396 protein-coding genes, 3 pseudogenes and 1 other annotated feature (2 of these 400 cut by a window edge) are annotated in these 455,525 nt (G+C 64.9%); of the genes and pseudogenes, 167 read left to right on the top strand and 232 right to left on the bottom strand.

The genetic code is table 11. The features are described 5' to 3' along the window. A protein-coding gene (gene argC / locus API01S_RS06300) for an N-acetyl-gamma-glutamyl-phosphate reductase (RefSeq protein WP_061303681.1) crosses the window boundary here: on the top strand, positions 1-533 show its 3' portion. 400 nt of this gene lie to the left of the window's left edge; the window shows 533 of its 933 coding nt (coding positions 401-933); its start codon lies off the left edge, out of view; its stop codon occupies positions 531-533. A 47-nt stretch (positions 534-580) separates the two neighbouring features. On the opposite strand, the gene API01S_RS06295 is transcribed toward argC, so the two are convergent. Both API01S_RS06295 and API01S_RS06290 read right to left on the bottom strand, forming a co-directional pair. Then, positions 581-1,474, bottom strand: a complete 894-nt coding sequence (locus API01S_RS06295; RefSeq protein WP_061303679.1) for an MBL fold metallo-hydrolase — start codon at positions 1,472-1,474, stop codon at positions 581-583. Between the two features lie 109 nt (positions 1,475-1,583). After that, a complete protein-coding gene (locus API01S_RS06290) occupies positions 1,584-2,489 on the bottom strand; it encodes a LysR family transcriptional regulator (protein ID WP_006219366.1) in 906 nt (301 codons plus the stop codon). 121 nt (positions 2,490-2,610) lie between these two features. Here API01S_RS06290 and API01S_RS06285 point away from each other — a divergent pair, with 121 nt between their 5' ends. Genes API01S_RS06285 through API01S_RS06270 form a run of 4 tightly spaced genes read left to right on the top strand, consistent with a single transcriptional unit; the run spans position 2,611 to position 7,040 of the window. Continuing rightward, entirely contained in the window at positions 2,611-4,230 is a 1,620-nt protein-coding gene (locus API01S_RS06285) for an ATP-dependent acyl-CoA ligase (protein WP_255221294.1), read from the top strand. Between the two features lie 37 nt (positions 4,231-4,267). Then, positions 4,268-5,581: an MFS transporter gene (locus API01S_RS06280; protein ID WP_006219368.1), complete on the top strand. Its 1,314-nt coding sequence runs from the start codon at positions 4,268-4,270 to the stop codon at positions 5,579-5,581. Beyond that, on the top strand, positions 5,578-6,732 hold the full coding sequence (locus API01S_RS06275; RefSeq protein WP_061303673.1) for a thiolase family protein: 1,155 nt from the start codon (positions 5,578-5,580) through the stop codon (positions 6,730-6,732). The genes API01S_RS06280 and API01S_RS06275 overlap by 4 nt, the downstream gene beginning before the upstream one ends. Beyond that, positions 6,729-7,040: a zinc ribbon domain-containing protein gene (locus tag API01S_RS06270; protein WP_006219370.1), complete on the top strand. Its 312-nt coding sequence runs from the start codon at positions 6,729-6,731 to the stop codon at positions 7,038-7,040. Before API01S_RS06275 ends, API01S_RS06270 begins: the two co-directional genes overlap by 4 nt. 19 nt (positions 7,041-7,059) lie before the next feature. Here API01S_RS06270 and API01S_RS06265 read toward each other — a convergent pair whose 3' ends face one another. Continuing rightward, complete coding sequence (locus tag API01S_RS06265) at positions 7,060-7,914, bottom strand: TlpA disulfide reductase family protein (protein WP_061303671.1); 855 nt, start codon at positions 7,912-7,914, stop codon at positions 7,060-7,062. Continuing rightward, positions 7,911-8,237 (bottom strand): hypothetical protein, encoded by a 327-nt coding sequence (locus tag API01S_RS06260; protein ID WP_061303669.1) that lies wholly within the window; start codon positions 8,235-8,237, stop codon positions 7,911-7,913. Before API01S_RS06260 ends, API01S_RS06265 begins: the two co-directional genes overlap by 4 nt. A 205-nt stretch (positions 8,238-8,442) precedes the next feature. Between API01S_RS06260 and API01S_RS06255 the strand changes: the two genes are divergently transcribed. The 6 genes from API01S_RS06255 to API01S_RS06230 all read left to right on the top strand — a co-directional run bounded on the left by API01S_RS06255 (position 8,443) and on the right by API01S_RS06230 (position 13,955). Next, positions 8,443-9,237, top strand: a complete 795-nt coding sequence (locus API01S_RS06255; protein ID WP_061303667.1) for an amino acid ABC transporter substrate-binding protein — start codon at positions 8,443-8,445, stop codon at positions 9,235-9,237. Between the two features lie 21 nt (positions 9,238-9,258). Next, the gene (locus API01S_RS06250; RefSeq protein ID WP_006219374.1) at positions 9,259-9,912 is read left to right on the top strand and encodes an amino acid ABC transporter permease; all 654 of its coding nucleotides are present in this window, start codon (positions 9,259-9,261) and stop codon (positions 9,910-9,912) included. A 40-nt stretch (positions 9,913-9,952) separates the two neighbouring features. Further along, positions 9,953-10,705 (top strand): amino acid ABC transporter ATP-binding protein, encoded by a 753-nt coding sequence (locus API01S_RS06245; protein ID WP_039884133.1) that lies wholly within the window; start codon positions 9,953-9,955, stop codon positions 10,703-10,705. 10 nt (positions 10,706-10,715) lie between these two features. After that, on the top strand, positions 10,716-11,348 hold the full coding sequence (locus tag API01S_RS06240) for an ABC transporter ATP-binding protein (protein ID WP_217481357.1): 633 nt from the start codon (positions 10,716-10,718) through the stop codon (positions 11,346-11,348). Further along, positions 11,339-12,139, top strand: coding sequence for an ABC transporter permease (locus API01S_RS06235; RefSeq protein ID WP_050728848.1), 801 nt, complete (start codon positions 11,339-11,341; stop codon positions 12,137-12,139). The genes API01S_RS06240 and API01S_RS06235 overlap by 10 nt, the downstream gene beginning before the upstream one ends. A gap of 184 nt (positions 12,140-12,323) precedes the next feature. Then, a complete protein-coding gene (locus API01S_RS06230) occupies positions 12,324-13,955 on the top strand; it encodes an ArnT family glycosyltransferase (RefSeq protein ID WP_156487065.1) in 1,632 nt (543 codons plus the stop codon). 69 nt (positions 13,956-14,024) lie between these two features. Here API01S_RS06230 and API01S_RS06225 read toward each other — a convergent pair whose 3' ends face one another. Further along, positions 14,025-16,253, bottom strand: a complete 2,229-nt coding sequence (locus API01S_RS06225) for an NADP-dependent isocitrate dehydrogenase (RefSeq protein WP_061303665.1) — start codon at positions 16,251-16,253, stop codon at positions 14,025-14,027. Positions 16,254-16,481: 228 nt separating this feature from the next. Here API01S_RS06225 and API01S_RS29160 point away from each other — a divergent pair, with 228 nt between their 5' ends. Both API01S_RS29160 and ilvA read left to right on the top strand, forming a co-directional pair. Then, positions 16,482-16,682 carry a hypothetical protein gene (locus tag API01S_RS29160; protein ID WP_156487064.1) on the top strand — a complete coding sequence of 67 codons (201 nt, stop codon included), beginning with the start codon at positions 16,482-16,484 and terminating at the stop codon, positions 16,680-16,682. A gap of 95 nt (positions 16,683-16,777) precedes the next feature. Further along, positions 16,778-18,343, top strand: coding sequence for a threonine ammonia-lyase, biosynthetic (gene ilvA / locus API01S_RS06220; protein WP_084802365.1), 1,566 nt, complete (start codon positions 16,778-16,780; stop codon positions 18,341-18,343). Between the two features lie 265 nt (positions 18,344-18,608). Here the strand turns inward: ilvA and API01S_RS06215 are convergent, their stop codons facing one another. The 9 genes from API01S_RS06215 to API01S_RS06175 all read right to left on the bottom strand — a co-directional run bounded on the left by API01S_RS06215 (position 18,609) and on the right by API01S_RS06175 (position 27,969). Then, a complete protein-coding gene (locus API01S_RS06215) occupies positions 18,609-19,541 on the bottom strand; it encodes a hypothetical protein (protein WP_061303662.1) in 933 nt (310 codons plus the stop codon). A gap of 119 nt (positions 19,542-19,660) precedes the next feature. Continuing rightward, positions 19,661-20,401, bottom strand: coding sequence for an amino acid ABC transporter ATP-binding protein (locus tag API01S_RS06210; RefSeq protein ID WP_006219383.1), 741 nt, complete (start codon positions 20,399-20,401; stop codon positions 19,661-19,663). A gap of 39 nt (positions 20,402-20,440) precedes the next feature. Further along, positions 20,441-21,544 carry an amino acid ABC transporter permease gene (locus API01S_RS06205; protein ID WP_061303660.1) on the bottom strand — a complete coding sequence of 368 codons (1,104 nt, stop codon included), beginning with the start codon at positions 21,542-21,544 and terminating at the stop codon, positions 20,441-20,443. A 1-nt stretch (position 21,545) separates the two neighbouring features. Then, entirely contained in the window at positions 21,546-22,727 is a 1,182-nt protein-coding gene (locus API01S_RS06200) for an amino acid ABC transporter permease (protein WP_061303907.1), read from the bottom strand. Between the two features lie 12 nt (positions 22,728-22,739). Continuing rightward, positions 22,740-23,948, bottom strand: a complete 1,209-nt coding sequence (locus tag API01S_RS06195; RefSeq protein WP_050728843.1) for an aminotransferase class I/II-fold pyridoxal phosphate-dependent enzyme — start codon at positions 23,946-23,948, stop codon at positions 22,740-22,742. A gap of 111 nt (positions 23,949-24,059) precedes the next feature. Then, positions 24,060-25,076, bottom strand: coding sequence for an amino acid ABC transporter substrate-binding protein (locus API01S_RS06190; RefSeq protein ID WP_006219388.1), 1,017 nt, complete (start codon positions 25,074-25,076; stop codon positions 24,060-24,062). 442 nt (positions 25,077-25,518) lie between these two features. Then, on the bottom strand, positions 25,519-26,247 hold the full coding sequence (locus tag API01S_RS06185) for a FadR/GntR family transcriptional regulator (RefSeq protein WP_006219389.1): 729 nt from the start codon (positions 26,245-26,247) through the stop codon (positions 25,519-25,521). A gap of 247 nt (positions 26,248-26,494) precedes the next feature. Next, a complete protein-coding gene (locus tag API01S_RS06180; protein ID WP_061303659.1) occupies positions 26,495-27,334 on the bottom strand; it encodes an MBL fold metallo-hydrolase in 840 nt (279 codons plus the stop codon). 95 nt (positions 27,335-27,429) lie between these two features. Further along, positions 27,430-27,969, bottom strand: a complete 540-nt coding sequence (locus API01S_RS06175) for a hypothetical protein (RefSeq protein WP_061303657.1) — start codon at positions 27,967-27,969, stop codon at positions 27,430-27,432. A gap of 158 nt (positions 27,970-28,127) precedes the next feature. On the opposite strand from API01S_RS06175, the gene API01S_RS06170 reads away from it, so the two are divergent. Continuing rightward, the gene (locus API01S_RS06170) at positions 28,128-29,018 is read left to right on the top strand and encodes a LysR substrate-binding domain-containing protein (protein WP_061303655.1); all 891 of its coding nucleotides are present in this window, start codon (positions 28,128-28,130) and stop codon (positions 29,016-29,018) included. A gap of 83 nt (positions 29,019-29,101) precedes the next feature. Here API01S_RS06170 and kdgD (API01S_RS06165) read toward each other — a convergent pair whose 3' ends face one another. Continuing rightward, complete coding sequence (gene kdgD / locus API01S_RS06165) at positions 29,102-30,016, bottom strand: 5-dehydro-4-deoxyglucarate dehydratase (protein ID WP_061303653.1); 915 nt, start codon at positions 30,014-30,016, stop codon at positions 29,102-29,104. Positions 30,017-30,301: 285 nt separating this feature from the next. Here kdgD (API01S_RS06165) and API01S_RS06160 point away from each other — a divergent pair, with 285 nt between their 5' ends. The 5 genes from API01S_RS06160 to API01S_RS06140 all read left to right on the top strand — a co-directional run bounded on the left by API01S_RS06160 (position 30,302) and on the right by API01S_RS06140 (position 37,594). Continuing rightward, on the top strand, positions 30,302-31,285 hold the full coding sequence (locus API01S_RS06160; RefSeq protein WP_061303651.1) for a Bug family tripartite tricarboxylate transporter substrate binding protein: 984 nt from the start codon (positions 30,302-30,304) through the stop codon (positions 31,283-31,285). A 223-nt stretch (positions 31,286-31,508) separates the two neighbouring features. Further along, positions 31,509-34,937 carry a response regulator gene (locus API01S_RS06155; RefSeq protein WP_061303649.1) on the top strand — a complete coding sequence of 1,143 codons (3,429 nt, stop codon included), beginning with the start codon at positions 31,509-31,511 and terminating at the stop codon, positions 34,935-34,937. Positions 34,938-34,970: 33 nt separating this feature from the next. Then, positions 34,971-35,810, top strand: a complete 840-nt coding sequence (locus API01S_RS06150; RefSeq protein ID WP_061303647.1) for a CheR family methyltransferase — start codon at positions 34,971-34,973, stop codon at positions 35,808-35,810. After that, positions 35,807-36,424 carry a chemotaxis protein CheB gene (locus API01S_RS06145; protein ID WP_174544662.1) on the top strand — a complete coding sequence of 206 codons (618 nt, stop codon included), beginning with the start codon at positions 35,807-35,809 and terminating at the stop codon, positions 36,422-36,424. The genes API01S_RS06150 and API01S_RS06145 overlap by 4 nt, the downstream gene beginning before the upstream one ends. A 21-nt stretch (positions 36,425-36,445) precedes the next feature. Then, complete coding sequence (locus API01S_RS06140; RefSeq protein ID WP_050728836.1) at positions 36,446-37,594, top strand: hybrid sensor histidine kinase/response regulator; 1,149 nt, start codon at positions 36,446-36,448, stop codon at positions 37,592-37,594. Positions 37,595-37,614: 20 nt separating this feature from the next. Here API01S_RS06140 and API01S_RS06135 read toward each other — a convergent pair whose 3' ends face one another. From API01S_RS06135 to kdgD (API01S_RS06115), 5 genes are all read right to left on the bottom strand, one after another. After that, entirely contained in the window at positions 37,615-40,002 is a 2,388-nt protein-coding gene (locus API01S_RS06135; protein WP_061303646.1) for a TonB-dependent receptor, read from the bottom strand. Between the two features lie 122 nt (positions 40,003-40,124). Further along, a complete protein-coding gene (locus tag API01S_RS06130) occupies positions 40,125-41,117 on the bottom strand; it encodes a FecR family protein (RefSeq protein ID WP_061303644.1) in 993 nt (330 codons plus the stop codon). Beyond that, entirely contained in the window at positions 41,114-41,698 is a 585-nt protein-coding gene (locus API01S_RS06125; RefSeq protein WP_006219402.1) for a sigma-70 family RNA polymerase sigma factor, read from the bottom strand. The genes API01S_RS06130 and API01S_RS06125 overlap by 4 nt, the downstream gene beginning before the upstream one ends. Before the next feature lie 153 nt (positions 41,699-41,851). Then, positions 41,852-43,435, bottom strand: a complete 1,584-nt coding sequence (locus tag API01S_RS06120) for an aldehyde dehydrogenase (NADP(+)) (RefSeq protein ID WP_061303640.1) — start codon at positions 43,433-43,435, stop codon at positions 41,852-41,854. A 62-nt stretch (positions 43,436-43,497) separates the two neighbouring features. Beyond that, positions 43,498-44,412, bottom strand: coding sequence for a 5-dehydro-4-deoxyglucarate dehydratase (gene kdgD, locus API01S_RS06115; protein WP_061303905.1), 915 nt, complete (start codon positions 44,410-44,412; stop codon positions 43,498-43,500). A gap of 250 nt (positions 44,413-44,662) precedes the next feature. On the opposite strand from kdgD (API01S_RS06115), the gene garD reads away from it, so the two are divergent. The 6 genes from garD (at position 44,663) to API01S_RS06085 (ending at position 51,184) form a co-directional block, all read left to right on the top strand. After that, the gene (garD, locus tag API01S_RS06110) at positions 44,663-46,237 is read left to right on the top strand and encodes a galactarate dehydratase (RefSeq protein ID WP_061303638.1); all 1,575 of its coding nucleotides are present in this window, start codon (positions 44,663-44,665) and stop codon (positions 46,235-46,237) included. Positions 46,238-46,308: 71 nt separating this feature from the next. After that, complete coding sequence (locus API01S_RS06105) at positions 46,309-47,358, top strand: SMP-30/gluconolactonase/LRE family protein (RefSeq protein ID WP_061303636.1); 1,050 nt, start codon at positions 46,309-46,311, stop codon at positions 47,356-47,358. Positions 47,359-47,429: 71 nt separating this feature from the next. Continuing rightward, entirely contained in the window at positions 47,430-48,419 is a 990-nt protein-coding gene (locus API01S_RS06100) for a Bug family tripartite tricarboxylate transporter substrate binding protein (RefSeq protein ID WP_050728829.1), read from the top strand. Positions 48,420-48,512: 93 nt separating this feature from the next. Further along, positions 48,513-48,851, top strand: a complete 339-nt coding sequence (locus API01S_RS06095; protein WP_061303634.1) for a hypothetical protein — start codon at positions 48,513-48,515, stop codon at positions 48,849-48,851. A gap of 199 nt (positions 48,852-49,050) precedes the next feature. Next, on the top strand, positions 49,051-49,953 hold the full coding sequence (locus API01S_RS06090; protein ID WP_244976667.1) for a helix-turn-helix domain-containing protein: 903 nt from the start codon (positions 49,051-49,053) through the stop codon (positions 49,951-49,953). A gap of 136 nt (positions 49,954-50,089) precedes the next feature. Next, complete coding sequence (locus tag API01S_RS06085) at positions 50,090-51,184, top strand: cyclic nucleotide-binding domain-containing protein (RefSeq protein ID WP_061303630.1); 1,095 nt, start codon at positions 50,090-50,092, stop codon at positions 51,182-51,184. 10 nt (positions 51,185-51,194) lie between these two features. Here the strand turns inward: API01S_RS06085 and API01S_RS06080 are convergent, their stop codons facing one another. The 5 genes from API01S_RS06080 to API01S_RS06060 are packed head-to-tail and all read right to left on the bottom strand — an operon-like array spanning position 51,195 to position 56,061. Next, complete coding sequence (locus API01S_RS06080) at positions 51,195-52,823, bottom strand: MFS transporter (protein WP_006219414.1); 1,629 nt, start codon at positions 52,821-52,823, stop codon at positions 51,195-51,197. Then, positions 52,810-53,220: a DoxX family protein gene (locus API01S_RS06075; RefSeq protein WP_174544661.1), complete on the bottom strand. Its 411-nt coding sequence runs from the start codon at positions 53,218-53,220 to the stop codon at positions 52,810-52,812. Before API01S_RS06075 ends, API01S_RS06080 begins: the two co-directional genes overlap by 14 nt. After that, positions 53,217-55,106, bottom strand: coding sequence for an amidohydrolase (locus tag API01S_RS06070; protein WP_061303626.1), 1,890 nt, complete (start codon positions 55,104-55,106; stop codon positions 53,217-53,219). Before API01S_RS06070 ends, API01S_RS06075 begins: the two co-directional genes overlap by 4 nt. Further along, positions 55,099-55,395: a XapX domain-containing protein gene (locus tag API01S_RS06065; RefSeq protein WP_006219417.1), complete on the bottom strand. Its 297-nt coding sequence runs from the start codon at positions 55,393-55,395 to the stop codon at positions 55,099-55,101. The genes API01S_RS06070 and API01S_RS06065 overlap by 8 nt, the downstream gene beginning before the upstream one ends. A 12-nt stretch (positions 55,396-55,407) precedes the next feature. Next, the gene (locus tag API01S_RS06060; RefSeq protein WP_050728823.1) at positions 55,408-56,061 is read right to left on the bottom strand and encodes a hydrolase; all 654 of its coding nucleotides are present in this window, start codon (positions 56,059-56,061) and stop codon (positions 55,408-55,410) included. 497 nt (positions 56,062-56,558) lie between these two features. Between API01S_RS06060 and API01S_RS06055 the strand changes: the two genes are divergently transcribed. The 6 genes from API01S_RS06055 to API01S_RS06030 all read left to right on the top strand — a co-directional run bounded on the left by API01S_RS06055 (position 56,559) and on the right by API01S_RS06030 (position 66,250). Next, positions 56,559-57,356 carry a transglutaminase family protein gene (locus tag API01S_RS06055; protein ID WP_061303624.1) on the top strand — a complete coding sequence of 266 codons (798 nt, stop codon included), beginning with the start codon at positions 56,559-56,561 and terminating at the stop codon, positions 57,354-57,356. Positions 57,357-57,432: 76 nt separating this feature from the next. Next, positions 57,433-60,774: a transglutaminase family protein gene (locus tag API01S_RS06050; RefSeq protein ID WP_061303622.1), complete on the top strand. Its 3,342-nt coding sequence runs from the start codon at positions 57,433-57,435 to the stop codon at positions 60,772-60,774. A gap of 48 nt (positions 60,775-60,822) precedes the next feature. After that, positions 60,823-63,402: a circularly permuted type 2 ATP-grasp protein gene (locus API01S_RS06045; protein ID WP_061303620.1), complete on the top strand. Its 2,580-nt coding sequence runs from the start codon at positions 60,823-60,825 to the stop codon at positions 63,400-63,402. 17 nt (positions 63,403-63,419) lie between these two features. Further along, a complete protein-coding gene (locus tag API01S_RS06040) occupies positions 63,420-64,382 on the top strand; it encodes a transglutaminase family protein (protein WP_061303618.1) in 963 nt (320 codons plus the stop codon). Then, positions 64,379-65,509, top strand: coding sequence for a zinc-binding metallopeptidase family protein (locus API01S_RS06035; RefSeq protein WP_006219423.1), 1,131 nt, complete (start codon positions 64,379-64,381; stop codon positions 65,507-65,509). The genes API01S_RS06040 and API01S_RS06035 overlap by 4 nt, the downstream gene beginning before the upstream one ends. A gap of 18 nt (positions 65,510-65,527) precedes the next feature. After that, the gene (locus API01S_RS06030; RefSeq protein ID WP_061303617.1) at positions 65,528-66,250 is read left to right on the top strand and encodes a 4'-phosphopantetheinyl transferase family protein; all 723 of its coding nucleotides are present in this window, start codon (positions 65,528-65,530) and stop codon (positions 66,248-66,250) included. A gap of 27 nt (positions 66,251-66,277) precedes the next feature. Here API01S_RS06030 and API01S_RS06025 read toward each other — a convergent pair whose 3' ends face one another. From API01S_RS06025 to API01S_RS05960, 14 genes are all read right to left on the bottom strand, one after another. Further along, complete coding sequence (locus tag API01S_RS06025) at positions 66,278-67,777, bottom strand: aldehyde dehydrogenase (protein WP_061303614.1); 1,500 nt, start codon at positions 67,775-67,777, stop codon at positions 66,278-66,280. After that, complete coding sequence (locus tag API01S_RS06020) at positions 67,774-69,024, bottom strand: Zn-dependent hydrolase (RefSeq protein WP_061303612.1); 1,251 nt, start codon at positions 69,022-69,024, stop codon at positions 67,774-67,776. The genes API01S_RS06025 and API01S_RS06020 overlap by 4 nt, the downstream gene beginning before the upstream one ends. Before the next feature lie 14 nt (positions 69,025-69,038). After that, entirely contained in the window at positions 69,039-70,760 is a 1,722-nt protein-coding gene (locus API01S_RS06015) for a thiamine pyrophosphate-binding protein (RefSeq protein WP_061303610.1), read from the bottom strand. After that, positions 70,757-71,686, bottom strand: coding sequence for an HpcH/HpaI aldolase/citrate lyase family protein (locus API01S_RS06010; protein ID WP_061303609.1), 930 nt, complete (start codon positions 71,684-71,686; stop codon positions 70,757-70,759). Before API01S_RS06010 ends, API01S_RS06015 begins: the two co-directional genes overlap by 4 nt. Then, positions 71,683-72,966 (bottom strand): TRAP transporter large permease, encoded by a 1,284-nt coding sequence (locus API01S_RS06005; RefSeq protein ID WP_006219429.1) that lies wholly within the window; start codon positions 72,964-72,966, stop codon positions 71,683-71,685. The genes API01S_RS06010 and API01S_RS06005 overlap by 4 nt, the downstream gene beginning before the upstream one ends. Positions 72,967-72,970: 4 nt before the next feature. Continuing rightward, the gene (locus API01S_RS06000; RefSeq protein WP_061303607.1) at positions 72,971-73,450 is read right to left on the bottom strand and encodes a TRAP transporter small permease; all 480 of its coding nucleotides are present in this window, start codon (positions 73,448-73,450) and stop codon (positions 72,971-72,973) included. Then, positions 73,450-74,391, bottom strand: a complete 942-nt coding sequence (locus API01S_RS05995; RefSeq protein WP_409360602.1) for a TRAP transporter substrate-binding protein — start codon at positions 74,389-74,391, stop codon at positions 73,450-73,452. Before API01S_RS05995 ends, API01S_RS06000 begins: the two co-directional genes overlap by 1 nt. A gap of 122 nt (positions 74,392-74,513) precedes the next feature. Next, positions 74,514-75,653 (bottom strand): lactonase family protein, encoded by a 1,140-nt coding sequence (locus API01S_RS05990; RefSeq protein WP_061303605.1) that lies wholly within the window; start codon positions 75,651-75,653, stop codon positions 74,514-74,516. Beyond that, the gene (locus API01S_RS05985) at positions 75,650-76,495 is read right to left on the bottom strand and encodes an ATP-binding cassette domain-containing protein (RefSeq protein ID WP_061303604.1); all 846 of its coding nucleotides are present in this window, start codon (positions 76,493-76,495) and stop codon (positions 75,650-75,652) included. The genes API01S_RS05990 and API01S_RS05985 overlap by 4 nt, the downstream gene beginning before the upstream one ends. After that, the gene (locus API01S_RS05980; RefSeq protein WP_061303602.1) at positions 76,492-77,490 is read right to left on the bottom strand and encodes an ABC transporter ATP-binding protein; all 999 of its coding nucleotides are present in this window, start codon (positions 77,488-77,490) and stop codon (positions 76,492-76,494) included. The genes API01S_RS05985 and API01S_RS05980 overlap by 4 nt, the downstream gene beginning before the upstream one ends. Positions 77,491-77,494: 4 nt before the next feature. Next, positions 77,495-78,364, bottom strand: coding sequence for an ABC transporter permease (locus API01S_RS05975; RefSeq protein WP_006219435.1), 870 nt, complete (start codon positions 78,362-78,364; stop codon positions 77,495-77,497). Beyond that, on the bottom strand, positions 78,361-79,278 hold the full coding sequence (locus API01S_RS05970; RefSeq protein ID WP_006219436.1) for an ABC transporter permease: 918 nt from the start codon (positions 79,276-79,278) through the stop codon (positions 78,361-78,363). Before API01S_RS05970 ends, API01S_RS05975 begins: the two co-directional genes overlap by 4 nt. A gap of 102 nt (positions 79,279-79,380) precedes the next feature. Beyond that, positions 79,381-80,886, bottom strand: a complete 1,506-nt coding sequence (locus API01S_RS05965; protein ID WP_039883214.1) for an ABC transporter substrate-binding protein — start codon at positions 80,884-80,886, stop codon at positions 79,381-79,383. Positions 80,887-81,075: 189 nt separating this feature from the next. Beyond that, a complete protein-coding gene (locus tag API01S_RS05960) occupies positions 81,076-81,825 on the bottom strand; it encodes a FadR/GntR family transcriptional regulator (RefSeq protein WP_061303600.1) in 750 nt (249 codons plus the stop codon). A 356-nt stretch (positions 81,826-82,181) separates the two neighbouring features. Between API01S_RS05960 and API01S_RS05955 the strand changes: the two genes are divergently transcribed. Next, the gene (locus API01S_RS05955; RefSeq protein ID WP_061303598.1) at positions 82,182-82,649 is read left to right on the top strand and encodes a YybH family protein; all 468 of its coding nucleotides are present in this window, start codon (positions 82,182-82,184) and stop codon (positions 82,647-82,649) included. A gap of 231 nt (positions 82,650-82,880) precedes the next feature. On the opposite strand, the gene API01S_RS05950 is transcribed toward API01S_RS05955, so the two are convergent. The 7 genes from API01S_RS05950 to API01S_RS05920 form a co-directional block, all read right to left on the bottom strand. Beyond that, complete coding sequence (locus tag API01S_RS05950) at positions 82,881-83,849, bottom strand: alpha/beta hydrolase (RefSeq protein WP_061303596.1); 969 nt, start codon at positions 83,847-83,849, stop codon at positions 82,881-82,883. A gap of 149 nt (positions 83,850-83,998) precedes the next feature. Then, entirely contained in the window at positions 83,999-85,744 is a 1,746-nt protein-coding gene (locus API01S_RS05945) for an ABC transporter ATP-binding protein (RefSeq protein ID WP_061303593.1), read from the bottom strand. Further along, positions 85,741-86,634, bottom strand: a complete 894-nt coding sequence (locus tag API01S_RS05940; RefSeq protein ID WP_061303590.1) for an ABC transporter permease — start codon at positions 86,632-86,634, stop codon at positions 85,741-85,743. Before API01S_RS05940 ends, API01S_RS05945 begins: the two co-directional genes overlap by 4 nt. 64 nt (positions 86,635-86,698) lie before the next feature. Beyond that, a complete protein-coding gene (locus tag API01S_RS05935) occupies positions 86,699-87,682 on the bottom strand; it encodes an ABC transporter permease (RefSeq protein WP_061303588.1) in 984 nt (327 codons plus the stop codon). Further along, positions 87,679-89,280, bottom strand: a complete 1,602-nt coding sequence (locus API01S_RS05930; RefSeq protein ID WP_061303586.1) for an ABC transporter substrate-binding protein — start codon at positions 89,278-89,280, stop codon at positions 87,679-87,681. The genes API01S_RS05935 and API01S_RS05930 overlap by 4 nt, the downstream gene beginning before the upstream one ends. Further along, positions 89,277-91,001, bottom strand: a complete 1,725-nt coding sequence (locus API01S_RS05925) for a hydantoinase B/oxoprolinase family protein (protein ID WP_061303585.1) — start codon at positions 90,999-91,001, stop codon at positions 89,277-89,279. The genes API01S_RS05930 and API01S_RS05925 overlap by 4 nt, the downstream gene beginning before the upstream one ends. Then, the gene (locus API01S_RS05920; RefSeq protein WP_061303583.1) at positions 90,998-93,154 is read right to left on the bottom strand and encodes a hydantoinase/oxoprolinase family protein; all 2,157 of its coding nucleotides are present in this window, start codon (positions 93,152-93,154) and stop codon (positions 90,998-91,000) included. The genes API01S_RS05925 and API01S_RS05920 overlap by 4 nt, the downstream gene beginning before the upstream one ends. Positions 93,155-93,355: 201 nt before the next feature. Here API01S_RS05920 and API01S_RS05915 point away from each other — a divergent pair, with 201 nt between their 5' ends. After that, complete coding sequence (locus API01S_RS05915; protein ID WP_061303581.1) at positions 93,356-93,937, top strand: DUF4202 domain-containing protein; 582 nt, start codon at positions 93,356-93,358, stop codon at positions 93,935-93,937. A 131-nt stretch (positions 93,938-94,068) separates the two neighbouring features. Here API01S_RS05915 and API01S_RS05910 read toward each other — a convergent pair whose 3' ends face one another. The 3 genes from API01S_RS05910 to API01S_RS05900 are packed head-to-tail and all read right to left on the bottom strand — an operon-like array spanning position 94,069 to position 97,573. Continuing rightward, the gene (locus API01S_RS05910) at positions 94,069-94,875 is read right to left on the bottom strand and encodes a ProQ/FinO family protein (protein ID WP_244976668.1); all 807 of its coding nucleotides are present in this window, start codon (positions 94,873-94,875) and stop codon (positions 94,069-94,071) included. Between the two features lie 49 nt (positions 94,876-94,924). Then, positions 94,925-96,385 (bottom strand): hypothetical protein, encoded by a 1,461-nt coding sequence (locus API01S_RS05905; RefSeq protein WP_061303576.1) that lies wholly within the window; start codon positions 96,383-96,385, stop codon positions 94,925-94,927. A gap of 45 nt (positions 96,386-96,430) precedes the next feature. After that, complete coding sequence (locus API01S_RS05900) at positions 96,431-97,573, bottom strand: metallophosphoesterase (protein WP_061303574.1); 1,143 nt, start codon at positions 97,571-97,573, stop codon at positions 96,431-96,433. Positions 97,574-97,870: 297 nt separating this feature from the next. Here API01S_RS05900 and fhuE point away from each other — a divergent pair, with 297 nt between their 5' ends. Beyond that, the gene (gene fhuE, locus API01S_RS05895; RefSeq protein ID WP_061303572.1) at positions 97,871-100,090 is read left to right on the top strand and encodes a ferric-rhodotorulic acid/ferric-coprogen receptor FhuE; all 2,220 of its coding nucleotides are present in this window, start codon (positions 97,871-97,873) and stop codon (positions 100,088-100,090) included. A gap of 27 nt (positions 100,091-100,117) precedes the next feature. On the opposite strand, the gene treY is transcribed toward fhuE, so the two are convergent. From treY to glgA, 8 genes are read right to left on the bottom strand one after another with little or no spacing between them, the layout of a single operon-like run. Next, a complete protein-coding gene (treY, locus tag API01S_RS05890; RefSeq protein WP_084802364.1) occupies positions 100,118-102,829 on the bottom strand; it encodes a malto-oligosyltrehalose synthase in 2,712 nt (903 codons plus the stop codon). Then, complete coding sequence (gene malQ, locus API01S_RS05885; protein WP_061303569.1) at positions 102,829-105,006, bottom strand: 4-alpha-glucanotransferase; 2,178 nt, start codon at positions 105,004-105,006, stop codon at positions 102,829-102,831. The genes treY and malQ overlap by 1 nt, the downstream gene beginning before the upstream one ends. Further along, positions 105,003-106,802 (bottom strand): malto-oligosyltrehalose trehalohydrolase, encoded by a 1,800-nt coding sequence (treZ, locus tag API01S_RS05880; protein ID WP_061303566.1) that lies wholly within the window; start codon positions 106,800-106,802, stop codon positions 105,003-105,005. Before treZ ends, malQ begins: the two co-directional genes overlap by 4 nt. Continuing rightward, a complete protein-coding gene (gene glgX, locus API01S_RS05875; protein ID WP_061303565.1) occupies positions 106,799-108,910 on the bottom strand; it encodes a glycogen debranching protein GlgX in 2,112 nt (703 codons plus the stop codon). Before glgX ends, treZ begins: the two co-directional genes overlap by 4 nt. 4 nt (positions 108,911-108,914) lie before the next feature. Further along, on the bottom strand, positions 108,915-111,122 hold the full coding sequence (gene glgB / locus API01S_RS05870; protein ID WP_084802363.1) for a 1,4-alpha-glucan branching protein GlgB: 2,208 nt from the start codon (positions 111,120-111,122) through the stop codon (positions 108,915-108,917). Further along, positions 111,119-114,496 carry a maltose alpha-D-glucosyltransferase gene (gene treS / locus API01S_RS05865; protein WP_061303562.1) on the bottom strand — a complete coding sequence of 1,126 codons (3,378 nt, stop codon included), beginning with the start codon at positions 114,494-114,496 and terminating at the stop codon, positions 111,119-111,121. Before treS ends, glgB begins: the two co-directional genes overlap by 4 nt. 15 nt (positions 114,497-114,511) lie before the next feature. Next, entirely contained in the window at positions 114,512-117,730 is a 3,219-nt protein-coding gene (locus API01S_RS05860; protein ID WP_061303560.1) for an alpha-1,4-glucan--maltose-1-phosphate maltosyltransferase, read from the bottom strand. Between the two features lie 18 nt (positions 117,731-117,748). Then, entirely contained in the window at positions 117,749-119,314 is a 1,566-nt protein-coding gene (gene glgA / locus API01S_RS05855) for a glycogen synthase GlgA (protein WP_061303558.1), read from the bottom strand. 291 nt (positions 119,315-119,605) lie between these two features. Here glgA and API01S_RS05850 point away from each other — a divergent pair, with 291 nt between their 5' ends. Together API01S_RS05850 and API01S_RS05845 are read left to right on the top strand one after the other, a co-directional pair. After that, positions 119,606-121,375, top strand: a complete 1,770-nt coding sequence (locus API01S_RS05850) for a thiamine pyrophosphate-requiring protein (protein ID WP_061303557.1) — start codon at positions 119,606-119,608, stop codon at positions 121,373-121,375. A 110-nt stretch (positions 121,376-121,485) separates the two neighbouring features. After that, the gene (locus API01S_RS05845; RefSeq protein ID WP_050728789.1) at positions 121,486-121,884 is read left to right on the top strand and encodes a PRC-barrel domain-containing protein; all 399 of its coding nucleotides are present in this window, start codon (positions 121,486-121,488) and stop codon (positions 121,882-121,884) included. Positions 121,885-121,932: 48 nt separating this feature from the next. On the opposite strand, the gene API01S_RS05840 is transcribed toward API01S_RS05845, so the two are convergent. The 5 genes from API01S_RS05840 to API01S_RS05820 are packed head-to-tail and all read right to left on the bottom strand — an operon-like array spanning position 121,933 to position 126,778. Beyond that, positions 121,933-122,691 carry an alpha/beta hydrolase family protein gene (locus API01S_RS05840; RefSeq protein WP_061303555.1) on the bottom strand — a complete coding sequence of 253 codons (759 nt, stop codon included), beginning with the start codon at positions 122,689-122,691 and terminating at the stop codon, positions 121,933-121,935. Next, the gene (locus tag API01S_RS05835; RefSeq protein ID WP_061303553.1) at positions 122,678-123,814 is read right to left on the bottom strand and encodes a DUF3182 family protein; all 1,137 of its coding nucleotides are present in this window, start codon (positions 123,812-123,814) and stop codon (positions 122,678-122,680) included. The genes API01S_RS05840 and API01S_RS05835 overlap by 14 nt, the downstream gene beginning before the upstream one ends. Beyond that, the gene (locus tag API01S_RS05830; protein WP_006219464.1) at positions 123,811-124,815 is read right to left on the bottom strand and encodes a lysylphosphatidylglycerol synthase domain-containing protein; all 1,005 of its coding nucleotides are present in this window, start codon (positions 124,813-124,815) and stop codon (positions 123,811-123,813) included. Before API01S_RS05830 ends, API01S_RS05835 begins: the two co-directional genes overlap by 4 nt. Further along, positions 124,812-126,014, bottom strand: a complete 1,203-nt coding sequence (gene clsB, locus API01S_RS05825) for a cardiolipin synthase ClsB (protein WP_006219465.1) — start codon at positions 126,012-126,014, stop codon at positions 124,812-124,814. The genes API01S_RS05830 and clsB overlap by 4 nt, the downstream gene beginning before the upstream one ends. Further along, entirely contained in the window at positions 126,011-126,778 is a 768-nt protein-coding gene (locus tag API01S_RS05820) for an endonuclease/exonuclease/phosphatase family protein (RefSeq protein ID WP_061303551.1), read from the bottom strand. Before API01S_RS05820 ends, clsB begins: the two co-directional genes overlap by 4 nt. A 312-nt stretch (positions 126,779-127,090) precedes the next feature. On the opposite strand from API01S_RS05820, the gene API01S_RS05815 reads away from it, so the two are divergent. Further along, positions 127,091-127,819 (top strand): ribonuclease activity regulator RraA, encoded by a 729-nt coding sequence (locus tag API01S_RS05815; RefSeq protein WP_061303549.1) that lies wholly within the window; start codon positions 127,091-127,093, stop codon positions 127,817-127,819. A gap of 92 nt (positions 127,820-127,911) precedes the next feature. Here the strand turns inward: API01S_RS05815 and API01S_RS05810 are convergent, their stop codons facing one another. Together API01S_RS05810 and API01S_RS05805 are read right to left on the bottom strand one after the other, a co-directional pair. After that, complete coding sequence (locus API01S_RS05810) at positions 127,912-128,130, bottom strand: hypothetical protein (RefSeq protein ID WP_006219469.1); 219 nt, start codon at positions 128,128-128,130, stop codon at positions 127,912-127,914. Positions 128,131-128,140: 10 nt separating this feature from the next. Beyond that, positions 128,141-128,524, bottom strand: coding sequence for a hypothetical protein (locus API01S_RS05805; protein ID WP_006219470.1), 384 nt, complete (start codon positions 128,522-128,524; stop codon positions 128,141-128,143). Between the two features lie 222 nt (positions 128,525-128,746). Here API01S_RS05805 and API01S_RS05800 point away from each other — a divergent pair, with 222 nt between their 5' ends. Then, positions 128,747-129,229, top strand: coding sequence for a DUF2946 family protein (locus API01S_RS05800; RefSeq protein WP_254598484.1), 483 nt, complete (start codon positions 128,747-128,749; stop codon positions 129,227-129,229). Positions 129,230-129,386: 157 nt separating this feature from the next. Then, positions 129,387-130,811, top strand: a complete 1,425-nt coding sequence (locus API01S_RS05795; protein WP_061303545.1) for a PepSY-associated TM helix domain-containing protein — start codon at positions 129,387-129,389, stop codon at positions 130,809-130,811. Here API01S_RS05795 and API01S_RS05790 read toward each other — a convergent pair. Continuing rightward, a complete protein-coding gene (locus API01S_RS05790) occupies positions 130,787-131,446 on the bottom strand; it encodes a GntR family transcriptional regulator (protein ID WP_006219473.1) in 660 nt (219 codons plus the stop codon). The genes API01S_RS05795 and API01S_RS05790 overlap by 25 nt on opposite strands. A gap of 152 nt (positions 131,447-131,598) precedes the next feature. On the opposite strand from API01S_RS05790, the gene API01S_RS05785 reads away from it, so the two are divergent. From API01S_RS05785 to API01S_RS05775, 3 genes are read left to right on the top strand one after another with little or no spacing between them, the layout of a single operon-like run. Further along, entirely contained in the window at positions 131,599-132,381 is a 783-nt protein-coding gene (locus tag API01S_RS05785) for a LamB/YcsF family protein (RefSeq protein ID WP_061303544.1), read from the top strand. Between the two features lie 8 nt (positions 132,382-132,389). After that, a complete protein-coding gene (locus tag API01S_RS05780) occupies positions 132,390-134,000 on the top strand; it encodes a 5-oxoprolinase subunit B/C family protein (protein WP_061303541.1) in 1,611 nt (536 codons plus the stop codon). A gap of 16 nt (positions 134,001-134,016) precedes the next feature. Continuing rightward, positions 134,017-135,753 (top strand): acetyl/propionyl/methylcrotonyl-CoA carboxylase subunit alpha, encoded by a 1,737-nt coding sequence (locus tag API01S_RS05775; protein ID WP_050729265.1) that lies wholly within the window; start codon positions 134,017-134,019, stop codon positions 135,751-135,753. Positions 135,754-135,919: 166 nt separating this feature from the next. On the opposite strand, the gene API01S_RS05770 is transcribed toward API01S_RS05775, so the two are convergent. Then, positions 135,920-136,849 carry an AraC family transcriptional regulator gene (locus tag API01S_RS05770; protein WP_061303540.1) on the bottom strand — a complete coding sequence of 310 codons (930 nt, stop codon included), beginning with the start codon at positions 136,847-136,849 and terminating at the stop codon, positions 135,920-135,922. A 143-nt stretch (positions 136,850-136,992) separates the two neighbouring features. Here API01S_RS05770 and API01S_RS05765 point away from each other — a divergent pair, with 143 nt between their 5' ends. From API01S_RS05765 to API01S_RS05755, 3 genes are all read left to right on the top strand, one after another. Then, on the top strand, positions 136,993-138,180 hold the full coding sequence (locus API01S_RS05765; protein ID WP_061303899.1) for a hypothetical protein: 1,188 nt from the start codon (positions 136,993-136,995) through the stop codon (positions 138,178-138,180). Positions 138,181-138,252: 72 nt separating this feature from the next. Further along, positions 138,253-139,047 carry a hypothetical protein gene (locus API01S_RS05760; protein ID WP_254598485.1) on the top strand — a complete coding sequence of 265 codons (795 nt, stop codon included), beginning with the start codon at positions 138,253-138,255 and terminating at the stop codon, positions 139,045-139,047. Between the two features lie 72 nt (positions 139,048-139,119). After that, on the top strand, positions 139,120-140,589 hold the full coding sequence (locus API01S_RS05755) for a DUF1254 domain-containing protein (RefSeq protein WP_061303536.1): 1,470 nt from the start codon (positions 139,120-139,122) through the stop codon (positions 140,587-140,589). Between the two features lie 149 nt (positions 140,590-140,738). Here API01S_RS05755 and API01S_RS05750 read toward each other — a convergent pair whose 3' ends face one another. Then, positions 140,739-141,641 carry a LysR family transcriptional regulator gene (locus tag API01S_RS05750; protein WP_061303530.1) on the bottom strand — a complete coding sequence of 301 codons (903 nt, stop codon included), beginning with the start codon at positions 141,639-141,641 and terminating at the stop codon, positions 140,739-140,741. Between the two features lie 110 nt (positions 141,642-141,751). Between API01S_RS05750 and API01S_RS05745 the strand changes: the two genes are divergently transcribed. Genes API01S_RS05745 through API01S_RS05725 form a run of 5 tightly spaced genes read left to right on the top strand, consistent with a single transcriptional unit; the run spans position 141,752 to position 146,361 of the window. Further along, complete coding sequence (locus API01S_RS05745) at positions 141,752-142,756, top strand: Bug family tripartite tricarboxylate transporter substrate binding protein (RefSeq protein ID WP_061303528.1); 1,005 nt, start codon at positions 141,752-141,754, stop codon at positions 142,754-142,756. A 26-nt stretch (positions 142,757-142,782) separates the two neighbouring features. Then, the gene (locus API01S_RS05740; RefSeq protein ID WP_061303526.1) at positions 142,783-143,820 is read left to right on the top strand and encodes an Ldh family oxidoreductase; all 1,038 of its coding nucleotides are present in this window, start codon (positions 142,783-142,785) and stop codon (positions 143,818-143,820) included. Positions 143,821-143,843: 23 nt separating this feature from the next. After that, positions 143,844-144,833 (top strand): Bug family tripartite tricarboxylate transporter substrate binding protein, encoded by a 990-nt coding sequence (locus tag API01S_RS05735; protein WP_167351693.1) that lies wholly within the window; start codon positions 143,844-143,846, stop codon positions 144,831-144,833. A 2-nt stretch (positions 144,834-144,835) separates the two neighbouring features. Further along, positions 144,836-145,606 (top strand): MBL fold metallo-hydrolase, encoded by a 771-nt coding sequence (locus API01S_RS05730; RefSeq protein ID WP_061303522.1) that lies wholly within the window; start codon positions 144,836-144,838, stop codon positions 145,604-145,606. A 17-nt stretch (positions 145,607-145,623) separates the two neighbouring features. Further along, positions 145,624-146,361, top strand: coding sequence for an ABC transporter substrate-binding protein (locus API01S_RS05725; RefSeq protein WP_061303520.1), 738 nt, complete (start codon positions 145,624-145,626; stop codon positions 146,359-146,361). Here API01S_RS05725 and API01S_RS05720 read toward each other — a convergent pair. Continuing rightward, a complete protein-coding gene (locus API01S_RS05720) occupies positions 146,358-147,572 on the bottom strand; it encodes a GGDEF domain-containing protein (protein ID WP_156329858.1) in 1,215 nt (404 codons plus the stop codon). The genes API01S_RS05725 and API01S_RS05720 overlap by 4 nt on opposite strands. Positions 147,573-147,859: 287 nt before the next feature. On the opposite strand from API01S_RS05720, the gene API01S_RS28730 reads away from it, so the two are divergent. The 4 genes from API01S_RS28730 (at position 147,860) to arsH (ending at position 150,889) form a co-directional block, all read left to right on the top strand. Beyond that, complete coding sequence (locus tag API01S_RS28730; RefSeq protein ID WP_082306007.1) at positions 147,860-148,186, top strand: ArsR/SmtB family transcription factor; 327 nt, start codon at positions 147,860-147,862, stop codon at positions 148,184-148,186. Between the two features lie 153 nt (positions 148,187-148,339). Then, on the top strand, positions 148,340-149,530 hold the full coding sequence (locus API01S_RS05710) for a nickel/cobalt efflux transporter (RefSeq protein ID WP_050728772.1): 1,191 nt from the start codon (positions 148,340-148,342) through the stop codon (positions 149,528-149,530). Between the two features lie 111 nt (positions 149,531-149,641). Then, a complete protein-coding gene (arsC, locus tag API01S_RS05705) occupies positions 149,642-150,067 on the top strand; it encodes an arsenate reductase (glutaredoxin) (protein WP_061303518.1) in 426 nt (141 codons plus the stop codon). 69 nt (positions 150,068-150,136) lie between these two features. Continuing rightward, complete coding sequence (arsH, locus tag API01S_RS05700; protein ID WP_050728770.1) at positions 150,137-150,889, top strand: arsenical resistance protein ArsH; 753 nt, start codon at positions 150,137-150,139, stop codon at positions 150,887-150,889. A 42-nt stretch (positions 150,890-150,931) separates the two neighbouring features. Here arsH and API01S_RS05695 read toward each other — a convergent pair whose 3' ends face one another. The 10 genes from API01S_RS05695 to API01S_RS05650 form a co-directional block, all read right to left on the bottom strand. Then, a complete protein-coding gene (locus API01S_RS05695) occupies positions 150,932-151,888 on the bottom strand; it encodes a Bug family tripartite tricarboxylate transporter substrate binding protein (protein WP_050729261.1) in 957 nt (318 codons plus the stop codon). Positions 151,889-152,020: 132 nt separating this feature from the next. Next, the gene (hpaH, locus tag API01S_RS05690; RefSeq protein ID WP_050728769.1) at positions 152,021-152,821 is read right to left on the bottom strand and encodes a 2-oxo-hept-4-ene-1,7-dioate hydratase; all 801 of its coding nucleotides are present in this window, start codon (positions 152,819-152,821) and stop codon (positions 152,021-152,023) included. A gap of 102 nt (positions 152,822-152,923) precedes the next feature. Then, positions 152,924-153,343, bottom strand: coding sequence for a nuclear transport factor 2 family protein (locus API01S_RS05685; RefSeq protein WP_050728768.1), 420 nt, complete (start codon positions 153,341-153,343; stop codon positions 152,924-152,926). 15 nt (positions 153,344-153,358) lie between these two features. After that, positions 153,359-154,654 (bottom strand): NAD(P)/FAD-dependent oxidoreductase, encoded by a 1,296-nt coding sequence (locus tag API01S_RS05680; protein ID WP_050728767.1) that lies wholly within the window; start codon positions 154,652-154,654, stop codon positions 153,359-153,361. Next, on the bottom strand, positions 154,651-154,971 hold the full coding sequence (locus tag API01S_RS05675) for a non-heme iron oxygenase ferredoxin subunit (protein WP_006219506.1): 321 nt from the start codon (positions 154,969-154,971) through the stop codon (positions 154,651-154,653). Before API01S_RS05675 ends, API01S_RS05680 begins: the two co-directional genes overlap by 4 nt. 1 nt (position 154,972) lies before the next feature. Continuing rightward, positions 154,973-156,241 (bottom strand): aromatic ring-hydroxylating dioxygenase subunit alpha, encoded by a 1,269-nt coding sequence (locus tag API01S_RS05670; protein ID WP_006219507.1) that lies wholly within the window; start codon positions 156,239-156,241, stop codon positions 154,973-154,975. Positions 156,242-156,262: 21 nt separating this feature from the next. Next, positions 156,263-156,754 carry an aromatic-ring-hydroxylating dioxygenase subunit beta gene (locus API01S_RS05665; protein ID WP_050728766.1) on the bottom strand — a complete coding sequence of 164 codons (492 nt, stop codon included), beginning with the start codon at positions 156,752-156,754 and terminating at the stop codon, positions 156,263-156,265. A gap of 35 nt (positions 156,755-156,789) precedes the next feature. After that, on the bottom strand, positions 156,790-157,890 hold the full coding sequence (locus tag API01S_RS05660) for a cupin domain-containing protein (protein WP_050728765.1): 1,101 nt from the start codon (positions 157,888-157,890) through the stop codon (positions 156,790-156,792). Positions 157,891-157,948: 58 nt separating this feature from the next. Next, positions 157,949-158,947: an ornithine cyclodeaminase family protein gene (locus tag API01S_RS05655; RefSeq protein WP_050728764.1), complete on the bottom strand. Its 999-nt coding sequence runs from the start codon at positions 158,945-158,947 to the stop codon at positions 157,949-157,951. Further along, on the bottom strand, positions 158,940-159,806 hold the full coding sequence (locus tag API01S_RS05650; RefSeq protein WP_050728763.1) for a fumarylacetoacetate hydrolase family protein: 867 nt from the start codon (positions 159,804-159,806) through the stop codon (positions 158,940-158,942). The genes API01S_RS05655 and API01S_RS05650 overlap by 8 nt, the downstream gene beginning before the upstream one ends. 215 nt (positions 159,807-160,021) lie before the next feature. Between API01S_RS05650 and API01S_RS05645 the strand changes: the two genes are divergently transcribed. The 3 genes from API01S_RS05645 to API01S_RS05635 all read left to right on the top strand — a co-directional run bounded on the left by API01S_RS05645 (position 160,022) and on the right by API01S_RS05635 (position 162,141). Continuing rightward, on the top strand, positions 160,022-160,753 hold the full coding sequence (locus API01S_RS05645) for a GntR family transcriptional regulator (protein ID WP_006219512.1): 732 nt from the start codon (positions 160,022-160,024) through the stop codon (positions 160,751-160,753). Between the two features lie 188 nt (positions 160,754-160,941). After that, positions 160,942-161,475 (top strand): DUF421 domain-containing protein, encoded by a 534-nt coding sequence (locus API01S_RS05640; protein WP_061303516.1) that lies wholly within the window; start codon positions 160,942-160,944, stop codon positions 161,473-161,475. A 99-nt stretch (positions 161,476-161,574) separates the two neighbouring features. Further along, the gene (locus API01S_RS05635; RefSeq protein ID WP_061303895.1) at positions 161,575-162,141 is read left to right on the top strand and encodes a DUF4142 domain-containing protein; all 567 of its coding nucleotides are present in this window, start codon (positions 161,575-161,577) and stop codon (positions 162,139-162,141) included. Positions 162,142-162,148: 7 nt separating this feature from the next. On the opposite strand, the gene API01S_RS05630 is transcribed toward API01S_RS05635, so the two are convergent. The 3 genes from API01S_RS05630 to API01S_RS05620 all read right to left on the bottom strand — a co-directional run bounded on the left by API01S_RS05630 (position 162,149) and on the right by API01S_RS05620 (position 166,105). Continuing rightward, a complete protein-coding gene (locus API01S_RS05630; protein ID WP_156487062.1) occupies positions 162,149-162,523 on the bottom strand; it encodes a hypothetical protein in 375 nt (124 codons plus the stop codon). A gap of 4 nt (positions 162,524-162,527) precedes the next feature. Further along, complete coding sequence (locus API01S_RS05625; protein ID WP_061303893.1) at positions 162,528-165,044, bottom strand: cbb3-type cytochrome c oxidase subunit I; 2,517 nt, start codon at positions 165,042-165,044, stop codon at positions 162,528-162,530. Between the two features lie 62 nt (positions 165,045-165,106). After that, positions 165,107-166,105 (bottom strand): cytochrome c oxidase subunit II, encoded by a 999-nt coding sequence (locus API01S_RS05620; protein ID WP_084802380.1) that lies wholly within the window; start codon positions 166,103-166,105, stop codon positions 165,107-165,109. A 55-nt stretch (positions 166,106-166,160) separates the two neighbouring features. Here API01S_RS05620 and API01S_RS05615 point away from each other — a divergent pair, with 55 nt between their 5' ends. Both API01S_RS05615 and API01S_RS05610 read left to right on the top strand, forming a co-directional pair. Beyond that, positions 166,161-166,631, top strand: a complete 471-nt coding sequence (locus API01S_RS05615; protein ID WP_255221293.1) for a c-type cytochrome — start codon at positions 166,161-166,163, stop codon at positions 166,629-166,631. Continuing rightward, positions 166,628-167,479 carry a c-type cytochrome gene (locus tag API01S_RS05610; protein WP_061303512.1) on the top strand — a complete coding sequence of 284 codons (852 nt, stop codon included), beginning with the start codon at positions 166,628-166,630 and terminating at the stop codon, positions 167,477-167,479. Before API01S_RS05615 ends, API01S_RS05610 begins: the two co-directional genes overlap by 4 nt. Before the next feature lie 76 nt (positions 167,480-167,555). Here the strand turns inward: API01S_RS05610 and API01S_RS05605 are convergent, their stop codons facing one another. From API01S_RS05605 to ku, 12 genes are all read right to left on the bottom strand, one after another. Beyond that, complete coding sequence (locus tag API01S_RS05605) at positions 167,556-168,398, bottom strand: symmetrical bis(5'-nucleosyl)-tetraphosphatase (RefSeq protein WP_061303510.1); 843 nt, start codon at positions 168,396-168,398, stop codon at positions 167,556-167,558. Between the two features lie 18 nt (positions 168,399-168,416). Continuing rightward, positions 168,417-168,674 (bottom strand): DUF1488 family protein, encoded by a 258-nt coding sequence (locus API01S_RS05600; protein WP_006219515.1) that lies wholly within the window; start codon positions 168,672-168,674, stop codon positions 168,417-168,419. Between the two features lie 106 nt (positions 168,675-168,780). Further along, a complete protein-coding gene (locus API01S_RS05595) occupies positions 168,781-169,578 on the bottom strand; it encodes a BON domain-containing protein (protein ID WP_006219516.1) in 798 nt (265 codons plus the stop codon). A gap of 273 nt (positions 169,579-169,851) precedes the next feature. Then, positions 169,852-170,520: a ligase-associated DNA damage response endonuclease PdeM gene (gene pdeM, locus API01S_RS05590; RefSeq protein ID WP_061303508.1), complete on the bottom strand. Its 669-nt coding sequence runs from the start codon at positions 170,518-170,520 to the stop codon at positions 169,852-169,854. Beyond that, entirely contained in the window at positions 170,504-172,966 is a 2,463-nt protein-coding gene (locus API01S_RS05585; protein WP_061303505.1) for a ligase-associated DNA damage response DEXH box helicase, read from the bottom strand. Before API01S_RS05585 ends, pdeM begins: the two co-directional genes overlap by 17 nt. Then, a complete protein-coding gene (locus tag API01S_RS05580; protein ID WP_061303504.1) occupies positions 172,963-174,573 on the bottom strand; it encodes an ATP-dependent DNA ligase in 1,611 nt (536 codons plus the stop codon). Before API01S_RS05580 ends, API01S_RS05585 begins: the two co-directional genes overlap by 4 nt. Before the next feature lie 20 nt (positions 174,574-174,593). Further along, positions 174,594-175,598, bottom strand: a complete 1,005-nt coding sequence (locus API01S_RS05575) for a ligase-associated DNA damage response exonuclease (RefSeq protein WP_006219520.1) — start codon at positions 175,596-175,598, stop codon at positions 174,594-174,596. A gap of 170 nt (positions 175,599-175,768) precedes the next feature. Continuing rightward, positions 175,769-176,434 (bottom strand): glycosyltransferase family 2 protein, encoded by a 666-nt coding sequence (locus API01S_RS05570; protein ID WP_061303502.1) that lies wholly within the window; start codon positions 176,432-176,434, stop codon positions 175,769-175,771. After that, positions 176,431-177,030 (bottom strand): class I SAM-dependent methyltransferase, encoded by a 600-nt coding sequence (locus API01S_RS05565; protein ID WP_061303500.1) that lies wholly within the window; start codon positions 177,028-177,030, stop codon positions 176,431-176,433. The genes API01S_RS05570 and API01S_RS05565 overlap by 4 nt, the downstream gene beginning before the upstream one ends. Continuing rightward, positions 177,018-178,049 carry an acyl-CoA dehydrogenase family protein gene (locus API01S_RS05560; protein ID WP_061303499.1) on the bottom strand — a complete coding sequence of 344 codons (1,032 nt, stop codon included), beginning with the start codon at positions 178,047-178,049 and terminating at the stop codon, positions 177,018-177,020. The genes API01S_RS05565 and API01S_RS05560 overlap by 13 nt, the downstream gene beginning before the upstream one ends. Next, complete coding sequence (gene ligD, locus API01S_RS05555) at positions 178,046-180,634, bottom strand: DNA ligase D (RefSeq protein ID WP_061303497.1); 2,589 nt, start codon at positions 180,632-180,634, stop codon at positions 178,046-178,048. Before ligD ends, API01S_RS05560 begins: the two co-directional genes overlap by 4 nt. A gap of 1 nt (position 180,635) precedes the next feature. Then, the gene (gene ku, locus API01S_RS05550; RefSeq protein ID WP_061303494.1) at positions 180,636-181,586 is read right to left on the bottom strand and encodes a non-homologous end joining protein Ku; all 951 of its coding nucleotides are present in this window, start codon (positions 181,584-181,586) and stop codon (positions 180,636-180,638) included. 419 nt (positions 181,587-182,005) lie between these two features. Here ku and API01S_RS05545 point away from each other — a divergent pair, with 419 nt between their 5' ends. Genes API01S_RS05545 through API01S_RS05535 form a run of 3 tightly spaced genes read left to right on the top strand, consistent with a single transcriptional unit; the run spans position 182,006 to position 184,805 of the window. Next, positions 182,006-183,358, top strand: a complete 1,353-nt coding sequence (locus API01S_RS05545) for an APC family permease (RefSeq protein WP_061303492.1) — start codon at positions 182,006-182,008, stop codon at positions 183,356-183,358. Positions 183,359-183,404: 46 nt separating this feature from the next. Further along, on the top strand, positions 183,405-184,283 hold the full coding sequence (locus API01S_RS05540; RefSeq protein ID WP_082306005.1) for an SAM-dependent methyltransferase: 879 nt from the start codon (positions 183,405-183,407) through the stop codon (positions 184,281-184,283). Positions 184,284-184,340: 57 nt separating this feature from the next. Then, positions 184,341-184,805: an Rrf2 family transcriptional regulator gene (locus API01S_RS05535; protein ID WP_050729258.1), complete on the top strand. Its 465-nt coding sequence runs from the start codon at positions 184,341-184,343 to the stop codon at positions 184,803-184,805. 132 nt (positions 184,806-184,937) lie between these two features. Here the strand turns inward: API01S_RS05535 and API01S_RS05530 are convergent, their stop codons facing one another. The 5 genes from API01S_RS05530 to ydiK all read right to left on the bottom strand — a co-directional run bounded on the left by API01S_RS05530 (position 184,938) and on the right by ydiK (position 189,886). Further along, the gene (locus API01S_RS05530) at positions 184,938-186,251 is read right to left on the bottom strand and encodes a type II toxin-antitoxin system HipA family toxin (RefSeq protein WP_061303490.1); all 1,314 of its coding nucleotides are present in this window, start codon (positions 186,249-186,251) and stop codon (positions 184,938-184,940) included. An 11-nt stretch (positions 186,252-186,262) separates the two neighbouring features. Further along, on the bottom strand, positions 186,263-186,607 hold the full coding sequence (locus API01S_RS05525) for a helix-turn-helix transcriptional regulator (protein ID WP_006219531.1): 345 nt from the start codon (positions 186,605-186,607) through the stop codon (positions 186,263-186,265). Positions 186,608-186,722: 115 nt separating this feature from the next. Beyond that, positions 186,723-187,661, bottom strand: a complete 939-nt coding sequence (locus API01S_RS05520) for a S66 peptidase family protein (RefSeq protein WP_061303887.1) — start codon at positions 187,659-187,661, stop codon at positions 186,723-186,725. Between the two features lie 216 nt (positions 187,662-187,877). Next, positions 187,878-188,603 (bottom strand): RNA pseudouridine synthase, encoded by a 726-nt coding sequence (locus API01S_RS05515; RefSeq protein WP_061303488.1) that lies wholly within the window; start codon positions 188,601-188,603, stop codon positions 187,878-187,880. Positions 188,604-188,755: 152 nt separating this feature from the next. Continuing rightward, a complete protein-coding gene (ydiK, locus tag API01S_RS05510; protein WP_081451539.1) occupies positions 188,756-189,886 on the bottom strand; it encodes an AI-2E family transporter YdiK in 1,131 nt (376 codons plus the stop codon). Positions 189,887-190,132: 246 nt separating this feature from the next. On the opposite strand from ydiK, the gene API01S_RS05505 reads away from it, so the two are divergent. Next, positions 190,133-190,330, top strand: coding sequence for a hypothetical protein (locus API01S_RS05505; RefSeq protein ID WP_006219535.1), 198 nt, complete (start codon positions 190,133-190,135; stop codon positions 190,328-190,330). A 262-nt stretch (positions 190,331-190,592) separates the two neighbouring features. Here the strand turns inward: API01S_RS05505 and API01S_RS05500 are convergent, their stop codons facing one another. Further along, positions 190,593-191,645, bottom strand: coding sequence for a DNA-binding protein (locus API01S_RS05500; RefSeq protein ID WP_061303486.1), 1,053 nt, complete (start codon positions 191,643-191,645; stop codon positions 190,593-190,595). A gap of 280 nt (positions 191,646-191,925) precedes the next feature. Between API01S_RS05500 and API01S_RS05495 the strand changes: the two genes are divergently transcribed. The 4 genes from API01S_RS05495 (at position 191,926) to API01S_RS05480 (ending at position 198,272) form a co-directional block, all read left to right on the top strand. Beyond that, entirely contained in the window at positions 191,926-193,005 is a 1,080-nt protein-coding gene (locus tag API01S_RS05495; RefSeq protein ID WP_061303484.1) for a site-specific integrase, read from the top strand. Between the two features lie 111 nt (positions 193,006-193,116). Continuing rightward, entirely contained in the window at positions 193,117-194,667 is a 1,551-nt protein-coding gene (locus API01S_RS05490; protein ID WP_050728747.1) for a sensor domain-containing diguanylate cyclase, read from the top strand. 264 nt (positions 194,668-194,931) lie between these two features. Further along, on the top strand, positions 194,932-196,692 hold the full coding sequence (locus API01S_RS05485; protein WP_050728746.1) for a GGDEF domain-containing protein: 1,761 nt from the start codon (positions 194,932-194,934) through the stop codon (positions 196,690-196,692). A gap of 548 nt (positions 196,693-197,240) precedes the next feature. Further along, positions 197,241-198,272, top strand: a complete 1,032-nt coding sequence (locus API01S_RS05480) for a porin (RefSeq protein WP_050728745.1) — start codon at positions 197,241-197,243, stop codon at positions 198,270-198,272. A 99-nt stretch (positions 198,273-198,371) separates the two neighbouring features. On the opposite strand, the gene API01S_RS05475 is transcribed toward API01S_RS05480, so the two are convergent. Continuing rightward, positions 198,372-199,361, bottom strand: coding sequence for a spermine/spermidine synthase domain-containing protein (locus tag API01S_RS05475; protein WP_231689370.1), 990 nt, complete (start codon positions 199,359-199,361; stop codon positions 198,372-198,374). Between the two features lie 255 nt (positions 199,362-199,616). Continuing rightward, complete coding sequence (locus API01S_RS29305) at positions 199,617-199,769, bottom strand: hypothetical protein (RefSeq protein ID WP_006219543.1); 153 nt, start codon at positions 199,767-199,769, stop codon at positions 199,617-199,619. 365 nt (positions 199,770-200,134) lie between these two features. On the opposite strand from API01S_RS29305, the gene API01S_RS05470 reads away from it, so the two are divergent. Continuing rightward, positions 200,135-200,728: a TetR/AcrR family transcriptional regulator gene (locus API01S_RS05470; protein ID WP_050728743.1), complete on the top strand. Its 594-nt coding sequence runs from the start codon at positions 200,135-200,137 to the stop codon at positions 200,726-200,728. A 20-nt stretch (positions 200,729-200,748) separates the two neighbouring features. Next, positions 200,749-201,059: pseudogene (locus API01S_RS29155) on the top strand (DUF1348 family protein); the annotation flags it as partial. A gap of 19 nt (positions 201,060-201,078) precedes the next feature. Here the strand turns inward: API01S_RS29155 and API01S_RS05460 are convergent. Next, positions 201,079-201,564, bottom strand: a complete 486-nt coding sequence (locus API01S_RS05460; protein ID WP_061303482.1) for a MarR family winged helix-turn-helix transcriptional regulator — start codon at positions 201,562-201,564, stop codon at positions 201,079-201,081. Positions 201,565-201,642: 78 nt separating this feature from the next. On the opposite strand from API01S_RS05460, the gene API01S_RS05455 reads away from it, so the two are divergent. Continuing rightward, a complete protein-coding gene (locus API01S_RS05455) occupies positions 201,643-202,845 on the top strand; it encodes an MFS transporter (protein WP_050728742.1) in 1,203 nt (400 codons plus the stop codon). Between the two features lie 54 nt (positions 202,846-202,899). Here the strand turns inward: API01S_RS05455 and API01S_RS05450 are convergent, their stop codons facing one another. Then, a complete protein-coding gene (locus tag API01S_RS05450) occupies positions 202,900-203,232 on the bottom strand; it encodes an Rdx family protein (RefSeq protein WP_006219548.1) in 333 nt (110 codons plus the stop codon). 116 nt (positions 203,233-203,348) lie between these two features. On the opposite strand from API01S_RS05450, the gene API01S_RS05445 reads away from it, so the two are divergent. Together API01S_RS05445 and API01S_RS05440 are read left to right on the top strand one after the other, a co-directional pair. After that, the gene (locus API01S_RS05445; RefSeq protein WP_050728741.1) at positions 203,349-204,545 is read left to right on the top strand and encodes a multidrug effflux MFS transporter; all 1,197 of its coding nucleotides are present in this window, start codon (positions 203,349-203,351) and stop codon (positions 204,543-204,545) included. 66 nt (positions 204,546-204,611) lie between these two features. After that, a complete protein-coding gene (locus API01S_RS05440; protein ID WP_050728740.1) occupies positions 204,612-205,406 on the top strand; it encodes an enoyl-CoA hydratase in 795 nt (264 codons plus the stop codon). A 2-nt stretch (positions 205,407-205,408) separates the two neighbouring features. Here the strand turns inward: API01S_RS05440 and chrA are convergent, their stop codons facing one another. Continuing rightward, the gene (gene chrA, locus API01S_RS05435; RefSeq protein ID WP_050728739.1) at positions 205,409-206,665 is read right to left on the bottom strand and encodes a chromate efflux transporter; all 1,257 of its coding nucleotides are present in this window, start codon (positions 206,663-206,665) and stop codon (positions 205,409-205,411) included. 206 nt (positions 206,666-206,871) lie between these two features. Between chrA and API01S_RS05430 the strand changes: the two genes are divergently transcribed. After that, the gene (locus API01S_RS05430; RefSeq protein ID WP_050728738.1) at positions 206,872-207,351 is read left to right on the top strand and encodes a carboxymuconolactone decarboxylase family protein; all 480 of its coding nucleotides are present in this window, start codon (positions 206,872-206,874) and stop codon (positions 207,349-207,351) included. Between the two features lie 13 nt (positions 207,352-207,364). Here API01S_RS05430 and pdxR read toward each other — a convergent pair whose 3' ends face one another. Beyond that, positions 207,365-208,786, bottom strand: coding sequence for a MocR-like pyridoxine biosynthesis transcription factor PdxR (gene pdxR, locus API01S_RS05425; protein ID WP_061303479.1), 1,422 nt, complete (start codon positions 208,784-208,786; stop codon positions 207,365-207,367). Between the two features lie 100 nt (positions 208,787-208,886). On the opposite strand from pdxR, the gene API01S_RS05420 reads away from it, so the two are divergent. The 3 genes from API01S_RS05420 to API01S_RS05410 all read left to right on the top strand — a co-directional run bounded on the left by API01S_RS05420 (position 208,887) and on the right by API01S_RS05410 (position 210,651). After that, positions 208,887-209,333: a GNAT family N-acetyltransferase gene (locus API01S_RS05420; RefSeq protein WP_061303477.1), complete on the top strand. Its 447-nt coding sequence runs from the start codon at positions 208,887-208,889 to the stop codon at positions 209,331-209,333. Then, positions 209,330-209,947: an FMN-dependent NADH-azoreductase gene (locus API01S_RS05415; protein ID WP_061303475.1), complete on the top strand. Its 618-nt coding sequence runs from the start codon at positions 209,330-209,332 to the stop codon at positions 209,945-209,947. The genes API01S_RS05420 and API01S_RS05415 overlap by 4 nt, the downstream gene beginning before the upstream one ends. A 287-nt stretch (positions 209,948-210,234) precedes the next feature. Further along, complete coding sequence (locus API01S_RS05410; protein ID WP_006219556.1) at positions 210,235-210,651, top strand: hypothetical protein; 417 nt, start codon at positions 210,235-210,237, stop codon at positions 210,649-210,651. 19 nt (positions 210,652-210,670) lie between these two features. Here API01S_RS05410 and API01S_RS05405 read toward each other — a convergent pair whose 3' ends face one another. Together API01S_RS05405 and API01S_RS05400 are read right to left on the bottom strand one after the other, a co-directional pair. Beyond that, positions 210,671-212,266: a TerC family protein gene (locus API01S_RS05405; protein WP_061303473.1), complete on the bottom strand. Its 1,596-nt coding sequence runs from the start codon at positions 212,264-212,266 to the stop codon at positions 210,671-210,673. A gap of 367 nt (positions 212,267-212,633) precedes the next feature. Then, positions 212,634-213,056, bottom strand: a complete 423-nt coding sequence (locus tag API01S_RS05400; RefSeq protein WP_061303471.1) for a hypothetical protein — start codon at positions 213,054-213,056, stop codon at positions 212,634-212,636. Positions 213,057-213,171: 115 nt separating this feature from the next. On the opposite strand from API01S_RS05400, the gene API01S_RS05395 reads away from it, so the two are divergent. From API01S_RS05395 to API01S_RS05380, 4 genes are all read left to right on the top strand, one after another. Continuing rightward, a complete protein-coding gene (locus API01S_RS05395) occupies positions 213,172-213,966 on the top strand; it encodes a gluconate 2-dehydrogenase subunit 3 family protein (protein ID WP_061303470.1) in 795 nt (264 codons plus the stop codon). After that, positions 213,959-215,725, top strand: coding sequence for a GMC family oxidoreductase (locus tag API01S_RS05390; RefSeq protein WP_006219561.1), 1,767 nt, complete (start codon positions 213,959-213,961; stop codon positions 215,723-215,725). Before API01S_RS05395 ends, API01S_RS05390 begins: the two co-directional genes overlap by 8 nt. 2 nt (positions 215,726-215,727) lie before the next feature. Further along, the gene (locus API01S_RS05385; protein WP_061303467.1) at positions 215,728-216,678 is read left to right on the top strand and encodes a c-type cytochrome; all 951 of its coding nucleotides are present in this window, start codon (positions 215,728-215,730) and stop codon (positions 216,676-216,678) included. Positions 216,679-216,798: 120 nt separating this feature from the next. After that, positions 216,799-216,851: a sequence feature (sul1 is cis-regulatory element that is thought to sense ions involved in sulfur or methionine metabolism; They are found in Alphaproteobacteria), on the top strand. A 92-nt stretch (positions 216,852-216,943) separates the two neighbouring features. Next, a complete protein-coding gene (locus API01S_RS05380) occupies positions 216,944-218,410 on the top strand; it encodes a SulP family inorganic anion transporter (protein WP_061303465.1) in 1,467 nt (488 codons plus the stop codon). Positions 218,411-218,463: 53 nt separating this feature from the next. Here the strand turns inward: API01S_RS05380 and API01S_RS05375 are convergent, their stop codons facing one another. The 3 genes from API01S_RS05375 to API01S_RS05365 all read right to left on the bottom strand — a co-directional run bounded on the left by API01S_RS05375 (position 218,464) and on the right by API01S_RS05365 (position 221,050). Then, positions 218,464-219,558 carry a DUF748 domain-containing protein gene (locus API01S_RS05375; RefSeq protein WP_006219564.1) on the bottom strand — a complete coding sequence of 365 codons (1,095 nt, stop codon included), beginning with the start codon at positions 219,556-219,558 and terminating at the stop codon, positions 218,464-218,466. A 236-nt stretch (positions 219,559-219,794) separates the two neighbouring features. Next, on the bottom strand, positions 219,795-219,983 hold the full coding sequence (locus API01S_RS05370) for a hypothetical protein (RefSeq protein ID WP_006219565.1): 189 nt from the start codon (positions 219,981-219,983) through the stop codon (positions 219,795-219,797). Positions 219,984-220,144: 161 nt separating this feature from the next. Next, positions 220,145-221,050: an EAL domain-containing protein gene (locus API01S_RS05365; RefSeq protein WP_061303463.1), complete on the bottom strand. Its 906-nt coding sequence runs from the start codon at positions 221,048-221,050 to the stop codon at positions 220,145-220,147. 289 nt (positions 221,051-221,339) lie between these two features. On the opposite strand from API01S_RS05365, the gene API01S_RS05360 reads away from it, so the two are divergent. Together API01S_RS05360 and API01S_RS05355 are read left to right on the top strand one after the other, a co-directional pair. Continuing rightward, positions 221,340-223,472 carry an FUSC family protein gene (locus API01S_RS05360; RefSeq protein WP_050728726.1) on the top strand — a complete coding sequence of 711 codons (2,133 nt, stop codon included), beginning with the start codon at positions 221,340-221,342 and terminating at the stop codon, positions 223,470-223,472. A 112-nt stretch (positions 223,473-223,584) separates the two neighbouring features. Then, entirely contained in the window at positions 223,585-224,421 is an 837-nt protein-coding gene (locus tag API01S_RS05355) for a universal stress protein (RefSeq protein ID WP_050728725.1), read from the top strand. A gap of 11 nt (positions 224,422-224,432) precedes the next feature. Here the strand turns inward: API01S_RS05355 and API01S_RS05350 are convergent, their stop codons facing one another. From API01S_RS05350 to API01S_RS29300, 3 genes are all read right to left on the bottom strand, one after another. Next, positions 224,433-225,389, bottom strand: coding sequence for a 2-hydroxyacid dehydrogenase (locus API01S_RS05350; RefSeq protein WP_061303461.1), 957 nt, complete (start codon positions 225,387-225,389; stop codon positions 224,433-224,435). Between the two features lie 194 nt (positions 225,390-225,583). Then, positions 225,584-225,736, bottom strand: coding sequence for a DUF3309 domain-containing protein (locus tag API01S_RS28725; RefSeq protein ID WP_006219570.1), 153 nt, complete (start codon positions 225,734-225,736; stop codon positions 225,584-225,586). A gap of 50 nt (positions 225,737-225,786) precedes the next feature. Then, positions 225,787-225,948 (bottom strand): hypothetical protein, encoded by a 162-nt coding sequence (locus tag API01S_RS29300; protein ID WP_006219571.1) that lies wholly within the window; start codon positions 225,946-225,948, stop codon positions 225,787-225,789. Between the two features lie 179 nt (positions 225,949-226,127). Here API01S_RS29300 and API01S_RS05345 point away from each other — a divergent pair, with 179 nt between their 5' ends. Next, positions 226,128-227,210: a DNA topoisomerase IB gene (locus API01S_RS05345; protein ID WP_061303459.1), complete on the top strand. Its 1,083-nt coding sequence runs from the start codon at positions 226,128-226,130 to the stop codon at positions 227,208-227,210. On the opposite strand, the gene API01S_RS05340 is transcribed toward API01S_RS05345, so the two are convergent. Further along, a complete protein-coding gene (locus API01S_RS05340; RefSeq protein WP_061303458.1) occupies positions 227,196-227,447 on the bottom strand; it encodes a hypothetical protein in 252 nt (83 codons plus the stop codon). The genes API01S_RS05345 and API01S_RS05340 overlap by 15 nt on opposite strands. A 565-nt stretch (positions 227,448-228,012) precedes the next feature. Between API01S_RS05340 and API01S_RS05330 the strand changes: the two genes are divergently transcribed. After that, positions 228,013-228,354, top strand: a complete 342-nt coding sequence (locus API01S_RS05330) for a DUF883 family protein (protein ID WP_006219575.1) — start codon at positions 228,013-228,015, stop codon at positions 228,352-228,354. 30 nt (positions 228,355-228,384) lie between these two features. On the opposite strand, the gene API01S_RS05325 is transcribed toward API01S_RS05330, so the two are convergent. Next, the gene (locus tag API01S_RS05325) at positions 228,385-228,561 is read right to left on the bottom strand and encodes a CsbD family protein (RefSeq protein WP_039884178.1); all 177 of its coding nucleotides are present in this window, start codon (positions 228,559-228,561) and stop codon (positions 228,385-228,387) included. Between the two features lie 159 nt (positions 228,562-228,720). Between API01S_RS05325 and API01S_RS05320 the strand changes: the two genes are divergently transcribed. Next, positions 228,721-229,614, top strand: coding sequence for an SDR family oxidoreductase (locus tag API01S_RS05320; protein ID WP_061303885.1), 894 nt, complete (start codon positions 228,721-228,723; stop codon positions 229,612-229,614). Between the two features lie 57 nt (positions 229,615-229,671). On the opposite strand, the gene API01S_RS05315 is transcribed toward API01S_RS05320, so the two are convergent. Then, complete coding sequence (locus API01S_RS05315; protein ID WP_061303456.1) at positions 229,672-230,262, bottom strand: hypothetical protein; 591 nt, start codon at positions 230,260-230,262, stop codon at positions 229,672-229,674. 130 nt (positions 230,263-230,392) lie between these two features. On the opposite strand from API01S_RS05315, the gene API01S_RS05310 reads away from it, so the two are divergent. Both API01S_RS05310 and API01S_RS05305 read left to right on the top strand, forming a co-directional pair. After that, positions 230,393-230,662, top strand: coding sequence for a hypothetical protein (locus API01S_RS05310; RefSeq protein WP_006219580.1), 270 nt, complete (start codon positions 230,393-230,395; stop codon positions 230,660-230,662). A gap of 70 nt (positions 230,663-230,732) precedes the next feature. Then, positions 230,733-231,014: a DUF378 domain-containing protein gene (locus tag API01S_RS05305; protein WP_061303455.1), complete on the top strand. Its 282-nt coding sequence runs from the start codon at positions 230,733-230,735 to the stop codon at positions 231,012-231,014. Between the two features lie 15 nt (positions 231,015-231,029). Here API01S_RS05305 and API01S_RS05300 read toward each other — a convergent pair whose 3' ends face one another. Continuing rightward, positions 231,030-231,287 (bottom strand): hypothetical protein, encoded by a 258-nt coding sequence (locus API01S_RS05300; RefSeq protein ID WP_231689369.1) that lies wholly within the window; start codon positions 231,285-231,287, stop codon positions 231,030-231,032. 138 nt (positions 231,288-231,425) lie between these two features. Between API01S_RS05300 and API01S_RS05295 the strand changes: the two genes are divergently transcribed. Beyond that, complete coding sequence (locus API01S_RS05295) at positions 231,426-231,809, top strand: hypothetical protein (RefSeq protein ID WP_006219583.1); 384 nt, start codon at positions 231,426-231,428, stop codon at positions 231,807-231,809. 9 nt (positions 231,810-231,818) lie between these two features. Here the strand turns inward: API01S_RS05295 and API01S_RS05290 are convergent, their stop codons facing one another. Further along, positions 231,819-233,201 (bottom strand): sigma-54-dependent transcriptional regulator, encoded by a 1,383-nt coding sequence (locus API01S_RS05290; RefSeq protein ID WP_006219584.1) that lies wholly within the window; start codon positions 233,199-233,201, stop codon positions 231,819-231,821. Positions 233,202-233,464: 263 nt separating this feature from the next. Between API01S_RS05290 and API01S_RS05285 the strand changes: the two genes are divergently transcribed. Next, a complete protein-coding gene (locus API01S_RS05285) occupies positions 233,465-234,409 on the top strand; it encodes a sigma-54 interaction domain-containing protein (protein WP_156329877.1) in 945 nt (314 codons plus the stop codon). A gap of 103 nt (positions 234,410-234,512) precedes the next feature. Next, positions 234,513-236,009, top strand: a complete 1,497-nt coding sequence (locus tag API01S_RS05280) for an RNA polymerase factor sigma-54 (RefSeq protein WP_061303454.1) — start codon at positions 234,513-234,515, stop codon at positions 236,007-236,009. A gap of 92 nt (positions 236,010-236,101) precedes the next feature. Here API01S_RS05280 and API01S_RS05275 read toward each other — a convergent pair whose 3' ends face one another. From API01S_RS05275 to API01S_RS05265, 3 genes are all read right to left on the bottom strand, one after another. Beyond that, complete coding sequence (locus API01S_RS05275; protein ID WP_039883230.1) at positions 236,102-236,458, bottom strand: superantigen-like protein SSL4; 357 nt, start codon at positions 236,456-236,458, stop codon at positions 236,102-236,104. Between the two features lie 178 nt (positions 236,459-236,636). Then, positions 236,637-239,642 (bottom strand): PAS domain S-box protein, encoded by a 3,006-nt coding sequence (locus API01S_RS05270; RefSeq protein ID WP_061303453.1) that lies wholly within the window; start codon positions 239,640-239,642, stop codon positions 236,637-236,639. 72 nt (positions 239,643-239,714) lie between these two features. Further along, positions 239,715-240,410 carry a DUF2325 domain-containing protein gene (locus API01S_RS05265; RefSeq protein WP_082306003.1) on the bottom strand — a complete coding sequence of 232 codons (696 nt, stop codon included), beginning with the start codon at positions 240,408-240,410 and terminating at the stop codon, positions 239,715-239,717. 304 nt (positions 240,411-240,714) lie between these two features. Between API01S_RS05265 and API01S_RS05260 the strand changes: the two genes are divergently transcribed. Beyond that, positions 240,715-241,029 (top strand): flagellar transcriptional regulator FlhD, encoded by a 315-nt coding sequence (locus API01S_RS05260; RefSeq protein ID WP_006219591.1) that lies wholly within the window; start codon positions 240,715-240,717, stop codon positions 241,027-241,029. Positions 241,030-241,057: 28 nt separating this feature from the next. On the opposite strand, the gene API01S_RS05255 is transcribed toward API01S_RS05260, so the two are convergent. Next, positions 241,058-241,453: a VOC family protein gene (locus API01S_RS05255; protein WP_061303452.1), complete on the bottom strand. Its 396-nt coding sequence runs from the start codon at positions 241,451-241,453 to the stop codon at positions 241,058-241,060. Between the two features lie 132 nt (positions 241,454-241,585). Beyond that, positions 241,586-242,866 carry an MFS transporter gene (locus API01S_RS05250; protein WP_061303451.1) on the bottom strand — a complete coding sequence of 427 codons (1,281 nt, stop codon included), beginning with the start codon at positions 242,864-242,866 and terminating at the stop codon, positions 241,586-241,588. Positions 242,867-242,972: 106 nt separating this feature from the next. Between API01S_RS05250 and API01S_RS05245 the strand changes: the two genes are divergently transcribed. Then, positions 242,973-243,884, top strand: coding sequence for a LysR family transcriptional regulator (locus API01S_RS05245; protein ID WP_061303450.1), 912 nt, complete (start codon positions 242,973-242,975; stop codon positions 243,882-243,884). 135 nt (positions 243,885-244,019) lie between these two features. Then, positions 244,020-245,666 (top strand): mucoidy inhibitor MuiA family protein, encoded by a 1,647-nt coding sequence (locus API01S_RS05240; protein ID WP_254598489.1) that lies wholly within the window; start codon positions 244,020-244,022, stop codon positions 245,664-245,666. A 38-nt stretch (positions 245,667-245,704) separates the two neighbouring features. Here API01S_RS05240 and API01S_RS05235 read toward each other — a convergent pair whose 3' ends face one another. Then, a complete protein-coding gene (locus tag API01S_RS05235) occupies positions 245,705-246,922 on the bottom strand; it encodes an EAL domain-containing response regulator (protein ID WP_039883232.1) in 1,218 nt (405 codons plus the stop codon). Positions 246,923-247,222: 300 nt separating this feature from the next. On the opposite strand from API01S_RS05235, the gene API01S_RS05230 reads away from it, so the two are divergent. Then, positions 247,223-248,356, top strand: coding sequence for a 3-deoxy-7-phosphoheptulonate synthase (locus tag API01S_RS05230; protein ID WP_039883233.1), 1,134 nt, complete (start codon positions 247,223-247,225; stop codon positions 248,354-248,356). A gap of 87 nt (positions 248,357-248,443) precedes the next feature. Here API01S_RS05230 and API01S_RS05225 read toward each other — a convergent pair whose 3' ends face one another. Continuing rightward, the gene (locus API01S_RS05225; RefSeq protein ID WP_061303448.1) at positions 248,444-249,682 is read right to left on the bottom strand and encodes an NAD(P)/FAD-dependent oxidoreductase; all 1,239 of its coding nucleotides are present in this window, start codon (positions 249,680-249,682) and stop codon (positions 248,444-248,446) included. An 89-nt stretch (positions 249,683-249,771) separates the two neighbouring features. Between API01S_RS05225 and API01S_RS05220 the strand changes: the two genes are divergently transcribed. The 8 genes from API01S_RS05220 (at position 249,772) to API01S_RS05185 (ending at position 258,426) form a co-directional block, all read left to right on the top strand. Then, complete coding sequence (locus tag API01S_RS05220; RefSeq protein ID WP_006219601.1) at positions 249,772-250,371, top strand: GNAT family N-acetyltransferase; 600 nt, start codon at positions 249,772-249,774, stop codon at positions 250,369-250,371. A 61-nt stretch (positions 250,372-250,432) separates the two neighbouring features. Beyond that, positions 250,433-250,918, top strand: a complete 486-nt coding sequence (locus API01S_RS05215; protein WP_050728713.1) for a hypothetical protein — start codon at positions 250,433-250,435, stop codon at positions 250,916-250,918. A 344-nt stretch (positions 250,919-251,262) separates the two neighbouring features. Then, positions 251,263-251,982 carry a response regulator transcription factor gene (locus tag API01S_RS05210; RefSeq protein ID WP_050729255.1) on the top strand — a complete coding sequence of 240 codons (720 nt, stop codon included), beginning with the start codon at positions 251,263-251,265 and terminating at the stop codon, positions 251,980-251,982. Between the two features lie 10 nt (positions 251,983-251,992). Beyond that, positions 251,993-252,874, top strand: a complete 882-nt coding sequence (locus tag API01S_RS05205; RefSeq protein ID WP_061303447.1) for an HpcH/HpaI aldolase/citrate lyase family protein — start codon at positions 251,993-251,995, stop codon at positions 252,872-252,874. Between the two features lie 351 nt (positions 252,875-253,225). Further along, positions 253,226-254,857 (top strand): ATP-binding cassette domain-containing protein, encoded by a 1,632-nt coding sequence (locus API01S_RS05200; protein ID WP_084802359.1) that lies wholly within the window; start codon positions 253,226-253,228, stop codon positions 254,855-254,857. 111 nt (positions 254,858-254,968) lie between these two features. Beyond that, positions 254,969-255,838, top strand: a complete 870-nt coding sequence (gene asd / locus API01S_RS05195) for an archaetidylserine decarboxylase (protein ID WP_006219606.1) — start codon at positions 254,969-254,971, stop codon at positions 255,836-255,838. Positions 255,839-255,961: 123 nt separating this feature from the next. Then, positions 255,962-257,194: an alpha-hydroxy acid oxidase gene (locus API01S_RS05190; RefSeq protein WP_084802358.1), complete on the top strand. Its 1,233-nt coding sequence runs from the start codon at positions 255,962-255,964 to the stop codon at positions 257,192-257,194. Positions 257,195-257,265: 71 nt separating this feature from the next. Next, entirely contained in the window at positions 257,266-258,426 is a 1,161-nt protein-coding gene (locus API01S_RS05185; RefSeq protein WP_006219609.1) for a metallophosphoesterase, read from the top strand. On the opposite strand, the gene API01S_RS05180 is transcribed toward API01S_RS05185, so the two are convergent. Beyond that, positions 258,423-258,884, bottom strand: a complete 462-nt coding sequence (locus API01S_RS05180; protein WP_006219610.1) for an Lrp/AsnC family transcriptional regulator — start codon at positions 258,882-258,884, stop codon at positions 258,423-258,425. The two genes, API01S_RS05185 and API01S_RS05180, sit on opposite strands and share 4 nt — an antisense overlap. 92 nt (positions 258,885-258,976) lie before the next feature. Between API01S_RS05180 and API01S_RS05175 the strand changes: the two genes are divergently transcribed. After that, the gene (locus API01S_RS05175; RefSeq protein WP_061303445.1) at positions 258,977-260,173 is read left to right on the top strand and encodes an MFS transporter; all 1,197 of its coding nucleotides are present in this window, start codon (positions 258,977-258,979) and stop codon (positions 260,171-260,173) included. A 71-nt stretch (positions 260,174-260,244) separates the two neighbouring features. Here the strand turns inward: API01S_RS05175 and API01S_RS05170 are convergent, their stop codons facing one another. Then, complete coding sequence (locus API01S_RS05170; protein WP_061303444.1) at positions 260,245-261,066, bottom strand: MetQ/NlpA family ABC transporter substrate-binding protein; 822 nt, start codon at positions 261,064-261,066, stop codon at positions 260,245-260,247. Between the two features lie 153 nt (positions 261,067-261,219). Here API01S_RS05170 and rocF point away from each other — a divergent pair, with 153 nt between their 5' ends. After that, positions 261,220-262,185, top strand: a complete 966-nt coding sequence (gene rocF, locus API01S_RS05165; RefSeq protein ID WP_174544660.1) for an arginase — start codon at positions 261,220-261,222, stop codon at positions 262,183-262,185. Between the two features lie 7 nt (positions 262,186-262,192). Here the strand turns inward: rocF and API01S_RS05160 are convergent, their stop codons facing one another. Continuing rightward, positions 262,193-262,933 (bottom strand): IclR family transcriptional regulator, encoded by a 741-nt coding sequence (locus API01S_RS05160; protein ID WP_061303442.1) that lies wholly within the window; start codon positions 262,931-262,933, stop codon positions 262,193-262,195. A 227-nt stretch (positions 262,934-263,160) separates the two neighbouring features. Here API01S_RS05160 and API01S_RS05155 point away from each other — a divergent pair, with 227 nt between their 5' ends. Further along, positions 263,161-264,369 carry an ABC transporter substrate-binding protein gene (locus tag API01S_RS05155; protein WP_061303441.1) on the top strand — a complete coding sequence of 403 codons (1,209 nt, stop codon included), beginning with the start codon at positions 263,161-263,163 and terminating at the stop codon, positions 264,367-264,369. 64 nt (positions 264,370-264,433) lie between these two features. Continuing rightward, on the top strand, positions 264,434-265,495 hold the full coding sequence (locus API01S_RS05150; RefSeq protein WP_006219616.1) for an alcohol dehydrogenase: 1,062 nt from the start codon (positions 264,434-264,436) through the stop codon (positions 265,493-265,495). 57 nt (positions 265,496-265,552) lie between these two features. Here API01S_RS05150 and API01S_RS05145 read toward each other — a convergent pair whose 3' ends face one another. Together API01S_RS05145 and parS are read right to left on the bottom strand one after the other, a co-directional pair. After that, positions 265,553-266,065, bottom strand: a complete 513-nt coding sequence (locus tag API01S_RS05145; RefSeq protein ID WP_006219617.1) for an RES family NAD+ phosphorylase — start codon at positions 266,063-266,065, stop codon at positions 265,553-265,555. After that, positions 266,062-266,547, bottom strand: a complete 486-nt coding sequence (parS, locus tag API01S_RS05140) for a type II RES/Xre toxin-antitoxin system antitoxin (protein WP_006219618.1) — start codon at positions 266,545-266,547, stop codon at positions 266,062-266,064. Before parS ends, API01S_RS05145 begins: the two co-directional genes overlap by 4 nt. 183 nt (positions 266,548-266,730) lie before the next feature. On the opposite strand from parS, the gene API01S_RS05135 reads away from it, so the two are divergent. Together API01S_RS05135 and API01S_RS05130 are read left to right on the top strand one after the other, a co-directional pair. Further along, entirely contained in the window at positions 266,731-267,108 is a 378-nt protein-coding gene (locus API01S_RS05135; RefSeq protein WP_006219619.1) for a DUF423 domain-containing protein, read from the top strand. A 91-nt stretch (positions 267,109-267,199) separates the two neighbouring features. Then, the gene (locus API01S_RS05130; RefSeq protein ID WP_050728704.1) at positions 267,200-268,108 is read left to right on the top strand and encodes a DMT family transporter; all 909 of its coding nucleotides are present in this window, start codon (positions 267,200-267,202) and stop codon (positions 268,106-268,108) included. A gap of 72 nt (positions 268,109-268,180) precedes the next feature. Here the strand turns inward: API01S_RS05130 and API01S_RS05125 are convergent, their stop codons facing one another. Together API01S_RS05125 and API01S_RS05120 are read right to left on the bottom strand one after the other, a co-directional pair. After that, positions 268,181-268,819, bottom strand: coding sequence for a glutathione S-transferase family protein (locus tag API01S_RS05125; RefSeq protein ID WP_050728703.1), 639 nt, complete (start codon positions 268,817-268,819; stop codon positions 268,181-268,183). Positions 268,820-268,822: 3 nt separating this feature from the next. Further along, complete coding sequence (locus API01S_RS05120) at positions 268,823-269,998, bottom strand: PQQ-dependent sugar dehydrogenase (protein ID WP_061303439.1); 1,176 nt, start codon at positions 269,996-269,998, stop codon at positions 268,823-268,825. A 138-nt stretch (positions 269,999-270,136) separates the two neighbouring features. Here API01S_RS05120 and API01S_RS05115 point away from each other — a divergent pair, with 138 nt between their 5' ends. After that, the gene (locus API01S_RS05115) at positions 270,137-270,751 is read left to right on the top strand and encodes a glutathione S-transferase family protein (protein ID WP_061303437.1); all 615 of its coding nucleotides are present in this window, start codon (positions 270,137-270,139) and stop codon (positions 270,749-270,751) included. A gap of 47 nt (positions 270,752-270,798) precedes the next feature. On the opposite strand, the gene API01S_RS05110 is transcribed toward API01S_RS05115, so the two are convergent. Beyond that, complete coding sequence (locus tag API01S_RS05110; RefSeq protein WP_050728701.1) at positions 270,799-271,743, bottom strand: LysR family transcriptional regulator; 945 nt, start codon at positions 271,741-271,743, stop codon at positions 270,799-270,801. Positions 271,744-271,863: 120 nt separating this feature from the next. Between API01S_RS05110 and API01S_RS05105 the strand changes: the two genes are divergently transcribed. The 3 genes from API01S_RS05105 to cuyB are packed head-to-tail and all read left to right on the top strand — an operon-like array spanning position 271,864 to position 275,077. Beyond that, on the top strand, positions 271,864-272,844 hold the full coding sequence (locus API01S_RS05105) for a Bug family tripartite tricarboxylate transporter substrate binding protein (protein ID WP_006219625.1): 981 nt from the start codon (positions 271,864-271,866) through the stop codon (positions 272,842-272,844). 6 nt (positions 272,845-272,850) lie between these two features. Continuing rightward, on the top strand, positions 272,851-274,332 hold the full coding sequence (locus tag API01S_RS05100) for an N-acyl-D-amino-acid deacylase family protein (RefSeq protein WP_061303435.1): 1,482 nt from the start codon (positions 272,851-272,853) through the stop codon (positions 274,330-274,332). Position 274,333: 1 nt separating this feature from the next. Then, positions 274,334-275,077, top strand: a complete 744-nt coding sequence (cuyB, locus tag API01S_RS05095; protein ID WP_061303433.1) for a cysteate racemase — start codon at positions 274,334-274,336, stop codon at positions 275,075-275,077. Positions 275,078-275,201: 124 nt separating this feature from the next. Here cuyB and API01S_RS05090 read toward each other — a convergent pair whose 3' ends face one another. From API01S_RS05090 to proC, 7 genes are all read right to left on the bottom strand, one after another. Then, complete coding sequence (locus API01S_RS05090; RefSeq protein WP_039883237.1) at positions 275,202-275,903, bottom strand: ABC transporter ATP-binding protein; 702 nt, start codon at positions 275,901-275,903, stop codon at positions 275,202-275,204. Continuing rightward, positions 275,903-276,670, bottom strand: a complete 768-nt coding sequence (livG, locus tag API01S_RS05085) for a high-affinity branched-chain amino acid ABC transporter ATP-binding protein LivG (protein ID WP_006219629.1) — start codon at positions 276,668-276,670, stop codon at positions 275,903-275,905. The genes API01S_RS05090 and livG overlap by 1 nt, the downstream gene beginning before the upstream one ends. Beyond that, positions 276,667-277,902: a high-affinity branched-chain amino acid ABC transporter permease LivM gene (locus tag API01S_RS05080; protein ID WP_006219630.1), complete on the bottom strand. Its 1,236-nt coding sequence runs from the start codon at positions 277,900-277,902 to the stop codon at positions 276,667-276,669. The genes livG and API01S_RS05080 overlap by 4 nt, the downstream gene beginning before the upstream one ends. Continuing rightward, positions 277,902-278,828, bottom strand: coding sequence for a high-affinity branched-chain amino acid ABC transporter permease LivH (livH, locus tag API01S_RS05075; RefSeq protein ID WP_006219631.1), 927 nt, complete (start codon positions 278,826-278,828; stop codon positions 277,902-277,904). The genes API01S_RS05080 and livH overlap by 1 nt, the downstream gene beginning before the upstream one ends. A 190-nt stretch (positions 278,829-279,018) precedes the next feature. After that, the gene (locus API01S_RS05070) at positions 279,019-280,134 is read right to left on the bottom strand and encodes a high-affinity branched-chain amino acid ABC transporter substrate-binding protein (protein WP_039883238.1); all 1,116 of its coding nucleotides are present in this window, start codon (positions 280,132-280,134) and stop codon (positions 279,019-279,021) included. A 464-nt stretch (positions 280,135-280,598) separates the two neighbouring features. Then, positions 280,599-281,153, bottom strand: coding sequence for a queuosine precursor transporter (locus API01S_RS05065; protein ID WP_050728698.1), 555 nt, complete (start codon positions 281,151-281,153; stop codon positions 280,599-280,601). Next, complete coding sequence (gene proC, locus API01S_RS05060; RefSeq protein ID WP_061303431.1) at positions 281,150-281,983, bottom strand: pyrroline-5-carboxylate reductase; 834 nt, start codon at positions 281,981-281,983, stop codon at positions 281,150-281,152. The genes API01S_RS05065 and proC overlap by 4 nt, the downstream gene beginning before the upstream one ends. Before the next feature lie 193 nt (positions 281,984-282,176). On the opposite strand from proC, the gene ugpB reads away from it, so the two are divergent. The 4 genes from ugpB to API01S_RS05040 all read left to right on the top strand — a co-directional run bounded on the left by ugpB (position 282,177) and on the right by API01S_RS05040 (position 286,582). Beyond that, complete coding sequence (gene ugpB / locus API01S_RS05055; RefSeq protein ID WP_006219635.1) at positions 282,177-283,490, top strand: sn-glycerol-3-phosphate ABC transporter substrate-binding protein UgpB; 1,314 nt, start codon at positions 282,177-282,179, stop codon at positions 283,488-283,490. A gap of 199 nt (positions 283,491-283,689) precedes the next feature. Next, a complete protein-coding gene (ugpA, locus tag API01S_RS05050; protein WP_006219636.1) occupies positions 283,690-284,571 on the top strand; it encodes a sn-glycerol-3-phosphate ABC transporter permease UgpA in 882 nt (293 codons plus the stop codon). A 21-nt stretch (positions 284,572-284,592) separates the two neighbouring features. Then, entirely contained in the window at positions 284,593-285,444 is an 852-nt protein-coding gene (ugpE, locus tag API01S_RS05045) for a sn-glycerol-3-phosphate ABC transporter permease UgpE (protein WP_050728696.1), read from the top strand. A gap of 49 nt (positions 285,445-285,493) precedes the next feature. Continuing rightward, entirely contained in the window at positions 285,494-286,582 is a 1,089-nt protein-coding gene (locus API01S_RS05040; RefSeq protein WP_006219638.1) for a sn-glycerol-3-phosphate import ATP-binding protein UgpC, read from the top strand. Between the two features lie 134 nt (positions 286,583-286,716). Here API01S_RS05040 and API01S_RS05035 read toward each other — a convergent pair whose 3' ends face one another. After that, a complete protein-coding gene (locus API01S_RS05035; protein ID WP_061303428.1) occupies positions 286,717-287,844 on the bottom strand; it encodes a branched-chain amino acid ABC transporter substrate-binding protein in 1,128 nt (375 codons plus the stop codon). Positions 287,845-288,102: 258 nt separating this feature from the next. On the opposite strand from API01S_RS05035, the gene API01S_RS05030 reads away from it, so the two are divergent. From API01S_RS05030 to API01S_RS05020, 3 genes are all read left to right on the top strand, one after another. Further along, entirely contained in the window at positions 288,103-288,696 is a 594-nt protein-coding gene (locus tag API01S_RS05030) for an RBBP9/YdeN family alpha/beta hydrolase (RefSeq protein ID WP_061303879.1), read from the top strand. 699 nt (positions 288,697-289,395) lie between these two features. After that, positions 289,396-297,021: a type I polyketide synthase gene (locus tag API01S_RS05025; RefSeq protein WP_061303427.1), complete on the top strand. Its 7,626-nt coding sequence runs from the start codon at positions 289,396-289,398 to the stop codon at positions 297,019-297,021. Positions 297,022-297,041: 20 nt separating this feature from the next. Next, positions 297,042-298,373 carry an aminotransferase class I/II-fold pyridoxal phosphate-dependent enzyme gene (locus API01S_RS05020; protein ID WP_061303425.1) on the top strand — a complete coding sequence of 444 codons (1,332 nt, stop codon included), beginning with the start codon at positions 297,042-297,044 and terminating at the stop codon, positions 298,371-298,373. A gap of 39 nt (positions 298,374-298,412) precedes the next feature. On the opposite strand, the gene API01S_RS05015 is transcribed toward API01S_RS05020, so the two are convergent. From API01S_RS05015 to API01S_RS04915, 22 genes are all read right to left on the bottom strand, one after another. Then, a complete protein-coding gene (locus tag API01S_RS05015) occupies positions 298,413-299,846 on the bottom strand; it encodes a glycosyltransferase (RefSeq protein ID WP_244976682.1) in 1,434 nt (477 codons plus the stop codon). A gap of 63 nt (positions 299,847-299,909) precedes the next feature. Beyond that, positions 299,910-300,995 (bottom strand): CgeB family protein, encoded by a 1,086-nt coding sequence (locus API01S_RS05010; protein ID WP_061303423.1) that lies wholly within the window; start codon positions 300,993-300,995, stop codon positions 299,910-299,912. After that, positions 300,976-302,283, bottom strand: coding sequence for a glycosyltransferase (locus API01S_RS05005; protein ID WP_254598492.1), 1,308 nt, complete (start codon positions 302,281-302,283; stop codon positions 300,976-300,978). Before API01S_RS05005 ends, API01S_RS05010 begins: the two co-directional genes overlap by 20 nt. A 20-nt stretch (positions 302,284-302,303) precedes the next feature. Beyond that, positions 302,304-303,278, bottom strand: coding sequence for a polysaccharide deacetylase family protein (locus tag API01S_RS05000; RefSeq protein ID WP_061303418.1), 975 nt, complete (start codon positions 303,276-303,278; stop codon positions 302,304-302,306). Beyond that, positions 303,275-304,231, bottom strand: a complete 957-nt coding sequence (locus API01S_RS28720; protein WP_254598493.1) for a polysaccharide deacetylase family protein — start codon at positions 304,229-304,231, stop codon at positions 303,275-303,277. The genes API01S_RS05000 and API01S_RS28720 overlap by 4 nt, the downstream gene beginning before the upstream one ends. A 106-nt stretch (positions 304,232-304,337) precedes the next feature. Further along, a complete protein-coding gene (locus API01S_RS28715; RefSeq protein ID WP_156487061.1) occupies positions 304,338-306,098 on the bottom strand; it encodes a methyltransferase domain-containing protein in 1,761 nt (586 codons plus the stop codon). A gap of 51 nt (positions 306,099-306,149) precedes the next feature. Beyond that, positions 306,150-309,512, bottom strand: coding sequence for a glycosyltransferase family protein (locus API01S_RS04995; protein WP_167351692.1), 3,363 nt, complete (start codon positions 309,510-309,512; stop codon positions 306,150-306,152). 5 nt (positions 309,513-309,517) lie between these two features. Further along, positions 309,518-310,804 (bottom strand): UDP-N-acetyl-D-mannosamine dehydrogenase, encoded by a 1,287-nt coding sequence (wecC, locus tag API01S_RS04990; protein WP_061303414.1) that lies wholly within the window; start codon positions 310,802-310,804, stop codon positions 309,518-309,520. A gap of 10 nt (positions 310,805-310,814) precedes the next feature. Then, a complete protein-coding gene (gene wecB / locus API01S_RS04985) occupies positions 310,815-311,963 on the bottom strand; it encodes a non-hydrolyzing UDP-N-acetylglucosamine 2-epimerase (RefSeq protein ID WP_174544659.1) in 1,149 nt (382 codons plus the stop codon). Further along, complete coding sequence (locus tag API01S_RS04980; RefSeq protein ID WP_061303412.1) at positions 311,960-313,447, bottom strand: FkbM family methyltransferase; 1,488 nt, start codon at positions 313,445-313,447, stop codon at positions 311,960-311,962. The genes wecB and API01S_RS04980 overlap by 4 nt, the downstream gene beginning before the upstream one ends. Then, positions 313,444-315,327 carry a coiled-coil domain-containing protein gene (locus API01S_RS04975; RefSeq protein WP_156329855.1) on the bottom strand — a complete coding sequence of 628 codons (1,884 nt, stop codon included), beginning with the start codon at positions 315,325-315,327 and terminating at the stop codon, positions 313,444-313,446. Before API01S_RS04975 ends, API01S_RS04980 begins: the two co-directional genes overlap by 4 nt. A gap of 18 nt (positions 315,328-315,345) precedes the next feature. Beyond that, positions 315,346-316,518, bottom strand: coding sequence for a chain-length determining protein (locus tag API01S_RS04965; RefSeq protein ID WP_082305999.1), 1,173 nt, complete (start codon positions 316,516-316,518; stop codon positions 315,346-315,348). Continuing rightward, complete coding sequence (locus tag API01S_RS04960) at positions 316,515-317,177, bottom strand: ABC transporter ATP-binding protein (protein ID WP_050728683.1); 663 nt, start codon at positions 317,175-317,177, stop codon at positions 316,515-316,517. Before API01S_RS04960 ends, API01S_RS04965 begins: the two co-directional genes overlap by 4 nt. Next, positions 317,174-317,959: an ABC transporter permease gene (locus API01S_RS04955; RefSeq protein ID WP_050728682.1), complete on the bottom strand. Its 786-nt coding sequence runs from the start codon at positions 317,957-317,959 to the stop codon at positions 317,174-317,176. Before API01S_RS04955 ends, API01S_RS04960 begins: the two co-directional genes overlap by 4 nt. Before the next feature lie 41 nt (positions 317,960-318,000). Then, positions 318,001-319,200, bottom strand: a complete 1,200-nt coding sequence (locus tag API01S_RS04950; RefSeq protein ID WP_050728681.1) for a polysaccharide biosynthesis/export family protein — start codon at positions 319,198-319,200, stop codon at positions 318,001-318,003. A 167-nt stretch (positions 319,201-319,367) separates the two neighbouring features. Continuing rightward, positions 319,368-320,900, bottom strand: a complete 1,533-nt coding sequence (locus API01S_RS04945; RefSeq protein WP_231689366.1) for an LTA synthase family protein — start codon at positions 320,898-320,900, stop codon at positions 319,368-319,370. A gap of 7 nt (positions 320,901-320,907) precedes the next feature. Further along, complete coding sequence (locus API01S_RS04940; RefSeq protein WP_050728680.1) at positions 320,908-321,702, bottom strand: SDR family NAD(P)-dependent oxidoreductase; 795 nt, start codon at positions 321,700-321,702, stop codon at positions 320,908-320,910. A 478-nt stretch (positions 321,703-322,180) separates the two neighbouring features. Continuing rightward, on the bottom strand, positions 322,181-322,681 hold the full coding sequence (locus API01S_RS04935) for a Dps family protein (RefSeq protein ID WP_006219643.1): 501 nt from the start codon (positions 322,679-322,681) through the stop codon (positions 322,181-322,183). 162 nt (positions 322,682-322,843) lie between these two features. After that, positions 322,844-323,794 (bottom strand): LysR substrate-binding domain-containing protein, encoded by a 951-nt coding sequence (locus API01S_RS04930; protein WP_006219644.1) that lies wholly within the window; start codon positions 323,792-323,794, stop codon positions 322,844-322,846. Between the two features lie 82 nt (positions 323,795-323,876). After that, complete coding sequence (gene recG / locus API01S_RS04925; RefSeq protein WP_006219645.1) at positions 323,877-325,967, bottom strand: ATP-dependent DNA helicase RecG; 2,091 nt, start codon at positions 325,965-325,967, stop codon at positions 323,877-323,879. A 39-nt stretch (positions 325,968-326,006) separates the two neighbouring features. Next, positions 326,007-326,393: a Rid family detoxifying hydrolase gene (locus API01S_RS04920; protein ID WP_006219646.1), complete on the bottom strand. Its 387-nt coding sequence runs from the start codon at positions 326,391-326,393 to the stop codon at positions 326,007-326,009. A 109-nt stretch (positions 326,394-326,502) separates the two neighbouring features. Further along, a complete protein-coding gene (locus API01S_RS04915) occupies positions 326,503-327,417 on the bottom strand; it encodes a LysR family transcriptional regulator (protein ID WP_061303409.1) in 915 nt (304 codons plus the stop codon). Positions 327,418-327,512: 95 nt separating this feature from the next. Between API01S_RS04915 and API01S_RS04910 the strand changes: the two genes are divergently transcribed. From API01S_RS04910 to API01S_RS04900, 3 genes are read left to right on the top strand one after another with little or no spacing between them, the layout of a single operon-like run. Continuing rightward, positions 327,513-328,871, top strand: a complete 1,359-nt coding sequence (locus API01S_RS04910; RefSeq protein ID WP_061303408.1) for an acyclic terpene utilization AtuA family protein — start codon at positions 327,513-327,515, stop codon at positions 328,869-328,871. Then, positions 328,868-329,257, top strand: a complete 390-nt coding sequence (locus tag API01S_RS04905) for an AtuA-related protein (protein ID WP_050728676.1) — start codon at positions 328,868-328,870, stop codon at positions 329,255-329,257. Before API01S_RS04910 ends, API01S_RS04905 begins: the two co-directional genes overlap by 4 nt. A gap of 39 nt (positions 329,258-329,296) precedes the next feature. Next, positions 329,297-330,262, top strand: a complete 966-nt coding sequence (locus API01S_RS04900; protein ID WP_050728675.1) for a Bug family tripartite tricarboxylate transporter substrate binding protein — start codon at positions 329,297-329,299, stop codon at positions 330,260-330,262. Positions 330,263-330,358: 96 nt separating this feature from the next. On the opposite strand, the gene API01S_RS04895 is transcribed toward API01S_RS04900, so the two are convergent. Further along, positions 330,359-331,135: a ferredoxin--NADP reductase gene (locus API01S_RS04895; RefSeq protein WP_006219651.1), complete on the bottom strand. Its 777-nt coding sequence runs from the start codon at positions 331,133-331,135 to the stop codon at positions 330,359-330,361. Between the two features lie 261 nt (positions 331,136-331,396). On the opposite strand from API01S_RS04895, the gene API01S_RS04890 reads away from it, so the two are divergent. The 3 genes from API01S_RS04890 (at position 331,397) to API01S_RS04880 (ending at position 334,995) form a co-directional block, all read left to right on the top strand. Continuing rightward, the gene (locus API01S_RS04890; RefSeq protein ID WP_006219652.1) at positions 331,397-332,440 is read left to right on the top strand and encodes a Fe(3+) ABC transporter substrate-binding protein; all 1,044 of its coding nucleotides are present in this window, start codon (positions 331,397-331,399) and stop codon (positions 332,438-332,440) included. A 102-nt stretch (positions 332,441-332,542) separates the two neighbouring features. Continuing rightward, positions 332,543-334,213 carry an ABC transporter permease gene (locus API01S_RS04885; RefSeq protein ID WP_061303406.1) on the top strand — a complete coding sequence of 557 codons (1,671 nt, stop codon included), beginning with the start codon at positions 332,543-332,545 and terminating at the stop codon, positions 334,211-334,213. A gap of 5 nt (positions 334,214-334,218) precedes the next feature. After that, entirely contained in the window at positions 334,219-334,995 is a 777-nt protein-coding gene (locus API01S_RS04880; protein ID WP_061303877.1) for an ABC transporter ATP-binding protein, read from the top strand. 24 nt (positions 334,996-335,019) lie between these two features. Here the strand turns inward: API01S_RS04880 and API01S_RS04875 are convergent, their stop codons facing one another. From API01S_RS04875 to API01S_RS04865, 3 genes are all read right to left on the bottom strand, one after another. Next, on the bottom strand, positions 335,020-335,997 hold the full coding sequence (locus tag API01S_RS04875) for a Bug family tripartite tricarboxylate transporter substrate binding protein (RefSeq protein ID WP_061303404.1): 978 nt from the start codon (positions 335,995-335,997) through the stop codon (positions 335,020-335,022). A 90-nt stretch (positions 335,998-336,087) separates the two neighbouring features. Continuing rightward, on the bottom strand, positions 336,088-336,993 hold the full coding sequence (locus API01S_RS04870) for a pirin family protein (RefSeq protein ID WP_061303402.1): 906 nt from the start codon (positions 336,991-336,993) through the stop codon (positions 336,088-336,090). A 100-nt stretch (positions 336,994-337,093) separates the two neighbouring features. Further along, positions 337,094-337,792, bottom strand: coding sequence for a pirin family protein (locus API01S_RS04865; RefSeq protein ID WP_039883242.1), 699 nt, complete (start codon positions 337,790-337,792; stop codon positions 337,094-337,096). 178 nt (positions 337,793-337,970) lie between these two features. On the opposite strand from API01S_RS04865, the gene API01S_RS04860 reads away from it, so the two are divergent. Next, complete coding sequence (locus API01S_RS04860) at positions 337,971-338,885, top strand: LysR family transcriptional regulator (RefSeq protein ID WP_006219658.1); 915 nt, start codon at positions 337,971-337,973, stop codon at positions 338,883-338,885. Between the two features lie 52 nt (positions 338,886-338,937). Here the strand turns inward: API01S_RS04860 and ntrC are convergent, their stop codons facing one another. From ntrC to rdgB, 5 genes are all read right to left on the bottom strand, one after another. After that, the gene (gene ntrC / locus API01S_RS04855) at positions 338,938-340,434 is read right to left on the bottom strand and encodes a nitrogen regulation protein NR(I) (protein ID WP_006219659.1); all 1,497 of its coding nucleotides are present in this window, start codon (positions 340,432-340,434) and stop codon (positions 338,938-338,940) included. Further along, complete coding sequence (gene glnL / locus API01S_RS04850) at positions 340,434-341,498, bottom strand: nitrogen regulation protein NR(II) (RefSeq protein WP_006219660.1); 1,065 nt, start codon at positions 341,496-341,498, stop codon at positions 340,434-340,436. The genes ntrC and glnL overlap by 1 nt, the downstream gene beginning before the upstream one ends. A gap of 189 nt (positions 341,499-341,687) precedes the next feature. Then, positions 341,688-343,100: a type I glutamate--ammonia ligase gene (glnA, locus tag API01S_RS04845; RefSeq protein WP_006219661.1), complete on the bottom strand. Its 1,413-nt coding sequence runs from the start codon at positions 343,098-343,100 to the stop codon at positions 341,688-341,690. Positions 343,101-343,283: 183 nt separating this feature from the next. After that, positions 343,284-344,504 (bottom strand): radical SAM family heme chaperone HemW, encoded by a 1,221-nt coding sequence (gene hemW / locus API01S_RS04840; RefSeq protein ID WP_061303400.1) that lies wholly within the window; start codon positions 344,502-344,504, stop codon positions 343,284-343,286. Between the two features lie 36 nt (positions 344,505-344,540). Next, positions 344,541-345,164 (bottom strand): RdgB/HAM1 family non-canonical purine NTP pyrophosphatase, encoded by a 624-nt coding sequence (rdgB, locus tag API01S_RS04835; protein ID WP_006219663.1) that lies wholly within the window; start codon positions 345,162-345,164, stop codon positions 344,541-344,543. 201 nt (positions 345,165-345,365) lie between these two features. Here rdgB and API01S_RS04830 point away from each other — a divergent pair, with 201 nt between their 5' ends. Further along, positions 345,366-347,219: an EAL domain-containing protein gene (locus API01S_RS04830; RefSeq protein WP_231689475.1), complete on the top strand. Its 1,854-nt coding sequence runs from the start codon at positions 345,366-345,368 to the stop codon at positions 347,217-347,219. 162 nt (positions 347,220-347,381) lie between these two features. Here API01S_RS04830 and API01S_RS28710 read toward each other — a convergent pair. Next, positions 347,382-348,818: pseudogene (locus tag API01S_RS28710) on the bottom strand (methyl-accepting chemotaxis protein); the annotation flags it as partial. A 239-nt stretch (positions 348,819-349,057) separates the two neighbouring features. Here API01S_RS28710 and API01S_RS04825 point away from each other — a divergent pair. Together API01S_RS04825 and API01S_RS04820 are read left to right on the top strand one after the other, a co-directional pair. Next, positions 349,058-350,218 carry an acyl-CoA dehydrogenase family protein gene (locus API01S_RS04825; RefSeq protein WP_006219666.1) on the top strand — a complete coding sequence of 387 codons (1,161 nt, stop codon included), beginning with the start codon at positions 349,058-349,060 and terminating at the stop codon, positions 350,216-350,218. Positions 350,219-350,234: 16 nt separating this feature from the next. Continuing rightward, positions 350,235-351,608, top strand: a complete 1,374-nt coding sequence (locus API01S_RS04820) for an MmgE/PrpD family protein (protein WP_061303399.1) — start codon at positions 350,235-350,237, stop codon at positions 351,606-351,608. Positions 351,609-351,648: 40 nt separating this feature from the next. On the opposite strand, the gene rph is transcribed toward API01S_RS04820, so the two are convergent. Next, positions 351,649-352,416, bottom strand: coding sequence for a ribonuclease PH (gene rph / locus API01S_RS04815; protein ID WP_085947659.1), 768 nt, complete (start codon positions 352,414-352,416; stop codon positions 351,649-351,651). Positions 352,417-352,559: 143 nt separating this feature from the next. On the opposite strand from rph, the gene API01S_RS04810 reads away from it, so the two are divergent. The 3 genes from API01S_RS04810 (at position 352,560) to API01S_RS04800 (ending at position 355,834) form a co-directional block, all read left to right on the top strand. Beyond that, a complete protein-coding gene (locus API01S_RS04810) occupies positions 352,560-353,492 on the top strand; it encodes a YicC/YloC family endoribonuclease (RefSeq protein ID WP_061303397.1) in 933 nt (310 codons plus the stop codon). Positions 353,493-353,630: 138 nt separating this feature from the next. Then, positions 353,631-354,527, top strand: coding sequence for a LysR family transcriptional regulator (locus API01S_RS04805; protein ID WP_061303395.1), 897 nt, complete (start codon positions 353,631-353,633; stop codon positions 354,525-354,527). A 140-nt stretch (positions 354,528-354,667) separates the two neighbouring features. Further along, a complete protein-coding gene (locus API01S_RS04800) occupies positions 354,668-355,834 on the top strand; it encodes an NAD(P)/FAD-dependent oxidoreductase (protein WP_061303393.1) in 1,167 nt (388 codons plus the stop codon). A 14-nt stretch (positions 355,835-355,848) separates the two neighbouring features. On the opposite strand, the gene API01S_RS04795 is transcribed toward API01S_RS04800, so the two are convergent. After that, positions 355,849-357,408, bottom strand: a complete 1,560-nt coding sequence (locus API01S_RS04795; protein WP_409360601.1) for an amino acid permease — start codon at positions 357,406-357,408, stop codon at positions 355,849-355,851. A 132-nt stretch (positions 357,409-357,540) separates the two neighbouring features. Continuing rightward, the gene (locus API01S_RS04790; protein ID WP_006219673.1) at positions 357,541-359,079 is read right to left on the bottom strand and encodes an AMP nucleosidase; all 1,539 of its coding nucleotides are present in this window, start codon (positions 359,077-359,079) and stop codon (positions 357,541-357,543) included. Between the two features lie 372 nt (positions 359,080-359,451). Here API01S_RS04790 and API01S_RS04785 point away from each other — a divergent pair, with 372 nt between their 5' ends. Next, positions 359,452-360,048 carry a C40 family peptidase gene (locus API01S_RS04785; RefSeq protein WP_061303391.1) on the top strand — a complete coding sequence of 199 codons (597 nt, stop codon included), beginning with the start codon at positions 359,452-359,454 and terminating at the stop codon, positions 360,046-360,048. 111 nt (positions 360,049-360,159) lie between these two features. On the opposite strand, the gene API01S_RS04780 is transcribed toward API01S_RS04785, so the two are convergent. Continuing rightward, positions 360,160-360,930: an SDR family oxidoreductase gene (locus API01S_RS04780; RefSeq protein WP_006219675.1), complete on the bottom strand. Its 771-nt coding sequence runs from the start codon at positions 360,928-360,930 to the stop codon at positions 360,160-360,162. A gap of 227 nt (positions 360,931-361,157) precedes the next feature. Here API01S_RS04780 and API01S_RS04775 point away from each other — a divergent pair, with 227 nt between their 5' ends. From API01S_RS04775 to API01S_RS04755, 5 genes are all read left to right on the top strand, one after another. Then, positions 361,158-361,853: a c-type cytochrome gene (locus API01S_RS04775; RefSeq protein ID WP_061303389.1), complete on the top strand. Its 696-nt coding sequence runs from the start codon at positions 361,158-361,160 to the stop codon at positions 361,851-361,853. After that, a complete protein-coding gene (locus tag API01S_RS04770) occupies positions 361,850-362,782 on the top strand; it encodes a c-type cytochrome (protein WP_061303387.1) in 933 nt (310 codons plus the stop codon). The genes API01S_RS04775 and API01S_RS04770 overlap by 4 nt, the downstream gene beginning before the upstream one ends. Positions 362,783-362,896: 114 nt before the next feature. Next, entirely contained in the window at positions 362,897-363,529 is a 633-nt protein-coding gene (gene gmk, locus API01S_RS04765) for a guanylate kinase (protein WP_006219678.1), read from the top strand. A 44-nt stretch (positions 363,530-363,573) separates the two neighbouring features. Beyond that, positions 363,574-363,777 carry a DNA-directed RNA polymerase subunit omega gene (rpoZ, locus tag API01S_RS04760; protein WP_006219679.1) on the top strand — a complete coding sequence of 68 codons (204 nt, stop codon included), beginning with the start codon at positions 363,574-363,576 and terminating at the stop codon, positions 363,775-363,777. 21 nt (positions 363,778-363,798) lie between these two features. Then, positions 363,799-366,093 carry a RelA/SpoT family protein gene (locus API01S_RS04755; protein ID WP_050730280.1) on the top strand — a complete coding sequence of 765 codons (2,295 nt, stop codon included), beginning with the start codon at positions 363,799-363,801 and terminating at the stop codon, positions 366,091-366,093. Positions 366,094-366,177: 84 nt separating this feature from the next. Here the strand turns inward: API01S_RS04755 and glnQ are convergent, their stop codons facing one another. From glnQ to glnH, 3 genes are all read right to left on the bottom strand, one after another. Continuing rightward, positions 366,178-366,906: a glutamine ABC transporter ATP-binding protein GlnQ gene (gene glnQ, locus API01S_RS04750; RefSeq protein ID WP_006219682.1), complete on the bottom strand. Its 729-nt coding sequence runs from the start codon at positions 366,904-366,906 to the stop codon at positions 366,178-366,180. Continuing rightward, entirely contained in the window at positions 366,903-367,559 is a 657-nt protein-coding gene (gene glnP / locus API01S_RS04745; RefSeq protein ID WP_006219683.1) for a glutamine ABC transporter permease GlnP, read from the bottom strand. Before glnP ends, glnQ begins: the two co-directional genes overlap by 4 nt. Before the next feature lie 91 nt (positions 367,560-367,650). After that, positions 367,651-368,403 (bottom strand): glutamine ABC transporter substrate-binding protein GlnH, encoded by a 753-nt coding sequence (glnH, locus tag API01S_RS04740; protein WP_039883246.1) that lies wholly within the window; start codon positions 368,401-368,403, stop codon positions 367,651-367,653. Between the two features lie 167 nt (positions 368,404-368,570). Between glnH and API01S_RS04735 the strand changes: the two genes are divergently transcribed. Next, on the top strand, positions 368,571-369,605 hold the full coding sequence (locus API01S_RS04735) for a C45 family autoproteolytic acyltransferase/hydolase (protein ID WP_061303385.1): 1,035 nt from the start codon (positions 368,571-368,573) through the stop codon (positions 369,603-369,605). Positions 369,606-369,627: 22 nt separating this feature from the next. Here the strand turns inward: API01S_RS04735 and API01S_RS04730 are convergent, their stop codons facing one another. The 3 genes from API01S_RS04730 to nudC all read right to left on the bottom strand — a co-directional run bounded on the left by API01S_RS04730 (position 369,628) and on the right by nudC (position 374,753). Continuing rightward, on the bottom strand, positions 369,628-373,254 hold the full coding sequence (locus tag API01S_RS04730) for a hydantoinase B/oxoprolinase family protein (RefSeq protein ID WP_061303383.1): 3,627 nt from the start codon (positions 373,252-373,254) through the stop codon (positions 369,628-369,630). Positions 373,255-373,334: 80 nt separating this feature from the next. Then, complete coding sequence (locus API01S_RS04725) at positions 373,335-373,844, bottom strand: winged helix DNA-binding protein (protein WP_006219687.1); 510 nt, start codon at positions 373,842-373,844, stop codon at positions 373,335-373,337. Between the two features lie 147 nt (positions 373,845-373,991). Continuing rightward, positions 373,992-374,753: an NAD(+) diphosphatase gene (gene nudC, locus API01S_RS04720; RefSeq protein WP_006219688.1), complete on the bottom strand. Its 762-nt coding sequence runs from the start codon at positions 374,751-374,753 to the stop codon at positions 373,992-373,994. Between the two features lie 279 nt (positions 374,754-375,032). Between nudC and API01S_RS04715 the strand changes: the two genes are divergently transcribed. The 4 genes from API01S_RS04715 (at position 375,033) to API01S_RS04700 (ending at position 379,233) form a co-directional block, all read left to right on the top strand. Further along, positions 375,033-376,007: a TRAP transporter substrate-binding protein gene (locus tag API01S_RS04715; protein WP_039883247.1), complete on the top strand. Its 975-nt coding sequence runs from the start codon at positions 375,033-375,035 to the stop codon at positions 376,005-376,007. A 7-nt stretch (positions 376,008-376,014) separates the two neighbouring features. Continuing rightward, positions 376,015-376,515, top strand: coding sequence for a TRAP transporter small permease (locus API01S_RS04710; protein ID WP_006219690.1), 501 nt, complete (start codon positions 376,015-376,017; stop codon positions 376,513-376,515). Continuing rightward, complete coding sequence (locus tag API01S_RS04705) at positions 376,508-377,809, top strand: TRAP transporter large permease (protein WP_006219691.1); 1,302 nt, start codon at positions 376,508-376,510, stop codon at positions 377,807-377,809. The genes API01S_RS04710 and API01S_RS04705 overlap by 8 nt, the downstream gene beginning before the upstream one ends. Positions 377,810-378,159: 350 nt before the next feature. Further along, on the top strand, positions 378,160-379,233 hold the full coding sequence (locus tag API01S_RS04700) for a porin (protein ID WP_006219693.1): 1,074 nt from the start codon (positions 378,160-378,162) through the stop codon (positions 379,231-379,233). Between the two features lie 71 nt (positions 379,234-379,304). On the opposite strand, the gene API01S_RS04695 is transcribed toward API01S_RS04700, so the two are convergent. From API01S_RS04695 to API01S_RS04665, 7 genes are all read right to left on the bottom strand, one after another. Further along, complete coding sequence (locus tag API01S_RS04695; protein ID WP_006219694.1) at positions 379,305-380,111, bottom strand: putative hydro-lyase; 807 nt, start codon at positions 380,109-380,111, stop codon at positions 379,305-379,307. Between the two features lie 39 nt (positions 380,112-380,150). After that, a complete protein-coding gene (locus API01S_RS04690; protein WP_061303381.1) occupies positions 380,151-381,500 on the bottom strand; it encodes an amidase in 1,350 nt (449 codons plus the stop codon). Positions 381,501-381,591: 91 nt separating this feature from the next. Beyond that, positions 381,592-382,275, bottom strand: coding sequence for a DUF2848 domain-containing protein (locus API01S_RS04685; protein ID WP_039883249.1), 684 nt, complete (start codon positions 382,273-382,275; stop codon positions 381,592-381,594). Positions 382,276-382,347: 72 nt separating this feature from the next. Beyond that, on the bottom strand, positions 382,348-383,631 hold the full coding sequence (locus tag API01S_RS04680; protein WP_006219697.1) for a TRAP transporter large permease: 1,284 nt from the start codon (positions 383,629-383,631) through the stop codon (positions 382,348-382,350). Further along, the gene (locus API01S_RS04675) at positions 383,628-384,248 is read right to left on the bottom strand and encodes a TRAP transporter small permease subunit (protein ID WP_006219698.1); all 621 of its coding nucleotides are present in this window, start codon (positions 384,246-384,248) and stop codon (positions 383,628-383,630) included. The genes API01S_RS04680 and API01S_RS04675 overlap by 4 nt, the downstream gene beginning before the upstream one ends. A gap of 82 nt (positions 384,249-384,330) precedes the next feature. Continuing rightward, positions 384,331-385,377, bottom strand: a complete 1,047-nt coding sequence (locus API01S_RS04670) for a TRAP transporter substrate-binding protein (protein ID WP_050730285.1) — start codon at positions 385,375-385,377, stop codon at positions 384,331-384,333. A gap of 413 nt (positions 385,378-385,790) precedes the next feature. Then, the gene (locus tag API01S_RS04665; protein ID WP_061303379.1) at positions 385,791-386,696 is read right to left on the bottom strand and encodes a LysR family transcriptional regulator; all 906 of its coding nucleotides are present in this window, start codon (positions 386,694-386,696) and stop codon (positions 385,791-385,793) included. A 67-nt stretch (positions 386,697-386,763) separates the two neighbouring features. On the opposite strand from API01S_RS04665, the gene API01S_RS04660 reads away from it, so the two are divergent. Together API01S_RS04660 and fabV are read left to right on the top strand one after the other, a co-directional pair. Beyond that, positions 386,764-387,723 (top strand): DMT family transporter, encoded by a 960-nt coding sequence (locus API01S_RS04660; RefSeq protein WP_006219703.1) that lies wholly within the window; start codon positions 386,764-386,766, stop codon positions 387,721-387,723. A gap of 133 nt (positions 387,724-387,856) precedes the next feature. Next, on the top strand, positions 387,857-389,047 hold the full coding sequence (gene fabV / locus API01S_RS04655) for an enoyl-ACP reductase FabV (RefSeq protein WP_061303873.1): 1,191 nt from the start codon (positions 387,857-387,859) through the stop codon (positions 389,045-389,047). 37 nt (positions 389,048-389,084) lie between these two features. Here fabV and API01S_RS04650 read toward each other — a convergent pair whose 3' ends face one another. The 3 genes from API01S_RS04650 to API01S_RS04640 all read right to left on the bottom strand — a co-directional run bounded on the left by API01S_RS04650 (position 389,085) and on the right by API01S_RS04640 (position 391,222). Continuing rightward, a complete protein-coding gene (locus API01S_RS04650) occupies positions 389,085-389,390 on the bottom strand; it encodes a hypothetical protein (protein WP_061303377.1) in 306 nt (101 codons plus the stop codon). A gap of 185 nt (positions 389,391-389,575) precedes the next feature. Beyond that, positions 389,576-390,301, bottom strand: coding sequence for a phosphoserine phosphatase SerB (gene serB / locus API01S_RS04645; RefSeq protein ID WP_061303375.1), 726 nt, complete (start codon positions 390,299-390,301; stop codon positions 389,576-389,578). A 12-nt stretch (positions 390,302-390,313) separates the two neighbouring features. After that, positions 390,314-391,222 (bottom strand): LysR substrate-binding domain-containing protein, encoded by a 909-nt coding sequence (locus API01S_RS04640; protein WP_050730290.1) that lies wholly within the window; start codon positions 391,220-391,222, stop codon positions 390,314-390,316. 242 nt (positions 391,223-391,464) lie between these two features. Between API01S_RS04640 and API01S_RS04635 the strand changes: the two genes are divergently transcribed. The 3 genes from API01S_RS04635 to API01S_RS04625 are packed head-to-tail and all read left to right on the top strand — an operon-like array spanning position 391,465 to position 395,209. After that, on the top strand, positions 391,465-392,541 hold the full coding sequence (locus tag API01S_RS04635; protein ID WP_061303373.1) for an ABC transporter ATP-binding protein: 1,077 nt from the start codon (positions 391,465-391,467) through the stop codon (positions 392,539-392,541). A 13-nt stretch (positions 392,542-392,554) separates the two neighbouring features. Continuing rightward, positions 392,555-394,201, top strand: a complete 1,647-nt coding sequence (locus API01S_RS04630; RefSeq protein WP_061303371.1) for an ABC transporter permease — start codon at positions 392,555-392,557, stop codon at positions 394,199-394,201. 24 nt (positions 394,202-394,225) lie between these two features. Beyond that, on the top strand, positions 394,226-395,209 hold the full coding sequence (locus API01S_RS04625; RefSeq protein WP_006219710.1) for an ABC transporter substrate-binding protein: 984 nt from the start codon (positions 394,226-394,228) through the stop codon (positions 395,207-395,209). Positions 395,210-395,236: 27 nt separating this feature from the next. Here the strand turns inward: API01S_RS04625 and API01S_RS04620 are convergent, their stop codons facing one another. Beyond that, positions 395,237-395,911, bottom strand: a complete 675-nt coding sequence (locus API01S_RS04620; protein WP_061303368.1) for an ABC transporter ATP-binding protein — start codon at positions 395,909-395,911, stop codon at positions 395,237-395,239. Between API01S_RS04620 and API01S_RS04615 the strand changes: the two genes are divergently transcribed. Further along, positions 395,910-396,560 carry an arylesterase gene (locus tag API01S_RS04615; RefSeq protein WP_061303367.1) on the top strand — a complete coding sequence of 217 codons (651 nt, stop codon included), beginning with the start codon at positions 395,910-395,912 and terminating at the stop codon, positions 396,558-396,560. The genes API01S_RS04620 and API01S_RS04615 overlap by 2 nt on opposite strands. A 10-nt stretch (positions 396,561-396,570) precedes the next feature. Here API01S_RS04615 and API01S_RS04610 read toward each other — a convergent pair whose 3' ends face one another. Next, complete coding sequence (locus API01S_RS04610) at positions 396,571-398,535, bottom strand: SurA N-terminal domain-containing protein (RefSeq protein ID WP_039883252.1); 1,965 nt, start codon at positions 398,533-398,535, stop codon at positions 396,571-396,573. Positions 398,536-398,886: 351 nt separating this feature from the next. On the opposite strand from API01S_RS04610, the gene API01S_RS04605 reads away from it, so the two are divergent. The 3 genes from API01S_RS04605 (at position 398,887) to API01S_RS04595 (ending at position 401,977) form a co-directional block, all read left to right on the top strand. Continuing rightward, positions 398,887-400,203, top strand: a complete 1,317-nt coding sequence (locus API01S_RS04605) for a M20/M25/M40 family metallo-hydrolase (RefSeq protein ID WP_061303365.1) — start codon at positions 398,887-398,889, stop codon at positions 400,201-400,203. 120 nt (positions 400,204-400,323) lie between these two features. Continuing rightward, on the top strand, positions 400,324-401,073 hold the full coding sequence (gene ugpQ / locus API01S_RS04600; protein ID WP_006219715.1) for a glycerophosphodiester phosphodiesterase: 750 nt from the start codon (positions 400,324-400,326) through the stop codon (positions 401,071-401,073). 13 nt (positions 401,074-401,086) lie between these two features. Beyond that, on the top strand, positions 401,087-401,977 hold the full coding sequence (locus API01S_RS04595) for a 23S rRNA (adenine(2030)-N(6))-methyltransferase RlmJ (protein ID WP_006219716.1): 891 nt from the start codon (positions 401,087-401,089) through the stop codon (positions 401,975-401,977). 89 nt (positions 401,978-402,066) lie between these two features. On the opposite strand, the gene API01S_RS04590 is transcribed toward API01S_RS04595, so the two are convergent. The 3 genes from API01S_RS04590 to API01S_RS04580 all read right to left on the bottom strand — a co-directional run bounded on the left by API01S_RS04590 (position 402,067) and on the right by API01S_RS04580 (position 404,807). After that, complete coding sequence (locus API01S_RS04590) at positions 402,067-403,503, bottom strand: dihydrolipoyl dehydrogenase (protein WP_006219717.1); 1,437 nt, start codon at positions 403,501-403,503, stop codon at positions 402,067-402,069. Between the two features lie 201 nt (positions 403,504-403,704). Further along, a complete protein-coding gene (locus API01S_RS04585) occupies positions 403,705-404,433 on the bottom strand; it encodes a glutathione peroxidase (protein WP_050730296.1) in 729 nt (242 codons plus the stop codon). 173 nt (positions 404,434-404,606) lie between these two features. Continuing rightward, on the bottom strand, positions 404,607-404,807 hold the full coding sequence (locus API01S_RS04580) for a heavy-metal-associated domain-containing protein (RefSeq protein ID WP_061303363.1): 201 nt from the start codon (positions 404,805-404,807) through the stop codon (positions 404,607-404,609). Between the two features lie 161 nt (positions 404,808-404,968). On the opposite strand from API01S_RS04580, the gene API01S_RS04575 reads away from it, so the two are divergent. Both API01S_RS04575 and cueR read left to right on the top strand, forming a co-directional pair. Further along, entirely contained in the window at positions 404,969-407,248 is a 2,280-nt protein-coding gene (locus tag API01S_RS04575; protein WP_061303361.1) for a heavy metal translocating P-type ATPase, read from the top strand. Between the two features lie 16 nt (positions 407,249-407,264). Continuing rightward, positions 407,265-407,657, top strand: a complete 393-nt coding sequence (gene cueR / locus API01S_RS04570; protein ID WP_006219721.1) for a Cu(I)-responsive transcriptional regulator — start codon at positions 407,265-407,267, stop codon at positions 407,655-407,657. Positions 407,658-407,695: 38 nt separating this feature from the next. On the opposite strand, the gene rlmD is transcribed toward cueR, so the two are convergent. The 8 genes from rlmD to surE all read right to left on the bottom strand — a co-directional run bounded on the left by rlmD (position 407,696) and on the right by surE (position 415,260). After that, positions 407,696-409,249 carry a 23S rRNA (uracil(1939)-C(5))-methyltransferase RlmD gene (gene rlmD, locus API01S_RS04565; protein WP_061303359.1) on the bottom strand — a complete coding sequence of 518 codons (1,554 nt, stop codon included), beginning with the start codon at positions 409,247-409,249 and terminating at the stop codon, positions 407,696-407,698. A gap of 210 nt (positions 409,250-409,459) precedes the next feature. After that, a complete protein-coding gene (locus tag API01S_RS04560) occupies positions 409,460-409,807 on the bottom strand; it encodes an Imm51 family immunity protein (RefSeq protein ID WP_231689477.1) in 348 nt (115 codons plus the stop codon). A gap of 290 nt (positions 409,808-410,097) precedes the next feature. Further along, positions 410,098-410,850, bottom strand: coding sequence for a TorF family putative porin (locus API01S_RS04555; protein WP_061303358.1), 753 nt, complete (start codon positions 410,848-410,850; stop codon positions 410,098-410,100). A 426-nt stretch (positions 410,851-411,276) separates the two neighbouring features. Next, on the bottom strand, positions 411,277-411,876 hold the full coding sequence (locus tag API01S_RS04550; protein ID WP_006219725.1) for a hypothetical protein: 600 nt from the start codon (positions 411,874-411,876) through the stop codon (positions 411,277-411,279). Positions 411,877-412,041: 165 nt separating this feature from the next. Then, positions 412,042-412,821, bottom strand: a complete 780-nt coding sequence (locus tag API01S_RS04545) for a 3'-5' exonuclease (protein WP_006219726.1) — start codon at positions 412,819-412,821, stop codon at positions 412,042-412,044. After that, positions 412,818-413,675: a peptidoglycan DD-metalloendopeptidase family protein gene (locus API01S_RS04540; RefSeq protein ID WP_006219727.1), complete on the bottom strand. Its 858-nt coding sequence runs from the start codon at positions 413,673-413,675 to the stop codon at positions 412,818-412,820. The genes API01S_RS04545 and API01S_RS04540 overlap by 4 nt, the downstream gene beginning before the upstream one ends. A gap of 17 nt (positions 413,676-413,692) precedes the next feature. Next, entirely contained in the window at positions 413,693-414,517 is an 825-nt protein-coding gene (locus API01S_RS04535) for a protein-L-isoaspartate(D-aspartate) O-methyltransferase (protein WP_006219728.1), read from the bottom strand. Beyond that, positions 414,502-415,260: a 5'/3'-nucleotidase SurE gene (gene surE, locus API01S_RS04530; RefSeq protein ID WP_006219729.1), complete on the bottom strand. Its 759-nt coding sequence runs from the start codon at positions 415,258-415,260 to the stop codon at positions 414,502-414,504. Before surE ends, API01S_RS04535 begins: the two co-directional genes overlap by 16 nt. 180 nt (positions 415,261-415,440) lie before the next feature. Between surE and plsY the strand changes: the two genes are divergently transcribed. Next, positions 415,441-416,088 carry a glycerol-3-phosphate 1-O-acyltransferase PlsY gene (plsY, locus tag API01S_RS04525; protein ID WP_061303356.1) on the top strand — a complete coding sequence of 216 codons (648 nt, stop codon included), beginning with the start codon at positions 415,441-415,443 and terminating at the stop codon, positions 416,086-416,088. Here plsY and tsaD read toward each other — a convergent pair whose 3' ends face one another. Beyond that, positions 416,089-417,120: a tRNA (adenosine(37)-N6)-threonylcarbamoyltransferase complex transferase subunit TsaD gene (gene tsaD, locus API01S_RS04520; protein WP_061303354.1), complete on the bottom strand. Its 1,032-nt coding sequence runs from the start codon at positions 417,118-417,120 to the stop codon at positions 416,089-416,091. A gap of 108 nt (positions 417,121-417,228) precedes the next feature. Between tsaD and API01S_RS04515 the strand changes: the two genes are divergently transcribed. Then, positions 417,229-418,521, top strand: coding sequence for an NCS2 family permease (locus tag API01S_RS04515; RefSeq protein WP_006219732.1), 1,293 nt, complete (start codon positions 417,229-417,231; stop codon positions 418,519-418,521). Between the two features lie 60 nt (positions 418,522-418,581). Here the strand turns inward: API01S_RS04515 and API01S_RS04510 are convergent, their stop codons facing one another. Beyond that, positions 418,582-419,841 (bottom strand): hypothetical protein, encoded by a 1,260-nt coding sequence (locus tag API01S_RS04510; protein WP_061303352.1) that lies wholly within the window; start codon positions 419,839-419,841, stop codon positions 418,582-418,584. A 321-nt stretch (positions 419,842-420,162) separates the two neighbouring features. Here API01S_RS04510 and API01S_RS04505 point away from each other — a divergent pair, with 321 nt between their 5' ends. Further along, positions 420,163-421,185, top strand: a complete 1,023-nt coding sequence (locus tag API01S_RS04505; protein ID WP_006219734.1) for an LLM class flavin-dependent oxidoreductase — start codon at positions 420,163-420,165, stop codon at positions 421,183-421,185. A 172-nt stretch (positions 421,186-421,357) separates the two neighbouring features. Further along, positions 421,358-421,732, top strand: coding sequence for a thioredoxin family protein (locus API01S_RS04500; RefSeq protein ID WP_006219735.1), 375 nt, complete (start codon positions 421,358-421,360; stop codon positions 421,730-421,732). A gap of 64 nt (positions 421,733-421,796) precedes the next feature. On the opposite strand, the gene API01S_RS04495 is transcribed toward API01S_RS04500, so the two are convergent. The 17 genes from API01S_RS04495 to API01S_RS04415 all read right to left on the bottom strand — a co-directional run bounded on the left by API01S_RS04495 (position 421,797) and on the right by API01S_RS04415 (position 438,309). Continuing rightward, complete coding sequence (locus API01S_RS04495) at positions 421,797-422,384, bottom strand: IMPACT family protein (protein WP_039884203.1); 588 nt, start codon at positions 422,382-422,384, stop codon at positions 421,797-421,799. A gap of 34 nt (positions 422,385-422,418) precedes the next feature. Beyond that, on the bottom strand, positions 422,419-423,240 hold the full coding sequence (locus tag API01S_RS04490; RefSeq protein ID WP_061303350.1) for a transporter substrate-binding domain-containing protein: 822 nt from the start codon (positions 423,238-423,240) through the stop codon (positions 422,419-422,421). A 3-nt stretch (positions 423,241-423,243) separates the two neighbouring features. Then, on the bottom strand, positions 423,244-424,017 hold the full coding sequence (locus API01S_RS04485) for an ABC transporter permease (protein WP_039883258.1): 774 nt from the start codon (positions 424,015-424,017) through the stop codon (positions 423,244-423,246). Further along, the gene (locus tag API01S_RS04480; RefSeq protein ID WP_006219739.1) at positions 424,014-425,012 is read right to left on the bottom strand and encodes an ABC transporter substrate-binding protein; all 999 of its coding nucleotides are present in this window, start codon (positions 425,010-425,012) and stop codon (positions 424,014-424,016) included. The genes API01S_RS04485 and API01S_RS04480 overlap by 4 nt, the downstream gene beginning before the upstream one ends. A gap of 66 nt (positions 425,013-425,078) precedes the next feature. Further along, positions 425,079-425,849 carry an ABC transporter ATP-binding protein gene (locus API01S_RS04475; RefSeq protein ID WP_061303348.1) on the bottom strand — a complete coding sequence of 257 codons (771 nt, stop codon included), beginning with the start codon at positions 425,847-425,849 and terminating at the stop codon, positions 425,079-425,081. Between the two features lie 120 nt (positions 425,850-425,969). Further along, positions 425,970-427,187 (bottom strand): MFS transporter, encoded by a 1,218-nt coding sequence (locus API01S_RS04470; protein WP_006219741.1) that lies wholly within the window; start codon positions 427,185-427,187, stop codon positions 425,970-425,972. A gap of 151 nt (positions 427,188-427,338) precedes the next feature. After that, positions 427,339-428,943: an ABC-F family ATPase gene (locus tag API01S_RS04465; protein WP_006219742.1), complete on the bottom strand. Its 1,605-nt coding sequence runs from the start codon at positions 428,941-428,943 to the stop codon at positions 427,339-427,341. An 80-nt stretch (positions 428,944-429,023) separates the two neighbouring features. Next, positions 429,024-430,016: an LD-carboxypeptidase gene (locus tag API01S_RS04460; protein ID WP_006219743.1), complete on the bottom strand. Its 993-nt coding sequence runs from the start codon at positions 430,014-430,016 to the stop codon at positions 429,024-429,026. After that, positions 430,013-430,504 carry a tRNA adenosine(34) deaminase TadA gene (gene tadA / locus API01S_RS04455; protein ID WP_050730462.1) on the bottom strand — a complete coding sequence of 164 codons (492 nt, stop codon included), beginning with the start codon at positions 430,502-430,504 and terminating at the stop codon, positions 430,013-430,015. Before tadA ends, API01S_RS04460 begins: the two co-directional genes overlap by 4 nt. Positions 430,505-430,514: 10 nt before the next feature. Then, complete coding sequence (locus API01S_RS04450) at positions 430,515-431,363, bottom strand: HAD family hydrolase (RefSeq protein ID WP_039883260.1); 849 nt, start codon at positions 431,361-431,363, stop codon at positions 430,515-430,517. Positions 431,364-431,521: 158 nt separating this feature from the next. After that, positions 431,522-432,037, bottom strand: a complete 516-nt coding sequence (locus API01S_RS04445) for a hypothetical protein (RefSeq protein WP_231689478.1) — start codon at positions 432,035-432,037, stop codon at positions 431,522-431,524. A gap of 280 nt (positions 432,038-432,317) precedes the next feature. Beyond that, a complete protein-coding gene (gene mnhG, locus API01S_RS04440; protein WP_006219747.1) occupies positions 432,318-432,659 on the bottom strand; it encodes a monovalent cation/H(+) antiporter subunit G in 342 nt (113 codons plus the stop codon). Next, positions 432,656-432,937 (bottom strand): K+/H+ antiporter subunit F, encoded by a 282-nt coding sequence (locus API01S_RS04435; RefSeq protein WP_039883261.1) that lies wholly within the window; start codon positions 432,935-432,937, stop codon positions 432,656-432,658. The genes mnhG and API01S_RS04435 overlap by 4 nt, the downstream gene beginning before the upstream one ends. Before the next feature lie 2 nt (positions 432,938-432,939). Further along, positions 432,940-433,422 (bottom strand): Na+/H+ antiporter subunit E, encoded by a 483-nt coding sequence (locus tag API01S_RS04430; protein WP_006219749.1) that lies wholly within the window; start codon positions 433,420-433,422, stop codon positions 432,940-432,942. Further along, a complete protein-coding gene (locus API01S_RS04425; RefSeq protein ID WP_006219750.1) occupies positions 433,422-435,053 on the bottom strand; it encodes a monovalent cation/H+ antiporter subunit D in 1,632 nt (543 codons plus the stop codon). Before API01S_RS04425 ends, API01S_RS04430 begins: the two co-directional genes overlap by 1 nt. Further along, positions 435,050-435,394: a Na+/H+ antiporter subunit C gene (locus API01S_RS04420; RefSeq protein WP_006219751.1), complete on the bottom strand. Its 345-nt coding sequence runs from the start codon at positions 435,392-435,394 to the stop codon at positions 435,050-435,052. The genes API01S_RS04425 and API01S_RS04420 overlap by 4 nt, the downstream gene beginning before the upstream one ends. Beyond that, positions 435,394-438,309 (bottom strand): monovalent cation/H+ antiporter subunit A, encoded by a 2,916-nt coding sequence (locus tag API01S_RS04415; RefSeq protein WP_061303346.1) that lies wholly within the window; start codon positions 438,307-438,309, stop codon positions 435,394-435,396. Before API01S_RS04415 ends, API01S_RS04420 begins: the two co-directional genes overlap by 1 nt. A gap of 558 nt (positions 438,310-438,867) precedes the next feature. On the opposite strand from API01S_RS04415, the gene API01S_RS04410 reads away from it, so the two are divergent. Together API01S_RS04410 and API01S_RS04405 are read left to right on the top strand one after the other, a co-directional pair. Then, complete coding sequence (locus API01S_RS04410; protein ID WP_061303344.1) at positions 438,868-439,854, top strand: Bug family tripartite tricarboxylate transporter substrate binding protein; 987 nt, start codon at positions 438,868-438,870, stop codon at positions 439,852-439,854. 400 nt (positions 439,855-440,254) lie between these two features. Beyond that, the gene (locus API01S_RS04405; protein ID WP_061303343.1) at positions 440,255-441,259 is read left to right on the top strand and encodes a hypothetical protein; all 1,005 of its coding nucleotides are present in this window, start codon (positions 440,255-440,257) and stop codon (positions 441,257-441,259) included. Here the strand turns inward: API01S_RS04405 and API01S_RS04400 are convergent. The 5 genes from API01S_RS04400 to API01S_RS04385 form a co-directional block, all read right to left on the bottom strand. Next, positions 441,240-442,121, bottom strand: a complete 882-nt coding sequence (locus API01S_RS04400) for a DMT family transporter (RefSeq protein ID WP_061303341.1) — start codon at positions 442,119-442,121, stop codon at positions 441,240-441,242. The genes API01S_RS04405 and API01S_RS04400 overlap by 20 nt on opposite strands. A 300-nt stretch (positions 442,122-442,421) precedes the next feature. Continuing rightward, positions 442,422-442,688: a hypothetical protein gene (locus tag API01S_RS29150; RefSeq protein WP_156487059.1), complete on the bottom strand. Its 267-nt coding sequence runs from the start codon at positions 442,686-442,688 to the stop codon at positions 442,422-442,424. A 181-nt stretch (positions 442,689-442,869) separates the two neighbouring features. Continuing rightward, complete coding sequence (locus API01S_RS04395) at positions 442,870-445,500, bottom strand: AAA family ATPase (RefSeq protein ID WP_061303339.1); 2,631 nt, start codon at positions 445,498-445,500, stop codon at positions 442,870-442,872. After that, positions 445,497-446,621: a metallophosphoesterase family protein gene (locus API01S_RS04390; RefSeq protein ID WP_061303337.1), complete on the bottom strand. Its 1,125-nt coding sequence runs from the start codon at positions 446,619-446,621 to the stop codon at positions 445,497-445,499. The genes API01S_RS04395 and API01S_RS04390 overlap by 4 nt, the downstream gene beginning before the upstream one ends. A gap of 73 nt (positions 446,622-446,694) precedes the next feature. Continuing rightward, positions 446,695-447,996 (bottom strand): D-amino acid dehydrogenase, encoded by a 1,302-nt coding sequence (locus API01S_RS04385; protein ID WP_006219761.1) that lies wholly within the window; start codon positions 447,994-447,996, stop codon positions 446,695-446,697. Between the two features lie 134 nt (positions 447,997-448,130). Here API01S_RS04385 and API01S_RS04380 point away from each other — a divergent pair, with 134 nt between their 5' ends. The 6 genes and pseudogenes from API01S_RS04380 to API01S_RS04355 all read left to right on the top strand — a co-directional run bounded on the left by API01S_RS04380 (position 448,131) and on the right by API01S_RS04355 (position 451,838). Continuing rightward, positions 448,131-448,598: a winged helix-turn-helix transcriptional regulator gene (locus API01S_RS04380; RefSeq protein ID WP_006219762.1), complete on the top strand. Its 468-nt coding sequence runs from the start codon at positions 448,131-448,133 to the stop codon at positions 448,596-448,598. 127 nt (positions 448,599-448,725) lie between these two features. Continuing rightward, positions 448,726-449,373 (top strand): annotated as a pseudogene (locus API01S_RS04375) (DUF502 domain-containing protein); the annotation flags it as partial. A 207-nt stretch (positions 449,374-449,580) separates the two neighbouring features. Then, entirely contained in the window at positions 449,581-449,820 is a 240-nt protein-coding gene (locus API01S_RS04370) for an RNA-binding S4 domain-containing protein (protein ID WP_061303336.1), read from the top strand. Between the two features lie 39 nt (positions 449,821-449,859). Further along, positions 449,860-450,435, top strand: coding sequence for a restriction endonuclease (locus tag API01S_RS04365; RefSeq protein WP_061303334.1), 576 nt, complete (start codon positions 449,860-449,862; stop codon positions 450,433-450,435). A gap of 51 nt (positions 450,436-450,486) precedes the next feature. Further along, positions 450,487-450,867 carry a DUF2784 domain-containing protein gene (locus API01S_RS04360; protein ID WP_061303332.1) on the top strand — a complete coding sequence of 127 codons (381 nt, stop codon included), beginning with the start codon at positions 450,487-450,489 and terminating at the stop codon, positions 450,865-450,867. Continuing rightward, entirely contained in the window at positions 450,864-451,838 is a 975-nt protein-coding gene (locus tag API01S_RS04355; RefSeq protein WP_061303330.1) for a tetratricopeptide repeat protein, read from the top strand. Before API01S_RS04360 ends, API01S_RS04355 begins: the two co-directional genes overlap by 4 nt. Before the next feature lie 160 nt (positions 451,839-451,998). On the opposite strand, the gene API01S_RS04350 is transcribed toward API01S_RS04355, so the two are convergent. After that, complete coding sequence (locus tag API01S_RS04350; RefSeq protein ID WP_061303328.1) at positions 451,999-453,126, bottom strand: acyl-CoA dehydrogenase family protein; 1,128 nt, start codon at positions 453,124-453,126, stop codon at positions 451,999-452,001. Positions 453,127-453,375: 249 nt separating this feature from the next. On the opposite strand from API01S_RS04350, the gene API01S_RS04345 reads away from it, so the two are divergent. Further along, the gene (locus API01S_RS04345; RefSeq protein ID WP_061303326.1) at positions 453,376-454,272 is read left to right on the top strand and encodes an NAD(P)/FAD-dependent oxidoreductase; all 897 of its coding nucleotides are present in this window, start codon (positions 453,376-453,378) and stop codon (positions 454,270-454,272) included. A gap of 56 nt (positions 454,273-454,328) precedes the next feature. Here API01S_RS04345 and API01S_RS04340 read toward each other — a convergent pair whose 3' ends face one another. Continuing rightward, positions 454,329-455,525: the 3' portion of an ABC transporter substrate-binding protein gene (locus tag API01S_RS04340; protein ID WP_006219771.1), read on the bottom strand. It continues 534 nt past the right edge of the window; only the last 1,197 of its 1,731 coding nucleotides appear in the window; its start codon lies beyond the right edge, outside the window — the gene reads right to left on this strand; its stop codon occupies positions 454,329-454,331.

Genomic DNA, 455,525 nt, shown 5'->3' with positions numbered 1-455,525 from the left:
TGGTGCCCGCCGACTATCCGGCCGTGGTGCACGCCGTGTCCGGCTATTCCGGCGGCGGCCGCGCCAGCGTGGACGCGTATGAAAGCGCGGACGGCCCGCAAGGCCCGGCGTTTCAGCTATACGGCCTGGGTCTGGCGCATAAGCACACGCCCGAAATCGAAATGCATGCCGGGCTGACGCAGCGGCCCGTGTTCGTGCCGGCCTACGGCGCGTTCCGCCAGGGCATCGTCTTGACGGTTGCGTTGGAACTGCGCCTGCTGCCGGCCGGGGTGACCAGCCAGCAATTGCACGACGCCCTGCAACAGCAGTACGCGGGAACGACGCACGTGCAGGTGGTGGCGACGCAGGACGCCGCCACGCATACGCATCTGGATCCGCAGGCGCTTAACGGCACCAACGACCTGCGGCTGGCCGTCTATGGCAATGCGCAGCACGGGCAGGTGCTGCTGACGGCCGTGTTCGACAACCTGGGCAAGGGCGCATCCGGCGCGGCCGTGCAGAACCTGGATCTGATGCTGGCTGCGATGGGCTGACGGGGGGCGTAGGCAACGTCAGTAGCCCACGTCCGCAGCCTACGTCCTCACCACTTCATTTCGCCCTTGGCCACCTTGGCGCTCAGTTCCAGCGAGGCCACGCCGCCCGCCTGCGGGTAGCGCGCCTTCATCGCCGAGATCAGCGCGGCGCTGTCGGCGGCCAGGGCGGTTTGTTCGTCAAAGGCCCGGATGTAGTCGCGAGTGTGCGCAACCGAGGCAAGCGTCAGCGGCGCGCCGGGCGCGTAATGGCCGGGAATGACGGTCACGGGGTGTAGCGCGTCGATGCGCGCCAGGGTCGCCAGCCAGTCGGCGTGCGATTGCGGCGTCTGCGAGTCGGCCATCCACACATGCAGGTTGCCGGACACCACGACGCCTCCCACCACCGCCTTCAACGACGGAATCCACACAAAGCTGCGGTCCGGCCGCGGACCGTCCAGGCCCGTGATCTGCAAGGGCTGGCCTTCCAGCGTCAGCGTGCTGCCGTCCAGTACCTGCGGAATGACGGCGCGGGCAGGGGCGTCCGCGCCCAGCTTCGGACCCCAGAATGCCAGCTTGCCGTCCACGGTTTCCTTGATGTGGCGCACGGTCGGTTCCGTTGCCACGACGCGCGCGTCCGGGAAGGCGGCCACCACGGTGTCCAGGCCGAAATAAAAGTCGGGATCGCCTTGGCTGATATAGATCGTGGTCAGCGTCTTGCCGCTGTCGCGCACCATTTGCACGACCTTTTCCGCCTGCGATTTTCCAAACTGCGCATCGATCAGGATGGCCTCGCGCTGGCCGCTGACCAGCACCGACGAGACCGGGAAAAGGCCGTCCTTGCCGGGGTTGAAATGGTTGAGAGTCAGCGCGGCGCCAGCGGCGTGGGCGGGGGCGCTGGGCAGCATCGCCAGCGTCAGTGCGGCGGTGGACAGCAGGCGGAGGACGGCAGAGTAGGGGCGCATGGCGGCTCGGCAGAATAGTCAGGGTAAAGAGACGGAGGCCAGTCTAGAGGCGCGCCTTGCACCAAGCTATCCCTCGGTTTGCCCAAGTCTGTTGCGCATATCGATCAAATTACGCTGGCGCCGAATCGGCCAGCGTGGCCTCTACCTGGCGCCGCAGCCACATCGTGCCCGGGTCGCTTTCGAAGCGGGCGTGCCAATGCACCGTCACCGACAACGGCGGCAGCGCGATGGGCAGCGGGCGAATCTCAAAGGCGTTGTCGCGGTTGAACCAGATCGCCGCGCGATACGGCAGCGTCACCGTCAGATCGGTGCGTCGCACGATCTCGGCGGCGGCCGAGAAATGCGGCAAGGTCAGGTAAGGCTGGCGCAGCAGGCCCGCTTCGCCCAGCACGTCGTCCAGCAGCCGGTGCGCGCTGGCGCGCGAGGCCACCAGGATGTGGTCCAGCCGCTTGAATTGGCCGCGCGTCAAGCCGGCCGACAACACGGGATGGCCGCGCCGCCCCATGCAGGCATAGCGTTCGCTGAACAGATCGGCATGGCAGGTATGGCGCGCCAGTCCGGCAAGGTTGCCGATCGCCAGGTCGATGTGGCCGTCTTTCAAGGCCTCGGGCAACTGCTCCAGCGCAACCTCCAGCACCTCGACCCGCAGGCGCGGGGCCAAGGCGTGCACGCGTTCCATCAGTGGCGGCAGGAACACCATTTCACCGATATCCGACATGGACAGCCGAAACCGGCGAGTGCTGGTGGACGGCGTGAATTGCTGCCGCAGGCTGAGGGCTTCGGCAAAGCTGTTCATGCCCCGTTCGATCGGATCCGCCAGCGTAAAAGCCACCGGCGTGGGCTGCATGCCGGTGGCGGTGCGCACGAACAGCGGGTCGTCGAATTGCTCGCGCAGGCGGGCCAGCGCGTAGCTGACGGCCGGCTGGGTCAGGTTCAGGCGTTGCGCCGCGCGGGTCACGCTGCGTTCGTGCAGCACGGTCAGGAAAACCCGCATGAGATTCAAGTCCAGGTCCACGCATGCCCCTGATATCAGTCGTATTTATAAGATAAATAATAGCCATAAATTTGACACATAAATAGTTGATTCCTAGACTAATTTCACGTCGGCCGCGCCTTGCTTCGGCACTGCCGCGCGAATACACAAATACAACCGGGGAAACGTGGTCATGCATGCGTTGACATTACCGTCGTTGTTGAGCGAACAGGCGGACTGCCTGGGCGATCGTCCATGGGTGCAGGCGCCGGGCGGTGAACTGCGCTTTGGCGATGCGCCGGCGCACGCGGCCGACTGGGCCGCGCGGCTGGCCGAGGCAGGCATCCGGCAAGGCGATCGCGTGGGCCTGATGGCGGGCAACCGTCTTGAGTTCCTGTCCGTCGTATTGGGCTGCGGCTGGTTGGGCGCGGTGGTGGTGCCGATCAACACCGCGTCGCGCGGCATGCAGTTGCGGCACATGCTGGGCAACAGCGGCTGCGTGCTGCTGGTGGCGGATGCGGCGAGCTGTCCGGCCATCGCCGCCCTGGCGTCCTTGCCGCAGGACGCTCCCTTGGCCCTGCGCGCGATCTGGCTGCTGGATGCGGCCGACCCCGAGTGCCAACTGCCCGTGCCCGCCAGCGCGCCGCCGCTGCCCCCGCAAGCCGATACACCGCCGTTGCCCGCCGCCGCCATCCAGCCGGGCGACATGCTGGCCATTCTGTACACCTCGGGCACCTCGGGGCCTTCCAAGGGTGTGTGCTGCCCGCACGCGCAGTTCTATTGGTGGGGCAAGATCGCCGCGCGCAATCTGGAGATTTCAGACGCCGACGTGCTCTACACCAGCCTGCCGCTATTCCACACGAATGCGCTGAACGCGTGCTTCCAGGCGCTGGTCACCGGCGCATCCATCATCTGCGACGAACGATTCACGGCAAGCCGCTATTTCGATCGCCTGCAAGCCACGGGCGCCACGGTGACCTATCTGTTGGGCGCGATGGTGCCGATGCTGCTGGCGCACGATGTCCGGCCGTCCGAACGCGGCCACCGGACCCGCATTGCGCTGGCGCCCGGCGTGCCGGAACGCTTTCATGGCGTCTTTGCCGAGCGCACGGGCATTGCGCTGCTGGAAGGCTACGGGTCCACCGAAACCAATTTCGCGCTGGGCGGCGTGCTGGCCGATCAGCGCCCCGGCACGATGGGCCGCGTCGCGCCCGAGTTCGAGGCCATCGTCGCCGATGAGCACGATGCGCCCGTGCCGGACGGCGTGGCGGGTGAATTGCTGCTGCGCGCCCGGCCGCCCTTTGCGATTGCCACGGGGTATTTCGGCATGCCCGAGCAGACGGTGCAAGCCTGGCGCAACCTCTGGTTCCACACCGGTGACCGCGTGCTGCGCGACGCCGACGGCTATTTCCGATTTCTGGACCGCATGAAAGACGCGATCCGCCGTCGCGGCGAAAACATTTCTTCGTACGAAGTGGAGCAGGTGTTGCAGTCGCATCCCGCCGTGGCCACGGTGGCGGTGTACGCGGTGCGCTCCGAATTGGCCGAGGACGAAGTGATGGCCGCGCTGGTCTACAAGGCCGGCCCTGCGCTTACGCCCGAGGCCCTGCTTGATTTCTGCCAGCCCCGCATGCCGTATTTCGCCGTGCCGCGCTATCTGCGCGTGCTGGACGATCTGCCGCGCACCGAGAACGGCAAGGTCCGCAAATTCCAGTTGCGGCAGGAAGGTATCACCGGCGACACCTGGGACAGGGACGCCGCCGGCTATCGCGTGGCGCGCTGATGCGCCATTGATCCATTCAAAAATCCAAGGGGCGGCAATGACGATGGCATACAAGGGGGCGGCGTTGTCCGCCGAAGACGAGGCAAAGCGCAAGCGGACCCGGCGTGTCGTAGCGGCCTCCGTCGCCGGCAACGCGATGGAGTGGTACGACTTTTTCATCTACGGCACGGCCGCCGCGCTGGTGTTCGGCGAGCTGTTCTTTCCCAAGGGCACGGACCCGCTGCTGGGCACCATGGGCGCGTTCGCGGGCTTTGCCGTGGGCTTTCTGGCGCGGCCGCTGGGCGGCGTGATCTTCGGCCACATCGGCGACCGCTATGGCCGCAAGCTGGCGCTGGAATGGACGCTTGGCCTGATGGGCGCGGCCACGTTCCTGATCGGCCTGCTTCCCACTTACGAGCAGATCGGCGTCTGGGCGCCGGTGGCAATGGTGGTGTTGCGCGTCTTGCAGGGCGCGGCGGCGGGCGGCGAGTGGGGTGGCGGCGTGCTGCTCATCAGCGAAGCGGTGGACGGCAAGCGGCGGGGCTACTTTTCGTCCTTCAGCCAACTGGGCGTGGCGGGCGGCTTCGTGCTGTCGTCGGGCATCTTCATGCTGGCGCAGCAACTGCCGCAGGAACAGTTCATGAGCTGGGGCTGGCGTTTGCCATTCCTGTTGAGCGTGTTGATCTTCGGCGTGGGGCTCTATATACGCAAGCATATTCCCGAGAGCGAGGAATTCGTACAGGCCAAGAAGACGGCCAAGCGCGGCATGCCGGCCGTCGAAGTGTTTCGCCGCTATCCGCGCCAGGTGCTTACCGCGATGGGCCTGCGCGTGGCGGAAAACGGCGGCTCGTACATCTTCCTGGCGTTTGCGCTGGCGTACGGAAAATTCCTGGGTATTTCCAACGACGTGATGCTGGGCGGGGTGCTGGCGTCCATGTTCATCGAGCTGGGCACGCTGGTGTGGTTCGGCCATCTGTCCGACCGGATCGGGCGGCGCGCGGTGTACCTGATCGGCTCGGTGGGGCTGGTGCTGGTGGCGTTTCCGTTCTTCTGGATGGTGCAGACCAAGGAGCCGCTGTGGATCTTCCTGGCGTTTTTCCTGGGCAATACGGTGTGCCACGCCGCCATGATCGGCACGCAGCCGGCCTATTTCGCCGAGCTGTTTCCGGCCGAGGTCCGCTATACCGGCTTGGCGCTGGGTCACGAACTGGCCTCGGTGTTCGCGGGCGGCCTGTCGCCCTTGATCGCCATGGCGCTGCTGCGCAAGTATGAATCGGCCACGCCGGTCGCGTGGTTTCTGGTGGGCATGGCGGCCATCACGGTGGTGACGCTGCTCTTGACCCGTGAACCGCCTCGGCAGAACGACGAATGACGGCCGCCCCGGGTTTGCGTCCCGGCATCGTTTCCGTCGGCGAAACCCTCGCGCTGCGCCATCCCGACGCGTCTTGCAGCACGGCGGGCCTGATGGCGCAGGCGGTGGGCGAAGCGCTGCGCCGCGCCGGCCTTAACGCCGCGCAGGTCGACGGGCTGGGCGTGGCCTCGTTCACGCTGCGGCCCGACCGCGCCATAGACCTTGCCTGGCAGTTGGGGCTGCGGCTCAATTGGTGCATGCAGGATGAACTGGGCGGCGCCAGCGCCATCAACCTGCTGCGTCAGGCATGGCTGGCGCTGCAAGCCGGGCAAGCGCAAACCATCGTGCTGGTGTCAGGCGACCACTTCACGGGGGCGGACTTCGCGCAGTTGGTGCGCGGCTACAACCGCAGCGCGCAGGAAACGCTCAGCCCGCTGGGCTGCGTCGGGCCCAATCCGTTGTTCGCCATGCTGACCCAGCGCCAGATGGCGCACACGGGCCTGCGGCGCGAAGACTATGGCGCCTTGTGCGTCGCGCAGCGCGCGTGGGCGGCCAACAATCCCAACGCCGCGTACCGTCAGCCGCTGACGCTGGACCAATACCTGGACGCGCCCATCGTCGCGCCGCCCTTGGGCCGGCTCGATTGCGTGCCCGTGGTCAGCGGGGCCTCTGCGCTGGTCTTGCAGGCGCGGCCGCAGGGCGTGCACGTGCGGCTCGTGGCCAGCGGCGCGCGCTACAACCACGACCAGCAGGAAGGCGACGGGCTGAGTACCGGCGTGGCCGAGGTGGCGGACGAGCTGTGGCGGCAGGCGGCGCTGGGCCCCGAAGACATGGATGTCATCAGCGTGTACGACGATTATCCGGCGATGGCGCTGGCGCAGCTGTGCGACCTGGGGTTCGCCAGCGACCGCGATCTGCCGGACTTCATCGCCCGCCGGATCGCCACGCACGAGCTGCCCGTGAATACGGCAGGCGGTCAGCTGTCGGCCGGCCAGGCGGGCACGGCGGGCGGCATGCATGGGCTGGTCGAGGTGGCGCGGCAACTGCTGGGTCAGGCGGGCGCGCGTCAAGTGCAGGACGCGCGGCATGGCGTGGTCACGGGTTACGGCATGGTGCAACTGCGCTATGGCATGTGCGCCAACGCGGCCGTGCTGACACGGGAGGCGGCATGAGCCTGCATGTATTTCAATGCCGCGCTTGCGGCCATCGCGTCTATCCCGCCCGGCTGTGGTGTCCGGCTTGCGGTCACGATCAGGCGGACACGGTAGCGGTGGATGAAGCGGAACTGCTGGCCTGGACGCAGATGCCCGACAAGGACGCCGACGTGGCGATCATCGGAACCGCGCGGGCCTTGCCCGACGGGCCGGTGCTGGTGCTGCGGCTGCAAGACACCCCCAGGCAAGCCGGCGAACGCCTGCGTTTGTTCGAACGCACGATGCATGATCGCGTGTTGCCTTGGGCGACGCGGCTGCCCGACTGAGGGCGGCCGCGCAGGCGGACTACTCGGCCCCGTGGGCGGCCTTGCCCTCGGCCGCGCTGGGTGAGCGTATCGCCTCCAGCCGCTGCTCCAATGTGGCCGAAGACAGCTCGCCCACGCGCAGGTCGATCAGCCGGCCCTCTGCATCCAGGAACAAGGTGGCCGGCAGGCCGCGATTGCTGAATTGGCGCGACGCCTCGCTGGCGGGATCAATCAGCACGTTGTGCAAGTCGGGCGCATGCTCTTTCAGGAATTGGGACACCGTGGCCTTGGCTTCGCCCTGGTTCAGAAACACGAAGTGGATGTCCGGATTGGCGGCCTGCGCGCCGGCGAACGCGGGCATCTCGCGGCGGCAGGGCGGACACCAACTGGCCCACAGGTTGATGACCACGGGCTTGCCGCGAAAGTCCGACAGCTGGGTCGCCGCGCCATTCATGTCGTGCACGGACAAGGACGCCAACTCGGGCACGGGCCTCTCGGACGGCGTCACCCAGCGGCCAAAGCCCAGCCATGTTGCGCTGGCCAGCAGCAACGCGCCCAGCAAGGCCGCGCGCGGCGCGTGCCGCCGCAGCAGCGCGACCATTGCATAGAGCCAGACGGCCGCCAGACCGAACAAGCCGTTCCAGCCACCGTCGCGCAGGTCCAGGATCTTGATCGGATCTGGCAGGTAGCTGTCGCGGTAACGCCAGACGAAACTCAGCCGGGCGGCGACGAGCCCGATGATCAAGGCGCGCCACAAGACGGTGCCCAGGCGGGCGGCGTCGCCTTCCTGGCGGCCCAGCAGGCGCGCGGCGATCAGACCCACGACGCCGGCGGCGATCAACACCAGCAGTTCGCTGGGAAATACCAGGGGACCGATTCGGAAAGCGCCCGTCATGCGCCTGCCTTCGTGCTGGCCGGCGCTTGCAGCACAAAGCGGATTCGGTCGCCCGCGATGCGCAGTTGCTCCACGGGCGTCGTGCCCGGCAAGGGCAGGGGGCCTTGCGCGATGAAGCCATGGCCGTCGATGTCGCGCTGCAAGCGCTCGGCCTGGTCAGCCGACGAGGCGTTCGCCGCCGCTTCGCGCGCGGCGAACAGCGCGGCGTAGGTGTCGAAGTGGGGGGCCGGCGTAAACCCGCCTTCCATCACCGCGCCGCTGCCTGTTTTTACCTTGGCCACGCCGATCAGGCGGCCGCCGTTGTCCTTGATGTTCAATTCCATGCCAGTTTCCGCTTGTCGATGCCGGGATAGCGGCCAAGCCTAGCATGGCGGCCCCCGCGCCTTGCGAGCGGCGGGGCTTAGAACCCCGGGCCGCCGCCCTTGGCCCTTTCCGGCACGCTTGTGCAGTAACGCTAAAATGGCGGCTCGCGGCTGACCGGCCAGCCATTTTGGCATTCTTATTCTCGCGCTTGGCGCAACCATAACCATGAAAAAACTGACTGCTGTTTTCCTCGTGTCCGCAACCACGATGCTGACCGCCTGCGGCCCCAGCGACGACGCCAAGCCGACGGCTGGCGCCCAGGCGCCCGCGATGGCCAAGAAAGTGGTGGTGGGCCTGGATGACAACTTTCCGCCCATGGGCTTTCGCGACGCCAGCAACCAGATCGTCGGTTTTGACGTCGACATGGCCAAGGAAGCCAGCAAGCGCCTGGGCGTCGAAGTGGAATTCAAGCCCATCGACTGGAGCGCCAAGGAAGCCGAGCTGAATGGCAAGCGCGTCGACGTGCTCTGGAACGGCCTGACCATCACCGAAGAGCGCAAGAAGAACATCAGCTTCACCGCGCCGTACATGGCCAACCACCAGATCATCATCGTGGGCACCGCCTCGCCCGTGAAGGTCAAGAACGACCTGGCCGGCAAGACGGTCGGCGCGCAGGACGGCAGCAGCGCCACCGACGCCATCGCCAAGGACCCCGTGGCCGCGCAGATCAAGGAAGTGAAGAAGTTCGGCGACAACGTCACCGCGCTGATGGACCTGGCCGCTGGCCGCCTGGACGCAATCGTCGTGGACGAAGTGGTGGGCCGCTACCTGATCAGCAAGCGCGCCGGCGAATACCGCGTGCTGGACGAGAACTTCGGCACCGAAGACTACGGCGTGGGCGTGCGCAAGGACGACACCGAATTGCTGGGCAAGCTGGACAAGACCCTGGATTCGATGAAGCAGGACGGCACCGCCGGCCGCATCGCCACCCAGTGGTTCGGCGCCAACATCATCAAGTAAGCGGCGCGCGAACTTTCTTAAATGGACTACGTACTCTCCCTGCTGGGGCCGATGGCGGAAGGCGCGAAAGTGACCTTGACGCTGTTTTTCATCACCTTGGCCCTGGCAGTTCCGCTGGGCCTGGTGCTGGCGCTTGCGCGCATTTCGAAGTGGCCGCTGCTCAGTAATCTGGTCAATGGCTACATCTGGCTGATGCGCGGCACGCCGCTCATGCTCCAGATGCTGTTCATCTATTTCGCGCTGCCCTTCGTGCCCGTGGTGGGCGTGCGGCTGCCGGACTTTCCGGCAGCCGTCGTGGCGTTCGCGCTGAATTACGCGGCGTACTTCGCCGAGATCTTCCGCGCGGGCATCCAGTCGGTGGATCGCGGCCAGTACGAAGGCAGCAAGGTGCTGGGCATGACCTATCTGCAAACGTTGCGCCGCATCGTGTTGCCGCAGATGGTGCAGCGCGTGCTGCCGCCCATGAGCAACGAAACCATCACGCTGGTCAAAGACACGTCGCTGATCTACGTGCTGGCGCTCAACGACATCCTGCGCACCGCGCGCGGGATCGTGCAGCGCGATTTCACCACCACCCCGTTCCTGGTGGCCGCGGCCTTCTATCTGCTCATGACGCTTGTCCTGACGTGGTTCTTCCAGCACATGGAAAAGCGCTATGCCAAATATGACCAGTAATCCGCTGCAAGACGCGGGCGCGGCTGGCGGCCGCCCCGTCATGATCCAGGCCACCGGCATCATCAAGTCGTTCGGCGCCAACCGCGTGCTGGACAAGGTGTCGCTGACCCTTGGACAGGGCGAGGTGGTGGCGGTGATCGGGCCGTCCGGCTCGGGTAAAAGCACCTTCCTGCGTTGCCTGAACCACCTTGAAACCATCGACGAAGGCAGTATCGAAGTCGAAGGCGAAATGATGGCGCAAGCCGTGGACGGCGGGCGCAGCCAATACGCCAGCGACGCCGACGTGCGCCGCATCTGTCGCAAGATGGGCATGGTGTTCCAGTCGTTCAACCTGTTCCCGCACATGACGGTGCTGCAAAACATCATCGAGGCGCCGATCACCGTCAAGGGCATGTCCAAGGCGCAGATCATTCCCAAGGCGGAAGAACTGCTGCGCAAGGTGGGCTTGCTGAACAAGCGCGACAACTATCCCACGCGCCTGTCGGGCGGTCAGAAGCAGCGCGTGGCAATCGCCCGCGCGCTGGCGATGGAACCGGACATCATGCTGTTCGATGAACCGACCTCGGCGCTGGACCCCGAACTGACGGGCGAAGTGCTGCGCACCATGAAGCAACTGGCCGACGAGCGCATGACGATGCTGGTCGTCACCCACGAAATGGGCTTTGCGCGCGAAGTGGCGCATCGCGTCATCTTCATGGACGAAGGCCGCATCATCGAAGAAGCGCCCTCGGCTGAATTCTTCCGCGCGCCGCAACAGGCGCGCAGCCGCGAATTCCTGGCCCATATGTTGTAGAGGCCGCGCCGTGACTCCCGTATCCACTTCCCAGGCGGCGGTCGCCGTGTTGCGGCTGCGGGACGTGTCCTGCGACAGGCTGGCGCCCGTCAGCCTGGAGCTGGCCGCAGGCGAGTGCGGGGCGGTGGTCGGGCCATCGGGATCCGGCAAGTCGGTGCTGCTGCGCCAGATTGCCGATCTGGACCCGGGCCAGGGCGAGGTCGAACTGAACGGCCGGCCGCGTTCGGGGATGCGGGGTTTTGAATGGCGCCGGCAGGTGATCTATTGCCAGGCCGAGGCAGGCTGGTGGCACGATCATGTGGCGCCGCATTTCGCCGATCGCGCGCGCGCTCAAGAATCGATGCAGCAACTGGGCCTGGCTCCTGAAAAACTGGATGCGCTGGTGCAGGAACTGTCCTCGGGCGAACGCCAGCGGCTGGCGCTCGTGCGCGCGATGGCGCAGGCGCCGCGCGTGCTGTTGCTGGATGAGCCGACCGCCGCGCTGGATCAGGCGGCCACCGCGCTGGTGGAACAGGTCTTGCAGCAGTACCTTGAGGGCGGCGCGGCCATCCTGATGGTGACGCACAATCCTGAACAGGCCCGCCGCATGGCGCGCCGCACCTGGCGCATGCAGGCTGGCCAGCTGGAGCTGCTATGGACGTGATCACGCTGCACGCTTCCGATCTGGCCATTGCGTCGCTGCTGGTGTTGTTGTGCGCGGCGATTTCCTTCGTGGCGCGGCTGGATCTGCACCGGCAGGTGCTGTGGGCCGCGGTGCGCACGGTGGCGCAACTGCTGCTGGTGGGCCATATCCTGCGGGTGGTGTTCGCACATGCCAACCCCTGGCTGACGGCGGGCGTCGTGGCCGTGATGATGGCCCTGGCGGCGCGCGAGGTGGCCGCGCGGCCCAAGGCGCGGCTGACGTCGCACGGCAACGGCTGGGTCGGCACCCTGGCGGTGGTGGCGACGACGCTGGTCACGGCGCTGTTCGTGCTGAATACCGCACTGCGTCCCGAACCCTGGTATGACCCTCGCTACGCCATCGCGCTGGTCGGCATCGTGCTGGGCAGCGTGTTGAACGCCGCCAGCCTGGCGCTGGACGGCATGCTGTCGGGCGTGCGGCGCGAAAAACTGGCGATCGAGGCCCGGCTGGCGTTGGGCGCAACGGCGCGCCAGGCGTTTTCATCCTTGCTGCGCGAATCGGTGCGGCGCGGCATCGTGCCCAGCATCAACCAGATGTCGGCGGCCGGCATCATCACCTTGCCCGGCATCATGACCGGGCAGATCATCGCCGGCATGGACCCCATCGACGCCGCCAAGTACCAGATCCTGCTGATGTTCCTGCTGTGCGGGGCCAGCGGCATGGCGGCGATGGGCGCGGCCTATGGCGCGATGCGCCGGTTGACCGATGAGCGCGGCCGGCTGCGGCTGGACCGGCTGGCCGCCTCGAAGTAGGGCGGGGCCATCTCGCCGGCTACGCAAACCGGGGAAAAACGTAAACCAGGGCCGCATCAGACCTCAAATTTCATGAGAAATTGACGGATGGGTTTCGATAATTGCGGCAACCGTGGATTACCGTTCGATTTTTGAACCGTTTTTTCGTCTTTTCCCCGTCCTTTCCTTGCTACACCGACCTTCCATGCCTCTTGAGCTTCCGCTTGCCGATCCGCGTCGTCCTGGCGCGGTCCCATCGCCTGGCCAGACTACCGCCGCCGTTCCCCAGTCCGCCCCGGTCGTCGACCGCTGGGCGCTGCCGGGCTGGCAGGTCTTGCTGGGCCTGGCCGTGTGGTTGGCCGCACTGGCCTGGACGCGCTGGCTGACCTTGCCCGACGAGGGCCGCTACGCGGGCGTCGCCTGGGAAATGCTGCGCAGCAATTCCCCCATGGTGCCCTTGCTGGACGGCATGCCGTATTTTCACAAGCCGCCGCTGTACTACTGGCTGGCGCAGATCAGCTACAGCCTGTTCGGCGTGCATGAATTCAGCGCGCGCCTGCCGTCGCTGCTGGGCGCATGGGGCGCTGGCGCGGGGCTGTATGCCTTCGTGTCGCGCTATCGCAGCGTGGCGCAGGCGCGTGGGGCTGTCGTGATCCTGGGCCTGACGCCGCTGTTCTTCGGCGCGGCCCAATTCGCCAACATGGACATGCTGGTCGCCAGCATGATTACGCTGTGCGTCCTGGCCGCCGCCGACACCGCGCTGCGGCGTGAAGCGGGCAGGCCGTTTCGCGGCATGGCCATCGCCACCGGCGTGCTGGCCGCCCTGGCGGTGTTGGCCAAGGGCTTGATCGGCGTGGCGCTGCCGGGCGCAATCGTGCTGGCGTGGTTGCTGTTGCGCCGCGATTGGCGCGGGATGGGCGCGTTGTTGTCGCCCCTGGCGCTGTTGGCCTTCGCCGTGGTCGGGGTGCCGTGGTTCTGGCTGATGCAGTCCAAATTTCCCGGCTTCTTCCATTACTTCTTCGTGTATCAGCACTTTGAGCGCTTCGCCCAAAGCGGCTTCAACAATGCGCAACCGTTCTGGTTCTACGTGCCGATCGTGGCCGGGCTGGCGCTGCCCTGGTCGATTTGGGCCGTGGGCTGCTTCAAGCCGGCCTTCTGGCGCGAGGACGATCCACACGGCTTGCGCCGCCTGGCGGCCCTGTGGTTCGGCATCGTGCTCGTGTTCTTTTCGATTCCGCAGTCCAAGTTGATCGGTTATGTGCTGCCGGTGTTTCCGGCGCTGGCTTTCCTGATCAGCGAACGGATCGCGTCCGGTTGGAACGCGGGCAAGCGCCGGGGCGTGCAGATCGCGGCCGGCGTGGCGGCGGTGGTGTGCCTGGCGGCGATCATGGTGGCGGCGGCGAACCCGCGCGGCAGCGCGGGGCCGACCATTCAGTCCCTGCGCAACGAAATGGCGCCCACCGATCAGTTGGTGGCGTTGCACTCCTTGCCGTTCGATCTGGGTTTCTACACCCAGGCCAATGAACCGGCCTGGATCGTCGACGACTGGAAGAATCCCGAGATTGCCGTGCGCGACAACTGGCGCAAGGAACTGTACGACGCCGCGCAATTCGACCCCGTCGTGGGGGAACGCGTGCTGATCCCCAATGCCGATCTGCAAGCGCGCCTTTGCGCCGCGCCCGACGGCAAGCGCTTCTGGATATGGGGCCGCGACGATGACGCCGGCCGCTATCCGGTGCTGACGGGCATCGCCCCGCGTCTTGCCGGCAAGTCGCGGGCAGTGTGGCAGATCAATATCGACGCCGCATTCCGACAGCGGGCCTGCGGTCCGAAATAAAAAAACGGCAGCCCCTTGAGGCTGCCGTTTTTTCGTCCGCGCGGCACGAAGCCGCGTGGCGCTGTGGGTTTAGCCGATCGAGGCCAGCACCTTGTTCAGCGTGGCGCTGGGGCGCATGGCCTGGCTGGCCAGCGCTTCGTTCGGCTGGTAGTAGCCGCCGATGTCCACCGGCTTGCCTTGAGCGGCCTTCAGTTCGTCAACGATCTTCGTTTCGGCTTCGGCAAAGGCGCCCGCTGCCCCGGCGAACTGCTCGGCCAGCTTGCGGTCGTCGGTTTGCGCGGCCACGGCCTGGGCCCAGTACATGGCCAGGTAGAAGTGGCTGCCACGGTTGTCCAGGCCACCGACCTTGCGGTCCGGCGACTTGTTTTCGTCCAGGAACTTGGCGGTTGCCTGATCCAGCGTCTTGGCCAGGATCTGCGCGGTCGGGTTCTTGTACGCACGGCCCAGGTGATCCAGGGATTCGGCCAGCGCCATGAATTCGCCCAGCGAATCCCAACGCAGGAAGCCTTCTTCCAGGAACTGCTGCACGTGCTTCGGAGCCGAACCGCCCGCGCCCGTTTCGAACAGGCCGCCACCGGCGACCAGCGGAACGATCGACAGCATCTTGGCGCTGGTGCCCAGCTCCATGATGGGGAACAGGTCGGTCAGGTAGTCACGCAGCACGTTGCCGGTGACCGAGATCGTGTCCAGGCCTTCGCGGATGCGCTTGACCGAGAACTTGGTCGCTTCAACCGGATCCAGGATGCGCAGGTCCAGGCCGCTGGTGTCGTGGTCGTTCAGGTACTGCTTGACCTTGGCGATGACCTGGGCGTCGTGGGCGCGCTTTTCGTCCAGCCAGAACACGGCCGGCGTCTTGCTGGCGCGGGCACGGGTGACGGCCAGCTTGACCCAGTCTTGAATCGCGGCGTCCTTGGTCTGGCACATGCGCCAGAGGTCGCCCGCTTCCACGGCTTGTTCCAGCAGCACCTTGCCCGAGGCGTCGGTGACGCGCACGGTGCCGGCGGCCGGCACCACGAAGGTCTTGTTGTGCGAACCGTATTCTTCGGCGGCTTGAGCCATCAGGCCGACGTTGGGCACGCTGCCCATCGTGACCGGATTGAACGCGCCGTTCTTTTTGCAGTCGTCGATGACGGCCTGGTAGACGCCCGCGTAGCTGCGGTCCGGAATGACGGCCTTGGTGTCTTGCAGCTTGCCTTCGGCGTTCCACATCTTGCCCGAGTCGCGGATCATCGCCGGCATGGACGCATCGACGATGACGTCGCTGGGCACGTGCAGGTTGGTGATGCCCTTGTCGGAATTGACCATCGCCAGTTGCGGCAGGGTCTTGTAGGCGGCGTCGATGTCGGCGGTGATGGCGGCTTGCTGGTCAGCCGGCAACGATTGAATCTTGGCGTACAGGTCGCCAATACCGTTGTTGGGGTCGAAACCGGCTTGCTTGAGCACGGCGGCGTGCTTGGTCAGCACGTCTTTGTAGAACACGGACACGACGTGGCCGAAGATGACCGGGTCAGAGACCTTCATCATCGTGGCCTTCAGGTGCACCGAGAACAGCACGCCGGTGGTCTTGGCGTCTTCGATCTGGGCTTGCAGGAAGGACTTGAGCTTGGCGGTCGACAGCACGGCGGCGTCGATGATCTCGCCGGCCTTGACCGGGGTTTTTTCCTTCAGGACCGTCTTGGTGCCGTCAGCGGCGGTCAGTTCGATCTTGACGTCGCCGGCTTCGGCGATCAGGGCCGACTTTTCGGTGCCGTAGAAATCGCCGTCGGACATGTGCGCCACGTGCGACTTCGAATCAGCCGACCATGCGCCCATCTTGTGCGGGTGCTTGCGGGCGTAGTTCTTGACCGACAGCGGTGCGCGGCGGTCGGAGTTGCCTTCGCGCAGGACCGGGTTCACGGCGCTGCCCTTGACCTTGTCGTAGCGGGCCTTGACGTCGCGCTCGGTGTCGTTGGCGGGGGCGTCCGGGTAGTCGGGCAGCTTGTAGCCCTGTTCCTGCAATTCCTTGATGGCCGCCTTCAGTTGGGGCATCGAGGCGCTGATGTTGGGCAGCTTGATGATGTTGGCTTCGGGCTTGACGGCCAGGGCGCCAAGTTCGGCCAGGGCGTCGGACAGCTTCTGGCTGTCTTCCAGATAATCCGGGAAGAGGGCGATGATGCGGCCGGCCAGGGAGATGTCGCGCGTCTCGACCGTGATGCCGGCGGGCTTGGCGAATGCCTGGACGATGGGCAGCAGCGAACGGGTTGCAAGCGCCGGCGCTTCATCGGTGAGGGTATAGATAATCTTCGGAGTAAGAGACATGATCCTTGAATCTGTTCGGCGCATAGCGCTTTCGGCGCAAACCCGAACATGCTAAGCGGCGTACGCCGGTAGATGTTGTCGAGAGTGGGTTCGTATGGGCAGTCGCGGGGCAGGCCTGCGGATCTACTCAAGCTGGCGGTCGCCCGTCCTTTATTGATGGCCCGGTTGACCCGGTCATTCTGGAAGGTGCGACTGCCACGAAGCCGGTATTGTAATACCGCGACACGCTTGACGCGCAGGGAAATCGACGATAAAGCCTGCGTTATGGGCTCGATATCGCATCAATACGGCCAGGATATGGCGCAAGCGCATTTAAGGCCCACGCCGGATTTGACAAATTTCCTTGCGCGGCGCAAGCTTTGCGCCATGAATTTCCAAGCCGTCCGCATTGCGCTGATTATTACCATCATTCCTGAAATGGTGGGTTAGCGCGCGACCGCAACAGTCACAGCCACCCGCCCCACGAGGCGGGTTTTTTGTGGCCGCCTCTGCCGGGCAAGTCTTCCCAACGCAGAGAAACCAGCATGCAAACCGCTACGACCGACACCGCTTTCCAGCACGGCAACGCCTCGCCCATGGAATACCTGCGGCAGATCCTGACCGCCCGGGTCTACGACATTGCCCGTGAAACCGAACTGGATCTGGCGCGTGGCCTGTCGGCGCGGCTGGGCAACACGGTGTTTCTGAAGCGCGAAGACAACCAGCCCGTCTTCTCCTTCAAGGTGCGCGGCGCCTACAACAAGATGCGCAACACGCCGCAGTCCGCGTTGGACCGGGGCGTGATCACCGCGTCCGCCGGCAACCATGCGCAGGGCGTGGCGATTTCGGCCGCCCGCCTGGGCGTGCGCGCCATCATCGTCGTGCCGCAGACCGCGCCACAGGTCAAAGTCGACGCGGTGCGGGCGCATGGCGGGCCCACCGTTACGGTGGTGCAGGCGGGCGATTCCTACAGCGACGCCTACGCGCACGCGCAGACGCTGGCGGCGCAGCACGACATGACCTTCGTGCCCGCGTTCGACGACCCTTACGTCATCGCGGGGCAGGGCACCGTCGGCATGGAGATCCTGCGCCAGCACGCCGGTCCCTTGCACGCGGTGTTCGTCCCCATCGGCGGCGGCAGCCTGGCGGCCGGCGTGTCGGCCTATGTGAAAGCGGTGGACCCGTCGGTCAAGGTGATCGGCGTGCAAACCGAGGATTCATGCGCGATGGCGCAGTCCATCAAGGCGGGCGAACGCGTCAACCTGGCCGAAGTCGGGCTGTTCTCGGATGGCACCGCCGTCAAGCTGGTGGGCGAAGAGACCTTCCGCCTGTGCCGCCAGTACCTGGACGAAATCATCCTGGTCGATACCGACGCGGTCTGCGCGGCGATCAAGGACGTGTTCCTGGATACGCGCAGCGTGCTGGAACCGGCCGGCGCGCTGGCGCTGGCCGGCCTTAAGCAATATGTGGAACGCGAAAACGCGCGCGGGCTGTCGATGGTGGCGATCACCTCGGGCGCCAACATGAACTTCGACCGCATGCGTTTCGTGGCGGATCGCGCCGAAGTGGGCGAAGCGCGCGAAGCCGTTTTCGCTGTCACCGTACCCGAGGAACGCGGCAGCTTCCGCCGCTTTTGCCGGGTAGTGGGAGAACGCAGCGTCACGGAATTCAACTATCGCATCGCCGACGCGCACACCGCGCACATCTTCGTCAGCATGCAGATCGCGCGCCGAGGCGATGCCGCCGACATCATGGCGGCGCTACAAGAGCAGGGCTTTTCAGCCAGCGACCTGACCAACAACGAAACCTCCAAGCAGCACATCCGCTACATGGTGGGCGGACGTTCGCCGTTGGCGGGCGGCGAACGGCTGTTCCGCTTCGAGTTTCCCGAACGTCCGGGCGCGCTGATGAAGTTCCTGTCCGCGATGGCGCCCAACTGGAACATCAGCCTGTTCCACTACCGCAACCAGGGCGCGGATTTCAGCTCCGCGCTGGTGGGCATCCAGGCGCCGCTGGCCGACAGCGCGGCGCTGGACGCGTTTCTGCTGCAACTGGGCTACGCGCACTTCGAAGAAACCGGGAACGAGGCGTATCGCCAGTTCTTGATCTGAGTGGGTGTGTTGTGCGGCGTTGCCAGGGGTTCACGGACGCGACGCCGCTCAGGTTGCATTGGGTCAAGCCATGGAGCAGGGAGCAGGGTTCGGTTGGCGCTCAACGCGGGCCAGCTCGTGCAAGCCGGCTCGTAGTTGGCCTTGAGCGGGGTCGCAAGGTTCTTCGCGCCCGATCTTGTTCAATTCGATTTGAAGTTGGCCTTGAACGGCCGGACCGTGGCGCGCGATGCCTTGGCGGGGCAGGTCTTGCGCCTGCTGCTCCCATTCAACCCGGTTTGCAGTTGGGCTTGAGCGGCAACGTCACCCCGGGTTTGAGCTGCAAGCTCGCACGCCCCTGGGCTTGCGTCAGTTGCAGCGTCGCGGCGCGCCAGGCGGGCAGGTCGTCGAAGGCGACCTCGGGCACGGGGGAGGCTGTGCTCTGCCGATCGGGGCGATTCCATTGCAGGGCCGGCAGCGTCACGCAGGTGTTCTTGATGGGCAGGCGCGCCAGTTCGCGCCCGTCGCTCAGTCGCACCGCCCGGAACGCCGCGGGCGCATCCACGAACTTGACGACTTCGGGCAGGATTTGCAGATCGCCCCGAGCGTCCTTGACGCGCGTGGCGGGTTGCACCACGACCACGTCGCGGCCGGGCGGGATGGCCAGGTAGGCCACGTCGCCCTCGACATCCAGCAGTTTGCCCGGGCCCAGGTTCAAGGATTTGAGCGGCGCGTGGCGGATCATCACCGTTTCGGCCCAGCTGGTTTCAACGCGCGTCCAACCCGGCAAGCGCGCATCCTCGAAGCGGGTGGCGCCGGAGCGGTCGCGTTCAGGCGTGGTCGACAGCGCGAGACGTTCAACGCGCAGCGCGCCATTGACCACCTGCAAATGCGCGAGCACGGCGTCGGCGCTGGAGCTGGTGAAATACGCCAGCACGGCGTCGGTTTCCAGCACCTTGGCATTGCCCGCGCAGAAGAAGGCGTTGGCCGCGCCGTGCTTGCCATCGGGATACAGAAGCTTGCCCACGTCGCGGCCGCATAGCTTCTGGCCCTGGAAGGCGATGGTGGTGGTGCGCGTGTTCTGGCGCTGACCAGTGTTCCAATCGCTCTGGCTGCGGGTGGCGACGTCCACCACCAGGCCGTGCCGGTCGTAGATCACCTCCGCGCTGGCGGGCGCGGTAAGCGAAGTCAGCAAAAGCGCCAGAAGGCGGCGACCAGTCATCAGCGGGTTCCGGATAGGGCGTAGCGGTGAATATATACCGGTTTGCACATACCGCTGCCTGCACTTGCATCCGCGCCTGGACCGTCACCTGCGCTCACGCCGCCGCCCGGCACCCTGGCTCAATGCAGGATCTGGCTCAGGAACAGCTGCGTGCGTTCGTTCTGCGGATTATCGAAGAACGCATCGGGGTTGTTCTGTTCGATGATCTCCCCGCGATCCATGAAGATCACGCGATTCGCCACCTTGCGTGCGAAGCCCATTTCATGGGTCACGCAGATCATGGTCATGCCGCTTTCCTGCGCCAGCGTCACCATCACGTCCAGCACTTCCTTGACCATTTCCGGGTCCAGCGCCGACGTCGGCTCATCGAACAGCATGACCTTGGGATTCATGCACAGCGACCGCGCGATCGCCACGCGCTGCTGCTGGCCGCCCGATAGCTGGCCGGGAAACTTCTTCGCCTGATCCGGAATACGCACGCGCTCCAGGTATTTCATCGCCGTCGCCTCGGCCTGCGCGCGCGGCTGTTTCAGCACCCACATGGGGCCCAGCGTCAGGTTTTCCAGCACGGTCAGGTGCGGGAACAGGTTGAAGTGCTGGAACACCATGCCGACTTCGCGGCGGATGGTTTCGATGTGCTTGAGGTCGTTGGTCAGCTCCGTGCCGTCGACGATGATCTGCCCTTGCTGGTGTTCTTCCAGGCGGTTGATGCAGCGGATCATGGTGGACTTGCCCGAGCCGGACGGGCCGCACACCACGATGCGTTCGCCGGGCGCCACGTCCAGGTTGATGTTGCGCAACACGTGGAACTGGCCGTACCACTTGTTCACGCCCTGCAATCGAATAATGGAATCCGACATGCTTGGTCTCCGTAAGGTTTACCGGGAAACGCCGCGCAATCAGCGCGCGTGCCCGGTGGCCAGCCGCTGTTCAAGCGCCTGGCTGTATTTGGACATGGAATAGCAAAAGACGAAGTAGATCAGCGAGATGAAGAGATAGGCCTCCACCCCGAAACCCCGCCATGCCGCATCGGACAGCGCCGCCTTGGCGGCCAGCGTCAGATCGAAAATGCCGATGATGACCACCAGCGAGGTGTCCTTGAACAGGCTGATGAAGATGCCGACCAGCGGCGGGATCACGATCTTGAGCGCCTGCGGCAGAATGATCTTGCGCATCTGCTGCCAGTAGTTCAGCCCCAGCGAATCCGCGCCTTCGTACTGCCCCTTCGGGATCGCCTGCAAGCCGCCGCGCACCGTTTCCGCGATGTAGGCGGCGGCGAACATGATGATGGCGATCTGCGCGCGCAACAGCTTGTCGATGGTGAAACCTTCCGGCAGGAACAGCGGCAGCATCACCGAGGACATGAACAGCAGGCTGATCAGCGGCACGCCACGGATCAGCTCGATGTACACGACGCACAGCGCCTTGATGGCGGGCATCTTCGAACGCCTGCCCAGCGCCAGCAGTACGCCGATCGGAAAGGCGAAGGCGATGCCGAACGTGGCCAGGATCAGCGTCAGCGGCAGGCCGCCCCAGCGCGAGTTCTCGACATACGTCAGGCCGAACACACCGCCCCACATCAGCAGCGCCACGGCCGTCAGACCGCCCGTCCAGATGAGCGCCAGCTTGCCGTTCCAGAAGCGGCGCATGCCGCTGCACACGATGACGGCGATGAGGATCAGCGTGGCGATGAGCGGCCGCCATTGTTCGTCGAACGGATAGGTGCCGAACAGGATCAGCCGGTGCTTCTCGATGATGAAGGCCCAGCAGGCCCCGCCTGCCGAGGCGCGGCATTCCATGGCGTTGGTGGCGGTGAAATTGGCTTTCAGGAGCGCCCATTCCACCAGCGCCGGCAACGACATCATCAGGAACCACGCCAGCAATACCGTGATCAGGATGTTCAGCGGCGATGACAAGAGGCGCGATCGTACCCATGCCCACGCGCCCACCTGCGTGCTTGGCGGGGGCAGGGCTTCGACGAAGGAGTGCGTAGTGCTGCTCATATCAACGCTCCACCAGCGCGATGCGCTTGTTGTACCAATTCATGAATATCGAGATCGACAGGCTGACCGTCAGGTATGCGCCCATGATGATGAGAATGCCTTCGATGGCCTGTCCGGTCTGGTTCAGCGTGGTGTTCACGACCGAGACGATGTCGGGATAACCAATCGCGACCGCCAGCGAACTGTTCTTGAGCAGGTTCAGATACTGGCTGGTCATCGGCGGGATGATCACGCGCAGCGCCTGCGGCAGCACGACCAGCCGCAACACCTTCGCGCGCGGCAGGCCCAGCGAACCGGCCGCTTCCCATTGGCCGTTGTTGACGGCCTGGATGCCCGACCGCACCACTTCGGCGATGAAGGCCGAGGTGTAGACGGTCAGGCCCAGGAACAGGGCGACGAACTCAGGCGTCAGGGTCAGTCCGCCGACGAAGTTGAAGCCGCGCAGTTGCGGCATGTCCAGCGTCAGCGACGCGCCGCTGGCCAGCCACCCCAGCGCGGGCAGCGCCAGCAACAGCCCAATCGCCCAGCGGCCCAGCGGAAACACGCGCCCCGTGGCTTCCTGGCGCTTGGCGCCCCAGTGGCCCAGCAGCAGGATCGCAACAATGGCCAACGCCAGTCCGCCCAGCATCCAGTCCAGCGATGCGCCTTCCAGCCCGGGCACTTTCAGGCCCCGGTTGGAAATGAATACGCCGGGCAGCGGGTTGTGCGCCTGGCGGGGGCCGGGCATGTTTTCTGTGATCAGCGCATACCAGAAGAACAGTTGCAGCAAGAGCGGCACGTTGCGCATCACCTCGACGTAGACCGAGGTGATTTTCTTGACCAGCCAGTTCTTGGACAAGCGCCCGACGCCGATCAGGACGCCCAAAAGCGTCGCGGCGACCAGCGCCAGCAGGCCCACCCGCAGCGTGTTCAGCACGCCCACGAAGATGGCGCGCCCATAGGTGTCGGCGGGGCCGTAGGCGATGACGGATTCGCCAATGGCAAAGCCCGCCTCGCGGTTCAGAAAGCCGAAACCCGTGGCGATGTTGCGCATCGACAGGTTGTGCAGCGTGTTGTGCACCAGGAACCAGACGCCTGCCCCGACCAGCGTCAGGGCAAGCACCTGGTAGACCAGCGCACGCGTGGCCGGATCGTTCCAGGACACCCGGTGCGCGGGCCGCGGCGCCGGGGTTTGCGTGGTGATTTGAGCCACGACTCAGTCCGCCATCAAGACTTTGACGGCTGCTTCCAGGCGGTCCATGCCCTGTTCGATGACTTCGGTGGACGTGGCGAACGAGAAGCGCACATAGGGCGACAAGCCATACGAACCGCCATCGATCACCGCGACGCCGGCTTCGCGCAGGAAGAACAGGCTGACGTCCAGATCGGTCTTCAGTTCGCCCGCCGGACCGGTGCGGCCGATCAGGCCCTGCACATTGGCGTACACGTAGAACGCGCCGTCGGGCATCGCGCACGAGATGCCGGGAATGGCGTTCAGGCGGCGCACGATCAGGTCGCGGCGCGCCTTGAAGATGTCGACCATCTGCGTGACGCTGGACTGGTCGCCTTCCAGGGCGGCTTGCGCGGCCACTTGCGAAATCGCGCTGGGGCAGGAGGTGCTTTGCGACATCACCGTGCTCATCGCCTTGATCAGCTCGGCCGGGCCCGCGCCGTAGCCCACGCGCCAGCCGGTCATGGCATAGGACTTGGACATGCCGTTGACGATCAGCGTGCGCTCGATGAGCGACGGTTCCACCTGCACGGGCGAAGCATGCGCCTGGCCGCTGTAGCAGAAGGGCGCGTAGATCTCGTCGCTCAGGATCCAGACCTGCGGATGGCGCACCAGCACGTCGGTCAGCGCGCGCAATTCAGCGGCGCTGTAGACCGCGCCGCTGGGGTTGCTGGGCGAATTCAGGATCAGCCAGCGCGTGCGCGGCGTGATCGCGGCTTCCAGCGTGGCGGCGTCCAGCTTGAACCCCTGCGACTCCGGACCGGTCACGACGACGGGCTTGCCTTCGTTCAGCAACACCATGTCCGGGTACGACACCCAGTACGGCGCGCACACGATGACCTCGTCGCCCGGTTCCAGGCTGGCCGTCAGCGCGGCGCCGATGATCTGCTTGGCGCCGGCGCCCACGGTGATCTGGTCCATGCCGTAGGACACGCCCAGGCCCAGCTCCAGGCTGTTGGCGATGGCGCGGCGCAGGCCCACCGTGCCGTTCGGGCTGGTGTAGCGGATGTCGCCGCTGGCAATCGCGTCCTGCCCGGCGCGCGCGATGTGGGCGGGCGTGGGCATGTCGGGTTCGCCTAGCGTGAAGTCGGCGATTTCGCGGCCCTGGCGGCGCAGTTCGTCGACGACGATCTTGGCGGCCATGCTGGGCGAAGGTTTGATCTGTTTCAGGCGGGCGTTGACGATGCTGTTCATGATGACTACGTAAAGAAGCAAACGGGGCCGTGCGCGGCCGGGCTTGCGGGTAAAGAGAAAAGCGGCTTCGCAGGCGCTGCGAAGCCGCGCAAGGGCGCGCGGCGCGCAGGTTTAACGCACGGGCCAGCCGTACATCAGGCCGCCCTGGGTCCATTGCTTGTTCAGGCCGCGCTCCAGCTTCAGGGGGCTGTCCTTGCCCATCGCGCGGTCATAGCTTTCGCCGTAATTGCCCACTTGCTTGATGATGTTGTAGGCCCACTTGTCGTCCAGGCCCAGGTTCTTGCCCATGCCCGGCGTCACGCCCAGGATGCGCTGCACGTTCGGATTGGTGCTCTTCAACATCTCGTCCACGTTCTTGGACGTGATGCCGTATTCCTCGGCTTCCAGCATCGCGTTCAGCGACCAGCGCACCACGTTGAACCATTGCTCGTCGCCTTGGCGGACCATCGGGCCCAGCGGTTCTTTCGACAGGTTCTCGCTCAGGATTTCCCAGTCTTCCGGCTTGGCCAGGCGCGTGCGCATGTTGGCGGCGGTGTTGGACTTGTCGTTCGTGTAGGCGTCGCAGCGGCCCGATTCCAGCAGGCGGAAGTTCTCGTCGTAGTTCTCGACCAGCACCGGCTTGAAGGTCAGGCCGCGGCTGCGGAAGTAGTCCGCCAGATTCAGTTCGGTGGTGGTGCCGGGCTGCACGCAGATCGTCGCGCCGTCCAGCTCCTTCACGCTTTTCACGTTCATCGACTTCTTGACGATCAGGCCCTGCGCGTCATAGAAGTTCACGCCCACGCCGATCAGGCCCAGCGTGGTGTCGCGGGTCAGCGTCTGCGTGGTGTTGCGCGAGAGCATGTCGATCTCGCCCGATTGCAGCGCGGTGAACTTGGCTTGCGCGGTCAGCACGTTGCCCTTGACCTTGGATGCGTCGCCGAACATGGCGGCGGCCACGGCGCGGCACATGTCCACATCCAGGCCCGTCCATTCGCCCTTGCTATCCAACACCGAGAAGCCGGGAATGCCGGCGAAGCCGCACTGCAAGAAACCCTTTTTCTTGACGGCATCGAACGTCACGCCGGCTTGCGCGCCAGAGGCGACGCACAGCAAAGTCGCCGCAACGGCGGTGGTCAGAAACTTACGCATGGAGATTGCTCCTGGGGAGGGGGGTCGAAAACGCTTGGGATAAGCGGGGGTAGCCGAAACCTCCCGCGCACGCGCAGCCGAGCGCCAGCCAGGGGCGGCAACGGAATGTGTACGCGAAAGGGGAAGGAAAGCGGGCCCGATAAGGGCGGGACGCGCCGGGTCAGGCGGTCAGGGGGTGTGCCGATGGATACGCGTCGTGTAGCGCTGGAACGTCGTGCGTAGAGAGAGGATCGGACTCATCGGCGGTACTTGTACAACGAGGGTCATAACGAGGGTCAGGCTTTGCGGCTTGCCGCGCCAGCAGGCTGGGCGTCAATGCGGATCGCTAAGTCATGAGACGTATGATGGCAGCTGTCATACAAGTGAGCAAGTAAGGGGATTCCCGTAATTGCCGTGCCGCCCGTGACGGGGCGGACACGGTTCGTGCAAGAGAATCGCCGCCTTACGGCGCGGGGGCGTGCGACAGCAGCTTGCGGTAGCGCGCAATGCTGTCGCCCAGATGGCGGGCCATGGCGGCGCGCGCGGCGCCGGGATCGCGGCGCATGATGGCCGTCAGGATGGCTTCGTGTTCGCGCACGTTGCGCGTTTCGTAGGTTTCCAGTTCTTCGGGTGTCTTGCCGCCGTGCTTGATGTTCAGGTCCAGCATGACGTCGCGCACCGCCGCCTTGAGCAGCGCCGGAAAATGCGGGTTGTTGGAGGCCTTGGCGATGGACAGGTGGAACTCGTAGTCCGCCTTGACGGCCGCTTCCATGTCGCGCGTAGCGCGGTTGAAGGCATCGAAGGCTTCGACGATGCCGCTCAGGTCGGAGGCGCTGCGGCGCTCGGCCGCCAGCCCACAGGCTTCGACTTCCAGCCCGGCGCGCAGCTCCATGATGTGCAGCGCCCAGCGCGGATCGGTTGCGGGTTCGACGACGAAGTCGATGGGCTTTTCGCGGTCTTCGGTGACGAACACGCCGATGCCGGGCTTGCTGACCAGCCGGCCGCTCAGGCGCATCGACGCTACCGCTTCGCGGATGACGGTGCGGCTAACGTTGAATTCATCGCACAGCGCATGTTCCGACGGCAGCTTGTCGCCGGCGCGATAGGTGCGGGCATCCAGGCGCTTGTTCAGTTCCTCGATGACCACGTCTGTCAGGCGCGAACGCTGGCGGGGCCGGGCGGGAGTTTCCATCGTCTCTCTTATAGGGGGTAGGGCAGTATTGGCGGGCGGGGCCCGCGTCCGGAGCCGCAAGTGTACGCCCTCCGGGGTGGGCGACAGACGGCGTGCGGGGCGGTTTGAGCACACGGCGCGCCTGAAAAGCGCATGCTGTATGACAACATACAGGCTTCAAGGCGTGGTTTCAATGGCGGTGTTTGCATACCGGTATTGTTGGCTCACGGTGCATCACCTATCCACGAAGTCTTGTCTCCACCGACCGCTAGGCTTCATAGGAAATCTCGTAGAGCGCACCGTTACGCTTGATGTGCCCGAATCCAAGCTCGCCAAGGTGCATGCCAGCAATAAGGATTTTGTCCGAGCTGACAACATCCAACAGTTTTGATCGTGTTTCGGCTGAAAGAATCGGATCTTGATCGAATGCAATGGATACGTCGGGACGAGCAATCTGGATCTGGGGGAAATGAACGATATCCCCCCAAATCAACAGACTACGATCATCGGATTCGATGCGGTAACCGGAATGCCCTGCGGTATGTCCGGGAAGGGGCACGGCGCCAATGCCAGGCAGAACTTCGCGATCAGTAAACGTGCGCATCTTCTCCCGATATTGATCGAACACCTTCCGGGCAAACAGAAAGTTGCCACGAGCCCGCTCGCTCGCCCGGCTGAGGTTGCCATCATCCTTCCAAAAAGAAACCTCACGCTGGTGGATGACTAACTCTGCATCGGGAAAGGCAGCTTCCCCTGACGAGTCAAGCAGCCCCCCAACATGGTCGGGATGGGCATGCGTCAGAAGAATGGTGTCAATGTCAGAGGGCTGCACCCCAGCAAGTGCGAGATTCGCGATCAACTTTCCACCCCATTGCTTGAATCCACCAGCGCCTGCGTCGATGAGGATCGTGCGACCCCATCCCCGCACCAGATAGCAGTTGATGTGGATTGAGGAAGGGTCGCTCACGCCTGCGTCCTGCTGCAACTTGGACGCCTCCATGGAATCGATATTGGAGAGAAGATCCAGACTTGCGAATAGGTATCCGTCACTGATGGCCGTGACCGAAAACTCTCCGATCTGCTGGCCTGGAAATTTCATTTTGTTCATTGTGGCGCTCCTTGTGCGTCATCAGTTCCGCGCGTAGATGGCAGGGGTCGGATAGCCGAAGCAACGGATGCGCGCCGTCAGCCCTGTATGGCGCTTTATGGCCTCATCCCGTCGCGCCATGAAGGCGTCAATTGCGCGGTCATCGGGGCATAGAGATGCACGTCCTTCGGAAGGGTTTCCACACTGAGACCGATGGAGCGATCCAGCTTCGCCAGCCACCTGTTTTCCGGAAATTTCTCCAATGCGACGGCCCGCATCAGATCAGGCTTGAGCCCCATCTCGATCAGCGGCTCGGGACCGGCCGCGCTCACGATCAGATGGTCTTCTTCACCGATGGCAGGCGCGCGTTCAAGGCCGCCATAAAGATTGCGGCGCCAATCGGTGATGTGCTGCTGCCAGCGAGCGAAATTGCCGCCACCCTTCTGGCGGTACTCATCGCCCTCAAGCACGGCCAGCCCGTCGATCGAGTGCAAGGCAAGGTAGACGGGGCAAGCAGTGCTCAACGCTTTGAAGCGCTGCGAAGTATGGAATCCGCTCACGGAAATGAGCGCGGGCAGCTTTTCCAGGCTGTAGAAATCATTCCACTCGGCTTCGCTGGCTGGGTCGGCAAAGCTGCACTCAACGGTATAGATCATGGAATCACTCGCTACCGAACCGTTTGTGCGTTCGGTCCTCGTTGTTGACGTTTCATCATGGTATGACCGGCATATCGGCGTTCAAAACGATTTGTCGGTATGCTTCAGTGACAAAAAATCAAGCTAAACCGATCACCAGCTTCAAGCCAGGAACGCTCATGCGTAGGAAGATCCCCAGCAGCACGGCCCTGATGGCATTCGAAGCGGCCGCCCGCCACGGCAGCTTTGCGCGCGCGGCAGAGGAAATGTCTTTGACTGAAGGAGCCATCAGTCGCCAGATTGGTCGGCTGGAAGCCTTCCTTGGAGTCACGCTGTTCGAACGGGTCGGCAATCGTGTCCGCCTTCTGCCCAACGGGGAACGCTACGCGGCCCAGGTCCGCGAATCGCTTGACCGCCTGGATCGGGACAGTCAGTACTTGATGGGGCAGCCGAACGATGGAGCGAGCCTGGACATTGCCATCATCCCGACCTTCGCGATGCGATGGCTCATTCCTCGCTTGGGACGATTCCAGCGGAAGCATCCGAACATCACTGTGCATTTGGCCGAGCGTATGGAGCCTTTCGTCCTGGCCGGGAGCGGATTCGATGCAGCGATTCATTTCGAGCATCCCGCGTGGACGGGAATGCGGACTCACCAACTTTTGCACGAAGTGCTGATTCCCGTTTGCCATCCTGAACTTCTGGCTGGACGCAAACGAAAAACCGCACTGGACGAACTACCGCGCTTGCACCGACGACAGAATCCGGACGCCTGGCTTCAGTACTCCCAGGAGACGGGAACCCCGCTGACCAATCCTGCAATTGGCGCGCGCTATGACCTTCATGGCATGTTGATAGAAGCGGCATTGGGCGGCCTCGGTGTCGCGCTGGTACCGCGCCTCTACGTTGAAACCGAACTTGCGCGAGGAAGTCTGGTGGCCCCGTGGCCAGAGGGGAAAACCATTTCCAAAACCTTCTGCCTCATCCTTCCCGAGCCCATCGGACTGAGCAGAGAGCCAATACAAGCGTTTGCTCAATGGCTGCTCGACGAAGCGAAGCAGGGACTGTGATTCGGCACGAGTCATCGCGAAAAAAAACGCCCTCGTCATCCGAGGGCGTCTTGTTCAGCCGAGTGGCTTGAAGCGGTCGGCGCTTACTGGGGGCCGAGCTTCTTGATGAGGGCGTTGAGCATTTCCATTTCTTCGCCGGTCAGGTCGGTCAACGGTGCACGCACGGGGCCGGCGTCGTGGCCGACGAGCTTGGCGCCCGCCTTGACGATGCTGACGGCGTAGCCGGCCTTGCGGTTGCGGATTTCCAGGTAGGGCAGGAAGAAATCATCCAGCAGGCGGTTGGTGGTGTCGCTGTCACCGGCCGCGACGGCGCGGTAGAAGTCCATCGCGGTCTTGGGCACGAAGTTGAACACGGCCGACGAGTAAACCGGCACGCCCAGCGCGCGGTAGGCGGCTGCATAGACTTCGGCGGTGGGCAGGCCACCCAGGTACGAGAAGCGGTCGCCCATCTTGCGGCGGATGCGGACCATGGCTTCGATGTCGCCGATGCCGTCCTTGAAGCCGACCAGGTTGGGGCAGCGCTCGGCCAGTTGGGCCAGGCTGTCAGCCGACAGACGCGATTGCGCGCGGTTGTAGACGATGACGCCGATCTTGACCGACTTGCAGACCTGTTCGACGTGGGCGGCGATGCCGTCCTGCGAGGCTTCGGTCAGGTAGTGCGGCAGCAGCAGGATGCCCTTGGCGCCTTGGCGCTCGGCTTCTTGCGCGTAAGCGATGGCGGTGCGGGTGGGGCCACCGGCGCCAGCCAGGATCGGCACCTTGCCGGCGCAGGTCTGCACGGCGGTGCGGATGACGTCGGAATATTCCTGGGGCGCCAGGGAGAAGAACTCGCCAGTGCCGCCGGCAGCGAACAGCGCCGTGGCGCCGTAAGGGGCCAGCCATTCGAGGCGTGCGGCGTAGGTCTTGGCGTTGAAATCGCCGTTCTGGTCAAAGTCCGTCACGGGGAAGGACAGCAAACCTTCCGAAACGATTTCTTTGAGTTCCTGGGGAGTCGTCATGCCTGTCATCCAATAAGAAAGGAGGGATAGGAAAAGCGAATGGGCCTGGATTTTGTCGGCCCGCGAGTAGATGTATGTCATCGTACAACATACAAGTCATACGGCGCAATAGGTCTGAAGCGAGAGCGCGTGCCCTATGAAAGCAAGCGGAAATGGTCCCCGACAGATTCGGAATATCCCTATATTGAATCGCAATGTGCAGGCGCAGTATTCTCCTGACTCAACAAGTCATACGACAACGTACAAGATCAAAATTCTTAGGAGACAAGCTTGAAAGCACCCCGTTTGAACGCTCCCCAGCTTCTGCGCCGCACGTCCGCCGCCCTGGCGTTGATCGCCCTGACCACCGCCGCCCATGCCGCCGACGAGTGGCCCCGCGCCAAGCCGATCACCCTGGTGGTGCCGTTCGCGGCGGGCGGCACGTCGGACATCCTCGGGCGCATGATCGCGCAGGAGTTAGGGGCCAGCCTGGGCCAGACCGTCCTGGTGGAAAACAAGGGCGGGGCGGGCGGCGTGTTGGGCGCGGACGCCGTGGCGCGCGCCAAACCGGACGGCTACACGTTGCTCTTGGGCACCATCGCCACGCACGCCATCAACCCATCGCTGTTGCCGGGCATCAACTACAACGCCGCGCGCGACTTTGCGCCGGTGATCCTGCTGGGCAGCATTTCCAACGTCTTGCTGGTGGGCGCCAACCAGCCTTACAAGACCGTGCAGGACGTCGTGGCGGCAGGCAAGGCGAACCCTGACACCATCGCCTTCGGCTCGGCGGGTCAGGGCACTTCGCAACATCTGTCGGGCGAGGTCTTCAAGCAACTGACGGGCGCGCACCTGACCCACGTACCGTATCGAGGCAGCGCGCCGGCCATCCAGGACCTGATCGGTGGGCAGATCCCAAGTTCGTTCGAAACGGCTTTGGTCGCCTTGCCGTATGTGCAAAGCGGCAAGGTGCGCGCGCTGGCTGTCACCTCGGCCAAGCGCACCGAGGTCATGCCCGACGTACCGACCATGCAGGAAGCGGGCGTGGCGGGATTCGACGTCAGCAGTTGGCAGGCGATCTATGCGCCCGCCAATACGCCGGTGGCCGTGGTCGAGCGCCTGAATCAGAGCATTGCTTCGATCATCGCCAAGCCGGAGGTCAACGCCAAGATGAAGGGGTTGGGGCTGGCGTATACGCCCAATACGCCCGCGCAGTTCACCGCTTTCCAAACCGGTGAACAAGACAAATGGGCGAAGATCATCGCCGATGGGAAGCTGCGGGTGCAGTAGCGCAGGGCCGCGCAACGGGCGGGCGGAGCGGTCGGCATGCCGTCTTCCGTCCCGCGCGGTGCGCACAGGGTTTGGAATGCGGCCCCGCTTTTTCGGATGGCGCCAAAACAGGTATAGTCCAGCGCTTAGGGCCCGATGGCCACGACCGCGCCTCATTCACGCAGAGGCCCGCCGCGTCGTGGCGTCGCGCCGCCAGCCCCACCCTTGAACCTACCCCGCTACCATGCCGAAATCGTCGTCGCAGCCTGCCAGCCGTTCTGCCTTTCCCCGGACTTTAGCGGCCGGATTCCTGGTAGCGGCCTTGGCGACTTTGCTGATTGCTTTCGTCAACGTGCGCTCGACCGACAGCCGGATCGAGGCGGTCAAGGCCATGGACCGCAATACGGAAACGCTGCGCCAGTTGAGTCTGTTCAACTCCGCGCTCAAGGACGCCGAGATCGGCCAGCGCGGTTATCTGCTGACCGGCGAGCTGTCGTATCTGCAACCGTATCTGCGCGCGCTGCCATTGATCGAGCAGCGCCTTGCCACCCTGAAAGATTCCACTTCCTATGACTCGGCGCAGCGCCGCATCGTCAACGACATGGAAGGCATCACCCGGCAAAAGCTCGAAGAACTGAAAGAGACGATAGACCTGCGCAAGGCGGGCAACGTTGAAGGCGCGATGGCCGTCGTGCGGACCGACGCCGGCAAGGACGCGATGGATCGCATGCGCGATCTGGTCGGCGATCTGTACAGCCGCCAGATGGACGAATTGGCGGCAGGCCGGGATGCCTGGGCCGAAGCAGCCACCACATCGGCCTATTACTCATGGGGCGGCTCGTTGCTGCTGCTGGTGCTTATCTCGGTGTCGGCCGGCATGACCGTGCGGGAATACCAGACCAAAGCGCGGCAGTCGTGGGTGACCACCGGTTTGTCGGGCCTGAGCATGCGCTTGCAGGGCGACCTGCGCCTGGATGAAATCGGCAAGCGCGCGCTGGACTATCTGGCCGAGTACCTGGGCGCGGATGTGGGCGCGGGCTATGTGCTGGACCGTGGCACCGGTGAACTCGAATTGTTTGGCGGTTTTGCGCTGCCGCCCGAGCGGCTGGCGCGCAAGATCCTGCCGGCCGAAGGCTTGGCTGGCCAGGCGGTGACGTCGCGCCGCCTGCTGCACGTGCGTGACGTGCCCGCGGGCCATCTGGAAGTGGCGTCGGCCGTGGGCCGGTCCAACCCGGCCGAGCTGGTGCTGGCGCCTTCCATGATGAACGGGCGTGTCTATGCCTTGATCGAACTGGGCTTTAACCGCGCGGTCGGCGAGGTTGAACGCAGCCTGCTGGAAGGGGCTTCGGAAATGCTGGCCTCGGCCATCCGTTCGGGGCAGGACCGCACGCGCCTGGAGTCGTTGCTGGAAGAGACTCAGCGCCAGGCCGAAGAGCTGCAAACGCAGCAGGAAGAGCTGCGCGTCAGCAACGAAGAGCTAGAGCAGCAAAGCCGCATCCTGCAAGAGTCGCAGGCGCGCATGGAGCTGCAACAGACCGAGCTTGAGCAGACCAATACCAATCTGGAATCGCAGGCCGAACAATTGCTGCGCGTGCAGGACGCATTGACCGAAAAGGCGCGCCAGCTGACGCAGGCGAGCCAATTCAAGAGCGAGTTCCTGGCCAACATGAGCCACGAGCTGCGCACGCCGTTGAATTCCACGCTGATCCTGGCCAAGCTGCTGTCGGACAACAAGCCCGGCAACCTCAGCACCGAGCAGGTCAAGTACGCGCAGACCATCTACGCGGCCGGCAGCGATCTGCTGGCGCTGATCAACGACATCCTGGATCTGGCGAAGATCGAAGCCGGCCAGGCCACGGTGGAAGTCGAACAGGTGACCATCGCCTCGACCCTGCAACGCCTGCTGGAGCCGATGCGGCCGATGGCGGTGGAAAAGGGCCTGGTATTGGAGCTGGACATCGACGCCGCCGTCCCCGCCACGATGCAGACCGACGCCAAGCGCCTGGGGCAGGTACTGAAGAATCTGTTGTCGAACGCGCTGAAGTTCACCGAGCGCGGTTCGGTGGCGATGCGCGTGTCGCGCAGCGGCCGCGACCGCGTGCGTTTTGCCGTTCATGACACCGGTATCGGCGTGCCGGCCGAACAGCAGGAACTGATATTCGAAGCGTTCCGGCAGGCGGACGGCAGCACGCATCGCAAGTACGGCGGCACCGGGTTGGGCCTGTCGATTTCGCGCGATCTGGCTGAACTGCTGGGCGGCAAGCTGACGGTGACCAGCACGGCGGGCCAGGGCAGCGTCTTCACACTGGAAGTGCCGCTGCGCCTGGAAAGCGCGCCGCCCGCGCCAGCCGCCAGCGCGCATGGCGGTGTCGCGCCGTTCCCGCGCACGGCCAAGCCGGTATTTGCCGCCGTCGAAACCCGCAACCCACCGCCCGCCGCGCCGGCGCCGCGCGAGCAGCCGTCCGCTAGCGTAGGCTCCGAACCGGATCGCAGCATCCTCGTGATCGAGGACGACGAACGCTTTGCCAGCATTCTTGCCGACCTGGCGCGCGAAATGGGCTTTGGCTGCCTGACGGCGCACACCGCCGCCGATGGCCTGGAGCTGGCCCTGCACAAGCGGCCCAACGCCATCGTGCTGGACGTCAACTTGCCTGACTTTTCAGGCCTGGGCGTGCTGGACCAGCTCAAACGCAATCCGCATACCCGTCACATTCCTGTGCACGTGGTGTCGGTGGCGGATTACGCGCAGGAAGCGATGGGCCGGGGCGCGGTGGGCTACGCACTCAAGCCGGTCAAGCGCGAAGAACTGGTCGAGGCGTTGCGCCGGCTGGAAGCCAAGTTCACTCAACATGTGCGGCGCGTGCTGGTCGTGGAAGACGACGACCGCCAGCGCGAAAGCGTGCGCCAGTTGCTGGCGCGCGACGATGTCGAGATCGTGCCTGCGGCTACCGCTGCGGCGGCGCTGGAATTGCTGCGCGATGCCACGTTCGATTGCGTAGTGATGGACTTGAACCTGCCCGACATCAGTGGCTATGAGTTACTAGAACAGATGGCCGAGCAGGAAAGCGTGTCGTTCCCGCCGGTGATTGTCTATACGGGCCGCGCGCTGTCGCGCGATGAAGAGCAGCACCTGCGCCGCTTCTCGAAGTCCATCATCATCAAGGACGCGCGCTCGCCCGAACGCCTGCTCGACGAAGTGACCCTGTTCCTGCACCAGGTGGAAGCCGAGCTGCCGCCCGAGCATCGCCAGATGCTGGAGCTGGCCCGCAGCCGCGATTCGACGCTGGAAGGCCGCACGGTGCTGGTGGTGGAGGACGACGTGCGTAACGTGTTCGCGCTGTCCAGCATCCTGGAGCCCACCGGCCTGCGCGTGGAAATCGCCCGCAACGGCCGCGAAGCGCTGGACGCGCTGGAACGCGCTGGCGGGGAGGGCGTGCCGGCCATCGACCTGGTGTTGATGGACATCATGATGCCGGAGATGGATGGCTACACGGCAATGCGCCACATCCGCAACCGCCCGGAATGGCGCCGCCTGCCGATCATTGCCCTGACCGCCAAGGCCATGAAGGACGATCAGGAAAAATGCCTGGCCGCTGGCGCCAACGATTACATCGCCAAGCCGTTGGATGTGGAACGGCTGCTGTCCCTGGTGCGCGTCTGGATGCGCAGCTGATCCCGCGCGCGCGCTTTTTCGCTGAACACCATCATGCCCGCCTCCGCCAAAGCGCGTATTGCCGACATCGAGCAGCGTCTGCTGCTCGATGCGATCTATCACCATTACCACTACGACTTCCGCGAATATGCGCAGGCCTCGCTCAAGCGCCGCCTGCAAAGCGCGCTGACGCAGTTCAGCTGCAAGACCTTGTCCCAGCTGCAAGACCGCGTGCTGCACGAGCCGGCCGTGTTCACCGCGCTGTTGCAGTTCCTGACGGTGCAGGTCAGCGACATGTTCCGCGATCCGGGCTACTTCCTGGCGTTGCGCACCGAGGTCATTCCCATCCTGCGCACGTATCCGTCGATCAAGGTGTGGGTGGCCGGATGCAGCGCGGGCGAGGAAGTCTATTCGCTGGCCATCCTGTTGGCCGAAGAAGGCCTGCTGGACCGGGCGCTGATCTACGCCACCGACATCAACCCGCACGCGCTCAAAGCGGCCGAGCAGGGTATCTTCGACCTGGACCGCGTGGCCGCGTTCACGGGCAATCACGCGCGCTCGGGCGGCCTCAGTTCGCTGTCGGACTACTACACGGCCCGGTATGGTCGGGTGGTGTTCGACAAGCGCCTGCGCGAACACATGGTATTTTCCGATCACAGCCTGGCGACGGACAGCGTGTTCGCCGAGGTGCACTTGATATCCTGCCGCAACGTGCTCATTTATTTTGAGCGCGACCTGCAGAACCGTGCGTTGGGTCTGTTCCACGACGCCCTGGTGCACCGTGGATTCCTCGGCCTGGGCTCGCGGGAATCGCTGCGGTTCACTGGGCAGGCCGACAATTTCGACGATTTCGTGCTTGAAGAGCGCATCTACCGCAAAAAGGCGGGGCTGTGAGCGCGCCGACCTTGCCCGCGTCGGCGAACAGGTCGGCGGGTCCGTGGGACGCCATCGTCATCGGCGGCTCGTCGGGCGCGATCGATGGACTGAATGTGCTGCTGCCGGCCTTGCCGGCGCGGCTGTGCGCGGCGGTGATTGTTGTGCTGCATCTGCCGCGCGACCGCCGCAGCCTGCTGGTGGATATTTTTCGCGAACGCTGCGCCTTGCCCGTGCTGGAGGCGGAAGATCAGCTATGGATACAGCCGGGCCATCTGTACTTCGCACCGCCCGACTACCACCTGCTGGTGGACCAGGGACCGCGATTGGCTTTGTCGGTGGGCGCGCCCGTGCATTTTTCGCGGCCGTCGATTGACGTCCTGTTTGAATCCGCTGCGGATTGCTATGGCGACAGGCTGATGGGCATCCTGCTGTCCGGCGCGAACGAGGATGGCGCCCGCGGCCTGGCAGCTATCGAGGCTGCGGGCGGCTATGCGGTGGTGCAGTCGCCGGAGTCCTCCTCGATGCCCACCATGCCGCTGGCGGCCTTGGCGCGTTTGGCAGAGCGCCACCCGCTTGCGCCCGCCGAGATCGCCGCGATGCTTGCCCAATTGCCGACGCAGCCCGTGCTGTAACCCTCAACCCGCTTTGACACCATGTTCCTGACATCTGCCAAACCGCAAGAAGAACGCATCAAGTGCCTGCTGGTCGACGACGTTCCTGAAAATCTGATCGCGCTGGAAGCGCTGCTGCAAAACGACAAGGTGCAGGTCCTCAAGGCCCAGTCGGGCCCGGAAGCGCTTGAGCTGCTGCTGAACCACGCCGATGTGGCGCTGGCGCTGCTGGACGTGCAGATGCCCGACATGAACGGCTTCGAACTGGCCGAACTGATCCGGGGCAGCGAACGCACGCGCCACATTCCGCTGATCTTCATCACCGCCGGCTCGCGCGAGCAGAACTGGCAGTTTCGCGGCTACGAAAGCGGCGCCGTCGATTTTCTGTACAAGCCTGTCGACCCGCACATGCTGCGCATGAAGGCGAACGTGTTCTTCGAACTGCACGAGCGCAAGCGCGCGCTGGCGCAGCAGCTGGAAGAGCGCACCGAGGCCCTGCGCATCAACGAGATGTTCATGGCGGTGTTGAGCCACGACCTGCGCACGCCGCTGCAATCGATCGTGATGGGCGCGTCCCTGTTGCAACGGCAACCCGACCCGAGCCGCGTGGCCGGCCTGGCGCAACGCATGCTGCAAAGCAGCGAGCGCATGGCGCGGCTGATCGAAGACCTGTTGGACGTCACCCGCATCCGGCAGGCGGGCGGGCTGACGCTGGCGTGGGCGGCGCAGCGCATGGATGGGCTGGTGCGCCGCACGGTGGATGAAGCGCAGACGGGCCATCCCGAACGCCAGCTCGAATGCGAGTGCGTGGGCGACATGGATGGCATCTGGGACGGCGAGCGGCTATGCCAGGTGTTGGCCAATCTGATCGGCAACGCCCTGCATCATGGCGACAAGACGGTGCCGGTGCGGGTGGACGCCGATGGCACCGTGGCCGACCGCGTGACCGTGACGGTCAGCAACGGCGGCACGATACCGCCCGCCTTGCTGCCGCACCTGTTCAACCCGTTTCGCAGTGGCGAGCGCCGCGCCGACAATCACAACGGACTGGGGCTGGGGCTGTTCATCGCGCAGCAGATCGTGTTGAGCCATCGTGGCCGCATCTCCGCCGAATCGCGCGACGGAATGACCCGCTTCCGGGTTGAACTGCCGCGCGACAGCCAGCGCATCGCGGCAGCCGCATCGCAGTAACGCACGGGCGGCGGGGTCGATCAGAATTCCGCCGACACCGACAGCAGCACGGTCCTTGGCGCACCGACGGTCAGGCCCTCGCGCGCCGCCGATTGCCAGTAGTTCTTGTTGAACACGTTTTCCACCGTTGCCCGCACCACCATCGGCGTGCCGCTGGCGTTGAACGCATAGCGCGCGCCCAGATCGAAGCGGGTCCAGCCGGGGATCGTCTGGGTGTTGCCCACGTCCACGTATTGCTGGCTGGTGCGCAGCATGCGCGCCGTCACGGTCAGGCCCGGCAGGAAGGGCGTATCCCATTCCGCCGCCGCGTTGAACTGAAAGCGCGGCACGGCGGGCGCCCAATTGCCGTCGTTCACCCCACCTTCGGTACGCGTCAGCCGCGCGTCGGTATAGGCGACGCCGCCCAGCAGGCGGACCCCGGGCGCGGCGTCGCCTTGCACCAGCAATTCCAGACCGCGATTGCGCTGCTGGCCGTTGGAGACATAGCGGCGCGTGTCGGGGTCGAGGAAGCTGCTGGGCTTGTCGATCTTGAACGCGCTCAGGGTGGTCGAGAAGTCGCCGAAGTCGTACTTGCCGCCCACCTCGATCTGCTTGGCGATTTCAGGTGCGAACACCTCGCCGGCGTTGATGGCGCCCTCGGGCGCGGTGCCGCCCTGGCTCAAGCCTTCGATGTAGTTGCCATACAGCGACAGGCGCTGCGTGGGCCTCAGGGTCAGGGCGAAAGCGGGCGTGACGGCCGATTTGGCGTAGTCGGAAGTGCTGCGGCCGGTGGCGGCATCGAAATTGGTGGATTCGATGCGCTGATGCCGAACGCCGGCAATGAACTGCACGCGGTCATCCAGGAACGAGATCTTGTCGGCCAGCGCCACGCTGTACAAGCGCGACTCGCTCGTCTTGGGCAGGTCGCCGGGCCGCGCGATGTCGGGCTTGGGCAGGTCGGCCGGGTCATACAGGTTGGAGAACACCGTGCGTGAGCGGATGCGGGCAGAGGAATAATCGATGTCCAGCGCGCTGGCGCTCACCGACGGCTCGTGCTTGACCGCGCCTGTGTGAAAACGCCCGCGTAGGCCCACTTCGCCCGTCTTGCTCAACAGGGATTCGTTCAGGCGGGCAGGCACGGCGCCGATGTCGCCATTGCTGTCCAGCATCAGCCAGCTGGTTTGCAGGCTTTCAAAGTCGTGCTTGCGCGCGCCGACCGCGCCGTACACGGTCCAGTCCGGGCTCAGGTCGTATTCGGCGCGAAGCGCGCCCGACCATTCCTTGGTCTTCCAATAGGTCCATGAAGGGAAGAAGTTGCGGCGCGCGTCGGGCGCGGGGCCGATGTCCTGGCCGGGCGGCGGCGGGAACAGCAGGCCGCTGCGCGCATCCGTGGTGCGGTTCTGGTAGTTGATGTCGCCGTCCACACGCAGGCGCTCGCCCTGGTAATCCAGGCCCAGCGCCACCGCGCCCAGGTTTTCGCGGGAGCCATCCTGGGGCAGGTCGCCGCCGCTGCCCGCCACGTTCAGGCGCACGCCAAATTCCTGGGTGTCGCCGTAGCGGCGCGCCAGGTCCGCGTGCGCGCCGAATTGCGAATCGCCGATGTAGCTAAGGGTATAGCGGTTCAGCGGTTCGGCGCCGGCGCGCTTGGGCACCAGGTTGATCGCGCCGCCCACCGAGCCATAGGGCGCCATGCCGTTGAGCAAGGCGTTGGGGCCGCGCAGCACTTCCACGCGTTCCACGCCGATGAGCGAGCTGGCGTTGCGCGGCGATACGCCATACAGGCCGTTGAACGACACGTCGTAGTTGAACAGGGTGAAGCCGCGGATGTTGAATTCGTCGCGGCCCGCGCCGCGCGAATAGGTGTTGCGCACCGAGGGGTCGTTGACCAGCACGTCGCCGATGTTCTGCGCCTGCTGGTCTTCGATCAGCTTGGACGTGTACTGCGTGGCGCTGAACGGGGTGTCCATGTCGCTCATGTTGCCCAGCAGGCCGATGCGGCCGCCGCTGGCCACCTGACCGCCGGCATAGACGGGTGGCAAGCCGGTGTCGAGCGCGCTGCCGGTAACGGTGACGGGCGCCAGCGTGGTGGTGGCGGCCGGAGGCAGGGCGGACAGCCGGAACTGATTGGGCGCGTCGCGCGTGGCGCGCAAGCCGGTGCCGGCCAACGCCTGGTCCAGGGCGTCGGCGCGCGTATAGCGTCCGCGCACGCCGCCGCTCAAGCGGCCGGCCAGCAGCCCAGGCGGGGCGGCCAGCAGGATGCCGGTTTCATTGGCCAGCCGCGTCAACACCTGGCCCACCGGAGCGGCGGGGATATCGAACGTCAGCAATTGGCCTGCGGGCGCGGACTGCGCATGCAGGGCTGGCGCCCAGCACGCGGATACGGCAATGGCCAGCGCCAGCGTGGGCGCGGGAAGAAAACGTTGGGACATGACGGAAACCTGTGCGCTCGTGCAATGAGGTAAGGGAAGTTGGCAATGCCTCGCGTGGCGAGGACTCTCCCTTCCTAAATCGAAGCAGGCCGCCAAATGCGGAACCACCGCGCGAATTTTTTTCAGGCCTCGCGCGCTTCGATGCTGATCCACCAGGGCAGCGTGCGCCGCAGTCGGATGGGCAGCACCGAGGCCAGCATGGTCAGCGCCCGCTCCACGTCGTTGAGCGGGTAGCTGCCGAAGACGGGCAATTGGCCCAGTTGCGGAGACAGGCCCAGATGGCCGGGATGGTAGCGCCGCAGTTCGGCGACCACATCGGACAAGGGCGTGCCGTTGGCCAGCAGCAAACCCTGACGCCAGCTTTCGCGCGCAGGGTCGGCGGGGGTCAGGGGTTGCAAGTCGTCCATCGTGAAGCGCGTCTGCTGGCCCGCGCCGATGATTTCGGTAGCGCCCGAACGCAGCGTGTTCACGCGCACCGCGCCGTCATAGACCGCGACCAGCGTGCCCGCATCGCCCTGGCTGACCGAAAAGCGCGTGCCCAGCGCCTGCAAGCGGCCTTGGCCAGTGTCCACGATGAAGGGGCGCGATGGGTCCTTGCCCGTGTCGATCAGAATTTCGCCCGCCGTCAATTGAAGGCGGCGTTCGGTGTCGTTGTAGGCCACGTTGAACGCGCTCAATGCCTTGATCCACACCGTGGTGCCATCGGCCAGCGTCACGCGCCGCGTTTCGCCCACGCCCGCGCGATAGTCCGCGCCCCAGAGCGAGACCAGCGCGGACAAAGGCGTCTGGCGCCATGCGGTCCAGCCTATCCATGACAGGCCCAGCGTGCCGGCCAGGCCAAGCAGCACCTGGCGGCGGCGCGGCGCGGCGGGGCGTGCCTCGCGGAATGCCGATACCGCCGCGTGGCGGTCGGGGCTGGCCTGCAAGGGGGTGAAGCGCCGGTCGATGCGTTCGACGTAGCGCCACGCCTGCCGGTGTTCGTCGCCGCGTTCCATCCATTGCCGCCATTGCTGCTGTTCGGCGGGCGTGGCCTGCCCGCCGCGCAGCCGCGCATACCATTCGGCGGCTTCTTCCATGACCTGGTGCGAGGGCTCCGCCGCGGCCATGGCCGTCATGGCGCGACCGCTTCGTCGCACAGCCCGGCGGCAAGCCGCGCTTCCAGCTTCATGCAGCAGAGCATCGCGCGGGCGACGTACTTGCGCACCATGCGCGCCGACACGTTCAGCGTTGCGGCGACTTCGTTGTCTGTCATTTCGCAGGCCACCGCCATGACGAAAGCGTGCGCCACCTTGGGCGGCAGTTCGCGCAGCATGGTGTCGATCTCGCCCAGCGCCTCCAGCACCATGGCCTGATCCTCGGCGGACGACACGGTGGGTTCGGGTTGGGCGGCCAGGGCATCCAGCCAGGCTTGCTCCAGGCTGCGGCGGCGCCAAAGGTCTACGCACATGCCGTTGGCCATTTTGCGCAGGTAGCTGCGCGCCTGCTGCGGGGTGTCGAAGTGACAGGGGCGGGTCAGCAGGCGCACGAAGGCGTCGTGGGCCAGGTCTGCTGCATCCGCCGCGTTGCCCAGGCGCCAGTTCACCCAGGCCAGCAACCAGTGATGATGGTTGCCGTACAGGTGTTCGAAGTCGGTGGACAAAGGGGGTGCAACGCTCAAGGATCCCGCCCGCTCGTGATCGCGGTTCGCATCAAGCATTAATGCTAATGCGAACACTTATCAATTAATTGCGAGCGCAGATTATGGCGCGACGCCGGGCGGCTTGGCAACTGCCGCGCAAGCGAGTGTGGCGCGGCGGCGTCAGGCCACGGGCGCGCGGCCCGGGCCTTCTGCACGCGCGCCGCAACGGCTTCAAGCCGGCGTCATGACGCCATCGACCATGCGCATGATCGACAAGGGGTTGGCGCGCTTGACGCCATCGGGCAGCAGCGCGTCGGGCAGGTCCTGATAGCAGACCGGGCGCAGGAAGCGGCGGATCGCGGTGGCGCCGACCGATGTGGACGCCGGGTTCGACGTGGCCGGGAAGGGGCCGCCGTGCACCATCGCATGGCTGACTTCCACGCCCGTCGGATAGCCGTTGGCCAGGATGCGGCCGGCCTTGCGTTCCAGCACGGGCAACAGGGACTTGGCCAGCGCCACGTCGGCATCGTCCACGAAGAGGGTCGCCGTCAACTGGCCTTCCAGGTGTTCGGCCACGGCCGTCATCTGCGCCACGTCGCGGCACGCCACCACCAGCGAAGCGGGGCCGAACACTTCGGCTTCCAGTTCGTGCGAGGCCAGGAATCGGTCGGCTTCGGTGGCGAACACCACCGCGCCGGCCGCGTTGGCTTGCGGCTTGGAGGCTTCGCCCCGGCCCAGCGTCGCCACGCTGGCGTGGCTGGCCAGCGCCTGCGCGCCGTCCTGATAGGCCGCGAAGATGCCCGGGGTCAACATGGTGGCCGCGCCCTTGGCCGCTACGGCCTCGGCGGCCGCCTTGCGGAAACGGTCCAGCGCCGGGCCTTCCACGCCGATGACCAGGCCCGGGTTGGTGCAGAACTGGCCGACGCCCATGGCCAGCGAATCCACGAAGCCCTTGGCGATGGCCTCGGCGCGCGCTTCCAGCGCAGCCGGCATCAGGAACACGGGGTTGATGCTGGACATCTCGGCATACACGGGGATCGGCACCGGGCGGGCGTTGGCGGCGGCGACCAGCGCCAGGCCGCCCCGGCGCGAACCGGTGAAGCCCACGGCGGTAATGGCCGGATGCGAGACCAGCGCGGTGCCGATTTCGCTACCCGCGCCGAACAACAGCGAGAACGTGCCTTCGGGCAAGCCGTGCTTGGCGACGGCGGCCTGGATCACGCGGCCCACCATTTCCGAGGCGCCGGGGTGCGCGTTGTGCGCCTTCACGATGACGGGGCAGCCCGCGGCCAGAGCCGAGGCGGTGTCGCCGCCCGCGACCGAGAAGGCCAGCGGGAAGTTGCTGGCGCCGAACACGGCGACCGGGCCCAGCGGCACGTTGGACAGGCGCAGGTCGGCGCGCGGCAGCGGCTGGCGTTCCGGTTGCGCGGGGTCGATGGTGGCATCCAGGAAATAGCCGTCGCGCACGACACGCGCGAACAGGCGCAACTGGCCCACGGTGCGACCGCGCTCGCCTTGCAGGCGCGCCACGGGCAGGCCGGTTTCCAGGTGAGTGCGTTCAATCAATGCGTCGCCCAAAGCCAGGATGCCTTCGGCAATGCTTTCCAGGAACTGCGCGCGGGTTTCCAGCGGTGCGGCGCGGTACGGGTCGAACGCGGCGCGGGCCAGCTCGGCGGCGCGCGCGACGTCGTCGGACGAGCCGGCGGGGAAGGCCGGTTCCAGGCGTTCGCCGGTTGCCGGGTTGATGGCGTATTGCGCTGCGCCCGCGCCCAGGACGGCGGTGGCGCCGATCAGCATTTGGCCGGTCAGTGTCATGATGGATTCTCCGAAAAAAACGCCCCCGAGTCCGGGGGCTGATGATTGTTCAGTCGGCCCGCTTACTGGGGGCCGAGCTTCTTGATGAGGGCGTTGAGCATTTCCATTTCTTCGCCGGTCAGGTCGGTCAGCGGCGCACGCACGGGGCCGGCGTCGTGGCCGACGAGCTTGGCGCCCGCCTTGACGATGCTGACGGCGTAGCCGGCCTTGCGGTTGCGGATTTCCAGGTAAGGCAGGAAGAAATCATCCAGCAGGCGGTTGGTGGTGTCGCTGTCGCCGGCCGCGATGGCGCGGTAGAAGTCCATGGCGGTCTTGGGCACGAAGTTGAAGACGGCCGAGGAATACACCGGCACGCCCAGCGCGCGGTAGGCGGCTGCATAGACTTCGGCGGTGGGCAGGCCACCCAGGTACGAGAAGCGGTTGCCCATCTTGCGGCGGATGCGGACCATGGCTTCGATGTCGCCGATGCCGTCCTTGAAGCCGACCAGGTTGGGGCAGCGCTCGGCCAATTGGGCCAGGCTGTCGGCCGACAGACGCGATTGCGCGCGGTTGTAGACGATGACGCCGATCTTGACCGACTTGCAGACCTGTTCGACGTGGGCGGCGATGCCGTCCTGCGAAGCTTCGGTCAGGTAGTGCGGCAGCAGCAGAATTCCCTTGGCGCCTTGGCGCTCGGCTTCTTGTGCGTAAGCGATGGCGGTGCGGGTGGGGCCACCTGCGCCAGCCAGGATCGGCACCTTGCCTGCGCAGGTCTGCACGGCGGTGCGGATGACGTCGGAATATTCCTGGGGCGCCAGGGAGAAGAACTCGCCAGTGCCGCCGGCAGCGAACAGCGCGGTGGCGCCGTAGGGGGCCAGCCATTCCAGGCGTGCGGCGTAGGTCTTGGCGTTGAAATCGCCGTTCTGGTCAAAGTCCGTCACCGGGAAGGACAGCAAACCTTCCGAAACAATTTCCTTGAGTTCCTGCGGGGTGGTCATAGCGCGTTCGTCCGGTGTGGTCGCGCCTGGCACTTCTGATAGGGCCAGGCGCGAGGGGTCGGTGGTGAAAAGGTAAGTCATCGTACAACACGTTTACACCCGTTTCAAGGCGTTCGCTCTATGGTTTCACTTGTAGACAAGGGGAAACCCGAAATTTATTTTTGACCGCGTTCAAGGATATTCTCGCGGTTGTACGATAACGTTTTCGGATGCAGGACTTGCCCGCATCCCCCACGCAAAAGGATTTTTCATGCAGGATGCGCAGCCTCAAGCGCCGGTGCTTATCAAGATTCACGCGCAAGACAACGTGGCCATCGTGGCCAATGAAGGCGGCCTGCCTGCTGGCACGACGCTGCCCGACGGCGTGCAACTGGTGGACTCGGTGCCGCAAGGGCACAAGGTTGCGCTCTGCGATCTGGCCGAAGGCGACGCCGTCGTTCGCTACAACGTGGTGGTCGGCTATGCCGCCAAGCCGCTGCCGCGCGGAAGCTGGGTCAATGAACGCGTCACTACCATGCCGGCGGCGCGCACCCTGGAAGACCTGCCCGTGGGCACGCGCATCACGCCGCTGCCGCCGCTGGAAGGCTATACGTTCGAGGGCTATCGCAATGCCGATGGCACCGTGGGCACGCGCAACATCCTGGCGATCAGCACCACCGTGCAATGCGTGCAGGGCGTGGTCGAACACGCCGTGGCGCGCATCCGCCAGGAACTGCTGCCGCGCTATCCCAATGTAGATGACGTGGTCGGCATCGAACACACCTATGGCTGCGGCGTGGCTATCGATGCGCCCGGCGCGGCCATCCCGATCCGCACGCTGCACAACATCGCGCGCAACCCGAACTTCGGCGGCACGTCGATGGTGGTCAGCCTGGGCTGCGAAAAATTGCAGCCCGAGCGGCTGCTGGCGCCCGGCGCCATCCCCATCCGGGCGGGCGAGGGCATGGGCGCTGATGGCGAGGGCGTCGACACCATCGTGCTGCAAGACGAAGAGAACGTGGGCTTTCAGTCGATGATCGACCTGATCATGCGCACGGCCGAACGCCATCTGCAAAAGCTGAATGCGCGGCGGCGGGAAACCTGCCCGGTGTCGGACCTGACCGTGGGCGTGCAATGCGGCGGCAGCGATGCGTTTTCGGGCGTGACGGCCAACCCCGCCGTGGGTTTCGCCACCGACCTGCTGGTGCGCGCGGGCGGCACCGTGATGTTCTCCGAGAACACCGAAGTGCGCGACGGCATCGACCAGCTGACCGCGCGCGCCGCCACGCCCGAGGTGGCCGATGCGCTGGTGCGCGAGATGGCCTGGTACGACGACTACCTGCAACGCGGCATGGCCGACCGCAGCGCCAACACCAGCCCCGGCAACAAGAAGGGCGGCTTGTCCAACATCGTCGAAAAGGCGATGGGGTCTATCGTGAAGTCAGGCTCCTCGCCCATCCATGGTGTGTTGTCGCCGGGCAATCGCCTGACGCAAAAGGGCTTGATCTTCGCGGCCACGCCAGCCAGCGACTTCATCTGCGGCACGCTGCAACTGGCGGCGGGCATGAACCTGCACATCTTCACGACCGGACGCGGCACGCCGTATGGCCTGGCGCAAGTGCCCGTCATCAAGGTCGCCACGCGCGACAGCCTGGCGCGCCGCTGGCACGACCTGATGGACGTGAACGCCGGCCGCATCGCCACGGGCCAGGCATCCATCGAAGACGTGGGCTGGGAGCTGTTCCGCCTGATGCTGGACGTGGCCAGCGGCCGCCAGCAGACCTGTGCGGAAAAACTCAAGCTGCACAACGCGCTGGCCCTGTTCAACCCGGGGCCGGTGACCTGACGCGCATCAGGCAGACCCTGTTCCTGCAAGACCGCATTGCCATCGCATTACACCGACAAGAGGAGACACCGATGGAGCATGCCCCCTTGGCCCAACCCGGCCGCCGCCGGCTGCTGGGCGCCGCATTGGCGCTGGGACCGGCCGCGCTGGCCCAGGCGCAGTCGTTCAGCTTCACGCCGCAGCAACGCTATCCGGATCCTTCGGTGCGCATCCTGGACCCGGAGTTTTCCAAATACCGCATCTACAGCAGCAGTGTCGAACAACTGGCCAGCGGATTCCGTTGGCTGGAAGGGCCGGTGTGGGTGGGTGATGGCCGCTATCTGCTGGTGTCGGACATTCCCAATGACCGCATCCTGCGCTGGGACGAAACCACCGGCGCGATCAGCGTGTTCCGCCAGCCGGCCAATTTCAGCAACGGGCTGGCGCGCGATCGCCAGGGCCGGCTGCTGACCTGCGAACACCTGACGCGCCGCGTCACCCGCACGGAATATGACGGCTCCATTACGGTGCTGGCCGACGGCTATGACGGCAAGCGTCTGAACTCGCCCAACGACATCATCTGCCAACGCAACGGCACGATCTGGTTCACCGATCCGCCGTTCGGCATCGGCGGGCATTGGGAAGGAGACAAGGCCAAGCCGGAGCTGCCGCATGGTGTCTATCGCATCGACCCGGCCGATGGCCGCGTGACGCGCGCGCTGGACGATCTGGCGGGCCCCAACGGCCTGTGCTTTTCGCCCGACGAAAAAATCCTGTACGTGGTCGAGTCGCGTCACCAGCCCAACCGCGTGGTGTGGGCGTATGACGTCGGCGCGGACGGCGCGCTGTCGGGCAAGCGCGTGCACATCGACGCGCAGGGGCCGGGCGCCATCGACGGCATCAAGTGCGACGAAGACGGCAACCTGTGGTGCGGCTGGGGCAGCAACGGCGCGCCCAACGCCAAGTCCGAAGAGCTGGACGGCGTGATGGTGTTCAACCCGGCCGGCAAGGCCATCGGCCATATCCGCCTGCCCGAACGCTGCGCCAACCTGTGTTTTGGCGGGGCCAAGCGCAACCGCCTTTTCATGGCCAGCAGCCATTCCTTGTACGCGCTGTACGTGGAAACGCGCGGCGCGGCCTGAGCTTACCCGGCGCAAGGCAATGCCGCCGCGCCGGCCTTATCGCAAAAAATAGCAAACCGTGTGGAGACAGCATGAACGTAAGCAAGAGACATTTCCTGGGCGGCGCCGCGGCGCTATGCCTGTCGCCGCTGGTGCCGGCGTGGGCGCAGCAAGCGGGCGCCGCCGCCAATTGGCCGACGCGTCCGGTGCGCATCATCGTCCCGTACCCGCCTGGGGGCTCGTCGGACATCATCGCCCGCATACTTGCTCCGCGCCTGTCCGACGCCCTCAAGCAGACGGTAGTGGTCGAGAACAAGCCCGGCGCCAACGGCAACCTGGGAGCGGGGCTGGTGGTGCAATCGGCGGCCGAAGGCCATACCGTTTTGCTGTGCGACGTGGGCGCGCTGGCGATCAGCCCGTCCGTCTACACCAAGCTGTCGTTCGATCCGTCCAAGGACTTGCGCGCCGTCAGCATGCTGGCCTATTCGCCGCACGTGCTGGCCGTGCACCCGGACGTGCCGGCCAAGACCGTGCAGGAACTCGTGGAGCTGTCGAAAAAGCAGCGGCTGAATTTCGCCGTGACGGCAATCGGCAGCGCGCCGCATTTGGCCGCGGTCGCGGTGCAGCAGGCTACCGGCGCCCAATGGGAATACGTGCCTTACAAGGGCGGTTCGCAGGCGGTCACGGACACCATCGGCGGGCAAACGCAGATCATCATGAACGGGCTGCTGGCGACCTTGCCGCACATCAAGGCTGGCAAGCTGCGCCCCATCGCCATTTCCAAGGGCGAGCGCATGCAGCTGGTGCCGGACATTCCGACAATTTCCGAACAAGGTGTGAAGGGTTTTGAATCGGGTACGTGGCAAGGCGTGATGGCGCCCGTGACCACGACCGATCCGGTTGCCGAACGCCTGGCCATGCTGATGGCGCAGATCGTCAATCAGCCGGACGTCAAGGCGCAATTGAACGAGCAGGGCGCCGAGATCGTCACGCGCAACCCGGCCGAGCTGACGCAGTTCTTCAATAGCGAACGCGCGCGCTGGGCCAAGGTGGTGCAAAGCGCGGACATCCGGCTCGATTGAGGCAGGGGCAGGCGGCGCGTGTTGCGCAGGCGCTGCGGATGGGCGCAAACTCGGTCCTGGCTTGTCTTGTGTCTGACTTCACCAGGAGCCGCGATGAAAGCCTTGATCCTGGCCACGACCCTGATGTTGGCGGCCGGCCCCGCGCCGGCGCGTGACGTCCTGCCCACCGTGCCGCAACCGCCTGCCTCCGCGCGCACCTTGCCCGATACCTGCCTGGGCACGTCTTGTCCGAAAACCGTGGACCCGCGCCGCAATGGCGAGCCCTGCCTGGGGTCGGCGTGCGGCGGGTCTCGTTATCCCGAACCGGCGTCCACGACGCAGCCGGCGAACCCGCCCTGGAGCGGCCCGGCCCAACCCAGGCTGCCGCCCATGCCGTCGCGTTCCGGCCAGCCGCTGGGGCCGTTGACACCGGGGCCGGTCTTGCCGCGATAGCAGCGAACAAGCGGGCGTGTACGCGAGGTTGAAAAAATGCGTGACGGCGCTTGTTGCAGAGCAGCGAGGCCTGTTATCTTGCCGCCGATAACATGATTGTTTCGTTTCATTGCGTTTTGCGCGTCCTTGGGGATCTTCATTCATGCCTGCTCGTCAACGTCTTGTGACTGAGTCCGCCCCGGGGCCGGAGAGCGCTCATTTGTCCGCAGGCGCGCCCGCGCGTGCGACCGACGCCCTGGGTTGCTCGGCCACGAAACTGGTCACCAGCCAGTATTTCGAAGGCGGCGGCCTGACGTTCTATCGCAAAAGCACTGACAACGAGCGCTTTGGCAATGTGGAAACCCCCGCATCCGACCGGGGCTATCTGGTGGGCGTGGCCATGCAGGGCGGACACCGCCGCCGCATCCTGCAAGGCAATCACGCGACGACCCATGATTTCGACAAGGGCTCCGTCTACATCCGCGACTTCACCGATGATTACCGCGCCGATCTGCAAGGCGGTTTCGACTTCGTGCTGATCGAACTGCCGCGCGCTTTCATTGAACGCGTCAACGATGAAAAGGGCGGCCCCCGGGTCAGCAGCCTGCTGCCGCGCACGGGCGAGGGCGACCCCGTGCTGGCGAATCTGTCGCAGGTGCTGGCCAACGTGCTGGCGCAGCCCGCGCCGTCCAACAATCTGTTCGTGCAGCACCTGAGCCTGGCAATCGGCGCGCATCTGCTGTCGAACTACGGCGCGGGGGCCACCAGCGGCTGGGCGGATTCGGGCGGCGCGCGCGTGTTGTCCCGCAAGCTGGAAGCGCGCGCCAAGGACATGCTGATGTCCACGCTGCGCGAGGACCTGTCCATTGCGGACATTGCCGACGCCTGCAATTTGTCGCGCAGCTATTTCATCAAGGCGTTCCGCCAGACGGTGGGCACCACGCCGCACCGCTGGCTGCTGGAGCAGCGCGTGCAGAAGGCGCAGGAACTGCTGCGCGTGCCGGGGCAGTCGATTACCGACATCGCCTTGCTTTGCGGATTTGCCGATCAGGCGCACCTGACCCGCGTCTTCACCAGCGTGGTCGGCGTGTCGCCCGGCGCGTGGCGCAAGGTGAACGGCTAGCGCGCTTGCCCGCTTGTGCGATGATTGCTCTTTCGTACAAAGCAAGACGCTAGTACGCAAGACCCGTCCGGCAGCCCGAAGCTACCTTGTCAGCGTGTCTTGCCGCTGTCTTCGGACGTCCCCGGAAGTGAATCCCATGAATCGCCTTGCCGTTGACCCCGCCTGCCGTCCTCCGGATCTGCCGGCTTTGCATGCGCAGGCGTTTCCCATGCTGACCGCTGCCCAGATCGAATGCGCTGCTCCCTACGGGGAGGAAATCTTCGCGCCGGCGGGCAGCGTGCTGCTGCAAAGCGGCGGCCAGCAGGCCGCCTTCCATATCCTGCTGCAAGGCAGCGTCGAGGTGCTCGAATCCGATGCCGACGGCGGGATGCAGAGCCTGCTGGTGCATCGGGATGGTGAATTCACAGGCAGCCTGGACCTGTTCACCGACCGTCCCAATGCCGTCACCGCGCGCGCCGCGACCGATAGCCGCCTGCTGTTGTTGACGCGCGATGCGCTGGCACTGCTGTTGCAGGCCGAACGCCCGCTGGCCGACATCGTGCTGCGGGCGTTCATGCTGCGCCGCATCGGTTATCTGCGGCGGCGTCCGTATGGCGGCGCCATCCTGCGCTCGGCCATGGGCGTGGGGCAGGTGGACCCGGTGCTGGATCTGGCCGTCATCGGCGGCGGCCCGGCCGGGTTGGCGGCGGCGGCCTATGCCGCGTCCGAGGGTCTGCACACGCTGCTGATCGGCGGTTCGCTATGCGATGCCGAGCCCCCCGTCGCGCTGGCCTTGCCTGGCTTTCCCGGCACCACGACGGGTTTGTGCGATGACGGCCTGCTGCGGCGTGCCGAAGCGCAAAGCCGCCACTTCGGTTCACACGTCATGCCTCGGCGCATGGCCACCGCGTTCGACAGCGCAAGCTACCCGTTCCGCGTCTGGCTGGACGACGGCCAGGTCATCGAGGCGCGCAGCCTGATCGTGGCGACCGGGCTGGCCGAAGACGGTTCCGGCGAGGCCAACACCGCCTGGCTGGACGGCTGCCTGGACACCGACGAGCTTGGCCGTATCCACACCGGCCGGGCTGCCGCCGGTTCGATGCAGGCACGTGCCTATGAAAGCTCGCAGCCCGGTGTGTTCGCGGCTGGCTCGGTGCGCGCGGGCGCCGTCCCGCAATTGCTTGCGGGGATCGGCGAAGGTTCGGCCGCGGTGCGTTTCGTACACCGCTTCCTGGACGCCTCGGCGCACTGAACCACCCGCTTCAACGCGAGGTCGGCGGCTTGGCCTGGCGCAGGTCAAGCGCCAGGAAATGGTGCACCACGGGTTTATCCGGTCCGATATGAAAGCGCTGGGCTTCGCCTTGCAGATCGGCGTCGGCTTGCGAGACGCGATGATGCTGGCGCAAGTGCTCGGCCCAGGATTCCACCAGAAACCATTCCTGTACGCGCTCGGGTTCGCCCGTGTGCTCGGCCACGCCCCAGGCGTAGGCCCCATCGCGCCGCCGTTCCTGCGCCACCGCTTTGAGCGCCGCCAGGAAAGCGGGGCGATCCTCGGGGCGGATGCGGTACTCGATCTGCACCATGACGGGGCCGCGATCGTGTTCCACCGGCGCATCCAGCAGCGGCTCGGGCCAGTGATTGGACGGATCCAGATTGGCCTCGCCCTGCGGCAGCTTCATGCGATGCAGCAGCACGCCCGCCACCAGCAGGCCCGCCGCGCCGGCCAGCAAGGTCGCCGGCACGCCGATCTCTTGCGCCAACAGGCCCCAGCCCAGGCTGCCCGCGGCCATCGCGCCGTTGAAGACCATCAGGTAGATGGCCAGCCCGCGACCGCGCACCCAGTTCGGCAGGATGGCCTGCGCGACGCCGTTGAAGGTGGTCAGCGCGACGATCCAGCCCATGCCCAGCAGCAACAGCAAGAGCACGGCGGCCCATTGGGGCGGCGCGAAAGACAGCGCGGCCATCACGGCGGCGGCGACGACGGCGGCGGCCAGCACCAGACCGTCCGTGTTCAAGCGCTGACGCAGCTTGGGCAACACCACCGCGCCCACGATCGCGCCCACGCCCACCGCGCCCAGCAGCACGCCATAAAAGCCGGCGCTGCCGCCCAGCATGCGGCGCGCCACCAGCGGCAACAGCGCCCACACGGAACTGGCGAAGATGAAGAACACCGCCGCGCGCAGCAGCACGACGTGCAGTTCGCGGCTGGCGCGGGCATAGCGCACGCCCGCGCGGAACGCACCGAAGAATTGTTCCGACAAGCCGTCGTCCACCTTCTTGGGCCGCTTCCACCAGATCAGCGCGCCGATCACGAAGACGTAGCTCAACACGTCCGCGCCATAGGCGGCGGCCGCGCCGAACGCGGCCAGCAGCAGGCCGCCTACGGCCGGGCCCAAGGCCCGCGCGATATTGATGCCCAGCGAGTTCAATCCCACGGCCGTTTTCAGTTCGGCCTTGGGCACGAGTTCGGGCACGATCGCCTGCCAGGTCGGCCCCATCAGCGCGGTGCCCACACCGCCCAGGAAGGTCAGCGCGATCAGCGTTTCGACGGTCAGCGTGTTGGTCTTGGCCATCATCAGCAAGGTGAAGCTGACGCAGGCCAGCAGCACCTGGATGACGATGAGAAAGCGCCGCCGATCCAGGATGTCGGACAGCACGCCCGCTGGAATGGCCAGAAGGAACACGGGCAAGGTGGCCGCCGTCTGCATCATGGCGACGGCGGCGGGGTTGGTGGACAGGTCGGTGACCAGCCACGCGCTGGCCACGTCGCGCATGAAGCTGCCGATGTTGCCCAGGATGGTGGCGCCCCACAGCACGGCGAACAGCGTGTGCTTCAAGGGCGCCATGCCGCTTACGGCGGCGGGCGGGGTAATGCGATCAGGTCCGGCCATGCAGGCGCTCCGTCAGGTCATGCCAGGCTACCAGGACAAACGCCCCGGCCAGCCCCAAATGTTCATAGAACGCGTTCATCGCCATGAAACGCGCGTCGGCGGGGGCTTCCCAATAGCGGTTGGCCATCAGCGCCGCCACAAAAGTGAAGAGGGCCAGCGCCAGCGCGCCCAGCCAGCGTAGCCGGCCGGCCAGGATCAGCGCGCTTGCGCCCAGCTCCAGCAGGATGACGGCGACGGCGGCGGGCGCGGCGGGGTGCAGGCCGAAATGCGCCATCTCGGCCTGCGCGCCCGCGAAATCCAGCAGCTTGACCAGCCCGCCCTGGATATACGCGCCGCACAGCGCCAACAGGGCCAGCCAGCGCACCGTCTTGGAGGTCAGTGCGTGGCGCATGCTCATACCGCCCAGCACGCGCAACCCAGCGCGCCCCAGAAGCCCTTCAGGTCGGAGACGGGCAGCTTGCTGGCCCAGGCGCCCGCGTGCTGATGGCCGTGCACGTTGCAGTCGTTCAGGCAGGCGCAGGCGGCAGCCGCGTCGCGCAGGGAAGTCTGCAAGGGCTTGCCTTCGCTGTCGCCCCACGCGCCGTAACCGCCAAACAAGCGCGTGGGCGACCAGTCGGGCATGGCGGGCGGCGGCGCGGCCTCGTCATGGCCGGAGAACTCGCCCGCTCCCCAGACGACTTTGCCGCCGACGACCGTCAACAGGCTGCTGGTATCGGCGATGTCGGATTCCGGGCACGCGAAGAAATCGCGATCGGGCACGACCAGGTCAGCCAATTGGCCCACGGCGATGCGGCCTTTCTTGCCCTGTTCGTTCGAGAACCACGTGACGTTCTCGGTCCACATGCGCAGCGCGGCGTCGCGGTCCAGGCAATTGCGTTGCGGGGTCAGGCGCAAGCCGCCCACCGTCTTGCCGGTGATCAGCCACGACAGCGACACCCACGGGTTGTAGGACGCGACGCGCGTGGCGTCGGTGCCGGCCGAAACGTTCACGCCTTTTTCCAGCATGCGCTTGACGGGCGGCGTGGCTTCGGCCGCGCCCGCGCCGTAGCGCTCGACGAAGTATTCGCCCTGGTAGGCCATGCGATGCTGCACGGCCACGCCGCCGCCCAGCGCGGCGATGCGGTCGATGGATTTTTCGGAAATGGTTTCGGCGTGGTCGAAGAACCAGTTCAGCCCGGCCAGCGGCACGTCGCGGTTGACGCGTTCAAACACGTCCAGCGCGCGGCTGATGGTTTCGTCATAGGTGGCGTGCATGCGCCACGGCCAGCGGTTCTGAGCCAGGATGCGCACCACCTCTTCAAGTTCGCCTTCCATCTCGGGCGCCATCTCGGGGCGCGGCTGGCGGAAGTCCTCGAAGTCGGCGGCCGAGAACACCAGCATCTCGCCCGCGCCGTTGTGGCGGAAGTAGTCGGTGCCTTGCTTGTATTGCGACGTGGCGGTCCAGTTCAGGAAGTCTTCCTTTTCCTGCTTGGGCTTTTGCGTGAACAGGTTGTAGGCCAGCCGGATGGTCAGTTGGCCGGCGTCGGCCAACTGCTGGATCACCTGGTAGTCCTCGGGGTAGTTCTGAAAGCCGCCGCCCGCGTCGATGGCGCCGGTCACGCCCAGGCGGTTCAGCTCGCGCATGAAGTGACGCGTGGAATTGACCTGGTATTCCATGGGCAGCTTCGGACCTTTGGCCAAGGTGGCGTACAGGATCGACGCGTTGGGCTTGGCCAGCAGCAGCCCGGTGGGATTGCCCGCCGAATCGCGCGCGATTTCACCGCCCGGCGGGGCGGGCGTGCTCTTGTCGTAGCCCACGGCGCGCAGCGCGGCGGCGTTGAGCAAGGCGCGGTCGTACAGGTGCAGGATGAACACGGGCGTATCGGGCGCCACGGCGTTCAGCTCTTCGATGGTCGGCAGGCGCTTTTCGGCGAACTGGTGCTCGGTGAAACCGCCCACCACGCGGACCCACTGCGGGGCAGGCGTGATGGCGACCTGGCGGCGCAGCATGGCCATGGCGTCGGCCAGGCTGCGCACGCCGTCCCAGCGCAGCTCCATGTTGTAGTTCAGCCCGCCACGGATGATGTGCAGGTGGTTGTCGATCAGGCCGGGCAGCACGCCGCGTCCGTTCAGCGCAATCACCTTGGTCGCGGGGCCGGCCAGCGGCAGGATGTCTGCGGCGGCGCCCACTCGCGTGAAGCGGCCATCGCGGATGGCGACGGCGTCGGCGACCGGGTTGGCCGGGTCCAGCGTAGTGAAGCGTCCCTGGTGCAGGATCAGGTCGGGGGCTTGGGTGTCAACCATGGCGCTTGTCTCCGCAAGTATCGGCGCTGGTGTCGGAAGGAGGGGTTGCCTTGGGGCAGCTGGGCAGTTCGCCGAACATGTGCGGCTTGACCTGCTCGCGCAGCCACGACGTGCGCGTGGCCGGTTCGGAGGCCAGGCGCTTGATGAGCGGCGGTATCTGTTCGCCTGCCAGGATGCCCAAAAGGCCTACCAACGCAATCACCGGAGGCGCGGGCGAACGGACGTTGAACAGCGCATAGATCACGCCGACCAACAGGCCCAGCGCCAGCGAAACAAGGTAGACCTTCATGGGCGGCTCCTATCAGCCTTCGTGGGCATTGAACATGGACTTGGCGTACAGGATGCCCAGGCCATACGCGCCGCCGAACTTCTTGGCGATGCCGGTGGTCATGTCGTAGGTGTCGGTGCGCGCCCAGTCACGCTGCATTTCCAGCAGGTATTGCAGGGCCGTGATCGGCTGGCCGCCAGCTTGCACGATGCGTTCGACGGCGCGGTTGTGCGCTTCCACGGACACGTCGCCGCAGGCGTCGGTGATGACATAGACTTCAAAGCCCTGGTCCAGCGCCGACAGGGCCGGGCCGACGATGCACACGCTGGTCCACAAGCCGGCCAGCACGATGCGCTTCTTGCCGATTTCGTTGACCTGGCGGATGACGGCGGCGTCTTCCCAGGTGTTCATGGACGTGCGGTCCAGCAGGGCCTGGCCGGGGAAGGGCGCGGTGACTTCTTCGAACATCGGGCCGGAAAAGCTCTTTTCGGCAACGGTCGTCAGGATGGTGGACGCGCCAAAACCGGCGGCGGCGTGCGCCACCAGCCCGGCGTTGTTGCGCAGCGTGACGGCGTCGATGGAATGGGTGGCGAACGCCATCTGCGACTGGAAGTCGATCATGATCAGCGTGTGGTCCTTGGGGGACAACAGCTTGGCGCCGGGGGTGGCGAAGGCGGTGACGGACATGGGTGGCTCCTGTAGATGCCGTTTGAAGAACCCGTGCAATGTGCCTGCGTCTCGGTGCGCTGTATTGAACGATAGTCCGGCGCTTTGTAGATTGTGGCTGCGCTGATCGTCGCGCCTTGGCGTGTTTTGCGCGGAACAATTTTGCAATGCCTTGTAAAAGTGACGCGCCACGCGCACTGCTTTGGTGCTTCAGTGCTGCGTATCGGGCATGAACGGGCCAACGCAGGGGGCGCAACGGTCACGCTGATGCGGCGTGAATGCGACACCCAGCGGGGGGAAAAGGGGACCAATACGGGAGGAATGCGGCACCGGTACGCCGCAGCGGCAGCATTTCCCGGGCGCGCGCATGCCCGGCCACGAACTGGCATGCATGTTGCTTATTTATTTCATAGTCTTGTTGCTACTATCGACCGTCTTGCCCCGCCGCCGCAACGCGTCAGGGGCGAAGGGCGCGCCGCCCCGGACGTGACCAGCGTGACCGCAGTGTGGAGATTTTCATGAAGCATCTCATCAAGCACGTGACCCGCTATCGCTATGACGCCCCCGTCAACTACACCATCCAGACGCTGCGGCTGACCCCCCGGCGCGACGATCATCAACACGCTTTGCGATGGCAGATCCAGACGCCCGGCGAAATCCAGCCCCAGGTGGACGCCTATGGCAACATCACACACACGCTGACGCTGCATCGCACCCATAGCGAAATTGAAATCCACGCGCTTGGTCAGGTCGATATCCACCCGCTGGCGCAAGGCCATGTAGGCGACGAAGACGAACGGCTGCCCGTCCACATCTACGGCGTGCCCACGGCGCTGACGCAATGCGATGACTCGGTGCGCGCCTTTTGCCAGCGGGTCGTGCCGCGCGGCGTGCATAGCGCGGACGACGTGCTGACCTTAAGCGCCGCGATCCGTGAACACGTGGCCTACCAACCGGGCTTCGGCAGCCCCGCCTTGCCCGCCCCGCAAGTGCTGGCGGCCCGGCGCGGCGGCAGCCACGACCAGACCCATCTGTTGCTGGCCTGCGTGCGCGCTTTCGGTACGCCGGCCCGCTTTGTCAGCGGCTACTGGCACGGGGCCGGCGATGACGCGGCCAGCCACGGCTGGGCCGACGTCTGGCTGGCCGGGCACGGCTGGGTCAGCGTGGACGTCAGCCATGCCGCCTTCGCCTCGGACGGCCACTGCCGCTTGGCGGTGGCGCGCGATTACGAATCCGCATCGCCGGTGCGCTGGCTGCATGGCGCGGCCGCGACGCTGTCGATGGACGTGTCGGTGCAGGTGCAATCGAACCACTGATCCGCTTTCTTCTCTATCTCTCTCGCCCCGCGCGCCCCCACAATCTCAGACGGCCCCCGCCGACCCGGAGCAGGCTTTGACGATCCACGTAGCGCTCAAGCACGTCACGCAATACAACTATGACCGGCTGGTCAGTCTGTCGGCGCAGGTGTTGCGCCTGCGGCCCGCGCCCCATAGCCGCACCCCCATCCTGTCGTATTCGCTGACGGTCGAACCGGCCGAACATTTCCTGAACTGGCAGCAGGATCCGTTCGCCAATTACCTGGCGCGGCTGAACTTTCCGGGCAAGACGCGCGAATTCAAGATCACCGTGGACCTGGTTGCCGAAATGGCGGTCTACAACCCGTTCGACTTCTTCCTGGAGCCGGACGCCGAGGAATTTCCCTTCGCCTATGACGAGGGCCTGGCGCGTGAGCTTGCCCCGTACCTCGTGTGCGACGAGGCCACGCCGTTGTTCGCCGAATTCCTGTCGCGCGTGGATGGGCGGCGGCAGCGGACCGTGGACTTCCTGGTGGCGCTGAACCAGCAGGTTCACAAGGAAATCAGCTATCTGATCCGCATGGAGCCCGGCGTGCAGACGCCGGAAGAAACGCTGACGCGCGCCGCCGGGTCCTGCCGCGATTCGGGCTGGCTGCTGGTGCAGGCGCTGCGCCACCTGGGGCTGGCCGCGCGTTTCGTGTCGGGCTATCTGATACAGCTCAAGCCCGATGTGCGCGCGCTCGATGGCCCCAGCGGCGCGCAGTCGGACTTCACGGATCTGCATGCGTGGTGCGAGGTCTACCTGCCCGGGGCCGGGTGGATCGGCCTGGATCCCACGTCGGGCCTGCTGGCGGGCGAAGGCCACATCCCGCTGGCCGCCACGCCCGAACCCGGCAGCGCCGCGCCCGTGACGGGGGCGGTCGACAAGGCCGAGGTGGAATTCACGCACACCATGTCGGTCACGCGCGTGTTCGAATCGCCGCGCGTCACCAAGCCGTATAGCGACGAACAGTGGCGCGCCATCCTGGACCTGGGCGACCGCATCGATGACCGGCTGGACCAGATGGACGTGCGTCTGACGATGGGCGGCGAGCCGACCTTCGTGTCGGTCTCCGACCGGGATGGCGAGGAATGGAACACGGCCGCGCTCGGCCCCACCAAGCGCGGCTACGCGCTGGAACTGCTGAACCGTTTGCGCACGCGCTACGGCGGCAATGGCTTCCTGCATCTGGGGCAGGGCAAGTGGTATCCCGGCGAACCCTTGCCGCGTTGGGCCTTGTCGATCTATTGGCGCGCCGACGGCCATCCCTGCTGGGACGATCCCGCGCTGTTCGCCGACGAGCGCCAGCGCAGCGCCTATACGGTGGCCGACGCCCGCCGCTTCATCACGCGCATGTGCGAGCGGCTGGAGGTGGACGCGCGCTACATCGTTCCGGGCTACGAGGACGTTTTCTATTATCTGTGGCGCGAACGCCGGCTGCCGGTCAACGTGGATCCTTTCGATTCGCGGCTGGACAACGAGCTGGACCGGGCGCGCCTGCGGCGGGTGTTCGAGCAGAAGCTGGACAGCGTCGTCGGCTACGCACTGCCGATCCAGGCGGGCGAGGGCGGGCCGTGGGTATCGGGGCCATGGTTCCTGCGCGATGAACGCATGTACCTGTTTCCCGGCGATTCGCCGATGGGCCTGCGCCTGCCGCTGGATTCGCTGCCCTGGGCGGCCGAGGCTGACCTGCCGGTCATGGCCGAGCGCGATCCCTTCGAGGCGCGCCGTTCCTTGCCCGGCCCGGCGCCAATGCTGACGCAAACATCGCCGGCATCGGCCCGGTCGGGGCGCAACGGCGACGCCGTGTCGCGTGGGGCACCGGGAGCGTCGCTGGCCCAGGACGACACTGCGCCCGCCCGATTCGAGTCCGCCGCCAGCCTGACGCGCACCGCGATGTGCGTCGAAACCCGCAACGGCGTGCTGTATGTGTTCATGCCGCCGTTGGCGCGGCTGGAAGATTATCTGGCGCTGGTGGAGCAGGTGGAAGGCACCGCCCGCGACCTGGACATGGCCATCGTGCTGGAAGGCTATCCGCCGCCACGCGACCCGCGCCTGAAGGTGCTGCAAGTCACGCCCGACCCCGGTGTGATTGAGGTGAACATCCACCCGGCCAGCAACTGGGCCGAGCTGGTGGATCACACGGAATTCCTTTACGAAGCGGCCTTCGAGACCCGGCTGTCCACGGAAAAATTCATGGCCGACGGGCGTCACACGGGCACGGGGGGCGGCAACCACTTCGTGCTGGGCGGCGCGACGCCCGCGGACAGTCCGTTCCTGCGGCGCCCGGACGTGCTGGCCAGCCTGCTGGCGTATTGGGTCAACCATCCGTCCTTGTCGTACCTGTTTTCCGGGCTGTTCATCGGCCCCACCAGCCAGGCGCCGCGCATCGACGAAGCGCGTAACGATCAGGTGTATGAACTGGAGCTGGCGTTTCAGGAAATCCATCGGCGCTGCGCGGAGCAGGGTGAGCAGGTGCCGCCCTGGATGGTGGACCGCGCCTTGCGCAACATCTTGGTCGATGTCACGGGCAATACGCACCGCTCGGAGTTCTGCATCGACAAGCTGTATTCCCCCGACAGCGCCACCGGCCGCCTGGGCCTGCTGGAATTGCGCGCCTTCGAAATGCCGCCGCACGCGCGCATGAGCCTGGCGCAGCAACTGCTGCTGCGCGGCTTGGTCGCGCATTTCTGGAAGACGCCCTATACCGCGCGGCTGACGCGCTGGGGCACCGAGCTGCACGACCGCTTCCTGCTGCCCACCTTCGTGAAGATGGACTTCGAGGACGTCGTGGCCGATCTGAACGAAGCGGGCTTTGCCTTTGACGCCGCCTGGTTCGCGCCGCACGTCGAGTTCCGCTTTCCGTTGTTTGGCGAAGTCGCCGTGCGCGGCATCCATCTGGAACTGCGCGGCGCGTTGGAACCCTGGCATGTGATGGGCGAAGAGGGGTCCTCGGCCGGCACCGTGCGCTATGTAGATTCGTCGCTGGAACGGGTGGAAATCCGGGTGTCCGGCTTGAACGACTACCGCTACGTGGTCACGGTCAACGGACGCGCGCTGCCCTTGCAACCGACGGGCCGCGTGGGCGAATACGTGGCGGGCGTGCGCTACAAGGCGTGGTCGCCGCCCTCGGCGCTGCATCCGACGATACCGGTGCACGTGCCGCTGACGGTCGATATTGTCGACACCTGGAACCAGCGTTCCCTGGGCGGCTGCACCTATCACGTAGCGCATCCGGGCGGGCTGAATCCGGAATCGTTTCCGGTCAACGCCTACGAGGCGGAGAGCCGGCGGCTGGCGCGCTTCGAGAAACTGGGCCATACGCCGGGTCGCATGGACGTGGCGCCGGCGAAGATCAGTCGGGAATTTCCGTTCTCGTTGGATTTAAGGCACGATTGATCCTTTCCGGATGTCCCAACCGGCGCACCCGTCGCCCTTCGAAGCCCCATGCCGCAATTTCTTTTTCAGACCGATCCGTCGCAGGATGTCGCATCCCTGGCGGTTCATGCGGCGCTGCCCCCGAGGCCTGGGCACTATGACGAACTGCGCGCGCCGCCCGATGCCTCGGGCGCGACGCGATTGCGCGAACCATGGCCCCGTTTCTTTGAACTGCTGGGCGCAAGCGGCTTCGCCGATCTGGACCGGCGCGTGGACGGGGTGGCGCGGCAGATCCGCGAAAACGGCATCACCTACAACATCTATGCCGAAGCCAACGGGTCGGCGCGGCCCTGGTCGCTGGACCTGTTGCCTTTCGTCATCGACGACACCGACTGGTCGGCCATCGAACAGGGGGTGCGGCAGCGCGCCACCTTGCTCAACCAGATACTGGCCGACGTCTATGGCCCGCAGACGCTGTTGGCCGAAAGGCTGATACCGCCCGCGCTGGTGCTGGGCCACCCTGGCTATCTGCGGCCCCTGCGTGGCTACGAGCCCGTCGGGGGCACCTATCTGCACATTGCGGCCTTCGATCTGGCGCGCGCCAGCGACGGCGGCTGGTGGGTCGTGTCGCAACGCACGCAGGCGCCTTCCGGCCTGGGGTATCTGCTGGAGAACCGGCTGACCATTTCGGGCATGTTCCCCGAGGCGTTCAAAGAGTTGCGGGTGCAGCATCTGGCCACCAGCTACCGTCGCCTGATGGACATGCTGTACAAACTCAGCCCCGGCGCCTTGACCGCGCAGACGCCGCCGCGCATCGTGCTGCTGACGCCGGGCCCGTACAACGAAACCTATTTCGAACAGACCTATCTGGCGCGCTACCTGGGCATCACGCTGGTGGAAGGCGGCGACCTCGTCGTGCGCGACAAGCTGTTGTACCTGAAGACGCTGCACGGCCTGGAACGCGTGCACGCGGTGCTGCGCCGGCTGGATGATGACTTTTGCGATCCGCTGGAACTGCGCTCGGATTCCACCTTGGGCGTACCCGGCCTGTTGCAGGTGATGCGCGCGGGCAATGTGCTGGTGGCCAATTCGCTGGGCACGAGCTTTCTGGAATCTCCGGCCATCAACGGCTTTCTGCCCGCCATTAACCGCCGGCTGTTCGACGCCGATCTGCTGTTGCCGTCGTTGCCGTCATGGTGGTGCGGCGAGGCCGCCGCGCGCGAGCAGGCCCTGGCCAATCTGCCCGGCATGGTGGTCAAGTCCACCTACCCCAGCAATACCCGGGGCGGTTTTGAACCGGTGATCGGGGGCGCGGTGCCGCCCGCCGAATATGCTGCGCTACACGCGCGTATCGCCGAAAACCCCGACGCCTACACCCTTCAGGAATACCTGCCGCTGTCGCAGGCGCCCAGCTGGAACGCCGGCCATATCGTGCCGCGCGCGGCGATGTTGCGCGTTTTTGTCATCGCGGACGGCGAGGGCGGCTGGAACGTGCTGCCGGGCGGGCTGACCCGCATCGCCAACCGCGAACAGCAGATCGTGTCCATGCAGCGCGGCGGCAGCAGCATGGATACCTGGGTGACGACGCGCGGCGCGGTGGATACGTTTTCGATGCTGCCCGTGCAACTGCGGCTGGAAGACATCGCCCCGGCGCATCGCCCGGTGTCCAGCCGCGCCGCCGAAAACCTGTTCTGGATGGGCCGCTATACCGAACGCGCGGAAAACGACGTGCGCCTGGCGACCGTGGCGCTGACCTGGCTGAACAGCGACGAGGACAACGCCGGCGAACTCTTCGCGGCCGTCGAAACGCTGTGCCGGCGCAGCGGGCTGGCGCCGGCCGCGCCCACCTTGTCGGCGCGTGTGTTCGAGTCGACGCTGGTGGCCGAGCTGGCCAGCGCCGAGGCGCAGGGCGGCGTGGCGCGCAACCTGGGCGCGCTGGCGTTCGCCGCTGGCCAGATCCGCGACCGTCTCTCGCCCGAACACTGGCGGCTGGTCGTCACCGCGCATGACTGGTTCTTGCGCATGGCCTCGGCCGGCAAGGCGCGCGAGGCCGAGTCGCCCGTGTCCGCGCCCGACGTGCTGCGCGGCCTGCGCAACCTGGCCATGCAGCTGTCGGCCATCACGGGTTCGCAGACCGACCGCATGACGCGCGACGACGGCTGGCGGCTCCTGACCATCGGCCGCCAGATCGAACGCCTGTCCGCCATGGCCGGCCTGCTGGGCGAACTGTTCCGCCGCAACGCGGTGCTGGGCGACAGCGGGTTCAACATGTTGCTGGACCTGTTCGATAGCAAGATCACGTATCGCGCCTATTACCCGGGCCGCCAGGAAGTGCCTGCACTGTTGAACCTGCTGGTGCTGGAACCGGCCAACCCCCGCTCGCTGGCCTGTGTGCTGAACGTGCTGCGCAAAGAAGTCGCGCGCCTGCCCGATACGGTGGCGGGGCCGGGGCGCGACCTGGTTCACCTGTTGCCGCCCGACGGGGTGGGCGTGTCGCTGGCAGATCTGTCGCGGCAAACGCAAGGCCTGTACGCCGGCGTACTCGCGTTATGCGCGCAGCTGGAGCACGCCGCCAGCACGCTGTCCAATGAAATCAGCCTGCGGTATTTCAGCCACGCGGCCGGCCACGATCAGACGTTGACCGCGTAACTCCCAGGCGCGCCTCCATGAACATGCCAACTACGCTTTTTCCCGCCCCGGACGCCGCTGCCCCGGGCGTGACGCTCATCGTCGATCACGTCACAGCCTACCGCTATGACGCCCCGGTGGAGCTGGCGCACCATCTGGGCTATTTACGCCCGATGAACGACGCCAGCCAGGTGGTCGAGGCATACACGCTGGAGGTCACTCCCGTGCCGCCCGGCATCGACGAGGCGGTCGACGGCTTCGGCAACACGCGCAGCACCTTCGCGCTGTACGCGCCGCACGAAGCATTGACCGTGCGCGCCAACAGCCGCGTGACGATCCACCCCCGTTTTACCGACCTGGACTGCGCGGCGGGGCTGCCGTGGGAAGCGGCGCTTGAGCGCCTACGCTACGACCCGGCCCTGCCGTATGCGCCGGAAGTTGAATTCACCTTCGCATCACCCTTCGTGCCGCTGCATGCCGAGCTTCGGGCATACAGCTTGCTGTCGTTCACGCCGGGCCGGCCGGTGGCCGAGGCGGCGCTGGACCTGATGCATCGCATCCACGCGGATTTCTGCTACCAGCCGGCCCATACGCAGGTGTCCACGCCCATTCTTGACGCCTTTCAAGAACGGATGGGGGTATGCCAGGATTTTGCGCATGTGATGATCGGCTGCCTGCGCGCCATCGGCCTGCCGGCGCGCTATGTCAGCGGTTACCTGATGTCGCAACCGCCGCCCGGCCAGCCCCGGCTGATCGGCGCGGATGCGTCGCACGCCTGGGTGTCGGTGCATTGCGCGGGGGTAGGAATCAACGGGGACTGGATCGATATGGACCCCACCAACGACGTGGTGCCGGGCACGGCGCATGTCGTGCTGGCTTGCGGCCGCGACTACGGCGACGTGACGCCGTTGCGCGGCGTGATCCGGGGCGGTGGCCATGAATTGAATGTGCGCGTAACCGTCGCGCCCATGGACGAGTTTCCAACAGGAACGCAGGCATGACCTATTTCTTCGACGCGATCCACCGCCAACTGCGCGCCCCGAAACGCCAGCGCGTGCGGCATGCGCGCGCGAAGGCCGTTCAATGCGTGTGCGGGCAACCGGTGTTTTTCAGCAATACCGAATGCCTGAACTGCCACCGGCAGCTGGGTTTCGATCCCAAGCGCGGCCACGTGCTGGCGCTGGACGATGCGGCGGGCGTCCTGCGCGAATCGGGCAAGGTGCGCGGCAGGACTTACAAGCGTTGCGGCAATTTCAGCCTGCCGGCGCTGTGCAATTGGCTGCTGCCCGCGCAGTCCGCCGACACGCTGTGCGTGGCTTGCAGCCTGAATCGCACCATTCCCGATCTGTCCGTGCCGGAGAACGGCCCACTATGGTTCAAGGTTGAGGCCGCCAAGCGCCAGATGATCGCGCAGGTGATGACGCTGGGCCTGCCCATCCGGCGCTCGGTCGCCCCGGACGACGGCGGGCTGGCCTTCGACCTGCTGGCCCCGACCGCCGACGGCGCGCCCCTGCTGACCGGCCATGCGCGGGGCCTGATCACCATCAACGTGCAGGAGGCGGACGACGCCTACCGGGTCAAGGTGCGCGAAGACATGCACGAGCCTTACCGCACGCTGCTGGGTCACTTCCGCCACGAGATCGGCCACTACTACTGGGACCAACTGGTTGCGGAAGGGCCGTGGCTGGACGCCTTCCGGCAGGTGTTCGGCGACGAGCGCGCCGACTACGCCGAGGCGCTGCAACGCAATTACGAACAAGGCCCGCCCGCCGATTGGGCGCTGCACTTCATCAGCACCTATGCGTCCTGTCACCCCTGGGAAGACTGGGCCGAGACCTGGGCGCACTACCTGCACATGATGGATACGCTGGACACCGCCATCAGCTTCGGCGTGACCCGCACCGCCGTCGAGCAGTCCTACGAACCCTTCACGACAGATGCGCTGTACGACCCGGAGGACCCGGGCGGCCAGGCCTTCCTGGACCTGGTCAACGCATGGGTCGCGCTGACGGGCGTGCTGAATGAACTGGCGCGCAGCATGGGCCAACGCGATTTTTACCCCTTCGTGCTGCCCGCGCAGGTCATCGGCAAGCTGCAATTCGTGCACCGGGTGGTGCAGGGCGCGTAGGACGGGGATGTGACGGGCATGAACGACGTACCCCTGCATCGCGCGCTGGCGCTGCCGGCTGGTATCTGGACAGCGTCCATGCCGATCTCGGACGCCGCCGGGTATCTGCTGTCTGCCTCGCGCGACGAAGTCCACGACTGGCGCGTGGCGAGCGCGCAGATGAGCGAGCAGCGACGCGCCGAATTCGTGGCGGGCCGCGTCTGCGCCTGGCGCGCGCTGGGCGCGGCGGGCGTGCGCGGGATATCGCCGGTGCTGCCGGTGGATGGGCGCCTGCCGGTCTGGCCGCAGGCCTGCGTCGGCAGCATCACCCACAGCGGAGCCTGGGCGATGGCGTTTGTTGCGTACTCGGCGCGGTGGCAGGGGCTGGGCCTGGACTTGCAGGAGTTGATCGCGCCGCAAACGGTGGCCGACGTGCAGCCGCTGGTGGCCAGCGCGCGCGAGCTGACCCGGCTGGCGGCCTTTGCCGACCCTCGCCACGCGCTGACGCTGCTGTTTTCCGCGAAGGAAGCGCTGTACAAGGCGCTGTACCCGTCATTGCGCGTGTTCCAGGATTTCGACGCGGCCGAACTGACGGCGGTGGACGCGGACATGGTCGAGCTGACGCTCACGCGCGACTGGAACGCCGACGCATGGCGTGCGGGTCAGGTGGTGCCGGTGCGCTATGCCTGGGTGCCGCAAGGGGTGTTGAGCGCTTGCTGCATTCCAGCAAACCACGCTGGGGACGCCGTGGCGCAGGGATAAACATCACCCCCGGCCACGGCCCACCGCTCAGACCGTGAGGCTGATCCAGGTGGTCTTCAGGTCGGAGTACTTGTCCAGCGCGTGCAGCGACTTGTCGCGCCCGGAGCCCGATTGCTTGACCCCGCCGAACGGCACCGTGATGTCGCCATCCGCATAGCAGTTGACCCAGACCAGGCCGGCGCGCAGGCGGCGCGACAGCCTGTGCGCGCGCGACAGGTTGGCGGTCCATAAGCCGGCGCCCAGGCCGTAGACCGAATCATTGGCCAGCGCGATGGCTTCGTCTTCCGAGCCAAAGCGCTGCGCGGCCAGCACCGGCCCGAAGATCTCTTCGCGCACCAGGGCGGAATCCTGGCGCGTGCAGTCGAAGATGGTGGGTTCGATGTAGTAGCCGCCCGTCTCGCTGCGCGCCTGCTTGCCGCCCACGCGCAACGTCGCGCCTTCCGATTCGCCGGCCGCAATGCGCGCCAGCACGCCCTGCATCTGCCGTTCGTCCACCATCGCGCCCATGGCGGTGGCGGGGTCCAGCGGGTCGCCCGGCTGCAAGGCGGCGGCGTGGGCGGCCACCTTGTCCATGAACGCGTCGTAGATGCCGTCCTGCACGTACAGGCGCGAGCCGGCGATGCAGACCTCGCCCTGGTTCGAGAAGATCGCCAGCGCCGCCGCTTGCGCCGCGCGGTCCAGGTCGGGGCAGTCGTCGAACACGATGTGGGGCGACTTGCCGCCGCATTCCAGCCACACGCGCTTCAGGTTCGATTCCCCCGAATACGTCATGAAGCGCTTGCCGGTGGCGGTGGATCCGGTAAAGGCCACGCAGTCCACGTCCGGGTGGCGGCCCAGCGCTTGGCCGGCTACCGCGCCCAGGCCCGGCAGCACGCTGAACACGCCCGCGGGAATGCCCGCCTGCTCGGCCAGCGCGGCCAGCCGGATCGCCGACAGCGAGGCCTGTTCGGCCGGTTTCAGGATGACGCTGTTGCCGGCGGCCAGCGCGGGCGCGACCTTCCAGGCCGCCATCATCAGCGGGTAGTTCCAGGGCACCACCGCCGCCACCACGCCCAGCGCTTCGCGGGTGATGGTGGCCAGCGCGTCGGGGCCGGTGGGCGCGATCTCGTCGTAGATCTTGTCGATGGCCTCGGCATACCAGGTGTAGCAGCGCGCGGTTTCGGGCACGTCGAAGGCCAGCGCGTCGCGGATGGGCTTGCCCATGTCCAGCGTTTCCAGCAGCGCCAGTTCCTCGGTGTGCTCGTCGATCAGGGCGGCCAGGCGTAGCAGGCGCGTCTTGCGTTCGCGCGGGGCCAGCTGGCTCCAGACGCCCGCCTCGAAGGCGCGGCGGGCAGCGGCCACGGCGCGGTCCACGTCGGCCTGCCCGCAGGCGGCCACGTCGGCAAGCACGCGGCCGTCGATGGGGCTGGAGGCGGCGAAGGTGGCGCCGTCGGCGGCATCGCAATACGCGCCGTCGATGTAGGCGCGGCCCTCGATGCGCAGGGCGGCGGCGCGTGCGTGCCAGGTGGCGCGATCGTGTTGGCTCATGCTTGTTCTCCCGTTGCGTTGGCGCGCGCGACCATGGCGTCCAGCAATACGTTGCAGCCAGCCTCCAGGTCGGCGGGCTTGGCGTCTTCGATTTCGTTGTGGCTCACGCCGTCCTTGCAGGGCACGAAGATCATGGCCGTGGGCGTGACGCTGGCCATGTAGACGGCGTCGTGGCCCGCGCCCGTCACGATGTCCATGGCGGCCAGGCCACGGCGCGATGCGCCGTCGCGCACCTTGGCGACCAGGTCCGGATCGAATGGGGTCGGCGGGAAATACTGCACCTGCTTCACGTCCACGGTCACGCCGTGGCGTTCGGCTACGTCGGTGCAGGCGGCCAGCCAGCGCGTGTCCATCTGCGCCAGCGTGCCTTCGTCTTCGTGGCGCAGGTCCACGGTGAACCGGACCTGCCCGGGGATGACGTTGCGCGAACCCGGGTGGGCGTGGATTTCGCCCACCGTGCCGCGTCCGTGCGGCTGGTTGTCGTTGGCGATGCCGATCACCGCTTGCAGCAGGAAGGTGGTGGCGTACAGCGCGTCGCGGCGGATGGGCATGGGCGTGGGGCCGGCATGCATCTCCATCCCGGTCACGACGACGTCGTACCACCGCACGCCCAGGGAGCCCGTGACCACGCCGACGACCTTTTCTTCGTGTTCAAGAATGGGGCCTTGCTCGATGTGGGCTTCGAAGTACGCGCCCACCGGCCGGCCACCGACCGGGTCCGCGCCGGCATAGCCGATGGCCGCCAGCTCGTCGGCCACCGATTTGCCGTCGTGGTCGCGTGCGTTCAGCGCGACGTCCAGCGGGAACTTGCCGGCGAACACGCCCGAGCCCATCATCACCGGCAGAAAGCGCGAGCCTTCTTCGTTCGTCCAGATGGCCACTTCCAGCGGCGCCTCGGTGACGACGTCGTGGTCGTTCAGGCTGCGCATCACTTCCAGCCCGGCCAGCACGCCATAGCAGCCGTCGAACTTGCCGCCCGTCGGCTGCGTGTCGATGTGGCTGCCGGTCATGACGGGCGGCAAGTCATTGTTGCGGCCGGCGCGGCGCGCGAAGATGTTGCCCACCTGATCGACGCGTACCGTCAGGCCCGCATCGCGCATCCAGCCGGTGACCAGGTCGCGGCCCTGGCCGTCCAGCGCGGTCAGCGCCAACCGGCAATTGCCGCCCTTGGGAGTGGCGCCGATCTGCGCCAGGTCCATCAGCGACTGCCACAGCCGCTGTCCGTTGATGGAAATCGTGTTTGTCATGGGTTCACGTCCTTTCAATGGGCGTTATTGGCGTTGCGGGCAAGGCGGGCCTGGGCGGCTTCGCGGATGCCCATCAGGGTTTCGCCGGGGGCGATGCCGTTGGCGTCGTAGCGGATTTCCAGCAGCGCGGGCAGGTTTTCCTTGCTGGCGAAAGCCAGCGCGCGTTCGAAGGCGGGGCCGAAGTCGGCGGTGTTTTCGACCGCCTCGCCATAGCCGCCGTAGCCTCGCATGATCTGCGTGAAATCGGGGTTCTCAAAGCCCAGCGCAATCGGACGCGCCGGAAATTCGCGTTCCTGGTGGGCGCGGATCGTGCCCCAGATGCCGTTGTTGAACACCAGCACCACGACGCCCAGCTTGTATTGCAGCGCCACGCCCAGTTCCTGCATATTCATCTGGAAGCAGCCATCGCCCGCGTAGCAGACCACGGGGCGCTGACGGTCTTCCAGCTTGGCGGAAATGGCGGCGGGCAGGCCGTAGCCCATGGAGCCGACCGTGGGCGTCAGGCTGGTGCCCGGGCCCGTGTAGCGGCGATAGCGGTGCGGATACAGCGCGTAATTGCCCGCGCCTACAGTGATGCAGGCGTCGGCGGGCAAATGCGCATCGACATAGGCGGCGGCCGAGTCCAGGCTCATCGGGCCGGGCGAGGGCAGAGGCGTCAGGCTGTCGACCAGTTCCTGATGCGCGTTGCGCACGGCCTCACCGCGCGGCGTGGCGTGGCCCGGCGCAAGGCTGGCGACGCTGGCGGCGAAGCTGGCCACATCGGCCACGATTGCCTGCGTCGGCGAAAACACCCGGCCCAGCTCGGCCGCGTCGGGGTATACGTGGATCAGCTTCTGGCGCGGCAGCGGGCTTTCGATCACCGTATAGCCTTCGGTCGTGGCTTCTCCCAGGCGCGTGCCCACGGCCAGCACCAGGTCGGCGTCCTTCAAACGCTGGCGCAGCGCGGGCGTCATGGCCCAGCCGACGTGGCCGGCGGCGTTGGGATGGCGCTGGTCAAAGCACTCCAGGCGGCGCCACGCGGTGCCTACCGGCAGCTCGAAGCGTTCGGCGAACCCGGCGATCTGGTCAATGGCCGTCTGATGCCAGCCGTTGCCGCCCAGCAGCAGGAAGGGGCGTTCGGCGGCGTCGAGCAGGCTGGTCATGCGTGCCAGATCGGCGGCGCCGGGGTGGCTGTGCACGCGCGGGTAGCGCGGCAGGTCCGCCACGCGGGCGGTGCCCCACAGCGTGTCTTCGGGCAGGGCCAGCACCACGGGGCCGGGCCGGCCGCTGGTGGCGACGGCGAAGGCGCGGGAAATGAATTCCGGGATGCGGTCGGTGCGGTCGATCTGCGCCACCCACTTGGCCATCTGTCCGAACATGCGGCGGTAGTCGATTTCCTGGAAGGCTTCGCGCTCCATGAAATCGTTGCCGACCTGGCCCACGAACAGGATCATCGGCGTGGAGTCCTGGTAGGCGGTGTGCACGCCGATGCTGGCGTTGGTGGCGCCGGGGCCGCGCGTCACAAAGCAGATGCCGGGCTCGCCGGTCAGCTTGCCATAGGCTTCGGCCATGTAGGCCGCGCCGCTTTCCTGGCGGCAGACGATGGGCTCGATGGCGTCGGTGTGCTCGTTCAGCGCATCGATGCACGGCAGGTAGCTTTCGCCCGGGATCATGAACACGCGGCGCGCCCCATGGATGCGCAGTTGCTGCATCAGGATCTGGCCGCCGTTGCGTTCGGGAAGTGCGGATGACGTCATGCAAGGTCTCCTTGTTGCGGGACGGCCTGCGCGCGGCGCTCGGCGGCCCATCGTTCGAATTGGTCGTGGCGCGCCAACAGGCGGCGCGCGGTGTTGTAGGTGGGCGGGTCGATGCGTTCGGCGTCGTGGCGGCCGGCGCGCTGCGCCTCGAAACGCGCCACGCAATCGCGGGCGGCGTCCACCTCGGACGCGGCGGGCGTGAATACCTGGTGGATCACCGGCACCTGTTCGGCCACCGTCGCGCACTTGGATTTCAGGCCCAGCCGGCGCGCCCAGCGCAGGTCGGCCTGCAAGGCAGGCAGGTCGCGGTAGTTGAAGGGGCAATCGATCGGCACGCAGCCGGCTGCCACGCAGTCCACCAGGAAGCGGGCGCGCACGGCGTGCAGTTCGATGCCATCTTTGCCGCGTTCGGCGCCCAGGCTGGCGGTAAGGTCCTCGGCCGCCAGCAGGCAGGCGGACACGCGCGGGCTGGCGCTAAGAATATCCAGCGCCCGTACCAGCCCCAGCGCGGACTCCAGGGTCGGCACGATCTCGGTGCTGCCCGGGGGCAGGCCAAGCTCGGCCTCCAGCGCGCCGATGGCCTGGTCCAGCGCGACGATCTGCGCGGCACTTTCTGCGTGCGGCAGCAATACCGCGTCCGGCGCGCCCGGCATCACGCCGCGCAGGTCGGCCAGGCCGTCCTCTTCCAGCTTGTTGATACGCACGGCGGCCACCACGCCCTGCTCGCGGCAGGTGGCAAATAGCTGGGCGATGCGCGGCCGGGCGGCCGGGCGTTCGACCGGCGCCGTGAACTCTTCCAGGTCGGCCACCAGCGCATCCGCGCCGCTGGCAAGACCCGCGGCCTGGGCGGCGGCGTCCATGCCGGGCACGAACATCCAGCTGCGGCGCAGCGACGGGGGGCGGCGTGTATAGGAGGGTTGGGTCATTGAACGTGCCTCGGCAGGAACAGCACCAGATCGGGAACAAAGGTCAGGAGCAGCATCACGGCGGTCATGGCCAGCATCATCCACGACAGCGGGCGCAGCGTCTGCATCATGTTGATGCCGCCGATCTTGCAGGCGGCCATCAGGTCCACGCCGACCGGTGGGGTGTTGGCGCCGATGGCCATGTTGATGGACAGCAGGATGCCGAAGTGCACCGGATCGATGTTGTAGTGTGCCAGCACCGGCATCACGACGGGGGCCACGATGATGATGACGGGAATCGCCTCCATGAAGGTGCCCAGCAGCAGCAACACCACGGTCAGCACCAGCAGGACGGTGGTTTTGCTGTCGGTCCATTCGACCAGCAGGGCGGACAGCGCCTGCGGCACCTGTTCGGCCACCAGCACCCAGGCGAACAGGCCGGACGCGCCGATCAACAGCAGGATGGAAGCGCTGCTCTCGCCGGTGGACTTCAGGTTGTCCCACAACGACCGCAGGCTGAGGGAGCGGTACCAGAAGAAGCCGATCAGGAGCGCATAGACGATGGCGCTGGAGGCGGCCTCGGTGGCGGTGAAGATGCCAAAGCGGATCCCGCCGATGATCAGCACCGGCACCATCAGCGCGGGCAGCGCGTCGATGCCGGCGGCGCGCAGCTCGCTCCAGCTGAACGGCTGGCCGCCGGCCCAGTTGTACTTGCGCGATTGCCAGATGGCCACACCGATCAACGACAGGCCCAGCAGGATGCCGGGGATGATGCCCGCCACGAACAGCTTGCCCACCGAAGTGTCGGTGATGGTGCCGTACACGATCAGCACGATGCTGGGCGGAATGATGGTGGACGTGGCGCCCGCGCTGCCCACCAGCGCGCACGAGAAGCCCTTGTCGTAGCCGCTGCGCGCCATGGCGGGCAGCAGCAGGCTGCCGATGGCGACCACGTCGGCAACGCCGGACCCGGACAGCGCGCCGAACATCAGGCAGGCCAGCACGGCGACCACGGCCAGGCCGCCCTTGATGTCGCCCACGATGGCGGCGCACAGGCGCACGATGCGCTGGGTCAGGCCCGCGCCGTTCATCAATTGCGCGGCCAGGATGAACAGCGGAATGGCCAGCAGCGTGAAGCTGTCCAGCCCCACCACGTACTGCTGCGCGGCGACCATCATGGGCGCGGCGTCGTACACGGCCAGGTACGCCAGGCACGACAGCACCAGGCCGAACGCGATAGGCATGTCGATCAGCACCGTGATCGTGAACACGCCCATCAGAAAGAGAGCACCCGAAGACATCTTGTTATTCCTTTGCCGTGGCGGGGGTGGGCGAGAACAGTTGCGCCAGATGGACGACGATGGTGACCGCGCACGCGAACGGCAGCGCCAGGTAGACCGTGCCTGCCGACACGTCCAACGCGGGCAGCGTCTGGTCGCCGGTCAGTTCGGCCAACTGCCAGCCGGCGTAGCCCAGCACCGCCAGGCCAACAATGACCAGCGCCTGGTTCAGCCGCTCGAAGGCCATCAGCACTCGCGGGTTGCGCACCATGAAGGGCAGCAGGCCGGCCATGAGGTGAGAGCGTTCGTAGCTGCACACCACGCCGCCGATGAAGGCCGACCACACCAGCACCAGGCGCGGCAGTTCCTCGGCCCAATGCGGCGTGGTGTGCGTGACGAAGCGCGTGAACACCACGTAAGAGATCAGGATCGCCAGCAAGGCCACCGCCACGGCGGCGAAGGCCTTGCTGATGCCCGACAGAATGGCGGACAGTCGGTTGAGCATTACTGGGCCTCGCGGTACTTCTGCACGATTGCCATCAGCTCGGGGCCGTAGGTGACCGAATAGGTCTTCCACACGGGCTGCACGGCGGCGGCGAAGGCGGTCTTGTCGACCTCGTTGACCTGCATGCCTTTCTCTTTGAGCTGCGCCACGAATTGCTGGTCGCCATCGGTGATCATCTTGCGCTGCGCGTCGCGCCACTTGTCGGCGGCGGCCTGCACCACCTTCTTGTCATCGGCCGAGATGCGGTTCCAGACGGGCTTGGAGACGATCAGGTTGGCCGGACCCCAGACGTGGCCGGTCAAGGACAGGTACTTCTGCACTTCGAAGAACGACGAGGTGTAGATGATGGACAGCGGGTTCTCCTGCGCGTCGAACACCTTTTGCTGCAAGGCCGAATACAGCTCGCCGAACGCCAGCGGGGCAGGGTTCGCGCCCAGCGCGGTGAAGGTGTCCAGGCGCATCTTGTCGGGGGTGACGCGCGTTTTCAGGCCATTCAGGTCAGCCGGCTTGGCGACCGGGCCGCGGTTGTTGGTCACGTGGCGAAAGCCGTTTTCCCACCACGAAATAATGGTCAGGTTCTTCTTGTCGGCCAGCTTGGCCAGCGCCTCGCCCAGCTCGCCGTCAAACGCCTTGTACGCCTGTTGCGACGACGACCACGTATAGGGCAGCTCGACCACGCCAAACTTCGGTTCGATCGGCTGCAAGGAACCCGAGCCGATGATGGCTGCGCCCTGGCTGCCGATCTGCAAGCCTTCCAGCATGGTTTTTTCATTGCCCAGCTGGCCGCTGGGGAACAGCACGAAGTTGACGCGGCCGGCGGTCTTTTCCTTGACCTCGGCGGCAAAGCCTTCGGCCGCCTTGTTCCAGCTGTGGCTGGGGGCCAGCACGTGGCCCAGCTTGATGTCCATGGCGTGGGCCGACAGCGGCGCAATGCCTGCCATGGCGACCAGGGCGCCGCCGATCAGGGCGCGAAACGTTTGGGGAGCGTGGGTCATGGGGTAACTCCAGATGCAAAGGTGATGGATGGGTGGAGGGGTCGATAAGCGGCGGGGTGCGGCCCCGCTCAGTAGGATTGCGCCCGCATGGAGGCGGGGTGGCCGGGCAGGGCGATGCCTGTTCCCGTGTCGCGCAGGCCGTTGTCTCCCACGGCCAGCACTTGCAGGCTTGCGTCAAGAAAATTGCCCACGTACAGAAAGCGGCTGTCGGGGCTGAACGCGATGCCTTCGGGCAACGCGCCCACGTCGATGGCGCCCGCGCGCGTGACGCGCATTCCATCGATGCGAAGCAGCACGATCTGCCCGCGAGGGTGGTGGAACCACGCCGACGATGGGTTGTTCGAGCCTTGCACGATGGCCACGGCGGCGTAGCGACCGTCGGGGCTGATGGCGATGCCTTCGGGTCCGTCTTCCACCATCAGCCGGTCGATCACGCGCGGCGGCGTGGCCAGCAGATCGATCACGCTGATGGAATCCGCATGGCCGTCAGACGCCGTCGGGCTGCCCATGTCCACCACCAGCGCCAGCGCGCCATCGGGCGAGACGACCAGATTGAAGGGCACCAGGCCGGTGGTCAGGTCTTCGGCGGGGTCATGCGTGACGCGCGGCGTGGGGCCGGTTTCATCGATATGCAGCACGCCCAGTCGATGGGTGTCGGTCTTGACGACGAAGGCGCGGCGTCCATCGGCCGAGAACGAGACGGCGACGACGGGCGTACCCACGTCGACCTCGCCGCAGACCTGGGCGCGGCCCTCGCGCAACGCCAGCACGGATACCGACCGGCCCGCCTTGTTCGCCACCAGCGCCAGTGTGCCGGCGCGGTTGATCGACAAGCCCGACGGTTGCAGACCGACTTGCAGCGTCTGCACGATGGCGGGCGGGTTGGCGGCCAGGTCCACCACGTACAGATCGCGGCCCGGCGTGGGCTGCCAGCCGGCGCCATCGGCGCGCGCGGGCCAGTCCATGGAATCGGCGATCAGGGCCAGCCGCTGGTCGGGCGTCACCGCCAGATTGACGGGCGGACCGAACAGCGAATTGGGCAGTGGCAAGCTCGCCACCAGTCGGGGCACGGCCGGATCGGCGGCGGTCTCGAAGATGCTCAGGGTGTCATGCCCCGGCGGCTTGAAGCGGATGTGGCCGTCGTCCCAGGTGACCTTCTCGTCATTGCCGATCAGCAGGTAATGCGGCGCGGGGGATGTCGTCTTCATGCGGCGAGCTCCCGCGCTTGCGGCACGGCCAGCGTCGCGCCGATCAGTTGCCGGGTGTAGGGGTGGACCGGCGAAAAATAAACCTGGTCCGCCACGCCGCGCTCGACCACGCGGCCGCCTTGCAGCACCACGATCTCGTCGGCAATGTGCTGCACCACCGCCAGGTTGTGGCTGATGAACAGATAGCCCAGGCCGCGTTCGCGTTGCAGCTCCATCAGCAGATTCAGGATCTGCGCCTGCACCGACACATCCAGCGCGGACGTGGGTTCGTCGCAGATCAAGAGTTGCGGCTCCAGCATCAGTGCGCGCGCAATGGCGACGCGCTGGCGCTGTCCGCCCGACAGTTCGCGCGGATACCGAGCGGCGAAGGCGGGCGCCAGGCCGACCGCGTCCATCATGTCGCGCACGGCGGCCGCCTGCGTGGTGGCGTTGCCCATGTGATGCACGCGTAGCGGTGCGGTCAGGATTTCATGGATGGTGCGGCGCGGGTTGAGCGAGGAATACGGATCCTGGAACACCATCTGGATGCGGCGAGCGCGGGCACGCGCCGGCATTGCCGCCAGCGGCTTGCCGTCCAGCAGCGCCTGGCCCTGGGTGGGCGCCAAAAGCCCCAGCATCAGCTTGGCGATGGTGGACTTGCCGCTGCCCGATTCGCCCACCAGTCCGATGGTCTTGCCGGCCGGCACATGCAGATCGATATCGTGCAGGATGCGCGGCGCCGGGCGGCGCGAGAACAGGCCGGCGCGGCCATATTGAAAAGACAGGGCATTCAGGCAGATGCTGGCCGAGGATGCTTGTCCGTCCTTGTCTGCGTTCATGCGCGAATTCATGTGCGTGCTCATGCCATGGCTCCCAGGCGCAGCGCGCCGGGCTTGACGCACAGGCAGCGGTGGTCGTTGCGGATCTGCGGGGTCAGCGGTTGCGCGCAACGGGCTTCGGCCACCGGGCAGCGTTCGCGGAACGCGCAACCCTGAATCGCCACGTCCAGCGAGGGCACGACCCCCGCGATGGTGGGCAGGTCGGTGCGGGGCTCGGTGCGGCCGGGCTGCGGGATGCAGTTCAACAACATGGCGGTGTACGGGTGGCGCGGGTCGGCCAGCACGTCGGCGACGCTGCCGCCTTCGACGATGTCGCCCGCGTACATGACGATGACGTGGTCTGCGATGCGCGCAACCAGCCCCATGTCGTGCGAGATGAACACCATCCCCAAGCCGAATTCGGCCTGGATGTCGCGCAGCAGGTCCAGCAGTTCGGCCTGTACGGTGACGTCCAGCGCCGTCGTCGGCTCGTCGGCAATCAGCAGCTCGGGACCGCACATCAGCGCCATGGCGATCATCACGCGCTGGCGCAGCCCGCCCGACAGCTCGAACGGATACTGGCGCATGCGTTCTTCCGGGTTCGTGATGCCGACGCGCCGCAGCAGGTATTCAGCGCGCTCGGCGGCCTCGCGGCGGCTCACGCGCTTGTGCCGGCGCAGCACGTCGATCAGCTGCGTGCCGATCTGGAACACCGGATTCAGCGAGGTCATCGGATCCTGGAAGATCATGGCGATGCGCGCGCCGCGCATGTCGGCCAACTGGCGCGGCGTCAGCGTCGACAGATCCTGTCCCGCGAACTCCAGCCGCGCCATGCGGCGGCGCGCGGCGGCGGGCAGCAGGTCCAGCAAGGCCAGCGCCGTCAGCGACTTGCCGCAGCCGGATTCGCCGACGATGCACAACGTCTTGCCGCGTTCCAGCGTGAAGTCCACCGCGCGCACCACGTGCTTGACGTGCGTGGGGGTGTGGATGTCGATGTGCAGGTTTTCAACCCGCAGCAGGGGGTGTGAGGTAGCGGTCATGGCGTCAACCCTTCTTCATCTGGATGGCGCGCAGCGTTTCGCCCGCGCGGTTCACGCACAGCACCAGCACGAACAGCACGATGCTGGGAATGACGACCAGCGAGGGCTGGAACAACATGTTCTCTTTGCCCTCGGCGATCATCAGGCCGAGCGATGGCATCGGCGCGGGCACGCCCAGCCCCAGAAACGACAGCGAGGCTTCCAGCGTGATCGCCATGGCCGCATCCACCGTGCCGATGATGAGCAGGTTGCCCACCAGGTTCGGCAGGATGTCGCGCCAGATGATTTGCAGATGCGTGCAGCCTTGCAGGCGCGAGGCGGTGACGAATTCGGCATTGCGCAGGCCAGCGGCCATGGTGCGCGCGACCAGCGCATAGCGTTCCCACAGCAGCAGGCCCAGCACCAGCACCACCACGGTCAGCGATGCGCCCACCACCGACACCACGGCCAGCGCCACCAGGATGATCGGCAGCGCCAGTCGGGCGGTGATCAGGAAAGACACGGCGCGGTCCACCGCGCCACCGAAGTAGCCGGCGACCACGCCCAGCGTGGTGCCGATCAGTCCGCCCATCAGGGCGACCGACAGGCCGATCAGCGCCGACACCCGCACGCCGTACAGCGCACGCGCCAGCACGTCGCGGCCCAATTGGTCGGTGCCCAGGATGTGATTCCAGTCGCCGCCCTCGGCCCACACCGGTTCCTGCAAGCGGGCCAGCAGGTCCTGCGTATAGGGATCGTGCGGGATCAGGTACGGGCCGATCAGGCCGGCCAGCACCAGCAGCGCCAGCAGGCCTAAGCCAAACCGTCGGCCGGCGCGGGCAACGCGGTCAGCGCGCGGCGCGGCGGGCAGGGTAGTTGCAATAGCGTTATTCATGAGGCGGCTCGCACGCGGGGATCCAGCCAACCGTTGACCAGGTCGGCGAACAGGGTGAGGACGATGTAGATCAGCGCGAAGATCAGGATCAGCGCCTGCATCGTGGGAAAGTCGCCGCGCAGGATGGACGTCCAGGCCAAGAGGCCGGCGCCATTGATGGCGAACACGGTTTCGATCACGACGGAGCCGGCCAGCAAGGTGCCCATCTGCGCGGCGGCCAACGACACTAGCGGCCGCAAGGCGTTGCGCAGCGCGTACTTGAGCACCACGCTGGGGCCGCCCAGACCCATGGCGCGCGCGGTGCGGATGTAGTCGGTGGCCAGCACGGTTTCCATCTCGGACTTCATCAGCCGCAGCATCGCCGGCATGGCAAAGAGCCCCAGCGCCACCACCGGCATCACGTAGTGCTTCCAGCTGTCAAAGCCCGAGGCGGGCAGCCACTGGTTGCGCACGCTGAACACGATGATCAAGAGGAACGCCAGGCAGAACGGCGGCATGGCCTGCGCGCACGCGGACAGCAGCATGGTGGCCCGGTCGATCAGCGAACCCTTGCGCAATCCCGCCAGCACGCCCAGCGGGATCGCCAGCAGCAGCGCAAACGCCATCGCCGCCAGGCCCAGCTTGGCCGTGGCGGGAAAATGCTGGCCCAGCAGTTCGGCCACGGGGCGGTTGAAATACAGGCTGTCGCCGAAGTCGCCCCGGACCACGCCCGTGAGCCAGCGGCCGTACTGCACCAGGATGGGGTCGTCAAAACCGTGCTGCTGCGAGAGGCGGGCGGCGTCGGCCGCGCTGCCTTCGCCCGCCAGCCGCGCGGCCGGGTTGCCGGAGGCGAACACCAGCGAGAAGCTGATCAGCGACACGAACACCACCAGCAGGGCGGCGACCAGCAAGCGGCGATACAGGAATGCAATCATGGGTCAACCTTTGTCGGCGTGCACCGGCGCGCGCCGTCCCGCCCGGGCGCATGCGGCGCCCGGACCGGACTGACACAACGGCTGGCGCGATGGCCGCCCGGATCAGTTCCAGGTGGCCTTGTAGAAACGCGGAAACTCGTCGCCGTCCACCGAGAAGTTCAGGTCTTTGGCCTGCACGGCGTTCAGCGAGTGGTTCCACAACGGCACCCAGTACGCCTCGTCGGCCACGATCTTCTGCGCGGCGGCGTAGTTCTTGGCGCGCAGTTCGCGGTCGACCGACGTGTCCGCCGTTTCCAGGTACTTGATGACTTCCGGGTTGCGCGCCTGGTCGTCAGGGCCGCCACGGAAGAAGTTGCTGGTGGACAGCGCCGCGTCGGCAATGCCGTAGGAACCCCAGTTGGACGCCAGCATGGCGATCTTGCCGTCGCGCCAATTGGTCATGGCCGTGCCGTACTGCTGCTCGACGAGATTCAGCTTGATGCCGGCCTGCGCCATCTGAGCAGCGGCCGCGTCCAGGATGCTGCGCGGCGGGGCCGAGATCACCAGGTCCAGCGAAATGCCGTTGGGGTAGCCGGCCTGCGCCAGCAGTTGCTTGGCGCGCGCCGGATCGAACTTGTAGGCCTGCACATCGGCCGAGCAGCCGAACTGGGCCGGGTTGCACGCGGCGTTGATGACCTTGGACGCGCCACCCACCAGCGCGCGGCGGATGGCCTCGCGGTCGATGGCGTAGTTGATGGCCTGGCGCACCTGCTGCTTGGCCAGCGGCGATTTGCCATCGTCAAAACGCGGGTTCAGCGAGATATAGCTGATGCGCATGATGCTGCTGCTCTTGACCGTGACCGACGGCGTCTTCTCCATGCGCTTGGCCACGTCGGGCGGCACGCGCCAGATCCAGTCCAGGCCGCCGGACAGCAGCTCGGCGTATTGGGTATTGGCGTCCGGCAGCACGCGCACCACCAGCTTCTGCACGGCGGGCTTGGCGCCGAAGTAGTCGTCGAAGCGCTCGTACACGTAGCGGCTGCCCGGCTGGCTGTCCGTCAGGCGATAGGGGCCGGTGCCGATGGGCTTGGCGCCCATGTCGGATTGGTTGGCCTCGTAGTACTTGCGCGGGTAGATCGGCAGGTTCTCCGACAGCATTTCCAGCGCCAGCGGGTAGGGCGTCTTCATCTTGATGCGCACCGTGTCGTCGCCGACCTTTTCCGCCTTGGCGATCCACGCCACCTGGTTCTGAAAACGCGCCTTGTAGGCGTCGGAGGACACCAGGTTCAGCGTGTAGAGCACGTCGTCGATGGTCAGCAGCGAGCCGTCGTGAAACTTCACGTCGCGGCGGATCGGCAGGTCGATGGTGGTGTCGTCGACGAACTTGTAGCCCGTGGCGATGGACGGACCGAATTCACCCGTGTCCTGATTTTTTTGCAGCAGCCCCGAGAACACCATGCGCGCCAGCGCCAGGCCGGGACGGTCCGATTCCTTATAGGCGTCCAGCGTGGCGGGCGCGGCGTCGAACGCGATGTTCAACGAGTTGTCGGCCTTGTTGGCCTGGGCGGCATGAGCGCCTAGCGCGAGTAGCGCCGCGCTCACTAGCTTCACGGTACGGGTCAGCTGCATGTTTTCACCTTGATATGTTTTATGTGTTTGACGAACGGGCACTGCAAATTCATGATCCGGCGGGCAAGCCGCTCCCCTTGCCGCGGGCAGCGCGCTGGGCGCCGGCGGTGCATGCACGGTCGGTAGGGGAGAGCGCCCGAAGGCGCCGGGCTGAGGCGTCAGCCGGTCAGGGGTCGGTGGGTCATCGCATCATCGAATCCCGCCATTGCCGAAATCTTCGCGCAGGCGCGCCAGGATGCCGACCAGATGGTCGTGCATGGCGTGGCGTGCGCGGATGGGGTCGCGGTCGACGATGGCCGCGAGGATGCGTTCGTGTTCTTTCTGCGCTTCGCTCCACACCTTGGTGGTCACGAAGTGTTCTTCCAGGCGGTGAAACACGGGGCTCAAGGTGCTCAGGTGCCAGATGTGCGAAATGGCGGCGGCCAGCGCGGCGTTGCCGCAGGCCGCGCCGATGGCGCTATGGAACGCGCGGTCATGCACGCTGGGCGACTCCGTCAGCGACATGCCTTCGTGCGCGGCGCGGATGGCGGCGATCTGCGCGGGCGAAGCCTTCTGCGCCGCCAGCGCCGCGCATTCCGGCTCGATCAGCAAGCGCGTTTCCAACAGATCGAACGGGCCGATATCGGTGGCATCGACGTTGTCGGCCGTGGCCGCCGAGGTGGTGCCTTGCGCGCTTTGCGCGTCCTGATACTGGCCGTCTTCACGCGGCGGGCACACGAACACGCCCGTACCGACCCGCACATCCACATAGCCTTCGATTTCCAACGCGATCAGCGCTTCGCGCACCGACGCCCGGCTTACCTGCAATTGCTCGGCCAATTCCCGCTCGGCCGGCAAGCGGCCGCCAGCAGGAAAATCCCCCGCCTTGATGCGCGCGGCGATCTGGTCGGCAATCATGCGGTAGAGGCGGGTGGAGGCAACGGCCTGAAGGGAAGTCATGGGGCGTAGAGGTAGGGTTCCGGGGGATAGAGCGTAATAGGTCTTGGGCGGATGTGTCTTGCGGCGGGTTGGCGTTTGCGCGGATTTGTTTGGATGCCTGATGGTCCAGTGGTCAGGCCACTGGACGAAATGTACCGGACGCGGCCGAGCTTGGGAACGGGGAGCCGCGCAAATTCTCTACGTTTCAGGGAAAACCACTAGCGGGGTGATCCGTTCGTGGCATCGCGCGCGGCATGCCGAACCGCATCGCGCGTGGGAGCTTCCTTATTGGCATGTCGGGGTTGCGGGCAGGGGCCTGCCGGGGCTTAATGCAATCCTTCCCGCTTCGAACCTCTGACTTCCCTGGAGCAAGCCTCATGTCCGTGCAAGCCCTGGTCCCCGTTGACGCCACCGACGCTGCCGCCGTACGCGCGTGGTTCAAGGAACTGTCCGACCACGTGCAGGCCGTGGACTACGCCGCGGCCCGCCCTCTCTTTGCCGAGGACTTCGTCGCCTTCGGCACCTACACCAACTTCGTCACCGGCCGTGATCACGCGGAGCAGACGCAGTGGCGCAATGTGTGGTTCACCATCGACGACTTTGTCTGGCGGCTGGACGACGTACATTGCCTGGTGTCCCCCGACCGCCTGTTCGCCGTCGGCATGGCGGTGTGGGATTCCACCGGCTATCACCCAGACGGCAAACCCTTCGAGCGCGTGGGCCGCGCCACGGTCTCGTTCGCCCGCAATGCCATTGGCGACGCCTGGGTCGCAACCCATACGCATATGTCCTTGTTCCGCGACACGCCCAGCGTGTCGCACGGCAACAAGCCGGCGCGTAGCTGATGTGATGGTGGGCGAAGGCTCAGGGGGCAGCGTCTCGCCAAGCATGAAGGTCTGTTCGATTGCGAGCGAGGGATCGTCGCGTCGCCACACACCCGGCCACGGACATGGCGCGCCCGAGAGGACCGCCATTCCCGCGCTTGTCTGATTCGACCCCGACGACGCACCCGCTGCGCCCGGACGCAGTCGGCGCAAGGCGCTGTCCATTGGACGACTACGTTGAGTCCCGCTTTCCTATGCGGCCAGGTTGCGCTTTAACGCATGGACCAGATCCGCGCGGGCCTCTTGTGCCTGGGGAAGCAGGCGCGTCATGCCGATGAAGCTGTGCGGCACGCCGGAATAGACGACCAGCATCGGCGCGGCGCCGCTGGCGAACAGCTTGTTGGCCAGGTCCAGCGTGTCGTCCAGCAGCGGGTCCAGCGCCGCGGCTTGCAGGATCAGCGGCGGCAGGCCGGCCACGTCGGCGTGCAGCGGGGCGACGCCAGGGTCGGTCAACTGAGCGGCGTCGGTCACGTACTGACGCCAGAACCAGTCGAGCTTTTCGGTGGACAGGCCAAAGCGTCCGTCGCCAAAAGAGGCTTGCGAGTCGGTGTCGTCGCGCGCGGACAGCATGCCGTAGATGATGACGCCCGTCTTGACGAAGGCGTCGTCTTCATCGCGCAGGCGTTGTAGCGCGGCCAACGTCAGATTGCCGCCGGCCGACTCGCCGCCTACGGCCAGGCGCTGCGCGTCCAGGCCGAGCGAGCCGGCCTGATCACGCAGCCAGCGCAGCGCGCCCAGCACCTGTTCCAGTGCGACGGGGTAGCGGGCTTCGGGCGACAAGGCATATGACAAGCCCGCCGTGACGATGCCGGCGTCGGCCGCGATTTCGCGTTTCCAGCGGTCCAGCGTGTCCAGGTCGCCGTGCGCGAAGCCGCCGCCGTGCAGGTGCAGGTAGAGGGGCAGGGGCTTGTCGCTTGTGGTCTCGGGGTAATACAGGCGCATCGTGGCGGGCACCGGCAGATGATCCAGCCGATGCTCGACGACGCGCCCGACCGGCGGCGCGGGTTGGCTCAACCAATGATGATAGGCGCGGCTTTGTTCGCGGACGTCGGCGATGGGCGTGGTCAGCACGTCAGGCGTGCCAACGCCATGCTGCTTGGCCAGCGCTTGCGCGGCCCGCACGTCGGGCGCCAGGGTGGGGATGTGGGTAGCGTCGCTCATGGAATTGCCAGTCTGGTAGGGGGCCGGTGGGAGGGCTTGCCGCGAGAGCGGGCGTGCATCGGTGATGCGCCTGCTGGCGTGGGCAAGCTCGGGAGCTCAAGCGCGCAGCATACCAATGCTTGGGGGGCCGCGAGCCTGAAGGCACAACCTCAGGCGTATCGCGCCAGCGGTTCTGCCTCCACGCCCACCACCCCCGGCGCGGCGGCCAGCAGTGTCTTCGTATAAGGATGCGCCGGGCGCCGCCAGAGGGCCTCGGGCGTACCGTGTTCCACGATGCGGCCCTGGTTCATGACCATGACCCGGTCGCACAAGTAGCGCACCACCGCCAGGTCGTGCGAAATAAACAGGTAGGACAAGCCCAGCTCGTCCTTCAGATCCACCAGCAGGTTGAGGATCTGCGCCTGCACCGAGACGTCCAGCGCGGACACGGGTTCGTCCAGTACGACCAGTGCAGGTCGGGTGATGAGCGCGCGCGCGATGCCGATGCGTTGACGCTGTCCGCCCGAAAATTCGTTGGGATAGCGGCGGCCCGCGTCGGCGGGCAGGCCCACGTTGTCCAGCATCCGGGCCACGTGCCGCTTGCGCGCTGCGCGGTCGTGCTCGCCGTGAACGCGCAGGACGGCGCTCAGGATGTCGTCCACCGTATGCCGGGGGTTTAACGACGCGTAGGGATCCTGAAACACCATTTGTATATGGCGTCGCCATGGCTTGAGCGCGCGCTCGGACAGGGCCAGCAGATCCGTGCCTCGCAGCAGAGCCTGCCCGGCATGGGCGGGCGTCAAGCGCAGCAGCGTGCGCGACAGGCTGGATTTGCCGCTGCCCGATTCGCCGACGAGACCCAGCGTTTCTCCATTGGCGATGTCGAAGGACACGTCGTTCACCGCCAGCACGGCGGCGCCGCGACGGCCTTCGTAGCGCGTGGCAAGGCCGCGCACACTGAGCAGCGGCGCGTCGGACGCATGCCAGGCGTCGCGTCTATGCGCGATGGCGTTCGAGGTGCGCAAAGTGAAGCGCGGTTCGCCACGCCCCGGGTCGGGGCTGACCACGATTTCCGGCAGACGCGCCTGACGATAGTGCAGCCCGTCGCGCGCGTGCAGCGACGCGCCCAGCAAGCCCTGGGTGTACGGATGCGATGGGGCAGAGAACAGCCGGGCGGCCGGCGCTTCTTCCAGCTTTTTTCCGCCGTGCATGACGATGACGCGGTCCGCCCATTGCCGCACCACGCCCAGATCGTGGGTGATCAGCAAGACGCTCATGCCCAGGTCGCGCCGCAGTTCGTCCAGCAGTTGCAGGATCTGCGCCTGGATGGTGACGTCCAGCGCGGTGGTGGGTTCATCGGCGACCAGCAGCCGGGGCCGGCAGGCGATGGCCATGGCGATCATCACGCGCTGGCGCTGACCGCCAGACAACTGCATCGGGTAATCGTCAATGCGCCGTTCGGGATCGGGGATGCGCACGCGCGCCAGCAGTTCAAGCGTGCGCTGGCGCAAAACGGCGCGGTCGATGTCTTCGTGGCAGCGGATGGCTTCGGCGATCTGCCGGCCGATGGTCAGCACGGGGTTGAGCGAGGTCATCGGTTCTTGGAAGATCATCGCGATGTCGCGGCCGCGCACTTGCCGCAGCGCCGGGGCGGGCAGGCGCGCCAGATCGACACCATCGAACAGGATCTGCCCTTGCATGCGGCTACCGGACGCCAGCAAGCGCAGGATGGCCAGCGCCGTGGTGGACTTGCCGCAGCCGGATTCGCCGACCAGCGCCAAGGTTTCACCGGGCGCAACGTCAAAGCTCAGGCCATCCACGGCACGGCGTAGCCCGTCATGGGCGGAGAACGAGACGCTCAGGTCGCGCACGGTCAGCAGCGCGCGGGTGTCGGAGGGTTGCGGCGCGCGGGTCATGCGGTCAGCCTCGGGTTGAAAGCATCGTTCAGCGCGTCGCCCAAGAGGTTCAGGGACAGCACGGTCAACACGATGGACAGGCCGGGCAGGGCGGCCAGGTACCAGGCGGTGCGCAGCATCTCGCGCGCATCGCCGATCATGCTGCCCCACGACACCACGTTCGGGTCACCCAGGTGCATGAAGGACAAGGCCGACTCCATGAGAATGGCGTTCGCCACCAGCACGGAAGTGGTCACGATGACGGGCGGCAGCGCGTTGGGCAGGATTTCGCGCAGGACGATATGGGCGTGGCCAAAGCCGTTGCTGCGCGCGGCCAGCACGAATTCGGATTCGCGCAGGGTGCGGAATTCCGCGCGCACCAGACGCGCGACGACGGGCCATGACGCCACGCCGATGGACAAGGCGATCACGCTGACCGAGGGTTTGCCGATCGCCACGATCACCACGACCAGCAGGAACGCCGGGATGGTCTGCAACAGTTCGGTGACGCGCATCAGCACCGCATCGACCCAGCCGCCAAAATAGCCGGCCGACGCGCCCACGGCGATGCCGATGGCCAGACTCAGCAGCGCCGCCGTGACACCGACCGTCAACGACACACGCGCGCCGTGCGCCAGGCCAGCGGCAATGTCGCGCCCCATGGTGTCGGTGCCCAGCCAGAAGTCAGGGTCCTGGCCCGGCCACTGAATGGGTGGGCCGACCATGTCCAGCGGGTCGTTCGGAAACACCCACGGCGCGGTGATGGCGGCCACCAGGATCAACAGCAAGAGCAGGCCGCCCGTGGCTGCGCCCGGGTTGGCCGCCAGCCAGCGCAAGCGGCGTGCAAGACCGCTTTTGCGGACGGTGAAGACGGGCGGTGCGGCTATCGAAGACAGGATTTCAGAAGACATGGAGGCAAGGGATGAAAGCTAAAGACGGGATATCAAACGCGACCGACAGGCATGCGGACCTCGTTCAACCGGCGCGGATGCGCGGGTCCAGCAAGGTCTGCAACAGATCGACAAGGATGTTGGCCACGATGACCAGCAGCGATGACAGCACCAGGATGCCCAGCAGCACGACGTAGTCGCGGGCCATGACGGACTCGTAGGCCAGCCGGCCCAGCCCTGGCCAGCTGAACACTGTCTCGACCACCACCGCGCCACCGAGCAATGCGCCGAAGTTCAGGCCGGCGACGGTCGTGACGGGGATCAGCGCGTTGCGCAGCACGTGGCGCAGCGCGACGGCCGTGGGGGCCAACCCCTTGGCATGAGCGGTGCGCACGAAGTCCTGCCGGCTGACTTCCAGCATGGCGGCGCGCGTCAGGCGCGCGAAGATCGCCACGTAGAAGCCGGCGAGCGCAAGCGTGGGCAGCACCAGATGGCGCGCCACGTCCAGCGCGTGCGCAAGACCGGTGGCGGGCGAGCCGATGGTGGACACGCCGCCGGGCGGCAACCACCCCAGCTGCACCGACAGCAGGATGATGGCCATCAGGCCCAGCCAGAATCCCGGCGTGGAATACAGCAGCAGCGCCGCCAGCGACAGCAGGCGGTCGGGCCAGCGGCCGACGAAGCTGGCCATGACGGCGCCCAACGCGATGCCGACCGCCAGCGCGCAGCCCAAGGCGCTGAACATCAGCAGCACGGTGTTGCCCAGCCGGCTGAAGATCAGCTCGGAGACGGGCAGGTTGTAGCGCGGCGACACCCCAAGGTTCAGGTGCGCCAGATTGCCCAGGTAGGCAGTCAGTTGCTGCCACAACGGGCGGTCCAGGCCGAATTGGCTGCGCATGGCGGCCATGCCGGCTTCGGTGGCCGAACCGGATTCGGCTGCAATCACATCGGCGGCATCGCCCGGCACCGCTTGCAGCAGGAAGAAGCCAAGCAGGATGACGCCGATGACGGTAGGGATCGCCTGGACCACGGATCGGGCGAGCGAGCGGGCGGCGCGTTGCAGGTTCATTGCAGGTAGACGTCCGCCAGATTGGATTCCACGCCGTCGGCCGTCAGCGAATGGTCATGCACGCGCTGGTTGGCGATGGTGATGAATTCCGGCTGGTACAGGTTCAGGTCGGGCACCTCGCGCGCGACGATCTGCTGGAATTGCTTGAACAGTTCCACCCGACGCGCCGGGTCGTTTTCCACCGAGGCCGCTTCCAGCAAGGCGTCCACCTTCGGGTTCTGGTAGTGCGTGCCGTTGGAAAATGGCACGCCCTTGATGAAGTTCTTGGACCAGTACAGCCGCTGCACGCCTACCGTCGGATCGAACAGATTGCTGGCGCCATTGGTGGTGAAGGCGAAGTCGCGGTCGGTGTAGATGCGCTTGATGAAGGCCGAGGCGTCCTGCGAGCGCACCGTCACGGCGATGCCGGTGCGCGCCAGCGTTGTGCGCAGGTAGTCGGCCAGGCGCGCGCCGTCCGAACCGATGGGGTTGTAGTCCAGCGGTATCCGAAAGCGCACGCCGTCCGCGCCGCGCGGATAGCCGGCTTCGTCCAGCAGCGCATTGGCCCGTTTCAGGTCGAACGGATAGGGCGTGGGAGTGGGGTCGTTATAGGTCTTGAGCCCCGGCGCGATGGGCGAATACGCCACCTGGCCCACGCCGTAGTTCACGACCTTGAGGATGACGTTGCGGTCGATGGCGTGCGCCACCGCCTGCCGCACCTTCTCGTTCTTGAAGTGCGGATCGTCCAGATTGAATTCCAGGCGCGTCACGTTGTAGGAATAGCTGTTGCCGCGCGTCTCGAAGCGCAGCGACGGCACGGCTTTCAGGCGCGCCAGGTCCGCCAGCGGCACGGGCGTGCGGTAGCCCAGGTCCACGGTCCCGGTCTCGAAGGCGATGGCGGCGGCGGCCGGGTCGGCCACCACGCGCACGATCAGCCGGTCGATGTAGGGCTTGGGCGCGTCCCAGTAATCCGGGTTGCGTTCGTAGACGATGTGGCTGCCGCGCTGCCATTCCTTGAACTTGAAGGGGCCCGTGCCGATCGGCGCGGACAGCGCCGGATGAGTCAAGGGGTCGGCGCCATCGAAGACGTGCTTGGGGATGATGGGTGTCTCGGTGGCGACGAACGCGCGGATCAGGTAGGGCGCGGGCTTGGCCAGGCGCAGCACCACGGTGTGCGCGTCGGGCGTTTCGATGGCGGTGACGTTGGCGAACGTGTTGCGGCCACGCGGGTGGATCTTTTTCAGCAACCCGATCGAAAAGGCGACGTCGTCCGCCGTGAAGGGCTTGCCGTCGTGCCATTTGACGCCCTGGCGCAGCGTGAAGGTGTAGACGGTGCCGTCCGGGCTGATCTGCCAGGCGGTCGCCAATTGCGGTTGGGGTGTGAGGTCGTAGTCGTACTTGAGCAGGCCCTCGGTGACTTTGGCGCTGACGCTCAGGATCGGCGTGGCCACATTGCCCACGGTGACGAGCGCGGTGGGTTCGGAAGGCAAGAGCAACGTCAGCGTGCCGCCGCGAGTGGGCGTGGAAGACGATGGCGTGGCGGCGCGCAGCGGCGCGGCCATCGCCAGCAAGGCGGCGGCGACGGACAGGCCCAGATAAGTGCGTCGGGTCGGGTTCATGCTTGTTGTTCCTGGTAGGCATTGCGGGCTTGGTCGGCGCTGATCAGGCCGTCGCGCACATCGCGTTCGACCTGGTGGGCGGGGCGGAGGGCGGGGTCGCCCAGTCCGCCGCCGCCTGGCGTGTGGACGACAAGTCGTTCGCCGGGCGGGATCAGTTGCCGTCCCTTGGCGCGCAGGACGGCGCCGCTCTGTAAGCCCAGTTGCCCGCTGGCCCCCGCGTGTCCGCCCAACGCGCCGCGCGCCGGATACACCACGCGGTCAAAGGCGGCGGCGACGATCATGGCGGCTTGCGGGTCGGCGTGGCGTAGCACGATGGTTTGTCCCAAGCCGCCGCGCTGCGTGCCGGGTCCGCCCGAATCCGGCCGGTATTCCTTTTGTTCGAAGACCAGCGGGTTGGCGCTTTCCAGAATTTCCAGCGACACGTTGCGCACGCCGCTGGGGTAGGACGTGACCGAAAGCCCGTCCTTGCCAGGCCGCGCGCCGGTGCCGCCCGTGGAGAAGCTCACGGCGTTGAAACGCGGACCGGCCAGCAGCGCTTCCTGTTGCTCGGGCGTGGCGCCCGCCAGCGGTTCGCCGCCCACCAGATGCAGGTTCCACAAAGACGACGCGCCCTCGGCCGGCACCTGATCGGCGCGGGCCTGGCGCAGCGCGCCGAAGACCACGTCGGGCAGCATCTGTCCGATGATGTGGCGCGCGGTGACGGCGGCGGGAAAGCGGGCGTTCAGGATGGAGCCTTCGGGCGCGGCCACTTCCACGCAGGACAGCGACCCGGCGTTGTTGGGCACGTCCGCGCCGATCAGGCAACGAACGCCAAACGAGGTGTAGGCGTCGGTATAGGCTTTCACGACGTTGATGCCGCGCGCCACGCTGGGCGAGGTGCCGGCGAAATCAATGCGGATCTTGTCCGACGCAATGCTGACGCTGGCCTGCAAGGTGATGGGTGCGTCATAGCCGTCGATCACAAGCGTGTTATGCCAGATGCCGGTGGGCCATTGGGCAATCGCCTGCCGCATGGCTTGTTCGGATTGCTCGATGATGTAGCCGCCCAATGCGTCCAGGCCGCCGAGTTCAAATTCGGTCAGCAGCGCTTTCAGGCGGCGCGCGCCGATGTCGTTGCAGGCCACCAGCGCGTAGAGGTCGCCTTCCACCTGTTCGGGTTCGCGCACGTTGGCGCGGATGATGGCCAGCACGCCGGGGTCCACTTCGTGCTGATGAAAGAAGCGCAGGATGGGCAGGAACAAGCCTTCGTGATAGATCTCCAGGCCGTCGGCGCTGCTGCCGATGCCGCCGATGTCGATCACGTGCAGGGTCGAGGCGAACAAGGCAACGAGCGCGCCGCCATGGAAGACGGGCGTCACCATGGTCATGTCGAACAGGTGGCCGGTGCCTTTCCACGGATCGTTGGTCAGCAGCACGTCGCCATCCTTGAGCGTGTCGGGCGGGAACACGCGCAGGAAGTGTTTGACGGATTCGGCCATGGCGTTGACGTGCCCCGGCGTGCCGGTGACGGCCTGGGCGATCATGCGGCCATCGGGCAGGAACACGCCCGCCGACAGGTCGCCGGCCTCGCGCGTGGCGGTGCCGAATGCCGAGCGGATCAACACCTGGGCCTGCTCTTCCACGACGGACAGCAGCCGGTTCCAGGCCAGTTGAAAGCGGATGCGTTCTTGCCCTGCGGGCTTGGCATCGGCGCTGGTCGGGGCGGTGGTGAAAGTACTCATGATGCGTGGTCCTTGTTGGCGGCGTCGGCCTGGCGGCGCTGCGGCGCGTGCGTGTCGTCCAATACCAGCGAGCCCAGGCGGCTACGGCGCGCCAGGAAGCCCGGGGGCACGTAGGTGGTGGTTTCGTCTTCGACGACCAGCGCGGGGCCGGTTAGCGTCTGTTCGGGGTCGAGCGACTGGCGCTCGTAATAGGGAATGTCGATCCAGCGGGCTTGCGCGGCGTCGTACACCACGCGCGTGCCCGCCGCGCGCGCCGCCGTGCCGGGGCCGGTGGCGATGTGGTCTTGCGGGCGGGCGCGGCGCTCGCCGGCCTGTGCGGCGACCGACCAGCTCACGGCTTCGGGCGCCACGTGCGGCAGGCTGCGCCCATATAGCTGGGCGTAGCGCTGGGCAAACGCCGTGTTCAATGCGGCGCTGGCAGCGGCGTCGAACGGGCCGTCGGGCAGATCGACCGCGATCTCGTGGCCCTGGCCGCTGTAGCGCATGTACACCACCCGCTTGTGCGTCAGGCGCGTGTCGGGCGCGGCACGGCGCACCACGGCGTCGACGCTGGCGCTCAGTTCGTCCAGCATGCGTTGCACGCCGGCATGGTCGATGCCGTCCAGGCGCTGATGAAAGCTGCGAACGGCCTGATAGGCGATGGGCGCCCACAGAAAGCCCACGGCCGATCCCACGCCGGCCGATTCCGGGATGATGACGCGGTCGATGCCCAGCTTGCGCGCCAGCGGGGCGGCGTGCAGCGGCGCGGCGCCGCCAAAGGCGATCAACGTGTGTTCTTCGGCTGCCTTGCCCAGTTCCGAGGCATGCACGCGCGCGGCGTTGGCCATGTTCTCGGTGACGATGTCGATGATGGCCTGCGCGGCCTGCGGCGCGTCCAGGCCGGTGCCCTCGGCCAGATGGGCCTGGATGGCGCGCTGGGCCAGCTCGGGTTGCAGGCTGACCTTGCCCACCGCGAACCGCTCTGGCGTCACGGTGCCGAGGGTGGCGTGGGCATCGGTCACGGTGGGCAGTTCGCCGCCGTTGCCATAGGCGGCCGGGCCGGGCAGCGAGCCCGCGCTGTCCGGGCCGACCTGCACCACGCCCAGGTGATTGACGCGCGCAATGGAGCCACCGCCCGCGCCAATCTCCACCATCTCGATGACGGGAATGCGGATGGGCAGGCCGGACCCTTTCAGATGCCGATGCACGCGCCCGAATTCAAAGCTGCGGCTGATCTGCGGTTCGAAGTCATCGATGTAGCAGATCTTGGCCGTGGTGCCGCCCATGTCGAAGGACAGCGCGTGGGCGGACCCGGTCTGTTCGGCGACGTGCTGCGCCAGGATGGCGCCGCCCGCCGGTCCCGATTCCACCAGCCGCACTGGTTCTTCCACACCGGTTTGCAGCGTGGCGATGGCTCCGCCCGAGGTCATCAGAAAAGGCTCGCCGCGCAAGCCGCGTGCGCGCGCCGAGTCGTTCAAGCGGCGCAGATAGCCCGACACCTGCGGCTGCACATAGGCGTTGGCGCTGACCGTCGACAGGCGGGGATACTCGCGGATTTCGGCGCACACGTCGGACGACAGCGACACCCACAGACCGGGCGCATGCTGCTCCAGCAGTTCGCGGATGCGGCGCTCGTGGGCCGGGTGCGCATAGCTGTGCAGCAGGCAGACCGCCACGCTTTCGATGCGTTCGGCCAGCAGCTCATGAGCCAGCGCAATGACTTGCGATTCATCCAGCGGGGTGAGGACCTGGCCGCGCGCGTCGACCCGTTCCGTGACGCCGTAGCGCCATGGCCGGGGCACCAGCGGCTGGGGCTTGTCCAGAAAAATGTCGTACTGCGCGAAACGGTCTTCCAGACCGATCTCGACCAGATCCCGAAAGCCCGCCGTCGTCAGCAGCGCGGTGCGCGCGCCTTTGCGTTCGATCAGCGCGTTGGTGGCCAGCGTGGTGCCCAGGATCAGCAGGCTGACGTCGGGCCACCCCAGGCCCGCGACGCCTAGCAATTCTTCTATGCCTTGCAGCACGGCCGTCTCCGGCGTGTCGGGCGTGGTCAGCAGCTTGGCGGACCAGCGTTGTTCGTCGCGTTCCAGGACGATATCGGTGAACGTGCCGCCCACGTCGACGGCGACGCGCACGGGGGGAGCCTGCGGCTTTTGAAGAGAAGTATCTGGCATGGGGTAAGAGGCACGGCGCGCGTGGCGCCATCAGGCGTTAGGGAGAACCCCAGATCCTAAGCAGTCGGTGCCGCCGCATGAACGATGATTTTCGAGTTTCGATATGCGATTTGCGTCACGCGCGCGCGTGCCGACGCCCACCTGGCGCTATGATCGTTGCGTCTTTTGCCGATCCCGGCGTCTTTCTTGGAAACGCATCGCATGAACGAACGTCTAGCGCAGACGCTGCTTCGGTTTGACCAGTACAACGGCACCGATCCCAATCTGTTCACCTGGCAGGGCGAGACCTGTCCTCAGGAGTTGTTCCTGGCGCAAAAGCTGCATGAATGGGTGTTGAAACTGGCGCCCGAGGCGTCGCCGCCGCTGCTGCTGGCGTCGCGTTGCCAGCACATCGGGCGCTGGGAGATCGCGCGCAAGAGCTATCCCGATGGCCGCGTGGGATATCTGACGTGGCGCAAGGCCTTGGCGCGGCATCATGCCAGCGTGGCGCAAGGCATCATGCGCGAGCTAGGTCATGATGAAGCGCTCATCGACCGCGTGACCAGCATCGTGATGAAGCAGGGCATCAAGCAGGATGCCGATGTGCAGACGATGGAAAACGCGTTGTGCCTGGTGTTCCTGCAATACCAGTACGAAGCGTTCCACCCCGCGCATCCCGACAAGATCGTCGGGATTCTTCGGAAGTCGTTGCAGAAGATGGACGCGGCGGGCCACAAGTGGGCGCTGACCCTGCCTTATAGCGCGGCGGGTATGGGGTATCTGGAGCAGGCGCTGGCGGCCTGAACCCGCGCGGGTCGGAAGTCAGACCTGCGCGCAAGCACGCACGAGAACAAACAAGCCCGGCCCGCGACGAGGATGTCGCGGGCCGGGCTTGTTGCCGCCCAGGGGCGGATCGTGCTTGAAGCCGAGTCGGCTTAGTTCGACTCGGGCGTGTCGGTGGAGGCTTGCTTGGAAGCTTCCTTCGATGCCTCGTCGGCGGCCGGGGTCGACACGTCGCTGGACGAATCCGGCGTGGCGTCGGCCGGCGCTTGCGGCGCGGATTGCACCGGCGCGGAAGCCGGCGCCGTTGCGGGCGCGGTCACTGCTGCGTCGGCGGCGGGCGCGGCGGCATCGGTGGCCGGCGCCGAACCTGCCGCTTCGGCGGCGGCAGCGGCTTCAGCCTTCTTGGCCTTGTTGCGCGCGGCGGCATTCTTGGACGCGCTGCGCGACGCCATGCGCTTGGCATGCTTGGCTTCGTTGGCGGTCACGGCGCCCGAGGGTTCGCCGTTCAGGTCCACGCGCGGCGCATCTTCGACCATGCAGGCCCAGTAACGGCGGCCATCACACCAGGTCTTGACCGCTTCCTTGATCTGCGCCTCGTCCAGTTGCAGCGCCTGGGCGTGTTGCACCAGATCGGCCAGCACGCCCAGCTTGAGCGGCAGCTTGGGCGCGGGATTCTTCGGGAAGGCTTTGGGGAATTGGCGTTGCAAGCGCGAGATCGCGACCACGACCGGATCCACGGGCGATTCACGCCGATCGGCGCGTTGCGGCCGCTGCGATTTGTCGCCGCCCTGATTACGGGCGTTCTTGTCGCCGCCTTGCGGACGCGGGCCTTTGCCGCCGCCGGGTGGGCGAGGGCCTTTGCCTGCGCCTTGTGGGCGCGCTTCTTTCTTGGGGGTCGGCTCTTCAGGCGCCTGCTTGATGATCAAGGCCCGGATCGCGGCTAACTGTTCTAGTCCCATGTGCTACACAAAAAAAAGGTTGAGGCCGTGAGCAACAGCGCTCGGGCGGCTATCCCGACAACCCGACAAGCAGTGCCAGGAATAAAAGAATGCCGAACGCGGCCAGGGCAAACGGCAGTAGTAGAACATACACGCTGCGTTCTTGCCCCTGTCCGTGGGCCAGTCCCGCCGCAATTGACATCCTGATAGGTGAAAAAAACCCCATCGACGTGCCCGAAACGTGTAACAGCGCAGCCGCTGCCGGTACGTTCAAACCCGCTTGAAGCGCTAATGATAGCTGGGAAGGCATGAACAGACTGTTCGGCGCGTTACCACTATTGGCCAGGATGCCGAACGCGCCTGCCAGCAATGGCGTGATCAGCAAGGTCCATTCCTGCAAGGTGGCGAACAGGCCATCGGCGTAGGCCTGCGAGATGCCCGCGCCGGCCAGCACCTCGGCCATCATCGCGAACAGGAATACGGACATGACGGCATGGCGGCCCGTGTGCCAGGCCGTCCGCGCCTGCGCGGCCAGCTCGCCCGGATGGCGGCGCAAGAGCGCCATGACGAGGGCGCCGGCGACGAGCCAACTGCCTGCGTGCAACCACGGCATCCAGGCGGGCAGGTCGGCGAACGGCCGGAAGTCGGCCCAAGCACCCAGTGTGTGGTTCAGCGCGGGAATCAGCCGGGTCGCCGCCAGGCAAGCGATCACCAGCATGTAGGGCAGCGCGCGGCGCGCGGCGGCCAGCGCCTGCGCACGATCGGGGTGGCGGTCGTGCACGTAGCGCAGCACGATCAAAGGCCCGTAGCTGGCCAGCAGCGCGGTCTCCGGACCTAGCACGGCGGTGGCGGCGCTCAGAAGCGACAGGCTCGCCACGCTCCAGGCTGCTTCGCGGGCATGTTCGGCGATGCTTGCGCCCAGGTTCGCGCGGCGCGCCGTGCGCCAGAACAGCGCCATCCACACGCTCATCAACAAGGCCACCGCCACCATGCTGTACAGCGCCAACTGCGCGGCGGGCACGCGCGCGTAGGCCGAGGCCAGCAGGGTGCCGCTGCCCATCGCGCCCCAGGGGATCAGGGTCTGGCTCAACAACGCGAAGATCATGATGTCGCGCGGCTTGCAGCCCAGAGGTCGGATCAGCAGCACCGTGCCCATCATCCCCACGCCAAAGCCGGTCGCGGATTCCGCGAAAGGGCCGATGAGAAAACAGGCGAAGAACACGCGCCGCCGTCGCGCCAGCGGGTCGTTCAGATCGGCGTCGGGCCGGCTTGCGGGCGAGGGCGAGGGTGAGGCCATCTGCCAGAACAGCAGCCCGCCCAGGATGTAGGGCGTGATCACCCAGCCGATCCAGGCGCCGCGTTCCAGCGTGACGGCCAGTTGCGCAGCGCTGAACGCACCGGGCGCAGCAGTCAGCGCAACGCCGATGGCCGTGAGCAGTCCCAGCACGGCCGCTACCGTGGTCTTGACGCGACCGCTGGCGATGGCGCCGATCACGATCAAGGCGGGCAGGGACCACAGCAGATAGCTCATGGGCGGGTCGACAGTGTTTACGTGGGTTGGGCGGCCGGACCGGGCTCAGGGCGTCGCGACGCGCGCCGGCGAGCGCAGAACGATCTGCGTGATTTCCGACGGACGGCCCAGCCGGATCGGAAACCCGGGCCACAGCCCCGTGCCATTACTGACATACATCTGCATGCCGTCCACCTCATATTGCCCGGACACATAACCCTCGTTGGCCAGTTGCGTCAGCAGATGGGGCCCCAGGATCTGGCCGCCATGCGTATGGCCCGACAATTGCAGGCCGGCGCCCAGGCGCGCGTTCTGCGCCGCGCCGATGGGGCGATGGCTCAACAGGATGACCGGGTCCGTCTTGGGCACGCCGTTGAGCGCGCGCGCGGCATCCGGCACGGGCTCGTCGTAAGCGGCCGCCATCTTGTCGGTGATGCCGGCCAGCACCAGGCGCTGTCCATTGGGCGTGAGCGTCACGTGCTCGTTCAACAACAGGCGCAGGCCCAGTTGTTCGAAGGCGGGCAGCCAGCGCGCGTACTGCGCGTAATACTCGTGGTTGCCGGGTATGGCGTACACGCCGTGGCGGGCGCGCAAGGCTTGCAGCGGCCGCACATCGGCTGCGCGCGCATCGGTCGTGCCGTCCACCAGATCGCCCGTGATGACGATCAGGTCCGGGTCCAATCCATTCGTCTTCTTGACGACCGCGTCGATCCACGGCGCTTCCAGCAGGCGGCTTGCGTGCAGGTCGGTCAGCTGCACCAGCCGAAAGCCGTCCAGCTCGGGCGGCAGCTTGGGCAGGGCGATTTCCAGTGTCTTGACGTCCGGCACGCGCACGGCCTGCCACACGCCGATAGCGGACAGCATCAGGGCCAGCACGGCCGCACCCTTGCCCCAGGCGCGCGCGGCCAGCAGGCGGCGGCCGCGCGGGCGCGAGAACGCATAGACCACGACGCCCGCCACGTCGCGCAGCAACAGCAGCATGGCCAGTAGCAGCAGCGCGCCGAACAGCCAGCCCAGCACCATCAACAGCGTGCCGGGCACTTCGGGCGAGGCCATCGACCCGAAGAAGTTGCGCGTCACAAGATGGTGCTCGGCCGCGCCCAGCAGGAAGAGGGACAGCAGGATCTTGGCAGGCCGGGACAGAGACAGGGGCAGGACGAAACGCCAGATGACGTAAAGGCTGATCAATCCGGTAAAGACATGGAACACGCGGGAATTCCTGGGAAAAGGGCGGCGAGGGCAAAACGGGAAGCTGGCCATGCAGCCAGGGGCTGCCACCGACGCGGCGGCAACGAACCATCGAGGCAGGCAAGCCGGGAAAGCAACGACAAAAAAGCCAGCGACATTATGCCGATCCGGCCCCGATGGTGCAGCGGTACGCCCGCAGGTCGTAGGGACAAGACTGACAAGATCACGTCGTAATTTCACAACAGCAGATGGTTATGAGAAGCAGTCGCATTACACTTCCACCCCACATCAAGTTTCAAAGTGGAAGAGGAAAGCAGCATGCTCGAACTATCGCCGCTGGACGGCAGACTCCGTATTGGTTCCATCCATGCTTGCGGCCGGCCATTGCGCCGCACGACGGCCCTGGTGTTGATGGCCCTGTCCGCGGCCAGCGCGGCGGCCCAGGCCCAGGCGCAGGACAGCGCGGTGGCCACGCTGCCCAGCGTGCAGGTGGTGGGCGACACCGACCCCACCACGACGGAAGGCACCGGGTCTTACACGCCGCGCGCCACGGCGGCCAGCACGGGCCTGCCCTTGACGCTGCGCGAGACGCCGCAGTCCGTCACGGTGATGACGCGCCAACGGATGGACGACGCCGACATGCGCTCGCTGGCCGACGTCATGGCCAGCACGCCCGGCATCGCGGTGCAGAACTACGACAGCGAGCGCTACACCTTCAGTTCGCGCGGCTTCTCCGTCAGCAACTACCTGTATGACGGCGTACCGACCAGTTTCGACACGGGCTATTCGGCGGGCGAATCCTCGCTGGACCCCATCATCTACGACCGCGTGGAAATCGTGCGCGGCGCCACCGGCCTGATGACCGGCGCGGGCAACCCGTCGGCATCCATCAACCTGGTGCGCAAGCACGCAATCAGCCGCGAATTCACCGCCGACATCAGCCTGGGCGCGGGCAACTGGGACACCTACCGGGGCACGCTGGACTTGTCCACCCCGCTGAACAAGGATGGCAGCGTGCGCGGCCGTATCGTGTCCGCCTACCAGGACAACCATTCGTACCTGGACCACTACCAGATCAAGAAGCAGGTCTTCTACGGCGTCGTCGACGCGGACCTGAGTTCGCGCACGACCTTCAGCGCCGGCGTGAATTACCAGAACAACGACCCCAAGGGCAGCAGCTGGGGCGGCTTTCCGCTGTGGTATTCGGATGGCGGACGCACGGACTGGAAGCGCTCGCTGAACACCGGGGCCGACTGGAGTTCCTGGGCCAGCACCACCACCGGCGGCTTCGCCAGCCTGGAACATCGCTTTGACAACGAGTGGCGCGTGCAGGCCGTGGCCTCGCATTCCAAGCACGAGATGGACGGCAAACTCTTGTACCTGTACGGCTGGCCCGACCGCGACACGGGCCTGGGCGTGAACGGCTCGCCCGCGTGGTACCAGGGCGACCGCAAGCAGAACAGCCTGGACCTGAAAGCGAGCGGCCCCTTCACCGCATTCGGCCGCCGCCACGAAGCCGTGGTGGGCGCCAGCTTCACGCGGCAGTACGCGGACTTTGACTACCGCTCGGCCTCCAACGCCGCGCCGGTCGGCAATTTCTTCGATTGGGACGGCTCGTATCCCGAACCGGACTGGAGCGACACGGCCGTTACCGCCAGCCGCTACACCACCAAGCAAACCGGCTGGTACGGCGCGCTGCGCCTGAATCTGGCGGACCCGCTCAAGCTGATCGTCGGCGGCCGCTACAGCACGTGGAAAACCGATTCCGTCGGCTTCGGCGGTGGCGACCACACCGCCTTCGACAAGAACGCGTTCACCCCGTATGCCGGCCTGCTGTACGACATCAACGACACCTACACCGCCTACGTCAGCTACACCGGCATCTTCAACCCGCAGAGCTACCAGGACCGCAACGGCGGCTGGCTCGATCCGCTGGAAGGCAAGTCCTACGAGGCTGGCGTCAAGGGCGAATTCCTGGATGGCCGCCTGAACGCCAGCGCGGCGGTGTTCCAGATCGAGCAGGACAACGTGGCGCAGACGGACCCTGGTTATCTGGTGCCGGGCACGATCAACCAGGCGTATCGGGCCGCCCAAGGGACGCGCAGCCGCGGCTTCGACCTGGAAGTGTCGGGCGAGGTGAGCCCCGGGTGGAACCTGGCGGCGGGGTGGTCGCATTGGACCGCGCGCGACGGCCAGGGCGCGGCGATCCAGACCGACCAGCCCCGCACGCTGGTGCGCGTCTTCACCACCTACCAGTTGCCGGGCGACTGGAACCGGCTGACCGTGGGCGGCGGGGTCAATTGGCAAAGCGGCGTGTACACGATTGCCAGCGGCCCCAATGGGGATGAACGCGTCGGCCAGGGCAGCTACGCCATCACGAACCTGATGGCGCGCTACCGCTTCAACCGGAACCTGTCGGCGCAACTGAACGTGAACAACCTGTTCGATCGCAAGTACTACAGCCAGGTCGGCTTCTACAGCCAGGGCGCGTGGGGGGCAGGGCGCAGCGCGATGGTGACGATGCGCTATCAATACTGATCTGCGCCCTTGCCGACGTCCCGGCGTTCAGTCCGTCGGGTCGCTCGCCAGCAGCGCCACCGGTCCGTCGCGCAGCAACTCGTCCAGCGCCAGCTCGCCTGCCGCGTTCGGATGGGCGCGGCGGCCCGACAGCACATCACCCAGCGTGCTGGCGTCCAGGTCCGGCGGCAACGTCAGGCGGGTGCCCTCCCAGTAGCGCGCCGCTTGCGCAGCGTGGCCTTGTGCGTAGCCGGCCAGCGCCATCGCGCAAAGCCGGGGCGCCACGGCCAGCACCCAGGCTCCCTCGTGACGCCGGGCATAGGCGATGACATAGGCGGCGCGCGGGCCTTGGACGGCGATGGGTAGGTAGTCGCCGTGGCTGAACACGTCGGGCAGGCGCGCGCGCAGGGCCAGCGCGCGGCGGATCAGCGATTGTTTGACGGCGCCGCTGCGCCACGCCTCGGGGTCGGTGCCGATGGGAGCATCGCCTTGCGACGAACCTGGCGCGGGGGAGTCCGCCAGCAGCGCCGCGCGCTGCGCGTAGTCCACCGGGCGGCGGTTGTCGGGATCCACCAGGCTGAAGTCCCACAAATCCGCGCCTTGGTACAGATCGGGCATGCCGGGCAGCGTATTGCGCAGCAGCGTCTGAGTCAGGCTGTTGACCAGACCGGCCGGTGCGATGCGCTGCGCCCACGCGGCGATATCGCGCAGCAGCGCCTGGCCCTCGCCCGGCTGCTGCAAGGCGTCGATGCATTGGCGGGCGGCGCGCTCGTAGTTGGCGTCGGGGTCGGTCCAGCTGGTGTGCAGCTTGGCTTCGCGCATGGCTTTTTCCTGCCACTGCGCGATACGCGCCAGAAAGTCGGCCACCTCGTCTGGCCGCTCGGCCAACGCATCGGCCGTCAACGCCAGCGGCCACGCGCCGACCAGGCTCTGAAGCAGCAGGTATCGGTCGGCGGGTGTGGGTGCGCCCGGGGGCGCGAGGCGGGCGATCCAGCCGTCGGCGGCACGGCGCCAGTCGTCGGGGTTCTCGGTCAGCACGGCCAGGCGCGCGCGCGTGTCTTCGCCGCGCTTGTGATCGTGCGTGGCCGTGGCCAGCATGGCGTTCGGATGCGTGCGGGCGCGCGCGGCCGCCAGCGCGTGAAATTCCTGTAGCGCCAAAGCAAAGCGCACCGGGCTGGAGCCGACTTCGTTGCGTGATAGGAGCGGTCCGCGCCGATAGAACAAAGTGTCTTCCAGCGCCTTGGCCGCCAGCGGCGGGGTCAGTTGCTGAAAGCGGCGCAAGGCTTGCGCGCGGACCTGAGCCTGCGTGGCGTCGGGGACGTTGTCTGAGCCGGTCGCCTGCGTATCGCCGCCCAGCCATTGGTCCAACTGATCCAGCATCCGCAGATCGGCCGTGGCGTCGCCCAGCGCCGCACGCGCCTGTTCCAGCGCAATGCGGCACCAATGCGTGTCGGCCGGGCTGCGGCCGCCGTCTTCCGCGTAGCTGCGATACACCGGAAAAGACGCCAGCAATGCGGTCAAGACCCGATCAATCGCCGCCGGGCTCCAATCGCGCGTGCGCAGATCGGTTTGCGCGATGTCGGCCAGCGCCGCCACCAGCGCCTGCCGTTCGCTGGGGAAATGCCGCGCCAGCATCCGGTGGCGCGCATCGCGCAGCTGGGCCGACGCGTCGCGCGCGTCTCGGCTCAAGCTGGCCCAGAACTGTTCTAGCGGAGCCTGGGCCTCGGGCGCATGTAGCAGCGCGCCCACCTGATCCATGAAGTCATAGCCGGTGGTGCCGTCGGTCGGCCAGCGCGGGTCCAGCGCTTCGTCGTCGGCCAGGATTTTTTCAATGATCAGGTAGCCGTCGGCGGGCCGGCCGGATTGCTGCCGGTCGCGGTCGGCGTCGCGCATCGCCTGGCGCAGGCGACGCAGGTACGCGCCAGGGCTGGCCAGGCCGTCGATATGGTCGATGCGCAGGCCGTCCAGCACGCCTTCGCGGTACAGGCGCAGCACCAGCGCGTGGACGGCGTCGAACACGGCTTCGTCTTCCACCCGCACGCCGACCAGCTCGCTGATTTCAAAGAAGCGCCGCCAGTTGATGAGGTCCGGGGCGGTGCGCCACCAGGCCAGGCGGTAGTGCTGCTGTTCCAGCAAGGCATGCAGCCGGGCCTGGCCCGCATCCGACGCGGGGTCGCAGGCGGCGGGGTCATCCACCACGGATTCGGGCGACAGCGGCAGTTGCTGGCCGCCGGCCTCGATATGGCTGGTGCCCGCGCGCTCGTCATGAACCAGCCGGATGCCGCCTGCCGCCAGCGTGTCGCCATAAGGGTCGGGCAGCACCGGCAGCAGCACCTTGCCGCGCAGGGCGGGGTCGGGCGAGTTCCAGTTGATGTCGAACGTGCCCGCCTGCGGGCTTTGCTGGCCCAGCCGCAGCACGTCGGCCCACCACGCGTTGGACGCGTGCGCGGCCATGTGGTTGGGCACGATGTCGGCAATCAGGCCCATGCCCAGCGCGTGCGCCGCGTCGGCCAACTGGCGCAGCGCACCTTCACCGCCCAGATCCGTGCTGACGCGCTGGTGGTCGATCACGTCATAACCGTGGGTCGAGCCGGCTTTGGCCTGGGTGATGGGCGACAGGTACAGATGGCTGACGCCCAGCGCGGCGTAGTAGGGCAGTTGCTGGCGCGCGTCGTCCAGCGTGAAGCCCGCATGCAGTTGCAGGCGCGCGGTGGCGCGAGGGATGCGCGGGGCAGGAACAGTTTGGGTATTCAGGCTCATTAGCGGCCTCGTAATGCGCGCACCGGGCGCAGGCGCGCCTGGCTGGCGGGCGCGTTCAGGCAATCGGCGACGGACAGCGGCACGCGCTGCCGCCAGTTGGGATGTTCGTCGATGGTGCCGGGCAGATTGGGCTGGTCGAGCTGGCCCGTCAGGTCCTCAAGCGTGACCAGCATCAGCGGACAGGGCGTGGCGGCGACATAGGCCAGCAGTTCCGCGCCGGGCGTCTGGCGCGGCAGCGGCCGCGTCGAGGCGGTGGGCGAGCTGGCCTGCACCGCGCGCCATAGCGTGGCGCGTTCTTCGAGGCGGCTGGCGCGCAGCGCGGCCTCTTCCTGGCCCGGACCAAGCAGGCTCAGGCGGGACCGCCACAAGATGTCCTGCGCGTGCCACCAGCCTTCCAGCGTGGGCAGATCGTGGGTGGTGGTCATCGCGACGGCATGGCGGGGCCACTCCGACGGCGGCAGGAAGCCGGCCTGGGCAGAGGCGTCGGGGGTGGCGGGGACATCGTCGGCTGACGCACTCTTCGCATCATCGCGCGCCGTCTCGGCGCGCATGAACCACAACACATCCATGCCCAGCACGCCATGTTCTTGCAGCGTCTCGTCGAAGCCTTCCGGCACCGTGCCCAGGTTTTCGCCGACGATCAGCGCGCGGTGCAGCCACGCTTCCAGCGCGGTCAGGCGCAGCAACTGGCGCAGCGGGAAGCGCACGTAGCCGCCGTCAGGCGGACCCGCGCCATCGGGGATCAGCCACATGCGCGCCATGCCCAGGATGTGGTCGATGCGCAAGCCGCCCGCGTGGGACAGGCTGGCGCGCAGCATCGCCAGGAACGCCGAATAGCCGGATTCCTGCAAGGCGGCGGGCGACAGGGCGGTCAGCCCCCACCCCTGGCCCAGCGGGTTGTAGATGTCGGGCGGCGCGCCGACGCTGGCGTGTTTGATGAGGTCAGGCTGACGGCTCCAGGCGTGGCTGCCCAGCGGGCTGCCGCCCACGGCCAGGTCGGCCACGATGCCCACGCGCATGCCGGCATCGCGCCCGGCCCGCTGCGCGCGTTTCAGGCTGGCCGAAGCCAGCCACTGAAAGAATATGTGCGCGTCGACGTCCCGGGCATGCTCCGCCGCGTATTGCTGCGCGGCGGTCGAGCGCGGGTCGCGCAGGTCGGCGGGCCATTGCGTCCACGGCACGGGCGCGCCCGAGGAGGACGCGTGCGCCGCGTGCAGGGTGTCGAACAGCGCGTGGTCGCGCAGGTCTTGCCCGCCCGCGTCGCGGAAGCTGTTGTAGGCGCGATGATGGTCGGCGCTCGCCGTCGTCGCAAAACGCTCGTGCAGGCGGCGCAGCAACTGGTGGCGAAAGCTGGCGGCGGCGGGCCAGTTGATGAGCGGTTGCGCATCCAGCGCGCGCAGGCGCGCCTGCGTCATGCCAGCCAAGGCGTCGCGCACGGCGTCCGCGCCCAACACGCCGGTCGGGTCCGCAAACAGCGTGTTCAGAAACAGCCGGCTGGACGGAGAATACGGGCTGCACTGCGCCGGGTCGGCGGCGAACATGGCGTGCACGGGGCTGATGGCCAGCGCGTCCGCGCCCGCGTTGCCCGCCGCCATCGCCAGGTCGCGCAATGCGCCAAAATCGCCGAAGCCATGCGTGGCCTCCGTGGGGTCGGTATCCGGGCGGCGCAGGCTGTACACCTGCGCGGCCAGGCCCCAGGCGCGCGCGTTCTTCTCTTGCAGCAGCTCATCCAGCGTGGGCGCGCGGCGCGGCGCAACGGCCAGCGTGGTCGTGCCGCCCTGCGTGTGCAAGGTGTAATAACCGGGCGTGGACGGGGCGTGCAAGACCGGGCCGGCAGCGCCGTTGTTGCCCCCTTCGGCGGTCTGCCCCGTGATGGCGGCGCCGGTGGGCGGATCCATCCGATACGCGCCGGCGCACGACGCAGGCAGTGGCACCGCCTCGCCGGTCACGGCGATCAGCATCGCCGGCAGATGCGATCGGGCGTTCATCTCGGCCAGCCGCTGGCGGCTGTCGCGGATGTCGGTGTCGGACCCGGCGGGCAGGTCCATGGCTGCCAGCAGCGCGCGCAGGGTGTCGGGCGACACGCGGCGCGGGCGCTTGTCGGCGTCGGTCCAGTTTTCGGCGATGCCGGCTTCGGCGGCCAAGTCGGACAGGCCGGTGGGGGCGGCGATGTTCATGCCCCTTCCTCCAGCAGCCATACGGTGCTTTCCGAGCACAGATTGCCCAGGCAGAGCGCGTCGAACGCGCCCGCGCGCGACTCGTACAACAGCGACGAGAACAGCGGCGCGGCAGCGGCCTGTTTGCGCGGCAGCCCCTCGGGCGTGGGGCCCAGGTTGACGTAGACGGTCAGCAAGGCGCCGCCCGCCAGGCGCCAGCGGGCATGCACGCTATGTTCGCCCACCGCGCGCGCGTACACGGTCGTCGCGCCGTCCAGCCGGGGGGCGATCACGCGCTGGCGCATGTCCAGCAGCGCGCGGTACAGATCGTGCCACTGCAATGCATCCGGGCTGACATCGGCCGTCCACGGGTTGCTTTGCGCGTAGGTGGATTCCGCGTTGGGGTCCGGCACGGGCTCGCCGTGCGCGCCCGCGAACTCAGGGAAGGCAGCGAATTCGCGTTGGCGGCCTTCGCGCACGGCAGTCGCCAGCGCCGGATCGGTGTGGGCAGTGAAATACAGGAAGGGGGCGCGATTGCCCGTTTCCTCGCCCATGAACACCAGCGGAATCTGCGGGGCCAACAACTGCAAGGTGACGGCGGCGCGCAGCCGTTCGGCGGTTTCGGTCAACAGCGTCAGGCGTTCGCCGCGCGCGCGGTTGCCGGTCTGGTCGTGGTTTTGCAGGAACAGCACAAAGGCCGTGGGCGACAGGTGGGCGCTGCGTTCGCCACGCGGCGCGCCCTGGCGGTAGGGCGAAGGCTGGCCCTGATAGACCCAGCCTTCGCCCAGGCAGCGAGCCAGCGCCTGGGCGGGGCGGTCCGCGTAATCGGCGTAGTAGCCGCGCGATTCGCCCGTCAGCATGTGGTGCAGCACATGGTGCGCGTCATCGTTCCATTGCGCGTCGTAGCCGGCCGTCAGCAGGCTGGCGCGGTTGTCGTCGTTCTCCAGCACCAGGTGGATGTGGCGCTGCGCGGGGATCTGGCCGCGCACGAATTGCGCCAGCTCTACCAGCCAGTCCGGATCCGAGATGGCATGCACCGCATCCAGGCGCAGGCCGTCGAAGCGATATTCCGTCAACCAGTACAGGGCGTTTTCTTCAAAGTAACGGCGCACGGGGGGCTGCCGGAAATCGATGGCGGAACCCCAGGGCGTGGAGATGTCGTCTCGAAAAAAGGGCGCGGCGTATTGCGACAGGTAGTTGCCGTCAGGGCCGAAGTGGTTGTAGACCACGTCCAGCATCACGCACAGCCCCAGGCCGTGGGCCGTGTCGATCAGGCGCTTCAAGTCGTCGGGCGTGCCGTAGGCGGTGTCGGGCGCGTAAGGCAGCACGCCGTCGTAGCCCCAGTTGCGCGGGCCGGGAAAGTCGGCGATGGGCATCAATTCAATAACCGTGAAACCCATGTCGGCCAGTTGGGGCAGCTTCTTGGTCAGACCGGCGAAGCCGCCCGCCAGGCCGGCATGCGCCTCGTAGATCACCGCTTCGCGCCAAGGCCGACCCATCCAAGTTGGATGCGACCAGGGGTAGGCGTCCGGCCCCACGACCACGCTGGCGTCATGCACGTCGCCGTCTTGCAGCCGCGAAGCCGGGTCGGGCGCCAGCAGGCCGTCGCCAAGCCGATACTGATAGCGCGTGCCCGCCGCGCAATCGACATCCACCTGCGCAAAGCCATCCTCCTGCGGATGCAGGGCGATGGGATCGCGTCCCGGCAGCATCAGCGCAAGCTCCGGCGGCGCGGACGGCGCCCACAGGCGAAAGCGCGTGCGGCCGTCGGGCAGCGGCAGCGCGCCGTGGGTATAAGGTTCGGGCAGCACGGTCATGAGGCGTTTCCGGAGATGCAGGTCGCGGACAGCAGCACCAGGCTATGTGCCTGGACGGTGACTTCGGTTTCGGTAAGCGGCGCGGCAGGTACAACCTCTGCGGAGTCCAGTTCGCGCAGCCACGCCTGTCCGGGCTCGGGCAAGGTGAAGACGGCAGGTTCGCCGCCGGGATTCATCAGCAGCAAGGTGATGTCGGCGCTGCCATCCTCGCGCAGCGCGGCGCGGCGCAGCGCCATCGTGCGCTGTTGCGGATCGTCCCACGCGCCCTGGTCGATGCGGCCGCCGTGCGTGTCGAACCAGCTGATCGCGATGACGCCCGGGCAGATCTCCTGCGCCGCATCGCCAAAACGCGCCGCGCGCAGGCTGGGGTGGTCGCGCCGCAGCGCCACCACCCGCGCGACGAAGGTGCTCAGGGCGCGGCCTTCTTCACTTTGCGCCTGCGTCCAATCGAGCCACGACACCGGGCCGTCCTGGCAATAGGCGTTGTTGTTGCCGTCCTGGGTATTGCCGAACTCATCGCCCGCCAACATCATCGGCGTGCCGTCCGACAGGAACAGGGTGGCCAGCAGCGCGCGTTGGACGCGGCCGCGGGTCTCCAGAATCGCGGCGTCATCGGTCTGGCCTTCCGCGCCCCAGTTGTGGCTGTAGTTTTCCGAATGGCCGTCGTTGCCGCCTTCGCCATTGGCCTCGTTGTGGCTGCCGTCATAGCTGACCACGTCCTGGGTGGTGAAGCCGTCGTGCGAGGCGATGAAGTTGACGCTGGCCCAGGGGCGGCGGTGGCGGCGGTCGAACACATCGCGCGAGCCGCACAGGCGCGCGGCCATGTCGCCGCGCATGCCTTCGTCGCCGCGCCAATAGCGCCGCACGGTATCGCGGTAACGGTCGTTCCATTCCGCCATGCCGGGCGGGTGGCTGCCCAACTGATAGCCATCGGGGCCGATGTCCCAGGGTTCGGAAATCAGCTTCACGCCGGCCAGCACCGGGTCTTGCAGCAAGGCGTCGAAAAAGCCGGAGCCGGGGTCAAAGCCCGTGCCTTCGCGGCCCAGCGTCACGCCCAGGTCGAAGCGAAAGCCGTCCACGCCATACGACTGCGTCCAATAGCGCAAGGAGTCCATCACCATCTGCAATACGCGCGGATGCGACAGGTTGACGGTGTTGCCGCAGCCGGTGTCGTTGATGTAGTAGCGCTCTTCGCCGGGCATCAGCCGGTAATAGCTGGCGTTGTCCAACCCGCGCCAGGACAGCGTCGGACCCAGTTCGCTGCCTTCGCAGGTGTGGTTGTAGACCACGTCCAGAATGACTTCCAGGCCCGCCGCATGCAGCCGGCGCACGGCCTGGCGCAGGTCGTTGGGGCCGCGCTGCAGATAGGTCGGCTCGGGCGCGAAGAACGAGAGCGTGTTGTAGCCCCAGTAGTTGCGCAGTCCGCGTTCCAGCAGGAAACGGTCTTGCAGGAAGGCATGCACCGGCAGCAGCTCGACGGCGGTGACGCCCAGGCGGTGCAGGTGTTCGATGAAGCGCGGATCCGCCAACGCGGCGCAGGTGCCGCGCAGCGGCGGCCGCAGGTCTTCGCGCTGCATCGATGCGCCGCGCAAATGCACTTCGTAGATGGTGGTGTCTGTCCACGGAGTGTCTGGGGCTTTGCTGTTGCCCCAGTTGAAGGGGATGTCTTCGGTCACCACGGCCTTGGACATGGCTGGCGCGCTATCGCGACGGTCCAGCGACAAGTCGCCGCGCGCGTGGTTCAGGCGATAGCCGAACAGCGCATCGCTCCAGCTGACCGGCCCGGTCAGTTGGCGGGCGTAGGGGTCCAGCAGCAGCTTGTGCGGATTGAAGCGGTGGCCGTTGCGCGGGTCGTAAGGGCCATGGGCACGATAGCCGTAGACCAGGCCGGGCTGCGCATCCGGCAGGTAGCCGTGCCAGATCTCGTCGGTACATTCGGGCAGGTCGAAGCGTCGCAGCTCCTTGCGGCCACGCGCATCGAACACGCACAGTTCGATGCGGGTGGCGTTGGCCGAGAAGACGGCGAAATTCACGCCCAAGCCGTCGCTGACAGCACCCAGCGGATACGGTCGGCCGGAGGTAAGGCGGGTGAATTGAGTGGGGTCCATGGATTCAGCCTTCGTGCGTGAAGAACAAGGTGGCAAGGGGGGGGAGTGTCAAAGACAGGGATTGCGCGTGGCCATGGGCGGCCTGTTCGGTCGATTGCGCCGCGCCCTGGTTGCCCTGGCCCGATCCGCCGTACCAGCCGGCGTCGGTGTTCAGGGTTTCGGCCCAGCGCCCGGCCAGCGGCACCCCGACGCGATAAGCATGGCGGGTGACCGGAGTGAAATTGCAGACGGCCAGCATCGTGGACGCGCCGGATCGCCGCAGGAAGGCCGCGACGCTGTTGTCGGCATCGTCCATGACCAGCCAGGCGAAGCCATCCGGCTGGTCGTCCAGCTCGTGCATCGCGGGCGATTCCCGATACACGCGGTTCAGGTCGGCCACCAGGCGCTGCACGCCCTTGTGTCCGGCGTCGTCCAGCAGGCTCCAGTTGATCGTGGCGTCGTGATTCCATTCGGCGGGCTGCGCCAGTTCACCGCCCATGAACAGCAGCTTCTTGCCGGGATGCGCCCACATGAAGCCCAGGTAGGCGCGCAGATTGGCCAGCTTGGTGCCGTGATCGCCCGGCATCTTGTTCAGCAGCGAGCCCTTGCCATGCACGACTTCGTCGTGCGAGAGCGGCAGGATGAAGCGCTCGGAATAGGCATACGCCATGCCGAAGGTGATGTCGTGGTGATGGTATTTCCGGTACACCGGGTCTTCGTGCATGTAGCGCAGCGTGTCATGCATCCAGCCCATGTTCCATTTGTAGTGAAAGCCCAGGCCGCCTTCGACGACCGGCGCGGTCACGCCGGGCCACGCGGTGGATTCTTCGGCCACGACGATGGCGTCGGGTGCTTCCTGGCGCACGGTGGTGTTCAGGTCGCGCAGGAAGGCCACCGCCTCCAGGTTCTCGCGGCCGCCGTATACGTTCGGAATCCATTCTCCGGGTTGCCGGCTGTAGTCGCGGTAAAGCATCGAGGCCACGGCGTCCACCCGTAAGCCGTCGATATGGAATTGCCGCAGCCAATGCACCGCGCTGGCGATCATGAAGGCTTTGACTTCGGTGCGGCCCAGGTTGTAGACCAGCGTGTTCCAGTCGGGGTGATAGCCTTCGCGCGGATCCGCGTACTCATAGAGCGGCGTGCCATCGAAGCGCGCCAGACCGTGGGCGTCGTTGGGGAAGTGGGCCGGTACCCAGTCCAGGATCACGCCGACGCCGACGGCGTGGCAGCGGTCCACGAAGCGGGCGAAGGCCTCTGGCGGGCCGAAGCGCGCGGACGGCGCGAACATGCCCAGCGGCTGGTAGCCCCAGGATCCGCCGAAGGGATATTCCATGATCGGCATCAGTTCCACATGCGTGAAACCCATGGCGTGTGCGTAGGCGGGCAGCTTCTCGGCAAGCTGGTCCCACACGCAACGCTCGTTGTCAGGCGCGATCCACGAGCCGGCCTGCACTTCATAGATGGATATCGGCGCGCGCGGCTGTTGACGTTCGCCGCGTGCGCGCATCCAGTCCTCGTCCGTCCAGACGTGGGGCGTCGGGTCGTCCACCACCGATGCGGTGGCCGGCGCGGCCTGGGCGCGGCGCGCCATGGGGTCGGCCTTGAAGACGATTGCGCCCGTCGTGTCGGTGATGGCGAACTTGTAGCAGTCGCCCGCGCACACGCCGGGGATGAACAGTTCCCACACGCCGGCCGCATGGCGCAGGCGCATCGGGTGGCGGCGGCTGTCCCAGCTGTTGAAGTCGCCCACCACGGCGACGCGGCGGGCGTTGGGCGCCCAGACCGCGCAGCGCAGGCCGGACACACCGTTCATCTCAACCAGCCGCGCGCCCAGCAGGTCCAGCGCCGCGCGCCAGTCGCCGCTGGCCAGGCCCGCTAGGTCCGCGTCTGAAAGCACCGGGCCGAAGGCATAGGGGTCCGGCGTCAGTTGCTCGGAACCGGGCCATTGGATGGCCAGCTGATACGAGCCGGGATCGCCCGGCCGTGCCTCGGGCGCAGCGCCTGTAAACAGGCCCTGAGCCTGTTCATGCAGCGGCGCGCGCGTGCCATCCGGGCTGACGACCGCCACCGCCAGAGCCCCGGGCAGCAGGGCGCGCACGACGCCGTCATGCGGGCCCAGCACCGCGAACGGGTCGGCATGCTGGCCCCCGGCCAACGCGTGCAGCGTGGCTGCATCGACCTGGCCGGCGGGTGTGGAGGACGGCGGCATGCCACCGTTGTCAGTGCGATTCATCGTGTTTTTTCCTCGGCGCTGATCGCCGCATCCTGCAAGAGTTCGCGCGCCAGGCTGGTCAGCGCGCACAAGGGAATGGAGATCCAGTCAGGCCGGTGCGCCGCTTCGTAGCTGACTTCGTAGGCGGCCTTTTCCAGCTGCGCCAGCTTGAGCAGGGTGTCTTCCTGCGCGCCGGGCAGCGCAATCGCGGTGGAAGCGGCCTCCTGGTAGCCCTGCAAGAACGCTTCGACCGCGCGCGACCCGAAGCGCGCCAGCAGCGTGTCGCGCAGGTCCTGCGGCACGCCGGGCGCGGCGGGCGAGTCGGCGGCTCCGGCATTGGCGTCCGTGGGCGCGCCGCCCATCGGGTCGGAACGCGCCACCGACGCGGCGGCGTAGTCGAACGAACGCAGCATGCCCGCCACGTCCTTGTAGGGCGTCGTGACGTTGCGCCGCGCTTCCAGCGTCTGGATGGGCTCGCCTTCAAAGTCGATCAGGTATGCGTCGGTCTGCGCGACCAGCACCTGGCCCAGATGGAAATCGCCATGTACGCGGATCAGCGGCGCGCCTTCCAGCGCCTGCGCCATCATGCTTACCTGCTTGACCAGGCGCGCATGGTGCTCAAACAGCCATTCGGCGCAGGCGTGCGACGGCGCTTCCAGGCGGTTCGACGCCGCGCGCAAGTCCTGCTCGGCGCGGTCCAGCTGCGCAATGATGCGCGTGGCGTGCGCCTGCGCATCTTCCTCTGTGGCGGTCTGCACCGGAAATGCCGGGTCATCCGTCGGCTGCGCCAACGCGTTGTGCAGCTCGGCCAGACGCCGTCCGATGGTGGTCGCCATGACGGTATAGCCTTCCAGGCTGGCCTCGAATTCCTCGGGGCTGTCGCCGCCCAGCAGGGCCGCGCCCAGCGTGCGCTTCAGGAAATCCAGCGTCCAGGTCCAGGCATCGCCCTCGTTGTTGACGAAGGCGTGCAGCACCGCCAGCGTGTGCGGCACGCCGTCGGCGTCCACGCGCAGCACTTCGCCCAGCAGCGCGGGGACGTTGGCGTAGCCCGCGCGGGTCAGGTGGCGCGACACCTCGACTTCGGGCGACACGCCGGGCTTGACGTTGCGGATCAGCTTCAGGATGGCCAGGTTGCCCACGATCACCGAGCTGTTCGATTGCTCCGCCCGGATCCACTGCAAGGCGGGTTCCGCGCCGAAGTCCAGCTCGGAGAGGCCGGGTTCCGGCAGGTAGCGGATGACGCCGGGCTTGTCACCCGGTTTGCCGCCTTCGCGCCCGTCCAGTTCCTGGCCCGTGCGCAGGGCGTCGATCACGCCCAGCACGAAGCCCGGTTGCAGGAAGGCGTCGGCCAGCACGCCGACTTCCGCGCCGCGACGCACGCGCGCAATCGGATACTGCACCTGGGCGGTTTCGTCCCACACCAGCACGAACGGCGCCTGCACGCTCAGGCCGTCTTCGATACCGTCTTGGGGTTCGACCTCGGCCCAATAGAATTCGCCACCCGTAGCCGCGCCAGCGGCCGCGCCGGAGAACGGCGTGGCATAGGCCAGGCGCGCGCGCGACGGCGCCTTGGACCCCGGGAACCAGCGCTGGCGCGCCAGGTATTCGGGCAGCACTTCGTTTTCCAGCACATTGCGCGACGCGTCGGTCAACGCGGCGCCGCCACGCGACTTCAACACCAGCGTCGTCAGCTCCGGCATCTGGGCCGGACCGCTGGCGTGCCAGCCGGGCGGGGCGGCTTCCAGGCTCAGGTCCATCCAGTAAAAGCCATAGGGCGGCAGCGTCAGCAGATAAGGCAGTTCACCGATGGCGGGAAACGGCGTGCCGCCCAGCATTTCCACCGGCACGCGGCCATTGAATTCCTGTAGCGGCAGTTCCACCGGCTGCGCGGCGTTCGACAGATTCGCCACGCACAGGATGGTGGTGTCGTTCCATTGGCGCAGATAAGCCAGGATCTTGCGGTTGCCTGCCTGGATGAAGCGCAGCGTGCCCCGGCCGAACGCATGCGTCTGGCGGCGTTGCGCCAGCATGCGGCGCGTCCAGTTCAGCAGCGAATGCGGATCGCGCTGCTGGGCTTCGACGTTGACCGCCTCATAGCCATACAGCGGGCCCATCAGCACGGGCAGCGGCAGGCGCTCGGGATCGGCGCGCGAAAATCCGCCGTTGCGGTCAGGCGACCATTGCATCGGCGTGCGCACGCCGTCTCGGTCGCCCAGGTGCACGTTGTCGCCCATGCCCAGCTCGTCGCCGTAGTACAGCACCGGCGTGCCGGGCATGGACAAGAGCAGGCTGTTCATCAGCTCGACACGGCGGCGGTCGCGTTCAAGCAGGGGCGCCAGCCGGCGCCGGATGCCCAGGTTGATGCGCGCGCGCGGATCGGCGGCGTACACGCTCCACAGATAATCGCGTTCGCGGCTGGTGACCATTTCCAGCGTCAACTCGTCATGGTTGCGCAGGAAGATGGCCCATTGGCAGGTGTCGGGAATGTCCGGCGTCTGGCGGATGATGTCGGTGATCGGAAAGCGGTCTTCCTGCGCGATGGCCATGTACATGCGCGGCATCAGCGGAAAGTGGAACGACATATGGCATTCGTCGCCCGCACCGAAATACTCCTGCGCGTCTTCGGGCCATTGGTTCGCTTCGGCCAGCAGCAGGCGGCCGGGATATTCCTCGTCGATCACCGCACGGATCTGCTTGAGCACCTGATGCGTCTCGGGCAGGTTCTCGTTGTTGGTGCCTTCGCGTTCCACCAGGTAGGGCACCGCGTCCAGCCGCAGCCCGTCCACGCCCATGTCCAGCCAGTAGCGCATGACGGACAGCACTTCCTTGAGCACCTGCGGATTGTCGTAATTCAGGTCGGGCTGATGGGAATAGAAGCGATGCCAGAAATAGGCGTTGGCTTCGGGGTCCCAGGTCCAGTTGGATTTTTCCGTGTCGCAGAAGATGATGCGGGTGCCGGCGTAGGCCTTGTCGTTGTCCGACCACACGTAGAAATTGCGCGCCGCCGAACCGGGCCGCGAGGTGCGCGCGCGCTGGAACCAGCGATGCTGGTCCGACGTGTGGTTCACCACCAGTTCGGTAATCACGCGCAGGCCGCGCGCATGCGCTTCGCGGATCAGCTTGCGCACGTCGGCCACGGTGCCGTAGTCGGGATGCACGCCGCGATAGTCCGCGATGTCATAGCCGTCGTCGCGCCGGGGCGACGGGTAGAACGGCAGCAACCAGATCGTGTTCACCCCCAGGCTGGCGATGTAATCCAGTTTCATGATCAGGCCGGGCACGTCTCCCACCCCGTCGTCATTCGAGTCGAAGAACGACTTCACATGCAGCTGATAGATGACGGCGTCCTTGTACCAAAGGCCGTCATCCTTGATGGGATTGGTTTCACTGATCATCTTGGGCTCCGGGCGTCAACCATGAAGGGACAGCCGCCAGACGCGATAGGGTTGGTCGGGGGACAGCGTCACGGTGCGCGTCGCGTCGCGCCAGGTGTCGCGGCTGTCCGTCAAGAGGTCTTCGACTTCAAGGTGGGCGGGCGGGGCGTCGCCGAACAACCAGAAGGGCGCCTGCACCTGCGCGGTCTGCGGGTTGAAGGGGTCCAGGCTGATGACGGTCATCACCACATTGCCCAGACCGGGCGTGGCCTTTACGAAGGCCAGCACGCGGTCATTGCCGCTGGAAACGGCGGTCAGCCCGCGATGCGTCTGCAACGCGGGGTTGGCGCGGCGGATCTGGTTCAGGCGCGCGATCTCGGCGCGGATGTTGCCGGGCTGGCGCCAGTCGCGCGGACGCAGCTCGTATTTTTCGGAATCCAGGTATTCCTCTTTGCCCGGCACCGGCGCCGATTCGCACAGCTCGAAGCCGCTGTACACGCCCCACAAGCCCGATCCCATCGCCGCCAGCGCGGCGCGGATCAGAAAACCGGGCCGGCCAGAGGTCTGCAAGAACAGCGGGTTGATGTCCGGCGTGTTCACGAAAAAATGCGGACGGAAGAAGTCGGCGGGCGGCGGGCTGGAAATTTCTTCCAGATACGCTTGCAGCTCCGCCCGCTCGTTGCGCCACGTGAAGTACGTGTATGACTGCGTGAACCCCACCTTCGCCAGCCGGTACATCATCTTGGGCCGGGTGAAGGCTTCGGACAGGAACAGCACATCGGGGTGCTGGCCGTGCACTTCGGCGATCAGCCATTGCCAGAAGGGCAGCGGCTTGGTGTGCGGATTGTCCACGCGGAAGATCCGCACGCCGTGGTCCACCCAGAACAGCACCACGTCGCGCAGCGCGCGCCATAGCGCAAGCTTGCGAGCGCGGCGCGGCGGTGCGCCATAGAACGACACGTTGACGATGTCCTGGTATTTCTTGGGCGGGTTCTCGGCATAGCGCAGCGAGCCGTCCGGGCGCCACGAAAACCAGTCGGGATGCGCTTTCAACCAGGGATGGTCGGGCGAACACTGGATGGCGAAGTCCAGCGCCATTTCCATGCCGTGCTCGCGCGCGGCGCGCACCAGCCGCAGGAAATCATCCAGCGATCCCAGCTTGGGCTCGATGGCGTCATGGCCGCCGTCGGCGGACCCGATGGCGTAGGGGCTGCCCACGTCGTCCGGCCCGGCCGTCAGGCTGTTGTTCGGGCCCTTGCGGTTGCGCACGCCGATCGGGTGGATGGGCGGCAGATACAGCACGTCGAAGCCCATCTCCTGGATATCGGGCAGCCGCGCGATCACGTCGTCGAAGGTGCCGTGGCGGCCGGGCTCGCGCGCTTGCGAACGCGGGAACAATTCGTACCACGCGCCGTGGCAGGCTGCGGGGCGGTCCACCCAGACGGGATAGGGCTCGGGCGTTACGGTTTCAAACGCGTGGGCGTCCAGCGCCCGCATCGCATGCGCCAGTTCGGCGCCCAATAGCAAGGCGATGTGCGCTTCAGAAGGCTGGCCGCCGTCTTTCGGGCCGGGTAAGGCCTTCAAGGCCGCCTTGAGCACGGCAACACTGTCGGCGGGGTAGGCGTGCTGGCTGGCGCGCTTGTCGGCTTCGCGCAGCAACAGCAGGCCTTCGGCCACTTCAAGCTGCACGTCCAGGCCGACGGCGTGCTTGACTTCCAGGTCGTGCCGGTAGGTTTCCCACACATCGAACCACGCGGCCACCTGGAATTCATGCGGGCCGATGCGGCGCGGCCGGAAGCTGGCTTGCCAGCGGTCGTTGGACAGCAGCGTCATGGGGGTGCGCTTCCAGTTGGCCTCGTCGCCCGCGCGCCACCTGACTTCGGCGGCGATGCGGTCGTGACCATCCATCAGCAGGTCGGCTTGCACAGTGATGCGCTCGTGCACCGTGCATTTGACGGGATGCGCGCCGTCGTCCACGGCGGGCGATACGCTTTCGATGGCCAGGCGCAGGCCCGCGCCACCTTCCGTGCGTGGCCCGGGATGACGCGAGGCCTCGCGCACGGGCGGCATGGGAGTGACGGCCATCAGCGCGCAGCCGCCAGCAGGCAGCGTGTCGCCGGCCAGCAGGGGTGCGTCCGTCATGCGCTGAGGCAGGATGTCGCCGGGCGGCAGGCTGGAGGCCACCGCGTCCCAATCGATGCGTGCCGGCGCGGCGTCAAGCGGGTTCAAGGCCAGGACGGCCGTGGCGCCATCGGCTTCATCGCGCAGCACCAGCGTGGCGCGGCCATCGCGGCCACCCAGTACGCGCGGCGGGCCAGCCGGCGACTCGCGCACGCTGACCCACTGGTTGATGTCCTGCATCTGCGGCGACGCGTCGATCTCGGCTTCCGCCGCCATCCAGCCGTTGGCGGTCAAGGCCGCTGCCCAGGCCAGCCGCGCATCGCCAGGATGCTTGTTCGGGGCCTCGCCATGCAGGGGCGTGGTGCTGGCCAGCACCGGCGCCACGCGCTGCAAGCGCGCCGCTTCTTCGGTCAACCACGCGGACTTGTAATCCCACCAGGGCAAGGACGAGAATACCCCGTCAAAGCCGGCGTCGCGCAGCGTGTCGACCTGATGCGCCGTCAGGCCGGGCGTCCATGCCAAGCAATGCGGGGTGGTGGCGTGTTGTCGCAGCGGTTCCAGCAGCTCGCGCCAGCGCGCGGGCGGCAGGCGTTGCGGCGCTTCAAAGACAAAGCCGCTCACGCCCGCTTGCAGCCAACCGGTCAGCCGCCTGGACCAGGCTTGCGCAAATTCGGGCGGCGGATCGCCGGCCAGCGCCATCACCCCCCAGGTGCTGACGGGCAGGCGCGGGTCGCGCGCCGGGTCGTCAGGCGGCGGTCGATACCAGCCGGGCGGCGCGGTCGCGGCGGCGGCGTCCATCGCCACGCGGTCCACCACCACGTGCAGCAACAGCGTCAGCCCATGCGCCGACGTGGCGCGGGACAGCCGCGCCAGGCGTTCGGTGATGGGCTCGGTGGTGTCGCCCTTTGGACTTGCGTCGGCATCGACAGGAGCCAGTGTTTGCGCATTGGCTGGCCGCAGCCAGGGAGGCGGCACCAGTACGGCGTTGAAGCCGGCCCGCTGGATGCGGGCCAGCCGGGCATCCAGCGAGGTGTCGCCTTTCGCGGCCGGGGCGCCGTCCGGCAAACCCAGTGGCGCGTGGCAGATGCGCAACGCGGAGGGCGGGGTGGGGACGGGCTTGGGGGCAGCGGCCATGCGTGTGCGCCTTGATGACTAGATGGGCATCGGCATGGAGCCACGGGCTTGCCGGGTCCGCCGTTGGCGAGTGTCGGCCGAGCGGGCCGACGCGGGTTCTTCCACGATCTGATCGGCTTGCGTACGGCCGGTCAGGGCTTGCAGCAGGTCTTCATACGCGCCCACGGCGCGCTGCCAGCTGAAGTCGGTGCTCATCGCGTTGCGCTGCATCGCGCGCCACAGCATCGGGTGCTGGCGCAGATGCATTGCGCGGTCCAGCGCATTGGCCATGGCGTCGGGGTGGTCGCCGTCGAACAGCAGGCCGTTGGCGAAGGCCATCGCGGTCAGCGGCGAGTCCGAACCGGGGTCTTCGATCGTGTCGGCCATGCCGCCCACGCGCGAGCCGATCGGCACCGTGCCGTAGCGCATGGCATAGAGCGGCGTCAGCCCAAAGGGCTCGAAGCGGCTGCCGTGCAAGAGGATGTCGCCACCGGCATGCAGCCGGTGCGCGGCGGCTTCGTTGTAGCCAATGCGCGTGGCGAAGCGTTCCGGATAACGCTCGGCCAGCGCCTTCAAGGCATTTTCCAGACGGCGGTCGCCTTGGCCCAGGATCGCGACCTGCATCTCGGGGTGTGCATCCAGCGCGCGCGGCAGCGCTTCGGCGGCGACGTCCGCCATCTTCTGTTCGGTCAGGCGGCTGCCCATCACGACCAGCGTGGCTTGCGCGTCGGGCAGCAGGCCGAATTCGCGTTGCAGCGCCGTCTTGCACAGGCGCTTGTTGGCCAGGTCGCCGCTGCCGTAGCGCAGTTGGCCCAGGTGCGGATCGCGCGACGGGTCCCACAGCGCGGTGTCGATCCCGTTGGGAATGGCGATCAGGTCGGCGGCGCGTTCGCGCAGCAAGCCGTCCAGGCCGCAACCGAACTGGGGCGTCAGGATTTCGCGGGCGTAGGTGTGGCTGACGGTCGTGACGCGGTCCGCGTGCGCGATGCCGGCCTTCATGAAGTTCAGCTTGTCCCACGCGACCACGGCGTGCTCGCCCCGGTAGGCGGGCGGAATTCCGTAGGCGGCGGCATCCTCTAGCGGGAACTGGCCTTGGAAAGCCATGTTGTGGATCGTCAGAATGGATTTCACGTCCGTCAGGCCCGCATCGCGCAACAGCATGGGGGTCAAGGCCGCATGCCAGTCATGCGCGTGCACCACATCGGGGCGCGGCAGACCGGGCAAGCCGCGCGCGATACGCACGGCGGCGTGAGACAGGGCGGCATAGCGCAGGCCGTTATCCGGATGCTCCTGGCCGTCCTCGTCCACGTACAGGCCGGCGCGGTCGTACAGCGCGTCGTTCTCAAGCAACAGGAATGGCAGCTCGGACGTGGGGCACACGCCGGCCAAGAGGCGCGCGTCGCCGCCCGGCAGGTCTTCCAGCCGCGCCACTTCGCGCACGCCATCCAGCTGTTTGGCCGCGCCGCGATAGGCGGGCAGCAGGACGGTGGCCGGGATGCCACGCTGGACCATCGCCCGCGTCATGCCGGTGATTGCGTCGCCCAGACCGCCGGTCTTCGCCAGGGGGAATGCTTCGGCAGCCACTATGAGAATTGTCGTCGCCATGCTTGTTGCTCCGGGGGTGTCGGAGGGCCGCTGAAAAAGTGGGCCCGATTCCGTAAGGCCTCCTATGCGCAAGTGGCGTGCCCAACCGGGGCCATTGCGGAAAAGATCGGGCTTACCCAGGGGTACGCGTCGTTGTTGCTGACGTTTGTAAATTTGGGAGCGGCGCAGCAATGGTCATCTTTTCAAGGGCTGGCTTGGGATATCAGGGACGTATTTATTTCCACCCCGGGAATGGGGATTGCGGCGCGCGCTGGTTCTGCTGTTGATGAACCGACTACAAGGAGCGTCCACTTGAAAACCGTTTCCGATTTTGTCCTCGCCCGCCTGGGTGAATGGGGCGTACAACGCGTGTTTGGCTATCCCGGCGACGGGATCAACGGCCTGATCGGCGCGTTTGGCCGGAACGAGGAACTGGAATTCGTCCAGGCGCGCCACGAGGAAGGCGCGGCGTTCATGGCCTGCGCCCATGCCAAATTCACGGGGCAGGTCGGCGTATGCATGGCGACCTCGGGCCCCGGCGCCATCCATCTGCTCAACGGCCTGTACGACGCCAAGCTGGATCACCAGCCGGTGGTGGCCATCGTCGGACAACAGGCCCGCAGCGCGCTGGGCGGCGACTACCAGCAAGAGGTGGATCTGGTCAGCCTGTTCAAGGACGTGGCGCACGACTTCGTCCACATGGTGACGTCGCCCGTGCAGGCTCGCCACATGGTCGACCGCGCCATGCGCATCGCCATGGAACGGCGGGGCGTCACCTGCCTGATTTTTCCGAACGACGTGCAGGATCTGGAAGCCGTGGAAACGCCGCCGCGTGAACACGGCACGGTCCACACCGGCATCGGCCTGACCGCGCACGCGGCGGTGCCGCCCGAGGCCGCGCTGGACAACGCCGCCGCGATCCTGAACAGCGGCGAGCGCGTGGCGATGCTGGTGGGCGCGGGTGCGCTGGAAGCGGGCGACGAAGTGCGCGCCGTGGCCGAACGGCTGGGCGCGGGCGTAGCCAAGGCCTTGCTGGGCAAGGCCGTGGTGCCGGACGAGCTGTCCTATGTGACCGGCGCGATCGGCCTGTTGGGCACCCAGCCCAGCTGGGAAATGATGAACGAGTGCGACACGCTGCTGATGGTGGGCACATCTTTTCCCTATGCGGAATTTCTACCGAAGGAAGGGCAGGCGCGCGCGGTGCAGATCGACCTGGACGGGCGCAAGCTCAGTTTGCGATATCCGGTGGAAGTGGGCCTGGTCGGCGACGCCCGGCTGACCTTGGAAGCCTTGCTGCCCAAGCTCAAGCCCAAGACGTCCGAGCGCTGGATCAAGGGCATCGAAAAGCGCGTGTCGCGCTGGCGCGAAACGGTGGTCGCGCGCGCCATGGTCGAGGCCAAGGGCGTCAACCCGCAACGTCCGTTCCTGGAACTGTCCAGCCGCTTGCCGCCGCGTTGCATCGTCACCTGCGATTCGGGCTCGGCGGCCAACTGGTATGCGCGAGATGTGCATCTGCGCGAAGGCATGATGGGCTCGGTGTCGGGCGGGCTGGCCAGCATGGGCTGCGGCGTGCCCTACGCGGTGGCCGCCAAGCTGGCGCATCCCCATCGCCCGGTCGTGGCGCTGGTGGGCGACGGCGCCATGCAGATGCTGGGAATCAATGAGCTCATCACCATCGCGCACCGATGGAAGGATTGGGCCGACCCGACGCTGGTGGTGATGGTGCTGAACAACGGCGACCTGAACCTGGTCACGTGGGAGCAGCGCGTGATGGGCGCGGACCCGCGCTTTGGCGACTCGCAATGGCTGCCGCATTTTTCCTACGCGGACTACGGCCGCATGCTGGGCCTGGAAGGCATCCGCGTGACCGACCCCGAAGATGTCGGCCCTGCCTGGGACCGGGCGCTGTCCGCCGGCAAGCCCACGGTGCTGGAAGTGGTGAGCGACCCCGAGGTGCCGCCGATGCCGCCGCACATATCGGCCAAGCAGTTCAAGGCCTACATGACGGCGCTGCGCAAGGAAGACACCGCCACGGGCGCGGCCGCATTGCGCGCCACCATCAAGCAATGGTGGGCAAGCTGATCGGGTATTTGAACGTGGGTGCCTGGCACCGCAGTTGGGCACGGCGTTTGCGGAGCAATGTATTCCTACCACCAGTACGCAGGGCGCAAGCCCGGCAAAGGAGATAAAAGATGGAACATCAAACCAATATCGTCGGCGGCCCCAAGAGCAGCCCGGGCGGCCCCGGCCCCGAAGTCATGGCGGCCGGCACGCTGGAAGGCAATGATGTCTACAACTCGGCCGGTGACGACCTGGGTTCGATCAAGGACATCATGATCGACGTGCCGCGCGGCCGCGTGGCCTATGCGGTGCTGTCCCGTGGCGGCGTGCTGGGCATCGGCGACAAGCTGTTTGCGATCCCGTGGGCGGCCCTGACGCTGGACACCGACCGCAAGTGCTTCGTGCTGGACATCGACGAAGAAACCTTGAAGAACGCCCCAGGTTTTGACAAGGACAACTGGCCGAGCATGGCGGACGAGACGTGGGCACGCAATCTGCACACGTACTACAAGCAGGAAATCTACTGGTAAGCCGGCACTGCCCGGGCCTTGCGGTCCGGGCAGCTTGGCCAGGCGCCATCAAGGCACCGGCCGCGGATCTCCCATCCGCGCGCCGGTCACCATCTCGGTCACCCAGTTCACCAGAATCGACGTATAGGCCCGTTGCGCGGACTTTTCCGTCAGCGCATGGTCCGCGCCGTCGATGATGCGGTGCGTCAGCGAGTGCGAGCGGCGGAATGCCGAGCGGTAGCTCATGATGGTCGAGTGCGGGATGAAGGTGTCGTGCTCGGCCTCGACCAGCAGCACGTCGCCGGCGAATTCCGTGCAGGCCTTCAACGCGCGGTTCGATTCGGGCGCGACGTAGCTGTTGCGATACGCGCGCAGCGTTTCACGGTTCAACTGGTTCTTCGGCAGCAGCCATTCCTCGTCGCGGTACAGGGCAGGCACGTGCAGGGCCAGCCAGCGCACGCGCCGCAGTCCGCTCAAGAGCGCCGCCAGATAGCCGCCGTAGCTGCTGCCCACCACCGCCACCGAACCGGAATCCAAGGACGGGTGCGAAGCCAGCCGGTCGTAGGCGGCCATGACGTCGCGCAAATTGTCTTCGCGCGTTACTTGCAACTGCTGTTCGCGCGTGGCCGCGTGGCCGCGCAGGTCGAACGTCAGGCACACGCAGCCCAGCGCCGCGATGCCCTTGGCGCGCGCCAGGTCGAACTGCTGACTGCCGCCCCAACCGTGTATGAACAGCACGCCCGGCACCTTGTCTTCCGGGGTCAGGAAGGTGCCGTCCAGTTGCTGCCCGTCAACGACCAGCGAGATGGGATCACTATGCGCCGCCATGGGTTTCCTCCTCCAGCACGCCCGCCCATTTGCTGATGTGGCCCACCGCCGAATCCACGCCGTGATAGACCAGATGCTGCGGGATGGGGCGCGGTTCCTGCTCGCCATAGCGTTCGCGCGTCGCGGCGCGTACCGACTTGAGCGAAGGCGACAAGGCGAACGCCTGCATCGCGGCCAGTTCGGCCAGGCTGGCGCCGCCAGCGCGCCACGACTGCTCCAGCACACCGAAGCGCGGCTGCCCGGATGCGCTCTGGCCCAAGGCCACGTCGTAGTTGCGGCGCGAGGCCAGCAGTTGCGGGTAGGCGGTGGATACCGCCGCGTCGTACTGGCAGGCCAAGGCGACCGCCTGACGCTCGTGCTCATTCAGGTCCAGCGCGCGCAGATCGTCAAAGCCGCCGCGCGCCAGACGCAGCACCGAGCCGCCATAGACGGACACGCCCTGGTTGTCGGGCGTGAGCGACTGCGTGCCGACATACGAGATTTCCATTTTGCCGACGCGCGCCCAGCCGACGCTGTAGGTCGCCACGTCCTGCAAGTCTTCTTCCAGCACCACGCCCAGCCGGCGCATGATCACGGGCGATTGCTCGGCCAGCGCCGCGCGCAGCTCCTGCGGGTTGCGCACAACGATCTGGCCTCGGCCGGCCGTGGCGTCCACGGGCTTGACGCGCAAGGGGCCTTCGCGCAGCAGCCGCAGGCCGGCCGCCTCGGCGTCGGCCGGCGTGAACGCCGTGTAGCCGGCCAGCACCACGTCGCGCAGCGCGTCGGCCAGGTCGTGCGACCAGGCCTTGGGCGCCTTGGCATGCGGTCCGATCAAGCCGTGCGTGATCGCTTTGCCGGCCACGAAGGAATGCGGCGCTACGCCTCCGTACAGATCAGCCGGGCGCGTGATGCCCAGCCGCGCCGCGCGCGTGGTGCCGATGATGGTGCGGTCCGGAACGTAGTACGGGACCGGGCCGTCGCGATGCCGGCTGGGCCGGAAGTGCGGATCGAAGCGCCGTCCCAATAGCGCTGCCAGCCGCATCGCCATGGCCTCCTGCGAGGCTACCTCGTGTTCGGACGCACTGGCGCGGCGCGGATACGCCACCACCAGATCGGATTGCATCGCCGACGCGTTTTTTTTCATGGCCGTGGTTCCAGTAAGTCGTGTTCCTGGTTCGAGGGGGCCTGTTTTTTGCGCCACGCGATGCGCGCTTCGAACAGGGGAAATGCCGCCAGCGCCAGGCACATCGGCGCCAGCGCGTAGCAGGCGCGGTAGGCCAGCGCGGCGCCCAGCACTTCCGAATACGGCAGGCCGGGCGACAGCACGGCCACGAAGATGGCCTCGGTGGTGCCTAGGCCCCCCGGCACCCGCGTGAGCACCGCCGCGAAACTCGAACAAAGCAAAATACCCAACACGACGAGGTACGGCGCCTTGCCCTGTAGCAGGACATAGGCCACCGCGCCCATGAACATCCAGGACATGCCGGCGAAGACGCATTGCAGGATCGCCATGCGGGCGCGCGGCAGGTTGATGCGCTGGCCCATCACCGTGGCCGACCGGCGCTGCGCGCGGGCGCACATCCAGACGTAGGCGGCTGCGCCCACCAGCAGCACGGCGCCCACCAGCCGCAGCACGCCGCTGCCCACGTCCCAGCCTTGCGGCACGGGCAATGCGCCGCTGACGAACACCGCGCCCGCCACCCAGGCATAGCCGATCCAGTTCGACGCCGCCGAAAACAACGCGACGCGCGTGGCCACCGCCTTGCGGCAACCCAGCCGGGCGTACAGCCGCAGCCGCGCGCCCAAGCCGCCGACCAGCACGCCCAGGCTCAGGTTCAGCGCGTAGCTGACGAGCGCCACGCCCAGCACCGTGGGCCAACCCAGCTTGTGTCCGGTATAGCGCCGCCCCAGCAGGTCCAGCGCGCCGTAGCTCAGATACCCCGCCACGACCAGGCCAGCGGCCATCAGGATCGAGTCGCGCGGAATGCGCCGCATCGACTCCCAGACCTGCGGCCAGTCCACCGAGCGCCCGAAATAAAACAGCAGCGCCGCAACCACGGCCAGGATCAGCCACGGCAGCACCTTCTTGATGCGGGGCCAACGGTGGCGCAGCGTGCGCATGAAGTTCGTGCGATAGATCCTCATGCGACCTCGCCTTCGCCAGTCGTTTCCGGCTTGATGGTTTGCAGGCGCGGCTTGTGGGCGGGCAAGGAACCGGCCCAGGCCGGAAAGCGCCGCAGGAAGTGGAACACCACCACGCCCACCCAGAACCGGCGCAGCGCCCGGGTGGACTTCGGGCCGCTGGGCACGGGCTTGCAGTCCTGGGCGATCAGGCGGTCCAGGCTTTCGCGCAGCGCGGCATTCAGCGACCGGTCGCGCACCACGACATTGGCTTCCAGATTCAGGGCCAGGCTCAAGGGGTCCAGGTTGCTGGAACCCACGGTGGACCAATCATCGTCCACGCAGGCGACCTTGCCGTGTAGTGGGCGCTTGCAGTATTCGTAGATCTCTACGCCCGCGTTTTTCAGATAGTCGTACAGCATGGTGGCGGCCAGACGCGCCACCAGCATGTCGGGTTCGCCTTGCAGCAGCAGGCGCACGCGCACGCCCCGGCGCGCGGCCTTGGTCAGGTCGCGCAGCAAGTGGTAGCCGGGAAAGAAGTACGCATTGGCGATCAGCACGTCGCGCTTGGCCGAGCGCAGCCCGGCGCGGTAGTAGCGTTCGATGTCGGTGGTGTGGCCGTCGTTGTCGCGCACCACCAGGCGGCCGCCGCCGTCACCCTCGGGCACCGAGGCGGCGGCGGGGCGACGCCAGCGGCGCGGACGCTTGCGATTCAGCGCCGCGCGCGCATAGTCGGCGATGTCCGCCGCCAGGGGCCCGTCGATGCGCATCGCGTAGTCCTGCTTGGCCTCGGGGCCGAAGTCGGCCAGATGGTCGGCGGAAAAGTTGATGCCGCCGATCATCGCGCACACCCCGTCGATCGCGACGATCTTGCGGTGCATGCGGCGAAACACATTGGTGCGCACGCCCAGCAGGCGCGGGCGCGGGTCGAAGATGTGCAGGCGCACGCCGCTATCGGTCAGGGCGCTGATGAATTCCGGCGTAAGCTGGTCGGAGCCGTAGCCGTCCACCAGCAGGTCCACACTGACCCCGCGCCGGGCAGCGGCGATCAAGGTCTGCTGCAATTGGCGGCCGACCTTGTCCTCGAACAGGATGAAGGTTTCGACCAGCACTTCGCGCTGGGCCGCGTCGATGGCCTCGAACGCCGCCGGAAAATAGACCTCGCCGTTTTCAAGCAAGGTGTAGCGGTTGCCTTCCCGCCATCCCAATTCAACGGCATTCATAGTGCGATCTCCGCGGAAAGGGGTACGTGGTCCGACAGGCGCGACCACACGCGCGAGGCCAGCGGCACGGGCCGCCAATCGCGCACGTTGCGCACGTAGATGCGGTCCAGCCGCAGCAGGGGCCAGCGCGCGGGAAACGTGCGGGCGGGGCGGCCCAGGCGCGTCGTGAAGACTTCCTGCGTGCCGCAGCCGGCCATCAGCCTGTCGGCGTTCAAGCGCCAGTCGTTGAAGTCGCCCGCGATCAACAGCGGTTCGTCGGCCGGCACCTCGCGCGCGACCAGCTCGCACAAGCGTTGCAGTTGCTCGCCGCGATGGCGCTCCAAGAGGCCCAGGTGGACGCAGATGGCGTGCACCGGCGCATCGCCCGGCATGCGCAGCACGCAATGCAGCAGGCCTCGGCCTTCGTGGCCGTCTACGCTGACGTCGTGATTTTCGTAGCGTTCGATCGGGTAGCGCGACAGGATCGCATTGCCGTGATGCCCGGCCGGGTACACGGCGTTGCGGCCGTAGGCGTAGTCCGACCAGAGCGTGTCGGCCAGGAATTCGTATTGGGACAAGGCCGGCCAGGCCTCCTGATGCCGCTCGGCATGGACTTGGTGTTCGCCCAGCACTTCCTGAAGAAAGACCACGTCGGGCGCCGCCAGTCGGAGCGCCTCGCGCAGGTCGTGCAACATGAAACGCCGGTTGAAACTGGTGAAGCCCTTATGGGTGTTGACGGTCAGTACCGTCAGGTTCCGGCGGGATTCGTCGGTCGGGGCGGGCATGAACTCTCCGGAGGGGGGTAATCCATACCCCTGCGCAAGTTTCGTTCCCAAGCAACGTGGCGGACGCGTTTTCATAGGGGAAATGCGGTGGTCCGGGGCCCCTGAAAGCGGCTGCCCGGGCGCGGAATTGCCCGGGGCGGTCAAATTTTCCCTGCCGGAAAAAGAGGGGCAGGGCAGCGTTTGCGCGCGCCGCCCGACGCAAAAAGCGTATTCAGAATCTGCAAAAACAAGGTTGTGCCGGGCTGGACGCGGAGCCACAATCGACCTCCCCATTCATCAATTTCGCCAGAAAGCGCAAGGAGAACCCGCACCATGACGATTGCCCCTCAGCCCCTGGACGCGCGCGTCGTAGAGGCCCTGTCGCGCATCACGACCGCCACGCTGACGACCGTGCTGCTAAAGAAAGGCTTGCGCAACGTCTGGGTGCGCGGCGCGCGGCCGCTGGCGCCGGGCGCGACCCGCATCGTCGGGCGTGCGTTCACGTTGCGTTTCGTGCCTGCGCGTGAAGACCTGGCGACGCCGGCCTCGTGGGCGTCGCCCATTTCCACGCGCGCGGCCATTGAAGACATGCCGGCCGGCTGCATCGCGGTGGTGGACGCCATGGGCGTGACCGATGCCGGCATCTTCGGCGACATACTTTGCGCCCGCATGCAAAAGCGCGGCGTGGCGGCGCTGGTGACCGACGGCGTGGTGCGCGACCTGGAAGGCGTTGAGGGCACCGGGCTGCCCGTCTGGTGCTCGGGTGCCGCCGCTCCGCCTTCCGTCGCGGGGCTGACGTTCGTCGGCTGGCAAGAGCCGGTGGGCTGCGGCGGCGTGGCGGTGTTTCCGAACGACGTGATCGTGCTGGACCGGGACGGCGCGGTGCTGATCCCGGCCGCGCTGTTGGACGAAGTGGTCGAGGTCGCCATCGAACAGGAACGGCTGGAAGGCTGGATCATGCAGCAGGTCGAGGCGGGTGATAAGCTGCCGGGCCTGTATCCGCCCAATCAGGAAAATCAGGCGAAGTATCTGGCTTGGCGGGAAAAGCAGGGCGCCAAGTAGTCGGGCCGGTCGGGCAAACGCGGGAACGAAAACCCGGCGCGCACGGCCAATGCCGTGCGCGCCGGGCTGGGTATTGCGGGGGTGACTTGGAACTAGTTGCCGCCGCGGATGTTGCCGGCGACGCCGCCCGCCACGCCGCCGATGGCGGCTCCGGTCCAGGCGCTGCCTCCCGCGATGGCGGCAATGCCCGCGCCCGCCGCCGCGCCTATCGCCGCTCCGGACATGGTGCCTTGCTGCTTGGGCGACATATTCGTACACGCGGCCAGCGCGCTGATCGCGACGCCAACGAGAATCGATCGGATGACTTTCATGACGGCTCCTTCAAGGCTTGCGCTTGGCGCCCGGAATGACGATCTCGAACCACAGCGTCTCAATCACCGGGCGGTCCAGCCGCGTGGGGTTTGCGGCGTACCAGCTATCCAGCCCTTGGCGCACGGAGTCCAGCGTGTGCGTTTGCAGGCCCCTGGCAAAGCGGGGCACCAGCGTTTGGTTGTCGGGTGGGGCGCGGCGTTCCTGGTACGCGCGTTCCACTTCAAGCAGGTTGGCGATCCCCAATAGATAGGCTTTCTTGAGGTTGGCGTCGGACTCCGTCCAGTGCTTGCCGGTGACCATCGGGGCGGGGTCGGCGGATTGCGCCAGCGTCGGCGCTGTGCATAGCAGAGACAGCGCGAACGCTGCCGGACCTAACAGGTGTTTCACTTTCATCGCATCGCTCCTCGCGGGCTTAAAAGATAAAAAACAACCTTTAGACGCCGTCCGCGCGACAGGGCCCGCGTGGAGGCCTGGCGGAAATCGGCAACACTGAATTTATGCCTGATGCCGGTCGGCGGCAAGCAGCGTTTACAGCCGGGGAGTCGCGCGATGCGGCCTCGGCGCGTAAAATTCCGGCCGAAACGCCAGCTCCCGCTGGCGTCGTGGATTGGACGCATGCGTACCGGATTGTCCAGACGCTCTTCGCGATTTGCCTCGGCCGCCGATTTCGGGCGGCTGTTGCTGCTGCTGATGCTGTTCGCGCGCGCCTGGGTGCCGGCTGGCTACATGCCCGACGCGGACGCGCTGCGCCAAGGCCGTCTGACGCTGGGTTTTTGCACGGCGGGCGGCAATGCGTATGCGGCGTTGCAAGCGATGACCTTGCGCCAGTCGCCGGCCGGCCAGCACGAGATGCACGGTCACCATGGCCACGCCGGCCATCACGATAGCGGGCAGGGCGATGCGGGCGGCGCGGGCCAGGAATGCCCGTTTGGCCTTTCCACCCACCAGATCCTGAACCCGCCAGCGCTGGCCGCGTTGGCGCCGGTGCTGCTGCGCTGGCTGGCGCAGCCCCCGCCGAAGGTGGACGGGCCGCGCCCGCCCATGCCGGCTGCCGGCCCGCCCCTGGGGCAGCGGGCGCCGCCCTCGATACACGGCTGATCCTTTCAGGCATGCGCGCGCTGCGCGCATGCGTGTCGCCCGATTGCTGCGGCCTGCTGTTCCCGGCCCAGCGTTCGCGGCCCGTGTTTGCCACCCGTGTCTGCGCTATGGGATTTCCCTGCGCGACGGGGCGGCGCCGTTCCTATTCGAGAGTCTCATGTCCACGCAAACCCTGGATACCGCCGCCGCGATCCCGCGCGCCCGAAGCGCGGCCCCCAGCGCTTTCCTGGCGCTGATCACGCGTCTGCATTTCTACATCGGGCTGTTCGTCGGCCCCTTCATTCTGGTGGCGGCCGTCACCGGCACGCTGTTCGTCCTGACCCCTCAGATCGAAAACCTGCTCTACGCCGAGCAGTTGCGCACCACGTCCACCGGCCCCGCGCAGTCGCTGGCCAGGCAGGTGCAGGCGGCGCAGGCCCACATCGGAGACGGCCCGCGCCTGTTCGCCGTGCGCCCGGCCCCCGGGCCAGGCGACACCACCCGAGTGATGTATACGCAAGCCGGGATGGGCGATTCCGAAAGTCGCGCGCTGTTCGTCGACCCCGTCACGCTGGCCATCAAGGGCGACCTGATGGTCTACGGCACCAGCGGCACGCTGCCGTTTCGGACCACGCTCGATTACCTGCACCGCAACCTGATGCTGGGCGAGCTTGGCCGCAACTACAGCGAGCTGGCCGCTTCCTGGATGTGGCTGGCCACGCTGGGCGGTCTGGTCCTTTGGTGGGCGGGACGTCGCCGTGCAGCCGCGACCCAGGCGCGCAGTCCGCGTCTGCGCGCGCGCCGCTGGCATACCTTGCTGGGCTTGTGGCTGGCCGTCGGGCTGATCTTTTTGTCCGCCACGGGCCTGACCTGGTCGAACTGGGCGGGCGGGCGCGTGGATCAGCTGCGCGCACAGCTGGGATGGATCACGCCCGCGATTTCGCTCAAGTTGCCGGGTGCAGATTCGCCCGCGCCCGCCAGCGGCGGCGAGCACGCGCATCACCATGGCGGCATGCAGATGGCAGGCGCGATGCCGCCCGCGGCTGCCCCGGTGGATGTCTCGGGGCAATTCGACCGCATCCTGCAAACCGCGCGGCAAGGCGGCATCGACAGCACGCAGCTGGAAATCCGCCCGCCGCGCGGCGCGGGACAAGCGTGGATGGTGCGTGAAGTGGACCGTTCCTGGCCCACGCAGGTGGATACGATCGCCATCGATCCCGCCACCTACACGATCACCAGCCGCGCCGACTTCGATACCTTTCCGCTGATCGCCAAGCTGATCCGCTGGGGCGTGGACATGCACATGGGAATCCTGTTCGGCTGGCCCAATCAGCTGCTGATGGGCGGCATCGGGCTGGCGCTGACGATCATGATCGTGCTGGGTTACCGCATGTGGTGGTTGCGCCGTCCCGCCGCTGGCGTGGCCGGCCAGACCCTGACGCAAGCCTGGGCCGCGCTGGGCTGGCCCGCGCGCCTGGCGTTTGTCGCCGTGGCGGCGGCGCTGGGATGGTGCCTGCCGCTGATGGGCGTCAGCCTGCTGGTTTTTCTGGTGATTGACGCGCTGCGCTCGTGGCGCCTTCAGCCGCCCACGCGGCGCGCGTAACTGGCCAGGACGATGCGCTCGGACTGCGCCAGGTAGTCCTTGAGCGCATCGGCCGCCTTGGCGAAATCGCCGGCTTCGACGCGCTGCAGGATCTGTTCGTTCATGTCGGCATACGGCGCGTGCAGGAATTCCGGGTCTTGCAGCAGCCCGAAGACCAGCCGCAGTTCGGCCAGCAACTGCGAAAACATGGCGTTCAGCCGTTCGCTGTCCGCCAGCTCGACGATGGCCATGTGAAACGCCATGTTGGCGGTGCCCACGCCCGCCCAATCCTGTTGTTCGCGGCAGGCCAGCGCATCGTCCACCGCCTGCCGCATGCGCTGGCGCGCTGGATGATGCGGGTAGGCTTGCGCCAGGGCCTGACATTCGATCATGCGCCGCACCCGATAGATGTCGATAATGGACGCCATGCTGGGCACGGCCACGGCCACCCCCCGGTTGGGCGCATACGTCAGCAAGCCTTCCTTGGTCAGATTGCGAAACGCCTCGCGCAAGGTGTTGCGCGACACGTCCAGCGATTGCGTCAGGGTTGCTTCCGATAGCCGCTGGCCCGGCAGGAATTCACCATTGATCAGGCGGCGGCGGATGGCTTCGGTGACCTTGTCGGTCAGGGTCTGGTGCGCGTCGGAGGAGGTCATAGGCGGTTGGGGCAATTACCGATAGGCATGTGAGCCAGTTTGATCTACCATACTAACCACTTTGTAGAACAATTGTGTAACTATCGTTCCACATCGCAAGCGAATTCCGCCATCATACCGGCTCGCTTGCCTGCGTGGACCAAGGAATAGACATGGCTGGGATCGATTTGAACAGCGACCTGGGCGAAAGCCTCGGCGCATGGCGCATGGGCGACGACGCTGCAATGTTGGCGGTCGTATCCAGTGCCAACGTGGCGTGCGGGTTCCATGCGGGCGACCCCGCGGGCATCCTCGCCACCTTGAAATCCGCGCGCGCCAACAATGTCACGGTCGGGGCCCATGTGTCCTATCCCGATCTGACCGGCTTTGGCCGCCGCAACATGGACGTGGCCAGCGCCGATCTGGTCGCGGACGTCATCTACCAGATCGGGGCGCTCAAGGGCCTGGCCGCCGCCGCCGGCACTGACGTGCGCTACGTCAAGCCGCATGGCGCGCTCTACAACACCATTGCGCACGATGCCCGCCAGGGCGACGACGTGATCGCCGCCATTCTTGAAATCGATCCGACGCTGGTGCTGGTCGGGCTGGCCGGTTCGCCGCTGCTGGCGCGCGCCCGCGAGCGCGGACTCACTGTGGTGGCCGAAGCCTTCGCCGACCGCGCCTACACCCCGCAAGGCGAGCTGGTCTCGCGCCGCGAAAAGGGCGCCGTGCTGCATGACCCGCAGGTCGTGGCCGCGCGCATGCTGCGCCTGGTGCAAGAGGGCGTCATCGAAGCCATCGACGGCAGCCTGACCCGCGTGCAGGCCGATTCCATCTGCGTTCACGGCGACAGCCCCGGCGCGGTGGACATGGCGCGCGAACTGCGGCGCCAGCTGGAGCAGTCGGGCGTCACCATCCGCTCTTTCATCGACGCTGGTTCGGCGCCATCCGCCTAGGAGGCCGCGTGCGTTTTCTGCCTGTAAACACCGACGCGCTGCTGGTCGAGCTGGACGATCTGGAACAGACCCTTGCGCTGTTCGACACGCTGCAATCCCGGCCCATCGCCGGCGTCACCGAACTGGTTCCTGCCGCGCGCACGGTGCTGGTCATCTTCCAGCCCGGCCTGGTAACGCGCGATGCGCTGATCGCCGGCATCGGCGCGCGCGACACCTCGGGCCGCGTGGCGCGGGACGGCAAGCTGATTGAAATTCCCGTCCATTACGACGGCGAAGACCTGAACGAAGTGGCGCAGTTGCTGGGCATCACGCCCGACGAAGTCGTGCGCCGCCACACCGGCAGCACCTACAGCGTCGCCTTCACCGGCTTTGCGCCGGGCTTTGCCTACCTGAGCGGCGGGGACCCCACGCTGGACGTGCCGCGCCGCAAGACGCCGCGCACCCGCATCCCGGCAGGCGCGGTGGCCTTGGCGGGCACCTTCAGCGGCGTGTACCCGCAAGCCAGCCCGGGCGGCTGGCAGATCCTGGGCGTGACCCATACGCCCATGTGGGATCTGGCGCGCGACACGCCCGCTTTGCTGCAACCGGGTTTTCGCGTGCGTTTTGTCGATGCGGGCGCTGCCGCCCCGTCAACGGAAGCCGCCCAGCCCAACGCGCCGGCCAACCCATCGCGTGATGCTGCCGCCACGCCCGCGCTGGAAGTCGTGTCGCCGGGCTTGCAGGCCGTGTTTGAAGATCTGGGCCGGGCAGGGCAGGCGCGCCAGGGCGTGGCTGCCTCCGGCGCCATGGACCGTGGTGCGTTGCGCGCGGCGAACCGCCTGGTCGGCAACGCGCCCGGCCAGGCCGCAATCGAAATCGTCTACGGCGGATTCCAGGTGCGGGCGCATGGCCCCAGCGTGGTGGCCGTGACCGGCGCGCGCGGCGACATCACGCTGCGCAACGCGGCGGGCGCCACCTGGACGGCGCAGACCTATCACGCCATCGCGCTCGACGATGGCGACACGCTCACCTTGGGCCAACCTTCGGCCGGTATCCGCTACTACCTGGCGGCGCGCGGCGGCTTTGACGTGCAGCCGGTGCTGGGCAGTTGCTCCACCGACACCTTGGCCCGCGTCGGCCCCGAGCCGCTGGCGGCGGGCGACCGCATCGGCATCCTGCCGGCCGGGCAGGGCGCCATCGTGGGCGCGCCTGAAATTGCGCCTGCCGACTTGCCCGAGGCCAACGCCGACGTCGTGCTGGACGTGGTGCTGGGGCCGCGCACCGATTGGTGCGACCCCGACGCCGTGGCGCTGCTGTCGCGCCAGGCCTGGACCGTCACGCCGCAATCGAACCGCGTCGGCATCCGCCTGAACGGCGAGTCCCCCCTGCAACGCGCCAACCACGCCGAACTGCCCAGCGAGGGCACGCGCAAAGGCTCGATCCAGGTGCCCGCCAGCGGTCAGCCGGTGCTGTTCCTGGCCGACCACCCATTGACGGGCGGATACCCCGTCATCGGCTCGGTCGCGCCGTGGCATCTGGACCGCGCGGCCCAGATTCCGATCGGCGCGCGCGTGCGCTTCAATCCCATTTCCGACTTCGTTCCGGTTGATGTTCCCGCCGAGCCCGTCAACCCGATATAACGTGAACCTGCCTGCCATGAAGAAAGTCCTGATTGCCAACCGTGGCGAAATCGCCGTCCGCATCATCCGCGCCTGCGCGGACTACGGCGTCAAATCCGTCGCGGTCTACGCCGACGCCGATTTCGATGCGCTGCACGCGCGCATGGCCGACGAGGCTTACGGCCTGGACGGCGACCGTCCCGCCGATTCCTATCTGAACATCGACAAGCTGCTGGACGTGGCGCGCCGCAGCGGCGCGGACGCCGTGCACCCGGGCTATGGGTTCCTGTCCGAAAGCCCCACGTTCGCACGCGCGGTCATCGACGCCGGCTTGATCTGGATCGGCCCCACGCCGGAAACGATCGAACGGCTGGGCGACAAGGTTCAGGCGCGCAAGATCGCCCTGGCGGTCGGCGCGCCGCTGGTTGCCGGCACCGCCGACCCCGTCAACGGCGCGGAAGACGTGCTGGCGTTCGCCAATGAACATGGCTTGCCCATCGCCGTCAAAGCCGCGTTTGGCGGCGGCGGCCGGGGCCTGAAAGTCGTGTGGCGCATGGAAGACGTGGCCGACCTGTACGAGTCGGCGGTGCGCGAAGCCGTCACCGCCTTCGGCCGAGGCGAATGCTATGTGGAACAGTTCCTGGACCGGCCGCGCCACGTCGAAGCCCAGGTGATCGCCGACAAGCACGGCAACGTCGTCGTGCTGGGCACGCGCGATTGCTCGCTGCAACGCCGCAATCAGAAACTGGTGGAAGAAGCACCCGCGCCGTTCCTGACTGATGAGCAGCGCCAGCGCATCCACACGTCGGCGCGCGACATCTGCGCCCACGCCGGTTACGTCGGCGCGGGCACGGTCGAATTCCTGTTGAGCGCATCGGGCGCGATCTCGTTCCTGGAGGTCAACACCCGCTTGCAGGTGGAGCATCCGGTCACCGAGGAAACCTGCGGGCTGGACCTGGTGGTCGAGCAATTGCGCATCGCCGACGGCTTGCCGCTGTCGTTCGACGCGGCGCCCGCACCGCGCTGCCATGCCATCGAATTTCGCATCAACGCCGAAGACGTGGGCCGGGGTTTCCTGCCGTCGCCGGGCCGCATCGCCACCTTCGCCGCGCCGTCGGGCCCCGGCGTGCGCGTGGACAGCGGCGTGGAGTCGGGATCGACGATACCCGGCACCTTCGATTCCTTGCTGGCCAAGCTGATCGTCACGGGCGCGACGCGCGAGCAGGCCATCGCCCGCGCCCGCCGCGCGTTGGCCGAATTCCGTATCGAAGGCGTGGCGTCCGTGCTGCCGTTCCACCGCGCGGTATTGGCGCACGAAGATTTTCTGGGTGATGCCGAAGGCTTCAAGGTCCATACGCGCTGGATCGAAACCGACTTCGCCAACGATCTGGAAGCCGCCGTGCGTCCGGATCCGCTGGGTGCGGTGACGCTGCACCGGACGGCCGTTGAAATCGACGGCCGGCGCGTGTCGCTCGGGCTGCCCGCCGAATTGCTGCGCGGCCTGCAATCGGCCGGCGCGGCGACGGCCGACGCGGGGCAATCCGACCACGCCGCCAGCGCCAGCGCCGACAGCGTCGCGGCCCCCATCGCCGGCACCATCCAGGCCTGGAAGGTGGAGGACGGCGCCACGGTCAAGCAAGGCGACCTGATCGCCACGATGGAAGCCATGAAAATGGAAATGCAGGTGCTGGCCCACCGCGACGGCGTGCTCAAGCAGGAAGCCGCGCCGGGCAAATCGGTAGCGGCAGGGGCGACGATCGGCCGGATCGGGTAAAGGGGTATAGACCCTTATAGCCCGCAGGGCGGCGTTGCGAGCTCGCGCGCCGTCCATCACTGCCATGGCTACACCCCGGGACCGGAGAAGATTCCGCGTCGAACGCGCGCGCGGCGGGCTCCGGGATGCGCGGGAAGAGGGCGGTGAAAAAGCTGTTCAGGCGGCTTCACGTGCCCTGTATGACAGGCGATCTGGCACGCGTTTCCGACGGAGGTTCGCCGAAGATCGCGCGGTACCTGGATAGCGCGTAAGCCGAATACGGGTAACCGCCCCATTCGAACACGTCGGCGATTGTGGCCGACGGCTCGCGCATATCGCGCAAAGCGGCTCTGATGTGGTGCAGCCGCCTGAGATGCAGATATTGCACGGGCCCCAGGCCGAAGCAATGCTGGAAAAAACTGTTGAGTGATCGAGACCCGATCGGCATGTTCTTCCACTGATCGGACCGTTGTGCCATGACATCTAAATCCCGAAAGCGTTGTAACGCCGAATCGCACAGTTCGTGAGGAGAAATGCGCGGTCGGCCGGCCGCAGGCCTGGGTGGGCATGCGCGGGACTTTATCAAGGCCAACAAGGCCGTTTCGATCAGGGCACGCCCGGTCACCGGGGAGGTGCCCGGGCGGGTGGCGAGCAGCGCCGCATTCCTCAAGTTCTGGATGGCGGCGGGCGGCGCGGACAGCATGCGCGTTGCCCGGCACCAGTGCCGCAATATCCGGCCCGCCTCGTCATCGGCCAGGAACATCGGGAAAGAGATCGGCACTGCAATGGAAATCCAGGCGTTGGGGCCTGCTGCCCGAAAAACAAAACCCCGTGACGGGGCCAGGACGCCCAGCGTGTCATGCGCGAACGGAACGCCGTTCAGCCAGGTAGGACTTTGACGCCCCTCCGATATCAGGAACATCAGATGCGAGGGACATCCCGACGCCTCGCACAGGTTCGGCACGGCTTCGATGCCTTGCTGGACGGTGATGCCGTCCACGTCCAGGTGGCCGATGCGCCATTTCCCGTCGTGCGGCCCAAGCAGGCGGACCGCGAGGTCGGCGTTGACCACCGCGTCCTGGAATTCCTCGAACGACTCGAAGCGATGCAACTCCATGACGCTCCTCTGTAACCATTGGGCGAATTATTGCCAAAATTAGCATGGACTTGAGCGCGGGTCACTAGAGAGAATAACCAGGACGCAGTCATACATCCGTGATGTCCGCACACGACATCGTCATCACCTGTTCGCAAGTGCCTATGACTCTGGACGCATCGCCTTCGACCCGCGACGACCCTTTTCTGCTGGTCAACGACGATGCGCTCTCGCGACTGCAAGCCAGCATCGGCCTGCTGCCGGCCAGGGGAGGGGCGATCAAGCGGCGCGCGCTGGCCTACGCCCTGGTGGCGTGGCTGCCTCTGGCGGTTGCCTCATGGTTCAGCGCGAAGGCGGGCGGGCATGACGCGGCCTTGAACGAGACGTTGCTTGGCCATTACGGAATACACATCCGCTGCCTGATCGCCATCCCGTTATTAGTGTTGGCCGAGGGCATCGCGCAGAAAAATCTTGCGCTGTGCCTGAATGAGTTCAAGCGATCCGGCCTGGTGGACCAGGCGCTTGCCCCGCGGTTCGATGCGGTCGTTGAAGGAGTCGCGCGACTCAAGAAACGCATGTATCCCTGGATCATCGTCGGCACGCTGGCGGCCGCGTGGACGGCGGTGTTCCTGATTTCACCCAATCCGGACGAAGTGCAATGGGCCGGCCCACGAAGCGACAGCCTGGGCTTTGGCGCCTGGTGGTTCCTGCTGGTCAGCCGGCCCTTGTTCTGCGTCCTGTTGCTTGCCTGGATTTGGCGGCTGACGCTCGTGGGCATCCTGCTGCTGCGCATTGCGCGCCTGCCGCTCAAGCTGGTTGTGATGCATCCGGACAGCATGGGAGGACTGGGCTTTCTGGACCGGCTGCCGATGGTGTACGCGCCGTTCCTTTTTTCGGTGTCGGCCGTGGTCGCGGGCGCGTGGGCCCATACCGTGTTCTATCACGGGGTGACCGTGCCTTCGCTCTATCTTCAGGTCGCCACGTTGCTGATCGTTCTGATACTGATCGGGCTGGCGCCGCTGCTGATGTTTTCTTCGATGCTGGCGCGCGCCAAGCGGCAGGCGCTGCTGGACTACGGCGACCTGCTATCCGAACACGGCAGGCTGGTGGACGCCCGCTGGATTCGTAAAGAGCAGATCGCTGAAAACCCGATCCTGGACGCGCCCGAGCTCGGCCCCGTCGCCGATGTACAGGCGCTGTACCAAGCGGTGAACGCGATGCGTCCCGCGGTGATCAGCAAATCCATTTTGATCAAGATCGTGCTGCCGTCGGCACTGCCCTTGCTGATATTGGTCGCGACGCAGTGGCCGGTGAAAAGCACGCTGTCCAAACTTTTCTTCACGCTGCTTTAGGCGCGCGGCGCAGTTCCTGGCGCAACGGGGCCACGGCGCGATTGCCATTCAAGAAGGATTCCAGGAGACCGAATGAAGACCCATGGCGTTTGGATTGCAGGATGCCTCTGCGCTGCCGGCCTGGTCACGATGCGGCCCGCATCTGGCCAGGACGAGGCCAGCGCGGCGGCCCAGGCCAATAATCCGCTGGCCAACATGACGGCCTTCAACATGCAGAATTACTACATCGGCCGCCAGACAGAAACTGGCAGGAATGCCAACCAATTCTGGCTGCGCTACGCCCAGCCGTTTTCCATTTCCAGCAGCAACTGGCTCATGCGCGCCTCGCTGCCCGTCAATTCTTTTCCGGTTGAAGGCCATCACACGACCGGCATGGGCGATCTCAACGTCTTCGCGGCCTACCTGATGGACACCGGCAATCCGGCTGTCAGCTTTGGCTTCGGTCCGCAGATCACGGCCCCCACCGCCACGGACAACGCGGTGGGGAGCGAGAAATGGTCGGCCGGATTGGTCAACGTGCTGTTCAACGCCAGCTCACCGAAATTCCAGTACGGCTATCTGCTTTCGTGGCAGAACAGCTTTGCCGGTTCCAGCCGCCGCGAAGACGCGGATCTTGTGGCGCTCCAGCCCTTCGCCATGTATCAGCTGGGCGGCGGCACGTATCTGCGATCCACGCCAATCTGGACCTACAACCTGGCGAACGATAGCTACAGCGTGCCGCTGGGGCTGGGTATCGGGCAAGTGGTCAAACACAACAAGACTGTCTACAACTTTTTTGTCGAGCCGCAGTTCTCGGTGGCGAGCCGTGGACCTGGACAACCCGATTGGCAAATCTATATGGGTTTGAATTTGCAGTTTCCAAACTGACATCGCGCACCCGGTCCGTTCTTGCGACGAGGCAAGAACGGAGTTTCAGCGCCACCTTAAGGACGATTCGATATGAAGCATCGCAAAACTCTCTTGGCGCCGTTGATCGGCGGATCGCTGCTTGCCGTGTGTGCTCACGCCATGGCAGGGAAAATGGAAACCGTGGATTCGGCGGTGGGAAAGCTGGTGTTCGACGGCGGTTATCCCACCGAAAAAACCATGAGCCATCTGATCGACGAAATGGACTTCATGCGCGCGACCCAAGCTTATATGTGGGGCATACCCGCCGCCGGCATGATCGAATGGAAGAACGCCCAGGACAAAGTGTTCAAGTCCGCAAACGGCCAACTGGTGTCGTTCGTCACGCAGAAGCAGAAGCAGGGCATTCTGACGCCCAACTACACCACGCCCTACATCGCGGCCATTGCCGACTTATCGAAGACAGGCCCGTTGGTGCTGACCTTGCCCAAGGGTTTGATGGCGGGCATGGTGATGGACGTGCATCAGCGTGTGCTGTCAGACCTGGGCGTGGTGGGGCCCGACAAAGGCGAAGGTGCAAAATACCTGCTCCTGCCTCCGGGCCATGAAAAAATCTCGCCTGAAGGTTATTTCGTGGTGCAGTCGCCATCGAACAACGTTTTTTTCGGCGTGCGGCTGTTAGGCGCGGATAAAGCCGAAGCGGTTAAGACCCTGGTGCCGCAGATGAGCACCTCCCTCTATAACGACGGCAAGGGCGGCGGCACCCCTTGGCAAGTCATGCCAGCTCCGGAAGCAGCGTGGAGCCAGACACCACGCGAAGGCATGGCCTATTGGCAGACCATCAACCAACTGGTGCAGGAAGAAGCTGTCAACGATCGGGACCGCTTCACATTGGAACACCTGCGCTTCCTGGGAATTGAAAAAGGCAAGCCATTCCAGCCCACCGAACAGCAGAAGGCCGTTCTTGAAAAGGCCGCCGTCGTGGGGCAAGCCATGGCCAAGGCCAACAACTACGCCAAGCGCTTCGAACCGCCGTTCTGGAAAGGCACCCACTGGAAGCACGCCATCACTGTCAGCGTGGACCAGCGCGCCGAAAACTGGGACCAGTTCGACGAGCGCGCATCGTGGTTTTATGAAGCCGTCTCCATCTCCAAGGCGATGTTGAGCGAGACGCCGGGGGTGGGGCAGCGCTATATCGTGACCTACCAGGACAAAGACGGGAAATGGCTGACGGGCGAGAACACCTACAAGCTGCACGTTCCCGCCAACGTGCCCGCCAAGCAATTCTGGTCTTCGACTGTCTACGATGAGAAAGAACGCCAGATGATCGTCAACGACGAAAAGTCGCCCGATCTGTCGTCCACCAAGCAAGGGTTGGAAGCCAATGCCGACGGGTCCGTGGATATTTACTATGGTCCCAAGCCGGTCAAAGGCCACGAGCAGAACTGGGTGCAGACCAATCCTGGCGAGGGCTGGTTCACCTATTTCCGCTTTTACGCTCCTACCGAAGCCTTCTTCGACAAGTCGTGGACGCTGGGAGATATCGAGCGCGTCAATGAATGACGATAGGTGGCATGAGGCGTTGCATCGTCTGGCAGCAGCGGGAGCACGGTCAGGCTAATCCCGCGACCCGCCTGCTGCTCAGGCTGACCGGGGCCTTGTCGGCGAACATCGGGAATGAGCCAGATCCGTGGCCCACAACATCGTTCGCCTTACCCCCGGCTTCTTGATTCCACCTGTTCCGCCAGCAGGTCGTAGAAAAGTTTGGCGACGGGATTGAGCGCCTTGCCGCGCGGGTGGATCAAGCCAATCTTGCGGGTCACGGAAGGATCCGTCAGCGGCACGCTGACCAGCGTGCCGTGATCGTTGGCCGGCATCGCCAGACGCGGAACCACGCCGATGCCCAGCCCGGCTTCCACCATGCTCACCAGCGCCGGCACATGCTGCACCTCGCAAAAATGGCGGGGCCGATCGCCGCTGAGGGCCAGCGCCTGATCGATCAGAAAGCGGTTGCCGCTGCCTTGCGCCAGGGTGATGTACGGGTGGTCCGCCAGATCTCCCCATTTAAGTGATTTGCGCCGAGCCAGCGGGTGGCCCCGGCTTAACGCCACCACGAAGGCCTCTTCCAGCAAGGGCCTGAATTCGATCTCCGCGTCATTGGTGCCGATGTAGGTCAGGCCGAAGTCCGCCTCGCCACGCGCCACGGCCGTCAGCACCTGTGATGACGACTCATCAATGATGCGGATGCGGATGCGCGGATATTTCGCGTGGTAATCGCGGATGACTTCCGGCAGGAAGTACGCCACCGCCGACGGCACGCAAGCGACCGTCACCTGGCCCGAAAGCCTTTCGGCCACATCCTGGATTCCGACTAACGCGCTTTCAAGCTCGTTGAGCACATTGCGCGCGCGTGGCACGAAGCCCCGTCCGATGGTGGTCAGTTCCACCCGGCGCGTGGTGCGCGTGAACAGCTGCACGCCAAGTGCCGCCTCCAGTTTGTCCGCGCGGCGCGACAGCGCCGATTGCGACAGATGCAGCGCGTCGGAGGCCGCGCGGAAGCTTCCCAGATCGGCCACGGCCAAAAAAGCGCGCAGGTCTGCAAGATCGAATTTCATGCGTTTTGGACAAGAATCGAGCGAATTTTTGCACTTTACTCTATTCCGACCGGGGCGCACGATAGCCGTCAGCCGCTCCAAGAGGCGGCGCTCACACGGAGACTCGATCGATGTCATTGCTTTCTGGATTGCGTAGTGGACTGCTTACTCGCCGCCTTGTCGCCGGCGCCCTGATTGCGTTCGGCATGTCCACGCTGGCCCCGCTTGCGCAGGCGGCGTGGCCCGAACGGCCGATTCGGCTGCTCGTTCCCTATGGACCTGGCGGCAGCTCCGACGTGGTGGCCCGCGCCGTCGCCGTCGAAATGTCGCGGGATCTGGGGCAGCAGGTCGTGGTGGAGAACAAGGGCGGAGGGCAGGGGACCATCGCCACCAGCGAAGTGGCGCGCGCCAATCCCGATGGCTACACGCTCATCCTGGGGCACGTCGGCACGCTGGCGGTCAACCCCAGCATGATGCCCAAACTCAATTACGACGCCCGGCGCGACTTCGCGCCCATCGTGCTGCTGGCCAAGCTGCCGATGCTGTTTGCCGTGGGCGCCAAGGTGCCGGTGCGGACCTTGCCGGAGTTCGTCGGGCTTGCAAAGTCCAAGCCCGGCCAACTGAACTACGGTTCGGCGGGCAATGGAAGCGCGGGCCACCTGGCCTTCGAAATGTTGAAAACCGCTGCGGGCATCGACGTCGTCCACGTGCCGTACAAGGGCACCGGCGCGCAGGTGAACGACCTGCTGGCCGGCAATATCGACGCCGCAGCCGCCGGCACGCCGGGACTGTTGCCGCATGCGCAGGCTGGCAGCATCCGCATCATCGCGGTCGGATCCGCCCAGCGGCTGTCCGTATTGCCGGACGTGCCCACCGTCGCGGAACAAGGTTTTCCGGGTTTCGAAAGCTCGCAATGGTTCGGTTTGCTGGCGCCGGCCGGCACGCCCGCGCCCGTCGTAGAGCGGCTGCATCAGGCCGCCGTGAAAGCCTTGCAGAGCGACGCCGTGCGCAGCCGCCTGGCGCACGACGCCAGCGAACCCTCCGGCGCGGGCCCCGCCGAATTCGCCGCATTCATCGACGCCGAAGAAAAGCGTTGGGGCAAGGTCGTGAAAGACGCGCGCCTGTCCATTGAATAACCTCAACTCCTATCGGAAGCATCAGCATGTCCAACACTCGTGACAAAGTCGTCGTCCCGGAAAGCGAACTGAAGAAACTGGGCGTCCAGGCCTTCGAACGGCTGGGCTTGCCGCCCGCCGATGCGGCCGACGTGGTCGAGATCCTGGTGCTGGCCGATCTGTTCGGCCTGTCCACCCACGGCCTGTCGCGCATCGAGTCCTACGGCGAGCGCTTGCAGGTCAAGGGGATCAACGCAGAGGCGAAGATTCAGGTCAGCAGCCCGGCCCCGGCCATCCGCCTGATCGATGGCGACAATGGCGTAGGCCCCCTGGTCGGCATGCATGCGCTGCGTGCGGCGATGGCCGCCGCAAAAGAGAGTGGGGTGGGCATTGCGTTTGCCCGCAACAGCAACCACTTTGGCCCGATCTCTCCGTATGGCCTCTTGGCCGCCGAGGCCGGCTACGCCAGCATCATCGGCAGCAACGCCACCACCACGATCGCACCCTGGGGCGGCACGGACGCCCGCGTGGGCAACAGCCCGATCGGTTTCGGCGTGCCCAACCCGGGCGGCAAACACTTCCTGCTGGACATGGCGATGAGCGTGGTGGCCCGCGCCAAGATCCGCAATGCGCTGAAAGCCGGCACAAGCATTCCGGACAGCTGGGCCACGGACGCGCAGGGCCTGCCGACCACCGATCCCAAACAGGCGCTGGACGGATTCCTGCAACCCATCGGCGGCCACAAGGGCTACGGCCTGGCCCTGATGGTCGATCTGTTTGCCGGCCTGCTGTCCAACGCCGCCTACCTGACCCATGTGAAATCGTGGGTCGATGCCCCCGATCAGCCGCAGAACCTGGGCCATTTCTTCCTGCTGATCGACACACGTCGCCTGGGCTCGGCCAGCTGGTTGGCCGAACGCATGAACGACTTTGCGTCCATCCTGCATGAGAGCCCGCCCGCCGATGCGCAGCGTCCTGTCATTCAACCGGGCGAAATCGAGCTTGCGCGCCTGGCGTCGCAACGCAAAGACGGCATCGCGCTGGACGCCGATGTGCTGGCGCTGTTGAAGCGTCACGCTGAATAAAAGCCGGCATGCAGGAGACAACGATGAAAAATAAAGCAATCCACGCATTCGCTTGGGCGCTGGCAAGCACGGCAATGATGTCCCTGGCTGCCGGATCGGCGTCGGCCGCCGGCTATCCCGACAAGCCCATCCGCATGATCGTGCCCTACGTGGCGGGCGGCGCGGCCGACATCACGGCGCGCGTGATGGCCGCGCACATGACCAAGGACCTGGGCGCCACGGTGGTGGTCGAGAACAAACCCGGCGCCAACGGCATGATCGGCACGGACATGGTGGCCAAGTCCGCGCCCGATGGCTACACCTTGCTGCTGGACGCGAGCGGCCCGCTGGTGGTGAACCCGTCGCTCTACGCCAAGACCCCCTACGATCCCGTCGCCGACTTCGCGCCCATCAGCCAGATCACCAGCTATCAATATGTGTTGGTCGTGCCCGGCCAATCGAAGATCCAAGGCATCCCCGACCTGATCGCGCAAGCCAAGAAGGCTCCCGGCTCGGTGACTTACGGCTCGGCGGGCGTGGGCGCTGGCGGCCATCTGGCGGGCGAGCTGTTTGCGCGCCAGACCGGAACCCAGCTTTCGCATATTCCCTACAAGGGCAACGCGCAGGCGCTGACCGATGTGCTGGGCGGCCAGCTGACGTTCACGTTCGATACGGTGGTGACCGCCACGCCGCATATCCGGTCCGGCAAGCTGCGCGGCTATGCGGTGTCTGGTCCGCGCCGCGCGCCCGGCCTGCCGGAAATTCCGACCTTGCAGGAGCTGGGCTACAAGGACTTCGCCGTCACGCAGTTCCAGGGGCTATTGGCGCCGGCCGGCACGGATCCCGCCATCATCGCGCGGCTGCATCAGGCTGTGCAACGGGCCGCAGGCGATCCGGAAGTCATTCAGAAGCTGGCGACGGAAGGGGGCAACGAGATGGTTGCCGGCACCCCCGAGGCTTTCGCGGCGCTGATCAAAGACGACCTGGGCCGCTATCGAAAGCTGATCAAGGACGCAAACATCAAGGCGGATTGACCATGTACCAGATCGACATACTCATTCAGGGTTATCCGGGCAGGGCAGTGTGCCACGGTGGTTTGGGTTGGAGCACAACAACGCTGCTGCGCCACGGCGGCCACAACATTCTTGTCGACGTCGGCGCATTTGGCGTGCGCCATCTGCTGGGCCAGCAGCTTGCCGCGTGCGGCGTCACGCCCGAGGCGATCACCGACGTGGTCCTGACGCACGCGCACTACGACCATGCCGTCAACTTCACGCTGTTTCCGAACGCCACGGTGTGGATCGGCGCCAAGGAATTGCGCTGGGCGGCAGACCAACCACCCGGCTTCAATCCCTTGCCCGAACTGTATGTGCGCGAATTGACCCGGCTTGAGCGCGTCCGCCAATTGCAGGACGGCGACGTGTTTCTGCCTGCCATGACAGCGATTGCCGCGCCGGGCCATACGCCCGGGCATCTGGTGTTCTACGTGGACGCGGGCGAGCAGACCATTCTGTTCACCGGCGATGCCGCCAAGAACCGCGCTGAACTGCTGTCAGGCACGGTGGCCGATACGGCGGACCGGAACGCCAGCCATGCCAGCGTCGCGCAGATCTGGGAGCTTTGGCGGCGCAAACCCGGCACCTTGCTGGTGCCGGGGCACGACATCGGGATGACGCTCGATGCTGCCGGGCAACCGCAGTACGTAGCCGCGCGCCAGGCCGCCATCAACGCGTGGTTTGGCGACGATCTCACCCCCCAGCGCATCGACTTGTGCTGTACCTCCCATCTGCAACGCATCAGCGTTTGAACCTCAACATCTTGTCTATGAACCTGACTTCCGAACTTATCGCCGCCTTCACGCCGACCGGCCCGATGCGCGCCACCATCAACCTGGGCAATCCCATCCTGGCGCGGCGCGACGCCGAGGGCGCGGCCGCAGGCGTGTCGGTCGACCTTGCCCGGGCCTTCGCAACTCACCTGGGCGTGCCGCTGGAACTGGTTGTGCTTGAGAGCGCCGGCGAGGCCGTCGATATGGTCTCGAACGAGAACGCCGACATCGGCTTTTTTGCCATCGATCCCAAGCGCGCATCCACGATCACGTTCACCGATGCCTATGTCCTGATCGAAGGGGCCTATCTGGTCAAAAACGCTTCGCCCTTGCAGTCCATGGACGAAGTCGACCGCGCCGGCCACCGCGTGACCGTGGGGAAGGGCAGTGCCTACGACCTGTTCCTTAGCCGGGAACTGAAGCACGCCACCATCACGCGCGCGGCCACGTCGCCCACGGTGGTCCAGACTTTTCTAAGCGCAGGCGACGACGTCGCCGCTGGCGTCAAGCAGCAGCTTGAGAAGGACGCGCTGGAACATCCGGGCCTGCGCCTGTTGCCCGGCAGCTTCATGACCATCCGGCAGGCAATGGGCTTGCCGCCCAGCCGAGGGGCGGCGGCGGCAAATGTGCTGCGTGAATTTGTCGAAGAAATGAAGCGCAGTGGCTTTGTTGCCCAGGCGCTGAAACGGCATGGGATCCAAGGCGCGGCGGTTGCGCCGAACATCGGTGTCTAGGGGCCCGTCTGCGCGAGAACCAATTTGGCGCTTTCAGCAGGAATGCTGCTGAAGACATCGGCTGATTCGATTCGATTCCGTCCCGCCGCCTTGCCTCTATACAGCGCAGCGTCGGCGTGCCGAAGCGCTTCCTCCAGATCATGTACGCCATGAAAGGGGGGTGAAATTCCAATGGTGACCGTGCAGCGCAGCGCACCGGCAGAACCCGCCACGTTGATGGCATGGCCTTCAACGCTGGCGCGCAGACGCTCTGCCAAGTGGATGACACGGTCGCCGTCAGCGTCCAGGAAGACAGCCACGAACTCTTCTCCGCCTATACGACCCGTCAAGTCGCCGCGGCGGACCGTGGAGCGGAGTATGTCTGCGACCTGGCATATGACTTCGTCGCCGGCTTGATGCCCATAGGTGTCATTGATGCGCTTGAAATGATCGACATCCAACAGCAGCAGGCGAGCCGGCCCGGCATTTCGGGCGTTGAAAGACTGGGTCAGCGCCTCCAGCAGCCCTCGGCGATTGAGCAGATCCGTCATGGGATCCCGGGCCGCCATATTGCGCAGGCTATCCGTCAGGCGCCGCAGTACGAGCCAGACGATGGAAGGGGGCACAATGGTCGCCAGCGTGGACATGTAGATGTAGAAGATCATTTGAAATCGGCTATCCATGTGCAGCGCATCCAGGCCGCCATCGACGATTTTCAAGAACTTCAACGCGTTCAGAACACAGATGCCGCTAATCAGAAGCGCAAAGAAGAACATCTCTCCGTACAAGTCCTTTGCGAACGTACGAACCCCATAGATCACGGTGAGAGTCATCACAAAGAAAAGCAGGCTGGCCATCGCCGCAAGCATTGCGTAGCGCGCGGTCGGCCCGGCGGTCGATTGCACCACCCATTGGGCAATGCCATAAGCCACGGAAAACAGGATCAACGTCCGCCACAATCGAACCTGACGCCCAAAAAAGCGCATCGCGCCCAGCCAGTAGGCAATCGGCGCGGCCAGCGTGAGGATGTGGTTGACGACGCTCATGACGCTCCACGCAGGGCCGCCTTCGACCAGTTGCAGAATATAGGCACACGCCAGCAGCAGATTGCCCGCGGCGAAGAAATCCATTCCCATCCGGTTGCCGGGCAGACGACGGCTGATTAATAAAAACATGCCCGAAAAGCACAGTAGATGTGCACACAGCATGGCAACGAGGGTGGATGCAACCATAACCTTGACGTGGACAGAGGCGATGACTCCTGCACAGGAGTCCGCTGGACGATGGGGAGCGACATTAACCGGGGAAACCTGGGCGGGGTCAAGTGCAATGAAGAAGTCGGCTTCTGATGAGGTGGATCGCCCAACTGGCGTAATCCGCATAATGTGTATTATGTAAAGTACGAATTATGCGGGTTGCGATGCTTTGGCGACTGACGGCATTCAAATGTCCCCTCTGACCCGCTTCGAGCCGGACCTCTTGATATCAGACAGTTCAATGATCGTTGTATGATCGAATAATGAATGAAGATCAAGCCATCTCGGCGCTAGGCGCTCTTGCCCATCCCCAGCGACTGCGGACTTTCCGCGCGCTCGTTGTGGCAGGCACTCCAGGGTTGCTGCCCAGCGTTCTGGCTGACCAACTCGGCGTGGCGCGTAATACGTTGTCCTTCCATCTGAAGGAACTTGCGCATGCCGGCCTGGTGAGCGTCGAACCGCAGGGACGCAACCTGATCTATCGCGCCGACTTTTCTCAAATGGATGGATTGCTTGGCTACCTGACCGAGCACTGCTGTCAGGGAGCGCTCTGCGAGATCTCCGATCCTGTTGGCCGCGGGACCTGCTGACCAGGAATTCCCGATGAAGCACTTTCCCATCCCTATTGCGAGCGTGTTCGCGCTGATCGGCGCTTGCACCGTCTCAGGGTTCGCGGTTGCCGCTGCGATCTGCCTGTCCGGTTTTCACAAGAGAACACGAGCTACCTCTAAAGGCTTTTCCCCATGCTGTCGTTTCCCGAGCTGATTGCTCAGGGCGCTACCCACGCCTGGCTGTTCATTCCAAGCGCCATCCTGTTGGGCGCCCTGCACGGCCTTGAGCCGGGCCATTCCAAAACAATGATGGCGGCTTTCATCGTGGCCATCCGGGGAACCGTATGGCAGGCGGTGCTGTTGGGCCTGACCGCGACGATCTCGCACACGCTGATCGTGTGGGGCATCGGCCTGGGTGGTATGTACTTATGGCGAGGCGTAGCGGCCGAGGAACTGGAGCCCTACTTTCAACTGGCCTCTGGCGCGATCATCGTGCTGATCGCTGCCTGGATGTTCTGGAGAACCTGGCGCGAGCAGCATGGCGAGGCGCACGGACACTCTCATCATGATCATGACCACGGCGATCACCACCACAACGATCATCACCACAACGATCATCACCACGCTGATCACCACCACGGCGCCGCGCGCCATGAAATCGACACCGGACACGGCCGCGTAGCGCTTGAATTGTTCGAGGACGGCATGCCTGCACGTTGGCGCCTGACCCGTCTTGGAGGGAATGACTGGCAGGCTCAGGAAGTCACGGTCACCACCGAGCGAATCGATGGCCAACAACAAGTGTTCCGGTTCAGGCAGAAGAATGGCTTCCTGGAATCTCTGGAAGAGATACCAGAACCTCATGAATTCATGGCGCGGCTGACCTTGGTCCACGGTGGTCACGCTCATAGTTATGACGTCGCGTTCGTAGAGCCGGATGGCCACCAGCACGACCCCATTCATGAAGAACTGCGCGGCCTGGATGTTGCTGGCGAAGGCTATCAGGACGCGCACCAACTGGCGCATGCCAATGACATTCGGCGGCGCTTTGCGAACCGGAATGTGACCAACTGGCAGATCGCTTTGTTTGGGCTGACGGGCGGGCTTATCCCCTGCCCTGCGGCCATCACGGTGCTGCTGCTTTGCTTGCAGTTGAAGGAATTCACGCTTGGGGCCGTGCTGGTGTTGTGCTTCTCGATCGGGCTGGCCATCACGTTGGTGACGGTCGGGGCAGTCGCGGCGCTTAGCGTGCGGCATGTCACCCGGCGCGCTCCCTGGTTCAGCGTAATCGCCCGGCGGGCGCCCTACCTGTCAAGCGTGCTGATCATCGCGGTCGGCATCTACGTAGGCGTCCACGGCTGGCTTGGGTTGCCTTCCGCGTAGCGCGCGACACGGCTCCGTCCGTTGCTGTTTTATGAACATTCCCGGGCCTGACTTTATTTCAATAGCTGCGCAGGCCACTTCTATCACCCCTAACTCGGAACTTTGCACACCATGAGCAACGTCACCATCTATCACAACCCCAAGTGCGGCACCTCGCGCAACACCTTGGCGCTGATTCGCAATGCAGGCATCGAGCCGCAAGTCATTGAATACCTTAAGACTCCGCCCGACCGCGACACGCTGGTCGACCTGATTTCGCGCGCCGGCCTGTCCGTGCGCGAGGCCATGCGGCAAAAGGAAGCGATCTGTAAGGAGCTGGGCCTGAATGATGAGTCGCTGGACGACGCCGCGTTGATCGACGCGATGCTGGCCAATCCCATTCTGATCAACCGTCCGATTGTCGTGACGCCTGCCGGCGTGCGTTTGTGCCGTCCGTCTGAGCTGGTCCTGGATATTCTGGACGCGCCGCAACTTGGGGCGTTCGTCAAGGAAGACGGCGAAGCCGTGATCGATGAACACGGGCGCCGCGTGCGCTGAGATTTTTTCCATGGAAAGCCGGCCGAACGCGCCGGCTTTTGCTGGATTGCGTAGATAAAGAGAATTGCCATGACGACGTATTGCCCGCCTTCGGACCAGAGCCTTCCCAGCCTGGACGACGCGCTGCTGGATGTGCCCGACCAAGAAAAGCTGGCCCTGACGGGCGGCGCGACGCATCCGCCGCGCATTCTGCTGCTGTATGGCTCGCTGCGCGAGCGCTCATACAGCCGCCTGCTGACCGAGGAAGCCGCGCGCATTCTCACCCGCTTGGGCGCCGAGACCCGCATCTTCGATCCCACGGGCTTGCCGTTGCCGGATGGCGCGCCGGCCGATCATCCCAAGGTGGCGCAGTTGCGCGCCTTGTCGTTGTGGTCCGAGGGACAGGTTTGGTGCAGTCCGGAGCGTCACGGCACGCTGACCGGCGTGTTCAAGAGCCAGATCGATTGGCTGCCGCTGGAAACCGGTAGTGTGCGACCCACGCAGGGTCGCACCTTGGCGGTCATGCAGGTGTCGGGCGGATCGCAATCCTTTAACGCGGTCAACGCCTTGCGCGTGCTGGGCCGGTGGATGCGGATGGTGACGATCCCCAACCAGTCTTCGGTGGCCAAGGCGTTTCAGGAATTCGACGAGGCGGGCCGGATGCGGCCTTCGGCCTATTACGACCGGGTCGTCGACGTGATGGAAGAGCTGGTCAAGTTCACGCTGCTGGTGCGCGACCGCAGCGATTACCTGACCAGCCGCTATAGCGAACGCAAGGGAGTGGCCGAAGAAGCCAAGCGCCTGGCCAGCGCCGCGATGGACCACGAGGCGCTGCCGTCCTGACGGTTTCCCCTTCCCCGCGCGCCCCGCTCCCCTGCCCGTCGCTTAGTCGATCGCCGCGCCTGCCGTTTTCACGACCTTGCCCAGCCGGGTGTATTCCTCGGCGCCGAATTCGGCCAGGGACTGGCGCGACGTCGGCGACGGGATGGCGCCGCGCGATTCCAGCATCTTCTTCACTTCGGGCTGTTGCAGCGTGCGGTTGACGGCGGCGTTCAGCTTGTCCAGCACGGCGGGCGGCGTGCCCTTGGGTGCGTACAGGCCATCCCAGGCGAAGAACTCATAGCCCTTCACGCCAGCTTCGCTCATCGTGGGGATGTCGGGGTTGGACGCGACACGCTGGGGCGTCGTCACTGCCAGCGCGCGCAACTTGCCCGCCGCGATCTGGCCCGACACGTTGGGCATGACGTCGATCAGGAACGAGATGCGGCCGCCCAGCAGGTCCGTCATGGCCGCGCCGCCGCCCTTGTACGGGATGTGCATGACCTTGATGCCCGCCATCTGGTTCAGCAATTCACAGGCCAGGTGCGACGAGGTGCCGTTGCCGGCCGACCCACAGGTCAGTTCGCCGGGCTTCGCTTTGGCGTAGGCCAGCAACTGATCCAGCGTCTTGAAGCGATCATCCGTGCCGTTCACGACCAGCGCCGCCGCGATGACGGTAAAGCGCGAGATCGGCTCGAAGTCGCTGGGCGCGTAGCCCGGCGTCTTGTACAGCCAGTGGTTGGTTGCCTGCGTGCCATTGGTGCCGTAGGACAGCGTGTAGCCGTCCGGATTGGCGCGCGCGGCGATCGAGGTGCCGATGTTGCCGCCCGCGCCGGGGCGGTTCTCCACGATGATGGTCTGGCCCAGTTCGCGCGACAGCGGTTCGGCTACCAGTCGGGCCAGCGTGTCGCCGCCGCCGCCCGCCGCGAACGGTACGACGAGCGTGATGGCGTGGGTCGGCCAGGCAGCCTGTTGCGCCAGGGCCGGGGCGGATGGCAACGCCGCGCAGGCGGCGGCGATCATATAGATCAAGGGGTTGGAAGGTTTCACTGTTTGTCTCCTGTGGGATATCGGGCGCGCCTGCGCTTGGGCTCTAGGAATATCGGGCGCGCTGTTTTGATGCCGGTTTTGAATATTGATGTGCGTGCGGTGGCGTCAGACGAAGCGGCAGCTGACGGAACCGAGCGGACCGTAGTCCACGTGGAAGGTGTCGCCAGCGTCCGCGAAGACGGGGCGCGTGAACGAGCCGCCCAGAATGATCTGGCCGGCTTCCAGGCCCACGCCGTGTTCGCCCAGCTTGTTGGCCAGCCACGCGACGCCATTGGCAGGATGGTTCAACACGCCCGCCGCCAGGCCGGTTTCTTCGATGACGGCGTTGCGCGACATCATCGCGCCCACCCAGCGCAGGTCCATCTCGCCCACGCGCACCGGGCGGCCGCCCATGACCACGCCCGCGTTGGCGGCGTTGTCGGCGATGGTGTCGAACACCTTGCGGGGCCGCTTGGAGTCCGGGTCGATCTGATGCGAGCGCGCATCGATGATTTCCAGCGCGGGAATCACGTAGCGCACCGCGTCCAGCACGTCGAACAGCGTGACGCCAGGGCCTTGCAGCGGGCGGTCAAGAATGAAGGCCAGTTCCACTTCCACGCGCGGCACGATGAAACGGTCGCGGGCAATCTCGGCGCCATCGGCGAACAGCATGTCGTTCAGCAACGCACCGTAGTCCGGTTCGTCGATCTGCGATGACAGTTGCATCGCGCGCGAGGTCAGCCCGATCTTGTGGCCGATCAGGCGGCGGCCCGATGCGATCTTGTGTGCGACCCATTCTCGCTGGATGGCGTAGGCGTCGGCGATGGTGATCTCGGGATGGTCGAGCGACAACTGGCGTATCTGGCGGCGGCTCTGCTCGGCCTCGTCCAGGCGCAGCGCCAATGTTCTTATGGTGTTGGCATCCATGCTTGTCTCCTTGGGGTGCTGCAATCGTGTGGTTTTCTCATCCCGGCCCCTTGCATCATGGCGCGGCCGGCGTTGATTTTTCGGCTATCCGTGTCTTGCGGGTCATTCGGGCGGCAGATGGCGGCGGCTGCTCTTGTCGGCCAGACGCCACCCATCCTGCGTGGCGATCAGCACGTCCTGGCATTCTCGGATCGACACCAGGCGGGGCGCGCCGCCCTGCTCTTGCGGCACGCTGTCGTAGGCCGTCAAAAAATAGCCCACCGTTGCGCACTCGCCGTCGGTCGAGATCAGCCGCAGGTTGGTGATGACATGGCAGGTGCTGCGCTCGGGCGCTCGGGCATTGAGCGCGTCCAGCACCTGCGCCGGGCCGCAAAGCCGGCGCCCTTGCCGCATCCAGACGCCGTCTTCGGCCATCAGCGCGGCGGCGGCGTCGTGGCGGCGGGTGTCCAGCGCATGGAAGAACGTCAGGACCGCCGCTTCGCACGCAGCCTTGATCTCTATGGCTGTTGAAGAATGTTCCATCTTGGGTGGGCTCCGTTATCCGATTTGGGCGCTTGCCAGCGGCACGTCGGGCCGTTGCAGCAATGCCGGGTTCACGACCGCGCGTTGCGCGATCCATTTGCGCAACTGGCGCAAGTCGCGCGGCGCATTGACGGCGACGCCGGCGACCACATGGCCGCCGCTGTCCAGGCCCACCGACAGCAAGGCGCGTGCATCCACTTGCGGGCGCAGCACTTCGCTGGCCGCCAGCGCGGGAAAGCCCACGATCTGCACCATGGCGTCGTACTGCTCGGACCAGACCGCGCCAGTCGGCAGATAAGGCGTGGTCTCGCCCAGCGCGGACAGCGCCGCCGCCGTCCCCTGGTCTTGCGCGTTCTGCCAGGATTCCAGGCGCATCGTGGCGCCGTCGCCGGCAAGCGTGGACACCGCCACGTCGCCCGCCGCATACACGTCGGGCGCGGAGGTCCGGCAATATTGGTCGACCAGCACGCCGCGCTGGCAGGCGATGCCCGCCTCGCGCGCCAGGTCGTCGTTGGCTTGCAGGCCCACGCCCAGCACCACGGCGTCGGCGGCCAGACGCTGGCCATCGCTCAGCTCGGCGACGGGGCGGCACGCGCCCTGCCCGCCCTCGCGTCCATCCTCTGCATCGTCCTCCACCACCGCGCGCAGTCCGACGCCCAGCCGCAGGTCCACGCCTTGCGCCGCATGCAGCGCGGCCAGATGCGCGGACACGGCGGGCAGGACGCTGCGCGCGCACAGGCGTTCGGCCTGTTCCAGCACGGTCACGCGGGTGCCGGCCTGGCGCGCGGTGGCCGCGACTTCCAATCCGATCCAGCCGCCGCCCACGATCACGACGTGCTTGTCCGGACCCAGGCAGGCGCGCAGGCGCAGCGCATCGTCGCGGGTGCGCAGCACGTGCACGCCGGAGGCTGACGACGACCCCGCCGACGACCCCGCCGCGCTCCATGCCACGCCGGGCAATGGCGGCACGATGGGACGGCCGCCCATGCAGAGAATCAGCTTGTCATAGGCCACCGCGCCGCCGTCCGACGTATCGACCGCTTTGTCGGCCAGACGCAAGCGGGTGGCCGACACGCCGGGGCAAAACGCGATGTCCAGCGCGGCCAGCCGTTCAGCGGAAAACAGCTCGGTGCTTTCGGGCGGCGCGTGGCCGCCCAGCACGGCCTTGCTCAAGGGCGGCCGCTCATAGGGAGCATGCGCTTCGTCGCCCAGCAAGACGATGCGACCCGCGTAGCCGCGTTCGCGCAAGGTGGTGGCGGCCCAACCGCCCGCCTGCCCCGCCCCGACGATGACGATCGCGCCTGCGTTCACGGAGTCTGCGCCTTCAGGTAGACGGTGTCCGCCTCGACGCGGACCTCATAGCGGCGCAGGTCGGTCGTGACCGGCGGGCACTGCGGCTTGCCGGTACGGATGTCGAATACGCCCTGATGCAGCGGGCATTCGATCGTGCCGTCTTCCAGATAACCATCGGCCAGGCTGGCGTTGCCGTGCGGGCAGCGGTCCTGCGTGGCGCAGATTTCGTCGGGCAGCTTGTACAGGCAGACGGCTTCGCCTTCGTATACGACGCGCAAGGTGCCGGTGTCGGGCGAAATGTCGCCGACCTGCGCAACGGGCTTCCAGGTGTCCATATCAGAGCCCCATCGCCTTGCGGTAATAGTCGTAGAAGGACCGGATCAGCACTTCGGTCACCATGTAGTCGGCCGGTTCCGTGTCGCGTCCGCCCATCTCGACGATGCCGCGCGCCTCGGGGTAGCCGGTGACGCCGATCTGCACCTGGTTCAGCATTTCGCTGTCGTCCATCGACACGAAGCCGGCCGGGCCCAGCAGGTTGGCGTGCTTCAAGCGCAGCCGGGTCATTTCCTCGTCGTCGTCCTCGTAGCCGTAATAGGTAAAGACCAGCTCGTGCTCGGTCGGACTGCGCGGGATCACGTGGCGGGTCTTGAGCGAATTGGCCTGGATGCCGAATTGCGCGGCCGGGAACACCCAGGCGCCACCCACGCGGCCGCGGTTGAACTCGGCTCGCGGGGTGACGGTTTCCAGGTCCAGCAATTCCAGGTCATCCCGAAACCGGCTCATCTCGGTGGTGGCTTCGGTCTTCTTCTTGCCCTCGTTGTGCGACACCATGACGCTGTGCGCGCCGCCGCCCGTGGGGATGCATTCCGACTTGGAATCCGCGCGCCACAGGCCGAACGTGATGTAGAACGTGTGCAGCAGGGTCGCGTGGTACGGATCCTTCAGGTTTTCCAGGTACATCTTCCAGTTGCTGGGAATCAGCTGGCGGCTGTACCCCAAGAGCTTGAGCGGCTTGCCCGGCAGCATGTGGTCGATTTCGGCCAGCACTTCGGGGCCGCAATAGTCTTCAAAGCTGGGGGCTTCATCGGAAAACGTGGCCCAGATCGAGCCGCCACGGTTCACGCTGCGCAGTTTTCGGATGCCGTTCTGCTTGGGATCGAAGTCGCGCGGCATGCCGCCCTTGCCCATCGCGCCGCGCCGGAACGGAACGCCTTGCAGGTTGCCGTTCAGGTCGTAGTTCCACTGGTGGTACGGGCAGGTGAAGTCGGTGACGCGGCCGGTGTTCTGCCAGCAGATCTGCGCGCCGCGATGCGCGCAGCGGTTCTCCAGCACGTTCACGTCGCCGGTTTCGGTGCGCACCATGATGACCGGGCGGTTGCCGATCCAGTTGCGCTTGTAGCTGCCGGTCTCGGGCACTTCGCATTCCAGGCCCACGTAGTTCCAGGTCTGGCCCGCGAAGAACACGTCCATTTCTTTCTGGAAGATGGCCGGGTCGGTATAGACCCAGTTGGGGATGCGGGTGTAGCCCTCTTTGGGCCAGCGGCGTTCAAGGTGGATGGGCGCCGTGGCAGGCGTGTCCAGCACGGCGGAATCGGAACAGGTCATGGCGGTTTCCTTCAAGCAAATTCAGATGGGCACGATCAGCGAAGTGCGCACGCGGTAGTTGTCGTACACGCAGTCGCGGCGGCTGATCGCCACGCCTTCGGGGGTGACGCGCAGCACGTCCAGGTAGCGGCCGACCATGTTCAAGGTGGGCTCGCGGTCGGACAGCGACTCCATCACGGCGAAGTTGGCTTGCGACACGATGTGGTCGCCCTGCAATTCCATGACACGCACGCCGCTGATGAAATGGCGCAGCGAACGCGGTTCGAACATGGTGGTTTCGCGCAAGGCGGTGACGCGGTCGCGCACCATGTTCTTGTTCATGCAATAGATCAGGCCCAGCGGCAGGCCGGCGTCGTGGTTTTCGCGGGACAGCACGCGGTAGTGGCAGTCTTCGGTGAAGAAGTCGGGCCACTCTTCCAGCTTGCCTTCATCCAGGCAGAAGGCGTAGTCGTCGTAGAAATCCCGCAATTGCGCGCGCAGCGCCGGCGCGTCGGACAGGTCGGTCAAGGTCATGGTCAATCCGGATGTCGTTTTGTGAAAAGGCGCGATCAGGACGCGGCGGCCAGTTGCGCGCGGTTGCTTTCAAAGCCGCTTTGGCTGCCCAGCGCCAGGATGGGCTCCTGCATGCGCTCCTGCCAGATCAGCGACTCCATGGCGATTTGCAGCGGATGGTCCTGCACCGTCAACGCCGAAGTGGTTTCGGTGCCGGAGTGGTGCGAGTGCATCGCCCAGCCGGGCGCGGACAGGATCAGGTCCCCCGCCTTCCAGTCCAGCCGCATGCCGTTGACCTTGCTGTAGCCGTTGCCGCGCAGGTAATAGTTGATGGCCGACGAGCTGTGCCGGTGCGGCACGTGATGGTTGTCGGGCGGCGACGAGGAAATCGTCGCGAAAAAGCTGTGCGTGGTGCCGATGCGGCGTTCGGTGGCCGGGTTGTACAGCACGAACAGGCGGCGGCCGTTGTAGCCGCGCGCCATGTCTTCCACCGTCGGCAGATAGCGCGACACCGCCTGCCAGGGCCAATGCAGCGCCTTGGATTCCAGCACGTCGATATCGATCAGCCATTCGTAGCCCATCAGCCATGCGCCCTCGGGCGTGATCTGTTCGCGCAGCGCCAGGTCGCGCGAACGCGCGGCGTCCGGCGCACGCGGCGGCACGGGACGGGTGTTGGCGTCGGCGGGCGGCACGTCGCCCTCGAATTCTTCGACGTAATGGATTTCCAGCTTTTCCAGCAAGGGCGCATTCGAGTACGACAAGCGCACCCACGGCGTCTTGCCGTCGTTGCGATACGAATGCACCTGCATGGCCGGCGTATTCCAAACGTCCCAATGCCCCACGCGGATGTCGCGGCCCGCCACGGTGGCCACGCCCTCGCCGCTGATACAGATCTCCAGCATGTTGGAGTTCTTGCGCAGGTTGTAGGTGCGCTCGCCGGGGTTGACCACGTTGATGGTGACGTCGGTGCCGGGGGCAAGACCCAGGCCGGGCGCGGTCGCTTCGGGATGCGTGATGAGCGAGGCGCGGCGGCCGTTGTCGGGCCGGGGCGCGTCGATCAGGCGGGCAATTTCCAGATCGATATCCTCTTTAGGAATCACGATCGACGGCCACTTGTTTTGTTCGCGGGGGCTGGCCCCGCTGACGTCCACGAACATGCTTGTCTCCTCTTGCCGCCGGCGCGTGGCCGGTGCGATGTTGTTGATGAATATCGGTTCAGGGCTGCGCCAGCAGCAGGTTTTCGCGGGTCTGCGGCGGCAGCGCCACGCCCAGCCCGTGCGCGCGCGCATGCTCATGGACCACGCGCGCCATCGCCAGGTCGGACAAACCCATGCCCATGCCCTTGAAGATCGTCAACCGCGCCTCGGACGGGCGCGTCTTGCCGTCGGCCAGCCATTGCCCCAGCACCGATACGCCCTGCCAGGGTGCGCCGTCCGAGCCAAAGCGCTCGCGCAATTCACGCGAACCCTTGCGGGCGTTTTCCAGGTCGTCCACCACCACCTCGTCGGCCAGGCCGAACACGTCCTGGCCGAACTCGGCCTTGGCGGGCAGGATGGCGCCCACGGCGTTCAGGTGCCGGCAGTCGGCCAGCATGGCGGCGTCGATAAACGGTTCGACCGCGCGGGTGATCAGCGTGACGATCTGCGCGCCGGCAAGCGCGTGTGCCAGATCGGGCGATTCCACGATCTCGAAGTCGTACTTGGCCGCCACGCTGTTCACAAAGGCGCGGCGCTTTTCCGGCGTGGGGCTGAAGACGCGCACTTGACGCAGCGGCCGCACCGCCGCCAGCGCGGCCAATTGCGTGACGGCTTGCGGGCCGGTGCCGATCAGCGCGGCCTGCGTCGCGTCGGCCGGCGCCAGCGCGCGGGTAGCCACGCCGCTGATCGCCGCCGTGCGCAGCATGCCCAGCGCGCGCGCCTCGATGATGGCGCGCAAGGTGCCGGTTTCAGCGTCGAACAGGCTGAACACCGAACCGCCGCCCGCCTTGGTGTGCACCCAGGTCTTGAAACCGGCGTAACCGCCCTGCCCGGTCTGGACCGAGCCCAATGCATGCATGGAACTGCCTTCGCCCCAGGTGGCCAGCGTCTTGGGCAGGTTGCGGGCCTGCTCGCGCGCCTGCGCCACCAGCATGTCGGCCAGCGCGTCGATGGCACGGGGGATGTTCAGCGCCGAGACCACGTCCCGTTCCGTCAGATAAAGCAGTGCGTCAGCCACGCGCGTCTCCAGCTTGGTGGGCCGGTTCGTCGGCCACCGTATTGATAAGGGTGCCTACGCCGGGGATGTCGACTTCCAGCGTGTCGCCGGCAGCCATGAAGCGCGGCGGCTTGCGGCTGGAGCCCACGCCTTCGGGCGTGCCGGTGGCGATGATGTCGCCCGGCGACAGCGGCGTGAACGCGCTGATGTAGGCGATGAGTTCAGGGATGGGAAAAATCAGGTCCGACACCTCGCCCGCTTGCATGAGTTCGCCGTTCAGACGTGAACGCACTTGCAGCCGAGTGGGGTCGCCCACTTCGTCAGCCGTCACCAGCCAGGGGCCGATGGCGCCGCTGCGCTCGAAATTCTTGCCGGGGGTGACCTGCGCGTTGTGCTTTTGAAAGTCGCGGACCGAGTTCTCGGCCATACAGGTGTAGCCGGCCACGTACGACAGCGCGTCGCCCGCGGAGATGTGCCGCCCTGCCCGGCCGATCACGACGGCCAGCTCGCCTTCGTAGTCGAAGCGATCGGAGGCGCGCGGCTTCCAGACGTTTTCAAGGTGGCCCACCACGCTGTCGGCAAAGCGGACGAACAAGGACGGATGCGCGGGCAGTTCGCGGCCAGCCTCGGCCAGATGGCGGCCGTAGTTCAGGCCCACGCACAGGATTTTGCGCGGCGCGGGCACGGGCGGCAGCCATTGCAGGCCCGCCAGCGGCCGACAGGGCATGCCGTCGGCGCGCGCTGCGCCCGCGATTTCGTCCACGCCCGCTTCCAATGCCGCGATGACGTCGGGCCATACGTGCGTCAACACCACGACCTCGGTGTCTCGCACCACACCCCAGGCGCTGCGCCCGGCGTCCAAGAAGCTGATCAGCTTCATCTTGTCTCCTGTCCTTTTAACGGCTAAGGCATGCAGCCGAAGATCCGGTTGCATGCATTGGCTGGCTTATTTGCCGCTCTGATGCTGTTTTTCTGAATTATTGCATGCAATTTTGATCAATCGCAATACGTCAGAAGATTTTTGTTGGCTTATTGCATGCAATTTTCTGGGTACACTGGAGCCCTTCCAAACACTCCCAGCCTTTGCCTTAAGCTATGGCCGCACAGATCGATAAAGTCATTTCGGAACTTCGGGACATGGTGCTTTCGGGCGCGTTGCAGCCCGGCGAACGCGTAGTGGAATTGCAGTTTTCCGCTCGACTGGGCGTGTCGCGCACGCCGTTGCGCATTGCGCTGACCGAGCTGGAAAAAGAAGGCCTGCTTGAACGCCTGCCCTCGCGCGGGTTTCGCGTGCGGGCCTTTACCGTGGACGAAATCGGCGATGCGGTGGACGTGCGCGGCGTGCTGGAAGGCATGGCGGCGCGGCTGCTGGCCGAACGCGGCGCGTCGCAAGAGGTGCTGGACCAGTTGACGCAGGCGGTCGAAGAAGGCCGCGCGCTGCTGGCGCCCGCGCGGCGCGACCCCAACACCACGGTGGACGCGCGCGCCTGGGGCCAGATCAACCGGCGTTTTCACGAAATCCTGTGCGCCGCCAGCGGCAACCGCGCGCTGTTGTCGGCGCTGGAACACAACAACAAGACGCCGCTGGCCGGCCCCGCCGCGCTGACCTTGCCGTCCACCCCTTCCCTCTTGGAAACCCCGTTCGTGCTGCGCGCGCAGGCGGACCACGAAGACCTGCTGCGCGCCATCACGCGGCGGGAAGCGGTGCGCGCGGAAAACCTGATGCGCGAACACGCTTACCGCAGCCGCGAGAACAAGCGTGTATTGCTGGAATCCTTGCGCGGGTCGCTGTCGGCGCAACCGCTGCTGGCCGACAGCAGCGCCTAGGCGCAAGCGATCGGGTTTGCTTCGACGCAATCCTGGACGGTTACCCGCAGTCGGGTGACGGCAGCGGGCAGGCGCACTCATCGGCGCGCAAGACGGCGCAGCCCTCCGTCGACCGCCCGATCAGGCACGGCAGTTGCTGAAATTGCGGCAACGCCGCCGGCGCGCGGCGCTCTTTCGCCGTCGCCAAGATGACAGACATCGCTGAAATATTTGCACTGCAAGCCGGGTTCGCGGAAATGATTGTTCGCGGCACGACCATGTATTGGGTGCTTTACGCCCTGCTGCGTATTTCAGGCCGTCGTGACATGGGTTCGTTGGGCGTGGCCGACCTGCTCGTGCTGGTGCTGGTGGCCGATGCCGCGGGCAACGCCATGTCCGGCGATTCCTATTCGCTGGGCGACGGCATCATCGTGGTTACCACTATCGTGGGCTGGAGCTATGTTCTGGATCGCCTTTGCTATCGCTTTCCGCGTTTGCGCCGCGTGCTGGAGCCGCAACGCATCTGCCTCATCCGCGACGGCCGCATCCTTGTGGCAGGCCTGAAGCGTGAACACATCAGCCGGGCGGAACTCATGGAACAGCTGCGTCTGAAAGGCGTGGGCGATCTGACTCAGGTCAAGCGCGCCTATCTTGAATCCACCGGTGAATTCAGCGTGATCAACCACAAGGATTCCACGTCCAGCGAGGCGTCCACGTTGGAAGAGTCCAAGCCGCAGCCTTGAGAATACTTGGGGCGCGCCATCCATCAGGAACGCGATTTGCTGGGGTGAACCAGGGAAATGCTTGTCAACGGCGCGCCGCGCCACCCTTGGGAGACCTATATGAAAACTCGCACCCTCACCGCCGCTCTGCTTTCGATTGCCGTGCTTGGCGCCGGCACCACGGCGCTTGCGCAACAGACCGCGCCCGCCACGCCCGCAGCGCCGATGGCCGCCGATTCCAAGCTGGACAGCAAGGATCGCGACTTCCTGGAAAATGCCGCGCAGTCTGGGCATATGGAAGTCGAAGGCAGCAAGCTGGCCTTGAAGAAGTCGCAGAACGCCGAGGTCAAGAGCTTCGCCCAGAAGATGATCGACGATCACGGCAAGGCCGGAGAGAAGCTTGCCGCGCTGGCCAAGAGCAAGGGCTATGACGCACCCACCGAGCCGTCGCTGATGCAGCAGGCCAAGTTGAAGACGCTGGGCTTGCGTGATGATGGTTTCGACAAGGCCTATGCCGAAGGCGTGGGCGTGGCCGCACACGAAGACGCGGTTAAGCTGTTTGAAGAAGCATCGAACCAGGCCAAGGATCCGGAAATCAAGCAGTTCGCCACGGAAACCCTGCCCACGTTGCAGCAGCATCTGCAAATGGCGAAGACGCTGGAACAGAGCGTCAAGAAAGCGCCTTGATATTGCGCTAGCCGCAGGCCGTGACCAGAAATACTGGCACGGTCTGCCAAACGACCGCCAACCCGGACAACAGACACAGCGCCCCGGTCAGCCAAGCCCGAAAGCGGGCTGACGCCGGGGCGTCGTTGTATCCGTGTGCGCGCTGCCGCTGGGCAAGCGCGGCGGTGGCCGTCAGGGCCGCCAAGGCGGCCACGCTTGCGGCGACGATCAACCACGACGACACGGGCAGCGGCCCGGCGTGCTGCGCGAGCAAGGAACCGGGCCGCGCGCACGCCAGCGCATTGACGATATAGATCGCCAGGAAATGCGCCATCCAGATTGTGGGGCCCAGTATCGGCAACAGGAGTTGACGCACGGCAAGTGCAGGCTGGAATCGTTGCATGGCCCTACCCCGCCAGCAGGGGAAAGGCGTGCACCAGACCCAGGCCCACCAAGCCCTGCGCCACCGTGTAGTGCCACATCACCATCGTGCTGTGATAGCAGGCACGCCGCGTGTCCGACAGCCTGCCGGCCCAGGAACGCGTCACCGTGAATACGGCCATGGTAGCCACCAGCAGCGCGAATACCGCCTGCAAGCCGGCGACGGAATAGACGGCCGCCGCATAGGCCGAGGCCTGAGGCCGCAGCCCATGCGCCCAATGCCCATGCAGTTCCATCGCCGACGCCAACCCCAGCAATACGGCCCCGGCGATCAGGCCGGCACGGACCCGGCCTTGCTGGCTCTGCCGTAGCCATGGTCCGCAGCATGCCACCAGCGCGGCGGCCGCCAGCAGCAGGCCGGCGGACAGCAAGGGTTGCGCCATGCCTGGCAGTTCGGCCGGGACGGGCCACGCACTTGGCGAGGTAGTCCACAAGAACAGATAGGCAAAGCACAAGCACCCGAAGATGCTGGCGCACACAACGGCCAGCAGGCTCATGGCCCAGCCGTAATGCGATGACGCGCCGGCGCAGACCATCGGCACGCGCAACCCTGCGCCGATGTCCACGGGCGGGTAGTCCGGCCCCGTGTCCGCGTCCCACAACCACCGCCACAACGAGGCCACCGCCAGGACGCCGCAAGCGCCCGCCAGCACATGCATCTTGAACGTCAGCAACAAGAAAAAGCCCGCCGTGCCCAACGCGGCCAACAGCGGCGCCCAGCCTGGACCCGGCAAGGGCAAGACATAGTCGGGTTGCGCGTCCAGGGCGCTTGTCACCAGGGTGGATCTGCGCCCTGCCGGCGCGTGCGGCAGAAAATGGTGGCCGGCGGCCACCTCGCGCGCCAGCCCGGGCTGGTCCCACAAGGGTTCGCGCGAACTGACTCGCGGAATGCTGCGCAGACCGTAATCGCCGTTGGGCAGCCATTCCAGCGTGCCGGCGTTCCAGACGTTGCCTGCGTGATGGCTGCCCCCGGGTCGGAAGTTGCGCGCCAGATCCCAGATGAACACCAGCACGCCCGCTGCAATCAGGTACGCGCCCACCGTGGACACCATGTTGAGCAGACCCCACCCCTGGCTTTCCGCGTAGGTGTAGACACGGCGCGGCATGCCGGCCAGGCCGGTGAAGTGCATCGGAAAAAACGCGACGTTGAAGCCGACGAACATCAGCCAGAACGTCCACCGCCCCAATCGTTCGGATAAGGCTCGCCTGCTGATCAGCGGCGTCCAGAAGTAGAAGGCCGCGAACAGTGGAAACACCATTCCGCCAAACAACACGTAATGCAGATGCGCCACGATGAAATACGAGTCGTGCGCTTGCAGGTCGAAGGGAATGACCGCCACCATCACGCCCGTCAGCCCGCCCAATACGAAAATGAAGAAAAAGCCCAGGATGAACAGCATCGGTGTCTTGAGCGGGCGCAGGCGCAGCGCGGCTGCGATGGTGGCGATCCAGGCAAAGACCTGGATGGCGGTCGGCACCGACACCGCCATGCTCGCGGCCGACGCAAAGCTGGCCGACAGCGCGGGGATGCCGGTGGCGAACATGTGATGCACCCAAAGGCCGAAGCTTAAAAACGCGGTGCCCACCACGGCCATCACCACCCAGCGGTAACCGACCAGCGGCACGCCGGCCATGGCGGGGACGATCATCGACACCATGCCGGCCGCAGGCAGGAAGATGATGTAGACCTCGGGATGGCCGAAGAACCAGAACAGGTGCTGCCATAGCAACGGGTCGCCGCCACGCTGCGCGATGAAGAACGGCATGTCGAAGGCGCGTTCCAATTCCAATAACGCAGTGGCCACGATGACGGCGGGAAACGCGATGATCACCATGCCGCAGAACACCAGCATCACCCACGCGAAGATCGGCATCTTGTCCAGGCTCATGCCCGGCGCGCGCGTGCGCAGGATGCCGACCGCCAGCTCGATTGCCCCCGCGATGGCGGAAATTTCGATGAAGCCTATGCCCAGCAGCCACAGGTCGGCGTTCATCGCGGGCGAATACTGCGAGCCGGTCAGCGGCGGATACATGAACCAGCCGCCGTCGGGCGCCAGGCCGAAGAAGATGCTGCAAAAGAACACCAGCCCACCGACGGCGTAGGCCCAATACGCGTAGGCCGAGAGGCGGGGAAACGGCAGGTCGCGCGCGCCCAGCATGTTCGGCAGCAGCAACACGGCTACGGCCTCTACCGCTGGCACGGCAAACAGAAACATCATCACCGTGCCATGCATGGTGAACAGCTGGTTGTACAGCGCGTGGCCGATCAGGTGGCTGTCGGGCGCGGCCAGTTGCGTGCGCATCAGCAGCGCCAGCACGCCGGCCAGCAGGAAGAACAGGAACGCCGTGCCGATGTAAAGCAGCCCTATCGACGTGTTGTTCACAACGGTCAGTACGCGCCAGCCGCTGGGCCGCCGCCACGCCTGGGCGAGCGCATCGTGTTCGCCCTCGGGGCGTGGTAATGGATTGGGCAGATCGGCCATCGGCGCGGCGGCGGCGGGTGGCGCTTGCGGCACGGTGGCCGCGAGAGGCTGGGCGTTGTCGCTCACTTCAGGCTTTCCAGATAGCTCGCCAAGGCGCGCAGATCCTCGCCCGACAGATGGTTGAAGGACGGCATGGCGTTGCCCGGCTTGATGTGCTGGCTGCCCGCGATCCAGCCCGCCAGCGCGCCCACGTTGTTGGGCAGCGTGCCGGCCGCCAGGGACAGGCGGCTGCCCACGTGGGTCAGGTCCGGGCCGTGCGCGCCCGAGGCCGGCGTGCCGCGTACGGTGTGGCATTGGGCGCAATCCTGCTGGAACCGCTGCTCGCCCCGACGCAATGAGGGTCCCGCGGGCATGGCCGGCCGGGCTTGCGCGGCCTGCCAGGCCTGGAACGCATCCGTCGTGATGGCGGCCACGTTGAACTTCATGTTGGCATGTTGCGCGCCGCAGTATTCGGCGCATTGGCCAGTGAACGTGCCTGCGGTTTGCGCCCGCACGCGCATGCGATTGACGCGTCCGGGAATCATGTCCAGCTTGCCGGCCAGCTCGGGTATCCAGAAGCTGTGGATGACGTTGTCCGATTTCAGGTCGAATTGCACCCATTCCCCTACGGGGATGCGGATGTCGTTGGCGGTCTCGAACAGGACGGCGCCGGAGGCGTCCAGATAGCGCACCCGCCACCACCAGAGTTCACCCGTGACTTCGATGCGCACCGTGGCGGCTGCGCCGGCCCGCGCCAGCGACGAGCCGGCGCCAAGCACGTAAACCAGCAACGCCGTCAGCGCGATCACGGGAAATGCAATGCCCGCGCCGACGATGAGAGCGGGGCTGGCCAGCCGCCGCCGTAAAGGCGCCGGTCCGAACATCGCCAGCGCGACCAGCGCGGCGACCATCACGAAGATGGCCGCCGCACCGACGAACAGTACCTGCGCGATATCGGCAACGGCGCTGGCCCCCTCGCCCGCCAGCCCCGCCGTTGCGGGCGCGGCGACGGACGAAGACGCTCGCGCCGAGCCCGCTACCGGTGGCGCGGAGGCAAGCACATAGGAAAGGTTCGCGGCCATGCCGCGCGTCAGCATGCCGCGTACCCGGAGCCGGTTTTCCAACGTGGAACAAGACTTGCTGAACCTTCGCAATTCGAATCAGGCCTTGCGGCAGGTAGACCTCTTGCGCATCCCCGCTCACCCTCCCCTCATCATGTTGGGCGTCGCCGCGCTGTCGCTGCTGGCCGCGTGCGGGGAAGAACGCGAGCCTTTGGCCCAGGGCCTGTCCGCCAGCGCCCTGCCCCAAGATGCCGACTCTGCACGCGGGCGGGCGCTGGTGGTCTCCCGGGGATGCCTGGCCTGCCATGCGATACCCACGGTGCGCGGTCCTTCGTCGGCAGTCGGCCCTCCCTTGGGCGAGATCGGCAGCCAGGCGTATTTGACGGGGCTGCTGCCCAACACACCCGCCAATCTTGTGCGCTGGCTGATGGATCCTCCTGCCATCAATCCCCGCACCGCCATGCCCAACGTGGGCCTGACTCAGACCGAAGCGCAGGACATCGCCGCCTTCCTGCTGTCCCAACCCTCAGCCAAGGAGGATCGATGAGACGCTGGACCCGGATCGCCACCACCTGCGTGGCCGCGATGACTGTCGCGGGCGCGGCGGTGGGCGGCGCGGTCGTGTACTTCGGTTGGTATGACGTCAGCGCGACGGGCCCGCATACTGTACCGGTGCATGCGCTGTTGGATGTGGCGCTGACGCGTTCCGTCAAGTTGCGGTCGGCGGACATCGCGGTGCCCGAGCTGGACGGTCCGGAACGCATTCGACGCGGCGATACGCTCTTTCGCGCCAATTGCGTGCAATGCCATGGGGCGCCGGGCCAAGCACCCGAACCGTATGCGCTGGGGCTGAACCCCGCGCCGGCCTCGCTCGTGGCCAGCGCCCGCGAGCGGCCGGCCACGGAAATCTTCTGGATCGTCCGCCAGGGCATCAAGATGACGGGCATGCCCGCGTGGCAGTACCGCTTGACCGACGAGCAGATCTGGGACGTGGTGGCGTTCATGCGAGTGCTGCCCACGCTGTCGACGCAGCAATACCGCCACGCTGCGCCTGACGCCGACCCGCCCCCCGCCCCCAAACCCGCGCCGGCCGCCGACACGCGGCTGGGCGATGCGATGGCTGGGCGCGACGCGCTACAGCAATACCTCTGCGTGACCTGCCACGCCATCCCCGGCGTGCCCGGCGCGCGTCATCACGTGGGGCCGTCGCTTGAGGGCATGGCGGATCGTTCCCGCATCGCCGGCGTGGTGGCCAATTCGCCCGAGAACATGCGGCAATGGTTGATGGATCCGCAGGGGGTGAAACCCGGCACGGCCATGCCCGAGCTGGGGCTGCGCGAGCAGGACGCACGTGATATCGCCGCGTTCCTGCAAACGCTGTCCCGTTTCGACTAGCCGCAACCGCCGCCTGACAGACACTGTCGCGCTCTGCTCGGTCCGAGCCGCAACTTGGGACGCGCGGGCGAGCCTGTCATGACCGCAACGCATCGTTGCCTACCTGCAACAGCTTGCGATCCCCCAGCCGCAACGCCGTCAGCACGCCGCCCGTCACGCAGCCGGTGTCCAGACAAGTGACGTCGCGCCGCACCAGCAGTCCCAGCGTCGCCCAATGGCCGAAGAGGACGGACGTATCGGCGCACTGCCGCCCGGGCACGTCGAACCAGGGTAACGTGCCCTGCGGCCAGCGGCCCGGCGTGGCCTTGGCGCCCAGCGCCATCGCGCCGTCTCGGGTGCAAAGCCGCATGCGGGTAAAGCCGCCCACGATGAAGCGCAGCCGGGGTTCGCCATGCAGCTTGGTGCTCCAGGCTCGAGGCGAGCCGCCGTGCAAGGCCCGCATCGTGTCGCGCCAATGTGCGCCTCGCAGCGCCGCCTGCGCCTCTTCGGCCAGCATCTGGGCAGTGCCCAGATCCCACTCCGGCGGGATCCCGGCGCGTACCAGCACGTGGCCGGCGTCAGCGTGCATCAGCGGAAGGCGGCGCAACCAATCCAGTAGTGCGGGCGCGTCCGGCGCGGCGAGCAGGTCATCCAGCGTGTCGCGCCGGCCGGGGCGCACGCAGCCCGCCGCGATGGCGAGTGCGCGCAGGTCGTGGTTGCCCACCACCACAGTCGCCCGGTCGCCCAGCGCCATGACGCGGCGCAGGGTGGCGGCGGACTGCGGGCCCCGGTTGATCAGATCGCCGACGAACCAGAGGCGGCAATCGGGCTCATCGGCAATTTCGGGCCTAGCCAGCAGCGCATCCAGGTAATCGGCGCACCCATGCACGTCGCCGATCGCCCATATCGACGCTGCGCCAGAGGATGCCTGCGTGTCCATGTTGGCCCGGTGCGCCTCTCAGGCGAAGTCGCCCTCGCCCAGCAGGATGGGGCCGTCGGCCGGAACGCCCTGCGCGCGATGCGCGGCATCTTGCAGGGCCGGCGCCGCGCCTTCAAAGGCGCGCAGCAGCTCGTTGGGGCTGTCATCCGCCGCGCCGAAGCGCTCGCGCAGCACGTCGCCAGAGATTTCGAATTGGCGGGTGACGCCGTCCGTTTCCATGTTGAACAGGATGGCGCCGTCTTGCGCGTGAGCGCCGGTGGCTTTGGTGAATTTCATCGTGGGATCCTCCTTGATATCGTCAGGTCGGCCCGCCGTCGGCCGGACGCTTGGCGTCGGCATTCATCGCGGGCGTGTTGCGGGCCGAGGTGTCGTCACTGCGCCGTCATTCCCGGCCGCCGCCGATGGCGGTGTCGCCCGAGGCAATCGATTCTCCCTTGCCGGCAATGCGGATCCGGTTGTCCACGTCCTGCACGCCCGCGCAGGCATCGGTGCAGTCTTCGATGCGGTGCTTGGTGCGGCGGTCGGGCGCGGTGCCTTCCAGCGTGACGCGGCCATCGGCCACGCTGACTGACACGTCGCTCACGTCCAGGCCGCTATGGGCGAGGTATTCGCAGACGTTTTCGCGCACGCGTTCGTCCGAGCGCGTGTAGCCCTTCGGGTCGGTCCGGAACGAGCCTCGGTCGCGCCAGGCGGTGGGCCCCCGGTTGTAGCCGCCGCGTTCGGCCGTTTCGAATGACATGCCGGGCTCGTCGCCTCCGCGCGGGCGGTCACCGTAATAGCCGCCCTCTTCATCGCCGTAGGACGTGGGGCCGCTGTAGGACGGGTTGCGCGAGCCGTAGACCTGTTCGCGCTGATAGGAAGGGTCTTCGTTGCGGAAGCCGCCATAGCTGCTTTGGCCGGGATCGGCGCTGCGGCTGCGCAGCCCGCCCCGGGATTCACGCGTACCGGGCGCGGGCCGGTTGCCTTCGCCCTGATAGCCATATGAGGGAGCCGGGTCATGCCAGGGTTCCTGGTTGCCGGCATTGCCGCGTCCTTGCCAGCCGGGATTGCGATAAGGATCGCCTGCCGAGCGGCCACGTTGATGGGCTTGCCGATAGGGATCGGCCCGCCCGGCGTCGCCCCCGGGATCGCGTTCGAAATCATCGTCATGCCGGGGCGTGTACCTGGGGTCACGGTTCATTGTGAGTCTCCTGTGTAGGTGGGACCTGCCTCGCACGAACCGGGTTTGGCCCGTGCGGGCGCCTGTCCGGTACGCAGCAAGTGGTGTGCCGCCCCACCGTGGCGCAGCCGCCGGCTGGCCTCTGGCGCTACCCTCCTGCACTTCTTACAACGACGGTAATAAGTGCCGGGTCGGCAGGCCGCACTTGAGTGGCCAGGCCTTCGCCATTGGCGGGCCGCAGCGCAAGGCTCATGGTCCGGTAGCGCGTGGGCGGCACGGGCGCATCGCGGCTCGCTAGAGGCCCAGCGGCACCACGCCGCCCTGCACGCAGGCGACCAGCGCCTGCCCGGCGCGCGCATCCACGGCGTGCCCGCCCGTAAAATCCGAGAACGCCGGCAGCACCGTGACGCCCGCTTGCAGCCAGAAGGCCGGCCAATGGCGCGGCACGCCGGGCAAGCGGGTCTTGGGATGCACGTGGCCGGCAATCACGTGCCGGCCTTCGGGGTCGGGTTTAGGCAAATGCCGGAACAGGAACGGGCCGTCGGCGCAGGCGTCGCCAAGCTGCCGCATCCCCAGCGCATCGCCTTCCAAAGCGCGGTCGTGATTGCCGATCAGCACCGCCACGTCCAAGGCTGCGTGGTCACGCCGCCATTGGGCCCAGTCTTCGCGCCAGTCCGCTTGCGACATCGGCCCATGCAGCACGTCGCCCACAATCCAAAGCTCGCGGGCGCCCGTCTCTGTGACCAACTGCGTAAGACGATCCAGATCGCCTTGAGTCGCGCCGCGCGGCACGGCGATGCCCAGTTGGCGAAAGACGTGGCCCTTGCCCAAATGCAGGTCGGCGATGACCAGCCGCGCACGCGCCGGCCAGTACAGCGCGCGCTCGCCCAGCAGCAGCACCGCTTCGCCGGCAAGCGTCAGGGGCAACGCCCGCGTAATCGCGTCGTCATGCGATCCGCGCATAGCGCTTCTCCAGTTGGGCGGCGGCGCGCTTGACGCGCGCCTGCCAGCTTTCGGTGCTGAGTTGGCCGCGCAGGCTCTCGGTCCAAAGGGGAAAGGACAGCGGCGTGAGCGCGCGCGGTCGGCAGAGGTCCAGCGCGCGCGTTTCGCAATCCTGCAACGCCGCCAGCAGCCGGGGCGCTTCCAGCTGGTTCTCGAATACCTCGCGTTCGGCCTGCGCCAGCAGCAGATGGTCGGGATCGTAGCGGCGCAGCACGTCGTACAGCAGCCCGCTGGAGGCCTGCACCTGACGCAGCGAACGCGCCGCCCTGCCCGGCAACGATGGCGTCAGCAAGCCGGCCACGCGGGCAATTTCCCGAAACTGCCGCCGCGCCAGCTCGCCCAGGTTGACGCCGTCGCGCAGGTCGGCGGCCATGTCCTGGGGGCTGATCAGCTCCCGCAGCAAGGCGTCATCCAGCGTGGCGGGCTCGGCCAGCGTCAACATCAGGCCGTAATCGTTCACCGTATAGGAAAACGTGTTGGCCACGCGCCGCCCCCAGCGCAGCGCGATCATGGCGGCCATGCCTTCGTGCACCGCGCGGCCGGCGAAGGGGAACAGGAACAGGTGCATGCCGCGCCGCGTGGCGATCAGTTCGGCCAGCAGCCGGCCCGGCGCGGGCAGCGCGCTGGCTTGGCGCTGAATGCGCAGCAAGGGTTCGACGGCGCGCATTTCGGGGTGGTCGCCCGGTTCGGCGTACAGGCTCTGCACCTCGCGCGCCAGCTGTGTGGACAGCGGCATGCGCCCACCTTGCCACGTCGCCACCGGCCCATCGCCGCCCTTGGCGCGCCGCACATAGGCCGTCATGCCTTCCAGCCGCGCCAGTTCCAGCGTGCGGCCGGCAAACTGGAAGCGGTCGCCGGGCCGCAGCCGCGCCAGAAAGCCCTCTTCCACCGAGCCCAGGCCCCCGCCGCGCAGGTATTTCACCGACACCGCGCCGTCCGACGTAATGGTGCCGATGGACAGCCGGTGGCGCAGCGCGATGCGGCGGTCGTGCACCCGGTAGCAGCCGTCTTCGTCTTTTTCCACGCGCCGGAATTCCGGATAGTTCGACAAGGCGCGGCCGCCTTGCACGATGAAATCGAGCACCGCCTGCCAGGTGGCCGCGTCCAGCGCCGCATAGGCGTGCGTGCCGCGCACTTCCTCGTAGAGCGCGTCGGCACTGAAGCCGCCGCCCAGCGCCAGCGTGACGGCGTGCTGCGCCAGCACGTCCAGGCTGCCACGCGGAGGGGGCCGACCTTCGATCTCGCCGCGCGCGATGGCCTGGCGCGCGGCGGCGTACTCCACCAGTTCCAGCGCCTGCGCCGGCACGCAGAGCGCGTGGCCGGACTCGCCCGGGCGATGTTTGGCGCGGCCCGCGCGCTGCAACAGCCGCGCCACACCCTTGGGACTGCCCACTTGCAACACCTGGTCCACCGCCGGAAAGTCCACGCCCAGGTCCAGGCTGGACGTGGCCACCACGCAGCGGATGCTGCCGTCGCGCAGCCCTTGCTCGGCGCGCACGCGCAGGCTGGGGTCCAGCGATCCGTGGTGCAGCGCCAGCGTGGCGGGGTCTTCCGGCCAGATGGATTCCAGCGCGCGATGCCAAAGTTCCGCCTGGGCGCGGGTGTTGGTGAACAGCAGGCTCGCCCGCACGTCGAACAGCCGCTTGTACACGCGCGGCAGTTGCGACAGGCCCAGGTGCCCCGCCCATGGCAACGCGCCGCTGCGTTCGGGCAGCAGGGTCGACAGGGTCACTTTGCGCGGCCGCGCCCCGGCCACCAGCGCGCTGGCGGGCTGATGCGGCAGCAGCACGTCGCGCGCTTCGTCCAGATTGCCCAAAGTGGCCGACAAGCCCCAGGTGCGCACGTCAGGCGACAGACGCCGCAGCCGTGCCAGGCACAGTTGCAGCAACACCCCGCGCTTGTTGCCCAGCAGTTCGTGCCATTCATCCACCACGATGCAGCGCAGCGCCCGGAAGCGGGACGAGGCGTCCGCGTAGGACAAGAGCAGCGCCAACGATTCGGGCGTGATGACCAGCACGTCGGCCTTGCCCTGACGCGCCAGCCGCTTGTCGCGCGCGCTGGCGTCGCCCGTGCGCAGCGCCACGGTCCAGCCCAGCGCCAGATCCGCCACCGTCTCGGCCAGGGCGCGCGCCGTGTCGGTGGCCAGCGCCCGCAGCGGCGTCACCCACAGCACGCGCGGCCCCTCCCCCTTCGTGGGCGCGGCGCCAGCCGGGTCGGCCAGCGCTTGCAGAAGCGGTCCGCCAAAGGCCGCCAACGTTTTGCCGCTGCCGGTCGGCGTGTGCAGCAGGCCGGATTCCCCGTCCAGATAGCGCCGCCAAGTTTCCTTCTGGAACGCCGCCGCACGCCAGCCGCGCGTCTTGAACCATGCCGTCAGCGGCGCATCCCAACCGCGCGCAGTTGGCTTCATCGCGCCAGCGCCTTGAGCGTGTCCAGCTGATCGGCCTGATCCGCCGGCTTGTCGCGCCGCCATCTGAGGATGCGCGGAAAGCGCACCGCCACGCCGGACTTGTGCCGCTTGGACAGGTTGACGCCTTCGAAGCCCAGCTCGAAGACCTGCACGGGTTCGACCGAACGCACGGGGCCGAAGCGCTCGCGCGTGTGGGCCCGCAACCAGCGGTCGAGTTCCAGGATTTCCTTGTCGTCCAAGCCTGAATACGCCTTGGCGATGGGCACCAGCGCGTCGCCCTGCCACAGCCCGAAGGTGTAGTCGGTGTAGAGCGTGCTGCGCCGGCCGTGGCCCGATTGTGCGTAGAGCAGCACGGCGTCGATGGTCAGCGGGTCGATCTTCCATTTCCACCAGTCGCCGCGCCGCCGACCGCTTTGGTAAGGCGCGGATGCACGCTTGAGCATGAACCCTTCGACGTCGCGTTCACGCGATTCCAGGCGCAAGGCGGCGGCGGCCTGCCAGTCGGCGGGCGATACCGTCGGCGACAAGGACAGGCGCGCATCGGGATGGCGGCGCAGCAAGTTTTCCAGCAGCGCGCGGCGTTCGGATTGCGGGCGGTCGCGCAGGTCTGTGCCCTCCAGCTCCAACAGGTCATAGGCCAGCATGCGCACGGGCGCATCGGCCAGCCACTTGGGGCCGGGTTTGAGCCGCTGAATGCGGGTCTGCAAGGCGGAAAACGGCATCGGCCCGCCAGCGTCTTCCTGCCAGGCCAGCAATTCGCCGTCCAGCACGCAGTCCACTTGCAGCGCGTGGGCGGCGGCTTCGACTTCCGGAAAGCGGCCATCCAGCCGTTCTTCGCCACGCGACCAGAGCGCCACTTCGCCATGGCGGCGGATCAGCTGCGCGCGGATGCCGTCCCATTTCCATTCGATCAACCAGTCATCGATCGGCCCGAGCGTGGCCGGGTCGGCTTCCAGGGGCGATGCCAGGAAGAACGGATACGGCTGCTGGCGGTCGCCGGGCAATTCCTCGGCACTGAGCAGATCGCGCAGGAATGCGGGGCTGGGCGACCACGTGCCCAGCATGCGCTGCGCGATACGCGCGATGGGCACGCCGGACATTTCGGCCAGCGCCTGCTGCACCATGCGCTGCGACACGCCCACCCGTAGCGCACCGGTCAGCATCTTGTTGAACACCAGCCGCTCGGCCAGCGCCATGCCGCGCCAGGCGTCCACGATGATCTCGCGGCGTTCGGCTTCGTCACGGTTGGCGATTGGCAGCAGGACTTCTTCGATCCAGTCGGCCAGGCCGCGCTCGGGAGCGGTCTGATCAGGCTCCGAGTCGGGCATCAGCAAGGCCAGCGTTTCGGCCAGATCGCCGACCTGGTCGTAGCTGGCGTCCACCAGCCATGCCGGGGTGTCCGAGGCGGCCGAGGTCCAGGCGCGCAGCTCGGTCGAACCGGCGATCTTGCGCCGCGCGCTGGTGATCTTGCCCCCTGCCAGCAGGTACAAGGCCCATACGGCATCGCGCGGCGGCGCATCCCGAAAATACGCCACCAGCGCCGCCCGCTTGTCCAAGGTGGCGGTACTACGGTCCAGTTCCTGATACAGCGCCGCGAATCGCTTCATGCTTGATGGGGTCTCCCGGGTCAGTCGTCTTCACCGTACTGGGTGGCCAAGGTCTCGGCCTTTGTACCGGTGTCGTTCAGGATGCGCACGAGCGCGTCAGTGTCGCCATGGGTGGCGATGACGCGGCGCGCGCCGGTATCGCGGATGGTGCGCAGCAGGTCCGGCCAGTCGGCGTGGTCCGACACGACGAAGCCGCGGTCCATGTTGCGGCGGCGGCGGTTGCCCCTCAAACGCATCCAGCCGGACGCAAATCCGTGCTGCGCGCGGCGAAAGCGTCGCAGCCATGCGCTGCCGGCGGCGGACGGCGGCGCCAGGATCAATTCCCCCGCAAAGCCCGACCCGGCTGCGGCGGGCGCACCATCGGCGTCGATGACCAGGCGGGTGTCGGCCATGGCGATGCCGGCCTCCCGGTACACGTCCACCCCGGCCGCAATCGCGCCATGCAGGTAAACGGGCCGGTCGATCCAAGGCGCCAGCTCGGCCAGCACGCGCTGCGCCTTGCCCAGCGCGTAGCAGTACAGAATGGCGGCTTCGCCGCGCGCGGCGCAGTGGTCGCGCCACTGCACGATGTCGCGCGCGACTTCGGACGTGTCGGGCCAGCGGTAGATGGGCAGCCCGAACGTGGCTTCGGTGATGAAGGTGTCGCAGGGCACGACTTCAAAGGGGCTGCACGTGGGATCGGGCTGGCGCTTGTAGTCGCCCGACACCACCCACACCTGCCCCTTGGCCTCGATACGCACCTGCGCCGACCCCAGCACGTGGCCGGCCGGGTGCAGGGACACGCGGGCATCGCCCAGCGTGAAGGCCTCGCCATATTCGTGGATGCGGTAATCCTGCTGGCCCAGCCGCCACTGCAAGATGGGCAAGCCGGCGGCGCTGGTGTGATAGCAGCCCATGCCGGCGCGGGCATGATCGCCATGGCCGTGCGTCAGCACCGCGGTCTCCACCGGCCGCCACGGGTCGATGTAGAACCGGCCCGCTGGACAGTACAGGCCTTCAGGCCGCAATTGCACAAGGTCTTGCATCGAACGCGCTCCGGGCATGAGTTGTGCTGATAAGGGTGTCGCTAGTTTTTTTCACGATACTTCAAGAGGTCTTATGCGCACGAAGCACATCCTGATGTTCCTTGCCTTGGTGGTGATTTTGTCGGTGGCCTTGTCGGTCGCGCCATGGTGAGGTGAAGGACTGGCGGGGCCTAGCCAGCGCCCCAACTGCTGCGCAGCGCGCTGGCGAAGCCCCCCTCCACGCGGGAATGCGGGCGCGCACTGGTGGTCACGCGCGGCAGGCTGGACCAGGCAATGCGCGCGCCGCCCTGTTGCAGGCGGTCCACCAGGGCCTGGTCTTCGCTGCATGACAGCGCCTCGAACCCGCCGATCCGGCAATAGGCCTGGGCGCAGATCCCCAGGTTGGCGCCATGCACATGGCGGTGCCCATCGCGGTCCTGATAGTGGTGTTCGAACGCCTGCCGGGCCGCCCTCGCATGAATGCCATGCTGGCGCCAGCCGGACACGCCGACCGTGCCGCACACCACGTCGGCGTCCAGAGACAATTGATCGACCAGCCAACGCGGCGACACCCGGGTATCGGCGTCTGTGAACGCCAGCCAGCGCGCGCCGCCGTGCAGCAGATGGCTCGCCCCTTGAGCGCGCGCCACGCCGACATTGCGGGCGTTGATCGACAGGCTTTGCACGGGATAGTCGCGGATCAACTGCGCCGTGCCGTCTTCGCAATGGTCCAGCACCACCACCACCCGAACCGGCTCGGCGGCCAGCTTGGGGTGCTGCGAGGCACGCAGCACGGAGCGCAGGCAGGCAGCAATGTGCCGCTCTTCGTTATGGGCGGGTATACAAATGCCGATCATGGCTCATCCTTCATGTTTCTGCGCCATCCCGTCAGCAGGAAAGCGGCTTCCTGATGGTTGAACAGCGGGGCCATGCCTGGCAGCGAGCCTAGCGCCTGGTGCAAGGTGTCCGTTGCCTGCTTGCGGTCGTCGAAGTCCGGACGCAGATGGCAGGCCACCAGTTCGCCGCCCTCGGCCAGGCTCTCGTCGATGCCGGCCAGGAACGCGGCCAGCGCGGAGTCGTCCAGGTAATAACCCAGCTCCGACACGACGATAAGGTCGTAGCCGGCTTGGGGCACCGACGGCCATTCATTCGGCAAATCCAGCGCCAGCGCCTCTACATGGTCGATGCCCTGCTCGTCCAGGCGCGCGCGGCAGCGGCCCAGCGCGGTGCCGGCAAAGTCCACGGCGCACACGTGTTCGCAACGGGCCGCCAGCGGCAAGGTCAGGTCGCCATTGCCGCATCCTGGCTCGAAGGCATGGCGGTATCGCTCCTGGCCAAGCGAGGCCAGCAGCAGCGCGCGCTTGCGCCGTTCGTACCAGGCGCTGGAGATACGCCACGGGTCGGGATGCTGGCGATACAAGGCTTCGAAATGGTCTACACCTACAACTGCCATGGGTTGTCCTCCTGTTCACGCACCAGGCGTCCCAGCGCCGCCTGATCGCGTTCGGCGTGGCTCTGACGGATGAAGACGGGCAGATCGGCCATGACCCTGGCAAAACCGGCGTCGCGGCACAGCGGCCCCGCACCCAGCGCCCGCCCTGCCCGCGTCACGATATCGGTGGCGGCGGCTTCCACCGCCAGCCGTGCCCGCGCACAGGCCAGCGTGCAGGAATCGGCGGGATCCGCGTCGATGGCGGCGGCGGTTTCGCGCAGCACCGCGCGCGCCTGCACCAGGGTGACGTCGATGGCGCCCAGATGCGCCAGACGGTGCGGGTCGGCCGACTGCGCGGGCGTGGCCGCGCGCAAGGTTTGGCCGATGCGAACAAGCGCGCCGAACCAGCAAGCGGCCACGCCCGCGCCGCCATGCTGAAAGCCCGGCCGGTTCACGTAAGCGCCCGGCTCGCCGACGGGCGTACAGACGGCATCGTCGAACACAACGTTGACACTGGCCGAGCCACGCATGCCCACGGCATGCCAGCCGTCTTGCGTGACGGTGACGCCGGGCTGATCCAGCGCCACGGCCGCCAGGCAAGGTTCGCCTGCCGCGTTCCATGCGCTGACGAGCGCGTGGCTGACGCTGGCCGCGCCCGAACACCAGGCTTTCACGCCTTGCAACCGGGTCGTGCCGTCCGCGTTCATGTGCAGCGTGACCCGATAGTCGGGCGGTTCGGCGCACCAGACGCCCCATCGGGTGCCCGGCGCGGCCAAGGTCGCCGCGCCCAGTTCGGCAAGAATCGCCAGCGCATCGGTATGACCTTCATACAGCTTGACCAGGCTGAGATCGGCGGCGGCCACGCAGGCCAGCGCCTGCCAGCGAGCCAGCGTTTCGCCTGCGCCTGGCAGCGGCAGTTGATCGCAACCCGCCTGCACCAGTTGCCGCAGCGCCTGGCCAGGGTCGGCCGGCTCGCTCAGCGCCTGGGCAATGGCCGCGAGGTGCACGTGCGGGGAAAGAAATCCGGGGCGGCTCGTCATGATGCGCTGCGTTCAAAGCCCAGCGCGTCCATCGCCGGCCCCACCGCCTGCGGGGCATAGTCGTCCCAAGGCGCGTTGCCCACGTCCAGCCGTTCGTGGATGTTGCTGATGGTCCAGTGTGCCCCGCTGGAAAGCTTGTCCAGCTCGTCCCAGCGCACGGGCACCGACACGCCCAGCCCGGGGCGCGCCCGCGCCGACCAGGCGGAGACGGTCGTGGCCCCAAAGCCGTTGCGCAGATAGTCGACGAAGATCTTTCCGACCCGGTTCTTCGGCCCGCTCTTGGCGACGAAGATCTGCGGCAACGTACGCGCCAGATGCACCACGACCGCCTGCGCAAAGGATTTGATGGTGTCCCAATCGTATTGGCGACGCACCGGCACCACCACGTGCAGCCCTTTGCCGCCGCTGGTCTTGAGCCAGGATTGCAGTCCCAACTCGTCCAGCATGGTGTGCACCAGACCGGCGGCTTGCTGCATCGTCGTCCATTTCACGCCTTCGCCCGGATCCAGGTCGAACAGGATGCGGTCGGGCTTGTCGATGGCGGTCTTCACGGCGTTCCAGGTGTGAAACTCCACCACGTTCATCTGCACCGCCGACATGATGGCTTCGGCCGTGGGCACTTCCAGAAGCGGCGGATGGTCCGGGTCGAGCCGAGTCGGCAAGGATTTGACGCCCGGCATCGCGGCTTCCAGGTGCTTCTGGAAAAACAGTTCCCCTTCGATGCCGGCCGGTGCGCGCAGAAAGGACACGGGCCGGCCTTTCAGATGGTCCAGCATCAGGGGCGCGATCAGGCCGTAATAGCGCGCCAGGTCCAGCTTGGTCAGCTTGGTGGACGGGTCGATGACGCGGTCCGGATTGGTCAGCCGGGCGGGCTTGGTGCGCGCGGTGGCCGTGCTCCGCGATGGGGTAGCGGATTTCGTGGCGGCCTTGGCGCGGGCCTTGCTGGCGGTTTTGGTTTGTTGCGTGTCGTCATCCTTGGGGGCCGGTGATGGCCGTTCGCGCGTGATCTGGCGGGCCGGCTTGTCCTGCCGCAGGCCCCGGAAAACGGAGTGGCGGATATGCCCGCCGCTGGTCCATTCGCCAAACGACACTTCGGCCACCATCTCCGGCTTGACCCAATGCACGCCCTTGGCCTGCCCGCCGCTGACGGGCTTCTTGTCGGTTTCGATGGCCGAGAGCTGCTTGTGCAGCGCAAGCAGGCCCTGGCGGTCAAAGCCGGTGCCGACCTTGCCCGCATAGCGGAGCGAACCGTCGTCTTCGTGCACGGCCAGCAGCAGCGCGCCCAGGCCCTCGCGCGCGCCCTGCGGCGCGGTATAGCCCACGATGACGAATTCCTGTCGTTTGGCGCACTTGATCTTCAACCAGCTGTCCGTGCGCCGCGACGCATAAGGTGCGGACTGGCGCTTGGCCATGATGCCTTCCAGCCCCATCTTGCACGCCGACGCCACGAGGTTCGATGGGGTTTCCTTGAACGCCTCGCTGAACCGCAGGCAATCGTCGTCGGACGTCGCCATCAATTGCGCCAGCAGGTCGCGGCGCACAGTCAGCGGTTCTTCGCGCAGATCGCGGCAGCCGATGTAAGGCAGGTCGAAGGCGTAGAACACGATGTCGCCGGTGCGCTCGCTGTCGAACGCGTTTTGCAGCGCCTGAAAGCTGGGCACGCCTTGCTCGTTCAGCACCACCACTTCGCCATCCACCCACGCCCACTTGGCGGGCAGCTTGGCGAAGGCCTGGACGATGTGCGGCAGCTTGGCGCTCCAATCGTGGCCGTTGCGGGTGTACAGCTTGACCGAATCGTCTTCAATGCGCACCAGCAGGCGGTAGCCGTCGAACTTGAGTTCATAGAGCCAGTCCTCGGCGTGCGGGGGCAGCCCTTCGACCAGCGTGGCCAGTTGCGGTTTGAACGTAGCGGGCAGGTCCGAAGCGCGTCCGGGCAGTTTGGCGTCGTCGTCAGGCGGGCTGGTTTTGTCCGGGGCGGGCTTACTGGCTTTCGGTTTGGCCTTCGAGGAAACTGCTGCCTTCGAGGCAGCCTTTTCCCGCAATGGCACCACGCTGTCCGGCATCTCATCCACGACACTGAATTCGCGCTCGGGCCGGGCATAGGCGTCGCGGTCCTTGATAAGCAGCCAGGGCGGCTGCTTGTCGCCGTCCTTGCCCTTCATGCGAACCAGCGCCCAGCGGCCTTGCATCTTCTTGCCCTGCAAGTCGAATTTCAGGTGGCCGTCGCGATAGCCTTTGCGCGCGTCTCCCACTGGCGCCCACACGCCCTCGTCCCAGATGATGACCTTGCCCGCCCCGTACTGGCCTTCGGGAATCTGGCCTTCGAACTGGTTGTAGGCGATGGGATGGTCTTCCACCTGCACCGCCATGCGCTTGACCGAGGGGTCGAAGCACGGGCCTTTGGGCACCGCCCAGCTTTTCATGGCGCCGTCCAGCTCAAGCCGGAAGTCGTAGTGCAGCCGGCTGGCCCAATGCTTCTGGATCACGAAAGCGCGCGCCGCCTCGTTCGCCTGGCCACCTTCCATGGGCTCGGAAGTGACCTGGAAGTTGCGCTTCTGGCGATAGGTTTTCAGGCTGTCGGGCATGTCACGCCGCCTTGCGCGACTTCGATGGAGTCTTTGCGCTCTTGGTGGCGGTTTTCCTGGATGCCGACTTGGTGGCGGCCTTGGCCGCCGTCTTGCCCGAGGCGGACTTCTTGGCGGCGGGCTTGTCCTTGCTGCTTGCCTTGGTCGCCTTCTTCACCCCGCCCTTCAAGCTGCGTTGCAGCAGCTCCGTCAGGTCGATCACGTTATCGGCGTACTCGGGCGCTTCTTCCTGCGGCTCGATGACGGTCTCGGTCTTGCCCGCCTTCACCTTCTTGTCCACCAACTCCATCACGGCCGCCTTGAATTCGTCCTTGAATTCTTCGGGGTTCCATTTGCCCGACATATCGTCGACCAGCATCTTGGCCATTTTCAATTCGCTGGCGCTGGGCGTCATGCCCTTGGCGCCCACCTTGGGCAGATCCAGATCGTCGACGGACTTGACCTCGTCGCCCCAGCGCATCAGGTTCAGCACCAGCACGTCGCCCGACGGAATCAGCGCGGCCAGATGCTGCTTGGTCTGGATCACCACCTTGGCGATGCCGATCTTGCCGGTCTTGACCAGCGTGTCGCGCAACAGCGCATACACCTTCTGGCCTTTGTTGATGGGGGCGATGTAGTAAGGGCGCTCAAGATAGACGAACGGCACGTCGCCGGCATCCACGAACTGCTGGATCTCGATGGTCTGTGTGGTGCGGGGATAGGCGTCGGAGATTTCATCGGGCGACAGGACTACGTACTGGCCGTCTTCGTACTCGACGCCCTTGACGATGTTGTCCTTATCGATTTCCTTGCCGGTGCGCTTATTGATGCGCTTGTAGCCGACCGGGTCCATCGAACGCTTGTCGAGCCAGTCGAAATCGACGCCTGACTCGGTGGTTGCCGTGTGCAGCCCGACCGGAATATGGACGAGGCCGAAGGAAATTGCCCCTTTCCAGATGGTTCTTGTTGCCATGATCCGCTCCTCTAGTCGTGGTGCAGTTCAGCAAGTGCCATGCCTGGGAGCATACGTAAACAAAAGAAAAAAGTGGATGGGTGGCAGCCGCTTGGCGCGCGAATGGAGTTAACAAATCACTTTAACTAATTTGCTTTAACAGCGCCTTTAAACAGATATTTATCAATGAGTTGGCGTGGTATTTGAAAGTGAATTGTTTTCGATGGCTTCGCCTGCGCTTTTGTCCGGGCACTACGCAAAAGGGAAAACCCGGAGAAACTTTTTCTCCTGGGTTTCAATCGTAAATCGTTCAGGTAGTTGTCAGATGCGTCCCCCACTGCGACGCGCTGTTCCCCCTTGCCGAGACTTCCGATGCCCCTGCCCCGCCCGCGTGCCCCCGCCAGCCCGTCCACCCTGCGCCACGCCCGGAAGACCGCGCGATGACGGACGCCACCAACACCCTGGATGGCAATACGCACACTGGCCTGTCCGTCATGGACGCCACCGTCGTGCTGGTGGGCGTGGTCATCGGCATCGGCATCTTCGGCTTTCCGCCGCTGGTTGCCCAACACGCGACCTCCGAGGCGATGTACATCGCGCTGTGGTGCGCCGGCGGTCTGGTCATGCTGGTCGGCGCGCTGTGCTACGCCGAGCTGGGTTCGGCCTACCCTGGCGCGGGCGGCGAATACCTGTACCTGAGCCGCGCCTGGGGGCCGCGCGTTGGCCTGATGTTCGCGTGGGCGCGCTGCACCGTGATCCAGACAGGCGCCATCGCGGTCGTGGCCTACATCTATGGCGACTACGCGCAGCGCCTCATGCCGCTCGGTGCGCATGGGCCGGCGCTGCACGCGGCGACCTCCGTCATCGCGCTGACCGCGCTGAACGTCGTGGGCACGCGCTATTCGAAACGGTTGCAATGGGTCTTCACCTTGTTGACGTTGCTGGCGCTGGGCGCGGTGCTGGTGGCCAGCATGACGGCCTCAAGCGGTGACGCGGTGTTCACGCCGGCCGAAGCGGCCACGCTGACCGGCAACCCGGCCGGCTTGATCGGAATGGGCATGGTCTTCGTGCTGCTGACCTACGGCGGCTGGAACGAGGCGGCGTATCTGAGCGGCGAACTGCGCAATCCCGGGCGCAACATGAGCCGGGTGCTGCTGATCGGCACGGCGATAGTGACGGGTGCGTATGTGCTGACGAATCTGGCGCTTTTGGAAATCTTCGGCCTGCAAGGCTTGCGCGACACCCCGGCGCTGGGCGCGGACGTCATGCAATTGGCGGCCGGCCCGTATGCCGCCGCACTGCTGAGTCTGACCATCTGCGCGACCGCCCTGAGCACCATCAACGGCACCATCATCACGGGCGCGCGGGTGTATTACGCGCTGGGGCGCGATGTACCGAAACTACGCGCGCTGTCCGGTTGGAGCGCCCGCAATGAAACTCCGGTGACGGCGCTGTTGGCGCAAGGCGCGATCACGCTGGCGCTTGTCGGGCTGGGCGCGTTCAGCCAGAACAGCGTGCAGACGCTGGTGGCCTATACCGCGCCGGTGTTCTGGATTTTCATGCTGCTGGTGGCGGCGTCCGTGTGGCGCCTGCGCCAGCGCGACCCGCAGCGCGCCAGACCGTTTCGCGTGCCGCTGTATCCGCTGCCGCCCTTGCTGCTGGCCCTGACCTGCGCCGGCCTGGTCGTGTCCAGCGCCGTGTACGCGGGCGCCGGCGCGCTGATCGGCCTGGCGGTCCTGGCGGCCGGCGTGCCGATGCTGCGCGTGCTGAAACCGGCCCAGCTGAACGGCTGACCCTGGCCCGTCTTTTCTGTCTTCCGACCCACAAGGAGTCATCATCATGCCCGCCTCGACCCCGCCTTTCAGTTTCGGACGCCTGCCCACTTTCCGCGTTGTCGCCTGCGCCACCGCCACGGCGTTGTCCCTCGCTTTCGCCGCAGTGGCGACAGCACAGCCCGCGTCCAAGTCCGCCAGCCCGAACGCCGCGCAAAGCGAGGCCAAGGACGGCTATGTGCCGGACGTGGGCCAGGACGGCAAGGACGTCATCTGGGTGCCCACGCCGCAAAGCCTGGTGGACAAGATGCTGGACATGGCCAAGGTCACACCGCAGGACCGCCTGATGGACCTGGGATCGGGCGATGGCCGCACCGTCATCACGGCAGCGCAACGCGGGCTGACCGCCCAAGGCATCGAGTACAACCCCGACCTGGTGGAACTGTCGCGCCGCAACGCCCAGCGCGCCGGGGTGGCCGACCGGGCCACCTTCGTCGCGGCGGACCTGTTCCAGACGGATCTGTCCCAGGCCGACGTCATCACCATGTTCCTGCTGTCCACCATCAATGAAAAGCTGCGTCCCAGCCTGCTGCAACTCAAGCCCGGAACCCGTGTAGTGTCCAACACGTTCCGCATGGGCGACTGGGAGCCGGACGCTTCCGAGACGGTCACCAAGGATTGCTCCACCTACTGCACCGCCCTGCTCTGGATCGTGCCGGCCAAGGTGGAAGGCAAATGGGAGGTGGACGGTCAAACGCTGCGCCTGACCCAGCGCTACCAGCAGTTGTCGGGCAAGCTGGGCTCGGCCGATATTTCGGATGCGCGCCTGGATGGCAACGCCATTACCTTCACGGTCAACGGCGTGCGCTACAGCGGCGAGGTCAACGGCAAGACCATGCGCGGCGAGGCCGAGGGCAAAGGCGCGTGGACGGCGCGACGGACCTGACGCCGATTGCGGTTCGGCGTTTGACCGCGCATCTTCTCATGCAATAGCATGCGTTGCATGAGAAGAGACAGCAAACTTTCCGGCGTGCTTCACGTCCTGCTTCATATGGCGGAAGTGCCCGGCCCCATGACGTCCGAAGACCTCGGCCGAGTGATGCAGACCAACCCCGTCGTCATCCGCCGCATCATGGCGGGCCTGCGCGACCAAGGGCTGGTCAGCTCCGAAAAAGGCCACGGCGGCGGCTGGACGCTGTCGTGCGACTTCAACGCGGTGACCTTGCGAGACATCTACGAGGCGCTGGGCGCCCCGGAAATCTTCGCCATGGGCAACCGCAGCGATGCGCCCGGCTGCCTGGTGGAAGTCGCCGTCAACAAGGCGCTGGACGGCGCATTCGAGGCCGCCGAAGCCTTGCTGATGGAGCGCTTCGGCCAGGTGACGCTGGCAGCGTTGAGCCGGGATTTTCATGCGGGGATGATCGCGCATGGCCGGCAGATCGATGTGAATGCGGTGCACGGCGGCTGATGCGATTCAGATCAGGGCCGCACGCCAGTGGCCGTGCTGGCGCGATGGTTGCGCCGCTTTTCTTCCCCGCCTTTTCGTACCGTTGTTCGCGCCAGTTCCTGTCGCCGATCTGCGTCTTTGACGCCCACGGCGCTACCCGGCAGCGCTGTCCCGCCACGCCATCAGCGTCGATTCGACCATGCTGATCTCTTCGGACGCCATGCCGGCAGCAAGGTAATACGCGCGCCGATCTGCGACCACGTCGCGCACAGCGTCCAGGATCGAACGCGCCGCCGCCTCGGACCGCAGGCCAAAGCGCCGGTAATGCGTCAGGCAGTTCTCGAACGTGCTGTCGCGCCCTTGCGCGCCGATATGCAGGTAATGGCGAGCCGACCCTTCCTGCGTCACCACGTCGAACAGCGGCGACAGGCGGTAGGTGTGCGCGCCTTCGTCCTTCAGGAAGCCCACGTTTTTCAGATGGTCGTCGGTATTGTGCACGGCCACGTTCAGGATCATGCGTGCGTACAGCTCCTTCAGATCCTGCACGGGGTTGGATGAAATGCGGCGCGTCACGTCTGCCAGGCGGGCGTATGAATACGTGGCGCTGCCCTCGGGGCCGTCAAGATCGCGCTTGCCGATCCGCACCGGTGGACTGATCAACGACGCGCCGCTGAGGAAATGCCGGCGCGCCACCACGGACGCGCCGCCCTGCCCGGCCGGCAGCAGCTCGCGGTCAAAGCGATGGGTCAGCAGCACGGCGCCCAGATGGGTTTCGGTCAGCCGGATCTCGGGCACCGTCAGCCCGATGGCCCGAGCCATCTGCAAATTGGCGAATTCCACGCGCTGGCGGTCGTAGGAATCCCCCCGGCGCGGAAACTTTGCGATCCACATCTCGCCGGCTTCATCGCGCACGATGGTCTTGGGACGCGCGCCGCCGATATCCCACGAGCTGCCCAGGATGTCGCGGTACAGGCCCTTGGGTTTGACGCCCTGGTCGATGTCGGTCAGCAGATCCGCCAAGGATTCCAGTTGGCTGACTTCGGGCAGTCGATAGGTCTTGCGCATGTTGGGCGTCAAGAGGCGCGCGCTGAAGAACAAGGCTCCCACGCCCATGCCGCGTCCGCGCAGCAGTACCTCGTCTTCGGTCACCCGCGCGCCGGCCTTGTCTACCCGCATGACGTTGCGGCCCCAGGCGTCAGGCGCGGCGTCGAAGATGGCACCCAGCGTTTCGTAGCGGCTTTCGGTACGGAACGTGGTCTTGGCGTCGATCAGCGGCAGGTTCAAGGGGTCCAGCGCGAAGGCGCGGGGGTCGTTCACATACGACTGCACGTAGGTGAATTCGGCGAAGAAACGCGTTTCGTCGGAATCGTCCAAGGTCAGCACGCCGGCCAGGACCGCTTCGCCCCGTATGTCCACGTAGACGAAGAGTTCGCTTTCGACGGATTTGTGCCTGCGGGTGCGTGCCATGCGGAATCGGCCTACAGCTTGGAAGGATCGGCGCGATGCGTGTGCAGCGCCGCGCCGCTGCCCCGGCTGGGCCGGCGCATCGCATCCAGGCGCTTGCCCACGCCGTCCTGCTCGGGGTCGCCCAGCGCGAAAACCTGATCGCCGTAGCCGTATTGCAGCAGCGCTTCGATGGCCAGCGCCAGCGACACGCCGCCGTCGCCCCGTTCCAGCCGCGCGATGGTGGCGCGCGACACGCCCAGGCGATCGGCCAGCGCGCTTTCGGATTCCGCGCGTCGCAGCCGGGCGGTACGGATGTTGGCGCCCAGGCGCGCAAGCGCGTCAGTGGCGTCGAAACTGGGGGCGAGCTTCTTTTTCATTGCTCAATAATAGTGCGGTGATGGGGTAAATGCACGATTAATGAAGCAACAAATGCGTCACTATGATTCATTAATAAGTCATAAGTAGACTTAGTGACTTATTAATGGCGCAGAATTAAACCACCACGGGCTGATCCAATCGCAAAGCGCCGCGCGCGGTATCCAGCGTGACCAGCGCGCCGAGCGGCAAGGTCAGGTTCGGGTCGCCATGCCCGCTGGGCCACCCCGCCAGGATCGGTATGTTGCGCGCCCGGAACTGATCGAGAATCAGGGGATAGATCAGGCCCTGGGCCTGATCGTCGTCCATGCGCGCAGTAACGCGCGTGAAGTTGCCCACCAGCACGCCTTTGACGCCATCGAACTTGCCGGCAGCCGCCAACTGGCCCAGCAGGCGATCCACGCGGGGAACCGCCTCGTTCACGTCTTCGATGAAGAGGATGGCGTCACGCGTATCGATGGCGTTGCGCGTGCCGGTCAAGGCCGCGATCAGCGCCAGATTGCCGCCGATCAACCTTCCGCTTGCCACGCCCGGCACCAATTCGGTCGCCTGCGCGTCCAGCGGGGGCGTGATCCACGAGCCCGGCCCCATCTGCCCGCTGACCATCGCCAGCAACGCTGATTCGGTGGGTTCGCGCTTGCCGGCCAACAGGTCCTGCGCCAGCATCGGCCCGTGAAATGTCACGAAGCCCGCATGGCGCTGAATGGCCAGATGCAGCGCCGTGATGTCGCTGTAGCCGATGAAGGGTTTGGCGTGCCTGCGCAGCAACGCGTAGTCCACATGGTCCAGCAGCCGCCACGAGCCGAAGCCGCCTTGCAGGCACCAGACGGCGCCGACGTCGGGATCGGCAAACGCGGCGTGCAGGTCGGCCAGGCGGTCGGCGTCATTGCCCGCCAGGTAATCGTAGGGAGGGTCCAGCCGCGCGCGGCTGGCGGGCATCACCTGGGGAACAAAGCCTCGGGCTTGCAGCCATTCGGCGGCGTCGTCGGCGGCGTTGATTCCCGCCGAAGCCGGCGCCACGATCGCCACGCGAGCACCGGACCGCAGCGCGGGCACCGGCGTCGCGCCCTTGCCATTGGGGGGCGGTGGCGGCGTAGGACGTTGTGAGCCGGTCGCGCCTGGCGTGTGTCGGCCTGTGGGCGCGCGGCTGGCGCAACCGGCCAAGGCCAGCGCTGACAGGCATAGCGCGCCGCTTTGCTTCAGGAAGCTGCGGCGGGCGGAACCGATATTCGGCAGGGGCTTGCCAGGCAGGGTCATGGTGGTTTGTCTACTTCAAAACCGCTCGTAGTCCAGCCGGTAGCGCCATTGGCCGACGGCCATGCCGGCCAATGGCAGCCGCCCGATGCGGATGCGGCGCAGCTGCTGCAATTGCAGGCCGGCCGTGTCGCACACGTATTCGATGAATCCGGGCAGCGGCGTTTTCAGCGCAAATCGCAGATGGGTTTCGTTCTGCCAGCTGACTTTCATGGGCGTGGCGGCGCGTCCTTCAAAGGCCATGCCGCGTTGCAGGCGCGCCAGATCGGCCTCGCTAAGTTTGCCGGTGACTTGCGCCACGTATTCCTGCTCGACCAGCCTGCCCTCTTCCATCAGCTTGCGCGACACCGCGTATTCCTGCGTGTAGACCACCAGCCCGCTGGCCGCGCGCTCCAGCGGCGTGACCAGTTTCAGGCCGTTGAACATGCGCTTCAGATAGCGGCGGCCCGAGCGGTCGCCCGGCATCAGATTCTTCGGAATGATGAGATCCAGCGCCGAGCCGGGTTCGTTGTCGGCGTAGGTGCCGGCCGGCTTGTGCACCAGGATCGTGACGGGCTTGATGTCTTCGAGCTTGGCGCCCGGTAGCAGCGCGACGGTCTGGCCCGGGCCGACGCGCGCGCCGGGTTCTTCGACGGTCTTGCCATCGACGGCCACCCAGCCGCCTTCGATATACCGTTCGGCGTCGCCGCGTGAGCAAGACAGGTCGGCGGCCAGTCGCTTGGCCAGGCGTACGCTTTCGCTCATGGGCGCGGCCCCTGGGCGGCGCGTTTGGCCGTGGGCGGGGTCGGAGAAATGTGGAAGGTGCCGAGGAGTGGCGTTTGCGGGTGCATCGTCATGGGTATTGCCGGGGGTGTTGCAAAAAAAGCGGGCCAGATGCCCGCCGTGTCAGGCAGATGTTACGCCTTTTCGCGAGTCGGCCCCGCGACCGGCAACGTGGCATCCGGGGTATTCGGAATCGCCACCGTCGATGCGGGCGGCGGCACTTCGTCGATCCAGGCTTTGAGCAAGGTGGACGTCACCGCCAGAATGACCGGGCCGATGAATAGGCCGACGATGCCAAACGCAAACATGCCGCCTAACACGCCGGACAGGATCAGCAGCAACGACAGGTTCACGCCGCGCTTGATCAGCATCGGACGCAGCAGGTTGTCCAGCATCGCCACGATGAGCGCCCACACCAGCAGGAGGATCGCGGCCAGTCGCATGTCGTTCTGAAACAGCCAGATCACGCCGCCCAGCATGGGCAGGAACGGGCCCAGTTGCGCCAGGCAAAGCATGACCATCAACGCCGTCAGAATGCCGGCGGCCGGCACGCCCGCAATCCACAAGCCCACGCCGCCCAGCGCGGACTGCACCACTGCTGTCACCACGATGCCCAACGCCACGGCGCGCACGGCGGCGCCCGCCAGCCGGACGGCCGCCACGCCGCGTTCGCCAGCCAGGCGGTTCGAGAAACGCTTCACGAATTCGGCCGCTGCATCGCCCTGGCTATACAGAATGCCGGAGATGACGATGGTGATCAGCATATGCATGACGAACACGCCCACGATGGCCGCGTGGCTCAACAGCCAGCGCGCCGCCATGGTCAGGTACGGTTCCAGCCGCGCCAGCAGACCGCCCGCACCCGCATCGGACAGGGTCTGCCATTCCTGCGCCAGCTTGGGGCCGGCCACCGGAACGCTGCGAATCCAGCCGGGCGGCGCCAGCAAGGTGTAGTCGGGCAGGCGTTTGACCGCGTCCATGATCGCGCCACTATGTTCGGCCAGTGTCGAGATCACCTGATACAGCGGCAACACGATCACAACCAGCAGGATCAGCAGCATGACTACCGTGGCGGCCCATCGGCGCCCGCCGCAGCGCTGCTGCACCACGAGCAGCACCGGCCAGGTCGCCACCACGATGGTGGTCGCCCAGATCAGGCCCGGCAGGAACGGTTGCAGCACATACAGGCTGCCGACCATGAGCGCTGAGAGGATGACGATGAGGAGCAGAATGCGGGCTAGATCAGCCGTTGGACGTGGATTCACCCGATGCTCCCGGCAAGGCGCTGTTGCGCCCCGCAGATTTCCCGTCGCGACGAAGGGGCGGATGCCCGGCAGGCGACGTGGACGCGTTTATCGGAATTTATCCGAAATTCAAGCCGACTTGTAGCAGATACGGGCTGGCGTCGGGCATGCGGCTTGCTGGGCACCCCCTCGCCGCCAGTGTTGGGTGGCGACGGCCCCGAAATCCCGGCGGCCGCACCCGTGGCGGCATCTCTCTGGAGGTTTGCCATGAGGCCCTTGACCTTACTTGCCGCTATCCCCGCCGCGCTGTTGGCCGTGACATTGGCCGGCTGCACCGCGCCCAGCTCTTATAGCTCCACCCAGCAGGGCGCGCCTGCCATGCAGCGCGACCATGCCAATTACCACTCGGAGAACTTTGGCGAGCCCGACAACACGCCGTTTCAAGGCAACTATCCTGGTCGATAGGAATGGTGTCGAGGGAATGCGTGACGTCGCCGGCTTGAGCTTGCGGGCTGTGGCGATGGCGACGCCGGGGGAATCCAGAGCCTTTGTTTGGAAGGATCCCGGCGTTGACGGCTGAGTCGGTGCTGCGCCTATCTGCGAGGAATGGGCGGGGTTGGCTTTTGTTCCGCGTTTGACGTTGTTGAAGCGAGAGCCGAAGGTGTGAGAGCTGCCGAAGAAGCGAAACCTGCCGTTGTTTCCTCGGCTGTCGTTCCAAGTTCTCGTACTAAGTCCCCGCCACGCTCCCCTCGCCTGCCCCCACGGCCGCCGTCATCAAGTGGCGGGTCAGCGCATTCAATTGTTCGTCCTTCTGCTGCAACTGCGCCAGCAGGGTCGCCGCTTGTGCGTCTGCGGCCGCCAGCCGCGCCAACAGCGCCTGCTCGTTTTGCCTGGATGACGTCAGCGTGCTTTGTGCTGAGGCTAATGCGTCACGGGCCGAAGTCTCGGCCGCGTGCATCGCGGCATGGCGCGTCTGCGCCGCCAGAATCTCGGCGCGCGCCTCTTGTGCGGCTTTCTCGGCCGTGCGCTTGGCGTCTTGCGCTTCGCGCAACGAAGTCTGCGACTGCTCGGCCTGCTTTTGCGCAGCCAACTGGGCGTCGTCCAGACGCGCTTGCAGCTTCTTTGCCGCGCCGCGCTCGGCGTCCAGTTCATTCAGCCAGCGCCGTTCGTGCGCCGCATGACGCGATTCCAGCGCTTCCAACGCTTGCGCATGCGCGCCGCGCATTTTTTCGGCTTCGATCAGCAAGGTCTGTACGGCGCTCTGCGCATCTTGCAACTGCCCTCGCGTCTGCTTGAGCTGATCATCACGCTGGCGCAACTGCCGTTCGGCCGCCTGCAAGCGCTCTTCCGTGGCCGCCAGTTGCGCCGTGGCCACGCGCAGGCCTTCCTGGAGATCGCTTTCGCGCTTGGCTAATTGCTGTTCTCGCAGCTGCAATTGTTCAGCCTGCATCGCCAGCCGCTCGCCATCGTCCGCCAGCTCTTGCCAGCGTTCGCGATACGCCTCGGCCTGCTCTGCGCGTGCTTCGGCCAGCGCGGCTTCCCAGAAATGCGTGGCGGCCTGCGTGATGGGATCGGGGATGGCAGGCGGCGCGGCAAACGCGCCCGGGTCCTTGATCCGCGCGCCCAAGGCGCGAAACCACGTCTCCAGGTGCGGGCTGACGGTGTTGGGCGAGCCACGGCCGATCTTCTGCCGCACGCGTTCGATCGTGGGGCGCGCCCCTTCCAGCAGCAGCGCGTCGGCGGCGGTCCAGACGTCGTTTTCGGTGATACCCGTGGCCATGGCCTACTCCCAATCAAATCAGTTCAAGCGCGCGAATTAGTCACGATAATGGAACCTTATCGGGACTAATCTAGCATTAGTGTTAGATATCATACAGCCTACGTATGAATATATATAACAAATCCATCGCGGCGCGCTTTTCGGCGATTCCGTGCAAAAAAGCCGCAAAACCGCATGAATCCAAGCCTGGAGCGGCCACCCAGCGACCGCCAACGCCGAAAACCCCCGCGCTTTTCGTATAGTGCTGAAGTCTCTCCCGCCCTTACGCTTGCCCTGCCCGATGTCGTTGAAATTGCTGGCCTCGCTGCCCTTGTTGGACCCGAACGCCCTGGACTCGCAGGCGGACGCGGCCGTCCGCAGCCTGATGCGCGAAGGCAGTTCCGCCAACACCGCGGCAAGCTATCGCGCCGCCATCCGCTACTGGAGCGCCTGGTTCGAGTTGCGTTACGGGCGCCGCTTCGCCCTGCCCTTGCCCGAGGCCGCCGTCATCCAGTTCGTGGTGGACCATGCCCAGCGCGTGACGGACCAGGGTTTGAAGTGGGAGTTGCCGCTGGCGCTGGACCAGGAATTGGTCCGCCTGAAAGCCAAGGGCCGGCTGGGCCCGCCCAGCCTGAACACGCTGCTGCAGCGCCTGTCGGTCCTGTCGAAAGCGCACGTGCTGCACGGCTATCCCAACCCTTGCGCCGCCCCTGCCGTGCGCGAATTGCTGGCCAAGACGCGCCGCGCCTACGCCCGTCGTGGCATGGCGCCCGCCAAGAAAGAAGCGCTGACGCGCGAACCGCTGCAAGCCATGTTGGCCACCTGTGATGATTCGCTGCGTGGGTTGCGCGACCGCGCCCTGCTGCTGTTCGCCTGGGCCAGCGGCGGGCGGCGTCGGTCCGAAGTCGTGCGGGCCACGCTGGAAAACGTCACGCGCACGGGCGACGGCTATCTATATAGACTGACCCAATCGAAGACCAACCAGGCTGGCGCCCGTCGCGCCGACGATCAAAAGCCGATCACCGGCTCGGCGGCGCAGGCGCTGGATGCGTGGCTTGCCGCCAGCGGCATCGATCACGGCCCCATCTTCCGGCGCGTGCGGCGCGGCGACGTCGTCGGCGAACCCCTGGCCGCCGCCGCCGTGCGCGACATCGTGCTTGAGCGCTGCAAGCTGGCCGGCCTGGAGGGCGCATTTTCCGCGCACAGCCTGCGTTCGGGCTTCGTCACGGAAGCGGGCCGCCGCAACGTGCCGCTGGGCGACACCATGGCCATGACCGGCCATGCCAGCGTCGCGACGGTCATGGGGTATTTCCGCGCCGGCGCCGCCGCGCGCTCGCCGGCCGCCCGCCTGCTGGACGATCCGGACAGCGTAGCCCTATAGATGTTGGTCGATTTTGCCGTAAACGTCGGATCGCCCAAGCGCCGACCCCCGGTCGTGCGCCACCGCCGCGCCGTCCCCCCCCTTTCCTGATTCCCCGCCGACCCCACCCTCATGCGAATCAACCTACGCGGGCTAGTGCTTGCGCTTACCGTTCTCAGCGCCATCGCCGCCACCGCCAATGCCTTGTACGCCAGCTATCTCGTGCAGCGCGACCAGCTCATCAGCAACACGCTGGAGTCCAATCGCGTCTACGCGGCCAAGCTTGCTGAAAGCACCACGAATTTTCTGAAGTCGGCGCAGCAACAACTGGCTTACAGCGCGCGCCACCTGGCCACCCAGGTCGACGCGCCGGACGTGCTGGCCGCCGAAGTCGCCCGCTTGCAGGAACAGGCCAACGACTTCAACTCGGTCGGCGTGATCGGCGCGGACGGAACGATCCTGGCCACCACGCAGACGTTCCGGAACTTCCTGGGCACGCGGATCGACAGCCCGGGCAGCCGCGCGGCGTTGCAGGCACGCCAGCCCTTGATCAGCAAGCCATATGTGTCCATCGCGGGCAACATGCTCATCAACCTGTCGCACCCCATCTACTCCAATGACGGCCGGTATCTGGGCTATATCGCCGGCACGATCTACCTGCGCAATGACAGCGCGCTCCAGCAGCTGCTGGGCAAGCATCATTATGTGGATGGTTCCTATCTGTTCGTGGTCGATAGCGAGGGGCAACTGATCTATCACGTGGAAGCGGCGCGCGTGGGCGAAAACGTCACGCACAATCCGGTCGTCGCGGCGGTAACCCGAGGCGAGTCGGGCGCGCAGCGCGTTGTGAATACCAAAGGCGTGGACATGCTGGCCGGTTATGCGCCCGAACCCCTGAGCGGATGGGGCATCATCGCGCAGCGGCCGGCCGCCATCACGCTGGAACCCATCCACGAGCTGATCTGGGCCCTGATCGGTTATGCCGCGCCGCTGGCGCTGGCGTTCCTGCTGGCGATCTGGTGGTGTGCCCGCTTGATCTCCCTGCCCCTGTCGCAACTGGCCACCAATGTCGAACACCAGGATGTGGCCGTCGCCATGCAACGGGTGCAGTCCGTCAAGGCGTGGTATTTCGAAGCGGAACGCTTGAAGCGCGCCGTGATGGCCAGCATTTCCAGCTTGCAGGACAAGATCGGCAAGCTTAATCAAGCCAGCATCACTGATCCGTTGACGGGCCTGCGCAATCGGCGCGGCATGCAGGACGCGGTCGAGCATCTGCAAACCAGCGGCACGCCGTTTGCCGTGGTGGCGCTGGACATCGACCACTTCAAGCGGGTCAATGATACGCACGGCCATCCCAAAGGCGACGAAGTCATACGCGGCATGGCCGACCTGATGCGGCAATGTTCGCGTCCGTCCGACGTGCTGTGCCGCAGCGGCGGCGAAGAGTTCCTGATGCTGCTGCCCAACGCCGGCGCGAAGGAAGCGGCAAGCGTGGCCGAACGCCTGCGCAAGCACACGGCCGGGCAGCCGCTGTCGGGCGTGGACGGCATTACGGTGTCGGCAGGCGTGGCGCAATGGACCACGGCCACCGGCGACGTCGCCCCGACGTTCAAGGCCGCGGACGCCGCGCTGTATGCCGCGAAGAAGCAAGGGCGAAACCAGGTCGTCATGCAAGTGGGGTGAGGCGACAGCGCCGGCATGAACGATCGCATCGTTCTTGGCCTGCCCATTTACTCGTCCTGAAGTCCTCGGACTTGCGATCAAACGCGCGTATTGCCACCAAGAATCGGGATGCTTCTGCAACGCTTTGCAGCAGCGCGAAATACTGTTTCGTCCGAGCCAGGATTTCTGCTTCGCACCACCTGCCACACGCGCCGCCACGCTGGTATTTACAGTATTCTGCGCAGCACTCGTCCTGGTCCACGGACCATGCTTTTTGGCACGTCAATGCTGCGCCGCGCGTTCGCTTCTCAATCGCTGGAAAAGGTTTTCTTCCTGTTGGCGGCGGGCATGCTGTTGTTGGTCTCGGTGCTGACCGGCATGCTGCTGCTACAGAATTGGAAGACCTGCTCGTCTTCCACCGACGCGCGCAATGCGTTCGAAATCGTCCGTGCCACGGTGACTGTAATCGAACTGGCCTCGGCCGAACGCGGGCCGATGAATGCGGTCTTGGGCGCCGACCACCCCCTGCCCGCCTCGACGTTGGCCGCGCTGCGCGCCGCCCGAGAAAAGACCGATCGGCACATCGACGCGCTGCTGGCGCTCTACGCCCCGCCGTTGAACCCGACGTCCGCCAAGGAGCGCACGGACTTTCTTCGCGCGCGCCAGGCGCTGATCGAGGCGAGGAAGAATGCCGATCAACGGATCGCCATGCCGCGCGACCAACTCAGCACGGAACTCGTCTGGGACACCGTTAGCCGGATGGTGGCCGTCATTCCTGAATGGCAAGCCGCCATGGCTGGGCAGGTGGGCGTGGCCATGCAAAACGAAATCGACGCGCCCGGCGTGCTGTCTTTGGCCCTGCTGGCCAGCGATCTCCGAGAGCAAGCCGGATTCCTGGGTTCGCTATATACGCCGGCGCTGACCGCGCACCGCGCGTTGACCCTCGACGAGCACTACCGCATCGAACGAGTGCGCGGCCGCATCGACGAACTATGGGCGCTGATCAATTCGCGTATGGCCACGCGGCCCGACCTGGCGGCGTCCTTGATGTATGCGACCTTGCGGCAACGCTATTTCGGCGAGGGGCTGGACTATCTGGACCAGGTGCGCGGCGCCCTTACGTCGAGCTACTCGACGAGGATCTCCACCGGCGAATTGGCGGCGACGTATGTACCGCTGATGGGGTCGATCACGCAGTTTCGTGATGCACTGCTGGACCGCGTCAGCCAAAGTATCCAGGTGCATCGGGAGCAGGCATTGACGCTGTTGGTGGTGACGCTGGTGGCGACCGCGTTGCTGGTGGCCGCGTTGGCGCTTGCCCTGGTGCAATTGCGCCGCAAGGTGATTCGCCCTTTCGGCCTGGTCACGCGCATCATCAGCGCGATTGCGCACGGCACCACGCCCGCACGCATTCCTGCGGGTCGTCATCAAGGCGAAGTCGGCGACGTCTTTGCCGCGCTGCGCGTATTGAAAGACAGTTCCGTCGTCAGGAAGCGGCTGGAAAGCGAACGCGACCGCCTGATCGCCGACCTGGCGACACAGGCCGAAACCGACTACCTGACGGGTCTGCTGAACCGCCGCGCTTTCGAAACCCGGTTTGAACTGGCGCGCGCCAACTGGCAAGGACCAGGGCCGGCTCTGACCTTCATCCTGTTCGACATCGATCACTTCAAGCACGTCAACGACACCTACGGACACGCCAGCGGAGATCTGGCGTTGAAAGCGGTTGCGGATCTTTGCCGCGTCGTCTGGCGAAAATCGGATGTGGTGGCGCGTGTAGGCGGCGAGGAATTCGCGGTGCTGTGCCATACCGGCAGCGCGGCCGAGGCGGTTGAGATGGCGGAACGCATGCGGGCGGCCATCGCGGACACGGCGGTGCTGTCCGACAACGGCAAGCTGTTCGGCCTGACCGCCAGTTTCGGCGTGGCCTGCGTGCCATGGGAACAGGCCGCGTTGGCTGGGACGATGTTCAACGTCGCTGACGAATTGCTCTATCAGGCCAAGCTCAATGGCCGCAATCAGGTTGTGCAACGCAGCCTGGTGTAGCCCGCGGGTTCCACTCGTCGCTATTTGTGGGGGGTTATTGCGTCCTACTTTTGGACGTGACGCTTTTTGATGACGCCCCTGTCGCTCAGATTCGTAGTCGTCTTATTTGAATAGACGGCGACTCTCACCATAATGCGCCATGTCGGTTGCGATGTTAATGAATCCTCGTTCGCGGGCGGGTGGTTCGTCGCGCATCGCAATTGCTTTTGCCAAGTTTCAGCCGGTTCTGCAGAACGGGTTTGGGGCTTGGTGACAGGTGTATAGGCGCTCTTTTGCGCTTGCTCTTGCGCCGATGAGCGCATTTTCGATGCGCATCCTGGCCGTCTCGCGCGCCCATTGCAAACGTCCAAGGCGCGTCTGACGTTCAGCATTCCGCGTTCGCCCGGTGTCCGCTTTAGCCCGATGTAGGGGCATGGTCCGCGTTCTATTCCTGCGGGTCGTTCTCGCTCTTTCCACGCTCTTTCCCAAGTCCTTAGCGACCTGCCTTTTGGCCGGCCGCCGGGGATCCTTTTGTCCAACGCAGCACAACATCAACACATGGGGTATTCATGAAAGCAGCAAGCTTTACGCGCGGTGCGCTGTTCGTCGCACTGGCCGCTTTGTCGGGCGGCATCGCCCAGGCGTCCACGACCAGCGTCACGCTATACGGCGTCATCGACCTGGGCTTGGCCTTCGAGCGCCGGCATGACAGCACCGAAAGTTCGTCCCATTCGCATGTCGGCATGCGCGACGGCATCCAATCGGGCTCCCGCTGGGGCTTGCGCGGCGTTGAAGACCTGGGCAACGGCTACAGCGTCGTGTTCCGCCTGGAAAGCGGGTTTCACGCATCGAACGGTACCGAAGCCCAAGGCCGCCTGTTCGGCCGCTGGGCCTATCTGGGGCTGGTTGGTGACTTCGGTGAACTGCGCGCCGGTCGCCAGCAGGTTCTGAGCGACAGTTGGGGCGGCGTCGGCTCGCCGTTTGGGACGTCGTGGGGCGGCGCATCGGCGTCGGTCACCTCGGGCTACAACGATGGCGACTTCGGCAACGGTGGCCGCGCCAACAATGCCTTCATCTACCGCACGCCGGTCTGGAGCGGATGGCAGGCCGGTTTGGGCTACAGCTTCGAGGCGCACGACAACAACAAGTTCGCCACCGCCAATCACGACCGCGTCTGGACCGCAGGCCTGCGCTACCGTGACGGACCGTTGTCCACGGCGTTGACCTACGAACACCTGAACCCGGACGCCAGCGTGCCGGGCAAGCTGAACTCGCGCAACCTGCAGGTAGCCGCGGCTTATGATTTCGACGTCCTCAAGCTGCATGCGGGATACGGCAATCTGCGCAATCCAAACATCGGACCCTCGGCAGGCGTGCGCCGCGTGAATTCCTTTGTGACGGGCGTGGGCGTGCCGATCAACGGCAGCAGCAAGGTGCTGGCTGCCTACCAGCGCGCCACCAGTTCGCACATCAAGGGTTGGGGCCTGGGCTACGAACACGATCTGTCCAAGCGCACCAACATCTACGCGTTGCTGGACCGCGTGGATCACCGCGAATCCCATACGTTGCAATCGGTGGTCGGCCTGCGCCACCACTTCTAAGCCGCGCCTTCCCGGCCGCGCGGGCGGCCGGGGGCATTCGTCGGACGGGCCTGCTCAAACCAGCTTGCCCCAGGCAAGTGTTGGCCAAGCCGGCGCTTGCTAGACCAGCATCGGCCAGTACGTAGGCGCCAGACACAACCACATCTCGGCGCTCATGCCGTCGGGCTTGCTCTTGGGCAAGCCCCTGCGCCGTTTGAGAGTATCGCCACGGCATGCGAAAACAATGCTGTGCGCGCAAGCGGTGTCATTCACCTCGATGACCGAACCAGAAAACGTTTTCTTGATCCTGCCCAGGTAAGTGCCGAACTCGAAATTGGATGCGTGAAAGTTGCCCACCATCATTCCGTTCGGGGCCAGCGCGTCAAAGCAGGACTGGTAAAACGCCTCGGTGGTCAGCTGCGGCGGCAAGCCCTTGATGTCATAGCCATCGACCAGCACGGCGTCGTATTCGTCACGATATTGCTTGATCAGTTCAGCGCCGTCGCCTTGCAGCACGGCAAAGCGCTCGTCGTCACGGGGCACATGAAACGAGTCGCGCAAGGCAATCACATGCGGGTTGATTTCGTAGACGTCGATGCGAGTCGATGGCAGATGTTGATAGCAAAATTTCGCCAAGGATCCGCCGCCCAAACCCACCATGGCGATGCGCCGCGGCTTCGGGTTGAAGAGCAAAAACGCCATCATGATGCGCGTGTATTCCAGATTGAGCGCCGAGGGGTCTTTAGTCCACATTCGGCTCTGGATTTCAGAGTGGGAAAACATCAACGACCGTGATGTCGTCGTGGCGTAAATAAAGGGTCTTACCTGATGATTGCTTGAGGTGTTTTCAGGCATTCCAAAACTCACTGGCGAAGACATGACGCTGCCGCGCAGGCGGCCTTGCAGGCGATGCGCGGTGCGTGGACCCGAGCGAAAACCCGCCGCCGCGCGAAGGCGACAACGAAGATCAAGCAGGGGGAATGGAGTGTTGCCGGCGGCGCGTTCGACTGGCAGCCCTGTCCGTGTGGCCGAGGCACGTTCAAACTGGCGCCTGCCTGCTCGTCTGGCACACGTCTGGTTGTCCGTCACCCGCATGTTCAAAAGGCGCATGTTCAAACGGCGCACACAGGGCGCGCCGTTCGGGTTTGTGAACCGCAAGGTAGACGGAATATCTGAATCGGTTGCCGAGGCGATCGACCAAGGTGATCAACCGAGGCGACCACCCTAGCCCATCATCCCAGCCATCAGCCAAGACAACCAACCATGGCAACCGGCCGAAAACCCGGCTTAAGCGTTTCAGATCAATCAGTTAGCGCCAGTGCTTGGCAGGCACTACGCCCGCATATGCGGGCGTAGCCAGAAGAACTATTTGGATGACCGCGACGTATCGCTGTCTTCAGAGGTTTCGGAATCCGCGTCGACGGCATCGATTTCCGATTCCTTGTTCGCGTCGGGGGCCGTCCAGTTCAGGGGCGGAACCTCGAAGCGCCACTTTTTACCAACCAGTTGATGCGACATGAGCGTTCTCCTATGCGTGGGTGCGTGGCTTCCCCGTCCAAGCAGTGCACCGCCGGGTTCAAGCGTGCCGGGAATACCGCAGAAAAGCGCGGGGGCCTGACCGATTCGGATCTGAGTCAGGCTGGGTATTCCAAGATGGCTTTGCAAAAAAATCTTGATGGCAGGCTGTAGTGGCTGCAGTGGCCTTTTGTCGCCGCCTTTGCCAGTTTTATTCTTGTGTTTTTATTTTTGCTGCCAATTAAAAGATCTTAACATATTTATAAAGGAAAAAGCAAGCAAAAGCCGTCGGCGGCTCAATAACTTGCCGCCAGAGAATGGTCGTTCTACCATTTGCGCATTCCCTGTAGAACGATCATTCTCCACCCATGAACACCTACACGCCCGCTCCCCTGACCGACACGCAAGAGCGCCTCTTGCGCGCCACCGAACACTTGATCTATCGAGGCGGCATCCACGCCACGGGCATGGACCTGATCGTGAAGACCTCGGGCGTAGCGCGCAAAAGCCTGTACAAGCACTACCCGAACAAGGACGCCCTGGTTGCCGCCGCATTGACCGCGCGCGACGAACGCTGGATGCGGTGGTTCGTTGCCGCCACCACGCGCGCCGCCGCACCCCGCGACCGCCTGCTGTCGATCTTCGATGCATTGCAAGAGTGGTTCGAATCGGACGGCTTTCGCGGCTGCGCCTTCATCAATGCCGCGGGCGAGATCAGCGATCCCGACCATCCCGTTCGCCAGGTATCGCGGCTGCACAAAGCCCGGCTGCTGGACCATGTCCGAAGCCTGGCGCAAGAGGCCGGCCTGTCCGATCCGGACGAAGCCGCGCGCCAGTTGCTGGTGCTGATCGATGGCGCCATCGCCGTGGCGCTCGTCACCGGCGACCTGACCATCACCGCCACCGCGCAGCGCGCGGCCGCCGCCCTCTTTCCGCCCATCGCCCTTGCCCCAACCCGCTGACCCTTCTTCACCTTTGGAGCTTCGTCAAGAATCGCGACGAAGCCCGCGCATTGCTCGCGCGCAAGTAGGCCAAGGAGCTGGACTACCGACTCATCAAAGAGCCTGCACCGGCAACCGCATTGCCGTGCGCTACGCCTATGAATGGCATGACGATTCCGACAACTGGTTCCGCTCTTACGGCAATGAAAACTGGGAGTTCGGCGAAGACGGCCTGATGATCCATCGATACTCGTGCATCGACGACCTGCCCATCAAAGAGGCGGACGGTAAATTTCACTGGCCCTTGGGCCGCCCCGACGACCATCCCGGCCTGTCCGAACAGGGCTTGTGACGCCGCCTGGCCGCGCCCGCTACGCGTAGGCGTTAAGCAGCTTGCCCAAGAGCCGGCTCAGTTGTTCCTGCTCGGTCCGGGTCAGCGGCGCAAGCACCTCCGCCTGGTTTTGCAGATGCGCGACGACGGCCTCGTCGATCAGCTTGATGCCGGCGCGGGTCAGCATCACCAGCGTGGCGCGGCCGTCATCGGGGTTGGGCGTGCGAGTCACCAGACCCGCTTTTTCCAGGCGGTCGATGCGGTTGGTCATGCTGCCTGACGAAATCATCGCGTCTTCATACAACGCGGTCGGCGTCAGCGCATAGGGCTTGCCGCTACGGCGCAGCGTGGCCAAGACGTCGAATTCGCCCGGCTGCAATCCGAATTGCGCGAAAAGCGGGTTGATCCGATCGCGCGTGATCACCAGCGCGCATTCGCCCAAACGCCCCAGCACACGCATCGACGATACGTCCAGCTCGGGGCGTTCCCGGTTCCATTGCTGGATGGCACGGCTTGCTCTATCCACGGTCGCTCTCCATTTATCTTGACGTCAAGATAAAATCCAAATATCTTGACGCCAAGATATTTTACCGGAGGGCTACGCATGCTGCGCGCCACCGGCCCTGGAGCTGTTGTGTCATCGACTTATTTGAATGCCTGGCGCGTTGCCGCCATCATCCTCGTGGGCTTGAATCTGCGCCCCGTTCTCGCCTCCGTCCCTCCTCTGCTCGACCTGCTGCAAGCGGCCACGCGCATGACCGACAGCGCGGCGGGCTTGTTGACGGCGCTGCCCGTCTTCGTAATGGGCCTGGGCGCGTTGGGCGTCGCGCCGTTGCGCAGCTGGATCGGCGAGCAAAGCGGCATCGCCGTCGGCGTCGCGCTGGTCATGGCGGCCACCGCCTGCCGCTTATGGGCCAGCGAGGCGAACCTGATGCTGGCCACGGGAGTGATCGCCGGGCTCGGGATCGCCGTGACGCAGGCATTGCTGCCCTACTACATCCGCGCGCGATTCCCCACGAGCGCCAGCGCGATCATGGGCTTGTACTCGACCGCCATCATGGGCGGCGCGGCGGTGGCCAGCGTGGCCGCGCCCGTGCTGGCCGAGCGGGCGGGCTGGCCATGGGCGCTGGCGGCCTGGGCTCTGCCTGCGGCGGCAGCGCTGTTGTGCTGGTTGCTAGTAAACCGTCATGCCGCAGCCCATCCGGCGAATGCGTCTGTCACGGCAGGGCTGGCGCGCACCCCACGTTCGCGACGCTGGCTGCTGGCGGTATTTTTCGGTTTGGGCACAGGCGCCTACACGCTGGTGCTGGCGTGGCTGCCGCCTTATTACACGGCGTTGGGGTGGACGCCGGTCGCGGCTGGTCAGTTGCTGGGCGCGGTCACCGTGGCCGAAATCGTGGCGGGCTTGGCGGTGTCGCTGGCCATTGGCCGCTTGTCCGATCGCCGCGTAGCGCTGTTCGTGGCCATCGGATTGCTGACGCTCGGGCTGCTGGGCCTGATCATGGCGCCCGCCCGGCTGGCATGGCCCGCCGCCGTGCTGTCCGGCCTGGGCATCGGTGCGCTGTTCCCGCTGTCGCTCATCGTGACGATGGACCATGCGGCCACACCTTCGGAAGCCGGTCGGCTGGCCTCGTTCGTGCAGGGCGTGGGCTATCTGATCGCTGCGCTGTTTCCGTTCGTGGCCGGCTTGATCCGGCAACATCTTGCGGGGCTGCGGCCGGCTTGGATGCTGATGGCGGGAATCTGCCTGGTGCTGTTCGCAATTGCCCTGCGGTTGCGCACGCCGCAGGTGGCGATCAAGCCGTGATGGCGCGCAACATCGGTATTCTTCCCCCACCGATGTCCGCCCCACCCGCCCGATTCATTCGTCGGAGTCGGTCGCCGCGCCCAGGACCGGGGCGGCGGCGTGGCCATCGATGTGGCCCAGCGGCCGCGTGGGATCGAGGCGGTCGCGTACCCGTTGCTTCAAGACCTTGGCCTCCGGAAAGCCGCCGTCGCTCTTTCTGTCCCAGATCAGATCGCCGTTGTAGGTGATCTGAAAAATGCCGCCCGTGCCGGGCTGCAACACGACTTCGCCCAGGTCGTTGCCGAATGTGGACAGCAGCTCTTGCGCCATCCAGCCTGCGCGCAGCAGCCACTGGCATTGGGTGCAGTAGAGGATGACGATGCGGGGACGAAACGCGGGTGTGCTCATGGGGAAATATTCTACTGCCGGGCATGGCCGTACCGCCAAATGGTCGCCGGCCTGTTCCTGCCTTCGTGGATAATATCGGGTTTTCCCGGATGCACAATGCATCCCCGAGTCTTGCGATGAAGTCTGCTTCACCTTCCTCCAGCCAGCGCTGGCTGATCGGTCTGTTGATGGGCCTGGTCACGTTGACGCCCATGGGCATCGACATCTACCTGCCCTCCCTGCCCACCATGGCCGCCGGGTTTGGCGAACCCGTCAGCGCGTTGCAGGCCAGCATTACGCTGTTCATCTTCGCGGTCGGGCTGGGCCAGATGCTGATCGGCCCCTTGGCCGACCGTTACGGCCGCCGCCCCGTGGCGTTGGGCGGCGCGTTGGCCTATCTGGCCGGGTCCGCGCTGGGCGCGGCCGCGACATCGCTGGACGTGTTCTACGTGGCTCGGGTGATTCAAGGTCTGGGCGCGTGTTCGGCGTCGCTGGTGGCGTTTGCCGCTGTACGCGACCGCTTCAGCCCCGCCGTCGGCGCGCGCGTGTACAGCTATCTGAACGGCGCATTGTGCTCCGTGCCGGCCTTGGCCCCGATGCTGGGCGGCGCGCTCGCGGTGCACGCGGGCTGGCGCAGCACCTTCGTCTTCATGGTGGTGTTTGCGCTGGCCTTGATGCTGCTGTTGGCGCGGCGTTTCGAAGAAACGCGCGTGCCCCCGAGCGGCCCGCGTGGCGCGCTCTACAGCCTGCCGCGCTATCTGCCCATCATTGCCAGCGCGCGCTTCCTGTATTTCGCAATGTTCGGCATGGCGGGCATGGCGATGATTCTGGTGTTCGTAGCGGCCGCGCCCGTGGTGCTGGTGCAGCAGCTGGGCTATTCCGAATTGGGATTTTCCGCCTGGTTCGGCGGCAACGCGGCGATCAACATCGCGGCCTTCTTCCTGGCGCCGACCTTCATCGCGCGCTTTGGCCGCCACACGATGGTGCGCGTGGGCATGGTCGCGTTGCTGCTGGCCTCGGCCATGCACGCCGCCGCGTGGTGGTGGCTGCCGCAAGCGGCCTGGGTGTTCATGCTGCCTGTCGTCGTGTTGACGGTGGGCTTTTCGTTGGCCTTGGGTTCCGGCCTGAGCCTGGCGCTGGAACCCTTCGCCGAACGCGCGGGCACCGCCGCCGCCGTCTATGGGCTGTTCCAGATGAGCGGGTCGGCCGTCGTCGCCACCGTGCTGCTCGATAGCGGCATGGCGCCGCAAGCGGCCATGGCGCTGATCGGCCTGGTCATCGTTGCGCCCTTGTTGTGCGCGTCGCCGGGCATCGCGCGGCGCTTGCGCGCCTGATCGGGAGGGCCCGGCGCCCGCCTGGCTTGCGCTAGTATCCTGGAAACCGACTTTCCAGGAAACGACATGGCCACGGATTCCCTGAACCACGACGCGCTGCTGCTGCGCACATCGGAAAGCGGCGTCGTCACGTTGCGCATGAACCGTCCGGCGCAATTCAACGCCTTGTCTGAAGGTCTGCTGACCGCCTTGCAGCACGAGATCGACGCGTTGGCCAGCGACGATGCCGTGCGCTGCGTCGTGCTGGAATCTGCCGGCCGGGCATTCTGCGCCGGCCATGACCTGCGTGAAATGCGCAGCCAGCCCAGCCTGGATTACTACCGCGCCCTCTTTCGGCAATGCAGCCGCGTGATGCAGGGTCTGCAAGCCTTGCCCATGCCCGTCATCGCCAAGGTGCAAGGCATCGCGACGGCGGCGGGCTGCCAACTGGTGGCCAGTTGCGACCTGGCGGTGGCGGCTGACACGGCGCGATTCGCGGTCTCGGGCATCAACGTGGGGTTGTTCTGCTCGACGCCCGCCGTTGCACTCAGCCGGAATGTGTCGGCCAAGCGCGCCTTTGAAATGCTGGTGACCGCCCGCTTCATCGATGCCGCGCAGGCGCAGGACTGGGGCTTGATCAACCATGCCGTGCCCGAAGCCGAGCTGGATGCGCGCGTCAACGCGCTGGCGGCCGACATCCTGGCCAAGAGCCCCAGCGCCATTCGCTACGGCAAGCAGATGTTCTACAAGCAACGCCAGATGGCCTTGGCCGACGCCTATGACTATGCGGGCGATGTGATGGCGCGCAACATGATGGAAGCCGACGCGTCGGAAGGCATCGACGCCTTCCTGCAAAAGCGCGCGCCGCGCTGGCAGTCCTAGTCTTACGCCAGGAAAGCCAGGGCCCAGCCGCCCGCCGCCGCCAGGATCACCACCCACACGGCCGACCAGCGGGCGTAGACCAGCAGCGCGAACAGCAGCAAGGCCAGGCCGAAGTCTGACCTGTTCAGGATCGCGCTGATCCACACCGGGTCGTACAGCGCGGCCAGCAAAATGCCGACAACGCTGGCGTTCACGCCGGCAAGAATATTGCGCACGCCGGGACGCCGCCGCAAGCTCTCCCAGAACGGCAGGGCTCCGACGACCAGCAAGGCGCCCGGCAGAAAGATGGCCGCCAACAGCGCCAGGCCGCCTACCCAGCCCGTCAGCGGGCCGGACGACAAAGCGCCCAGGAATGCGGCAAACGAGAACAGCGGCCCCGGCATGGCTTGCGCCGCGCCATAGCCTGCCAGGAAGTCCGCGTTGGACACCATCCCGCCAGACACCGCCGTGGATTCCAGCAAAGGCAGCACCACGTGCCCGCCGCCAAACACCAATGCGCCGGCGCGATAGAAACCGGCTATCTGCGCGACCAAGGTGGAATCCGATATGGCCGCCCAGGCGGGCAAACCCGCCAGCAAGGCCACGAACAAGGTCAACGCCACATAGGCCGCGCCGCGCGATATGGGGGCAGATGGGTTGGCCAGGATCGGGCGAGGCGGCAATTGCAACACGACCATCCCCACTACCGCGCCCAAGGCGATGGCGCCGATCTGACCCCACGCGCTGGGCAGCACGATGGCAATCAAGGCAGCCGCCACGGCCAGCCCGGCGCGCGGGCGGTCCGGACAGAGCGTGCGGCCCATGCCCCAGACCGCCTGGGCCACGATTGCCACCGCCGCGATCTTCAATCCATGGATCACCGCCGAGCCGGACAACCACCCAAAGTGGGCCAGCCCTATTGCAAAGCCGATCAGCGCCAGGGCCGACGGCAACGTGAACGCCAGCCACGCGGCCGCCATCCCCAACCAGCCGGCGCGGCGCAGCCCGATCGCCATGCCGACCTGGCTGCTCGCCGGTCCGGGCAGGAATTGGCACAACGCGACCAGATCGGAATACGCGTAGTCGTCCAGCCAGTGCCGGCGGTCGACAAATTCCGTGCGGAAGTACGCAAGATGCGCCACGGGGCCGCCGAACGAAGTCAGGCCCAGCCGCAAAAATATCAGGAACACTTCCAGACAGGAGCCTCGCCCCGGGGCCGCGCGTTCGTCGGTGGCGGGCTTGTTGGCGACGTGTTCGTCGTGTGATGGGGGGTGCGGCATGGACGTGAGCTTCTTGGTCAGTCGGGGCGTGGGGGTTCAGCCCCTGGATCAAGCTTATAGCCGGGGCGCGCGCGCGATTCAAGCGTCATGGGCGCCGCGCATGGCCTAGAACTAAACACCATTTATGGCACTTTTTGCGTGGGCCAATCTGCCGCATCCTACGGGTTCCTGATTCCCTCATCCTCAGTGACTTAAAAGGTAGGCTCATGACCCAGCGGTTGAATTACTTCCAGGCGTCGGCGGAACTGTCCAAGAAATACATGGACTTCAGCGCGGCGATGAAAAAAGTGCCTGTCATCGAAGCATTCGGCGACCTGATCGATATCCGTGCATCGCAGATCAACGGCTGCGGATTTTGCCTGGACATGCACGTCAAGCAAGCCAAGCTGCGCGGCGAACGCGAACTGCGGCTGCATCACATCGCCATCTGGCGCGATTCACCCTTGTTTTCGCCGCGCGAACGGGCCGCGTTGGCCTGGACCGAAGCCTTGACCACCCTGCCCGCCCACGGCGTGCCCGACGACGTCTACGCACAGGTGCGTGAACAGCTGACCGAATCGGAGATCTCGGACCTGACGTTCCGCATCGTCGCCATCAATGGCTGGAACCGCCTGAACGTGGCGTTTCGCACCGTGCCGGGGTCGGTCGACGCCGCCTACGGGCTGGACAAGGCCGGGCTGGCCTGAACGCCGCCGGGCGCTACATCAGCGCGCGGATTTGCAGGCCGTAATCGTAGGCCTGGCTTTCCGAGGCGATGTTGGTAAAGCCCAGCAGCAGCCCCGCCTGCGGATCGGGCAGCGTCGACCAGCGGGACAGCGGGTGCGCGTACAAGCCCTGTTCCAGCATGCGCGCGGCCAACGCCTGATCGCGCTGCCCGCCTTCCATGCGCGCCACCAGATGCATGCCGCCCGGCTGCGGTTCGATTCGCATGCGCGTGCCCAGCGCCGCGCTCAGGCCGGCCGCGGTGGCCGCGCGCCGCTCGCTGTACAGGCGGCGCATGCGCTGGATATGCCGGCCAAAATGCCCTTCGCTGATGAAGGCCGTCAGGATCGCCTGATTGAACACGGCCGCGCCGCCCGACAGCAGGCGGCTGATGCGGTCAAAGCGCGGCACCTGCGCTTCGGGCACCACCAGGTAGGCCAGCCGCATGCCGGGGAACAGCACCTTGCTGAACGACCCCGCATACAGCACGCGTCCCTGCACATCCAGGCTCTTCAGCGCGGGCAGCGGACGGCTGACGTAGCGGTATTCGCCGTCGTAATCGTCTTCCACGATCCATGCCTGACGGCGCTCGGCCCAGTCCAGCAGCGCTTGCCGACGGGGCAAGGACAAGGACATGGACAGCGGGCTTTGATGGGCGGGCGTCACGACCGCCGCCTGTGCCTGCCCGGCGCGCGCCAATCCTTCGCTGACCATCAGCCCGTCGGCGTCCACCGGTATCGGCACGGCGTCCAGCCGCGCCTGCGCCAGCAGCGCGCGGGTGGGCGGATAGCCGGGGTCTTCCACCCAGACCTGGTCGCCCGGCGTCAGCAAAGCCTGGATGATCAGCTGCATCGTGAAGTTGTAGCCCGACGTGATGTAGACCTGCGCCGGCTGGCAATGAATGCCACGGGCCACGCGCAGGTAGGCGGCAAGCGCTGTGCGCAGGCTCTCTTGCCCATCGGCGGGTGGATAAGACAGGTCGGCGGGTTGCATGCCGCGCAACTGACGCGCACCCAAGCGCGCCCACAACTTGCGAGGAAAAGCGTCCAGCGCCGGAATGCCCATCTGAAAAGGCAGGATGCGTGCCGGCCGATGCCAGCCGTGATCGTCGTCGGCCGCCTGGACCGGCGTCGCCACCGCGGGCGCAGCGGCTTGCGGTTGCAGGTCGGGCGCAATGATCGTGCCGGCCTGGCCGCGCGCCTGGATGTAGCCTTCGGCGCTCAACAGGGAGTACGCGACCTCGATCGTGCCGCGCGCCACGCCCATTTCCTTGGCCAGCGCGCGGGCGGACGGAATGCGGTCGCCGGGCTTGAGCGTGCCCTCGGCAATCGCGCCGCGAAAGCGTTCATAGACCTGCCGGTACAGCGGGTCGGCGCTGCCTTCTCGAAGGGGCGGCAAGGCATCGGGGCGCGCGATCATGGCATAGTCTAAAGTTCAATTTATGGCTCTTCAAATTATGGCATGGGCTTTTTACGATGGGGGCTGTTCTTCACCCGCCCCATCGCATCACCGAACCCTCATGACCGACACCGACCTGCAACACATCGAGACCGAAGACGCTTTGCGCGCCTGCCTGCCGCTGATGCGCCAGTTGCGCCCGCACCTGATGGAGGCCGACGATTTCGTCGCCCGCATCGCGCGCATGCGCCATCAAAGCTATCGCCTGCTTGCCGGCATGAACGCCAATCAAGCCGTGGCGCTGGCCGGCTACCGCTTTCAGGAAAACCTCATCTACGGCCGCTTCCTGTATGTCGACGACCTGATCGTGGACGATACGCGCCGGGGTGGCCGCTGGGGCGCGCGCCTTCTGCACGCCTTGGACGCCATCGCACGCGAGGCCGGTTGCGCCAGGCTGGTTCTGGATACCGGTCTGGCCAATTCGCTGGCCCAGCGCTTCTACTTCCGCCAGGGCCTGCTCAGTAGCGCCCTGCACTTCAGCAAGAACCTGAATACCCTCACCGCATGAGCATTCTTCACATTTTTTGCAGCCCGCGTGGCCGTGCCTCGGAAAGCCATCGCCTGTCGGAACACATCATCAAGCGGCTGGTCGATGCGTCGGGCGACGCGGCGCCTACCATCGTTGAGATCGACGCGACCCGCCTGCCGCATGTGGACCACGATTACGCTTGCGCGTTGAGCGCGCCCGCCGATCCGGCAGACGAGGTGCTGGCGCGCGGCGCGCTGCGCCAGTCCAGCCAATTGATCGACGCCCTGCGCGACGCCACCCACATCGTCATCGCCACGCCGATGCACAACTTCACCGTGCCGGCGTCCTTGAAGGTCTGGATCGATCATGTGGTGCGCGTGCGCAGCACGTTTCGCATCACGCCGGATGGCAAGATCGGCAATCTGCCCGACCGTCCCGTGTATGTCGCCGTTTCGTCAGGCGGTGAATTCTCGGGCGCGGCGGCGCGCCAACCCGACTTCCTCACGCCGTACCTCACGCACGTGTTGGGCACGATCGGCTTGAAGAACGTGACGTTCTTTTCAGTGCAAGGCACGGCGCGTGGTGACGCCGCATTGCAGGCGGCGCGCGCGTCGGCGCAAGCGGCCGTTGCCGCGCATCCAATGGCCGCCTAGTCCGCTCATCCTCTTTGTCCAATCGCCCGCATCAGCATGCCAATCCGGTCTGGTGCGGGCTCATAAGTGCTTGTTTACCAAGCCTTTTGGCCACGTCCTCTTATTTAATCGGGTCGCATTGACACTGCGGAAACGCGGGCACTACGCTAGGCCGCACGCAGGGCTACGCGCCATCCGCGCCTGGGTCTACGCAAACTTGCACGCGCCATCGGCCATCGAGGATCAGCCATCGGTCATCGGGCGCATGGCGTATTTTGTCCACCGATTCAATATGCTGGAGATGCGTAATGAGCTGGCGCCATCCCTTACTTCCGGCATTGCTGCTGTTGGCTCTCTTCGGCGCTTACGCCGCGCCGACGCAGGCCGCATGCAGCGATAAAAAAATCATTTCGCTGTCGGACGAAGGCAAATCGGTCAAGGCGATAGCCAAGACCTGCAACATGACGGTCGCCAAGGTGCGCGCCGTGGTCGAAGCGGATGACAACGCCGCAGAGGACGTCGCGGCGGCCACCCCTGCCCCCGCGCCTGCCCCCAGCAAGCTGCCATCGGGCGCGGGCCTGGCCAGCTGCGACTGCCAGGGCACCGTGCCGTACGGCGACAAGGCGCCGGAACAGCGTTGCCAAAGCGGCACATCGATCGCAACGCCGTGCGCAGGCTACTGTCCGCCGCGCGGCATCGCGCCGTGGCGCCGCGTGTGCAGCTAGGTCGGCCGCAACCCTGACGTCACGACGGATGGACCGCAGGATGCTCCGGCATTCCCGCCTGATTCTCAGGCCGTGCGTGCACCTGATGAATACGCAGGCCGTCGCGCCGGGCGACCTCGAAGCTCCAGTCATGCATGCGGATGGTGTCGCCCGCATCGGGCAACCGGCCCATCGCGCGCAGCACGCAACCTGCCAGCGTCGCGTCGGGATAGTCCTCGACCAGCCCCGGCGTGTTCAACAGGCGCGCCGCCTCGCTGACCGACAAGGCGCCTTCCAGCAACCACGAGCCGTCCGACAACTGCAAGGCTTCGGGCTGGTCTTCGCTGTGCTCGGGCAGTTCGCCACCCACGGCGGTCAACACGTCCATCGGCGTCACCAGGCCTTCGCACACGCCATGCTCGTCCACCACGATCAGCATGTGATCGCGCGAGGCGCGCAGCTCTTCCAGAATCTTCAGCACCGGCGTGGTTTCCATCACGTAGCGCGGCTCGCGCGCAAGTTCCACCAGGTCGATCGGACCGGGGTTACGCAACAGCGGCAGCACATCCTTGAAATGCAGCACGCCCAGCACGTTGGACGCGTCGCCCGCGCACAGCGGCAGGCGCGAGTGGCCGGTAGCGAACTTGCGCACGACCACGTCGGGCGTATCGGCGACGTCCAACCACGTCATGTCGCCACGGGGCACCATGATGGAGCGCACATCATGCGCGCCCACCGACAGCACGCGTTCGATCATGGAACTTTCCTCGGGTGCGAACGCGGGCTCATCGCCTGCGCCGTCCACCAGCGCCGCCATGTCGTCGACCTGCTGGCCCGGCTTGCCGGCGCGTTCAGCGCGCAGCAGGCGCAACACGGCCTGCGCGGTGCGCTGGCGGCGGCCCAGTGCGTGCGTGCCTTTGGCGCGATTGCGTCGGGCCAGCTGATTGCACAACTCGATCAGGATGGAAAAACCGATGGCGGCGTACAGATAACCCTTGGGCACATGGAAGTTCAGGCCTTCGGCAACCAGGCTGAAACCGATCATCAGCAACAGGCCCAGGCACAGGATCACCACGGTCGGGTGACGGCCCACGAAGGCCATCAACGGGCGGCTGGCGACCATCATCACCGCCATGGCCACCACCACGGCGATCATCATGATGCTCAGTTCCTGCACCATGCCCACGGCGGTAATCACGGAGTCCAGCGAGAACACGGCGTCCAGCACCACGATCTGCAAGATGACCTGCCAGAAGATGGCGTGCTGCACCTTCTGTCCGGCGTCATGGCCCGCACTGCCCTCCACGCGCTCATGCAGTTCCATCGTGCCCTTGAAGAGCAGGAACAAGCCGCCAAGGATCAGGATCAGGTCGCGTCCGGAAATCTCGCTGCCCAGCACGGTGAACAGCGGTTCGGTCAGCGTCACCACCCACGCGATGCTGGCCAGCAGGCCCAGGCGCATGACCAGCGCCAGGCTCAGGCCGATCAGGCGCGCGCGGTTGCGCTGCTCGGGCGGCAGCTTGTCGGCCAGAATCGCAATGAACACCAGGTTGTCGATGCCCAGAACAATTTCAAGTATCACCAGCGTCGCCAGGCCGAGCCAGGCGGTGGGGTCGTTCATCCAATCAAAAATCATCGTTGATCCGCGAAAGTCGGGCGAGCGCGCGCGACGGCGCCGCCTTGCTGAGAAAGAAAAGCGTGGTCTTCAAGGGGGGAATGGATGCGGCCAGGCGGAGCGCGACACGCGAGTTGCGTGGCGGCATGCACGATGCCAATCGAACGGGCGCGCCGTGAAAAATCGACGGCCATTCGGGGGACGGAAAGAAAAGTCGGGCGCCAAGGCGCCCTGCTAGGAGGGGGGTCTTCGTTCATAAGAGGCCGTGTCCGCCAGGCTGCCAGCGCAACCGTTCGACGAACACCGCCATGCTCTCGTTCTTACAGGAACCTGAAATGATACCTGAAAGTGCTTGTGACACGCCCGCGTTCGTCGAACGCACCGGACATCAGCGAGTATCCGCGCCGCCACCCGAGCCCGACGTGGCGCCCGCGCCGGGCATGCCTGCATTGTCGGGCGCCCCCGCCTTGCCGGCAGGCGTTTGCGTGCCGCGTGTCGATCCGGATTCGGGTGTCGCGCGGCGCGGGTCCGGCTCTCCCTTGGGCGGCGCGTTCGAGTCCATCGACCGCGCATCGGGCCTCTTGGCCGTTTCTTCAGTGGATGGCATTTTCTTCTCGTCCCCGGTCTGCGCACCCGGCACCGGCTTGCCGATCGCGTTGGCGGGCGCGGTTTTCTCGTCGGCGGTGGGCATGGGCATCGACGGCGGTCCCGCCTGGGCGACCAGCGTGGTCTGCGTGGTTTGAGCGGTGCTCATCTGCCAGGGCAGCGTCGCCAGCATGGCGCATAGCAGTAGCAGTTTGTGGCTTTTCATCGTTGTCTCCCAGTTGAAAACAGTGACAAACTAATTGCCAGCGGATAACGATTTGGTACGGATCTCTTTCAACTCATGGGCAAGTAGCGTGCCTGCCCTGACACTGGAGCGATGCATGGACGATCAATCCCCTAAGGATTTACCCGCAAGCGACCAGCCGGTGGCAGGCCGGCGTGGCTTGCTCAAGGCCCTGGCCGTCGGCGTGCCCGGCGCGGCCTGGGCCGCCAAGGCGGTGGGCGCACCGTCGGCGCCGGCTGCGGCGGCCGGCAGCATTGAAGGCCAGGCCGCCACCGCATCTGGCGCTGCGCGCACGCTGCAATTCTTCAACACGGCGGAAGCGCGCGCGATGGACGCAATTGCCGCTCGCCTGATTCCCGCAGACGAACTGGGCCCTGGCGCAAAAGAAGCTGGCGTCACGTTTTTTATCGACGGCCAACTGGCCGGCGCGTGGGGCGCGGGCGCCCAGTTCTATCGCCAGGGACCTTTTGAAAAAGGCACGCCCGAACAGGGCTATCAGCTGTCTTTCACGCCGGCGGAAATGTTCCGTCGCGGGCTGGCCGCCCTGGATGCCGCCACCCGCAAGCAAGACGGCAAACCCTACGCGGAACTCGACGAAGCCAGGCAAGATGCCTGGCTTCATGATTTGCAGGCAGGCAAGGTCGATTTTTCTCCATTGCCTTCCGACGTGTTCTTCCAAGCCATGCTGGACGCCACCATCGAAGGCTTCTTCTCGGACCCGCTGTATGGCGGCAACGTCGACATGGTCGGCTGGAAGCTGGTCGGCTTTCCCGGCGCGTATGCCTCGTTCTCCAACGACATCGAACGCCACGGCGTCATCTGGGCGGGCAAGCCCGTGTCGATCGCGAATGCCAAGGGCCACACGATGAATGCGGGAGACAAGCATGGCTAAAACCTTACCTGCCGTGGACGTCGCCATCATTGGCGGCGGCTGGACCGGATCCATCATCGGCAAGGAGCTGGCCGCCGCCAACCAGAAGGTGGTCGTGCTGGAACGCGGCCAGGCGCGTTGGCCGTCGCCCGACTTCCAGGGCCCCAATGTGCACGATGAGCTCAAATACACCCGCCGCCACGAACTGCACCAGGACGCGGCCACCGAAACCTTCACGTTCCGCAACAACACTGACCAGAAAGCGCTGCCGATGCGCCGATGGCAATTCGCCTACCCCGGCACGCATCTGGGCGGCGCGGGCAATCACTGGTCGGGCGCCTACTACCGCTTCGACCCCACGGATTTCCGCATCCGCAGCCACTACACCGAACGCTATGGCGCGGGCATCTTCGACAAGGAACTCACCTGCCAGGACTGGCCCCTCACCTATGACGAGCTGGAGCCTTACTTCGATCGCTACGACTACCTGATCGGCGCATCGGGCCAGGCCGGCAATATCAAGGGCCAAAAGCAGGAAGGCGGCAACCCCTTCGAGCCCTGGCGCTCGCGCCCCTACCCCAATCCGCCGATGAAGGTGCCCTATGCCCCCGCGCTGTTCGGCGAAGCCGCGCGCGGGCTCGGCTACCACCCCTACGTGCAACCCTCGGCGCTCTGTACCCGGCCCTACGTCAATTCCGAGGGCCTGCACATGAGCGCGTGCGTGTATTGCGGCTTCTGTTCCAACTTTGGCTGCGAGCATTTCGCCAAGGCATCGCCGCAGGTCTGCATCCTGCCGGTTGCGTTGAAGATGGAGAATTTCGAAATCCGCACCGGCGCGCACGTGCTGCGCGTGGAACTGACCGAAGACAAGAAGCGCGCGCGCGGCGTGACCTACGTGGATGCAGCGGGCGAAGAGGTGTTCCAACCCGCCGAGATCGTCGTCCTGTGCGCGTTTGGCATCAATAACGTGCGGCTGCTGCTGTTGTCGGGCATCGGCAAGCCCTACGATCCGGCCACCGACACCGGTGTGGTCGGCCGCAACTACACGCACCAGACCACCTCGGGCGTGAACCTGTTCTTTGATGAATCGGTCAACATCAACCCCTTCATGGGCGCGGGCGCGGTGGCCGTGACCATGGACGACTTCAGCGCCGACAACTTCGATCACGGCCCGCACGGCTTCGTGGGCGGCGGCTATCTGCAAATCCAGGTGGTCAGCGGCGCGCCCATCGGCTACCACCCCACGCCCAAGGGCACGCCCGGTTGGGGCGCGGATTGGAAAAAGGCCGTCAAGCGCTACTACAACCACTCCGCGTCCATCACCATCACCGGCTCGGCGCAGCCGTGGCGCGGCGGCTACCTGAGCCTGGACCCGACATACAAAGACGCCTGGGGCCTGCCGCTGCTGCGCATCACGTATGACTTTCCCGACAACGACATCCGCATGTCGGCGTTCCTGACCGACAAGGGTGACGCGATCGGCCGCGCGATGAAAGGTGTGGTCCGCACCGAGCCCGGTCCGCGCAAACGCCCCTTCTCGGCGACCGCCTATCAGTCGACCCACCTGACCGGCGGCGCGGCGATGGGCGACAACCCCGACACCAGCGTCGTCAACCGCTACGGGCAAAGCTGGGACGTGCCCAATGTGTTCGTCACGGGCGCGGCCTTGTTCCCGCAAAACTCGGGCTACAACCCGACGGGCACCGTGGGCGCGACCGCCTACTGGATCGTCGAAAAAATCAAGGCGGACTATCTGCGTTCGCCGGGACGGCTGGTGTAATCATGATCGAACATCGCAAAGGCATAAGCATCGCCCTCGTGCTGATCGCGGCCCCGCCGCTGGTCACGCTGATCGCCACGGCGCACCAGATGATAGGCACGGGCGGCGACGGGCTCATCCGCGCCTCGGCCGTGACGGCGTCAAGCCCGCCCGCAACGGCCGCGCCCAAAGCGGCGGCCCCTGCGCCAGCGAGTCCACCGGCAAGTGCGCCAGCGACTGCACCGGCTGCTGCACCCGCCACGTCGCCCGCGTCACCGTCGTCCGGATCGTCGGGCTCCGCATCCCCCGCCGCCGCCGCGCCTACGCCCGTGCCCGGCCGCAGCGCGCAGGACTTCACCGCGTCACGGCCGGCGTGGGAAGACTATCTGCGCGGCGCGGACCCGGCTGCCGGCAAGCTGCTTGCCGCCAATGGCAAGCCCGCCGCCGGCGTGCAAGCCTGCGTGGCCTGTCACGGGCAAGCCGGCGTGACGCCTACGGGCGGCATCTTTCCAAACCTGGCGGGCCTGAGCAGCGAGTACCTGGCCAAGCAGCTGGCTGATTTTCGTAGCGGCACGCGGATTCAGCCCTTGATGAATACCGTGGCGCGCGCGCTGACCGAACAGGAAATCGGCCAGGTGGCGGCGTACTACGGCACCCTGGCCGGCCCGCCGCTGCACGTGGGCGAGTTCGGCGGTGAAGCGGCCCGCAAGCTGGACCTGCAAGGCGATGGCGCGCGCGCCCTGCCCGCCTGCGCCAACTGCCACGGCCTGCGCGGCATGGGCGAAGGCGTGTTGCTGCCCCGGCTGGCGGGCCAGTCGCGGGAATACTTCACTGACCAGATGAATGCGTTTCGCAGCGGGGCACGCCAGAACGACGACGTGGGCGTCATGCGCGCCTTCTCGCAACGCCTGACCGACAGCGAGATCCAGGCGTTGGCGGCCTACTACGCGGGCCCCGCGCCGCAGCAGAAGTAGAGCTGCGCCACGCAGGAGGCTTGCGGCGGCCGCGTGCCGCCGCAAGCCTTTGCGCACGCATGTACAATCGCCACCGCCGCTTCTGCAATGGACGCGGCGATCGCCTCAACGCGATCCTTAATTGGACCCGGCTTGCCGGGTGGCTCGGCCGGGCGCCTATCCCTCGGACAACTTCAAGCGCTTTCGGGTACGTGTCCGAGATCAACCGCATCCTGCCCTTGGCACGATAACGACCCGCCGCTTGCTGACTCAGGTTAGCCAAACCATGTTTTTGTTTTCCAAGCTTCGCCGCGACTGGATGTCCAATCCGCGCGCCGATATTCTTGCGGGCGTGCTCGTCGCGCTGGCGCTCATTCCCGAGGCTATCGGCTTTTCCATCATCGCCGGGGTCGATCCCAGCGTGGGCCTGTACGCCTCGTTCTCGATCGCGCTGATCATCGCGTTTGCCGGCGGACGTCCGGCCATGATCTCGGCGGCCACGGCCGCCATCGCCGTGCTGGTTGTGCCGCTGGTACGCGATCACGGCATCGCCTATCTGTTCGCCGCATCCGTCCTGATGGGCGTCTTGCAGATCGTCGCGGGCCTGCTGCGCCTGGACCTGCTGATGCAATACGTGTCGCGCTCGGTCGTCACCGGCTTCGTCAACGCGCTGGCCATCCTGATCTTCATGGCGCAACTGCCGCAACTGACGAACGTCACCTGGGTCGCCTACGCGATGGTGGCCGCCTCGCTGGCCATCATCTATGTGCTACCCCGATTCACCAAGGTGATTCCGTCGCCGCTGGTCGCCATCATCGCCATGACGGCGGTGTCGATCTATCTGGGGCTGGACGTCAACACCGTGGGCGACATGGGCCAACTGCCCACCGCGCTGCCCACGTTCGCGTTGCCCGACGTGCCATTCACACTGGAGACGCTGCGCATCATCCTGCCGTACTCGCTCACGATGGCGGCCGTGGGCCTGCTGGAATCAATGATGACCGCGCAGATCGTCGACGACATGACCGACACGGCCAGCGACAAGCGCCGCGAATGCAAGGGCCAGGGCCTGGCCAACATCGTCACGGGTTTTCTGGGCGGCATGGGCGGATGCGCCATGATCGGGCAATCGGTCATCAACGTGCGCTCGGGCGGCCGCACGCGCCTGTCTACTTTCGTGGCCGCCACGTTCCTGCTGTTCCTGATCGTGGTGCTGGGGCCGCTGGTCGCGCGCATCCCGATGCCGGCGCTGGTGGCGGTGATGATCATGGTGTCCATCGGCACCTTCAACTGGCGCTCGCTGCGCAACCTGGGGTCGCACCCCTGGCAGTCCTCGGTGGTGATGCTGGCGACCGTGCTGGTGGTGGTGTGGACGCATGACCTGGCGCGCGGGGTGTTGACGGGCGTGGTCCTGAGCGGACTGTTCTTCGCCGGCAAGGTCAAGGGCTTGCTGACCGTGAGTTCGCAACTGTCCGAGGACGGGGCGGTTCGCACGTACCGATATCGCGGCCAGGTGTTCTTCGCGTCGACCAGCCGCTTCGCCGACGCCATCGATTTCACCGATGAAGCGCCGGCTGTGGTCATCGATCTGAGCGAGGCGCACTTCTGGGACATCTCGGCCGTGGATGCGCTGGAAAAAACGGTGGCCAAGCTGCGTCGCGCCGGCAAGCGCGTCGAGGTGGTCGGGCTGAATGCCGCCAGCACCACCCTGGTCGGCAAGTACGCCGCGCCGACTCAGCCCGGCGCGCACTGAGCGGCCGAGACGCCGGCGCGTAGCGGTGCGTCGGCGTTTCCATTCTGCGGTCGTTACGGACTGAGCAGATCGGACAGCGCGTTGCCCAGCTCCTTGACCGCGCCCGTCACGCCTTCGGCCGCGCCTTCCGCGCCCACGCCGATGGCCCGCCCAAAGCCCTGTGCCACCTGCGCGGCGAAACCGCGCGTGACCGAGAACTTGGGATTGTCCAGGCTGCCGCGCAGCGCGAATTCAAAGCGCAATGCGCCGGTCTTGTCTTTCATGGCGGCCAGCACGGCCTTGCGCGGCAATGAAAACACCGAGCCGTCGCCGCTGAACTTCAGATCGCGCAGCGCCACGGTGCCCGAGGCGCGCAAGTCCCGCTTGGCGATGGCGGTCGTCATGTCCAGGTCCATTGCGCCGCCCGACAGCGTGCCGGCCCCGTTCTCCGACAGGTACGGCGCGGCGTAGCGCACATCCATGTTGCGCACGGCCACTTTCATCTCGGCGTCCGTGCCGCCGATGGCCACCCAGCCTTGGGCTCGCACCGTGGATTTGCCATTGCGGTTGTCCTGCACCTCGCCGCTGAACTCCATGTCGCTATGGGCGCCCTCGCCCGGAATCGCGACGGGGTTCAGCCGCGCCTGCACATTCTGGAAGGGGATGCGATGCGGCGGTTTGGAGACCACCGCGTCCAGGAAATCCAGGCGGCCGTCGCGCAGCACCAGATCGCCGATCCGTATCGGCATGCGCTCGCGCGCGCGGTTGTCGTTGGCATGCATGGCGCTCTGCAAGGCCGGCGCAATCTCCATGTCGCCCTCGCCGCCCCGCACCACGGCAAAATCAAAGCCTTCGACCACCACGGTGTGGAACACCGCCTCATGGCGCAGGAACGACGTCCATTCCGGTTCCAGCATCACGCGCTTGGCGCTGGCCGCCGCCTGCCCCGCGGCGCCCGGCACCGTCACGTCTGTCAGCACCACCTGCCGCAAGCCCACGCTGATGTCGCCCACCTGGCTGCGCGGTCCCAACAGGCTGTAGATGCGCTGTTCGACCATGCGCGTAGCCGCAAAGGCAAGAATTGCCACCAGCGCAATCAGCACCAGCAGCACGGCCAGGGTGGTGCCCAGGGCGGAACGCCGGCGCGGGGCTGGGGCGGGAATGCTCATGAAGGATCCTGTGTGGGGCCACGGAGGCGGCGACGGAGACGGCGCGCGCGGCAAGGCCGCAGGCGCATCGAAAACATGGTCAAAGATACGGCAACAATATTCAATGGTCGAAAAGGATGATGGCAGCAAACCCGCGCGCCAAGCAAATGGCCCCGACCGCGCCCGAGTCTTGGGCGTGGCCGGGGCCGTCGGGAGTCGCGCTTGCCGTGCTGTGTAATCAAGGCGCGGTCAAGACATTAACGCTGCGTCTTGTTTTGCTGTCCGGGGGTCTGGCCTTGCTGGCCCTGGCCCTTGTCCATTTGCTGGCCGGACTGCTGACCTGATTGGCCCGGTTGCTGACCCGACTGATTGCGGTCGCGCGAATCTTCCTGGCTCTGCTGCTTCTGCGGTTGCTTTTGCTGGTCGGGCTGGTTCTGATTAGACATTGCATGTCTCCTTTACGGCGGAACAATTCCGCTATGACAGGAGTAGCAACTGACGTGCCCAAACCGGATGTGCGCCCGGGCGGGGATGGCGGATGTAGCCGGCCCCGTTTTAGGCGCGCGGCGGCGGGCCGGCGCTTCGGTAAGAATTACCGGCGGTCCGGCTATTGTGTAGTGACGCGCACGGCCACGCCGGGTTCGGCGTCCGCGCCATCGAAGGCTTCGATCCAAGACGAGGCGTAGTTGGCGGAGGCGCCCAGCCGCGAAATCCCGTCGCGCTGGGTGCGCAGGCGAACCATGAGTTCGTCCAAGGGCATCGGCCTGCCCAGCGCAAAGCCCTGGCCATAGCGGCAGCCCGCCGCGCGCAGGGCGGGAATATCGGCGACGTTCTCGACCCCCTCGGCCACGACGCGCCAGCCCATGCGGGTGGCAAGCTCGGCCGCGGCGCGCAGCACTTCGAAGGCCACGGCGCTACGACGCATGCGCGTGACGAAATACTGATCGATCTTGACTTCAGACAGCGGGATCGCGGACAGCAACTTGAGCGATGCGTGGCCGGTGCCGAAGTCGTCCAGGCTGACTTCGCAGCCCGCGTCCTCAAGCTTCATCAACGACGCGCGCAGCACGTCGAGTTCCCTGATGGGCTGGTCTTCGGTGAGTTCGACGCGCACCAGCGAGGCCGGCAATTCGGCGGCATGGATGCGGTCGAGCAGAAAATCCACGCAACGCTCGTCTGACAGCGTGGTGGCAGGCGCGTTGATCGCGATGGGCACCGCGAGGCCCATCCTGCGCATCGTCAGCAGCACGTCGATCACGCGCAGGCACACGCGTTCGAACAGCTGCTTGTCCAGACCCATGCGGTTGACCGCAGGAATGAACTCGGCGGGCATGACCACGCCCAGGCGGGGATGTTGCCACCGTGCCAGGGCCTCGGCTGACACGATCTTGCCGGTCAGCAAATCCATCTGGGGCTGCAACAATACGCGCAGCCCATCCTTACCTGAAACCATGGCCGCGATCTCATCGTCGCTGACCACCGAGCCTGTGGAAGCCTCGTGATTCGGTGTCATGTCAACGCTCCTCGCGTGTTCCTGGATGAAGCCTGCGCTGTCCGGGCGCAGATAGGAACACATTGGGACATGAGTATTCACTGTTGGCTTGCCGCGATCGCCCGTTAAATTCCGCTACGCGATCGCAAATGTTTTTTTATGCCATTTCGCGCAATTGTTCCAGGCAAATTTACGTATATCTGGAGACAAGTTCTCATTTGTGTAACCATCCGTATATCAACCTGCCTTGTCGACATGCTAGGGTTTGCATCCCTGGCCCCCTCGCCCCAATGCTGCTGCTTCATTTAGCGTGACAAAACTGCTTTCCCGTTGGCGCGCCTCGCTGCGCCATGTCCTTTGGGTGGACGCCCTGCAAGCCGCCGCGATCAGCGCGGCGCCCGTCATTCTGGCCGTGCTGGTGCACGAACCGCGCCTGGGCTGGACCGCCATCGCGGCGTTCTGGGCCTGCTTCGGCGATCCGGGCGGGCCATTGCGGCAGCGCGCCGGTTCCATGCTGGCGCTGGGCCTGGTCGGCGCGCTCTTCTGCTTTCTGGCCAGCGCCAGCGCCGGCCACCTGTGGCTGCTTTTGCCACTGACCTTCCTGTGCTGCACGTTCGGCGGCTTGCTGCGGGTCCTGGGCCCCGCCGCCGCCATCGTCGGCACCTTGCTGTCGGCCGGATTCGTGGTGGCGGCCGAGCTGCCGGCCCCCACGCTGGCCGAAAGCCTGTCGTACACGCTGTTCTTCCTGGCAGGCGCGGTCTGGGCCATGTTGATGACGGCGCTGGTCTGGCGCCGGCGCCCGTGGAAAGACGCGACGCACGCCGTGGCGCATTGCTACCGCGGGCTGGCCGACTTTGCCGATGCCTTGGCGCGCATGTATTCCGGCTTGACGCCCGCCGCCGGCCCGCAGGCCTGGACAGCCGTGACCAAGCCGCAACGCAGCGCGCAACGCGCCGCGCTGGAAGCCGCGCGCGTGCGCATCCGCGAGGTCCAGGCGACCCGGCCCTCCCGCCGCGCCCGCGCGCATCAGTTGATGTATCTGCTGGACAACGCCGAAGACAGTTTCATTGCGCTGGTCGCCGCCGCCGATCTGCTGGAATCGAACGCCCCGCGCTGGTTGGGACGCAGCGCGGGCGCCCATCTGTCGCATGCGTTGCACCGCTATGCCAGCGTCTGCAACGCCATCGCCAGCACCTCGGACGTCAGCGACGCCAAGCAGGCCGAATGCCTGCGCGAACGTCTGGCGCATTTTGCTGCCGGCCTGCACGACCTGCGTGGCGGCGCGATGGCTTATGCGCCCGATCTGGCGTCCGTCGTCCCGGTGCTGGACCGCATGCTGCATACGGCCGAATCGGTCATGCAGGCCCTGTTCGATCAGGGCGACGCGCCGGTCGCGCCGGTTGCCGCGCCGGGCTTGCCCAGCCGCGCGCGCCAGGCCGCCCGCACCTTGCGTCAGAACATCGGGGTGGAGTCGGACGCGTTTCGCCATGCCTGCCGGGTCGGCGTGGGGGCAACCATCGCGGTTGCGCTGTCCAAGACGTTCGCCGTCAATCACGGCTATTGGATGTCGTTGACGCTGGTTTTCATCCTGCAACCCTACTTCGCCACGACTTGGCAGCGCACGGTGGAACGCGTGATCGGCAGCGTCGCGGGCGCCGTCGGGGCCTCCTTGCTGGGCCTGATGTTGAGCACGCCGCTGTCGGTCGCGCTGGCAGTGCTGCCGATTGCGCTGGGCACCTTCGCCACCCGCACCATCCACTACGCGTTGTTCACCTTCTTTTTGACCTCGCAGTTCGTGCTGGTCAGCCACATCCAGCAGCCCGAAATCTACGAGCCCATGCTGGCCGCGCTGCGCGCCTTCAACAGCGTGCTCGGCGGCGTGCTGGCGCTGCTGGTGGGTGTACTGGTCTGGCCGGAAAAAGAACCTCGGCAATTGGCTGACGCCCTGACGCGTGCGCTGGACCGGCACGCCGCCTATGCCTTGGCGCTGATCCGGCAGAAAGGCCGCGCGCCGTCGGCCCCCAGCCAGGCGGACATCGTCGGGTTGCGCAGGCTGGCCTGCCTGTCGGCCGACAATGCCGAGGCGTCTTTGCAGCGGCTGCAACAAAACCCCGTGCATCGTGATCGCAAGGTCGACACTGCCGTGAACCTGCTCAATGCCATGCGCCGGATCACCGCCGCCGGAACGGTGCTGGAAATTCAACCCGCCCTGCCCGACGACGCCCCGGCCGCCGCTTCCGCGTTGCAAGACTATGGGCGAGTGCTGGCGCATGCCCTGCACCCGCAGGACGATGCGCCGGCCTTGTCCGCGCGCCAGTTCGCGGTGCCAGCCGCCGTGACGGCGGCCGATCCCGCTTTGGCGGGGCCGCTGGATCGCATCGCCCAGCAAGCTCGCCAGGTGCGCCAGTTGCGCGACCGCATTGAAAAAGAGTCCCCGCTGTGACCTGGATTTGCGTTTGCCCCGGTAAATTGGCCGGGACTTGATGCGCGTCAAGGGGCGCGCGGGCGGAAAGCGCAACCATGAAACCATGGGACGCTAACCAAGGAGACCCGCCATGTACCGCCGAATTTCCGTTCATCTGGATCACGGTTTCGACTGCAAACGCCGCACTGCGCTGGCGCTGTCGCTTGCGCAACGTCATCAGGCGGAGCTGGTGGGCATATACGCCAACGCCGCGCCGCCGCAGTACTACTACGGCGAGTCGGTGCTTATGTCTCGCACGTTGAGCGTCATCAAGGAATTGCAGGCGCAGAATCGCGGGGCGGTCGAAGATGCCTTCCGCGATGCCGCCAGCGCCGCCGACGTGCCCGCCGTGGTGCGCGTGGGCGACGGTGCTCCCAGCGTCACGGTGGCGCTGCATGCACGCGCCACCGATCTGGTCATCGTCAGCCAGTTCAACCCCGACGACGTCGAGGCCGCGCACGAAATCGAATTCGTCGAACAGTTGCTGCTGACGGCCGGGAGGCCCGTGCTGGTGCTGCCTTCCAGCGGAGAATTTCCGGCCATCGGCCACCGTGTGCTGGTGTGCTGGGACGGCAGCCGCGAATCTGCACGCGCCCTGGCCGATGTCATGCCCGTTCTGCGACAGGCGTCAAACGTGTCCGTATTGACGATGGACGAAGGCGAGGCGGCATCGAAAGCAGGCGCCGTCGACCTGCGCGACCTGGCGGCCTACTGCGTGGCGCACGGCATGCCCGAGCCGGACCTTGTCCGCCGCGACATCAAGGGCGTGGGCGTGGGCAGCACCATCCTGAACGCTGCCGCTGACCATAGCGCCGACCTGATCGTGATGGGCGCTTATGGCCATAGCAAATTCCGCCAATGGGCAATGGGCGGGGCGACGGCTTCCATCCTGAAGAGCATGACCGTGCCGATCATGTTCTCGCACTAGGCGGGCAGCCTTCAGGCGGCTTGGGCTTGCGCGTCCAGCACCGGTGTCAGCACCGGCTGGCCGCCAAAATGCGCCGTGGCGTTTTTCAGGAACAACGCCACGGTCGCCGCCACCGCCTCGGGCGAGCGCCCGGCGCTATGCGGTGTCAGCACCACGTTGTTCAATTTCAGCAGCGCCGGCGGCAAATTCGGTTCGCCATCCACCACATCCAGGCCTGCGCCCGCGATACGCCCCTCGGCCAGGGCCGCGATCATGGCGTCCGTGTCGACGACGCTGCCGCGCGCAATGTTGATCAGGTAGCCCGTCGGCCCCAAGGCTTGCAGCACTTGCTCGTCCACCAGATGTCGGGTGCCCGCGCCGCCGGGCGTGGCGATAACCAGGAAGTCCGACGCCGCCGCCAACTCGCGGGGATTGTCGAAATAGGTGTAGCCCGATTCCGGACGCGCGCGCCGATTGAAATAACCGACCTGCATGCCGAACCCATTCGCGCCGCGACGCGCGATCTCAAGGCCGATCGTGCCCAGACCCAGGATGCCCAGGCGCTTGCCCGTCACCTGTGGGCCCATGAAACCGCTCCAGTGTCCCTGCCGGACCCAGGCATCGGCCTGCGGCAGATGGCGTGCCACGCCCAGCAGCAGCGCCATGGCGTGATCCGCGACCGACACGGCGTTCGCGCCGGGGCCGTTGGTGACGGTGATGCCGCGTGCGTGCGCGGCGGCCAGATCGATGTTTTCGTATCCCACCCCCAGCGAACAAACCAGTTCCAGCTTGGGCATGGCTGCCATTTCGTCCGCACGCAGGCCCGTGGCGCCACGCGTGAGCACAACGCGGATGCGGTCGGCATGATCCTGGATGGCTTTCGCGCGGGTTTGCGCGGTCGGCGCGTAGATCGGCTCGAAGCCGTGCGCCTGGAACTCGGGCAGGTATTCCTGCACGCTGTCGATCAAAACTAGCAAGGGGATGGTCATGGTGGCGATGCCGGGTAGCGGGTCTTTGAAGGCGCTGAGATCTTACGCCTCGCCGCCCGTGCATGCTACCCGCCGTCCAAGCAGCGGCCACCATAAGCGGCCCCGGTAAGCGGCCACCTATAAGCGACTTCGGCCCGGACGCGGCCATGCCACGCCGGGCCGAATCCGGGCCAGCCCCGTGTCAGGCTAGGCCACTATATTCGTCCCATCAGCAGCATCACGATCAGCACGATCACGACAATGCCAAGCAGGCCGCTGGGGTAGTAACCCCAGCTTCGGCTGTGCGGCCACGCGGGTACGGCGCCGATAAGCAGCAGGATCAGAATGATCAGCAGGATGGTCGACATAATGATTCCTCGTCGTTATTGATTTAGGTTGTTGTCACGGCTAGCGCGCGTCAGCGCTTGGGCGGCTCGATTTCCCGGATGGGCTCGGACAGCGGCGGCAGGTCCACTTCGGGCTGGTCCGTGTCCGGGTCCACCGGCAAGTCCCCGGGCGGCGACCCGGGCGGAATGGGCTCGGGCTTGGGCGGCACGTGTAGGTGCTGTGTGGCTTGCATGGCACTCTCCTTTAGGGATCGCTGGATCGCGTTTGATGCACGCTTCGCAACGATCGATTCGCAGACGGTTGTCGCTGGCTTGTACTCAGCAAGCGTCGTGCCCAACCCCCCCAGCGTGCCCTCGCCCCGGTTTGGGCACGCGGTTTGCTTGCAGGCGCGCGGACGTATCCGGAGACAGCATGGACACCCGCACAACGCTTGCCGAGCCCGCACCCGCCGCTTGCGATCCCCCTTTGGTCTACGTCGATGACACCCAGCCGGGCTACCGGCGCGTGCGCGTCAACGGCAACACCTTTCATTACGTCGACGCCGACGGAAAGCGCATCAGGAATAAAGCGGAGATCGAGCGCATCCACAAGCTGGTGATACCGCCCGCGTATGAAGATGTGTGGATCTGCCCCCTGCCCCATGGCCATTTGCAGGCCACCGGGCGCGACGCGCGTGGGCGCAAGCAGTACCGCTATCACCCGTCATGGGCTGCGTTGCGCGATGCGGGCAAATACCAGAATCTGCTGGCGTTCGGCCAGGCGTTGCCGCGCATCCGGCGGCGCGTTGCGCGCGATATGCAGGAACGCGGTCTGACGCAGAACAAGGTAGTCGCCACATTGGTGCGGCTGTTGGAGACCACGCTGATCCGCATCGGCGCGCGCGAATACGCGCGCTCGAACAAGTCGTACGGCCTGACCACGCTGACGCGGCGCCATGCCACCGTTGCCGGCAGCAGCTTTCGTTTCCGGTTCGTGGGTAAAAGCGGCGTGCCGCATGACGTGACTGTGAGGGACCGCCGCGTGGCGCGCATCATCAAGCGCTGCATGGAAATTCCGGGGCAGCAACTGTTCCAGTACCTGGACGAGGACGGCGACAAGCATCCCGTGGATTCCGGCGCGGTGAATGCTTATCTGCGCGAGGCGGGCGAAGGTGATTTCACGGCCAAGCATTACCGCACGTGGGCAGGTTCGGTTCTGGCCTATGCGGCGTTGCAGTCGCATCCTTTCCAAACCGCGACGCAAGCGCGCCAGACGGTGGCCGATGTGATCAAGCAGGTGTCCAAACGGCTGGCCAACACGCCCGCCGTGTGCCGGGCCTGTTATGTGCATCCGGCCTTGCTGGAGGCGTATCTGGAAGGCAGGTTGCCGGCCAAGGCGCGCGCGCCGGCCGGGCCGCGCGGCCTGCAAGCCGACGAACGGCGGCTCTTGCAATTCCTGCACGAACTGCCGCCCATCGACGCGCCCGCGCCGCCCATGCCGCTAGAAGAGGTGTGAGCGTGCGTTCTTCGCGCGAGGTTGCGGCGCGTCGCCGTCCGCCCAGTTGGATTCGGTCTGGTTATCGACGACGGCCCGCTTGTCGCGCGCGGCTTCGTCAGGGGTCGAGGCGTCCGGTTTCACCGGTTGTTTCGGCACATCGACGGGCCCGCGCGGCGGCAGTATCTTTGCGGTGTCCTCGGACGTGGCCGCCTTGCTGGCAGGGCTTCGTGGCTTCGAATCGGAGCGGGATTTCATGACTTCCTCCTGGCTGGTTTCGAGCCTTCATCCTACGGCGCGAGGCCGCCTCCAGGCACTGGCAGTATCTTCAAATTGCAAGCGGATGTGGCCGGGCCCGCGCGGGGCTGCCTTCGCCAATCGCCATGGGCACTCACAAGGAGATGCAATGCGAGACCCAAATTTCGAGCAATGTGTGCAAGCCTGCTATGAATGCGCGGTGGCTTGCGATCAGTGCGCCGCGGTTGGCCTGGGAACGAACGCAGCGCGCATGAAGCGTTGCATTGCCCTGGCGACCGACTGCGCCAGCGTGTGCCGTCTTTGCGCCGCCATGCTGGCGCGCAATGGCGAATTTTCTACCGCGCTTTGTACGTTGTGCGCTTTGGTCTGTGACGCGTGCGCTCGCGCCTGCGCGCCCTACCAGGACGTGGAACATTGCCAGATCTGCGCCGGCGCATGCCTGGCGTGCACGCTGGCTTGCCAGGATATGCTCGAAGCTTGAACCGCCAGGCTTCGACACGCCGCGCAGCCGCACGGGCAGGCTTTGCGATGGCGCCTACTTCGCCCGATTGCCAGGAGCTTTTCGATGGCCTCTACGAATACCCCTTTGCCTTCCGACTTTCCCGAGAACGGCCCGGACGATCGTGGATCGCGCAGACGCGCGCGCCATCCGGAAAGTTGGATCGATGAGATTGAAGCGACGTTACGCGATGCCGATCCGGGCGATCTGGATGCTCTCAAGGCACGCCTGTCGGATCAACTGAACGCCACGCGGCGCAGCCTGCGCGATGCCTCGGAAAATGCGGGGGATTTGATGCGGGAAACGATCGATTGCACGGAGGAATATATCCATGCGCGCCCGTGGCAGGCCATCGGGCTGGTGGCCGGCGCGGCGTTTCTATTCGGCGTCGTCGTCGGACGCCAGTAACCGCCGCGCCAACCGTGGCGAGGCCGGGCATCAGCCCGGCTTTTGAGCCTTGTCCTTGGCATCGCCATAAGCAGCCTGGGTTTTCCCGGCGACCTTCTGCGCCGTGCCCTTCACCTCGGTAGACGTGCTGCCGGTGGCCTTGCCGGCCACTTCCTTCACCTTGCCGACGGCCTCTTCGACTCTGCCCTTCACCTGGTCCTTGTTCATGGCTCTCTCACTTTCATCGCGTTGATGGAAAACCGGCGCCGCAATTGACGCTGGTGCCCACCCCTTCGCAAGCGCCGTGCCCAAACCGCGCGCCAGGAACAGGGTTTGCTCCAAGTCGCGGTCAAGGCGTTCATTTCGCGCCATCACCAGGAGCCAACCATGAGCCAATCGTCGAACACCCCTGCGCAGACGGGCGACCGCCCTCACCCCACGCCGCCCATGCCCGGCCAGCATCTGGACAAGCCTGGCAACGAAGCGGACATGCAGCTCAAGCCGCAGTACCAGGCGCCCGGCTACGAGGGCAGCGGCAAGTTGAAAGATATGGTGGCGATCGTCACTGGCGGCGATTCCGGTATTGGACGCGCGGTCAGCGTGCTGTTTGCGCGCGAAGGCGCCGACGTCGCCGTCGTGTATCTGGACGAGCATGAAGACGCCAAGGAAACTCAGCGTGTGGTGCAAGCCGAGGGGCGGCGCTGCCTGTTGATCCCGGGCGATGTGAAGGACGGGGGCTTTTGCAAGCAAGCCGTCGAGCAGACTGTGAAGGAATTCGGCAAGCTCGATATTCTGGTCAACAACGCGGCGTATCAGCAGCACATCGAATCGTTGACCGAGATCAGCGATGAACAATGGGAAAAGACACTCAGCACCAACATCACCGGCTATTTCCACATGGCGCGCGCGGCGCTGCCCCATTTGAAAACGGGTGCGTCCATCATCAACACGGGATCTGTGACCGGCCTGCGCGGCAGCGCCAAGCTGCTGGATTACTCGTCGACCAAAGGCGCTATCCACGCATTCACCCGTTCCTTGGCCGCCAACCTGGCGTCGGACGGCATCCGGGTCAACGCGGTCGCGCCCGGGCCGGTGTGGACGCCATTGAATCCTGCGGACCAGAGTGCGGAAGCGATCAAGGAATTTGGCAAGAAGACCGACTTTGGCCGCCCCGCCCAACCGGAAGAGATCGCGCCCGCTTATGTATTCCTCGCGGCCCCCGTGTGCGCCAGCTACATCACCGGCATCGTGCTGCCCATCACGGGTAGCGCAGGTGACTGAATGCGGTCATGGCGGCAGGCCTGCTCTTGCGCAGCCCTGCCGCCAGCACACGATCAATCACGGCGTGGGCGACGGCACTTCTACGGTCTGGGGCGGCGCGAGCGGATCGAAATCCTGCCACTTTCCATCGCGCCACCGACCTTGGGCGCGTTCAATGTCTTGCCCGCCTGACTCACGCAGCACGCGCCTGGCCAATGCTTCCTGCTCGGCAGAGACATGCAGCGCCAGCATCACACCGGCCGCGCGCACGGCGGGGTGTTCTTCCAGCACCACGGGCGTGGTGGGCGTCTTGCGCCGTCCCCGCCCGACGATCCACATCGCGCCGGCCAACGCGCCCAGATAGGCGCCCACGCCTGCGGCGGCGATGATGATGAGCACCGGCGCCGCCATCTGCGCGGCGATCACGCCGCCCAGCAGCGCAAAAAGAAACCCCAGGCCCGCAGCGCCCGCCATGGCGCCCAGGTGTCCGCCCTTGGCATCGGGATCGGCAACGCGGTCACCGCCTAACGGATAGCGGGAATGCTCCCCGGCCGAATTGACATAGAAGGTATGCACGTCGTCTTCCGTGAATCCTTGCTGAAACAGGTTTTGGGTGGCGACGGAGGCTTGGTCAAAGGTCTGGAATCTTGCGGCAACGATCAAGGACATGGCGTTCTCCCGTATGCGTACACCGCCATTGCAGCAACTGACGTACCCGCGTGCCCGGGCACGGCACTTGCGGCGGCGCGTCAAACGCAGCGCGCGCTGCCCCTTTTAAAGACGCTTCCTGGAGACCGTCATGCCTACCCGCCCAGATATTCTCGACCCCGACACCAGTGGCCGTCCCGACGTCGGTCCCAGCGATTCCTCGGACTCTGCCAGCGACCTGCCTCCGGGCCTGGTACACACCGATAGCGATTCGCAGGCCACCGGCGAGCGCGAAAGCGTCGACCTCGATCTGTTCGACGATGAGGCCGACGGCGAAGACATCGCGCCAGACCACGTCACGGATGCCGACGACGCCGGCGTGTCGCATTCGCCGCCCGATCCCGTCCGCAACGGCGGTTGATGCCCAGCAGCATCGACCAGCGGCGGGCGAACGCCCGCCCCAAGCCGACCCTTACCGGAGCAAGCGCACCATGGACATGTCGGGCGAGAGTGAAGAAATTGCTGCACGGGAAGAAGAACTTGCCGCCAAAGCGGCCGGGCGGCAGCGCGAGCTGTCGGTGCTGGATTGGGCGGCATTGATCGCCGTGGTGGCCGGCGGATTGAATTGCGGCTTGATTGCCGCTGTGAATCTGGACGTGATCGCGCGGGTGATTCCCAACGCGACCGTCACGCGCGGCATCCAGGGCGTCATCGGATTGGCCGCTTTGCATTGCGTAGTGATGTTGTTTCGCTGGGGCGAAGAGCCGGGCTGATCGCCCGGCTTTTTTTTATTGGCCTTCCGGGCGCTTGCCGGGATACTGGCCCCCTTCTTCGAACTGCGCTCCTTGCGTGTTCGGCTTCTTGTCCTCGGGCCGCTTGGCCGGCTGACTGTCCTTGCCGAATCCCGGCTTGTCCGCCCCGAACTGGCCGCTGTCATGCGCGGCTTCGGTGTCGTCCTTGGGTTGGTTGGCCTGGGACTTGCCGGTGTCCGAATCCTCGCTTGCGGCGGATGCCTTCGGATGATTCATCGATTCGTTTTTCGTCATGTCGTTCTCCGCTGTGAAGGTGTTGCTGTATGGCAGGCATTGCAGACGCAAGCGCCGTGCCTGCGATGCCGGGAACGGCATTTGCTCTAGTGTCTGCAGGTCCGCCTCAGCGTGGACCCTTACCCTAAGGAGTCAGTCATGAATCTGTCCAGAACCGTTTGCCCCGCTATCGCCTTGTGCCTGTCCGCCGTCGCCTTCCAGGCTTCCGCGCAAACCACCCAAGGCAGCTCGGCGCCCGTGCGCACGAACGATCAAATCGACAGCCAATACAAAATGGACAAAAAGGCTTGCGACGCGATGAAGGGCAACCAGAAGGACGTCTGCCAGAAGCAGGCCGAAGCTTCCCGCGACAAGGCCCGCGCCGACGCCAAGGCCGGCAAGGCGAAGGCCGAAGCCAACCATGACGCCGCGAAGACCAAGAACGACGCGGACTACAAGGTTGGCAAGGAGAAGTGCGACGCCATGTCTGGCAACGCCAAGGACACTTGCATGGCGGATCTGAAGACCCGCTATAACAAGTAAGCCTTACGGTCAGGCCGCATCCCTGGAATCGCGCTGCCCGGCACTCTCGCCGGGCAGTGCGAATCCGGCGGCCGCATATTCTTCAAGACGGTTGTAGAGCGTCTTGGGGCTGATGCCCAACATCATCGCAGCCTGTTTCTTGACGCCATTGCAGCGTTCAAGCGTAGCCAGGATCAGACGACGATCCGCTTCGGCCAGCGTTTCGCCCACGGGCACGCTGACTTCGCCGCCCACTGCTTCCCCTGCCGGAGACACGTGCGGAGCGAGCATATCCACACCCAGCACATCCCCATCGGCCATGATGAAAGCACGGCGCACGAAGTTTTTAAGCTCGCGCACGTTGCCTGGCCATTCGTATTGCTTGAGCACCTGCGAGGCTTCGGGCGAGAAGTATTTATTACGTCCCGATTCCAGGTTTTGCGCTTGCAGAAAACGCTGCGCAAGCAACAGGATGTCATCGCCGCGCTCGCGCAGCGGCGGCAATTCGATGGGGAATACGCTCAGGCGGTAATAAAGATCCTCGCGCAACTTGCCTTCCTGCACGGCGTGCTCGGGATTGCGGTTAGTCGCGGCGACGATGCGGATATCACAGCTGATTTCGCGGTTGGTGCCCACCCGCATGAACTGCCCGGTTTCAAGCACGCGCAGCAGCTTGACCTGAAGGTCGAGCGGCATCTCGGTGACTTCGTCCAGGAACAGCGTGCCACCGTCCGCGCGTTCGAAGTAACCCTTGTGCTGGCGGTCGGCGCCCGTGAAGCTGCCGCGCTCGTGGCCGAACATTTCGCTTTCGATCAGGTTGGGCGAAATGGCGCCGCAGTTGACCGCGATGAACGGGCGCTGACGGCGCGCGCTGAGTTCGTGGATGGCGTGGGCGGCCAATTCCTTGCCCGTGCCGCTTTCGCCGATCAGCAGCGTCGTGACGTTGGTGGGCGCGACGCGTCCGATCTGGTGATACAGCTGCACCATGCGTTCCGATTCACCGTACAGCTTGCCGAAACGCCCCGGCTCTTCAAACGGCATTCCCGGCAGTTCACCGCCGGCGTTCGTGACCACTCGGGTCAGGATCTCGTTCAGGCGCTCCATGCAGATGGGCTTGACGAGGAAATCGCTGGCGCCCAGGCGCAGCGCCTGCACGGCGTAGTCCACCGTGCCGTGGCCCGTCATCACGACGACCTCGGCGCTGGCCACGGCTGCGTTCTTGAATATGTCCATGCCGTTGCCACCGGGAAGACGGACGTCCGTCAACACCAGATCCGGCGCTTGCCGTTCCAGCTGTATCAGCGCATCTTTCACGCTACCTGCCACCGCTACCGAAAAGCCGCTGTCGCGACCCATCTCGGCCAGTGTTTCCCGAATCGCGTCGTCGTCATCGACGACTAGCAAATGAGGCATAGCTTCTCCTGTTGCCGGTGCGCGAACCCGTGGGTTTTCTAAGCGCATTTATGAATATGAGGATAGTCACTCTGGCGGCATAATGCGTAAACAATCGATACCGTCGACTAAAGTTTTCGAATACTTGCAACTGGTCGCAAACGCGCTACAACCCTCCTACTACGATTGTTCTGTCGCGTAAGGCCCCGGCGGCCCGAGGTAAATGTATGGCAAATCGCACCACCGCGCGGCGCGACAGCGCGCCCGCGTCTTCGGTCATTCCCATGGACGTGACCGGCATGTCTACGGTCATGCAGAAGTTAGCATCCCAATTGCAGCTGGCGGCGGCTACCGACGCCAGCGTATTCATCGTGGGCGAAAGCGGCGCGGGCAAGGAAATCGTTGCCCGCGCGATCCACGATGCCAGCGAACGTCGCGGCGCGCCGTTTGTCGCCGTCAATTGCGGCGCGATCAGCGGCACGCTGGCGCACGCCGAACTGTTCGGCCACGAGAAAGGCAGCTTCACGGGCGCTGTTGCGCAGAACGCAGGCTATTTCGAATACGCCAGCGGCGGCACCTTGTTCCTGGACGAAGTGACCGAAATGCCGCCCGACATGCAAGTGCATTTCTTGCGCGTACTGGAAGCCGGCACCTATCAGCGCGTGGGCGGCTCCGACCTGCTGCGCGCCAACGTGCGGATCATCTGCGCCAGCAACCGCGACCCTGCGGCCTCGGTAGCCGATGGCCGCTTGCGCCAGGACTTCCTGCATCGCCTGCTGGTGATCCCGCTGCGCGTGCCGCCGCTGCGTGAACGCGGCGACGACGCCGTGATACTGGCGCAGCGCTTCCTGGATCAGTTGAACGCCCAATACCAAACCCAGAAAACCTTTTCCAAACGCATGCTGGACTCCATTGCCCAGCACGACTGGCCGGGCAATGTACGCGAACTGCGCAACGTGGTCCAGCGTGCCTTCATCTTGTCGGACGCGCAGCTGGACACCAACCTGCTTGCCCGCCCCGCCGCCAGCCAACACGCCGAGATGCGCGAAGGCGCGATGAGCTTTCCGGTGGGCATGCCCTTGGGCCAGGCGCAACGCGCGTTCATCCTGGCCACACTCGCCCATCACGGCGGTGACAAGCGCCTGGCGGCCGACACCTTGGGCGTCAGCTTGAAGACCCTGTACAACCGGCTGGACGTCTACGAAAAAGAGGGGCTGTCCGGCGTCTGAGCAGTTCTTACCGTCGGCTTGTAATACGGTCGCTGCCAGAGGCGGTTTTGTCTCTGGCCGCGCCCGAAAACCGACCTGGCACGGATCTTGCATGAGTACCAGGATGCGCCGCCCTTCGGCGGCATTCATCCAGGAGACTCGATTGGGCCACCCCTCGCAAGAATTGCGCCTGCGCCAACAGATGACGCTCGCGCCGCGCTTGCAGCAGTCTGTCAAGCTGCTGCAGATGTCGGCGCTTGAATTCACGACCGCGGTGGAACACGCGCTCGCCACCAATCCTTTTTTGGAAGATGGCGACGAGCAGGACACCGAACCGCTGCATGACGGCGATTCCCTTAAAACTTCCGCCAGTTTTGGAGAAGAGTCGGCCCCCATGGCTGACCCCTCCCCGCCCTCGGCCGCCGAGGCCGATGAGCCGCTGCCCGATGCGCCCGCCTATTCCGGCGACTACCCGACGCAACTGACCGGTGGCGGCGACGGCAAGGACATGGGCCAATGGGTGTGCGCGTCGGTATCGATGCGCGAACGGCTGTCCGCCGACCTGGGCAACTATCACCTTGAGCCGCGCGATCGGCTGCTGGCGGAATTCATCATTGACGCGTTGGATGACGACGGCTACCTGCGCGTGCCGCTCACCAGCCTGTGCGATCCCGAGCACGCGGGTTTCAGCCCGCCGCCCGATGAAAGCGAATGGACTGCCGCCCTGCGTCTGGTGCAGCAGCTTGACGCACCGGGCCTGGCGGCGCGCGACCTGACCGAGTGCCTGTCCTTGCAACTGGCGGCGGTGCAAGCCGTCGCGCCGGAAGTGCGCGACCTGGCCTTGCGCATCGTGCGCGAACACCTGGACCGCCTGGGCAAGAACGATAACGTCGGGCTGCGCCGCTTGCTGGGCTGCACCGACGACGAGGTACGTGACGCGTGCGCGCTCATCCGCAGCCTGGATCCCAAGCCCGGATCGCGCTATAGCTCCGAGGCGCCGGTATACGTGGTGCCCGATGTCTTCGTGGACAAGTGGCATTCGCGCTGGCGCGTGCTGCCCAATCGTCACGCCATGCCGCAAGCTCGCCTGCATCGCACCTACGCCGACCTGTTCCGGCGCGCGCGCCTGGACGATCGCAGTCCGATGGCGCAGGAGCTTCAAGAGGCGCGCTGGTTGGTGCGCAACGTCGAGCAGCGCTATACAACCATCCAGCGGGTGGCCGAGGCCATCGTCAAGCGCCAGCAGACTTTTTTCGAATACGGCGAAGTGGCCCTGCGTCCCTTGATGCTGCGTGAAGTCGCTGACGACCTGGACATGCATGAATCCACCGTGTCCCGCGCGACCGTGGGCAAGTACATGGTGACGCCGCGTGGCGTCTTCGAGTTTCGCCATTTCTTCTCGCGCGAACTGGCGACGGAATCGGGCGGCTCTTGTTCTGCGGCCGCGGTGCGGGCGCTCATCAAGGAAATGGTGGACGCCGAAGATCCGACCATGCCGCTTTCGGATGTGGCGCTGACGCAGCAACTGGCGGCCAGCGGCATCCTGCTGGCGCGTCGCACGGTCTCCAAGTACCGCGGGCAACTACGCGTGCCGCCGGCCGAATTGCGTCGCCAGCATTAAGGCTGTCTGCGTCACACCGGCCGTCTGCGCGCTTGCGCATACCCGCAAAAAAGAAGGCTTCCCGAGGGAAGCCTTCTGCTACTGCGGCGGATTTACTTCGAGCCGCCGGTATTGGGATAGCCCGGAGGCGGCGTGGCGCCAGCGGCCGGCGTACGCTTCACGTTATCGTTCGCCTCACGCGGACGATTCGGCATTTCGCCGGAATGCTTCTTGTCCGACGACATGGTGCCGCTGTTGTGAGTGGCGGGCGGCATCGTCCCGGTCGAAGGCGTCGCATTGGGCGCCGGAGCCATCTGGCCCGGAGGCTGTGCGCGATTCGGCTGCGCGGCGGTAGCGTCATTCGGCGTGGAGGACGGCGTGGTCGGCGCGGCCCCTTGGGCCATTACCGCGCCGGCGGACGTCAAACCGGCTGCCAATACGAAAGCGCAAGTCAAAGCACGAGATTTCATAGTCAGACTCCTTAGTGGAAAAGCCCAGACCTATAAGCAAGCGCCGTTCCTGCCGTGCTTTCGCCCTTGCGCAACGGGAATTACCCAGGCATTGCCGGGATCCCGGTACTTTTTACCTGCCTTTGCAACACCGGCACCCGTGCTCCGCGACCGCGCGCATTGCCTGCCTGCGCACCCCTCAAGAAAGCCGCGCGTTGTCGGCTTCGGTCCGCGATTCATCGAGCATGCGCTGCACCCGTTCGCCCAGCACCTCAAGCGAAAAGGGTTTGACGATGAGCTCGATGCCATGTTCAAGGAAGCCGCCGCCGCGCGCCGCGCTTTCCGCATAGCCGGTCATCAGCAGCACCTTCAATCCCGGATGGGCCGCGCGCGCCGCATCGGCCAACTGCCGCCCGTTCAACGCGGGCAACCCCACGTCGGTCACGAGCAGGTCGATGTCGTTCGTGTGCAGCACGAGTTCCAGGCCGGCCTCGCCATCCGCCGCCGTCAATACCTGCATGCCCAATTCGGCCAGGCATTCGCGCACCATGTCGCGCACATTGGCATCGTCTTCGACCACGACGACCACCGACGGTTGCGAGGCGTCCTGCATGCGATGCGCGGCGGGTTCGTTGCGCTGCGCGGCGTCGGGCGCACCGTCGTAACGCGGAAGCAGCAGCCGGACCGTCGTGCCTTGCCCGACGGTACTTTCCAGCGTGGCCATGCCGCCCGCCTGCTTGGCAAAGCCGTAGATCATCGACAGACCCAGGCCCGTGCCTTCGCCCAGCGGCTTGGTCGTGAAGAAGGGATCGAACGCATGCGCCAACACGTCTGGCGGCATGCCGCAGCCGATGTCACTGACCGACACTTCCACGAAGTCACCCGGGCTGACGCCGGGATATGGGCGCAGCGCGGCTTCGTCCTGATGCGTATTCCTGCCTGCAACGGTCAAGGTGCCTCCGTTGGGCATGGCGTCGCAGGCGTTGATGACCAGGTTGAGTAAAGCGTTTTCAAACTGGTTCCTGTCGCAGCGCACGGTCCACAGCGCAGGATGCAGATCGAACTGCAATTGCACGCGCTCGCCCGTGTAGCGATGGAACAGGTCGGCCATCGACTGCAAGGTCGGTGCCACGTTGAAGGGCTTGGGGTCGATAGGCTGGCGCCGCGAAAAGGTCAACAGCCGCTGCGTCAGGTGCGCGGCGCGGTTGGCGGAATCCATGGCCACGTTGATGAAGCGCTGCGCCTGCTCCGGCGTGCCGGCGGCCAGCTTGCGCTGGATCAGGTACAAGGCCCCCGTGATGCCTTGCAGCATGTTGTTGAAGTCATGCGCGATGCCGCCGGTCAAGCGGCCCACCGCCTCCATTTTTTGCGATTGGCGCAAGGCCTGCTCGGTGTCGCGCAGCGTTTCGCCCTGCACTTTCAGATCCGTGTCGTCGCGCCCGGTCATGTACAGGCTGTCTTGCGACCACGACATGCTCCACGTGATCCAGCGATAGGTGCCGTCGCGCGTCAGCAGGCGATTTTCCATGTGCCGGACGGCTTGCGCCGGATTGCCTTGCGCGGCTTGCGCAATGGTCGCGCGGGTGGCGGCCTGGTCGTCGGGGTGGATCAGCTCGGTCAGGCCCATCGACAGGAACTGCTCGGGGCTCCAGCCGAGAATGGGCCGCACGGCCGGGTTGACGCTGACGAAACGGTCCTGCCCGTCGACGACCGCCAGCAGCTCTGGAGACAAGCGCCAGATCCGGTCGCGTTCGGCAATTGCGTCTTCGACGCGCTGCTCCAGCGTGCGCGCGTACTGCGAGCGTTCGACGGCGTCGCACAGGCGTTCGGACACTTCCTCGATGAAGGCAATGTCGCCCGCCTTGAGCCGGCTGCCGGCCTGCGGGCGGACCCACAATGCGCCGTCCTGCCGGCCCCAGCGCCGCATGGGCACAACGATGGCCGACGGCCGCACTTCGCCGCTTTGTTCGGCCACCATCGGTTCAAGGTAAGCGGTGCGGCTTTTGCGCATCGCGGCATGAAACGCTTCGTCAAGTTGCTCGGGCGCCAGCGCGTCGCGCTCGGCAAGATCCGACTCGGAGCGCCAACAGGCGGACAAGGTGGCCGAGCCCGGATCGCCGGGCCAGTCCAGCACCGCGACCAGGCCCAGCGCCAGGTGTTGCCCCAGACCCGCGCAAGCTGCGTGCTCGATCTCGGCCTGGTGGTGCAGCTCGCGCATGCGGTCCACCAGCGACAACAGGAAATTCTTGCGATGCTGACCTTCCCAGAGCTCGGTCTCGGCGGCCTTGCGCGCGGTCACATCCAGGAACAGCGCCATCATCCGGTCATCGCCGTCCTTGCGGGCGCGCGCTTCGTACCAGGCCTCTTTCGTGCCCGAAACGGCAAACTCAAACTGCATGGGCGCGCCGGTTTCCACGACCTGGGCAAACGTGTCCATGATCTGGCCGGGCACGCCGGGGATCATTTCGCGCAGGGTGTGGCCCAGCGTGTCGCCCTCTTTCATGCCGCTTTGCCGCTCGAAGGCGGGGTTGACCTCTAGAAAGCGGAAGTCCACGATGCGGCCGTTCTCGTCGCGCAGGGCTTCGCTCAGGAAGAACGCCTCTTGCATCCCTTCGAACATGGCGCGCCAGCGTTCGCCACTGGCGCGCAACGCGGCGTCGGTCAGGTGCCGTTCGATAGCCAGCGCGGCGCTGCGCGTCACCAGCGCAATGGCGTCGATATCGTGCGAGGACGGCGAGCGCACCGCTCCGTAGTAATTGGAGAACACGCCCAGCAGGCGCCCGTCCGGGGCCTTGATCGGCGTCGACCAGCAGGCCCGCAGGCCGTGAGCCAAGGCCAGTTCGCGCCAGGGAACCCAATCGGGGTTCGAGGCGATGTCTTCTGCGTAAACCGGGTTGCCCGTGTAGGCCGCGGCGCCCCAGGAGGCCATGTTCGGCCCGATGGCGGTTCGCTGCACGGCCAGGCTGAACTCGGGCGGCAGACTGGGCGCCGCGTTGTGCACCAGGTATTTGCCGCTTTCGTCGACCAGAGCGATGGCGGCGCGCAGCTGTACGCTGGACTGCGCCTCGATAGCGTTCAAGACGTGTTCGAACACGTGCGCAAGCGGCATACCGGCCGCTATGCGCTGCAACATAATCCGTTCATCTTCCAGACGGGCGAGCGTATCGGTCCATGGGAGGGATACGCGATCCTGCTTCTTCAACATTTTTGCCCCTTTGCCAGCCTGTACTGTATTGCGGGGCCGCGCCACTGTACCGAAACGCAAGGTAACGCGACGCTACCGATCCTGCCCCATCTCCATCCGCAAGGCGTCCAGCGCCTCGGGCTTGTCCACCAGCACGCACTGCTTGCCAGTGCGCGTGCAGTGATCCTTGACCCGCCAGTATGCGCCGTGACTGACGCAACCCGTCTGGCAGATGACCAGGTCCGCCGCCACCAGACTGTCTTCCAGCGTATCTCCACCCCCTTCATCGCCGCCGGTGTGGCCCAGATACCGGCCACCCGCCCTTTCCACTACCTTGCGGGTCAACATCAGGGCCATGGCGTCTTCGCTGACGCAGAGCACCGACTTGGACCGCAACGCCATGGCCGTCAATGCGGATGGGGCTGCGTCGAGCTGGGATGGCTGCGGTTGGGCGCGCGCCTGGCTCATTCTGTCTTGCCATGCCAGCCGTTCGCGCATCAAGCTCTGCACGCGTTCGACCAACTGGCTGACCCGCCGCGCCAGGACCCTCCGACGGGGCAGACCGGGAATCGCGCCTTCCAGCGCCAGGCGGTCTTCCCGCGCCCAGGCCAGCGCGCTGTCTCGCGCAATGATGGCTGCGCGCAGGCGCATGGCCTGCGCTTCCAGGTGCAGGATACGCGTGGCCTGAGCGGCGATCAATCGGCTGCAATGCGACTGCGCCTGGCCATAGGCGGCAAGCAGCGCAGCATGCTCGCGCTGAAGCGTGGGGACTTGTCGGGGGGCAATCATCGCGAGCCTCCGGTGGGTTGGACGCGTGGGTGGAGAATGAATCCGGCGGGGGCATGCCCGCCCGTTCTCGGGGGTTGCCGGCAATTATAAATGCGAATGCTTCGCTTTTACATAACTTGAGCGCGCGGATTCAGGGCAAGGGAAATCCATTACTGACGCGTCATCGTCGCTTAAATATGATCGACAAACCATATCGGCACGGCAGCCCGTCCCGGGCCTGCAATAGACGTTCCCTCCGAAGAACGCCGCGCGCCATTCGCTCCGGTCGCGGCCGGACGGCGGACTTGAGCGAGGTGGAGTGCCCATGCCGAATTCCCCCGACCTTCTGCGCGACATCCACGAAGCCAACCTGATGTATCTGCTGCTGCTCCAGCGCATGGCGCGCTCGGGCGACGGCGCATCGCTGGCCGGATCTCCGATGTCTGCGCGCACCTGTCAGTGGCTGGCCGAGTTGCAACCCGCCGCCCTGGCCAGGCTGGCGCGCAGCAGCGTGCTGCTGGCGCAGTTGAACGTGGCGCCACACCTGCTGCTGTCGGCATTGAGCCAGGGCATCGACGCGACGCTGGCCGCACGCAGCCAGCCCGAACCTGCCCCGCCACTGGCCACCGCCAAACCTTAGGCGGCCCCAAGCCTATCGGGGCAAGCGGTCAGGGCAAAGGGTCGTGGACGCACACGCAGATCTTGTTGCCATCGGCATCCCGGAAGTAGGCGCCGTAATAATTCGCGTGGTACTCGGGGCGCAAGCCCGGTGGGCCTTCGCACGTCGCGCCCATGGACAGCGCCAAGGCGTGGCAGCGATCCACCGTCTTGCGGTCGGCCGCCAGAAAGGCGGTCATCTGACCGTTGCCCGGCGTCGCCGGCTTGCCGTCATAAGGCGCGGTGATCACGAACAAGGGGCGCCCTCCCTCGGCAGGCTGCCAACCCGCCCAAGGGCTGGCGCGATCCACGAATCGAAGCGACAGGCCCAACGCCTCGGCTTGCGCCGAATAGAAGGCGAACGCGCGGTCGAAGTCGACAACGCCGATGCAGACATGGGAAAACATAGGGGCTCTTCGAAGAAAAGAAGCGCTCATTATGAATGGCGCTGATGGCCGCTGCGCAAGACGCGTGGGCAATCGGGCCCGATATGGCATGGACAAAGGGATCATCTTTGTCGACCGCCAGGGCAGGCAGATTTATCTGCGTACCAATGCCGCGTGACCCGAATCCGACGCGCGGGCGCCGCCAGTGCGCCAGGCCAGCCCCGCGCTGATGGCCAGCGCCAGCGCCAACAAGCCCCCGGCCATCGCGGCCACGCCGGGCCATTGGTCCGCGGCCCAGAAGTGGCCGCCCCACGCGCCCAGCACGCTGGACCCCACGTAATACACCAGCAGGTACAGCGAGGCGGCAAGAGCCTTGTAGCCGCGCGCCATTTGCCCGACCCAGCCGCTGGCCACCGCATGCGCCGCGAAGAAGCCAAAGGTGAACAGAACGATGCCGGCGATCAGAATGCCGAGTGTGTCCGACAGCGTCAGCAGAAGCCCCGCCAGCGCCAGACCGGTGGCGGCCGACAGCATGGCGCCTCGGCCGTGGCGGTCGGCCAGTCGGCCGAAGAATGTCGAGGCGAATATGCCGACCAGGTAGACGACGAAGATGAACCCGATGAATGTCTGGCTCAGAGAAAACGGCGGCAGCAGCAGCCGAAAGCCCACGTAGTTGTAGACCGTGACGAAGGCTCCCATCAGCAAGCCGCCCATCGCGAACAACGCGCACAGCGGACCGTTCTTCATATGCGCGCCGACCCCGGCCCGCACATCGCCAAACACTCCCGCCCAACCCCGCCCACGCTGCGGCGTGAAGCGGCGCGAGGCGGGCAGCAGCCACATGAACAGCGCTGCCGCCACGATGCCGACGACGCCGAGCGTGCCCATCGCGGCGCGCCAGCCGAAGTGGTCGGATACCAGGCCGGTGATCACGCGGCCCGACAGCCCGCCGAAGGCGCTGCCGCTGATGTACAGGCCCATCACAAAACCGAGGGTGTCGGGTTCGACCTCTTCCGCAAGGTAGGCCATGGCGATTGCGGGAACCCCACCCATCGCCACGCCTTGCAGCGCCCGCAGCGCCAACAGGCTTTGCCAGTCCGGCGCGAAGGCGGCGATGGTGCCCAGCGCGGCCGAGCCCAGCAACGACCAGGCCATGATGCGCTTGCGCGGCAAGGCTTGCGAGAACAGGCCCACGAAGAAAATTGCGATGGCCAACAAGCCGGTGCACAAGGACAGGACCAGGCTGCTTTGCGCGGGTGACACGGTGAACGCGTCGGTGAAAAGCGGCATGAGCGGCTGCACGCAATACAGCAGCGAGAACGTGGAAAAGCCGGCGGCGAACAAGGCCCATTGGGCGCGGCGCAGTTCTGGAGTGCCACGCGCCAGGTAGTTGTCGGGCGTGGGAAGGGAGGAACTGGCGCAGGAGGTAGACATCTGGAATCTCTATGAACAAGCGGGTTAAAGGCCCGCGAATCAAAAGTAGACTTTTCCCCTTCATATGTCCAATATATGAAACCGGCACTGGTCATATTTTAAAAACATGGAACTCCGACATTTGCGCTACTTCACGGCCGTCGCCGAGGAATTGCATTTCACGCGGGCAGCGGCGCGCCTGGGCATCGGTCAACCTCCGCTCAGCCAGCAGATCCAGCAACTGGAACGTGAAATCGGCACGCCGCTGTTCTTGCGGCTGCCGCGTGGCATCGAGATGACCGAAGCCGGCGCGCAGTTTCTGGAAGACGCGCGCGCCATTCTTGCCAGCGCCGATCGCGCCATCGATAACGCCCGCCGGCTGGGTCGCGGCGAGCGCGGCGCCATCACGGTGGGCTTCACGGCGTCGGCGGTGTTCCATCCCTATCTGCCGCGCGCAATACGCGCCTATCGCGACCGTTATCCCGACGTGCGCGTCACGCTGACCGAGAGCAATACCCTCTCGCTGCTCCGCGGCCTGCGGCAGGGGGACGTGGATGTCGCCTTTGTGCGGCCGCCTTACCTGTTGGACGCCGAGTTCGAATCCGAACGCGTGCTGGACGAACCCATGCTGGTCGCCCTGCCCCCGGACCACCCCTTGAGCCGCCGCCGCAGCGTGCCGATCAGCGCATTGGCCGACGAAGATTTCGTGCTGTATCCCCGGCCGATCGGGGCCGGTCTTTATGACGCCATCCAGTCGGCATGCCAACGGGCGGGCTTTGCGCCTCGAGTCATCCAGGAAGCGCCGCAGATGGCGTCCATCGTCAGTCTGGTGGCGGCGGGCGTGGGCATTTCGGTGGTGCCGGCCGCCATGCGGCATATGGGCGCGCAAGGCATCGAGTACCGCCCCATCAAGGGAGATGCGCCGCATGCCTTGCTGGACATGGCTTACCGGCGCCACGACCGGTCCATTGCCGCCGTGAACGCCGTGGCGCTGCTGCGCCAACTGGCGCATCCCGAACGGACGGACCCGGTCGCCTGAGCGCGCGGTAGTGCCCTGTCGCGTTTGTCATCTTCTGTAAACCCAGGAATGCCGCCTCAAGAGTAAATTGCGCTACCGCTGATCTGTCCCTTAGCGGGAGCGCCACCCCGACATCAACCTTTCAAAGGTGAACCCGTGCGACGTACTCTCCTGGCCTTGGCCCTTGCAACGCTTCCCGGCCTGGCCGCCGCCGCGGCCCTGCCCTCCGCCATCGGCGCGGTGACCGTATATCAGGATCGGGCCGTCGTGACCCGCTCCGCGTCCACGGAACTGTCCGCAGGAGAGCACGAACTGGTCCTTGAAAATCTGCCGGCCTCGCTCCAGGAAAATTCGCTGCAAGTGTCCGCGAAAAGCACGGGCCAGGCCTCGTTGCTGGACGTGAAAGTGCGAGACGCCTTCAACGCCGACACCGTCAATGAGCGCGTACGTACCTTGCAGGAACAGGTGCGCAAGCTGGAAGGCCAGATGGCCGAATTGGATGACGAAAGCGCGGTGCTGGATAACCAGCGCGAACTCGTATTGATGATGCAGCGCGGGGCGACCGAGCCATCCAAGGACAGCGCCCGCCTGACGCTGGATGAACTCAAGGCCATCCAGACGCTCAGCGCCGACAGCCTGGCCAAGACGCTGGCCGGCCTGCGCCAGGTGGCGGCGCACAAAGAGACACTTGAGCGCGAACTGTCCGCGTTGCAAAGCCAGTTGAACGCCGTGCAAAGCCAGATGAGCCGTCGCACCAAGACCGTTACGCTGCGCGTCAATCTGGCGCGCGCGGGCAAGGTCGATCTGGCCCTGTCGTATGCGGTGAACGGCGCGCGCTGGACCCCCGCCTATGACGCCCGGCTGCGTCCGGCCGAGCGCAGCGTGGACCTGGGTTACTTCGGCGTGATCCGCCAGAACACCGGCGAAGACTGGAACAACGTGAAGCTGACGCTGTCCACCGCGCGCCCCGCGCTCGGTGGCGCTGCGCCGACGCTGCAACCGTGGATCATCGACGTGGCGGCCCCTCCTCCCCCGCCGCCGCGCCCGGCGGCAGCGCCCGCGCCGGCAATCGTTGGCGAAATGGACATGAAGCGCTCCCCGCGCAGCCGTCAGGCCTACGCCGAGAGCGCCGTGGCGGAAGTCGCCCCGGAACCGCTACAGGTGCAGACCGCGCAGATGCAGAACGAAGCCACCAGCGCATCGTTCCAGGTCAAGAATGCCGCGACGCTGCCGTCGGACAATACCTCCCAGCGAGTGGCGATCGCGGCGGCCAAGCTGCCGGCAACCTTGCAATACCAATCCACGCCCGCGCTGCGCGAGGCGGTGTTCCTGACCGCGCAAGCCAGCAACAACACCGAATTCCCCTTCCTGGCCGGTCCGCTCAACACCTTCCTGGACGACGCGTTCGTGGCCTCCAGCGCAATGAAGGCGGTGATGCCGGGCGAAAAGGTCGAGCTGGCGATGGGCGCGGATGACGGTATTTCGATCAAGCGCCAACTGGTCAACCGCTATACCGAAAGCACGGGGTTTTCGGGCAGCGGCAAGCGCGTGACCTACGAATACAAGATCACCGTCAAGAACAACAAGGCCACCAAGGAACAGGTGTCTTTCAAGGACCGGCTGCCCATCTCGCGCAACGAGAAGATCGTCGTCAAGCTGCTCTCGCCCGCCGACCGCGACATCAAGCGCGAAGAAGACGGCAAGATCGTCTGGGATTGGGAGCTTGAGCCCGGCAAATCCCGCGAGACCGTCCTGAAATTTTCGGTGGATTACCCGGGCGACATCGACGTGTCGGGAATCTGAAGCCCGACCTCTGATCCCCGACGGCCGCCAGCGCCCCTTCAGTGCTGGCGGCAGAATTCAATGAAAGCACTCGGCTCCAGCGGCACCGACAAGCCGTAGCCCTGCGCCAAGTCGCAGCCCAGCTCGCGCAGCAGCTGCACATCGCGTTCCTGTTCGACGCCTTCGGCGACGACGCGCCGGCCCAGCACACGGCCCATTTCGATGGCGGCGGCCACCACCGCGCGCGAGGCCGCTTCGCGGTGCATGTGCACGATGAAGTCCCGATCGATCTTCAGCTCGGTAAACGGCATGGCAGAAAAGAGCCGCATCGATGCGATGCCCGCGCCAAAATCGTCCATGGCCAATTCGAAGCCGCGCACACGCAGCAGGTTCAGCGCCGAAGACAGCGCCAGCCAATCGTTGACGGGCTCGTCCTCGGTCAACTCGATCTTGATCAATCGGGCCGGCAAGCCCGCCTGGCCGACCCGCTTTTCCAGCACGGCGGGCATATCGCGCGAACAGAGGGTCGAGGCCGACGCATTGATGGCGATAGGCACGGCGATTCCTTCCGCGTGCAGGATCTGCTGCACCTCCAGCACCCGATCCGTCACCCGCAGGAACAACATGCGATCCATGCCCAGCCGATGCGCGGCCGGCACGAAGTCCACGGCGGATATGGCGCCCAGTTCCGGGTGGTCCCAGCGCGACAAGGCCTCGGCGGCGACCACCTTGCCCGTGGAAAGACTCATCTGCGGCTGCAATACCACGCTCATGCCGACGCCCGTGATCAAGGCGCGCCCCAATTCGGCTTCGATCACTTCACGACGGATCGATTGCTGCTGGGGCGTGGTCACATCCTCGGCGGCCAGACCCGCCTTGATGGCCTGGTGCATGGACGTGCGGGAGACCGGCTTGGACAGCGCCTGCGCAGACGGGCTACCCGCCTGTAGCGCCAGGCGGACATGCGATTGCAGCAGCTCTTCGCTCAGGCTGCTGATCCAGATGATGGGAGGCATGCTGCGAAGCCGGCCCACGTCCACCAGCCGTCGCAATTCATTGGGCAGATGCGTGCCATCGCCGTCGCTCATGACGATGTCGCTGATCACCAGATCGTAGAACTGGCGGCCCAAGGCGCTGACCGCCTCGGCGCTGCTGCCTACGCCGGCAACGCGCCGGTACCCCAACGCCAGCAGCATGTTCTGCAGATATGCCCGTTCGACAGGATGGTCTTCGACCAGAAGAATCCGTCGAGCCGCTCCGGCGTCGGTTTTTGGCATTCGTTCCGTCCTGGCTTATAGGGCGGGCCCCTGGCAGGCGACCGCTGGTTCTGTTCGGGCTCAATGCTACGGCATTCGTGCGCGGTCTGTCGTCGCGGACAAAGGGCTAAGGCGATTTCCGCGACGATAGGCGTAGGTTTGTGAGGGCCCTGCCCGCTATTGGCTCCCTCCGTTGTCCAGACACAACGCGCCGGCTCGTCCGGACGGATGCCGCCCTTGCGGCGGGATTGGGCGCGCGGGTGCGATAATGGCGGGCTTTAGGCATTGCGCACCTTGCGCATCCACGGTACGGAGCTTCCCTTGACCCGCATTGATGACCCCCAGCACGACCGCGAGGTCGGCACGGCCGACTCGACCCAGGACAACACGCGCACCGACGACACCCGCATCAGCGCTGTTCGTCCCCTGATTTCGCCCGCGCTCCTGCAAGACGAACTGCCCGTATCGCCCGCCATCCAGACCCTGGTCGAAAACAGCCGCAGCCAGATCGCCAATGTGCTGCATGGCCGCGACGACCGCCTGCTGATCGTCGTGGGCCCCTGCTCCATCCACGACCACGGCCAGGCCATGGACTATGCGCGCCAGCTTCGCCAGGCCGTGGACCAGCACAAGAATGACCTGCTGATCGTCATGCGCGTGTACTTCGAAAAGCCGCGCACGACCGTGGGCTGGAAGGGCTACATCAATGACCCGCGCCTGGACGGCAGCTTCCGCATCAACGAAGGGCTGCGCCGGGCGCGCGAGCTGTTGCTGGACATCAGCGGCCTGGGCCTGCCCATCGCCACCGAATTCCTGGACCTGCTCAGTCCGCAATACATCGCCGACCTGATCGCCTGGGGCGCCATCGGCGCGCGCACGACAGAAAGCCCGAGCCATCGTCAACTGAGCTCGGGCCTGAGCTGCCCGCTGGGTTTCAAGAACGGCACCGACGGCGGCGTGCAGATCGCCGCGGACGCGATGGTCGCCGCCAGCGCCAAGCACGCCTTCATGGGCATGACGAAGATGGGCATGGCCGCGATTTTTGAAACGCGCGGCAATCAGGATACGCACGTGATCCTGCGCGGCGGCAAGCAAGGCCCCAACTACGACGCGGCCAGCGTCGATGCCTGTTGCGCCGCCCTGCGCGCAGCCGGCCAGCGCGAACAGGTCATGATCGACTGCTCGCACGCCAACTCCAACAAGTCGCACCTGCGCCAGATCGACGTGGCCAACGACATCGCCGCCCAGCTTGCCCAAGGCGACGCGCGCATCACTGGCGTCATGATCGAAAGCCATCTGGAAGAAGGCCGCCAGGACCTGAAACCCGGTCTGCCGCTGCGCCGTGGCGTATCCATCACCGACGCCTGCCTGGGCTGGAGCCAGACCGAACCGGTGCTGGACACGCTTGCACAGGCGGTGCGCGACCGCCGCGCGAAAAAGGCCGGCGGGGTTTAAGCGTAGCGGTATCGCGGGTGCGTGGGCCAATCCGGGAGGACTGATCGATGCACCGACCTGTCCCGCTCGCCGATCCCCTTTCCCGCTTCAGCGATGCAGAGCGTAAGGCGCCGGATCCATGTCCGGCGTCTGGCCCGTGATCAGGCTGGCCAGTAGCTTGCCCGTCACGGGACCCAGCGTGAAGCCATGATGCGCGTGGCCGAACGCCATCCATAAGCCCGGGTGACGCGGCGCGGGCCCGATCACCGGCCGCATGTCCGGCATGCAGGGCCGGCACCCCATCCACGGTTCCTGTTCCACTGCGGCGCCCAGCGGCAGCAATTGGCTTGCCAGCGCGCGCGTGCGTTGAATCTGGATAGGTGATGGCGGTGCATCGCGATGCGCGAATTCCGCGCCCGTGGTCAGGCGCACGCCCCGCGTCATCGGCGTCACGACGAACCCGCTGTCGATGTCGGCCACCGGATGCGACAAGGATGCGCCTGCGTCCAGCGCGAAATGCTGGTGGTAGCCGCGCTTGACCGCCATGGGAATGCGATAGCCCAAGGGCCGCAGGATATCCAGCGACCACGGCCCCATCGCCACCACGACATCGCGCGCCTCGACCTGGCCATCCTCCGCCTGCACGCGCCACGCGCCTGAACCCGCGCTTTGAAGGGTGCGCGCATCGCCGCGCACCAGTTGTCCGCCGCGCTGCTGGAACAGCGCCGCATAGCCCTGCGTCACCGCGCCGGGGTCGGACACGTTGACCGGATCGAGCCAGTGCACCGCGCCCACCATGCGTTCGGACAAGGACGGTTCCAGCGCCGCCAGGGCGGGTCGATCCAGCACGCGGTAATTCAGCCCATACGGCGACAGCGCCTGCGCTTCGGCCACAGCCTGTTCCAGGCCTGCCTGCGTCCGCGCGCCATCGATCCAGCCATTGCGGCGAAACAGGTGACCAAGATGGGCGTCGTCTTTCAAGGCGTCGTGCTCGATGACGCTGCGTTCGATCAGCGGCAACATCGCCTCGGCCGCGCGCGCCAGCCGCGACGGCGCGGAATGCCACCAATAGCGCATCAGCCACGGCGCGATGCGCGGCAAGAAGCGCACGTGATAACTCACATCGGGCGTGTTGTTGCGCGCGTATCGCCACAGGCTGCGCCAATCACGGGGAAAGGCGTAGGGAATCACGCTGGCCCGCTCGATCAGGCCGGCATTGCCGTAGCTGGTTTCTTCGCCCGGCCCGCGCCGGTCCAGCAACACTACGGAACGGCCGCGCGCCAAAAGATGCAGGGCCGTACTGACGCCGACGATGCCAGCGCCCAGAACCACAACGTCTGTTTTCATGCGCGGAATTCTGCGCTTGCGCCCCGTGTTCGGCAAGGGCCCGCCGGCGTAGAATCCCGATCCTCGGCGCTCGCCTTCCGGACCTTGCCATGACCGTTCCTGCCTTGCACCCCGTCACCTTGATGGGCGACATCGTCCGCCTGGAACCCATGGCTGCGCATCATGCCGACGCGTTGGCGGCCGTCGGCCTGCACCCCGAGCTGTGGCGGCTGCAACCGGAACCGATCAGCACCGTCCAGGACATGCACCGCTACGTTGCGCGCGCGCTGGACGGCGCCCGTGCCGGCGACTGCCTGCCCTTTGTCATCGTCCAGCAAAGCACGGGGCAGATCATAGGCGCCACGCGCTACATGGACATTGCGCTGGCGCACAAGCGGCTGGAGATCGGCGCGACGTGGTTGACCCCGGCCAGCCAACGATCCGGCGCCAATACCGAAACCAAGTTTCTGCTGCTTCGGCACGCCTTTGAAACAATTGGTATCATGCGGGTCGTTTTCAAGACGGAACTGAGCAATACGCAGTCGCGTGAAGCCCTGGGCAGGATCGGGGCGGTCGAGGAAGGCGTGTTTCGCAAGCACCTGATTGCGCAATCAGGGCGCACGCGCGACATGGTCTATTTCTCGATCCTCGACGATGAATGGCCCCCGATCAAGGCGCGCCTGCTGGCGCGACTGGCGTGGCCACGGTAGCCGTTGCGAAGTTCTTTGAATTGCCGGACGCGTTTGTCCGGGTCGCCACTTTCATTCAGGTATGGACAGCTCTCCCCTTATTCCCCCCGCCCGTGTCGCGGCGCGCCACAGCATTTTTATCTACACCGAAGAACAACGCGGCAACCAGCTGGTTGAATCGCCCATCATCGGCATGCTGTCCGACGTGTCCGGCTCGGACAAGCTCGTCGTCGCCCAAGATCCGCACAGCGGCTTGAAATTCATCTATCGCGTGGATCACGAAAGCAGCAACCTGGACGCCGCCGCCATCACCGAACAGGAACCGGCGGCGTTCGACGGCAAGACCTCGGTGCAGATCAATTCCATGTCGTATCGGCTGGGCAACGCAGAGAACGCGATGAAATTGCTGCGGGGCAAAACGCAATGGATCCAGGACAAAGGTTCGGTGCTGTCGGTGCTGCTGCAAAACGCGGCGGCCCGCAAGACCCGTTTTGCCCCGGCGCGCATCGAACGCGATCGCATGCGCAAGGTGCCCGCAGGCGTGCCGGTCGAATACCTGCCTACATAAATCGGATGGCACCAGCCGCACGGGCCTTATCCACAATTTCTGTGGATAAGGCAGGTGGCCCAGCCCGCTGCGCGGCCATTTGGACGACGCGCAACGGCCTGCGCAAAATTTGATCAGGCACGCTTTTGATGGCGATTGGATGGCATCCAGCGGGATTGCCGCGCCGCCGCAACTTCGATGATGATATTCTCCGCAGGCGCCAACGATACGAAACGTATCCCCGCTGGCCACGTGCCCGCGCAAGCGGACTCTCATCCCCGAACAGATAGCCCCAGCATGTCAGGAGCCAACAGCGTGCTTGCCCTTGGATCGCGTTGCGTGCGAACGCGGGCGCGGAACCCGTCGTGACCATCATCGTCGTCGACGATCACGGTGACTGGCGCGACACCATCGTCGAGACCATCCAGGACCTCGGGCTGGACAAAGCCATCCTCACGGCCGGGTCGCTGGCCGAACTGGACAAGCTGCTGCTTACCGTCACGCCGGGCATCCTGGTGTTGGACGCCATGCTGCCCGATGGCGACGCGTTCACTCGCATCGCGCATTTGCGCACCTGCTATCCGTCGATGGGCATCATCATGCTGACCGGCCGACTGCTCAGTGAAGACAAGGTGTCGGGCTTGAGCCTGGGCGCGGATCATTACCTGACCAAGCCCGTCAACCTGGCCGAGCTGGGCGCGACATTGGTGTCCTTGTCGCGGCGACTGCGCGTGGTGCCGGCAACGGGCGCGGACGACGCGCCGTCCGACACGTGGCGCTTTGACCCTTCTCGCCGCACGCTGGTCTCGCCCGAGCGGGTCAGCGTAGAACTCACCGACACCGAAAGCCGCTTGATCGGCGCGCTGATCCAGGCCGCGCCGCTGCCGCTCTCGCGCGGCCGCCTTGTCGAAGCGCTGGGCGCCAGCGTCGACGCCTACGACACGCACCGGCTGGACGCGCACATGCACCGCCTGCGCCGCAAGCTGCGCGCGCTGGCAGGCGGCGACATGGGCATCCGCACCGTCTATGGCGTCGGCTACGTCTGCACCACGCCCGTGCAGGTCGTGGGCAATTCCAAACTCTGATTTCTCGATCATGACTGCTGCCATCCGCCCTCGCCGTTCCGTTCTGTACATGCCCGGCGCCAATGCGCGTGCGCTGGACAAGGCCCGCAGCCTGGATGCCGACGCCCTGATCCTGGACCTGGAAGACGCCGTCGCGCCCGACGCCAAGGCGCAGGCGCGCATGCAAGTGGCCGCGGCGTTGCGGGCGGGCGGCTATGGCCGGCGCGAGTGCATCGTCCGGATCAACGCGCTGGACACGCCGTGGGGGCTGGACGATATCCACGCCATCGCCCAAGCCGGCGCCGACGCGGTGCTGTTGCCGAAGGTGCAGTCCGCCGCGCAATTGCTGGACTTGGCCCGCGCGCTGGACGCGGCTGGCGCGCCGGCGGATCTGCCGTTGTGGGCCATGGCCGAGACGCCGTTGGGCTTTCTGCGGCTGGATGCCATTGCCGGAGGCCACGCCCGGCTGGCCGCCATCGTCGTAGGCACGTCGGACCTGGTCAAGGATCTGCATGCGCGCCATACGCCCGAGCGCCACGAAACCCTGCTGGCGCGCTCCCTGGCCGTGATGGCCGCGCGCGCGCATGGCCTGGCGGTGCTGGATGGCGTCCATCTGGACTTGCAGGACGATGCGGGCCTTGCCGCCGCCTGCCGACAGGGACGCGATCAGGGCTTCGACGGCAAGACGCTGATCCACCCCAAGCAGATTGCCGCCGCCAACGCGGCCTACGCCCCCACCGCCGACGAATTGGCCAGCGCGCGCAAGCGCCTGGACGCGTGGCACGCGGCCCAGGCTGCGGGTATGGGCGTGGCCGTCGTCGACGGCGCGCTGGTCGAGAACCTGCACGCGCAAGAGGCCGAACGGGTGCTGGCGTTGGCCGCCGCCATCGCCCAAGGGCCAGAGAACGCCTAGCTTCACGACGCGCAAAACAGGCCCCGCCTGCGCCGATGCGCGCGGCCCGGTACAATAGCGCCCACGATTAGACGACGCCCGTTACCGGGACGTCGTCTCTTCTTTTTATTCGCGCCCGTTGTCCTGCCGCTGTTTACGGCTGTTTGCAGCTGTTAATAGCCGTCGATTGTCGACATGGTCCATCACCGATACCCAACGCCGGTATCCGTTGTCAGGCCCTGATCCGACATTTGCGCAGCCCCGGTTTTCAGGCTTTTGCGCGCGAATCCACACGGTTCCCTTTTTTTGCGCCGCGTCTTGTGGCGGGAGCCACGCCGCGCGCCTGCCGCGCCACCCCCTGCCCCCAGATTCATGATCCGCTTCCAACAAGTTTCACTCATGCGCGGCGTCAAGCCCTTGCTCGACAAGGTCGACCTGCTCTTGAACCCCGGCGACAAGATCGGCCTGATCGGCGCCAATGGCGCCGGCAAATCGAGCCTGTTCGGCCTGCTGCGCGGCACGCTGCACGCAGACCAGGGCGACCTGGATTACCCGTCCAGCTGGCGCATGGCCTATGTCGCGCAGGACACCCCGGCGCTGGACCGCCCCGCCATCGAATACGCGATCGACGGCGATGTCACGTTGCGCAAGCTGGAAGCTGAACTTGCCGCGCTGGAAGCCGAACCCGAGAGCGCCGAAAACGGCCTGCGCATGGGCGACATCTACGCCGCGCTGGCCGACGCCGACGCGTACACGGTGCACTCGCGCGCCGAACAACTGCTGACGGGCCTGGGTTTCACGCAAGAGCAGATGCATCTGCCGCTGACCAGCTTTTCAGGCGGCTGGCGCATGCGCCTGAACCTGGCACAGGCGCTGATGTGCCCGTCCGACCTGCTGCTGCTGGACGAGCCGACCAACCACTTGGATCTGGACGCCATCATCTGGCTGGAAGACTGGCTCAAGCGCTACCCGGGCACGCTCATCGTCATCTCGCACGATCGCGATTTCCTGGACGGTGTGGTCAACGTCATCGTCCATATCGACGAGCGCAAGCTCAAGCGCTACTCGGGCAACTACTCGTCGTTCGAACGCCAGCGCGCGGCGCAGCTTGAATTGGCGCAAGGCATGATGGAAAAGCAGATGCGCCAACGCTCGCACCTGCAATCCTTCATCGACCGCTTCAAGGCCCAGGCCAGCAAGGCGCGTCAGGCGCAAAGCCGCATCAAGGCTTTGGCCCGCATGGAAGAAGTGGCGCCCTTGCGCGCGGCCGCCGAGTTCTCGTTTGAATTTCGCGAGCCGCTGCGCGCGCCCAATCCCTTGCTGACGATGGACAAGGTCAGCGCCGGTTATCGCGTTGAAGACGAAGATACGCAGGCGACGTCCGACAAGATCATCGTGTCGGGCATCAACTTTTCTTTGCAAGCCGGACAGCGCATCGGCCTCTTGGGCATCAACGGCGCGGGCAAGTCCACGTTCATCAAGACCATCGCCGGCGACCTGGCCACGCTGGGTGGCGACACGCAGTTCAACAAGGGCCTGTCCATCGGCTACTTCGCCCAGCATCAGGTCGAGATGCTGCGCCACGACGAATCGCCGCTGTGGCACATGACGAAGATCGCGCCTACCGTGCGCGAGCAGGAGCTGCGCAACTTCCTGGGCAGCTTCAACTTCAACGGCAATATGGCCACCAGCTCGATCGCGCCTTTCTCGGGCGGCGAAAAGGCGCGTCTGGCGCTGGCGTTGATCGTCTGGCAACGGCCCAATCTGCTGCTGCTGGATGAGCCCACGAACCACCTGGATCTGGAAACGCGTGAAGCGCTGACGACCGCGCTGGCGCAATTCGAAGGCACCTTGATGCTGGTCTCGCACGATCGCCACCTGCTGCGCGCGACCACCGACGAGTTCATCATCGTGGCCGACGGCGCGGTCCGTCCGTTCGATGGCGACCTGGACGACTACAAGGACTGGCTCTACAAAACCAAACTGGCCGCCAAAGCCGCCTGATCGCGTTACAATCCCGCGAATTGCCCGCAAGCGTCCCCTGATGCGATGCTTGCGAGGCAACCTTCAACCACGTCCCGCTGTCCGCGGGACGCGTTTTTTCAGCGCTCGTAGATGACGATCAAAGACCAACTATTTCTCGCCAGCCAGTATCTTGCGCCCCATCACCTGGTGTCGCGCTTCTTCGGATACGCCTCAGACTGCCGGGAACCCGCGGTCAAGAACTGGATGATTTCGCGCTTCGTCCGCAAGTACGGCGTCGATATGCGCGAAGCGCTGCAAGAAGATCCGTTGGCCTACGACTGCTTCAATGACTTCTTCACGCGCGCGTTGAAAGACGACGCGCGTCCCTTGGACGACGAACCCGGTTCGGTGCTGTGCCCCGCCGATGGCGCGATCAGCCAATTGGGCGCCATCGAACAAGGCCGTATTTTCCAGGCCAAGGGCCATAGCTACGGGCTGGTCGATCTGCTGGGCGGCGACGTCGAGCGCGCGGCCCCGTTCCAGGGCGGCGAATTCGCCACGGTCTATCTGTCGCCCAAGGACTATCACCGCGTGCACATGCCGGTCGCCGGCACGCTGCGCGAAATGATCCATGTGCCCGGCCGGCTGTTCTCGGTCAATCCGCTGACGGCGCGCAACGTGCCGCGCCTGTTCGCGCGCAATGAACGCGTGGTCTGTATCTTCGACACCGAGCATGGCCCCATGGCGCTGGTGCTGGTGGGCGCGATGATCGTCGCGTCGATCGAAACGGTGTGGGCCGGCCTGGTCACGCCCTTCAAGCGCCGCGTGAAATCCGTGCGCTACGACGCCGCCGCACGCGCCCCGATCCATCTGGAAAAAGGCGCGGAGATGGGCCGCTTCAAGCTCGGCTCGACTGCCATCGTGTTGTTCGGCCCGGACAAGATCCGCTGGGCGGACACGCCATCGGTGCTGGGCCCGGTGCGCATGGGCGAATTGCTGGCGCTGCCCAAGCACCGCTGAAGCGAACGATCCGCACTTTCTTGTTCGCTGAATGCGAATAAGCCTTTCGCCTTTTATTCGCTTTTTCTGCTGATCTCGTCTAGGTAGATTACGGACCTTCCCCGGTCCCTTCTCTACCTTGCCATGACGTCATCCGCGCTGCCTGCCTCCCACACAGACAACACCCCCGGCGTGGCCGCCCGCCCGCTGTCGCGCACGCTTGCCCGCATGTTGTCCCTGGACGACTTCGAAGCCGCCGCGCGCCGCCGCCTGCCTCGTCCCATCTTCGGCTATGTGGCGGGCGCGGCGGAAGACAATCAATCCCTTCAGGACAATCGGCGCGCTTTCGCGCAGTACGGCTTTACGCCGCGAGTGCTGGTCGATGTGTCGCAGCGCACGCAGCGCACCGAATTGTTCGGACACCAATACGCCGCTCCATTCGGCATCGCCCCCATGGGCATCAGCGCCTTGTCGGCCTATCGCGGCGACGTGGTGCTGGCGCGTGCCGCGCAGGACGCGAACATACCCGCCATCCTGAGCGGCACGTCGCTGATCCCGCTGGAAGACGTGATCCAGCAAGCGCCAGCAACGTGGTTTCAGGCTTATCTGCCTGGCGACCCGGCCAAGATCGATGCGCTGGTCACGCGCGCGCGCAACGCGGGCTACGAGACCCTGGTGCTGACGGTGGATATTCCGGTATCGGCCAATCGCGAGAACAACGTCCGCACCGGCTTCTCGACCCCGCTCAAGCCCAGCCTGCGCCTGGCATGGGACGGCCTGACCCGGCCACGCTGGCTGGCAGGCACGTTTCTGCGCACGTTGCTCGCGCACGGCATGCCGCACTTTGAAAATTCGTTTGCCACGCGCGGCGCGCCAATCGTGTCGGCTTCGGTGCTGCGCGACTTCAGCGCGCGCGACCACCTCAGCTGGGAACATGTCGCCCGCATCCGCCGGCAGTGGCGCGGCCCCTTGATCATCAAGGGCATCCTGCATCCACAAGACGCGGCCTTGGCGCGTCAGCACGGTGTCGACGGCGTGATCGTGTCCAACCATGGCGGGCGTCAACTGGACGGCGCGATATCGCCGCTGCGCGCGCTGCCCGGCGTCGTCGACGCGGCGGGCGGCATGACGGTGATGATGGACAGCGGCGTGCGGCGCGGCGGTGACGTGCTCAAGGCGCTGGCGCTGGGCGCGCGCTTTGTGTTCGTCGGCCGCCCGTTCAATTACGCGGCGGCCGTCGGCGGTCAGGCGGGAGTGGCGCACGCCATCAAGCTGTTGCAGGCCGAGGTCGATCGGAACATGGCCATGCTGGGCATCAACAGCGTGCAGGAGATGCACACCGGTTTGCTGTGGCGCGACGCACCCGTCCGCCCTTGACGCCTGCGCGCGCAACCCGGGGCGACGGCCCGGCATAGAATGGCGTTTTCCTTGCCCGCCCCCTGCCCGCCGTGTCCCTACGCCAATCCTCTTTCTTCCTGCGCTTCCTGACACTTGGCGCGCTGGCCCACGTCTACGTGGGCGCGCGCCTCATCCCCGATTCGGGGCTGACGGCCGCCGGCGCGGCTGCCGCCATCATCGGCCTCCTGCTCTCTTGCATCCTGATTCCGCTGGGCATGCTGGCCCGGTCTTCCGTGAATCCGCCATGGGGCGACCGCATCGCCTGGGTCGGCTTGTTGGCGATGGGTTTGTTCTCGTCGTTGTTCGTCCTTAGCGTCATTCGCGACGTCGGCCTGCTGTTGACGTGGGCGGTGGCGTGGCTGGCCAGTGCCGACCTGCCCTGGATGGATCTGCGCCGCTATAGCGCGTGGGCGGTGGCCGGCCTGGCGTTGGCGGGTACCTTGATTGGCTTTTACAACGCGCGCAGCCGGGCGCGCGTGGTCGACGTGGACGTGCCCATCGAGGGGCTGCCGCAAGACCTGGACGGCTTCACCATCGTGCAGATCAGCGACATCCACGTCGGGCCGACGATCAAGAAGCATTATGTGCAGGCCATCGTGGACGGCGTGAACGAATTGTTGCCGGACGTGGTCGCCATCACGGGCGATGTGGTCGATGGCAGTGTCGAACACTTGTCCGAGCAGGCTCGCCCGCTGGCGTCGCTGCGCGCGCCCTTCGGCGTGTACCTCGTCACCGGCAACCATGAATATTATTCAGGCGCCACGGCGTGGGTCGCCGAGTTTCGCCGCATGGGACTACGCGTGCTGATGAACGAGCATGCCGTCATTCACCCGTCGGGCCTGCCCGTCGTGGTGGCAGGCGTGACCGACTACAGCGCGGGCTCCTTCGATCCGCAGCAACGCAGCAACCCCAAGGCCGCGCTGGCCGGTGCGCCCGCCGATGCCTGCGCCCGGATCCTCTTGGCGCACCAACCCCGCAGCGCAGCCGCCGCGCAGCCGCTGGGCTATCACCTGCAATTGTCTGGCCATACGCATGGCGGGCAGTTCTTCCCGTGGGGGTTTTTCGTGCGCTTCCAGCAGCCCTTTACGGCCGGCCTGCACCGGCTGGGCAAGATGTGGGTGTATACCAGCCGGGGCACGGGTTATTGGGGGCCGCCCAAGCGGCTGGGCGCGCCGTCCGAAATCACCCGTTTGCGGCTGCGCCGGGCCTAGTTGGGGGAGTTATCAGGCAAGGGCCCGCGCTCCAGATAGCTGGTCAGCGCGATATCACTGGTGGTGTTGGTGATGCCTTCAATCTGATGGATGCGCGCCAGCAACAATTCCAGCGCCTGCGTATCGCGCACGCGCACTTTCAGCAACATGGCGCTTTTGCCGGTGATGGTGTGGATCTCTTCCACCTCGGTCAGTTCGGCCAACCCCAGCACCTGCTGCGTGATGCTCCAGTTGGCGGTATCGACATGCACGAAGGCCAGCAAGGGGCGGCCGATGCGCGCCCCGTCCAGTCTCGCGGCGATGCCTTTGATCAGCCCGTCGCGCTTGAGCCGCTTGACCCGTTCATGCACGGCGGGCGCGGATAGATTCAATAATTTGCCCAGCTCGGCGTAACTGGGCGTGGCGTCGCCAGCCAGCAGCGTTAATAATTTTCGGTCGCGATCGTCTAGGTCTGACATTGGAATCAAGTTCTGCCTTACGGCATTCGAACTTTTATGGAATAAGGAAATATCGACGTAAACCCTTATTTTATTCCAATAGAATTCGCTGCATGCAAAATCGCAGCACTCTTATTTCCCGCAATTCCTCGCCCGTGCCGGCCTTGATGTTCGCCGTCAGCGTCGTAGGCTCGAACGGCCTGGCGCTCAGTCCCATATTGGCCGACGTGGCGCGCTCGTTTTCGACGTCGGCGTTGACCATCAGCACGGCCATTTCGGCTTATGGCGCGGCCACCGCCGCCAGCGCCTTCTTCCTGGCCGGGCGCATAGACCGCATCGGCATCCGGCGTTCGCTGCTGGGCGCCATGCTGGTCCTGATCGCCGCCCTGCTCTTGTCCGCCACGGCTCCGCACTGGTTGGTGCTGACGGCGGCGCAGGCCATGGCGGGCGCGGCGGCCGGGGTGATCCTGCCGGCGGCCTACGGCTCGGCGTCGTTGGTGGCGGCAGAAGGACAAGAGGCCCGCACATTGGGACGCGTCATCGCCGGATGGTCGGTGTCGTTGGTGGCTGGCGTGCCGCTGTCCGCGCTGATTTCGGACGCCATCGGGTGGCGCGCCACCTACGGCACGCTGGCGCTATGCGCAGCCATCGCCCTGCTGGGCCTGCGCAAGCTGCCCGAACGGCAAGTCCAGAATGCCGCGCCGCTGCGCTTGTCGCGCCTGCTGGCGCCGCTGTCCTATCGTGACGTGCCTGTGTTGCTGTTGGCCTGCCTGGCGTTTTCTTCGGCGTTCTACGGGGTGTATGCCTTCCTGGCGGACCATGTGCGCGCGTTGCTGGCGCTGTCGGCCGGCCAGGTGGGATTCATCGCGTTTGCCTATGGCGCGGGCTTCATGCTGGCCGGCTTCGCCGGCGCGCCGCTGATCGAACGCCTGGGACCGCGCCGCGCCTTGCCGCTCGCGCTGGCTGCGATTGCCACGGTCTATCTGTTGCTGCTGCCCGCCGCGCACGCGTTGGCAATGGTGCTGGCCCTTGCCGTGTTGTGGGGCGCGGCCTCGCAGATCAGCCTGAATCTGCTGGTGCTGCTGTTGTCGCGCGCGCGTCCCGATGAACGTGGGGCCGTGCTGGGCTTGAACACCTGCACCACCTATCTGGGCGCAAGCCTGGGCACGGCGATCGCGGGCACGCTGTACACGCATGTGGGGTTCGAAGCGCTGGGTATCGGCGCATCGGCCGCCGTGGGCTTGGCGGCGCTGAGCTTGCACTGGCGCTTGAACGGCCGGCGCGCGGGCCAGCGCGAAGCTACCGCCTGAGACGCGGCTAACGGGTCGAAAGCGACGGCCGCCGCGCGCTGCGCTAAAGGCCAGTCCTTATACAGCGCCGATCACCAGGGGAACGAGATCAGGTCGCCGTACAGACGCTTCAGGGTGTTTTTGACTTCCGGCGAGTTCTGATAGATCGAAATGAACTTCAACAGGCGCGGGTCTTGCGCCTTGTCCGGTGTGGTGACCCAGCGTATGGCGTAGCGGCGGATGCTGGCCGGGTCGGTGTTGTCGAACGCAAGCCCGTCCTTTTCGTTCAAGCCCGCCTGCTTGGCGAACGTGGTGTAGGTCACCGACGCGGTCACGTCGTCAAAGGTGCGAGCCGACTGCGAGCCTTCGATCTGCACGAACTTCAAGCGCTTCGGATTGGACACCACATCCTGCAACGTGGCCTGGTGCGCCACGCCGGGGGTCAGCTTGATCAGCCCGATGGATTCCAGCAGCAGCAAAGCGCGGCCCGTGTTGACCGGGTCGTTCGGCACCGCGATGGTCGCGCCGTCGGGCACGGTATCGCCCTTTTTCAGCTTCTTGGAAAACAGGCCGATGGTGGTCGAGTAGCCATACGCGATAGGCGTAAGGTTCGCGCCCCGTCGTTGGTTGAACAGTTGCAGGAACGGCTCGTGCTGGAAGAAGTTGGCGTCTACCGAGCCGTCGGCCACCGCGATGTTCGGCAGCACCCAATCGCTGAATTCCACCAGCTTGACCTCCAGCCCTTCCTTCTTGGCCTGGGCAATGGCGATTTCGGTCGCCTCGTTGGCCACGCTGGGAATGACGCCGATGCGCAGCGGCTTGTCCTGCGCGGCTGCAGGAGCGCAAGCCGCCACGGTCAGGGCCGCTACGGCGGTGCCACGCGCCAGGGTCGAAAGCAAGGAATGCAAAAGCATGAGAGCCATCCAGGAAAAATGGAAAACCGCGCAGCGCGAACCACAGTGCCGCGCCAGCGCAGGCGCTATTGTGCAGCAGCTAGGGCGGACCTCGGCCAATAGCCTTGGTTGTGCAATGGCAATGGCCCAGCGCCCCGCGTTACTATCCGCCCAATGATGAACCCCGTCGGAGTCCCCCTCTTGCACAACACCGCTACCTTGCCCAAGCAAATCACCCTGATCGGCGCGCCCACCGATATCGGCGCGGGCGCGCGTGGCGCCTCGATGGGTCCGGAGGCCCTGCGCGTGGCGGACCTGGGTCCCGTCATCGAAGCGCAAGGCTTTGAAGTGATAGACCGGGGCAATCTTTACGGACCGGCCAACCCCTGGCTGCCGCCGCAAGATGGTTATCGCCATCTGGAGGAAGTAGCCGCGTGGAATCAGGCGGTACACGACGCCGTCTATGCCGAACTCAGCCAACAGCGCCTGCCTATCCTCTTGGGCGGCGATCACTGCCTGGGCATAGGTTCGATCAGCGCGGTGGCGCGCCATTGCCGCGAATCCGGCAAGAAACTGCGGGTGCTGTGGCTGGATGCGCATGCGGATTTCAATACCCATGCGCTCACGCCCACCGGCAACATCCACGGCATGCCCGTCGCGTGCCTGTGCGGCTACGGCCCGCCCCAGATCACCGGCATGTCCGGCCACACCCCCGATATCGAGCCGGGCTGGGTGCGCCAGATCGGCATCCGCAGCGTGGACCAGGGCGAAAAGCGGCTGGTGCATGAAGCGGGGTTGGAGGTGTTCGACATGCGCTACCTGGACGAAATGGGCATGCGCGCCACGATGGAAACCGCGCTGGCCGGGCTGGATGCGGACACGCACCTGCACGTGAGCTTCGACGTGGATTTTCTGGACCCTGACATCGCACCCGGCGTGGGCACCACCGTGCCCGGCGGCCCCACCTACCGCGAAGCGCAGCTGTGCATGGAGATGATCGCCGACACGGGCCTGATGCGTTCGCTGGACGTGGTGGAATTGAACCCCGCGCTGGACGTGCGCAACAAGACGGCCGAAGTGGCGGTGGACCTGATCGAAAGCCTGTTCGGCAAATCGACGCTGATGCGCCGGGGCAGTTAAGCGGTCCCTACCCTTCTCGCGCGCGCCGAATAGTCTCGGCCGCCGAATTCAAATAGGCCAGGTTCTGATCCCGCCGTTCCCACACGCGCGGGGTCGGGCCTGCCATGCACAACGCGTACCACTCGCCACCCAGATCCAGCGCCACGGCCAAACCGGTCAGGTCCGCCACGCTTTCGCCTACGTTGGCCGCCCAGCCGCGCGCCTGCACCTGGGCAAGCTCGGCCAGCAGGGCCTCGCGCGAGGTCAGCGTGCGTTCGGTATGGCGCTCGTAGGTGGCCAGGGCCAACACGCCGTCGCGTTCTGCCTCGGGCAGGCGGGCCAACACCGCCTTGGCCACGGCGCTCGTGTGCAAGGGCCGTCTTTCGCCCGGACGCGCGGCGTAATGCACGGGCTGCGTTGATTCCACCACGTCCAGGAACAGCACCGCGCCGTCCTGGATCTTGCCCAACATGACGGTTTCATTGGCCTCGTCGCGCAGGGTCAGCAGATGCGGGCGCACCTGTTCCAGCCACGGATCGCCAGCCTGTATCAGCGCGCTCATCGCTTGCAGCCGCGCCGTCGGGTAATAGCCCCCGCGCCGGCGCACTTCGTACAAATATCCGCGCGCAACCAGCGTGCGTACCAGCGCAAGACAACTGGACATTGGCGCACCCAGCCCCTGCGCCAGTTCGGTCAGCGGCATGGGCCGGCGAGCCTGCGCAAAAAGCTCGATCAGATCCAACGTGCGCGCAACAAGTTTCACTTCCATGGTGGCGACCCCTGTGCGGATTTACCGCGGCTGAAAAACCGATGCCGCTAGGTAATCCACTATGTTGACTTTTCATATGGGCGAACCTAAATTCTTGCACAGGAATTTTTATTCACCAACAAGAATTCCTTTTCAGCCGGCTAGAGGTCCGGCGGCCCGTCAGCGGTACCGCGTCAGCAATAAAACTCAAACAAATCGGCCCCGCAGCGGGCCGGGGAGACAGAAAGATGCGTATCAAACCCCTGTTGGCGGCCGTCGCCGCCACGATGGCCGCCTACGCGGCCCATGCCCAATCGGATGTCGTGCGCCTGGGCGTATCCAACGACCGTTCGGGCATTTACTCGGATCTGGGCGGGCTGGGCTCCGAAATGGCCGTGCGGATGGCGGTCGAGGACTTCAACGGCAAGGTAGCGGGCAAGACCGTGGAGGTCGTGGGCGCGGACAATCAGAACAAGGCCGACGTGGCCTCGGCCCTGGTGCGGCGCTGGTTCGACACCCAGGGTCTGGTCGCGGTGGTGGACGGCGGCGCCAGTTCGGCCGGGCTGGCGGCGCAAGGCGTGGCCCGCGAGAAAGGCGGCACGGCGCTGATCAGCGGGGGCTTTGCGGGCGACTTCAGCGGCAAGCAGTGCAGCAATCTCAGCACGCAATGGGCGCCGGACACCTATGCGCTGGCCAACGCCGTCGTCAAAAGCGTGGTCGAAGGCGGCGGCAAGTCGTGGTATTTCATCACCACGGACTACGTGTTCGGCAAGTCGCTGGAAAGCAATGCCAGCCGCTTCGTCGAGAACGCCGGCGGCAAGGTGTTGGGCAGCACCCGTCACCCGCTGGGCGCGATGGACTTCGCCTCGTTCCTCGTGCAGGCGCAGTCCTCCAAGGCGGATGTGGTGGGGCTGGCCAGCGCGGGCGGCGATCTGGTCAACCTGATCAAGCAGGCGCAGGAATTCGGGCTGACGGGCGGCAAGCAGCGCCTGTTGACGTTCCTGACCTTCATCAACGATGTGCAGGCGATGGGCCTGCCGGTGGCGCAGGGCCTGACCTTTCCCACCGGGTTCTACTGGGACGCCGATGAAGACACCCGTGCCTGGACGCAGCGCTGGCAAAAGAAGATGGGCGTGACGCGTGCGCCTTCGATCGTGCAGGCATTGAGCTACGTCGCCACCACCCATTACCTGCAAGCGGCTCAGGCGGCGGGCACCTTCGAGGGGGCCGCGGTCAATAAGAAGATGCGCGAATTGCCCATCACCACCAAGCTGATCAAGAATGCCCGGATCCGCCCCGAGGATGGCCGCGTCATCATGGACCTGTATCTGGTCGAGGTGAAAAAGCCCGCCGAATCCAAGTATCCCGGCGACTTCTACCGCATCCTGTCCACCGTGCCGGGCGACAAGGTGTTCGTGTCGCTGGCCGACAGCGAATGCCCCCTAATCAAAAAGTGAATATCGGCGCGCCGCCCTCGGGTGTAGGCTGCTGGCTATAAAAATCACCAAAGGAGACCTTCCCATGAAGTGCTATTGCGTTGTGAACTTCCGCGAACCCTTGCAGGAAATGGACCAGCCCACGCCTACCCCGCAAGGCACGCAGGTGCTGTTGAAGGTGCGTGCGGCGGGGGTGTGTCACAGCGATATCCACTTGTGGGAAGGCGGCTACGACCTGGGCCAGGGCCGCACGCTGGCGCTGAAAGACCGCGGCGTGTCCCTGCCGCTGACCATGGGCCACGAAACGGTGGGCAGCGTGGTCGGCGCGGGGCCTGACGCACAAGGCCTGTCCAGCGACAAGAACTACCTGGTGTATCCGTGGATTGGCTGCGGCAAGTGCGCGCCGTGCCTGGCGGGCATGGAAAACCATTGCAGCGCGCCCGCCTGCCTGGGCGTGCACCGCGCGGGCGGCTACGCAGACCATATCCTGGTGCCGCACCCGAAATACCTGATCGACATCGGCGACCTGGAACCCGCGCAGATCGCCCCCTATGCCTGCTCCGGCCTGACGACCTATTCGGCGCTCAAGAAGATCGGCGCGGACGTCTATCGCGAGCACCCCGTCGTGATCTTTGGTGCTGGCGGCCTGGGGCTGATGAGCCTGACGCTGATCAAGGCGCTGGGCGGCGCGGGCGCCATCGTGGTCGATATCGACCCGGCCAAGCGCCAGGCCGCGCTGGATGCCGGCGCGCTGGCGGCCATCGACGGGGCCGCGCCGGACGCCGCGCAGCAGATCATCAAGGCTGCCGGCGGCAAGCCGGTGCAGGCGGCCATCGACCTGGTGGGCGCGCCCGCCACGACGTCGCTGGCGTTCGACTTCCTGGTCAAGGGCGGCAAGCTGATCATCGTGGGGCTGTTCGGCGGCGCGTCCTCGTGGCCCATCGCGCTGATTCCGATGAAGGCGATGTCCATCATCGGCAGCTACGTCGGCAACCTGGCGGAACTGCAAGAGCTGATGGACCTGGTGCGCGCGGGCAAGGTGCCGCCCATGCCGGTGCACCGCCACGCGCTGGCCGAGGCCGATAGCGTGCTGGCCGCGCTGCGGGCCGGCAAGGTCGTTGGCCGCGCGGTGCTGACAAACGCTTAAAGCACCTGCCAGAAAAAAAGGGAGCCCTGCGAGGCTCCCATTTTTCTGCGGGTGGCTTCACGCAGCTTTCAAGCGCGGGTCATAGACGAAGCGTTCGCGCCGCACCACCACGATGTTTTCGGCGTCCGGATGCGCCGGATTGATCAGCAGATTGCAATCGGGCACGCCGCGATGCGGCACGATGGCGCTGGGCAACTCCAGCAGCGCCGACACGCCGGATTCCACCCAGTTGTCGCCCACCGCTTGCGAGGCCTCGGCAAACGGCACCGCTTCCCAGAAGGGGTAATTGCGCTGCAACTGATCCACCGTCAGCACCTGGCGCGCGTCGTGGACGGCGCGCGGCACTGCCACTTCGATCAGATACCGGTTGGCCTGCTCGGAGGCACGCGCGGCAAAATGCACCACCGTCTCCAGCACCGCCAGCGCCACGCTGGCCGAGGTATAGACCACCGCCGTGCCCGGGCTGTTGTAGCGCCCGCCCACCGCCGCCGCACCCGCGCCGCTCAGGTCGTCGGCGCGGTAGGTGCCCGCCGTGGTGCCGATGCGCCACAGCGAAATGAATTCGCTCATGCGTACACGCCGGCCGCTGCCCGCGCCAGGGTGTCTTCGACGATGCGGCTGCTGGCGTCCGACGTCAGCAGAGACAGGGGCTTGACGTTGCCCAGCGCCGGCACCGGCGTATTCAGCCACTGCACCGCCTCTTCGTCGCTGCCCAGCACCTGGCGCGCCACGCGAGCGACCCGGGCCACGCGCGCCAGACGGTCGGATTCGCCCAACGGCAGCATCTGCCCTTCCCGGGTCCAGCGCGACAGGGACGCCGCCTTTACTTCGGTGATGGCCATGATTTCGGACTTGGGCACCTGGAGGAAATCGGCCGCATCGTCCACCATCTGCGCGGGCAGACCGCGCCGCACATCGCGGGCGATATCGCTCAAGGGGCTGTCGACCAGTTCCTGGAATAATTGCTTGGCGCGCGCGGCCGCGCGGCGCGGGGGACGCGCCGCCGAGGCGTCGCGCTTTTCAGCTGATTTTCCGGTCACGGACAAAGTCATTGCGCACTCCAGTTGAGCGGTTCCGTTAAAGCCAAGGGCTGACCGCCTTCCAAACAGAATTTATAATATCTCATTTGGAATTGGCGCTACAAGGGGCAATTCTGTCTCTGTTCGCCCCGAGCATGCACCGATTTTGGGCATATCATAGGCGGCGTTACACACGATCAACGACAAGGACTGGCAATGACGGACCGGCAGCTGACGATACTTGCGGCGCTCAATCTGATGGTGGCGGTGGGCGCGGGAGCTTTTGGCGCGCACGGCCTCAAGCGCATGCTGTCGCCCGAACTGCTCTCCGTCTGGCAGACCGGGGTGCTTTATCACCTGATCCACGCAATGGGCCTGTTCGTCATCGCATTGCTGGGCGCCCGCTTCGGTTCGCCGCTGCTGTCGGCGGCTGGCGTGGTGATGTTCGTGGGCATCGTGCTGTTTTCCGGCAGTCTGTACACGCTGTCCCTGACGGGCGTGCATTGGCTGGGAGCCGTGACACCGTTGGGCGGCGTCGCATTCCTGGCTGCCTGGGCCATGGTTGCGCTGGCCGCCTACCGCGCACAGGGATGAACTAGCGGGCCGCGCCCGCCTTCCCTCTTACGTATTCCACGCCCGTTCCCTTACTCACGGCGGCAGGAACCGCCGCCCTTGCAGGTTTCAGATGTCTTCCTCGACCGTATTGCCCGCCGTGCGCGAACACTCTGCCTTCGCCGGTATCGCCTGCGTGGTGGGCGGCATATTCTTCCTGACCCTCAGCGATGCCAACGCCAAATGGTTGGGCGCTCACTACAACCCGCTTCAGATCCTGTTCCTGCGGGCCCTGATCGCCTTGCCCTTCGTGACCGCGCTGGCCTTGTGGCTGGGCGGTCGCCGCGTCATACGCACCGCGCATCCCGGGCTGCATCTGCTGCGCGGCGCGATCAATGTGGTGTCGGCCTGTTGCTTCTACCTGGGCCTGCGCGCGTTACCGCTGGCCGAAGCCACGGCCATCGCCTTCGCCGCGCCGTTGTTCGTCACGGCCCTGTCGGTCCTGATCCTGAAAGAACGCGTAGACGGCAAGCGTTGGCTGGCGGTGCTGGCCGGCTTTGCCGGCGTGCTGATCGTGGTGCGGCCCGGCTCGGACGCCTTCCAGGCGGCCACGCTGTACCCGCTGACCACCGCGCTGCTGTACGCCGTGATGATGATTACCGCGCGCGGCATCAGCCGGGGCGAAGGCATGCTGACCACCACGTTCTATATCGTGCTGGGCCAACTCGTGTGCAGCGCGGTGGGTTTGCCTTGGGTCTGGCAGGCGCCCGCCACCGAGCACCTGCCCTACTTTTTCGGTATCGCGCTGTTCAGCACCTTGGGTTTGGCCTTGATCACGCAGGGTTTCCGGATCGGGCCGGCATCGGTGGTGGCTCCGTTCGACTACACGGGCCTGATCTGGGCAACGATCCTGGGCTGGATCTTCTGGCGCGAAGCGCCTGACGCCTACGCCTACCTGGGTGCGCTCATCATTGCCGGCAGCGGCGTGTACATCGCGGTGCGCGAAGCCCGCGCCAAGAGCCGGCGCCGCGCCAAGGCCTGAAAACGGCGCGGCGCGGTCCCAGGCTGATCGCGCACGCGGGGCCTTGCGAGTCGCGGCGCTACCGAGTTGGCGCTATTCCGTAGGCGCCGGAAAGTGCCGTCGCAACACCCGCGCCACATTCGGTTCCTGCGCCGCCTCTCGCGCCACCGCCGTCAACGCGGGGCATTCAGCCTGGAACCAGGCCGACCCTGGCCGCCAGTGCGTCATGACCGTGACGTACAGGTCCAGCGCCGAGAACCGACGGCCCAGCATGTGCGGCGTGCCGGCTTGGCCTTCCAGCTCTTTCCATAACTCCGCGCGGCGGGTGTGTACACGCTCGCGCAGCAGGTCCGCAGCCGCACCCTCGCCCGCCCATTGCGCAGGGATATCGCCGTAGGTGAACGTCGGGTACACCGCCGCCACCAGCCGCAGCAACAGGTTCAGGAAGCGCACACGTTCGGGCTTGTCCGTCCCGGGCGCGAGGCCCGCTTGCGGCGCCACATCGTGCAGATGCAGGATCATTGCGGCGCTCTCGGTCATGACCTCGCCTTCGGGCGTCACCAGCGTCGGAACCTGCCCCAAGGGATTCAAGCGCAGCAGACGCTCGCGCTCGGGGCCGGGCTTCAGGTAAGGCACGTCCGTCAGCGTATGCGGCACGTTGGCCAGCACCAACGCCATTTCGACGATGGCCGAGCCGCAGCCGGCCGATCCGATCAATTCGTACGTCTTCATCGCTTACCCTCCCGTCGGGGCCGGCGCCAGCCTCAGCAATTGGCCGGGCGAGGCGTCGGTCAGTACATATACATAGCCGTCCGGCCCCTGCCGCACGTCGCGTATCCGGCTCTTGCGATCGCCCAGCAGCCATTCCTGGCCGACGACGCGATTGCCATCGAGCGTCAGGCGGATCAGGTTCTGATTGGCCAGCGCACCAATGAAAACCGAATGCTTCCAGGCCGGGAAACGGTCGGCATCGTAGAACGCCATACCGCTGATGGCGGGCGACTTTGCCCACCAGAACAAAGGCGGCTCGGTGCCGGGCACGGTCTCGCCCTTGGCCTCGGGGATAGGTTGGCCCGAGTAGTTGATGCCGTAGGTCGCCAATGGCCAGCCGTAGTTCTTGCCCGGCTGGATGCGGTTGATTTCATCGCCACCGCGCGGGCCATGCTCGTTCTCCCAGAGCTCGCCAGACCAGGGGTTCAGCGCCATGCCCTGCGGGTTGCGATGCCCGTAAGACCAGATCTCCGGCCGCGCGCCGGGCTTGCCCACGAAGGGGTTGTCGGGGGGCACCGACCCGTCCCGGTTCAGCCGCACGATCTTGCCTTGCAGCTTGTCCAGGTCTTGCGCGGTGGGACGTTGATTGTTTTCGCCCAGCGAAATGAACAGGTAGCCGTTGCGGTCGAATACCAGGCGCGAACCGAAATGCAGTCCCGAGGACAGCTTGGGCATCTGGCGGAACAGCACCTTGAAGTCTTCAAGCGCGGTGGCGTCCGCAGACAATCGCCCCCGGCCCACAACGGTGCCGCTTTTATCGCCATCCGATTCGGCATACGACAAGTACACGTAACGGTCATTGGCGAAGTCCGGCGACAAGGCCACGTCCAGCAAACCGCCCTGCCCGCTGGCCGCCACTTTCGGCACGCCCGCCAGCGGCTTGGACAGCCCGCCCGGCGTGCGCAGCAGGCGCAGCTTGCCGGGCCGTTCGGTGATGAGTACGCCGCCGCCATCGGGCAGGAAGGCCATCGCCCAGGGATGATCCAGGCCACCCACCACGGCGGTGACCTGGGCGGGCGCCGATACCGGTTCCTGGGCAGCGCGCGCGGGCGCTGCGGCCCATAGCGCGCCGGCCAGTACCAGCGTGGAATAGAAAAACAGGGGGATCGCGCGCGTGCTCGCGGTGGTGCGTGACTGCATGGACATCTCCGGCGGCAACTGAGTGGGAATGCGGGCGCGGGTGGCATGGCAAGTTGACGCCGTGAGCGCCGGGGGTGGCGTACCATAGCGCCCAAGGACGGGGGCCTGCCCGTTCTTTCGTTCAGGAGACCCGATCACATGAAACTTTACTACATGCCCGGCGCGTGCTCGCTCGCTTCCCACATCGTTCTGGAGTGGGTGGGCAAGCCCTATGAAACGCATCAACTGAGCCGTGAAGCGCTCAAGGCGCCCGACTTCCTGAAGGTCAATCCGCTAGGCGCCGTGCCTGCCCTGACGGACGGCGACTGGACCCTTACGCAGAACGTAGCCATCCTGGAATACATCGCCGAACAGTCGCCGCAAAGCAAGCTGCTGGGCGATGGCAGCGCCCGTTCGCGCGCCGAGGTCCGCCGCTGGCTGGGCTTCATCAATTCCGACATCCACAAGACGTTCTCGATGATCTTCGGCGCGTCCCGCTTCCTGGGCGACGAAGGCGCGCAGAAAGAATTGGCCGGCTCGGCATCCAAGCTGCTGACCAAGCTGTTCTCGCAGCTGGACGGGCAATTGGCCGGCAAGCAGTACCTGGCGGGTGACGCGCCCTGCATCGCGGACGCGTATCTGTACGTCGTGCTGCGCTGGGCGCGCGCCAAGGAAATCGACCTGAGCGGCCAGGACAATCTGGCGGCATTCGAAAAGCGCATGGAAGCCGACAAAGGCGTCCAGGCTGCATTGAAGGCCGAAGGGCTGGCGTAAGCCGCCATCGCTCGGCATGCCCCTGCGTGCCGTCCAAGCCGGACTGATTAGTCCGGCTCGGCAGCGCCTTCCAGCGTTTTCTTGATCGCCGCCAGAAAGCGGCGCGCCAAGAGCGGCGGCGCGCTCAGATTGGAATGCGTGGCCCAGATCTCGACGCTGGCTTCGGGCTCGATCGGCCGCTGCACCATGTGCGCCGACTGCTCGGCCGAGACACACCAGGTGTCCACCAAGGCCGGCCCCAGCCCTTGCTGCACGAACGAACAAGCGGTCACCGGCGAATGCACTTCAATCGCGGCGGCATGCCGCGGCCCGTCGCCGAAAAAGGTGCCCAGCGCACGGCCCAGCGGCGTGTCGCGCGGATAGCCGATCCACGCCGCGGATGAAAAGTCCTCGGGATGCACAACCTTGTGGCTGGCCAGCGGATGAGCGGCCGGCATGACGCACACGACCGGCACGCGAGCCAGCCGCACCGACGTCAGGTTGGGATGATCCGGCGGCAGCATGGAGATGCCGATATCCGCCTGGCCCGACAGAAAGTACGCTGCCAGCTCGTCGAAGGTGACGCTGCGATAGTCCACCCGCGCATCGGCATTGCGGCCTCGAAAACGCTCCAGCGCCATCGGAATCAGGCGCTGCCCGAAACTGGCGCTGGCCACGATCTTCAACATCCCCGCGCCCGACTGCCCCAGGCTGGCGGCCAGATCGTTCACGCGCTGGATGCCGCCGTACACCTGCTCGACCTCGGCATATAGCCGGCGCGCTTCGGCGGTAGGCGACAGACGGCTCTTGACCCGTTCGAACAGCCGGTAGCCCAGCCGGCTTTCCGTCAGCGCCAGCACGCGGCTGACGGCCGGTTGCGACACATGCAGCATGCGCCCCGCGCCGCTGATGGAGCCGGCCATCATGATCGCCCGGAAGACCTCGATCTGCCGCAGGTTCAGCGGGCGCCCCGCGCTGGGGCCGACCTCGTCGGCATAAGCTTCCGCATCCATTTTTTGTTCCCCTTATCGATAACGGCGGATTATAGGATTGCCACATTTTTCGATGATGCAGCGCCGCAATGCGGGTGTAATCTGCGCCGGTCTGTACAACAAAACAAGGGGAATACCACCATGCATCGAAATATTCACCGTCGCGTCTGCGCGCTTGGCCTCAGTCTTGCAATGCTGGGCGCCGCCTCGGCCGCAAACGCCTATCCCGACAAGCCGATCACCTTCGTGGTGCCGTCCGCCGCTGGCGGTTCGCCGGACGTGCTGTCGCGCCTGATCACCACGCAGATCGCCAAGGATACGGGCGCCACGATGGTCATCGAAAACCGTCCGGGTGCGGCCGGCAACATCGGTATCGCGCTGGTCAAGCGCGCCGCGCCCGACGGCTACACCGTGGGCTACGGCAACATCAACACGTTGGCGGTGAACCGGTCGCTGTTCAAGCGCCTGCCCTACGACGTGGACCAGGACCTGGCGCCCGTGGCGCACATGTTCGACCTGTACAACGCGCTGATCGTGCCGGCCGAATCCCCCGTCAAGAGCGTGCAGGACCTGATCGACCGTGCCCGCAAGGAACCGGGCCGCCTGTCCTACGGCGCATCCGGCGTGGGCACCACCGGCCACATGGGCGGCGAATTGTTCAAGAGCATGGCCAAGCTGGACGTCATGTTCATCCCCTACAACGGCGGCCCCGCCGCCATCCAGGATCTGCTGGGTGGCCGTCTGGACTATCTGTTCGTCAACACCTCGGAAGCCGCGCCGCTGGTCAAGGCCGGCAAGGTACGCGCCATCGGCGTCAGCAGCTTGAAGCGCCTGCCGCTGATGCCCGACGTGCCGACGCTGGACGAGTCCGGCCTGAAAGGCTATGAAACCGTGGCCTGGGGCGGCGTCGTCGCGCCCAAGGGAACGCCGGCCGCCGTCGTCACCCAACTGAATGCCGCCATCCAGAAAGCGCTGGCCGCGCCCGAGGTGCGCACCGGCCTGGCCACGCTGGGCGCGGAACCTGCAACGGGCTCGCCGGAAGAGTTCAAGCAGTTGATCGATCGTGAAACCGCCAAGTGGCAGAAGATCATCGAAACCGCCGGCATCGAAAAACTGGACTGAGCCTCCATGACGCAGCACACCTTGCAGGCTGACTTCATCGTGGCGGGCGCCACGCTTATCGACGGCACTGGCGGCGCCGCCCGCCAGGCCGACCTGGCGGTGCTGGGCGATCGCATCGTGGCCGTGGGCAGTTTCGCCCACCCCGCGGGCGTGCCCGTCATCGACGGCCGGGGCCAGGTGCTGGCGCCGGGCTTCATCGATTCCCACACCCACGATGACGGCTACCTGCTGGCGCATCCCGAGATGCTGCCCAAGGTGTCGCAAGGCATCACCACCGTGGTCACGGGCAACTGCGGCATCAGCCTCGCTCCGCTGGAGCGCGACAGCATTCCGCAGCCCCTGGACCTGTTGGGCCCGCCCGACCTGTTTCGCTTCGGCACCTTTCGCGCGTGGCTGGATGCCTTGCGCGACACGTCGGCCGCCGTGAACGTCATTGCGCTGGTCGGCCACACCACCTTGCGCGTCGCCGTCATGGACGACACCGCGCGCGCCGCCAACGAGGCGGAACGCGCGGCCATGCGTGAGCTGCTGCAAGAAGCGCTGGACGCGGGCGCGTTCGGCGTGTCGACCGGCACGTTCTACCCGCCCGCCAGCGCCGCGCCCACCGATGAAATCATCGACGTGTGCCAGCCGCTCAAGCCCGCCAACGGCGCGGGCCGGCGCGGCCTGTATGCGACGCACCTGCGTGACGAAGCCGACCACATCGTGCCGGCGATGGAAGAGGCGCTGTTGATCGGCCGGGAACTGGATTGCCGCGTGGTGTTCTCGCATCACAAGCTGGCCGGCGAACGCAACCACGGCCGCACGCGCGAGACGCTGGATCTGATCAGCCGCGCCGCCGCCACGCAGCCCGTCTGCCTGGACTGCCATCCCTACCCGGCCACCTCGACGATGCTGCGGCTGGACCGCGCACGCCTGGCCAGCCGCACGATGATTACCTGGTCCAAAGGCTACCCCGAAGCTACCGGCCGCGATTTCGACGAGGTGATGCAGGAGCTCGGGCTGGACGACGAAGCCGCCATCGCGCGGCTGGCCCCCGCCGGCGCCATCTACTTCCTAATGGACCCGGCCGACGTCAACCGCATCTTCGCGCACCCATTGACGATGGTGGGCTCGGACGGCCTGCCCTTCGATCCGCATCCGCACCCGCGCCAATGGGGCACCTTCACCAACGTGCTGCGCACGATGGTGCGCGAACAACAACTGCTGTCGCTGGAGGCGGCCATCCACAAGATGACCGGTCTGGCGGCTGACCAATACGGCATCGCCGAACGCGGACTGCTGCGCGAGGGGTATCATGCTGACCTGGTGCTGTTCGATCCTGCCACGGTAACGGATGTGGCCACTTTTTCAGCTCCCGTTCAGGCAAGCCGAGGCATCCACGCGGTGTGGGTCAACGGCCAGCAGGTCTGGGATGGGGAACGAACCGGCACGCAACGCCCGGGCCGGGTTTTGGCGCCCGGTGATGCATTAGCTCGGAGTCTATAAAGTGAAGACGTTTTCCCAGGGCTGCTACCTGGGTGTATTGGGCGGTATGGGTCCCATGGCCGGCGCGGCCTTTGCCCTACGCCTGGCGGCGCTGACGCCCGCCGCGATTGACCAGCAACACATCCCCACGCTGCTGCGCAACGATCCCCGCATTCCCGACCGGTCCAGCGCCTATATGGCCGGCGGCGAAAGCCCCCTGCCCCATATGGTTCAAGGCGTGCGCTTCCTGGAACAGGCCGGCGCGCAGTTGATCGCCATCCCGTGCAACACGGCGCACCTCTGGTATCACGACATCGCGGCCGCCACCAGCGTGCCCGTGCTGCACATCATTCAGGCCGTGATCGACGACCTGCGCCGGCTAGGCCTGCCCAAGGGGCGTATCGGCCTGATGGGCACGGCCGCAACGCTCAAGCTCGGCCTCTACCAAAAGCACCTGTTGGCGCAAGGCTACGAGTGCATCGTGCCCGATGACGACGAAGTCGAACGCTATTGCATGGGGTCGATCCGCGCCGTCAAGGGCAACCGGCTGGAAGAAGCTTTCGCGCCCGCCGCGGAATGCATCAGCCGCCTGAAGGCGCGAGGCGCCGATGCGGTGGTGCTGGGTTGCACCGAACTGCCGCTGGCCGTGCCGCACGCGTTGCGCGCCAGCCTGGGCGTCACGCTGACCGACTCCATCGACGCGTTGGCGCGTGCCGCCATCGCACACTACGAAGCCGATCTGGCCAAGCAACTGATCGCAGCGTGAATGCGACGCGGGCTTGCCGGTCTCGACCGGCTTGCTCGCGAGTCCGCTGCTTCCGCGCATAAAAAAAAGCGCATCTTTCGATGCGCCCGAATTTCCCTTCGCGGGGAATGTGTCAACGTGATTGTTATCCGCCCAGGTAAGCCTTGCGGACTTGATCGTTGACCAGCAAATTGGCGCCCGTGTCCTGCAACACGACGCGGCCGTTTTCCAGCACGTAGCCCCGATCCGCCACGCCCAAGGCCTTGTTGGCGTTCTGCTCGACCAGGAACACCGTCACGCCCTGCTCGCGGATTTCGCGGATGATGTCGAAAATCTGCGCGATCACCAGCGGCGCCAGGCCCAGCGTAGGTTCGTCCAGCAGCAACAGGCGCGGACGCGTCATCAAGGCGCGGCCGATGGCCAGCATCTGCTGTTCGCCGCCCGACATCAGGCCCGCGCGCTGCGCCGAACGCTCTTTCAAGCGCGGAAACAGGCCGTAGACGTGATCGATGCCTTCGTCGATTTCCGAACGCTTCGAAAAGAAGCCGCCCATCATCAGGTTTTCAGCAACGGTCAGGTCCTTGAACACGCGCCGGCCTTCAGGCGATATGGCGATGCCATTGCGCATGATGTGGTGCGTGTCCTTGTGGGTGATGTCCTCGCCTTCGAAGCTGATCTTGCCTTCGCGCGCGCGCGGGTTGCCGCAGACCGTCATCAAGAGCGTCGTCTTGCCTGCGCCGTTGGCGCCGATCAAGGTGACGATTTCGCCTTTGTTGACCTCGACCGACACGCCATTCAACGCCTGGATGGCCCCGTAAAAGGTGTGTATGTTTTCCAGCTTAAGCATCATTCCTCCCCCAGGTACGCTTTGATGACGCGCTCGTCGTTGCGCACCTGCTCGGGGGTGCCGGTGGTGATCGGCTTGCCGTGTTCCATGACCAGGATCCGGTCCGAGATACCCATGATCAAACTCATGTCGTGCTCGATCAGCAATACCGCGACGCCGAACTCGCGCCGCAACTGGTCGATCAGCGATTGCAAATCGCGCTTTTCCTGCGGGTTTAGACCCGCTGCCGGTTCGTCCAGCATCAACAGGCGCGGCTTGGTGATCATGCAGCGCGCGATCTCAAGCCGGCGCTGGTGGCCATAAGCCAGGTTGCCCGCCTCGCGGTTGGCGAATTCGCGCAGCCCCATGAAGTCCAGCCATTGGGCCGCGCGCGACAGCGCTTCGGTTTCCGATTGGCGATAGCCCTTGAGCTTGAGCAAGCCCGGCAGCAGCCGCGATTCCACTTGCGTGTGCTGCGCGACCAGCAAGTTTTCCAGCACGGTCAGCTGCTTGAACAGCCGCACGTTCTGGAACGTGCGCACCAGCCCATGGCGCGCCACCTTGTGGCTGGGCAGACCGGTGATCGGCTTGCCGTCCATGATGATGTCGCCCGCCGTCGGCGCATAAAAGCCGCCCACGCAGTTGAACACCGTGGTCTTGCCTGCCCCGTTGGGGCCGATGATGGCGAACACCTCGTCGGATTTGACTTCGAACCCCACGCTGTCCACGGCCAACAGGCCGCCGAACCGCATGGTGAGCCCGGATACTTTCAGCAATGCCTCGCTCATTTAGACAGCTCCACGTGGGGACGCTTCATGGGCAACAACCCCTGCGGACGCCACATCATCATCAACACCATCACCAAGCCGAACATCAGCATCCGGTACTCGGCGAACTCGCGCGCCAGTTCGGGCAGCACGGTCAGCAGGATAGCCGCCAGGATCACGCCCACCTGCGAGCCCATGCCGCCCAGCACCACGATGGCCAGGATCAGTGCGGATTCGATGAAGGTGAAGGACTCGGGGTTCACCATGCCCTGGCGCGCCGCGAAGAACGCGCCGCCAAAGCCGGCGAAGGTCGCACCCAGCGTGAACGCCGACAGCTTGATGCGCGTGGGGTTGAGCCCCAGCGAGCGGCACGCGATTTCATCTTCGCGCAGCGCTTCCCAGGCGCGTCCGACCGGCATACGGATCAGGCGCGTGGAGACGAACAGCGTTATCAGCGCCAGCAACAAGGCCATCATGTACAGATAGATGACCATGTCCTGGTTCTGGAACGTCAGCCCGAAGAACTCGTGGAACGTGGTGCCGCCTTCGGTGCTGGCGCGACGCGTCATCTCCAGGCCGAACACCGTGGGCTTGGGGATGCCGGAAATGCCGTCCGGGCCGCCCGTCAGCGTATTCAGGTTGATCAGCAGCAACCGGATCATTTCACCGAAGCCCAGCGTCACGATGGCCAGGTAATCGCCACGCAGCCGCAACACGGGAAAGCCCAGCACGAAACCGAACAAGGCCGCCATCGCGCCCGAGAACGGCAGCGCCTCCCAGAAACTCCAGCCGCCCCAGTGATACAGCAAGGCATAGGTGTAGGCGCCCACGGCGTAAAAGCCGACGAAGCCCAGATCCAGCAGGCCCGCGAAACCGACCACGATGTTCAGGCCCAGGCCCAGCATCACGTAGATCAGCACCAGCGTGGCGATGTCGACCGAGCTGCGCCCCGCGAAGAATGGCCAGACGACGGCAATTGCCAACAGCAGCAATGCCAGCCCCTTGTGGCTTTTGGCGGGCGCCGACGGCAAGGTCGGCAGACTGGTCTTGAGTTTCTTGAACGGGATCGCGATCCACGGGCGCAACATCTGGAACAGGAACACCACGCCAGCGGCCAGCGCCACCAGCCCCCAGTGCGATTCCATCGACGTGCGCGCGCCCTGACGGATCAGCTGCAAGCCAAAGACCGGCGTCACGATGACCGCCGTCAGCACGGCAGCCATGGTGGCGTTTTTGATATTGTTTTTCGACATCAGACTTTTTCCACCTCAGGTTTGCCCAGCAGCCCGGTGGGACGGAACAGCAGAATCAGGACCAGCAGCGAGAACGCCACGATGTCCTTGTACTGTGACGAGATATACGCGGCCGCGAAGGTCTCGGCCAAGCCCAGCAACACGCCGCCCAGCATCGCGCCGGGAATGCTGCCGATGCCACCCAGCACCGCCGCCGTGAAGGCCTTGATGCCGGCCAGGAAGCCGATGAAGGGATTGAGCTTGCCGATGGTGATGGCGATCAGCACGCCGCCCACCGCCGCCAGGATCGCGCCCATCACGAACGTGAAAGAGATCACGCGGTTGGTGTCGATGCCCAACAGGTTAGCCATGTGCATGTCCTGCGAGCAGGCGCGCGAGGCGCGGCCCATGCGGGAATACTTGATGAAGAGAGTCAGGCCGATCATCAGCACCACGGTCACGACGATGATCATGATGCGCGAATACGGCACCGTCACGTCGAAGTCGGTTCCCATGTGGAACTGCACCGCGCCCGATACCAGTGAAGGCACGGCCATATCGCGCGCGCCCTGGCCCAGGGCCACCCAGTTCTGCAGGAAGATCGACATACCGATGGCCGAGATCAGCGCCACCAGCCGGGGGCTGCCTCGAACGGGCCGGTACGCCACGCGTTCGACGGAAAAGCCGTAGATGCCGGTCACGGTAATGGCGACGAGCAGCATGGCAGCGATGATGAACGGGACCGGCAAGCCGCTATTGGTGCCGATGGACGTCAAGGTGACCAGGCCGACATAGGCGCCGATCATATAGATTTCGCCGTGGGCGAAGTTGATCATACCGATGATGCCGTAGACCATTGTGTAGCCAATGGCAATCAACGCGTAGATCGCGCCCAGCGACAATCCGTTGAAGAATTGCTGGGTAAGTTGGGGTATGAGGTCAGACATTATTCTCTTGCTCCAAATGGTTCCGGCCCCGGTGAGAAGACCCGGAGCCGGAAACCTGGGCGTATTTCATAAGGGCCTGTCGTCACCGCCTGCCGGCCGCACAGCGCTTTTGGCGCATCGCTACGCGGATTACGGCACAACGAAGACAACAGGCCCTGCACGCCGGCACCGTGCCGGCGGGATCGCGAGTTTACAGCTGGGTCTTCTTTCCGTCCTTGTCCCACTTGTAGACGGCGAATTCGAAGTTCTTCAAATCGCCCTTGGCGTCGTATTCGACCTTGCCGATGCCGGTGTTGAACGTGGTCTTGTGCATGTAGTCGGCGACCTTGGCGGGATCTTCGCCCACAGCGTTGATGCTGTCGGCCAGGATCTGCACGGCAGCGTAGGCAGGCATCTGGAAGGCGCCGTCCGGATCGCGCTTGGCGTCCTTGAAGGCCTTCACGATGCTTTCGTTGCCCGGCAGCTTGGTGAAGTCGGCCGGCAGCGTGACCAGCAGCCCGTCGATGGCCGGGCCGGCGATGGCAACCAGATCCTGGTTGGCCGTGCCTTCCGGACCCATGAACTGCACCTTCAGGCCTTGCTCACGCGACTGGCGCAGCAGCAGGCCCAATTCGGGGTGGTAGCCGCCGAAGTAAACCAGGTCCACGCCTGCCGACTTCAGCTTGGTGATGATGGCCGAGTAATCGCTGTCGCCAACGTTGATGCCTTCGAACAGCGCCACGTTGACGTTCTGCTTGGCCAGCGCGTCCTTGACTTGCGTGGCCACGCCGGAACCGTAGGTCTGCTTGTCGTGCAGCACGGCGACCTTCTGCGGCTTGAGCGTCTTGGCGATGTACGCGGCGGCGTACGGGCCTTGCTGGTCGTCGCGGCCGATCGTGCGGAAGAAGAAATGCGGCTTGATGGTGTCGGTGACCAGCGGCGAGGTGGCGCCCGGGGTGATGCCGACAATGCCCTCTTCCTCGTACACCTTCACGGCGGCGACCGTCACGCCCGAGCAGGCATGGGCCACGGCGAACTTGGCGCCGGAGTTGACCACGCGGTTGGCGGCCGGCACGGCCTGCTTGGGTTCGCAGCCGTCATCGATCAGGATGGGTTCGAGCTTCTTGCCCTTGACCCCGCCCTTGGCGTTGATGGTTTCGATAGCGGTCAGGGCGCCGGCCTGGATCTGGTCACCGTATTGGGTGTTGGGGCCGGTCATAGGCTGGGGAATGCCAATCTTGATCGTGTCGGCGGCGTGTGCGGCGCCAGCCAAGGCAAGTGCCCCAAGCGCCATGGCAACCGGGGTAAGGCGATTCATAAACTTCATGCGGAGTTCTCCAGCGAGGTTTTGAGCGGCTCTGATCGAAACGGATTGACGGGTGGGTTCCCCGTAATCCGCGTCGCGCGTCGCCGGCTTCTTGGGCAAAAACACGGTGTGGGCGGTATTCTGGAAGCAAGCCGCCATACTGTCACTGCGTGTAATCCCCAATATTTAATCGCAAGCCTTTAATCGTGACGCATCCGCTGCGCAAGCGCATGAATTCACTGGAGAAATCGCGAATATTCTTTATTTGATAACTGGCGTGCGACGCAAAGTTGTGCTTGCCGGGGTATATGAAAAATCATTAATACGGCGTTCGAATGCCTCGGAATATGCATTTAAATACAGTGCTTACGCCGGACTTACGATTAATGATTATCGAGTTAATAGAAAAGCGCGTATGCAGACAGTTTCAACCGTCGCCATACGCGCTTTTTTTGCGGGCCCAAAGCCCCGCAGCAGTCAGACCATCAGACGTTGGCAGGCCGGGCCAGATTCCACATCAACGCCCGGAACGGCGCCAACATGCTGATGTTGACCACCAGCTTGATCGCCAGGTCGCCCAGCAACCAGGTTGTCCAGGGCGCGCCCGTGGCGGCAAACGCCACACTGAAGAACACCACCGTGTCCAGGATGGCGCCCAGCACCCCGGACACCAACGGCGCCCGCCACCAGCGCTGATCGCGCAAGCGGTCAAAGACCTGGATGTCGACCATCTGCGCGCAAAGGTAGGCCAGGCCCGAGGCCAGCGCGATGCGCGGCGAGGCCACCCAGACCGACACGATGAGCGCCGCCGCGAAACCGAACCAGACCACGCGACGCGCGGCGGTGGGGCCGAAGCGCCGGTTCAGCACGTCGGTCACCAGGAAGGCGATGGGATAGGACAGGCCGCCCCACGTCAGCCAATCGTTCAGCGGCACCTGCACCAGAATATTGGAGCCCACCACCACCAACAGCATGCACAGTACGGAAATACCGAACTGCATGCGGCTCATGACGGGAAAGCCCCGACTTGCCTGGTTCATTTCCCGAATTCCTCTGCCAGCTCGCGCGAGCGGCGCGCCGCGGCGGCCATCGCGTCCTGCACGATGCCGCTGAAGCCAGCGGCATCGAAGGCCGCCAGCGCCGCCGCCGTGGTGCCGCCCTTGGACGTGACCCGTTCGCGCAGCACCGACAAGGGTTCGTCCGATTCCGCCGCAAGCTTGGTGGCGCCGGCCAGCGTACCCAGCGCCAACTGCTTGGCCTGGTCTTCGGTCAACCCTACCTTCAAGCCGCCCGCGACCAACGCTTCCAGGAACAGGAAGACATAAGCCGGCCCGCTGCCGGACAGCGCGGTGACGCCATCGAGCGCGGCATCATCGGCTACCCAGACCACCTGCCCCACGCTGGACAGCAATTGCGCGGCCAGTTCGCGGTCGGCCTGGCCGACGCCATCCAGGGCCGCCAGACCCGTGATGCCCGCGCCCACCAGGGCCGGCGTATTGGGCATGCAGCGCACCAGTCGATTGAACGGCGCGTTGGCAGATCCCAGCCACCCTGCCAGCGTGTCGGCGCGTATTCCGGCAGCCACGCTTACCACCAAGGTGTCGTCCCGGAGCCACTGACGCGTAGAAGCCACAACATCTTTCATGTTCTGTGGCTTGACCGCGAACACCCAAACGCGGCACTGCGCCAGCGCCTCGTCAGGTGCGGCGGCAGTGGTCATGCCGCGCGCCTGCCAGGCGGCGTGACTATCCTTATTAATGTCAATGACATGGATGTTCTTGGCGGGGCATACTTTGCCAGCCAGACCAGAGGCCAAAGCGGCCGCCATATTGCCGCCACCAATGAACGCAATCGAAAGTTCGTTTTTCATAGCGGAGCATTGTAGTCGGTCAGCTCCCGTCGGGAAAAAAAGAAAAATGTTCGTTCGCGCCTGAAACGCGCAATTTGACAGGCGTTTGGAGTGATGTGAAAGTCACGGTTTTGTCACAAACAATTCATAAGGTGTCGTGTTTTCCGTGTCCGGACCACCCGGTCACAACACGCCCATCAGGAGCAACCTCATCATGCGATCACACCGTATTGCTTTAACTTTCGCCGCCGTCATGGCCGCGTTCGCGGGCGCGTCTGCGCATGCCGCCACCGAGATCCAGTTCTGGCACTCGATGGAAGGCGCCCTGGGCGACCGCGTCAACGGCCTGGTTGACGAGTTCAACAAGAAGAACCCTGACTACCAGGTCAAGGCGATCTACAAGGGCAACTACGGCGAATCCATGAACGCCGGCATCGCGGCCTTCCGTGCCGGCAATGCGCCTGACATCCTGCAAGTGTTCGAAGTCGGCACCGCCACCATGATGTACGCCAAGGGCGCCATCAAGCCGGTGCAGCAGATGTCGGAAGAAGTCGGCAACCCGATCGATCCGAAGGAATTCATCGGCGCCGTGGCTGGCTATTATTCGTCGGCCGAAGGCAAGCTGGTATCGATGCCCTTCAACAGCTCGACCGTGGTGTTCTACTACAACAAGGACGCCTTCAAGAAGGCCGGCCTGGACGCTGACAAGCCGCCGAAGACCTGGGAAGAACTGGCCGCCGCCGGCCAGAAACTGAAGGCAGCCGGCCAGGAATGTGGCTACACCACGTCGTGGCCGTCGTGGGTCCAGCTGGAAACGTTCTCGGCCTGGCACAACGTGCCGTACGCCACGAAGGACAACGGCTTCGGTGGCCTGGACGCCCGCATCGCGATCAACACCCCGCTGCACGTGCGCCATCTGGAAAACCTGGCCAAGTGGGGCAAGGAAGGCATCTTCATGTACGGCGGTCGCGGCGACGAGCCGAACTCGCTGTTCATCAGCGGCAAGTGCGCCATGATCACCGGTTCGTCCGGCCTGCGCGCCAACATCGCCAAGAACGCCAAGTTCGAATTCGGCACCTCCACCCTGCCTTACTACGCCGACGTGCAAGGCGCGCCGCAGAACACCATCATCGGCGGCGCTTCGCTGTGGGTCTTCGCCAACAAGAAGCCGGAAACCTACAAGGGCGTGACCGCGTTCTTCAAGTTCCTGGCCAGCCCGGAAATCGCCGCTCGCTGGCACCAGCAGACGGGCTATGTGCCGGTCACGAAGGCCGCCTACGAGCTGACCAAGAAAGACGGCTTCTATGACAAGAATCCGGGCACCGAAGTCGGCGTGAAGCAATTGAACGTCGAGACCACCGCGCAGTCGCGTGGCCTGCGCCTGGGCTTCCTGCCGCAGATCCGTGAAATCGAAGACGCTGAAATCGAACGCATCGTGTCCGGCAAGGTCGCGGCCAAGGATGGCGCCGAGAACATCGTCAAGCGCGGCAACGAGCTGCTGGAAAAGTTTGAGAAGAGTGTAAAGTAGCGCCCTTTCCGGGATTCCGTGTGGCCATTGCCTCGATGCATTTCCTATGCATGACAATGACTTAACGGCCAATCCGGATACGAGCGCAAGGCTTAAAGCCCTGGTTTTTTTAGGGCTTTAAGCCTATCGTATTTTTATGAAAGCGGTTTCAAGCGGCGGTTAATCCAACCGCCGCTTTTCTGTACCTTGGGTACCCCCTATGGAAAAACGCGTTGTATTCGGGCATAAGACCCTGCCCTATCTGCTGCTTCTGCCGCAGCTGATCATTACCGTGGTCTTCTTTTTCCTGCCCGCCGGACAAGCCATGTGGCAGTCCATGCGGTTGGAAGACGCCTTCGGTTTGTCCTCCGAGTTCGTCGGCTTGGACAACTTCATGGAACTGTTCTCGCAACAGGCCTACCTCGATTCCTTCCGCGTCACCGCCGTTTTCTCGGTACTGGTGGCTGTCGTGGGTCTGGGCGTGTCCTTGCTGCTGGCCGTCATGGCCGACCGCGTCATTCGCGGCGCAGGGCTGTACAAGACCCTTCTGATCTGGCCGTACGCCGTGGCGCCCGCCGTCGTCGGCGTGCTGTGGCTGTTCATGTTCTCGCCTTCCGTGGGCATCCTGGCTGTCGCGCTGCGCAAGTCCGGCGTGGACTGGAACCCGCGTCTGGATGGCAACCAGGCCATGATGCTGGTGCTGGTCGCCGCCGTCTGGAAGCAGATCTCGTACAACTTCCTGTTCTTCCTGGCCGGCCTGCAATCGATCCCGCGTTCGCTCATCGAAGCCGCCGCGATTGACGGGGCCAGCCCCGCCCGCCGCTTCTGGAGCATCGTGTTCCCGCTGCTGTCGCCCACCACGTTCTTCCTGCTGGTGGTCAACATCATCTATGCGTTCTTCGACACCTTTGCCGTGGTGGACACCACGACGCAAGGCGGTCCCGGCACGTCGACGTCGATCCTGGTCTACAAGGTCTACAGCGACGGCTTCCGTGGCCTGGACCTGGGCTCGTCCGCGGCCCAGTCGGTCGTCCTGATGTTCATTGTGGTTGCCTTGACGGTCGTACAGTTCCGCTACGTCGACCGCAAAGTGCAGTACTGATTTTGTTCGAGGCTAATAACAATGGTTGAACGCCGTCCCTGGCTGGATATTCTGGCCCACGTCATTCTGCTCTGCGGCGTGGCGATGGTGGCATTTCCGCTTTACGTCACTTTCGTCGCGTCGACCCAGACCGCGCAGGAAGTTGCACAAGCGCCGATGTCGCTGATTCCCGGTCCGCACTTTGTTGATAACTACATGCAGGCGCTGTTTGGCGGCTCGTCCGGCGGTTCGTCGGGCGCGCCCGTGGGCCGCATGATGTACGTCAGCCTGATCATGGCGCTGACGATTTCCATCGGCAAGATCGCGATCTCGCTGCTGTCGGCGTTCGCGGTCGTGTACTTCCGCTTCCCCGGCCGCATGTTCTTTTTCTGGATGATCTTCGTCACGCTGATGCTGCCCGTCGAAGTCCGGATCGCGCCGACCTACAAGGTCGTGGCCGACCTGGGCATGCTCAACAGCTACGCCGGCCTGACCTTGCCGCTGATCGCCTCGGCCACCGCCACGTTCCTGTTCCGCCAGTTCTTCCTGACGGTGCCGGACGAATTGATCGAAGCCGCGCGCATCGATGGCGCGGGCCCCGTGCGATTCTTCTTCGACGTGCTGCTGCCCTTGTCCAAGACCAGTATCGCCGCTCTGTTCGTGATCCAGTTCATCTACGGCTGGAACCAATACCTGTGGCCGCTGCTCGTCACCACGCAGGAAGACATGTACCCCGTCGTCATCGGCATCAAGCGGATGATCAGCGGCGGCGACAGCGTGACCGAATGGAACATCACCATGGCCACCGCCATGCTGGCCATGATTCCGCCGGCGCTCGTCGTCATCCTGATGCAGAAATGGTTCGTCAAGGGTCTGGTCGACACTGAAAAGTGACGCTTGCCCACCCGCGCCTACCCGAACACGACTCCGAACACGAATAAACATGGCTACTCTCAGCTTCCGTAACGTCAAGAAAACCTATGCCGGCAACGTGCCGGTCATCCATGGCATCGACATGGATGTCAAAGATGGCGAATTCATCGTCATCGTCGGCCCATCGGGCTGCGGTAAATCCACGCTGATGCGCATGGTCGCCGGCCTGGAAACCGTGACCAGCGGCGACATCGTGATCGACGACAAGGTCGTCAACACGCTGGAACCCGCCGAACGCGACATCGCGATGGTGTTCCAGAACTACGCGCTCTACCCGCACATGACCGTGTTCGAAAACATGGCCTATGGCTTGAAGATCCGCAAGTTCTCGAAGGAAGAGATCAAAAAGCGCGTCGACATCGCCGCGCAGATCCTGGAACTGGGCCATCTGCTGGACCGCCGCCCGCGCGCGCTGTCCGGCGGCCAGCGCCAACGCGTCGCCATGGGCCGCGCCATCGTGCGTGAACCCAAGGTGTTCCTGTTCGACGAACCGCTGTCGAACCTGGACGCCAAGCTGCGCGTGGCCATGCGCCTTGAAATCATGAAGCTGCATCGCCGCCTGGGCACGACCAGTCTGTACGTGACGCACGATCAGGTCGAAGCCATGACGCTGGCGCATCGCATGATCGTCATGTACCAGGGTGTGCCGGAGCAGATCGGCACCCCGATGGAAGTGTTCGAAAAGCCCGCCTCGACCTTCGTGGCCGGCTTTATCGGGTCGCCCCCGATGAACCTGATGGAAGTGCAAGTGGCGGGCGACGGCACCGTGCAGACCGCCGACGGCACGCCGCTGGAAATCTCGCCCTTGCAGGTGCCGTCGCAGGTGCGCGGCCGCAAGGTCATCATGGGCATGCGTCCTGAACACATGCTGCTGAACACGCAAGGCGTGCCGGCGGAAGTGGAAATGGTTGAAACGCTGGGTTCGGAACAGCTGGTCCATTGCCGTTGCGGCAAGAGCACGCTGGTCGTGCGGTGCACGACGCGCCAACTGTCCGAGTCGTCCGCCAAGGTGAGCGACCGCGTCAACGTCGGCCCGGACGGCCGTCACCCGCTGCACTGGTTCGAAGCCGACACCGGCCGCCGCGTACAAGGCCTGTAAGCCGCGCCAGGCAATAAAAAGGACCGCAAGCTTCACAGCTTGCGGTCCTTTTCTTTTGGCGTCAGCGGTTTGCGCGCCGCTTGGCCGTAACGCCATCGCGGGGAAGCGGACCGAAGCCCGCCGCCCTTCCCGGCTTACTTGTAGACGGTCTTGGAACCGTCCTTGTGCCAGGTGAACACGTCGAACTCGAAGTTGTTCAGATCACCCTGCTTGTTCCACGACACCTTGCCGATCGGCGTGTCGAAGGAATTGGCGTGCAGGTACTTGGCGACCTTGGTGGGATCTTCGCTGCCCGCGCCCTTGATGCCATCCGCGATGACCTGGGTGGCGGTGTACGCCGTCATCTGGAAAGCACCGCCAGCATTGCGCTTCTTCGCTTCGAAGGCCTTGACGATGTCGGCGTTGGCGGCGTTCTGGGTGAAGTCGGCCGGCAGGGTCAGCAGCATGCCTTCGACGGCATCGCCGGCAATGGCGTTGATGTCCGGGTTGCCCGCGCCTTCCGGACCCATCCACTTGGCCTTCACGCCTTGCTCGGCGGCCTGGCGCAGCAGCAGTCCCATTTCGGGGTGGTAGCCGCCGTAGTAGACGAAGTCCACGCCTTGGGCCTTGAGCTTGGTGATGACGGCGGAGTAGTCGCTGTCGCCGGCGTTGACGCCTTCGAAGATCGCGACGGGCACGCCGCCCTTTTCCAGGTCGTTCTTGACGGCGGTAGCGATGCCCTGGCCATACGACTGCTTGTCATGCAGCACGGCGGCCTTCTTGGGCTTGATCTTTTCCAGCACGAACTTCGCGGCGGCGGGGCCTTGCTGGTCATCGCGGCCGATGGTGCGGAAGATGAACTCGTAGTTCTTGCCGTCGGTCACGGCCGGGGCGGTCGCGGACGGCGTCACCATGACCACGCCTTCGTTGTTGTAGATGTCGGCAGCGGCGATGGTCGCGCCCGAGCACACATGGCCCACCACGAAACCGATCTTGCTGTTGACGACGCGGTTCGCCGCGACCGGGCCCTGCTTGGGTTCGCAGCCGTCGTCGATCACCACGGCTTCCAGCTTCTTGCCGTTGACGCCACCAGCGGCGTTGATGCGTTCAATGGCGGTATCCACGCCTTCACGGACCATGTCGCCATATTGGGTCACGGCGCCCGTCGTGGGGCCGACCACGCCGATCTTGATGGTTTGCGCGTGAGCTCCCGCGGCAAACGTCAGGCCAGCGGCGACTCCCAGCGCCGCGATGACCGGGGTCAGACGAAATACTGGCTTCATGTGTGGACTCCTTTAATCGCTTTTAATCATTGGTTTTCGTAGCGGGCGAACGCCGGATATCGATAAGGTCACGCCTCGGTACGGTGCTTTTGCTCGGCAAGCATACACCGAAAAAACACCGGTTTTGGCGGCTGTCCGGGCGCCATTCCGATGTGCGCCGCCCTACCCGATGAGGGCCGGGCTTTATACATGGCGCCGTATATGCAATAGACGATTTATTCGTTTGAGTTACAAGCCCCGCGCGGCATGATGGCCGCCATGAGACTCCAACCGATCATCGTCCCCGGATGGAAAAACTCCGGACCCGAGCACTGGCAATCCCGCTGGGCAAGCAGCTTGCCCCACGCCGTGCGTGTCGAACAACGCGACTGGGAAAATCCGTCCCCCTCGGAATGGATTTCAACCTTGGCCGCCCAGGTGGACCAGGCGCGCAGCCCGGTGCTGCTTATCGCGCACAGCCTGGGTTGCCTGATCAGCGCGTCCCTGCCCGTCCCTTTACGCGCCAAGGTCGCCGGCGCGCTGCTGGTAGCGCCCGCCGACGTTGAACGCCTGGACGCGCCCGCCTGCTTGCGCGCCTTCGCGCCCATCTCTCGCCAGTCCTTGCCCTTCCAGAGCGTCGTGGTCGCCAGCGACGACGACCCTTATTGCCGCCTGGAACGCGCCCGCGCCTTCGCGCAGGATTGGGGTAGCCGCGTTGTCGTCCTGTCAGGCGCCGGCCATATCAATGCCGACAGCGGGCTGGCCGACTGGCCCCAAGGGCTGAAGATCTTCGGCGCCTTGCGTCGCCGCGCATCGTGGCGGATACCAACGCCGGCCAAACGGATACCGCCGGTGCCGGCTTGCATGTCCTGAGCCCGCGTAGGAGACGTCCCCCCCACTGCACGACCATCCCTTTGAGAAATCAGAGGGAAATACGTCGCTTGCGGCACGCCCTGCCGCTAACTATTGCAATCCTTGCGAGTGCTTGCCGAATTGATGCCGCATTTTGCAATGAAAGAATTATTTTGATTTATCTTGGCGAAAACAAGTTACAAGCGCTTGATATGCTTCCCGCGACGTATGGGAGGCGGCGAATATGTGGGCCCGGTCCAGCTTGTATCACCAGTGCTCCGGGCGTTACACCCCGAAGGGTGAGCCATCAGTATCATCGGCATACAGTAAAATCATTCCGTTTAAATCAATTTGTTTCTGCTCCAGAGCGGTGCTTGTGGCCCGTCCGGTCGAAAGGAACGCAGCGAAATCCCTGCGTTCGGCCCTGGAACGTAAAAAATTAAGTAATGACGACAAACAGCAGGTTCGTGGCGCACCGGCAGCAGCGCCAATGCAGGGTCCAACGCATGATGGGGGCCATTTTCGCAATGGCGGCACAAGGCAGAAGCAGCAGCTCGGGCCACTTCGGCCCAGCGTGAAATCGACGTCCGGGCCCATGCCCGACTCATCGCGCCTCGCGGCTGCCGCTCTTTGCCGAGCGTCAACTGCCACTCCCCCTCTTGCGGCATGACCGCATTCTTGAATTCCAGGTCCCCTTAGACCGGATCAGAAGGACACTGCATGGCTAAGCGCGTCGCTGTTATCGGGCATTCGTTCCGGTTCCCCAGCACCACCACGGAAAACTATTGGTCAGACTTGCTGGCAGGCCGCGATCTGGTTACAGACGTTGCGGCCGACCGCTGGACCCGCGCGGCCTATGAGCACCCTGGCAAGGACCACCCCGGGACAACCTACACCTTCGCCGCGGGCTCGATTGGCGATGTCGCCGGCTTCGACGCCGGCTTCTTTGGCATTTCTCCGCGCGAGGCCGCTCTCATGGACCCGCAACAACGCCTGCTCCTGGAGATGAGCTGGGAAGCCATCGAACAGGCAGGGGTGCGGGCATCCACACTGCGTGGCACCAATTGCGGCGTCTATATCGGTATTGCCAGCACGGACTACGCGTATCGCTTGGCCGAAGACCTTGGCGCCATCGACGCGTCCACCGCCACGGGCAACACCGCGAGCATCGCCGCCAACCGGCTCTCTTACTTTTTCGATCTGCGCGGGCCCAGCATTGCCATGGACACTGCGTGCTCATCGTCCTTGGTGGCGTTTCACCAGGCGTGCCGCGCGATCATTTCCGGTGAATGCGATCAGGCGCTTGCGGGCGGCGTCAGCCTGCACCTGCATCCATATGGCTTCATCACGTTCGCAAAAGCATCGATGCTGTCGCCGCGTGGACGTTGCAACGTATTCGATGCATCCGGCGACGGCTACGTCCGCTCCGAGGGTGGGGGCATCTTCCTGCTCAAAGACTACGACCAAGCGCTGGCCGATAACGACAACATCCTGGCGGTCGTCGCCGGGTCCGCCGTCAACACCGATGGCCGCAAGTCCGGCCTTACCGTGCCCAGCGCCGACGCGCAGGCCACGCTGATGCGGCAGGCTTACGAGCAGGCGGGCATCTCGCCGTCCGAGATCGACTACCTGGAAGCGCACGGCACGGGCACCGCCGTGGGAGACCCCATCGAAACCCGCGCCATCGGCGCTGCGCTTGCGCAGCAACGCGACAAGGACGCACCCTTGCCCATTGGGTCCGTTAAGAGCAACCTTGGCCACCTGGAAGCCGCCTCCGGCGTCGCCGGCCTGATCAAGGCCATGTACGTGCTGCGCCACCGTGTCGTGCCCGCCACCATCGGCATCAAGACGCTCAACCCGAAAATCGACGTTCAAGACTGGAACCTCGATGTCGTCACCCAGAACCGCAAGCTGCGCCCGACTGGCAAGCTTGTGGTGGGCGTGAACTCTTTCGGTTTCGGTGGCGCCAACGCTCACGTCATTCTCGAAAGCGCGCCAGCCCGCAGCCCCGCCGCCGAGCGCAAGATGGCCAAGACGGCGCCCATACCGGTGATTGTCTCGGGCAAATCGGCGCAGGCGTTGCAGGCAGCCGCGCAGCAAATGGCCGACGCGCTGCGTGGCCAGCCCGCCCGCTTTCTGTACAACGCCGCCTATCACGCCGCCATGCGCCGCGATTGGCACGGTGAACGCGCCGTGGTGTTCGGCACGCAGTGCGATGCCGTGGCCGACCAACTCCAGCGCTTCGCCGAAGACGCGGGTTCCCACCACGGCGTCGTGGTCGGAACCGCGCTGGGCAAGGGCCGTGGCCCCGTGATGGTGTATTCGGGCAATGGATCGCAATGGGCAGGCATGGGCCGCCGCTTGCTGGGCGATCCCGTCTTCGCATCCGCCATCGACGAAGTCGACGCTCATTTTTCTCAGTACGCAGACTTTTCGCTGCGCAAGGAATTGGCCGGCGAAAACGGCGACGAGCGCTACTCCCTTACAGAAATCGCCCAGCCAGCGCTGTTTGCGCTGCAAGTTGGCATCACGCGCATGCTGTCGCAACGCGGCGTCGTACCCACCGCCGTCATCGGCCACAGCGTGGGCGAAGTCGCGGCCGCCTGGGCCTGCGGAGCACTCAGCCTGCCCGATGCGGTCTGCGTCATCTATCACCGCAGCCGCATGCAAGGCCAGACCAAAGGCCAGGGTCGCATGAGCGCCCTTGGCATCAGCGGCGAAGAAGCGCAGGCGCTGATCGCCATGCATAACCTGACCGATCAACTTTGCGTGGCCGGCTTCAACAGCAGCCGTGGTTCGACAGTGGCGGGCTCGCCGCAAGGCCTGGACACCCTCGAAGGCTTGCTGGCCCAGGAAGCCCTGTTCTTCCGCCGCCTGGACCTGGATTACGCCTTTCATAGTTCCGCGATGGACCCCATCGAAGCTGGCATACGCGATGCGCTTGCGCGGATTCAGCCTCGTGCGAGCGAGATCCCCTTCTATTCGACGGTCACGGGCACGCAACTGGACGGCGCGCAGCTGGACGCTGGCTACTGGTGGCGCAACGTGCGCGAGCCGGTCGGTTTCGAACAGGCTGCCACTGAGCTCGTTTCGTCTGGGAACAACGTCTACGTCGAAGTCGGTCCGCATCCGGTGCTGCGTTCCTATCTGAACGACACGTTCAAATCCGCCAACATCCAAGGCCGCGCCCTGAGCACCTGCGCGCGCGGCGGCGACGACCCCGAAAAGGTCTGGACGGCCGCCGGGCAAGTGATTGTCAGCGGCGGGCAGATCGACCTGCAATCGCTGTTTCCTTGGGAAGGCTCGACCGTTGAATTGCCCGCCTACCCGTGGCAGCGCGAGCGCCATTGGCATGGCACGACGCCCGAATCCTTGGGACTGCTGTCCCGACGCAGCGCGCATCCGTTGCTGGGCTATCCGCTGCAACAGCACGAGAACACTTGGGAAAGCCAGCTGGATACCCAATTGCATCCCGCGCTGGCTGACCACGTCGTCGGTGACGCCGTCGTCTTCCCAGGCACGGGTTTTGCCGAAATGGCATTGGCGGCCGCGCTGAATTGGCAGACCGGAGAGTGCGCCGAACTCGAAGAACTCGAAATCCACGCCCCGCTGCTGGTCAACGCGTCTCCGACCAAGCTGACGCGAGTGCTGCTGGATGACGCCGACGGACGCTTTCGCATCACTGCCAAGGACATCAACAGTTCGGAACCCTGGGTCAAGCATGCCAGCGGCCGAATATTGCGCGAGCCCGGCATGGCGCGCCTCAAGTCAGCGCCATTGAGCCTTCCCAGCCGCCTTCCCGACTTCACGGCTGAGACGCACAACGCGCTGACCCGCGCGGTCGGCCTGGATTACGGACCCGCGTTCCAAGCGGTGTCGCATGGATGGCAAGAGTCCGACACAAGCGTCCTGGCCGTGCTGCAAGTCCACGACAGCCTGCAAACCGAACTCGGCCAGACGCACCTGCATCCGGCGCTGCTGGACTGCGCCTTCCAGTTGATCATCCAACTGCTGCGCAACGATCCGGCCATGGGCCAGGGCATTGCATTTGTGCCGTCCAAGATCGGGCGTTTAAGCCTGCGGGCCAACGCCGGACAACCCGCCGCGGCCCGGGTTCGCCTGAAGCGTCGCGCGCCGCACTCGCTGACTGCCAGCTTCGAACTGTTCAACGCCGAAGGCGTGCAGATTGCCGCCGTCGAACAAGCACGCTTTCGCAGCATCCGGCTGCGAAAGCGTGCCGCCGACAACCTCAGCTTCCTGGACTCCATCGCCACGCCGCGTCCGCACGCGCCCTTTGGTCCCAACCCGCTCGACGCGGATGCGTTGCGCGGCGCGCTGGCTGCGGCCATCGCCGACGGTATCGACAGCGGTTCGCACGATCGCTACGCGCAGGAAGTGGACCCGTTGCTCGAAAGCCTTTGCGATGGCTTCTCGCTGGAGGCCTTGCGCCAGCTTGCCCCCGATGGCGTGCTGTTGCCGCAGCCAGAGATTGCGCAACTGCGCCGGCAGACGCCGGAGACCGCGCTGCTGCTGGACCGAGCAATCTCGCGATTGACCGCCGCAGGCTACGTGCAGGCAAGCGACGCCGGCGTCTGCCTGCCCGTTGCAGAGGACCACGAGACCGGCGTGGCAGATATCTGGAACACCCTTCTGCGTGAATACCCGGATTACGCCCAGATCGTTCACGCCGTGGGCCGGGTTGGCCTGCACCTGCCCGCCTTGTTCCGTGGTGCCGCCTCGCTGGACGAGGTCTGCCCACGCGCCAGCACGCCCGCCAGCATCCTGCGCAGCGCGCTTGGCGCGGCCAGTGGCCAGCGCCTGGGTTCAGCCCTGGGCGCGGCGCTTGCACAAGCCCAATCGCGCCGGCTGGACGGTCAACGACTGGCCGTCATAGAAGTGGGCCAGGCCGCGCCGCTGTTCGCATCCAGTTGCTGCGAAGCCCTGGACTTCAATGTGGCCGACTACTGCTACGCGTCCAGCAACCCCGACGCGCTCGAGCAGGTCGCTCATCAGCAAGCGGAACGTTATCCGAACGCGCACACCGCATTCATCGGCGACGGCGGCATGGCCGCCACGGCGCGTTGCGACCTCGCCATCTTCCACTGCGAGTTCGACACCCTCGAAACCGCGCGCGCCGCATTGCGCTACGCGCGCGCCAGCCTGCGTCCCGACGGTATCCTGGTTTTCTGCGGCGCCTACCCTGCCGCGTGGGGTGATTTCGTGTTCGGCGCGCGCCAGGACTGGTGGCAAACCAGCGAGAACGGCGATCAACTGTCCACCCAGCAGCCTACGGAATTCTGGGCCGACGAACTTGAAAGCCTGGGCCTGCGTTGCGACGCGCCTATGGCGTTCTCGGAATCGTTTGCGACCGGCGCCTACGTGCTGACCGCAGCCCTGGACAGCCAGGCAGACGCGACCCAACTTACAAACCGGGCCATCGATCCCGCTCATTGGCTGATCCTGGCCGACCAGAATCCCGATCATGGCGCAGGGCTTGCCCAGTCGTTGAACACGCAGTTGTGCGCGATGGGCCATCATGTCCGCGTCGCCTTCGACACCGCGCCCAGCGCGCTGAACGAATTTCTGCGCACGGGCGCCGCCAGCCCTGTCCAGCACATCGTGCATCTGAGCGGCCTGGCTTGGGCCGATGCCCGCGAAACGCCCGACGAGTTGTTGACAAAGCAAACGCGCCGCTGCGATCTGGCCGCCGCTATCGCCCGGGCATGCGAGCAGCACCAGACCAACGCGACCGTCTGGTTGATCACCGCCGATGCCGCTCAGTATCTGCTCGCTTCGCCCCAGCCGCAGACGTGCGCCCATACGCTGAACGATGCGGCGCTCTGGGGCTACGGCCGCACGCTGGCCAACGAGGCGTCCAACTTCCGCATCCGCATGGTCGACCTGCCTTTGGCTCGGGCCGGCCAATTGGCGTCAACGCTGGCAAGTGAATTGACGCGGCCCACCGACGACGAAGACGAGATCATTGTTGACGGCGCCGGGGCCCGCTATGCGCCTCGGCTGCGTCAGGCGCCACGACCTGCCGCCCAGGTCGACCCGGCCGACCCGGCCCAGGCATCGCAAGCCGTGCGCCTGGGTTTCGAATTCCCCGGCCAACTGCGCAACCTGCGCTGGGAAGCCTGCCCTGCCTCGGCCCCGGCGGATGACGAGCTTGAGGTCAGCATCCAAGCCACGGGCCTGAACTTCCGGGACGTGATGTACGCCTTGGGCCTGTTGTCCGACGAAGCCATCGAGAACGGCTTTGCCGGCGCCACGCTGGGCCTGGAGTTCTCGGGCACCGTCTCACGCGTGGGCGCTGATGTCGAGGGCTACGCCGTCGGTGACGCCGTCGTGGGCTTTGGCCCCGCCAGCTTCGGGGACCGCGTACTGACACGTCCCAACGCCATCTCCCACATTCCCGACGGCTTTTCCTTTGAAGCCGCCGCCACCATACCCAGCACCTTCTTCACGGTCTACTACGCGCTGCACCACCTGGCGCGCCTGGAAGAAGGCGAGAAAATCCTGATCCATGGCGCGGCAGGCGGGGTTGGCATTGCGGCCATCCAGTTTGCGCAGTCACTGGGCGCGGAGATCTACGCGACCGCCGGTTCCGACGAGAAGCGCGACTTGCTGCGGCTGTTGGGCGTGCGCCACATCTATGACTCGCGCTCTTTGTCCTACGCCGACGAGATCCTGGCCGATACGGACGGGAGCGGCGTCGACGTTGTGCTCAATTCGCTTGCAGGCGAAGCCATCAACCGCAACCTGCGCGTGCTCAAGCCGTTCGGCCGCTTCCTGGAACTGGGCAAGCGCGACTTTTACGAGAACACTCGCATCGGCCTGCGTCCGTTCCGCAACAACATCAGCTATTTCGGCATCGATGCCGACCAGCTGATGAACGAACGTCCTGACCTGACCCAACGCCTGTTCGGCCAGATGATGGCGCTGTTCCGCCAAGGCGTATTGCATCCGCTGCCCTACACTGCCTTCGATGCCAACGACATCGTCGATGCTTTCCGCTACATGCAGCAAGCGCGCCAGATCGGCAAGATCGTGGTCACTTACCGCAATGGCATCAGCGGCATACACACCCCTGCCGCGTCCGTAACGCCCAAGCTCGCGCTGACTGCAAACGGCACCTATCTGGTCACGGGCGGCCTGGGCGGCTTCGGCCTGCGCACCGCGCAGTGGCTTGTGGACAAGGGCGCGCGCAACCTGATCCTGATCAGCCGCAGCGGGCCCACCAACGATGCCGCCCAGGCTGCGCTGTCAACCTTTGCCAGCCAGGGGGTCCGGGTCTACGCCGCCGCGTGCGACGTGACGGATCGCGACGCGCTGGTCAGCCTGCTGCACGACGCGGCGGGCACGCTGCCGCCCTTGAAAGGCGTGGTGCACGCCGCCGTCGTGATCGACGATGGACTGGCACGCAGCACCAGTCCCGACCAGATCCGCCGCACCCTTGCCGCCAAGGTGCTGGGTGCCCTGCACCTGCACGAATTGACCCGGCAGCTGCCCTTGGACCTGTTCGTGCTTTATTCGTCGGCCACGACACTCTTTGGCAATCCTGGCCAAAGCAACTACGTCGCCGCCAATACCTGGTTGGAACGCTTTGCCGCCCAACGCCGCGCCGAAGGCCTGCCCGCGACCTGCGTGCGCTGGGGCGCAATCGACGACGTCGGCTTTCTGGCCCGCAATCAGAAAATCAAGGATGCGCTACAGGGCCGCATGGGCGGCGGCGCGCTCGCCTCGCGCGTCGCGCTGGACGCACTTGAAGACATGCTGGTCGCCGATGCCTCGGGGCTCGGCGTGCTTGAACTGGACTGGCGCGCCCTCAGCCGCTTCCTGCCCACCGCCGCGCTGCCGAAGTTCTCGAACATCGCGCGCCGCGCCGGCGGCACGGCCGACGAAGACGGAGGCGCCGAAGACATCGCTCACATGCTCGCCACCCTGGACGAGGCGACCCTGCATGAACGCTTCACCGACATGCTTAAAACCGAGATCGGTGAAATCCTTCGCGTATCGCCCGAGAAAATCGACGCCACCCGGTCCGTCTATGACATGGGCCTGGACTCATTGATGGGCGTCGAACTGGTGGTCGCGCTGGAAAATCGTTTTGGCATACGCCTGCCCGTGATGGCGCTCAACGAAAGCCCCACACCCGCCAAGCTGGCCGAGCGGCTGGCGCTGTTGTTGCGCGAGGAACATCACGAAGCCGGCGATGCGGTGGCCGCCAACGTCCAGCAGGTTGCCGCGAGCCATGCCGTTGACGTGGGTTCCGTTGCCGTCACCGCGCTGGTGGACGAGATCAAGATGAACGGCAGCCTGCCCATCCAACGCATGATCCAGTAGGTCAGAATTAATTGAGCACCATGAAGAAGTTGCCCGGCCTGGCTGCCGGCATCAAAGACAAGCTGATCCAGCAGACCCTGGAGCGCAAGCTGCGCCAAGCGGCCGCTCCAGGCGCCAAGGCACCCGCGCGACCGGCCGAAAAGAAAGCGGACATCCCGCAGGAGCATTACCGCTTCCACCTGCATCCCGGCTATCAGCAATTGCGCATCATCAACGACGGGGCGAACAAGCTCGGGGTGAAGAATCCGTTCTTCAAACTGCATGAAGGCACGGCAGGCGCAGGCACGCAGATCGGCGGCGCCGACTACATCAACTACGCCAGCTACAACTACCTGAATATGTCCGGCGACCCTGTCGTCTCGGCGGCAGCGAAAGCCGCCATCGATCGCTACGGCACCTCGGTATCCGCCAGCCGCCTTGTCTCTGGCGAGCGGCCCGTGCACCGCGAGCTGGAAATGGAAATCGCGGCCTTGTATGACGTCGACGACGCCGTCACCTTCGTCAGCGGTCACGCCACGAACGTATCCACCATCGGCCATCTGTTCGGCCCGCGTGATCTTGTCCTGCATGACGAGCTGATCCACAACAGCGTGTTGCAAGGCATCCTGCTGTCAGGCGCGTGCCGCCTGCGCTTTCCGCACAACGACTGGGAAGCGCTGGACGCCATCCTGCACGAACAGCGCCACCAGTTCGAACGTGTGCTGATCGTGCTGGAAGGCATCTACAGCATGGACGGCGACTATCCTGACCTGCCTCGTTTCATCGAGATCAAGCAGCGCCATCGTGCATTCCTGATGGTGGATGAAGCGCATTCCCTGGGAGTCATGGGCGCACGCGGCTACGGCATCCGCGAGCATTTCGGTGTCGATGGCAAAGACGTGGACATCTGGATGGGCACGTTGAGCAAGACGCTGGCCGGATGCGGCGGGTATATCGCCGGGGAAACAGCCCTGGTGGAGCATCTGAAATTCCTGGCGCCGGGCTTCCTGTACAGCGTCGGCATGCCGCCCAGCGTCGCGGCGGCGTCGCTGGCCGCGCTGCGCCGCATGAAGGAGTTGCCGGATCGCGTGGCCGCCCTGCAGGCGCGCGGCAAGTTTTTTCTGGAACGTGCCAAGGCTGCCGGCATCGACACGGGCACGAGTACCGGCCTGGCGGTGGTGCCGGCCATCACGGGCAGCTCATTAAAGGCGACGCGCCTGTCGGCGGTGCTGTTCAAGCACGGGATCAACGTACAACCTATTCTTTACCCGGCGGTGCCGGAGAAGACCGCGCGCCTGCGTTTCTTCATGTCCTGCATGCATACCGAAGCGCAGATCGCATCCACCGTCAGGATCCTGGCCGAAGCGATGTAAGGCTGGCGCGCGGCGCATCCCGCCGCCGCCCCAAATACCTTATCGCGCTGCCCTGCCGCTGGCCCGCGCCTCGTGCCAGGACCAATACACCACCATCCCGAACCCGACGCAGACGGTCAAATTCAATGGCACCAGCACGTAATTGTGTTCGCGCACGGCCACGCCCAGCGCGACCATCGAATAACAGAAGGTGAAGGCCTCTCCGGCCATGAGCAGGCCATTGATGCGAGGCAGGCGAGAACGCTTTTCGTCTTGCCCTTTCGGGGTGCGATGAAACTCGCCATACACCCCGAACAGGGCACGTATTCCACCGGCAAAGTAGTACCAGGCCATTGGCAGGAACATGGCGATGTACAGATAGTTGTACCAAAGCGCCATCGCCAGACTGGGTTTGTCTTCCAGGCGTGCACCCTTGCGCGCGCCAAACGCGTTGTCCAGCGACCAGATCGTCACCAGCACAAAGAAGGCCAGCGCACCCCAGTTGAACGCATCCTGATCGAAGTTCACCAGATAGTTCAGCGGCAGGCTCAACAACACCAATACGTAGATCGCCGCCAGCAAGACCGATGAAAACATCATCGACACCGCATGCAGGCGTTTCAGGAAAGGCATGCGCTGCTTGAACATCCGGCCAACGTGCTTAAACGCGCTATGGATCAGGCCGCGACCCCAGCGCTCACGCTGCACGCGGAACGCGCTGATGGTTTCGGGCAGTATCGACATCGACACCACATCGCGCAGATAGGCGTATTTCCAATCCCCGAACTGCGCCCGGTATCCCAGATCCACATCCTCGGTCACGGTTGACGCATTCCATCCCCCCAGTGCCTGAACGCACGCCCGCCGCCAGACGCAAGAGCTGCCACTGAGCGAGGCCATGTCTCCGTCCTCGCTCAAACCGACGGTCACGTACTGCTGATGCCCCATTTCCATCGCCTGGAAACGTGTGAGAAAAGAGGCGTCGCGGTTTTCGTAGCCGATGCCCGTCTGCAGAAACCCCAGGCTGGGGTCCTCGAAACAGGGAATGGTCCGCAACAGGAAATCTTCGGGCGGCACGAAGTCCGCATCGAAGATGGCGAAGAAATCTCCCGTGGATTGCTGGATGCCATGAACGAGGTTTCCGGCCTTGAAGCCCTTCCTGTCCTGCCGGCGGATCACTCGGACATTCACACCCGATGCGGCGTGTACGTCGGCGCGGGCCTGAGCGAGCTTGGAAGTGATATCGGAAGAATCATCCAGGATGAGGATTTCCAACGCCCCTGGCGGATAGCGCAAGCGGCACGCCGCATCGATCAAGCGCTCGACGACCGAGGATTCATTGCAGATGGGAAGGAGGACGCTGACGCGGGGCAGATTCGTGCGGTCGATATCGACCACGGCCTGGTCGATCGCCGCCAGCTTGCGACGCTCCACCTTCCGTGAAATCAGCAAGACGCGCAACTCAAGAATGACGTAAAGGCCGAAGGCGAGCACGACCAGAACGAAGACGGCCTGAGCCAGATATGAAAACAAGACAGCCATTGCGCCCGGTTCCGTTCAAAGACCCACAACCGTGCAGACTTCCTGCAAACGGTGCGCCCAGGTGTGATGCTGCCTGACATAGGCTGCCCCGGCCTCAGCCCGCTCCAAGTCTGCACCGGACGGGCCGTGTCGCAGCCGCGAAAACAGCTCGGTGACCTCGTCCTGCGACGTCACCACGTGGCAATACTCGCTGAAATACTTGTCCACGGAGCGGCTCCGGTTGGTCACTGCGATACCGCCGCAAGCAAGAATCTCCAACAACCGTCGCGAGCACATCGTTTCCGACGCAGTCACCGAATTCACGTTCAGCGAAATCACGTGAGACTTATAGACTGCGGCCGTCGCCCGATGCGCCACCTTCGAATGCATGCGCAACTGCGCGTTTCGCGGAAAGCGGAATTCGAAATGCCGCGACATCCGGTCGTGGTTGCGGTCAAAGACGTTCAAGGGCAACGCCGCCGCTTCACAAGCTTCGAAAACCATATCCAGGAAACGCCTGCGTTCATTCAGAATGCGCCGGTAATAGCTACCGGTAAAACAGGCTTCCTTGCGCTGAAAATCGAAGCCCGTGAACTGGTGGTAGGCGGGTTGGTACGGCATCACCAGCGCGTGGACCGGCACATGGTCCGGCACCTGCCGGCGATAGCCTTCAATGCACTCTTTGTCGGTCGTGAAAATGAAATCGAACGCCTTCGCCACATCGATGAATGCATCGAAGAAAGCGCCGTCGTCCTTGTTCCAAAACACCGTCGGCACTCCCCTCGCCTTCGCCGCCGCAACCACCTCGAAGATCATCTTGGGCGGCCGCAGGCGCATCAGCTTGGATTGCTTGGCCAGCTCGTACCGCCAACTGCCGTCTATGCCATGAAAGGCCGATTCGACGAACAGCAGATCAGGCTTCCATTCATCGATGATCTCCCTGTAATTGCGAGGAGTGACGTTGCGCACGCGGCATTCGGCGGACAGGCAATCCGACGTGAAGTAGTCGGTGACGAGCGCGACTTTCAGCCGTCCGAACGGCCCCTCCCGAACGGCGTCCTCTTCCACCTTCGGGTAGTCATACAGCAACGCGCCCAGCTTCCTAACCAGCCCGCCGACCATTCAATTCCCCATTCTGCGCCATCGGCGTAGCGTGTTTGACAAAATTGCCCCAATTACGATGCGCAACGACGTAGCGTCTTGCTTGCTCGGAGACCTCACGAATCTTCGTCGGATTGTCCAGGACTGCCCCCATGACGCGCGCCAGGTCGGCCGCATCGCCCGCCCGGAAAAACCAGCCCGCAGGTTCCGCGCCCATCTCGTCGCGCAGCACGGGCAAGTCGGCCGCAATCACCGGCTTGCCCAGCGCCAATGCTTCGGCCAGTTTGATCGGCGGCACGATCTCGCAGACTTGATAGGGCTTGCGAGGGATGCAGACCAATTGGCTGGCGCCAAGCAAATCGCGTGCGTCCTGGGGCGGCAGTTTGCCGTGGAAATGGATGCGGTCAGTCAATTCGAGGCGGCGCACGCGGGCTTCCAGCTGCTCGCGGGCCTCTCCGTCGCCGATGAGATTGACTGTGACCCGACGACCCGACTTAGCCATTAGCGCTACCGCGTCGATCAACGTATCAAGCCCCTCGTAGCCGATCAAAGACCCTGCGTAACCTACGCTGTTGGGCGTTATGTGGTCCGGGTCCGTCACACGGAATCGGTCAGGATCCACACAATTAGGCAACAGGGCAACGCGTGCAGAAGGCACAGCCCAGCGGTCCGCGACGAACTTCGCCAGTTGTTCGGAGATCACAAACAACCTGTCCGCGCTGTTCGCCACCAGACCTTCCAGTTGCAGACCCTGCCTGAACGCCTGCGACTTATCGTAGTTGGGCGTGCGCGACACGCGGGTCAACTCCCACAGGCCGCGCATTTCGTACTGAAACGGAATGCCCAGGCTTCTGGCTGCCAGCAACGCGGGCAAGGCATTGACATGATTGGAGGCCGCATGGATCACGGCAACTTGATTGCGGGCGGCAATCTGCGCCAGCGCCGAGGCAGCTTGAAGCGCGTACGACCATACCGGCCGATTGTTCATGGGCCGGTCCACATGCAGATAACGCACATCGCCAACAAGTGTTTCTGCGCTGCTGGCGTCCTGCAAGCGATCTTTCCGATCCCACGGATATCCAGTCCTCGTCACCGCGTGCACCCGCGCCCCGGCAGCGCCCAACGCACGGATCACTTCATGCGTGCGCGTGGTGTAACCGCTCGTGTGATACGGCAAAGCGCTGGCCGCCACGTAGAGCATGCTGGTCGGATCGGGTTCATAAGCAAGCTCGCCGCGTTTGGCGCGCAGCTTGCGTGTCAGTGCTCCCACCGTCAACACGCGATTGAGCGCGAGCCACTGTTCACCCACTCTCGACCACGCGGGCCTTGTTAGCATGCCGGACCACCACTGGCCGGCGCAGTGATCTCCGCCAACGCCAGATCAACTTCGTGCGTAGTCGCGATCTTGCCCTGCGCGTGCAGATCCAGAAAGTCTGCCGTCGTAATGACGTCGTAGTCCTTAGTGAGGCGCGCCATCAACTTACGGTAGCCTTCAAGGCGCTGATCATCGCGGAAGCTGCCAAAACCATTCTCGTCCCAATACAGCAATGACCAGGAATGCAGCAGAAACACGGCGAAGGACGGGCTGCCGCTGAACGTGTCGAGCAACAACTTGCCCCACCACGGACGAAACTTGAAATAGCTCGATTCCGGGTAGGTCAAGCGCGCCCACCACTCGTCCTTGCCCACCTTCGGAAGAATCTTCTTCTCCGTCGTGGGCACTTCAATCACGCCGTTGGACCAGATATACGGGTGATTGGTGGGTTCGCTATAGGGACATTGACCGGCGTGGACGGCGCACATTGAATTGTTGAAGGAAAGCGGAATATTCGCCGCTTTCAAGGCGCGTATGGTCGAAGCATTCCAACGGAACGAACCTGCGCGAAATGCGCGCAACGGCTTTCCGGTCACGTCCGAGATCATTTTTCCGAAATGACGAATCACAAATTCGGCTCTTTCGTCATCGGTGTATTGATTCATGTACTGAGGCCGCGCCGCCATCCCATGCTGCGCCCAAAAACTTTCTGGCAGGTATTCCGGATGAGTATGTAACTGTACATCCTGACCTTGTCCATCTAACCAGCGCACGACTTCGCGCACTTGGTCCAATGATGCGTAAGCCCCGCAGAGATCAACAAAAAACACATGCTTCGCATTGAACTCATCGCCAATCGCGCACATTTCCGCTATGCCGGCAGTCCCCTTCTCGTGCTTCCCCCACATGAGCCGGTCTACATGATTTTGCGAAGCACGCTTTGGCAACGCTTCGGTATCCACCGTGATTAGCGCGTAACGATCCTTCATTTTCTAATTACTGCCTTATCAATATCCACTTCATGATCGATTGGAATCTTACCTCTCGCCCTCAAGTCCAGGAAATCTCGAGTTGTTATTACATCGTAGTCTTTTGAAAGACTGCCCAGCAGTTTTCGATACGCCTCTAGACGTTGATCGTTCCGATAAGTTGCATACCCGGCTTCATCCCATTGCAGCAAAGACCAAGAATGAAGCAAGAAGACGGAAAAACTGGGTTTACGCGACCGAAGGCGCGCAAACCATGATGGCCTGGCGCTAGCAGCCCCAAAGTATGGCGACTCAGGAAAAGTGAGACTCGCCCAATGTGCTCCACCCAAACTTTGAGAATGAGCGTTGCTCTCGGTGATTGGTATCTCGATAACCCCGTTCGACCACATAAATGGATAACTTGTCGGCTCGCCATATGTGCATCGACCTGCACTGAAGGCACGCATCGAATTATTGCAAGATAGCTCAAAACCGGCCCGCCTCATGGCCTGAATCAAGGTCGAATTCCATCGAAAAGAGCCAGCCCTGAACGCTCGTACGGGCTCGCCAGTAACTTCGCTAATAATTCCACCAAAGTGGCGCAAAACAAACTCGGCGCGTTCCACACTGCTGTACTCGTTCATCAACGAGGGACGACTATCGAGCCCGTGCTCTCTCCAAAAACTCTGAGGCAGAACTTCGGGATGCGCGTGGAGTTGCACATCTTGAGAAGCGTCATGGTTAAGCCATCGCACTACCTCCCGCATTTCCTCCATCCGTCCGTAAGCCCCGCACAGATCTACAAAGAACACATGCTTAACGCCAAACTCGTTACCTAAGTCACTGAGTTGCCTGATACCAGCCTCCCCGCTAGCGTGCGAACCCCAAATCAACCTTCTAACGTGATCGGCTTCTGCACGCTTCGGAAGAGCTTCGGTATCCACCGTAAGCATGGCGTAGCGTTGTTGGAACATAATTATCGAGTCCCCAAATATGTCTGAGCTGAACTTGTAGTTCCGACATATTTGCGAAACTATCATTTTCGGCATGGAGAGGCTCGCTCCATACCCATCGCACAAGTTAACTAAATTTTTTTGAAAATTCGAATACCCTTTCCGCGAATTCTGATATCGGCGATTCGCCATCTGCAACATGCCGAAGCAAATTAAAATTAATCACTTCGCTTCGCCGGAGACTATAAAGTGAATCTTTCACTGCCACAATTTTTTCAACATCTCCAGCAGCTAGTGAATCGGGGAAAACCCAGCTTCCCGAATATTTGAAATAGGTTGTCGACGTATTTCCAGGGACACTGGTGGCATCAAAAGCTTTAGACCCAAAATTAATGCCAACGGTAGATTGACATTCACTTAACCAGTCCGGCCGCGACGCGATCTCCCGAGCCATATTATTCATCTTTCTAAACAGAAGGCACTCGTACACGCTCTCGCCATCTTCTTTAATCTCTCCAAATGGCAAAAATCTGGATGCCAAAGTGAAGTCGAACATGGCAGCCAATCGCTCAATTTCCTCAAGAGGATACGCATGCCTCACATCGGTAGGAAAGACACCATACTTCTGGCGCACCAGCATCGCGAAGTCACTTTCCAACGCCTCTACACCTGTGGACCTATCAGCAAGCTCGAACGCCCGTCGGAATCGAAGGCGATTAAAGGCCGGTGTTTGCAACATTAGCAGCATCCTCCCGCCACGCGAGACTGCTGACTGAGAGAATTTAAAGAACTCCACCGGGTCCAAATAATTGAATGTATTGGCGCTGACTAAAAAATCGAATTCAGCACTCTGGGGTGGGGCCGCACTCAACAAATTAGCGCCGCTGATCTCGATCCCGTCTTTTCTTGGCAGAGCCGCCATCCCATCCTTGAGCGCCGCCACGATTGTGGGATGAACGTCATTTAGCACCAGCTTGTCTGCTGCGCCAGATAGCCACAGCGGCAATGACCAGTTGCCCAATCCACAACCAAGATCCAAGACCCTTTTTGGCTGAAATGGCGCCAACTCGCCTAATACTTGATTCCAATTCTTATAAGTATCGGAGTTGAAACGGGTTAAAAAGTAGTTTTCAAAATTTGATAGATTTTTTGTATATTCAGGTGCCTTGCTCACCCAGGCGGACGATAGGCTTTCGATTCCTCGTAGGACCCTGGCAACCGGCGTCGCTGGAACTTCGGAGCGAAGCTCCTTGGAATAGGACTCGATGGCGTCGCGGCCTTTCAGGCACACGTACCCACGGCCTTCCACAAGCTCCGCTACGCAGCGCGTGAATTCCCTGAATCCCTCTTTAGACCAACGTGGCGGGTGAGCCTGGAGAATAAGATTGTCTGCGCGGTTACGAGCACCCACACGTTCCAAAAACCGTTCAAAACGCGGCTGTCCGTCTGCGAATACATTAAATTCTGGAGAAACCCACTTAAAAGAGTTTAAATCGCTCTCGTAAACAAAGTATTCAGGATATCGAGAGCGCACGAGACGCAATGTCGCGTCGTCAAATTTATTGAATGGGAAACCAAAGCCATCTGGCTCAATTCCAAACACATTCTGAATAGCGGTGTGTCCATCGACCAAGTCACGGAGCGCGTCTTCGGGCGATAGCTGGTCGTAACGAAGATGGTTGAATCCATGATTCCAAAGCTCCAGCCACCCTGCCCCGTGCGCCGTTCGAACAATTTCGACCAACTCTTGGGGAATGCTCTTCAAGAGTCCGCCAATTGCACCGATAGAAACCGGAATTTTTTCAAGCATCGCCCACAGTACAAGATCCACAACCGGGCGGTTAGCATCACAACCAATATCATCCAGCTTTAGAACCAAATGTTTCACGAAACACCTATATAGCGAAAGCAATCACGAAGGACCACGGTTTGGTCGGATTCAATTTATTAAAGCGATTTCTTGCGTCGCTATGAGATCATCCCCACGGCTTTGACGAATTGAGGCAGCAGCGGTTTCGGACATCTTAATAAACAATTCCGGATCGTGATACAACCTATCAATGGCCGCAGCCAATTGAAGATAATCCTCTTCATCGCAAATGAAACCGGCCTCTTCGCTCAGAAACTCCGCAATCGCTCCCACCCCATTCGTGATCGGCACTAGGCCCGACGACATCGCTTCATCTCGGGATACGCCTTGGGTATCCATGCGAGAGGGACACAAAAACACGCCATACTCTTTGTGAAGTTCGGCGATCTCTGTTTGGGAAAGAAATTTCCGGCGAATTTCGACATTCGTGAAATGCCGAACCGGCGCGACCGTCTCGTCAAACAACATGCCGTCACCGACCAGCAGAAAATTCAATTCTTCGAAATACGGTCGATTGGACAGTTCGAGTATGGTTTTTACCGTCAGGTCATTGGCATAGACTCTTGTGGCGTAGGGGCGAACCGACAAGATCCGCTTCCTCAACTGCTTGTCTTTACGTTGGTAAGAGAAAATACTCTGATCGATAGGGTTATGAATTATGTGAAGATTCTCGGGCTGGATTTCGATATCCAAGTCACCGATTACTTCACGCATAAAATAATTCGAAACAAAGACGAAGTGTAGATTTGGATGTTGAAGGGCAAACACAGATTTCCAGAACGCGTCGCGCCGTTCTCCGTTAGATTTCGCAATCGACACTTCTTGAGGCGTTGCGTAATTAAACATTCTCCGCTTCCAAGACTGAATCTCGGCGCCGTGCAACCATACTACGACCTTGGTGGTGTCCAGATATTGAGACACCAAATTCCACATTTCTTGATCAAGAGCATGAACAGCGATAGACGAGTAGCGACCCGCATGAAGAACCTTCTCCAGAACGGTCGCTCCTCCTGACACAACATCAACATCCTCATACTCGTACAACTTCAAATCGGAACCGGGCCTGAACCGTAGAACATCGACAACTACGCCACGTTCTCTATAGCTCTTTACGCGGCGATGCACGAACCCATAGCGATAGTAATCATCGTACTCGGGATAATTGGGCGCAATGAGAAGGTGCTTACCAGACGGTACCCATGCCAAGTTATGCTCTGAAGCTACATGATCGAAAATCACCCGCTTGATTGTCGCACGCGCCGCAGCCTGGCTTCCCGCCACACGGATACCAAAGCGCACAAAAGCCGCATCCTGCGGAATATCTACGGTTTGATTCAAATTTGCCGTGGGAATCGAATGGCTCAATCTATTTTTTTTCGCATCGAAGAAAATAGCGACCGAAGAGAGATTCAAGCCTGGAGAAGCTTCTAAGTAGATCTTGCCATCTCGATTGCGCCAGAGCTCTTCCACCGGGAACGGGTCTTTTGCATAGCAGTAGTAAGGAAGCTTTGCGTTATCTCCAACATCAATCTGCAATTCACTTCCGCGGACGGAGAACACAACACCTATTTCTGCTTTCGGCGGTGGATCAAAGATGGCCCCCAACTCGCCTCCGGTAAAGGCGCTTACCTGTAGAGCATCAATCTGCAAATCTACCGCGGGCGCTACTCTCTCCGCTTGATCAAAAACATCGTCAATCTTGACGCCGGCGTTGATCTTAATCTGGTTCTCGGCAGGCAACTCGGCCCATTCTTCCTCAGAGCCTGAATAAAAACTCAATGAGTCGATGTAGAAGACGTCTTCATCATGTGCAGTTTTCAAAACCGCCGGACCTTGCAGAGCCGCAAGCGCCTGCGACACGACTGTCGTTGCCCCTTCATGACTAAGGAGAGCGGCATCCGGATAGAACGCGTTGCCGAACATATATTCAGAGCCAATCGCTGCACGTTGTTCAGCAAACTGCCCCTTCGCTATGATTTTCGCGGTAGTGTATTTTGTTGCGATGGCCAAATCGACCAGATAATTCTTGTCGTAAAAATTTTCAGCCTTCAATAAAGTGAAGAAACTACCGGCATCGAATTTGCCAACGGCGTCAGCAAACGACAGAGCTCTCACTAAGCGCTCATTGCCGTCTCCTCCAGCGGGAAGCTTGAAGCTATCGCCGTGTACTGCAACGGTAAGCGACTTATTGTCGTATTGAAAATTTCGGAACATATTTACGAGGCGGTCAAGCTCTTCCGAAGAATAGGCCACGGCCAACACATTGATCCGAGGCAGCAGATTGCCTCTTTTTCTGCCCAACACCTTTTCGGCAACGTACGAGAACCTATTCTCGTACGTATGTTCGGTCATGACCTTCCTCAGACCTGCGGCCTTGAGTTGAGCACGATACGCAGAGTTTGCACTGAGCGCTTCGATTCTCCTTTTCAACTCCGTCTTACTATCGCTCGACACCACGAGCTCAGAGAAAAGTTGTCGGACCCCAAGAGAATAGTTGCTAACCACGATGGTGTTGCACGCCAACAATTCGTAGACACGGCGCGCAAACATCGTAGACGAGCGTTTCACGGAGTTGAGATTAATCCCGTATTGATAACCCTTATAGGCGATATCAATTTGTTCGTACTTCAAGTTTCCAAGAATCAGTGGATGGTATTTTTCTGGAAAGGCATAATTCACATCCCCTTTGCCGTGCTGGCGATCATAGATTTCCACGCCGCAATGCTCGACGAAGGTACTCAAAAGAGTGTCAAGATCGCGCGCGCGCTCGGGGTACCTCACATAATAGCTACCAGCAAAATTCGCTGATTGTCGACGCGAAAATTTTTCTATTGGGTTTTGCTCGACGGGGTTGCAGCCAAATGGCAGCAAATACACGCACTCGTGGCCCAGATCCCGCTTGTAGTTTGCAATGCAGCCGATATCCGTCGTGAAGACATTGTCAAATAACTTGGCAGTGCTCAAAAATGTGCCGTAATGAACGGGATCTTCTTTATTCCAGAATAGTGTGGGGACGTCGCGTGCTTTGCACCAATCCAAGACCCCCACCAACTCGGCGGAAGCTCGGCTGATTTTTCCGTTCCACGCCTCTTCCTTGCCTCGCCAAGCTGACTCAATAAAGAGAATATCAGGCAGGAACTCTTCAAGTTCGCGCTCCCAGCTATCAATCGAGAGATTAAGAAGCGTGCAGGTGTCTTTGTACGAAGCGAACGAAAATTCGTCCATCACGCACGCAACTTTTATCTCTTTCAAAGCCGGATTGCCGCTGGCCGCTCCCTCGTTTCCCTCAAGCCGCTTTTCGCACAGCAGTACATTCGCTTGAAAGAAGCGGTCGCCAAGCATTGAGGCCAGTTTTTTGTAAAAAGCCAAAGCTGCCCCATAATTACCTCGGGCATACTCCGTGGCGGCTTGCCGGACAATCGATTCGTTCATGCTCATTACCTATATGTGCTAGCCGCCGGCAAATGCAGCAACCCAACAACATCTATCACATTCTCGTGGTGACTTATGTCGTTAATTTCATCGATGAATGGTCGATGCTTCACAAGAACACACACAATATCTGCAGTTTCCAGAGCAGCCTTAAGCGTCACCAAGCTCACATTCGACTCGGCCAACTGTTCGGGCAACTCATCGATGTTCGGTTCCACGACCAGCACTTCGCAGCCCAAGCGAGAAGTTTGTTCCGTAATACCCATTGCTGGGCTTTCTCGAAGGTCGTCAATATCAGGCTTGAAAGCAAGGCCCAGGCAAGCGATTTTGATGTCCGCCTTGGCGATTCCTGGCTTTTGTTCAAGAATCGCATCAACTGCGGTCTTGATCTTCGAAACAACCCATTCCGGCTTCTGATCATTCACGTCGCGAGCCATTTTAATAATGCGCGCGTCCTCTGGAGTCGAATCGACGATGAACCACGGGTCTACCGAAATGCAATGACCACCGACGCCAGCCGAAGGCTGCAATATATTGACCCTGGGGTGCCTGTTGGCCAATTCGATCAATTCCCATACGTCAATACCTAGTCGATCACAAACCACCGAAAGTTCGTTGGCGAAAGCGATATTCACGTCTCGGAAGCTGTTTTCAGTCAACTTGCACATTTCTGCCGTGCGCGCGTCGGTAGGAATCAACTCAGCCTCGACAAAAATTCGGTATAGCTCAACCGCCATATGCGTAGCTGTATTGGTCATTCCGCCGATTACGCGATCGTTCGATACTAATTCGTGCACGACCCTGCCAGGCAAGACTCGCTCGGGGCAATACGCAACCTGGACATCGGCCAGCTCCCCTTCTTGCTGAGGAAAGCTCAGGTCCGGCCGCATTTGCGACAGCCATTCAGCCAGCTTTGCGGTCGTTCCGACAGGAGACGTCGACTCAAGGATCACCAAGTTGCCCTTTTCAAGCACCGGGGCTATGGAACGTGCGGCCGCCTCGATGTAGCTGACGTCGGGCTTGTGTCCTTCCTTGAAAGGTGTAGGTACGGCGATCAGAAACGCATCGGCTCGCTCGGGCTCGCGGGTCGCACGCAAATAGCCGGCCGTTACCGCAGCGTGCACCAGCATGTCGAGTTCGGGTTCAATGATGTGAATGCGACCCTGATTGATCGTGTTCACAGCGTGCGGGTTTACATCCACGCCGATCACGGTTTTTTTGCGGGAGGCGAATAACGTAGCAGTAGGCAGGCCGATATAGCCCAGGCCGATAATTTCGATGGTGTTAAACATGCCGGTGTACTCAATAAAGCATGGATTTCAGAATGTCCCGAATGCGAGTAGCCGCTTGGCCGTCGCCGTAGGGATTGTGCGCACGAGCCATGACCTCATGCGCTTCCTGATCGTCGAGCAACAGGTTGGCCGCTTCGTAAATGGCGACACGATCTGTCCCTACGAGCTTGACAGTGCCCGCATCGACCGCTTCGGGGCGTTCCGTGGTGTCCCGCATAACCAGGACGGGTTTTCCTAAAGAGGGGGCTTCCTCCTGAATGCCCCCGGAGTCGGTTATCAAGAATGCGCTGCGATCCATCAGGTAAACAAAAGGCAGGTAATCGAGCGGCGATATCAGATGTACGTTCTCGACGTCCCCCAGGATGCGGCGAACAGGCTCTTGCACGTTCGGATTGGGATGCACCGGATAGACAATCTCCACATCGCCGCGCGCGGCGATGTCGCGCAGGGCTAAGCAAATGTTCTCGAAACTGGCGCCGAAATTTTCACGGCGATGCCCGGTGACCAGGAGCAGCCGCTTCAGTGGGTCAACGAAGCTGAACTGCTCTTCAAATTCTCGCTTTAGCGGACCCTCGGCGCGCACCCGTTCGACGACGTCAAGAAGTGCGTCAATGACGGTGTTCCCCGAGACATGGATCAAATTCTGTGCAACCCCTTCGCGCAGTAGATTGGCTTGCGAGCCGGCGGTTGGGGCGAAGTGCACGTCGGCGACCGCGCCGGTCAAGCGCCGGTTCATTTCCTCGGGCCACGGAGAGTATTTATTGCCCGTGCGCAGACCGGCCTCTACGTGACCGACCTTCACCTTGGCGTAATAGGCTGAAAGGCTCGTGGCGAGCGTAGTTGTGGTGTCGCCATGAACCAGCACGATGTCCGGCATCCATTGCCGATAGACTTCGCGCATGCCCACCAAGACCTTGCTCGTAATGTCCGACAGGTCCTGACCCGGCGCCATCAGATTCAAATCGAAATCAGGCGTAATGTCGAATAGTTCCAGCACTTGATCTAGCATTTCGCGATGCTGCGCGGTAACGCAGACCTTGGCATCGAACGCGGGATCGACGGCCAGCGCCTTGACAACCGGCGCCATCTTGATCGCTTCTGGCCGTGTGCCAAATACCGTCAACACGTTGATAACCGGCTTTTTTTCAATATCACTCATGGCTTGGACTCATTAAATACCGCGCTAGATGCAAACTTCCCCACTGACGACATCTCAAGATATGTAGACAACGCTTCCAAATGTCGAGGGTTCCTGCGCGAAAGAAAGATAAAAGTCGGCGTGGCGTTCGTAGAATCGATGACAAAGTAGTCCATACCACCGAGAAGATTCTTAATTTCCTGATAGACCGACTTCGTAAAACATTCAACGGCGATGACGGGCAAACTTCGCTCAATAATATTTTTGGCGCCCCGCAACGCATCCGGCTCCATGCCTTCGAGATCCAGCTTGATGATGGACACGGCATCTTGATAATCCGCCAATTCCGCATCCAGCGTGGACACCGGGACTGGAAAGACAGTCAGTGCCCCGCTGTCACCTTCAGCAGATTTGGCCAGTGACGGATCCGCCGTGAAGGAGCCATAATTACCTTCAAGGGCCTGAACCAATTCGATTTGTCCGTCCTCGTCTCCCAACGCGACCTGCCGAACATCCACCTTGGCTTCAAGGCGGTTCAAATAGACGTTCGCCAACAAGCAGCCGTAATTGAAAGGTTGGGGCTCAAATGCAATGACCGGCCCCCCCATGACGCCGGCAAAGAACACCGCGTGATTACCGATGTTGGCGCCGCCATCGATAATCAAACCTCCCGGCTTGTGTAGGCGCGCGAGCAGATTGAGATAGGCAGATTCGTAAAACTGCCCCTTCTCAGCCATTTTTTTCGGGATGTAGTCGCCAGAAAAATGGAGAAAGAAGTAGGTGTTGCCTCGATGGACGACAGAGACCCAATCCACCGTCGGCACCCGCGCTTGCTCAAACGAATTCGCAAAATAATCTGCTGCTTCGCTCAAGGCCCGGGGACGCTCGCCTTCCTCTGCCGAGAAAAAGGCATCGACATCTACTGGCGATTCATCGTTGACGTGCGTCAGTCTGAGCGCATGTGAAACCGCCTGGGTGGGCCGGTGATTCTGGAGCTCGCCTGAACTCTCCGGCACCTTGAGGCCCAGTTGCGCGTATTGCTCCTGGCAACGGGCGCGCAGCAGCAATCGGCTGTCTGATCCGGGAGACACAATCTGAATGGCACTTTCAAAATGGCGGAGCGCGCGCGGCGCATTCCCCGCCTGCGCGGCTGCGCGCCCCAGACTGTTATGCACGCCCGCCGCCAACACCTGCATGACCAGCGTTTCGCCACAACCCCAATCCTGCGCCAGACGAACGTATTGCCTGCCCAGCTCTGCCCGTCCAGTCTGGAATTGGCCGGCGGCCGCAAGCAAAGCGAGTTTGGATCGATCGGGGTGATGCTGGATAGTGTTGCGCTCCAATCTCACCAGGCTATCCCAGTCGCCAAACTGCCATTGCGTGCGGACCCGCTCAAGCAGGTTTTCGTCATAGGGCATGACCATCTGCACGGGTTGCGCCTCTTGCGCCGCGACGGACTTGCGAAGCTGCTGTTTACGGCGCCGAGATCCAGAAATGGAACTCATAGCCGCGCTCCTCTGAAGAGCATGTCTTTGATGAGGTCCAGCTGGGCCTCCGCTTTGACGAGCTCTTCCTGCATCCCTTGCTGACGGGCGGACAAGTCCGCCTCGACGGTGACACGCGATTGCAACTGGTCTTGCAGTACCTTGATCTCCGGCGCCTGTTCCTCCGCGATTCTGGCCTGCTCCGCACACTGAGCTTGCAAGCGCGCATTCTCTTCAGTCAGTGCGCTCTGAACTGCCTTGAGCGCTTCCATTGAACGGCCACGTTCGGCGGCTAGCTCGAACTGCTCCACATGCTTGACCAGCAGCGCCGCATTTTCCTGCTTCAATTGGGCCTTCGCCGCTTTGATCTCTTCAAGCGCGTCTTGGCTGCCAGTCACCAGCGCGATGTGCTCCGCATGCTGCGCCAAAAGCCCGGCTTTTTCCTGTTCCCATGCCGCTTTCGCGGTTTGAAGGTCGGCGATGGCGCGGCCGCGTTCGTCGGCAAGCTCGGCCTGCTCCGCCTGTTCGGACAGTTGCGCAATCAGCACCGATTTCTCGCGCTCGAACTGTAAATTCGCAGCCTGCAGGGACGCGACAGCGCGACCCCGTTCGGTCGCCAGCTCGGCCTGCTCCGCGAACTGCTTGCGCACTGCAAGATTTTCCTGGCCTGCCCGCGCCATCGCCATCTGCATTTCCGCGATCGCCCTGCCCCGTCCCGCAGCAAGTTCGGTCTGTTCGCTGCACTGCTCAAGCAGCTCCTGCATTTCCTTGTCTGCGTCCACCGCCGCCGACTCCAGCGCCTGCACGGCCCGCTCTAGTTCTTCGTTCAGCCCAACCTGTTCCGCCAGTTGTCCGCGCAATTCCCGAATCTCGATCTGCAATTGCGACTGGGTTGTCCGCAGCGTCTCGGTGACCCGGCGCAAGTCGGCTATCGTCCCGGCCTGCTCCGCCACTTGGGCGGTGAGCGCGGAATTCTCTTGCTGCAAGCGCGCCTGCGTCGCCCTGAGCGCTTCGACATCGCGACCGCGTTGCTCTGCCAGGCCCTCCTGCTCGCGATGCGCTTGCTCCAATGCGGCGATCTGCTGTTCGACTTTGCCTCGGCGTTCGGCATAGCCGGTGCTTTGCAATGCCTCTCGCAGGCGAACCTGTTTGGCCTCATTGCGCAGTCGCGCCGCTTGCCGGCTTTCCGAATCGCTGAACTTGGTATCGAGCGGCAGCGTTTCCAACAATGCCTCAGCTTCGACCAACTCCCCCGCCTCATGCATGCGGAAAGCGAGCCATTTCAGGCGAAACGGGCGTGGCTCGATTGCGCAAGCACGACGCGCGAACTCCACCGCTGCGGCCGGATCCACGTGCATCTGGCTTCGGGCAACCGCAGTCAACGCGTTCGCATGCGTGGTCGAGGACAATGAAACGCTGGCCAGCAGGCTATCTACCGCCGCCGCACCGCCCTTCTCATAGGCGGCGATCACTTCACTGAAGCTCTGGCCTCCAAGCTTCTTGGGTGGCTTCTGCTTCTTCTCTTTACGCCAAACTTTGAGCAGGCGCATCGGCGTGGCGACAAACGCGGAAACCGAGGTGGAGCCCTGAATCAGGATCTCGCCCAGCCCGGCCGCGGTCGTATCCAGGGCCCCCGTAGCATGCATTGTGCGTTGCGCATCGAGAATGGCGCGATAACGCAGATTGTCCGCCGCCACTTCCGGAAATCTGCCATCTTCAAGCACTACCCGCCCACCTGCGGCAGTGCGATGCGAGCCCGATGCGTGATGCACCCGTTCCAACTCTTCCTGCACGATATGAAGCTGCTTGAACAGCAGCGCATTCTCTTCTTGCAACGCCGCGACAGCAGTATTGGCCGCAGGTTGCTCAGGTTGTTGTTGCGTTGAGCGAATGGTATTCATGACGTATCCCTGGGCCGGTCAATCAACGTGATCGAGCACAATGCTCTCAAGCAACTTCAAAATGCCGGCGATCATCAGCGCAATCAGCAACGTTGCGAGCGCGTTGTACAAGCGGCGTGGCTCAAGCGGATACTCCGGCATTGTGGGTGTCTGCAAGATGGAGACCTTCTCAAGAAGCCGGACGGCATCGTTGCGTCCTTTCTCAAGCGCGATCAGCGAAGATTTGTACAGATCCTGGGCGAAATTCACCTGCATTTGCAGGCGCTGGAATTCCTCGACCGTGGCGTTCAATGTCTTGCCAGCAGGCGTGGCGAGCTTTGCCTTTTCCTGCTCGATCTGACGGTCAACCGCGTTAAGCGCCTGCTTGATCCTCAAGATGTTCGGATGATCGCGATCCAGGGACTTCGGCAGTGAGGCCAGTTGCGTCTGCAATTGGGCCCGTTGGCCTTCAAGCTCCGCAACGATCGCATTGAGGCTTTCGGCCGTGGCCTGCGGCGAGAGCAGGCCTTGCTGGTTCTGGAAATTCAGCAATGCCTGGCTGGCCTCCTGAAACCGGGCCTGAGCCTGCGTGACCTGGGCTGTCAGAAAGCCCACCTGCGCCTCCGCCAATTCATGGCCCAACTGGTTCATGTAATGTTCGCCCTCCTTGACCAGCATGTCAGCGATCGCATGAGAGGTCTTTTCGTCATAGGCCTGCACCTTGATGCGAAGCACGCCGGCGTAGTCGTCGTAGTCCACGTTCAGGCGCGACTGGAAATAGCGGTAGAACCACTCGGTCGACGCGTCCTTGAACCAGAGCCGGGACAAGATATCGCGGCCGGAATCGCTGAAGTGCGAGCGCAGTTCGAGCTTGGCGTCGAGCTTCTTCAGCATATCGACGGATAACAGGTAATCGCGCAGCAGCAGTTGGTCAGTCCGATTGACGGACCCGCCACCGGAAGCGAGCATCGTCAAATCAAATGTGGGCGCGCTGACCGAATCCGTCTTGCGAATGATGACGTTGGCCTCGGAGACATATCGATCGGATGCAAAGAACAACCAATAGACTATCGTCAGCAACGCCACGATCAGCGTAAGCCGGATCAACCGTTGAAACAGGCGTATGGAGAGCCAGTCGTTACGGGTCTTGCCCAGCAACGATGTCACTTTAGAGAGTTGCCCCTCATTCTTCGTGATGTGTTGTTCCGTCATTTTTCGAGAGAATCGTTATATGCAGAGAGAGCGTCGTCGATTTGATCGAACCAATGCGCCTTGCCCTCATGAATCCAAATGCCTGACTGGCAAAACTGCTTGAGCGTGACCTCGTCGTGAGCCACCATGATCAATCCCGCCCGGGTCGTCATCGACTGAAAGGCTGCCGCGGCCTTTTTCCGAAAGCCTGCATCGCCTGCCGCCGTGACTTCGTCCGAAATATAGACATCGAACTCAAAGGCTAGCGACAAGGCGAATTGCAATCGCGATCGCATCCCGGAGGAATAGGTACTGACCGGCTCGTCGAAGGCAGTTCGCAACTCGGAGAAGTCCTGGATGAATGCAAGACGGTCCGCTAGATCAGATTGATGTCCATGCACGCGGCAAACGAACTTTGCGTTTTGCCGGCCGGTCAACGTGCCTTCGAGGCCGCCTTGCCCCATCGGCCAGGAAACGCGGCAGTGGCGCTGCACGTAGCCTCGGGTGGGGTGATCCACGCCTCCAATCAGGCGAAGCAGCGTCGACTTTCCGGCGCCGTTCTGACCGATCAAGCCCACGTTCAGCTTGCGGGGTATCGTTAGCGTGATGCCTTGCAGCACCCACTTGCCCAGACCATGCTCGGTCTTGTAGCGTTTGTGTACGTCGTTGACGATGATCATTGCATCACCAACCGCAATTCATACCGGCGGTACAACGCCATACCGAGAAGAATGCTCGCGCCCGCCCACGCATATAAATAACCGGCGCTTGTACCGGGCACCATGTGGTAGTAAGGAACGAAGCCCGCGCGCACCAGTTCAAGCCCGTGCGCGATCGGATTGAGCATGAGCAGATCCCGATAGGGTTGGGGCACGGACATGATGGGCATGATCACCCCCGATACCAGGTATAGCGGCAACATCACGAGCTTGAGGATGTGTTCCGTCTCGGGAACGAGCTCCATCAGCACGGACGCCACCAGCCCGAATCCCAGCCCATAGAGCCACAGCCCTAACAGCGCAACGGCAACCAGCAAAGGGTCCCGGGGAAACGTCACATGCCCGAGGAAAGCAGCCGCCCCCAGGATGACGGTCGAAACAATCACCATCAGAAAGGCCTCAAGCCCGGCCCGGACGATGGCAACGTCGAAGGGTTTGACTTGCCGGTAGGCGAACAAGGGCTGATTGGATTCGACGGCATACATGACCTGGAGGGCCGTCCGCCGGAACAGGAAAAAGGCGAGCATTCCCACCATGATCCAGACAGCGGTGTCGATTCCCCCGATGGTGTGCAGCCGTATCGCAGTGAAGACAAAAGTGATGAAGGTGATGTGCATCACCGGCTCCATCAACAGCCAGAACCATGCCGCCCGCATGTCAAACAGGCGGTCGAGCGACTCCCGCAGGAACACCGCACGCCAGACGGCAAGCGTGATAGAAAGCGAGCTACGCGGCTCAGACATGGCTCTCCCGCAACAAGGTCGGATATCGGAACATGATCCCTTTAACGCAGAGCATTGTTGAGCGTCACGCTGGGGACGGCCACGGATACCACCAGGCGCAGGAATTTCTCAAATTCAGCAGCAGGTGCATTGGCCACGTAAATCACGTCCCGGTTTTGAATCGGGAAGTTCTGGGTGACGAAGAATGAAGCCGGGTCGCGCAGATCGACCTGATAGACGACGGGAACGGGTGCGCCTTCGACGCGTTGGGATGCCTGCTGTCCTTCGCTGCCCTGCCCGTCCACGACCTTTGGATCTTCAAAGCGAAAAATGAACACGCCGCGAGCATCCGCGCGGCTGTCGTTCAGGCCGCCCGAACGCGCCAAGGCCTGGGCAAGCGAGATGCCCTGAGCTTCGAATGCAATTTCTTCGTTCTTGCCGGTCGCACCAAGCACCGAAAAGCTTTGCGGTTGAAACAGCGCGGTGATCACGTCGCCGGGCTTGAGCAGAATGTTCTGGCGCGGGTCGCGGATGATCGAATCCAGCGCCATCGTCGAAGTCTGATCCTCACGCGAGAGCTGGACCGCCATCCGATTGACCGCCTGCTTCACGCCGCCGCCTGCGGCCAGTGCGTCAAGCAGTCGCTCACCCTTGGGCGTCAGGGGCATCAATGTGCTGGTCGTCACTTCGCCGACCACCGTCACATTGGAAGTATTGTTCTTGATCACACGCACCAGCACCTGGGGCATGTTCGCCTTACCCTGCAACCGCTTTGCGATATCGGCCTCGATTTCCTGGGTGCTGCGGCGCTGTACAGAAACGTGACCCGCAAAGGGGACCGTGATCGTGCCTCCCGGCGAAACCATCTGCTCCGGAAACGTGACGGAGTTGGAGGTGACGGGGGTGGACTTGATATCGAGGCCAGACGTCCCGAACAACATCGCAGGCGGCGACTCCCAGATCGAGACCTCGATGATGTCGCCCGGCCCTATCAGATAATTATTGGACGTCGAGCTATGGAAGACGTCGGAAAACTGTCCCAGCTTTTTGCTGTCGGCCAGCTTTCTGGCAAGCGCATCGTTGACGTCGATCAGCTCTATGCCTTCGATGCGACCGGAATCCTGCTGTTCCACCACCTGTTGACGGCTTGCTCCGCTGGATGCAATCCAGCCGGGCATGGTTCCGCAGCCGGACAGCAAAGACACGAGGACCGCGCCCGTAATCAGCAAGCCGACCTTGGAGGATTTATTCTCTGCTTTCATATGGATTTATTAAGCTCACTGCACAACTTGTGTATCGCCGGCAAACAGGCTGATATTTTTCAAGCCCCGTTATCTGCTGCGACATTCGTTTTCTTACGTATTTCGCCGACCTCGCAGTAAATCTTTCTGACTGCTCACTGGGCGTACTAAAAAGCTATTTGGCCACCTCAGGTCTTGGCCTGCTCCAAATCAACCGTTTTCATGAGGGCGAATCCCGATAGGAAATCGGCCGCCAGGGATGAGACCTTCAGGCGCCTACCCTCACCGGCACTTCCCCCCACCGCCCAGATCACCCCTTCCGTCAATCCGCTCACCCCGCCCAACGCGCGGTAGACCTTCGGCATGATCGGAATGTGATCGCCGAATATGCACATGCCCGCGGGTCGGCCATTGTTGAGTAGCGTCTGACGCAGGCTGCTGAACATTGCATCGGCGTTGCGCAGGTGGCGCGCATACGCCACCAGCTCTTCGCAACCCTGCGGCATGGCCCCGTTCAACACATCGCGTGCGTCGGCCTCGGTGACCGGTTCCCAATGAAGCGGACCGTGGTTTTCCATGGTGATGACGTGAATGAACAGCGGGCGGGGATCGTCGCGCGTCAACAGGGCCGACACATATCGGCCCAGCGCCTGATCCCCGACATAGGCGCCCACCTTTTCTGCTTCCTCGAAAGCCTTCAGGTCGATGAACTCATCAAAACCGAGTGCGGGCAGCACGCGGTTGCGGCGATAAAAGTCGCCGTGATAGGGATGCACGCAGATCGTGCGGTAACCCAGCTGCTTTAGATACGTAGCCAGTGTCGGCAAACCGTGGCCGGCCAGGCGGCGATAAGGGTTGTAGCGGTGCACCCCTAAGTCGGAGGGGGCCATTCCTGAAAGGAAAGAAAATTCCGTGCGCACCGTATTGGCGCCACGCGCGGCGACGTTCAGCTCGCCCTGCACCAGGGCTTCCGCGCGCAGTCTATCGAAGCCCGCCAGCACGTCCTGCTTCACGATGGGATACGCCCGGCGCACGTCGAAAAAGGATTCACTTTGAATGCTGACCAGATCAGGCAACACGTCGGATACTTCGTCCGGCGCAACAGCATGGAACGGCGCACGGGCACGTAGCGATAGCGCGCATTGCCGCTCGGCCCGCCCGTAAGCCCATAGCGCGCCTACGAAACCCAGCCGGCGCAAGTCGGGTTCGGCGTCGAAAGTCGCCCTCACCCACCGCCCCGCCCCCATAGCCAGCGCCAAACCACCTAGAGCCAGCAAGCCCACGGTCGGCAAGAAGGACGGATGGTCATGCACCACGATCGCATTCTCGAATGTCAGGCCCAACCACAAGGCAACGCCGTAGCCGCCTATCGCGGCCACCGCGTTTGCCCATCCGAAGAACGGCAGATACAGACGGGGATGCCGAATGGCGTCGGTGAAGTATTCGAAGTCCGGAAAGACAAACGGCTCTTGCAGCGAATGGAATTTGGCGCGGCTCACCAGGATCAAGACCAACTCGATGGCCAGGACGTTGGCCATGGCGAAATACGGTCGCCTGAACAACGCCAGTTCCAATGCGAACGCCAACACCCACACGCCCATATGCGTCAGGTTGGCGGCAATCGGACGCTGCCAGACGGGTACAGGACGCGGCTGCAACAGGCTCTCGAACGCCCAGCTTGCAAAGAGGCCGAGCAGCATGGAGGGCAACAGAAAGGCCACGATAGGCTCAAGCACCGTAACCCAACCTGCGCAAGAACCAGCCTGAAACCGCAGGATGAATGACTGCCAACAGAAACGTACCCAGATTCAATGGAAAGGGAAAGCTGATGCGCGCCTTGTTGGCGCGTAGTCCCTGCCGGATCACGCGCGACGCTTTGGCCGCGCTCCATAGGAAGGGCTTGGGGCCGGGCATGTCGAAGCACATCTGCGACTCGACATAGCCGGGCATGATGACATTGACCCGCACGCCTTCGCGAGCGAGTCCGTCGCGCATTGCCTCACCGTAGACCTTCACGGCCGCCTTGGTTGCGCTGTAGCTGGGCGTCTCGGGCAGGCCGCGCCAGGCCGCGAGCGAGCTGACCAGGGCAATCTGTCCCGCGCCACGCGCCCTCATCGCGGGCAGCACGCCATGCACGGTGGCGAAGACGGCGCGCACGTTGACCTCCAGGAGACGCAGCACGTCGTCCCATGCTTCGCCTTGCTGCTCAGAACCTGTATTGATGTTGACGCCAGCGTTGGCGATGACCAGGTCAGGCCGTTCGCGCTCGCTGACATCCTGGAGCCACGCGTTCAACGCCGCCACATCGCGCAGGTCCAGAATTTGCGTCACGACGCGTGCGCCCAGGCCCGTGCAGACCGACTCGATTTCCAGCAGCCGGGCGGGATCCCGCCCTTGCAGGATCAGGGTGCGCGCGCCTGCCTGCGCATACTCGCGCGCCAGTGCTTGGCCTATGCCGCCCGTGGCACCCGTAATCAGGACGCAACCAGGTACTCCCGGTTGACCGCCATTCATCTTTGTCATTCCGCCAGTCCGTTCGAATCTGTCGTATCAGCGGGGCAGACATTGCTGACATTTTTCGCTCTTCTTCGGTGATAAAGATCGAAAAAATGCAGTTACTTCCGCGTACAGATTCCATAAAGAGCCGGCATTGTAATCGACCGGCGGGACCTTTTTTTAGCTAACAGAGAGAATTTGCAATATTTGAAATAGATAAGCTTGACGGCCGCATACAGCGATGGCAAGTGCCCTAGGAGCTACGGCAAATCTCTCGCGAATCTGGCATCTTCCCGAGGAGTTGTGTCGTTTTATTTCTCCTTATGTAGATACATTTACTCACTTAAGGCGCTGCGTCTATCCATTGATTGATCGCAAGCGTTGTGTGCGCATTTCCAAATAGAAATGACCGCCTCGAAGGCGGCCATCTAGGCTCCGATATGTGGGGCCAAATTCAATGCCGGGAAGCCATGCATTGAAACCTAAGGAAAAAATGCTTCGAGGCTTATTGCAACAAGCTACGCAGCATCCACGCATTCTTCTCATGCACGTCCAGGCGCTGAGTCAACAAATCGGCCGTGGGTTGGTCATTCGCGGCATCGGCCTTTTCGAAGGCCGACCGTGCGGTCTTGGCGACGGATTCATTGGCGCTCACCAGCAGGCGCACCATCTCCAGCGCTTCCGGCACGGATTCCGGCTCGGCAATCGACGACAGCTTCGAATACTCGCGATACGTGCCCGGCGCGTAGTGGCCCAGCGCGCGGATGCGTTCGGCGATGCTGTCCAACGCGGTCCACTCTTCCGTGTACTGCGTCATGAACATCAGGTGCAGCGTGTTGAACATGGGCCCCGTGACGTTCCAATGGAAGTTGTGCGTCATCAGGTACAGCGTGTACGAGTCTGCCAGCAGCTTGGACAGTTCGCCGGCGACGGCCGCGCGGTCCTTGTCCGAAATGCCGATGTTGATGCGCGGAACGCTCGGGGTCTTCTTGGGGGACTTGGCCATTGCTAGCTCCTATTAGGAAAAGTACGAAAGAAGGATACCACTGCAAAGATGATGAATTGACGCACAACCCGCATAAAACAAGGGCTTGCGGGGTCTGCCCTTGATCCGGCTCAAATGTCCCGCCCTGCAATCCAGGACGAGAACGCGTAAGGCGAAAAGCCCTCAGTCCTGCACCGCCGCGGCTTCGTCGGACAACATCTTCACGCCCGGCAGCTCGCACTCGTAGACGGCCTGGGCCAGGGCTTCGATGGCAGCCAGGCGGGGAAAGCTGCGACGCCAGGCCAGGACTACGCGGCGTTCGGGCACGTGGCCCTCGAACGGCAGATAGCGCAGCAGGCTGTTGCTGGGCGGGTGCTCGGGCACGGCGGTCACCGGCAGGACCGTCACGCCGATACCGGCGGCGACCATGTGGCGGATGGTTTCCAGCGATGAGCCCTCGAACGTGCGTTGTATGCCGTCGCTGGCCGCCGAAAACCGCGACAGCTCGGGACAGACCTCAAGCACCTGGTCGCGGAAGCAATGACCACTGCCCAAAAGCAGCATGGTCTGCTGTTTCAAATCCTGGGCGTCGATGGATTTTCTTTGCGCCAGCTCGTGGTCGTTGGGCACCGCGACGATGAAGGGTTCGTCGTACAGCGGCTGCATGACCAAGCCGGCCTCGGGCAGCGGCAAGGCCATGATGGCGCAGTCGATTTCACCTTGGCGCAGCAGTTCGACAAGGCGCACGGTGAAGTTCTCTTGCAGCAGCAGCGGCATCTGCGGGGTGCGGCCGATCTGGACGGGGACCAGCTTGGGCAGCAGGTACGGGCCGATGGTGTGGATGACGCCGACGCGCAAGGGACCGGCCAGCGGGTCATGGCCCTGGCGCGCGATCTCTTTGATGCTGGCGCTTTCTTCCAGCACTTTTTGCGCTTGGGCAACGATGCGCTGCCCAATGGGAGTGACGCCCACTTCGGCGCCGCCGCGCTCGAATAGCGTTACGCCCAGCTCGTCTTCCAGCTTTCGTATCGCCACGGACAAGGTGGGCTGGCTGACGAAACAGGCCTCGGCCGCGCGGCCGAAATGGCGTTCACGCGCGACGGCGACGATGTACTTGAGTTCGGTGAGAGTCATGGTGGACTGCGCCCCCCGGGTTACGCGCGGGCCTTGCGGCCGGCGCTTGAATGATTCAGGTGTAGAGCGGGCCGCAATCTGGTCAGGTCCGCAAGAAGTCTTCGCGGCCGCGCATCCAGCGCGCCAGATGCGCCTCGACGGCGTCCGGGTACTCGGCGCGCAGCCATACCGCCGCGTCGCGCGCGTCTTCCGCGATGGCGGCATCGGTCTCCAGGTCTGCAAACCGCAGCAAGGCCATGCCGGACTGCCGCGTGCCCAGGAATTCGCCCGGGCCGCGCTGTTCAAGGTCGCGCCGGGCGATCTCGAATCCGTCGGATGTTTCGAACATGGCGCGCAGCCGCTCGCGGGCCACTTGCGACAACGGCGTCTGATAGAGCAGCACGCAGACCGATTCGGCGGTGCCCCGCCCTACTCGTCCTCGCAGTTGGTGCAATTGGGCCAGGCCGAAGCGCTCGGCGTGTTCGATCACCATCAGCGACGCATTGGGAACGTCCACGCCCACTTCGATGACGGTGGTGGCGACCAGCAGGTCGACTTCGCCTTCCCGAAATGCCTGCATGACCGCGGCTTTCTCGGCTTGCGGCAAGCGGCCATGGACCAGGCCAATGCGCAGGTCGGGAAGATCGGTGCGCATGCCTTCGTAGGTGTCCACCGCCGTTTGCAGTTCCAGCGCCTCGCTTTCTTCGACCAGCGGACAGACCCAATAGACCTGTTGCCCGCCACGAGCCGCCTGGGCTACGTGCGCGATCACCTCTTCGCGCCGCGCATCCGACACCAGCTTGGTCAGCACGGGCGTGCGACCGGGCGGAAGCTCGTCAATGACGGATACGTCCAGGTCCGCGAAGAAGGTCATGGCCAACGTGCGGGGAATGGGGGTGGCGCTCATGTTCAGTTGGTGCGGCACGATGCGGCCGCGCACGGTCTCGCCCTTCTTGGTCAGCGCCAGGCGCTGACCCACGCCGAAACGATGCTGCTCATCGACGATCGACAGCCCCAGGCGATGGAATTCGACATGGTCCTGGATCAGGGCTTGCGTGCCGACGACCAGTTGCACGCTGCCATCGGCGGCAGCGGCGGCGGCTTCGCGGCGCGCCTTGGCGGTCAGGCTGCCACTGAGCCAGGCCACGTTGATGCCCAACGGCTGCAACCACGACACCAGCTTGCGGAAATGCTGCTCGGCCAGGATTTCAGTGGGGGCCATCAGCGCCACTTGCGCTCCGCCCGCGATGGCCTGCGCGGCAGCGATGGCGGCGACCACGGTTTTGCCGCTGCCCACGTCGCCTTGCAACAGGCGATGCATGGGATAGGGCTTGGCCAGGTCGGCCGAAATTTCCTGCACCACGCGCTCTTGGGCGGCGGTCAATTTGAACGGAAGGTTGGCGTACAGCTTGGCCACCAGACCACCTGGCTCGTTGCGCACCGGCAGCGATTCGGCTTCCTTGATGCGTCGGGCGGCGCGCGCGGCGGCCAGCGACAACTGCTGCGCCAACAGTTCATCGAACTTGATGCGCCGCCACGCGGGATGCACGCGGTCCAACAGCGCTTGTTCGGACTCGCCCTGGGCGGGCGTGTGCAAGGCGCGGATCGCGGGCTCGAAGGGTGGCAGGTCGTAGCGCGCCAGGGCTTCGGGGGGCAATGTGTCCGACAGGTCGGCCCGGTCCAGGGCCTGCGCGATAGCGCGCCGCAATGTCAGTTGCGGCAGGCCTTCGGTGGTGGGGTAAACCGGCGTCAGCGCCGTAGGCAAAGGCGCATCGGCATTGGTCATGCGCGGATGCACCATCTGGCGGCCAAACAGGTTGCTGCGGACTTCGCCGCGCGCCCGCAGCCGCTTGCCCACGCTGATCTGCTTTTGCTGGCTGGGATAGAAATTGAGCCAGCGCAACTGGATTTCGCCAGTTTCATCGGCCAGCGTGGCGGTCAGTTGGCGCCGGGGCCGGTACTGGACCTCGGACTTGGTGATCTCGCCCTCGACCTGGCCGGCATAGCCTGGCCGCAGCGCGCTGATCGGCACGACGCGGGTTTCGTCTTCGTAGCGCAGCGGCAGATGCAGCACGAAGTCCTCGGGCAGCACCAAACCCAGATTCCGAAGCTTGCGCTCGGTATCTGTCATCGGTTTGCCGGCGCCGTTTTTATCGGCGCCGGTTCGCTTGGAAGCCACGGCCGCGGCCGGCATGAAGGAACGAACCCTTGGAATGCAGCGTGCGGATACGCCTTACAGGACCATGATGGCTTCGACTTCGAACTGCGCGCCCTTGGGCAAGCTGGCCACGCCGATGGTCGAGCGCGCCGGGAAAGGCTGCGGAATGATCTCGGCCATGATGGAGTTGGCGGCGGTGAACTTGCCCAGGTCGGTCAGGAACAAGGTCAGCTTGACCACGTTGTCCAGCGTGCCGCCGGCCTCGGTGATGACGGCTTGCATGTTGGCAAAGGCTTGGCGCACCTGCGCGTCGAAGTTTTCAGAGACCAGATCGCCCGTGCCCGGCTCCAGGCCGATCTGGCCCGACAAGTAGACAGTCTTGGTGCCGCTAACGGCAACCGCTTGCGAGTAAGGGCCAACGGCGGCGGGCGCTGCGTCGGTATGGATGATTTGCTTGCTCATGGGCGGAATCCTTCAGTTGACGGATAGAAAGCTACAACTATCGAAGTTTATCCAGCAATAGACATTTGCGAAAGTGGCCGGATGACGCAGGGATGATCGAATCCCGGTTTCAACCCTCTGCCTGATGGCCGGCGCCGCCGATATCGCCCCGATGCGCGATCAACAGCTCGACCAGCGCCTGCGCGGCCACGGACAAGCTGCGGCCTTTGCGCTGCACCAGGTAAAGCGGCCGAGTCAGCGCGCGCCCGGCTAAGGGCACGATGCGCAGGTCGTTGCTGGCGAAGTGAAACAGCGTCATCGCCGGCACCACCGACACGCCCAGACCGGCGCGCACCAGCCCGGTCACAGTGGCCAAATGCTCGACTTCAAACACTGGCATGGGCGCGTCGGCGCCGAACGCCGCGTCCAAATGTTTGCGCACACTGCTGCCGCGCGCAAGCTGAATGACGGGGTGGCGCGCAATATCGCGGAGCCGGACGCGCGGTTGCGAGGCCAAAGGGTGATCAGCCCGACACACCAGAAAATAGCGGTCGGCGTGCAGGAATTCGCTATCCAGATCCGTCATGTCCGCGCGCCGGGACGCCACGGCGAAGTCCACCTGTCCGCTTTGCACCATATCCAGGCAAGGGTCCAGCAACGCGTCGCGCAGGTCGACCACGATACCGGAATGCGCCTGCCCAAATCGGGCCAGCAGGCCGGGCAACCAACCCGCCGCCAGCGACGGCAGCGCGGCCAGGGCGACACGCCCGCGCCGACGCGCGGCGTGATCGTGCATATCTTCCATGACCAGGTCCATATCGGCCAGCAGCCGGCGCGCCGAGGCGTCCAACACCCGTCCTTCGGCCGTCAATTCGACGTGCCGGGTGTTGCGATCAAAGAGCCGCAAGCCGGCGCTGTCTTCCAGTTGCCGGATCAGCGCGCTGAAAGCGGGTTGCGTCAGATGGCAGCGCTGCGCCGCCCGCGTGAAGTGCCGTTCATCGGCTAGCGCGACGAAGGCGCGTAGCTGCCTGGCAGATAGATTCATGGCTTTTTTCTATCAATTGATCCGATCTTTCTATTTTACTGATGATGTGCGCGTACCTATAGTGAGCAGAAACCGCAGGCTCGACTGGACTTTTCATGCCTCAAACTCCCCTGCTTATCGGCTGCGCCTCTGGCTTCTCCGGCGACCGCAGCGACGGCGCCGCCGCTGTCGTGCGCACGCTGGCCGCCCAAGGCGGCGGCACGTTGATCTTTGAAACGCTTGCCGAACGCACGCTGGCGCTTGCGCAACTGGCACGCAACGACAACCCCAATCACGGCTACGAGCCGTTGCTGGACGACTTGGTCTCGCCGGTGCTGGCCGACTGCCTGCGCCACGGCATCAACATCGTCAGCAATTTTGGCGCGGCCAACCCGCAGGCGGCCGCCCGCCGCATCGCGGCCATCGCCCGCGAACAAGGCCTGCCCGTACCTCGCATCGCGGTGGTGCATGGCGACGCGCTGAACACACCCGAGCAACGCGCCCTGCTGCAAGATCGCCTGGGCGCCGCGCTCGTGGGGCGCGACGTCGTCAGCGCGACCGCCTATCTGGGCGCGACCGAAATCGCCGAAGCCTTGGCGGCGGGCGCACAGATCGTGGTGGCGGGCCGCGTCGCCGATCCTTCATTGACACTGGGCCCTGCCCTGGCGCACTTTGGTTGGGACGCGGCGGACTGGCCCCGCCTTGGCCGCGCCACCATGGCCGGCCACATGCTGGAATGCGGCTTGCAAGTCACCGGGGGCTACTTCTGCGTACCCGGCTTGAAAGAAGTACCCGACGTGCACGCAGCGGGCTATCCCATCGCGCAGATCGATGCCGATGGCGAATTCGTGATCGGCAAGGCCGAAGGTACCGGCGGCGCGGTGGACGCGCGCACGGTCAAGGAACAGCTTCTGTATGAAGTGCACGACCCCGCGCGCTACCTGACGCCCGACGTGGTGGCCGATCTGAGCCAGGCGCGCGTCGTCGAACTGGGCGGCAACCGCGTCGCGGTGCACGGCATCACAGGCCATGCGCGTCCCGCCGAATTGAAAGTCAATGTCTGCTATCGCGGAGGCTGGCTGGCCGAAGCCGAGATTTCGTATGCAGGCGTTCAGGCCGAAGCACGCGCGCGGCTGGCTGCCGACATCGTGCAAAAGCGGCTGGGATCCGGCTTTACGCTGCGCGCCGATCTGATCGGCGCGATCAGCATCCTGGGCGATGACGCCGGCGAAATGCGTCGCGCCTTGCCCGATTCCCATGCGCGCGACGTGCGGCTGCGACTGGCCGGCGAACACGCCGACCGAGGCCAGGCCGAACGCATTCTGCGCGAGGTGACCGCGCTGTACACCTGCGGCCCGGCAGGCGGCGGCGGCGTGCGCACCGCGCTACGCCCACGACTGAACATGGTGTCCTGCACCATTGCCCGCGATGCCGTGCACAGCGGCTGGACTTTTCTTGAGGACCTTGCGCCATGACCGGCTCAACCACCATGCAGGCCGTGCCGCTCTATCGCCTGGGCCACAGTCGTTCCGGCGATAAAGGCGACATCTCCAACCTGAGCCTGATCGCCTGGGATCCGGAATGCTATGAGGTGCTGGCGGCGCAAGTCACTGAAGCGCGCGTTGCCGAGTGGTTTGCATACCGCCACCCGACGCGTGTCACTCGCTATCTGCTGCCGACGCTGCACGCCATGAACTTCGTGCTGGAAGGCGTGCTGGACGGCGGTGTGAACGACGCATTGAACCTGGACACGCATGGCAAAAGCCTGTCCTTCCGATTGCTGGACCTGACGGTGGAGGTCAGTGCCGAACTGGCGCGCCGACTGCCAGACATACCAGGCGACCGCCCCCCGGCCGCCTGACCCCTTCCCCTATAAAAAAAGCACCACAGGAGACACAACATGCGAATTTCGTCCAAGGGCCGCCTGGCCTTGCTGCTGGCCGCCGCCCTGCCCTTGACCGCGCTGGCGCAGTCGTTCCCGACCAAGCCGATCACGTTCATCGTGCCTTTTGCGGCGGGCAGCGCCACCGACCAGATCGGCCGCGCGATCGGCCAGGGCGTGACCGAGCAAACCGGCCAGGCCGTCGTCATCGAAAACAAGCCGGGCGCCAGCGCGATGATCGGCGCAGCGGCAGGCGCCCGGGCGGCGCCGGACGGCTATACCGTGCTGATCACCACCAACACCACGCATGCCGCCAACGAGCATCTGTACAAGACGTTGACTTACCATCCCGTGAAGGACTTCGCACCGATCTCGCTGTTGGGCAAAGGCGGCCAGATCATGGTGGTGAACCCCGAATCGCCCGCCAAGACCGTCGCAGACTTCCTGGCGCAAGCCAAGCAGTCGCCGGGCAAGCTCAGTTTCGGCAGCGGCAGTTCCAGCAGCCGCATCGCGGGCGAATTGCTGCAACAGATGGCGGGCGTGCAATTGCTGCACGTGCCCTACAAGAGCAATCCGCTGGCGGTGACCGACCTGCTGGGTGGACAGATCAATATGATGATCACCGACACCGCCACCGGCCTGCCGCAGGTCAAATCGGGCAAGCTGCGCGCGTTGGGGGTGACGGGCACCGCCCGTTCGCCGCTGGCGCCCGACGTGCCGACAATCGCCGAATCGGGCGTGCCGGGCTACGAGATGGGCTACTGGTTCGCGGCCTATGCGCCGGCAGGCACGCCGCCTGACGTCGTCAAGCGCTTGAATGAGCTGCTGGTCAAGGCCACCAAGACCAAGCCGGCCCAACAGTTCTACGCGCAGACAGGCACCGACGCCGCCACGTCTACGCCTGACGAGCTGGCCGCATTCCAGCAAGCGGAATCGAAGAAATGGGGCGACATCATCAAGAAGGCGGGCATTCAACCGGAATGATCCACCGCGCCTGGCCTGCACAGTAAACAAAAAGCCCATCGCATGCGATGGGCTTTTTATGCTGCCTGGCAGATGCCGGCTGGCGCACTGACAGATTTATTTGTCGACGAACGCGCGCTCAACCACGTAATCGCCCGGCTGACCCACACCCGGCGACACAGTGAAGCCGCGCTTGTCGAGCATGGCGCTGATGTCAGCCAGCATATGCGGGCTACCGCAGATCATGGCACGGTCGGTTTCCGGGTTGATCTGGGGAATGCCGATGTCATCGCACAGCTTGCCGTTTTCCATCAGTTCGGTGATGCGGCCCTGGTTGCGGAACGGCTCACGCGTAACGGTGGGGTAGTACACGAGCTTTTCGCGCACGACATCGCCGAAGAATTCGTTGTTCGGGAGTTCTTTCTCGATGAAGTCGGCGTAGGCCAGTTCGCTGACCCAACGCACGCCATGGACCAAGATGACCTTGTCGAAGCGTTCGTAGATGTCCGGGTCTTTGATGATGCTCATGAACGGGGCCAGGCCCGTGCCGGTGCCGAACAGGAACAGATGCTTGCCCGGCTTGAGGTCATCGACGACGAGCGTGCCGACCGGCTTGCGGCTGACCAGAATCGTGTCGCCCTCTTTCAGATGCTGCAGGCGCGACGTGAGCGGGCCGTTTTGCACCTTGATGCTGAGAAATTCGAGGTTTTCTTCGTAGTTGGCGCTGGCGATACTGTAGGCCCGCAGCAGCGGTTTGCCTTCGACTTCCAGGCCGATCATGACGAAGTGGCCGTTGTGGAACCGCAAGGCCGCGTCACGCGTCGTGGTGAAGGAGAACAGGGTGTCGTTCCAGTGGTGCACGCTAAGAACGCGCTCGGTGTTGAAAGCAGCCATGTCGAATTCGCTTATTAGGGTTGTCCCTATTCTACAGGTCTTGTTGGGAACTTGTCTCATTATTCCGTAATACGCTTATGACGTATTGATAGGAATCAAGGCTGGGACAATGCCGCTGACGAATAGTTGAACGCGCGTTTGCTTCCTGTTATTGTCGCGTTCTCATTTGATAATCATTTTCGTTAGCAGACCGTTTTGAGCATCGCCAAGGGGCTGGAGTTCCTGCCCTTTTCGATGCAGCCCTAGCCGGAGTTTCCCGACATGACCAAGCGTCCCCAATTGAATTCGCTGCTGCGCGCCCTGGCGCTCGCTGGCGCCGCCGCCTTCACCGTCACGGCCAACGCCGCCGAAGAAGTCAGCCTGTACACCACCCGGGAACCCAAGCTTATCCAGCCGCTGCTGGACGCCTTCACCAAGGAAAGCGGCATCAAGGTCAACACCGTGTTCGTCAAGGACGGCCTGCTGGAACGCGTCAAGGCCGAAGGCGCCAAGTCGCCCGCTGACGTGCTGATGACCGTGGACATCGGCAACCTGCTGGATCTGGTCGACGGCGGCGTGACGCAATCGGTCAAGTCCGAAACGCTGGAATCGGTCATCCCCGCCAACCTGCGCGGCGCGGATGGCAAGTGGTACGCCCTGTCGCTGCGCGACCGCGTGCTGTATGTGGAAAAAGACCTGAAGCTGGAATCCTTCCGCTACGAAGACCTGGCCGATCCGAAGTGGAAAGGCAAGGTTTGCATCCGTTCGGGCCAGCACCCCTACAACACCGCCATGGTCGCCTCGATGATTGCCCATGACGGCGCCGAAGCCACCGAAAAATGGCTCCGTGGCGTCAAGGCCAACCTGGCTCGCAAGGCGGCCGGCGGCGACCGCGACGTGGCGCGCGACATCCTGGGCGGTATCTGCGATATCGGCCTGGCCAACGCCTACTACGTCGGCCACATGAAGAACGCCGAGCCGGGCACGGACGCACGCAAGTGGGGCGACGCCATCAAGGTCATCCGCCCCACGTTCGCCAACGCCAAGAGCGGCGGCACGCACGTGAACGTCAGCGGCGCAGCCGTTGCCGCGCACGCACCCAACAAGACCAACGCCATCAAGCTACTGGACTTCCTGGTGTCCGAACCCGCCCAGGCGCTGTACGCCCAGGCCAACTACGAATACCCCGTGCGCAAGGGCGTGAAGCTCGATCCGGTCATCGCCAGCTTTGGCGAATTGAAGGTTGATCCGCTGCCCCTGACCGAAATCGCCAAACATCGCAAGCAAGCCAGCGAACTGGTCGACAAGGTCGGTTTCGACAACTGATTCACCGATGGCCACGGCGTGCCGTGGCCATCCGACAGTATTGGGCCTGTTCCCTCTCTAAAAGGGAACAGGCCTTGCCATTGATGCCATCAAGTTTGAAGCATGCACACTGAATCTTTGCCCCGGCCGATGCGCTTGCGCTGGACCGAACGCGGCGCCGGCTGGTTGGCGGGCGCCGGCCTGATCGCTCTGGCGGTGCTTGCCCCCGTCCTGACGCTGGGCTGGTGGGCGTTGGGCGGGGAGCTGTCGCACTGGCAGCATCTGGCCAGCTACGTGTTGCCGCAGGCGCTTGCGAATACCGCCATCCTGCTGGCGGGCGTGGGCATTGTCGTCACGCTGTTGGGCACGGGCGCGGCCTGGCTTGTGACCGCCTATGACTTTCCGACCCGCCGCATCCTGACCTGGGCCCTGCTGCTGCCGCTGGCGGTGCCTACCTACATCATCGCCTTCGCCTACCTGGACCTGCTGCATCCCATCGGCCCCATCCAGACCGCGATCCGCGCGCTGCTGGGCTATGACAGCCCGCGCCAGTTCCGGCTGCCCGACCTGCGGTCCATCTATGGCGCGATTTTCGTGCTGGGTTTCGTCCTGTATCCCTACGTCTACCTCAGCACGCGCGTGATGTTCATGACGCAGGCGGCCAGCCTGCTAGAAGCCGCGCGCACGCTGGGCGCGGGCCGCATCGCCGTCTTCTGCCGCGTGGCGCTGCCGCTGGCGCGGCCGGCCATCGTGGTCGGCGTCAGCCTGGCCTTGCTGGAAACGCTGAACGACATCGGCGCCTCTGAATTCCTGGGCGTGCAGACCCTGACCGTATCGGTCTACACGACCTGGGTCACGCGATCCGACCTGGCGGGCGCGGCGCAGATCGCGCTGACCATGTTGGCCATCGTGATCGGCCTGATCTTGCTGGAACGCCACGGCCGCAAGCGCCAGCGCTACGCCAACACGCAGCGCATGCGGCCCATGCAGCCGCGCCGACTGCGCGGGCCCGCCGCCGCCATCGCCACGATATTGGGATGGATACCCGTTGTGATCGGTTTCGTTGCGCCGGCGCTGTATCTGATCGTGGAAACCTACAAGCGCCTGCATCTGGTGGGCGGCGTGTCCGACCAGCTCATCAACGGGCTTTCAAACACGCTGATCGTCGCATTCAGCGCGACGGTCGTGACGCTGCTGTGTGGCCTGATCGTGGCCTGGGCCGGACGCACCTTGCGCGAGAGCGCCGGCTTCAACCCCGGCCGCGCCTGCGCGCGCATCGCCAGCCTGGGCTATGCCGTGCCCGGCACGGTGCTGGCGATCGGCCTGCTGACGCCTTTCATGTGGATCGACACGGCGGTGGCCAAGGTGTTTGGCGGAACCGGCCTGTTCCTGATGGGTTCCATGACCGCCCTGGTATGCGCTTACGTCATCCGCTTCCTGGCCATTTCGACGGGCGCACTGGAAGCCGGGCTGGCCCGCATTCCGCCTTCGCTGGAACAGGCGTCGCGACTGCTCGGTGAAACCTCGGGCGGCACGCTGCGCCGAGTCCACCTGCCGCTGCTGCGGCCGGCGCTGGCGGCCAGCGCGCTGCTGGTGTTCGTAGACGCCATGAAAGAGCTGCCCGCCACCCTGCTGCTGCGGCCCATGAATTTCGACACGCTGGCCACCTGGCTGTACGCGGAAGCCGCGCGCGGCACGTATGAAGAAGGCGCCGTCGCGGCGCTGGCGATCGTGCTGGCCGGCCTTCTGCCCGTCATCCTGCTGGCGCGCACCAATCTGAAAATGGGACATTGATCATCGTGCCCGATCTGCTAGAAATCGAACATCTCTCCCTTGCCTACGACACGCCCAAGGGCCTGAAGCCCGTGGTGCAGGATTTGTCGCTGGGACTGCCCGTTGGGCACATCGGCTGCCTGCTGGGCGAGTCGGGCTGCGGCAAGACGACCGTCCTGCGTGCCATCGCGGGCTTCGAGCCGGTACGCGCGGGCCGCATCCTGCTGGACGGCACGGTCATCTCGTCGGCCACTGAACAGGTCGCGCCCGAACATCGCCGCGTCGGCATGATGTTCCAGGATTACGCCCTGTTCCCTCACCTGACCGTCGCGCTGAACGTCGCCTTCGGCCTGCGCAAGCTGGCGCGCACCGAACGCGCGCGACGCGTCGAAGAAATGCTGGAACTGGTGGGCCTGGCCCACGCCGCCGCCAGCTATCCGCATGAGATCTCGGGCGGGCAGCAACAGCGCGTGGCGCTGGCCCGCGCGCTCGCGCCCTCGCCCGACCTGCTGCTGCTGGACGAGCCGTTCTCAAACCTGGACGTGGATACGCGCGAACGCCTGGCGTTCGAAGTGCGCGACATCCTGAAGACCACTGGCCACACGGCTATTCTGGTCACCCACAACCAGGCCGAAGCGTTTGCCATCGCCGACCGTATCGGTGTCATGAGCCAGGGGCGCATCGCGCAATGGGACACCCCCTATAACCTGCACCACCGGCCCAGCAGCGACTTCGTGCGCGACTTCATTCGCCGCGAGGCCTTGGAGGAACAGCGCGAGCAGGCTTACGCCCGCGGGCGCTGATCGTATTGCATCAGGCGTCGGCGCTTAGTCCGCCGACAGCTTCACCTTTTGCGACAAGGCCTTGAAGGCCTCGTGCTGGCTGGCCGTCAGGCGCTGCACTTCCTCGGGGGTCGAGCCATACGGCATGAAACCGGCCTGCTCCAGCTTGTCCTTCACCTCGGGCAAGGCCAGCGCCCATTGGAAAGCTTCGCTCAACGCGCGCGTGGCTTCGGGCGACATGTTCGCCGGGCCATACACGGCAAACCACGGATCGACCACCGCGCCGGAATAGCCCAGTTCGGCCAAGGTCGGCACGTCGGGCAAAGCCGGCGCGCGCTTGCTGCCCGTCACTGCCAAAGCGTGGACCTTGCCCGACTTGATGTGCGGCAACGACGCGGGCAGATTGTCGAACATCACGGGCAAGTGCCCGCCCAGCAGATCGTTAAGCCCCTGCGCGCTGCCCTTGTACGGAATATGCTGCATGCCGGCGCCCGTCAACTGGTCGAACATCACGCCCGCCAGATGCATCGACGTGCCCGTGCCGGGCGTGCCGAACGACGTGCCGGGATGCTGCTTGGCATAGGCGACCAGGTCCTTCACGCTGTCCACTTTCAACGCCGGACCGGTTTCCAGCACCACCGACGATGCGCCCAGCATGCTGACGCCCGTGAAATCCTTGGTCGGATCGAACGGCATCTTGGGATACACGAAGGGGTTCAATGCGTTGGTGGAAATGGCGCCGAAGCCGATGGTGTAGCCATCGGGTGCGGCCTTGGCCACCGCGTCCATGCCGATATTGCCGCCCGCGCCCGCGCGGTTTTCGATAATGACTGGCTGGCCCAGTTTCTCGGCCACCTTCTGCCCTGCCGTGCGCGCCACCAGATCGGTGGTGCCGCCAGCCGTGTAAGGCACGATGAAGGTGATGGGCTTGCTCGGGTAACCGGCCGCCAGCGCCGCCGATGCGCCGTGCACGAGCGAGAGCGCGGCCACGCCGCGCACCAGGTTGAATGTATAGCGATGCATGAGTCTCCATCCTGTTGTTATCAAAGATTGGAGGCGCATCATACTGCCGCGCAGGGGCTGCGCGGCAGGGGGTGAAGACGACTTTTTCGGTCAGGCGCGCGGTTCAGGCAGCGGGATGAATTCCGTCTCGTCGCCCGGCACGACCTGATCGAAACGCGTACGCTGCCAATCCTGCTTCGCTTGCTCGATTCGGTCCTTGCTGCTGGACACCAAGTTCCACCAGACGTAGCGCGGACCATCCAGCGGTTCGCCGCCGATCAGAGCGAAGCGGGCTGCCGTCACGGCGCGGATCTGGACGGGCCGGCCCGGCGCGAAGACCACCAGGCGTCCGCTTTCGAAGACCTGGCCGTCCACCTCGACCGTGCCTTGCGCCAGATACGCCGCGCGTTCCTCGTATTCGGCCGGCAACACCGTGGTGGCGCCCGCTTGCAATTGCAGGTCGCCATAGAACAGCGGCGACAGCGTCTTGACCGACGAGGTCTTGCCGAACAGGGAACCCGCCACGACCTGGGCGCGCACGCCCTCGCCTTCGATCACCGGTTGCGCGTCCACGCCATAGTGCGTGAAGCCGGGGTCGGTCTCTTCGTATTGAGTGGGCAGGCCGACCCAGATTTGCAGGCCACAGAGACGTTGCGGCGCCAGGCGAGCTTGCGGCGACGAACGCTCGGAGTGCACGATGCCGCGCCCCGCCGTCATCCAGTTCACTTCGCCAGGAAGAATGGTCTGCGTATGGCCAGCGCCATCGCGGTGCACCATCGAACCTTCATACAGATAAGTCACGGTGGACAGGCCGATGTGCGGGTGCGGACGTACGTCGATACCGGTGCCCACGTCGAAATCAGCCGGACCCATGTGGTCCAGGAACACGAAAGGCCCGACCGTGCGACGCTGCGCCGACGGGATGGCGCGCCGGACGGAGAAACCGCCCAGGTCACTGGTGCGCGGCACGACGATGGTTTCGATCTGGCTTTCGCCTGCTTCGGACAAGGTGGACATGGTGCAGTACTCCGCATATTTAGGCCAACGGCCATGTTAAGGCCCATCGGCCCGTCGATAAATGGCCGGGCGGAAATCGTTTCCGCCCGGCGTTCAAGGCTTACGCCAGATCAAACACCAGCACTTCGGCGTTCTTGCCGCCCGACAGTTCAACGCGGGTTTCGTCGGTGATCGCCACGGCGTCGCCGCCCGACAGTTCCACGCCGTTGACCGTCAACCCACCACGCGCCACATGGATCCAGGCACGGCGGCCAGGGGCCAACGTCAGCGCGGCCGACTCGTCACCATCGAACAGGCCACCATAAAGACGGGCGTCCTGATGGATCTTCATCGAACCGTCCGCACCATCGGGCGACACCAGCGCTTGCAGGCGGCCACGCTTTTGCGCATCGCTGAATTCGCGCTCTTCGTATTCCGGCGCAATGCCGGTGACGTCGGGCTCGATCCAGATTTGCAGCATGTGCGTTTCGGTATCCGGCTGCGGGTTGAACTCGGAGTGCATCACCCCACGGCCGGCGCTCATCCGTTGCACGTTGCCCGGCTTGATGGTCGAGCCGCTGCCCATGCTGTCCTTGTGGGCGATGGCGCCGTCCAGCACATAGGTAATGATCTCCATATCGCGATGGCCGTGGGTGCCGAAGCCGCGGGCGGCGGCGATGCGGTCATCGTTGATCACGCGCAGCGAGCCAAAGCCCATGTGAGCCGGATCGTAGTAGTTGGCGAAGGAAAAGGTGTGAAACGAATCCAGCCATCCGTGGTTGGCATGACCCCGTTCGTTAGCGCGGCGAATCGTAAGCATTGTGGACTCCTGTTTCAATAATATGAATGATTTAAGGGGTGCGACGCTGGTGGTGTTTTGCTGCCACATCGCTGCATCCCTGGCATGAGTGATATTCTGCGCGCCCTCGCCTTGCCGTTTGGCGCTATATTTTGACGAGATCATTCAACTTTTTTGAACGCCTGTCCGGGCGCCCTTTATGCAGCCTATTACCCCCGAACTGCTCATCCTGGTGGACGCCATCGCGCGCCATGGCAGCTTTGCCAAAGCGGCACGCGAACTGGGCAAGGTGCCCTCGGCCGTCACCTACTCCATCCGCAAGCTCGAAGACGGCCTGGACGTGCTGCTGTTCGACCGCTCGGGCCACCGTGCGCTGTTGACGCCGGCGGGCGAGACATTGCTAAGAGATGGCCGCCACGTGCTGCAATCGTTGGACGACCTGGCCTGCCGCGTCAAGCGTATCGCCACGGGCTGGGAGGTCGAATTGCGCATCGCCGTCAGCGCCGTGCTGCCCTGGCGACCCTTGTATGACCTGATCGAAGAATTCCAGACGCTGGAAAGCGCGACCACGCTGCGCTTTACCAGCGAGGTTCTGAGCGGCAACTGGGATGCGCTGACTTCGGGCCGGGCTGACCTGGTGATTGGCGCCGGCGCCAACGCCGAGCCCACGGGCCCCTATCGTTCGCAAGCCATCGGCACCACGCAGTTCGCCTTCTGCGTGGCCGCGCATCACCCCCTGGCGTCCTTGCCGCAACCGCTCAGTCGCGCGGACATTACCCGGTACTGCGCGGTGGTCGTCGCGGATACGTCGCGCAATCTGCCGCCGCAGTCACGCGGCATTCTGATCGACCAACCCACACTGGTCATGCCGTCGATGCAGGCGAAGATCGAGGCGCAGGTGCGTGGCCTGGGCTGCGGCTACCTGCCGATGACGATGGCCGCGCCCTACCTGTCGCAAGGCTTGCTTGTGGTGTGCGAAACGGATGAAGGCATGTCGCTCACGGAGCACGTGGCGTATGCGTGGCGCGCGGAGGCACCGGGGGAAGCGCTGAAGTGGTGGTTGCAGAAGCTGAAATCGCCGCGCTTGTGCGAAAGCCTGCTGGGCCTGGGATAACGGAATACGGGGGGCCGCGCATCCGATAAGCAGCGGATGCGCGGCCTGCCCGTTATTCGTCTTCGATGCCCAGCTCGCGCAACTTGCGCGTGATGGTATTGCGGCCGATACCCAGGCGCGACGCCGCTTCCACACGGCGGCCGCGGCTGGCGTCCAGCGCGCTTTGCAGCAGGATTTTTTCAAACTGGCGCGTCAGCGTGGCCATGACGGCCGGTTCGCCGCGCTCAAGCCGATACTGCGCATCGCGCAGCAGAGACTCCTGCCAATTGCGCGGTGAGCCGTCCTCGACGCTTTGCGAAGCCTGCACCACGGTGCCGATGCCCGAGATCGTGGCGGTCGGACGCAGAGGCGCTGCGGCAGGTTGCTGCTGCTGATGTTCCAGCGCGCGGATCTCGGGAGGCAGGTCCTGGCGGTCCACCGTCTGCCCCGGCGCCATCACCGTCAGCCAATGGCAGAAGTTCTCCAGTTGGCGCACGTTGCCCGGGAAGTCGAACTTGGTCAGCACGGCCAACGCGTCAGGCGTCAGGCGCTTGACCGGCACGCCCAGCGTGCGCGCGCTGGCAGTCAGGAAATGTTGGGCCAGCGCGGGGATGTCTTCGACCCGTTCGCGCAAAGGCGGCAGGCGCAAGCGGATCACGTTCAGGCGATGGAACAGGTCTTCGCGGAACAAGCCCTGTTCCACACGCTGCTCCAAGGGCTGGTGGGTGGCTGCCACGATGCGCACGTCCACGCGCACCGGCTGCGCGCCGCCCACGCGATAGAAGCTGCCTTCGGCCAGCACCCGCAGCAAGCGCGTCTGCAATTCAATCGGCATATCGCCGATTTCATCCAGGAACAGCGTACCGCCGTGCGCCTCTTCAAAGCGGCCCCGGCGCAGATTGTTCGCGCCCGTGAAAGCGCCGCGCTCGTGGCCGAACAGCTCGGCTTCAAGCAGGTCGCGCGGAATGGCCGCCGCGTTCAGCGCGACGAAGGGGCCGCTGGCGCGCACGCCATGGCCATGCAGCGCGCGGGCCACCAGTTCCTTGCCCGTGCCGGATTCGCCGGTGATCAGCACCGTGACTTTGGATTGGGCCAAGCGGCCGATGGCGCGGAAGACTTCCTGCATCGCCGTCGATGAGGACTGCGTCATCATCCAGCGTTCGTTGTTCTGCGCCGACTCGCCCTGCCCCTCCGGGACTTCGGGCTGCGCCGATTCCTGCATGGCGCGCTGGATCAGCGCGACCGCCTCGTTCACATCGAACGGCTTGGCCAGGTAATCGAACGCACCGCCCTGGAAGGCGGACACGGTGCTGTCCAGATCGGCGAACGCGGTCATCACGATGACCGGCAAGCCGGGATGGCGTTCTTTCAGTTGGCGCAACAGCTCCAGGCCGTTGCCGCCCGGCATGCGTATGTCGGACACCAGGGCGACAGGCGTTTCGCGCGACAGCGCTTCCAGCACGTCGGCCGATTGGGAAAAACTACGGGTGGGGACACCAGCGCGCGCCAGGGCCTTTTCGAGGACCCAGCGGATGGCCTGGTCGTCGTCGACGATCCATACGGGTTTCATCAGTGTGCGGGCTCCATCGGTAGGACCAGGCGAAATTCCGTACGCCCGGGTCGGGATTCAAATTCGATGATGCCGCCGTGCTGCTGCACGAAGTCCTGCGCCAGGCTCAGGCCCAAGCCGGTACCGCCGGCTCTGGCCGTAACCAGCGGGTGGAAAATGCGGTCACGGATGTGATCCGGCACGCCCGGCCCGTTATCGATAATGGACAGCACCAGCGCCAGGCGGTGCTGCCGATGGGCCAGCATGACCTGGCGGGCGACGCGAGTGCGCAGGGTCACCACGCCGGGTTCGGTCTGCGGGCCTTGCGGCCGCGCCACCAGTTCCTGCGCGGCGTTGCGCGCCACGTTGAGCACCGCCTGCATCAGACGGGCGGCGTCGCCTTTCAGGTCGGGCACCGAGGCGTCGTAATCGCGCAGAATCGTGACGTCGTTGCGGAATTCGGCCTGGATCAGCGCGCACACGCGCTCGCAGATCTCATGGATATTCACCGGCCGCGCGTTCAGCGGCACACGTTGCGGACCGCTCAGGCGGTCCACCAGCGCCTGCAGGCGGTCGGCTTCGGAAATGATGACTTGGGTGTATTCAGCCAGGGCTGCGCTGGGCAGCTCGGCTTCGAGCAACTGCGCGGCACCGCGCAATCCGCCCAGGGGATTCTTCACTTCGTGCGCAAGATTGCGCAGCAGCTCGCGGTGAGCTTCGATTTCATCAACCAGCCGATGATTGCGGTCGGCCAGCACGCGCTGCTCGATCTCGCGCGTTTCGATCAACACCGGCCAAGGTTGGCCGGTCAGTCCCACCGTGGTGACGGCGACCTCGACGGATTCGGCGGCGCGGCGCAACGAGGCCAATTGCCTGACGTCGGCGTACCTGCCTGCGGCGGCGCGGTCGATGGAGGACTGGATATTTTCTGGGTTGTCGAACAGCGTGGCGGCGGAGTGCCCGCCCAGTTGCTTGCGCGAGCGGCCGAACAGATCTTCGGCGGCCGCGTTGGCGTATTCAATGTGACCGCGCTCGTTGACCAGGAAAACGGACGTGGCAAGCAGATCGAGAGCTTCTACATTCATTTCAACGTACCCGAATGACAGGGGAAAAGCGGAACGCGCCCGCGACGGAGGCGCCGGAACCCGGCGCCCTGCCCGCCAGGCGCAATGCCTGGCGGACAAACCGTCGAGCCGCGACCTGGTGGTGCGCGTGGTGTGGGCCCTGGTTTCTGCCTACATCATCGCGCTCCCCCCGCCACAGCCTCTAAACGATCAGAGGCTGTAGTACATGTCGAATTCGACCGGGTGCGTGGTCATGCGCAGACGGTTCACATCGCCCATCTTCAGGTCGATGTAGGCGTTGAGCATGTCGTTGCTGAACACGCCACCACGGGTCAGGAATTCGCGGTCCGCGTCCAGGGCTTCCAGCGCTTGTTCCAGCGAGGAGCACACGGTCGGGATCTTTGCGTCTTCTTCCGGCGGCAGGTCGTACAGGTTCTTGTCGGCCGGATCGCCCGGGTGGATCTTGTTCTGCACGCCGTCCAGGCCGGCCATCATCAGGGCCGAGAAGGCCAGGTACGGGTTGGCCAGGGGGTCCGGGAAACGCGCTTCGACGCGGCGGCCCTTCGGGTTGCCGACGTACGGAATGCGGATCGAGGCAGAACGGTTGCGGGCCGAGTAAGCCAGCTTGACCGGGGCTTCGTAGTGCGGAACCAGACGCTTGTACGAGTTGGTGCCCGGGTTGGTGATGGCGTTCAGCGCGCGAGCGTGCTTGATGATGCCGCCGATGTAGTACAGCGCGAATTCCGACAGGCCGGCGTAGCCGTTGCCTGCGAACAGGTTCTGGCCATCCTTCCAGATGGATTGGTGCACGTGCATGCCGGAACCGTTGTCGCCAACGATGGGCTTGGGCATGAACGTGGCGGTCTTGCCGTAGGCGTGGGCGACGTTGTGCACCACGTACTTGACGATCTGGGTCCAGTCGGCGCGCTGAACCAGCGTGCTGAACTTGGTGCCGATTTCCAGCTGGCCGGCGCCGGCCACTTCATGGTGGTGCACTTCGACCGGCACGCCCATTTGTTCCATCAGCAGGCACATTTCCGAACGCATGTCCTGGAACGAATCGACCGGGGGAACGGGGAAGTAGCCGCCCTTGACTGCGGGACGATGGCCGGTGTTGCCGCCTTCGAATTCCAGGCCGGTCGACCACGAGGCTTCTTCCGACTTGATCTTGACGAAGGTGCCCGACATGTCGGTGTTCCAGGTCACGCCGTCGAACACGAAGAATTCGGGTTCCGGACCGAAGTAGGCGGTGTCGCCCAGGCCGGAGGACTTCAGGTAGGCTTCGGCGCGCTTGGCCAGCGAACGCGGGTCGCGGTCATAGCCCTTCAGGTCGGACGGCTCAACGACGTCGCACGACAGGATCAGCGTCGGCTCTTCGCGGAACGGATCCAGGTTGCCGGTAGCGCAGTCGGGGATGAGCAGCATGTCGGACGCTTCAATGCCCTTCCAACCCGGGATCGACGAACCGTCGAAAGCCTGGCCGCTTTCCAGCTTGTCTTCGTCGATCTGGCTGGTGGGCACGGACACGTGGTGCTCACGGCCAACCGTATCGGTGAAGCGGAAATCCACGAATTTGACTTCGTTATCGGCGATCTGTTTCAGGACGTCTTTCGGGCTTGCCATGTCATCTCCATTAGATAAAAGGGTCGAGGGCGTTGCTGCTCGACTGGCATAAAAGAGGGAAGCAATAAGCGTGCCAGGTTTAACCCCCGGGAATCCCCGAGGAAGGCGACGCGGTCACGGGAAAATGTAGCACCACATTGGTGCAAATGGTGGGGCATGATTGCCCCTTGTTGGTGCATCGGGCTACAGGAACATTTCCTGCAAGTCATTCAAGAAGCGCCAACCCAAGGGCGTGGCCTTCAAACGGGTGGGGTCCGCGTCCAGCAAGCCCCGTTTCGAGGCTGCCTCCAATTGGTGCGCAATGGCGGCAAGCGACAAACCGGTGCGTTCGTTGAACGCCGTGGCGGGCACGCCGTCTTTGAGGCGCAGTGCATTGAGCATGAACTCGAAAGGCAATTCGTCCGGCCCGACCTGACGGCTTTCAGCCAGATGGCTGCCGTCGCGCGCCATCGCCGCCTGCATCCAGGAATCGGGACTGCGCAGCCGCGCCTGGCGCACGATGCGGTCATGGAACGACAGCTTGCCATGCGCGCCCGGGCCGATGCCCAGGTAATCGCCGAACTCCCAGTAGTTCAGGTTGTGACGGCAGCGCGCGCCCGCCCGCGCGTAGGCGGACACTTCGTAGCGCGACAAGCCCGCCGCCGCCAGTTCGGCTTCGACCGCATCCTGCATGGCGGCGCTGGTGTCGTCGTCGGGCAATTCGGCGGGCGGAAACTTGGCGAAGACGGTGTTCGGCTCCATCGTCAGGTGATACAGCGACAGGTGCTCGGTGCCAAACGATATGGCCTGGCGCAGGTCGGCCACACAGGCCTCCAGCGTTTGGCCAGGCAATGCGAACATCATGTCCAGGTTCACACGCGACACGGCGTGCTGTGCCATGTCGATGGCAGCGCGCGCTTGCGCCGCGTCGTGAATGCGGCCCAGCTTTTTCAGCTGCGCGTCGTCAAAGCTCTGGATGCCCAGCGAGAACCGCGTGACGCCGCTGGCGGCATAGTCACGAAAGCGGCTGGCCTCGGCCGTGCCCGGGTTCGCTTCCATGGTGATTTCGGCGTCGGGCCAAAGGTTGAGACAGGCGCGCAACATGGCCAGCAATTCGTCCAGACCCGCCGAGGACAGCAGGCTGGGCGTGCCGCCGCCAATGAATACGGACACGACCTGCCGGCCCCAGATGGACGGCAAAGCCTGTTCCAGGTCGCTGCGCAAGGCATCGAGGTAGGCGCGTTCGGGAATATCGCCCGGCGCGGCATGGGAATTGAAGTCGCAATACGGGCATTTGCGCACGCACCAGGGCACGTGCACATAGATAGACAGCGGCGGCAGGCTGGTCAGCGTGGCGCCAGCCGGCACACGGACGCGCGACGGCGACGCGCCCATGTCGTTGCGGATGGGAATGGTGATGGACATGCGGTTTCCTGAAGCCGGCGGGGCCGGCACGCTCGGTCAGGCGTGACTGAGCTTGCTCAACAATTCGCGCAGCGCGCGGGCGCGATGGCTGACGCGATTCTTTTCCTCGGGTTCGAGCGACGCAGCGGTCAAGGCCATGTCGGGCAGATAGAAGTGCGGATCGTAGCCAAAGCCGTTGGCGCCTTCGGGCACGTCGATGATCTCGCCATGCCAGAGCCCTTCACCAATCAACGGGCAAGGATCGTTTTCCGAACGCACCAGGGCCAGCACGGCCACATACCAGGCGCGGCGGTCGCTGACGCCAGCCAGGTTCTGCACCAGCAGCGCGTTGTTGGCCTGATCCGATTTCTCGCCGCCATGCATCTTGGCGTAGCGCGCCGAATACACACCGGGCGCGGCGTCCAGCGCGGCCACGCACAGGCCGGAATCATCGGCCAGCGCCGGCAGGCCGGTCAGGCGGCTGGCATGACGCGCCTTGGTCAGCGCGTTCTCAATAAAGGTCACGTGGGGTTCGTCGGCCTCGGGTACGTTCAGCTCGCCCTGAGGCACAAGCTCGATGCCGAGCGGCGCAAACAAGGCGGAAAACTCACGCAACTTGCCGGCGTTGTTGGACGCCAGCACGATGCGGCGCAGGGATTCGGGAATCTTGGGGGAAGTCATAGCGCAAATTGTATAGGGCAGCGGGGCATGCAGCGCTTGCCGTCAGAGGGGCCGACCGCAGGCCGGCCAAGGGGAAATCTCGGTTGACAGCTATGTAACACCGCCTGAAGATTGCGCGTCGCCCAGTGTGGCAACACCGCAGACATATTTTGTTGTCACCATGACGAATCTTGTCACTGAACGTATCTGACGCCCCCGGCGATGACCACCCTATCCGCTACGCCTCGGCAGGCCACGGCCCGCGCACCCCACCCCGGTCTGGGCGATGCGCCCGCCTCAGTCGGCTTGGCCGGCATTCTGCGAGACCGCTTGCTGCGGCCGCGCTATCAACCCGTCGTCGACCTGTCGCATAGCCGCATCTATGGCCACGAAAGCCTGATACGCGGCCCCGCCGACACCGCCCTGCACTTTCCCGATGCGCTGTTTGCCGAGGCGCGGCGGCGTGGCCTGCACCCGCAACTGGAACTGGCGAGTTTCCGCGCGGGCGCGCAGGGCTTCCAGGACAACGATGCGCCGGGCAAGCTGTTCCTGAATCTGTCCGGGTCGGCGCTGATCCATTTCTGGACGCTGTGGGGCTCGGACATGCCGCGCCGCCTGCTCAAGGATTGCGCGCTGCCCGCCTCCAGCATCATCGTGGAGCTGACCGAGCAGGATCCGCTGTCCGAACACATGGACGAGTTGGGCGACGCGTTCGCCTGCCTGCGCGAGCACGGCATGCGGATCGCGCTGGACGACTACGGCGTCGGCAATTCGAATTTGCAGCTTTGGTCGGAAATGCAGCCCGACCTGGTCAAGATCGACCGCTATTTCTTCGACGGCATCGGCCACGACGACCGCAAGCAAAGCATGGTGCGCGCCATCCTGAAAGTGGCGCAGCATCTGGGCACGGCCATTGTTGCCGAAGGCATCGAAACCGCCGAAGACCTGGCGATGGTGCGCGAACTGGACATCCGCTACGCGCAGGGCTGGTTCCTGGGCCGCCCCGAAGAAGCGCTGCTGACCGAACTGACGCCGCCGCTGCGCGATTCGCTGCGCGTGCGCAGCGCCGCGCCTTTATCGCAACGCGCGGCGGGCGGCACGGCGGCCAGCCTGCGGGTGGAAGCGCCGGCCGCGCTGCTGGATAGACACACCAACGACGACGTGCACCGGCTGTTCATCGAACACAAGACCCTGCACGCGGTTGCGGTGGTGGACGCCGAGAACCGCCCGGTCGGCATCATCAACCGGCGCGACTTCTCCGAGCATTACGCGCAGCGCTATACCCGCGAACTGTTCGGCCGCGACCGCTGCTCGACCTTCATGAATGCTGAACCGGTGCTGGTGGACCTGAACGTTTCCATCGACCAACTCAGCCACGTGCTGATCTCGGAAGACCAGCGCTACCTGATGGACGGCCTGATCATCACGCGCGACGGGCGTTACGACGGCCTGGCTACGGGCGAAACGCTGGTGCGCTCGGTGACCGAAATGCGGATCGAGGCGGCGCGTTACGCCAACCCGCTGACCTCGCTGCCAGGCAACATCCCCATCAGCCGCCACATCGCCACCTTGCTGGAAGACGCCGCCGATTTCACCGTCTGCTATGGCGATTTGAACAACTTCAAGCCGTTCAACGACGTCTACGGCTATTGGCGCGGCGACGACATGATCATGCTGACCGCCGAAGTCATCAAGCACCATTGCGATCCGTTGCGTGACTTCGTCGGCCACGTGGGCGGCGACGATTTCGTGGTGCTGTTCCGCAGCACTGACTGGGCCGACCGCGTGCAGCGCATCATCGCCGAGTTCAACGAACAGGCCACCGCCCTGTACGACGACCAGGGCCGCCGCAACGGCGGCATCGAGGCCGAAGACCGTTACGGCGTGCCGCGCTTTTTCCCCTTCGTGACCCTGGGCGTCGGCGCGCTGACCGTCACTCCGTCGCTATGCGAGCGCATCCGCCCGGAAGACATCGCGTCGGCCGCCGCGCACGTCAAGCACAAGGTCAAGCATGGGAACCTGTCGCTGGTGATCGAGCGCTACACCGGCGGCGTCCTGCCCCAGTTGTCCGATTAATTCATTCACCGAGGATTCGACAGCCGCGGCGTTGCGCGCCGCCTGTCCTATCTGGAACACCGCCACCGCGCGGCGCAGCCCCTGCGCCTGCAATTCCAGCGCCGCTGCGGCGGCCGCCGTCTGTTCCACCATGGCCGCGTTTTCCTGGGTCGTGCGCTCGATGTCCGCGACCGCGTCGTTCACCGAGGCGATGCCGGCTGCCTGCTCGGCCGTGGCGGCCGAGATGTCGGCCACGATCTGGGTCACGCGGTCCACGGACACAACCATGTCGCGCATGGTGTCGCCCGCCAGATTCACCTGCCGCACGCCGGCCTGGACACGCAGGGCGGAATCCTCGATCAAGCCCTTGATCTCCTTGGCTGCCTGCGCGCTGCGTTGCGCCAGCGAGCGCACCTCGCCCGCCACCACCGCGAAGCCCTTACCCTGCTCACCCGCGCGCGCGGCCTCGACCGCCGCGTTCAATGCCAGGATGTTCGTCTGGAAGGCGATGCTGTCGACCACGCCGACGATCTCGCCGATGCGGCGCGCGCTGTCGGCAATGCCCTGCATGCTCTGCACCACCTCGTCCACCGCGCGTCCGCCCTGCTTGGCCAACTGCGTCGCGCTTTCCGCCTGGCGGCTGGCCAGATCGGCGTTGCCTGCCGTCAGCTGCACGGTGTGCGCCAGTTGCGTCACATTGGCGGCGGCCTCTTGCAAGGAACCCGCCTGGCGCGCGGTGCGATCCGACATATCGGCGCCGCCGGCCGCAATCTCTCCGGAGCCCGTATGGATCTCCTCCACGCCCCGGCGCACGGAAGCCACTGCCGCCGACAGCCCGGTCTGCATGCGGCGCATCGCGGAATACAGCACGCCGATTTCGTTGTCGCCGCGCAGGGCGATCGCGCCTGTCAGATCGCCATCGGCGATGCGGTCAAAGTGCGCGCCCGCCTCGTTCAGCGGGCGCAGGATCGCGCGCCGGCATCCCAGACGGATCAGCACGGCCAGCAGCAACACCACCGCCAGCACGGCGCCGGCCACCACGATCACCAGTTCCAGCGTACGGCTGGCGGCGGCGACGGCGGCCTGGCCCTGCTCACGCGCGTAGGTCTGATACGCATCGGCCTGCTTGACGTAGGCCGCGCCGCTGGCGGGCAGCGCCTTGTCCACCAGCCGGTTCACCTCAATGCCGTTCCAGCCCTGGATGGCCGCGAGCATCGGCGCCAGGGTCTGGTCGGCGAAGGCGGCGTACGCGGTCAGAACCTGATCGAACAGCGGTCCGCCCTGCGCGCTGCCGTCCGGGTTGCCGCGCAAGCGTGCTAGGCTGGCGCCGGCCTGCTGGAGCAAGGCGTCGGCGTGCGCCAACGACGCATTGCGGGCGTCTTCCAGACCGCCTTCCATGCTGGTCTTGGCGTCGGTCAACGCCGCTCGCGCCTGGAACAGCCGGCTGGTCATATCCGCCAGATCGCTGGCGCGTTCGATGCTGCCGCGCCCCAACGCCTCGATCGCGGCGCGGTTATCGCGCAATACGGCGACGCCCGCTGCTGCCGCCAGCGCGAACAGCAGCACGAACAACGCCAGAATGGCCGATACCGCCGTGGTGACCTTGAGATTTTTACGCATATCCATCCGTCTTGAGCCGGGCGCCCGAGGGCGCAGTGCGACGAATTATGGACACGCAGTTTGGCAATTTCTTGACACAACTACCGGGCGGACGATTCGGTGACCGCACGAACAGCCGTCATGAACGCGCTTTTGCGAACAGGAACCCCGTATTAAGGAATTGTGAATTGGCATCACCGCGCCCATGCGGCACATTCGATGCTGAACCGATCCATCCCTCTTCCAATAACCGCAGCCTTATGCCCCACGCCTCAAACGACTATCAGGACATCCGCGAAGCCGTGCGCGACCTTTGCGCGCAATTCCCCTCCGAATATTTCCGCAAGATCGACGAAGAACGCGGCTATCCCGAAGACTTCGTCCGCGCATTGACCGAGGCCGGCTGGCTGGCCGCGCTGATTCCCCAGGAATATGGCGGCTCTGGACTGGGGCTGACCGAAGCGTCGGTCATCATGGAAGAAATCAACCGCAGCGGCGGCAATTCGGGCGCCTGCCACGGCCAGATGTACAACATGGGCACCCTGCTGCGTCACGGCTCGGAAGCGCAGAAGCGCGAGTACCTGCCGCGCATCGCCGCCGGCGAATTGCGCCTGCAATCGATGGGCGTGACCGAACCCACCACGGGCACCGACACCACCAAGATCAAGACCACCGCCGTGCGCCGTGGCGACCGCTACGTCATCAATGGACAGAAGGTCTGGATTTCGCGCGTGCAGCATTCGGACCTGATGATCCTGCTGGCGCGCACCACGCCGCTGGACCAGGTGACCCGCAAATCCGAAGGAATGTCGATTTTCCTGGTGGACCTGCATCATGCGGTCAAGCATGGCATGACGATCCGCCCGATTCCCAACATGGTCAACCACGAGACCAACGAGCTGTTTTTCGACAACCTGGAAATTCCCGTCGAAAACCTGATCGGCGAAGAAGGCAAAGGATTCAAGTACATCCTGGATGGCCTGAACGCCGAACGCACGCTGATCGCCGCCGAATGCATCGGCGACGGCTACTGGTTCGTGGACAAAGTCACGGCATACGCCAAGGAGCGCATGGTGTTCGGCCGCCCCATCGGCCAGAACCAGGGCGTGCAATTTCCCATCGCGCGCGCCCACATCAACGTGGAAGCCGCCAGCCTGATGCGCTATGAAGCGTGCCGGCTGTTCGATGCGCACCAACCCTGCGGCGCGCAAGCCAATATGGCCAAGCTGCTGGCCGCCGACGCGTCCTGGGAAGCCGCCAACGCCTGCTTGCAGTTCCATGGCGGCTTCGGCTTCGCCACGGAATACGACGTGGAACGCAAATTCCGCGAGACGCGGCTGTATCAGGTAGCGCCCATTTCCACGAACCTGATCCTGTCCTACGTCGCCGAACACATCCTGGGCTTGCCCCGTTCCTTCTGATCCCATGCCAACGTCCATGACCGCCGCCAACGACACGCCCCACCTGAGCGCCGAGCTTGCCGCCTTCGCCGCCAATCTGCGCTTCGAAGACATCCCCGCGCCTGTCCTGCGCCGCGCGGAAGACCTACTGCTGGATTGCCTGGCGTCGATTCTTGCCGGCGCGTCCGCGCGCGCCGTGCAAGCCATCGACCGCTATGCCGCCACCATGGGCCCGGCAGACGGCCCCAGCGAAGTCCTCATCAGCCGCCGCCGCACGACGCCGCTGTTCGCCGCCATGGTGAACGCGGCCGCCGCCCACGTGGTGGAACAGGACGACGTCCACAACGGTTCGGTGTTCCATCCGGCCGCCGTCGTGTTTCCGCCCGCGCTGGCGGTGGCGCAGGCCTTGGGCAGTTCGGGCCGCGATGTGCTGGTGGCCGCCGTGGCCGGCTATGAAGTGGGCATCCGAGTGGGCGAATTCCTGGGCCGCTCGCACTACAAGATCTTCCATACGACGGGCACAGCCGGCACGCTGGCCGCTGCCGTCACCACCGGCCGACTGCTCAATCTGACGCCGGAACAGATGCTGCACGCGCTGGGCTCGGCAGGCACGCAGGCCGCGGGCCTGTGGGAATTCCTGCGCGACGCCGCCGATTCGAAGCAGCTGCATACCGCCAAGGCCGCCGCCGACGGCATTACCGCCGCCTATCTGGCGCGCGAAGGCTTTACCGGCGCGCGGCACATCCTGGAAGGCCCGCAAGGCATGGCGGCCGGCATGTCGACAGATGCCGATCCGTCCAAGCTGTGCGACCGCCTGGGCGAGCGCTGGGCTTTGGCCGAAACGTCGTTCAAGTTCCACGCCTCGTGCCGTCACACGCACCCGGCGGCCGATGCGCTGCAACAGGTGCTGCGCGACCACAAACTGAGCGACGACGACGTCGAACGCGTGGTGGCGCACGTCCACCAAGGCGCCATCGACGTCCTGGGCCCGGTGGTCAACCCGCAAACGGTGCATCAGTCCAAGTTTTCGATGGGTACGGTGCTGGGCCTGATCGCCCGCAAGGGGCGCGCCGGGCTGGCTGAATTCGATGCGGGGCTGGATGATCCGGCCATCGCGGCGTTCCGAGGCAAGGTCGATATGGTGCTGGACGCCGAAGTCGACGGCGCCTACCCGCAACGCTGGATCGGCAAGGTCTCCGTCACCACGCGCGACGGCCGAACCCTGCAAGGCCGCGTCGATGAACCCAAGGGCGACCCCGGCAATACCTTGAGCCGCCTCGAAATCGAAGACAAGACACTCAGCCTGGGCCGCTATGCCGATGCCGCGACGGAAGAAGAACTGCGTGAGCTGATCGCCACGATCTGGGGGCTGGAGAACCTGCCGAAAGTGGGCGCGCTGCTGCCCGCTTGAAACATCAACGGGGATCCGCGCTGTGGATCCCCGCCTGCCTTCAGATCAGCGCCGCGCGTTGCGCGCGCACCAGGCTGGCGATGCCGCCTTCGGCCAGGACCAGCATGGTGTCCAGTTCAGCGCGGGTAAAGGTTGCGCCTTCGCCCGTGCCCTGCACTTCCACGAAAGCGCCGCTGCCCGTCATGATGACGTTGACGTCGGCGTCGCAGGCCGAGTCTTCCTGATAGTCCAGGTCCAGCACCGAACGTCCTTGCACCAGGCCCACCGACACGGCGGCCACGGCGTCGCGGATCGGGTTGACGGCCAGGTCGCCACGCTTCATCAAGAGCGCCACGGCGTCGGCCGCCGCCACCCATGCGCCGGTGATGCTGGCGCAGCGCGTACCGCCGTCGGCCTGCAACACGTCGCAATCCAGATGCAGCGTGCGCTCGCCCAGCGCGCGCATGTCGAACACGGCGCGCAGGCTGCGTCCGATCAGGCGCTGGATTTCCTGCGTGCGGCCGCTTTGCTTGCCCCGCGCGGCTTCACGGTCCCCGCGCGTGTGGGTGGCGCGCGGCAACATGCCGTATTCCGCCGTCACCCAGCCTTCGCCCTTGCCCTTGAGAAACGGAGGCACCTTTTCCAGCACGCTGGCCGTGCACAACACGTGCGTATCGCCGGCCTTGACCAGCACCGACCCTTCGGCGTAGCGCGTAAAACCGCGTTCCAGGCTGAACGGCCGCAATTCGTCGACGGCGCGGCCGGACGGACGGGCGATAGTGGGTGTAGTGGTCACAGGCAGACTCCAGACAGGATTGGTTCGCGGCATTGTACGGGCAGGCGCCGCAGGAAATTTCCGCTTGGAGTATCCTGCCGCGATATATCCGGTTGAAAACATAGACCCGCCCCCTACCCGGGCGCCGCGGGCCCCGGCGCAACCGGCACTTACCCCCGCTTTACCAGGACACGACCATGATTCGCAGCATGACCGCATTCGGCAACGCCCGCGCAGACCTAGAACAAGGCACGCTTGCCATTGAACTGCGCAGCGTCAACAGCCGCTTCCTAGACTTGTATTTCCGTTTGCCCGACGAGTTGCGGCACGTTGAAACGCCGCTGCGCGAATTGCTGACCGCCAACCTGGCGCGCGGCAAGGTCGAGATCCGCGTGTCCTTCACGCGCAACGCCAGCACCGACCTGTCCAAGCTGGACCCGACGTGGCTGGAAAGCCTGGCCGAACAGCTGCAAGCGGCCCGCCGTATCGTTCCCGATATCGCGCCGCCCCGGCTGGTCGAATTGTTCAACTGGCCCGGCCAGCGCGGCAACGACGCGCTGGACCCGCAAGTCTGGGGCGCCGCCTGCCTGCAAGCCGCGCAACAGGCGCTGACCCAATTGCAGGAAGGCCGCGAGCGCGAAGGCGAACGGCTGGCGGGCATGATGCGCGACTGCGCCGACGGCGTCGCCCGGGTGGTCGATATCGTCCAGGCGCATCTGCCGCAACTGCTGTCCGATCACCGCGACAAGCTGTCCGCCAAACTGCGCGAAAGCGTGGAGCAGGCCTTCCCCGGCGGCTTCACGCACATCTCGGGCGCGGAGCTGTCCGAACGTCTGTCGCAAGAAGCCAATCTGTTTGCGCTGCGTATCGACGTGGCCGAAGAATTGTCGCGCCTGCGCTCGCATCTTGAAGAACTGCGCCACCTGCTGACCGATGGCGGCGGCAAGGCGACCTCGGGCAAGAAGAACGCCGGCAGCGCGGGCAAGCGCCTGGATTTCCTGTTCCAGGAAATGAACCGCGAAGCCAACACGCTGGGCTCCAAGGCGGGCAGCATGGAAGTCACGCGGGCCGCGATGGACCTGAAACTGCTGATCGAGCAGATGCGCGAGCAGGCACAGAATATCGAGTAAGCACGACACTTTCGGAAAGACCATCGGGGCCGCGCAAGCGGCCCCTTTCACATTCCAGACTTTTCCTATGGGGTCGTCGGCTCGCACATGTTGTCATGGGGGGTTTATGTCAAGGCTGTATCCATTAGGAAGCCCCCAATGTTCCGCAAGACCTTTCTGCCGCCCGTCGCCAACTTGCTGGCGTTCGAAGCGGTCGCCCGGCGTAACAGCGTATCGCGCGCGGCAGACGAACTTCATCTGACCCAAAGCGCGGTATCGCGTCAGATCCATCAGTTGGAAACCCAGCTGGGCGTGACGATGTTCCATCGCGTCCGCCAGCGAGTCGTTTTGAGCGACGCCGGTCGCGCCTACGCCTCCGAGGTCCGCATCCTGCTGCATCAATTGTCCGAAGCCACGCGCCGCACCATGGCCTGCACGCGCCGCGATCAGCTCAACCTGGCGGTGCTGCCCACGCTGGGCACGCGCTGGCTGATCCCGCGACTGGGCGATTTCATGGCGCGCAAGCCCGAAGTCACCATCAATTTCACCTCGCGCACCCTGCCCTTCGAGTTCTCGCAAGAGCCCTTCGATGCGGCGATCCACTTCGGCGCGCCCTATTGGGCAGGCGCGGTCTGCGAATACCTGATGCACGAAGAGGTCATCGCCGTTTGTAGTCCGCGCTATCAACGGTTGCATGGCATCCGGCAGATCGCGGACCTGGCCGACATCGTGCTGCTGCATCAGACGTCCCGCCCCGCACAGTGGGCGTCGTGGTTCGACCAGCACGGCGCCAGCGCCGCGCGCGCCATGCAAGGGCCCCAATTCGAACAGGCGTCCATGCTGGCGCAGGCGGCGGCGTCCAGCCTGGGCGCGGCCCTGCTGCCGCGCTTCCTGGTCGAGCGCGAGCTCGATTCCGGCGAACTGATCCAGCTGTTCCCGCAGGCCCTGAGCAGCGCGGACGCCTACTACTTCGTCTACCCGCACACGCAGGCGGAATCGCCCTTGGTGCGGGAGTTCGGCGCGTGGATACTCGAACAATGCCGGGCATCGCCGTAAGGCAGGCATTCTTTGGCTGACCCTTTGGCTGACTCTCTGGCTGATGTCGGCCGCGCGCGCCGGGCTTGCCTGCCGGCAAAGAACGCGTCAAGCTGCCGCAAACCCAATCGCCCTGGCCTACCAACGGGACTTGTTCAGCCATGCAACGCGTCGTCATCATTGGCGGAGGAGCTGTCGGCAGCTCCATCGCCTACTTTCTCAGCCAGAGCCCGCGCGCCTTTGACGTCACGGTGCTGGAGCGCGACCCGACCTACGCCCGGGCCTCATCCGCGCTATCGGCCAGTTCGATCCGGCAGCAATTTTCCACGCCGGTCAACATCGGCATGTCGCAAATGGGCATCGAGTTCCTGCGCGACCTGTCCAGCACGCTGTATGTGGACGATCCCGCACCCGATATCGGCCTGACCGAACCCGGTTACCTCTACTTGGCCACCGCTGCGGGCAGCGCCACATTACGGGCCAATCACGCAACGCAACGATCGCATGGCGTCGACGTCGCTTTGCTGGACCCCGCCGACCTGCAAGCCCGGTTTCCGTGGTTGCACACGGCCGACCTCGCGCTCGGCGCGCTGGGGCTGTCGGGCGAAGGCTGGTTCGATGGATATGGACTGATGCAGGCGCTGCGCAGGAAGGCGGTAGCCCAAGGCGCAACGTACCGTCGCGCGGAAGCAGTCGGGTTGCTGCGCGACGGCTCGCGCATCAATGGGGTGTGGGCAGGCAACGGCGAACTGCTGCCCTGCGATGCCGTCATCAATGCCGCCGGCCCTTGGGCGGCGCGCGTCGCGCAATGGGCGGGCATCGACCTGCCGGTGCGGGCTCGGCGTCGTACCGTATTCAGCTTCAGTTGCCCTTCGGCGCTGCCGGACTGCCCCTTGCTGATCGACCCTTCCGGCATCTGGTTTCGTCCGGAGGGCGACAAATTCCTGTGCGGCTACGCGCCGGACGCGGACGACGATGCCGACGACATGCCGCTGGACGCGCAGCACGAGGCTTTCGACTCACATGTGTGGCCAGCGCTAGCCGCGCGCGTGCCCGCGTTCGAGGCCGTGCGGGTGCGCAGCGCCTGGGCCGGCTATTACGAGATGAACCTGTTCGACCACAACGCCATCATCGGTACCCACCCCGACTGCCCCAACCTGTATTTCGCCAACGGCTTTTCCGGCCATGGACTACAACAGGCGCCGGCCGCCGGGCGCGGCATTTCCGAGTTGCTGCGGTATGGCGAATACCGCAGCCTGGATTTGTCCGACCTGTCTTTTCAGCGCATTCTGGACAATCGCCCGCTGCCCGAAAAGAACATCATCTGACGACGGGCGGCGCGCTAGCGCGCTTCGCCGGCCGCAGGTTCGCCGCGCAGGGCCGAATCCAGATATTCACTGCGCGCCCGCGCGTCCGGGAATCGCATGTCGCGGTAGCTGATGAAGCGGGAGCCGCGCGTCACGCGGTAGCCCAGCCAGATCAGCAGGAATAGCGGAATGCCGATGTAGGTGGCAACCACGCCGCCCCAATCGATGCGGTCCTGCAAGAACGCCTGGTAGTTCTGGCCCAGCGTGATGACCAGGCACAGCACGAAAGCGAAAATCGGACCGAACGGGAAGAACGGCGACACATACGGCAGGTCGGCAAGACTATGGCCCTGTTTGACATAGCCGCGCCGGAACCGGTAGTGGCTGATGGCGATACCCAGCCAAGCGATGAAGCCGGTCATGCCCGACGTATTCAGTAGCCAGATGTATACGGCGTTCGGGCTGAAGATGAACGTGAAAAAGCACAGGGCCGCCACGACGGTCGTCGCCAACAAGGCCCACAGCGGCACGCCGTTGTGCGAAATTCGCCCGAATATGCGCGGCGCCTTGCCTTCGCGCGCCAAGCTGTAAAGCATGCGGGTTGCGGCGTACATGCCCGAGTTGCCTGCCGACAGCACCGAGGTCAGCACCACCGCGTTCATGATGGACGCGGCGCCCAGGAGACCCGCGCGTTCAAAAATCAGCGCGAAGGGACTGACGCTGATGTCTTCGACGTCGTTGCGCAGCAGATGCGGGTCCGTGTAAGGAATCAACAGGCCGATGACCAGGATGGCCGCCACGTAGAACAGCAGAATGCGCCAGAACACCTGACGCACCGCGCGCGGCAGGTTGCGAGCCGGATCCTTGGATTCGCCGGCCGCGATGCCGATCAATTCAGTGCCCTGGAACGAAAAGCCCACCACCATCGCCACGCCGATCAAGGCGGCGAAGCCTCCGGAGAAAGGCGCGTCGCCCACGGTCCAGTTGGCCAGCCCGCCGGTTTCGCCGCCGCGGATGATGCCCAGCAGCATCATCACGCCCATCGCGACAAAGCCCAGCACCGCCACCACCTTGATCAGCGCGAACCAGAATTCCGCTTCGCCGAACCCGCGCGCGGACATCGCGTTCAGGCCGAAGGTGATGGCCAGGAACAGCGCGCTCCAGTAGAAACCGGGCACGTCTGGGAACCAATAGGCCATGACAAGCTGCGCAGCCACCAGATCCACGGCGACCGTCACGGCCCAGTTGTACCAATAGTTCCAACCCAGCGCGAAGCCAAAACCGTCTTCGACGTAGCGCGCGCCATAGGTGGAAAACGAGCCGGATACTGGCATGGCGGCCGCCAGTTCGCCCAGGCTGGTCATCAGGAAGTAGACCATCACGCCGATCAGCACATAGCCCAGCAGCGCGCCGCCCGGGCCCGCGCGCGCAATGGTGGCGCCCGAGGCCACGAACAGGCCGGTGCCGATGGACCCGCCCACCGCAATCATCGTCAGATGGCGCGCGGACAAGGTGCGCCGCAACTCGGAAGGCGGATCCGCCTTCGCCGTGCGCGTGCCGCCAGAGCGGCGATCATCGTGTTCCGATGGAGACAACATGCATTCCTTCACGTCTTGAAGGCATCCGCGCCAAAGCCGCGCAAAAGCCTGGGATTACCGAGCAACGCGCGAGGATAGCGCAAACCCGCCCGCCGCGAAAAACGGCGGGGGGTTCGGGGACGGATGGGGCTATTGGAAAGCCGTTTCCATGAAGGTGCGCAGCTTGCGCGAATGCAGGCGTTCCGGCGGCATGTCACGCAGGCGCTCCAGCGCGCGGATGCCGATTTCCAGATGCTGGTTGACCTGCCTGCGGTAAAAGACGCTGGCCATGCCCGGCAGCTTCAATTCGCCGTGCAAGGGCTTGTCTGATACGCACAGTAACGTGCCGTAGGGCACCCGGAAGCGGAAACCATTGGCGGCAATGGTGGCCGATTCCATGTCCAACGCGATTGCGCGAGATTGCGCGAAGCGTTCGACCAGTTCGACGTGGTCGCGCAGTTCCCAGTTGCGGTTGTCGATGGTGGCCACGGTGCCCGTGCGCATGATGCGCTTGAGGTCCCAGCCCGACAGCCCGGCCACTTCTTCGACCGCCTGTTCCAGCGCCACCTGCACCTCGGCCAGCGCGGGCACCGGCACCCAGGTGGGCAGGTCGGCGTCCAGCACGTGATCTTCGCGAACATAGCCGTGCGCCAGCACGTAATCGCCCAGGCGCTGCGAATCCCGCAAGCCGGCGCAATGGCCCAGCATCAGCCAGGCATGGGGCCGCAGCACCGCGATGTGGTCGGTGATGGTCTTGGCGTTGGAGGGGCCCACGCCGATATTGACCAGCGTGATGCCGGAGTGGTCGCCACGCACCAGGTGATACGCGGGCATTTGCGGCAGGCGCACGCCTTCGCCGTGGTCGCCCGGGCCGTTTTCGCCGCGCCGCGTGATGCGGTTGCCCGGCTCGACCAGCATCTCGTAGTCTTCGTTGCCGCTGGCCATCAGCGCCCGGGCGCGGGCGCAGAATTCGTCGACATAGAACTGGTAATTGGTGAACAGCACGAAGTTCTGGAAGTGCGCCGGCGCGGTGGACGTGTAGTGCTGCAAGCGGTGCAGCGAATAATCGACGCGCTGGGCCGTGAACGGGGCGAGCGGCTTGGGCTCGCCTTCCTTGCCGCGCCAGGAGCCGTTGACGATGGCGTCATCGGTAACGGCCAGATCGGGCACGTCGAACAGGTCGCGCAGCGGGCGCTTGAGCGCTTCCAGGTGCTCGCCTTCGACATAGGCGCCTTCCGGAAAGGCGAAATGCAGCGGAATGGGCGAATCCGATTCGCCGACCTCGACCGCCACGCGATGGTTCTGCAACAGTTGCCCGACCTGCTCGATCAGGTAATCGCGGAAGAGCTCGGGCTGAGTGATGGTGGTCTGGTAGATGCCGGGTTCGGCCACATGGCCGTAGGACAGGCGGGTGTCGATGGGGTCATAGGTTTCGACCACGATGCGGATCGCCGGATAGTAGGCTCGCGCCCGCTCGGGGCCGCCGCCGTCCTCTTTCTGGCCCCCTACGCGCCGGCTTTCCTTTGCGCCTTCCTTGAGCACCTCGCGGAACGCGGCTCGCAGGAACGCGGTGTTACGGGCATAGATCTCGGCCAGCCGGTCCACGGCGGCGCGGGCATCCTGGAAGGGTTCGAATGGCAGCGCTTCAGGCCGGTTCATGGAAGACAAAAGATGTACTGCATTCATCATTGCGCTCTACTCCGCTTCTTATCTGTCTTATCGATTTGCACGGCCTGAAGGGCGTGGGCGCCGCCCCCAGGGCCGATGCGATCGATTATGCCCGAGGCCTACGCGCATGAAGCGTCATATTTGCCACTGTCCGGCCGAAGCCATCGCAAGGCCCGATTACCGCCGCCGATGCTGCACCCGTTACATCGTTCCCCGGGGCGAGCGTAACGAGAAGGCCCAGATAATGCTGCATAGCACTACAAATGTAATGAAACATTATTCCATTATAATTCAACGGCTTCCGAGGCTTGCGTGCCCGGAACGGCCCTTTTTCCGCCGGCTTGCCGTCCCAGGCAAAGCCATGCCGCCTACTCCGATTTCTGAAGTGACGTAATGACTCCGCCCACGCGAAAAGTCCGAATTGCCAATTTCCGCATTCCTGTTTTCCTGTCTGCCCCCCTGCTTGCACTGACCCTGTCGTGGCTCCCCGGCGCGGCTCACGCATCGCTGCCCAGCGAGCAAGCCCGCCCGACGTTGAGCGGCCTGCGCCTGGCGCAAGAGCCCACCGTTCCGACCTTGTCCGAACGCGTCGTGCAGGCCGGCCTGGACGCCATCGGCACCCCGTACAGCTGGGGTGGCGACGATGCTGAAGGTTTCGATTGCAGCGGCCTGGTGCTGTATGTCTTCCGCGAGATCGCCGGTCTTGAACTGCCCCGCACCGCGCGCGCCCAGCGCAGCGAGGGCCAGTCCGTGTCCAACAAGAAAGAACTGCGTCCTGGCGACCTGGTCTTTTTTGCCACGCGCGGTCGCGGCGTGACCTCCCATGTCGGCATCTATATCGGCCAGAACAAATTCGTCCACGCGCCGCGTCGCGGCACCAAAGTGCGTGTCGACGAAATGAAGAATCCCTACTGGACCAAGCGCTACGTGGGCGCGCGGCGATATCTGGACACTTCGCAAGGCCAGATGCTGGCCCAGGCGTCGCGCTAAGACGACGTCGTAGTTCCTCGTCGTTCCAGACGAAAAAAAGGCGCCTGCCGGGCGCCTGATGATCCAGATTGCCGAAAGCCCGGCGGAATATTCCGCCGGGCTTTCTTGCATTCAGCCCCGGCCCACGAAGGGCATATTCGTCGCCATGATGGTCATGAATTGCACGTTCGCGTCCAACGGCAGGCGGGCCATTGCCGCCACCGCTTGCGCAACGTGCGCCACATCCATACGCGGCTCGACCTTGGTGCTGCCGTCGGCCTGCAAAATGCCTGCCGCCATGCGTTCGGTCATGTCGGTGGCGGCGTTGCCGATGTCGATCTGCCCGCAGGCGATGCCATACGGACGGCAGTCCAGCGAAATCGACTTGGTCAGCCCGGTCACGGCGTGCTTGGTCGCCGTGTAGGCAATGGAGAACGGGCGCGGCGCGTGCGCCGAGATGGAACCGTTGTTGATGATGCGGCCGCCCTGCGGGGTCTGCGCTTTCATCACGCGGATAGCGGCTTGCGCGCACAGGAACATGCCGGTCAGATTGGTATCGACGACTTCTCGCCACACCGACACAGGCAGCTCTTCAATGGGCATCGCGGGCGCGCCACGGCCGGCATTGTTGAACAGCACATCCAGGCGGCCATATTCCCGCTGCGTGGTGTCGAAAAGATCACGCACGGCATGCTCGTCCGACACGTCGGTCGGCACCACCAGTGCTCGCACGCCGTCTTCGCCCGCTGCCGTGCGGGTGGCTTCCAGCGGGTCGCGGCGGCGTCCGGCCAACACGACGCGGTAGCCCTGCGCCAGGAACTCCAGCGCAACAGCGCGGCCAATTCCTGTCCCTGCGCCGGTTACCAGGGCCACGCGCGGTGGTTCGATCTCGTTTGCATGCATCGGATTCTCCTTGTTATCGATCGGCGAGATGCTACCGCAATCATTAGCGCGATACTGCAAGCAAAGTTTCCAACGCGGACACACTCAAGCACGCTTTCCTGCGATCGTGCGCCAGGCCAAAGCGCGGTCGAATCAGACAAATGCGCAGATCTGTCACAAGTCTTTATATAATTTCTGGAAATTAACTTATTACCTAAATTCCAATAACAAATCCGGAGCAGGCAACCATGATCCCACGGTCCCTACCCGCCGCGCTGCTATTAAGCCTGGCTGGCGTCGCAGCCGCGAACGCGCAAGGCGCGCCCGCCTCAGACGGCGAGCAAATCAGCGTTAAAGGCGCCAATGGCGCGCCGGCCTGTGTCACCTGTCACGGCGCGCGTGGCGAAGGCAACCCGGCCGCAGGCTTTCCGCAGTTGGCAGGCATCGGCGCCAAATACCTGACGGAACAGCTTGAAGCCATGGCCAACGGTTCGCGCGTCAGCCCCGTCATGGCGGCGACTGCCCGCGCGCTGAATCCTGCGCAGCAAGCGGCCGTGGCGCAGTATTACGCCTCATTGCCCTCGCCCCTGAATATCGACCGGCTGGCCGCCACGGCGATGCACCCCGTCCAGCCCGCTGACACAGGAGCCTGGCTGGCCACGCGGGGCGCGTGGGACAAGAACGTGCCCGCCTGTAATCAGTGCCACGGCCCCGGTGGTATCGGCGTGGGAGAAAACTTCCCCGCCTTGGCTGGCCAGCCTGCCGCGTACATCGCCGGCCAACTGCGTGCCTGGCGCCAGGGGCAGCGCCCTCCCGGCCCGCTTGCCTTAATGCCAGCGGTGGCGACTAGGCTCACCGATGCTGAGATCGACGCCGTTTCGGCGTATTACGCCGGCCTGCCCAAGGCTGCCGATTTGCTCGCCTCGCAGGGAGCGCGCCCATGAAGTCGTTTTCCATCACCCGCGCCATGTGCATCGTGGCCGTCGCCGCGGGCCTGTCCGCCTCTGCTGCGGCACTGGCCGCCGACCCGCGCCCATCCTTCACGCCTCCTTCGGCGGCGTCCTTGCCCGATACGGAATTCGGCAAGATCGTGCGTCAGGGCGAGCAGATCTTCCTGCACACGCCGCAGATGGCGGAAAAATTCGTCGGCAACAACCTGAATTGCGTCAGCTGCCATCTGGACGCGGGACGCCGGCCAGACTCCGCCCCGATGTGGGCCGCCTATGTGCTCTATCCCGCCTATCGCGCCAAGAACGAACACGTCAACACGCTGGCCGAACGCTTGCAGGGCTGCTTTCGTTTCAGCATGAACGGCAAGGCCCCGGCGGCGGACGACCCCACGCTGATTGCGCTGCAAAGCTATATGTTCTGGCTCGCCAGCAAAGCGCCGACGGGCGTGGTCCTGGAGGGACAGGGCTACCGCAAGCTGCCGCCGCCCGCGCAAAAGGCCGACTACGTGCGGGGTAGCGAGGTCTACGGGCAGTACTGCGCGGTCTGCCACGGCGCACAGGGCGAAGGGCAAAAGAACGGCAAGCACTGGGTATTTCCGGCGCTGTGGGGAGCCGACTCGTTCAACTGGGGTGCGGGCATGCACCAGATCGGCAACGCTGCGGGCTTCATCAAGGCGAATATGCCGTTGGGCCAGGCTGGCATGTTGAGCGACCAGGAAGCGTGGGACGTTGCCTATTTCATGAACGCGCACGAACGTCCGCAGGACCCGCGCTACACAGAATCGGTCGCGGCAACCCGGGCCAAATACCATGACTCGGACGATTCGCTCTACGGAATTGAAGTCAACGGCCATCTATTGGGCAGCGATTCCCCGCCCGCGGGCGGCCGACTGATACAGGCGGCCGCCAAGCCGGCAGGCTGAAAGCACTCCTGCGCGAAAGCGAACGAATTCAGACGGCGGGGCAGCGGGTTTTCCCCTGCCCCGCCGTCTGATTTGCTAGACTTGCCGTCTTAGCATCAAACGCCGGTCTTATTCATGTACGTCAATCCCGGAAACGTCTTCATGGTCGTCGCTCCCAGCGGCGCAGGCAAATCCAGCCTGGTGAAGGCCTTGCTCGCGCAAGATCCTTCCATCGAACTTTCCATCTCCTGCACCACGCGCGCGCCCCGTCCCGGCGAAGAGGACGGCCGCGAATACCGCTTTGTGTCCACGGACGAATTCAAGCAGATGCGCGAGGCGCAAAACCTGCTGGAATGGGCGGAAGTGCATGGCAATTTCTACGGCACGCCGCGCGACCGCATCGACAATGCGACCCGTGAAGGCCGCGACGTCCTGCTGGAAATCGATTGGCAAGGCGCCCGTCAGGTCAAGCAGCGGTTTCCGGGCGCAATCGGCATCTTCGTGCTGCCGCCGTCGATCGAAGAATTGGAAAGCCGGCTGAAGGCGCGTGGCCAGGATGCACCGCAAGTCATCGCGCGCCGGCTCATGGCGGCGGGCGGCGAAATCGCCCACGCGCCTGAATGCGAATATGTTATTATTAATCAAGAATTTAGCGTAGCCTTGTCGGAACTGATACAAATCGTCAGTGCCGCGCGGCTGCGTTTTTCGTCTCAGGCCGCCCGGCACGCTCAGTTGTTCTCGCAACTTGGCATTCCTGCCGAGCACTGAGCCGACTGCATTCTCCCTATCATCCATCAGCACCAGGTGTCCTAATGGCTCGCATCACTGTCGAAGACTGTCTGAATCAAATCCCCAACCGTTTCAAGCTCACGCTGGCCGCGACGTACCGCGCCCGCGAGTTGGCGCAAGGCCATGCCCCGCGCCTGGACAGCAAAGACAAGCCCACGGTCACTGCACTGCGCGAAATCGCGGGCGGCCTCACCGGCGTGGAAATGCTGCGTAAAGTTCCCACCTGATAGTCTCGGGGGGCGGCAAGTATGGCTTTTCCCGGGCTGAAGTACGCCTCATCTGGTCTGCTTGCCGCGCTACGTGCTGGCTCCCGCCTTGGGCGCCGCACAGGTAAGAAAGGCAAAAACCCCGCTACGCCACCGTCCGTCGCCGCGCAAGAAGCGGCGGACGCGACCGCCTCGCCGGTCGCTTCGCTGGCGCCGCTGACCGAAATCATCGGCAGCTATCTCGAACCCAAAGATGTAGAGCGCGTGCGCGAAGCCTATCGCTTCGCAGATCAGGCGCATCTGGGCCAATTCCGCGCCAGCGGTTCGCCGTACATCTCGCATCCCATCGCCGTCACCGAAATCTGTGCAGGCTGGAAGCTCGACGTCAACGCACTGTCGGCGGCCTTGCTGCACGACGTGATGGAAGACCAGGGCATCGCCAAGCACGAGCTGGCGGAAAAGTTTGGCCCCGAAGTCGCCGAGCTGGTCGATGGCTTGTCCAAGCTGGACCGGCTGGACTTCGCCACCAAGGCCGAGCAGCAGGCAGAAAGTTTTCGCAAGATGCTGCTGGCGATGGCGCGCGACGTGCGCGTCATCCTCATCAAGTTGGCCGACCGCCTGCACAACATGCGCACGCTGGACGCGGTCAACCCCGAAAAGCGCCGCCGCATCGCGCGCGAAACGCTGGATATCTACGCGCCCATCGCGCATCGCCTTGGCCTGAACCTGCTGTTCCGGGAATTGCAGGATCTTTGCTTCGCGGCCATGTACCCGAACCGCTACCAGGTTCTGTACAAAGCCGTGTTGGCCGCGCGCGGCAACCGGCGCGAAGTCATCACCAAGATTGCCGATTCCGTGCGGGCTTCCCTGCCCGCCGCCGGCATCGAAGCCGAGGTCACCGGCCGCGAGAAAACGCTTTATGGCATCTACCGCAAGATGGTGGACCAGAAAAAGTCGTTCTCGGATGTGCTGGATATCTACGGCTTTCGCGTCATCGTCCATACCCTGCCCGAGTGCTATCTGGCGCTGGGCACGCTGCACCAGCTGTATCGACCGGTACCCGGCAAGTTCAAGGACTACATCGCCATTCCGAAGGTGAACGGCTATCAGTCGCTGCATACGACGCTGGTCGGCCCATATGGCACGCCCGTGGAATTCCAGTTCCGCACGCGTGACATGCATCACGTGGCCGAAGAAGGCGTGGCCTCGCACTGGTTGTACAAGGGCGCCGACCTGACGCTGAACGACCTGCAAAAGCGCACGCATCAATGGCTGCAATCGCTGTTGGACATCCAGAGCCAGACGGGCGATTCGGGCGAGTTCCTTGAACACGTCAAGGTGGACCTGTTCCCCGACGCGGTCTACGTGTTCACGCCGCGCGGCAAGATCATCTCCCTGCCCCGTGGCGCGACACCGGTGGACTTTGCCTACGCGATTCACACGGACATCGGCAACCAGGCGGTGGCCGCCAAGGTCAACGGCGAATTCGTGCCGCTGCGCACCGAACTGAACAGTGGCGACACGGTTGAAATCGTGACCTCGCCTGCCTCGCGCCCCAACGCGCAGTGGCTCAATTACGTTCGCACCGGTCGCGCGCGTTCCGAAATCCGGCATTACCTGCGCACGGTCAAGTACGAGGAATCGGTGGCGTTCGGCGAACGGCTGCTCAGTCAGGCGCTGCAAGAACTGCACATGCCGATGCCGGCCACCGACGATCCGGCCTGGCAGAAGCTGGCGCGCAGCACGGGCGCCAGCTCGCGCGAAGAAATCCTTGCCGACATCGGCCTGGGCAAGCGTCTGGCGGCCGTGGTCGCCCGCCGCTTCGCACCGGAACACCAACTGGTCGCCACCACGGCGGCGGCGGTGGACGAGCTGACCTCGGCGCGCAGCGCGCCCATCCTGATCCAGGGCAATGAAGGCCAGGCGGTACAGTTGGCGCCTTGCTGCGGCCCGCTGCCCGGCGACCCCATCGTAGCCGGCATGCGCATGGGCCACGGCTTGGTAGTGCACACCGCTGATTGCCCCGTCGCGCTGCGCCAGCGTCTGCGCGAACCGGAACGCTGGATCAACGTGGCCTGGGATGCACACACCGCCAAGCATCTGGCGACGCGTCTGGACATCATCACCCGCAACGAACGCGGCGTGCTGGGGCGACTGGCTGCGGAAGTGACTGCCGCCGACGCCAACATCATGCACGTGACGATGCACGACGATGCGGTCTCCACGGTGTCGCTGCACCTGACCATCCAGGTCGATAGCCGCAAGCATCTGGCCCAGGTCATCCGCGCCATTCGGCATGTGCCGCAGGTGCAGAAGATCGTGCGGGTCAAAGGCTGATAAGCCACGCCCGATCAGGCGTAAAAAAAACCGGCTTCATCGCCGGTTTTTTTACGCCTGCCAATCCAAAACCGCCGTGACGCATCAAGCCACGTGTTGCAGGAAGTCTTTCAAGCGCTGGCTGGGTGGATTGCTCAACAATTCGGCGGGCGGCCCGTCATGCGCAATCTTGCCTGCGTCGATGAAGATGAGCCGGCTGCCGACCTTGCGGGCGAATTCCATTTCGTGCGTGACGACCACCATCGTCATACCCTCTTCCGCCAGGTCGCGCATCACCTTGAGCACTTCGTGACGCAGCTCGGGATCCAGCGCCGAGGTCGGTTCGTCGAACAGCATCAGCTTGGGTTTGATGGCCAGCGCGCGTGCAATGGCCACGCGCTGTTGCTGGCCACCGGACAGCTCGGACGGATAGTGATTCATCCGTTCGGCCAGCCCGACCTTGTCCAACAGGCCTTCGGCCAATTTGCGCGCCCCAGCGCGATCCTGGCCGCGCGTATGCACCGGGCCGAACATCACGTTCTCAAGCGCGGTCATTTGCGGGAACAGGTTGAACTGCTGGAACACCATGCCCGCTTCGCGACGGATTTCACGCACCTGCGCGGCATCGCCCTTCACGCTCAGGCCATCGACCAGGAGGTCGCCGCCATTGATGGTTTCCAACACGTTGATGCATCGCAGGAACGTGGATTTGCCGGAACCGGATGGCCCCACCACCACCACGACCTCGCCGGCATCGATATTCAGCGAGATGCCGTTCAGCACCATCGATTCGCCAAAGTTCTTGGTGACGTTATGAAATTCGACCATGCTCATAATATGCGCATCCTCTTTTCCACCAGGTGCAGGCCCAGCGCCATCAAGCCCGTCAGGATCAGGTAGACGATCGCCACGGCGGACCAGATTTCAACGGCGCGGAAGTTGCTGGCCATGATCTCCTGGCCCTGCCGCGTCAGTTCGGCCACGCCGATCACGATAAACAGCGAGGAATCTTTCAGGCTGATGATGCACTGATTGCCCAGCGGCGGGATCATGCGGCGAAACGCCACCGGCCCGATGATGTGGAACAGGATCTTGTGAAACGGCAGGCCCATCGCCTGCCCCGCTTCCTTCAAGCCCTTGTGCACGGACAGCAGCGCGCCGCGCACGATTTCGGAAATGTAGGCTCCCGAATTGATGATCAGCGTGACGATAGCGGCCCACTCCGCATCGACGCGGATATCGGCCAGCAACGGCAAGGCAAAGTAGATGAACATCACCTGCACGACAATCGGCGTGCCGCGAATGACCGCCACGTAAACCTGCGCGATGGCCGACAGGATGGGGTGCCCGTAAGCACGCGTCACGCCCGACAGCGCGCCCAGCAGAAAACCGCCGAACAAGCCCCAGAACGTGATCTTGATGGTCATCAGCGTACCCTCGAGCAGATTGGGTAACGCGTCCTTGATTACTGTCCAGTCAAACTCCACGATATTCCCCCCAAGGCGCCATCGCGCGCCGCATCATGGCGGCGCCGCCCGCGGGCACTGCCGCAGGCGACGCCGAAAGCACGCTACCCGCTCAGGGCTTCTTGCCGAACCACTTTTCGTAGATGGCGTCGTACTGGCCATTGGCCTTGAGCGCAGCCAGCGCCTTGTTCACCTGGGGCACCAGTTCGCTGCCCTTGGGGAAGGCGATGCCGTAGAAGTCGCCGCTCTTGACCGAGCCCACCACCTTCACGCGGCCCTTGCCTGCCGTGTTGGCGTAATACTGCACGTTGGGGGTGTCGTGCACGGCGGCATCGACGCGGCCGGTAGCCAGTTCGAGATAGGCGTTATCGATGTTGGGGAACAGCTTGAGCTTGGCGTCTGGCACCTGCGCCTTCAGGAAGTCGACGGTAGCCGTGCCGGTCTTGACGGCGACGGTCTTGCCGGACAGGGACTTGGCGTCCTTGATGTCAGTGTTCTTTTCGCCGACCAGGATGGCCAGACCGCTTTCATAGTAGGGATCGGAGAAGTCGATGACTTTCTTGCGATCGTCGCGGATGGTGATGCCCGCCAGCGCAGCATCGATATTCTTGGTTTGCAGGCCCGGAATGATGCCGTTGAAGTCCATCGGCTGAAGCTTGTACTTCAGGTTGAGTTCCTTGGCGATCGCGGCCCAGAGGTCCACGTCGAATCCCACGTAGGTATTGCCCTGCTTGAACTCGAAAGGCACGAAAGCGGTATCGGTGGCCACCACCAATTCCTTGCCTTGAGCCTGCGCGCCGGAGGCAGCGCCAAACATGGCCACGGACAGGCCGACCAAGGCGGCGGCGACTTTACGTTTGATCATGAAACTCTCCTCTTGGGGACCGTCGGCACCCCGGGGTTGTTGTAGGGGCATGATTCCTGGGCGACGCCGGGGTCTCCGGCGCGGCTTATCGGCGATCTTAACGCATCCGTCCCCACCCGGCAGAGCTTAGAAAAATTACAATCCGCATGACACCCCGGAGAATCCCCATGCCCTACAAGTATGTACGCATTGCCGGAAACCGGCGCCAGGTGGGCCTGGCGTTGGGTAAGTTGGCCCGCCCGCTGATGTCGGTGTATCTCGCGCAAAGCAGTACCTGGGAAGCGCTGCGCCGCTGGCGCGACCATCCTTACGTGGACGAACTTGCGCAGCATGCCCAGGCGTCGCTGCCTGACATATGGGAAGAGCTTGAAGGCATGGCCGAGGGCCTGCGGATGCCGGTCAAGGATGTGCTGCTCTGGAATTGCCGGGGCGATCTGCTGCACAGCACGGCGGACGGCTGCACGACCGTGGCATTGAAAAGCGCTGACGGCGCGCGCTGGATCGGCCACAACGAAGATGGCGACCCTTATCTTTATGGACGCTGCCATCTGGTCGACGTGGCGCTTGATGACGCGCCGGGATATGTCAGCTTCTATTACCCGGGCTCCCTGCCCGGCCACACCTTCGGCGCAAACCGAGCGGGCCTCGTCCAGACCATCAACAACCTGCGCACCCGGCAACGCCATCCCGGCGTGCCGCGCATGTTCCTGGCGCGCGCGGTGCTCGATTGCACCACGCTGGATGAGGCCACCGCGCTGTTGCGCGACCTGCCTCATTCCGGCGGCTTTCACCACACGCTGGGCAGCGCCAGCGACCCGCGCCTGATCAGCGCCGAAGTGACGCCGGGCGCGGTGTCGTTGCTGGACATCGGCACGCGCTACGGCCATGCCAACCACATGATCCACGCGAAGACGCGCGCGCAGGCCCAGATCGTGACGGAATCTTCGCGCGACAGGCAGAACCGGATCGAAGGCATCGTGGACGGCTGGTCGCCCGCCACCGGCAGCGCGGACCTGCTGGCCGCGTTGCACGACACGCTGGGCGCGCTGCCCATCCTGCGCACCGACGCGGCAGATCCGGACGGCGAAAACACGCTGGCCACCGCCGTGTTCGAAATCCGCGACGACGACGTCAGCTTGCGCGTCTATGACCGCCGCACCATGGCGGACATTGCGCTGGACGTGATGTCAGAGCCGGAGTGACCCGGCCCTAACACCCTGCCCATTACGCCGCGCCGTAGCCTCCACCGCCCGGCGTTTCCACCACGAAGACATCGCCCGGATGCAGCTGGGCGCTATCTTGCGGGCCGAGTTCCTCGATGGAACCGTCAATCCGTTCAATCGAGTTCCGGCCCATCGCGCCCGGCTGCCCACCCGCCAGACCAAACGGCGCATAGCGACGGTTGTTGGACAGGATGGCTGCCGTCATGTCCTCCAGGAAGCGGATCCGGCGTACGCCGCCTTCGCCGCCCGGATAGCGGCCCGCGCCACCCGAACCCTTGCGGATTTCGTAGGACTCCAACCGCACCGGGAAGCGGAACTCAAGCACCTCGGGGTCCGTCAGGCGCGAGTTGGTCATGTGCGCCTGCACCACCGACGTACCAGCGAACCCTTCGTCGTGCGGACCCGCCGCGTCGATGCGGACCGGCCCCGCGCCCGTGCCGCCCGAGATGGTCTCGTAATACTGGTGGCGCGCGTTGCCGAACGTGAAGTTGTTCATCGTGCCCTGGCTGGCCGCCAGCACACCCAAGGCGCCATACAGCGCATTGACGATGCACATCGAGGTTTCCACGTTGCCCGCCACCACCGAAGCCGGCGGATTGGGACGCAGCATCGAGCCTTCCGGCAGGATGATCGACAGCGGCGCCAGGCAACCGTCGTTCAGCGGAATGTCGTCGTTGACCATCGTGCGGAACACATACAGCACCGCCGCCACGGCAATCGCGCCGGGTGCGTTGAAGTTGTTGTCCAACTGCGGCGACGTGCCCGTGAAGTCGACCACCGCACTGCGTGCCTTGGTGTCCACCTTCACCGCCACGCGGATCACCGCGCCGTTGTCCAGCGGGTATTCGTAGCTGCCGTCCTTCAGGACGGAAATCACGCGGCGCACCGCCTCTTCGGCGTTGTCCTGCACGTGGCCCATATAGGCGCGCACGACGTCCAGCCCGAAGTGGTCGCACATGCGCAACAGCTCTTGCACGCCCTTCTCGTTGGCGGCGATCTGCGCGTGCATGTCGGCGATGTTCTGATCCGGATTGCGCGCGGGCCAACGGCCCGAACCCAGGATCTCGCGCGCCGCCTCGTCACGGAACTCGCCGTTCTTGACCAGCTGGAAGTTGGTGAACAGCACGCCCTCGTCTTCCACCGTCTTGGAATCCGGCGGCATGGAGCCCGGCGTGGTGCCGCCGATATCGGCGTGGTGGCCGCGCGATCCGACGTAGAACAGGATCTCGCGCCCCGCGTGATCGAACACCGGCGTGATGACCGTGACGTCCGGCAAGTGCGTGCCGCCGTGATACGGATCGTTCACCACATAGGCATCGCCCGGCATCATGCGGCCAGCGTTGGCGTTCATCACCGTGCGCACCGACTCACCCATCGATCCCAGGTGCACCGGCATGTGCGGCGCGTTGGCGATCAGGCGGGCCTGCGAATCGAAGATGGCGCAGGAGAAGTCCAGGCGTTCCTTGATATTGACGGAGTACGCCGTGTTTTGCAGGCGGTAACCCATCTGCTCGGCGATGGACATGAACAGGTTGTTGAACACCTCCAGCATGACCGGGTCCGCCTGCGTGCCGATGCTGCGCCGGTCGGCGCGCGCCTCGATACGGCGAATCACGAAATGGTCCTGCGATGTCAGTTCGGCCTGCCAGCCCGGTTCCACCACGGTGGTCTGGTTGGGCTCCGAGATGATGGCGGGACCGGTCACCACGTCGCCGCCCGCCATGTCTTCGCGCACGTACAAAGGCGTCTCGCGCCATTCGCCCGCGCTGTACATGCGGACGACGCGGCGGGCCGACAGGTCACCGTCGCGGCTGCGCGACACCGCCGCTTCGCCCACGCGCTCGCCGCCACCGGTGGCTTCGACCGAAATGGTTTCAACCACCAATTCGCGATTGGGCATCAGGAACGAATAGCGCTGGCGATAGGCGGCTTCGAAGTCACTGCGCGCCTGCTCCAATGAAGAAAACGCCACTTCAAGCGCGGTGTCCGTGCCCCGGTACTTCAGATGCAGGCGGCGCTGCACGCTGATGTCGCCATCAGGCACATGTTGGCGGCGAAGTTCGCCCACCGCCTGTCCGGCCAGCACGTCAAGCTCGTCTTGCAGCTCGCCCATCAGGCTGGCGTCCAACACCTTTTCAACCGTCTTCTGACGCATGTCGGTCTGATCGGCCAGACCCATGCCGTAGGCGGACAGCACGCCGCCCAAGGGATGCGCGAAGACCGTGGTCATGCCCAAGGCATCCGCCACCAGGCAGGCATGCTGGCCGCCCGCGCCGCCAAAGACGGTCAACGCATATTCCGTCACGTCGTGGCCGCGCTGCACCGAAATGCGCTTGATGGCTTCGGCCATGTTGCCCACGGCGATTTCCAGAAAGCCCTCGGCCAATTGCTCAGGCGTCATCTCGCGGCCAGTGGCGGTGCGCACTTCGTCCGCCATCGCGGTGAAGCGCTCGACGACGGCGTCGCGGTCCAGCGCCTCGTTGGCGTCGGGGCCGAACACATTGGGAAAGAAATCGGGTTGGATCTTGCCCAGCAAGACGTTGCAGTCCGTCACGGCCAAGGGACCGCCACGGCGATAGCAGGCCGGGCCGGGGTTGGCGCCCGCCGAATCGGGCCCCACGCGCAGCCGCGCGCCGTCGAAATGCAGAATCGACCCGCCGCCCGCGGCCACGGTGTGGATGCTCATCATGGGCGCGCGCATGCGCACGCCGGCCACCTGGGTTTCGAATTCGCGTTCAAACTCGCCAGCGTAATGCGATACGTCGGTGGACGTGCCGCCCATGTCAAAGCCGATGACTTTGGGGAAGCCGGCGATTTCGCTGGTGCGCACCATGCCGACGATGCCGCCTGCCGGACCGGACAGAATGGCGTCCTTGCCCCGGAAGCGATGCGCGTCGGTCAGGCCGCCGCTGGACTGCATGAACATGAGGCGGATGCCCGGCAGTTCGCCGGCCACCTGGTCCACGTAGCGCTTGAGGATGGGCGACAGGTAGGCGTCGACCACGGTGGTGTCACCGCGCGAGACGAACTTGATCAGCGGGCTGACTTCGTGCGAGGCAGACACTTGCGTGAAGCCCACTTCACGGGCGATGCGCGCGGCGCGTTGCTCGTGCGCCGGCGCGTGCCAGGCGTGCATGAACACAATGGCCACGGCGCGGATGCCGCTGTCATAGGCCGCCTGCATGCCGGCCCGCAGGCTGGCTTCGTCCAGGTCGCGAATGACTTCGCCATCGGCCGCCACGCGCTCGTCGGCTTCGACGACGGACTCGTACAGCATTTCCGGCAGCACGACATTGCGGTCGAACAGCCGGGGACGGTTCTGGTACGCAATACGCAGCGCGTCGCGGAAGCCGCGCGTGGTGACCAGCAGAGTGCGTTCGCCCTTGCGTTCCAGCAAGGCGTTGGTGGCGACCGTCGTCCCCATCTTCACGCATTCGACCTGATCGACAGGCACCGGCTGCCCGGGCGCCACGCCCAGCAGCTTGCGAATGCCGGCGACGGCGGCGTCGCGGTACTGCTCGGGGTTTTCCGACAGCATCTTCGCCGTGGTGGTCGTGCCATCGGGGCGGCGCGCCACGATGTCGGTGAAGGTACCCCCACGATCGATCCAGAATTGCCACTTCTTCATGCGTGATCCTTGAAAACAAACGGCCACGGCGGGTACCGCCGCGGTCGGGTTGCGGTGTGCCGGGCCAGGCCCGTACAGGTTCAGAGTGAGGTTGCCGCCCTTGCGGCCTGGTCATACAGGCCAGACAGCGAGCGCAAGGCGTGCGCCAATTGGCGGCTGAAATCCGGGCCGTTTCCACCCGGCCCATCCAGGCCGGAGGTCAGGCATTGTTCGCGGATGTCGCCATAGCGCTTGAGGATGGCCGCGCCGTCGGGCGTGACGCTGTAGAACACTTCCTTGCTGCTGCGTTCGCCCTGGACCACGCCCAGGCGTTCCAGTTTCTTGAGCGCGTAGCTGATGATGTGAGTGTCTTCGACGTTGAGCGTGAAGCAGATATCGGCAAGCTTCTTGGCCCGCTGCCGGTGGTAGACGTGGTGAAACACCATCACGTCGGTGGGTGTCAGGTCGGGCAGCCCCGCCGCCGCCATGCAGCGCACGGTCCAGCGGTCAAAGGCGTGGCTGGCGATCATCAAGCCGAATTCGACTTCGGAAAGATCGGGCGCGCTGCCGCCAGCCAGATGGGCCGACGATGCTATCAACGTGGAGCTCATGAACGCTCAAGCCAAGTTTATCTGGATGAAATACTAATAATTTATGTGTATTTCATCCATAAAAAATCAGGCCGAAACGCCCCAAAACGGCCGTTTCGAGGGAATACCCCTAGCAGATTCCTGGCGTTGGCGGCAGCGTGGGGCGCCTCAGGGCGCCGTCCAGCCCATCGGCAGGTTGGCGCGGATCAGCCAGCCGGCGATCGAGATGCGCGGGGCGATATCGGGCATGGGATCGCCCGGGCCGAACCAGCGCGCGTCGGCAATTTCATCTTCCTGCACCCGGATGTCGCCCGACACGTAATCGGCCGTGAACGCCACCATCAGGGAATGGGGGAACGGCCAGGGCTGGCTGCCGAAATACTGCAAGTTGCCTACTTTCAGGCCGACCTCTTCGTAGACCTCGCGGTGCACGGTTTCTTCGATGCTTTCGCCCGGTTCGACAAAACCGGCCAGCGCCGTATAGCGCGACGTGGCGGTCGTGGTGTGCCGGGCCAACAGGATGCTGTCGCCTTTGCGGATCAGCACCATCATGGCGGGCGAAATTCGGGGGTACGCCGAAAAGCCACAGGCGGGGCAGCGCAGGCAGAACTCATGCGCCACCCTTTCGGTGGGCGTGCCGCAGGCGCCACAGAACCGATGCGTGCGCGCCCATTCGGCGATCTGGTAGGCGCGGCCCGCCAAGGCCATGCGTTCATCGTCCAGCACACCGAACAGGGACCGCAGCTTCTTGAACGCGTAGCCTTCGGGGGCCTCCAGCGCCGGGTCCACGTGGACCGTGCGGCAAGGCGAATCGGGCGTGCTCCAGATGGGTTGCAGGGCCAGACCGATGCGTTCGCACAACGCCTGGTCGGGCAACACGCTGGAGGTTTCTTCGACCAGCAATTCATCACGACGGAAAACGAAATTCACAACAGCCTCTGCAGCACGCTTCGATAGCGCAATCTTAGAAGAAAAATGGGTGGACGAACGTCGCGGCGTAGACGCGATCTCAACGGTTGAACCTTCAAGCAACCAATACCTGCGGGCCTAGGATTAACCCGTAAAACGCTATTTTTTGTGCGCGTTGTTGCCGCGCAGCACCATAGAATGGCACGGCTTTTAGGCCGCGCGTCATCCGCGCAGCAGTCTTATTCCAAGAATGCCTATCGGGCAAAACCCGTCTTCACCATTCGCACAGAAGGACCTTCCATGTACAAGAAAATTTCACTGCTGGCCGGCAGCATTGTTCTGGCGTTCAGCGCGGGCGCACAGGCCCAGACCAAGTGGGATCTGCCCAGCGCCTACCCCGCCAGCAACTTCCACGTTGAAAACCTGACCACGTTCATCAAGGACGTGGACACGTTGTCGCAAGGCAAGCTGAAGATCCAACTGCACAACAACGCCTCGCTGTACAAGGCTCCGGAAATCAAGCGCGCGGTGCAAGGCAACCAGGCGCAGATCGGCGAAATCCTGCTGACCAACTTCGCCAACGAAGACCCGATCTACGAACTGGACGGCCTGCCCTTCCTGGCGACCGGCTACGAGGCGTCGTTCAAGCTGTACCAGGCACAAAAGCCGTTCCTGGAAAAGAAGCTGGCTTCGCAAGGCATGACGCTGCTGTACGCCGTGGCGTGGCCGCCCCAAGGCATCTTCGCCAACAAGGACATCAAGCAGATCAGCGACATGAAGGGCCTGAAGTGGCGCGCTTACAGCCCCGTCACCGCCAAGATCGCTGAACTGGTGGGCGCGCAGCCGGTCACCGTGCAGCAAGCCGAACTGGCGCAGGCGTTGGCTACGGGCGTGATCGACTCCTACATGTCGTCGGCCTCCACCGGCTACGACACCAAGACCTACGAGTACATCAAGAAGTTCTACGACACGCAGGCCTGGTTGCCCAAGAACGCCATCATCGTGAACAAGAAGGCGTTCGACGCGCTGGACCCGGCCACGCAGGAAGCCTTGAAGAAGGCAGCCGCTCAAGCCGAGGAACGCGGCTGGAAGCTGTCGCAGGAAAAGAACAAGTGGTATCAGGAAGAACTGGCCAAGAACGGCATGGAAACCATCAAGCCGACCGTCGAACTGCGTGAAGGCCTGTCGGTGATCGGCAAGCGCATGCTGGATGACTGGCTCAAAAAGGCGGGCGCGGACGGCCAGGCCATGATCGACGCCTACAAGAAGCAGTGATCGTTTTATGCGCCGCTTTTTAGATGGTCTTTACGGCGCGGCCGGCCTGTTGGCCGGCTTGTGCACGATCGGCGTTCTGGTTTCGGTGCTGGCGGCGATCATCGCCCGCCAGCTCAGCCTGAACATTCCTGGCACCGATGCGTACGCAGGCTACTTCATGGCCGCGGCGGGTTTTCTGGCGTTATCCAGTACCTTCAAGCACGGCGAACACATCCGTGTGACGTTGCTGCTCAATTCCCTGGCGCCGGCCGGCAGCCGCCGCCTGGACATTTTCGCGCTGGCCGTCGGCTCGCTGCTGGCCGCGGCGTTCGCCTTCTTCAGCATCAAGCTGACGTATGACTCCTGGCTGTACAACGACATCTCCACGTCCAACGACGCCACGCCGCTCTGGATTCCCCAGGTCAGCATGGCGGTGGGCACGGTGTTGTTCCTGATCGCCCTTGTCGACGAATTGATTCGTCGTTCACGCGGCGTGGCCGCCGCTACCTCGCAGCAAACCCATGAATGAACTTCTTGTCATCACCCTATTGGTCGTTTCGATCTTCGCGCTCTTGGGCTGCGGGGTCTGGGTCGGCCTGACGCTGGCGGGCACGGCATGGATCGGCATGGAGATCTTCTCCAGCCGTCCGGCCGGCGACGCCATGGCCGTCACCATCTGGGGCGCCTCGTCCAGCTGGACGCTGACCGCCCTGCCGCTCTTTTTGTGGATGGGCGAAATCCTGTTTCGCACCCGGCTGTCCGAAGACCTGTTCAAGGGCCTGGCGCCGTGGCTGAACCGCCTGCCGGGCCGGCTGTTGCACACGAACGTGATCGGCTGCGCGATTTTCGCGGCCGTATCGGGATCCAGTGCGGCAACCTGCGCCACGGTTGGCAAGATGACCATTCCCGAACTGACGCGACGCGGCTATCCCGAGGACAAGATCCTGGGCACCTTGTCGGGCGCGGGTACGTTGGGCCTGTTGATTCCGCCCTCGATCATCATGATCGTGTACGGCGTGGCGGCCGACGTGTCGATCGCCAAGCTGTTCATCGCGGGCATTTTCCCTGGCCTGCTGCTGGCCGTGCTGTTCATGGGCTATATCGCCTGGTGGGCGATCCGCAATCCGGGGCAAGTCCCGGCGGCGGATCCTGGCATGTCGTTCATGCGTAAGCTGTCGCAATCGCGCCACCTGATCCCCGTCATGCTGTTGATTGGCGCGGTGCTCGGCTCGATCTACAGCGGCATCGCCACCGCCACGGAAGCGGCGGCGGTGGGCGTGGTGGGCGCGCTGCTTCTCTCGGCGCTGCAAGGTTCGCTGAACCGTTCGACCTTCATGCAATCGCTGCTGGGCGCCACCCGGCTGTATTGCATGATTGCGTTGATCCTGGCGGGTGCGCAGTTCCTGACGCTGGCGATGGGCTATATCGGCCTGCCGCGCGCGCTCGCCGAATGGATCGGCGGATTGGGCTTGTCGCAATTCGGCTTGATCATGGCGTTGATGGTCTTCTTCGTCGTGTTGGGCTGCTTCCTCGATGGCATCTCGATCGTGGTGCTGACGATGGGCGTACTGCTGCCGACGGTGCAAGCCGCCGGCATCGACCTGATCTGGTTCGGCATTTTCATCGTTTTCGTGGTGGAAATGGCACAGATCACACCGCCCGTGGGCTTCAACCTGTTCGTGCTCTCGGGCATGAGCGGGCGTGAATTGCCCTATATCGCGCGCGCCTCGCTTCCGATGTTCCTGCTGATGATCGTCGCGGTGCTGCTGCTGTACTACATCCCGGGCATCGCCACGTGGCTGCCTTTGCACATGACGCTCTGACGCCCACGCATCGCGTCCCAAACCCCGGTCCTGGACCGGGGTTTTTTTTGGAACAATCGCGCCATTGTTCCCGCGCTGATTCGTTTTTCCGTTCTGTAAACCAGGGAAAACGCCAAAAACATTTAGGCCCTACACCGCGCCTAACTTTCTTAGAATCCCCTGGCGCTGACGGCTTGCACCACCTTGGCGCATCCGTACCGCAGACACACCCTTGGGCCCCTGCTCCGGACCCGCGCTGCATCCACAGCGTCGGTGCAAGGGCCCGACGTCGGACGATCCGCCCGGCGCGGCAACTCCCGGCCACAAGCCTGGACACACACTACAAAACAGCTACACAGGAGGAGTCCACAGTGAAACGCATCACCCTTACGCTCGCCGCCGCAGGTCTTGGCCTGGCCGCCGGCGCCGCTTCGGCAGAGACCAGCGTCACCCTGTACGGCATCGCCGACGTCAGCATCCGCTACCTGAGCACCAGCCCCGGCAGCGTTGGCGAGGACGGCAGCCGCATCTCGATGGAAAACGGCGCCATCTCGAACAGCCGCTGGGGCCTGCGCGGCTCGGAAGACCTGGGCAACGGCAACCGCGCCTTCTTCCGCCTGGAAAACGGCTTCAACCTGCAGAACGGCAATTCGTCGGCAGCGGGCAAGACGTTCAGCCGCCTGGCCTACGTGGGCCTGGACGGCGGCAATATCGGTCAACTGACCCTGGGTCTGCAGAACACGCCAATGTTCGACCTGCTGGCCGACTACTTCGACCCCCTGACCGTGGGCAACTACGATCAGAACGCCTGGTTGCCCGCCGCCATGTCGCGCGTGCGCACCAACAACATGACCAAGTACTCCAACACCATCGGCGACCTGTCGTTGGCGTTGTCGTGGGCCAACGGCGAAAACTGGAAAGATCACAAGGCCGGCCAGCAATACGGCGCCAGCCTGCGCTACATGGTCGGCAAGCTGGGCCTGGGCGCGGCGTATCAGCAAACCTTCGACGGCGGGGATTCCGATCTGCGCCAGCGCGTCTGGAACCTGAACGCGTCCTACCAGTTCGAAACCACCAAGGTGTTCGCCGGCTACTTCAATGGCCGCGATGAAACGGGCTGGGTCAATGCCGTCATGGGTGGCGCCACCACCACGGCCGGCCTGGACCGCAAGGACAACGGCTACTTTGCCGGCGTCACCTGGCAAGCCACGCCGCGTTGGGCGATCACCGGCGCCGGCTACTACGACCAAAGCAAGAACGTGGTCGAAGATGGCGACAAGGGCAAGCGCTACGCGCTGGTCGCCGTGGCCGAATATGCGTTGTCCAAGCGTTCGCAGGTCTACGGCACCGTGGACTGGAACAAGGTCAGCAGCGCCGCCAGCGATGAAATCTCTGGCAAGAACCACCAGATCGGCGCGGCCGTGGGCTTTCGCCACATCTTCTAAGCAGCGCCCGCAACCGGCGTCCTTGGACGCATAAGGAATAAGGCCCATCGCACTTTGCAATGGGCCTTTTTTTACAGCATCGCCATCCGGCTATTGACCAGGTCAGTCACCAGCATGTGCCCGGGCGCATGCGTGATGCAGAACTCGGGCCGCACGGACGACACCACGGACTGCGGCGTCACGCCGCAGGCCCAGAACACCGGCATTTCGCCAGGACGGATCTCGACGGCGTCGCCGTAATCGGGACGGTCGATGTCGGCGATGCCGATCAGCGCCGGATCCCCGATGTGCACGGGCGCGCCATGCACCGACGGAAAGCGCGACGTGACCTGGATGGCGCGGATGGCGTCCGCCGCCTTCAGGGGCCGCATGGACACCACCAGCGGGCCGCTGAACGCGCCGGCCGGGTGCGTCGGGATGTTGGTGCGGTACATGGGCACGTTGCAGCCCTGCTCGATGTGGCGCACGGGCAGGCCGTTGTCCAGCATCGCCTCTTCAAACGAGAACGAGCAGCCGATCAGGAACGACACCAGATCGTCGCGCCAGATATCGCGCACGTCGGTGGGCTCGGCCACGAGCTCGCCGTTCTGCCAGACGCGGTAGCGCGGGATGTCCGTGCGAATGTCGATGTCCTGGCCCAACTCGGGCAGCGCCGGGCTACCCGGTTCGGACATGGCCAGCAAGGGACAAGGCTTGGGGTTGCGCTGGCAGAAATGCAGGAAGTCCGCAGCCAGCGCGCGCGGCAGAATAGCCAGGTTGGCCTGGACGTGCCCCGGCGCCAGATTGGCCGTGGGGCCGGTCAGGCGACCGCTGCGGGCATCCAGGCGCGCCTGGCGCGCCAGTTGGACACTATTGCGTACGACATCGACGGGCGACATGAAAAATCCTCTTGATGCAGGTTGTGTAGCACCGGCCGATCAGTGGCCGGCAAGCAGCGCCTCGACCGCCAGGCCGACGGCCAGAATGCGACGGTCCGCGCCGTTGCTGCCCGAGATCATCAGGCCCACCGGCGCAGTGCCAGCCGCCTGGCAAGGCAGCGACAACGCGCAGCCGTCCAGGAAGTTGATCAGCGTCGGGTTGCGCAGAATGAGGCCATTGGCCGCGTAATAAGCTTCGTCGGAGGCCACCAGGTCGGCCACTGCCGGCGCCACGATGGGCGTGGTCGGCATGACCAGCGCGTCGTAGCCGGCGATGCGGTGGTCCACCGCCGCCACCCACGCTTCGCGCGCATCGAGCAGGTCCAGGTAGTCGGCGGCGCTCATGTCCTGGCCGCGCATGATGCGCGACACGACGCGCGGGTCGTAGCGCTTGCCCGCGCGTGCGATCAGGTCGCGGTGCCAGGCCCAGGCTTCGGCCGCCGTGAAGCCGCCCTTGCTGTTGATGCTGCCCAATTCGGCGAATTCGGGAATGGCGATTTCATCGACCAGGGCGCCAGCGTCCTTCAACTTGGCGACGGTCGCTGCAAAGGTGTCGGCCACGTGCTTATCCATGGCGTCCAGCGCCAGCGTGGTGGGCACCGCAAGGCGCAAGCCGCGCAGCGACATGGCCTCGGGGACCGGGCCGCCGTCGCCCGACAAAATGGCATCCAGTTCGGCGCAGCAACGCACGCTGGCGGCGATCGGGCCGATGGAATCCAGGTTGGCGGACAGCGGCAGCACGCCCGTCATGGACACGCGCCAGGCGCTGGGCTTGAAGCCGGTCAAGCCGCACAGCGCGGCCGGGATGCGCACAGAGCCGCCCGTGTCCGAACCGATGCCGGCGACCGCCATGCCGTCGGCGACCGACACCGCCGCGCCCGAAGACGAACCTCCGGGGATGCGGCCGGTGGCGCGGTCGTAGGGGTTCAGCGGCGTGCCGTAATGCGGGTTGATGCCCAGGCCCGAATACGCGAATTCGGTCATGTTGGTGCGGCCGATGATGACGGCGCCAGCGGCAATCAGGCGCTGCACGACTTCGGCGTTTTCGTCAGCCGCCGGTTCGCCTTCGCGGGCGACCGAACCGGCCATCGTGGTTTCGCCTTCGATGTCGAACAAGTCCTTGATGCTGATCGGCAGCCCTTCCACCGCCGAACGCACGATGCCGGCGGCGCGCAGGGTATCCGATGCGCGCGCTTGCGCCAGCGCCGATTCCGCATACAACTTGGTGAACACGCGAGCGCCCTCGCCCGCCGCGTCCTGCGCGCGCGCCAGCGCGAGCTCGGTCAGCGCGACCGAGCTGGTACGGCCCTCACTCAGGGCCAGGGTCAGATCATTCAAGGTCGAAACCATTGTTGTCCTAGTGCCGACGTGCGGCGTAAAAGTGCAGACGGGCGCCGCCTGTCGAGGCGCGCCCGGCGTTCAATGCCCAGCAGAGCAGGAATCAGGCCACAACGGGCAGCGACTCAACATGATAGCGATGGCTGATGGTGCGCTGACGACGCGGGTCGAACAGTTCCATGGTGAAGTCCGCCGCAGCGCGGATGCCGCCGATAGCGCCCACGGTGCCGCAGGTCATGCCCGCGCCTTGCGGCAGCACTTCGGCACCGCCGGTGTAGCCGGCGATCAGGTCCTGCGGCGTGCGCAGCGTGGACAGCGGGCCTTCCTGGTACAGCACCTTCTCGCCGTTCTCGACGATGTACGAACGGATGACCAGTTCGTCCCAGTATTCAGCCACGTCGGCCAGGCGCCAGGCTTCGGTCGCGACCGGCTTCACGCAGACCTGCTTGGACATGGCGACGCTGACGGTCTCCAACTTGCGGTCGGTGTGGTCGGAAGCGATGCTGACGTACATTTCGCCATCGACGGCGAACACGAAGGTTTCCACTTCGCCCGACGAATCCTCGCCCACGGCCTGCACGCTTTGCGCCTGCGTCAGCTGGTTGTCGGCGATGCGGTAGTACAGCGGCACGCTGGTCGGGCGCGGCACGCCGATGGCGGCCAGCTCTTCGATGTGGTGCTCGATGGCAGCCATGTCGCGGCCAGCCCAGCCAGCCACGATCAGGGTGTTGAAGTCCACTTCCACCTGGCGGGGATTGGCGTCGTCGATCTTGAATACGGCTTTCATATCAGTCCTGCGGAAATTAGGGGTGGGAAACGGCGCGGCCATTCATCGGCCGCGCCAGGTTCAAACAAGCGATCAACCAAAGGCGCGCGGCAACCACAGCGCCAGGTCGGGCCAGAATGCCAACAGGCCCAGCATCAGGAACATGGCGGCAACGAATGGCAGGCTGCCAACGATGACCGCGCTCATGGAGCCGCTCTTGCGCAGGCTTTGCACCACGAACAGGTTCAGACCCACGGGCGGCGTGATCAGCGCGGCTTCGACCAGGATGATGATGACGATGCCCAGCCAGATCGGGTCGTAGCCCAGCGCGATCATGATGGGCGCCACGATGGGGATGGTCGTGATCATCATGGACAGCGTTTCCATGAAGCAGCCCAGCACCAGGTAGAAAATCACCACGATCAGCAGCATCCAGCCCGGCGACAGGCCCAGGCCGGTGATCGACTTGGTCAGCGCATCGGTCAGGCCCGTGGCCGACATGACGAAGTTCAGGAAGCTGGCCGCGATGACGATCAGCATGATCATCGCCGTCGAGCGCATGGTGCCTTCCATCACTTCGCGCAGCATCGTCCAGGACAGGCGGCGGAACCACGCGGCCAGGATGAACGCACCCAGCACGCCCAGCGCGGCGGCTTCGGTCGGCGTGGCCAGGCCCGCGTAGATCGAGCCAACCACCAGGAAGAAGATGCCCATGGGCGGCGCAAGGTGCACCAGGCTGGCCAGCCGTTGGCCCCAGGTCGCATGGATCTTCTTGCCGCCCCAGGACGGCTTGACGACGCAGGCGATGACGACGGTCAGCATGAACAAGGCGGCCATCGCGAAGCCGGGGATGATGCCGGCCAGGTACAGCTTGGGCACCGACGAATTGGTCAGCACACCATAGATGACCAGGTTGATCGACGGCGGGATCAAGATACCCAGCGTGCCCCCGGCGGCCAGGCTGCCCAGGAACAGCGGTTCGTTGTAGCCGTACTTGCGGATCTGCGGGATGGCGACGGTGCCGACGGTGGCCGCAGTGGCCACGCTGGAGCCCGAGGTGGCCGAGAACAGGGTCGATGCGCCGATGTTGGCGTGCATCAGGCCGCCCGGCAACCACGACAGCCACAGGCTCATCGCGCTGTACATGCGTTCGGCAAAGCCGGCGCGCAGCAGCACTTCGCCCAGCATGATGAACAGCGGAATCGCCACCAGCAGGAACTCGTTGTTCGAGCTCCACGAGATTTCACCGATGGCGCGCGACAGCGGCAGCATCGAGAACAGCGGGTCCAGGATCAGGCCCAACACGCCAAGCGCCGCGCCCACGGGAATGGACAGGCCGATCAGCACCAGCAACAACGTCAATGCGGTGGAAATCATGCTGCCTCTCCCTTGACCATACGCTCGCCCGCGGCGGCTTCCTCTTCAGCTTCTTCCTGCGCCGAACGCACGCCGCAGATCTGCTTGACCAGTTCGATATCGCCCGTGACGAGCGCGGCCGACGCACGCGCCAGCATCAAGGCGACGGTGATGCACATCCACCCCAGGCCCAGCATCCACAGGCCCTGCGGAATCCACAGCGGCGTGGCCAGCGGCGTGTTCGCCGCGGACTTCTGCGCCCAGGAACTCTGCACGACCTCGAAGGCGTAGTACGTCAGGAACACCATGAAGACGGCCATCGCCACCATGGAAATCCAGTCCAGCACGGCCGACAGGCGCACCGGCAAATATTGGTAGAGCACATCGACGCGCACGTTGGCGCGCTGCAATGTGGCGAACGCCAACGCCCAGGACGTACTGATGGCGAAGGCGTAGCTGGACAGTTCGTCAGCGCCTCCGGTGTTGAAGCCCAGGAATTTGCGGGCCAGCACGTCGAAGGAGATCAGCAATACGCTGGCCACCGTCAATGCGCCGCCGGCCCAGACGGCCAGCCGAGAGAAACTCTCGGCGCGCCGCAACAGGCCGCCCAGCAGGCGGAAGTGTTCGGTTTGGGTCATGGATAGCACCTATACGGGCAAGCGCCCGGTATGACTTGCGAAAAAACACGCCGCCGCGCGATGCGGCGGCGCTGTCCAGCGCTTACTTGCTGGCGGTCAGGCCCAGCGTCTTGCCGATGGTGGCGTTGAAGTCCTTCACGCACTGCGCCGAGCAACGGGCGGCCCACTTGGGCAACACGGCTTCTTGCGCAACCTTCTTGAGCAACGCACGGTCGGCGTCCGACGGCTGCACCAGAACCATCTTGCCCTTGACCGGGAACGGGCAGGCGGCAGCGCCCGTGTTGCAGTCATAGCCTTCCTGCGTCTGGCGAGCGGCGGCTTCCCAGATGTTGTCGACCAGCGTCTTCACGTTGGCTTGCAGGAACGTGCGAACGGCGGGATCCAGCTTGTCCCAGGCCTTTTGGTTGACGGCATGGATCTGCTGGTTCCAGTTGATCGGCAGCGCGACCAGGTGGGTGGACACTTCGTACCACTTGGCCGAGTAGCCCGACAGCGAACCGGTGATGGCGCAATCGACCACCTTGTTCTGCAACGCCGGCACCACTTCACCGAAAGCCATCGTCACGCTGGAACCGCCCAGCGCTTCAACGAATTCGGCGGTCGTGCGGCTGCTGGTGCGGACCTTCTTGCCCTTGATGTCGGCCAGGCTCTTGATCTCGGCATTGCAGAACAGCACTTGCGCGGGATAGGTCGAGATGCCCAGCAGCTTGACGTTGTTGCCTTCGCCGTAGAGCTTGGCGTAGACGGGTTCGAACGCGTCGGTCACGGCGCGTGCGGTCTTGACGTCGGGCGCCAGGCCGGCCAGGTCGATGGCTTCGTTGATCGGGTTGTCGCTGGCGAAGTACGACAGCGTGGCAGTGCCGAATTCGATCACGCCTTGCGACATCAGACGCAGCAACTCGGGACCCTTCAGGCCCATTTCGTTGAAGCCCTTGATTTCAGCGGTGACCTGGCCCTTGGACAGCTCGGGAATGGTCTTCGTCCAGAACGGCTTTTCGTAGTCGTTATAGGCGGTCAGGTTGGACAGGCCTCCCACGACCTTCAACTGGGTTTTGGGCAGGTCCTGCGCGTGGACGGCGCCGGCGAGCATGCTGGCGGCGACGGCGGCGAATACAAGAGACTTCTTCATGGACAAAACTCCTGGCTGGCGGGATGGTCTGTCGCGCGCGGGATCCCGTTACCCTTGTCGCGCGCGGTTAGGTTCAAGTAATCAGGCGCGAAGATCGCGTGCGAGGCGCGGCCGAGGACGTGACGCCAGGGTCCGGAATGGGTTCGACAAAGGATTCATGCTTTTCCCCCGCACTGTGTATCCAGGCGTTGCATTTTTTGCTGTCTCGCCATTGCATCGTCCGGGCCGGCAAGCGTCCAATCGTATGTTGCGATGTGGGGGTATAAATATTTCTTGGGTCTCGTCGCGCTGCGTGCGCGGGATTCTCGCGGATGACGGCCTGGCGCGGCTTTGCGGGCGATGACGGGGTTCGGATACTGCCGGGCTCACCCCTGCCGGCGACACGCCGCCCAGGGGTCTCTGGGGGAAAACACCTAGGCCGGAATTCCGTTTCCGGCCTGCGCCGCGACCTTTTGCGCCATCTGCGCAATCACCCTGACGGCGTGGCTGTCGGGCCCCTGCACCCAGCTGGCCGTGAAGCTCAGTTCGGGCAAGGGGTCGGCCTGCACGCGCAGGATGCGCAGCTCGCCGCGCGCCAACTCCTTGCCCAGGAACACCGGCGCGATCACGCTGGTGCCGATACCGTCCTGCGTCATCCGCACCACCATGGACATCGATGCGCTGCCATACATGCGCGGCGCGCTCACCCCGGCGCGGGTCAGCATGTCGCGCACCACGCGATACGGCGAGCTGTTGGACGGATACGTGATGATGGGCAGCTTGGCGATGCGTTCGAGCGTCAGCGGCTCGGGGCCGAGGTCCAGCGTGGGGCTGGCCACCCAGGCCAGCGGATAGCTGCACAGCGGCAGGTTCTCGACGCGTGCTTCCAGCACCGGCCCCATCAGGAACGCCAGATCGATCTGGCGCGACATCAGGTGCGGGCGCAGCACGTGGGTGGTGTCCACCTCGATCTCCAGCACGAGCGCAGGATAGGTCGTGTGGATCAGTTCGATCAGCGTGGGCAGCCAGGTCTGCACGATGGTTTCGGCCACGCCGATGCGCACCGTGCCGGTCATGACGTTCTGCTCGCGTGCCGCTTCGAACATGTCGCGCCGCACCTGCAACATGCGCTCGGCGTGCGACAGCAGCTCATGGCCCTTGGCGGTCAGTTTGACGCCACGAGCGTCGCGCTCGAACAGGCGTACGCCCAGATCGGCTTCCAGAGAAGCGATGCGCTGCGACACGGCGGGCTGCGTCGTGTTGAGTTTGTCGGACGCGGCGCGAAAGCTGCCCAGCGTGGCGACCCAAAAAAAAGTTTCGATGTTGCGTAGTTCGATCATTGGCCTGTTCCCCCGGCGCGATGAGCGTATCATGGCAGCCGCCCATTTCCCCATCAGGAGCTTGTCCATGTCCCCGGCCGATCAACGTCGTCCGCCAGCCCCCGCGCCCAGCTCGCGCGGCCCGCTCGTCGGGATCCTGCTGCTGGTGCTGTCGATGTGGACGCTGTCCTGCCTGGACGCCAGCGGCAAATGGGTCATGAATGCGGGGGTGCCGCTGCTGGTGCTGTCGTGGTTCCGCTACGTGGTGCACCTGATCCTGGTGCTGGCGCTGGTCTTGCCGGCGCGGGGGCTGCGGGTGCTGCGCAGCAACCGCCCGCGCGAGCAACTGATACGCGGCGGGTCCATGTTCCTGGCCACGCTGATGTTCTTCACGACCCTGAGCTACATCCCGCAGGCCGAAGCCACCGCCATCAATTTCCTGGCGCCGCTGCTGGTGCTGTCGCTGGCGCCCTGGGTCCTGAAAGAACCCGCCCGCCTGTCGCGCTTCGTCGCGGCGGGCATCGCCTTTATCGGCGTCATCATCGTGATCCGGCCCGGTGGCGGACTGCATCCCATCGGCACCATATTCGGCCTGTTGACGGCCTGTTGCTTCGCCGCGCAATTCATCGCCACGCGCCGCGTGGCGGGCGACGACCCTTTCACCTCGCTGATCTGGAGCGGCGCGGTGGGCACGGTCTGTCTGACCGTGACGCTGCCCTTCGTGCTGCCGGCCGCGCTGCCGGTACTGCAATCGCTGTCAGGGTTCGATTGGTTCTTGCTGATCTCGACCGGCCTGACGGGCGGGGTCGGTCATCTGTTCCAGATCGCCGCATACCGCCGCGCGCCCGCCTCGACGCTGGCGCCGTTCATCTATCTGCAAATCATCAGCGCAACGTCGGTGGGCTGGCTGGTCTGGGGCCACTTCCCGGACCCGCTCACCTGGCTGGGCATCGCCATCATCTGCGCCAGCGGCATCGGCATCGGCCTGGTCGAGTGGCGCCGCAGCATGGCCCTGAGCGCTGCTGCGGCCGGGGCTGGCGCTCGCTGATCCGACGCCTTCGCCGCCCGCGCTGCCAAGGCAGGCAGCGGGCACGGGGCCGCTCCCGTACAATGCTCGACGCTTTTTGCGCTTTCGCGCAGCGGCTCCCCCGGCATCCGGCATTTCCAAGAACGAGGTCTTCATGATCATCAAGCCCCGTGTGCGCGGCTTTATCTGCGTCACCACCCACCCCGTCGGCTGTGAAGCCAACGTCAATAAGCAGATCGACTACGTCAAGGCGCAAGGACCCATCGCCGGGGGCCCCAAGCGTGTGCTGGTGCTGGGCGCGTCAACCGGATACGGCCTGGCCGCCCGGATCAGCGCGGCGTTTGGCTGCGGCGCGCACACGCTGGGCGTGTTCTTTGAACGGCCGGCGGAAGCCGCCAAGGCCGGCACGCCGGGCTGGTACAACACCGCCGCGTTCCACAAGGCCGCCGACGCGCATGGCCTTTTCGCGCAGAGCATCAACGGCGACGCGTTTTCCGACGAGATCAAGCAAAAGACCATCGCCGCCATCAAGGCGGGCATGGGCCAGGTCGATCAGGTGGTCTACAGCCTGGCCGCCCCGCGCCGCACCCACCCCCGCACCGGGCAGGTCTTCAATTCCACGTTGAAGCCGATCGGCCACGCCGTCAACCTGCGCGGCCTGGACACCGACCGCGAAGTGGTCAAGGAGTCCGTGCTGGAACCCGCCACGCAAGCCGAGATCGACGCCACCGTCGCCGTCATGGGCGGCGAAGACTGGCAGATGTGGATCGACGCGCTGATGGATGCGGGCGTGCTGGCCGAAGGCGCCACGACGACCGCGTTCACGTACCTGGGCGAAAAGATCACGCACGACATCTATTGGAACGGGTCGATCGGCGCGGCCAAGAAAGACCTGGACGAAAAGGTGCTGGACATCCGCAGCAAGCTGGCCGCGCGCGGCGGCGACGCACGCGTGTCGGTGCTCAAGGCGGTGGTCACGCAGGCCAGCTCGGCCATTCCGATGATGCCGCTGTACCTGTCGCTGCTGTTCAAGATCATGAAAGAGCAAGGCACGCACGAAGGCTGCATCGAGCAGGTGTACGGCCTGTACCGGGACAGCCTGTGCAGCGACACGCCCATCCTGGACGCAGAGGGCCGCTTGCGCGCCGACTACAAGGAACTGGATCCGTCGGTGCAGCAGGCGGTGCAGGCGTTGTGGAGCCAGGTCACGAGCGACAACATCTATCAGTTGACCGACTTCGCCGGCTACAAGCAGGAATTCCTGCGCCTGTTCGGTTTTGAGATCGATGGCGTGGACTATGACGCCGATGTCGATCCGGCCGTGGAAATCCGCGGCCTGCTCTGATCGGCGCACGGCGGGCGGCTGTGCCCGGCCGCCCGCTTCAAAGATAGTCGAGCTTGACCAGGCGGTGCGGCACGTCGCGCGCACCGTCCCTGCCCGGCAAGGGCGGCAGCACCTTCGTACTGACCTTGACCACTTGGGCGCTGGCGCTTGCCTGCGCGCCCGAGGGCGAGGCACAGCTGACGCGCGGCTCGGCTTGCGCAACATTGCCCGACAGGGCGACCTGACAGCGGGTGGGTTCAGCGATGGCGCCAGAGAATCGGACGGCGCCACCGGCGGCGCTGGCGGCCATCGGGACCAGCATGGCGACAAGGGACAAGGCAGACATGGAACGGCGAATCGTCATGGCAACTCCAGAGCGTGGGCAGGCGTAATCACCCGCCAGACGGCACTCCCCAGACACAACCCCGGCATCACCGTGGCATCACGGCATCGCTTGGACGATGCCGTTTTTAAAACATGTCTCGGTTGTCAATCAGACTACTCTGAAGTTTTTGTCGTATCAATTTCGAATAAGTCTAAAAGCGCCGTCTAATTCATGTTTTTCGTCAAGATCAGCTCCAGCAGCCGGTCCAGCCCCCCTTCGTCGATGGCTACATTGACCTCAAGACGCACCGCAGGTTTTGCGCGATAACCCACCGACAACCCCGCCACGCGCATCATGGGCAGATCGTTGGCGCCGTCCCCGACGGCAATGGCGCGATCCAGCCCGACGCCGAGTTCGGCGCACACCTGTTCCAACTTGCGGCGCTTTTCCTCGCCGTCGCAGATATCGCCCCAATGCTGCGGCACCAGCCTGCCGGTAAGACGTCCGTTCTGCACTTCCAGCACGTTGGCGCGCACGTCGTCCAGGCCCAGCCTGACGCGCAAGCGGTCCGTAAAGCAGGTAAAGCCGCCCGTGACGAGGAGGCAGGTCAGCCCCGCCGCCTTGCAGGCCGCGATCAGGGTTTCCACTCCGGGATTGAGCCGCACGCGTTCGTCGTAGACCTGGGCCAGCATGGCTTCGGGCATGCCGGCCAGCAAGGCGACGCGATCGCGCAGACTCTGCTTGTAGTCGACGATGTCGCCGCGCATCGCGGCCTCTGTCAGCGCCGCCACCTGCGCCTTCTTGCCCATCATGTCCGCCATTTCGTCCAGCGTCTCGATGGAGATCAGCGTGGAGTCCATGTCGAAGGCGATGACTTTGTAGTCAGACAAGCGCAACGGCGGCGTAATGCCGCGCCAGTGCAGGCCAGAAGCGGACGATGATGCAGACATGGGTATTCCCGTTCAGATTGGATTGGGCAGGCTGGGTGACTGCGCGCACAGCCACGCGATGAACAATTGCGCGGACGCGGCGGCCGGGCCGTCCTGGCGGTACAGCGCGTGGATGCCGGCGTTGGGCAATTGCGGTTGTGCAAACAAGGGGCGCAGGCGGTCGGCGCGGATATCGTCTTCAAGCAGGCACCACGGCGCCAGCGCGATACCCAGGTCGTTCATGGCCGCCTGCATGCAAAGGAACTGATGGTCGAACACCGGGCCCGGCAACTGCGGCGGCACATCCACCTTGGCCAGCGCGAACCAGCGTGGCCAATGATCCATGCCGCCCGAGATCTTCAAGAGCGGGTGCGCCAGACAATCGGCCGGCGCGTGCAGCCGGTTGCGCTCGATGAAGCGCGGCGAGGCGACGGGTATGTGAAAGTCGTCCAGGCAGTGCACGCACGCCAGATCGGAATGCGCCATGAAGCCATGCCGGATCAGCACGTCGCTGCCGGGGTCGCCGCCCCGATCCAGAAACGGACGAGCCTGCGTGCTCAGTTGCACGTCGACGCCAGGATTCGCGGCCTGGAACGTGGCCAGGCGCGGGATCAGCCATTTCATGGTCAGCGACGGCGTGGCGCACACGCGCAACACGCCGCCCGCCGACGGCGCTTTCAGCTTTGCGGTGGCGGTCGAGATCCGTTCCAGGCTGCCCTGCACTTCGGCAAAGTACGCCTGCGCGCCGGGCAGCAAGGCGACGCCGCGCGCCTCGCGAGCAAATAGCGGCTGGCCCAGATAGTCTTCCAGCACGCGTATCTGCTGGCTGACCGCGCTGTGCGTAATGCTCAGTTCGTCAGCGGCGGCCGTGAAGCTGCGCAGCCGCGCCGCGGCTTCGAACACGCGCAAGGCTTTCAACGGCGGCAGGCTCTGCGCCGCCATTTCAGCGGCCGCCCGCCCGCACGCCCGCCAGGCGCCAGTGTGTGCTGCTCTTTCCCACGATTACCCTTGTCGTCTATTTATTGGCGGCGCGGCCACGGCGGCGCCTGTCCTGTTCTGCCGCATTCTAGGGGATAGCGACGCCCGCGACCTCTTAGAAAATCTAACGCCACGCCTTAAAAAACACTGCTGGTCGCTGCGCGGACCCGTTCCTATGATGCCGGGAACCCAAGCAGGAACTGAATATGGCATCGATCACAGTAGACGGCATCGCCAAGACATTTGGCGGCCAACAGGTGTTGCGCAATTTGTCGCTGCACATTCCCGACGGCGCGTTCTACACGCTGCTGGGCCCCAGCGGTTGCGGCAAGACGACCTTGCTGCGCTGCATTGCCGGCTTCTATGCGCCCGATGGCGGCCGCCTGCTGTTCGACCAGGACGACGTCACTCACGTGTCGGCGCACCGCCGCGATATCGGCATGGTGTTCCAGGACTACGCGCTGTTCCCCGACAAGACCGCGTTCGACAACGTGGCTTATGGGCTGCGCGCCCGCGGCGTGGCGCGTGCCGAGACAACTCGACGCGCCAACGAGGCGCTGGACAAGGTGGGGCTGCTGTCGCTGGCCGACCGCTACCCCGCGCAGATGAGCGGCGGCCAACGCCAACGCGTGGCGCTGGCGCGCGCGCTGGTGATCCGGCCGCGCGTGCTGCTGATGGATGAGCCGCTGTCCAACCTGGACGCCAAGATGCGTTTGCAGATGCGCGACGTCATCCTGGACCTGGTGCGCGAAGCCGGCATCACGACCGTGTTCGTCACGCACGACCAGGAAGAAGCGCTGGCGATGTCGGACCGCATCGCCATCATGGACCACGGCAACATCGCGCAGCTGGGCACGCCGGAAGAGTTGTACGGCACGCCGGTCAACGCTTATGTCGCTGACTTCATCGGCTCGGCCAACGTCATCCCGGTGCCCGTGCGGCCGGAGCTGGACGACGCCCCGCAAGGTCATGTGCGCTACGAGCTGTGCGGCCTGGGCTTCGATGGCGTGCAAGGCAGCCAGCAGTTGGATGCAAGCGGCATGCTGATCGCGCGCCCCGAAGAATTGGCATTGATGGCGCCGACGCCCTACGTGCCCAACACGCTGCCGGGCAAGGTGCTGCGGCGCCAATACCTGGGCTTCAAGACCGCCTATCGCATCGCGCTGCACAATGGCGCCGAGATCCGCGTCGAGCTGCACGCCGGCAACATGGTGGCGCAGTTCCAGCCCGGACAGGCCGTGCAGGTGCTGATCCCCGCCGACAGCCGCGTCGTCAACGCCTGAGGACGCGCCTGCCATGAAAATCAAATGGTGGCCCTGGGGCATCCTGACCGCGATCAGCCTCGCCCTGCTCCTGTTCTTCGTGCTGTATCCATTGGCGGTGCTGTTCGGCAACAGCATCACCGGCCAGGACGGCAGCTTCACGCTGGACGGCTTCAAGACCCTGCTGGCCGATTCGCAGTACCTGGAGGCCTTCGGCAACACGCTGATCCTGGGCCTGGCCGTCACCACCTGCACCGTGCTGGTCGGCGTGCCCTTCGCATATCTGGTCGCGCGCTACGACTTTCCGTTGAAGAACCTGGTGGCGATCCTGCCCGTGCTGACCATCGTGATTCCCGAGATCATCGTGGGCCAGTCCTGGCTGCTGCTGCTCGGCAACAACGGCCTGCTGACCAATCTGCTAGGCGATGTCGGCATTTCGCTGCCGTCCTTCTACGGCTGGACGGGCATGGTGTTTTCCATGACGCTCGTCTACTACACCTACATCTATCTGGGCGTGCTGGCCGCGCTGCGCGGCTTCGACGGCCAACTGGAAGAAGCCGGACTCAGCCTGGGCACCCCGCCCTTGCTGACGCGTCTGCGCGTGCTGGTGCCCGTGCTGCTGCCGGCCGTATTGGTCAACGCCCTGGTGGTCTTCACGCTGGTGGTCGGCAACTTCGCGCTGGCGATGCTGCTGGGCAGCCGCGTGCCGCTGTTGTCGGTCATGACGTACAACACGTTCGTCAGCGAAATGGGCGGCAGCCCGACATTGCAAAGCGCCATGTCGGTGGTGTCGATCGCCATCGTCGCCATCGTGCTGTTCTTCCAGAAGCGCGTGGTGGAACGCAAGGTCTACACCATGACGCAAGGCCGCGCGCCGGCCGCCGTGCGTGTGCGTTCCTGGACCGCCGTGCTGTACGCGGGCGGTGTGGGCCTGGTGATCCTGGTGTCGATGCTGCCGCTGATCATCGTGTTCATCGCGGCCTTCACCAAGACCAGCGGGCCCGTCATGCAATGGGGCCAATGGTCGCTGGCCAGCATGCAGCGCGCGCTGCACGGCGCGCCCGAGCCCATCCTGAATTCGCTGAAGTTCGCATCCTTGGCGACGGTGCTGGGCGTGGCCTTCGCGGTGCTGGTCAGCTATCTGACCATCAAGAAGCGCAGCGCCTTCACGCAGGTGCTGGACTACATCGTGGTGCTGCCGCTGACCATCTCGGGCACGGTGCTGGGCATTGCGCTGGTGCAGACCTTCAACACGGGATGGCTGGTGCTGGCCGGCACCGCCGGCATCATGGTGCTGTGCTACACGGTGCGCCGCCTGCCCTTCGCGGTGCGCAACGCGTCGTCGGTGCTGTTCAACATTCCCGATTCCATCGAGGAAGCGTCGATCAGCCTGGGCGTGTCGCCGTTGATGACGTTCTTCAAGGTGATCCTGCCCGCGATGAAGGCGTCGATCATTTCCGCCGCGATCCTGATGTGGCTGACGACGATTTCGGAGCTGTCGGCATCCATCGTCGCTTACAGCGGCGGCCTGGAAACCATGCCGATTGCGATCTTCCGCCAAGTGGACGGCGGCAGGCTGGGCATGGCCTCCGCGTACGGCGCGGCGCTGGTCACGGTGATCGTGCTGCCCATTATCGTGTCGGTCAAGGCATTCAACATCAAGCTGTTTTCCGGCAAATAACCCCCCTCGATCCAAAGGTTAACCATGACTCTCAAGCACGTGATCCAGACCAGCCTGTTGGCCGCCATCCTGGCCGCCGGCGCCGCGCACGCACAGAACGTCGTGCTGTATTCGTCCAACAATACGGAAACCATCGAGACCGCGCTGGATGCCGTCAAGAAAAAGAGCCCCAAGCTGAACGTGCAGCCCGTCACGGGCGGCACGGGCACGATGATGAAGCGCATCGAGGCCGAATCGCAGAACCCGCGCGGCGACCTGTTCTGGAGCGGCGGCTTTGGCACGCTGGGCGCCTACCGCCAGCAGTTGCAACCCTATCGCCCCGCCGACCTGGACAAGATTCCAGCCGAGTTCCGTGGCCCCGACGACCTGTGGGTGGGCACAAACGTGCACGTCATGGTGATGATGGTCAATGAACGCCAGTTGAAGGGCCTGCCCGCGCCCGCGACGTGGTCGGACCTGATGCAGCCGCAGTGGAAGAACAAGTTCGCCATCACCGATCCGTCCAAGAGCGGCACCGCGTACATGCTGGTCTATGGGCTGTACAAGCAGTTCGGGCAAGCGGGGCTGGACAAGATTGCCGCCAATGCGGTGGTCACCGCCTCGTCGGGCACGACCTACAAGGGCGTGGCTGCCGGCGAATACGCGGTGGGCATGACGCTGGAATACGCGGCGCAGGAATACGTGGCGGGCGGCCAGAAGGAGATCAAGCTGGTCTACCCGACCGAGGGCAGCTACCTGGCGCCCGAAGGCATGTTCATCATCAAGGGCGCGAAGAACCTGGACGCGGCCAAGGCCTTGTACGACGGGCTCTTGAGCAAGGAATCACAGGAAGCCCAATTGGTGAAGAACTTTCGCCGCCCCACCCGCACCGACGTGGCCGTGGCCAGCCTGACCACCCTGCCCGACCTGGCCTCGATCAAGATCTTCCCGGTCAGCCAGGAAGCAGCGGCGACGGAATACGAAGCGGTGGTGGCTGCCTGGAATCAGGCAGTGGCCAAGGCTAAGTAAGAAGGCGGCCGGGTGGACCGGGGCGCGTCAGCCCTGAACCATCCGGCCCGCCGCCAGCACCAGTTGGCGCGCGCAACGCGCCGCCAATTGCGGATCATGCGTAACCAGCACCAGCGTGGTGCCATGTTCGCGATGCAGTTCGAACATCAGGTCGATCACGGTGACGCCGGTGGCCGCGTCCAGGCTGCCGGTGGGTTCGTCGGCGAACAAGAGATCCGGTTCGACCACAAAGGCGCGGGCCAGCGACACGCGCTGCTGCTCGCCGCCCGAAAGCGTCCTGGGGTAATGGTGCAAACGCGCGCCCAGCCCCACGCGTTCCAGCATGGCCTGCGCAGACTCGCGCGCGGGCTGACCCGCCAGTTCCAGCGGCAGCATCACGTTTTCCAGCGCCGTCAGGTTGGGCAGCAGCTGAAACGACTGGAATACAAAGCCCACATGATTGGCGCGCAGGCGCGCCCGGCCGTCTTCGTCCAGGGCGAACAGATCCTGCCCGGCCAGATGCACGCTGCCCACGCTGGGAACATCCAAGCCGGCCAATAGTCCCAACAGCGTGGACTTGCCCGACCCGGAACTTCCGGTGATCGCCACGGCGCTACCCGCCTGGACCGTAAAATCAATGCCTTCCAGGATAGATAGCGTGCCGCCAGCATCGGCGACCCGCTTGCCCAGCCCTTTCACCTCGATCGAATTCTTGCTATCCATGCGCCTATTTTCCCTTCTGCGTCTTACGTCCGCCCTGAGTTTCGCCGTCATGGCGCTTTCCGCCCACGCTCAGACCGCCGCGCCGGCCGAGGGTTCCGCGCCGCGCACCGTGTTGGTGGTGGGCGATAGCCTGTCGGCCGAATACGGCATCAAGCGCGGCACGGGCTGGGTGCCGTTGCTGGCAGCGCGGGTTTCCGAACAATACCCTAAGTACCAGGTCGTCAATGCCAGCATCAGCGGCGACACCACCAGCGGTGGCGTGGCGCGCCTGCCTGCATTGCTGCGCCAGCATGCGCCCGCCGTGGTGGTGCTGGAACTGGGATCGAACGACGCCTTGCGCGGCTTGTCGCTGACGATGACCGAACAGAACCTGCGCGCCATGACGCAGGCCGCCAAAGCGGCCGATGCGAAAGTCGTGATCGTGGGCATGCAGATTCCGCCCAACTACGGCCGCGATTACACGCAGCGCTTCGCACAACTGTTCGACACGGTCGCCAAAGACGAAAAAGCCCGGCTCGTGCCATTCCTGATGGAAGGAATGGCGTTGAACCGGGCGATGTTCCAGGCTGATGGCATCCATCCGAACGAGGATGCCCAACCCCAACTGCTGGACAACGTGTGGCCGACGCTGCGGCCACTGTTGAACTAGGGCCGACGGATCAGCCAGCTGCCTGCGGCTGGTCGCCGCGAATGACCTCGGCGGCGCTGGGCAGCACTTGCACCTTGTATTGCTCGCGCAGCATCTTGAGCAGCGCTTCGATTTCAGCCTGACCCAAACCGCCCGACAACTGTTGCGCCAGACGATCCTTGGCGGACGCGTCGACCGTGCCGGCTTCGACCTTTTCCAGACGGACCAAGGTGTAGTCGGCGCCCGACTGCACGCCGGTGTAGCCCGGCAAGGGCGATGCCGGCAGACGCATCGCGGCGTCCACGACGGGCTGCGGCAGGTCCTTGGGATCCTGGCGCGAAATGACGACGGCAGGCGAGAAGCCTTCCGGCGCGGCGGCAGGATTGGCCTTGTCGGCCGCCAGCGCGGCTTCACCAGCCTTCTTGGCGGCTTCGGCCGAACGCTCTTGCAGCAGACGGGCGCGGATGGAATCGCTGACCTTCTCCAGCACGGGCACGTGGGCCGGTTCGACATTGGCCACGCGCACGGCCAGCATGACGGCGGGCGACAGTTCGATCACGCCGGAGTTCTGCTTTTCACGCAGCACTTCGCCCGAGAACAGCGCCTGACGGACACGCGGGTTGTCCAGCAGTTCAGCGTCGGGGCTGTCGGCGGCGGAACCCGGGCCGACCTTGTCGGCGGGCAGCAGGCCTTCGCGGGTGACGCCCGAGGCGGTGCGCAGCTTCAGGCCCACCGCGTCGGCGGCCGGTTGCAGGCTGTCGCGCTGGTCGTAGACCTGCTTGTTCAGCTGGCTGGCCATTTCCGAAAAGTGCACGGCGGCGAGTTGCTTGCGCACTTCGCTGGTGATCTGGTCCTTGACCTCGGCCAGCGGCTTGATGGCGGCGGGCTGGATCTCGGTGACCTTGACGATGTGCAGACCGGCCGGGCTTTCGACCACGCCCGAAACCTGATCCTTGGCCTGGCCAAAGATGGCCTTTTCCAAGGGGCCGGACAGCATGCCCGGCGCCAGCCAGCCCAAGTCACCGCCCTTGCTGGCGGAGCCCGCGTCCTGCGAGTTCTTGGTAGCCAGTTCAGCGAACTTGGAAGGATCGGCGGCGGCTTGCTTGGCCAGATCCTCGGCCTTGGCGCGCGCGGCCTTGCGAGCCTCTTCCGAGGCGCCCGGTGCCAGCTCGATCATGATGTGGCTGGCGCGGCGGCGTTCAGGCTGACCAAAACGGTTCTTGTTCTGCTCGTAGTAAGACGCCAGGTCTTCGTCCTTGACCTGGATGCCCTGCGTGGCGGCGGCTTCGTCCAGCACCAGGTATTGCACCTGGACCTGCTCCGGGATTTGCAGCTGCTGCTTGTTGGCGTCGTACCAAGCCTGGATATCGGCGGGCGACACCGTCACTTGCGAGCGGTAGTCCTCGGCGGCAAAGCGGCGCAATTGCACGGTGCGCTGCTGCGTCAAGGCCGATTCCAGCGAAGCGACGACTTCAGCGGGCGCGCGGGCGGATTGGCCCACGGGGTCCAGCACGCGGCCAACCGCCAGATCGCGGCGCAGGCCAGCTTCGAACGAGGTCGGCGACATGCCCTGGGCGGCCAGCACCTGGCGATAGCGCTCGGGCGAGAAGCGGCCGTTGTCCTGGACTTCCGGAATCGCGGCGATGGTGTTGCGCAGCGTCTCGTCGGAGACGTTGAAGCGATTGTCCACCGCGACGTTGGCCAGAAGGCGCTGATTGATCAGCTGATTGAGCAGACCCTCGCGCAAGGCGGGCGTGTCGGAGACGGCCGGATCGAACCGGGCGCCCTGGCGTTGGCGCATTTGCTCCAGCTGGTTGCGGTGCGCCTGATCAAACTCGGCGCGCGAAATCGGCTGGCCAGCGACCGTCGCCAGCTCGGGCTCTTTGCGCATGAAGCTGTCATAGCCTTGAATTCCGACGAGGAAAAAGGACGGCACAATCAGAAGCAGCAGGATGAGCTGCATCCAGCGTCGGTGGCTGCGAATAAATTCGAACATGGAATCCCTGTTGCCGCGCTCCGGGGGTGTCCACCCGAAGCCGCACGAAAACGCAAAAAAAAGGGCGAACTTGATTCGCCCTATTCCCATACCGGTTATTACCGGATCAGCGGGCGGATTTTAGCATTTCTCACTCGCATGGGGCCTTTAGATTCTCTTCAGGTTTATCCCGGCCGGGGCGCGGGCGGGCGGCTGCCCACCGAAGCGCGGCACCGTCAACCCGGGAAATTCCTGTATCCGCCCCCCGAAGGCCTCCGTATCTTGATCCGCGGGGCCGCAAATCTACGCCGCGCCCCGACGCCGGCCGTCCGCCGACGCCCTTTCCTTGCAACTTCATAAAGGGTTCCATCAATGCCGCTTACCTCTTTCCGCCAGCATGTTCTGCCCGCCTGCCTGGCGCTTGCCTTTCTGAGTGCCGGGCCCGTGGCGCTGGCCGCGCCGGTGGCCGCCGTGCACGAAGCCGCCCAAGCCCAGCAGCAAGGCATGCTGGACACCATGCGCGATCTGGTCAGTATCGAATCGGGCAGCAAGGACGTGGAAGGCGTCGAGCGCATCGCGGAACTGATCCGCGATCGCCTGAAGGCGCTGGGCGGCACGGTAGAGATCATTGCCGCCACCGATGTATTCCGGCTGGATGACACCCCCGAAAAAGTCGGGCCGATGGTGCATGCCGAGTTCAAAGGCTCCGGCACGAAGAAGATCATGCTGATCGCGCACATGGACACCGTCTACCGCAACGGCATGCTCAAAGACCAGCCGTTCCGGGTGGATGGCGACAAGGCCTACGGCCTGGGTATTGCCGACGACAAGCACGGCGTGGCGACGATCATCCACACGCTGACGATGCTGCAAAAGCTGGGTTTCCGCGATTTCGGCACCCTGACCGTGCTGATCAATGGCGACGAAGAGATCAGCTCGCCGGGCGCGCGCAGCACCATCACCCGCCTGGGAGCCGACCAGGATGCGGTGTTCTCCTTTGAAGGCGGCGGCACCGAGCCGCGCCTGACCCTGGCCACCAGCGGCATCGGCGCGGCCTACCTGACGGTCCAAGGCAAGACCTCGCACGCCGGCGCGCGCCCAGAAGGCGGCGTGAACGCGCTGTACGAACTGTCCCACCAGCTCTTGCAACTGGACAAGCTGTCCAAGCCGGAAGACGGGCTGAAGCTGAATTGGACGGTGGCGCAGGCCGGCACCAACCGCAACGTGATTCCGGGCCAGGCCACCGCGCAGGCCGACGCCCGCGCCTTGCGGGTGTCAGATTTCGATGCGCTGGCACGCACCCTGGAAGAGCGCGTCCAGAAGAAGCTGCTGCCCGAATCGAAGGTCAGCGTGAAATTCGAAGTGCGCCGTCCGCCGCTGGAAGCCACCGACGCGTCGCGGGCGCTGGCCCAGCATGGCGTCAAGATTTATCAGGAACTGGACCTGCCCTTGAAGGTCGTGGACCGCGCCAGCGGCGGCGGCACCGACGCCGCGTTCGCCGCCTTGAAAGCGCGCGGCCCCGTGGTGGAAGGCATGGGCCTGAGCGGTTTTGGGGCGCATTCCAACGACGCGGAATACATCCAGATCAACAGCATCGTGCCGCGCCTGTATCTGGCCAGCCGGATGATCATGGACGTATCGCAGGACAAGGTCGCGGCCAAGGTCGCAGCCAACGTCTCGGCCAAGTAATCGGGGCCACCTCGACGCCGGGCCGCTTTACCGCCCGGCGCGGGGCCCGGGGAGCCGAATCGCCCTCCAAGAAGGAGTATCCTTGCAACCCTGTCCCCAAGAACTCCACGCATCACCAACATGACTGCAAAACTCCCCTCCTGGCCTTACTCCCGTTACATCGCGCACCGCGGCGGCGGTCGTCTGGCGCCGGAGAACACCTTGGCCGCCATGCGCGTTGGCGCCGAGCATGGTTTCACGATGTTCGAATACGACGTGAAACTGAGCCGCGACAACGTGCTGGTGCTGATGCACGACGACGACGTCGATCGCACGTCGAACGGCACCGGCCCCGCCGCCGCCAAGACCTACAGCGAATTGGCGCAGCTGGATTTCGGCAGCTGGCATTCAGCCGCCTTTGCTGGCGAACCGCTGCCCACGTTCGCCGCCGTCGCCCGCTACACGGTCGCCAACCACATCGCCAGCAACGTTGAAATCAAGCCCTGCCCGGGCCGCGAAGCGGAAACCGGCGCCGCCGTGGCGCGCGCTTGCGTGCAGCTGTGGCAAGGCGCCGACACGCCGCCGCTGCTGTCCTCGTTTGCCGAAGAAGCGCTGCAAGCCGCGCTGGAAGCCGCCCCCGAATTGCCCCGCGCCTTGCTGGTCGAGAAGGTGCCCGAAGATTGGCGCGAACGCCTGGCCAAGTACCAATGCGTGGCGCTGAACATCAACCAAAAAGACGCAACCCGCGAATTGATCGACGCCGTGCATGCCGCCGGCTATCGAATCGCGGCCTGGACCGTCAATGACCCCGAACGCGCCCGCTTGCTGCTGGACTGGGGCATCGACGGCATTTTCACCGACGAGCTGGCCGCGATCCGGCCGGCCGACTGAGGCAGAACGCCCCGTGTTCAGTTATCGCCACGCCTTTCACGCCGGCAACCATGCCGACGTGCTCAAGCACGCCATCCTGGTCCACACCCTGGACTACTTCAACAAGAAAGACGCGCCCTATTGGGTTGTGGACACCCACGCCGGGGCCGGTCTGTACAACCTCGAAAGCGACTGGGCGAACAAGACCTCGGAATTCGAGGACGGCATCGGCCGCCTCTGGGAAGCCAAGGACCTGCCGCCGCTGCTGGCCGACTACGTCGCCCGTATCCGCGACTACAACACCAATGGCCGCCTGAAGCGCTATCCCGGTTCGCCCTGGCTGGCGCTGGACGTGATGCGCCCGTCCGATCGCCTGCGCCTGTTCGAAATGCACCCCACCGAGATCGACACGCTGGTCGTCAACCTCGAACATCAGGGCCGCACCGCGCAGCGCCAGACCACCATCTATGGCGATGACGGTTTCGAGGGCGTGAAGGCGCTGCTGCCGCCGCCCACGCGCCGTGGCATGGTGCTGATCGACCCGTCGTATGAAGACAAGCACGACTACCGCCGCACCTTGATCACGGTGAAGGAATGCGTGAAGCGTTTCGCCACCGGCACGATCGCCATCTGGTACCCGCTGGTGCAACGCCGCGAGGCCAGCGAAATGGCGCGCCATTTTGAAAACCTGAAGGTCAAGAGCTGGCTGCACGCCACGCTGACCGTCAAGAAGGCGACCATCGACGGCTACGGCCTGCATGGCAGCGGCATGTTCCTGATCAACCCGCCCTGGACCCTGCATGAAGGCTTGAAGCAGGCGATGCCTTACCTGGCCCGCGAGCTGGGTCAGGACGAACGCGCCGGCTTCACGTTGCAGTACCGCGAAAACCCCTTCCCCGTGCCTAAGAAACAGTCGGACGACTGAACCCTTACGGCATGAATGAAAAGGCCCGATCCTTGCAGATCGGGCCTTTTGCCATTTGGACACGCCGCTACGCGAGCAGCGTCGCGAGATCACGCCGTCTCTTGTTCCGCCGTCTCGTTGCGCAGCGCGTCGCGGGCAAGCGCAAGCTTGGCCGCCGCGTCGCGCAACGCGGTGCGCAGCCCTTCTTCGATGACGGGGTGGTAGAACGGCATCTCGAGCATCCGCGCCACCGTCAATTCCTGCTGCACGGCCCAGGCCAGCAAGTGCCCGATATGTTCGGCGCTGGGACCCACCATTTCGGCGCCCAGGAAGCGGCCCGTCTCGATGTCTGCATAGACATGCAGCAAGCCCCTGTTCTTGAGCATGACGCGCGATCGGCCCTGGTCGCTGAAATCGACCTCGCCCACGACGAACGTGCCGGGGATGAGGCGCCCGTGGCCCTGCCCCGCCACCGCGATCTGCGGGTCGGAGAAGACGACCGCCAGCGGCGCGCGGCGCAGGCCGTTGCGAATGTCCGGGTAGCGCGCGGCGTTCTCGCCCGCGATGCGGCCTTCGTCCGCGGCTTCATGCAGCAAGGGCGCGTCCGCGTTGGCATCACCCGCGATGAAGATGGCAGAATCGCCCGCCTGCATCGTTTCGCGGTCGAACACCGGCACGCCATGCACGTTCAGTTCCAGCGACGTGTTTTCCAGGCCCAAGCCATCCACGTTGGCGCGACGCCCGGTCGCCACCAGCGCATAGTCGAAGCGCTCGGTGCGTTCCGCGTTGTCCAGCGTGATGTAGCGCACTTCGACTTCGTCACCGACGCGCTTGGTTTCCAGCACACGCGCATCGGGGTCCAGATAGAACTCGCGCTGGAAGATCTTGCGAGCGCTCTGACGCACCTGCGGATCGCTGATGCCGGCCAGGCTGCCGCTGACGCCGAAGACGCGCACCTCGACGCCCAATCGCGCCAATGCCTGCCCCAGTTCCAGCCCGATCACGCCGGGCCCGAACACCGCCACGCGGCCCGGCAGGTCGTTCCACGCGAAGACGTCATCGTTCACCACCAAGCGGTCGCCCAGCTCGCGGAAAGGCGGCGGGACCGACGGCCGCGAACCCGTGGCGATAACCACGCGCGACGCATGCACCTGGGTGTGATCGTCGATTTCCAACACGGTGTCGGACACGAAGCGCGCGTAGCCGCGCAGCTTGTCTTCGGCCGGAATGTTCTCCACGCCGTCCAGCACGAAGCCCACGAAGCGGCCGCGTTCGCGCTTGACGCGGTCCATCACTTCCGCGCCGTCCACCGTGATTTCGCCGCCCACGTGTACGCCAAAGGCTTCGGTGTGCGCCGCGTTGTGCGCCGCTTCGGCCGCCGCGATCAACAGCTTGGAGGGCATGCAGCCCACGCGGGCGCAGGTGGTGCCGTAAGGGCCGCCTTCAATAAGCAGCGCGCGCTTGCCCGCTGCCTTCGCGGCGCGATAGGCGGCCAGACCGGCTGTGCCGGCGCCGATGACAGCGATATCGGTATGCAGAGTTTTCATGAGTGGGTTCCCCCTGTTGCGGGTAGCAAAGTGTCGAAGGCGAGTTCCGCCTTGTTGCGCATCCTCGGGACGAAAACCGTCCGGCGGCGCCTTTGACGGGCCGCGCAAGGAATGCCATTAAGGGTGCGTAAAAAGGGAAGCTCAAGCCGGCGGCCGGGTGCGGGGGATGCCCCCGCACCCGGCTGCTTGAAGCCGACTGGCTTAGGCGAAGTGCGCCTTCAGGTCTTCCAGGCCGCCGATCAGCGTGCCGTTGATGAACACCTGCGGGGCAGTGCCCTTGCCGGACACAGCGCCGATCACGCGACCGCGGACTTTGTTTTCCAGCGGGATTTCGATCGGGGCATAGCCCTTTTCATCGAGCAGCGCCTTGGCTTCCACGCAGAACGGGCAACCCGGCTTGGAAAACACGACCACCTGGTCGGGCTTCTTGGCGGTCGGAGCGATGTGCGCCAGCATCGTGTCGGCGTCCGACACTTCAAACGGATCGCCTTCCTTTTCAGGTTCGATGAACATCTTTTGCACGACGCCGTCCTTGACCAGCATCGAATAGCGCCAGCTGCGCTTGCCGAAGCCCAGGTCGCTCTTGTCGACCAGCATGCCCATGCCTTCGGTGAACGCGCCATTGCCGTCAGGCAGCAGCGTGATGTTGGCCGATTCCTGGTCCTTGGCCCATTCGTTCATGACGAAAGTGTCATTGACCGATACGCAGACGATGCTGTCGACGCCGGCGTTGAAGAACGCGGGGGCCAGTTCGTTGTAGCGCGGCAAGTGGGTGGACGAGCAGGTCGGCGTGAAAGCGCCGGGAAGCGAGAAGACGACAACCGTCTTGTTCTTGAACAGATCGTCGGTCGTGACCTTCTTCCACGTGTTGTCCTCGCGGACGGGGAACGTTACGTTCGGAACACGTTGGCCTTCGCGGTTTTGCAGCATTCGAATCTCTCCTTGGGTAGCGGGGTTTTGTTTAACCACCATGGAAAGAATGATAAATGCCAGCTATTAACTAATCCAATTTTATAAATTTAATTGATCGATAGTTTTTAGCAATTACGATGTGAAAATCGGAAAGCGGTTTCTATCATAACCGCTTCCCGAATGCGCCGGAATCAGACCCGCGCAGGCTCGTAACCGGCGTCGCGAATGGCGGCTTCTACCTTCTCGGCCTGGTCGGTGCCCGACACCGTCACGCGATGCGTCGGAAGATCGACCGTGACCGTGGCGCCGGGCGCCGCGTGGGTCACAGCCCCGGTAATGGTCTTCACGCAATGGCCGCAAGTCATGTCGGGAACTTGGAATTCGATGCTCATGATGGTTCTCCGTAAAGTCAGGGGTGGCGCGTAACAGGTTCCACACGCCATGGACGAAGCTTAAACATTCCCATCATGTCAAGGTCAAGCGTAAAATTCGCCTTGACCTTCCCACAATGGGAAGGATGAAACTGCAAGCTCCACATCGACCGAGAACAGCCATGAGCGTTGCCAGCCCCTCCACTACCCAGTTGGAACTCGCCATTGAAGGCATGACGTGCGCGTCGTGCGTCAAGCGCGTGGAAAAGGCCCTGACCCATGTCCCGGGCGTAGCCCAGGCGCAGGTGAACCTGGCCACCGAGCGCGCACTGGTGTCCTACGATCCCGGCTTCGCACAACCGCAAGCCCTGGTGGATGCCGTGGTGAAGATGGGTTATGAGGCCCGCCCCATCGCCGCGCAGGACGACCACGCCGAACGCCAGGCGCAGGCGCGCGACGCGGAAGCCCAGCGCCTGCAACGCGCGTTCACTGTCGCGCTGGTGTTGACGTTGCCGGTATTCGCGTTGGAAATGGGCTCGCACTTGATCCCCGCCATGCACCATTGGGTGTTGGGCACGATCGGCCAGCAGAACAGCTGGCTGTTGCAGTTCGTGCTGACCACCGCCGTGCTGCTCTGGCCGGGCCGCCAGTTCTTCACCAAGGGCTTGACTGCGCTATGGCGTCGCGCCCCCGAGATGAATTCGCTGGTGGCCTTGGGCGCGGGCGCGGCCTGGGGATATTCAGTCGTGGCGACGTTTGCGCCCGACTGGTTGCCCGAGGCCGCGCGCAACGTCTACTTCGAAGCGGCGGCGGTCATCGTCACGCTGATCTTGCTGGGCCGCACGCTGGAAGCGCGCGCCAAGGGCAAGACGGGCGCCGCCATCAAGCGCCTGATCGGCTTGCAACCCCGCACCGCGCGCGTCATGCGTGATGGCCAGGCGGTGGATGTCGAAATCGAGAAGGTCAAGACGGGCGATGTCGTGATCGTGCGCCCCGGCGAAAAGATTCCGCTGGATGGCGACATCATCGAAGGCAGTTCCTACGTCGACGAATCCATGCTGACGGGCGAGCCCGTGCCGGTTGAAAAGCAGCCCGGCATGCAAGCCACGGGCGGCACCCTGAACACCTCGGGCAGCTTCACTTTGCGCGTCACGCATACCGGCGCCGACACCATGCTGGCCCGCATCATCCGCATGGTGGAAGCCGCCCAGGGCGCGCGCCTGCCCATCCAGGCGCTGGTCGATCAGGTCACCGCCTGGTTCGTGCCGGCCGTGATGGCGGCCGCCCTGCTCACCTTCCTGACCTGGTTCTTCCTGGGCCCCACGCCCGCCTTGTCGCATGCGCTGGTCAATGCCGTGGCCGTGTTGATCATTGCCTGCCCTTGCGCGATGGGGCTGGCCACGCCCACGTCCATCATGGTGGGCACGGGGCGCGCGGCCGAAATGGGCGTGCTGTTCCGTCAGGGCGACGCCTTGCAGACGTTGCGCGACGTCAACGTCGTGGCGTTCGACAAGACCGGCACGCTGACGCTGGGCAAGCCCACGCTGACCGAACTTGCACCCGCTCCGGGCCAGAACGAACACGAGGTGCTGCAATGGGTGGCGTCGGTCCAGGCGCGTTCCGAGCATCCCATCGCGCTGGCCATCGTGGCGGCCGCCGAAGAACGCAAGATCTCGTTGTTGCCCGCCGAAGGCTTTGCCGCCATCACCGGCGCGGGGGTGCAAGCCACCGTGGCCGGGCGTCAGATCGTGGCGGGCGCGGCGCGGCTGATGGCCGAACGCGGCGTGGATGTCAGCGCATTTGGCGCGCAGGCCACGGATTGGGGCAATGAAGGCAAGACCCCGATCTACGTGGTGATCGATGGCCAGGCCGCCGCCATGATGGCCGTGACCGACCCGATCAAGCCATCGGCCGTGTCCGCCATTGCCGCGCTGCATGCGCAAGGCTTGAAGACCGCGATGATCACCGGCGACAACCGCTACACCGCCGCCGCCGTCGCCCGCCAGTTGGGCATCGATGAAGTGCGCGCCGAGGTGCTGCCCGATGGCAAGGTGCAGGCCATTGCTACCCTGCGCGAAGGCGGTCGCAAGGTGGCGTTCGTGGGCGACGGCATCAATGATGCGCCGGCGCTGGCCGCCGCCGACACCGGCATCGCCATCGGCACGGGCACGGACGTGGCGATCGAAGCGGCGTCCGTGGTGTTGATGGCCGACGACCTGCACGGCGTGCCCAACGCCATCGCACTTAGCCGCGCCACGCTGGCCAACATCCGCCAGAACCTGTTCTGGGCGTTCGCCTACAACGCCGCGCTGATCCCGCTGGCGGCCGGCGCGCTGTACCCGGCATTCGGCCTGTCCCTGTCACCCATCTTCGCCGCTGGCGCGATGGCGCTGTCCAGCGTCTTCGTGCTGGGCAACGCCTTGCGCCTGAAGGCGTTCCGGCCCCGCGCGGCCCAGGCTTGATATCGGGAGCTCAATCATGAACATCGGCGAAGCAGCGAAAAGCTCGGGCATCTCGGCCAAGATGATCCGCTACTACGAAAGCATAGGCCTCATCGGCCCCGCGGTGCGGACCGACTCCGGCTATCGCGTCTACAGCGACCATGACCTGCACACGCTGCGCTTTGTGCGCCGCGCGCGCGACCTGGGATTTTCGGTGGAACAGATGAACGAGCTGCTGGCGCTGTGGAAGGACCGCAGCCGCGCCAGCGCCGACGTCAAGCGCATTGCGCTGGAACACGTGCAGGAACTGGAGCGCAAAGCCGAAGCCCTGCATGAGATGGCCGAGACGCTCAAGCATCTGGCGCAGCATTGCCACGGCGACGACCGGCCCGACTGCCCCATTCTTGAAAACCTGGGGCGCTCGCACTAGCCTTTCAGGCCAGCACGAGCGGGCCGGCGACGCAAGAATCAGTCCTTTGCCTGGACTGCCGGCTCGGCCGGGGCGTCGGCGTCAGCATCGGCTTGCGCCACGACCGCCTCGGCTGCTTCCGCTGCCACGCGTGCATGGTAAGCGTCAGTGGCCGCCTGCTTGGAAGCGGCCTTCTCAGCCGCTGCCAGCGCCTTGGCTTCTTCCGCCGCAATCGCGTCGGCCTCGGCCTGGATCGCGCGTTGGCGTGCGCGTTCCTTGACCTCGGCTACGCGCACGGCGTCCAGCGACTCGAACACGGCGATGGATTCCACATGCCCCGTGTGGGGGAACATGTTGATGACGCCAGCGCTCTTGAGTTCGTAGCCGCCTTCGTGCACCAGAATGGAGGCATCGCGCGCCAAGGTGGCCGGATTACAGGACACGTAGACAATGCGGCGCGGGCGCTCTTGCACCGATAGCTCGGACAGCGCCTGCGACACCGCGTGCGCGCCTTCGCGCGGCGGGTCGATCAGCATGCGGTCGAAGTAGCCCAGGCTGCGCAGCCAATGCGCATCGACCTCGAACAGGTTCAAGGTGGCGAAGCTGGTGCGCTCGGCCAGCCCATGGCGAGCGGCTGCGTCGAACGCGCGGTCCGTCAGGGCCTTGCTGCCTTCGACGCCGACGGCTTCGCGGCCTTGCGTGGCCAGCGGCAACGTGAAGTTGCCCAGGCCACAGAACAGGTCGGCGACACGATCGGTGGGCTGCACATCCAGCAGCTTCAACGCACGCGAAACCATCGAGCGGTTGATGGCGTGGTTGACCTGCGTGAAGTCAGTGGGGCGATACGGCATGCGCAGCCCGAATTCGGGCATCGTGTAGGACAGCGTGTCGGCATGCTCGCGCTCCAGCGGGTGCACCGTTTCCGGGCCCTTGGCCTGCAACCACCACTGCACGTTGTGCTTGGCGGCGAAGGCACGCAGGATGGCGATGTCGTCATCGGTCAGGGGCAGCAGGTGACGCAGCACCAGCGCCGTGACGCCTTCGCCCAGCGACACTTCAATCTGCGGCATGCGGTCAGGCGCGGACATCGAACCGATCATGGCGCGCAGCGGCAGCAGCAGATCGCTGACGTGGCGCGGCAGCACGTGGCATTCGCGCATGTCGGCCACGTAACTGCTCTTGCGCTCGTGAAAGCCCACCAGCACCCCGCCCTTCTTGGGCACGACGCGCACCGACAGGCGCGCGCGGTAACGGTAACCCCAGGTCGGCCCTTGCAGCGGCGGCAGGATCAGCGCCGGGCGCAGCTTGCCGACGTGCCAGAAGGTGTCTTCCAGCGAACGTTGCTTGATGGCCACCTGCGTGCTGGGTTCCAGATGCTGCATGGCGCAGCCGCCACAGACGCCAAAGTGCGGGCAGCGCGGCTGGACGCGTTGCGACGACGGGTGCATCACCTCGTCCACGCGCGCGATCTCATAGGATGGCTTGCGGCGCAGCGTGACGGTGGTTACCCGTTCGCCCGGCAGCGCGCCTTCCACGAACACCACCTTGCCGTCGCGGCGGGCGATTCCCCTGGCTTCCAGATCCAGGGACTCAATACTCAAAACGTCTGACATCTCACGCAGTCCAGAATTACACGCAACCCATGATTGTAAAAGGACTGCGCCCATTCCCGGAAATGGTCTTTGTGAGGGGCCGAATGCGGGGCCGGAATGCGGGGCCGGAATGCGGGGCTGGGCGCGGGGGCCCCGGGCGGTGCGCCCGAGGCTTGCGCGGGGCAATGATGGGGCGCGGCGCGGACGCCGCGCGCTGCCCTGGCGGGGCGATCAGTCCAGTTCTGCGCGCGAGAACAGGTCTTGAATCAGCTTCCTGTCTTCGCAGGCGGCCTTGAAGGCCAGGGCAAACGTCTTGAGGGCTTCGCCATCGGACGAATAAGCGCAGAACGTATCGGCTTCCGGATCGAAATCGATCGACTCGTCAAGCTCGGGCTGCTTTTCGGCCAGGAAAACCAGCGCCAGCGATGTCCAGTCATAGCCCGTACCCAGGAAACCCTCTTCCCTGCGACGGCGGAAAACTTCTTCCTTGTATTCCCCGACAGTCAGGCTTACCGAGAAGTTGCCTTCATATTCCATCCAGGAAAAAGGCTTGATTGCTTCTTCGAAATCGATAGTCACTGCGCTCAAAGCTCCTTGAATCGCCGGCCGCCAAGGGTAGCTGCCGGGCGGATGCGCGGAAAGTCCCCCGTCGCATCCTGTGCGCGCCCATTAGAGGCAATTATCGCGATGAGCGCAATTCGCCTGGCGTATCGGCCTGTTGGCGGGCGCGATAAATCCCTGCGCAAGACAGCCCGAATCCGCCTGGCGCCATGCAAAAAAGGGGGAATTGAAGGGGACGGCCCCATCAGGCAGTCTCCATCAATCCCCCCAACGCCGGCGCCGATCAAAGCGCCGCCACGGATGCGGAATTAGAACGTACGCGCCACGGAAAAGACCGCGCCCAGCCGGCCAGAAGGATGGCCGTACTTGGTGGGCAGCCAGTTGTCCTTGGTAGCGCCGACAGCGGCCAGGCCCAGCACCCAGCCCTTGATGTCCTTGGTCACGCCCAGCTTGTAGTCGACATAGTGGCCAATCGAATCGCCGTCCATGTTGGTCTGGTTCTTCAGCTTTTGATAGCCCAGGTGGCCAAGCACGCCCCAGCCATCACCCAGATCGAAGGTGGCCGTGCCGTCCAGATACCAGGTGCCTTTGCTGTCCGGCGTGCTGAAAAAGTCGCTGGGCGTGTAGGAGTACTTCAACGAGTAGTTGCCGTAAGACGCGCCCACGTACAGGTCCGTGTTGTTGTAGTTGCCGCCCTTGGGCGAGCTGGAGCCCGGGTAGTAGTAATGCAGCACACCCGCGTCCAGCGTGAAACCGCCGCCCACGTCGCCCTTCCAGCCGCCGTAGAAATCCATTTCCAGGTTGCCGTCGGTGAACACGAAGTTGGAGACGTTGGAGTTCCAGTTGCCCAGGTAGAAGCCCGAGCTGTGCGTCAGATCGATGCCCACCTGCACGGCGGGACGGAAGTCGGTCTGGGAATAACCCCGGAACCGATAGTCGCTGGCGATGGTGGCGTTACCGCTAAGAGAAAAGCCGCCCCCAAGATCGGTGGGTTCGGCCTGGGCCGTCGAGGCGAAACAAGCGGCAAGCGCAAAAGGCAAGGCTAGCAACGTCTTCTTCATGGTACGGAGTCCTGATCGGATTTATCGAGGAGGAGGACGGCCGGTGGCGCATCCATCTGGCCGGCTTTTGCAGCGGTATGTGCCGGCTCATGGCTACTCAAGCAATGTCCGTGCCAGGTTTCAATCCGATGACAAATGGCTGCCAGGGCGCTGCCGAACGCGGGTAAGCCCGCATGAAATGTCGCTGTCGTGGCCCGAGATGGCGCAGGCCATGCACCGCAAGCGGGCACGCGCAGCGAAGCCCAGGGCGCCATGCATCAAAACGGGGATTGCGCGCCACGCCGGTTCATCGGCCCGGCGAGGGTCGCCCGGCCGGCGCTTTATTTCGGACGGTGGGCTGAACAAAAAAACCCCGGCGCGCCGTAGGGCGAGCCGGGGTTCGAGAGAGCGTGTCCGCCCCGGGCGGGCGGCGGACGGTTGGCGCGCTTAGTTAGCCGACGGCGCGGCGGGCGGCGGCGTGCCAGGCATGCCCTTGCCATGGCGCCCTTCCATCTTGGCGTGGCGTTCCTGCATCTTGGCTTCGCGGTCCTTGACCATCTTGGTCACCTGGCCACGCTGCGTGTCGTTCAGGCTGTCCCACACGGCCAGCCATTGGTCACGCACCTGCTTGGCCTGCGGGCCGAATGCTTCGCGCGACTGCTCGGACTGGTCGGCCAGGGCGCGGGGATCCAGCTTGCCGCTGTCCAGTTGCGCCTTCAGCAGGTCGTGGCGCTTGGCGCCGGCGGCGCGCATGGCTTCGTGCAGGCTGCGCTGGCCGTCCTGCGCCGTCTTGAACAGGGCTTGCTGCTTGTCGTCCAGCTTCAACTGATCGACTTGCGCCTTGGAAACGGGACCCAGGCCGGGGATGAACAGGCCGTCGCGCATGCCCTTGTGGAACTCGCCACGCGGACCTTCATGATGCATGGCGGCCGGGCCACCGTCGGCCGGGGCCGGGGGAGCTGCCATGGCGGAGCCAGCCACCAGGCCACCCGTCGCGGCGACAAAAGCAAGAGCGGCCAAATTGGAACGAATAGCGAATCGGGACATGTATGTCTCCTGAAAGTGAAGAAAGCGAGACCATTGTGCTGTCGGCCCGGTTTCAACCAAATTTCGCCTGCGTCGTCCATGTTTCAGTCGATTGCGCTTGCGCCAGACGTGACGACGGGGCCTCGCGGGCCCCGTGCCTTGTCTGCGCCAGCCTTGCTGCGGCGCTCAGGTGGCGTCCCATGCCGCCATGTATTCCTTCCAGTGCGGCGCATCGCTAGCGGACAGCGTATCGCGCACCAGCGCGATTTCGGCGTCATACCCGGTGCGGTCCAGTTCGCCGCGCAAAAAGCGGAAGCGGCAATAGACCAGCCAGGTGTTGACCACGTCGGTTTCGCAATACGCGCGGACCTCGTCGGCCCGCCCGGTGTGCCAGGCTTCCCAGACCTTGCTGCCGTCCATCCCGAGCTTGCCGGGAAAGCCGCACAGCTTGGCCAGGTCGTCCAGCGGCGCGTTGGCGCGGCCGTTGTACTTGGCCAGCACGTCCATCAGGTCCAGGTGCCGCGTGTGATAGCGGGCAATGTAGTTGTTGAACTTGAAGTCGCGGTCTTCTTCGCCCATGTCCCAATAGCGGGGCGCGGGCACGCCCAGGATCAGGCTGCGGTAATGCAGGACGGGCAGGTCGAAACCCGAACCGTTCCAACTGATGAGCTTGGGCGTGTAGCGTTCGATGGTCTTGAAGAACCCCGCCAGCAAGGCGGCTTCAGGGTCGTCGGCCTGGCCCAGCGTCTTGACGCGGAAGCCCTGGTCATCGCGGAACACGCAGCCCACCACCGCGACCTTGTGCAAGTGCAGCGGCAGGAAGTCGTGCCCGACGGCTTCACGGCGCGCGGCCAGCGCGCGTTCCACCACTTCCAGATCGGAAACCTCGGGACCCCAGCCGTTGAGCTTGCGCAGCCCGTCGGCATCGGGGATGGTTTCCAGGTCGAATACCAGGGTGGGCGTCATCGCGTGGGCAGGTACTGCATCGGGTCGACCGGGGTGCCCTGGCGACGGATTTCGAAGTGCAGGCGCGGCGACGTGGTGTCGCTTTGGCCAAGTTCGGCGATCTTGGCGCCGCGCTTGACGTTCTGGCCCGTCTTCACTAGCAGCGTGCGGTTGTGCGCATACGCCGTGATGAAACCGTTCTGGTGTTCAACGATGATCAGGTTGCCCAGGCCGCGCACGCCATTGCCGCTGTACTTGACCAGGCCATCCGCCGCAGCGGTGATCGGGTCGCCCAGCGTGCCGGAGATGTCGATGCCCTTGCTGCTGGCATTGAACGTCTGCACGATGGCGCCGCTGGCCGGCCATGCCCAATTGATGACGCTGGCGTCGGCCGCGCGTGGCGCGGGCTTGACCTCGACCGGCGCGGGCGCCGGCGTTGCATCGGGCGGGGGGTTGGTGGCGACGGCAGGCGTTTCCGGCTGGTCCAGCGGACGCGGTTGCGGCTTGACGCTGGCGATCGGCGCGGGCTGCGCACCCGTGCTGGCGCCGCCGGACATCTTGAGGACCTGGCCTACCGAAATCTGGTTGGGGTCGCTAAGGTTGTTCCAGCGCTTGACGCTTTCGATATCCACGTTGTTGGCGCGGGCGATCTTGTAAAGCGTGTCGCCCGGCTTGACCACATAGCTGCCACCGGGCTGTGCCGATGACGCGGGTTGTCCGCCGGTCATGTCGACCACCGGAGCACGAGTTCCTTTTGAAGCGCAGCCGGCCAAAATAGCCAGGCTGAGAGCCCCCGCCATATAGAGCGGGCGGCGAAGGCGCGTCATGGACGCGCCCATAGTCATAGCGGTCAGTTGCGACTGCCCGTTGAGCATACGTTTCTCCTGTTTGCTCAAGATTGTATTCCGGCGCGTAGCGGCACAAAGCGCACGGCCTCTAATTCGGTGCGTTTCCAGCTGGCCGCGCCGGTGCGTTCGATCAGCACCAGGCGCTGGTTGGTGCCCCCTTCGGGAGCGATCAGGCGTCCGCCCGGCGCAAGCTGCGTGAGCAGGGCTTGTGGAATGGCCAGGCCAGCGGCAGCCACAACGATAGCATCGAACGGCGCCACGCCGGGCAGGCCCAGGGTGCCATCGCCATAGATCAGGCGGATGCGCGTGGTCAGCCGCAAGGCGCGCAGATGCTCGCGCGCCAGCTCGTAAAGCCCGCGGATTCTTTCGATGGAATGGACCTCGCGCACGAACTGCGCCAGCACCGCCGCCTGATAGCCGCAGCCCGCGCCCACTTCCAGCACGCGGGTCGGCGCGCGGTCTTCGCAGGCCGCTGCGATCATACGCGCCACCACCCAGGGTTGCGAAATGGTCTGCGAATGGCCGATCGGCAGCGCGGCGTCTTCATAGGCCCGGCTGGCCAGCGCTTCGTCGACGAACAGATGGCGCGGTACGGCAGCCATGGCGTTCAGCACGCGCTCATCGCTGATGCCCTGACCGCGCAGCCGTTGCACCATGGCCTGGCGCAGGCGGTCGGAGTTCAATCCCAGATTGCTGCCCGCCGAAGGCGCGGGGGCCTGAGCCTGGCGCGGCAGAGTCGCCGCCGAAATGCGTGTATTGCTGTTGGTGGCCGTCACGCCGGGGCTGAGGCGGCCCGAGTCGTAGCGGACCGGGCTGGGCCGGCCGGGCACGGCCTGCGAGACATCGGGTTGGCTTACGCGTTTGCGCATAATGGCTCCGCCCACGTTCGGATTTCGTCCAGCTGGCTGTGCTGGGTCAGGTCCAGCCGCAGAGGCGTGACCGACACCGTGCCCTGCTCTACCGCGTGAAAATCGGTGCCGGGCGTGGCGTCGGCCGCCAGCCCCACGGGCCCGATCCAGTACACCGTATCGCCGTAAGGCGTGGTGGTGCGCACCACGGGCTGCGACGGGTGCCGCTTGCCCAGCCGCGTGACCGCGAAGCCATGCAGATCTTCAAAGCGGCGATTCGGGATATTGACGTTGAGCAGCACGGGCGCGGCCAGCGGCTGGGCCAGATGGCGCTCGACGACGAGCCGGGCGGCTCGCGCGGCCGAGTCGATGTGTTCCCAGCCTTTCTCGGCCAGCGAGAACGCAATGGCCGGGATACCGAACAGATAGCCTTCGCTGGCGGCCGCCACGGTGCCGGAATAGAGCGTGTCGTCGCCCATGTTGGCGCCGTTGTTGATGCCGGAGACGACCAGGTCGGGCCGCGTATCCATCAAGCCCGTCAGCGCCACGTGCACGCAGTCGGACGGGGTGCCATTGACGGCGATGAAGCCGTTCGAGGCGGTGCGGACCGACAAGGGGCGGTTCAAAGTCAGGGAATTGGAGGCGCCGCTGTGGTTGGTCTCGGGCGCGACGACAGTGAGTTCGCCCAAGCCTTGCAGCGCCTCGACCAGCGCTTCGAGCCCAGGGGCTGAGTAACCATCATCGTTCGAAACCAGAATTCGCATTGTGCATCCGAAAGAAAATAAAACGCGGAAGGACGTCGCGGATTGTACCGTCCGCCGCCGCACCCTGTATGACCACGTGCGTTCACGGGGCAAGTACGCCACGCTCGATAACCCGTACCCAGGGGCGGTGCGCGGCGCGGTAGAATCCGCGCCATTACGACAACAACGGACTCCCTTTCCATGGCGATTACCGAACCCTCCCTGGCGTTCACCGCCGCCCTCGTCCTGCTGGCCTACCTGATCGGCTCCGTGCCCTTCGCCGTGGTCGTCAGCAAACTGATGGGGCTGCAGGACCCCCGCAGCTATGGGTCCAAGAACCCGGGCGCGACCAATGTGCTGCGTACCGGCAACAAGACGGCCGCCGCGCTGACCTTGCTGGGCGATGCGGCCAAGGGATGGTTCGCTATCGGGCTGGCCGAAAAACTGGCCCCCGGCATCGCGCCGGCCGGACTGGCGCTGGTGGCGCTGGCGGCTTTCGTCGGGCATCTGTACCCGGTTTTCCTGGGTTTCAAGGGTGGCAAGGGCGTGGCGACAGCGCTGGGCGTGCTGGTGGCGATCCAACCCTGGCTGGCCGTGGCCACCGCCGCGACCTGGCTGATCGTGGCGGTGTTCTTCCGCTACTCGTCGCTGGCGTCGCTGGTCGCGGCGTTCTTCGCGCCGGTCTACTACGTGTTCGGCTCGGGCCTGGCCTGGTATGCCCAGCCGGCCCTGGGCGTGGCGCTGGCAGTGATCGGCGTGCTGCTGTTCTATCGTCACCGGGCCAACATCACGCGTTTGGTGCAAGGCACTGAAAGCAAGATCGGCGGCAGCAAGAAAAAGCCGGGCTGATCAGGCGATATCCGCCAGATCCCAACGCGGCTTGACCGTGAAACTGTGCGCATCGGCGTCCAGTTTCACCAAACCAGTCTTGACGCGCTCGGCCGCCGCGAAAGCAATCATCGCGCCGTTATCGGTGCACAACTCCAGCGGCGGGAAATACGCCTGCGCCCGCAAGGGCTTGAGCGCCGCCGCCAGCTTGGCCCGCAGCAACTGGTTGGCGCCAACGCCACCGGCCACCACCAGACGGCGCAATCCCGTCTGTTTCAGGGCCTTGATCGACTTGGCGGCCAGCACATCCACAATCGCGCCCTGCGTGGCCGCCGCCAGATCCGCGCGCGTCTGCTCGTCCAGTCCGCCCGCCTTTTCCGCCGCCTTCACCCGAGTCAGCACCGCCGTCTTCAGGCCGCTGAAGCTGAAGTCCAGATCGCCGCTATGCAGCATGGGACGCGGCAGATCGAAGCGGCTGGCGTCGCCCTGCCCCGCCAGCTTGGCCAAGGCCGGGCCACCGGGATAGCCCAGTCCCATCAGCTTGGCTGACTTGTCGAACGCCTCGCCAGCCGCGTCGTCCAACGTTTCGCCCAGCAATTCGTAGCGACCCACGCCATCGACGCGCATCAACTGCGTGTGGCCGCCAGACACCAGCAGCGCCACAAAGGGGAAGTCGGGCCGAGGGTCCGCCAACATCGGCGACAGCAGATGGCCTTCCAGGTGATGGATGCCGATCGCCGGAAGATGCCGCGACCAGGCAAAGGACTGCGCGACGCTGGCGCCCACCAGCAAGGCGCCCGCCAGGCCTGGGCCTGCGGTATACGCCACGGCGCCGATGTCCGACATTTGCAGGCCCGCATCGTGCAGCACCTGACGGGTCAAGGGGACGACGCGACGGATGTGGTCACGCGAGGCAAGTTCCGGCACCACGCCACCATATTCCTGGTGCATGGCGATCTGGGTATGCAGCGCGTGCGCCAGCAGACCGCGTTCCGTACAGACGGCTGCGACACCGGTTTCGTCGCAGGAGCTTTCAAAGCCGAGGATAATCATGGCGGCAGAGTTTACAACTGATGCGAAAATACGCGAGTTTTGACATGCGCGAGGCCGGTCGGCCCCGCCTGCAACAACCTACAAGCCTGCAACACACTGGGGACTGGAATGCTGGAGAAGTTATTCAAGCTGCGTGAACACGGCACGACCGCGCGCACGGAGATCGTGGCCGGTTTGACGACATTTCTGACCATGTCGTACATCATCTTCGTCAACCCGGACATCCTGTCGTCCACCGGCATGGACCGCGACGCCGTCTTCGTGGCGACCTGCCTGGCCGCAGCGCTCGGTTCGCTGGTGATGGCGCTGATCGCCAACTGGCCGATCGGCATGGCGCCCGGCATGGGGCTGAACGCGTTCTTCGCCTTCACCGTCGTCAAGACCATGGGCTACACCTGGGAGCAGGCGCTGGGCGCCGTGTTCATCTCGGGCGTGATCTTCCTGATCCTGACGATATCGGGCATCCGGGTCTGGCTGGTCAAGGGCATACCGCATTCCCTGCGCAGCGCGATCGCGGCGGGCATCGGCCTTTTCCTGGCGATTATCGCGCTGTCCAGCGCCGGCATCGTCGTTGCCCATCCGGCCACCAAGGTTTCCTTGGGCAACCTCACCACCCATGGCCCGCTATTCGCCATCCTGGGGTTTTTCATCATCGCCTCGCTGGACGCGCTGCGCGTGCGCGGCGCCATCCTGATCGGCATCATCGTCGTCACCGTGCTGTCGATGGTGCTGGGCTACAACGAGTTCAAGGGCATCTTCTCGGCCCCGCCCAGCCTGGCCCCCACGCTCTTCAAGCTCGACATCATGGGCGCGCTGCACAGCGGTTTCGTGCATGTGATCCTGGTGTTCGTGCTGGTCGAAGTGTTTGACGCCACCGGTACCTTGGTGGGCGTGGCCAAGCGCGCCGGCCTGGTCCCCGAGGGCCGTCCCAATCGCCTGGGCCGCGCGCTGTTTGCCGACAGCACGGCGATTGTCGCCGGCTCGGCGCTGGGCACCAGCAGCACCACCGCCTTCGTGGAAAGCGCCTCGGGCGTGCAAGCGGGCGGACGTACCGGCATGACCGCCCTGGTCGTGGCGCTGCTGTTCCTGGCCGCGCTCTTCATCTCGCCGCTGGCAGGCGCGGTCCCGGCCTACGCCACCGCCCCCGCCCTGCTCTACGTGGCCGGCCTGATGATGCGCGAACTGATCGACATCGACTGGAATGAAGTCACCGAGGCCACCCCGGCCGCATTGACCGCGCTGGTCATGCCGTTCACGTACTCGATCGCCAACGGGATCGCGTTCGGCTTCATCAGCTACGTGGTCCTGAAGACCGCCACCGGCAAGGTCCGCGACGTGCATCCGGCCACATGGCTGGTCGCCGTGCTGTTCGTGATCCGGTATGCGTTTTTTCCGGAGTAAGCGCAACATCCATCGGACGTAACGCGACAAGCCGCCCCAACAGTTACCGGGGCGGCTTTTTTATTGGTGATCCGCCACGGTGTGGAGATCCTTCCGCGCCCTCTGCCGGGCAGCGTACAACAGCAGCATGCCCGCAAGCAGCGCCGCGACAATATTGCCCATCAGCAAACCAGCGAAAACGGGTTGCATTGCCAAGGGGTCAAACCAGACCATGGCCAGGGGCACACCGATGACAATCAGCGCAAGCCGAAGCATTGGCGGCCCCGCCCGCCAATCGAGCAATCTAAGCAGGGTAATGAACAACATGGCCGCCCCGTCGAAAGCCACAACCCAAATCGCAATGACGAAGATAGCAAGCAGCTCTGGCGAAACGGTTCCTAGATAAAGCCACGAGAGCACAGGGGACGCTGCGTACAAGACCGCAGTAGTGCTGAGAACGTAAGCAAGCCCGAAAATCGCCAGGCCCTTCAAATCGGTGGAGATCCTGTGGGTCAGCGCGGAAGCAACGTTAGCTACGGCGCGAGTCATCCCGAGGTAGATGACAGAGGCAATGTTCAAGAAATTTACGCCGATGGCCAATAGGGCCAACGCGGCGTCATTACCGCGCGCATTCGCATAGGCGAACAGAAACGACACGCCGCCGGTGAAAATCAACCCGACCAGGGCTTCCGTTCGGCCATAGCTGAACAGGTCCTTCCATTCCACGCCGTCGTAGATTGGGGCAATCGAAATTCGATAGATGCGCAAGCAGCCGTAGATCACGAAACCCAGGAGCAGCAGCCTGACTATCGTCGTCGCTAAGGCGACCGCCACGGCAGGAGAGCAGAGGCCGAGATGAACGAGAGCCAAATCGAGGGCAGCGTTTGCGATGGCAGCGCCAATCGTCAGCTTGAACACCCAACTCGCCCCTCCGGACGCTTCGATCATTGCGCATAGCGCGATGTACAGGGTTGTCGGAACAATGCCGAGCGCCAGCACAAAATAGCTTAATTGAGCGTTTTTCAACATCGTCACGGAAAAGCCCATCACTAGCGACATCAGAAACAGCAGAAACCCGGTGAATACCGCGTAACCCGCAACAGATCTGGCCACAGTTCTTGAATGGGATTTTCTGAGGTTGAAGGCAATGTTCACGCCCACTGTCAGGCCAAGGGCCAGCACAACATAGATTTGTGAAAACTGAACCGCAAGCGCAAAGTCGGCGGTCTCGTCCAACGCCAACCGGCCCAGAATCATGAGATCCAGCGTCACCATGGACAAGGCAACCAGCCGTGATCCCGAAATAATCAGGGATTGGCGGATCACTTCCCAGTAATTCACTTTTCTTCCTGAGAAACAGAGGGTTCGCAATACGGCATGTTCGATTAAACAAGCCGGTATCTCGTGCTTGGGCGGCAAAGTAGCATGGGCCGCCATTGAATAATGGCGGACCCGAAAAAATCGTATTCCTATGAAGAAATCACGCGGGTACCCGTCGGCAATCGACTGCCGTTACAACCCGCCCACCGTCAAGGTTGCTGCCAGTCGCGGTTGAATTCGCCGATACACTCCCCATGTATCCCGTATGGAGTTCACCTTGCGCCTTACCCGCTATGCCTCTGCGTTGCCGTCCTGTCATGACTTTGATGGGGGGATGTCCGCATGAGCGCCCTCGCCCGCATTCCCTTTTCCGTCCTGGACCTGGCCCCGATTGTTCAAGGCCGCGATGCCGCGGACGCGTTCCGTAATACCGTCGCCGTGGCCCAGCATGTCGAGCGGCTGGGCTACAACCGTTTCTGGCTGGCCGAGCACCACAACATCAACGGGGTCGCGTCCAGCGCGACGGCGGTCCTGATCGGCCACGTCGCCAGCCACACCAGCACGTTGCGCGTCGGCTCGGGGGGCATCATGCTGCCCAACCATGCGCCGCTGATCATCGCCGAGCAGTTCGGCACGTTGGAAACGCTGTACCCGGGACGGATCGACCTGGGCCTGGGCCGCGCGCCCGGCAGCGACGGCGCCACGCAGCACGCGCTGCGCCGTGGCCCGCGCAGCGGCCTGGAATTTCCGGCGCTGGTGGAAGAACTGCGTGGCTTTCTGGCGCCGTCCCGGCCGGGCCAGCCGGTGCGCGCCATTCCCGGCGAAGGCCTGGACATTCCGATCTGGCTGCTGGGCTCCAGCGATTTCAGCGCTCGGCTTGCCGCCGAACTCGGGTTGCCGTTCTCGTTCGCCGGGCATTTTTCGCCCGAGGGCATGGCCGCCATGCGCCTGTACCGGCACCTTTTCAAGCCGTCGGCCACGCTGTCGCGCCCCTACGCCATGATCGGCGTGCCGGTCGTGGCGGCCGAAACGGACGAGGCTGCCCGCCATCAGGCCACGACTCAACAGCTTAAATTCCTCTCTTTGGTGCGTGGTCACCGCCTGCAATTGCAGCCGCCGGTAGAAAGCATGGATGGTTTGTGGAACGAATGGGAACGTGAGGCTGTCAATCAAAGATTGGGCGCTTCCATCGTGGGCGGGCCGGACACCGTCAAGCGGCGGCTGGAAGCCCTGGTGGCCGAAACCGAGGCCGACGAAGTCATGATCGTGTCCGACTTCTTCGATATCGCCGATCGCCTGCGCTCTTTCGAGATCGTGGCGTCGTTGAAAAACGATGCCGGCGTCTCTACAAAAACTGCGGTCTAAGCACCGCTGAATGCGCTCTCCACAGCGCCAACCATTGCGACGCTGCCATCGCCCGCTCTACTATTACGCAAGAGCGCGTGGCACATAAAGCGTCGCCGATTCAGGCCGGGGCGGGCACACCCCGGATCTCGACACCGACTTTTTGCGCCGCGCTCCGCGGCAAGGATCCAAAATGAGTATTGTTGAACTCACCAAAGAAAGCTTCCAGGACGCCATCACGCCTGACGGTACCCTGATCGTCGACTTCTGGGCTCCGTGGTGCGGCCCGTGCCGTGGCTTCGCTCCAGTTTTCGAGCAAGCCGCGACCGAGCACACGGACGTCACGTTCGCCAAGGTGAACACCGACGTCGAGCAGGAATTGGCCGGCGCGCTGGGAATCCGCTCGATTCCCACGCTGATGGTCTTCCGTGAGAAAGTCCTGCTGTTTTCGCAACCCGGCGCCTTGTCGGGCGGGCAGCTCAATGAGCTGCTGGCCAAGATCAAGGAAGTGGACATGGAAAAGGTCCATCAGGAAATCGCCGCGGCGCAAGACAGCCAGAACGCGTAAACAACAGGGGCCCGACATCGGGCCCCTTTCCATTGCGGCCGGGTGGCGCGCATGAACCCAGGGTTCAGGACAGCAGCTCCCACGCCGAACGTCCGCGCGTGATGTTGGCGACCGTGACTTCCAGGTCACTTATCGCGCTGCGCGGCACGACAAAGCGCAGCGACACGCCCTCTTCATTGAAGTCTTCCTGCTGCACCACCGCTCCGGCTTGGGCCAGACGCGATTTGAGCAGCGCCAATTCCGCGAAGCCGCACGCGCACGTGACTGTGGCAAGGTCCACGATTTCGGTCCGCTGCGCCAAACGCAGGCAGTTCGCCGCGCAGCCGCCATAGGCACGCACCAGCCCGCCCGCGCCCAGCTTGATGCCTCCGTACCAGCGCACCACCAGCACCGCCACGCGGTCCATGTCCTGCCCTTCGATGGCTTGCAGAATGGGACGGCCGGCAGTGCCGCCCGGTTCGCCATCGTCGTTGAACCGATATTCCTGGCCGATTCGGTAGGCCCAGCAATTGTGGGTGGCTTCGGGGTCGCTGCGCTCGGCAAAGAACTGCATCGCCTCGCTCACGGTGGTGACCGGGGCGGCATACGCGACAAAGCGGCTTTTCTTGATGTCTTCCTGATACGAGCAAGGAGCGGTCAACGTGTGCGTCATGGCCGGCATTGTAAGTGCTGGACCTGCGCCTGCGCTAACCGTGGCAGTCGGGCACTTCCTGATCCAGATACACGTCGAAGGCCACATCGCGAGCCCATTTCGAGGTCATCGCTTTCCAGGCCCCCGATTGGCTCCAGGCCTGCATTTCCCCGGCCAGCCAGGCGCGGCCAGCGGCATCCGAGGCCGGCAACAGCCACACCTGTTCGCGCTTGGCTCCATCGGCCGGCAGCGTTGCAGAGAATTTCTTCCATTCGGGAAAACGCACCAAGGGTTCCCAGACGGCGTCGTCCACCAGCCCGACATCGCAAGCGCCTTCGCGCACCGCAACCAGCGCATCGGAAGGCACTCGGTAAGTACGTACAACGGCGCCCCAGGCTGCTGCCAGCGCGCGCGCGTCGGTGTCGGCCTCTGCCATGCAGACGCTGCGGCCCTGCACGTCTGCGGGCTTGCGCAGGCGCGTATCGCTACGTATCACCGCCTTGGGGCGCGTGCTGTAACCCGTGGGCTGCACGGCAACCGTGGCCGGCTGGCCGTTGGCGGCATCGGCCAGCACCACGTCCACCTGACCGGCCGACAGCAACTCGCCAGCCTCTTCCGCCCTGACCTGCCGCAAGCGCACCGGCAAGCCGAGGCTGGCGCCCAGCTTTTCCGCCATGTTGGCGTCCAAGCCGTCGGGCGTGCGGATCTTGGCGCCGGCAACCGGCGGCGGCGCCAGGTACGGCACACCCACGACCAATTCCCCGCGCGCCCGGGCAGCGGCGAAACCCGCAGGATCGGCATGCGCCGCGCTCAGGCCGGTAAGCAGCGCGCAGGCGGCGAAGGCAAGCAGACCGGGCAATTTCAAGGGCGCACGCATGATCTAGACGTACTGATAACGCAGCAGGCGGTGCTTCAGGTTTTCAAGCACGAACTGATCGATCAGCGCGGCCAACACGGCGATGACGAGGATGTTGGTCATCACGCCCGTCATGTCCGCGATCTCGCCCGAGTACGCCAGCGACCGGCCCAGGCCCTTGCCGAAGCCGATCAGCATTTCGGCCGAAATCAGCGCGCGCCAAGCATTGCCGAAGGCCAACTGCGCCCCGGTGATCAGCTCCGGCATGACGGCGGGCAGGTACACCCGCTTGACCAGCCCCCAGCGAGTCGCGCCCATGACGCGCGCAGCCGAAACGTGGACGCGTTGCACGGATTCAGTGGCGTTCATGACGCTGAGCGCGGCCGGGAAGAACGCCGACAGCGCAACCACCACGATGATGGGCGTGTTGCCAAAGCCCATCACGATCAGGAACAGCGGCACCCATGCGATGGACGGAATCGATTGCAGGATGACGATGGCGCTGCGCAGCACTTCCCGGAAGAAGAACAGCACGGCGGCCACCAGCCCGAAGCCGATGCCGGCCGCCAGCGCCAGCCCGTAGCCTGCCCCGAGCCGGCCCAGCGTGCCCATCAGGCTTTGATGGAACGATTGCTTGCCCAGGTCCTCGAACAGGCGCTCAACCACTGCCGGCACGCCCGGCATCAGGAAATCAGGCAAGGCGAACGCCGCCAGTTGCCACAACAACAGAATGAACAGGACGCCCAAAACGCCCGCGAAATGCTTGCGGGCGCCGGTCACTCGGGTAGACGAGCTCAAAGTTTGCGCGCCTCTTGCCAGGACAGATCAACAATGCTGGACACGTCGTACGGCTTGCCGTCGCGCGTTTTCAGCGAACCCTGGGCTTGCAGGATGTCGGCAATTTCCTGCATGCGCGCGGTGTCCTTGGGCGTGAGCTTGGGCGTGAACACCTGCGTGCTGATGGCTTCGGCGATGACGGTTTCGCGCGGCAGCTCGCCACGCGACAGGGTCTTGAGCGTGGGCTCGGCGATGAAGTACGAGGCGATCAGCTTGGAGGCCTGCGCCGGCTCTTTTTGCAGCAGCGTGATGGCCTGATTCTGCGCGTCCAGCGCCTTCCAGACGTCGTCCTTGCGCTTGGCCAGCGTCTCGCCGGAGGTGATCACCACCATGCACGGGAACGGCCAGGCCTGGCCCACTTCGTAGATCTGCTTGACCGGCGCCACCAACTGCGCGATGCGGTCATAGGGTTCGAACAGGAAAGCCGCGTCGACGCGCTTGCCCACCAGCGATTGCACGGCAACAGCCGGGCTGACGCCCATGACGTTGACGTCGTCGGCGCTCAGGTTGCCCTGCTTGAGCACCACGCCCTTCAACACGACGTCCGCCGTGCTGCCTTCGGCCTGCGAGGCCAGCGTCTTGCCCTTGAGGCCCGCGATGTCCTTGATGCCGGAATCGTCGCGCACGATCAACGAGTGATAGCCCTGTTGCGCGCCGCCCACCACTTTCAGGTCGGCGCCCTTGGAGGCCCACGCAACCGCGTTGGTGAAGCCCAGCACGCCGATGTCCAACTGCCCGCCGACGATCGCCTTGATGAGGTCGGTGCCGGATTTGAACTCGATCAGTTCCGAATCCAGGCCCGCGTTCTTATAGAACCCGCCCTCTTGCGCCACGATGGCTTGCGCGTCGTCCATGACACGCAGGTAGCCCACGCGGAATTTTTCGGCGGCCATTGCGGGGGCCGCGGCCAGCAGCGCCGCCGCGAGCGGCAGGGACAGCCATTGCTTCAATTTCATGAGTCAAGCTCCAGGGAATTCAAGGTCACGGCGCGCCGGGCGCCGCCACGAGAGACAGGATAGGGATCAGGCGGCCAGCGCCATGTCGGCATGCGCTTGCGTGCCGTCCACCGCGATGCCCAGCAGGCGCAGGATCTCGCGCTTTTCAGCGGCCAGATCCGACAGATCGTGCGTTTTGGTCCGATGCGCCAGGTTGAATTCGCGCAGCACGCGAGCCGGGCGCGGGCTGAAGACGACGATGCGGTCGGCCAGGAACAAGGCTTCGTCCACATCATGCGTAACCAGCAGCACGGTGGGCTTTTCCTGGGCGATCAATTGGCGCAGCACGTCTTGCAGGCTCAGGCGCGTCAACGCGTCGAGCGCGCCAAAGGGCTCGTCCATCAGCATCGTCTGGGGTTGCGCGATAAAGGCGCGGGCCAACGCGGCGCGTTGCCGCATGCCACCCGAGACCTGATGCGGAAAATAGTGTTCGAAGCCGCCCAGGCTGACGCGGTCCAGCCACTGGCGGGCCGCCTCGCGGGCGCGCTTCTTGGGAACGTTTTGAAATTCCAGGGCCAACGCCACGTTGTCTTCGAGCGTCAGCCACGGATACAGCGCGTGTTCCTGGAAGACGAGCGTGCGGCTGGGGTGCGGGCCGGCGACGGGCTTGCCGTCGGCCAGGACGCTGCCCTGCGTGGGCTTTTCCAGCCCCGCCGCCAGATGCAGCAGCGTGGACTTGCCGCAGCCGGACGGCCCGACCAGTGCGACGAGTTCACCCGTCTTGAATTCGCTGGTGAAGCCTTCCACGACGGGTAGGTCGCCAAAGTGCTTGTGGACGTAATCGAAGGTCAGGTTCATGGAACGAATCGTGGGCGCGCGTGGAAACGAGGCCCCAATCTAACAATTCGTTATATGAACTCAAACGATCAATATTGAATGTCTTTAAAGCTGCGAGTTATATAAGGCCGGCCGGCGATGCTAATGCGCGCCTGCCTGGGCGCTCGCGTGGCGTTGCAGCCCGAACGCAATCACAAACCCGATCACCACTGCCAGCGCGGCCGACAGGAAGATGGACGGATAGCCGTAGCCGCTGGAGATATAGCCGGCGACCGGGCCGGTCACGCCCAGTGCCAGATCCAGGAACGCCGAGTACGCCCCCAGCGCCGCGCCCCGGCTGCCTGCCGGCACCCGGGCCACCGCTTCGACGCCGATGGCGGGAAAGACCAGCGCAAAGCCGCAGCCGGTCAACGCCGCGCCCAGCAACGCGGCAGTGGGGTTGGGCGCAAGCCACAGCAACAACAGCCCCGCCGCTTCCACCAGGAATGACACCTGCGCCACGCGAAAGCCGCCAAAGCGCGTGATGGTGCCGGCGAACAGCAGCCGCACGCCGATGAACGCACACCCGAACGCGCTCAGGGCGTGAGCCGCGCCTTCCCAGGACATGCTTGTGTAGTACAGCGCCACGAAGGCCGCCAAGGTGCCGAATCCCACCGAGCCCAAGCCCAACGCCATGCCGTGCGGAAATACACGCAGCACCACGCTCTTGAACGCCATCCGATGGCCGCCCACGATGGCGACCGCCGCGCGGCTGACGGCCAGCCCCAACCCGGCCAGGCCCAAGAGCAGCACCGCGCCGCCCAGCGCGCCCATGCTCCATTCGCGTTCAAGCGTCACGCCCAACGGCGCGCCCAACGCCAGCCCGCCATAGGTGCAGATGCCGTTCCACGAAATCACGCGCGCCGTATGCAGCGGCCCTACCCTCGCGATGGCCCACGTGGCCGACCCCGTGCCCACCCAGCTTTCGCCAAAGCCCAGCGCCAGGCGGCTGACAATGATGGCCGACAGGCTCAACCATGCGCTGCGTTCGAAGGCATAGGCCAGCAAGAGAAAGACGCCGCTGGCCGCGCACGCCGCCATGCCGATGACGACCGTCTGCTTGGGGCCCACCGTATCGGCCATGCGGCCCGCGTGCGAGCGACTGAGCAGGGTCGCCACGTATTGCACGCTGATGGCCAGACCGGCCAGCACCGTTCCATAGCCCAGCTTGTCGTGGACGTAGCCGGGCAACACCGCCAGCGGCAAGCCGATGGCCAGGTAGCAGATGAAGGTGAAGAAGGCGATGGCGACGATGCGCGAGGTCAGCGCGAACGTGCTGATGGGCGCGCCATCAGGCGTGGTATGCGGTGTGCGGGACATTGAACTGAGGAAGATGCCTGGCCGAACGGATCAGGGTAAACCCGATGATAGCGCAACCATAATTGCAGCTTGCTGAACATGGGCGTGGCTGAAAGCAACACGGCGCGCCCCGAAGGACGCGCCGTGCCGCGTGGTGTGATGCCTGCGTCTATCAGGCTTCGATGCCGCGCGATTCCAGGTAGTCTTCGTAGCCGCCGCGGTAGTCGATGATCTCGCCGGAGGGCAGGATTTCGATCACGCGGGTGGCCAGGCCGGACACGAATTCGCGGTCATGGGACACGAACACCAGCGTGCCTTCGTACTTTTCCAGCGCGAACTGAAGCGATTCGATCGACTCCATGTCCAGGTGGTTGGTGGGTTCGTCCAGCAGCATGACGTTGTGCCGGCCCAGCATCAGGCGGCCGAAGGTCATGCGGTTCTTTTCGCCGCCCGACAGCACCTTGGGCGCCTTGGGCAGGTCGTCTGCCGAGAACAGCAGACGGCCCAGCACGGAACGGATCGACTGATCGTCGTCGCCCGGCTGGCGGTGGTCGCCCATCCAGTCCAGCAGGTTGATGTCGGTTTGCAGGAATTGATCGGACACGTCCTGGGCCATGTAGCCCAGATCAGCGTTGTCGGACCATTTCACCGAGCCCGAATCCGGCTGCAATTCGGTGGCCAGCAGACGCAGCAAGGTGGTTTTACCCACGCCGTTGGCGCCGATGATGGCGATCTTTTCGCCCGCGTCGACCATGGCCGAGAAATTGGTGATGACCGGCGCGTCGTAGGCCTTGGTCAGGTTCTCGACCGTGACGGCCAAGCGGTGCATGACCTTGTTCTGCTCGAAGCGGATGTACGGGTTCTGGCGCGACGACGGCTTGACGACGACCTGGTCCGCCTTGATGCGGTCGATCTGCTTCAGGCGCGAGGTGGCCTGGCGCGACTTCGACTTGTTGGCGGCAAAGCGGCGCACGAAGTCTTGCAGTTCGGCGACGCGTTCCTTGGCCTTGGCATTGTTGGACACCAGGCGTTCGCGCGCCTGGGTGGACGCCAGCATGTAGTCGTCGTAGTTGCCCGCATAGATGCGGATTTCACCGTAGTCCACGTCGGCCATGTGCGTGCACACCTGGTTCAGGAAGTGGCGGTCATGGCTGATGATGATCATCGTGCTCTGGTAGCTGTTGAGCACGTTTTCCAACCAGCGGATGGTGTTGATATCCAGGTTGTTGGTGGGTTCGTCCAGCAGCAGGACGTCGGGATTGGAGAACAGCGCCTGCGCCAGCAGCACGCGCAGCTTCCAGCCCGGCGCCACTTCGCGCATCGGCAGGTTGTGCTGGTCCACGGCGATTTCCAGGCCCAGCAGCAATTCCCCGGCGCGCGCTTCGGCGGTGTAGCCGTCGTATTCGGCGAACTTGGCTTCAAGATCGGCCGCGCGCATGTAGTCGTCTTCGGTGGCTTCCGGGTTCGCGTAGATCGCGTCGCGCTCGGACATGGCGGCCCACATTTCGGTGTGGCCCATCATGACGACGTCCAGCACGCGCAGATCTTCGAATGCGAACTGATCCTGGCGCAGCTTGCCCAGGCGCACACCCGGTTCCAGCGACACGTTGCCGCCGGACGCTTCCAGATCGCCGCCGATGATCTTCATGAACGTCGACTTACCGGACCCATTGGCCCCGATCAGCCCGTACCGGTTGCCTTCTCCGAACTTGACGCTGACGTTCTCGAAAAGGGGCTTGGGACCGAACTGGATGGTGAGATTGGCTGTGGATATCACGGTATTTTGAGTCTGTAGGCGCCCGAAGACGCATGCGAGGAAACCCGATAGTGTAGCAAACGGGCGCTCGCCTGCCCGGATCAGTGCTGGTGTTCGTCCAGCACCAGATGCGCCAGCCCCTTCTCGGTGGCGATACCCACCTTCTGTCCGATGGGCAGCGTCGCCTTGGTCGCCACATGGCCATACGGCAGCCCCGTGATGACGGGCACCTTGACGGTCTTGCGCAGCCACGCCACCACTTCGTGCAGATCGTAGCCCTGGTCGTGCGGCGCCAGCTTGTAGTCGGTGAAGCGACCCAGCACGATGGCCTTTTGCCGGGCCAGCACGCCGGCCTGCGCCAGCTGGATCAGCATGCGTTCGACGCGGTAAGGATGTTCGGCTACGTCTTCCAGGAACAGGATGCCGCCGCGCACCTTGGGCAGGTACGGCGTACCCACCAGCGAAGTCAACATGGCCAGGTTGCCGCCCCACAGGATGCCGCGCGCGTCGACGGGGTCGGCGTCTTGCGTTTCGAAGCTGAGGATTTCCAGCTCGCCCCGCATGATTTCACCGAACAGCGCCTCGGTCAGGTCGTCGACCTTCTTGCCGCCAAAGTCCGCCACGGCGGTCGCGCCGGTGTAGCTGACCGCGCCAGTCTTGGCCAGCAGCGCCAGGTTGAACGCCGTGAAGTCGCTCATGCCGACAAAGCGCTTGCCGCTGTCGGCCATGGCCGTCCAGTCGATCTGGTCCAGCAGCCGCCCCATGCCGTAGCCGCCGCGCGTCACCATGACGATGGGCAGCTTCTGCTTGGTGGCGCGGACCAGGCTGGCGGCGCGTTGGGCGTCGGTGCCGGCAAAGCGCTGGTGCACCGCATAGGCGGTACGGTCCAGCGCCGTCTTGAAGCCCTGCTGCTGCAAGCGCTCACGCGCCAGCTCGACGGTGGCCGGGTCGCGCACGGCCGATGACGGCGAGATCAGGTAGATGCCGCGGGCGTCCGGCATGGCATGGCCATGGTCGTGGTCATGGCTATGGTCGTGACCGCAATCCTCGCCGCAGGCGAGGGAGTGATCATGGCCGGATTTGGGGGTGCTCATGCGATGGATTCCTTGGCGCGGCGTTCGCGGAAGAACCGGCGCAGCAGGTCGCCGCAAGGTTCCGCCAGCACGCCGCCGGTGACTGAAGTGTGATGGTTGAGTTTGGGCACCGAGCCCACGTCCAGCACGCTGCCGCAAGCGCCGGTCTTGGGGTCGTAGGCGCCGAAGACCACGCGCGCCAGACGCGCATGCAGCATGGCGCCGATGCACATGACGCAGGGTTCCAGCGTGACGTACACGGTGATGCCGGGCAAACGGTAGTTTTCCAGCCGCCGCGCCGCGTTGCGCAGGGCGACGATTTCGGCATGCGCGGTGGGGTCGTGGTCGATGATGGTGCGGTTATAGCCGCGCCCCAGGATCTCGCCCTGGGCAGAGACCACCAGCGCGCCGACGGGCACTTCGCCGATCTCGTAGGCGGCCTGCGCTTCTTGCAGCGCCAGCTCGATGTAACGCGCGTCTTCGGCGGTCCAGGCAGGCACCGCCGCCAGCGAACCGGCGTCAACCACGGTACACCCGCGATTTCAGCGCGATGCGGCCGGCCAGGCTGGTCACGGCTTCTTCAAGCCATTGGTAGAGCTCGGCCTGTTCGTCGTAGCGCGCCTGGTTCAAATTGGACACGCGGCCTTCTTCAATGAAGCCCCAGGCGCGGCTGCGCTTGTCGCGGTGCTTGGGATCCCAGACGCCGAAGGCGAAACCGCCGGCGCGTCGGATCAGCGAAAAGCACGGGATATCGGTATAGCCGTCGCCCACGAACACCATCTGGTCGAACGGGACGCGCAGGCGGTCTTCGGGAACCTTGCGGTTGACCTCGAAGGGCTTGTTGCGAAAGTCGCGGCCGATGATGCCTTTCTGGATGTGGAACAGGTAGCGCGTCTTGTCGGTGAAGCTGACGATGCGGCGCGGAAACGTGATGCCGCCGTCCTCGCCATAGACGAATTCGGAGGCCCAGATTTCAGTGAATTCGTGCGCAATGGGGGTGGAACGGACCACGTCGCCGATGCCGCTGGAAATCAGGTAGAACTCCAGCTGCACCTGCGGCTGTTCGGCCCGCACCGCCGCGCGCAATCGCTGGAACAAGGTGGGCACGCCGTCGTGCAAATCCAGGCGCGCGCCCCACTCTTTCAGGCGCTGCTGCGTGATCAGACCGTGCGTGCCGGCCTGCGACAGCTGGATCATCTTGTACAGATAGGCGGGTACCGGGTCCCAGTCTTGCTTGGAGAGCAAGGGGTCAACTTCGTCTTTCCAGAACGAAGCCGTATCCACGCCTATGCTTTCCAGGAAACCGGACGTGCTGTCCGAAGCCAGCGTGTCGTCGAAGTCGAAAATCAGGGCGATGACGTCGGACATGGGGATGCGTGATGGGCGAAGCATGACAAGCGCGCAAGGCGCAACAGCCGCCATTTTGCCTGAATGTGATGGCGGCTGCGCCAGCAACCCGCATCGCGCGTGCCCTGCCCGCCCGGCAAGCGTTCTTTAGAAAGCGCTTGCCGTGGCGGGAACCTGCATTACTGACGCATCGGCGTGCCCATCGACGCGGGCGGCGGCGGGGCCATGCCCGGGGCCGGCGCGCTCGGCGGCATGGTGTTGGGCGGCGGCATGCCACCCGCGGGCGGGACCGAACCGGCCGGCACCTGGATCACGGTTTCACGCAGCACGCCGCCACCCTGCACGCTGCCGCGCACGTTGGTAGGCGAGCTCATTTGCGTCATGCAGTCCTGGCGCGACGCAGCCGGCAGGCGGTTGCAGCGGTCGACCATGTTCTGCTGGTACTGGTCGGACGAACCTTCCTTCAGGTTCTGACGGCGGGCCTCTTCGCGCGCCGCGCCGGCTTCGCGCATGCAGGTTTCACGGTCCTGATTGCTTTTGCCGCTCTTGCAATTGGCCACGTCCTGCTCGTATTGGGACTGGATGGCAGCGCGGCCGATCGCATCTGCCGCGTGGACCGCTCCGGCGGCCAGCATCAAGCCCGCCGCGCAAAGGGATGCCGCAAGGCGTTTCGTATGCATGGGTCGTACGTTCATGGCCAGCTCCTTACTAGAATTGAACCGAGGGTGAACCGATAGCGGCGAAGTCCGGTTACGGCCTCGCCGCCTGTTGGAAACCACTATCCCACGACGGCGCGCCGGGCTCATGACGAGCGACGTGCATTCGTAAGGTTACGTTTCAACAACGTGAAATTGAAGGGACCGCCCCTGCACGCGTTACACCAAGAAAAACAGGGGCGGTTGGCCCCTGTTGCGTCGGTTGCGGTGTTGGAGCATGACATTCGGCGTTCACATGCCGTGTCGCTTGTTACGAGCGTTAGCGTGCGTCCTGGTCGGCATCGGCCTTGGTCAGCCGGTGCCGATAGGTGGCCGCGCGCATCAGCAGCATGGCGGTCACGGGCGAAGACACGACCAGCAGCAAGGTGATGATGACTTCGTGGAACACGGGCCGCGCGGACCACGCCGAAAAAACCAGGATCGACGCGAGCAGCACGCAGGCGCAACCCAGGGTATTGCCCAGCGTGGGCGCGTGGATGCGGGCGTAGAAGCTGCGAAACCGCAGCAGGCCCGCCGATCCGGTCAGTGCCAGCAGGCCGCCCAGCACCAGCAGGATGCAAGCGGGGATGCCTGCCCACAGCGGAATGGTGGCGTCCATCATGGCTCGATCACCTCGCCGCGCAACAGGAAGCGCGCCATGGCCGTGGACCCGACAAAGCCGAACAGCGCGATCAACAGCGCAATGTCGAAATACAGCGACGAGCCCGAGCGGATGCCGAAGACCAGCATCGTCAGCATGCCGTTGATATACAGGGTGTCCAGCGCCAGAACCCGGTCTTGCGCGGTGGGGCCCCGCAACAGGCGCAAGGCGGCAAACACCATGCCCAGCGCGAAGCACACCAGGGCAAAGGACGCCGCCCAATACAGTGCGGTATTCATCGTCATTCAAACATCTCCATCAACGGGCGCTCGTAGCGCTGCTGCACCAGGTCGACCCAATGCTGTTCGTTCTGCAAGTCGAGCACGTGCAATTTCAGGCGGTGGTCGGCGGTCAGGTCCACCCAGACCGTGCCCGGCGTATAGGTCACGATGCAGGCCAGCATGGCCAGGCCGTGGGGGTCGCGCATGGTCAGCGGGATCATGATGAAGCCGGGCGAAAACTCATTGCGCCCCGGCTTCAGGATCAGCTTGGCGACGGCAAGGTTGGACCGGATGATGTCCACGGTCACGTGCAGGAACAGCGGCACTGCTTTCCAAAGCCGGCGTGGCCGCGCGTGCAACGGGCGCAGCCGCGATGCCGCCCAGGTGAACCAGAGAGCCAGCGCCGCGCCCAGCGCGATCTGACCGGCCGACAGGCTTTCGTTCAGCACCAACCACAGGACGAACAGGAAAACGGGCAGGAACAGGAAGTAAAGGCGGCGCATCAGCTGCCTCCCTTGAGACCGCGCACGGTCTGAGCGGACATGACGGCGTCGATATAGGATTTGGGTTGATCCAGGGACCGCGCCGCGTCGTCCAGATAGGCCGACACCGGGCCCGCGCCCGCCGCCAGGCCCACGCACAACAGCAGCAGCACGGCGACCGGCCCCGCTTCAATGACGCGCAGGCGCGGCGTGCTGCGATCGTCGCTGGCCCAGAACACGCGGATGCCGGTTCGACCCAGGCCGACCAAGCCGGCCAGCCCCGAGACCAACACAGCGGCCACGAGTATCCACGCATCCATGGGCGGCGCGGATTCCGTGGCGGCGGACACCGCCGCCGACAGCAATGAGAACTTCGCCACAAAACCCGACAGCGGCGGCAAGCCCGTCACCAGCAAGGCGCAGCAGATGAACGCCAGCCCCAGGAACGCCATGGCGGCCGGAATCGCCACGCCCACCACGTCGTCGGATCGATTGACCGAGGTGGGGTCATCCAGGTCGAACGCGTCCAGCGTCACGGCCAGGACGTTGGCGCCGAAGCTGCGGGTGCGTTCGATCAGTTCAGCCAACAGGAAGAACGCGCCGGTGGTCAGCACGGAACTGATGAGGTAGAAAAGCGCCGGGCCGGTCAGCGTCACGCCCGGCATGCCCAGCGCGGTCAGCAGCGTGCCGGCCGAGACGATCACGCAATAGCACACCATCTTTTCCAGCTGCTGAGTGGCCAGCAGGCCCAGCGCGCCGAATAGCAGCGTGGCCAGGCCGGCCGCGAACATCCAGTCCAGGCTGAACGCAGCGGGCGCGCCCGACGGCAATAGCAGCGAGCCGATGCGCAGCAGCGCATAGATGCCCACCTTGGTCATGATGGAGAACATGGCGGCAATCGGCGCGCTGGCCGAGCCGTACCCCTTGACCAGCCAGAAGTTCAACGGCCACGCGCCCGCCTTGACCAGGAAGGCAACGCCAAGAATGGCCGCGCCCGCTTCGAACAGCATGCGTTCCGCGCCCGTGAGATTGCCGGCGCGCAGAGCCAGGTCGGCCAGGTTCAGGGTGCCGGTGACGCCGTAGATCAGCGCAATGCTGATCAACAAGAGGAACGAGGCCACCAGGTTCACGGCGATGTATTGCAAGCCCGCGCTGACGCGCGCCACGCCGGAGCCATGCAGCAGCAGGCCATAGGACGCGGCCAGCAGCACTTCGAAGAACACGAACAGGTTGAACAGGTCGCCGGTCAGGAAAGCGCCGTTCAGGCCCATCAGCAAGAACTGGAACAGCGAATGAAAATGCACGCCGGCGCGGTCCCAGCGGGCCAGCGCGTAGGTCAGCGTGGCCAGGCCCAGCACGGCGGTCAGCGTCAGCATCACCGCCGCCAGCCGGTCGACGACCAGCACGATGCCGAAGGGTGCGGGCCAATCGCCCACCAGATAGACGCCCACGCCCTGCGACCAGACGCCGGGCACGCCGCCGCCGGCCACCACCAGCAAGGCGATGGCGGCAGCCAGCTGGGCCAGCGTCGCCAACATGGAGATGGTCCCGCGCGCATAGCGGCTGGTATCGGCCAGCAAAAGCATGACCGCTCCCGCAAACAGCGGAACGATGATGGGCAGGACAGGAAGGTGTTGCAGCCAGAAACTCAAGATTGGGACTCCCGTCCATCAACGTGGTCGGTACCCGTCAAGCCACGCGAGGCCAGCAGAACAACCAGGAAAAGCGCGGTGGTGGCAAAACCGATCACGATCGCCGTCAGCACCAGCGCCTGCGGCAGCGGGTCGGCGTACCACGACGGGTCATGCGCCATGGAGGGGTCCACGACCGGCGGCCGGCCAGACGTAAGCCGGCCCATGCCAAAAATGAAGAGGTTCACCGCGTAGGAAACGAGCGACAGGCCCATGATGAACTGGAAGGTGCGCGGCCGCAGCAGCAGCCAGACGCCCGAACCGGCCAACACGCCAATCGCGACGGCATAAATCAATTCCATCAGGCTTCCCCTGTTTGTGCGGCGGCCGCCTGCATCTCGGCGGCGGCGCGGCGTTGTGCGCGCAGCGATTGGTGGGCCAGCGCCACCAGGACCAGCACGGTCGATCCGACGACCAGCATGTACACGCCCAGGTCGAACAGCAGCACGCTGGACAGATGTACGTGGCCGATTAGTGGCAGCGCCACGTCCCAGGCCAGCGCGGCCAGGAACGGCTTATACGCAAGCCATGCGGTGACGGCGGCGATGCCTGCCGCCAGCAGCCCGATACCGATCCAGTTCTGGGGATTCAGGCGGCTGCGCGACTCCACCCAATACACCCCGCCCACCATGTATTGCAGGATGACGGCAGTGGCAAAGATCAGGCCCCCCACGAAACCGCCCCCCGGCTGATTGTGGCCACGCAGCAGGAAATACACGGAAATCAGCGCGGCGGTGGGCAGCAACAGACGCACCAGCACGGTCGGCACCATCATCGAACCGCTGGGCACCAGCGACTTGATATCGGGCGCGGGCGGCACCCCGCCGTCCTGCTCTTGCTGCTGACGCGGCAAGTCCGCGCTTTCGGCGGCCGGACGGAAGCGGCGCAGCAGCGCATAGACCGTCAGCGCCACGATGCCCAGCACCGTGATTTCGCCAAAGGTATCAAAGCCGCGGAAGTCCACCAGGATGACGTTCACCACATTGGTGCCGCCCCCGTCGGGCAATGCGCGGTCCACGAAGAAGGAAGAAATCGTGTCGCCTTGCGGGCGTACCAGCACGGCATACGCCAGCCCCGCCATGCCGGTGCCGGCAGCGACCGCCATCAGCAGATCGCGCAAGCGCCGGCCGCGTGCCAGCAGCGTGACCTTGAAGGTTTCTTCATCGTCCTTCTCGATACGGCGTGGCAGCCAGCGCAGCCCCAGCAACAACAGCACCACCGTCACGACTTCCACCGACAACTGGGTCAACGCCAGGTCAGGCGCGGAGAACCAGACGAAGGTCAGGCAGGTGATCAAGCCCGCGCCGCCGGCCAAAGCCAGGGACGCAAGCCGGTGGTATTTGGCCTGGTAGGCCGCGCCCAGCGCGCAGGCGGCGCCCACCAGCCAGAGCAATGCGAAAGCGGGGTCGATCGGGCTCATGCGGCCCGTGCCGTCCAGCCAGCCCCCCGCGCGCAGCGGCAGCCAGGCCACGAACAAGGTCCCCAGGACGATAAGCAGCATCTGCACCTGCAAGCGCGGCGATGCCACCCAACGCAACAGCCACGAGGCCGCCACGCTGGAGCCATCGAGCAGCGCCTCGAAGGTGCGCCGGCCGTCCAGGCGGTAGATGAACGGTACGCGGCCCGGATTGGCGCGCTGGTGCCTGCGCAGGGCCAGGTACAGCAGTACGCCGGCGGTGGTCGCCACCAGGCTCATGACCAGGGGCAGGTTCAGGCCGTGCCATACGGCCAGGCTGTATTCGGGCATGTTCGGACCCAGGATGCTCTGTGCGGCGGTCGCCAGGAACGGGCCTACCGTCAGCCCGGGCGCGACGCCCACCAGCAGGCACATGAACACCAGCAAAGCGCTGGGGAACAGCATCCAGCGAGGGGGCTCGTGCGGCGCGCGCGGCAGATCGGTCGCCGGGGGGCCGAAGAACACCTGAAGAATGAAACGCAGCGAATACGCCACGCTGAACGCCCCCGCAATCGTGGCCAGCAGCGGCAGGCCGATCTGCGTGATGCGGTCGCCGCTGACGAACGTCGTCTCGGCGAAGAACATTTCCTTGGACAGGAAACCGTTCAAGAGCGGCACGCCCGCCATCGAGGCCGCCGCCACCATCGCCAACGTGGCGGTGATCGGCATGGCCTTGTAAAGCCCGGACAGCCGACTGAGGTCACGCGTACCGGTTTCGTGGTCCACCACCCCCGCCGCCATGAACAGCGACGCCTTGAAAGTGGCGTGGTTGATCATATGGAAGATGGCGGCCACCAGGGCCAGCTCGCTGTTCAGGCCCAGCAGCAGCGTGATCAACCCAAGATGGCTGATGGTGGAATACGCCAGCACGCCCTTCATGTCCTGCTGGAAGATGGCCGCGTAGGCGCCCAGCACCAGCGTGATCAGCCCTGCTCCGCCGATGATCCAGAACCATTGGTCCGTGCCTGCCAGCACCGGCCAGAACCGCGCCAGGAGGAACACACCGGCCTTCACCATGGTGGCCGAATGCAGATAGGCGGACACCGGCGTCGGCGCCGCCATGGCGTTGGGCAGCCAGAAATGGAAGGGGAATTGCGCGCTTTTGGTCAGCGCGCCCAACGCCACCAACACCAGCACGGCCGGATACCAGGGATCGGCGCGCACCAGGTCGCCGGACGCCAACACGCGGTCCATGTCGTAGCTGCCCACGATATGGCCCAGGATCAGCACGCCGGCCAGCAGGCACAAGCCGCCCGCCCCGGTCACCGTCAACGCCATGCGCGCGCCGCGACGGGCATCCAGGCGGTGGTGCCAGTAGGCGATCAGCATGAACGAGGCCAGGCTGGTCATTTCCCAGAACATGACCAGCTGGATCAGGTTGCCGGACAGCACCACGCCCAGCATGGCAGCCATGAAGGCGAGGAAAAATGAGAAGAAACGCGGAACGGGGTCTTCCGGCGACATGTAGTAGCGCGCGTAGAGGACAACCAGCGCGCCCATGCCCGAGACGATCAACGCGAACAGCCAGGCGTAGCCGTCCATGCGCAAGGTGAACTGCAAGCCCAGGGCGGGCGCCCAGGGCATGTCGGCCCGGACCACGCCGCCATTGGCGACTTGCGGGTAGAGGCTGGCAATCAAGACCACACAAGCCAGCGCGATAAGGCCGGCCAACCACGCCTCGGCATTGCGGGCGTTGGAAGGCAGCAGCGCGGCGCACAGGCTGCCGGCAAACGGCAGAGCGAGGATCAGGATCAGCGACATGGCGTTCCGAGAATGTCCGGGCCCCCTCCCGCCAGCACGTGGCAGCGAAAGACGAAACAGACCGGGGATTGAAAAACGGACGGAACCCTGGCCCGGTGCGTCGCTGCACTACACGTTGCCCCGCGGGGACATCAATCAAACGCCCCCATTGAACGGCGCAGACAGAAACAAACGCAATAGCTTTCTTGCAAGACCGGCCAAGAATCTCCCCCGAAAAATATCAGATTCTTGTAAGTTATGCAGGAATTTATGCAAATACCCAGCTGATGACGGCACGATGACTGCGCAATGATTGCGCATTGAACGGGATTGGGAAATCGTTCATGTTCTTGTCAGGCTTGGTTTTTTTCCCTATTTGTCGTCAATCTCGGACAACTTCAAAGCATTTGAAAAAAATTTGTAGTGGCTACAGGGAGAATCCTGAGTTGACCCTAGGGGGATTCCTGTGTGGAATTGCGCCCAAGAAGCGTCGACCAAGCCAGCATCCGGGCAAGGCGGGCTTCACCGACGCCGGCCCAAGAAGCCGGTCGGCTCGGAACAACAATATGGAGAAGACTCTTGACCGTGCTGTCTCATGCCAAGGCCGTCCTGGCCGCCGCCATCGCAGGCGTCTGCTTTAGTTCCTCGGCGCTTGCCGCCGATGCCTACCCCGACAAACCCATCCGCCTGATTGTTCCGTTCGCTGCGGGCGGCACCACCGATATCGTCGCCCGCATCGTGGCCGAAGGGCTGGGCCGCGAATTGGGCCAGGCCGTGGTCGTCGAAAACCGGGGCGGCGGCGGCGGCTCGATCGGCGCCGATGCGCTGGTGCGCTCCGCGCCCGATGGCTACACGCTGGGCGTGGCCACCGTCAGCACGATGGCCACCAACCCGGCCACCAACCCCAAGAACCCCTACAACCCCCTCAAGGACTTCACGCCGATCACCAACCTGGTGAACGTGCCGAACGTGCTGACGGTCAACCCGGCCGTGCCGGCCAAGACCCTGGCTGAATTCATCACACTGCTCAAGGACAACCCGGGCAAGTACAGCTACGCCTCGTCCGGCGCGGGCGGCATCGGCCATCTGGACGGCGAACTGTTCAAGTCGCTGACCAAGACCGACATGGTGCACGTGCCCTATCGCGGTTCGGGTCCGGCCCTCAATGACGTGATCGCCGGCCAGGTGAACGCGCAATTCGACAACCTGCCCTCTTCCATGCCCCACATCCAGGCGGGCAAGCTGCGCGCGTTGGCCGTGGCCGCCCCCAAGCGCCTGCCCGCTCTGCCGGACGTGCCGACCTTCAAGGAAGGCGGCCTGCCCGAAATGGACAATATGGCCTGGTATGGGCTGGTCGCCCCCGCCGGCACGCCGCAAGCCGTGGTGGACCGCGTGCACGACGCGGCCGTCAAGGCGTTGAAGGATCCCAAGATCATCCAGCGCCTGGCCGATGGCGGTTCGCTGGTGGACGGTAATACGCCCGCCCAATACGCCGAGCAGATCAAGCGTGAACTGGAACTGCGCCAGCGCATCGCCAAGGAACGCAACATCATTTCGACGAACTGATCAGCCTGATCACAGCTGTCCCCGATTCGGGGACAGCTTGTCGACTTGACTCGTGATGCCCCGGTGTTAGCATCTGCCCCCGTGCGATCCGATTTTTCTCCCCTCCCTCCCGCTGCCTGCGTTCTCTGCGCCCTGCGCTCGACCTTGTTGAGCTCGCAGGAAGTCGCCGCGCGTTCCGCCTACGCGCGCTCCAAGCCCGGCTAATCGCCCGGCCCATCCGCTTCCCCATCTTTGATTCCGGCCTGACGCCGGCGGCTTGAGCACATCCGTGCGGCTTGTCGTCGCGTGCGCGCCGGCGAACGCCCTGCCGCGTGGCCGGGCGCATCGTTCGTCCTAAGAATCTGCGTCGCTCGCCACTATCGCGGGCGGCTTGGCCACGCTTCGATCTTCATCCAGCGCCATGCAACTCACCAAGAAATTCGTCAAAGCCAAGAACCCCTGCGCGGGCGGCTACAAATGGTTCATCCGCGATCACAACGGCCAGGGAGACTACCAAGCCGTGCTTGACGCGCTGGTCGCTGACGGCCGCGTCAGCGACGCCTGCTGGCTGCTGGACCAATTCGGGCCCACCGACGCCGTGCTCAAGCTGGACGCCGTGGACGCCAACGCCATCGTGTTCGCCGGCACCCTGGAGGTGCGCATGGGCATCAACGTGGATACGGTGGTGCGCGCGGGCCGCAGCATCGTCACGGGCGGCGGCATCCGCGCCGGCGAGACGATCATGGCAGGCGAGAACGTCAGCGCCGCCGCCAACATCGCCAGTGGCGGCGACGTGCGCGCCGGTGGCGACATCCACGCGGACTGGGGCATCGAAGCCGCCACGCGCCTGGAGTGCCGGGGCAACGTGCGTGCCAAATGGGATATCTGCGCCGGTCAGGACCTGGCCGTGACGGGTCACCTGCACGCGGGCCAGGACATCCACGCGCAAGGCGCCATCAAATGCGGCCAGGGCATCAAGGCCGGCGGCGATGTGCGTGCCGAAAAAGAAATCAACGCCGATTGCGGCATCCAGGCTGGCGGCGCAATTCACTGCGGCGACCATCTGGCCTCGGGCTGGGGCATGATCGCCGGGGCCGACATCCGTGCGGAAGGCTCCATCCGCGCCGGAGAAGGCGTCCACGCGGACGGGATGATCCGGGCAGGCGATGGCCACGGCGTGTATGCGGGCCTTAGCGTGCGGTTGGACGCGTGGTCGGTATGCGCCCGGGTGGTGGCCCAGGCGCGGCCCGCGCAATTGGTCAGCGGCTACTGGGCCGGGCAGGACGCGGTACGCGGCGGGGTCGATGACGCGGCCGATATCAATGCAGAGTCCGATATCGCTGCGGGACCCCGCCGCCATATTCAGGGCGACGGCGGCAACGCTGGCCCTGCCTGGGGCCTTTCCGCTAACCCCGCTTTGGCGTGACGCCCGGGGCCGGATGCCGCAGCACCAGCATCAGGCCCAGCAAGATTGCTCCCATGCCGGCCAGACTGAGGCCTGACAGACGGTTGCCCAGCACCAGGTAGTCCAATGCCGCCGTGCCGGCAGGCACCAGATAGAACAGGCTGGTGACGTTGACAAGGTCGCCAGCCTGGATCAGGCGGTAGAACAGCAGCGTCGCGCCCACCGAAATCACCAACCCCATCCACAGCAGCGGCACCACCAGTCCCAAGCCCCATTGCGCCGTCAAAGGTTGGAACGGCGCGAACAGCAGGCACAGGGCCAGGCTGATTGCGTATTGAAGCGGCATGACGTCCAGCGGCGGCTGATCGACGCGCTTTTGCAGGATTGCCCCTACGGTCATGCTGGCCAGCGCCGCAAACGCGAAGCCCATGCCCGCGACCGAAAAGCGCGCCAGGCCGATGCTCTGATACACGACCATGACCAAGCCCGCCAACGCGAGCAGCAAACCGACCATCCGGGTGGGGTCAAAGCGCCGCTCCATCACCACCAAGGTCAGGATGGGCTGCGCGCCCAACAGGGTGGCCAGCACGCCTGGCGTGATGCCATGGTCCAGCGCCAGCAGGTAGCAGATGGAGTACGCGCCGATCAGCAGCAGGCCGGTCAGCGCGACCGTCATGCGCGTGCCCGGTGCGGGCAGCCAACGCCGGCGACGCAGACCGATCAGCCCCAGCACCGACAAGGCCAGGACGAACCGCAGCAGCAGGAAGGCGAAAGCCGACGCATGCGACAGCCCCCATTTGGCAAAGATCGCGCCGCCGCTCCACAGCAGCACGAACAAGGTTGTGGAACCATACGCGGCCCACGAGTTTCGATTGGAAGACATTGATTTCACCTGTCAGGTAAGCACAGGCTCCAGATCGACAATCCCTGGCCAACGGCCGGTGCGGCGCGGTCGACTAGCGGCGACAACGGCGACGAACCACCTCAAACGGTCAGATGCGGCCAAGTGCGACCGCGTGCGACTTCACGGGCAGCACGCGGCCACTCTGCGCTACGCGTGATCCATGCATGGCGACGCGAGGCACGGCAACAAGCACGCGCGCACGACAAACCGAGCACGCATCTGGCGTGGGTAGGGACTGACGATGATTAAAGACTGGAGCCGAAAATGGCGGGCCGGCAATCAGCCGATCACGACCACGGCGGGCGGATTCGAAACTCGAACCACGCCGACGGGCGGCGACAGCGGCGAAGAGACTGGCGGCGAAAGCGGCGGTGCAACTACCGCGCAGACGACAGGAGAAAAAACGGGATCAAGCGGCTTGCCCGATACGCGCAACGAGGGCCGGTGCGCGCCGCGCCGACAGGCGGCCAGCCACGCGGATGCCACGGCGGACGCAGCAGTGGCGGCGGCGGTGGCAACGTTGGCGAGGGGCTGGAAATCGGGCATGCGCAAAGGCTACCGATCGCCGCTTTTCCCGTCAAGAGGATCGGACGAAATCCAGCGCTTCTGATCCGACACGGCACGCGCGGCTGGCTTGATCATTCCGCCCTCGCCCGCTTCGACGACGCGCCGACGCGAGCGAAGCTCGCCGCGCAAGTGGCCGCGGTCATGCCCTCGCCCGCCTACGTCACGCGCCGATGCGACGTTGCTCGACGCCCATGTCGCGCCAGGCATCGCCATGGCAGGTGAACATCAGAATCTGATGGCGGGTCGCCGCATCGAACAAGGCGCGCTTCATGAAGTCGCGCCGAGCATCGTCGGTGTGCACCAGCGCATCGTCCAGCAGCAGCAAAGTGGGCCGGCCGGCTTCGCGCAGCAAATCCGCATACGCGAATCGAGCAAGAATGCCCAGTTGCTCGCGCGTGCCGAAACTCAGCGCGTCCAGCAGGTCCTCGCCCTGCTCGCGGCGCAACGCCGTCGGCAGCAACGCGTCGTCCAGACGCAGCGCCGCGTCGGGAAACAGCAGCGCCAGATAGTGGTTCAAGCGGCGGGCCAATGGAGCTTGCAGGCGCTGCGTGGCGGCGGCGCGCTTGTCGGTCAGCAGCTTCTGCAGCAGATCCAGCGCCGCCGCGCGGCGAGCCAGTTCATCGCGCCGACGCGTCAGGCGTTCGCACGCGGCCTCGGCTTCGGACAGGCGTTCGCCCAAGCCTTGCGCGCCCGCTTGATCCAGCTTGCCCTGCAATTGCAGGATTTCGCCATGCCGCTTGTGTTGCGCTTCGCGTTCGATCGCCGCGGATTTTTCGTAGCGCTGGACGTCCTGCTCGGCCAGTTCCGGCCGGTGTTCCGCCAAGGCGGCCGTTGCCTCGGCCACGCGGCGATCCAGCTCGTCATGGGCGCTGCGCGCCTCGGCCAGCCGCCCCGCGCGCGCTTGACGCTGGCTGGCGCGTTCGGCCGACTGCATATCGGCCGCGCGAGCCGCCGCCTGCCCCTCAAGCACCTGCGCGCGCGCCACGTCGGCGTCCAGCGCGCGCTGCGCCGCCGCCAACGCCGCATCGGCCTGCGCGGCAAGCGACGTCGCTTCACGCAGCGCCTGCGTTGCGCCAGGCAGATCGTCCTGGCCAGCATCGCCCGCCAACACCGGCAGCTTCGCCAGCCGTTCCTGGAGCGGCACGCGGCGGGCCAAGGCGTCGTCGCGCTGCGCACGCAGTGCATCCAGGCCCTTGGGCGCGTGGATGGCCAGGGTCTTGCGCATGCCCTCAAGCTCGCGCTGCAAGGCCGTGTAGCGTGCATGCCGCTGTTCGGCATCGGCCAATGTGGCCACGCCCAACCGTTCCAGCAACGCGTTCCAGGCCGTTTGCAGGCCACCAAGCTCGCGCTGGAGCGCGGGCAGATCCTGGCCACCCGGCTCGATACGGAAGCGGCCGACGCCGGGCAGATCCAGATCGGCGGCGGCAGTCAGCAGCACTTGATCCGTGCCGGCCAACTCACGGCCATTCAACGTTGCCGTACGCCCGGCTTCCAGCTGATAAGACAAACGTGTCGCGACCGCTTGCTGACGCAATTGCAGATTGGCCAGCTCGCGTTCGGCCTTGCGCAGCGCGTCGATATCGCCATCGGCGATTTCTATGCGCAACGCTTCGGATTTCAGCGTGGAGCCTTGCTCGATAAGGGCGGTGACGGCGTGCAGCGCGGCATCCAGCCGTTCGACTTCGGCATTGAGCTGGCCCAGTTGATGTTCCAGGTCGCGGCGGTCCGACACGGCTTGAACGGCGGCCACGCGCAAGCGGGCGGCGTCCAGCGCGGCGGCATGCGCCTGCTGTTGCTGCTGGGCTCGGGCAAGCGGTGCTTGCGCGGCGTCCACACGGGCGCGCGCGGCCTGCGCTTCCTTCACCAGCCCCTGGTGATCGGCGTCGTCTTGCTGGTCGCGCCGCACCTGATCTTGCAGCAAGGCCAGCGTTTGCGAGGCTTGCGTCTGTTCGCGGCGCAGGCCTTCAAGCGCCTCGCGTTGTTTGGCCGCGGCGGCCAGCCGCGCGCGCGCCTCAGCGGCCTTGGCCTCGAAATCTTTCCAGGGTTCACTGGCCTGAGCCCGCTCGTGTTCACGGCGCAGGCCGGCCAGACGGTCGACATCGGCATTCAATTGCGCCATGGCCTGCGCGCAGTCGTCGCGCTCGGCGGTGGCGCGCGCCAAGGCGTCCTCGGCGTCTTTATAAATGCCCTTGGGACGCCCGTTGCGCGCGTCCAGCAAGGCGGCGCGCTCGGTCGAGACGCGTTCGAACAACCGGTCGCCATCGGTGGCCGTCAATTCACCGGATAGCTGCGTCAGCGCGTCGCGCAAATGCGTGCCCGCGTGCGACGCCGCCGCCTGCAAGTTGTGGCCATCGCCTTGCTGGATCCATAGCAAACCGGGGATGCCGGCCAGATCCGGCTTGCTTTGCCCACGGCCCGGCAGTTCAAAACCCAGCAACGCCGCCAGCGCGTTTTCGGCTTCCTCGCCATCCAGGCGCTGCGCGCCCTCGTCGATCAGCAATTCGCAGCGCGCGCGCGACAGGAATTGCTTTTTAAGCACGTACCGGTGGCCGGCATGGGCGAACGACAATTCCACGCTGGGCCGCGCGCCCGATTCGCCATGCGGCGCCAGATCGGCGACTTTGCTGGTGCTGTAGCGTTCCAGGAAAGCGGCGCGTATGGCGGCTGCCACCGTGCTTTTCCCGGCCTCGTTCGCGCCAACGAAAAGGTTCAAACCGTCTTGCAGGCCGTCCAGCACCAGGGGTTGGCGAAACTTGCGAAATTCTTCAAGCGCAATGCGGGATAGTTTCATTTGGCGGCTCCCGTGGCGCTTTCGCGCTGGAACCGCAAGAGCAGCCGCAGCGCTTCGGCGGCGACGGCAGCCTGTTCGCCATCGGCCTGCAAGGCCTGCAACTGCGCGGCGACTTCGCCCACGTAACCGCTGGCGCCCAGCTCGGCAAGATCGGCTTGATCGGGTTCCAGGCGCAAGCCGGATACGTCCGGCAGCAGCGCGCGCACCTGCGCGGCGGCCTGATCCATGGCGCGTTGCAGCGCGTCCCAGGTTTCCATGTTGACGTGCCCTTCTACATCCAGCCGCAGCACGTCTTCGCCGCGCAAGGCGGACAAGCGCTGGGCCAGCGCCTGCGCGTCGGAAGGCAGGCTGATGGTTTCCGTCCAGGCAGACCAGCGGTACTTGCCGATGGCCACGCGCTCGACCACCGGCGTGGCGCCGGGCGCGTCGATGCGCACGTCCAGCACGTAGCCGGGTTCGTTGCCGCGAAAACGGTCTTGCTCGGGCGTGCCCGCATACCAGGTACGCGAGTCGATGGACAGGCAGCCGTGCCAATCGCCCAGCGCCAGATAGTCGAGCCGGGCGCGTTCGGCGCGGTCCGGGGCGATGGGGTTGGTGGCGTCGATGGTGTCCGGCAGCCGGCCCGATACGCTGCCATGGGCCAGCCCGACGCGCACGCGGCCGGGTTCGGATTCCAGGGTGTCGAACGCCTGCGTGACGTCGTCGTAGGTATGGCGCTGGGTGAGCGGCGCGGCGAGCACCGCCAGGTTGATATCGGCAAGATCGACCACGCCGATGCGCGTGGGCACGTGCACGTTCGCGGGTATGCAATCCAGTTGTGCCGCTCGGCTCCAGACACTGTCGGCCAGCGCCGCGTCGTGGTTGCCGGCGATCATGACCCAGGGGCCGGCATACGCCGTCATCGCCGCGAACAGGCGGCGGATGCTGCGGTCGGAGACGCCTTGGGTGTCGAAGACGTCGCCGGCGACCAGCACGGCATCGACGCGGCGTTCGGCGGCCAGCGCCGCGATGCGCGCCACGACGTCGAAGCGCGCCTCGGCCAGCAAGGCGGCGTCGTCGGTTTCAAACTGGCCGTATTGACGGCCGATCTGCCAATCGGCGGTATGCAGGAAATGAGTCATGCGCCGATTTTGGCATAAGCCGGCGCCTGTCAAAAAAGCACAATGGCAAATTGATCACACCCGCGCAAACGGGTCAGGCGCTCTTGCTGCCCAGCACCAGATCGGGGTTGGATGCGGCGCCGCGCTCGTAGCGCGACAGACCCAGCCCATCCGTGCGGATAGCGGGCCGCTGGCCCATCACCTGATCGGCCACCAGCTTGCCGGAGCCGCACGCCATGGTCCAGCCCAGCGTGCCATGGCCGGTATTCAGGAACAGGTTGCCGTAACGCGTCGGCCCGACGATGGGCGTGCTGTCCGGCGTCATCGGGCGCAGACCCGTCCAGAATTCCGCCTGCGCCACGTGGCCGCTATCGGGGAAGAGATCGTTGACGACCAGTTCCAGCGTCTTGCGGCGCGCGTCTTTCAGGCGCAGATCGAAGCCGGACAATTCCGCCATGCCGCCCACGCGGATGCGGTCGTCAAAGCGCGTGACCGCGATCTTGTAGGTTTCGTCGAGGATGGTCGAGACGGGCGCGGCGGCCTCGTCCTTCATGGGGATGGTCAGCGAGTAGCCCTTGACCGGGTAGACCGGCAGGTCCAGGCCCAGCGGCTCAAGCAGGCCGCGGGTGTAGCTGCCGAAGGCGGCCACGTAGCGGTCGGCCGTGAGGACCTCATCGCCCACGCGCACGCCGGTGATCTGCCCGCCCGCGACGTTCAGGCCCGAAACGGTCTGGTTATAGCGGAATTCCACGCCCAGGCCCGCCGCCATTTCGGCCAGGCGTGTCGTGAACAGGCGGCAATCGCCGGTTTCATCGTTGGGCAGGCGCAGGCCGCCCGCCAGCTTGTGGATCGAACGCGCCAGCGCAGGTTCGGCCGTCACGAGGCGATTGCGGTCCAGCAGTTCGTAGGGCACGCCCACCTCTTCCAGCACGGCGATGTCGCGGCGCGCCGCTTCCATCTGCGCGTCGGTGCGGAACAACTGCAAGGTGCCGCGCGTGCGCTCTTCGTAATGGATGCCGGTGGAGGCGCGCAGTTCGCGCAGGCAATCGCGGCTGTATTCGGCCAGCCGCAACATGCGCTCTTTATTGACGGAGTAGCGGTCGGCCGAACAGTTGGCCAGCATCGCCGCCATCCACTTGAGCTGGTACAGGCTGCCGTCCAGGCGGATGGCCAGCGGGGCATGTTTCTTGAACAACCACTTGATGGCCTTGAGCGGAATGCCGGGCGCAGCCCAGGGCGTGGAATAGCCCGGCGACACCTGGCCGGCGTTGGCATAGCTGGTTTCCTGGGCGGCGGCGGGCTGGCGGTCCAGGACCGTCACCCGGGCGCCCTGACGGGCCAGGTAATACGCGGTGGTGGTGCCGATAACGCCGCTGCCGAGGACGATCACATGCATGATTCTTTCCGTATTTGGATTTGCTCAGTAATTTCGGTAGTCTATGAGCCTCCTCGCAGTGAAAAGCACTGATTATTTTGCTTTGGCAGAGCTTTTTCTCGGGCGCCCCTTGTTTTCTGATCGCCAAAAGTGAAATGCGCGACCTAGATAGAATCGACCTGAAAATCCTCGACATCCTGCAACGCGAAGGTCGTATTTCCGTCACGGATCTGGCCGAGCGCGTGAGCCTGTCGGCCACCCCCTGTTCGGACCGGGTCAAACGGATGGAGCGCGAAGGCGTGATCACGGGTTACCATGCGCGCGTCAATCCCGCCGCACTGGGCAAGAACCTGCTGGTCTTCCTGGAGATCAAGCTGTCAGCCAAGTCGGGCGATGTGTTCGACAAGGTCAAGAAAGAGCTGCTTTACGTGCCCGAGGTGATGGAATGCCACCTTGTGTCTGGCGATTTCGATTATCTGGTCAAGGCCCGGCTGACCGAAATGAATGAATACCGCCGTCTGCTGGGCGAGATCCTGAAGCGCCTGCCCGCCTCGGCGGAATCGCGCAGCTACGTGGTCATGGAAGAAATCAAGGAAACCTTGTTTCTGCCCGTGGACCGCTAGCCGCCAGGCGCGGCGCATGCCGGGCATGCGGTTTGTTACGGGCGCGCGCGCCCGTGGCTGCTATGCTGGCGGCCCTCTGGCCCGCGCCGGCAAGCCTGGTCCGACCCCAATTCTTTAGTCCCTGCCTATGACTCGCCTATATAAATACTTCTTCCGTGGCTTGATCACCGTCCTGCCGCTGGCGCTGACCATCTACCTGCTGTACATCTTCCTGGCCTGGACCGAGGCGGTGGCGCTGACCTTCCTGCGCCCCTTCATCGGCGGCTTCTACGTGCCGGGCATGGGTCTGGCGCTGGGCATCCTGGCCATCCTGGCCATCGGCTATCTGGTGTCCAAGCAACGCGTGCAGCGGGTTCTGACCTTGGTGGAAATGCCCTTCACCAACCTGCCCGTGGTCAAGAGCATTTATTCGTCGCTGAAGAGTTTTGCCGATTATTTTTCGCCCAGCTCCAAGAACACCGCCCAGCAGGTGGTGATTTTGCGCTTGCCGGGGCAACAGCTGGAACTGGTGGGCCTGGTGACCCGCCGCAGCATGGAAGGCCTGCCGGAAGGATTCACGCAGGGCGACCGCGTGGCCGTCTATCTGCCGATGGGCTACATGATTGGCGGCTACACGGTTTTCGTGCCTCAAGATTGGGTGCAACCCATTCAGATGTCGGTGGAAGAAGCCATGCGTTCGTCGCTGATCGCCTGGATGGCGCGCGCCGAAGCGCCCAGCCGCCCCGCCGCGCCCAGCGCGCCGGCTACGGCCGATGCGGCCGCTGCGCCCGATGCCCCGGTAACGCCGCAAGCGCCCGCCGAGCCGGCCGCTCCGATGAGCACGGCCAGTAGCGGCACGGCCAGTACTGGCACGGCGGTCAATGCGGGCAATCCGAATACCGCAAAGTCCGCCGCAAGCGCATCCACGACCAGCGCCCCCTCCAGCACGCCTCACGGCGGCGGCCCGCTCTGAGCCGCCCTTCATTTTTCTACCGCGCAATCCATGCCCCTGATCGAATTCACGCTTGCCGACGGCAGCCCCTATATTGAAATCAACCAGCTCCTGAAAGCCACCGGCGTCTGCGACAGCGGCGGCGCGGGCAAGATGATGGTGGCCGACGGCCACGTCAGCGTCGGCGGCGTCGTCGAAACGCGCAAAACCGCGAAGATCCGAGGCGGCCAGATCGTCACCATCGGCGACATCCGCATCGTGGTGCGCGCAGCCGACACCCCCGACGCCTGAGCCCCGCCCTCCCCACACCCCGCAACGCCGCGAGTCCCCATGAAATTCAAGATGTCCCAGAACTCCATCTTCGCCGTTCTGCTGCGCTCGCCGTGGTGGATGAGCGCGGGCGTGGCGCTGCTGTTGAGCGCCGGCGGCTTTGCCGCGTTGCCGCTGGAATATGCCGCGATGGGCGTGTTCGCGGCGGTGCCGTTCGCGGTGATCGCGATCATGGCCGCCTACAAGCAATTGCGCGCGCCGTCCGACACGCGCGTGCAGGCCGTGACTCAGGCTGCGGCCGCCATGTCGTGGGCCGAGTTCGCCAACACCGTCGAAGCCGGCTTCAAGCGCGACGGCTGCGAAGTCCAACGCCTGCAAACGCCGGGCGCGGACTTCGCGTTGAGCAAGGACGGCCACGTGGCGATCGTCAGCGCCAAGCGCTGGAAGGCGGCGCGCGTCGGCGTCGAGCCGCTGCGCGAATTGCAGGCCGCGCGTGAAAAGCGCGGTGCGCGCGAAGCCATCTACATTGCGCTGGGCGACGTGTCGGACAACGCGTGGGCCTACGCCAAGGCGCAGGGTGTATCGTTGATGACCGCAGCCGAACTGACCAAGCTGCTGCGCGATCTGAAGATCTGAGTCCCTGACTTTCCGCAGCGCCGCTTTTCGTTTTTCCTTTCGGACCTTGCAATGATCTACCGCATCCTGGCCGACCTGGTCCTTGTCGTGCACGGGCTTTTCGTCGCCTTCGTGGTGTTCGGCGGCCTGCTCGCGTTGTGGCGGCCGCGCCTGGCCTACTGGCATTTGCCGGCGTTGGCATGGGGCGCGGTGGTGGTGGGCATGGGCCTGATCTGCCCCTTGACGCCCTTGGAAGTCTCGCTGCGGCTGCGGGCGGGTCAGGAAGACTACGCGGGCGGTTTCATCGAACACTACCTGCTGGGTGTGATCTACCCCGAAGGCATCACGCGCAGCACGCAGATCGCGCTGGCCTTTGTGCTGATCGTCGGCAACATCGTGGTCTACACCCTCTGGGCGCGCCGTCGCCGCCGCCGCGCATTGGCGCAAGCATGAATGAGCCTTACGACATGAACTCCACGCCCGAATCCGCTTCCGACAATTCCGCCTCTGACGACGCCTCGAACTCGATCCGCGCCCTGGATGCCGAGGGCCGCGAAGTCCTCATCCCGCGCGATGCGTGGCGCGACAAGGTATTGCCCGGCGCCATCGAGCAGCGCTGGAACGATGCCGACGCCCTGGCCGGCCTGATCGTCCAGTCGCTGAACGATGGTTTCATCGAGGACATGCTGCGCCCCGCCGAACGCCTGGTGCAGCTGGACCAGAACGCCGAACGCGCCGTGGTGCTGCAAGCCATCGTCTATCTGAAGCTGGGCCGGCTGGACGACAGCGAACGCGTACTGGGCGACTTCTGCGCGGCGCATGGCGAAACGGGCATCGTGCTGACCAATCTGGCGAAGGTGCACGCCGAGCGCGGCGACGACGACAAGACGATGGACACCTTGTGGCGCGCGCTGCAACGGGATCCGAATCAGGACAATGGCCTGGGCTGGTACGAAGCCATCCACCACGACATCGGCGGCGACGCGGCCGGCATCGGCGCCATGCAACGCGTGGCCGCCCTGCCCGGCAGTTGGCGCGCGCAGTTGTGGCTGGCGCGCGGGGAATTGGGCGCACACAACTACGCCGGCGCGCTTGCGCTGTACCGCCAGGCGCTGTCGCACGCGGGCGAACCGGTGCCCGGCGATCTGCTCATGCAAATGTCGGGCGACCTGGGCAACGCCGGACGCATCGCCGACATTCTTGAATTGGCCGCCCCGCGCTTTCACGCGCCTCTGCACGGACCTCGCGTGGGCAACAACCTGATCAAGGCCTATCTGGTATCGGGTCAGCTTGCGCCCGCACGGCAGATTCTGGATGCGCTGCATGCGTTGAACCTGCCGGAATGGCAGGAAGCGCTGACGGCAAGGGAAGCCGAACTGGCGCGCTTGCAGGCGCGGCTGGGGACGGACGGCGCGGCGCGATAAGGCGGACTGCGCCGCACAGGCGCATCGCAGACGACACGCGCCCTGCCCATCCCATCGCACTCGGCACGCGTTCGTCACGCGCTCGCCACACGCGCGTCACACGCTCGTCCCGCACTCATCCCGCACTCATCGCGCGCCCGACCCCGCGCGCCCCCCCCCTTCACAACCCGCGCGCAATCACCAGCCGTTGAATATCGCTGGTCCCTTCATAGATCTGGCACACACGCACATCGCGGTAAATGCGTTCGACCGGGAAGTCTTTCAGATAGCCGTATCCGCCCAGCGTCTGTATGGCGGCCGAGCACACTTTTTCGGCCATCTCGGACGCAAACAACTTCGCCATCGATGCTTCCATCAACGCGGGCCTGCCTGCTTCGCGCAGCGCCGCCGCATGCAGCACCATCTGGCGCGCCGCATGGATCTGCGTCGCCATGTCGGCAAGGCGGAACGCCACCGCCTGATGATCGAAAATGGGCTTGCCGAACGCCTGACGCTCGCGCGCGTAATCTCGCGCGCATTCGAAGGCGGCGCGCGCCATCCCTACCGATTGCGACGCGATGCCGATGCGCCCGCCTTCCAGATTGGCCAGCGCGATCTTGTAGCCCTCGCCTTCCGCGCCCAGCCGATACGCGGCCGGGATGCGCATGTCTTCGAAGGCGATGTGGCAGGTGTCCGACGCATGCTGCCCCAGCTTGTCCTCCACGCGCAGCACCTGATAGCCCGGCGTGTCGGTGGGCACGATGAATGCCGAGATGCCGCGCTTGCCTGCGTCCGGGTCGGTGACGGCGAAGACGATCACGGTCTGTCCGCTCTTGCCCGACGTGATGAACTGCTTGGCGCCGTTCAGGATGTAGTCCTCGCCATCGCGCCGCGCGCGCGTGCGCAGGCTGCTTGCGTCCGATCCCGCCTGCGGCTCAGTCAAGGCGAAGCCGCCGGTGTGCGCGCCGCTGGCCAGGGGACGCAGGAACTGGTCCTTCTGCGCGTCGTTGCCGAACTTCAGGATGGGCATGCACGCGACCGAATTGTGCACGCTCATGATGGTTGAACACGCGCCGCTGCCGGCCGCGATTTCTTCCAGCGCCACCGCATACGACACGTAGCCGCTGTCGTTGCCGTCCCATTCCTCGGGCACCAGCATGCCGAAGAATCCCAGCTGCGCCATTTCCTGGATCGCGTCGGCGGGATAGTGATGCTCGCGGTCCCAGCGCTCGGCGTTCGGGGCCAGCCGTTCAAGCGCGAAGCGCCGCGCCATGTCCTGGATGCTCTGGTGCTCGTCGTTCAACAACATGTTTTGTCTCCTGGGGGGCATGGGCTGACTAGCGCCGGGTGCGCGCCGCCTGCCTTGTTCTGCTTGGCCGCGCCGGGTTGCCGGCGCGGCACGGAATCGAGAATACACCGAGCGCCAGCGCCTGCGCAGCCACGTATTCACACGCGGATCCGCCATCAAGGAACATTTGATATTGCATGAAAACAAGGCTTGCCCTTATCATGCAACTTCTTAAGTATCTTGATAGCCTTTCGGAATAGGAAACAGCCGATGAATATCGACGTCATCATCGTGGGCGGCAGCTTTGCCGGCCTGTCCGCCGCCATGCAGCTGGCGCGCGCCAGACGGTCCATCCTGCTGATCGACGGCGGCCAGCCGCGCAACCGCTACGCCGCGCACTCGCACGGTTTCCTGGGCCAGGATGGCAAGACACCGCACGACATCCTGCGCACCGCGCGCGAACAGCTCGCGCACTATCCCACCGTGACCTTCCTGGATGGCGATGCCGTGAACGCCAGCGGCGAGCATGGCCGCTTCGAGGTCACGATGGCCGACGGCCCGAGCGCCCGCGCCAAGCGGCTGATCCTAGCGACGGGCCTGCGCGACGAACTGCCCGCGCTGCCGGGCTTGCGCGAACGATGGGGGCAGACCGTGCTGCATTGCCCGTACTGCCATGGTTATGAAGTGGCCGGCAGCCCGCTGGGCGTCATGGCCGCGCATCCGCTGTCGGTGCACCAGGCGATGCTGCTGCCCGATTGGGGCCCCACCACCTATTTCACGCAAGGCGAATTCGAACCGGATGCCGACCAGGCCGCCTTGCTGGCGCGGCGTGGCGTGCGTGTTGAACGCAGCCCCATCGTCGAGCTGATGGGCGCATCGCCCGGCCTGGACGCGGTGAAACTGGCCGACGGCCGGCGCATGGCTATACACGCGCTGTTCGTGGCCAGCCGCACGCACATGGCCAGCCCGCTGGCCATGCAATTGGGATGCGCGTTCGACGACGGGCCGCTGGGGCCGGTCATACGGGTGGACGATCTGCGCCAGACCACCGTGCCCGGCGTCTTCGCCGCGGGCGACGCCGCCATCCCCATGAGCAACGCCACGCTGGCCAGCGCATCGGGCGTCATGGCGGGCGTGTGCACGCATCGCTCGCTGGTGATGGAATGAAAAAAGCCGTGGCGGCGCGCATTGCAGGCGCCGCCACGGCTGTCATGCGCGAACGATCAGCGGACCTTGCCCTCCTTCCAGGCGGCCAGCAGGTTCTCATACGGAATGGTCTCGCCCTTGGGCTTCTCGTTGGCCAGCTTCTTCCACGGCGCGTGCTGGTCCGACAACCACTTGGACGGGTCGCTCTTGGGATTGAGCTTGGGCGCGCACTGCGCCATGCCGGCCCGTTCCAGGCGCGCCATCACCTGATCCATTTCATTGGCCAGGTTGTCCATCGCGGCCTGCGGGGTCTTTTCGCCGGTGACGGCCGTGGCCACGTTCTTCCACCACAGTTGCGCCAGCTTCGGATAGTCGGGCACGTTGTTGCCGGTGGGCGTCCACGCCACGCGCGCCGGGCTGCGGTAGAACTCGATCAGGCCGCCATAGTTGGCCGCGTTCTTGGTGAAGAAGTCGCTATGGATGTCGCTGTCGCGGATGAAGGTCAGGCCGGTGATCGATTTTTTCAACGACACGGACTTGGACGTGACGAACTGTGCGTACAGCCAGGCGGCGGCCATCTTGTCGGGGTTGGTGGACTTGAAGAACGTCCACGAGCCCACGTCCTGATAGCCGTTCTGCATGCCGTCCTTCCAGTACGGGCCATAGGGCGACGGCGCCATGCGCCATTTCGGCGTGCCGTCATCGTTGACCACCGGCAGCCCCTTCTTGGTCATGTCGGCCGTGAACGCCGTGTACCAGAAGATCTGCTGGGCGATCTGCCCCTGCGCGGGCACGGGGCCGGATTCCGAGAACGTCATGCCCATCGCCTGCTGCGGCGCGTACTTCTTCATCCAGTCGATGTACTTGGTCAGTGCATAGACGGCGGCCGGGCTGTTGGTGGCGCCCCCGCGCGAGACCGATGCCCCGACCGGCGTGCATTTGTCGTCCGCCACGCGGATGCCCCATTCGTCCACCGGCATGCCGTTGGGCAGGCCCTTGTCGGCAGCGCCGGCCATCGACAGCCACGCATCGGTAAAACGCCAACCCAGCGACGGATCCTTCTTGCCGTAGTCCATGTGGCCATAGACTTTCTTGCCATCGATCTCCTTGACGTCGTTCGAGAAGAAATCGGCAATGTCTTCATAAGCGGACCAGTTGGTCGGCACGCCCAGATCGTAGCCATACTTGGCTTTGAACTTGTCTTTCAGGTCCTGCCGCGCGAACCAGTCGGCGCGGAACCAATAGACGTTGGCGAACTGCTGGTCGGGCAACTG

Source organism: Achromobacter piechaudii NBRC 102461 (assembly GCF_001571245.1).
Taxonomy (GTDB): domain Bacteria; phylum Pseudomonadota; class Gammaproteobacteria; order Burkholderiales; family Burkholderiaceae_B; genus Achromobacter; species Achromobacter piechaudii.
This window is presented reverse-complemented; position numbering and strand designations above follow the sequence as displayed.

What these genes read in the sequence shown, in the direction of transcription:
- API01S_RS06295 (WP_061303679.1), bottom strand. Translation starts at nt 1,474, where the DNA reads ATGCGCCCCTACTCTGCCGTCCTCCGCCTGCTGTCCACCGCCGCACTG.
- API01S_RS06280 (WP_006219368.1), top strand. Translation starts at nt 4,268, where the DNA reads ATGACGATGGCATACAAGGGGGCGGCGTTGTCCGCCGAAGACGAGGCA.
- API01S_RS06275 (WP_061303673.1), top strand. Translation starts at nt 5,578, where the DNA reads ATGACGGCCGCCCCGGGTTTGCGTCCCGGCATCGTTTCCGTCGGCGAA.
- API01S_RS06270 (WP_006219370.1), top strand. Translation starts at nt 6,729, where the DNA reads ATGAGCCTGCATGTATTTCAATGCCGCGCTTGCGGCCATCGCGTCTAT.
- API01S_RS06265 (WP_061303671.1), bottom strand. Translation starts at nt 7,914, where the DNA reads ATGACGGGCGCTTTCCGAATCGGTCCCCTGGTATTTCCCAGCGAACTG.
- API01S_RS06260 (WP_061303669.1), bottom strand. Translation starts at nt 8,237, where the DNA reads ATGGAATTGAACATCAAGGACAACGGCGGCCGCCTGATCGGCGTGGCC.
- API01S_RS06255 (WP_061303667.1), top strand. Translation starts at nt 8,443, where the DNA reads ATGAAAAAACTGACTGCTGTTTTCCTCGTGTCCGCAACCACGATGCTG.
- API01S_RS06250 (WP_006219374.1), top strand. Translation starts at nt 9,259, where the DNA reads ATGGACTACGTACTCTCCCTGCTGGGGCCGATGGCGGAAGGCGCGAAA.
- API01S_RS06245 (WP_039884133.1), top strand. Translation starts at nt 9,953, where the DNA reads ATGATCCAGGCCACCGGCATCATCAAGTCGTTCGGCGCCAACCGCGTG.
- API01S_RS06235 (WP_050728848.1), top strand. Translation starts at nt 11,339, where the DNA reads ATGGACGTGATCACGCTGCACGCTTCCGATCTGGCCATTGCGTCGCTG.
- API01S_RS06230 (WP_156487065.1), top strand. Translation starts at nt 12,324, where the DNA reads ATGCCTCTTGAGCTTCCGCTTGCCGATCCGCGTCGTCCTGGCGCGGTC.
- API01S_RS06225 (WP_061303665.1), bottom strand. Translation starts at nt 16,253, where the DNA reads ATGTCTCTTACTCCGAAGATTATCTATACCCTCACCGATGAAGCGCCG.
- ilvA (WP_084802365.1), top strand. Translation starts at nt 16,778, where the DNA reads ATGCAAACCGCTACGACCGACACCGCTTTCCAGCACGGCAACGCCTCG.
- API01S_RS06215 (WP_061303662.1), bottom strand. Translation starts at nt 19,541, where the DNA reads ATGACTGGTCGCCGCCTTCTGGCGCTTTTGCTGACTTCGCTTACCGCG.
- API01S_RS06210 (WP_006219383.1), bottom strand. Translation starts at nt 20,401, where the DNA reads ATGTCGGATTCCATTATTCGATTGCAGGGCGTGAACAAGTGGTACGGC.
- API01S_RS06205 (WP_061303660.1), bottom strand. Translation starts at nt 21,544, where the DNA reads ATGAGCAGCACTACGCACTCCTTCGTCGAAGCCCTGCCCCCGCCAAGC.
- API01S_RS06195 (WP_050728843.1), bottom strand. Translation starts at nt 23,948, where the DNA reads ATGAACAGCATCGTCAACGCCCGCCTGAAACAGATCAAACCTTCGCCC.
- API01S_RS06190 (WP_006219388.1), bottom strand. Translation starts at nt 25,076, where the DNA reads ATGCGTAAGTTTCTGACCACCGCCGTTGCGGCGACTTTGCTGTGCGTC.
- API01S_RS06185 (WP_006219389.1), bottom strand. Translation starts at nt 26,247, where the DNA reads ATGGAAACTCCCGCCCGGCCCCGCCAGCGTTCGCGCCTGACAGACGTG.
- API01S_RS06180 (WP_061303659.1), bottom strand. Translation starts at nt 27,334, where the DNA reads ATGAACAAAATGAAATTTCCAGGCCAGCAGATCGGAGAGTTTTCGGTC.
- API01S_RS06175 (WP_061303657.1), bottom strand. Translation starts at nt 27,969, where the DNA reads ATGATCTATACCGTTGAGTGCAGCTTTGCCGACCCAGCCAGCGAAGCC.
- API01S_RS06170 (WP_061303655.1), top strand. Translation starts at nt 28,128, where the DNA reads ATGCGTAGGAAGATCCCCAGCAGCACGGCCCTGATGGCATTCGAAGCG.
- kdgD (WP_061303653.1), bottom strand. Translation starts at nt 30,016, where the DNA reads ATGACGACTCCCCAGGAACTCAAAGAAATCGTTTCGGAAGGTTTGCTG.
- API01S_RS06155 (WP_061303649.1), top strand. Translation starts at nt 31,509, where the DNA reads ATGCCGAAATCGTCGTCGCAGCCTGCCAGCCGTTCTGCCTTTCCCCGG.
- API01S_RS06150 (WP_061303647.1), top strand. Translation starts at nt 34,971, where the DNA reads ATGCCCGCCTCCGCCAAAGCGCGTATTGCCGACATCGAGCAGCGTCTG.
- API01S_RS06140 (WP_050728836.1), top strand. Translation starts at nt 36,446, where the DNA reads ATGTTCCTGACATCTGCCAAACCGCAAGAAGAACGCATCAAGTGCCTG.
- API01S_RS06135 (WP_061303646.1), bottom strand. Translation starts at nt 40,002, where the DNA reads ATGTCCCAACGTTTTCTTCCCGCGCCCACGCTGGCGCTGGCCATTGCC.
- API01S_RS06130 (WP_061303644.1), bottom strand. Translation starts at nt 41,117, where the DNA reads ATGACGGCCATGGCCGCGGCGGAGCCCTCGCACCAGGTCATGGAAGAA.
- API01S_RS06125 (WP_006219402.1), bottom strand. Translation starts at nt 41,698, where the DNA reads ATGCTTGATGCGAACCGCGATCACGAGCGGGCGGGATCCTTGAGCGTT.
- API01S_RS06120 (WP_061303640.1), bottom strand. Translation starts at nt 43,435, where the DNA reads ATGACACTGACCGGCCAAATGCTGATCGGCGCCACCGCCGTCCTGGGC.
- kdgD (WP_061303905.1), bottom strand. Translation starts at nt 44,412, where the DNA reads ATGACCACCCCGCAGGAACTCAAGGAAATTGTTTCGGAAGGTTTGCTG.
- garD (WP_061303638.1), top strand. Translation starts at nt 44,663, where the DNA reads ATGCAGGATGCGCAGCCTCAAGCGCCGGTGCTTATCAAGATTCACGCG.
- API01S_RS06105 (WP_061303636.1), top strand. Translation starts at nt 46,309, where the DNA reads ATGGAGCATGCCCCCTTGGCCCAACCCGGCCGCCGCCGGCTGCTGGGC.
- API01S_RS06100 (WP_050728829.1), top strand. Translation starts at nt 47,430, where the DNA reads ATGAACGTAAGCAAGAGACATTTCCTGGGCGGCGCCGCGGCGCTATGC.
- API01S_RS06095 (WP_061303634.1), top strand. Translation starts at nt 48,513, where the DNA reads ATGAAAGCCTTGATCCTGGCCACGACCCTGATGTTGGCGGCCGGCCCC.
- API01S_RS06085 (WP_061303630.1), top strand. Translation starts at nt 50,090, where the DNA reads ATGAATCGCCTTGCCGTTGACCCCGCCTGCCGTCCTCCGGATCTGCCG.
- API01S_RS06080 (WP_006219414.1), bottom strand. Translation starts at nt 52,823, where the DNA reads ATGGCCGGACCTGATCGCATTACCCCGCCCGCCGCCGTAAGCGGCATG.
- API01S_RS06075 (WP_174544661.1), bottom strand. Translation starts at nt 53,220, where the DNA reads ATGAGCATGCGCCACGCACTGACCTCCAAGACGGTGCGCTGGCTGGCC.
- API01S_RS06070 (WP_061303626.1), bottom strand. Translation starts at nt 55,106, where the DNA reads ATGGTTGACACCCAAGCCCCCGACCTGATCCTGCACCAGGGACGCTTC.
- API01S_RS06065 (WP_006219417.1), bottom strand. Translation starts at nt 55,395, where the DNA reads ATGAAGGTCTACCTTGTTTCGCTGGCGCTGGGCCTGTTGGTCGGCGTG.
- API01S_RS06060 (WP_050728823.1), bottom strand. Translation starts at nt 56,061, where the DNA reads ATGTCCGTCACCGCCTTCGCCACCCCCGGCGCCAAGCTGTTGTCCCCC.
- API01S_RS06055 (WP_061303624.1), top strand. Translation starts at nt 56,559, where the DNA reads ATGAAGCATCTCATCAAGCACGTGACCCGCTATCGCTATGACGCCCCC.
- API01S_RS06045 (WP_061303620.1), top strand. Translation starts at nt 60,823, where the DNA reads ATGCCGCAATTTCTTTTTCAGACCGATCCGTCGCAGGATGTCGCATCC.
- API01S_RS06040 (WP_061303618.1), top strand. Translation starts at nt 63,420, where the DNA reads ATGAACATGCCAACTACGCTTTTTCCCGCCCCGGACGCCGCTGCCCCG.
- API01S_RS06035 (WP_006219423.1), top strand. Translation starts at nt 64,379, where the DNA reads ATGACCTATTTCTTCGACGCGATCCACCGCCAACTGCGCGCCCCGAAA.
- API01S_RS06030 (WP_061303617.1), top strand. Translation starts at nt 65,528, where the DNA reads ATGAACGACGTACCCCTGCATCGCGCGCTGGCGCTGCCGGCTGGTATC.
- API01S_RS06025 (WP_061303614.1), bottom strand. Translation starts at nt 67,777, where the DNA reads ATGAGCCAACACGATCGCGCCACCTGGCACGCACGCGCCGCCGCCCTG.
- API01S_RS06020 (WP_061303612.1), bottom strand. Translation starts at nt 69,024, where the DNA reads ATGACAAACACGATTTCCATCAACGGACAGCGGCTGTGGCAGTCGCTG.
- API01S_RS06015 (WP_061303610.1), bottom strand. Translation starts at nt 70,760, where the DNA reads ATGACGTCATCCGCACTTCCCGAACGCAACGGCGGCCAGATCCTGATG.
- API01S_RS06010 (WP_061303609.1), bottom strand. Translation starts at nt 71,686, where the DNA reads ATGACCCAACCCTCCTATACACGCCGCCCCCCGTCGCTGCGCCGCAGC.
- API01S_RS06005 (WP_006219429.1), bottom strand. Translation starts at nt 72,966, where the DNA reads ATGTCTTCGGGTGCTCTCTTTCTGATGGGCGTGTTCACGATCACGGTG.
- API01S_RS06000 (WP_061303607.1), bottom strand. Translation starts at nt 73,450, where the DNA reads ATGCTCAACCGACTGTCCGCCATTCTGTCGGGCATCAGCAAGGCCTTC.
- API01S_RS05995 (WP_409360602.1), bottom strand. Translation starts at nt 74,391, where the DNA reads ATGGCAGGCATTGCGCCGCTGTCGGCCCACGCCATGGACATCAAGCTG.
- API01S_RS05990 (WP_061303605.1), bottom strand. Translation starts at nt 75,653, where the DNA reads ATGAAGACGACATCCCCCGCGCCGCATTACCTGCTGATCGGCAATGAC.
- API01S_RS05985 (WP_061303604.1), bottom strand. Translation starts at nt 76,495, where the DNA reads ATGAGCACGCACATGAATTCGCGCATGAACGCAGACAAGGACGGACAA.
- API01S_RS05980 (WP_061303602.1), bottom strand. Translation starts at nt 77,490, where the DNA reads ATGACCGCTACCTCACACCCCCTGCTGCGGGTTGAAAACCTGCACATC.
- API01S_RS05975 (WP_006219435.1), bottom strand. Translation starts at nt 78,364, where the DNA reads ATGAATAACGCTATTGCAACTACCCTGCCCGCCGCGCCGCGCGCTGAC.
- API01S_RS05970 (WP_006219436.1), bottom strand. Translation starts at nt 79,278, where the DNA reads ATGATTGCATTCCTGTATCGCCGCTTGCTGGTCGCCGCCCTGCTGGTG.
- API01S_RS05965 (WP_039883214.1), bottom strand. Translation starts at nt 80,886, where the DNA reads ATGCAGCTGACCCGTACCGTGAAGCTAGTGAGCGCGGCGCTACTCGCG.
- API01S_RS05960 (WP_061303600.1), bottom strand. Translation starts at nt 81,825, where the DNA reads ATGACTTCCCTTCAGGCCGTTGCCTCCACCCGCCTCTACCGCATGATT.
- API01S_RS05955 (WP_061303598.1), top strand. Translation starts at nt 82,182, where the DNA reads ATGTCCGTGCAAGCCCTGGTCCCCGTTGACGCCACCGACGCTGCCGCC.
- API01S_RS05950 (WP_061303596.1), bottom strand. Translation starts at nt 83,849, where the DNA reads ATGAGCGACGCTACCCACATCCCCACCCTGGCGCCCGACGTGCGGGCC.
- API01S_RS05945 (WP_061303593.1), bottom strand. Translation starts at nt 85,744, where the DNA reads ATGACCCGCGCGCCGCAACCCTCCGACACCCGCGCGCTGCTGACCGTG.
- API01S_RS05940 (WP_061303590.1), bottom strand. Translation starts at nt 86,634, where the DNA reads ATGTCTTCTGAAATCCTGTCTTCGATAGCCGCACCGCCCGTCTTCACC.
- API01S_RS05935 (WP_061303588.1), bottom strand. Translation starts at nt 87,682, where the DNA reads ATGAACCTGCAACGCGCCGCCCGCTCGCTCGCCCGATCCGTGGTCCAG.
- API01S_RS05930 (WP_061303586.1), bottom strand. Translation starts at nt 89,280, where the DNA reads ATGAACCCGACCCGACGCACTTATCTGGGCCTGTCCGTCGCCGCCGCC.
- API01S_RS05925 (WP_061303585.1), bottom strand. Translation starts at nt 91,001, where the DNA reads ATGAGTACTTTCACCACCGCCCCGACCAGCGCCGATGCCAAGCCCGCA.
- API01S_RS05920 (WP_061303583.1), bottom strand. Translation starts at nt 93,154, where the DNA reads ATGCCAGATACTTCTCTTCAAAAGCCGCAGGCTCCCCCCGTGCGCGTC.
- API01S_RS05915 (WP_061303581.1), top strand. Translation starts at nt 93,356, where the DNA reads ATGAACGAACGTCTAGCGCAGACGCTGCTTCGGTTTGACCAGTACAAC.
- API01S_RS05910 (WP_244976668.1), bottom strand. Translation starts at nt 94,875, where the DNA reads ATGGGACTAGAACAGTTAGCCGCGATCCGGGCCTTGATCATCAAGCAG.
- API01S_RS05905 (WP_061303576.1), bottom strand. Translation starts at nt 96,385, where the DNA reads ATGAGCTATCTGCTGTGGTCCCTGCCCGCCTTGATCGTGATCGGCGCC.
- fhuE (WP_061303572.1), top strand. Translation starts at nt 97,871, where the DNA reads ATGCTCGAACTATCGCCGCTGGACGGCAGACTCCGTATTGGTTCCATC.
- treY (WP_084802364.1), bottom strand. Translation starts at nt 102,829, where the DNA reads ATGAGCCTGAATACCCAAACTGTTCCTGCCCCGCGCATCCCTCGCGCC.
- malQ (WP_061303569.1), bottom strand. Translation starts at nt 105,006, where the DNA reads ATGAACATCGCCGCCCCCACCGGCCTGTCCGACTTGGCCGCCGAAGCC.
- treZ (WP_061303566.1), bottom strand. Translation starts at nt 106,802, where the DNA reads ATGACCGTGCTGCCCGAACCTTATACCCACGGCGCGCTGCCGCTGCCC.
- glgX (WP_061303565.1), bottom strand. Translation starts at nt 108,910, where the DNA reads ATGGACCCCACTCAATTCACCCGCCTTACCTCCGGCCGACCGTATCCG.
- glgB (WP_084802363.1), bottom strand. Translation starts at nt 111,122, where the DNA reads ATGAATCGCACTGACAACGGTGGCATGCCGCCGTCCTCCACACCCGCC.
- treS (WP_061303562.1), bottom strand. Translation starts at nt 114,496, where the DNA reads ATGATCAGTGAAACCAATCCCATCAAGGATGACGGCCTTTGGTACAAG.
- API01S_RS05860 (WP_061303560.1), bottom strand. Translation starts at nt 117,730, where the DNA reads ATGGCCGCTGCCCCCAAGCCCGTCCCCACCCCGCCCTCCGCGTTGCGC.
- glgA (WP_061303558.1), bottom strand. Translation starts at nt 119,314, where the DNA reads ATGGCGACGACAATTCTCATAGTGGCTGCCGAAGCATTCCCCCTGGCG.
- API01S_RS05845 (WP_050728789.1), top strand. Translation starts at nt 121,486, where the DNA reads ATGGAACATCAAACCAATATCGTCGGCGGCCCCAAGAGCAGCCCGGGC.
- API01S_RS05840 (WP_061303555.1), bottom strand. Translation starts at nt 122,691, where the DNA reads ATGGCGGCGCATAGTGATCCCATCTCGCTGGTCGTTGACGGGCAGCAA.
- API01S_RS05835 (WP_061303553.1), bottom strand. Translation starts at nt 123,814, where the DNA reads ATGAAAAAAAACGCGTCGGCGATGCAATCCGATCTGGTGGTGGCGTAT.
- API01S_RS05830 (WP_006219464.1), bottom strand. Translation starts at nt 124,815, where the DNA reads ATGAGGATCTATCGCACGAACTTCATGCGCACGCTGCGCCACCGTTGG.
- clsB (WP_006219465.1), bottom strand. Translation starts at nt 126,014, where the DNA reads ATGAATGCCGTTGAATTGGGATGGCGGGAAGGCAACCGCTACACCTTG.
- API01S_RS05820 (WP_061303551.1), bottom strand. Translation starts at nt 126,778, where the DNA reads ATGCCCGCCCCGACCGACGAATCCCGCCGGAACCTGACGGTACTGACC.
- API01S_RS05815 (WP_061303549.1), top strand. Translation starts at nt 127,091, where the DNA reads ATGACGATTGCCCCTCAGCCCCTGGACGCGCGCGTCGTAGAGGCCCTG.
- API01S_RS05810 (WP_006219469.1), bottom strand. Translation starts at nt 128,130, where the DNA reads ATGAAAGTCATCCGATCGATTCTCGTTGGCGTCGCGATCAGCGCGCTG.
- API01S_RS05805 (WP_006219470.1), bottom strand. Translation starts at nt 128,524, where the DNA reads ATGAAAGTGAAACACCTGTTAGGTCCGGCAGCGTTCGCGCTGTCTCTG.
- API01S_RS05800 (WP_254598484.1), top strand. Translation starts at nt 128,747, where the DNA reads ATGCGTACCGGATTGTCCAGACGCTCTTCGCGATTTGCCTCGGCCGCC.
- API01S_RS05795 (WP_061303545.1), top strand. Translation starts at nt 129,387, where the DNA reads ATGTCCACGCAAACCCTGGATACCGCCGCCGCGATCCCGCGCGCCCGA.
- API01S_RS05790 (WP_006219473.1), bottom strand. Translation starts at nt 131,446, where the DNA reads ATGACCTCCTCCGACGCGCACCAGACCCTGACCGACAAGGTCACCGAA.
- API01S_RS05785 (WP_061303544.1), top strand. Translation starts at nt 131,599, where the DNA reads ATGGCTGGGATCGATTTGAACAGCGACCTGGGCGAAAGCCTCGGCGCA.
- API01S_RS05775 (WP_050729265.1), top strand. Translation starts at nt 134,017, where the DNA reads ATGAAGAAAGTCCTGATTGCCAACCGTGGCGAAATCGCCGTCCGCATC.
- API01S_RS05770 (WP_061303540.1), bottom strand. Translation starts at nt 136,849, where the DNA reads ATGGAGTTGCATCGCTTCGAGTCGTTCGAGGAATTCCAGGACGCGGTG.
- API01S_RS05765 (WP_061303899.1), top strand. Translation starts at nt 136,993, where the DNA reads ATGACTCTGGACGCATCGCCTTCGACCCGCGACGACCCTTTTCTGCTG.
- API01S_RS05760 (WP_254598485.1), top strand. Translation starts at nt 138,253, where the DNA reads ATGAAGACCCATGGCGTTTGGATTGCAGGATGCCTCTGCGCTGCCGGC.
- API01S_RS05755 (WP_061303536.1), top strand. Translation starts at nt 139,120, where the DNA reads ATGAAGCATCGCAAAACTCTCTTGGCGCCGTTGATCGGCGGATCGCTG.
- API01S_RS05750 (WP_061303530.1), bottom strand. Translation starts at nt 141,641, where the DNA reads ATGAAATTCGATCTTGCAGACCTGCGCGCTTTTTTGGCCGTGGCCGAT.
- API01S_RS05745 (WP_061303528.1), top strand. Translation starts at nt 141,752, where the DNA reads ATGTCATTGCTTTCTGGATTGCGTAGTGGACTGCTTACTCGCCGCCTT.
- API01S_RS05740 (WP_061303526.1), top strand. Translation starts at nt 142,783, where the DNA reads ATGTCCAACACTCGTGACAAAGTCGTCGTCCCGGAAAGCGAACTGAAG.
- API01S_RS05735 (WP_167351693.1), top strand. Translation starts at nt 143,844, where the DNA reads ATGAAAAATAAAGCAATCCACGCATTCGCTTGGGCGCTGGCAAGCACG.
- API01S_RS05730 (WP_061303522.1), top strand. Translation starts at nt 144,836, where the DNA reads ATGTACCAGATCGACATACTCATTCAGGGTTATCCGGGCAGGGCAGTG.
- API01S_RS05725 (WP_061303520.1), top strand. Translation starts at nt 145,624, where the DNA reads ATGAACCTGACTTCCGAACTTATCGCCGCCTTCACGCCGACCGGCCCG.
- API01S_RS05720 (WP_156329858.1), bottom strand. Translation starts at nt 147,572, where the DNA reads ATGGTTGCATCCACCCTCGTTGCCATGCTGTGTGCACATCTACTGTGC.
- API01S_RS28730 (WP_082306007.1), top strand. Translation starts at nt 147,860, where the DNA reads ATGAATGAAGATCAAGCCATCTCGGCGCTAGGCGCTCTTGCCCATCCC.
- API01S_RS05710 (WP_050728772.1), top strand. Translation starts at nt 148,340, where the DNA reads ATGCTGTCGTTTCCCGAGCTGATTGCTCAGGGCGCTACCCACGCCTGG.
- arsC (WP_061303518.1), top strand. Translation starts at nt 149,642, where the DNA reads ATGAGCAACGTCACCATCTATCACAACCCCAAGTGCGGCACCTCGCGC.
- arsH (WP_050728770.1), top strand. Translation starts at nt 150,137, where the DNA reads ATGACGACGTATTGCCCGCCTTCGGACCAGAGCCTTCCCAGCCTGGAC.
- API01S_RS05695 (WP_050729261.1), bottom strand. Translation starts at nt 151,888, where the DNA reads ATGATCGCCGCCGCCTGCGCGGCGTTGCCATCCGCCCCGGCCCTGGCG.
- hpaH (WP_050728769.1), bottom strand. Translation starts at nt 152,821, where the DNA reads ATGGATGCCAACACCATAAGAACATTGGCGCTGCGCCTGGACGAGGCC.
- API01S_RS05685 (WP_050728768.1), bottom strand. Translation starts at nt 153,343, where the DNA reads ATGGAACATTCTTCAACAGCCATAGAGATCAAGGCTGCGTGCGAAGCG.
- API01S_RS05675 (WP_006219506.1), bottom strand. Translation starts at nt 154,971, where the DNA reads ATGGACACCTGGAAGCCCGTTGCGCAGGTCGGCGACATTTCGCCCGAC.
- API01S_RS05670 (WP_006219507.1), bottom strand. Translation starts at nt 156,241, where the DNA reads ATGACCTGTTCCGATTCCGCCGTGCTGGACACGCCTGCCACGGCGCCC.
- API01S_RS05665 (WP_050728766.1), bottom strand. Translation starts at nt 156,754, where the DNA reads ATGACCTTGACCGACCTGTCCGACGCGCCGGCGCTGCGCGCGCAATTG.
- API01S_RS05660 (WP_050728765.1), bottom strand. Translation starts at nt 157,890, where the DNA reads ATGTTCGTGGACGTCAGCGGGGCCAGCCCCCGCGAACAAAACAAGTGG.
- API01S_RS05650 (WP_050728763.1), bottom strand. Translation starts at nt 159,806, where the DNA reads ATGAAGCTGATCAGCTTCTTGGACGCCGGGCGCAGCGCCTGGGGTGTG.
- API01S_RS05645 (WP_006219512.1), top strand. Translation starts at nt 160,022, where the DNA reads ATGGCCGCACAGATCGATAAAGTCATTTCGGAACTTCGGGACATGGTG.
- API01S_RS05640 (WP_061303516.1), top strand. Translation starts at nt 160,942, where the DNA reads ATGACAGACATCGCTGAAATATTTGCACTGCAAGCCGGGTTCGCGGAA.
- API01S_RS05635 (WP_061303895.1), top strand. Translation starts at nt 161,575, where the DNA reads ATGAAAACTCGCACCCTCACCGCCGCTCTGCTTTCGATTGCCGTGCTT.
- API01S_RS05630 (WP_156487062.1), bottom strand. Translation starts at nt 162,523, where the DNA reads ATGCAACGATTCCAGCCTGCACTTGCCGTGCGTCAACTCCTGTTGCCG.
- API01S_RS05625 (WP_061303893.1), bottom strand. Translation starts at nt 165,044, where the DNA reads ATGGCCGATCTGCCCAATCCATTACCACGCCCCGAGGGCGAACACGAT.
- API01S_RS05620 (WP_084802380.1), bottom strand. Translation starts at nt 166,105, where the DNA reads ATGGCCGCGAACCTTTCCTATGTGCTTGCCTCCGCGCCACCGGTAGCG.
- API01S_RS05610 (WP_061303512.1), top strand. Translation starts at nt 166,628, where the DNA reads ATGAGACGCTGGACCCGGATCGCCACCACCTGCGTGGCCGCGATGACT.
- API01S_RS05605 (WP_061303510.1), bottom strand. Translation starts at nt 168,398, where the DNA reads ATGGACACGCAGGCATCCTCTGGCGCAGCGTCGATATGGGCGATCGGC.
- API01S_RS05600 (WP_006219515.1), bottom strand. Translation starts at nt 168,674, where the DNA reads ATGAAATTCACCAAAGCCACCGGCGCTCACGCGCAAGACGGCGCCATC.
- API01S_RS05595 (WP_006219516.1), bottom strand. Translation starts at nt 169,578, where the DNA reads ATGAACCGTGACCCCAGGTACACGCCCCGGCATGACGATGATTTCGAA.
- pdeM (WP_061303508.1), bottom strand. Translation starts at nt 170,520, where the DNA reads ATGCGCGGATCGCATGACGACGCGATTACGCGGGCGTTGCCCCTGACG.
- API01S_RS05585 (WP_061303505.1), bottom strand. Translation starts at nt 172,966, where the DNA reads ATGAAGCCAACTGCGCGCGGTTGGGATGCGCCGCTGACGGCATGGTTC.
- API01S_RS05580 (WP_061303504.1), bottom strand. Translation starts at nt 174,573, where the DNA reads ATGAAGCGATTCGCGGCGCTGTATCAGGAACTGGACCGTAGTACCGCC.
- API01S_RS05575 (WP_006219520.1), bottom strand. Translation starts at nt 175,598, where the DNA reads ATGCAAGACCTTGTGCAATTGCGGCCTGAAGGCCTGTACTGTCCAGCG.
- API01S_RS05570 (WP_061303502.1), bottom strand. Translation starts at nt 176,434, where the DNA reads ATGATCGGCATTTGTATACCCGCCCATAACGAAGAGCGGCACATTGCT.
- API01S_RS05565 (WP_061303500.1), bottom strand. Translation starts at nt 177,030, where the DNA reads ATGGCAGTTGTAGGTGTAGACCATTTCGAAGCCTTGTATCGCCAGCAT.
- API01S_RS05560 (WP_061303499.1), bottom strand. Translation starts at nt 178,049, where the DNA reads ATGACGAGCCGCCCCGGATTTCTTTCCCCGCACGTGCACCTCGCGGCC.
- ligD (WP_061303497.1), bottom strand. Translation starts at nt 180,634, where the DNA reads ATGCCCGACAGCCTGAAAACCTATCGCCAGAAGCGCAACTTCCAGGTC.
- ku (WP_061303494.1), bottom strand. Translation starts at nt 181,586, where the DNA reads ATGGCAACAAGAACCATCTGGAAAGGGGCAATTTCCTTCGGCCTCGTC.
- API01S_RS05545 (WP_061303492.1), top strand. Translation starts at nt 182,006, where the DNA reads ATGACGGACGCCACCAACACCCTGGATGGCAATACGCACACTGGCCTG.
- API01S_RS05540 (WP_082306005.1), top strand. Translation starts at nt 183,405, where the DNA reads ATGCCCGCCTCGACCCCGCCTTTCAGTTTCGGACGCCTGCCCACTTTC.
- API01S_RS05535 (WP_050729258.1), top strand. Translation starts at nt 184,341, where the DNA reads ATGAGAAGAGACAGCAAACTTTCCGGCGTGCTTCACGTCCTGCTTCAT.
- API01S_RS05530 (WP_061303490.1), bottom strand. Translation starts at nt 186,251, where the DNA reads ATGGCACGCACCCGCAGGCACAAATCCGTCGAAAGCGAACTCTTCGTC.
- API01S_RS05525 (WP_006219531.1), bottom strand. Translation starts at nt 186,607, where the DNA reads ATGAAAAAGAAGCTCGCCCCCAGTTTCGACGCCACTGACGCGCTTGCG.
- API01S_RS05515 (WP_061303488.1), bottom strand. Translation starts at nt 188,603, where the DNA reads ATGAGCGAAAGCGTACGCCTGGCCAAGCGACTGGCCGCCGACCTGTCT.
- API01S_RS05505 (WP_006219535.1), top strand. Translation starts at nt 190,133, where the DNA reads ATGAGGCCCTTGACCTTACTTGCCGCTATCCCCGCCGCGCTGTTGGCC.
- API01S_RS05500 (WP_061303486.1), bottom strand. Translation starts at nt 191,645, where the DNA reads ATGGCCACGGGTATCACCGAAAACGACGTCTGGACCGCCGCCGACGCG.
- API01S_RS05495 (WP_061303484.1), top strand. Translation starts at nt 191,926, where the DNA reads ATGTCGTTGAAATTGCTGGCCTCGCTGCCCTTGTTGGACCCGAACGCC.
- API01S_RS05490 (WP_050728747.1), top strand. Translation starts at nt 193,117, where the DNA reads ATGCGAATCAACCTACGCGGGCTAGTGCTTGCGCTTACCGTTCTCAGC.
- API01S_RS05485 (WP_050728746.1), top strand. Translation starts at nt 194,932, where the DNA reads ATGCTGCGCCGCGCGTTCGCTTCTCAATCGCTGGAAAAGGTTTTCTTC.
- API01S_RS05480 (WP_050728745.1), top strand. Translation starts at nt 197,241, where the DNA reads ATGAAAGCAGCAAGCTTTACGCGCGGTGCGCTGTTCGTCGCACTGGCC.
- API01S_RS05475 (WP_231689370.1), bottom strand. Translation starts at nt 199,361, where the DNA reads ATGCGCCTTTTGAACATGCGGGTGACGGACAACCAGACGTGTGCCAGA.
- API01S_RS29305 (WP_006219543.1), bottom strand. Translation starts at nt 199,769, where the DNA reads ATGTCGCATCAACTGGTTGGTAAAAAGTGGCGCTTCGAGGTTCCGCCC.
- API01S_RS05470 (WP_050728743.1), top strand. Translation starts at nt 200,135, where the DNA reads ATGAACACCTACACGCCCGCTCCCCTGACCGACACGCAAGAGCGCCTC.
- API01S_RS05455 (WP_050728742.1), top strand. Translation starts at nt 201,643, where the DNA reads ATGCTGCGCGCCACCGGCCCTGGAGCTGTTGTGTCATCGACTTATTTG.
- API01S_RS05450 (WP_006219548.1), bottom strand. Translation starts at nt 203,232, where the DNA reads ATGAGCACACCCGCGTTTCGTCCCCGCATCGTCATCCTCTACTGCACC.
- API01S_RS05445 (WP_050728741.1), top strand. Translation starts at nt 203,349, where the DNA reads ATGAAGTCTGCTTCACCTTCCTCCAGCCAGCGCTGGCTGATCGGTCTG.
- API01S_RS05440 (WP_050728740.1), top strand. Translation starts at nt 204,612, where the DNA reads ATGGCCACGGATTCCCTGAACCACGACGCGCTGCTGCTGCGCACATCG.
- chrA (WP_050728739.1), bottom strand. Translation starts at nt 206,665, where the DNA reads ATGCCGCACCCCCCATCACACGACGAACACGTCGCCAACAAGCCCGCC.
- API01S_RS05430 (WP_050728738.1), top strand. Translation starts at nt 206,872, where the DNA reads ATGACCCAGCGGTTGAATTACTTCCAGGCGTCGGCGGAACTGTCCAAG.
- pdxR (WP_061303479.1), bottom strand. Translation starts at nt 208,786, where the DNA reads ATGATCGCGCGCCCCGATGCCTTGCCGCCCCTTCGAGAAGGCAGCGCC.
- API01S_RS05420 (WP_061303477.1), top strand. Translation starts at nt 208,887, where the DNA reads ATGACCGACACCGACCTGCAACACATCGAGACCGAAGACGCTTTGCGC.
- API01S_RS05415 (WP_061303475.1), top strand. Translation starts at nt 209,330, where the DNA reads ATGAGCATTCTTCACATTTTTTGCAGCCCGCGTGGCCGTGCCTCGGAA.
- API01S_RS05410 (WP_006219556.1), top strand. Translation starts at nt 210,235, where the DNA reads ATGAGCTGGCGCCATCCCTTACTTCCGGCATTGCTGCTGTTGGCTCTC.
- API01S_RS05405 (WP_061303473.1), bottom strand. Translation starts at nt 212,266, where the DNA reads ATGATTTTTGATTGGATGAACGACCCCACCGCCTGGCTCGGCCTGGCG.
- API01S_RS05400 (WP_061303471.1), bottom strand. Translation starts at nt 213,056, where the DNA reads ATGAAAAGCCACAAACTGCTACTGCTATGCGCCATGCTGGCGACGCTG.
- API01S_RS05395 (WP_061303470.1), top strand. Translation starts at nt 213,172, where the DNA reads ATGGACGATCAATCCCCTAAGGATTTACCCGCAAGCGACCAGCCGGTG.
- API01S_RS05390 (WP_006219561.1), top strand. Translation starts at nt 213,959, where the DNA reads ATGGCTAAAACCTTACCTGCCGTGGACGTCGCCATCATTGGCGGCGGC.
- API01S_RS05385 (WP_061303467.1), top strand. Translation starts at nt 215,728, where the DNA reads ATGATCGAACATCGCAAAGGCATAAGCATCGCCCTCGTGCTGATCGCG.
- API01S_RS05380 (WP_061303465.1), top strand. Translation starts at nt 216,944, where the DNA reads ATGTTTTTGTTTTCCAAGCTTCGCCGCGACTGGATGTCCAATCCGCGC.
- API01S_RS05375 (WP_006219564.1), bottom strand. Translation starts at nt 219,558, where the DNA reads ATGAGCATTCCCGCCCCAGCCCCGCGCCGGCGTTCCGCCCTGGGCACC.
- API01S_RS05370 (WP_006219565.1), bottom strand. Translation starts at nt 219,983, where the DNA reads ATGTCTAATCAGAACCAGCCCGACCAGCAAAAGCAACCGCAGAAGCAG.
- API01S_RS05365 (WP_061303463.1), bottom strand. Translation starts at nt 221,050, where the DNA reads ATGACACCGAATCACGAGGCTTCCACAGGCTCGGTGGTCAGCGACGAT.
- API01S_RS05355 (WP_050728725.1), top strand. Translation starts at nt 223,585, where the DNA reads ATGTACCGCCGAATTTCCGTTCATCTGGATCACGGTTTCGACTGCAAA.
- API01S_RS05350 (WP_061303461.1), bottom strand. Translation starts at nt 225,389, where the DNA reads ATGACCATCCCCTTGCTAGTTTTGATCGACAGCGTGCAGGAATACCTG.
- API01S_RS28725 (WP_006219570.1), bottom strand. Translation starts at nt 225,736, where the DNA reads ATGTCGACCATCCTGCTGATCATTCTGATCCTGCTGCTTATCGGCGCC.
- API01S_RS29300 (WP_006219571.1), bottom strand. Translation starts at nt 225,948, where the DNA reads ATGCAAGCCACACAGCACCTACACGTGCCGCCCAAGCCCGAGCCCATT.
- API01S_RS05345 (WP_061303459.1), top strand. Translation starts at nt 226,128, where the DNA reads ATGGACACCCGCACAACGCTTGCCGAGCCCGCACCCGCCGCTTGCGAT.
- API01S_RS05340 (WP_061303458.1), bottom strand. Translation starts at nt 227,447, where the DNA reads ATGAAATCCCGCTCCGATTCGAAGCCACGAAGCCCTGCCAGCAAGGCG.
- API01S_RS05330 (WP_006219575.1), top strand. Translation starts at nt 228,013, where the DNA reads ATGGCCTCTACGAATACCCCTTTGCCTTCCGACTTTCCCGAGAACGGC.
- API01S_RS05325 (WP_039884178.1), bottom strand. Translation starts at nt 228,561, where the DNA reads ATGAACAAGGACCAGGTGAAGGGCAGAGTCGAAGAGGCCGTCGGCAAG.
- API01S_RS05320 (WP_061303885.1), top strand. Translation starts at nt 228,721, where the DNA reads ATGAGCCAATCGTCGAACACCCCTGCGCAGACGGGCGACCGCCCTCAC.
- API01S_RS05315 (WP_061303456.1), bottom strand. Translation starts at nt 230,262, where the DNA reads ATGTCCTTGATCGTTGCCGCAAGATTCCAGACCTTTGACCAAGCCTCC.
- API01S_RS05310 (WP_006219580.1), top strand. Translation starts at nt 230,393, where the DNA reads ATGCCTACCCGCCCAGATATTCTCGACCCCGACACCAGTGGCCGTCCC.
- API01S_RS05305 (WP_061303455.1), top strand. Translation starts at nt 230,733, where the DNA reads ATGGACATGTCGGGCGAGAGTGAAGAAATTGCTGCACGGGAAGAAGAA.
- API01S_RS05300 (WP_231689369.1), bottom strand. Translation starts at nt 231,287, where the DNA reads ATGACGAAAAACGAATCGATGAATCATCCGAAGGCATCCGCCGCAAGC.
- API01S_RS05295 (WP_006219583.1), top strand. Translation starts at nt 231,426, where the DNA reads ATGAATCTGTCCAGAACCGTTTGCCCCGCTATCGCCTTGTGCCTGTCC.
- API01S_RS05290 (WP_006219584.1), bottom strand. Translation starts at nt 233,201, where the DNA reads ATGCCTCATTTGCTAGTCGTCGATGACGACGACGCGATTCGGGAAACA.
- API01S_RS05285 (WP_156329877.1), top strand. Translation starts at nt 233,465, where the DNA reads ATGGACGTGACCGGCATGTCTACGGTCATGCAGAAGTTAGCATCCCAA.
- API01S_RS05280 (WP_061303454.1), top strand. Translation starts at nt 234,513, where the DNA reads ATGCGCCGCCCTTCGGCGGCATTCATCCAGGAGACTCGATTGGGCCAC.
- API01S_RS05275 (WP_039883230.1), bottom strand. Translation starts at nt 236,458, where the DNA reads ATGAAATCTCGTGCTTTGACTTGCGCTTTCGTATTGGCAGCCGGTTTG.
- API01S_RS05270 (WP_061303453.1), bottom strand. Translation starts at nt 239,642, where the DNA reads ATGTTGAAGAAGCAGGATCGCGTATCCCTCCCATGGACCGATACGCTC.
- API01S_RS05265 (WP_082306003.1), bottom strand. Translation starts at nt 240,410, where the DNA reads ATGATTGCCCCCCGACAAGTCCCCACGCTTCAGCGCGAGCATGCTGCG.
- API01S_RS05260 (WP_006219591.1), top strand. Translation starts at nt 240,715, where the DNA reads ATGCCGAATTCCCCCGACCTTCTGCGCGACATCCACGAAGCCAACCTG.
- API01S_RS05255 (WP_061303452.1), bottom strand. Translation starts at nt 241,453, where the DNA reads ATGTTTTCCCATGTCTGCATCGGCGTTGTCGACTTCGACCGCGCGTTC.
- API01S_RS05250 (WP_061303451.1), bottom strand. Translation starts at nt 242,866, where the DNA reads ATGTCTACCTCCTGCGCCAGTTCCTCCCTTCCCACGCCCGACAACTAC.
- API01S_RS05245 (WP_061303450.1), top strand. Translation starts at nt 242,973, where the DNA reads ATGGAACTCCGACATTTGCGCTACTTCACGGCCGTCGCCGAGGAATTG.
- API01S_RS05235 (WP_039883232.1), bottom strand. Translation starts at nt 246,922, where the DNA reads ATGCCAAAAACCGACGCCGGAGCGGCTCGACGGATTCTTCTGGTCGAA.
- API01S_RS05225 (WP_061303448.1), bottom strand. Translation starts at nt 249,682, where the DNA reads ATGAAAACAGACGTTGTGGTTCTGGGCGCTGGCATCGTCGGCGTCAGT.
- API01S_RS05220 (WP_006219601.1), top strand. Translation starts at nt 249,772, where the DNA reads ATGACCGTTCCTGCCTTGCACCCCGTCACCTTGATGGGCGACATCGTC.
- API01S_RS05215 (WP_050728713.1), top strand. Translation starts at nt 250,433, where the DNA reads ATGGACAGCTCTCCCCTTATTCCCCCCGCCCGTGTCGCGGCGCGCCAC.
- API01S_RS05205 (WP_061303447.1), top strand. Translation starts at nt 251,993, where the DNA reads ATGACTGCTGCCATCCGCCCTCGCCGTTCCGTTCTGTACATGCCCGGC.
- API01S_RS05200 (WP_084802359.1), top strand. Translation starts at nt 253,226, where the DNA reads ATGATCCGCTTCCAACAAGTTTCACTCATGCGCGGCGTCAAGCCCTTG.
- asd (WP_006219606.1), top strand. Translation starts at nt 254,969, where the DNA reads ATGACGATCAAAGACCAACTATTTCTCGCCAGCCAGTATCTTGCGCCC.
- API01S_RS05190 (WP_084802358.1), top strand. Translation starts at nt 255,962, where the DNA reads ATGACGTCATCCGCGCTGCCTGCCTCCCACACAGACAACACCCCCGGC.
- API01S_RS05180 (WP_006219610.1), bottom strand. Translation starts at nt 258,884, where the DNA reads ATGTCAGACCTAGACGATCGCGACCGAAAATTATTAACGCTGCTGGCT.
- API01S_RS05175 (WP_061303445.1), top strand. Translation starts at nt 258,977, where the DNA reads ATGCAAAATCGCAGCACTCTTATTTCCCGCAATTCCTCGCCCGTGCCG.
- API01S_RS05170 (WP_061303444.1), bottom strand. Translation starts at nt 261,066, where the DNA reads ATGCTTTTGCATTCCTTGCTTTCGACCCTGGCGCGTGGCACCGCCGTA.
- rocF (WP_174544660.1), top strand. Translation starts at nt 261,220, where the DNA reads ATGATGAACCCCGTCGGAGTCCCCCTCTTGCACAACACCGCTACCTTG.
- API01S_RS05160 (WP_061303442.1), bottom strand. Translation starts at nt 262,933, where the DNA reads ATGGAAGTGAAACTTGTTGCGCGCACGTTGGATCTGATCGAGCTTTTT.
- API01S_RS05155 (WP_061303441.1), top strand. Translation starts at nt 263,161, where the DNA reads ATGCGTATCAAACCCCTGTTGGCGGCCGTCGCCGCCACGATGGCCGCC.
- API01S_RS05150 (WP_006219616.1), top strand. Translation starts at nt 264,434, where the DNA reads ATGAAGTGCTATTGCGTTGTGAACTTCCGCGAACCCTTGCAGGAAATG.
- API01S_RS05145 (WP_006219617.1), bottom strand. Translation starts at nt 266,065, where the DNA reads ATGAGCGAATTCATTTCGCTGTGGCGCATCGGCACCACGGCGGGCACC.
- parS (WP_006219618.1), bottom strand. Translation starts at nt 266,547, where the DNA reads ATGACTTTGTCCGTGACCGGAAAATCAGCTGAAAAGCGCGACGCCTCG.
- API01S_RS05135 (WP_006219619.1), top strand. Translation starts at nt 266,731, where the DNA reads ATGACGGACCGGCAGCTGACGATACTTGCGGCGCTCAATCTGATGGTG.
- API01S_RS05130 (WP_050728704.1), top strand. Translation starts at nt 267,200, where the DNA reads ATGTCTTCCTCGACCGTATTGCCCGCCGTGCGCGAACACTCTGCCTTC.
- API01S_RS05125 (WP_050728703.1), bottom strand. Translation starts at nt 268,819, where the DNA reads ATGAAGACGTACGAATTGATCGGATCGGCCGGCTGCGGCTCGGCCATC.
- API01S_RS05120 (WP_061303439.1), bottom strand. Translation starts at nt 269,998, where the DNA reads ATGCAGTCACGCACCACCGCGAGCACGCGCGCGATCCCCCTGTTTTTC.
- API01S_RS05115 (WP_061303437.1), top strand. Translation starts at nt 270,137, where the DNA reads ATGAAACTTTACTACATGCCCGGCGCGTGCTCGCTCGCTTCCCACATC.
- API01S_RS05110 (WP_050728701.1), bottom strand. Translation starts at nt 271,743, where the DNA reads ATGGATGCGGAAGCTTATGCCGACGAGGTCGGCCCCAGCGCGGGGCGC.
- API01S_RS05105 (WP_006219625.1), top strand. Translation starts at nt 271,864, where the DNA reads ATGCATCGAAATATTCACCGTCGCGTCTGCGCGCTTGGCCTCAGTCTT.
- API01S_RS05100 (WP_061303435.1), top strand. Translation starts at nt 272,851, where the DNA reads ATGACGCAGCACACCTTGCAGGCTGACTTCATCGTGGCGGGCGCCACG.
- API01S_RS05090 (WP_039883237.1), bottom strand. Translation starts at nt 275,903, where the DNA reads ATGCTTAAGCTGGAAAACATACACACCTTTTACGGGGCCATCCAGGCG.
- livG (WP_006219629.1), bottom strand. Translation starts at nt 276,670, where the DNA reads ATGAGCGAGGCATTGCTGAAAGTATCCGGGCTCACCATGCGGTTCGGC.
- API01S_RS05080 (WP_006219630.1), bottom strand. Translation starts at nt 277,902, where the DNA reads ATGTCGAAAAACAATATCAAAAACGCCACCATGGCTGCCGTGCTGACG.
- livH (WP_006219631.1), bottom strand. Translation starts at nt 278,828, where the DNA reads ATGTCTGACCTCATACCCCAACTTACCCAGCAATTCTTCAACGGATTG.
- API01S_RS05070 (WP_039883238.1), bottom strand. Translation starts at nt 280,134, where the DNA reads ATGAAGTTTATGAATCGCCTTACCCCGGTTGCCATGGCGCTTGGGGCA.
- API01S_RS05065 (WP_050728698.1), bottom strand. Translation starts at nt 281,153, where the DNA reads ATGAACCAGGCAAGTCGGGGCTTTCCCGTCATGAGCCGCATGCAGTTC.
- proC (WP_061303431.1), bottom strand. Translation starts at nt 281,983, where the DNA reads ATGAAAAACGAACTTTCGATTGCGTTCATTGGTGGCGGCAATATGGCG.
- ugpB (WP_006219635.1), top strand. Translation starts at nt 282,177, where the DNA reads ATGCGATCACACCGTATTGCTTTAACTTTCGCCGCCGTCATGGCCGCG.
- ugpA (WP_006219636.1), top strand. Translation starts at nt 283,690, where the DNA reads ATGGAAAAACGCGTTGTATTCGGGCATAAGACCCTGCCCTATCTGCTG.
- ugpE (WP_050728696.1), top strand. Translation starts at nt 284,593, where the DNA reads ATGGTTGAACGCCGTCCCTGGCTGGATATTCTGGCCCACGTCATTCTG.
- API01S_RS05040 (WP_006219638.1), top strand. Translation starts at nt 285,494, where the DNA reads ATGGCTACTCTCAGCTTCCGTAACGTCAAGAAAACCTATGCCGGCAAC.
- API01S_RS05035 (WP_061303428.1), bottom strand. Translation starts at nt 287,844, where the DNA reads ATGAAGCCAGTATTTCGTCTGACCCCGGTCATCGCGGCGCTGGGAGTC.
- API01S_RS05030 (WP_061303879.1), top strand. Translation starts at nt 288,103, where the DNA reads ATGAGACTCCAACCGATCATCGTCCCCGGATGGAAAAACTCCGGACCC.
- API01S_RS05025 (WP_061303427.1), top strand. Translation starts at nt 289,396, where the DNA reads ATGGCTAAGCGCGTCGCTGTTATCGGGCATTCGTTCCGGTTCCCCAGC.
- API01S_RS05020 (WP_061303425.1), top strand. Translation starts at nt 297,042, where the DNA reads ATGAAGAAGTTGCCCGGCCTGGCTGCCGGCATCAAAGACAAGCTGATC.
- API01S_RS05010 (WP_061303423.1), bottom strand. Translation starts at nt 300,995, where the DNA reads ATGGTCGGCGGGCTGGTTAGGAAGCTGGGCGCGTTGCTGTATGACTAC.
- API01S_RS05000 (WP_061303418.1), bottom strand. Translation starts at nt 303,278, where the DNA reads ATGAAGGATCGTTACGCGCTAATCACGGTGGATACCGAAGCGTTGCCA.
- API01S_RS28720 (WP_254598493.1), bottom strand. Translation starts at nt 304,231, where the DNA reads ATGTTCCAACAACGCTACGCCATGCTTACGGTGGATACCGAAGCTCTT.
- API01S_RS04995 (WP_167351692.1), bottom strand. Translation starts at nt 309,512, where the DNA reads ATGAACGAATCGATTGTCCGGCAAGCCGCCACGGAGTATGCCCGAGGT.
- wecC (WP_061303414.1), bottom strand. Translation starts at nt 310,804, where the DNA reads ATGTTTAACACCATCGAAATTATCGGCCTGGGCTATATCGGCCTGCCT.
- wecB (WP_174544659.1), bottom strand. Translation starts at nt 311,963, where the DNA reads ATGAGTGATATTGAAAAAAAGCCGGTTATCAACGTGTTGACGGTATTT.
- API01S_RS04980 (WP_061303412.1), bottom strand. Translation starts at nt 313,447, where the DNA reads ATGAGTTCCATTTCTGGATCTCGGCGCCGTAAACAGCAGCTTCGCAAG.
- API01S_RS04975 (WP_156329855.1), bottom strand. Translation starts at nt 315,327, where the DNA reads ATGAATACCATTCGCTCAACGCAACAACAACCTGAGCAACCTGCGGCC.
- API01S_RS04965 (WP_082305999.1), bottom strand. Translation starts at nt 316,518, where the DNA reads ATGACGGAACAACACATCACGAAGAATGAGGGGCAACTCTCTAAAGTG.
- API01S_RS04960 (WP_050728683.1), bottom strand. Translation starts at nt 317,177, where the DNA reads ATGATCATCGTCAACGACGTACACAAACGCTACAAGACCGAGCATGGT.
- API01S_RS04955 (WP_050728682.1), bottom strand. Translation starts at nt 317,959, where the DNA reads ATGTCTGAGCCGCGTAGCTCGCTTTCTATCACGCTTGCCGTCTGGCGT.
- API01S_RS04950 (WP_050728681.1), bottom strand. Translation starts at nt 319,200, where the DNA reads ATGAAAGCAGAGAATAAATCCTCCAAGGTCGGCTTGCTGATTACGGGC.
- API01S_RS04940 (WP_050728680.1), bottom strand. Translation starts at nt 321,702, where the DNA reads ATGACAAAGATGAATGGCGGTCAACCGGGAGTACCTGGTTGCGTCCTG.
- API01S_RS04935 (WP_006219643.1), bottom strand. Translation starts at nt 322,681, where the DNA reads ATGGCCAAGTCCCCCAAGAAGACCCCGAGCGTTCCGCGCATCAACATC.
- API01S_RS04930 (WP_006219644.1), bottom strand. Translation starts at nt 323,794, where the DNA reads ATGACTCTCACCGAACTCAAGTACATCGTCGCCGTCGCGCGTGAACGC.
- recG (WP_006219645.1), bottom strand. Translation starts at nt 325,967, where the DNA reads ATGCCGGCCGCGGCCGTGGCTTCCAAGCGAACCGGCGCCGATAAAAAC.
- API01S_RS04920 (WP_006219646.1), bottom strand. Translation starts at nt 326,393, where the DNA reads ATGAGCAAGCAAATCATCCATACCGACGCAGCGCCCGCCGCCGTTGGC.
- API01S_RS04915 (WP_061303409.1), bottom strand. Translation starts at nt 327,417, where the DNA reads ATGAATCTATCTGCCAGGCAGCTACGCGCCTTCGTCGCGCTAGCCGAT.
- API01S_RS04910 (WP_061303408.1), top strand. Translation starts at nt 327,513, where the DNA reads ATGCCTCAAACTCCCCTGCTTATCGGCTGCGCCTCTGGCTTCTCCGGC.
- API01S_RS04905 (WP_050728676.1), top strand. Translation starts at nt 328,868, where the DNA reads ATGACCGGCTCAACCACCATGCAGGCCGTGCCGCTCTATCGCCTGGGC.
- API01S_RS04900 (WP_050728675.1), top strand. Translation starts at nt 329,297, where the DNA reads ATGCGAATTTCGTCCAAGGGCCGCCTGGCCTTGCTGCTGGCCGCCGCC.
- API01S_RS04895 (WP_006219651.1), bottom strand. Translation starts at nt 331,135, where the DNA reads ATGGCTGCTTTCAACACCGAGCGCGTTCTTAGCGTGCACCACTGGAAC.
- API01S_RS04890 (WP_006219652.1), top strand. Translation starts at nt 331,397, where the DNA reads ATGACCAAGCGTCCCCAATTGAATTCGCTGCTGCGCGCCCTGGCGCTC.
- API01S_RS04885 (WP_061303406.1), top strand. Translation starts at nt 332,543, where the DNA reads ATGCACACTGAATCTTTGCCCCGGCCGATGCGCTTGCGCTGGACCGAA.
- API01S_RS04875 (WP_061303404.1), bottom strand. Translation starts at nt 335,997, where the DNA reads ATGCATCGCTATACATTCAACCTGGTGCGCGGCGTGGCCGCGCTCTCG.
- API01S_RS04870 (WP_061303402.1), bottom strand. Translation starts at nt 336,993, where the DNA reads ATGTCCACCTTGTCCGAAGCAGGCGAAAGCCAGATCGAAACCATCGTC.
- API01S_RS04865 (WP_039883242.1), bottom strand. Translation starts at nt 337,792, where the DNA reads ATGCTTACGATTCGCCGCGCTAACGAACGGGGTCATGCCAACCACGGA.
- API01S_RS04860 (WP_006219658.1), top strand. Translation starts at nt 337,971, where the DNA reads ATGCAGCCTATTACCCCCGAACTGCTCATCCTGGTGGACGCCATCGCG.
- ntrC (WP_006219659.1), bottom strand. Translation starts at nt 340,434, where the DNA reads ATGAAACCCGTATGGATCGTCGACGACGACCAGGCCATCCGCTGGGTC.
- glnL (WP_006219660.1), bottom strand. Translation starts at nt 341,498, where the DNA reads ATGAATGTAGAAGCTCTCGATCTGCTTGCCACGTCCGTTTTCCTGGTC.
- glnA (WP_006219661.1), bottom strand. Translation starts at nt 343,100, where the DNA reads ATGGCAAGCCCGAAAGACGTCCTGAAACAGATCGCCGATAACGAAGTC.
- hemW (WP_061303400.1), bottom strand. Translation starts at nt 344,504, where the DNA reads ATGTCCATCACCATTCCCATCCGCAACGACATGGGCGCGTCGCCGTCG.
- rdgB (WP_006219663.1), bottom strand. Translation starts at nt 345,164, where the DNA reads ATGACTTCCCCCAAGATTCCCGAATCCCTGCGCCGCATCGTGCTGGCG.
- API01S_RS04830 (WP_231689475.1), top strand. Translation starts at nt 345,366, where the DNA reads ATGACCACCCTATCCGCTACGCCTCGGCAGGCCACGGCCCGCGCACCC.
- API01S_RS04825 (WP_006219666.1), top strand. Translation starts at nt 349,058, where the DNA reads ATGCCCCACGCCTCAAACGACTATCAGGACATCCGCGAAGCCGTGCGC.
- API01S_RS04820 (WP_061303399.1), top strand. Translation starts at nt 350,235, where the DNA reads ATGACCGCCGCCAACGACACGCCCCACCTGAGCGCCGAGCTTGCCGCC.
- rph (WP_085947659.1), bottom strand. Translation starts at nt 352,416, where the DNA reads ATGCCGCGAACCAATCCTGTCTGGAGTCTGCCTGTGACCACTACACCC.
- API01S_RS04810 (WP_061303397.1), top strand. Translation starts at nt 352,560, where the DNA reads ATGATTCGCAGCATGACCGCATTCGGCAACGCCCGCGCAGACCTAGAA.
- API01S_RS04805 (WP_061303395.1), top strand. Translation starts at nt 353,631, where the DNA reads ATGTTCCGCAAGACCTTTCTGCCGCCCGTCGCCAACTTGCTGGCGTTC.
- API01S_RS04800 (WP_061303393.1), top strand. Translation starts at nt 354,668, where the DNA reads ATGCAACGCGTCGTCATCATTGGCGGAGGAGCTGTCGGCAGCTCCATC.
- API01S_RS04790 (WP_006219673.1), bottom strand. Translation starts at nt 359,079, where the DNA reads ATGATGAATGCAGTACATCTTTTGTCTTCCATGAACCGGCCTGAAGCG.
- API01S_RS04785 (WP_061303391.1), top strand. Translation starts at nt 359,452, where the DNA reads ATGACTCCGCCCACGCGAAAAGTCCGAATTGCCAATTTCCGCATTCCT.
- API01S_RS04780 (WP_006219675.1), bottom strand. Translation starts at nt 360,930, where the DNA reads ATGCATGCAAACGAGATCGAACCACCGCGCGTGGCCCTGGTAACCGGC.
- API01S_RS04775 (WP_061303389.1), top strand. Translation starts at nt 361,158, where the DNA reads ATGATCCCACGGTCCCTACCCGCCGCGCTGCTATTAAGCCTGGCTGGC.
- API01S_RS04770 (WP_061303387.1), top strand. Translation starts at nt 361,850, where the DNA reads ATGAAGTCGTTTTCCATCACCCGCGCCATGTGCATCGTGGCCGTCGCC.
- gmk (WP_006219678.1), top strand. Translation starts at nt 362,897, where the DNA reads ATGTACGTCAATCCCGGAAACGTCTTCATGGTCGTCGCTCCCAGCGGC.
- rpoZ (WP_006219679.1), top strand. Translation starts at nt 363,574, where the DNA reads ATGGCTCGCATCACTGTCGAAGACTGTCTGAATCAAATCCCCAACCGT.
- API01S_RS04755 (WP_050730280.1), top strand. Translation starts at nt 363,799, where the DNA reads ATGGCTTTTCCCGGGCTGAAGTACGCCTCATCTGGTCTGCTTGCCGCG.
- glnQ (WP_006219682.1), bottom strand. Translation starts at nt 366,906, where the DNA reads ATGAGCATGGTCGAATTTCATAACGTCACCAAGAACTTTGGCGAATCG.
- glnH (WP_039883246.1), bottom strand. Translation starts at nt 368,403, where the DNA reads ATGATCAAACGTAAAGTCGCCGCCGCCTTGGTCGGCCTGTCCGTGGCC.
- API01S_RS04735 (WP_061303385.1), top strand. Translation starts at nt 368,571, where the DNA reads ATGCCCTACAAGTATGTACGCATTGCCGGAAACCGGCGCCAGGTGGGC.
- API01S_RS04730 (WP_061303383.1), bottom strand. Translation starts at nt 373,254, where the DNA reads ATGAAGAAGTGGCAATTCTGGATCGATCGTGGGGGTACCTTCACCGAC.
- API01S_RS04725 (WP_006219687.1), bottom strand. Translation starts at nt 373,844, where the DNA reads ATGAGCTCCACGTTGATAGCATCGTCGGCCCATCTGGCTGGCGGCAGC.
- API01S_RS04715 (WP_039883247.1), top strand. Translation starts at nt 375,033, where the DNA reads ATGTACAAGAAAATTTCACTGCTGGCCGGCAGCATTGTTCTGGCGTTC.
- API01S_RS04710 (WP_006219690.1), top strand. Translation starts at nt 376,015, where the DNA reads ATGCGCCGCTTTTTAGATGGTCTTTACGGCGCGGCCGGCCTGTTGGCC.
- API01S_RS04705 (WP_006219691.1), top strand. Translation starts at nt 376,508, where the DNA reads ATGAATGAACTTCTTGTCATCACCCTATTGGTCGTTTCGATCTTCGCG.
- API01S_RS04695 (WP_006219694.1), bottom strand. Translation starts at nt 380,111, where the DNA reads ATGTCGCCCGTCGATGTCGTACGCAATAGTGTCCAACTGGCGCGCCAG.
- API01S_RS04690 (WP_061303381.1), bottom strand. Translation starts at nt 381,500, where the DNA reads ATGGTTTCGACCTTGAATGATCTGACCCTGGCCCTGAGTGAGGGCCGT.
- API01S_RS04685 (WP_039883249.1), bottom strand. Translation starts at nt 382,275, where the DNA reads ATGAAAGCCGTATTCAAGATCGACGACGCCAATCCCCGCCAGGTGGAA.
- API01S_RS04680 (WP_006219697.1), bottom strand. Translation starts at nt 383,631, where the DNA reads ATGATTTCCACCGCATTGACGTTGTTGCTGGTGCTGATCGGCCTGTCC.
- API01S_RS04675 (WP_006219698.1), bottom strand. Translation starts at nt 384,248, where the DNA reads ATGACCCAAACCGAACACTTCCGCCTGCTGGGCGGCCTGTTGCGGCGC.
- API01S_RS04670 (WP_050730285.1), bottom strand. Translation starts at nt 385,377, where the DNA reads ATGAAGAAGTCTCTTGTATTCGCCGCCGTCGCCGCCAGCATGCTCGCC.
- API01S_RS04665 (WP_061303379.1), bottom strand. Translation starts at nt 386,696, where the DNA reads ATGATCGAACTACGCAACATCGAAACTTTTTTTTGGGTCGCCACGCTG.
- API01S_RS04660 (WP_006219703.1), top strand. Translation starts at nt 386,764, where the DNA reads ATGTCCCCGGCCGATCAACGTCGTCCGCCAGCCCCCGCGCCCAGCTCG.
- fabV (WP_061303873.1), top strand. Translation starts at nt 387,857, where the DNA reads ATGATCATCAAGCCCCGTGTGCGCGGCTTTATCTGCGTCACCACCCAC.
- API01S_RS04650 (WP_061303377.1), bottom strand. Translation starts at nt 389,390, where the DNA reads ATGACGATTCGCCGTTCCATGTCTGCCTTGTCCCTTGTCGCCATGCTG.
- serB (WP_061303375.1), bottom strand. Translation starts at nt 390,301, where the DNA reads ATGTCTGCATCATCGTCCGCTTCTGGCCTGCACTGGCGCGGCATTACG.
- API01S_RS04640 (WP_050730290.1), bottom strand. Translation starts at nt 391,222, where the DNA reads ATGGCGGCGCAGAGCCTGCCGCCGTTGAAAGCCTTGCGCGTGTTCGAA.
- API01S_RS04635 (WP_061303373.1), top strand. Translation starts at nt 391,465, where the DNA reads ATGGCATCGATCACAGTAGACGGCATCGCCAAGACATTTGGCGGCCAA.
- API01S_RS04630 (WP_061303371.1), top strand. Translation starts at nt 392,555, where the DNA reads ATGAAAATCAAATGGTGGCCCTGGGGCATCCTGACCGCGATCAGCCTC.
- API01S_RS04625 (WP_006219710.1), top strand. Translation starts at nt 394,226, where the DNA reads ATGACTCTCAAGCACGTGATCCAGACCAGCCTGTTGGCCGCCATCCTG.
- API01S_RS04615 (WP_061303367.1), top strand. Translation starts at nt 395,910, where the DNA reads ATGCGCCTATTTTCCCTTCTGCGTCTTACGTCCGCCCTGAGTTTCGCC.
- API01S_RS04620 (WP_061303368.1), bottom strand. Translation starts at nt 395,911, where the DNA reads ATGGATAGCAAGAATTCGATCGAGGTGAAAGGGCTGGGCAAGCGGGTC.
- API01S_RS04610 (WP_039883252.1), bottom strand. Translation starts at nt 398,535, where the DNA reads ATGTTCGAATTTATTCGCAGCCACCGACGCTGGATGCAGCTCATCCTG.
- API01S_RS04605 (WP_061303365.1), top strand. Translation starts at nt 398,887, where the DNA reads ATGCCGCTTACCTCTTTCCGCCAGCATGTTCTGCCCGCCTGCCTGGCG.
- ugpQ (WP_006219715.1), top strand. Translation starts at nt 400,324, where the DNA reads ATGACTGCAAAACTCCCCTCCTGGCCTTACTCCCGTTACATCGCGCAC.
- API01S_RS04590 (WP_006219717.1), bottom strand. Translation starts at nt 403,503, where the DNA reads ATGAAAACTCTGCATACCGATATCGCTGTCATCGGCGCCGGCACAGCC.
- API01S_RS04585 (WP_050730296.1), bottom strand. Translation starts at nt 404,433, where the DNA reads ATGCTGCAAAACCGCGAAGGCCAACGTGTTCCGAACGTAACGTTCCCC.
- API01S_RS04580 (WP_061303363.1), bottom strand. Translation starts at nt 404,807, where the DNA reads ATGAGCATCGAATTCCAAGTTCCCGACATGACTTGCGGCCATTGCGTG.
- API01S_RS04575 (WP_061303361.1), top strand. Translation starts at nt 404,969, where the DNA reads ATGAGCGTTGCCAGCCCCTCCACTACCCAGTTGGAACTCGCCATTGAA.
- cueR (WP_006219721.1), top strand. Translation starts at nt 407,265, where the DNA reads ATGAACATCGGCGAAGCAGCGAAAAGCTCGGGCATCTCGGCCAAGATG.
- rlmD (WP_061303359.1), bottom strand. Translation starts at nt 409,249, where the DNA reads ATGTCAGACGTTTTGAGTATTGAGTCCCTGGATCTGGAAGCCAGGGGA.
- API01S_RS04555 (WP_061303358.1), bottom strand. Translation starts at nt 410,850, where the DNA reads ATGAAGAAGACGTTGCTAGCCTTGCCTTTTGCGCTTGCCGCTTGTTTC.
- API01S_RS04550 (WP_006219725.1), bottom strand. Translation starts at nt 411,876, where the DNA reads ATGTCCCGATTCGCTATTCGTTCCAATTTGGCCGCTCTTGCTTTTGTC.
- API01S_RS04545 (WP_006219726.1), bottom strand. Translation starts at nt 412,821, where the DNA reads ATGACGCCCACCCTGGTATTCGACCTGGAAACCATCCCCGATGCCGAC.
- API01S_RS04540 (WP_006219727.1), bottom strand. Translation starts at nt 413,675, where the DNA reads ATGCTCAACGGGCAGTCGCAACTGACCGCTATGACTATGGGCGCGTCC.
- API01S_RS04535 (WP_006219728.1), bottom strand. Translation starts at nt 414,517, where the DNA reads ATGCGCAAACGCGTAAGCCAACCCGATGTCTCGCAGGCCGTGCCCGGC.
- surE (WP_006219729.1), bottom strand. Translation starts at nt 415,260, where the DNA reads ATGCGAATTCTGGTTTCGAACGATGATGGTTACTCAGCCCCTGGGCTC.
- plsY (WP_061303356.1), top strand. Translation starts at nt 415,441, where the DNA reads ATGGCGATTACCGAACCCTCCCTGGCGTTCACCGCCGCCCTCGTCCTG.
- tsaD (WP_061303354.1), bottom strand. Translation starts at nt 417,120, where the DNA reads ATGATTATCCTCGGCTTTGAAAGCTCCTGCGACGAAACCGGTGTCGCA.
- API01S_RS04515 (WP_006219732.1), top strand. Translation starts at nt 417,229, where the DNA reads ATGCTGGAGAAGTTATTCAAGCTGCGTGAACACGGCACGACCGCGCGC.
- API01S_RS04505 (WP_006219734.1), top strand. Translation starts at nt 420,163, where the DNA reads ATGAGCGCCCTCGCCCGCATTCCCTTTTCCGTCCTGGACCTGGCCCCG.
- API01S_RS04500 (WP_006219735.1), top strand. Translation starts at nt 421,358, where the DNA reads ATGAGTATTGTTGAACTCACCAAAGAAAGCTTCCAGGACGCCATCACG.
- API01S_RS04495 (WP_039884203.1), bottom strand. Translation starts at nt 422,384, where the DNA reads ATGACGCACACGTTGACCGCTCCTTGCTCGTATCAGGAAGACATCAAG.
- API01S_RS04490 (WP_061303350.1), bottom strand. Translation starts at nt 423,240, where the DNA reads ATGCGTGCGCCCTTGAAATTGCCCGGTCTGCTTGCCTTCGCCGCCTGC.
- API01S_RS04480 (WP_006219739.1), bottom strand. Translation starts at nt 425,012, where the DNA reads ATGAAATTGAAGCAATGGCTGTCCCTGCCGCTCGCGGCGGCGCTGCTG.
- API01S_RS04475 (WP_061303348.1), bottom strand. Translation starts at nt 425,849, where the DNA reads ATGAACCTGACCTTCGATTACGTCCACAAGCACTTTGGCGACCTACCC.
- API01S_RS04470 (WP_006219741.1), bottom strand. Translation starts at nt 427,187, where the DNA reads ATGTCCCGCACACCGCATACCACGCCTGATGGCGCGCCCATCAGCACG.
- API01S_RS04460 (WP_006219743.1), bottom strand. Translation starts at nt 430,016, where the DNA reads ATGAGCACCCCCAAATCCGGCCATGATCACTCCCTCGCCTGCGGCGAG.
- API01S_RS04450 (WP_039883260.1), bottom strand. Translation starts at nt 431,363, where the DNA reads ATGTCCGACGTCATCGCCCTGATTTTCGACTTCGACGACACGCTGGCT.
- API01S_RS04445 (WP_231689478.1), bottom strand. Translation starts at nt 432,037, where the DNA reads ATGAACGTACGACCCATGCATACGAAACGCCTTGCGGCATCCCTTTGC.
- mnhG (WP_006219747.1), bottom strand. Translation starts at nt 432,659, where the DNA reads ATGATGGACGCCACCATTCCGCTGTGGGCAGGCATCCCCGCTTGCATC.
- API01S_RS04435 (WP_039883261.1), bottom strand. Translation starts at nt 432,937, where the DNA reads ATGAATACCGCACTGTATTGGGCGGCGTCCTTTGCCCTGGTGTGCTTC.
- API01S_RS04430 (WP_006219749.1), bottom strand. Translation starts at nt 433,422, where the DNA reads ATGCGCCGCCTTTACTTCCTGTTCCTGCCCGTTTTCCTGTTCGTCCTG.
- API01S_RS04420 (WP_006219751.1), bottom strand. Translation starts at nt 435,394, where the DNA reads ATGGAATTGATTTATGCCGTCGCGATTGGCGTGTTGGCCGGTTCGGGC.
- API01S_RS04415 (WP_061303346.1), bottom strand. Translation starts at nt 438,309, where the DNA reads ATGTCGCTGATCCTGATCCTCGCTCTGCCGTTTGCCGGCAGCCTGTGC.
- API01S_RS04405 (WP_061303343.1), top strand. Translation starts at nt 440,255, where the DNA reads ATGCAACTCACCAAGAAATTCGTCAAAGCCAAGAACCCCTGCGCGGGC.
- API01S_RS04400 (WP_061303341.1), bottom strand. Translation starts at nt 442,121, where the DNA reads ATGTCTTCCAATCGAAACTCGTGGGCCGCGTATGGTTCCACAACCTTG.
- API01S_RS29150 (WP_156487059.1), bottom strand. Translation starts at nt 442,688, where the DNA reads ATGCCCGATTTCCAGCCCCTCGCCAACGTTGCCACCGCCGCCGCCACT.
- API01S_RS04395 (WP_061303339.1), bottom strand. Translation starts at nt 445,500, where the DNA reads ATGAAACTATCCCGCATTGCGCTTGAAGAATTTCGCAAGTTTCGCCAA.
- API01S_RS04390 (WP_061303337.1), bottom strand. Translation starts at nt 446,621, where the DNA reads ATGACTCATTTCCTGCATACCGCCGATTGGCAGATCGGCCGTCAATAC.
- API01S_RS04385 (WP_006219761.1), bottom strand. Translation starts at nt 447,996, where the DNA reads ATGCATGTGATCGTCCTCGGCAGCGGCGTTATCGGCACCACCACCGCG.
- API01S_RS04380 (WP_006219762.1), top strand. Translation starts at nt 448,131, where the DNA reads ATGCGCGACCTAGATAGAATCGACCTGAAAATCCTCGACATCCTGCAA.
- API01S_RS04370 (WP_061303336.1), top strand. Translation starts at nt 449,581, where the DNA reads ATGCCCCTGATCGAATTCACGCTTGCCGACGGCAGCCCCTATATTGAA.
- API01S_RS04365 (WP_061303334.1), top strand. Translation starts at nt 449,860, where the DNA reads ATGAAATTCAAGATGTCCCAGAACTCCATCTTCGCCGTTCTGCTGCGC.
- API01S_RS04360 (WP_061303332.1), top strand. Translation starts at nt 450,487, where the DNA reads ATGATCTACCGCATCCTGGCCGACCTGGTCCTTGTCGTGCACGGGCTT.
- API01S_RS04355 (WP_061303330.1), top strand. Translation starts at nt 450,864, where the DNA reads ATGAATGAGCCTTACGACATGAACTCCACGCCCGAATCCGCTTCCGAC.
- API01S_RS04350 (WP_061303328.1), bottom strand. Translation starts at nt 453,126, where the DNA reads ATGTTGTTGAACGACGAGCACCAGAGCATCCAGGACATGGCGCGGCGC.
- API01S_RS04345 (WP_061303326.1), top strand. Translation starts at nt 453,376, where the DNA reads ATGAATATCGACGTCATCATCGTGGGCGGCAGCTTTGCCGGCCTGTCC.